We start from the raw sequence: 456,193 nt of genomic DNA, 5'->3' as shown, positions 1-456,193 counted from the left end.
TCGGGTCTCGGCGACGAGCTGGACCTTCCGCGGATCCGCGCGCTCCTGGACGCCGAGGAGCCGGTGGTCCTGGACGCGGACGGGCTCAAGGCGCTGGACGAATCCGGTGACCACGACGGGATCCTGGCGACGCCACATGCCGGTGAGCTCGGTCGGTTGCTCGGCGTGGAGCGGTCGGCGATCGAGGCGGAGCGGCTCAAGTACGCGCGGGTCGCGGCGGAGCGGTTCGACGTGACGTTCCTGCTGAAGGGGTCGACCACGGTCGTCGCGGCGCCCGACGGTCAGGTCCGGGTCAACACCAACGGGACGCCGTGGCTCGCGACCGCCGGATCCGGTGACGTACTCGCCGGGCTGTGCGGCGCACTCCTTGCCGCCGGCCTGAATCCGCTCGACGCGGGCAGCGTCGGGGCGTACCTGCACGCGGCCGCGGCCCGGCTCGCCTCGGCGTACGGACCGGTCACGGCGATGCGGATCGCCGGGGCGTTGCCCGAAGCCACTCGCCGCATCCTCGACCGGAGAGACTGAGTCTCGACAAGCTGGACCGGGCGTCGGAGGGAAAGCGCAACGCGGCTTGCTGTTGCGGGCTGTCGGGAGGGCGGGATAGGACGGAGAAAGCTGTGCCTCCACCGCCCTAGGAGCTCGCCCATGAAGCGCTTGGCCGTTGTGCTCGCCGTCGGTGCCCTCGTCGCCGCGATCCCACCCCCCGGCACGGCCCGAGCCGACTCCACCACGGAGACCACCACCACGAACGTCGGCACCACGAGGGACCAAGCGTCCACTACCGCGGAGGTCGCGCCCAAGACCGCGCCCACAACGACCGGGGCCGACACGCAGTACGTTGCGGACCCGGCGACCAAGATCCACGTGATGGGGGAGTGGGCGCATCCCGACGACGACACCAGCATCATCGGGCCGTGCGGCGTGTGGCATCAGCGGTACGGGGTGAAGTGCGGCGTGATCATGGTGACCCGCGGTGAGGGTGGTGGGAACGCGGTCGGGACCGAACTCGGGCCCGAGCTCGGCCTGCGCCGGGAGAACGAGGACCGGGTCGCGCACTACCGGTCCGGCACCGTGGACATCTTCAACCTGGACCGGATCGACTTCTTCTACAACCAGAGCGCGCCGCTGACGCAGTACTTCTGGGACGAGGAGGAGACGCTGCGCCGGGTCACCCGGGTGATCCGGCAGACGCAGCCGGAGATCTACATCGGGTTCACGCCGACGCTCGCGGCCGGGCACGGCAACCACCAGCAGGCCGGCCGGCTGATCTGGGAAGGCGTCCTGGCCGCCGCCGATCCCACCAAGTTCCCCGAGCAACTCCGCGGCCCGGATGCGCTGAGCCCCTGGCAGGTGAAGAAGGTCTTCTCCGGCGGCAGCACGGCCGGGACCGGCGGAACGACGACGGCGGCCGACTGTACGACCGGCTTCACGCCGACCGGCCAGGACGCGGTCGCCGGGGTGTGGACCGGGTACGCCTCGCCGTACAAGTGGCCGGCGGGCAATCTGCAGGGACAGCCCGCGGGGTCGGCGAAGAGCTGGCAGCAGGTCGCCGACGAGGGGCGCGCGGCGTACCCGACCCAGAGCCGGGTGATGTACCGCGGGACGTCGACGCCGGCCTGTCCGCGGTTCGGGATGACCCAGTCGTTCGTACCGTTCCAGCCGAACACGACCGAGAGCGGCGCGCCGAATCCGCGGGCCGGTCTGGACGAGGCGATCCTGTTCGGCGCGACCAAGCCCGATCCCGGTGGACTGCCGCTCGGGACCTTGCAGTACCTGACGTTCTCGCGCTTCCTCAACGTCGCCGGTGAACCCTTCCAGGCGACGGTCCACCTGAAGGCACCCCGTGGAAAGCTTGCCGTGGGCAACGTTGCGCTGACGGTTCCGTCCGGCTGGACGGTCGACGGGCCGAAGTCCGTCCCGGCACGCGCGGAGGCGGCCGTCACGTTCACGGTGACGCCGTCCGCGACCGCGCCAGTGGACCAGAACGCGAAGATCGCGGCGCGCTACACCACCTCGAGGGCGTCCGGGTACACCGACAACGTGGTCCGGATCGTCGCTCCCGCCGAGGGCCGGTTCCAGCGCTGGGGCAACTGGCAGGAGTACGACCAGTGGCTCGCGGACGTGGCTCCGCAGGCGACCCGGCTCGGCCGCTCGCCGGCGATCCAGTCGATGGGCGTCGGCCGGACGATCCCGGTTCCGGTCGTCGTGCACAACCGGTCGTCGAGCCCGCAGAGCGGTGCCGTCTCCCTGACGCTGCCGCCGAACTTCACCGCGGACGCGACCAGCAAGCCGTACGCCGAGCTCGCGCCGGGCGCCGAGACCACGGTCACGTTCCAGCTCGCCAACACCGACACCACCCTGCCCGCGACGCAGAACGTGGCCATCCCGATCACGACCACCTCGACCGGCGGATCCGGCACCGAGACGCTGACGTTGTCGCTGGTCCCGACGACCGCGATCGGCAAGGCGACGACGACCCCGACGATCGACGGGACGGCAACGCCTGGGGAGTACCCGGGGCCGACGCTCGACCTCGGCCGGATCTGGCAGGGCGCGAACGGGTGCACCGGCACCGACGACTGCGGTGTCTCCACGACCGGTGAGGGCAGCACCGCCAAGGTCAGCTGGTCCGACGACGCGCTGTACTTCTTCGTCCACGTGCGCGACGACTACCAGTCGTACGCGGTGACGCCGGCCGAGTGCGTCGGGCACTGGCAGGCCGACTCGGTGGAGCTGCTCATCGATCCGCGCGGTACGGCCTCGCAGGCGTTGATGGACACCGCGAACACGTTCAAGCTCGGCATCTTCCCGTTCAGCAACGGCGAGGGCAACGGGCCTTGCTGGTCGCGGGACGCCGACAACCACCAGGGCTACTCCAGCGGCTCGCTGGACACCGGCAACGCGCCCGGCGTCGAGGTCGCGTCGACGGCACGCTGGGTCGGCAGCAACGAGACCACGGTGCCGCACGCGTACACGGGCGGCGGGTACGACCTCGAGGTGAAGATCCCGCTCGCCGTCCTCCCCGCGGCCGTGGACCCCGCCAACCTGGGGCTGAACATCACCCCGTACGACAACGACGACACGTCCGCACCGGGGACGACGACGCTGCGGCACATCGACCAGAGCACCCGGCTCGGCTGGTCGGCGCTCGGCTCGGTCCAGTCCGACCCGTACCGGTGGGGGCGGGCCACGATGCCCGGGTACACCCCGCCCGCGGACCGGCCGACGATCCCGGCCCCGCCCGACGTCTCGAATCCGAACCTCAACGGGGCCCTGTCGCCGCAGACGATCGCGCAGTCGGCCCGCAACGGGGTACCGATCTCGGGCCGGATCCCGACCGACGACCTGCGCATCCTGTCCGCTCAACTCGGGCGCACCGGGCTCGACGTCCTGACGGTCTCGAGTGGTCCGGGGACGGCACGCGCGTTCCTCACCACTGGAGAGCTGGGTGCGATCCCGGTGTACAAGACGAGCTGTTCGCCGACCGCCGACCCGCCACCGGACTACGGACTCACCCCGTGCGCGGTGACCGACGGCGGCATCCCTGCCTGGTCACCGGACATGAGTGGGCACCTGGTCGAACAGGACGCCCGCGAACTCAAGCGTGGCGCCGAGCGCTGGACCATCCCGTTGACCGCGGCCGAGCGAGCGCGGTTGGCTGCCGACGGCAAACTCCTGCTCTCCTTCGAGACCCCGGCGAACCAGGTGCAGGCCTTCGACGTCCGGCTGAACCGCTGAGTCGGTCAGCGCGGGGCGGTGAGGTCGAGGCCCGAGCCCGAAGGGGTGCGCAGCCTCAACCGGTTCGCCTCGATCGTGAACGAGACCTCGCCCTGCACGGTGGCCAGGATCGCCTTCTCCAGGGCGGCTTCCTGGCCTCCGCAGGCGCGGCGGGTGATGGCGATCTCGCCGAAGGTCAGCTTGTCGCCGGTCCGCGCGACGACGCCCTGCAGGTCGTTGCACCCGGTCGATCCGGTGACCCGGCCGCCGTTCACGGTCAGGTACGCGTTCTCGGCGCCCGGGGTGGAGGCGGTCTCGCCGGAGATCAGGGTCTCGACCGTCCACCTGGTCCCGTCGAGCGGGCGATCGGGGTCGGCGGTCTCCCGGTCCGCGAGGACCAGCGTGGTCCCGGCGGCGGTGACGTCGAGGCGGCCGGCCTCGAGCTTCCAGGCCGGGTCCTGCTGCAGGAGCTGGGAGAGCCAGGTGTCCTGGGCGTGCCGGGGCGCGTCGCAACCCAGGTCGGTCATCGCGAGCCCGTCGCCGATCGCGAGCTTGCCGTCGTCCGTGGACACCTTGCCGCTCATCGAGTTGCAGCCGGCGTCGGCGAGCAGCCTGCCGTCGTCCATGAACTGCAGCCGGATGCGCGTGTTCGGAGCCAGGGTCTTCGGCTTGCCGTCCTCGGTCACCGCGGTCGACAGGTACGTCTTGCCCCGCAACTCCGCCGAACCGGGTGACGACTCGTCCCCGCACCCGGCGAGCAGGACGAGCGTGACCGCTGCAACCACCATCCGCATCCTCACACCCTACGGACGCCACGGGACCCGTCCGCGTTGCAGCCGGAGCCCGACCGGTGGGCTCCAGCTGGTCGTTGACTAGGGTTTCGCTGTGCTGGTGATCTTCGACAACGACGGTGTCCTGGTGGATTCGGAACGGCTCGCGAACACGATCCTGGCCGGTCTGCTGACCGAGGCCGGGCTGCCGTACACGTTCGACGAGGCGGTCCGTGACTTCATGGGCGGCAGCATGGTCTCGATGCGGCAGAAGGCGGAGGCACGGCTCGGCCGGCCGTTGCCCGCCGACCTCGAGGACCGGTACCACGAGCAGTTGTTCGCCGGGTTCGAGCACCTGCGGGCCGTTCCCGGGGTCCGCGAGGTCCTGGACCACCTGGATGCCGCGGGCACGGAGTACTGCGTGGCGTCGTCGGGCACGCATCGGCGGATCCGGACCGCGCTCACCACGGTCGGCTTCTGGGACCGGTTCGAGGGGCGCGTGTTCAGCGCGGAGGACGTCACCCACGGCAAGCCGGCGCCCGACCTGTTCCTGCACGCGGCGAGCACGCTCGGGGTCAAGCCGGCCGACTGCGTGGTGGTCGAGGACAGCCCGCTCGGCGTCGCGGCGGCCAACGCGGCCGGCATGAAGGTCTACGGCTACGCCGCCATGACCGACCCCGCCAAGCTCGCCTCCGCGACCGGCATCTTCCACCAGATGACCGCCCTCCCCACCCTCCTCGACGCCGCCTGAGACACTAGGTGTCCTGCATCGGCTGTGGCTTCGCGCTGCTGGCGCCCAGTCAGGCACCTCGGAGCGCTGGAGGAACTACCACGATGAACACCGCATCGAGGCAGCCCCTCCACCACTCCGATGCACCTAACTGGACACCACCATCACTGAAGCCACAGCCGATGCAGGACACTGGATGGGTTATGTCTGACCCCCTGGAGCCTCCGATGGTGCGTGCCGAAGCGGTCGTGGACCTTGCCGCGATCCGTCACAACGTGGCCACGCTGCGCGCTCGGCTGGACACGGCCCAGCTGATGACGGTGGTGAAGGCCGACGGGTACGGGCACGGGATGGTGCCGGTCGCCCGGGCGGCGCGGCAGGCCGGGGCGGACTGGATCGGGGCCGCGGTGCTGGAGGAGGCGCTGGAGCTGCGCGCCGCCGGTGACACCGGGCCGATCTTCTGCTGGCTGACCACGCCCGGCGAGCCGCTCGCCCAGGCCATTGCCGCGGGCATCGACCTGTCCGCGGGCGCGCCCTGGGAGATCGACGAACTGGTGGCCGGGGTGACCGACCGGCCGGCCCGGGTGCACCTCAAGATCGACACCGGGTTGAGCCGCGGCGGTGCGGTTCCGGAGGAGTGGCCCACGCTGGTCCGGGCGGCGCTGAAGGCCGAACGCGAGGGCCGGCTGGAGATCACCGGGATCTGGTCCCACCTCGCCTCGGCGGACGAGCCGAAGAGCCCGGCGAACGAGGCCCAGGTGGAGACGTTCGAGACCGCGATCGCGGTGGCCGAGCACCTCGGCGCCGAGGTGGAGTACCGGCACCTGGCGAACTCGCCCGGCATGCTGGCGTTGCCACAGACCCATTTCGACCTGGTCCGGCCCGGGATCGCGACGTACGGGCTGTCCCCGTTCGGGCCCGCGCTCCCGTCGGCCGAGCTGGGGCTGCGGCCGGCGATGACGCTGCGGGCCCGGCTCGCGATGGTGAAGCGGGTACCGGCGGGCACGAGCGTCTCGTACGGGCTGACCTGGACCGCGCCGAAGCCGTCGACGCTCGGCCTGATCCCGCTCGGGTACGGCGACGGCCTGCCCCGGCACGCGTCGAACGGCGCCCCCGTCCAGGTCGGCGGGGCGCGGCGCACCGTGGTCGGGCGGATCTGCATGGACCAGTGCGTGGTCAACCTCGAGGACGACGTGGCCGCGGCCGGGCAGGAGGTCGTCCTGTTCGGGCCCGGAACCGGCGGCGAGCCGACCGCGGACGACTGGGCCGAGGTGGCCGGCACCATCAACTACGAGATCGTCACCCGGCTGGGTGCCCGCATACCGCGGCGGTACGTGGACAGCGCAGAGGTGGGCGGCTGATGTCGAAGGCAGGACGGACCGCCGGTCTGATCGGAGCGGCGGTCGGTGTCCTCGCGGCCGGCGCCGCGGCCGGGGTCGCCGTCGAACGCCAGGTGATCGGCCGCCGGTCCGCGCAGCGCGCCCAGCTGGAGGCCGAGCCGTTCGGTTCGTTGCGCGGGACCCCGCACGTGTACACCGCGGACGACGGCGTCGAGCTGTACGTCGAGGTCGACGAGCTGAAGCGGTCCCGCCGGCCCGCGCCGTCGCGGCGCCGGTTGCGCAAGCAGCCCGAGGTTCCCGGCGACCTGACCCTGATCTTCGTGCACGGCTACGGCCTGAACATGGACTGCTGGCACTTCGAGCGCCGCGACCTGACCGGGATCGGCACGATGGTCTTCTACGACCAGCGCTCGCACGGCCGGTCCGGCCGGTCGCCGAAGGAGAACGTCAGCATCGAGCAGCTCGGCCGCGACCTGTTCGGGATCCTCGAGGAGTTCGCGCCGGCCGGGCCGGTGATCCTGATCGGCCACTCGATGGGCGGCATGTCGATCATGGCGCTGGCCGAGCAGCACCCGGAGCTGTTCGGCGACCGGGTGATCGGCGTCGGCCTGTGCTCGACCAGCGCCGGCGGCCTGGACCGGGTCCCGATCGCGCTGCCCGGCCGGATCGGCATGCTGGTCCGCCAGCTCGCCACCCCGACGATCGCCGCGCTGGCCCGGGTCCCGGAGGTGGTCGAGCAGAGCCGCAAGGCCGGCTCGGACATCAGCTACCTGCTGACCCGGAAGTACTCGTTCGGCTCGGAGGTGCCGCCGGCCTTCACCGAGTTCGTGAACGAGATGATCGCCGCGACGCCGATCTCGGTGATCGCCGAGTTCTACCCGATCTTCGCGCTGCACGACAAGTACGACGCCCTGGAGCCGTTGCAGAAGGTCGAGTGCGTGGTGATCGGCGGCGACGCCGACCACCTGACCCCGTTCGAGCACTCCGAGGAGATCGTCCGGCACGTACCGGGCGCGGAGCTGGTCGAGGTCCGCAATTGCGGCCACCTCGGCCTGATCGAGCACCACCGTGAGTTCACCGCCGCCCTGCTCGGGATGATCGAGCGGGCCGAACAATCCCTGGGACAGACATGACCGACCTGCACGTGGTGGACGCCACGGCCGAGCACGTCGACGAGATCGTCAAGGTGATCCACCACGCGTTCTCGGCGCGACGCGTGCTCGACCCGCCGTCGACCGCGTTGTCCGAGAACGCCAGTACCGTGGGCGCCGCCGTCGCGGCGTCCGGCGGACTGCTCGCCCGCATCGACGGCGAACCGGCCGGCGCGATGCTCTTCGCCGAGGACGGCGACGTGCTCAACCTGCGCCGCGTCTCGGTGAACCCGCGCTTCCAGGCCCGTGGCGTCGCCTCCGCGATGGTCGGTTGCGCCGAGGACGCGGCCCGGCGGCGCGGGCTGGCCCGGGTCCAGCTGGTCGCCCGGGTCGAGCTGCCGGACACGGTCGAGTTCTGGCGCCGGCGCGGGTACTCGGTGGTGTCGCACCAGGGCCAGAACCTGAACTACGCCAAGGCGATGCCGGTCGAGCTGACCGTGCCGACGGCCGAGGACATGCGCGCGGCCGGCGAGGAGATCGCCGGTCAGCTCCGCCCCGGCGACGTGCTCGTGCTCTCGGGCGACCTCGGCGCGGGCAAGACCACCTTCACCCAGGGCCTCGGCGCCGGGCTGAAGGTCCGCGGCGACATCACCTCGCCCACCTTCGTCATCTCCCGCGTGCACCCGTCGCTGGCCGGCGGTCCCGCCCTGGTCCATGTCGACGCGTACCGGCTGGGCGGCGTCGCCGAACTGGACGACCTCGACCTGGACGCGAGTCTGGACGAGGCCGTCACCGTTGTCGAGTGGGGCCACGGCCTGGCCGAGACGCTCGCGCCGGACCGGCTCGACATCGTCGTGACCCGGGGCGACGACGACACCGACGAGACCCGCGATCTGCGGATCACCCCGGCCGGTCCGCGCTGGGCCGCGACCGGGATCCGGCTCACCGCTCTGGAAAGGAACTGACCGTGCTGCTCGCGTTCGACACCTCGAGTGCCGCGGTCACCGTGGCGCTGGCCGACCCGGTCAGCGGTGAGATCGCCGCGTCCTCGACCACCGTGGACGCGCTGCGGCACGGTGAACTGCTCGCCCCCGCGATCGCGGCCGCGCTGGCGACCGCCAGCTGCCGGGTGGAGGACCTGACCAGGATCGCGGTCGGCGTCGGACCCGGACCGTTCACCGGACTGCGGGTCGGCCTGGTGACCGCCCGCACGATGGGCGACGTGCTCGGGATCGAGGTGGCCGGGGTCTGCAGCCTGGACATCCTGGCCCGCCAGTCCGCGCTGGCGTTGCCGGTCGCGGTGGCGACCGACGCCCGCCGCAAGGAGATCTACTGGGCCCTGTACGACGGTCCCGCCGCCGACGGCAGCCGCCGCCGGTTGGAGGGGCCGGCCGTGGACCGTCCGGCCGACGTCGCGCACGTCCTGTCCGGGCTGCCGGTGATCGGGCGAGGCGCGGTGCTCTACGCCGAGGCGCTCGGGACCGACGCCACCGACGTGATCGAGTACCCGTCGGCCGACGTGCTCGCGACCGGGGTGGCGACCGGGACATTGCCGGTGGTCGCGCCGGACCCGCTGTACCTGCGCCGGCCCGACGTGACCGTGGCGGGTGGACCGAAGAGCGTGCTGCCGAAGTGACCACTCGACGGGGGTCCGCGTGAGACCGGCGATCCGGCCGGCACTGCCGACCGACCTGCCGGCCGTCGCGGCGCTGGACGCGGTCTGCTTTCCGGCCGACGCGTGGAGCGCGACGGCGTGGGCGGACGAGTTCGGTCGCGACGACCGGGTCGTCCTGGTCGCCGACGAGGGCGCGGTCGTCGGGTACGTGGTGCTGCTGGTGCCGTCGTTCGCGGCGGACCCGATCGACCTGCTGCGGATCGCGGTCTCCCCGGCGGGCCGGCGGACCGGGATCGCGCGGCAGTTGATGTCCGCGGCGCTGGCGGTCTGCGCCGGTCGCGAGGTACTGCTGGAAGTTGCCGCGAGCAACGAAGCGGCCGGTGCGCTCTACGCCGGCTTCGGATTCGAACAGATCAGCCGGCGGCGTGGTTACTACGCCGGAGGCGAGGACGCCGTCGTCATGCGGCGGCAGGAGAAGGACGATGACTGAGAACGAGCCGCTGATCCTGGGCATCGAGACGTCCTGCGACGAGACCGGGGTCGGTCTGGTCCGCGGGCAGACGCTGCTCGCCGACGCGATCGCGTCCAGTGTGGACGAACACGCCCGCTTCGGCGGCGTGGTCCCCGAGGTCGCGAGCCGTGCGCACCTGGAGGCGATGGTGCCGACCATCCGCCGCGCCTGCGAGACCGCTGGGGTCAAGCTGTCCGACGTGGACGCGGTCGCCGTGACCAGCGGACCAGGGCTGGCCGGCGCGCTGCTGGTCGGGGTCGCCGCGGCGAAGGCGCTCGCGCTCTCGATCGACAAGCCGCTGTACGGCGTGAACCACCTCGCCGCGCACGTCGCCGTGGACACGCTGGAACACGGTGACCTGCCGAAGGGCGCGGTCGCGATGCTGGTGTCCGGCGGGCACTCGTCGTTGCTCGCGGTCGAGGACATCACCGAGGGCGTGCAGCCGATGGGCAGCACCATCGACGACGCGGCCGGCGAGGCGTTCGACAAGGTCGCCCGGGTCCTCGGCCTGCCGTTCCCCGGTGGTCCCTATGTCGACAAAGCGGCACGCGACGGGGGCGATCGCGCGTACGTGACGTTCCCGCGCGGACTCACCTCGCAGCGCGACCTGGAGCGGCACCGGTTCGACTTCTCGTTCTCCGGTCTGAAGACCGCGGTGGCTCGGTGGGTCGAGGCGAAACGGCGCGACGGCGAGGACGTCCCGGTGAACCACGTGGCCGCCGCGTTCCAGGAAGCGGTCTGCGACGTGCTGACCCGGAAGGCGATCGACGCCTGCAAGGACCGCGGGTACGAGCACCTGCTGATCGGCGGCGGCGTCGCGGCGAACTCGCGGCTCCGCGCGATGGCCGAGGAGCGGTGCGCCGCGGCCGGGATCGCGGTCCGGGTGCCGCGGCCGGGGTTGTGCACGGACAACGGCGCGATGGTGGCGGCGCTCGGGTCCGAGTTGGTGCGAGCCGGCAAGGACCCGTCGCCGCTGGAGTTGCCGGCCGACTCGTCGATGCCGATCACGCTGGTGCTGAACTGATGCGCTGGGAGCACGGGACGTTCGTCGCCGACGACGACCCCGCCCGCCTCGACGTCGATGTCGTGCATGGGTTCCTGAAGACGGCGTACTGGTCGGAGGGCATCCCGCGCGACCTGGTGGCGAAGTCGATCGAGGGTTCGCTCAACGTCGGGGTCTACGCCGAGGACGGTACCCAGGTCGGGTACGCGCGAGCGGTGACCGACCGGGCCACGTTCGCCTACATCGCCGACGTGTTCGTGCTGCCGGAGTACCGCGGCCACGGGCTCGGGCGGTTCGTCGTCTCGACGTTGCTGGACCACCCTGACCTGCAAGGGCTGCGCCGGTTGATGCTGGCCACGGCCGACGCGCACGACCTCTACCGCGCGTACGGGTTCGGCGACCTGGCCGACCCGAGCTTCTTCCTGGTCCGGCAGCAGGACGCGGCCACGCTCTACGGTCAGGGATGACCACGGCCTCGGGGAAGGACGGCCTGCGCCGCGTCGACCTGCCTCGCGTCGACCTGGTCGCGGCGCCGCCGGACGCGACGGACCTGATCCTCGTCGCGCACGGCGGTATGGAGACCTCGACGGCGGTCGCGCACGCGTGGCGAGCCCCGATCCTGCGGATGTGGCCGTTCGCCGTCGCTGCCCGGGCCGCGGTCCCCGGTGCTGCTGTCGGGTTGATGCGCTACCGGTACCGCGGCTGGAACGAGGGCGCGGCGGATCCGGTGCTCGATCTCCGGGCCGTCCTCGACCGGTTGCCTTCGTCGATCGCCCGAGTGGTGCTCGTCGGGCATTCGATGGGCGGGCGCGCCGTGGTTGCTGTCAGCAATCATCCTCGGGTGGCCGGCGTTCTCGGCCTGGCTCCGTGGCTCCCTTCGGGCGAACCGCTCGTCGTACCGGACGGCCGGATCGCCTTTGCTCATGGGGATCTGGACCGCATCACCGACCCGCGCGGGACCGCCGCGTACGCCCAGCGCTTGCGGGCCGAGGGAGCGGAGGTCGCGCTGTTCACCGTGGAAGGCGAGAACCACGCGATGCTCCGCCGGTCGGCCGACTGGTCCGAGCTGGTCCGGCGCTTCGTGGCCGACACACTGACGTCTTCCACGGACGAGTTGTTCGCGTCGGCCGATCAGGTGCTGCCGCACTGGCGCCGAGCGGGCTCGATGGCGGGCGGCGTCCTCGACATCGCCCGCGCCCGCCTTCGCCTCCGAGTCGTCGGCCAGCTCTGACCCTGCCCGCCGACGGTGTATGGCCCGGGGCCGTTCGGGTGCCGCTGGCCCCGGGCAGCGGTCAGCGGCTGGCCGGATGTGGGACCAGCGTGCGCGGCCGAGGTGAACGATCGGCTGCCATCACATGACAGCACCCCAAAACCAAGGCCGGACGGCTGGGCGACCGGGCGCGGACAGGCGGCGCGCCCCGGCCGTGGTGGGGTGGCCGAGGCGCGGGACCTTGGTGGCGGGCTCCCGGGCGCCGTCGGCAACGGACGCAGCACCTCGCCCGTCGGCAGGCTGCCCGGGAGCTCGCTCTCGAATCGAGTATATGTTCGAATACTGTGCGAAAGCAAGGGGGGAGTTGCTCAGCCGGCGGGGGCAGTGACGCGGCGGCAGGAGTAGGCGACCGCGTCGCGGCCGATCCGGGTGACGATGAGGGTCGCTTCGGTCGAACCCTTCGGCGCGAGCTTCTTGCGGAGCGCGGCCGGGTCCAGGTCGACGCCGCGCTTCTTGATCTCCAGGGTGCCGATGTCCTCGCCGCGGACCCAGGACTTCAGCACCTTCTCGCGGTACGGCAGCGTCTCGATCACCTCGTACGTGCTCGCCAGCGGAGTCCCGACGAGGAACGGTCCGGTGACGTACGCGATCCGCGGATCCAGCAACCAGCCACCCACGGCCGCCGCGACCGCGGTGACCAGGCCGGCTCGTACGACTGCCCCGTCCGGCTCGTAGATGTACTGACCGACCGGGCCGACCTCTGCTTCCGGGGCGGTATCCACGGTCGCACCGCTTGGCAGCAACGTCGCCCGTCGCTCGACATCACCCGACAGCTTGCCGGACCACAGTGCGGCTTCCTTGACCTCACCGGCGTCGCTGACCCACTCCGCCTCGACCCCGTCCGGTACCGCGTCGTGCGGGATCCCCGGCGCGACCTTGACGCACGCCGTCCGGGTCAGCAGCTGGGTGATGAACGTCCAGGGTGGCGAGTACGCGTTGTGGTCGAACACGCGTCGCCCGTCCGCCCGCCGAGCCGGGTCCGCGAACACCACGTCGTACGGCGTGACGTCCTGCTCCTCCGCGTCGCCCAGGATCACCTCGCCGGGGAGGTCCAGGGCCGCGAGGTTCGCGCGGGCCGCGGCGGCGGTGGCGGGGTCCCGTTCGACGCCGGTGACCCGGAGGCCGGCGCGGGCCGCGGTGATGAGGTCGCCGCCGATGCCGCAGCCCAGGTCGAGCAGGGAGGCCTCGGGGAGCGTGGTGGCGATGCGGTGCGCGCGGTGCTCGGCGACGGCGGAGCGGGTGGACTGTTCGAGGCCGTCCGGGGTGAAGTACATCCGGGCCGCGTCGTCCTTGCCGAACTTGGCGACGGCCCGGTGTCGCAGCGACGCCTGGGTGACTGCAGCGGTCACCACGTCGGCGTCGTACAGGCGGCGGAGTTGCTCGACCAACCGCAGCTCGCCGCCGGGGGAGTACGTGGCGCAGGCTTCGGCCAGGACCTCGGGATGGGCCTGCAGCAGCGTGATCGAGTCGGGGGTCACCGGGCCAAGTCTGCCGGGCGTGGGAAGCGGGTCGCGACGCGTGGGTCAGAGCGGGCTGTAGCAGCCGGTGCTCCAGATCCCCTTGGCCGAGTGGAAGAGCCGCCAGTTCATCGCCGACCGGGTCCGCGGTCCGTAGATGCCGTCCGCGGTGAGCCCGTGCCGTTGCTGCACCTGCTTCACGACGGACCTGGTGTTGCTGCCGTACAGACCGTCGACGGTGAGCTTGCTGCCGTAGCAGTAGTTGAGGTTGCGCTGCAGGGTGCGGATCGCGGTGTCCGGGTCGCCGGTCCGCTGCCCACCGCGGTACGGGCTGTCGCCGGACATCAGGTTGCACGCGGTACTGCTGCTCGCCCAGACGGACGGTACGGGGACGCCCCAGCCGTTCGCAGTGGGCACCAGGCGCGCAGTACGGCACTGCTGCAACGAGGCGGCCGCGGCGGCGTCGGCATTCGTGCCGGCGTCTTTCGTACCGGCGTCGCGCGCGCCTTGGCCGGTACCGGAGTCCGGTGCGGCTGGTGCGCCGGCGGACGGGGCACCCTGGTCTGGCGAGGAGTCGGCGCCCTTGGCGGCCAGCGCGGCGACCGCGATCGGGCTCAGCGCCACGGCGGCGATCACGAGCAGCGTCCGCGGCGACGGCCGGCGGAGTTTCGGGAACGTGGGGCGGAGTTTCATCGTGGCTCCTCGTGCGGGGCGTTCCGGGGAGTGCTCGCTGTGAAGACGGTCTCACGTCCGGTGACATTCGCCCAGTCCTGAGCCCGTCGTCCCGGCCTTTGGCGGCCGCCGGGCGCCCGGTACCGGGTGGCGGGCGGGAATCGTCCTGGCACTCGAGTTGACCGAGTGCTAATCGCGGCCTAGATTCGGTGTTGGCACTCTCCGGTGGAGAATGCCAACGGCCGGTACCCCTGACCCCCGCGACGGCAGGGTGGACGGCCGACCGAAGCTGTGCGAACACACCAAGAACTCGACCGTGGAGGTCAGCAAGTGTCGGTCACGATCAAGCCGCTCGAGGACCGCGTCCTCGTTGCGCCGCTCGAAGCCGAGCAGACCACGAAGTCCGGCCTGGTGATCCCGGACACCGCCAAGGAGAAGCCGCAGGAGGGCGAGGTCCTCGCCATCGGCCCGGGCCGCATCGACGACAACGGCAACCGCGTCCCGCTGGACGTCGCCGTCGGCGACAAGGTCATCTACTCCAAGTACGGCGGCACCGAGGTCAAGTACGACGGCCAGGACTACCTGATCCTGGGCGCCCGCGACATCCTCGCCATCGTCAGCAAGTGACGACCGCTCGCTGTTCCTGACTGACACCGCCCCGGTGCCGTTCACCGGCGCCGGGGCGGAGTCGGTCCGGACCGGCGCAGCCACGAACAAGCATTCAGAGAGGGACTGGTTTTTCCATGCCGAAGATCCTCGAGTTCGACGAGAACGCGCGGCGCGCCCTGGAGCGTGGCGTCGACAAGCTCGCGAACACGGTGAAGGTGACGCTGGGGCCGAAGGGCCGCTACGTCGTGCTGGACAAGAAGTGGGGCGCCCCGACCATCACCAACGACGGTGTCACCGTCGCCCGTGAGGTCGAGCTGGACGACCCGTTCGAGAACCTCGGTGCGCAGCTCACCAAGGAGGTTGCCACCAAGACCAACGACATCGCCGGTGACGGAACCACCACCGCGACCGTCCTGGCGCAGGCGCTGGTGCACGAGGGCCTGCGGGCCGTCGCGGCCGGCGTCAACCCGATGGGCCTGAAGAAGGGCATCGAGGCGGCCGTCGAGGCCGTGTCGGCGAAGCTCGTCGAGACCGCCCGTCCGGTCGACGACAAGGGCGACATGGCCCACGTCGCCACCATCTCCGCCCGGGACGCCGAGATCGGCGCCCTGATCGCGGACGCGTTCGACAAGGTCGGCAAGGACGGTGTCATCACCGTCGAGGAGTCGAACACCTTCGGCACCGAGCTCGAGTTCACCGAGGGCATGCAGTTCGACAAGGGCTACATCTCGCCCTACTTCATCACCGACGCCGAGGCCGGCGAAGCGGTGCTGGACGACCCGTACATCCTCATCAACCCGGGCAAGATCTCCGCGATCGCGGACCTGCTGCCGCTGCTGGAGAAGGTCGTGCAGTCCGGCAAGGCGCTGCTGATCATCGCCGAGGACGTCGAGGCCGAGGCCCTGTCCACCCTCGTGGTGAACAAGATCCGCGGCAACTTCACCTCCGTCGCCGTCAAGGCGCCGGGCTTCGGTGACCGCCGCAAGGCCATGCTGGAGGACCTCGCCGCCCTCACCGGCGCGCAGGTCGTCGCCCCCGAGGTCGGCCTCAAGCTGGACCAGGTCGGCCTGGAGGTGCTCGGCACCGCCCGTCGCATCGTCGTGACCAAGGACAACACCACGGTCGTCGAGGGCGCCGGCAAGCCCGAGGACATCGAGGCCCGGGTCAACCAGATCAAGGCCGAGATCGAGCGCACCGACTCCGACTGGGACCGCGAGAAGCTGCAGGAGCGGCTGGCCAAGCTGGCCGGCGGCGTCTGCGTCATCAAGGTCGGCGCGGCCACCGAGGTCGAGCTCAAGGAGAAGAAGCACCGGATCGAGGACGCCGTGTCCGCGACCCGGGCCGCGATCGAGGAGGGCATCGTCGCGGGTGGCGGTTCCGCTCTCGTGCACGCCGCCTCGGTCCTCGACGACAGCCTCGGCCTGGACGGTGACGAGGCCGCCGGTGTGCGCCTGGTCAAGAAGGCCGTCGTCGAGCCGCTGCGCTGGATCGCCGAGAACGGTGGCTACGAGGGCTACGTCGTCGTCGCCAAGGTCGGCGACCTCGAGGCCGGCAACGGCTTCAACGCCGCCACCGGCGAGTACGGCGACCTGCTCGGCAGCGGCGTCCTGGACCCGGTCAAGGTGACCCGCTCCGCGCTCGCCAACGCCGGCTCCATCGCCGCCCTGCTGCTCACCACCGAGACGCTGGTCGTCGACAAGCCCGAAGAAGAAGAGCCCGCCGCCGGCCACGGCCACGGCCACGGTCACTGACCTTCGCGCTGAAGTACCACCAGCAACTGCCCGGCCGGTCCACGGACCCGCCGGGCAGTTGCCTTTTGCCGTACTGCGAGCGCCCACTGGCGGGTTATTCGCCCACTGGCGTGTTGCAACACGTCATTCGTTGAACAACCCGCCAGTGGCGAGGTCAGGGGATGAGGATGGCGCGGCCGCGGACCCGGCCGGCGTCGAGGTCGTCGATCGCGGTCTGGAAGTCGTCGAGCCGGTACTTGGCGGTGTGCAGGGTGACGGCACCGCGGGCGGCCAGGATCATCAGGTCGCACAGGTCGTTGTAGGAGCCGACCAGGTTGCCGACGATGTTGGTCTCGGTGGAGATCAGGTCGATGGTGGGGACGTCGAGGTTCTCGCCGTACCCGACCACGTGGTAGTCACCGGCCCGGCGCAGCATCCGCAGACCCTCGCCGGTCGCGCCGCCCTCGCCGACGAAGTCGACCACCACCTCGGCGCCCTGGCCGCCGGTGAGCTCCAGCACCTTCTCCATGTGATTGCCATCAGCAACGATGCCCTGGTCGGCGCCGATCGAGACGGCGAGTTCGACCGCGTCGGGGTTGCGGTCGACGACGATCAGTTCGGCCGGGGTGAGTGCCTTGAGGACCTGGATGCCGATGTGCCCGAGTCCGCCCGCGCCGATCACCACGCAGCGGTCCCGCGGGGTCAGCCGGCGGGCTGCCTTGGCGGCCGCGTGGTACGCCGTCAGGCCCGCGTCGGCGAGGGCGGCGACGTCGGCGGGTTGGAGGGCGTCGTCGATCTTCACCACGCTCCGGGCCGACGTCTTGAGGTACTCCGCGTAGCCGCCGTTGGTGTCGATACCGGGGAACGCGCTCGCCTCGCAGTGCACGTCGTCGCCGGACCGGCAGGCGCGGCACAGGCCACAGGTGATCAGCGGGTGCAGGATCACCTTGTCGCCCTCGGCAACGTTCGTCACCGCGGCGCCGACGGCGTGCACCCAGCCCGCGTTCTCGTGCCCGATCGTGTACGGGAGCTGGACGCCGCTCTTCTCGGCCCACTGTCCTTCGAGGATGTGCAGGTCGGTCCGGCAGACCCCGGCACCGCCGATCCGGACGACCACGTCCCACGGGCCGGTGGGTTCGGGGATCGGCACCTCGGTCAGGGCGAGGTTCTGGTGGTAGCCGACGACCTGGACGGCTCGCATGGTGCTCATCGGCGCTGCTCCTTCGGGACGGTGGGGAGGGGGATGAACGTCGGGTCGTACGACGCGTCGGCGGACTCGGCTCCGTCCGGCCGGTGCACCTGCTCCGACTCGCTGCCGGGGTACCGGGTTCGCAGCAGGCCACGGCAGAAGTGCGCGTTGCCGTCGATCGAGATCCGCGTGGACCGGGCTCGCCGCAGCGCCAGCGGTACGTCGGACTCGGCGTACCCCTGACCGTCGTGATCGACCAGGACGAGCGCGTCGGGCCGGTCGGGGAGCCCGAGGACGGTCCGCCGGCGGAGCAGCGCCTCGGTGTGCCGGTCGGTCGGCAGGTCGGCGAGGACGACCTCACCAAGACGCTCGACCGGGCGGTCCGGTTCGGCGCGGAGCAGGGCGGTGAGGCACCGTTCCATCGCGGCCGTGTGGGCCTTGCGGCGGAACGTGGTCCGCAGTTCCTCCAGGTCCTGCTCCGCCTCGTGGCCGAAGGTGCCGCGGTACCCGGCGTCGGCGGCCAGGCCCGCGTTGATCAGGCCGGAGTCGTGGTGGTCGTCGAGCTGGACGGTCACCAGGCCGGTCCAGGGCAGCGACGTCAGCACGTCCTTCGCGTCGGACGCCATCAGGTACGCGAAGTTCGGCGAGCAGAACGAGGTCGGCAGCCGCAGGTGCACCTCCACTTCGGCCAGCGATCCGGCCGACCGGACGACCAGGGACCGGACGAAGCCGAGGTCGGTGATCGGCTCGTCCAGCTCCGGATCGGCCACGCCGCCGAGCGCTGTGTACGCGGCCCGCTCCAGCACGTCGTACCGAGGGCTCTCGGTGATCGTCATGTCAGGCCTTCACCAGGTCGGACTCGTCCGCGCCCCGGGGTCCGGTGGCGGTCTCGTCCGCGTCCGGCAGCCGCAGTTCGGCGGGGACCTCGAGGCCGTACATCTTGGCCGCGTTCAGGCCGAGGATCTTCTTCTTCTGCGCGACCGTCAGCGGCGCGTACTCCGACAGCTCGGCCGGGATCTCGAAGGCCGCGAACGCCTCGACCAGCCACTTCGGCGTCCAGAGCGCGTAGTCGGAGGAGAACTGGATCCGGTCCTCGCCGATCCAGTACAGCAGCTCGCCGATGATCTGCCCGAAGTACTTCGGCCGGGTGTGGATGAACGGCATCGCGACCGCCAGCCCGGCGTGCACGTTGGGCTCCTGGGTGGCGATCCAGCAGAAGTCCTCCAGCCGCGGCAGGCCGCAGTGCTCGACGACGAAGTTGAGATCGGTGAAGTCGGTGGCGACGTGGTCGATGTCCTTCACGTCGAACGCGTCCCGGTCCAGCGGCCGGATGGTGGGGCCCTTGTGGACGTGGATGTTGGTGATGCCGAGCTCGCGGCAGACCTCGAAGTACCGGTAGGCCCACGGGTCGTCGAGCCGCCAGCCGCGCGAGTCGCCGTGCCACTCGGCGGTGTAGAGCTTGACCCCCTTCAGCCCGAACCGTTCGGCGTCGGCGCGGAGCTGGTCCAGCCCGGCCTCACCGTTGCGCGGGTCGAAGTTGTGGTTGTACGTGAGCTTGTCCGGGTGCGCGGAGGCCAGCGCGAACGCCTCCTCGGTCTGGCCGAAACCGCGGTGGTAGAACTCGCCGAGGAACGCGGGCTGGAAGATCGCGTGGTCCACGTACCCGTCGGCGAAGAGGTCCTTCATCAGCCGCTCGCCGCCTTGGTACAGGTAGTCCTCGTAGCTCCACACCTCCGTCTCGGGGGACAGGTTGCGGTGGTAGTCGTAGAAGCAGTCGATGAACTGCTTGCCGTGGAGGTTGCGCTGGTTCTCCGGCCGGCCGTCCCACAGGGCGATGTGGGCGTCGACGACGAAGTAGCTCTCGCCGTTGCTGGTGTACATGGTGGTCGTCCTCCCTCGAGTCACGGAATGTGGCGAAGGTAGGCGCGGATCCGGGACCGGCGGGACCGGGCGATCGTCTCAATGTGAGACGTCCCGTTGTCTCAATTTGAGACCACGACCCGTCGCCGGTCGCGACACCCGGCGGTATGGTCGGCGGCATCCTCATCTGGTGAGAGGGGGCAGCCGTGGACGACGCGGAGCTGCCGGAGCGGGCGTTGCTGCACCAACGCCTCGGTACCGAGGTACCGGTCGGGGCCGACCTGGCTCCCGTCGGAGCCCTGCCGAAACGGTTGCTGGCCTCCTGGCAACGTAGTCAGGACTACGGCGTCTCGCTGGACGACGTCGAGCCCGTGTTCACCGGGACGTTCGACCAGGACTCGTTGTTCTTCCAATGCGGGCAAGAGGTGCTGACCGACCTGCACCGCACCCTCTCGTCCGAGCCGATCAGCCTGATGCTCACCGACGCGGATGGCCTGGTCCTGAACCGGCTCTCCGGCGACCACAGCCTGCTGCGCGCCCTCGACGACGTCCACCTCGCACCCGGATTCGCGTACTCCGAGCGAGAGGCCGGGACGAACGGGCTCGGTCTCGCGCTGGCCGACCGCGTCCCCACCTTGGTCCGCGCCGAGGAGCACTACGCGTTGAGCCTGTGCACGTACACCTGTGCCGCGGTCCCGGTCCTGGACCCGCTGACCGGCCGGTTGGAGGGGAGCGTCAACCTCACCACCTGGTGCCAGTCGTCCAGCGAACTCCTGCTGGCGCTGGCCCAGTCCGCGGCCAACAACACGACGGCCCTGATGCTCGCGCGATCGCAGGGCCGCCGTCCCCGGCCGACACCGCGGGGCGAGGTCTTCCGGGTCGAGACCTCGCGGCTGGAGCCCGGATCCGGGACGCTGCGGGCGTTGTCCTCGGCCTGGGAGAGCGTGCTGTCGTTGACGAAGGACGCGGTCACGGCGGGCCGCGTGGTGGCCGCGATCGGCGAGCCGGGCTCGGGGCGTACCACCGTGCTGGCCCAGGCCGAACGGCTGAGCCGCCCGCGCGAACGGATCCTGGCCGCGAGCCCACCGGCCCCGCAGGACATCGACGCCTGGCTCGCCCTCTGGACCCCCGAGCTCGGCAAACCGCACACGGCCGTCGTCGTCCGGGACGTCGACACACTGCCGGTCTGGGTCGCCGAACGCCTGCGCGACCTGGTCGTCCGGGCCCGGCGCGACCGCGGACCCACGGTGGCGCCGCTACCGCTGTCGATGACCGCGGAACGGTTCGAGGACATCCCGCCGGCGCTGGCCGCGTTGGTCGACACGGTCGTCCAGGTCCCACCGCTGCGCGACCGGCCCGAGGACGTGCTGCCGCTGGCCCGGTACGCCGCGCAACGGGCCCGTGGTCGCGAGGTCGCCCTCACCCCGGCGGCCGAGCACGTGCTGCGGGACCACGCCTGGCCGGGCAACGTCGCCGAGCTGCACCGCATCGTCAAGGAGGCTGCCCGCCGGACCGACCGGATCGACGTCCGGCACCTGCCCGGCACGCTGTTGTCCGACACGACGCACCGGCTGACCAGGATCGAGACCTTCGAGCGGGACGAGATCATCCGCGTCCTCACCCAGCCCGGGATCTCGATGCGGCAGGCCGCCGAGGAGCTCGGGATGAGCCGGGCAACGATCTACCGCAAGATCGCCCAGTACGGCATCCATCTCCCGCGACCGAGCTGACCACCGGGACTTTGGTCCCGGGCCGGCCGGGGCTTCGGTCTTGTGTTCACCGTTCGTAGCGAAAAATGGCCCGTGATCACGAATTGCCACTAGGCAAAGGGATGGCCGGGTCGTACCATCTTTCAGGCTGACCGGTCCGACACGAGGGGGGCGAGGGGTGACCGAGGTCCAATCACCGCACACCCAAGACCGGGTCGAGCTCAGGGATCTGGCCGCGCTGGCCGGCGAAGGCGACGCCGCCGCCCTGAACGATCTGCTCACCCGGGTGCGTGCGGTCGCCCACCGCTATGTGCGGTCGAGGCTGTGGACCTACCCCGGCGGGGCCGACATGGTCGACGACGTCGCGCAGGAAGTGTGCGTGGCGGTGTTCGGCGCGCTGAGCCGGTACCGGGACGAGGGCCGGCCGTTCGAGGCCTTCGTGTACGGGATCGCGGCGCGCAAGGTCGCCGACGCGCAGCGCGCGTTCGCGGTGGCCGACCTGTCCACGCCGGACCTGCCGGACGGTGCCGACGAGGCGCCGACGCCGGAGGAGCGCGCCGTCAGGCATTCCGAGGTCCAGCACATCGTGGGCCTGCTGGACAGGTTGCCGGAGAAGCTGCGGGAGATTCTGCGGCTCCGGGTGGTTGCGGGGATGTCAGCCGAGGAGACCGGCCGGGCACTGGGGATGACACCGGGGGCGGTGAGGGTCGCACAACATCGGGCGTTGAACACGCTCAGGGGGTTTGTGGGGCATGAGGCAAAGCAGGGACGAGGAGCAGGGGAGGAGCGGCATGGCTGAGCGCTTTGATTTCGACGCGATCGAAGCCGACGACGCGCTGCTCGACCTGCTCGCAGCCGGTGGGGATTCCGCCTGCGAGGCCGGGGAGCACGATCCCGCCCTGAAGCTGCTGGCCGATCTGCGGCTGGCGGTCGAGGTGGAGGACGAGCTGCCGGTCGAGACGATCGACGACCCCGAGTCGTTCCTGGCGCGCTGCGCCGCGCTGAACCCGGTGACCGATCCGCTGGCCCGCAAGATGGCCGCCCGCGGCCTGGCCGTGGGGGTGGCCGCGGTGGCCGCGCTGTCGGTGTCCGGGGTGGCCGCGGCCGTCAACGGTGACCCGCTCGCGCCGTACGAGAAGATCGTCGAGAAGGTCGTCGACGGGCTCCGGCCGGAGACCAGCTTCCCGACCGACAAACTCGAGGGAATGGCGGTCGGCGACAAGTCGAAGATCGTCAAGGCCCAGAAGATCCTTCGGGAGAACCAGCAGGCCAAGCTGGACGAGGCCGAGGTCGCGACGGAGGACGAGGAGGTCACCGAGCGGTTCCCGGCGGACCTCGACGGTCTGCCCGGCCCGACCCAGCTCGCCCGGCCGCAGCCGCCGCTGGTCCAGAAGCCGGCGCCCAAGGACGACCCGAAGCTGCCGCCGCCCCTGCCGCCGGAGGGCAAGGTCGACAAGCCGGGCGCTCAGCCGACCGACCCGCCGGCTGACAAGCCGGACGAGCCGACCGGCGACCCGACGGCCGATCCCACCGACGACCCGACGCAGCCGACGGACGACCCGACGGACGACCCGACGCAGCCCTCGGGCGACCCGACCGAGCCGCCGGCGTCCGACCCGACCGACCAGACGACGCCTACGCCGACGCCGTCGGACGACCCGACCTCGGACAACGGTTCGACCAACAACCCGGTCCCGGGCGACAACCCGACCACGGCCCCGACCCAGGACACCGGCGAGACCTCGACCGGCGACTCCACGGGCGACTCGACCGGCGACTCGACGGTCGGCGAGCAGCCGACCGACGGCGGCGGCCAGCCGGGCGATCTCCCGACGGGCGACCTCCCGACCGGGGAGACGCTGCCCGGCGAGCTCCCGACGACCGAGACCAAGCCGACCGACGGGACGACCGACACCCCGACGGGCGGGACCACGGACACCACGACCGGTGGGACCACGGACACGCCGTCCGGCGGTACGACCGAATCCCCGACCGGTGGGACCACGGACGCCCCGACGGGTGGAACGACGGACGCCCCGGCCGGTGGTACGGCGGACACGCCGACGGGCGGGACCGCGGGCACCGGTGGGAGCACGCAGGCCGACCCGACCGGTGACGAGACCGCGGCGCCGGCTCCGGCCGACCTGCTGAAGACCGTCCTGCCGACCCCGAGCGGTACCACGGCCCCGCTGCCGGACCGCCTCGAGCAGTACTTCGGCAAGGGCTTCGAGGACGCGGCCAAGCACTCCAACGGCCGGTACACGCTGGGCTGGGCGAAGGCGCAGTACGCCAAGGGCAAGCACTCCAGCGGCCGGTACGCCGAGGGCAGGCACGCCGCGATCGACCGGGCCCACGGCTCGATGAATCCGGCCACCCTGCGGCAGATCCTCTGGGTGCTGAACCACCCGACGAACGGCCGCTGACCGAGCACCGGGCCCTGACCTCACCGTCGGGGCCCGCAGCTCTCGGCAAGCGGTTGTCCACAGGGTGGTGGGGACCGGTTTGGGGCGGCCCGGTGGCCCCGGCATACCATGGTGTCCCGTTCTCGCCGTGCAAAGGTGCCTGCCTTCCTCATGGACATCACACCCTCCGGAGTTCCCGACAAGTTCGCCGTTCTCGGACTGACCTTCGACGACGTGCTGCTGCAGCCGAACGAGTCCGACGTCATCCCGTCCGAGGCGAACACCCGTTCCCGGGTCAGCCGCAACATCGAGGTGAACATCCCGCTGCTGTCCAGCGCGATGGACACCGTCACCGAGGCCCGGATGGCGATCGCGATGGCGCGCCAGGGTGGGCTGGGCGTGCTGCACCGCAACCTGTCGATCGAGGACCAGGCGCAGCAGGTCGACCTGGTCAAGCGCTCGGAGTCCGGGATGATCGCGCAGCCGATCACGATCGGCCCGGACGCGACCATCGGCGAGGCCGACGCGCTCTGCGGGCAGTACCGGATCTCCGGTGTCCCGGTCGTCGACCAGACCGGCGTGCTGGTCGGCATCGTCACCAACCGCGACATGCGGTTCGAGACGCGCCAGGACCGCCCGGTGCACGAGGTGATGACGAAGCAGCCGCTGATCACCGGCAAGCAGGGCATCTCCGCCGACGACGCGATGGCGCTGCTGAGCAAGCACAAGGTCGAGAAGCTGCCGCTGGTCGACGACGCGGGCAAGCTGACCGGCCTGATCACGCTGAAGGACTTCGTCAAGCGTGACCAGTTCCCGCTGTCCACCAAGGACGCGACCGGCCGGCTCCGGGTCGCCGGCGCGATCGGCTTCTTCGGCGAGGCCTACAAGCGGGCGATGACGCTGGTCGAGGCCGGCGTCGACCTGCTCGTGGTGGACACCGCGCACGGTCACTCCCAGGCGCAGCTGGAGATCATCCGCAAGCTCAAGGCCGACCCGGCCACCGTCGGCGTCGACGTCGTCGGCGGCAACGTCGGCACCCGGGCCGGCGCCCAGGCGCTGGTCGACGCCGGCGCGGACGGCGTCAAGGTCGGCGTCGGACCGGGCTCGATCTGTACGACGCGGGTCGTGTCCGGCGTCGGCGTCCCGCAGGTCACCGCGATCTACGAGGCGTCGCTGGCCTGCAAGCCGGCCGGCGTCCCGGTGATCGGCGACGGCGGCCTGCAGTACTCCGGGGACATCGCCAAGGCGCTGGTCGCCGGGGCCGACACCGTCATGCTGGGCTCGCTGCTGGCCGGCTGCGAGGAGTCGCCGGGCGACCTGGTCTTCATCAACGGCAAGCAGTTCAAGGCGTACCGCGGGATGGGTTCGCTGGGCGCGATGCAGTCCGGCGGCCTGCGCAAGTCGTACTCCAAGGACCGGTACTTCCAGAGCGACGTCGGCAGCGACGAGAAGCTGATCGCCGAGGGCGTCGAGGGCCAGGTGCCGTACCGCGGCCCGCTGGCGGCCGTCGCGCACCAGCTGATCGGCGGCCTGCGCCAGTCGATGTGGTACACCGGCGCCCGCACCGTGCCGGAGCTGCAGGACAAGGGCCGGTTCGTCCGGATCACCTCGGCCGGCCTGCAGGAGTCCCACCCGCACGACATCCAGATGACGGTCGAGGCCCCGAACTACTCCGGCCACTGAATCGGCCACAGGCTGACGGCGTACCCGGCTTTCGGCGAGGAAACCGAATACCTTGTCACTGACAAGGAATTCCATCACTTCGTGGGAGGCCGGTGTGGCTGCTGAGGTGCCACTGCGCAAGCTCGAGGTTCGTGGGTTGACGTCGCTCAGCCACGCGGTCCTCGAGCTGTCCAGCTCGGTCACCTTGCTGGTCGGTCCCAACGGCGCGGGCAAGAGCAACGTCGTCGATGCCTTCGAATGGCTCGGCAGGATCATTGATCGGCAACTGAACGACACTCTGGTCACTCGGGGTGGCTTCGCCGGGCTGCTGCATCGACCGACCGATCCGAGCCGGACGCCCGAGGCGATCGAACTCGAGGTCTGGGGTGACTGGAAACGGGACGTCTCCAACGGCTACCGGGTCGAGGTCGCGGCCTCGACCGACGACACCGGGATCGTTCGGGAGACGATGCTGCTGCACGACCGCGCCAGGTATCCGAGGCCGTACACAACGGAACTCGGCGCGGCCAGAGAAAGCCGGCTGCGAGCCGAGGCCGAGCAGGAGGCCAAGGCCGCCTACGTACTGAGCGTGGTGGCCGGCTGCCGGGTCTTCCATTTCGACGACACCAGCGCTGACGCGCCGGTCAAGCGCAGGATCGATCCCGCCGACAACCTCACTTTGGCCCCCGACGCCCGGAACCTCGCGGCCGTGCTGCTGCGGTTGAGGTCAGCGGATCCAACGAGCTATCGCAGGATCGTCCGAACCGTCCGTACCGTGGCGCCGTACTTCGACGACTTCGTCCTCGAAACCGAAGGCAACTCGATCCGGCTGCGCTGGCGAGAGCGCGGTCTGGACTCTGTGTTCTCGGCCGACAACCTCAGCGACGGGACCCTACGTTTCGTGTGTCTGGCGGTCCTGCTGCTCCAGGACAACGCACCGGGCACCATCGTCCTCGACGAGCCGGAGCTCGGGCTGCATCCGTTCGCGATCCACCAGCTCGCCGCCCTGCTCCGGCGGGCGGCGAAGGATCGACGTGTTGTGGCCGCCACCCAGTCCGTGACGCTGCTGGAGCAGTTCAGCGTCGAGGAAGTAGCAATCGTCGAACGTACCGGAGCAGGTACTCAGATCCAGCGCCCAGACCCCGCGGCGCTGGAGGAGTGGTTGGCCGACTACTCCTTGGGCGAACTCTGGGAGAAGAATCTCCTGGGTGGCCGTCCGCGGCCGGATGATTCGCCGCGCGTGGTGAGCTGATGGGGTTTCGCCAGATCGCTCTGGTGGTCGAGGGCCAGACTGAATCTGCCTTCGTGAGCGAGATTCTCGCGCCGTACCTGCAGGCCTTCGAGATCTATGTCCAGCCGGTGATCGTCAAGACGTCCAGGCTGGCCGACGGTACGGCGTTCCGTGGCGGCGGTGGGAGCTGGCGGCACTACGACAGCGATCTGCGGAAGCTGCTCGAGGCCAGCAACTTCCAATGGGTCTCGATCCTGATCGACTTCTATGCCTATCCGCGAGACGCCCCGGGCGCGGACTGCTGTGCCCGCCCACATCAACCGCGTCGCTGTGCCGAGCACCGTGCGCAGGCCATGGCGTCAGCGATCGACCATCCGCGCTTCGTGCCGTATGTCGTCCTGCACGAGTTCGAGACCTGGGTCCTGGCCGCGGCGATCGGAGCGGCAGACGTGCTGGGGGAAAGAGCGGTCGCGAAAGCCCTGAACCAGGAGGCGGAGACAGTCGGCGGGGACGTAGAACTGCTGAACGACTCGCCGTCGACGGCGCCATCGAAACGGGTGCTGCGGTGCTGGCCCGATTATGACAAGGTCACCGACGGTATCGAGGTGATCCGGGAGGCTGGTCTGGACGCGGTGATCGATCGCTGTCCAGGGCTGAGGTCGTGGGTCGAACGGTTGCTGGCCCAGTGACTGTCGACGCACGGTGCCCTCGGTAAGCTGACCCGCATGACCGAGATCGAGATCGGCCGCGCCAAGCGGGGCCGGCAGGCGTACGCGTTCGACGACATCGCGATCGTGCCGTCGCGACGCACCCGGGACCCCGAGGAGGTCTCGGTCGCCTGGCAGATCGACGCGTACCGGTTCGAGCTGCCGATCCTGGCCGCGCCGATGGACTCGGTGATGTCGCCGGCCACCGCGATCGCGATCGGCAAGGCCGGCGGTCTCGGCGTACTGAACCTCGAGGGCCTGTGGACCCGGTACGAGGACCCGACCTCGCTGCTCGAGGAGATCACCAGCCTCGGCCGGGAGCAGGTCACCACCCGGCTGCAGGAGATCTACTCGGCGCCGATCAAGCCCGAGCTGATCGCCCAGCGGGTGCAGGAGATCCGCGACGCCGGTGTCACCGTGGCCGGGGCGCTGTCGCCGCAGCGGACCAAGCAGTTCTCCAAGCACGTCGTGGACGCGGGCGTCGACCTCTTCGTCATCCGCGGCACCACGGTCTCGGCAGAGCACGTCTCCGGCCAGGCCGAGCCGCTGAACCTCAAGCAGTTCATCTACGACCTCGACGTCCCGGTCATCGTCGGTGGCTGCGCGACCCACCAGGCCGCGCTGCACCTGATGCGGACGGGCGCGGCCGGCGTCCTGGTCGGCTTCGGTGGCGGGGCCGCGCACACGACCCGCAAGGTGCTCGGCGTCGCGGTGCCGATGGCCTCGGCGGTCGCGGACGTCGCGGCCGCCCGGCGTGACTACATGGACGAGTCCGGCGGACGGTACGTGCACGTCATCGCCGACGGGTCGGTCGGCCGGTCCGGTGACGTGGCGAAGGCGGTCGCCTGTGGCGCCGACGCGGTGATGGTCGGCTCGCCGCTGGCCCGGGCGAGCGACGCGCCGGGTGGCGGCTTCCACTGGGGTGCCGAGGCGTGGCACGCGGACCTGCCCCGCGGTGAGCGGGTCGAGGTCGGCCTGTCCGGCACGATGGAGCAGATCCTGTTCGGCCCGTCCTGGGCGCCCGACGGCACGATGAACCTGGTCGGCGCGCTGAAGCGGGCGATGGCGACCACCGGCTACACGGAGCTGAAGGAGTTCCAGCGGGTCGAGGTCGTCGTCGGGTGACCACCGGCGTCCTCCTGCTGCACGGGTCCAGCGGCAAGCCCGATCTGGACCGGGCGCGGATCCTGGAGGACGCGGGGTACGCCGTGGTCGCGCCGCGCTGGTTCGACGGCCGGATCAGCGAGATCCCGCTGGAGTCGTTCCCGCTGGACGATCTCGCGGCGCGGACCGACCGCCTGGTCGTGCTGGGCATCTCCCGTGGTGCCGAGGCGGGGTTGCTGCTCGGCACCGTGGATCCCCGGATCGACGCCGTGATCGCGCTGTCGCCGAGCGCGTACGCCTGGCCCTGGATCGAGAACGGCAGCTACACCTCACCGTGGACGTGGCAGGGCGAGCCGCTCCCGTACGTCCCGTTCGACCCCGACTGGGAGCCGGCCGACGACCCACCGAGCTACGTGGACCTCTATCGGACCAGCGTCCACCGGTACGCCGCGGAGGCGGAGGCCGCGTTGATCCCGGCCGAGCGGTTCCGGGGTGAGCTGTTGCTCGTGGCCGGCGGGGACGACCGGGTCTGGCCGTCGGCCGAGTTCGCCCAGCGGATCGCGCTCAGCCGCGGCGACCGGGTGACCCAAGTGCTGATCTCCGCGAGCGCGGGCCACCGGCCGTTGTTCCCGGGGGAGGAGCCGAAGTCGGGCGGTCAGCGGATGGCGCGGGGCGGTTCCTACGCGGCCGACCGGGCCTTCGGGGACCAGGTCTGGCCGCACCTCCTCCGCGTCCTCGACGGCTGAAGGCCGGACCGCCGGCCCGCGAAACGCCCGGGACGGCGTGGTGTTCGTGACACCGGTGGGTCCTGCTCACCGGCTTGGGCGTTCTGGAAGGATTGGCCCATGGGACTGTTCAGCCGTAGCAGCAAGGACGCCGACAACGTTGCCCTGGCCGCCGCGCGGGGCAAGCTCTCCGGCGAGGACGTGGACCAGATCCGCTTCCTCATCACCACCAAGAAGCAAGTGTTCGCGGTGAAGTTCGTGATGGACCGGACCGGGGCCGAGCTGAAGCACGCCAAGGAGCTCGTCGACGAGATCCGCCTCGGCCGCTACGTACCGCCCGTCACCGACACCCCGGTGGTCCGGCTCCCCGGCACCAACCTGGCCGAGCGCACCCGCGCCCTCAAGGCCGCCGGCGAGCTGCACCAGGCGACCGCGTTGGTGGTCAGCGAGACCGGCATGACCGACCAGGAAGCCGGCCTCTTCGTCGGCGCCCTCAACACCGACAACCACGACTGACCCCGCACGTCATCCGCTGACGTGCGCGGGTGTCCAGGAAGGATCGCGGCCGAAGGCCCCGAGCAACCGGCTCGCCGGGTCGTCGGCCGTGCTCACCCGCTCCGCGATCGCGCCGCCCTCGCGGTACAGCTCCTCCCGCTCGGTGAACCAGCCGGACACCGCGTCCACCACGTCGGGATCCAGCCGTGGCTCGGCACCGATCGCCTTCGCCAGGTCCCAGCCGTGGATCAGGTGGTCGGCCGTCAACTGCCACACGTACTCCGCGGCGTCCTCGTTCCCGTACGACAGGTGCACCTGGTCCCCACGAGCCACCGGCCCGCCCATCGATGCCTGGGCAGCCCGCTCCGCCTCGGCGGCCGCGGTAGCGGGGTCGTCGCCGAGCAGGTCCCCGTCCAGTGAGTCCCCGACGTCCTCGATCGTCTGCCCTGCCATCAACGGGACCGTCCAGCGTTCCTCGTTGACGACGTGATTCACCAACGTCCGCACATCCCAGTCGGAACAGGGCGTCGCCGAGTCCCACTGTTCGCTCCCGACAACCCCGACCAAGCGGACGAACTCCCCGGCGGCCCGGCCGTGCAGTTCCACGACATCCATCGCGCCCACCCCCTCGCCGTCAGCCTGCGCCGACAGGCCGAAGCCGTCAATCGGGGGGCGTCGAGAAGGGGGTCAGGTGGCGAGCTGAGCGGCGGCCTCGTGCGCGTGCTGGCTGGCGATCAGGTCACCGGTGGCCGCGAGCAGGTCGCCGTGGTGGCGGTAGCAGGAGCCGGCCAGCTCGGCGACCTCGCCGTCGCTGGTGGCGAACGGGATCAGCGCGGTGGCGACCTCGGCGCACCAGCCGGCCAGGTCCAGCGCCATCTCGGTCTGGCCGGCCGCGTCGTACGCCGCGGAGATGTCCAGCAGCGTCTGCGCCCAGATCGGGGCGTACGTGCTGGTCTCGTACCGCATCCGGTGCGACTCGCGCTCGGAGGAGATCGCGAAGAGGTAGTGCGCCTCGAGCCCCAGCGTGAGCGCGGTCTCCGCGTCCTGCGCCAGCATCGGGCGGACCAGCTCGGCCAGCTCGGTCGCGCGGACCGCGGCCGATTCCGGATCCGTCCGGCCGGACACGGTCGCCAGCGTCATCCCGGGCGCCGGCTGGCTCAGGCCGAGCAGCCGGTAGTACTGCTCGAACGGGCCGAGCTTGAGCTCGGCAGTCTCGAGCGCCGTCACCAGGGACGGCGGCAGGCCGCGTTCGAGTTCCTCGCTCACCCGCTCGGCCGTCTCGCGGTCGGTGGCGTACGCGGTCTGCAGGCAGGTCTCGCCTTCCAGGATCCGGCCGGCGATGGCGAGGTGCTTGCCCTTCCGGGTCAGCGCGGAGACCAGGGTCCGCAGGTCCGTCGCCGACTCGGAGTCCGCGAGCGTGTCCGCCGTGGTCAGGCCGATCTCGTCCGCCTCCAGGGCCAGGTCGAGCCGGCTCTGGGACGCGTGGACGTCCGCCGACACCGCGGTCGCCGAGCACAGGTACCGCGCGTACGACAGCGCTTGCGGGCTCTCGTTGATCTGGTCCGCCAACTGCAGGAACAGCTGGACCGCCGCGTCCGCGGAGGCCACGGCCAGCCCGGGATCGCCGTACCGGCGGAGGATGAGCGCGTTCATCGCGAGGACGCGGGCGAAGTCGGGCTGGTGGTGCAGGCTGTCCGGTCCCGCGACGAGCTGGCCGTACGCGATCACGGCGCCGTCCATCTCCAGGACGGCGGTCGCCCCGTACCCGCGGTGGGCCTGCGTCATCGCCCGGCGGGCCCGCACGTCGGCGAGGAAGGACGTGGCGTCGAGGACCCCGGCGTCGTTCAGTTCGGTGTACCCGAGCTGGGCCTCGTGGAGTGCGGTCAGCGCCTCCTCGTGCCGGCCGGACGCGTTCAGCGAGCCGGCCAGCTCGTAGTGCGTGGCCGCCATCAGGTGCTTGGCCTCGTAGTGGTCGGGGCGGTCCCCGGCGCGTTCGCGGGCGAGCTCGATCACCCGCTGCTGGTACGGTCCGGCCTCGTCGGCGCGGCCTTCCTCGATCAGGACCTGCGCGGTCTGCAGCGCCTCGCCGAGCTCGTCCTCAGGGGGCGTCCATAGCCCCCCGCTGTCCACCATCTCCGCTGTCCACCCCTTCACCGACTCAACGGATCACCCTAGTCCCGTGTGGAGCCTCGACCGGGGTTCTCCTCTCGAACCTTAGAGGGTTCCGGAGTGATCCACCTCACTTGACGCCTCGGTGTCCGGTGCCGTGGCGCGCTGCTGACACGAGTGATTACCCGCAGGTAGCCTGGGCAGATGAGCGAGCAGACCTCGATTCCGGCCGATCCCGAGCTCGACCCGACCGCCTCGTACGCGACCGACCAGTCGGTCATCCGCCGGTTGGCCGGTCTGCTCCGCGCCTCGGCGGGCCCCCGCACCCACTACGCCCCGGCGACCGGGCAGCCGGTGGCCGAGCTGCCGGTCTCCGCGCCGGACGACGTGGTGAAGGCGGTCCGCTCCGCCCGCCGGACCCAGCTCAGCTGGAAGGGCGTCCCGCTCGCCGACCGCGCCGCGATCTTGCTCCGGTACCACGACCTCGTCCTCGACCACCGGCACGAGCTGGTCGACCTGGTCCTGCTGGAGTCGGGCAAGGCGCGCAAGCAGGCCTTCGAGGAAGTCGCCCACGTCGCGCTCACCGCCCGGTACTACGGGCGCAAGGCCGCCGAGTTGCTCGGGCCACAGCGCAAGCTGGGCATGTTCCCGGTGCTCACCCGGGCCGAGCAGCGGTTCGTGCCGAAGGGCGTCGTCGGCATCATCTCGCCGTGGAACTACCCACTCAGCATGGCGATGGCGGACGGGCTCCCCGCGGTGCTGGCCGGCAACACGGTCGTGCACAAGCCGGACAGCCAGACCCCGCTGACCGCGCTCCGGGCGATCGAGCTGCTGTACGAGGCGGGGCTGCCGCGGGACGCCTGGCAGCCGGTGAACGGCGACGGCCCGACCGTCGGCGGCGCGATCATCCAGAACACCGACTACGTCTGCTTCACCGGGTCGACCAGGACCGGGCGGCTGGTGGCGCAGCAGGCCGGTGAGCGGCTGATCGGCTGCAGCCTCGAGCTCGGCGGCAAGAACCCGATGCTCGTCCTCCGCGACGCCGACATCCACCGCGCCGCCGAGGGCGCCGTCCGCGCCTGCTTCAACAGCGCGGGCCAGCTGTGCGTCTCGATGGAGCGGCTGTACGTCGCGGACCAGGTGTACGACGCCTTCGTCACCGCGTTCCTCGACCGGGTGAAGAAGCTGCGACTGTCGGCCGGGACCGGCTGGGACGTGGACATGGGCTCGCTGATCTCGAAGGACCAGCTGGACGCCGTGAGCCGGCACGTCGACGACGCCCGGGCCAAAGGCGCCGTGGTCCTGGCCGGTGGCAAGGCCCGTCCGGATCTGGGCCCGCTCTTCTACGAGCCGACCGTGCTGTCCGGCGTGACACCCGAGATGGACTGCTTCGACACCGAGACCTTCGGCCCGGTGGTATCGCTGTACCGGTTCTCCGACGAGTCCGAGGCGATCCAGCGCGCGAACGAGGGCGAGTTCGGGCTGAACGCGAGCGTCTGGACCCGGGACGGCCGGCGCGGCCGGGCGATCGCGGCCCAGCTGGTCGCCGGGACGGTCAACGTGAACGAGGGCTACGCGGCCACGTTCGGCTCGATCGACACCCCGATGGGCGGGATGCGCGCGTCCGGGCTCGGCCGCCGGCAGGGTGTCGAGGGCATCCGCCGGTACGTCGACGCGCAGGCGATCGCGACCCAGCGACTGCTGCCGATCGCGGCCTCGCACGGGCTGAGCGACGAGTCGTACGCCGAGCTGATGACGGGTGCGCTGCGGGTGCTGAAGAAGCTCGGCCGGGCCTGAGACGGGGAGTCGCGGATGAGCTTCGACCAGGACGTACTGATCATCGGCTCCGGGTTCGGCGGCAGCGTCAGCGCCCTGCGCCTGGTGGAGAAGGGGTACCGGGTCGCCGTGCTCGAGGCCGGGGCCCGGTTCGAGGACGAGGGGTTCGCGAAGAACTCCTGGGACAAGAGCCGGTTCCTCTACGCGCCGCGCCTCGGCTGGTACGGGATCCAGCGGATCAGCGCGCTGCGGGACGTGATCATCCTGTCCGGCGCGGGCGTCGGCGGCGGCAGCCTGGTCTACGCCAACACCCTGTACGAGCCGCTGCCCGCGTTCTACACCGACCGCCAGTGGGCCCATATCACCGACTGGAAGGACGAGCTCGCCCCGTACTACGACCAGGCGAAACGGATGCTCGGCGTCACCACGTACCCGCACTTCACCCCGGCGGACCAAGTGATGAAGCAGGTCGCCGACGACATGGGCGCCGGGGACACCTTCCACCCGACCCCGGTCGGCGTGTTCTTCGGTGAGCCTGGGGTCGAGGTGGACGACCCGTACTTCGGTGGCGCGGGGCCCCGGCGGACCGGGTGTATCGACTGTGGCGAGTGCATGACCGGCTGCCGGCACAACGCGAAGAACACGCTCACCAAGAACTACCTGTACCTGGCCGAGCAGGCCGGCGCCGAGGTGTACCCGATGACCACGGTGACCTCGGTCGAACCGCTGCCGGGCGGCGGGTACGCGGTCGAGACCCGGCGGACGTCGAACCGGAAGAAGACCCGCCGGTTCACCGCTCGTCAGGTGATCTTCGCGGCCTCGGCGCTCGGGACCGCCAAGCTGCTGCACCGGATGCGGGACGAGGGCAAGCTGCCGCGGTTGTCCGACCGGCTCGGCGTGCTGACCCGGACGAACTCGGAGTCGTTGCTCGGCGCCATCGCGCTGGACCGGACCGTGGACTACAGCCGCGGGGTCGCGATCACCTCGTCGTTCCACCCCGACGACATCACCCACATCGAGCCGGTCCGGTACGGCAAGGGCAGCAACGCGATGTCGTTGCTGCAGACCGTGCTGACCGACGGCGACGGCGACGTCCCGAGGTGGCGCACCTGGCTCAAGGAACTCGGCGTTCAGCGCAAGAACATCCGCCGGCTGTACGACCTGAAGCACTGGTCCGAGCGGACCGTGATCGCGCTGGTGATGCAGACCGCGGACAACTCGATCACCACCTTCGGCAAGCGGGACCGGTTCGGCCGCTGGCGGCTGACCTCGAAGCAGGGCCACGGGGCCCCGAACCCGGCCTGGATCCCGGTCGCGAACGAGGTGGTCCGGCGGATGGCCAGGATCATGCGGGGCACCCCGGGGGGCACCATCGGGGAGCCGTTCAACGTCCCGATGACGGCGCACTTCATCGGCGGCTGCGCGATCGGCGACTCGGCCGAGACCGGCGTGGTGGACCCGTACCACCGGGTCTACGGGTACGAGGGCCTGCACGTCCTGGACGGCTCGACGATCTCCGCGAACCTCGGCGTCAACCCGTCCCTGACGATCACCGCGCAGGCCGAGCGGGCGCTGTCCTTCTGGCCGAACCAGGGCGAGGCGGACCAGCGGCCGGACCTCGGGGCGCCCTACGAGCGGGTGGCGGCCGTCACGCCGCGGAATCCGGTGGTCCCGGCCGACGCCCCGGGAGCACTACGGTTACCCATTGTCGAGATCACCGATCGACGTCCTGTGACGAAACCGTGACGCGACGACAACAAAAGGGTTCGGACCGGTAAAAGCGAAAACCCTCGGCAACGGATCGGAATGATCCGGAAGCCGAGGGTGAAAGGGCCAGAAAAGGGAGCAGGTCCCTCGGGAACGTTTCCGCCCAAATCGTTTCCCGAGGGACCCACTCAAGCCGGGGTGAGGCGCCCGGCGCTTTTGGGTTCGGGTCACCAGCCACAGCTGGCGACCCGAGCTCTTAGTGCCCCACTCTACATCCGATTCCCGGAGTTTCGACCTGTGCGAAGTGGTTGTGACCACTCTGCGTGCTGATCGTGATGATCAACATTTCGCTACTCCTCGAACCGGGTGGCGGTCTCCTTGCGGTGACCGCCTCTGCACACTTCAACGAGGGGTATCACCGAAGGTCACGAGATTCTCCGAGAATTTTTCCAGGTTCTCCGAAACCCGTCCGGACGGCCGTCTGAGTCACTTCCGCGTCAGGTGTTCCACAGTGACGCCCCTCGCAGTCCCGGGCGGCGCTCCTGGCTTACTGTGAGCCGACCGTTCGACGAGGCAGGAGAACCATGAGCGACATCCTGGACGTGGCACGTGCGCAGGTTCTGGAGCAGGGCGTCGGCCTGAGCCAGGAGCAGCTGGTCGAGGTCCTGCGCTCACCGGACGACCAGCTGCCCGCGCTGCTCGCCCTCGCCCACGACGTCCGGGTGAAGTGGTGCGGCGAGGAGGTCGAGGTCGAGGGGATCATCTCGCTGAAGACCGGCGGCTGCCCCGAGGACTGCCACTTCTGCTCCCAGTCCGGCCAGTTCACCTCGCCGGTCCGCTCGGTCTGGCTGAACATCCCCGAACTGGTCGAGGCCGCCAAGGAGACCGCGAAGACCGGCGCCACCGAGTTCTGCATCGTCGCCGCCGTCCGTGGCCCGGACCCCCGGCTGATGTCGCAGGTGAAGGCCGGCATCGAGGCGATCAACGCCGAGGTCGACATCAACATCGCCTGCTCGCTCGGCATGCTCACGCAGGACCAGGTGGACGAGCTCAAGGCGATGGGCGTGCACCGCTACAACCACAACCTCGAGTCGGCCCGCTCGTACTTCGGCGACGTGGTCACCACGCACTCCTTCGAGGAGCGCTGGGAGACCTGCGTGATGGTCAAGGAGTCCGGTATGGAGCTGTGCTGCGGCGGCCTGGTCGGGATGGGCGAGACGCTGGAACAGCGCGCCGAGCTGGCCGCGCAACTGGCCGAGCTGGAGCCGCACGAGGTCCCGCTGAACTTCCTCAACCCGCGCCCGGGGACGCCGTTCGGCGACCTCGAGGTGATGGACGGCAAGGACGCGCTGCGCACCATCGCCGCGTTCCGGCTGGCGATGCCGCGGACCATCCTGCGCTACGCCGGCGGCCGCGAGCTGACCCTGGGCGACCTGGGCACCCGCGACGGCCTGCTCGGCGGGATCAACGCCGTCATCGTCGGCAACTACCTGACCACGCTCGGCCGCCCGGCGACCGCGGACCTCGATCTGCTCGCGGAGCTGAAGATGCCGGTGAAGGAACTGCAGAAGACCCTGTGAACACCACCCTGCTGTACTGCGGCCACTGCGGTGGCGAACTGGCGGACGGCGAGCACGCCGAGTGCGGCCGCGCGCTGATGATGGAACCACCCCGGTACTGCGCGCAGTGCCGCCGGCGGATGGTCGTCCAGGTCCACCCCACGGGCTGGTCGGCCCGCTGCTCCGCGCACGGCGAGCTGGCCTCGGAATGAACGAGCTCGGCAGGACCGAAGACCTGCTCGGCCGCGACACCGAGCTGCTGTGGCATCCGTACTCCTCCCTGACCGCGCCCTCGCCGACCCGCCTGGTCACCGGGGCCGACGGGGTCCGGCTGCAGTTGGCCGACGGCGCCGGTGGGACGGTCGAGGCGATCGACGCGATGGCGTCCTGGTGGTGCATGATCCACGGCTACCGGAACCCGGTCCTCGACCAGGCGCTGAAGGACCAGGTGGATCGGTTCAGCCACGTGATGTTCGGCGGGCTGACCCACGAACCGGCGGTCCGGCTGGCCGAGCGGCTGGTCGACCTGACCCCGGATCCGCTGCGGCACGTGTTCTTCTGCGACTCCGGCTCGGTCTCGGTCGAGGTCGCGATGAAGCTCGCCCTGCAGTACCAGGTCGCGCGCGGGCGGACCGGCCGGACCAGGATGCTCACTGTTCGTGGTGGGTACCACGGGGACACGTTCGCGCCGATGAGTGTGTGCGACCCGGTCAACGGGATGCACTCGCTGTTCACGGGTGCGCTGAAGGAACAGGTCTTCGGCCCGCAACCGCCGGCCGGGTTCGACCGGGCCGCGGACGATCCCGAGTTGGTCGCGTGGGCCGGCGAGCTGCGGTCGGTGGCCGCGCGGTCGAGCGACGAGATCGCGGCGATCATCGTCGAGCCCATCCTCCAGGGCGCCGGCGGCATGTACCCGTACAGCCCGGCCTGTCTGCGGGTCCTGCGCGAGGTCGCCGACGAGTACGGGTTCCTGCTCATCCTGGACGAGATCGCCACCGGCTTTGGCCGGACCGGCACGCTGTTCGCCTCCGAGCACGCGGGCGTCGACCCCGACATCCTCTGCGTCGGCAAAGCCCTCACCGGTGGGTACCTGACGCTCGCGGCCATGCTGTGTACGGCGGAGGTCGCGCGCACCGTATCGGACGGGCCAGGCGGCGCCCTGATGCACGGGCCGACCTTCATGGCGAATCCGCTCGCCTGTTCCGTCGCGCTCGCGAGTATCGACCTGTTGCTGGGCCAGGACTGGCAGGCCGAGATCGACCGCATCTCCACCGGACTCGCGACCGGCCTCGCTCCGGCGGCCGAGTTGCCCGGGGTGAAGGACGTGCGGGTGATCGGTGCGGTCGGCGTCGTCCAGCTCGCCGGACCGGTCGACCTGCCCAGGATGACGGACGCGGTCCTGCGTCGTGGCGTCTGGGTCCGCCCGTTCCGGGACCTGGTCTACACGATGCCGCCGTACGTCTGCACGGACTCCGACATCGCCACGATCGGTACCGCGATCACCGAGGCGATTGCCGAGAGCAACTGATGTTGGGGGACTGGCTGGGCCCGAAGGCGGCGGCGCTGGAGACCCGCGGCCTGACCCGCCGGCTGCGCCCCCGAGTCGCCGGCGAGGACCTGATCGACCTGGCCGGCAACGACTACCTCGGCCTCACCCACGATCCCCGGGTGATCGAGGCCGCCGCCGACGCGCTCCGGATCTGGGGGACGGGCTCGACCGCGTCCCGCCTCGTCAGCGGGACCACCTCTCTGCACGAGGAACTGGAGGACGAGCTCGCGGCGTACGCCGGACAAGAGTCCGCGCTGCTGTTCTCCTCGGGGTACCTCGCGAATCTTGGCGTCGTCACCGCACTCGGGGGTCCGGGGACGCTGCTGGTTTCCGACGAGCACGTGCACGCGTCCCTCATCGACGCCGGCCGGCTGGCGCGATCGCGGGTCGAGGTCGTGCCGCACAACGACGTCGACGCGATGTCGAAGGTCCTTGCCGAGCGCAACGAGCAGTACGCGGTGATGCTGACCGAGTCCGTCTTCAGCGTGCTCAGCGACGAGGCGCCACTCGCCGACCTGGCCGCGGCCGCTCGGGCCCACGACGCGGTCCTGCTCGTCGACGAGGCCCACGGTCTGGGGGTCACCGGGGACGGCCACGGCTCCGTCCACGCCGCCGGGCAGGCCGGGCTCGACCACGTGATCGTCACCATGACGTTGTCGAAGGCGATGGCTTCGCAAGGCGGTGTCGTACTGGGTCCGGCCGTCCTCCGCGAGCACCTGATCAACCGCTCGCGCCCGTTCATCTACGACACGGCCCTCAACCCGGCAGCCTGCGCGGCCGCCCTCGCCGCGCTCCGCGTCCTCCAGTCCGAGCCGGACCGCCCGGCCGCGATCCACCGCGCCACCGCTCACCTGGCCGATGCCTTCGACGTCCCGCATCCCGCCGGCCCGGTCGTCTCCCTCCCCATGCCAGGCCCCCACCAGACCGTCCGAGCAGCCGACCTCTGCAGGGCCGACGGCGTCCGCGTCGGCAGCTTCCGCCCACCGTCGGTGCCCGACAACATCAGCCGCCTCCGCTTGACCGCCAACGCCGGGCTGACCAGCAATGACCTCGACCGTGCCGCCGAGGTCATTGCTGCCGCTGTCGCCCAGGTCTACTGACCGCCTGCCGGCCGGGTCTACGCCGCGGCGCCGGTCTTGTCGACGGACTGCATTGCCCGAAGCCGGGTGTTCTGCAGCGACGCGACGTGCCTGAGGAAGTCCTGGCCGCTGAAGCGCTGGGCCGGGTCGATCTTGACGTGCTGCAGCGCCTCTTTGACGAGGACCGCGACCGTGGACCCGTAGAGGCTCTCGGCCAAGGTCTTGGGCAGGTTGAGGCCGGAGCTGACGAACCGCGTCTTGAATTTCTCGGTGACGCTGTCGGTCAGGCCGTTCGACCACTTCTTCCAGTAGTTGTCGGACGCCTCGACGTACTTCTCCTTCGTCGTCGTCTCCAGGGCCCGCGCCAGCTCGAGCCGTTCGGCCTGGAACTCCTTCGCGGTCTCGATGATGGTGATCTTGAGCAGCGACCAGATGATCTCTCCGCCTGTCGTCGCGGCGCCGGCGCCGACGGTGTCGAGCCCCGCGCCGATGCCCATCAGGCTCGCGCACGCGAGCGGTTCGAGCATGTCGAGGTTGAACTGGATCTGCCGCACGTACTTGTCCGCCAGCATCTCCGCGACCTGGAGCGGCTTCTTGTCGAACTCCTGGACGATCTCGTTCAGCGCGGCCTCCTTCTCCGCGCCGGACTTCGCCATGATCTCCCGGACCTGCTTCTCGTTGCTCGCGGCAATCATGCTGCGCTTGAGGAAAGCGATCCCGGCGTCGGAGACGGCCTGCAGGGCCTTGATGGCGTTCTTGGCCGATCCACTCAGCTGCGCGGCCTCACCGGCCAGGCCGAGGGCCGACGACGCCGCGTCGTAGGACTGCTCCATGACGACCAGGTCGGTCTCCAGCTGCTGGTGTGCTTCGGACGGATGGGCGATGACATAGGCCTTGATGCTCTCGAACATCAACGCGTCGAGGGAGTCGCTCTCCATCTGCTCCAGCCGCCTGATCATGCCCTCGGCCCGGACCATCGACTCGGCCATGTACTGCTTGAAGGCGATGGCGGCCGGTAGCGAGACCGCACCGTCGGCGGTGGTCTCCGACGTTCGCACCAGCTCGTCCACCGCCCGCCAGCGAGCCGGCTCGGTGTTGATCGTCTTCACCAAGGTGTCCAGCGTGCTGCTGGCCGCGGACAGTGAGTTCTGTCCGGTGTCGGTGAACCGCATGATCTCCAGGTTCTGCAGGGTGCGGAGCGTCTGCTGGAGCTCGACGTAGGTCTTGTCCTCGATCTGCCACTCCCGCTTGAAGCTCTCCAGGATCGTCAGGAGACCTTCCTGCTGGTAGGCCTCGGGATGCTTCTTGACGTCCTCGGCCGTCGCCTTCTTGGCCTTCTCCCCGGCCCTGGCGATCTTCTTCGCCGTCGTCTTCTCGTCCAGCGTCGTGTTCAGGCTGATGCCCAGTGCGATCGAGGCGTGCTTGATCCAGGCGTGGTCGACCTTGGTGAAGACGTCGGTGGGCCGGAAGGCCTTGAGATTGCCGAGCAGGTACTTGCCCAGCTTCTGCATCGAGCCGGCCTTGTCGTCCGCGTTCTGCGCCGGCCCGGCGTGGGTGGTGGTCATCGTTTCCTCCTGGTCAAGCCGCGATGGTCGAAAGGACGTCGTCAAGGACCTGGGCCAGCTCGTCTGGGCTCAGGCTCGCGGCGAGTTCGAGCATTTCCTCGTCCTGCTCGAGCGCGCCGAGCACAGCGTCGAGGAAGTCGTCCGACTCAGGCAGGGCCAGCAACCCGATCACGTCGTTCAGCCAGGCCACCAGCGCGCCCGGAGGCAGGGTCGGCCAGTCCGGCCGGCGGCGGTCCAACTCGTCCCCGAGCCAGTCGTGCCAGTCGCCGCGGATCTCGTACAGCTCGTTCAGCTGGGTCAGTTGTTCCTCGGTGAGCCACTCGAAACTCCGGGGGTCGGCGGCGGCCGGCAGGTCCTGATCCGGCTGTGGCTCGGCGTTCGGAGCAGCCGCCTGCTCCTGCTGATCGGCAGGCTCGTCGGCGGGTTCCAGACCGGCGAGCGCGGTGACGAGCCAGGGGACGAGGTTGTCCGGGGACGCGGTGGTCCAGTCCGGCCACCAGATGTCCAGCTGGCCAGGCAGCCAGTCGTGCCAGTCGCCCTTGGTCCTGTTCATCGCGTCCAGCCGCTCGACCAGCTCCGGCGTGACCCAGGTGAGGGCGCGGGCGTCCTGCTGCGGCCCTGGCGGCGGAAGGCTGGGGAGCGCGTTGTCCAGCCAGGGGGTGAGGTCGTCCGGGGAGGCGGTGGTCCAGTCCGGCCACCAGATGTCCAGCTGGCCGGGCAGCCAGGTACGCCAGTCTCCGCGCTCCGGGGTATAAGCCTCGAGCGCCGCACTCTGGCTGGGGGTCACCCAGGTGAGCTCGCGAGCATCGAAAGCCGGCTCGGCCGTCTCGTCGGCGGGCAGGAGTGAGGCAAGGCCGCCGTCGAGCCAGGCGGTGAGTTCGCCAGGAGACGCTTTCGCCCAGTCCGCCCACCACTCGTCGAGCTGACGGGGCAGCCACTCGCGCCAGTCGCCGCGGTCGGTCAAGGTCCCGAGCTGGGACTGCTGCGTCGCCGTCACCCAGCCGAGGGCAACGGCGTCGATCCGTTCCCTGAGCCACTCCCGCAACGTGTCGTCGGACTCCTGCTGCCAGCTCGACCAGGTGTGGTCGAGATAGCGCCCGAGGTACTCCGGCCAGGCACTGCCCCAAGCCGACGTACTGCTGCTCTCCAACTGTCGCTGGTGGTCCTCGTCGACCCAGCGAAACGCTTCCACGTCGGTCACGGGGTGCTCCCTTCGATGTGAGGTCGGCCGGCCTGGAGATCGGCGGCACGACTCACTATCTGGGGGTGGCACACACAGTTGGAGGAGACGGAGGACGGGAGATCGAGCAGGTCCGCTTGCCCGATCAGGCGAGGCCGCGGGCGCCTGGCCTGGCCGGAGGGGCAGGTCAGAACAGGTCGAAGAGGTCACGGCGGGAGCTGATGTCGAGACGGGTGAAGATGTTGCGGAGGTGGTACTCGACCGTCTTCGGGGTCACATGCAGGATGGCGGCGATCTCGCGATTGGTCTTGTTCTGCAGGACGAGGGCCACGACCTCTTGTTCGCGCTCGGTGAGCTGGGCTCCGGCGCGGGAGCCGGCGGCGGGGACCTGGACCGCGTGCAGTTGCCGGCGATAGGGATGGGCGCCGAGAGCGGCGAAGACGCGGTCCGCGGCGTCCAGCCAGCCGGCCGCGACAGTTTGTTTGCCTGAGGCAATTAGATTCCGCGCGTGGACCTGGTACAGCCGCCCGTCCGCGAGCCGCGGGGCCGGCCGGCCGACGGTACCCAGGTGGGCTTCGGCCACGTCGACGGCCAGGTGGAGCTCGCCGTCGGCGGCGGCCTGCTGGGCGGTCAGGCGGGTGACGGTACTGGTGAGGATCGGGATGTCCTTCGCACGCTCCTTGAGCACGGCCAGTTCGGCGTCCGCCTCGGGTAGCCGCCCGGTGGCCTGCAAGGCGTCGACGAGGAGGGGCTGCCACCACGTACTCCACCACTCGTGCATCCCACCGGGCGCGTTGCCGCCGTCGCGGAGTCCCGGCACGTCCGTCAGTGCGCGGAGCATGCCGGGATGGTCACCGCGGGCCTGGCAGAGCAGGGCCGCGGCGATGGCGGCGTACTTGAGGTCCTGCGGGCTGCCGATCCGGCGGGCCGCCGCTGCCGCGGTCTGCACCAGCCGGGTGGCGGTCGGCCAGTCACCGCGCGCGGACGGGACGATCGAGGCCACGAAGGGCAGGATGACGTCGTTCATCGCGGGCTGGTCGTCGTCGGCCAGCAACGTTGCCCGGCGCATCGTCCGGACGGAGGCGTCCCATTCGCCCAGCTGATACTGGACGCCGGCCAGGTAGCAGTGCGGTGTGACCCCGGACAGCATCGGGGCGCCCGCTGCCTGCCGACGTACCACCTCCGTCAGGTCGTGCCGAGCCTCCTCGACCAGCCCGACCATCGCGCGGAGCGCGCCGCGGCAGGCGAGGGCCTCGAGGTGGTGGTCGTCGATGTCGGCCGCCGGTTCGGGCAGCTCGCGGAACTCGTCCAGCGCCGCCACCAAGCCGTCACGCCGGCCCCGGGCCGTCCCCCGGAGGCACAGCACGTAGTCGCGCAGAGGAGCCGGTACGCCGGGCACGGACAGGGCGACGTCACCGTACTCGATGGCTTGCTCGATCTCGCCCCGCCAGACGGTGAGACCGGCGAGTCCGCTGGCCGCCGCTCCGTGGACCCAGGACTGTGGATCGCTGGTGGCAAAAGCATGCCGGAGGTGCCGTTCGCCGTCGCGGCGGTCGCCGTCCAGGAACACCTCGGACAGACCGAGGGCGAGCGAGCGCAGGGCACTCGGCGCACTCCGGACGGCCCGCTCCTGCAGTTGGCGGGCCCGGCCCCGGCTCGAACTGAACATCAGGTGGATCATCGATCTCAGCAGCAGTTGTTCGCTCTGCGGGCTCCACGGGGTCAGATCCGCGGCCCAGCCGAGGAACGTGGCCGCGGTGCCGTGATCCCCGGTGGCCGCTTCGGCGTCGGCGGCCTCTTCGAGCTCGCTCGCGAGCGTGGCGTCGGTCGTGTCGACGGCGGCGACCCGGTGCCGCCACGCGAGGAACGGCTCCACCGTCGCCGCGGCCCGCCGATGCAGCTCGCTCCGGCGGACCGGTGACATCGCGCTGTAGATCGCTTCGCGCTGCAGGTCGTGGGTGATCGTGACCGGACGGGCCGGCTCGCCGGAGAACCAGGTCACCAGGCCGACGTCGATGGCGGGTCCCAGCGCGTAGTGCACCTCGTTCGTCCCCGCGACCTTGGCGGCCTGCGCGAGCGAGGGCCGGCCGCCGAGGACGGCCAGCGCCTCCAGCAACGACCTGGTCGGCGCCGGGAGCTTGTCGAACGCCTGTCGCGTCGCCGCTGCCACCGACGGCGGAACGGCGAGTCTCCAGTCGATACTGCTGAACCGCTGGGTCGAGATCTCGCGGAGCATCGTCCGGAGCAGCAACGGATGACCGCCGGTGTAGGAGTGGAAGCGCCGGGCAGCCCCCGCCGGGAGTTGCCGGCCGGCGACGGCGACGGCGAGATCGGTGACGTCGACCAGGTCCAGGCCGCCGATCTCCAGCCGGAGATCGGCGGGAATGCCGTGGATCAGCCGCTCCAGAACCGGCTCGGAGCCCGGCCCTGCGCCCGGTCCTGCGCCCGGTCCTGCGCCAGGTCCCGCGGTCGGCTCGGTCCGGGCCGCCAGGACGACGAGCAGTCGCTCCGCCCACATCCGTCGCAGGACGAACCGCAGGGCCAGCTGGGAGGAGTGGTCGGCCCATTGCAGGTCGTCGACCACCAGCGCGACCGGGGCCCGGCGCTGCAGTTCGCCGAGCAGGTCGAGGAGCTGGCTGCCGACCGCCAGCGGGTTGGCGCCGACGGGCGCGCCGGTACCGAGCGAAGCCGTCCGGGCCCGGACGGCGGCCGGGGTCTGCGCCAGCAGCTGGTCGACCACGCCCAGGTCGAGCATCGACTCGGCCGGATCGCCGGTGGCGGAGAGCACGGTGAAGTCGTCCAGCCCGGCGACAAAACGCCGGATCAGGCCCGACTTGCCGATCCCGGGCGGGCCCTGGACGAGCGCGGTCTGGTGCCGGCCGGTGCGCACCAGCCCGGCCAGCTCGGCGAGCCGGGTGAGCTCGTCGGTGCGTCCGACGAAATCGGGATCCGGTCCAGGTATGCCAGGGCTCATGGGACGTCACTCCACGCTGGTCGTCCCCGAGGCGACAGGTCACTTGTTCAACTGACTCATCGCCTGGCGGGTTACGGCCGCCTCCGTGGCGTGACGGTGAACGTCAGCCGACGAAGACCTGACCGGTGGCCACGACCACGCTGGTCGGGGCCGGTGCCGGGTCGTTGCAGGTGACAACTTTATCGCCCGCGCGGGCCAGCGGTCTGCCGTTCACCAGTACCAACGGGCCGAGGGCAAGGATCGTGCCCCGGTTGTCCGGTGGCCGGGCGAAGGTGCCGCCCGTCGGGACGTGGGGTGGCTGGTTCACCGCGACGCTGCCGTGAACGGCGGCCGGCTTGCCCTCGATCAGGACGTCGCTGCTGCAGCCGGACACGATGCGGCCGGTGAACGGCAGCGACCGGGGCGTCGGCACCGGCCCGCCCGACGACGGGACCAGGACGATGTGGACGTCGGTCCCGATCACCTGGTCACCCAGTTTCGCGGCCGGCTGCGGCATCCTGTGGCCCCTCCGTGATCCGGGCCCGGCGGCGCGCGGTGTCCTGGCCGGGCGCGCTGACGGACAGGTCGATGGTCTCGGGCGGACCGGCGAGCTCGGTGATCGCGACGGGAGCCACCGGCGCGGTCACCACGAGGTCGAGGAAGGTCCGCGGCCGCAGCCCGAGGGCGGACCACAACTCGGGGACGGTGGACGCCGCGTCCGGGCGCCCGATCGCGACCTTCACCGGTCCGCTCGCCTGGACCAGCGATCCCGCCAGCAGTCCGGCCGGGACGACGGGATGGTGCGCGACCGCACGGAGTACGCAGCCGAGCAGGCCGAGCTCCCGTTCGTAGTCGGCGGCCCAGGCGGTCACCAGGTAGCAGAGCTCGTACTGGCGTTCGGCCGCGGACCGCCGGATCACCCGACCGGACTGATCGCGGTCCTCCGACCAGCCCTGGACGGCGCCGGGCGACTGGCTCTCGCGGACCAGGTGCAGGAACAGTCCCACGCTCTCGGACTCCTGCTGGTCGCCGTACCAGGTGTCGCTGGGCGGCTCGGTGCGGATCGCCGTACCCACCGGCAGTTGCTCGCGCAACAGGGCGCCGACTGCTTGCTCCGCTTCGTCCAGCATGCAGATCACTGTCCGGTCCGCGCCGGTCGGTGCCCAGATCCCTCTGCGCAGCGCTCGGGGCGACCTGTTTGGCCCGATCAGGCAGCCATCCGTGCACCGCGTCCTCTGCCGCGACCGGCGCGCTGCGACGCACAGTTGCGGCAGGCCCCGATCCGTCGGGGCGCATGCCCAGCCAGCCAGGAGGTCAGGATGCCGTCGTACCTGTCACCAGGGGTCTACGTCGAGGAGGTCTCGTCCGGCTCCAAGCCGATCGAAGGCGTCGGTACGGCGGTCGCCGCGTTCGTCGGCTTCGCGGAACGGGGGCCGGTCGACGAACCGGTGCTGGTGACCAACTGGACCCAGTTCACCCAGACCTTCGGCCAGTTCGTCGAGGGCGCCCTGCTGGCGCACGCGGTCTACGGGTACTTCCTCAACGGTGGCGGCAGCGCCTACGTCGTCCGCGTCGGTGGCGACCCGGGGCAGCCGGCCGGTCAGGCGGCGCGGAACGGCCGGTTCGAGCTGCCGAGCCGAGGCCAGGGCAAGCCGCTCGCGCTCCGGGCGGCACCGGCGGTACCGGCGGACCAGCCGCTGAGTGTGGAGGTGCAGGAGGCGTCCGAAGGCGGCGACGAGACGTTCAAGCTCGTGATCCGGTCCGGGCCGGACGAGGAGGTCTACGACAACGTCTCCACCCGTCGTGGTCCCGCGAACGTGGTCACCGCGCTGCGGAAGTCCAAGTGGGTCGTCGCCGAGGAGACCAAGGCCGGTACCGTCGCCGTGCCCGAGGTCGGTGTCCATCCGGTCGTCCTGCCCGACGAGCGCCGGACCGTGGCGGTCGACGACTACGTCGGTGACACCGACGAGCGGACCGGGTTCTCCGGGCTGGAGGCGGTCGACGACGTCACCATGCTCTGCGTCCCCGACCTGATGACGGCGTACCAGTCCGGCGCCCTCGACCTGGACGGGGTGAAAGCCGTCCAGCTGGCGATGATCGCGCACTGCGAACTGATGTCGGACCGGGTAGCGATCCTCGATCCGCCGCCGGGGATGCGGCCGCAACAGGTCAAGGACTGGCGGCTGAACGTGGCCGGGTACGACTCGAAGTACGCCACGCTGTACTGGCCGTGGGTGAAGGTCGCGGATCCGCGGAGCGGGCGGCCGATGGTGGTACCGCCGAGCGGCCACGTGGCCGGGATCTGGGCCCGTAACGACGACACGCGGGGCGTGCACAAGGCACCGGCCAACGAGGTGGTCCGGGGCGTGCTCGAGCTCGACGCGTCGATGACCCGGCGCGACCACGACCAGCTCAATCCGATCGGGGTCAACTGCCTGCGGTTCTTCCCCGGTCAGGGCATCCGGGTCTGGGGCGCCCGGACGCTGTCGAGCGACGCGGAGTGGCGGTACCTCAACGTCCGGCGCCTGTTCAACTACCTGGAGAAGTCGGTCCTGAACAGTACCCAGTGGGTCGTCTTCGAGCCGAACGACGAGTTCCTGTGGACCTCGGTGGAGCGGATCATCGCCATGTTCCTGCGCCGGGTCTGGCGCAGCGGCGCACTGTTCGGCCGGACACCGGAAGAGGCCTTCTACGTCAAGTGCGACGCCGAGAACAATCCGCCGGAGAACCGGGACGCCGGCATCCTCACCGTCGACATCGGCGTCGCCCCGGTGAAACCGGCGGAGTTCGTGGTGTTCCGGCTCTCGCAGTTCGCCCAGGGCACGGAGCTACGGGAATGAGCGACACGACGGCCACCGCGGTCGCCCGGCAGGTGCTGGACCCGCCCGTCGTCAGCTCACCGCGGTTCGTCGTGATGTGTGAGGGCTGGACCACCGGCCTCGGGTTCTCGAAGCTGGCCGGATTCACCTCCGAGGTGGAGTTCCAGGAGTTCTCCTACAACAGCCGGCTGGGCAACGTGCACACCAAGCAGTTCGGCCGGACCAAGGCACCGACGATCGTGCTCGAGCGGGCCGCCGATCGCAACGGGTTCGCGCTGCTGTACGGCTGGCACCACCTGGCCCGGACGAACAACCCGCTGGCGAAGTTGCCGGCCTCGTTCGACATCTGCGACAAGGCCGGGACACCGGCGATGGCCTTCCTGCTCGAGAACGCCTGGTGCGCGCGGCTCGAGCTCGACGCTGCCCAGGCCGGCGGGCCGGGCGCACTGATGATGCGCATCACGATCGTCTGCGACGCGATCCTCCAGGTGTGAGAGAAGGGACCGGCAATGATGGGGAACGGCGCCACCCAGGACACGGTGGTCAGTGCGGCGAGGTTCGTCGCGGACTTCCAGGGCACCCCGATGGGAACGCTCGCGTTCTCCGAGTTGGGCGGGATCAACTCGAAGGTCGGGTCGTCGGAGTACATCTACAACGACGCGCGCGGCGACACCGTGCACACCAAGCAGTTCGGCAAGACCGAGCCGCCCACGATCACGCTCAAGCGGGCGCTCGATGCTGCCGGGAACACCGCGATCCTGCTGTGGCACCAGCAGGCTCGCGCGGGTGATCCGGCCGCTCGCCAGGACGGCACGCTGAGCGTGTACCGATCGGGCAGTACCGAGCGCGAGGCCTGGTACGTCATCCACAAGGCGTGGATCTCCGAGGTCACGATCACGGCGATGAAGGCCGGCTCGTCGGACGTCGCGATGATCGAGTGCAAGCTCACCTGCGAGAGCATCGTGCCCGGGAAGTCCTGATGGCGACGACGGTGGCGGAGCACGCGGTGGGCCTGCGCACGGAGTACCCCTTCCAGTTGCCGCGGGGGTTCGTGGACGAGCACGGCACGCTGCACCGTGAGGGCGTGATGCGGCTCGCGACGGCGCGGGACGAGATCTCCACGCAGACCGACCCCCGGGTCCGGCAGAACCCGGCGTACCTGACGGTGCTGCTGCTGGAGCGGACCCTCGTCCGGCTCGGAACGCTGCCGGAGGTGGACACGCTCGTGGTCGAGTGTCTGTTCGCCTCCGACCTCGCCTTCCTGCAGGACCTGTACCGGCGGATCAACCAGCACGGGCACACCGAGGTCGACGTGACCTGCCCGTCCTGCGGTCACGGGTACGCGGTCGAGCTCGCGGGTGGTGGGCCGGGGGAAGCCTGACGACGTACCCGGCCGACCGGCTCTGGGACGAGGTCGTGTACGTCGCCTACCACCTGCACTGGCCGCACCTCGCGATCCTCGACCTGGAGCACGCCACCCGGGCGACGGTGATCGAGTCGATCGGCCGGATCCGCCACCAGCCCGGCGCACCGGCGCCCGATCAGACCTGGAGTTGATGAGATGCGGCTGTTCCGCCGTCGTCGTACTGCTCGCGCGGCCGCCCGCGCCGACGGACTCGACTGGGATCGGGTCCCCGCGCTGGCACCGGTCGCCGAACTGCGAGCGCCGATCCTCGCTCCGCTGCTGACCGTGCCGGAGGTTGCCGGCACCGGTGATCTTCTCGCCCGGGGTGACGACCGGGCCGGCCTACTGGCCGAATTGCCTCGCGGGGTGGTGGCCGGGGTGGTGGTGCGTCGCCGCGTTCTGCCGGTACCCGCGCTCGTTCCGGCCCGCCGATTCGGGCCGTTCCGGCGATCCGGAGCGTCCGAGGAGGGCGAGTTGGTCGAGAGCGGTGGCGGTCAGGCCGCTTTCTCGCCGGAGGTTCCGGGGGCGGCCCGCCGGAGGGTCTCGGTGGTACCGCGTGACCGCGGGCAATCGGTGCCTTTGACAACGATCTCGGCGGCGTCGGTCGGATCACCCCAGGAGCCGGACCGCCCGTTTCGCAGCATCGGGCAGTTCGAACGGCTGCTGGCGGAGTACGAGGCTCAGGACGTGCTCGGTCTGGCCGCGCTCACCGGCTTCTCGTCCAGTGCCGCGCCGCCCCCTTCCACCGCTCCCGCCCCGGTCCCGGTCAGCTCCCGAGACGCCACCCCGATCCGGCGCCGCAGCCTCGCCGAAAGCCGTCGCCAAGGTCTGCACGCCGCCGCGGTGAGTCAGCAGCCGGACGCGCTCCCGGTCGATCCACAACCCAGCCCGCAGGCGCCCGAATCCACCGAGCCGGACAGCGCGGACCCAGCCGAATCCCGTCCGCCCGACGTCCCCACCACCGAAAGTCCGCCGCCCTCACCCGAGCCCACCACACCCCGACCACCTGTGCCGAGCACTCCGGTACTACCTACGCCGAGCACTCCGGTACTACCTACACCGAGCGCGCCGGTACTGCCTACGCCGAGCGTGCCCGTGTCGTCTGCGCCGCCACTCGGCGAACCGGCGCCGCCACCCGCGTCGATCACGCCGATACCGCCTGCGCCGGTATCGCCTGCGCCGAGCACGCCGAGTCCTCCTGCGCCGAGCACGCCGAGTCCTCCTGCGCCGAGCGTCGTGGTGTGGTCCGCGCCAGTACTCCCCACGCCGTTGCCGGAGGCCCCGAGCGCACAGCTGTGGTCCTTGCCGGAACGGCCCGCTCCACCTTCGAACACGCTGGTACCGCCCTCCTCCCGGGAGCCGGAACCGATCGAACTCGGCACCGAGACCGCAGATCGAACGGCGGCGGTGTTCGGTGTACCTGAGGGAGTTGACCCCGTGGCTCGACCTCAGACGGCAAGCAGTGGAGTGATTCCCGGTACGGCCGGTCCGTGGCTCGACCGGACCTCACGCTTCTCCGTCGATCCACCTTCCGCGCATCAGCCAAGCAGCGGCCCGACGGAAGAGCGGACGCGCGGGCCCGTCAGCGAGCCCACCAACCGGTCAACGGACACCTGGGAGACCCGAGTACCGACGACCGCCCGTCCGTCGAGCTCGCCGTCAGCGTTGCTCGTCACCCGACCCGCAACCAGCACGGTTCGTGTTCGACCTACCCGACGAGCGTTCGCCCGCAGCGCCACCGCGACGGTACCGAGGTCGGCCGGGGCGACGAGCCACCTGCTGCTCCCGCCGGCTGACTGGACGGCCGAACAGCCCTCATCGACGCTCGGTCCGTGGCCGCAGGACCCGCCCTTCGCACGCAGTGATGCCCAACCCATGCCGTGGGCAACGGAATCTCCCCCGATCGGCTGGAACGCGACGCAGCCGATACCGGACGCGCAGCAGGCCTCGGCTCCTTGGGACGACGCCACGCTGTCGAGCACGGCAGAGTGGAACGCCCCGTCCCCCGAGTACGGCGCGTCTCCGACATTCGGACCAGGAGTCTTCCCGGCAACCGCCGACGAGGGGCCCTGGCAGACCGTTGGCGCGGACGGCTGGATGTCGCCGAATCCGTACCCATCCTCCAGCGCCGGCAGCACGAGGTACTGGACCCCGCTTCCGCAGCAAGCGGCCGGCGCCGACGAGGGCGTGCTCGAGCGGCTGGCGAAGGTGGAGGCGGTCCTCACCGACCTGCGGGACGAGCCCGAAGCCGAGCCGGCCGACCTCGGGCCGGAGGAACTGTTCGACCGGCTGGACGATCCGGGCGTCCTCGGCCGGCTGGCCGAGCGGTTGTACCCGTCGGTCCGGCGGCGCTTGCGGGCCGAGTTGCTGATCGACCGGGAGCGCCACGGTGCGCTCCGCGACCTCCGGTGAAGGAGACGGGATGATGCCGATGCCGTCCAGCGCGAAGCTCGGGATGCCGGGCCAGGGACTCGAGCAACTCACCGGCCAGGTGGGGATGTCGCACCGGTACGTGATCGAGATCGACCGGTCCGAGTACCGGCTCGGGGCCTGGACGAAGGCGGCCGGGCTCGGGGTCCGCTGGCAGAAGCTCAGCTACCGGCCCGGCTACGCGACCTTCGAAACAATTGCCCCAGGCAACATCAGCTACACCGACGTGAGCCTGTCCCGGGCGGCCGGGCCGGCTTCGGCCACCGTGCAGCGCTGGCTGGCCTCGGTCACCCTGCGCCGGACGCCGTTGAGCGGTGCCATCTACCTGGTCGACTTCCTCGGGATGCCGGTGGTGACCTGGGAACTGCGCGAGTTCTTCCCGATCTCCTGGCGGCTGACCGAGTTCGACTCGACCGGCTCCCGGCCGGCCGTCGAGACGCTGGACCTCGCGCACAACGGGTTCCTGAACACCGATGCGGTGCTGCCATGATCGTCCCGGGCCCGCAGCAGCTGGCGAATCCGGGGCCGCTGATCGGTGCCGCCTTGCCGACGGCGTCCCGGGCCCCGGCCTCGAAGCCGCCCCCGTTCGGGATGACGATGTGGTTCAGCGTGGTCGTGCCCAGCCTCGACAGCGGCGAGCCGAAGTCCCTCGGCGCCTGGTCGGCCTGCTCCGGCCTCGCCGTCGAACTCTCGCCGGACGGGCCGTTCGAGGAGGGCGGCAACTACACGACGCCGCACTACCTGCCCGGCCGGGTCACCTACCCCAAGGTCACCCTGCAGCGCGCGATGACCCCTGGGGGTACGGCGAAGGTCCGGCGCTGGCTGGAGGACCTGACCGCGGAGTGGTCCTCGGGCGAGCCGGCCCGGTTCGGTACCCGGTCGCCGGTGGTGATCACGCTGTACTCCGGGATCGGTCCCGCCGCGGTCAAGGTGCATACGTGGGAACTCCGCGACGCGATCCCGGTCTCTTGGGCGGTGCCGCAGTTGTCCACCAGTGGGGCCGGTGGGTTCGCGCTGGAGAGTCTGGCCCTGCAACACAGCGGTTTCCTCAAGCCGGTCGACGGACCGGCCGGTAGCGAGTTGGTGCTGACCGACCCGGCCGGTCAGCGGCTGTCGTTCCAGTACAACCCCGCCAAGATCACGCTGAGCAAGGCGCGGGAGGCGGCGACCGGACGGAAGAAGGTCACGTCCGGCGACGACGTGATCGACGCCAACAGCTTGTCGATCACGCTCGCCGAGCTGCGGATCGACGGGTACCGCGAGGTCGCGCGCGCCGCCGGCCTGCTGCGGGAGTGGCTGGAGTTCGAGGGCTGGCGGGACGGCCGGCTCCCGGTCGCCGCGAAGCCCGGCAACAAGCCGTTGTGCGAAAAGTGCGGCAAGACCGAGGTGACCTCGACGGACGCGGCACCGGGAGTACCGAAGGACCTGCGGGTGACCTGGGGCCGGTACGGCGGCGGCATGCCGCAGAGGATGGTGCTGAAGAAGTTCGACCTCACGCTGACCCGGTTCACGATGGACGGCAGACCGAGCCGAGCGACGGCTCAGCTCACGCTGCAGGAGTACACCGGCGCGGCCCGCCGTGGATCCGGTGCCACGCCCGGAATCGGCGGCCATCGCTCCGGCCCTGTGGCAGCGGGAGCGGCGGGCTCGCATCCGGAGGACCGGTTGCGCAACCCAGGTGGCGGACGATGACGGCCGCGCCGTGGACCGAGGTCGGCAGCACCCCGATCGTCTCCGTCGGGATGGCCCGACGACCGCTGGCCGGCGCGCTCGCGGACACGATCATCCGGGTGCTCGTCGACCAGGCGAGAGGGCTGCCCGGCATGTTCGAGCTCGCCTTCGCGGCCGGCGACCGCGCCGACGCGGTGCTGGCGGCCCTGGCGATCGGTACCGAGGTCGGCGTCGCGGCCGCATCGCCCGAACGCCCCGGCGACCCGCGGCTGCTGATCAGTGGCGAGGTCACCGCGCTGGAGGCGGAGTACGACGAGATCGCGGTGCTGGTGGTCCGCGGCTACACCGAGGAGCACCGGCTGCAGCGAGCCCGGCGGACCAGGACCTTCGTGAACATGTCGGACAGCGACATCGCGATCAAGGTGGCCAGGGACGCCGGTCTGACGGTCGGGACGGTGCCCCCGACGCGGGTCGTGCACGAGCATGTCGGTCAGGTGAACCAGACCGACTGGGAGTTCCTCACCGCCCGCGCCGACGCACTCGGGCTCGAGACCGGGGTCGACCACGGCGAGTTCTTCTTCGGGCAGCGTCCGGCCGGCGCGCCGTGTCCGCTGCACCTGGGGGACAACCTGCTCGCCTTCGCCCCGCGGATCAGTACCGGCAACCTGCCCACCGAGGTGGAGGTCCGGGCCTGGGACCCACTGGCGGCGAAGGTCGTCAGCGAACGCCGCGACGTCCTCGCGGACGGGACCGTGGTCGGCGCGGATCTCCGCGCGACGGTGGCCAAGAGCAACGGCCGGCCGAGCGTGTCACCGGGCCGGGCGACCGATCCGGCCGGCGCGGGACCAGGGCCGGTACCGTCGGCCGCGGCGGAGGTGGTCGGCGATCGGCCGGTCGGGGACGGGCCGTCGATGGGCCCCGCTCTGCGCGAACTCGCGGCCGGACTGGCCCAGCGGGTCGGGGATACGTTCGCGGAGGCGAGTGGGGAGTCGATCGGGGATCCGTGGTTGTCCGCGGGCCGGACCGTGGAGGTCTCCGGTGTCGCGGCGCCGTTCGCGGGACAGTGGCTGGTCACCCGGGCCCGGCACGAGCTCGTGGATGGAAGGTACCGGACGACGTTCGAGGCGACTGGGCGGCAGGACCGGTCGCTGCTCGGTCTGACTCGTGGGCGGGCGGAGGTGCGGGACCGGGTTCCCGGAATCGTCTGCGGGATCGTCAGCAACAATCTCGACCCGGTGGCGAAAGGCCGGGTGAAAGTCGTCCTGCCCTGGCTGTCGCCGGACTACGAGTCCGGCTGGGCCGCGGTCGTTCAGGCAGCGGCGGGGGAGCAAAGCGGTGCGCTGTGGCTGCCCGAGGTCGGTGACGAGGTGCTGGTCGGCTTCGAGTTCGGTGACCTGCACCGCCCGTACGTGCTGGGTGGTGTGCTGAACAACCGGAGCGAGTACAGCCTGGGCGGGCCGCCGGTACGGGCCGAAGGCAACAAAGGCTCGGTGCAGTGGCGCGGTCTGGTGTCGCCGTCCGGCGCGCGGCTCGCGTTCCACGACGTCGTGCCGGCCCCGGGCCGGGTCGACCAGGGTGAGGTGCTGCTCGGGAGCGGCGACGGCAACCTGATGCTGAGCATCGACCAGGTGGCCGGGACGGTGCTGCTGCGCTGCGTACCGGGCCGGGTGACGCGCCCCGGCGAGAAGGGCCGGATCGTCGTCGAGTGCGGTCCGGGCGGTGCGATCGACCTGGTCGCCGGCGCGGGTGGCTCGGTGACCATCGACGGTGGCGGCGAACTCACCCTGAAAGCGCAGCAGCTGAACCTGCAAGGCACCCGGATCAGTGTGAACGGGACCGGGCCGGTCGAGATCAAGGGCAAGCCGATCAAGCTCAACTGACCTGGAGAGTGACGATGACGATCGACGCGGTGGCTGGGCTCGGGTTCCCGCTCGGCTCGGGAGCGGGACCGTTCGCGGTCGCCCGTGGCACCGACAAGCTCGAGCAGAGCATGCGGCTGGTCCTGCTCACCTATCCCGGTGAGCGGGTGATGCGCCCGGACTTCGGGTGCCGCCTGCGTGACTTCGTGTTCGACGCCGTCACGCCGGCGACCGGGATCCAGCTCGCCGACGAGGTCCGTGGCGCGCTCGAGGCCTGGGAACCACGGGCCGAGGTGGACCAGGTCGACGTCGTGCCCGACCCAGCCGTCGACGGACTGGTCCACCTCGTCGTCGGCTACCGGCCCCGCGGTGAGTCGGCGGCTCGCGAACTGGTCGTCGCGTTCCAGACCGACCGTTCCGGTCCGGCGGAAGGGGTCGGCTGATGGCGCTGCCCGCTCCTGATCTGGACGCACGCCGGTACGACGATCTCGTGGCCGACGCGGTCCAGCTGGTTCGCCGATCCTGCCCCGGCTGGACCGACGAGAGTCCGTCCGACGTCGGGATCACCTTGCTCGAGGCGTATGCGTTCCTGACCGACGGGCTGTTCCGCCGGCTCAACCAGGTCCCGGATCGGCTCCGGCTCAAGTTCTTCGACCTGATCGGGCTGCGGCTGGTCCCGCCGACGCCGGCGACCGTACCGGTCACGTTCTGGCTCTCGGCGCCGGCCCGGTCACCACTTGTGGTTGCCCAAGGCACCGAAGTCGGTACGGTCCGGACCGAGGCGGAACCGTCGGTGGTGTTCTCGACGACGACCGAGCTCACGATCCCACCGTCCTCGGTGGCCGCGCTCCTCACCCGGACCGTGGACGATCCCGATCCCGTACCGCACGACGCGGAGGTCTTCAGCGCCTTCTCCGACCCGCCGATGCCAGGCGACGAGGTGCTGATCGGGCTCACCGGCGCGGTCCCGTCGGTGGCGATCCAGCTGGACTACGCGGGCCAGACCCAAGGGCTCGGAGTCGACCCGGAGAATCCACCGTTGTGCTGGGAAGCCTGGACCGGTGCGGAGTGGACGCGCTGCGACCTCGGCCGGGACGGTACCGGTGGCCTGAATCGCTCCGGCTCCGTGGTCCTGCACGTGCCGCCGGGCCACCAGGTCAGCGTGATCGGAGGCCGCCCGGCCGGTTGGCTGCGAGGCCGGGTAGTGGAAACGGGGGAGGGCCGGACGCCGTACACGGCACCGCCGCAGGTCCAGCGGCTCGAGGTATCGAGTGTCGGAGGCACGGTCGACGCCGTCCAGGCGGAGCTTGTCCACGACGAGGTCCTGGGCTTGTCGGAGGGAGTGCCCGGGCAGGTCTTCACCGTGCGGTTCGCGCCGGTGCTCGGCGGTCTCGGCGATCCGGTGGTCGAGGTCGGGTCCGACGACGGCTGGCAGCAGTGGACCGCGGTCGACGATTTCGCGGCCGGCGGACCGGACGACCGGTACTTCCGGCTGGACGCAGTCCCGGGCGAGATCGCCTTCGCGCCGGTGGTCCGGCTGCCCGACGGCGGCCTGCGGCGGTACGGCGCCGTCCCGGCGAAGGGACAGACGATCCGGGTCCGCGGGTATGCGACCGGTGGTGGAGCCCGCGGCAACGTACCGGCCGCCGCGATCGCGACGCTGAAGTCGTCGATCCCGTTCGTCTCCGCGGTCGAGAACAGGGCGGCCGCACACGGTGGTACCGACGGCGAGACAGTGGATGAGGCAGCCGGACGCGCGCCGATCATGCTGCGGACGCGGGGACGAGCGGTGACGGCCGAGGACTACGAGGCGCTGGCCCGCGAAGCTGTGCCGGAGGCGGCCCGGATCCGATGCATCACCGGCGGCGACGACGCGACCCCGGCGGGAACGGTTCGCGTCCTGGTCGTGCCCTCGGCGGCTCAGCAGGACGGCGTGATCGACTTCGCCGATCTGGTCCCGCCGGAGCCGCTGCTCGAGCGGCTGGCGGAGCGGCTCGACCAGGTGCGTCTGATCGGGACCAGGGTGTCGGTCGAGCCGCCGCGCTACCGGGGGATCACGGTCGTGGCGCGACTGGTCGCCCGGCCACGGGTCGACCACGACAGGGTCCGGCGGGACGCGCTGACCGCATTGCACCGGTTCCTGAGTCCTCTGCCCGGTGGTGGACCCGGAGGCTCGGGGTGGGAGTTCGGCCGGCCGGTACGGTCCGGCGACGTGTACGCCGTTCTGCAGGACGTGCGCGGTGTTCAGGCGGTCGAGGACGTCCGGCTGTTCAGCGCGAATCCGGTCACGGGGGAGCGTGGCGCCGAGCAGACGCGGATCGAGCTGGAGCGGAACAGTCTGGTGTTCTCGTTCGAGCACCTGGTGAAGGTGGAGGACCACTGATGCTGATCTGTGGGGAGTGCGGCCATCACAACCAGGACCGCGACACGTTCTGCGGCTCCTGCGGGACGTTCCTGGAGTGGAACGCCGAACGCGTCGTACCGGCGCCCGTCGCGACACCCGAGCAACTGGAGCCGCTGCCGCGCAAAGCCGGTCTCCTCACCCGGATCCAGCGAGCGACCGCGGAACTCGTCGGCGGATCGACGATCCCCGACAACTCCGGCGCAAGAGCACCCAGAAAGCCAACACCCGACACGCCGGCCCCGCCGCCCCCACCCGGCCGCACCACCCCGCCACCCCCACCAGGCCGCACCCCGCCACCCCCACCCCCTCCGGCGCCGCCCCGTCGCGCCACCCCACCCCCGCCACCCCCACCCACGCAATCCGCACCCCCACCGGCGACCACACCCGAGCCCCCGGCCACCCGCGCCACCCCACCACCTCCGCCGGCGGGTCGTGTCGCGCCAACACCCGAGCCCTCGGCCACCCGTCCGCCCCCACCACCTCCGCCGGCGGGGCGGGCCGCGCCCGGATCTACCACCCCGGCGACCCGTCCCGTCCCACCGCCGGCGGCGGACCGTTCCGCGTCGACAACCGCGCCCTCGGCGACCGATCTCGCCTCACCACCCACGCCGGTCAGCCGTTCCGTGCCGCCGCCGCGGGCGGACCGTTCCGTGCCAGAGCCCGAGACAACGGCGACCACGCCTGCGCCACTACCCCCGCCTGCCAGCCGCCCCGCGCGCGAACCGGAGGCCCGGTCCGTCCCGCCGGTGGACCGCTCCGTGCCCACGCCTGAGCAGCCGTCGGCGGTGCGTCGCTCCGCCTCGCCACCGCCTGCGTCGGCTCCTGATGGGGCGTCGGCGGCGAAGTTGGTAGCGCCGTTGGTGGAACGGGAGGATCCGGCCGAGGTCCAGCCACAGCCGGTGAAGGACCGGCCCGCGCCGGTCCGGCGTCCCACGCCGACGCGGACTCCGCGCCCGGGGGAGCTCATCTGTGGCGAATGCGGAGAGGGCAACGCCCCCACCCGCAAGTTCTGCGGACGCTGCGGTGATTCCCTCGCCGCGGCCGAGGTCGTCAAGACACCCTGGTGGCGCCGGCTGCGGTTGCGGCGCCGTCCCAGGACGCTGACGGCAGGATCCCGGCCGGCCCGCCCCGGCGACAGCTCCGTGAAACACGGGCTCAGGACGACGGTCCGCCGGGCCCGCACCACGGCAGGCTTCCTGATCCTGGTCTTCGGCCTCCTCAGCGGCTTCTATCCACCCTTGCGCACGTTCGTCGTCCAGCAGGCCGCCACCGTCAAGCAGCAGGTCCGTGGCGTGGCCGACTCCGCGCTCACCCCGATCCGTCCGGTGGCGGTGCAGGGCTCCGGAAGCACCACGAACCACCCGCCCAACGCGGCGTTCGACACGTTCGCGAACACCTCGTGGCAGGTGCCCTGGAACGAGAAGGCCCCGGCGCGGTTGACGGTCCAGCTCGATCGCGCCGTTGCCCTGCGCAAGATCCTCGTCAGGACCGGTGACAGCAAGAACTTTGCCGGGTCCAGCCGGCCGGCGACCCTCGAACTCAAGTACTCGAACGAGAAGTCCGAGCTGATCAGTCTCGTCGACAAGCCGGATCCACAGGAGATTGCCCTGCGCAACGCGGTCGGGGTCGGCACGATCACGATCACCGTCGTCACGGTCTTCCCGGCGCCGGGCGCTCGCGATCTGGCTGTGGCCGAGATCGAGCTGTTCGGCATCGGCTGAGCCATCGGAAGGAGAGCCATGCGGGGAACCACCACCGAACTGGACACGCCCTACCCGCTCGGATCCCTGCTGCCCGCGGTGCTGCAGGAGGACGAGCTGTTGATGCGATTCACCGCGGCGGTGGATCTCCTGCTCGCTCCGGCGATCAGCTCGCTCGACTGCCTCGGGGCGTACCTCGATCCGGCCTTGGCGCCGGCCGACTTCCTCGGGTGGCTCGCCGGATGGGTCGGTGCCGAGCTCGACGAGACCTGGCCGGTGGGGCTGCAGCGGACGGCCGTCGCGCAGGCGGTCGAGCTGCAGCGCGATCGGGGCACGATCGCCGGGCTCCGACGGCAGCTGGCGCTGATCACCGGCGCCGACGTGGAGGTCACCGACACCGGCGGTGTGACCTGGTCGGCCGAACCGGTCGACGGCGCCGGCCCCGTGGTCCCGCCGAGGCTCGAAGTGGTTGTGCGAGGCAACAACCTCGACGCCGCCCGGCTGGCCGCGGTGGTGGAGGCTGCCAAACCCGCCCACGTCGCCCACACCGTGCGCGTCGAGCCGTCGGTCACCGACGTGAGGTGAAGTCCGGTGGCTGGAAGCTGCCAGGAACCACCAGCACCGTCGATCGAGCCCGGATCGTGGTGCCGTCGACGACCGCCTCGACCGGCCAGGTGCCCGTGCTCGTCTGCGGGAAAACCAGGAGGGCAGCCGAGAACTCCCCGGTGGACCCGGCGACCGCAGTGGTCCGCAACCTGGTCCCGGGTGTCGTCACGACGACGGTGACGGCCCGCCCGGGTGGGAAGTCGCGCCCTGCCACGGTGGTGACCCGGTTCGTCCGCACCACCGCTGGATTCACGACCAGGACCGGCGCCACCGCCTGGCTGCTCAACGCGATCAACCGGGTGTAGGCCGGGTCCTTGGTGGCGATGGACAACACACCCGTACGACGCCCGGGGGACTGCGGTGTCGCCCGGACTTCCACGCTACAGATGTCGCCCGGGTCCAGGCGCCGGCCGGAGCAGGTCGTGGACACCACGGTGAAATCGCCGGGGGTGAAGCGCGGACCGCTGAGGACCTCGACGGCCGAGAGCTCGATCGGTGTGGTCGCGCCGTTGCGTACCTGGACGCTGCGAACCCCGATCGGTACCAGCGCGGGCAGTGAGCCGGTGAAGTCCACCGGATCCGGGTTGATCACCAGACCCCCGGTGGGCGTCGGCGCGGTTGTCGGCCCCGGCGTCGGCTGCGTTGGCGGAGGAACTGTGGGTAGGGCGGTGGACGAGCCACGCAGCGGAAGGTCCGTCACGGCCCCGTTTCGCAGCTCGACGCGCAATGCCGCCTCTTTCGTACCGACGGAGGTCGGCGTGAACTCGACGGTGACACTGCAGGTCTCGTCTGCGTGCAAAGTCGCGCCGACGCAGTTCTCGGCCATACCGGTGACGAAGTCCGCGCTCCCCGTCACACTGAGCCTGCCGATCGTCAGGGGACCGAAGCCCTCGTGCCGCACCACCGCCGTCTTGGTCGCAGACCTCCCCACCGGGACCCCGTCGAAGACGGTGGTCGACGCGGTGACCTGTGGCTGGAACGTCCTGGCGACGGCCGCACCCACGCAGCACGGCGGGGAGACCAGGTCGTCGCCGGCGCTGGTGAAGACCAGGACGGAGCCGTTCGCGGACAAGCGAGGAGATTCGCTCGGCCCGGCGGCGGGACAGACCTGTGGTCCGCAGAGTTGTCCGGAGGGAGAGCCGAGCTCTCCGGGAAGCCTCGGCGCACCGGCCTTCTCCCGTCGGGCGTCGAGCACCAGGTCACGCACGACGACGGCGGTCCGTCCGGTGCCCTGGGCATCCGGATGCATGCCGTCCGCCGAGCTCTGGAAGGCGAGGTAACGGCCGTCGGCGGAGAGCGCGGGAGCGGTTCCCTCCGCCGGCCGGTCCGTCGTATCGCGTGATGCGACCGTGGCGCTCACGGGAGCGTCGGCACCGGGCCCGAGGCGGCCGATACCGGCAGGGTCGCGGTCGACCACGACCGTGACCCGTGGCCCACCCGGCTGGAGGCTGTGCTCGTACGCGATCAGCCGGCCGGATCCGGAAACGGCCGGCCAGGCCGCCACCCCCGAGAAGCTGCCGTCGGGCGTGACGTCGACCCGCGTGCTCAGGTCCGCGGCGATGTCGTACGCCTGGATCGAGCCGATCGGTTCCGCGCAGGCGAGCAAGGCCGGGCAGCCACCCACGGCGAACACGGCTTCATGGCCGTTCGCCGACAGCTGGGGCGGGCCGTGGTTCCCGTCGACCTCGGGATAGCGGAACCCGTCGGGGTCGGGCGGCAGCGGGCGGCCCTGTGGATCCTGGACCAGCCGGGTGACGGCGACACGGGCAGTGGTTGCGCCAGGCAACATCTCGCGCCAGGCGATCACGGTGCCGTCCGCCGACAGGCTCGGTTCGGACCCGGTGGTGACCTGCGGATCGGCCGGGTCCGACCCGAGGTAGAGGTAACCGAAGTCCATGATCCCGTCCGGCCGCAGTTCGTCGAAGACCCCGTCACCGTCCGGATCGCGGTCGCAGACGACGACGCGCCGCTCCGCCCGGCCGAAGTTGTCCCGGAGGTTGTCGGCGATGCTCTCGAAGGCGACGTACCGGCCGGTGGCGGACACGGTCGGGTGCAGACTGTCGCGGTTGCCTCCTTCCTCGGGTGTGGCGGTGGCTCGGAGCGGGGCAGACGAGCCACGGGCAACGATGTACGTCGCCTGCAGAGCCCGGCTGATCAGCACAGTCCTGCCTGGAGCTCGCCGATCGCGGACATAGACGTTGTACGGCGCGTCCGTTCCGCCGCGGACGACTGGATCCAGTGCGGCCCGCGACGCGAAGGCGACCTGGCTGCCGTCGGCCGACAGCGCTGGTGAGAGCGCCGATCCGGCGGAGTCGGCGCCGTCGGCACCGAGCGAGACCACCTCGGTGGTTCCTCGCGAAGTGGCGGCAGCGGTCGGTGCTGTCGTCACCGCGACCGGGACCAGCAGAAGGGCGAGGGCGAGGAAGAGGCGCCCGGACCGACGGTTCAGCACGGTTCCCCCTTGATCGACGGGCGTTCTCGATCGTAGGTTCGCCGGGCGTCGTCCGGCTGCCCGATCGCGGGAGTCATCGGGCGGTGGCCGCCGCCCGATCGGGCAGCGTTCGTGACGCTCGGGGCTAGCCTGCCGATGCTGCCCGGGCGGCCGGTCCGGCGGTCACGCTGGTCGGTATGGCAGCCACGGTTTCGTTGTCGACGACATCGCTCGCGGTCGCCCCCGGTGACACCGGGCAGTGCGAGCTTGGGATCACCAACACCGGCCGGCTGGTCGACCAGTTCTCGGTCGGCCTGGTCGGGCCGAGCGGCGACTGGGTCACGATCGAGCCGGCCACCGTCAACCTGATGCCCGGGAGCAGCGCGACGGCCTCGATCATCTTCGCGCCGCCCAGGTCCGCCGAGGTGACCGCCGGCCGGCACGAGTTCGGTGTCCGCGTCCGCTCGCGGGAGGACCCGGAGACGTCCGTGGTGACGGAAGGAGCGGTCGAAGTCGCGCCGTACCGGGAGATCGTCACCGAGCTGGTGCCCGCCAAGCGCCGGGCCCGGCGCCGGGCGAAGTTCCGGCTGGCCGTGGACAACCTCGGCAACGAGGAGACCGCGGTGACGATCGGCCTGCGTGATCCGGAGGACGAGCTGCGGCTCCTCGCCGACCACCCGGAGATCACGACCGCGCCGGGGACGGCGACGATCGTCAAGCTGACCGCGGCGCCGCACCGCCGGTTCTGGCGGGGACAGCCGAAGCTGCTGGCGTTCGAGGTCGTGGCGAAACCTGCCGGGGACGAGCCGGTGACGACCACCGGGGTCGTACAGCAGGAACAGCTGATGCCGAAGTGGCTGTTGCCCGCACTCGCCGCCGGTGCCGTCCTGGTCGTCGCCGCGGTCGCCGCCTGGTTCGCCTTGCTGAAACCGGCGGTGCAGTCGGTGGCGACCGACCAGGCTCAGCAACAGGTCGCACGGGCCGAGACCGCCGCCTCGAAAGCGAGCAGCGCGGCCGACCAGGCGACGGCCGCCGCGACGGTCGCACAGCGGGCCGCCGGAATCAGCCCGACCCCTGGCGCACCGGACGGCAACGGAGGACAGACGACGCCGGGTACGAAGCCGGGCAGCAGTACGAAGCCCACCGCCGGAACCACCCCGAGCGCCAAACCTTCGGTGACGCCGACCGGTCCGGTCCCGCTGAGCTTCCGGATCGCGACCGGGGCCAAGGCGGTGACCGACGGCTCGTTCCAGTCCTTCACGTACTCGGCGCCGCCGCGCAAGACCGTCCGCATCACCGACCTGGTCCTGCAGAACCCGCGGGGCGACACCGGCATCCTGCGCATCCTGATCGGCCGGAACATCGTCCTGGAGACCGGGCTGGCGAACTTCCGGGACCTCGACTACCACTACCTGCAGGCGCTCACCGCCGCACCAGGAGAACAGGTGGCGGTCACGGTCAACTGCACCGCGCCGGCGGCCGGGTCCGACCGGTGCACGCCGTCGGTGTCGTTCTCCGGGCAACTGACCTCATAGCGTCAGATCAGCCCTTCCTTCAACGCGTAGGCCACCGCGTGGGACCGGTTGCGGAGCTGGAACCGGGTGGTGACGCCGTGCAGGACGTTCTTGACGGTGCGCGGCGAGTAGCTCAACCGGGCGGCGATCTCGTCGGTGTCGTAGCCCTCGGCCACGAGTTTGAGGATCGCGGTCTCCCGTGGCGACAGCCCGGCGAGCCGGAGACCGCGCGGCGTCAGGACGTCGTTCTGCATGTGCGAGACCTGCCGGAACAGCCGGGTGAGCAGGTCGGCCGGTAGCTCGGCCTCGCCGGCCGCGGCCCGCCGGACCAGGTCGGAGAGTCGCTCCGGACTCACCTCGGGGCGGCGGATCAGGGCACTCACACCGGCCTCGATCACCGCGATCAGGTCGGCGTCGTTGAGAGCGGCCACCACCAGGACGAGCTTGTCGACACCGCGGCGCCGCAGGTCGGCGACGGCGTCGAGGGTGGCCGGGTCCGGCGACTCGGCGGCGACCACCGCCACCACCTCCCCGCCCAGTTGCTCGGCGCCGACGACGTGGATGTCGGGCTGGAACCGGAGCTGGCTCTCCAGCCCGGCGCGCGAGATGGAATCGGTCGAGAACACGTGCACGGGGACGCGAAGGCCCATCGTTCCTCCCCTGGGTGAGCGGTGCCCCTACCATGCGTGTCCGGACGGCTACTCGTCCCTAGGGCCAGTCCCTAGGGTCACCCGAGGACCTCGCGCCGGCAGGGCACGAGGTACGCCCCAGGCGCGAAAGCAGGCGGCGAATCCGGCGAGCCTAGACTCGGCCGGTGACCAAGATCCTGCTGGTGACCGGGACCGATACCGAGGTCGGGAAGACCGTGGTGACCGCTGCTCTCGCTGCGCGGGCCGCCGGGTCGGTGGCCGTGGTCAAACCGGCGCAGACCGGGGTCGGGCCGGACGAGCCGGGCGATCTGGCCGAGGTACGGCGCCTCACCGGTCGGACCGAGTTGCACGAGGGCATCCGGTTGCGTGATCCTCTCGCCCCGACGACCGCCGCTCGCCGGGAGGGCGTACCGCTGCCGTCCGTCGAGTCGCACGCGAAGTTCGTCGACGATCTGGCCCGGACCCACGACCTCGTCCTCGTCGAAGGGGCCGGGGGACTGCTGGTCGGTCTCGACGACGACGGCCGCCATCTCGGGGACCTGGCCGCTCACCTGGCCGGCCCGTTCGCCTTCGTGGTGGTGACCCGGGCCGGGCTCGGCACGCTGAACCACACCGGCCTGACCGTCGAAGCCTTGCGCGCCCGGAATCTCCCGGTCGAGGGCCTGGTCGTCGGATCCTGGCCGGCGGACCCCGATCTGGCCGAGCGGTGCAACCTCGAAGACCTGGCCGCGACCACCGGAGTTCCGGTCATCGGGCGCGTTCCGGCCGGGGCGGGGCGGCTCTCCCAGGCGGAGTTCACGGCCTCGGCGCCGACCTGGTTCGACGCTGACCTGATCCGGCTCTGACACAGTGTTCTAGGAGCGGGAACAGTGTTTCAGGAGCGGTCCCGTAAGCTCGGCCAGGTGTCCAGTTGCCCGGCTCGGTTCGACGAAGAGCTCGGGATATGGGTCGTCGACGACCCGGGCGAGGTCCGTGGGGTGCTGCTGGATCCGGAGACGTTCCGGCCGGACAACGCGCTCGTGGCTCATACCCCGTTGTCGGTGAAGGCGTTGCGGGTGCTGTCCTCGGTCGGGTTCGCGTTGCCGCCGACATTGGCGAACAACGCGGGGCCGTCGCATCGGCCGATTCGGGCGGCGGTCGCGCGGTTCTTCAGTCCGGCTCGGGTGGCCGCGATCGAGCCGTTCACCCGGCGGCTGGTCTCCGAGCGCGTCGATGCGGCCTGGGAGTTGCTCGACTCGGGCCCGGTGGACCTGGTCGAGACCATCGCCGCGGAACCACCTGCGCTGGTCGTCCTGGAGATGCTCGGCGTGCGCGACGTCGACGTACCGGCGTTGAAGGCGTGGAGCCGGGACTCGCTGGAGCTGTTCTGGGGATGGCCCGGGGAGGACCGTCAGCTGGAGCTGGCCCACAGCGCGGCCGAGTTCTACGGCTGGCTCCGGACGCGGACCGAGGCGGCGCGGCGGCTCGCGGGGGACGACCTCTTCGGCGTACTGGCCGGGCTCGGGCTGACCGACGAGGAGATCTGCGCCGTCGCGTACTTCCTGCTGATCGCGGGGCAGGAGACGACGAGCCAGCTGATCTCCACCGCGTTCCACCGGATGCTCACCGAGCCCGCGGAGAACCCGGTGGAGCAGGTGCTGGCGGAGGCGTCCTCCGTACCGACGTGGCGGCGGGTGACCGCGGTACCGGTGTCTGTCGGCGAGGTGGAACTCCCCGCGGACGCACCGGTATTGCTCGGGCTCACCGGTCATGGGGGACCGGCTGACCTGGCCTTCGGGATCGGTCTGCACCGGTGTCTCGGGGCCGGGCTGGCTCGGCTGGAGGCACGGGTCGCGGTGGAGCGCGCGGAGCCGTTGCTGGCCGCGGTCCGGTTGGTGGAGGAGCCGCCGCCGATGCTCGAGCTGCTGTCGTTCCGGGCACCGTCCCGGTTGCTGGTCCGGCGCTGATTACGACCCGGCTGACCTGCACCGATACCCTGGGCCGCGTGACCGCAGCAGAGCATGACCTCGTTCTCGTCGTCGACTTCGGGGCGCAGTACGCGCAGCTGATCGCACGCCGGGTCCGTGAGGCGAAGGTGTACTCCGAGATCGTGCCGCACTCGATGCCGGTCGAGGAGATGCTGGCGCGTTCCCCGAAGGCGATCATCCTGTCCGGCGGACCGCAGTCCGTGTACGCCGAGGGTGCGCCGCGGGTGGAGTCGGCGCTGTTCGAGGCCGGGGTGCCCGCGTTCGGGATCTGCTACGGGTTCCAGGCGATGGCCCAGACGCTCGGCGGCGACGTCCGGCGGACCGGGCTGCGCGAGTTCGGCCGGACCCCGGTGACCGTGGGCGACGCGGGCACGCTGCTGGCCGGGATCCCCACCGACCTGAACGTCTGGATGTCGCACGGGGACGCCGTGCACGCGCCGCCGGTCGGGTTCACCGTGCTGGCCGCGTCGGAGGGCGCGCCGGTCGCCGCGTTCGAGGACGTGGACCGCAAGTTGGCCGGCGTCCAGTGGCACCCGGAGGTGTTGCACTCGCAGGCCGGTCAGGCGGTGCTCGAACACTTCCTCTACGACCTGGCCGGCTGTACCGGTGACTGGACCACCACGAACGTCGTCGACGAGCAGGTCGAGCTGATCCGGCAGCAGGTCGGGGACAAGCAGGTGCTCTGCGCGTTGTCCGGCGGCGTCGACTCGGCGGTCGCCGCGGCGCTGGTGAGCAAGGCGATCGGCGACCAGCTGACCTGCGTGTACGTCGACCACGGGCTGCAGCGCGCCGGTGAGTCCGACCAGGTCGAGAAGGACTTCGTCGCCGTCACCGGGGCCCGGCTGGAGGTGGTCGACGCGGAGGAGCGGTTCCTGACCGCGCTGGCCGGCGTCACCGACCCGGAGCAGAAGCGCAAGATCATCGGCCGGGAGTTCATCCGGACCTTCGAGGCGACCGCCCGCAAGCTGGACGCCGAGCGGCACATCGAGTTCCTGGTCCAGGGCACGCTGTACCCGGACGTGGTCGAGTCCGGCGGCGGGACCGGCGCGGCGAACATCAAGTCGCACCACAACGTCGGCGGCCTGCCGGACGACCTGCAGTTCGCGCTGATCGAGCCGCTGCGGACGCTGTTCAAGGACGAGGTCCGCGAGCTCGGGCTGGCGCTCGGGCTGCCGGAGTCGATGGTCTACCGGCACCCGTTCCCCGGCCCGGGGCTGGGGATCCGGATCGTCGGCGAGGTGACCAAGGACCGGCTGGAGATCCTCCGCGCCGCCGACCTGATCGCCCGGACCGAGCTGACCGCGGCCGGCCTGGACCGCGACATCTGGCAGTTCCCGGTGGTCCTGCTGGCCGACGTCCGCTCGGTCGGCGTCCAGGGCGACGGCCGCACCTACGGCCACCCGATCGTGCTGCGCCCGGTCACCAGCGAGGACGCGATGACCGCCGACTGGGCCCGGCTCCCGTACGACGTGCTGGAGAAGATCTCCACCCGGATCACCAACGAGGTCGACGAGATCAACCGCGTCACCCTCGACATCACCAGCAAGCCCCCGGGCACCATCGAGTGGGAGTGACCCCTCACCGGTAGACGGCGATGTCCAGATTGAACTGGCCGTGCTCGGACGGATCCGGCTTCACCACGAGAGCGGTCGGGAGCTGGGCACCGAGCGTGCTCTCGACCACGGTCACCTTGTCGAGGCACAGCGCCTGGCTCGGAAGCCGCAGAGGCGTGTAGACGACGAGAGTCGACGCCGGCGCACTCTCCCAGAAGACGGACAACGCCATCGGGTCCTGCGGTGTTCGAGTGGGGCAGACATACCGCAGGCGCAGCAGGTCACCCGGCTGGGTGGCGACCAGGTACTGCGTCGCGCCCGACTCGCTGGTGACGAACTTCGGCTGAGGATCCTGCACCAGCCGCCGGCCGTCGACCACGGTCGGCAAGGTGTTCAAATCTTCGTCCAGGGCGATGCGGGTCCGGGGCGGATCGACCGGCGCCGCGACCGTCGGTTCACGCTCGCCGAGGTGCTGCTGAAAGGTGCCAACAGCAACTGCTGCGGAGACGGCCAGCGCTCCCGCGGTGACAGCGGCGGCCACCGTCCGGCGGCGTCGGCGCCGGCGGGCTCGGCCGCGGATCAGTGGGACCGGGTCGAAGCCCGGTTCGACGGGGCGGCCGGCGTCCTTCAGCAGGGTGCGCAGTTCGGTCGGGGTCATCACGCCTCCTCGGCGTCGAGCGAGCCGAGCTCGGCGCGCAGCCTGGTCAGCGCCCGGTGGGTCTGGCTCTTCACCGTGCCCACCGAGCAGCCCATCACCTCGGCGGTCTCGGCCTCGGTCAGGTCCTCGAAGTAGCGCAGCACGACCGCCGCGCACATCCGTCGCGGCAGCCGGCGCAACGCCTGGATCAGGTCGGCGTGCTCGACCAGCCCGACGAGCCCGCTGACGTACTCCGGCCGCGGCGCCTCGGCCAGCGGATCCTCGCTCGGTACCTCGGTCCGGCCGCGCCGGCGGCGCCACCACTCGGTGTGCGCGTTCACCATCACCCGGCGGACGTACGCGTGCGGATCCTCCGACCTGACCCGGTGCCACGACGACCAGCACCGGATCAGCGCCGTCTGCACCAGGTCCTCGGCGAGCGCCCGGTCCTGGGTCAGCAGGTAGCCGAGGCCGAGCAGCGCGCCGTACCGGGTGGACACGTACGACTCGAAGTCACACCGCGGGTCGGCTGCCGGTGCCTCCGGCGGGCGGATCGCGGGCTGGAGCACGGCGACGGCTTCGGCATCCGCATCAACCCTCATACCCGGCTAGAGGCAGCCGAGCCCGCAAAGGTTGCATCCGGACGTCCACTACTCACCAAACCCGGCGTTCGTCCGGTGCTCAGGCGTGCGTGGTCGCCGCTGGGTCCTGGTCCGGGACTTTGGTGAGTGGTGGGGGTCCGCCCGTCAGCTGAGCTTTTCCGCCAAGGTGTCGGCTTCGGCCGGTCGGCCGAGCTGGCGGAGGCGGTCGACCAGGAGCCAGCCGGCCCGGAGGTACTGGTCGTGGCCGGTCGGGAGCGAGGTGAAGATCTCCCGGAGCGGCTCGGCGTCGGTGCTGCCGTGTTCGGCGATGAGGAGGCGGGCGTTCAGGGCCTGGTCCTCGAAGCCGCCGCGCTCGTAGGGCTCGACGGCCTGCCCGGCTTCGGCGACGGCGGTGGCCGTGTCGCCTTGCTGGAGAGCCAGGAGCGCCAGGTCCCAATGGATCCCGGCCCGCTGGAAGAGCACCGGCTGCTCCGCCGACGGCAGCGCGTCGAGGACCGGTACGGCGCGGCCGGCCAAGTCGCGGACCAGGTCGAAGTTGCCCGAGTACCGGGCCGACTGACCCGCCAGGCGCAGGGCCTGGACGTGGTCGATCGGGAGTTCGGCGGCCTGGAAGTACTCGGCGGCGGCCAGGAAGGAGTCGACCGCCTCCTCGTCCCGGTCGAGGCGTTCGAGCAGCGAGCCCTCGTCCTGCCGGGTCAGCCCGAGCCAGTGCGGATGCGCGTCGGCGGGTGCGTCGGCGAGCAGGGCGCGGACCTGGGTCAGCGCGGCGTCCAGGTCGCCGACCGCGCGGTACGCGTCGACGAGCACGCCGCGTACCTCCACGACCAGGCCGCCGAGCTCGGGATCCCGCAGGACATCGAGCGCCTCCTCCGCCGTCTCGGCCGCCTCCAGCGCGCGGCCGGTGAACAGATACGACTTGGCGAGCTCGAGCCGGCAGATCGCGACGTGGACCTCGAATCCGGGCTGCCCGATCGCCAGCGCCACGGCCTCCTCGAAGTCACCGACCGCGTCGGCCGGGCGGTCCTGGGCGAAACGGGTCATCCCACGCTGCCGGTACGCGAACGTGAGCGCCTGCGGATCGTCCGTCGCGAGCGCGTCGGTCGCCGCGGCCTCCGCCTCCTCCAGCCGATCCTGCTGGAACAGCAGGTTGCACTGCAGGGCGGCCGCACCGGTCCGCAGGTCGCCCTCGGTCGCCGGGTTGGCGCGCAACGAGATCACTTCCTGCAGCGCCTCGTCCGTCCGGCCGGACTGAGCGAGCACCATCGCCAGCGTGTACTGCCACCCGCCGCGCCGGCGCGGTTCGTCCTCGGTCACCAGCCGGCGCAGGGGCTCCTCGCCGGTCGCGACGCCTTCCTCGACCCGGCCCAGCTCGCACAGCATCCGGGCGATCCGGCCGCGGTCGCGGAGGACCCGGAGCTCGTCGCCGAGCTCGGTGTAGAGCGTGATCGCCTCGCCCCAGGCCTCCAGCGCGACCTCGGGCTGCTGCCACGCCGCCAGGCCCTGGCCGTCGAGCAGGCGAGCCCGGTCGAGGGTGGTCCGCTCGCTCTCCGGGACCTCTTGCTCGAAGGCGCTCCAGGACGCGATCGCCTCGCTCCGCCGATCCGTCTGCCAGGCTTCCTCGGCCCGGTCGAGCCACCCGCGACCGGTTGCTTCGGGCAACGGATCCGGGGTCGGCTTCGGGGCCGGTCGGACCTGCTTGCGCGCTTCCGCCCGGCGCGCGGTCTCCGACAGCGGGAGGTACTCGATCCACGGCTCGGCGGTGAGCAGCTTGCGGACCTCGTCGCCCTGGTGCGTGGTCCCGTTGCGCTCGTCGAACTGTGCGGCGAGCTCCAGTGCCTGCTGCGCGAGCTCCTCGGCCAGCTGCTTGGCGGGAACGTCCTCGGCCTGCGGACGACGGATCAGTACGTCGACCTTGCTCAGTGCGAGCGAGGCGGCCGCCGCGAACTCCATTGCGGCGAACGGGCTCGGCGGCTCGGCCAACTCGCCGAGGTGCCGCTCGACCAGCTCGATCGCGCGGGTCTCGTTCCCGGTCCGGGCGCAGAAGCGGATGTGGTCGGCGTACGTACCCAGCTCGCCCGGCTGACCCCGGAGGATCCGGTACCCGCGGCGGTGCGCGTCGACCGCCTCGGCGTACATGCCCTCGGCAACGTAGGCGGGGAGCAACGCGGTCAGCATCTGCTGCGGTTGTTCGTTGCAGGTGAGTTGCCCGTCCAGGACACCCACCGAGAGCGCCACCGCGTCCGCCGTCCGACCCGTCGCGGTCAGGTGGTTCACCTTCTGCGTCGGGTCACAGCCGATGCAGTCCGACAGGTCGTCCCGCGGCGCGGTGGACCACAGCCGGAACTGCTCCGCCGCGGTCTCCTTGTCGCCGATGTGCGCGGCGACCTGCCACTGGTGCTGGTGGACGGCGTGCAGGCTGTGCCCGCTCTGCCGCCAGCGCCGCTCCATGTCGTCGAGGACGGCGTACGCCCGGTCCAGCGGGACCTCGGGGAACTTCGTCAGCGTGTTCGGTGCGAACTTGAAGCACCAGTGGAACATGTGCGAGTGCTCCTGGTACTTTTCCGGGTCCGCGTCCCAGTCCGCCACGCAGCGCGCGAACGGTACCAGCGACTTCCGCGGTTCGCCGCCCATCACGTACGCCGTGACCAGGGCGAGCCGGGAGAAGAACGCGATGTCCGCCTCCTCGGCCGCGTCGGCCCGGCGGACCACGTCCTCCAAGAGGGCCGACTTCGCCTTGCCGTACGGCGTGCTCTGCGCTCGGTGGAGCCGGTCCACCAGGTCGTCGGTCATCGCGTCGGGTCCTCCGGAGTAGGAACGGCCTGGTCGAGCAGACCGAGGAACGAGCGGTTCACCAGGGCGGAGTCCGCGGGACTGATCGGGTGATAGCCGAGCATCAGCGCGTGCCCGTACAGGCCTTCCACGGCAAGCTTCACCAGTTCGGGATCACCGAGCGCGGCGATCCGGCGGACCAGGGGGCTGCGGTGGTTCAGGACGAGTTGGGGGCGGCTGTCGTCGTGGGTATCCAGGGCACCGAGGACCTCGGACCAGAGCGCGTCGGCGCGGTCGCGGGTCGCGCGGAGCTCGGTGGCGAACCGGGCCGAGCGGTCGACCAGGTACATCGCGGGCAGGCTCGCGGGGTCGAACGCGCGGACCACGACCTCGCAGCCGACCTGGTCCAGCGTCTCCTGCGCGGTCCGGACGAACGCGCGCAGGTCGAGCTCGGTCCGCGGGTCGAGGCTGTCGAAGCTGGTGCTCAACTCGGTCGGGTCGAACCGGCTGGTGACGATTCCGTCGACCACCTCGGGCAACCGCTCGAGCAGCTCGGCGTCGTAGGTGTAGCCGCCGTTCACCACGGTCAGCTGTTGCGCCGCGGCGACTGCGGCGAGCTGGCGGAACTCCTCGATCGTCGCGACGTACCGGATCTCGTTGCCGCGCTCCCGCAACTCCGCCGCGGTCATCCGGCCGTGGTTGGTCTCGAACCGCAGCCAGCGGTACACCAGCTCGAGCATCTCGTCGTCGTGCAGCGCGAGCGCCTTCACACCGAGCTGGTGGATCGAGAGGAACTTGTCCAGCTTCTGCGGATCGGTACTGCCGAGCCGGACCAGCCAGCCGCGCAACTGCGCACCGAGCGCCTCCCGGGTCGCCTCCAGGTGCCCGTCGTCGAAAAGCGCCTCGCGGCTCGCCGTCGGCCGCAGCTCGGACGTGTCGATCACCGCGCGGACGAAGAACGCCCAGTCCGGCAACAAGCCTTCGACGCCCTCGGCGAGCAGCATCCGCTTCAGGTACACGCGGTGCGTGGCCCGCTCGGCCGGGTTCGCCGCGAACGGCAGGACGAACGCGACCCCGGTCAGCCCGGCCGCCGGGTTGTTCAGCGGGATCACGTCGAACGGGGTGAACCCGAGGTGGTCCTGCGCGTACCCGACCAGGTCGGCGCGGCTGTCGCCCTCCCACGGCGCCTTGCCGTCGGTCACCCGCTCGCCGTTCACCGTGATCTCGAGCGGCAGCAGGGCGCCGAACAACCGGACCAGCTCGACCACGGTCGCCTGCTTGAACCACTGCTCGGCGCCGCGCCTCGCGAGAAGCGTGACCGTCGTACCGATCTCGTCCCGCGGTGGCGCCTCGGTCGTGCTGTACCGGCCGTCCGCGGTACCGATCCACTGCGTCGCGCCGCTGGTGGCCGGCTGGGTGATCACGTCGATCTGGTCGGCGACCATGAACGCGGACAGCAGCCCGATGCCGAACTGGCCGAGGAACTCGGTGCGGGCGAAGCCGATCTCGTCCCGCTTGGAGGAGCGGCCGATCGTGGCCAGCAGTTCGCGAACCTGGTCCGGTTCGAGGCCGACGCCGGTGTCGGCGATGCTCAGCCGCCGGTCGTCCACCTGGATTGCGATCCGCCCGGGCGCCGCCGGATCCGCCGCCCGCCGGGCGGTGATCGCGTCGACGGCGTTCTGCAGGAGTTCGCGCAGATACACCCGCGGACTGCTGTACAGGTGGTGACTCAGCAGGTCGACGATGCCCTGCAGATCCACCTGGAAGTTCTCGGTACTCACTGCCCCAGCCCTCTCTCACCCTTCGCGCCCCCGAACGGCCTCGCACACGCTACGGCATCCGGGGGCTCGCTCGGGTGACCCCGTTGCGTGCTTAGGGTGGAACCAGTGGTTCGTACGCGATGTGCGGTCGCGCTGGGGGAGCGCTGCGTGAACCGCCGCCTCGGGGGAGGGCGATCTGATGGTGTACCGGGTCCATTTCGGCTGCGCGGATCTCGCCAGGACGACGATCGCGCAGGAGCCGGATCCGTTGTGGGAGGTCGTACTCGGCCTCAACATGCTGCAGACCGATGACGGCCCGACGGTGTTCGGCGCCTGGCGCGAACGGACCAGGGCCCGGCTGACCGCGGTCGAACGTGACCTGCTGGTGCTCGCTCCACCCGTCGGCTACACCCCCGATTTCCTCACCCCGGCCGGTGCGGCCGAAGGACTCGAGGCGGGGCTGGCCGAGATCCGGTCGACCTCGCCCGATCGGCTGACGGCCGAGTTGCGGAAGCTGGCGGAGTCGGTCCGCCTCCCGCGCTGGACGCGCCGCCTCGCAGCTGGCGATCCCGCGGTGATGGAGCGGCTGATCCACGGGCTGCGGCATTTCCACCGGACGAAGATCGCGCCGCAGATGCCGAAGATCGGTACCGCCGTGATCCGCGAGATCGAGCAGCAGAGCGAAGCCGTGGCCACGAACGGTTTCGAGAACCTGGTCTCGATCATGCCCGAAGCCGTGCGCTGGCAGGCCCCGCTGTTGACGGTCGACCTGCCGCACGTGGATCGCGATCTCTATCTCTGCGGTCGCGGGCTGCGCCTGATCCCGTCGTACTTCTGCTGGCGCTACCCGATCATGCTCTTCGACCCGCAACTCCCGCCGGTACTCGTGTACCCGGTGCGGCATGACGCATCGGCTGTCGTCCACGTGGACCCGGATCGTCGGGCGGTGGGTCGGGGTACCGATCACGCCGGTGCGGTGGCGGATCTGATCGGCCGAACGCGGGCGCTGGTCCTGCGCAGTATCTCGGCCGGTGCCTGTTCGACCAGCGAACTCGCCAGCAGGACAGGGATCTCGCTCGCCTCGGCCAGCGAACACGCCCGCGTCCTGCACCGAACCGGCCTCGTCACCACCTACCGAGTAGGCAACGCGGTCCGCCACACCATCAGCCCAGTAGGCACCAAGGTCCTCACCGGCGAGCACTGACCCAACGCCGAAGCGGCACCACGGTGGTTACCGTGATGCCGCTGCGGGTGTGGAGAGGTCAGGACTTGGTCAGCTTCAGCGAGTTGATCGGGGTGAGGTTCTTGTCGACGTAGTGGTACTGCGCGAGGTACGTCGGGCAGTTCTTGCCGCCGTACTCCAAGCAGATGTACGCCTTCGCCCCGCCGTACTGGTTGTTGAACACCCGGTGCGTCCCGAACTGGTTGCTCAGGTTGTGCGCACCGTAGCTGTAGTACACGTGCGACGGACGCCCGCCGTTCCAGCTGCCGTTCGGATACACACAGACCGCGCCGTACGGGCATCCCGCGTACGTCCCGCCCTGCGCGCTCGTCCCACCGGTCTCCGCGGCCTGTGCAGCCGGCGCTCCGGCGCCCACCGAGGCCGCCAACGCGCCACCCGCCATGGCCATTCCGGCGGCAATCTTCATCGTCTTACGCATGATCTCCCCTTGATCAGCGGCACCCCCGAACTGGGACACCTCGTTGCGATGTCTCCACCTTCGGCCCCGAGCCCCGCCCCCGTGCCCGCCTTTCGGCCCACCCCGAACCACCCGCATCCCTTTCGCCCTCACCCGAAAGGCCTGGCCGCGCGCCCGGTAGTTGCCCACGGCTCGCAACATCGTCGGTCAGACGGTGGACCGGATGCCGTCGAGAAGATGCGCCAACCCGAACTGGTAGGAATCGGCGGACACCTCGCGGATGCTGCCGCCGTACGCCATGCCGCCCTCTTCCGCGTTCCACACCGCCGTCATCGTCGGGTAGCGGTCGACGTCGAAGTACGTCTCCCAGAGATCGCCGCGATCGTGCCACCAGGCATCGTTGCTCTGGCCCGTCTGGTGCTCGACCAGGTCGCTCTCGGCCTCCTGGCCCGCAGCCGAGTCGATGTACGTCGTGACCGCGAGCGCGGCCAGGTTCGCCCGGGCCGGGGGAAGGCCGAGCGCGACCATGGCGGACAACAGGTACTCCCGGCCGGCGAGCATCCCTGGTCCCACCGGCGGGCGGATCGTGGAGACATGTGCCAGCCACGGGTGGCGGCGGAACATCGCGCGCGTCTGGTCGGAGTACAGCTCGACCTGCTCACGCCAGTCGGCCGGACGCGGATCGCCGGGTCCTGGGAGCTCGCGCTCGAGCAGCACCTGGTCGACCATCAGGTCCAGGAGCTCCTCCTTCGACGGCACGTAGGTGTAGAGCGTCATCGTGCCGACGCCGAGCGCCTTCGCCACCCCGCCCATCGACGCTGCCGGCAACCCGCGCTCGTCCGCGAGAGCGAGCGCCTGCTCGATCACGGCGTCCACCGTCAGCGTCGGGCGCCGCCCTCGTACCCGCTTCGCACCTGCCTCGCCGCCAACGGCTGCTGACGGGGGCCTACCGCGTCCACCTCGCGCTCGGCGAGATCGCGGATCGGAGGCCTGCGCATCGGAGGCCTGCGGATCGGGGACCGGCTGATCGGTGGCCGGAGCTGGGCTGTGGTTGCGCCAGAGCAGGGCGAGCGTGCGGTCGGCCTGGCCGCCGCCGCTGTGCTGAACCGTCATCCGTCCTCCCGTCGCCGCATCCTCGCATAGGCGTATGAGGGCAATTCTCGTATACCCTACGGAAATTGCTTCCGAGGTGAAGGAGTGGGGAATGACCATCCTGGTGACGGGTGCGACCGGCAGTGTGGGCCGGTTGGTCGTGGACGAGCTGCTGACGGCAGGCGTGGAGGGTGTGCGGGCGCTCACCAACAATCCGGCGAGGGCTGTGCTGCCCACCGGGGTCGAGGTCGCGCGGGGCTACCTCGGGCGTCCGTCGACGCTGCCCGACGCGTTGGAAGGGATCGACACCGTCTACCTCGCGCCGCTGCCGGCGTTCGTGGACGACTTCATCGAGTGCGCGACCAAGGCGGGTGTGCGTCGCGTGGTGGTGCTGTCGGGCGAGCCGGCCGAGTACGAGGCGCAGGGCGATCCCTCGGGCTGGCACTACTACAAGGTCGAGCGGGGGATCGAGGACGCCGGCTTCGAGTGGGTGCATCTGCGGCCCGGCCAGTTCATGAACAACACGCTCGACTGGGCGCCGTCGATCAAGGCGGAGGGCGTGGTGCGCGGTCCGTACGCCAAGGCGGTGCAGACGCCGATCGACCTCGGCGATATCGCGGCCGTGGCGCGCGTGGTCCTGCTGGACGAGAGCTACACCGGGCGGAAGCTCACGATGAGCGGGCCGGAGGCGCTCACGCAGCCGGAGGAGGTGCGGATCATCGGCGAGGCGATCGGGCGGGAGTTGCGGTTCGAGGAGCTCTCGCACGCCGAAGCGGTCGCCGCCTGGGCGCCCGCGATGGGCGAGGAGTCCGCCGAGTGGCTGGTCGACGGCTTCCGGATGATGGCGGAGTACTCGATGACGCCGGAGGCCACGGTCGAGGAGCTGACGGGTCGCCCGGGCAAGACGTACCGCCAGTGGGCCGCCGCGAATGCGGAGGCCTTCCAGTCGGTGTGATGTCTCAGGGCATGGGTGACGGTTATGGGGTTTGGGGTGCGGCCGCGCGGGGTTGGCCATTGCTGATGCGGAACTGACGTAGGGCATCTGGCGGGCGCCATGCTGACCGGGATCGGTGCGAGGATGCCCCGATGACCTTTGGTGAAATCATCGTGGTTCGTCATGGGGAGTCGACCTGGAACAGTGATCGACGATGGGCTGGTCAGGCTGATCCGCCACTGACTGATCTGGGCAGGAAGCAGGCATCCGAACTGGCTCACCAATGTCGCGGTGCGGGAGTCGGTGCCGTGGCAACATCCGACTTGAGTCGGGCACGACAGACCGGCCTCATCGTTTCGGATGCTCTTGGGCTTGCTCCACCAGCCGAACTGCCGGACCTGCGCGAACGGTGGAGTAGAACGCTGACGGGACTCACAGCCGGGGAGATCGAGGACACGTTTCCGGGTGCATTGGCAGCCTGGAGAGGCGGAATGTCAACCGATCTTCCCGGCGACAGCGAGGGATTCGACACCTTCGCCGATCGTGTGCTGCGAGGATTGCAAGCCGCTGCCGGCCTCGCCTCTGTGGTTCTTGTGGTGGCTCACGCCGGAATTTTCCGCGTACTGGGGGCCGCCACTCGAACAGGCACGACCGCCTCGGTGGCAAATGCGAGCGGGCGTCGGATCGTGCTAGGTGCTGACGGCATCAGTGACAACGGGCCGGCCTTCTGAGTCCGGTCCACCGACCCCGAACCTGCCGGTGATATCGACGACCGCCATGCCAGGTCTTCCTGTCGTGTCATGTCTCAGGACGTGGCGGGATCGGTTCCTAGGCGGCGCCGACCTTCCTGGCCATCAGAACCAGCCGTACCCCGGTCACCAGGAGCCACACGAGCCAGGCGGCGTAGCCGAGTAGCCCCACGAACAGGATCGGCGATCCGTCAGCGATCGCGAGGTTGGCCACCCCGGCGGCGATCAGCAGGCCTCCCCCGGCCACGCCGAGCACACGCTGCCACGGCGCCGCCAGCCGACTCGCATGCGCCGCCAGCGCAGCGCCGATGAAGGTGGTGCCGAGCGCCGGCAGCGCCAGAGCGAGTGCTCCTGCATGCAGCTGCCAGACGAGCTTGAACAGCGGGCTCGGCTCGGCGAGCTCGCCGGCGGACAATACGACTCCGTTCCACAGAACCGCGTAGAGCGCGAAGACCGCCGCGAGAGTCGCGCCCGCGGCCACCGCGAGACGCGACCAGTCGGCGCCCGCACCCCCGCGACGCCCGACCAGCCCGTGGAAACCGGTCACGAACACGAGCAGCAGCGGCAGGTTCAGCGCCTCTGAGCCGACCGCGATCGCGACCGCGCCGCGGTTCTCCGCGTGGAAAGCGAGCACCTTCTCGATCGGGTCGCCGAAGCCGGGCGCTCCGGCCCGGACCAGCACCGCATTCTGGATGACCAACGACGCTACCAGCGCGATCGCCGCCGCGCCCACGACCCGCTCCCCGAACGCCGGGGTCGGCGCCGTCAGCGAAACCTTGTTCACGGCCACAGCATGCGCTTGTGTGGCCGCAATCATCAACGGGGATCACCCGATCTACGCCCTGGCCCACCCTGGCGCTGCTGTGGCGCTACTGAACGCTGACTCGGGAAACGCACTCATCTGCCGCTGAGCGAGCGCGTCCGGGTCAGGCCGAGCAGATGCCTTGGTTGGCCATGAGTGTCACCGATGTCTTGAGAGATCGAGTGTCACCCGTGTCCTGACACATCCACAGGTCTTCCTGTCGGTTTGAAAGCTGGGCGAACATGTGTTCGACTGTACTGCATGAGATGGGCAAGGCAGCAAATCGACGCCGAGACCCCGGGGACGTTGCCGGGGCTCGGATCGATCGCGGGCCTGGTGCGGAGCGTGACCACGCCGGAGTTCCAGGGCGTCACGTTCCACGAGGTGCTCGCCCGCTCCGCGCTGAACTCGGTGCCGGGGTCGGGGATGCCGTTCAGCTGGACGGTCAACCCGTACCGTGGCTGCACCCACGCCTGCCGGTACTGCTTCGCCCGGCCGAGCCATCGGTATCTCGAGCTCGACCAGGGCCGCGACTTCGATCAGCAGATCGTGGTGAAGACGAACGTCGCCGAGGTACTGCGCCGCGAGCTCGCCAAGCCGTCGTGGCGCGGTGAGCAAGTTGCCCTCGGCACCAATACGGATCCGTACCAGCGGGCCGAGGGGCGGTACCGGTTGATGCCGGGGATCATCGAGGCGCTGGCCGGTTCCGGGACGCCGTTGTCGATCCTGACCAAGGGGACTCTGCTCCGCCGCGACCTGGCCCTTCTGCGGGCCGCGGCGGAGCAGGTGCCGGTCGGGATCGGCGTCTCCCTCGCGCTCGCGGACGAGGAACTGCGCCGGGCCGTCGAGCCAGGCGTGCCGTCCGTGCGCGGGCGGCTGGAGCTGATCCGGGCTGTGCGCGAGGCGGGATTGCCTTGTGGGGTGATGGTTGCGCCGGTGCTGCCGTGGCTGACGGATTCGGCGGATCAGCTCGACCACCTGTTCGGCGAGCTCGCGGCGGCCGGTGCCACCGGGGTCACCACGTTGGTGCTCCATCTCCGGCCAGGGGTGAAGGAGTGGTTCATGCAGTGGCTGGCGGGGGAGCGGCCGGACCTGGTCAAGCGGTACGAAGCGCTGTACTCGCACGGCCCCAATGCGTCGCCGAGCTACCGCCGCGCCTTCGAGGGCAAGGTGAAACCCCTGCTCGACCACCACGGTTTCGGCAAGGAGTCCCGCCATCGGGCCGGCTCCGGATCGGCCGGTACGTCGGGCATCCGCGCGACCCGGGGCGTGGTCGAAGCCTCGGGTCCGGGCTCCGCATCAGGCTGGGGCGAGCCGGATCCAGCGGCCCGCTTCCGCGGACCAGGGCACTCCGGCAGGCGGTATGAGCGCTCGCCGGACACCCCGGTGCGATGGACGGACACGCCACTAGACCCGCCACGCTCACACCCAACCTCGCCGGGCGAACGGAGGCCCCACCCGAGCCAGTCAACCTCAAGGCAACCACGCACCCACGGCCCCGCCCGCGTACCACCCGTCGTCCCCGACCCCGACCAGCAAACCCTCTTCTGAGCAACACCCGAGTCATGCGGCTCCGCCTCAGGGCGAAGCGGTACCGGCTGCTTGCCTGGATCACCCGCGTTGCCTGAACCCTCATCAGCTGACGCCGATGCCGATGCCGGTCTGCGGTTAGCGGAGGGTGAGGACTTTGGGGCCGGTGGGGGTGACGGCGACGGTGTGTTCGGCGTGGGCTCCTCGGGTGCCGTCGCTGGAGCGGAGGGTCCAGCCGTCGTCGTCGATGACGTACGTGGTGGTCTGGCCGAGCCAGAACCAGGGTTCGATGGCGAGGACATGGCCGGGCCGGAGTTTGAGACCTCGGCCGGCGGGGCCGCCGTTGGGAACGTGCGGGTCCTCGTGCATGCGGCGGCCGATGCCGTGGCCGCCGAAGTCGAGGTTGGTGCCGAGGCCCGCGGCGCGGCCGACCTCGCCGATCGCGGCGCCGATGTCGCCGAGGCGGTTACCGGGGACGGCGGCGGCAATACCGGCCTCCAGGGCGCGTTCGGTGTTGGCGATGAGTTCGAGGTCTTCGGGGGCGGGGGTGCCGACGACGAAGCTGGTGGCCGAGTCGGCGCACCAGCCGTCGACGGAGGCGCCACAGTCGACGTTGAGCAGGTCGCCGTCCGCGAGGCGGTAGTCGCCGGGAAGGCCGTGCAGGACGGCGTCGTTGACCGACGTGCAGATGACTCCGCTGAACGGGCTGCCGGCGAATCCGGGCTGGTATCCCTCGAAGAGCGAGGTGGCGCCGGCGGCGCGGAGGACGTCCCGGGCGACCTCGTCCAGGTCGCGGAGGGTGACGCCGACCGCGGCCTGTTTCTTGACGGCGGTGAGCGCTGCCGCGACCACCTGGCCGGCGGCGTGCATCTGCTCGATCTCCGTCGGCGTCTTGAGCTCAACCATCTGCTTCTTCCTCAGCTTCACGGGATAGTTATACCGGTACTATAATCACGCTCATGGTGCGACCTCCACTTTCCAGCTGGGACCGTGAACGCGGTCGGCAGCTCGGCCGGCTGCTCCGCGAGGCGCGGGGCGAACGCAGCATGGTCGAGGTCGCCGCCGCCTGTGGTGTCTCGGTGGACACGCTGCGCAAGATCGAGACCGGGCGGATCCCGACGCCGGCCCTGTTCACCGTCGCGGCTGTCGCGGCGACGCTGGACCTCTCGCTGGACGCGCTCGTCCAGGGCTGCGAGGGCGAGCTGGTCCCCGAGGAGAAGGCAGCCGGCGGCGGACTCATCGCCTGATCGAGTTGCGTCGGTCGTCGACCAGTCCGCGATCGACGGCACGGGGCACCCCAGCCGACGGCGACCCAACTGACGGCGACCCACTTGACGGCGACCCAGCTGACGGCGAGCACCTGACCGCGGTGCCGGCCGACAGGGCTGACGGATCCTGCGAGCAGCTCTGGATTCCCGGCGGAGTGCCGGGCGTACCGTGGGTGGTGGGGCTTGGCCCACGGGGGCAACTTTCCGCGGGGGCGGGGCGTCTTCCTGGTGATCCGTTCGGGTGGACGGGCTCCGGGGGCTCGGGCATATGGATGGTTTGCGGCGGTGGCGCGGGGTTCTGGCAGCCGGGGTTCTGGCCGGGCTGCTGATGACCGGCTGTGCCGATGTGCCGGGGCCGTCGTCCGGCCGCGGTGGGTCCGCGCCGCACGGGTCGGTGACGCCGGAGACGCCAAAGGTGGATCAGATCAGCCTGGTGGCGACCGGGGACGTCCTGCTGCACGAGCGCTTGTGGACGACCGCTCGCCGTGACGGTTCAGCTGGTCGCTGGGACTTCGCACCGTTGCTGAGTGGCGTGAAACCGCTGGTGCAGGCGGCCGACGTGAGTCTCTGTCATCTGGAGACACCACTGGGGACGCCGTACTCCGGATATCCGTTGTTCCAGGGGCCTCCGCAGATCGCGCCGGCGCTGCGGCAGACCGGGTACGACGTCTGCTCGACGGCCAGCAACCACAGCTACGACAAAGGGGCTGCCGGCATCGATCGGACCCTGCGAACCCTGGATGCGGCCGGTCTGAAGCACACGGGGACCGCGCGGACGCCGGACGAGGCCGAGCGGCCGTTGATCGTCGCGGTCCGAGGCATCAAGGTCGCGTTCCTCAGTTACACGTACGGGTTCAACGGGAGGCCGTCTCCGGGCGGGCAGACCTGGCGGGCGGGGAAGCTCGACGTCGCCAGAATCGGCGCGATGGCGAAGAAGGCGCGCGGGCTCGGCGCGGAGATCGTCGTGGTGAGTTGCCACTGGGGTGACGAGTACTCGACCCGGGTCAACGGTCAACAGCGCTCCGTCGCGGCGAAGTTGCTTGCTGATAGCAACATCGACCTGGTGATCGGTCATCACGCGCACGTGGTGCAGCCGCTGCAGCAGCTCAACGGCAAGTGGGTCGCGTACGGGCTCGGCAATCTGGTGGCCGCGCATCGGGAGCCGGCGAGCCGCAAGGCGGAGGGGTTGCTGGTGCGGTTCACGTTCCGCCGGCAGGGTGGGCGGTGGCGGGCCGACGTGGAGTACGCGCCGTTGTTGGTGACGGACACGCTGCCGGTGCGAGTGCTCGACGTCGGACGGGAGCTCCGGCGACCTGGGCTCCCAGGTCCGCTGAAGCAGCGGTTGGAGCTGGCGCAACGACGGACGACCGAGACGGTCACCTCACTGACCACCGTCGCGAAACCACTCTGACCAGCGACTCGAAAACCCTTTGCTGGCAAGCTGTCCGGGGCCCTAGGGTCGTCGCCATGATTACGTACTTCGTGATGGTCCGTCGTGCCCGGCTCCGGGCAGGCGAGGGGTGCCTGGGGATGGCATCCGCTCGATAGTCGTTGGGCTCAACGGGTCGTGGACGCGGCCGGGGTCGTTCCCGGTGAACTCGTCCTCGACATCGGGGCCGGCAACGGTGCGCTGACCGCGCCGTTGGTCCGGGCCGGGGCTCAGGTGGTCGCCGTGGAGCTCCACCCTGGTCGGGCCGACCGGTTGCGTCGGCGGTTCTCGGATGCGCCGGTGACGGTGGTCCGGGTCGATGCCGCTGATCTGCGCTTGCCGGCCCGGCCGTTCCGGGTGATCTCCAGCCCGCCGTACGGAATCTCCACCCCGTTGCTGAAGAGGTTGCTGTCACCTGGTTCGCGCCTGGTGACGGCGGACCTTGTCCTGCAACGGCAAGTGGTGAACCGGTGGGTCGACGGCCGCGCGCCCGGTGCGGCGCGCTGGAGCCGGTACTACGACACTTCGCTCGGAATTCGCCTTCCCCGTAAGGCTTTCACCCCACCCCCTCAGGTCGATTCAGCCGTACTACGCATCGAGAGGATCCGGAAGGGCCCCGCCGCTCAGAGGTGAGCGGCAGTTTCAAGGGGTCGTTGCAACACCGCCTTGGTTTCTAGGTGGTGAGTAGATCACGCAAGCGCTCGGCTGGGGTGTCCCAGTCGAGCGTTTTGCGTGGTCGGGCGTTGAGTTCTTGGGCGACGTGTTCGAGGTCTGCGGGTCCGTGGACGGACAGGTCGGTGCCTTTGGGGAAGTACTGGCGGAGCAGTCCGTTGGTGTTTTCGTTGGTGCCGCGCTGCCAGGGTGAGTGTGGGTCACAGAAGTAGACGGCGATGTCGGTGGCGATGGTGAACTGCTTGTGGCGGGCCATCTCGCTGCCCTGGTCCCAGGTCAGCGAGCCGCGCAGGTGTTCGGGCAGGGTCTGCATCGTCGCGATGAGGCCGTCACGGACCTGTTCGGCGTCGTGGCCGCCGGGCAGGTGGACCAGCATCGTGTAGCGGGTGGCGCGTTCGACCAGGGTCGCGATCGCGGACTGGTTGTTCTCGCCCATGATCAGGTCGCCTTCCCAGTGGCCGGGGACCGCGCGGTCCTCGGCCTCGGCCGGCCGTTCGGAGATCATGATCATCTCGTCGACGAACCGGTGCCGGCGTTGCCCGGGCTGTCGTTGGGGTTGGCGGCGGGTCCGGCCGGTGCGCAGCGCGGTCTGGACTTCGCGTTTGAGGCCGCCGCGGGCCTGGAAGTACAGCGCTTGGTAGATCGTTTCGTGGCTCACGCGCATGCTCTCGTCATCGGGGAAGTCTTTGACGAGCCTGTTCGAGATCTGCTCCGGTGACAACTTCCGTTCCAGGCCCAGCTCGACCCGGTCACGCAGCGCGGCGTCGGTAACCAGCTTCGAGGCCTTGGGCCGGGCCCGGGCCGCCGCAGCGTCACGGTGGGCCTGGTACGGCAGGTAAAGCCCTTCGATGCTGTGTGCACGGACCTCACGAGAGACCGTGGACTTGTTCTTACCGATGCCGGCCGCGATCGCGGTGAGGGTGAGCTTGTTGATCAACCCGTCGGCAATCGCCAGCCGTTCATCCAGGCACAGGTAACGGTCACTGATCACAACCTCAGCTGGTCCGGTCATGGAAGTCAGATACCGGGCAGCGGCGCCGGAGTCCACGACCCGCCCGCCGGGATGGATCCGCGTGTTGTTCACCTTGCGGACTCCGCGACACCAATCCAGCCCGGTGCGCCGGTTCACGCCCACCTCCCGGGCCGCGCGCGTGATCGACCATCCCGACTCGATCAACCCGGTGAACCGCGCCCTCGCCTGCACTTTGCCCCTCACAGCCGTCACCGCGGGCACCAGCCCGGCCGCGACCAGGATCCGCCGGGCAGTGCCATGACTCACCCCGCAGGCGATCGCAGCACGGTTGATGCTCGCGGACTCGCCGAACACCGCGATCACCTGCCCCCGCACCGCGTCGGTGATGACCGTTCGTCGGCCAGACCCACCACCACGTGCTCGCAAGATCTCGTAACCACGACCCCGCTTGATTCCCAGCGCGTCACACGCCGCCGCTACCGCGACCCCCGCATCAACCATCCGCACCAAAGCATCACCGTGACGCTCAAGATCCTCCGAAAACGACATGGCCGCCGCAACTCCTCAAATCGAGGTGTTGCGACGACCACGTGAACCCGCCAGCAGCGGGGCCCTTCGGGCTTTCCACGGGCCGGCCTCAGCCGGGCAACTTCCGGGCTCAGCCGTGCCAGGAGTTCCACAGGGCGGCGTACGAACCCTGGCGCGCCACCAGTTCGTCGTGGCTGCCGAGCTCGCTGATCCGGCCGTCCTCGACGACGGCGACCCGGTCCGCGTCGTGCGCGGTGTACAGCCGGTGCGCGATCGCGATCACGGTGCGGCCCTCCAGGACGGCGGCCAGCGAGCGCTCCATGTGCCGAGCTGCGCGCGGGTCGATCAGCGAGGTCGCCTCGTCCAGGACCAGGGTGTGCGGATCGGCCAGCACCAACCGGGCCAGGGCGAGCTGCTGCGCCTGGGCCGGGGTCAGCGCGAGCTGCCCTGATCCGACCCGGGTGTCCAGGCCGTCCGGTAGCGCCTCGGCCCAGTCGCGAGCGTCGACGGCGTCCAACGCCGCCAGCAGCTCGGTGTCCGACGCGGCCGGTGCTGCCATCGACAGGTTGTCCCGCAGCGTCCCGACGAAGACGTGGTGCTCCTGAGTCACCAGGGCGACCTGCTTGCGCAACTCGTCCAGTGGCAACTCGGTCATCTCGACGCCACCGACGCTGATCGAACCGGTCCGTGGCGGGTGGATCCCCGCGACCAGCCGGCCCAGCGTCGACTTGCCGGCGCCCGACGGACCGACCATTGCGATCCGCTCACCCGGCTGGACGGTCAGGTCCACGCCGTGCAGTACGTCGCGCCCGTCGACGTACGAGAACCGCACATCCTTGGCCTCGACCAGCTCACCGGTCGGCGTCTGGCCCGACGGGGTCCGGTCGTCCGGTACGTCGGTGATGCCGAGCAACCGGGCCAGCGCCGCGCCGCCGACCTGCAGCTCGTCCATCCACGAGATCAGCCGGTCCACCGGGTCGATCAGCTGGTTGACGTAGAGCACCGCGGCCGTGACCGCGCCCAAAGTGACGTGCCCGTTGATGTGCAGCCAGCCGCCGAACAGCAGCGTGCCGACGACGGGCACGAGGTACCCGACCTCGACCACCGGGAACCACACGGTCCGCAGGAAGAGCGTGTACCGCTCGGCCTGGTACGAACCGCGGATGTCGCGGTCGGTCCGGCGGACGCGATCGTCGTACCGGCGCAGCGACTCCACGGTGCGCGCGCCCTCGACGGTCTCGGCGAGCGAGCTCGTCATCTGCGCGTACGCCGCGTTCTCGCGCAGGTACCCGTCCTTCGCGCGGCGCAGGTACCACCGCGTACTGAGGACCAGCACCGGCACCAACGCGAGCAGCGGGAGCATCACCCAGACACCGACGAGCAGCGTCGCGCATACCGTGAACAGCACGGTCACGAACGCGACGATCGTCTCCGGCACCGCGAACCGCACGGTCCGGGACAGCGCGTCCACGTCCCGCGAGGTCCGGGAGAGCAGGTCGCCTGTCCCGGCTCGCTCGACGGTCCCGATCGGCAGCGCGAGCGCGTTGTCGACGAAGTCCTCGCGCAACTCGGCCAGCACCTGCTCGCCGAGGGCGAAGGACCGGTACCGCGCCCAGCGAGTGAGCAGCGACTGCGCCACGACGAACACGGCGATCACCGCGATCACCTGGTTCACCGCGCTCACCGTGGTGCCGTCCTGCACCTTCTCGACCAGCTCGCCGATCAACCGGGGCGCGGCCAGGCCGGTCACCGCGGCGAGGGCGTGCAGGCCGAGCGCGATCAGCAGCGCGCGGGGATGCCGCCGGGCCAGGCGCCGGGCGTGCCGGCGGACCTCGGCGGAGTCCGCCACCGGCAGGATCTGCTTCACGCCGGCACCTCCTCTTCCTCGGTCTGCCTGGTCACGGTCCGGCGGTACCGCGCCTCGGTCTCCAACAGTTCACGGTGCTTGCCACTGGCAACGACATGCCCGTCGGCCACGAACACCACCTCGTCCACCCGGTCGAGCAGCAACGGGCTCGACGTGAGCACGATCGTGCTGCGGCCCACCCGGTGCTCCTTCAGCCGGTCGGCGATCCGTGCCTCGGTGTGCGCGTCCACCGCCGACGTCGGCTCCACCAGCACCAGGACCGACGGGTCCCGCAGCAGCGCGCGGACCAGCATCAGCCGCTGCCGCTGGCCCCCCGAGAACGAGCGGCCCTTCTCCTCCACGTCGGAGTCGAGCCCGTCGGCCAGCGCGACCAGCACGTCCTCGGCCGACGCGGTCCGGATCGCCGCCATCAGCTCGTCGTCGGTCCGGCGGCCGTCCGGGTCCAGCTCGTCCCGCAGGACGCCGGTGAACAGCTGTGCGCCCGTGTCGCTGACCAGGATGCGGTCCCGGACGTCGGCCCGGGTCGCGCTGGCGAGGGTGACCCCGCCGTACCGGACCTCGCTGGCGTCGTCGTACCGGCCGAGCAGGTCGGCGAGGACGGCGGCGCGGTCGGGCTCGGCCGAGACGACCGCGGTCAGCAGGCCGTCGCGGGCGCGGATCCCGGAGACCGGGTCGACCAGGTCACCGCGGTCGGGCAGCCGGACCGGCTCGGCCGGGTCCACCACGTCCGGGGTCAGCTCGAGCACCCGGATGATGCGGCGGGACGCGACCAGGGCGCGCATCAGCTGGTTCGCCATCTCGGTCGCGGTCCGCAGCGGCAGCACCAGGAAGGTGGCGTACCCGTAGAAGGCGACCAGACTGCCGGCGCTGAGCTGGCCGCGGACCGCGAAGTGCGCGCCGAGGCCGACCACGGTGACCACGAAGATGCCGGGCAGGAAGACCTGCGCCGCGTCCAGCACGGACTGGATCCGCGCCACCTTGACGCCCGCGCCGCGGACCTCCTGCGACTCGCTGCGGTACCGGCGGGAGAAGGACTCCTCACCACCGATACCGCGCAGGACCCGCAGACCGGCGACGATGTCGGAGCCGAGCGAGTTCAGCTCGCCGACCGCGTCACGCTGGGCGGACTGACGCCGGTGCAGCGGCCGCAGCATCGGGCCGAGCGCGAACAGCATCAGCGGTACGCCGATCAGCACGACCAGGCCGAGCGTCGTCGACGACGACAGCAGGATCACGGCGACCACCACGAACGCGACCACGGCGCCGGTGAACCGGGCCGAGATCTCCAGGATGTTGCCGATGTAGGCCAGGTCGCTCGCGCCGATGCTGACCACCTCGCCGGTGGCCAGGTTCTTCGGCAGGGTGGCGCCGAGATCGGCCGACTTCCGGGTGACCACCTGGACCGTGCGGTACGCGCCGCTCAGCCAGTTCGACACCGCGAACCGGTGTCGCATGATCCCGGCCAGCGCCTGCAGGACGCCGACGGCGAACAGTACGGCGGTCCAGCGCAGCAGTTGCTCGCTGTCGCGGGCGGCGATCCCGTCGTCGATCGCGCGGCCGAGGATCGCCGGGATGAACGCCTGCGCGCCCATCCACAGGATGCCGAACGTCATCCCGCCGAGGAGCGTGGCCTTCTGGCCGCGGGCCACCCAGAGCAGGTAGCGCGCGGCGGAGCGGTGATCCGGAGTGCCGGGATCGGCGAGCGGGAGCTTCTTCATAACCTTTTCAGGCTAGGTCTCGGCACCGACAGACCGCATGCGATTTATCTGCCGCCGGGGGCGGACCGATCAGGTGACCTCCGCCGTGCGTTCCCCTCAGGAGAGCTTCACCTTGCGTTGGGCAACGGGTTCCCGGGCCGCCACCTGGACCGCCTGTCCTGGATCCATGCTGGTCATCGCGCATCGGGGAGCGAGCGGGTACCGCCCGGAACACACGCCGGCGGCGTACCGCCTGGCCGCGGCCCTCGGGGCCGACTACCTGGAACCGGACCTGGTCGCCACGCTCGACGGCGTCCTGGTCGCCCGGCACGAGAACGAGATCTCCGGCACCACCGACGTCGCCGACCACCCGGTGTTCGCGGACCGGCGGATCACCAAGATCATCGACGGGACCGCCGTCACCGGCTGGTTCGTCGAGGACTTCACCTACCCGGAGCTGTGTACGTTGCGGGCCCGGGAGCGGATGCCGCACCTGCGCGCGGCCAACACGGCGTACGACGGGCGGGAGACGATCCCCACCTTCGACGACGTGCTGCTGCTGGCCCGGCAGGAGTCGGTGCGCCTCGGCCGGCCGATCGGGGTGATCCCCGAGATCAAGCATCCGGCGTACTTCCGCCGGGTGGGGCTGCCGTTGGAGGAACTGCTGGCCGACCGGCTCGCCGTCCTCGGCGCCGGTCCGGACGAGGTGATGGTGCAGTCCTTCGAGCCGACCAGCCTGCGCCGGCTCGCCGTCCTCACCGACGTCCCGCTGGTCCAGCTGATCGACGCGGAGAGCGCGCCGAACGACTTCCTCCGCACCGGTGACGGCCGGACCTTCGCCGACCTGATCGAACCGGCCGGACTGCGCGAGATCTCGACGTACGCCCAGGTGCTCGCGCCGCACAAGGACCTGGTGATCCCGCGTCGGGCCGACGGCTCCCTCGGGACCCCGACCGGCCTGGTCGAGCAGGCCCATCGCGCCGGTCTGGCGGTTCAGGTGTGGACCTTCCGCGCCGAACGCCTCTTCCTCCCGGCCGGCCTCGACCTGGCCGCCGAGCTCGATCACTTCACCGCCCTCGGCATCGAGGGCATCTTCGCCGACCAGCCGGACATCGCCGTCGCCGCTGTGGCCCGCAAGTCCGCCCTCGGGGTCTGAGGGCGTTTCAGCGGGGCAGCTCGGCGCGGAGCTCCTTGAGGGCGGCGTCGGCGGCCGGGGCGAGTTCGCGGTCGATCACGCGGTTGGCGTCGATCCCGAGAACGACACGGGCGCTGGTCGACGGCCGGGTCCGGATCAGCTTGGTCCGCAGGTTCGTGGGCGGGTGCGTGGCATCCGTCCGCGTCTCCCGCAGCTCGCTGACCCGGAGCCGCCGCTCGATCTCCCGCCGCGGCACGCCGCTGACCGAGCGCCGCACGGCCTCCAACGGCGGTACGTCCTGCTCGAAGCGCAGCGCCCGCTCCAGCGCGCGGTACGCCGCGTCGGCGAGCAACGACCGCTCCAACGCAGCCGCGGCCGCTTCCGACCCGGCCACCTCACCGGACTTACGGTCGGCCAGGTACTCCGCCCGCTGGCCGCTGCGCAGGTCGGTCCGGTCCAGCAGCCACGTGTACCCGCGGACGAGCGGACCGAGAATGCTGTTGATCACCCGGGTCAGGTGGCCCTGCGTGGTGTCCGCACCCACCGCGTACGCCACATCCAGCCGGTACTCGTCGTACTCCTGGTTGCTGAACGCCCGGTGCAGCTGGTCGAGGATCGACCGTGCCGCCTCGGTCACCCAGCCGTGCCGCGCGTCCCCGTTCTTGCCGTGCCCGAGTTCGTGGGCGAGCACCGCGACACGCTCCTGCGGGCCGAGCGTCACCCACAGCGGCAGGCCGATCCCGACCACCGGGCGGAAGCGCCAGCCGATCCGGGCGAACCAGACGTTCGGCTCGGTGTCCACGGCGACGGCCGCGATTCGCTGGGTCCCGAGGGCGGCGGCGATCTCGTCGAGCAGTGCGAACAACCCGGGTGCCTCGTCGCGCAGGACCAGGGGCGAGTCCGGCGGCAGGTACTGCGCGCGAGGCCGGAAGGCGGCCGCGATGGCGAAGGCGATGAGCGCCAGCGGAATGCTGAGCCAGAACGGCCGGTAGAACACGATCAGTCCGACGCCGGCGAGCAATCCGGTCACCGGCAGGACGAGCAGCAGGGCGGAGAGTACGAGGGCGGTGACGCGGGCCAGATCCCAGCCCGGGCGATGGACCGCGCCCTGTTCGAGTTCGCGGTACAGCGTGTCGGCGAGCCGGTGTTCCAGCTTCGTCCGCCACGCCGGCAACGGACGGTCGGCCGGGCCCGGATCGACGTTCCATCCACACTGGTCGCACCAGGTCACATAGCCGGGATCAACCCTGATCCGCAGCGAGCACTCGGGGCACTGGACCACCCCACTGTCGGTCTGCACGCGAGCAGTGTGACAGCGATCCCGGATTTCGTCTTCCGTCGTGAGCTCGCTGCTACTGTCGAGGTGGTCCGGCGCTGCGGAGTGCGTCTCTATCGCGCGACAGGGGAACGACGTGGCGACAGTCGGCTGGTTGGTCGAGGGCAAGCTGTCCGGCGAGCTGATCATCACGGCCCCGGAGGCGCCGGCCGATGTCGAGGCGTCGGTCGGGCGGCTCGATCTGGCGCTCTGCAAGTTCACCGGGCGTCGTGCTCGGGTTCAACCTGGCGCGCTTCAGCGGCCCGGCGATCGTGTCCCTGACCCGCTGGCGGGACCGGCGCAAGAGTGGTACCACGCCCGAGAAGGTCGAGCGCAAGCTCAAGCCCGTCGCCCGGCGGATCGCCGCGGACGCGCAGGGTACGGCCGACCTCGTTCTCGACCGCGCCCCTCACCTGGAGGCGAAGGTCCATGAGCTGTTGTGGCGCTCAGCAACCGGTTCGGACGCGGCCCGGCAGGGGCTCGAGGCACTGATCGCCCAGGTCGCGCCCGAGGTGGCCGCCGACCGCCAGGCAGCGGCGGCGGCCTTCGTCCAGCAACTGGAAGACGCCAAGAAACAAGGAAAGTTCTGATCCTCGCTCCGGCCGGCGGATCACGCGGCCGGCGGCTTGTCGTCGTAGATGCGGGTGGCGATGTCCGCCTCGGGCGAGTCCTGCTGGGGCTGCTGGATGTTCTGCTGGACGTTCTGCCAGACGGCCTTGCCGTCGGCCTCCGGGATCACGATCCACGCGACCACGTAGCCGAGCAGCGCGGAGCCGCCGGTGATCAGGGTGAGACCGACGATGCCCAGGCGGACCAGGGTGACGTCGATGTTCAGGTACTCCGCGATCCCGCCGGAGACACCGGACAGCATGCGCTGGTTCTTGGAGCGGCGGAGGACCTTGCCGGACAGGTTCGAGAAAGGTGCGGTGGAGTTCGTCATGTCCTCAACTCTGCTGCCTGCGGACCCCGCGGCACATCGGGATCGGTACCGAGCGGCCCCTGACCCGACCCCGGGACCCCCGGGCCGGGGTCCCTGACGACTTCTGTCGGTGCCGCCGCCTACGGTCGGAGGATGGAAGCGCAGGCGGTGCTGAAACTGGTGCTGGGGTTGCCGGGGGCGGAGGAGCAGGAGGGCTGGGCCGGGCAGCCGGCCTTCCGGGTTCGCAAGAAGGGCTTCGGGTACCTGTCCGAGGACGAGTCGACGCTGTTCCTGAAGTCGTTCCGGGAGGAGCAGCAGGCGCTGATCGCGGAGAACCCGGACGTCTACTCGTCCTGGTGGGAGTCCGGCCGGTTCGGCTGGCTCGTCATCGACCTGGCCGCGGCCGACGAGGACGAGGTCACCGAGCTGATCATCGAGGCCTGGCGGCTGACAGCCCCCAAGTACCTGATCAAGCAGTGGGAGACCACGCCACAGCCCTAACGGCGGACCAGGACCCACTGCGGGGAGGTCCGGGCGATCTCCTCGAAGCCGGCGTCGAGGTAGATCGAGAGGGGTCCGCGGTAGAGATCGGCCGACGGGACCCGGCCTGCTCGGGCGGTGTCGACCGCGCAGGCTTCCACCACGGTCGCGCCCTGGTCCCGGGCGAAGTCCACGGCCCCTTCGACCAGGTGAGCGGCGACGCCCTGGCGGCGGTGCGGGACCGGGACGACGAAGCACGTGATCACCCAGGCCTCGGGATCACCGCCGCGCCAGTTCGGTGACGCGAGCACGCGGGGATAGGCCGCCCGGGGAGCCACGGCACACCAGCCGACCGGCGTACCGTCGGGCGCGGTCGCCAGGACGCCGGGTGCCCGCTCGTCGCCGTGGACCTGGTCACGCAGCGCGTCCCGGTTGTTCTCCGGAGTGGCCGAGTTCCATGCCTTGCCGCGGAGCCGGAAGTACTGGCAGAAGCACCTGGACGGGTCACCGCGTTCGCCCATCACGGTGCGCACGTCCGCCCAGCGCTCGGGAGTGGTCGGTCCCACCTCGATACCCACACCGTCACCCTAGGCTCCTGGATGGTCGCTGGCTTGCACTCGGTTGGGGCGAGTGCTAATACTTGGTTAGCACTCACCAGGCGAGAGTGATAACAGTCGCGCCCGGTGAGTACTGCACAAAGACGGCCTCGATGAGGTGCCGGGACGCGACGGGACGTGACCGCCGCGGCACGGTGCCGTCCGTCGCGGGCATCCGGCCGGCTGGACCACAGAACTCGACGCGGGAGGACTCGCGGAGAATGCCCAAGCTGATTTCTTTCAATGAAGAGGCGCGCCGCGGCCTCGAGCGGGGGATGAACACCCTCGCCGACGCCGTCAAGGTGACGCTTGGCCCGAAGGGCCGCAACGTCGTGCTGGAGAAGAAGTGGGGCGCCCCCACGATCACCAACGACGGTGTCTCCATCGCCAAGGAGATCGAGCTCGAGGACCCGTACGAGAAGATCGGGGCCGAGCTCGTCAAGGAAGTTGCCAAGAAGACCGACGACGTCGCGGGTGACGGCACCACCACCGCCACCGTGCTGGCCCAGGCCCTCGTCCGCGAGGGGCTGCGCAACGTCGCCGCCGGCGCGAACCCGATGGGCCTGAAGAAGGGCATCGAGAAGGCGACCGAGGCCGTCAGCGAGCAGTTGCTGGCGCTGGCCAAGGACGTCGAGACCCGGGAGCAGATCGCTTCCACCGCCTCGATCTCCGCCGCCGACAACCAGGTCGGCCAGATCATCGCCGAGGCGATGGACAAGGTCGGCAAGGAAGGCGTCATCACCGTCGAGGAGAGCAACACCTTCGGTCTCGAGCTCGAGCTCACCGAGGGTATGCGCTTCGACAAGGGCTACATCTCGCCGTACTTCGTCACCGACACGGAGCGGATGGAAGCGGTCCTCGACGACCCGTACGTCCTCATCGTGAACAGCAAGATCTCGAGCATCAAGGACCTGGTCCCGGTGCTGGAGAAGGTGATGCAGACCGGCAAGCCGCTGGCCATCATCGCCGAGGACATCGAGGGCGAGGCGCTGGCGACCCTGGTCGTCAACAAGATCAAGGGCACCTTCAAGACCGTCGCCGTCAAGGCGCCGGGCTTCGGTGACCGCCGCAAGGCCATGCTCGGTGACATCGCCATCCTGACCGGTGGCCAGGTCATCTCCGAGGAGGTCGGCCTCAAGCTCGACTCCGCGGACCTGGAGCTGCTCGGCCAGGCGCGCAAGGTCGTCGTCACCAAGGACGAGACCACCATCGTCGAGGGCACCGGCGAGGCCGCCGCGATCGAGGGCCGGGTCAACCAGATCCGCGCCGAGATCGAGAAGTCCGACTCCGACTACGACCGCGAGAAGCTGCAGGAGCGGCTGGCCAAGCTGGCCGGCGGCGTCGCGGTGATCAAGGTCGGCGCGGCCACCGAGGTCGAGCTGAAGGAGCGCAAGCACCGCATCGAGGACGCCGTCCGCAACGCGAAGGCGGCCGTCGAGGAGGGCATCGTCGCCGGTGGCGGCGTGGCCCTGCTGCAGGCCTCCGTGGTGGCGTTCGAGAAGCTCGAGCTCGAGGGCGACGAGGCGACCGGCGCGCAGATCGTGAAGCAGGCCGTCGAGGCCCCGCTGAAGCAGATCGCCGTCAACGCCGGCCTCGAGGGTGGCGTCGTGGTGGAGAAGGTTCGCAACCTCGAGCCGGGTCACGGTCTGAACGCCGCGACCGGTGAGTACGTGGACCTGATCAAGACCGGCATCATCGACCCGGCCAAGGTGACCCGCTCGGCGCTGCAGAACGCGGCGTCCATCGCGGCCCTGTTCCTCACCACCGAGGCCGTCATCGCCGACAAGCCGGAGAAGGCCGCGGCCGCTCCGGGTGGCGCGCCCGACATGGGCGGCATGGACTTCTGATCTCCTGAAGTTCACCAGCACGACGAAGCGGTCCCGGGCCTCGGCCCGGGACCGCTTCGCTGTGTCCGGTTTGCTGTGTCCGGCGGTCAGGTGCCGGTGATCAGCCGCTGGGCGAGCACCGGCGAGAAGGTCCCGGCCGGGTTCACTGCCCCGCGGGGAAGGGGTGGCTCGCCGGGTCGGGGGCGACCTGGGCCGCGCGGAGCAGCCGGAGCTGGCCGATCTCGGCGGCGTTCTTCATCAGCTCGGCGTTCACCCACGCGTACATGTCCGCGACCGACTTGCCCGCCTCGGGCGGCCACGGGAACGCGGCCGGCTGGTCCAGCCGCTCGGCGTCGGTGTCGGTCAGGACGGCGGCCCACTCGTCCTGCAGCCGGCGCATCCAGCTCAGCGTGCCGGCCAGGTCGCCGGGCCAGTGGATCTCGGTCCGGTGCGGCGGGATGACCTGCTGGGCATGCGCGAGCGCGACCGTCCACCACCAGCCGATGTGCCAGCTGAGCCAGCCGATCGTGGGGACCGGGATCGGGTCGAGTTCGCGCTCGTCCCAGTCGGCCCGCCAGCCGCCCGAGCCGTCCGGGCGCATGGTCCAGCACACCGCCGCCGGTTCCCAGAGCAGGTCCTCCGGGGTCAGCCGGTTCAGGTGGTACTCGAACAGCGCCCAGGTCAGCTCGAACTGGCCGGGCAGGACGGCGGTTGAAGTTCTCACCGCCGTATCTTTTCAGGCCGCGGTATCGACCTCGCAGAAGGACGCGTAGTGGTCGTCGGTGTAGTACAGGTTCTCCGGGTCGGTGGTCTCGCCGCCGCCGACCAGCCGGCGCGCGCCGCGGTCGGGTGAGCCGGGCGTCTCCACGGTGTACTCGTGGTAGTAGCCGGTGGACTCGTCGGGCAGGATGCCTTCCCGGTTCTGGAAGACGGTGCCGTCCTGCTCGTGCGGGAACGGCCCGCCGGAGTGGATCAGGTCGAGGGTCTCGGACGCCTCGGCCGGCAACGAACTCAGCTCGCAGGACGGCAGCGCGGCGATCGAGAACGGGACGGCGTAGCTGAGGGACGTGGGGGCGGTTCGGGCGGCGGGGGCGGCGGCGGACGCCGTGCTGAGGCCGAGGAAGAACGTGGCCAGCAGTGCGGCGACGGCGGCGAGGGCCCGGGTGATGGGGGTTCGCATGGTTCGGAGGCTTCCCGGCCCGAACCCCGCTGGTACATCCCAGCTGTGAATAATCGCTGGCCTATGACCCCGACGTTTCGCTAAGGTCTGCGGCAGCGAGAGACCCTCGGAGCGGAAGGAGCGACCGATGATCACCCTGACTTGTGTCCCGGCGCGAAACCTCCGCTCGTACAGCTCGCACTGAGCGGATCCGCGCCTCCTTGCTGGAGGATTCGTGAACATCCGCACCACCGTCGAGGCCGACCTCGACACCCTGCTCGCCCTGATCGCCGACCAGTCGGTCAACACCGTCACGCTCGAGCGGTTCCAGCAGTTCCTCGCGTCCGGCGCGTACCGGCACGAGTGGACCTGGGTCGCCGAGGAGGACGGCCGCATCACCGCCCTCGCCGTCTGGTGGGGGATGGAGCAGTTCGCTCACCCGCTGGCCATCGACGGCCTGTACTACGCGGGTACGGGCGACCCGGTTCCGGTCTGGGCCGAGCTGATCAAGCACGGCACCGCCTCGTTCCCCGCCGGCCACGAGGGCCCGGAGTACCACATCTTCCTGCCGAACGGCTGGCGTGATCGGCCGGACGTCGTCGCCGCCCTCGAACCCCGGCTCCAGGCGGCGGCCGCGGCCGGGTTGTCGGAGACCACCGAGCGGCTGCGGTACGAGTGGACCCCGGCCGACGGGTTGCCGGCCCGGTCGACCCGGCTGCGGTTCGAGCCGGCCGACGACGAGGCGTTCGTGGACGTGTTCCGCCGGGTGATCGAGGGCAGCCTCGACGCCTCGACCGCGCGAGCCGTCGCCCGGGTGGGCGTGGACGGCGCCGCTCGCGAGGAGGTGGAGCTGTACCGATCCCTGCCGGGTGACCGGTCCTGGTGGCGGCTCGCGTACGACGAGGCGGGTGCGCTGATCGGGTTCGCGGTGCCGTCGGCCAACAACGGCGGCCCGGTCGTCGGGTACCTCGGGGTCCTCGCCGAGCATCGCGGCCATCGGTACAGCGACGACCTGCTCGCCGAGATCACCCACGTCCTGGCCGAGCAGGGCGCCGAGCGGATCGGAGCCGACACCGACCTCGGCAACAAGCCGATGGCGGCCAGCTTCGAACGGCTGCACTACCGGAACTTCGCGGTCCGGGTGGTCGCCAGCCACCCGCTCGGCTGACCAGCCGCGGTACCTTCGTCCGCCCTTCGCGAGAAAGTCCGTCGCGAAGGGCAGACGGCGCGGGCTTTGGTCCTTATGCTCCCTGACATGTCATCAACCTCCGGAGGGTGGCCGGAGCCGAGCAGGGGCGGGCGATGCGCGACATCGCACTGATCCTGCACGTGGCGGCCGGGGTCGCCGCCGTGCTCTTCGGGCCCCTCGCCATCGTCCTCACCTTGCGCCTCCGCCGGCTGAACTGGGCCGCCGAGACCTACCACTGGACCGTCGCGATCGTCTGCCTCAGCGCGCTGGTGATGGTCCCGTACGACTGGGCCCGGCTCTGGGTCTTCTGGCCGATCTCGCTCGCGTCCTACCTGTTCGTGTACTTCGGTCATCGTGCCGCTGAGGCGCCTGGCGGACTCTGGTACCGGGGTGTGCTGCGCGGGTACGGCGGGGGCTGGATCGCTTTGTGGACAGGGATCCTGGTGGTCAGCGTGCCCGATCACCCGTGGACCTGGGCGGTCCCGATCCTGGCCGGGTCGGTACTGATCGAGGTGCTGTGCTTCCGGCCGGCGGCCGCGTGGACCCACGGGTGACGCGGCCGCCGGGACCGGTCAGCGCAACGGCCGGAAGAAGGTCCGCAGGTCGGCGGTGAGCAGGTCGGGGACCTCCATCGCGGCGAAGTGCCCACCACGTTCGTACTCGGTCCAGTGCTCGATCTTGCCGACCGGGTCGGTCAGCTTCCGGATCGCCGTCTCGGCGCCGAACACGGCCACCCCGGTCGGCGGCCCGGGGGCGGACCACTGCTGCGCGGCGTCGTCCTCGGTCTGATTCGCCTGCTGTTCGGCGAAGGCGCGCCAGGCGGCCATCCCGTCGGCCACCGCGTGCGCGGACGAAGCACCCGAGCCGGTGAACCAGTACAGGCTGACGTTGGTGAGCAGCTGGTCCTTGTCGACCGCCTCCTCGGGCAGCTTGGCCGCCGGGTCGGTCCACTCGGCGAACTTCTCCACGATCCACGCCAGCTGGCCGATCGGCGAGTCGTTCAGCGAGTACGCCAGCGTCTGCGGCCGCGTCGACTGCAGGGTGAGGTACCCGAATCCGTCGACGAGCGTCCGGTTGAACTTCTCCGCCCTCACCACGTCCGCCGCCGACAACCCTTCGACCTCGACCGGTCCGTCGAACGGCGTGGACGCGACCAGCCCGGCCAGGTGCAGTCCGACGACGCGGCCCGGTGCGACGTACGGGAGCATCCCGGTGACCCCGGAGCCCACGTCGGTACCGTGTGCCGCGAACCGCTCGTACCCGAGGCGCGTCATCAACTCGGCCCACATCGACGCGACCCCGAAGAGGTTGAACCCGTTCTCCCCGATCGGATTCGAGAACCCGTACCCCGGCAACGACGGCACCACGACGTGGAACGCGTCCGCCGGGTCCCCGCCGTACGATCGCGGGTCGGTGAGTGGCCCGATCACCTTGCTGAACTCGACCGGCGACCCCGGCCAGCCGTGCGTCAGGATCAACGGCACCGCATCGGGCTCGGGCGACCGCTGGTGCAGGAAGTGGATCCGCTGCCCGTCGATCTCGGTGATGAATTGCGGAATCTCGTTGAGCGCCGCCTCCTGAGCGCGCCAGTCGAACCCGTCCGCCCAGTACTCGGCCAGCTCCTGCAAGTACCCGGCCGGCACACCCCGGCTCCAGTCGTCCACCCGCGGCACCGCCGGCCACCGAGCATCCCGCACCCGAGCCCGCAGCTCGTCCACCTCAGCCTGCGGAACCTCGATCCGAAAACCCTGAATCTCGCTGCTGTTCGTCATACCAGCAACCTAGAAACAATCGCGGAAGACCTCCTTCCGCGATTGCTCCGGGATCTTCAAGTTTCTACCTCATCAAACCTGGACTCTTCTCTCCTCTTAATCCAGGTTGTTGCCTTTACCTGGATCAAGAGGACAGAAGCGCTGCCTCAGGCCTGGCCGGCTTGTTCTTCGGGGGTGGCTTTGCGGACGACGAGGCGGGTCCAGGCGCCTACGTAGATGCGGTCGTCCTCTTTGAGTTCGCGGCGCTGGCCCGGGGGGATCGGGTCTTCGGGGAGCGGGCCGGCCGACGACGCGACGTACGTGCCGTTGGAGGACTGGAGGTCCTCGACCCACCAGCGTTGGCCGTCGGTGCTGAGCTGGGCCTGGCGGCGGCTGACGCCGGTGTCGTCACCGCAGTCGATCTGCGGGGTGATGCCGCGGCTCTTCGACGGGCGGCCGATCAGGATGCTCTTGTCGGCCAGCGGGACGACAACCGGGAGACCTGGGGACGGGCACGGGTCGTCGCTCTGCTGGACCGCGTACCAGTCGGGGTCGACCCAGCGCTCGGCGACCCAGTCGGCGACCGCTTGGGGCGCCGGCGGAGCCGGGGGAGGAGTGCTGAGGTCGAGGGTGGACGCCGGGCGCGGCATCGTACCGGTGGTGAAGTCGTAGCCGCAGTTCTCGCAGAACAACGCGTCCACGGCCGCGGACTCCGAGCAGTTCGGGCAGGACTGCGTGGTCGCCGGGGCAACGGGAGCGGCCGCCGCGGGAGCCGGAACCGAGGCGGCCGCCGGAGTCGCGGCGGCGCCGATCGGCAGACCGCAGACGTCGCAGTAGTCCGTGGAGACGGACGGGTGCCCGCTCGGACAGGTGACAGCTGTCATTTCCTCACCCGGGTGGTCTTGGTGGAGGCGGTGTCGAGCGCCATCTCGTCGGCCTTCTCGATGCTGCGCTTCAACCGCACGGTGCCGGTGTCCTGGTCGTCGATCTCGACCACCTTACGCAGTCGGGTGGTGGCTTCCTCGTTCCCGGTCTGGGCGGCGAGTTGGACCGCGCGGCCGAGCTTGGTGGTCGCGGTCGCGGTGTCGCCGGCGGCCTTCGCGGCCAGGCCCTCCTGGATCGCGTTCGCCAGCTCGGTCTGGCCGGTGTAGTGCGCGACCTCCGGGCTGATCCGGGTGGTGAGCGCCTCGTCCGCCGACCACAGCGCCTTCACCAGACCCTGCGCCAGGACCTGCTCACCGACGGCGAGCTGGACCCGGGCGGCCAGCTGCTCCTGCCCGATGCCCTTCGCGGCCAGCCGGATCGCGACGTGGTAGTCACGGGACTCGTCACCCCAGGAACCGGTCGGGTACGACGCGGTCAGCGCGTTCACCTGGGTCCGGCGGGAGGTCAGGTCGTCGACGGCCGGCGCGACCTGGCGGACGAACAGCACCTGCGCACCCTGCGGCGCCCAGACCCGCAGGTCGGCCGACGCGACGCCCTTGCTCATCGAGCTCTGGATCAGCCGGGAGAACTCCGCGGCCAGCTGGTCCGGCGCCGGAATGATGTCGACGGTGCCGAGCAGCGCGGTCGCGATCCGGCGGACCTCGTCGACCTGCCAGGCCACCCCGACACCACGGCAGTCGCACTGGAACTGACCGGTGACCGCCTCGATGGTCTGGGTCAGCACCTCGGGCGACTCGTGCTGGTTCTCGCCGTCGGTGAGCAGGATCGCGTGCTTCTGGGTCAGCGACGGCACGGTCGCGAACACCCGGGACGCCAGCCGCAGCCAGGTCCCCATCGCGGTCCCGCCGTCGGCGTAGAACTTGGCCACCGCCTCCTTCGCGGCCTGCCGGGTCCGCGGATCCATCCGGACCATCACCGGTTCGGTCGTCGCCGGGAACGCGAGCTGGGCCCGGTCGTTGCCGGAGATCACCGCGAACCAGACCCCGTCGAGGATCTGGTCGAGCGCGGTCTGCGCGGCGTACGCGGCGGCCCGGACGCCCTCGGCGCCCATCGAGCCGGAGGTGTCGACGATGATGATCTCGCCGGCGTCACCGCTGCCGGACTGGCCGGCCGTGCCGGCGCCGGAGCAGGCCACGGTGACGATCGCGTGCACGTCGGTGCCGCCGTCGGGCAGGAACTCGTTCTGGTAGACGGTGGCGGAGAACTCGGCCATCTCGGGCGTTCCTTTCGATCAGCGGTTTCTACAGCCGCGCGAGCGCGACGGTGATGTTGTCCTGGCCGCCCTGGGCGTTGGCCCAGTCGACCAGCGCGGACGCGGTGGCGAGCGGTTCGCCGTTCGCGGCCGCAGCGGTCTGACGGACGAGGCCGGCCAGCGGTGCCGCCTCGGAGCAGTAGTTCCACAGCCCGTCGGAGCAGACCAGCAGCCAGCCCGGCCCGGCCACCTTGAGCGTGGTGGTCCGCGGGGTGTGGTCCGGGGCGTCCTTGCCCAGCCAGCGGGTGATCGCGTGCGCCTGCGGCCCGGTCTCGGCCTGCTCCCGCGGGACGCCGGTCGCGATCAGCTCGGCCGCCCACGAGTCGTCCACGGTCAGCGCGACCGCCTCGGCCTCGTCCGGGAACCAGTACGCGCGGCTGTCGCCGACCACGCCGGCGATCAGCAGATCGGCCTCGAGCACGGTCGCGACGAACGTGCAGGACGCCGGGTTCGGGCTGTCCGGGCTGGTGTTCGCGAGGACGGCGTCGCTCGCGGCGTCGGCGGCCGCGTTCAGCCGGGCGATCACCGCCGCGACCCGGGACGACTCGGTACCGATGCCCTGCGCGTGACCGGCGGCCAGTACGTCGCGGGCGGCGCGCGCCGCGGCCAGGCTGGCCACGTCGGAATCCAGCGACGAGCTGACCCCGTCGCACACCACCATCATCGCGCGGCTGCCCGGCTCGGCGTCGGCGGCGACGGCCACCGCGTCCTCGTTGCGGCTGTGCCGGATGCCGCGGTCGCACACCGCGGCGACCCAGGGTGCGGGCTGCTCGCTGAAGTGGTCCCGCGGCTTGGTTGCCTTGGTCCCGCAGGTCTCGCAGTAGCTGTCGGCACCGATCGTGCCACCGCAGGACCGGCACGGCCCGGCGGGCGTCGCGGCCGCGGGGTTGAGCTCGACGGTCGGCTCGGTGTCCGTGTCGAGGGCGGGGGTGCTCGGTCCACTACTCGGCTGCAGCTCGGCGCCGCACGCCTCGCAGTACAGGTCGGCGTCGGAGATCGGGCCGCCGCACTGCGGGCAGGCCGTCCGGGTCGTACTCGTCATCGCAGCGTCCATCCTCGAACCTCGTTGGCCAGGTCGACCAGGGCGATCCGTTCCTCCCGGCTCCGGGCGTGACCGGCCAGCTCACGGTAGGCCGCTTCCAGGCCGTCCCGCAGGTCCGGCTCGGTCGCGGCCCGGCCGGAGATCCGCAGCTGCGGGTCCGGCCCGCTGCCGAGGACCACGTCGAGCGCGTTCCGGAACACGCTCGCGGACAGGTTCGCCCGGTCCACCGGGTCGATCGTCAGGGCCTCGATACTGCCCATGGCCTCGGCCAAAGCGGCCAGCCCACGTCCCGATCCTGCCAGCAGACCGGCTCGTTGCCGGCGGGCCCGGATGTACGCGCCGCTGGTCTGCGGGACCAGGTCGAGTGCGGACACCGCCCCGTCCAGGTCGCCACGGTCCGCGCGGATGGCGGCCAGCCCGAACGCCGACGGCGCGATGTAGTTCGCATCGGTTCGCGCGCAGGTCAGGAAGAGGCCCTCGGCAACGTCGTACTCACCGCTCAGCTGGCAGGACACCGCGAGCGCGAGCTTCGGTGCGAGCTCACCGGGGACCTGACCGTAGACGGCGTTGAACGCGGACTGCGCGGCCCTGGAGTCTTCGCGAGCCAACGCGACCAGTCCGGACATCCAGACCGCCCGCCACTCCCACGGGTCCTCCGACAGCAGCTCGGTCACCGAGGCGTCGACCAGGTCGTACTGTCCGGCCTCCAGCGCGGCCTGCGCGGTCTCCAGCAGCACCTGGGGGGAGGACTCCGGCGCCGTGGTCAGGACCTCCAGCCGCTTCGCCGGATCGGGGACGCTGACCGTCTTCAGCCAGCCCGCCTGCTTGTCACCCTCGTCGGGCAGCAACGAGGGGAGCCGCTGCCATGGCGGCGCCGACTCGGCCGGGCCCGTCGCCAGGTCACCCGGGCTGCCGAACAGCAGCGACGACGTGGAGTGCTGCGCGGCACCCGCCCCGTTCTTCGCGGCGACCACCTCGCGCAGTACGCCGAGCAACTGCACCCGCAGCTCGTCGGCGGACACGAAGCGGTCGGCGGGGTCCTTCGCGCACGCCTTCGCCAGCAGCCGGTACACCGAGTCGTACTGCTGGAACAACGGCACGTCGGACACCGGCGGGAGCGACGCGATGTACGTCGACTGGTAGCCGCGGAACTCCATCGCCAGCACCGTCAGGGTGCGGCCGAGGGTGTAGATGTCGGACGCGATCGACGGGCCGACCTCGGGCACCTCGGGCGCCTGGTACCCGACCGTGCCGTAGATCGCCGAGTCCAGGTCGTCGATCGGCCGGACCCCGCCGAGGTCGATCAGCTTGACCGCGTCGCCGACCTGGATGATGTTGTCCGGCTTGAAGTCGCAGTAGAGCACGCCGAGGTCGTGCAGGTAGGAGAACGCGGGCAGGATCTCCAGCAGATACGCGATCGCCTGGTCGATCGGCAGCGCGTCGTACCGGCCGTGGTTCGCCTTCATCCGCTGCTTGAGCAACGTCTTCAGCGAGGTGCCGCCGACGTACTCCATCACGATGTACCCGGCGCCCTCGTGGGTGACGAAGTTGTAGATCTCCACGATCAGCGGGTGCTCGACCCGGGCCAGGAACTGCTGCTCCGCGATCGCGGCCGCGACGGCGTCCGGGTCCTCGGAGTTCAGCAGGCCCTTGAGCACGACCCAGCGGTCGGACACGTTCTTGTCCCGGGCCATGTAGATCCAGCCGAAACCACCGTGCGCGAGACAGCCGGCCACCTCGTACTGGCCGCCGACCAGGTCGCCCTTCTTCAGCTTCGGCGAGAACGAGTACGGACTGCGGCAGTTCGGGCAGAACCCCTCGGTCCGGCCGGGCTGGTCGCCCCGGGACCGGCCGACCGCGTTGCCGCAGCTCGGGCAGTTCCGCCGGTCCTCGGGCACCTGCGGGTCGGCCAGGATCGCCTTGCTCGCGTCGATCGCGGGGATCGGCGGCACCGTGGTCAGCCCGGCCCCGAGCCGCGCACCGCGCAACCGGGTGGACGACGTGCCGAGCCGCCGGGTCAGCTTGGACCCGGCCGCGGCCGCTCGCGCGGAACCGAGCGGCGTGGACGCCAGCCGGTTCGAGGCACGTGACACCGTCGACGGCGAGCTGATCGGCTCGGCGTCCGGCACCGAACCGCCCACGCCGTCGGGGGCAGGCGAGCCGCAGACGTCGCAATACCCGTCCAGGTACGTCCCGGTGCAGCCCGGCTGGCGGCACGCACCGGTGACCGGCGCCGCGCTCCCGCCGCCCGAGCCTGCGTTGCCGGTGACGGCCGTACCGGTGCTGCCGGGGTTGCTGCTTGCGGCCGCGGGGGAGCCGCAGACGTCGCAGTAGCCGTCCAGGATCGAGCCGGTGCAACCCGGTTGGGTACAGGCGGTGGTCGTCATGTCGTCCCTCCTGAGGCGGCGACGCTGGTGTCCAGATAGGTCTGGTACGCCGCCACGAGCGCGCCGAGCCGGACCAGGTCCACCGGTTCCGTCTCGACCACCTCGCGACCGCGCCGGTACAACTCGGCCAGGTCCTCGTCGGTGCCCGCGGTCCGCTGCACGCTCGCCGCCTTCACCTTGTACGCGTCCAGTCGCGCGGCCAGCTCGTCCCTGCGTTCCAGGGCCGCTCCGTACGCCGACTGCGCCTGCCCCAGCGCGCGGCGTACCGCGTCCAGCCGGGTCAGGTACTTCTCCAGCTCGGCCGGCGTGTTCGGCACCGGCCCGAGCGCGGTCACATCCGGTACGCCGAGCCGTGGGGCCGGCGTGACTCCGGCGACACAGCGGTCCGCCAACGCCCGGACCGCGGTCCCCTGAGCCTCCAGGTCGGTCCGCAGCGTCCTCGCCCGGGCCACGTCGGCGGCCCGTTCCCGGCGAGTGGCCGCGCCGACGATGAGGTCGCGTTCGGTGCGCGCGGCATCCATCTCCAGCGAGCCGATCAACCCGCCGACATCCGCGCCCCGCTTGGCCTTCTCGGTCAGCTCGGTGACCCGGCGGTCCAGGTCGTGGTGGGTCGCGATCGCCTGGTTGCGGGTCGCGGCCGGCTCGGTACTGAGCTGGTCGTGGATCCGCTCGACCTGGGCGCGCAGCTGCCGCAACCGCTGGGCCAGGTCGGCGTCCCCGGGATCGAGGGCGAGCTTGGACCGCAGCGTCGACGCCAGCGCGTCCGACAAACTGCACGCCTCCGGCAACGACACGGCGAGCGAACCGCCGGCCCCACCGGTGTCCAGGCCGCCCCAGATCAAGGTGGAGATCCGCTCGGTCTCGGTCGGCCCGACGCGGCCGGAGTCCCAGGTCAGCAGGATCAGCTCGTACCGGTCCGAGACCGCCTTCCACACCGCCATCCCGAGCACCACGTCGGCACTCAGCGCGTCCGCGTCGGGGGACTGCAGCGCGGCCTGGTCGAGCTCGTCCAGCTCGGCCTTGCGCCGGTCCCGCCAGGTGCCCAGGGCATCGAGGAACGCCAGCAGCTCCTGCGCGGGGATGCTGCTGCCGATCTTCCCCGGCGGTGCGGGCGCGACGGCGGTCGGCGTACGGACGGTCATCAGCTCCTGCCGTACACGGGGGCCGGCGGGGCCGCCAGCTTGCCCAGGTCGGGCGCGAGCCACCGGTTGTACGACGCCATCCAGGTCCCGTCGGCCTTGATCTGCGCGAGCACCTGGTTCACGAACCGGACGAAGTCCTTGTTCTGCGCGTTGATCCCGAGCCCGTACGGCTCGTCGCTGAACCGGTCGTTGAGGACCTTCGCGTACGGGTCCTGCGCGGCGTCCCCGGCGAGTACCGTGTCGTCGCCGCTGATCGCATACGCCTTGCCCTGCTGGAAAAGCACCAGGCAGCCGGTGTCGGTGTCGGCGGTGACCGGCTTGACGGCCGGGTTCTCCTTCTTCAGGTTCTCCAGGCTGGTCGAACCGGCCGGGGCGCAGACGGTCTTGCCGCTCAGGTCCTTCACGCTCTTGGCCGTCGAGTCGAGCGGCACCAGCGTCTTCTGCCCGGAGCGGTAGTACTCGGCCGAGAACGCGATCCGCTGCCAGCGCTCGCAGTTGATCGTCATGTTCCGGGCGACGATGTCGACCTGGTTCTTCTCCAGCGCCGGGATCCGGTCCGGGCTGGAGATCACCCGCAGCTCGACGTTGTGCGGCTGACCCGGCGCCGGCTTGCCGAAGATCGCGTCGGCGACCGCGTAAATCATGTCGATGTCGAAGCCCTCGATCCGGCCGCTGATCGGGTTCCGGGAGCCCAGGTGCAGGCTGTCCGCGGACACGCCCGCGATCAGCCGGCCGCGCTGCTTGATCCGCGCCATCGTCGACCCGGCGGGCAGCTCCTCCGGCGTCGGCATCGCCCCCTCGGGCGCGTACGACGCGAGCGGGTTGCCGCAGTCGGGCTGCTGCGTCGGGGCGGGCGGATCCGTGGTCTCCACCGGGGCGGTGTTGCGCGGGATCTCGGTGGCGGCGTACTCGCCGGGCGAGCAGGCGGTGACCGCGAGGACGGCGATCGCGGCGGTGGCCGCGAGCAGGGTGGTCTTCTTCATCGGTATTCCCCCAGTCGCTGGGACAGGCCCCAGGCGGCGAGCAGGGCGGCGGCGATCCCGATCGGGAGGCCGAGCCAGCCGATCGGCGGCAGCCCGTCCCGGGCGTCGGTCAGCTCGTCGCTCGCAGTCCTGCTGGTGGTCTTCAGCGTCGCGGCCGAGGCCTTGTCGAAGAGCGCGAAGCTCGTGTTGGACGTCTCGCCGGTCGCGCCGATCGCCTCGTCGACGGCGGCGTCCCAGTTGCCGCCGTCGTCCTTGCCGCGGAGGTCTTGGTGGATCGCCTTGTACTTGTTCCACGGCGTCCGCGAGGTCCGGCTGGTCCGGGACTGGGCGTTCGCCAGTTCCTCGTCGACGCGCTTGGCCGACGTCTGCCAGGCCTTCTCGAACTCGGCGCCCGAGCCGCGCGCGATCAGGGTCAGGCTCTCGTTCGACTTCGCGTCGTACGCCGCGATCCGGGCCCGGGACATCGCCAGCGTGTCGGCGAACGCGCCTTCGCGGGTGTCCTTCGCCGTACTGCTCGCGCCGCCGAGCGCGACCCCGCCGACCAGCATCGTCAGCAGCACCAGGACCGCGCCGGCCGCGAGCGGGACGTTCACGTACCGGTGCGTCCGGCGGGCCAGCCAGACCATGGTCAGGCCGAGCACCGCGAGCGCGATCAGCCCGGCCACCACCACCCACGCGGTACCGCCGCCGACGCCGTCGAACTCGGAGTCCACGCGGCCCTCGTTCGCCTGGACCAGCGCGTTCACCTGCGGCAGCACGTCGGTCTGCAGGACCGCGTTCGCGTCCTTCAGGTACTGCGAACCGATCGGCAGGCCCTGCCGGTTGTTGGCCCGGGCCTGCTCGATCAGGCCGTTGTACCGCAGCAGCGTCGCGTTCAGCTCGCCGAGCGCCTTCTGGTCCGCGGGCTGCGCGGTCGCCGCCTCCGCGACGAGCCGGGAGGCCGCCGACGTCGCGTCGACGAAGTGGGCGCGCTGGGCCGGCGGTTCGAGGCCGCCGACCAGGAAGGAGTTGGTGGCGTCCGCGTTGGCGCTGACCAGGTTGGTGTGGATCGACTGGATCCGGACCAGTTGGGCGGTGTTCTCCTCGGCGCGCTGGAGGGCGCCGTCGGACTGCCGGAATCCCTGCGCCGCCGCGAGTCCGAAGAGCACACAGACGACCGCGGTCAGGATCAGCAGCGCCCGCATCCGGCCGGGAGTACCGGCGAACCATCGGCTGACCGCCCCTTGCCTGGTTGCTGCAGGGGTGCCCGGCGTCTGCAGAGCGGGCGGCTGGCCCGGCGCCTGCTGCTGCCCGGGCGGCGACCAGGTCGCCGGCGGCGCACTCACTGTCTGGGTCACGCCTGTTCTCCTTGCTCGGGCCGGTCGGGCCGGTCGTCCGCCGCGTCCCGCTCGGCTTCGGACGTCGCCTCGTCGGGTGCGGTCGCTGCGTCGGGTGCGGTCGCCTCGTCGGGCGCGGTCGTCTCGGTGCTGCTCAGCTCGTCGGCCACCGGGGCCTTGTCGACGGGTGCCGGCGGGACCAGAGCTTCGTCGGTCAGGTCCTCGGCCAGGATCCGACGCAGCTGATCGGTGGTCGGTGCCGTCACATCGCGCAGTCGCCAGGCATGCCGGCCGATCGCGGCCTCCAGCACGTTCCGGGCGAACCGGCCGTTGCCGAACGACCGGTTCCGCGGCGTCGACGCGAGGATCACCCGGAACTGCTCCAGCGCGGCCGCGTCCAGCTCGTAGTCGGCCGCCCCGGCCAGCCCGGTCAGGATGTCGGTCAGCTCGTCGTCGGTGTAGTCGTCGAACCCGATCGTGGTCCGGAACCGGCTCGCCAGTCCCGGGTTCGCGGCGACGAACGCCTCCATCGGTTCGGGGTACCCGGCAACGATCACGACCAGGTCGTCGCGCCGGTCCTCCATCTCCTTCACCAGCGTGTCGACGGCTTCCCGCCCGTACTGGTCGGCGCCGGTGTCCCCGGCGGTCAGGCTGTACGCCTCGTCGATGAACAGCACCCCGCCGGCCGCGGACGCGACCACGTCGGCGGTCTTGGTGGCCGTCTGGCCGAGGTACCCGGCGACGAGCTCGGAGCGGTCCACCTCGACCAGCTGGCCCTTGGACAACAGGCCGAGCGCCTTGTAGATCCCGCTCACCAGCCGCGCCACCGTGGTCTTGCCGGTGCCCGGATTGCCGACGAAGACGAGGTGCCGGGTGATCGTCGGACTCTTCAGCCCGGCCTCGGTCCGCAGCTTCTCCACCCGGAGCACGGCGACCTGCCGATGCACCTCACGCTTCACCCGCTCGAGCCCGGTCAACGCGTCCAGCTCGGCGAGCAACTCCTCGACGGACTTCTCGGGCTCAGCCGGTACGGCGTCCGCCGCGGTCTGCACCTCGGCCTGCTGAGCGGGTGACACCGCGGCCTGGGGATCGCCCGCGCTGCCCGGCTGCGGGCCGGAAATGCCTGTGGACGCAGGGCTTGTGCCGACGCGCAATGGACGGGCGCCGGCGGCCTGGAGTTGGGCGGCGGCCGCGACGGAAGCGTTGCCGACGACACGCATCGTCGGCTCACCGAGTGCGCAAGCCGCCGAGGCCACCTCGGCCAGCGCCTCGGCGTACGGGATCTTCTCGGCCGAGCCCTGCGCGATCAGGTCGGCCAGGATCGCGGTCGGTGCACCGCGCCAGCGGCGTCCGCGGACCGCGGCGTCGAAGAAGTCCTGCGTCGTCGCTCCCGGCTGCACCGCGGCCCAGTCGACCGATGCCTTCGGCGCCGACTCGGCGAGTGCGGCCGCGAGTTGCAGAGCCTCGGTGCGGGCCACGCCGGTGTCGACGCCGGCCCGGGTCGCGACCGCGAGCAACTCCTCCAACGCGTCCTGCAACGACGTACCCCCCACGGTGCTCATGCCCCTCCTCGTCCCGGCGGCGGTTGCAGCGGCCCACCCGTACTCGGTCCGCTTGATCCAGCCGGTCCCGCGTCCGGCGGGGCGAGGTCGGGAGCGGGCGTGGACGTGGTCCGGCCGAGGGCCAGGCCGCCGCCGGTGGAGCCGGTGCCGAACTTCTCCTGCAGGAACCGGCCGTGCGCGACCAGGGCGGCCGCGTCGGCCCGGTTCACCGCGTCGAAGACCTTGTCCATCGTGGCTCCCAGCAGGTCCAGCTGGTCGATCAGGATCATCAGCGACGTCTTGCCCTTGTCCACCGGCCGGCTGTCCGCCCACTGCCGGGGCAGCCGCAGGTATCCACCGATTGCCTCGGGCAAGTAGTCGGTCGCGGTCGCCATCACCGAGTACGCCTGCGCGCTGCCGCCCAGGTTGCCCAGCCGCGGGATGGTCTCGCGGACCGTCCGGACCACCCGGCCGACCCGGGACGCGACCACGCCCGGGACGGCGCCGTCGGCCACCAGCTGCTCGACCCGGACCAGCGCGTCCAGCAGATCCTGGGTGGTGGGCGCGCGGGGTACCGGGGCAGGCTCGGGCTCCGCCCTGCGGCCGGTCAGCCGCGCGAAGAAGTCGCCCAGCGCCATACGGTCGTGTTCCCCCGCTCCGGTGTCGTGGTGGCCGGCGTCAGGACCGACGGCCGGCTGGTCTGCTGGTCCGGGTCAGCGCCCGAGGTCCAGGTCGAGGCTGCCCTGGATCACCCGCTGGTCCTGCTGGGCGACCCGGTCCAGGTAGCCGCGCGACTTGGTCACCTCGGTCTCCAGGGTGCCGATCGTCGCCGCCATCGAGTCCAGCGCCTGCACCTTGAAGGTGTCGATCGCGTCCATCGTGGCGTAGATGTTGGAGAACGCCGCCTGCAGCTGCGGCAGCCCGATCGTCGCCGACGCGGCCTGCTGCTGGATCGCCACCGAGTTGTCCCGGAGCATCTGCGAGGTGCGCTCGATCATGCCGCTGGTGGTGGTGTTCAGCGCGGTGATCTGGTCGAGCACGAGCTTCTGGTTGCCGAGGGCCTGGGCCACGATGACCGCGGTCCGCAGCGCCGACACGGTCGTGGTGGACGCGCGGTCCACACCCTTGATCAGCTCGATGTTGTTCTTGATCACGATGTCGATGGCCAGGTAGTTCTGGATCGACACGGCGAGCTGGGTGAGCAGGTCCTGGTGCTTCTGCCGGACGTAGAACAGCACGTCGTCGCGGAGCGCCTTGGCCTTGTCCGGGTCGGTCGCCTCGAGCTCGGCGATGCCCGCCGACAGGCGAGCGTCCAGCCGCTCGGCGACGTACACGTACTGGTTCAGCCGGGTCATCGCGTCCCAGAGCTGCTGCTTCTCCAGGTTGAGGGCGGCGTTGTCCTTGCCGAGCTGGTCCTGGCCGTCGCGGAGCGCGTGCAGGATCCCCTCGAGGTGGCTCTGGGCGCTCTGGTACTTGCGGAAGTAGTCCTCGATCTTGTCGCCGAACGGGATCATCCCGAGCAGCTTCTTCGCCCCGGTCGCTTCCTTCGGGTCCAGGTCCTCGACCGTGCGGCGCAGCTCGATCAGCGTCTTGCCGACCGTCGAGCCCTCCGACAGTCCGCCGCTCTGCAGGGCCTTGACCGGTGACTGCAGCAACCGGTTCGAGCTCTCGGCGGCGTTGCGGATGTCGGTGTCGCCCATGCTCCGGACGTCGCCGGCCTTCGCGGCGAACTCGGGCGAGCGCGGCGCCGTCGTCATCAGCGAGGTGAGGAACGTGTCGACCTTCGAGTCCAGCCCCGGCAACGCGGCCGGGTCGACGGCGGGCGCCAGACTCGGAGCGGCGGTGGCGGCCACGGGCTGTGGCGGCTCGGGCGCGGTGAGTACCAGCGCCGGGGCGGTCGCGGTCGGCGGCTGCAGCGGCGACACCTGCGCAGCGGCTCCCGCTCCGGCACTCGCGGCCGAACCGGCTCCCTGCGTGTTGTCGGCTTCGGTCATGGTTCCCCTCCGGTGGCCCGGTCGCGGACCGATGCCCGCGTCCCTGTCATCAGTCCGTGACGCGCACACAATCTACGCGGTTCCCGGCCCATTCGGAGGTCACGGTCCGGCACCGGTCCGGTGGCTGGACGGGTCGGCCTCGGTTCAGGCGCGGTGGTAGGTGACGAAGCTGAAGCCGTCGTGGGCGTCGCGGGCCGTCTCGGTCCAGTCGGCGGGGTCGATGGACGGGAAGGTGACGTCGCCGTCGGGCGCCTGGTCGACCTCGGTCAGCTCCAGCCGGTCGGCGGACGCCAGCGCCTGCCGGTAGATCTCGCCGCCCCCGGCCACGTAGATGTCGTTGCCGTCTGCAACTGTGAGGGCGGTGGCCAGGTCGTGCGCGACCGCGACGCCGGGGACGGACCAGTCCGGCTGCCGGGTGACGACGACGGTGCGGCGGCCGGGGAGTGGGCGGCCGATCGAGTCGTAGGTCTTGCGGCCCATCACCAGGGTGTGGCCGAGGGTGAGCCGCTTGAAGTGCTGCAGGTCCGCGGGGATCCGCCAGGGCAGGTCGTTGTCACGGCCGATCACCCCGTTGCGCCCGACCGCCGCGATCAGGACGACGGTCATACCGCGATCGGCGCCTTGATCCCCGGGTGCGGGTCGTACCCGACCAGCTCGACGTCGCCGATCTCGTACGAGTCGATGGAGTCCCGCTTGTTCAGCCGGAGCGTCGGCAGCGATCGCGGTTCGCGGGTGAGCTGGAGCTTGGCCTGCTCGACGTGGTTCAGGTAGAGGTGCGCGTCGCCGAGCGTGTGGACGAAGTCGCCCACCTCGAGCCCGGTCTGCTGCGCGACCATGTGGGTGAGCAGGGCGTACGAGGCGATGTTGAACGGGACGCCGAGGAAGATGTCCGCGGACCGCTGGTACAGCTGGCAGGACAACCGCCCGTCGGCCACGTAGAACTGGAACATCGTGTGACAGGGCGGCAACGCCATCCCGTCGACGTCGGCCACGTTCCACGCGTTGACGATGTGCCGGCGCGAGTCCGGGTTGCGCTTGATCGACTCGATCACCTGCGCGATCTGGTCCACGTGCCGCCCGTCCGGCGTCGGCCAGGACCGCCACTGGTACCCGTAGACCGGTCCGAGCTCACCGTCCTCGCCGGCCCACTCGTCCCAGATCGAGATCCCGTTCTCCTGCAGCCACTTCACGTTCGTCGACCCGCTGAGGAACCAGATCAGCTCCCCGACCACCGACCGCAGGTGCAGCTTCTTGGTCGTCACCGCCGGAAACCCGGCCCGCAGGTCGTACCGCGCCTGATGCCCGAAAACGCTCAGCGTCCCGGTCCCGGTCCGATCCCCCTTCGCGACCCCGTCCGCCAGAACCAGCCCAAGAAGATCCAAGTACTGCCGCATGCCCGCCAAGCTAACACCCGGCGAAGCGCCCCCGAAGCCGCCATGCCACGCCCTGTCGGCGATCCGTTGGATCCAGCTCGCAGTCGCCACGATGTGACGAAGAGTGATTCATCTCTATAGCATCGATGCTATGAGTTGGGGTACGAGTTGAACTCGAGGACGAGGTGCGTGAATGGCTGGAGGGCTTACCGACGTCGCTCTTCGCGAGAGCGGCGTTCTACGTGGATCTGTTGGCTGATCGTGGACCTCTCCTGGGTGAGCCGTACACGAAGCAGATCGACGGAAAGCTTCGGGAGTTGAGGTTCTGGCTTGAGCAGGACGCGTTGCGGATCGTGCTGCTGACGGTGTTCCGGAAGTCGAGGGCGCGGGAGACTCGTGAACTCGAGCGGGCTCGGCGTGCGTATCGGCGCTGTGTCCTCGATGCGCACACCGTGCCGGATGGAGCGGAGGGTTGGGATGGGTGAGCGACAGGACTGGGCGCGGCTGCGCCGGGAGCGGATGGCGGAGCCTGGTGCGGCGGATGCGTATGACGCTGCTCGGCGGGCGTTCGAGCTCGGCGCCGCGGTTCGGCAGATGCGGGAAGAGCGCGGCTGGACTCAGACGAGGCTGTCAGAGGCTGCCGGCATGACTCAGTCCGCCTTGGCGCGGTTCGAGGCTGGTGGGACCGTGCCGACGCTCGCTCTGCTCGAGCGGATCGCTCAGGCGCTCGACACGCATCTCGTCGTGAAGTTCGAGCGAGGGGACTCCGCCGCCTGAGCTTCAGCCGGTCGCCTGAGGCAGCCACCGCGGAGCTGGGAGACTCGCTCTGTGAGTGATGTGGAGTATGTGCTGACTTTGGTTCTGCGGGTGGAGAAGGGGGCTCGGCCAGGGCGGACGGTGGCTTTGGAGGCTGCTGCTCGCGGGGTGTTGGCGATCCTGGCTGATGAGCGGTCCGTGGGGGAGGGGGAGTGGGCCGAGGCGATGACGGCCTGGCAGGACGCTCGGATTCGGAAGGTGGTGCGGCGGGCTCGGGGGATCGAGTGGCGGCGGGCTGCTGCTCTGCCCGGCATCACGGTCACCTCGGAAGCAGACTCCACCATTGGCGAAGGTGGTACGCCGGAAGCCGAGGTGCGGGTGTTTCCGCCGGTGCCGTTGGACGAGGTGCCGAAGGACTTGGCGAAGTTGCAGGTGACCGGGACGGACCTCGTGGACGAGGAGGAGCCCGGCGTACCCGCGGACGACTTGCCTGTGCTCTGGGTGAATCCCGGGTTGGAGATGTCGACCGGGAAGACGATGGCGCAGTGCGGGCACGCGGCGCAGCTGGCTTGGTGGGCGCTTCCCGAGTCGGCGCGGAAGGCGTGGATCGCCGACGACTTCCGCCTCGCCGTACGGACCGCGACCCCCACTCAATGGGCCGAGCTCCTCAGCGCCGACCTGCCCGTCGTCCAGGACGCCGGCTTCACCGAGGTCGTCCCGGGCTCCCGCACGGTGATCGCGGACCACCCTCACCTCAGGTGATAGTGCAGGTGCGTGACCCGGTCGCCCTGGACCACGGTCGGGTCCTCCAGCAGTACCTGCGGCCCCGCGTACTCCCCGAAGAAGCGGACGCCGGAGCCGAACAGGACCGGCACCAGGTTGTACGCGATCTCGTCGACCAGGCCGGCGGCGAGGGCCTGGCCGGTCAGGTTGCCCGCGGTCACCGACACGTACCGGTCGCGCGCGTGCGCCTTGGCCCGGACGACCGCCTCCTCGATCCCGTTGACGAACGTGAACGGGGCGTCGGGGAACGGCCAGTCGGTGGGTCGTTCGTGGGTGACGACGAAGACGTGGTCGCCGACCGCGGGGACGCCGTTCCAGCCGTTGGTGAGGTCGAACAGGCGCCGGCCGATGACCACCGCGCCCACCTTCGGCCAGATCGCGTTGATGTAGTCCGCGCTGGCCTGGCTGACCCGGAACGGGCGGTCCGGATCCGTGCCGAACACCTCGACCGGGCCGTTGTCGTACCAGTCGAACAGCGGCCCGACCGCGTCCCCGGTGTCGGCCACGAAGCCGTCCAGAGACACGGCGGCCGAGGCGATCACTCTTGCCATCCTCAGCGCTCCTACTTCTCGGTCACTCGGTAGGTGAGGTGCTGCGCGGCCGGCGTCGAGATCGCGTCCACGAGCTCCAGTTCGACCTTCGCCGACGCTTCCGCAGGAAACAACCGCGTGCCGTCACCGAGTACGACCGGCGCCACGTGCAGCCGCAGTACGTCGGCGAGTCCGGCGGCGAGGACCGCGTGGCAGATCTCGCCGCCGCCCATCACCATGACGTTCTTCTCGCCGGCCGCCGCGCGCGCCTGGGTCACCGCGCTCTCCACGCCGTCGGTGACGAACTGGAACCGATCACCCAATCGGGTCTTGGCAGGCTTGCTGTGGGTGACCACGAAGACCGGCGGGTTCACCTCGCCCTCCGGCTTCGCGCCGTACCCCAGCTCCTCGCTCCAGCCCGTCGGCCCGTCGATGAAGTCGAAGAGCTTCCGTCCCTGGATCACCGCGCCGGTCTGCTCGAAGGCGCCGTCCAGGACGGCGCGGTCGTCGGCGTTGCCCTCGAACGCCCACGTGTGCAGTGCGTCGCCGCCACGCCCGAGGCCGTGCTCGAGATCGATGTCGGGACCGGTGACGTAACCGTCCAGCGAGACGGAGATGTCGATGACAACGCTGCTCATCGGTCAGCTCTCCTTCGCGAGCAGTTCGGCGAGCCGGTCCATCGAGTCCCGGATGCCGTACTCCATGCCGCTGGCGACCGCCGCGTCCCGGGTCTGCACCGACGGGAAGACGGACTGCTGGTGCAGCCGGACGCCGGTGTCGGTCTCGGTGTAGGTGGCCCGCTCCAGCGAGACCTCGCCGGGTGCGCCTTCCCACTCGAAGGTCTGGATCACCAACCGGTCCTGCTCGACGGTGTGGAAGACCCCGCGGAAGGCGTACTCCCCGGAGGCGTCGCGGTGGAGGTACCGGTACCGTCCGCCCGGACGGACGTCGTACTCCTGTACCTCCATCTCGAGGTTGCGCGGGCCCAGCCACTGGGCGACCAGGTCCGGGTCGGTGGAGACCTTGAACAACTGGGCGGGGGTGGCGTCGAAGTCGCGGGTCACCTCGATGAACGGGGTTTCCGCGGGCACGGTGATGGTGGTCGGGTGCGTACTCATCGCTCTTGCTCCTTGAGGTTCTCGAGGACGGCGTCGATCTGGCGGAACCGGCGCTCGGAGGCCAGCCGGTACTCGTCGATCCAGCTCGTCAGGGTTTCCAGGGCGGCCGGGTCCAGATGGCAGGGCCGGCGCTGGCCGTCGCGGCTGCGGGTGATCAGGCCGGCGGCCTCGAGCACCTGGATGTGCCGCGACACCGCCTGCTTGGTGATCGCGAACGGCTCGGCGAGCTCGTTCACGGTCGCCTCGCCCCGGGACAGCCGGGCGATCAGGGCCCGGCGGACCGGATCGGCGAGGGCCATGAAGGCCCGGTCCAGTGCCGCTTCGTCAACCGCCATCTTTATCAACCATTCCCTTGATCAACTGATACGTTGAATATAAGCAGGCCCGACGAGTCGGTCAAGGGGGTGATCAGACAGTTTCGAAGCCCGCCATCATCGCCATGTCCTCGTGCTCGAGGTTGTGGCAGTGGATCAGGTACTTGCCCTTGTGCGCGCTGAACTTCACCAGCACCTCGACCACCTCGGCCGGCCGGACGTCGACCGTGTCCTTCCAGCCGTGGTCGTACGCGCCGGGCCCTTTGCCGCGGCGGCGCAGCACCTGGAACGGCGCGAGGTGGACGTGGACCGGGTGGTGGACGTCGGTCACGAACGACCAGACCTCGTACTGGTCCAGCTTCACCATCGCCTGCATGGTCTGCGGGTCGAACGGCTTGCCGTTGATCGTCCAGCCCTGGTGCGTCCCCGTGTTCCCCCGGCGGAACCGCCACTGCCGGCGAACCACCCCGGCCGGCTCGACGACCGCGGCGTACGCCGACAGCCTGGCCGGGACCGTACTGTCGTCCTTCGCCCTCCGGGCCACCTTGAATCGCAGGACCTCGCCGGTGCGGCCGCTGTCGAGCTTGTTCAGCAAGGTGATCTCGCTGCCCACCTCGTACTGCGAGAAGTCCACGACGATGTCGAACCGCTCGGCCGGCGCGACCACCAGGCTCTCGTGCTCGATCGGGGCGCCGAGCAGTCCGCCATCGCTGCCGATCTGGACGAGCTTCGCCGATCCGCGGTCGAGGGCGAGCTCGTACCGGCGGGCGTTCGACGCGTTGAGGACGCGGAAGCGGTACCGCGCGGCGTCCACCTCCAGCACTGGCCAGGGTGCGCCGTTGACCAGGATCACGTCACCGATGACGCCTTCCATGTACTGCGATTCCACGCCGGGGCCGTCGGTCCGGGCGGGATAGCGGAACGAGCCGTCTTCGGCGAACGCGCGATCCGCGATGACCAGGGGGACCTCGCGATCACCGTGCGGCAGCGGGAGCCGGTCCTCCTCCTCGTCCCGGATCAGGTGGAGCCCGAAGAGGCCGCGGTACACCTGTGGGGCGGTGTAGTCCATCCGGTGGTCGTGATACCAGAGGGTGGCGGCGCGCTGGGTGTTCGGGTACGTGTACATGCGGCTGCCGGTCTGCACGTCGCCGCCGGTCATCCCGTGGTGTCCGGTGTGGCCGTGGTGACCGCCGGCCGGCATCAGCAGGTCGAGCGGCCACCCGTCGCTGGCGGCCGGGGTGTGTCCGCCGTGCAGGTGGACCACGGTCGGTACGTCCAGCTCGTTGACCTGTTCGATGATCGTGGTCCGGCCGCTCCTGGTGTCGAACGTGGGCCCGGGCAGCAGGCCGTCGTACCCGAGCACCTCGGTCTTCAGGCCGGGCAGGATCTCCAGCGACGCCTTCCGCTGGACCACCCGGAAGTGGTCGGCCTTGGCGTCGCTGCGGATCGGCCGCTTGGTCGGCGGGATCGGCAACGGGACTTTGAATGCCTCCGGCAACGGTGTTGCGCTGCGCAGGAGTTCGGCGGTCTGACCGGGGGACGGATCGAGGCCGCAGCCGGCCAGGGCCGCCGCACCGGTGACACCGAGGAAACCACGGCGGGACAGCTTCATCGGGCAACCTCCGGGTGCCGGCCCCGGCGTGCCGAAGCACGGAAGGACCAGACGGACATCAGGACGACGGTCGTGACGATCGCCGTCCCGAGCGGGACGTGGACGGCGAAGTTCTGCAGGTAGCCGAAGGTCAGCTGGACGAACTCCGCGAAGAACAGCACGAGCGTGACGAGCGCGGGCCACGCCCGACCGCCGCCGGGCCGCCAGTAGAGGACGGCGACGGCGAACTGCGTCATCGCCACCATCCACACGGTCGACCCGATCGGCCCGTGGATCGCCATCGCGTCCACCTCGCCGGACAGGAAGTACCCGGCCAGGATCGGCTGTGCGACCACGAGCGCGGCATGCAGCAGCAGGACGATCCGCAACCCCCAGAGCGTCGCCCTCGGCCGTCGAACCTTCTTGCTCTCCGCCGCTTCCACCAGCGCGGTCACGCGGCCACCTCCGTACGCCGTGCGCGCGTGGTGGCCGTCGCGCGGAAGACGAACAGGGTGAACGCGATCGAGGATGCGACGATCGCGATCCCGAGCGGGATGTGCACGGCCAACTGACGGCTGTACCCCATTCCCAGCTGGAACCCCACGGCCAGCAGGATCAGCGTCGCGGCCGGTACCGCGGCGAACCGGCCGCCGGAACGCCACCAGACGACGGCCGCGAGGATCTGGGCCAGACCGAGCATGGCCACCACGAAACCGGTCGGCTCGTGCATCCGGATCGCGGTACCGGACCCGTTCAGGTAGACACCGGCGAGCACCGGCTGCAGAAAGACAGCGGCGACATGAGCGGCCGCGACCACGCGGAGGAGCCCCAACGACTTCATGGCGGCCACACTAGTAGGTTGTCTACATGTAGCACGACCAGTTAAAACCCGGACCCATCCCTCAGCGGAGCCGGGGTGTCGTCAGGGGTGACTCAGGTCAGGGGACGAAGGCGCGGCGGACCGTGGCAGACAGCGCCTCGCGACGACGTTCGTGCAGGTCGGCCTCGTCGGCCTGGTCGGCGGCGTACGTGATGCTGGCCGCGGACCACGACATCGTCAGCGCGATCACCATCGAGTGCAGGTCGATCGGGGCGAGTGTGTCGACCAGGTGGCCGTCCCGTTGGGCCGCCTCGATCGCGGCGAGCTTGTCCTTGTCGTGGCCCTCCCACTCGCCGAAGAGGTCGCCGGTGGGGGTGCGTTCGAGCCGGGCCCAGGTGACCAGGCGGACGAGTTCGGGGCGCCGGACGTTCTCGTCGTACAGGCGGACCGCGTACCCGGGGAGGTCGTCGGCGGTGAGCGGGACCAGGTCGAGGTTGGCCTCCACATGCTCGGTGAGGACCGCGTCGAAGAGGCTGTCCTTGTTGCCGTAGTACGCGTAGAGCTGGGCCTTGTTCGCCTTGGCGTTCGCCGCGATCCGGTCCACCCGCGCGCCGGCGATGCCGTACCGGGCGAACTCCTCGGCGGCCGCGTCGAGAATGCGCCGCCGGGTTGCCTGTCCGTCTCCCATGCGGTCCAGACTAGCAATAACAAACTAGTTGGTTTGACTTTGCCGACCAGGGTGCCTACGGTCGAGAAGTAACCAACTGGTTTGTTTTGGAGGAAGCTGATGAAGGAGCGCGTACTCGGCCGGCAAGGGCTGCGGGTCTCGGCGCTGGGGCTCGGCACGATGGGCATGACGATGGCGTACGGCGACGCCGACCCGGACGGCGGCATCGCGACGATCCGGCGGGCGCACGAGCTCGGGGTCACCCTGTTCGACACCGCGGAGTTGTACGGCGGTGGCACCGGGAGCAACGAGCAGTTGCTCGGCCGGGCGGTCCAGGGGTTCCGTGACGAGGTCGTGCTGGCGAGCAAGTTCGGGTTCGACCTGGCGAAGGACCCCTACGGCGGGACGGCGCTCGACAGCCGGCCGGAGCGGATCCGCGAGGTCGCCGAGAACAGCCTGCGGTACCTGCGAACCGATCACCTGGACCTGCTGTACCAGCACCGCGTGGACCCGGCGGTACCGATCGAGGAGGTCGCCGGTGCGGTCGGCGAGCTGATCCAGGCGGGCAAGGTCCGGTACTTCGGACTGAGCGAGGCCGGGCCGGACACGATCCGCCGCGCGCACGCCGTCCAGCCGGTGTCGGTCCTGCAGACCGAGTACTCGATCTTCGAACGCCAGGTGGAGGCGGAGGTCCTGCCGGTGGTGCGCGAGCTCGGGATCGGCTTCGTCGCGTACTCGCCGTTGGGCCGGGGGTTCCTCACGGCGGATGTGCGGCCGGCGAGTGAGTACCCGGCGAGCGACATGCGCAGCTTCGACGACCGCTGGCAGCCTGGCAACTACGAGGCGAACGTGGCGGCGGTCGCGCGGCTGAAAGAACTTGCCGAGAGCAAGGGAATCACGGTGGCGCAGGTGGCGCTGGGCTGGCTGCTGACCCAGGGCGAGGACATCGTGCCGATCTTCGGGACCCGCAAGGTCACGCGGCTGGAGGAGAACCTCGCCGCGGCGGAGGCGAACCTCACACCCGCCGACCTGGAGACGATCCGGGAGATTCTGCCGACCGGATCACACGGCAGCCGCTACCTGGCCGCGCATCTGCCGGACTGGTCCCGCTCCTGATCGTCGTCCGGTGACCGGCCCGGGTCATCGTGCGGTGATCGGCCCGGGTCATCGTGCGGTGATCGGCCCGGGTCATCGTGCGGTGATCGGCCTGGGTCAGGTGAGGTCGCCGAGGGGGCTGACGGTCATGCCGGCGCGTTCGCAGACCCAGTGCGGGTCGGGGCCGAGCTCGGGCTCGATCCGCAGCTCGTGATCGTGCAGGTCGTCGCACGCGGTACACCGCGGCCAGCGGACGCCGGAGTCGGTCAACCGGTCCTGCACGTCCTGCGCCACCAACCCGGCGATGTGCTCGGCCCCGTCAGGCCACTGGTCCAGCCACCACTGCCGCTCAGCCACCGCATCCTCGAGCACGGAGACCATCGCGGCATCAGCAAACCCCCGAGCGCCCAGATCATGAAGAACCAGCGCCCGGGCCGTCAGCAAAATCCCCGGCTCACCCATCGCCCCACAGCCTGCCAGACCCCACCGACAAACCCCAGTCCAGCAGCCACCTGCTCGCCCGGCGCGTTTGGTGGGTTAACCCAGCAGAGTGATGGTTGGCCTACCGAATTTCCGTTGGCCAACCCGCCACTTGCTGGGTCAACCCACCAAACGGACACCGCCGCGGGCGGGGCTGATGGGGCGGGGGAGGGGGAGGGGGCAGGGGTGAGGGGGGAGGGGGCGCTCCTAGGCGGTTGGTTCGCAGTGGGGGTCGAGGCGGTCGGCGAGGCGGAGTTCTTGGGCTGCCGCCTTGCGGAGGGCCGCGCCTGCTCGGGCTCGGAGGCCCAGGGTGCGGCGGGGCTCCGGGTCTGGGTGGACGGGAGCGTTGGGGAGGGCTGATTGGCTCAGTGAGCGGGCGTTCTCCACTGCGGTGTTGCCGGCGATGAAGGTCATGGTGCTGCTCCCTTCTGAAGAGCGTGGGGGATCGCCCGGCGGCCGGTCGGCCGTCGGTGGTCGTGCGGGATCACCCGGCGGCCGGATCAGCCTTCGCGGACCGCGGTACCGCCGGGAGAGGTTGTGGAGTTGTCAGTGCCTGGGTGCCGGGCCGCTGCTGGAGCGAACCACCAACTCGGTCGGCATCATGACGTGGCGTTCCTTCGTGGCCGGGTCGAGCAGGAGCCGCCCGACGGTCCGGCCTTTGTCCTTGATCGGTTGCCGGATCGTGGTCAGCCCGGCGGTCTCCGCCTGCGGGATGTCGTCGAAGCCGACCACGGTCAGGTCCCGGCCGGGACTCAGTCCGCGCGTCTTCATCGCCTCCATCGCGCCGAGCGCCTGGACGTCGCTCAGACCGACGATCGCGGTCGGCCGGTCCTGCGAGTCGAGCACCCACTCGGCCCCGGCGAGCCCGGAACTGAAGGCGTTGTGGCCGCCCGAGACCAGCCGGAGCCGGGCGTCCGGCATCTCCTTCTGCAAGCCGCGGATCCGCAGTTCGCAGTCGGTGTACCCGACCTCGTCCAGGGTCAGCTCGACCGGCCGGCTGCCGGCCGCCTCGGCGTTGTCGACCAGGACCACCACCTCGCGGTGGCCGAGCCGGGCCAGGTGCTTGCCGAGTTTCGCGGCCGCCTCGACCTCGTCGATCGCGACCCAGGACAGGTCCGGGTGGTCGCCCCGGTCGGTCGAGACCATCGGGATCCCGCGGGTCCGGAGCGTGTCCAGCGCCGGGTGCCCGCCGGCCACGCAGAAGATCGCGGCGGCGTCGATCGCGGCCTGCTGGACCGCGGTGGTACCGCCCTGGATGTCGGACGAGCTGAGCGGCATCAGCAACAGGCTGGTACTGAACTCCTCGGCGACCTCGGCCAGCCCGGCCAGGAAGCCGACCGCGTACGGGTCGGAGAACGCGTACGCGAGCTTGTCGGTGAACAGCACCCCGACCGCTCCCGCCTTCCCGCTGCGCAGCGCCCGGGCCGAGGCGTCGGGCCCGGCATACCCGAGCTCCTGGGCCTTGGCCAGGATCTTCTCGCGCAGCGCGCCGGACAGCTGGTCGGGCTTGTTGTAGGCGTTGGACACCGTCGACGGCGACACCCCGACAGCCTGTGCGACGGTCTTGATGGTGACACTGGGCGACATGATCCCGACCTTCCTGTGAGCCGTCTTCTGGATCGTTCTTCTAAATCGATCTAGAAAAACGATACAGAAAACTCCCTGCCGAGTGCAACACCTATTTCCGGCAGCCGTTGCCGCCCGCTCCCCGCGTCGCGCGCGGAGGCGGACCGCCGATACAGGATGATGGTCGGCATGGCGTCGTTGCTGGAGGTGATCGCGCTGCATCCCGCCGATGCGGAGGCAGCGCAAGAGGGTGGCGCGGACCGGCTGGAGCTGTGCGCGGCGATGGAGGCCGATGGCCTGTCGCCCGCGGTGTCCACGGTCAGCGCGATCCGCCGGGTCACGGATCTGCCGTTGCGGGTGATGCTGCGGCTGACCGACTCGTTCGCGATCGACGGCGCCGGGATCAACAAGCTGACGGCGACGGCCCAGTCGTACCTCGCGGCCGGCGCGGACGGGTTCGTGCTCGGGTTCCTCACCAAGGACAACGAGATCGACACCGAGGCGGTCGGTCAGTTGGTGAGCACGTTCGCGGGGACGCCGTGGACGTTCCACCGCGCGATCGACGCCGTCCTCGAACAACGCCCCGCCTGGCGCGCGCTGCGGACCCTGCCCGGCCTGGACTGCGTACTGACGGCCGGCTCGTCGCTGGGCGTACCGCACGGGCTCGACGACCTGACCCGGATGGCGAAGGAGGATCCCGCGATCGCGAAGGTGATGATGGCCGGTGGTTCGCTGCAGCCCGAGCACGTCCCGTGGTTGTACGGCAGCGGGGTCCGCCGGTTCCACGTCGGGTCGTCGGTCCGCCAGGACGGGTCGTGGACCAAGGCGTACGTGAACTCCCGGTTCGTCCGGGCCTGGCGGAATCTGCTGGACGCCCAGGACGGCAAGGAGCAGCCCGCGTGATCCTGATCGACCCCCCGGTCTGGCCGGGCTGGGACCGGGTCTGGTCGCATCTGGTCAGCGACGAGTCGTACGAGGAACTGCACGCGTTCGCCCGCTCGGTCGGTATCCCGGCCCGCGGCTTCGACCGGGACCACTACGACGTGCCGTCCGAGGAGTACGAGGCGATGGTGGCCGCCGGCGCGGTCCCGGTGCCGAGCCGCGTCCTCGTCCGCCGGCTGATCGACGCCGGCCTGCGGCACCGCAAGGGCACCTGAAGAGGTGCCCCAGGCAATGATTGCCTGGGGCACCCAATCTGGACTGGTTCAGTCCAGCAGTTCGGTCACCGTTCCGGCGGCGACGGTGTGCCCGCCTTCGCGGACGGCGAAGCCGAGACCGGTGTTCATCGCGACCGGCTTGGCCAGCTCCACCACCAGCTCGACCGTGTCACCCGGCATCACCAGCTCGGTCTCACCGAGCAGGTCGATACCACCCGACACGTCCGTGGTCCGGAAGTAGAACTGCGGCCGGTAGTCCGCGGCGAACGGCGTGTGCCGGCCGCCCTCGGCGGTCGACAGCGCGTGCAGCGTCGCCCGGAACTTCCGGTGCGGCGTCACACTGCCCGGCAACGCGACGACCTGACCACGACGGACCTCGTCACGCTTGATCCCGCGGAGCAGGATCGCGGCGTTGTCGCCCGCCTCGGCCGTCTCCAGGGACTTGCCGAACGTCTCCATCCCGATCGCCGTACTGACCACCGTCGGACCGAGCCCGACCACCTCGACCGGCTCGCCGAGCCGCAGCGAACCGCGCTCGACCGCGCCGGTGACGACGGTGCCGCGGCCGCTGATGGTGAGCACGTTCTCGATCGGCATCAGGAACGGCTCGCCCAGCTCACGGTCCGGCGTCGGCACGTAGGAGTCGATCGCGTCCAGCAGCTCGCCGACCGAGGCCGTCCAGCGCGGGTCGCCCTCGAGCGCACGCAGCCCGGACACCCGGATCACCGGGACCTCGTCGCCCGGGAAGCCGTACTCGGAGAGCAGTTCCCGCACCTCCAGCTCGACCAGGTCGAGCAGGTCCGGGTCCTCCGCGGCGTCCGCCTTGTTGAGCGCGACCACCAGGTACGGTACGCCGACGCGTTGCGCGAGCAGCACGTGCTCACGCGTCTGCGGCATCGCACCGTCCTGCGCCGACACGACCAGGATCGCGGCGTCCACCTGGGCGGCACCGGTGATCATGTTCTTCACGTAGTCGGCGTGCCCCGGCATGTCCACGTGCGCGTAGTGTCGGGTGGCGGTCTCGTACTCGACGTGGGCGATGTTGATGGTGATCCCGCGCTGGACCTCCTCCGGCGCCCGGTCGATCCCGTCGAACGCGACGAACGCGTTGACGTTCGGGTCGCGCTCGGCGAGCACCTTGGTGATCGCGGCGGTCAGCGTGGTCTTGCCGTGGTCGACGTGCCCCATCGTGCCGATGTTGAGGTGCGGCTTGGTCCGCACGAACTGGCTCTTGGCCATGAGTTTTCCTTTGCTGTCAGAAGATTCGGGGTACGAGCCAGGACCCCCGGCTCCACTTCCGCAGCGCTGTCACCGCACGGGAGGGGGCCGGTGAGCGGTCCACCCTCCTCCGCGGGTCCTGCTCAGCAGGAGGAGGGTCGGCTTCGCGCGCCGGTGCAGAGATCTGAATCCGCTGACGTCCACACGACAGCGCCCGTCAGGCCCGAGGCCGACAGGTACGCAACAGAATCCGTGCGGAACATGGTCATCACGGTAGGGATCAACCGGGCCGGTGGCAACATAATTCCCGCCGGCCGGAAGGGGCTCCGGTCAGCCCAGATAGGACTGCCGGACCGCCGGGTCGAGCTTCTCCACCGCGTACCGCAGAGCGGGTCGCGGCATCCGGGACGCGTGCTGGTCGAGGAAGGCACGGAGCGCCGGTTCGTCGGCGGTCCCGGCGTACTTGAGCGCGATCCCGACCGGCTTCGACACGACCGGGTCGGTGTCGTCGACGAGCAGTTCCGCGAGGGCGAAGAGGTCCGCCAACGCGGCGCTGTCACCCGACTTGGTGAAGGCGAGCGGGGCCGTCATCGCGGTCCGGCGGCGGAGCGGGTCGGTGGTCCGGGCGAGGTCGAAGAGCGGGGTCCGCGGCTTGTCGAGCAAGTAGGTGCCGACCACGCGCGGGGCGGCCCGGTCGACCATGTCCCAGGTGTCGATGCGGTCGTGCCGGCCGAGGTACAGCTCGTAGCAGGCCCGGCGTTCGTCGGCCGGCAGCTTCGGCTTGCGGGCCTTGAAGTCGAGCACGCAGAACGCGGCCAGCCGAGGCTCGTACTCCGCGATGTCGAGCAACCGGTCCACCTCGGTGAGGGGGAGCGCGGTGAACCGCTTGGAGATCTCGAACAACGTCCCCATCCGGACCCCGAGCACGCCGGCGGAGCCGTGGTAGTGCTTCTGCGAGCGCTCGGCGGGGTTGGCGTTCGCGCGGAGTTCGCCGACCAGGGCCGACGCGGTCAGATCCATGCAGGGAGGGTAGACCATGACGGCTCAGTTGAGGGCGAACAACCGGGTGCCGTCACTGAAGATCGGGCGCCCACCCGCGACCGTCGCGGTCGGCTTGTTGCAGGTGAGCGCGTCCCGTTCGGCCGTCGGTGCCGCGGACGAGTTGGCGATGATCGGGCGCGGCTGGATCCCGCTGGTGCCGATCATGACCGGGGAGCAGATGCCGTTCTCCTGTGGCATCAGCGTGACCACCCGGCCGTCCGGCAACAGGCCGAACCCCTGCCGGGGGAACTCGGGCCGCTGCAGCTTCGGCGGGACCTGCAGCAGGTGGTGCCACTGGGAGGTACCGTCCGCCGGGCTGACCGCGGACACGTCGTACGTCTGGGCCGACCCTGGCTCGTTGCTGTTGCGGCAGGTCACGAGGACCAGCGACGAGTGGGTCGCGGTCAGCTGCGCGTCGCAGGACGCCGGGCCGAGGCGCGGTCGCGGGGTACCGGGGACCGGTGCGGTCCACAGGACGCGGCCCTCGGTGACGTCGAGGGACCACTGATGCAGGGTGCCGCCCGCGTCGCTGGTCCAGACCAGACCGGCGACCTCGCGGGTGTCCGGGATGGCAACCAGTTCGCCGACCCAGGTGGCCGGGTCGAGTTCGGCGCTGAGGTCGAAGCGGAGACCGAGGTTGGCCTCCCAGAGCTGCTTGCCGTTGGTCACGTCGAGCCCACGGACCACGGCGCCGTTGCCACCGCACGCGTCGACGACGACGGCTTGGTCGTTCAGCAGGACGCCCTGGCTGACGGTGCACTGCATCTTCGCCCGCCAGTGCGTGGGGTTGCTCACGCCGTGCGCGACGAGGTACTCGCCTTCGGCCACGAGGAACTGGTCCGAGTTCACCGCGACCGCCGTCCCGCTGGTGTGGACCTCGGTGAGGACCTTGCCGCTGTCGGCGTCGAGCACCGCGTACGTCGGGAGGTCGATGCCGCTCGGCGCGCGGGTGCCGCCGTACGGGAGGTGGGCGGCCAGGGTCCGGCCGTCGCTGGAGACCAGGAGGCCGCTCGAACCCGCCGCGGCCGCGCCGTCCACGTCGGCGCGGGAGTACCGCCAGCGGATCTGGCCGGTGGTCGCGTCGGACATCACCACGCCGTCGGGCCGCAGTTCGGCGACGCCGCCGACGGTGCCGGCGATCGCGCCCGTCGCGGGCACCTGCCGGTTCCACGCGAGCTCACCGTCGAGCTGGACGGGCATGACTCCGGGCGGTGCCGTCGCGGTGGTGCTGACCGTGTTCGCGGTCTCGAGCCGCGCCTGGACGAACGGCTCACCGGCCGACACCACGATCCAGGCGAGCAGCGACGCGCACACCACGACCACCCCGAGCCCGGTCGCTCGCGGAGGCGCCACCGCGTAAGGGGGCGCCATCCGGAGCCGTCGGGCGAGCGCTAGCAGGGCCCCGGCCAGGACCAGGGCGACTGAGGCGAGCATCAAGTACGGCCAGCGCTCGCTCATCGCGGCGCCCGGTTGGGCTGCGGGCCAGCGCCACCAGCACAGACCGACCGCGACGACGCCGAGCGTGGCGAAGCCGATCGCGGGGATCGTCAGCAGCTTCGGGTGCCGCCGCCGGAACCACGCGCACGCCAGTCCGGCCGACACCGCGGTCCCGGCGATCGGCGCCCAGACCGGGAACCCACGGACCTCGTCGGCGGCGGCCGGCCAGCGCGGGGCGGCGCCGAGACCACGGCCGAGCAGGACCGACGCCGCGATCACCACGCCGAGGGCGGCGCCCAGGTAGATCATCGGAATCAGCCCGGCCACTGGCCGGGCGGCTCTAGGGGCCCAGGTGGTCAGCTCCCGGGTCAGGTTGTCGCGGGCCGCCTCTTCCCAGCGCTCGCGGGCCCGGCTGGTCGCGTACAGCGGGGTCTCGCTCAGCCCCTGCAGGAACTTCATCCGGCCGCGGGCGAAGTCGCGGTCACCGATGTGCGCGTACTCCGCGCGGATCCCGGTGGAGTACTCGTCGTACCGGTCGGCCGGCAGGCTCAGGATCCGCAGGTCGGCGTCGCAGAGGACGGCGCCGTTGGCGTCACCCGGTTCGCAGTCGTGCCGCGCGGTCAGCCGGATCAGCCGGCCGATCTCCTCGACCCGGTCGGCCTCGACGCCGTACGCCGCGAGCTCGAGCTCGGCGAGCTGGGCGGAGACCTCCTCGTTCTCACCGGGGTCGGCCTTCGGGTCGTAGATCGCGTCGTGGAACCAGGCCGCCAACCGGACCGTGTCCGGGTCCTCGGCGAGATCGGCGAGCTCGTCGATGGTGTCGAGCATCTCGGCCAGGTGCCGCTGGTCGTGATAGTGCCGCTGTTGCTCTGCGTAACGGGCCAGCAGGTCATCGCCCAGCGGCTGCGCGCGCGGCAGCAAGCGATTCCACCGGTCACGCAGGTCCATGGCAAGTGAGTCTGACACTCCGGCCGGGCCCGGACCGCCCGATCCGGGGGTCCCGGTTAGGGTCGTGGCCAAAGCGATATCGGCTCGTCACAAGGAGGACACCATGCGGTTCGGTCTGGTCGGCACCGGTCCCTGGGCTCACAGGACGCATGGGCCGGGTCTGCTGGCGGCGGCCGACGCCGAACTCGTCGGCGTCTGGGGACGGGATCCGGACAAGGCCGGGAAGTTGGCGACCGAGCTCGGGGTGAGCGCGTTCACCGACTACGCTGCGTTACTCGAATCGGTCGACGCGGTGGCTTTTGCGGTCCCGCCGAGGGTTCAGGCGACAATGGCGCTCGAAGCGGCCGCGATCGGCAAACATCTCCTGCTCGACAAGCCGGTCGCCGACAATCTTGACGATGCGCGGGCGTTGGCGGACGAGGTCGCCGACGAGGGGCTGGCGTCGGTCGTCTTCTTCACGGCGCGCTTCGCTCCGGAGTACCGGGCCTTCTTCTCCGAGGTCGCCGAGGCCGGCGGATGGAAGGGCGGGTGGGCCCGGATGATCGCGTCCCTGGACGCGCCGGGGAACCCGTACGTGAACTCAGCCTGGCGCCGCGAGAAGCGTGGGGCGCTGTGGGACGTGGGGCCGCACGCGCTGTCGAACCTGAGCGCGATGCTCGGGCCGGTGGTGGAGCTGCGGGCCGTTGGTGGTGAGGGCGATCTGGTCCACCTGGTGATCACCCACGAGTCGGGTGCGACCAGCACGGCGAGCCTGTCGCTGTCGGCGCCGCCGGACGGCACGACCTTCGAGACAGGTATCTGGGGCGAGACGGGGACACGTCTGTTTCCTCGGGGCGAGACTCCACCTGAGGAGAGCTTCCGCGTGGCGGTCCAGGAGCTGGTGGCGGCGGCCGAGTCGGGCGACACCCACCCGGTCGACGTGGGGTTTGGTCTGCGGGTAGCCGAACTGCTGGCGTCGGCGGAAGCCCAACTCAACGAGTAGCGGGCATTTGGACAGGACGTGGTCGGGGTTCTGGGCCGATGTACCGCTCAGCATCGGATAGCCGGCCGCGGATGGCATGGCTATCTCCTGTCCAGCTGCACGTCCTGCTTCAGCGGAGGGCTATTACTGTGCCGTTGCCTGAGGTGAGGAGGAGGTCTCCCAGGGCTTTGATGTCGCGGCTGCAGGAGATTCCTGGGGGGAGCGGGGATACGCGGTGGCCTGACTTGGTGATGGTGTTGAGGCGGCAGCCTTGTTGGCCTCGGGTAAGGGAGACGACTCGCGCGTCGGTTGTTACTGCGACTCGGGTTCTCGGGTTGACCGGGGCTGTTGTCTGCCAGGCTGTTTTGCCGGTGGTCGCGTCGATGGCCGTCACCACGGTCTTGCGGTTCTCCTGAGTCGCCGGGCCTGGGCAGTCGACCACGACCACCAGGTTGCCGGCCGCGTTCATCAGGGTGCGGCAGGCCCAGTTGCGGGGGACCGGCCAGCGCCATCTGGTGTCGCCGGTTCTCGGGTCCAGGGCGAGGAGGGCCGCCGGTACGTCGGAGTCGCCGCCTGGTTCCGCGACGACCACGGTGTCGCCGACCACGACGGGCCGGCGGTACATGTCGTCGGAGGGTTTGCGCCAGAGCTCCTTGCCGCTCTCCAGGTCCAGGCCGACCATCTCGTCCGGATCGGTACCGCAGCTGTGGCCGAGGAAGGCGATCACCGTACTCCGGGTCGCGACGGCGCCGATGTCGGTGCAGCGGCCTGGTTCGAAGGTCCAGCGGTCGCGGCCGTCGGGGTCGGTGCCGTGGAGCTTGTCGGAGCCGCGGCTGACGTGTTCGCCGGTGAGCAGCGGGTCGGCCTGCTGGATCGTGTGGTCTCTGGTCCGCCCCGGCCACGCGGCCTTGCGCTTCCCGGTGTCCGCGTCGAGCAGCAGGTACCCGACGTCGGCGAACTCGGCCAGCACGTACGCCCCGTCGCCGGTCGCGATGATGTCCGGCTTCTCGTCGGAGTCGGAGCGGCTGTAGCGCCAGCGGAGCTCGCCGGTCTCCGCGTCGAGCATCTCCACCGTGCCCGCCTGTCGCGGGATGGCGATGCCGTACTTCGTCGCGACCGCCTCCTCCGCGCCCGCGCCGGACAGGGCCCGGTTGACCCACACCACCTGGCCGTTCGCGGTAGAACGCGGCGCCGGCCCCGACGTACGCCGGACGCTCTCCACCCGTTCGTTGGAGCTCAGCACGTAGTTGCGCGCGACCGGCTGCACGATCAGCAGCAGCGTCAACGCGATCACCCCCGGTACCGCGAGCCACGCGAGCTGCTGCCCCAGATTCCTGGCCGGGGTGTACCTGGCGTGCCTCGTCCGCAACAGCGAACCGCTGAGCGCAGCACCGCCGGCCACGAGATAGAGCAGCAGCGCCGAGATCAGCAGGGGTACGCGCTGCCCGACTCCGACGGCCGGATTCGTCACCGGTAGCTGCGCCCACGCGACCAGCAGACAGGTCACCGCCACCGCGACCACGGCCCCCGCGATGAGCCGGGACCGCTGACTCCCGCTCCGCGCGGTCCGGAACAACACGGGCGCGCTGACGAAGGCCAGGACGGCCAGCGCGATCGGCGGCCACCCGGTCTCCGCTTCGTCCGGCGGCACTCGCCAGGACGCACCGGCGGCCGCGATCGCCACCACCACGGTCCCGATCGCGCCGAAGGTCGCCGTCGCCGTCAGGGCCGCCTGCTGCCAGCCCCGCCACGGTGCGGGCAACTCCGTGTCGAGTCCGGCCAGCTCGTTCTCGAGGTTGGCGCGGGCCGCTGTCCCCATCCGCTGCCGAGCGAGCTGCGTCCGGTACAGGTGTCCGTCCAGCAGTGCGCGCACCTCGTTGTACCGGTGCTCCGCGGCGACCCGGCGATCTCCCGCGTCCCGCCGTACCTCGGAAGTGTGCGCCGTGTACCGCGCGGGTGCCGTGGCGAGCGTGGCGTTCACCGCGTCGAGCAGAACGTCGCCGTTCGCATCTCTGCGAGGCGGGGCGTACGAGTCGGGCGGGGGCGTCGCGAGGTCCCCGGTGAGCCGGACAAGCCGCGCCACCTCGGCCACGCGGACCGGGTCCACGCCGTACTCCGGGAGCAGCTGCTCGGCCAACCGCGCCGACGCCTCCGCGTCCTCGGCAGGAGTGGCGCCGTGTTCGTGTGCGGCACGGTGGAACCAGGCCGCGAGCCGGACCGATGTCGGGTCGGTGCTGAGCTGGAGCAGCGAGTCGAGTGCGGTGAGAACGGTGTCGAGGTACTGGTCGCGATAGGCGCGCCGGGTCCGTCCGACATACCTGGCGATCAGATCGTCGGCCAACGCCGCCGAGCCGGGAATCAGCTCGTTCCACTTCTCGCGCAGGGCCACCACCGCCACAGTGTGCCAGCCGTGTTCCACGGTCGTCGCACGGTCAGCGCACCGAAGGCTTGCGGTTGGCGATCAGCGGAGGTGGGGCCCGGCGCGGGCGGTGGATTGCGCCCCGTCCACCATCTACCATGCGGATAAGGAAACCATTTAGTGAAAGGCGAGTTCGTGGCGCGTGCGATCGGCCGGGAGGCCGGCCCGGGGACGCAGAGTGTCGAGCGGGCGCTGTCGTTGCTGTCCGAGTTCACCGAGGCGCATCCGCAGCGGCGCGTCTCCGAACTGGTCGAGGCGACCGGGCTCGGTCAGTCCACCGTGTCGCGGCTGGTCGGTGCGCTGGTGGCGCTGGGCTTTCTCGCCTACGACCAGCGCAGCGGGCTGTACGGCATCGGCCCGAAGGTGATCACGCTGGCCGGGATCGGGCTGAACGAGATGCCCGTTCACCAGCAGTCCCGCCAGGTCGCCCAGAACCTCGCCGCCGACCTCAACCTCGGCGCCAACGTCGCCGAACGCCGCGGCGCCGAGATGTTCTACCTGTGCCACTTCGAGGGGCGCGCGGCCGGTCGGTCGTCGACGCTGGTCGGCCGGACCGGTCCGCTGCACTCGACCGCGATCGGCAAGGCGCTGATCAGCGAGATGCCGCGGGACGAGTGGCAGGAACTGCTCGGCAAGGACCTGGCCCGCTACACGCCGCACACCGTGACCGACCCGGCCGCGCTGGCCGAGATGCTGAAGAAGGTCCGGGAGCGCGGCTACGCACTGGAGCTGGAGGAGCTCGCCTTCGGCCGGGCGTGCCTGGCCGCGCCGATCCGGGACCGTACCGGCGCGATCGTCGCCGCCCTGTCCGTGTCCGGCCCGCTGTCCGCGATGGACCTGCCGACCCGCGAGGAGTCCCTGGCCCTGCAGGTCATCGAGCAGGCGGACCAGATCTCGTCGGGACTGGGGTATCACGCGTCGGCCGCGGTCGGCTGACCCACCGCACAACCAGGACCGCACCGAGCGCCGCCGTAGCCGGCCCGAACAGCAGAGCCGCGGGAGCGAGGTACCAAGCGCCGACAGACACCGCGACGAGTACCGCGGCAGCCGCGAGCGGCAGACCCGGACGGCGCCAGCCGAGGTGGATCGTGAGCAGCCAGAGGTCCCTTGCCGAGCGGGGCCCGGCCGAGACCGCCACAGCGGGCAACAGCCACAACGTCACCAGATAGCCGAGCAGTACGACAGACAAGGCCGCGGCCCAGACGGTCTGCCGCCCCGCGACCAGGTAGAACGCCAGCACCCACACCGTCGCCAGCGGCAACCCGAGCACCACCTGTCCCCGGCCGATCCACTCCCGCCAAGCGGACCAGAACCGCGGCCACGCACGAACTCCGGAGTTGTGCAGCCACGAGTGCATCACCTGGTGGGCAGCCAGCGTGGCCGGGGCGATACCGGCGAGCACCAAGCCCGCGGCAACGCCCAGCAGCCAGAGGCCGGTCACCACCGCGATCCGCGGTACCCAGTCGAGGACGCGGTAGACGGGCGCGGCCCGGCCGGTCAGCTCGACCTCAGCCATCGCGCAACCTGGCTTGCAGATCCGCCCGCCCCACCACCGCAGGGGAGACGACGGAGAGCCCTCCGTCGACGGGCAGGACGACTCCCGTGATCGCAGAAGCACGAGGCCCGGCCAGGAACGTGACCGCGTCGGCGACCTCGGTCGGCAGGATGGTGCGGCCGATCGGGTACCCGGCCGCGGCGTCGGGCCGGCTGCCCCCACCGACGATGCCGGGAGCGACCGCGTTGACCCGGACCCCGCGACCGGCGTACTCGACCGCGAGTTGGCGGACGAGCGCGTCGACTCCGCCCTTGGCCGCCGTGTACGCGGCCGCCCACGGTGCGGCGACCAGGGTGTTCACCGACGACACCGCGACCACCGAAGCGGCCTCGCTCACGAACAGCGCGGGAAGCGCGGACCGTAAGGGAAAGAAGAAGGTGTCCAGCGTGTTCGCGAGGGCGTCGCGCCACTGCTCGTCGGTCGTCCGGTGAGCCGGTTCCAACGGCATCCGTCCGGCCGCGGAGACCAGGACGTCCAGCCCGCCGAACTCCGCGACCACCCGGTCGAGCACCTCGGCCGCCGTGCCGGAATCGGAGCAGTCCGCGGCCAGGTGCAGGTCCAGGCCCTCGACGTCCTTGTCCTCCAGCGACGCCCCGGCGACCCGGCACCCGTCCGCGACCAGGGCGGCCACGATCGCGGTACCGATCGGAGTGGTGGCCCCGATCACCAGGGCGCGCCGGGTCATCGGACGCTCGCCGCGCGGACGGCGTCCTCGTCGACCTCGATCCCCAGCCCCGGCCCGTCCGGTACGGCGAACCCGTGCTCACCCGACGGCAACGGGGTCGCCAGGATCTCGTTCACCTTGCCGAAGAGGGTCGGGTGGAACTCGTAGGCCAGCAGGTTCGCCATCGCCGCGGAAGCGTGGACACTCGCGGCCAGGACGACCCCGAGTCCGGTGGAGTGGTGCGGCGCGAGCGGGACGAACCAGGTCTCCGTGATCGCGGCCAGGTCCACCGCCTCGGTGATGCCGGTGCGGCCGACGTCGGGCTGCAGGATCGAGGCCGCGCCAGCCTCCAGCCACGGCCGGAACTCCTGCCGATGCCGCAGGCTCTCGCCGATCGCGACCGGGGTGTCGATCCGGCGAGCGACCTCGGCGTGGCCGGCGACGTCCTCGAATCCGATCGGCGCCTCCAGGAACCAGCCGCCCAGGCTGTCGAGTCCCCGGCCGAGCCGCACCGCCTGCGCCACGTCGTACACCCCGTGGATGTCGACCGCGACGAGCAGGTCGTCGTGCACCCCTCGCAACGCCTCGACCGCCCGGAGGTCCTCGCGGACCCCGTGACCCAGCCCGACCTTGACCTGCCGTACTCCGCGAGCCACCCAGTCCTCGGCCTGCGCGACCCGCTCGCTGTCCTTCTTACCGGGCAGCCCGGACACGTACGTCGGGACGACGTCGCGCTGTGCTCCGCCGAGCAGTTGGTGTACCGGGACCCCGGCGATGCGGCCGGCCAGATCCCACAGCGCCACGTCGATCGCGGCGACGGCGTCGCCCTGGTGCCCGCCGAGGTGGCCGCGTTCCCGCATCAGGGCCCGGAGCGCGGCGACCAGCGGGCGCACCCTGGTCGGGTCGGCGCCGAGCAGGGCGGGCTTCAGCAGCAGGTCGATGATCTTGGCCGGCACCTCGGGCGAGACCGGGACCAGCGCTTCGCCCCAGCCGATCGAGCCGTCGTCCGCGGTGAGTTTCACCAACAGGGCTTCGCGGTTCGACCCGTAGATGCTCGGCCAGGGTGGCTTGGTGGAGTAGGTCCGGGCGGGCGCGTCCGGCCCGGCCAGGACGAGGGGGAAGGTCTCGACTTCGGTGATCGTCGGCATCAGCGGATCCCAGTCAGCGGCGTGGTTCCGGCCGGAAGGTCCAGCCGGTCGAGTATGGCAGTCAGTCCGGAACGGGCGCGGTCGTCCAGGTCCCGGGCCGGGACCCGGACGGTGGGGTGGTCGATCAGACGGCGGCGAACCAGGACCTCCTTGTGCACGGCCCAGGCGATCCCGGACTGCAGCCCGTACACCAGCAACGGCAGCAACAGATCGAACCGCGCCCGCGCGTCGTCGTACCGCCCGGCTCGCCAGTCGGTGAAGACGGGCGCGAGCAGGTCGGGGATCTCGCACGCGGGCATCGAGCCGACCGCGCCGGCCGCGAGTTCGTCCAGCAGGAACTGGGCGTTCTGCCCACCGAGAACGACGAAACCGGGATCGCTGATCCGATCCACCACGGCCGCCACCTTCGGCGCTGTCGGGGGAGCCTCGACCTTGACCGACGTGACGCCCGCGAGGGCACCGAGCTCGGCGATCTGCTGTGGGGACATGGCCACCCCGGTCGCGCCTGGAGCGTCCTGCACCATCACCTCGGGCCCGACCGCGGCCACGGCCGAGTAGAACGCCGGTAGCTGGGCCGGACTCGGCGGCACCATGAACGGCGGCAGCACCATCACCGCGTCGGCTCCTGCCGCGGCCGCCTCGGTGGTCTGCTCGACCGCCGTCACCGTCGAGGTCGCCGCGACGCCGACCACCAGTGGAGCGTGCCCGCCGACCACGTCGGCGACCGTGGTCGTCACCTCGCGCCGCTCCGCGCTCGTCAGGGCGAACGCCTCACTGGCCATCCCGAGCACGGCGACGCCGTCCACCCCACTGGCGAGCTGGAACTCGGTCAACCGGCGCAGGCTCGGCAGATCCAGGCTGCCGTCCGGGTGGAAGGGCGTGGCGAGGATCGGGACCAAGCCCTGGACCGTCGGCGGCACCGGCTGGTCGGTCATGGCGAACTCCTCACTGGTCAGCATTCGGCATCCGTTTGATGCTTGACGAGATCCATCATGTGCGTAAGGCTGCCACATGGTGGATGGCATCGTCCATCATTCAAGGAGAGGGATGCAGCCGTGGGCGTCGAGACCGGGACGAACCAGAGCGTGGAACGCGCCGCGGCCGTCCTGCACGCGTTCACCGAGAGCGGTGCGCTGCGCGTCTCGGAGGTGGCGAGGATCGCCGGCCTCCGGCAGTCCACGGCCTCGCGGTTGCTCAGCACCCTCGAACAGGTCGCCTTCGTCGAACGGGGCAGCGACGGGCAGTACCGGCTCGGCGCCGACCTGATCACGCTGGCCGGGGTGGCGGTGAACGGGCATCCCGTCCACCAGGCGGCCCGGCAACGTGCCCAGTCGCTCGCCGCGGCCACCGGACTGGGCGCGAACGTCGCGATCCGCGAGGGCAAGCAGGCCTTCTACCTGTGCAACTTCGAAGGGCACCTCGCACCGCGGTCGTTCGTCCTGACCGGCCGGCGTAATCCGCTGCACGCGACCGCGCTCGGCAAGAGCCTGCTGCTCGAGGTGGCCGAGCGGCGGACCCTGCTGGGCGACCTGGCCGGGTACACCCCGCGCACGATCACCGACCACGACGCGCTGGACGAGGCGATCCTGCGGGTCGCCTGGCAGGGCTACTCGACCGAGACCGAGGAACTGTCGCTCGGCCGGTCCTGCCTGGCCGCACCGTTGCGGGACCGGACCGGCCGGGTCGTCGCGGCGCTGTCCCTGTCCGGCCCGTCCAGCGTCGTCGACCTCCCCGCCCGCGAGCAGGAACTGTCCCGGCTCGTGGTGGAGACCGCCGACGCCATCAACTCGCAGTTGGGCCACCACGGCCCGGCCGATCATCGGATCCAGGCGCCCCCGCGCCACGACCTACGGAGCTGATCATGAAGATCCGCCCTGCGCTCACCGTGCTCGCCGGCACGGTGGCGCTCGCCCTGTCGGGGTGCAACCTCGTCGGCGGCAGCCCGGACACGGCTGACACCGGCAAGGTCACCGTCACCGTCGCGCTCGTCCCGGATCCGCCCGGGGCCAGCGAGTTCTACCGCCAGCAGTTCGACGAGTTCGAGAAGGCGAACCCGGGGATCGCCGTCAAGGTGCTGGAGAATCCCACCGACCAGCAGCTCAACGCGGTCGAGCTGATGTTCCAGCAGAACAACGCCCCGGACGTCTTCCGGGCTCAGGACGACGGTATGGACCGGATGGCGGCCCGCGGCTGGGTCGCGCCGCTGGACGAGTTCGTCACGCCCGACTTCCTCAAGCGGTTCCCCGAGGGCTCGATGGATCCGGCCACCTCCGGTCTGCACCGGGACGGCAAGCTGATGAGCCTGCCGCTGGTGTGGGGCCCGTGGTCGACGCTGCGGGTGTTCCTCTACAACGAGGACCTGCTGAAGCAGTCCGGGTTCGACGGACCGCCGAAGACCTGGGGCGACCTCGAGCGGATCGCCACCAAGGTCACCGCCGACGGCAAGGGCAAGTACTTCGGCTACGCCCCGACCTCGGCGAAGGCGCCCTCGGTCGAGATGCTGGCCGGGACCGCGGTGCCGTACTCCGTGCCCGCGACCGGCGTCGACTTCCGGACCGGCAAGCCCGCGCTGTCCAGCCCGGGCCTGGTCGAGGCGGTCGAGCTGCACCGCCGGCTGCAGGCCGCGAAGGTGCTGATGCCCGGCTGGGAGAGCTGGGACGGCAGCCGCGCGTTCAAGGAGTTCGCGGCCGGCCGGCTGGCGATGTACCCGACCGCGCCCTGGCACGTCGCCGAGGTACGCAAGCTGGCACCCGAGCTCAAGCTGGGCGTCGCCGGACTACCGGTACCGGACGCCGGGCGGGGCGCGTACCTGCCGCTGAGCAAGTCGTTCAGCCCGCTGTGGTCGATGTCGGCCAAGTCGGCGCACAAGGCGGAGGGCTGGAAGGTGATGGACTTCCTCGCCTCGGAGGGCTTCCACCAGGCGTACTACCAGAAGTTCGGCACGCTGACCGCGCTGGAGGGCGCGTGGAAGTCCGAGGCGGAGAAGAACCCGGACCAGGCGGCGCTGCTGAAGGTGGCCGAGGAGACGATGCGCCGGGCACCGAACCCGTCGCTGGCCAGTGCGGGCGGCCGCGCGATGACCGAGGCGCTGGCGGCCGAGCCGGACCTGAAGTACACCGACGCCGCGGTCAGCTCGATCATCAAGAACCAGCCGTTCGCCCCGGCCGCGGCCCAGCTGGACAAGAAGCTCGGCAGCTATTTGGGCCAGGCCGCCACGGAGCTGAAGGGCAAGGGCCAGGAGGGTTCGGCGAAGGACCTGACGTTCGCCGGCTGGGACCCGCTGAAGGATTACACGCCGGGAGGCTGACCGTATGACCACGACCGTCGAGCGTCCGCTCGAGAAGGTCCCGGTCGCGCCGCGCGGAGCAGGCCGGCCGGGACGGTTCCGCAAACACCTGTGGAGCTACCTGTTCCTGGTCCCGATGGTGCTGTTGTTCGGCGGCTTCACCGTCTGGCCGATGATCGCGAGCTGGTGGTACGCGTTCTTCGACTGGGACGGCGTCGGCGCGGCCACCGACTGGGTCGGGTTCGCGAACTTCGCCGAGGTGTTCGGCTCGGACGCGTTCTGGCGGGCGTTCTGGCACTCGTTCGTGTTCTCGCTGGCGGCGATCTTCGTGGAGATGCCGCTCGCGCTGGTGCTGGCGATCCTGCTGAACAACAGCTGGCTGCGGTTCCGCAACGTGTACCGGCTGGTGCTGTTCCTGCCGGTCGTGGCCACCACCGCGGTGATCGGGATCGTGATCGCGATCCTGCTCGACCCGGCCGGCGGGCTGGTGAACCGGGTACTGCTGGACACCGGCCTGGTGGACCAGCCGGTGAACTTCCTCGGCAGTACGTCGACCGCGTTGCCCACGTTGCTGTCGATCGACGTCTGGAAGGGGTTCGGGATCACCTTGATCTACTGGCTGGCCGCGTTGCAGACGGTGCCGAAGGACCTGCAGGAGGCGGCCGCGATCGACGGCGCGGGCTTCTGGCGGGCCCTGCGCTTCGTCACCCTGCCGATCGTGATGCCGATCGCGGTGGTGATCCTGCTACTGGTCTTCCAGCGCAGCCTGAGCACCTTCGACCTGGTCCGGGCCGTCACCGAGGGCGGCCCGGACTACGCGACCGACGTGGTCCCGACCTACATCTACCGGTACGCGTTCGACCCGTCGCTGCAGGCGCCACGGTACGGGTTCGCCTCGGCCGCCGGCGTGGTGTTCGGGTTGCTGACCCTGGTCGTGACGTTGCTGCAGGCACCTTTCCTGAAGCGCCGGTTGTCGGGAGGCCGGGGATGAACCGGCTGGTCCTGCGGCGCAACGTCTGGCACCTGCTGCTGATCCCGCTCTGCCTGGTCTGGATCTACCCGTTCGTCTGGATGATCTCGGCCGCGTTCAAGACCCCGCGGGAGATGCTGATCGGCGGGCTGGCGCTGCTGCCGGACGACGCCACGCTGGACAACTTCCGGCGGGCCTGGACGACGGCCAAGTTCAGCACGTACACGGCCAACACCGTCACGTACTCGATCGCCGTGGTGGTGCTGGTCCTGCTGGTGGCCTCGACCGCCGGGTACGCGCTGGCGCGGCCGGGGTTGCCGGGCAAGAAGGTCCTGGTCGGGCTGCTCGTCGCGACGATGTTCATCCCGCACGGGTACACGATCATCCCGACCTTCCTGCTGGTGAACGGGCTCGGGCTGGGCAACGGCCTGCTCGGGGCCGCGCTGGCCCAGGCCGGTCCGGCGCTCGTGGTCCCGGTGCTGCTGTTCATGGGGTTCTTCAGCGGCATCCCGAAGGAGTTGGAGGAGGCGGCCCGGATCGACGGCGCCGGGTACCTGCGGACGTACTGGAAGGTGATGCTGCCGCTGGCGAAACCGGTGCTCGGGACGGTCGCGCTGATGAACTTCATCGGGGCCTGGAACGCGTTCTTCATCCCGCTGGTGTTCACCCTGGGCAACCCGGATCTGCGGACCCTCGGCGTCGGCATGTACGGGTTCTACGGCCAGGACACCACCGACTGGACCGGGCTCGCGGCGGCCGCGTGTATCAGCGTGATCCCGATCGTCGTGGTGTTCCTGTTCCTGCAGAAGACGTTCGTGGAGGGGATCGCCGGTGCGGTCAAGAGCTGACCGGATCTCCGAAACCGCTTATGTCCAAGGGGAATCGCCTCGGCTCGACCCGCGGACCGGGGACCTGGTCTGGGTCGACATCGCCGCCGGCCGCGTCCATCGCGGCCGGCTGGCCGGGGGCGTACTGACCGTGGTGCGGGACTACGACATCGGCCGCTCGGTCGGGGTCGCCGCACCCTTGGCCGTACCCGGAGCGGGCTGGGTGCTCGCGGTCCGGGAAGGGTTCGCGCATCTCGCCGAGGACGGCACGGTGACCTCGTTGGTGACCGGGCTGACCAGTGGCCGGGATCTGATGAACGACGGCGCGTGCCACCCGGACGGAAGCTTCTGGGCCGGCTCCCAGGCGATCCCGCGCGAACCGAGGGCCTCGCTCTACCGGCTGGATCCTGACGGTGCCGCCGAGACAGTGCTGACCGACCTGACGGTTGCCAACGGCCTCGACTTCGCTTCGGACGGAGCCACGGCGTACTTCGTCGACACGCTCCCGCATCGCCGGCTCGAGGCCATCGCGCTGAAGGGCGGACGAGTACCCGGTGAGCGCACCACGATCGTGGAGGTGCCCGGCGGCAACCCGGACGGTCTGGTCCTCGACGACGAGGGTTGTGTCTGGGTCGCCGTGTGGGACGCGAGCGAGGTCCGCCGGTACGCACCGACCGGTGAGCTGCTGGCCACGGTGGAGCTTCCGGTCCCGCGGCCGACCGCCGTTTGCTTCCAGGGCAGCACTTTGGTGATCACCACGGCCTCGCTCGGACTGGAGGCGCCGCCGGCCGGTAGTGGGCACCTGTTCGCGGTCGATGCCGGTGTCACCGGCCCTTCGGCGCGGCCGTGGCGAGGTGAGTGTGGTGGGGTGGCGGGATGAAGATCGTGGAGATCGACCTGGTGTCCTTGCCGGCCGCGGACGAGTGGGCGGCGCTGGTGGCGGTGGTCCGGACCGAGGACGGCCTGGCCGGAATCGGTGAGATCGGCATGCGTGGCCGGGAACGCGCCGCGGCCGGTCTGATCGAGGATCTGCGGCCGCTGTTCGTCGGGGCCGACGCGACCCGGATCGAGCACCTGTGGCAGCTCGGTTTCCGCTCGGTGTTCTTCCCGTCCGACCGGCATCACGCGTCCGTCCTGGCCGGGCTGGACATCGCCCTGTGGGACCTGCAGGGCCAGCGGCTCGGCGTCCCGGTGCACGCGTTGCTCGGTGGCCGGTCGCGGGACTACGTACCGGCGTACGCGCACGTCCGTGGTGGGTCGATGGACGACGTGCTCAATCACGCGGCCGAATTGTCCGACCTGGGCTGGAAGCACCTGCGGCTGACGGCTTGGGATCCACAGGAGCCCGAGTACGACCAGCGTCGCGCGGTGCGGTGGACGGTCGACCTGATGCGGGAGTTGCGGGCCGGGCTCGGGGACGAGGCCGAGTTGCTGCTCGACGTGCACACCCGGCTCGACCTGGCCGAGGCGGTCCAGCTGTGCCGTGAGCTCGAACCGGTCCGCCCGTTCTTCGTCGAGGATCCGCTCCGCAGCGAGCACCTGTCGGCGTACAAGTCGTTGCGGAGCCGGGTCGGGGTGCCCCTGGCGGCGGGGGAGCAGCTCTGTACGAAGTGGGAGTTCCGGCAGTTGGTCGAGGACGAGCTGATCGACCACGCCCGGCTCGACCTCGGCCACACCGGACTCACCGAGGGCCGCAAGATCGCCGCGCTCTGCGAGGCGCACCACGTCCAGCTCGCTCCGCACAACTCGATCGGCCCGCTCTGTACCGCGGCCACGACGCACTTCACCACGGCCCTGCCCAACGTGAGTGTCCAGGAGCAGGCGCATCGCGCGACACCGCCGCTCGGCGCGTTCACCTCGACGATCGACGTCCAGCCGGGGCGGCTGACCGCGTCGGGTACCCCCGGCCTGGGGATCACGGCCGACTTCGGTCAGGCGACGGTACCGGCGACCGCGCCGATTCCGCGGCTGCACCGTCCCGACGGCTCGGTGACGAACTGGTGATTCCGGCTCAGCGCTTCGCGGCGAGGACGCCCGGGAGCAGACCGGGGTAGAGGGTCTCGAGGTCGGCGCGGCGGAGGGTACTGATCCGGCGGGTGCCGTCGGTGTTGGTGCTGATCACGCCGGCCTCGCGCAGGATGCGCAGGTGGTGGGCGCGAGTTGAGGCCGACACCGGGAGCTCGATCTCGCCGCAGGCGATGCCGTCCGGTGCGTCCGCGAGGGCGCGGACGATCGTCAGCCGGACCGGCTCACCGAGGGCCTGCAGGACAGCGTCGACGCGGATCTCCTCGCGGTCGGGCTGGGGCAGGGCTTTCCGGCTGCTCATGGGTCCATCCTACGACGATGGTCGAAGTTCGATGGGAATCGTAGTACGATCGCCGTCGAAATAGTCCTCTCGTGTCCTAGGAGGGTCCCTCGATGTCCGCCCGCCTTTACCTGCTGGCCGCTGGTGCGTTCGCCGTCGGCACCAGCGCGTACGTCGTGTCCGGCGTCCTGCCCGCGGTCAGCTCGGAGCTGCACGTCTCGCTGACCGCCGCTGGGCAGCTCGCCACCGCGTTCGCTCTCTCGTACGCCGTCGGTGCGCCGCTGCTGTCCACGCTGACGGGCCGGTGGGAGCGGCGTACTCTGCTCATCGCCGCGTTGCTCCTGGCGGCGCTCGGCAACGTGATCGCCGCAGTGGCGTCCAACTACCCGGTCCTGATCGTCGGCCGCGTCGTTGCCGCCCTCGGAGCCGCCGCGTACACCCCGGCGGCAACGCTGTTCGCCACCGGCTTCCTGCCACCAGCGGAACGCGGACGAGCTGTCGCGGTGGTCTTCGGCGGACTCACCTTCGCGCTGGTGCTCGGTGTCCCGGCCGGCAGCCTGCTCGGCGACAGCCTTGGGTACCGCGGGGTGTTCGGGCTGATCGCCGCGGTGGCCGCGCTGGTCGCGATCGCGGTCCGGGCTGCGCTGCCTCGGGTGGATGCGCCGCCGGCGGTGAGCCTGAAGGAGCGGTTCGCCGGGGTCGCCGATCGCCGGGTGCAGACCGTCCTCGTGATGACGGTGCTGTCCGTCCTCGCGACCATGAGCGTCTACATCTACATCGTTCCGCTGCTCGACGAGACCGCGGACCTCACCGGTGGTGTGGTCAGCGTTCTGCTCCTCGTCTACGGGCTGGGCGCGGTGCTGGGCAACTGGCTGGGCGGCCGGGCCACTGACCGCTTCGGGAGTCTGCGCACCCTGACGGTCGTCCTGATCGGCTTCACCGTCGTCATTGCGACCCTGTCCCTGACGGCGGTCACCGTCGCCGGTGCCGGCATCGCGCTGTTCGTGTGGAGCCTGTTCACCTGGGCCTTCAACCCGCCGATCCAGAACCTGCTGCTCGAGCTGGGATCCGGCGGCGGGCTGCTGCTCGCGCTCAACGCGTCCGCGATCTACCTCGGGGCAGGGTTGTCCGCGATCGTGGGTGGCGTCGTGATCCACCTGCTCGGAGTACGGTTCCTGCCGCCGATCGCCGCGGTCCTCGGTCTCGTCGTCCTGGCCCTGATCGTCACCCTGCGGCGGAACCCGCAGCTGCAGACGATCGAGCACCTGGACGCCGAGACCGAGGAGCGCGTCCCGGTCTAACCCTCGACGGGCCGGAACAGGGCCGCGTCGATCCGGTGGAAGCCCTCGGCCTCGACCCGGACCTGGACGTAGCCGTCCGATCCGGCGGTGAAGTCGAAGGTGCCCAGCTCGCGCCAGCCGCCGGACTGCTCCTGCTGGTTGACGACGAACCGGTCCTCGCCACCCGCGTGGCGCACGACGTACACGGCCGCCGTCGTCGTGGCCGCGTTGCTCGGGTACCAGATCGCGACCAGGTAGCGGCCCGCCTTCTCCAGAACGGGCCGCCAGGTCGCGGTCCCACCGAGCCGGCCCTCCACGCTGTACCGGCTGGCGGTGCGGTTCCAGCCGCTCAGCGAGCTCGCCGCCCACCAGCCGGTCTCGCTGTACCTCGGCCACGGGTCCGCGTCGTCGACGATGACGTCCGTGCCCTGGACCAGGACGTTCGCCGCGACCGTTCGCCCGTCGGGCAGCCGCAGCGTCATCCGGTTCTGGCTGCCCGGTACCGCGGTCGCCGGGGCCGTCACCGTGAAGCTGACGGTCGTCTCCTCGCGGCCGGGGACGGTGATGGCCACGTCGGCCGCCGAGGCGGTCCACCCCGCGGCCTTCACCAGGGTGACCGTGGTGGTCCGGGGCAACGGTCCCACGTTCAGGACGGTACCGCGGACGGTGACCTGCGCACCCGGCTTGATCGGAATGGCCGGGTCGAGCACGATCGGCGTCAACCGCAACGCCTGCAGGACCTCGACGTCGGCCGGGTCGAGATCCGCCGAACCGCCGGACCAGGTGACCTGCCCGGTCAGAGTCTTCGTACCAGCCGCGGCCTCACCCGGCACGGTCACGTCGTACGCCCAAGTACCGAGCGCGCCCGCGGCAAGCTCACCGTTGCTCCCGGACCTCAAAGACGCCGTCCAGCCATCCGGAACCCGCAGTACCACCTGGACTCCGGACAGCGCGGTGGTCCCGACCCGGGCGCGCACCGTCACCTGGAACTTGTCGCCGGCCGTGGTGTCCGGGGCACAGTAGATGTCACCGGCAACGGTCGTCCCCGCTGCCACCTGGCCGCTGACCACCGACGGCAGCCGGAGAACGACGGGCTCGGGTGTGGTCGGTTGTCCGCCGACGAGCACCTGGTACGAGAAGGGCGCGGTGAGATCGCCGACCTCCACGGTCCACTCGTTCGGGTAGTACGGCGCGGGGAGATCGACCTGCTCGCTCTCACCGATCCGGTACCGCAGGGTGGCCGGTTGTTCGTTCGCGAGTTGGACGTACGCGTCGTAGCCGGCGCCGTCCGGGCGGACGAGCAGCAGTGCGCGCTGGACCCCGTTCGGGTTGGTCTCGTCGAGGTGGTGGTCCGCCTTCCCGCGGTACGGCAGGACCGGGCGGGCGTGGGCCGGCGGGTGGACCTCGGCACCGCGAACGACGACGGCGGTGATGCCGTGGCCGGGGACGGACGTGGTCAGGCGGCCGTCCTGGATCGTCACCTGGCGCACCTGGCCGTCCAGGTGGACCTCGGCCGCGTACGTGCGGTTGGGGAGGACGGCTCGATCCAGCTTGAGGGTGACCGGCTGCTGGTCCGGGCCCGCGTTGGTGAGGCTCAGGCAGAGCGTCCCTTCCGCGACCCCGGCGATCCAGTCGACCTGTGGCGTACTCGCGTCGACCAGGCCGCGCGGCAAGGTCAGCCAGACGTTCTCGACGCCGTAGAAGGTGCCGGGCCGGTGGCCGTACAACCCGAACCGGAAGAAGACGTAGTTCGTCTCGAAGTCCGACGGCATGCTGATCCGCCCGCCGGACCGGATCACGTGCCGGGTGATCAGGTGGTCGATGCTCATCCCCAGCTGGGCCGGGATGTGGCTGTAGTAGACCGAGCTGATCCCGGACGGGCCCTGGTAGGGGAAGTCGGGCTTCATGTGCGCGACGTCGTGCTGCCGGCTGTAGTAGCCGGGGTAGTTCGTGTAGCGGCCGACGACCAGGTTGTGCGCCACGTCGCGGAGCAGGTCGTCGCCCGTCCGTTCCGCGAGCCGGGCCAGGAACGACGCCCAGACAGGGATCTGGGAGAGCCCGCCCCCCGGATTGGTGTTCCCCGGGGCCGGATACACCTTGTACGTCGAGAGCTGCTCGAAGGTGACGCCGTTGGTCGACACCACCCAGGCCGGCACGGTCTCGGTCGGGACCGTCGTGCGGGGGTAGTCCCAGATCCCCGGGCTGTCCTTCCACAGGTCGGCCTGGTCGAGGATGAGCGGCTGGTTCGGCACCTTGACCGAGCCGTTGGGGACCGGGCGCAGCTGGGTCTGGGTGACGAACCGGCGCGCCTCCACCCGGGCGGCCGCCAGCAACTCGTTGTCGTCGGCAAGCTCCCCGACCAGGAAGAGCTCGGTCCAGGCCTTGCTGTAGTTGTACTGGAACCCGTTGCCCGCAACGTTCTTCGTGTACGGCGGATCCACCTCACGCTGCACGTACCGCCGAGCCTCGGACCGGGCCTCCGCCAGGTACGCCGCGTTGCCGGTCAGCAGGTACGCCTGCAGCGGCGTGCTCATCGGTGTCCGGGAGCCCTTGTTCGGGCGATTGCGGATCGCGTTCATCGCCATCGCGAAGACGCCACCGCTCTGCTCCTGCCCGAGGCGGTAGAGCGGGACCAGCGTGGACGCGTCACCGGGAGTACCGCCGAGCCGGTAGTACGACGTGCTGCCCTCGGTGATCTTGCCCTTCACCGGGGTCCAGGCGTGGTTCTCCCGGGACAGGTGGAACTCGACCAACGGCCTCGCCCGGCGCTTGTAGAGGTCGGCGTCGTCGGACAACAGGGCCGCGGCCAGCAGGACACCGGCCGTGGAGGTACGGATCGCCTGGTCGTGTTCGGGATCGGCGAAGCTCTTCGCCCGCGCCCACCAGCCGCTCGGCGACGGGGTGAACCCGCCGTCGGCCCGCGCGGGCGGCTCCACCTTGATCAGGTCGAGCAGGTTGAACACGGTCTGCGTCATCGAGGTGCCGTAGACATTGCGCCGGTACCGGTCGTACCCGTACTGCACCCGGGCGACGTGCTCGTAGGCATCGCTGACCGAGCCGGGCCGGGCGTACAGGCCGAAGGTGAAACGGCTGCTCTGGTTGGCCTTCAGCTCGGCCCGGACCCCGGCCTGCGGCGCGAACGCCACCGCCTGGACGCCGCGCTTCTCGTTGCGCAGGCTCATCCCGAACGGCTGGTTCGCCGACAGCAGTTCGCGCTCGTGCACGAACGGCAGCGACTCGCTCGCCACGAAGACGCCGGTGGTCGCTTTCGTTGTCTGCAGCAACGTCATCGGCGCCATCAGCTCCCAGGCGCCGAGCGACTCGACGTCCTCGATCACCCGGGCGTGCTGGCGGGTCCCGCAGAGCACCTCGCCGACCGCGGCCGCGTCCTTGGCGTCGCCGCTCTGGTAGCCGAGCACGTACTGCCGTTCGCGCCGGGCGAGCACCGTCGTCCGGACCAGCGGGTCGGGACCGGCGACGCTCCAGCGCAGGGTCAACCGGTGTTCGCCGGGGGTGTCGGTGGTCAGCTCTACGGTCCGGCTGTCGATCTTGCGGAGCTGGTCGAGGCTGACCCAGTGCGGTGTCATCGAGGTGTAGTAGTCGCCGGGGCTGCCGTCCGTCCCGACCATCACCACCCACTGCTCGTCGAACCGCCGGGCCGGATCGGTCAGCTGGATCCAGGTGCCGCGGTCGTTGAACCACAGGTCGTACACGTGGCTGCTGCCGCCGTCCCAGCTGGCTCGGTGGAACACCATCCGGTGCGTCGGGCCGCTGATCGTCGCCACCTCGCGCAGGACCAGGCCCGGCTTGTCGAGGTCGCGCAGCGGGACGCCGGCGCTGGCGGGTGCGGCCGGAGCGGCCGCGGAGGGGAGTGAGCCCAGCGCTGGGGCGAGGGCGGTGCCGGTGAGGATCGCGAGCACGGTACGGCGGGAGAGGTCGTCGGCCATCGGATCAGGTCCTTCCACAGACGCGCAATGTCGGCGGGAAATCCACAGTGTGGGAGCCTTGCGCATTATGTGGATTGCGTCAACCATGTAACAACGACATTGCCTGCCGATGGGAGTGCCTCGTGAAAGCCGCCCTCGCTCTGACCGGTGCACTGTTCCTGCTCGCCGCCGCGGTTCCGGCCGAGTCCCGGGCCGCGGTCGCCGTCGACCCACCGGACCTCGTGGTCGACCCGACCGTGGAGACGTTCCACAACAGCCCGACCGACCTGTGCGCCGAGCGGGTCAACATCGACGGCCCGGTGCGCGCCTTCGAGGACCAGTCCCACGTCATCCACCTGGCCACCGCCACCCCACGCGGCCGGGCGTACCAGTGGACCGGCTCGGTCGCCGGCTTCACCGCGAACCCGCGGACCGCCGCGCTCGACTGCGACTTCATGATGGAGAGCTTCTCGGAGACGGTCCCGGTGACCGACGAGCACATCAAGGACTTCGACCAGAAGACCTTCCTGCAGGGGTTCTGGTTCGACAGTGGCAGCAACGTCGTCTACGACTACGGGCACGAGGACTACTACGGCACCCGGCTCGATCCGCTCCCGCCGACCTGCGACGACCACACCGACCCGTCCGACAACGGCAACACCTGCTGGTACTCCGCGGTCGCCGTCTGGACGGCCCAGGTGACCGGGCCGCACCTGGAGTTCAGCCGATTCGGGAACGTGCCGAACCATGTCGCGATCTATCCCCGGGTGGTCTACCCCGGCCACGCCAACACGCTGAAGGCCGGCTGGATCGGGTACGGCGCCCCGTCCAACATCGTCCGTGGCCGGAAGAACGGCGCGCTCGACACGTACGCGTACATGTTCGTCTACACCAGTGCGGGCGACACCGGTCAGGAGAAGGGCGTCTGCCTGTTCCGGAACAACGACCCGACGGACGTCACCAGCTGGCGCGGCTGGGACGGCGACACCGCCGACCCGCAGTTCACCCAGGTGATGGCGAACCCGTACAGCCCTGGTGTCACCAACAGCCCGTGTCACCGGGTCGCGGCGCCCATGTTCCAGCAGCCGGTCCGCAGCGTCGTCTACCACAAGCCGTCCGGGTACTACCTCGCGTTCTACCGGGCTGGTGACGGGATCCGCTACAGCACCTCGACCGACCTGGTGAACTGGAACTTCTCCCAGCTCCTGGTCCCCGGCACCGTGGACACGGCGAACTACCAGTCGGTGATCGACTTCGACGGCGGCGACTACGGCGACCACAACTTCGACCGGCTCTACGACAACGGCAAGGCGTACCTGTTCCTGCGCCAGCAACTCCCGGACGGGCACTCGCGGCTGGTCCGGCAGAAGCTCAGCGTGCCCAACTACCCGGCGGACACACCCAGCGCCGGCTGACCCGGAGACCGGGACATTCGGAGTTACCCCTTGACACCAGGACGGCGCTGACGCACTGTTTCACCGATCTCCCCAGTCGGTGAATGGATGATTCACGTGCCCGAATCCGCAGTGCCCCGCTCGCCGGGAGTGGACGGTCCCGATGTCGCCGACCGGGTCCGCACCACGCTGCCACGGCTGACCGGGGCGCTGCGGCACGTGGCCGAGACGGTGCTCGCCGAGCCGGCCGCGGTCGCCGAGCTGTCGACCGCGGCGCTCGCCGAACGGGCCGGGGTCTCGCAGGCGAGCGTGACCCGGTTCGCCCAGGCGATCGGACTGGCCAGCCACCAGCAGCTGCGGATCGCGCTCGCGACCCAGCTCGGCCGGGCCGCGGTGCCGGGCTGGAGTACCGATCTCGGCCCGGTCATCGCCGCCGACGATCCGGTCGGCCGGGTGGCCACCGTGGTCGCGAACGCGGACATCCGGGCGATCAACCAGACCGTCGACCAGCTGGACCTCGAGGCGCTCGACCGGGCCGCGCACGCGCTGGCCGCGGCCCGCCGGATCGACGTGTACGGCGTCGGCGGCAGCTCGACGATCGCGGCCGAGCTGGAGATGCGGCTGTTCCGGATCGGCGTCCAGGTGCGGGCCTGGCCGGAGGTGCACGGCGCCGCCACCTCGGCCGCGTTGCTCACCGAGGCCGACGCGGTGGTCGCGATCTCGCACTCCGGCGCGACCGCGGAGGTGCTCGAACCGGTCGAGCTCGCCCAGGACCGCGGCGCCACCACGATCGGCATCACCAGCGACCCGCGCTCGCCGCTGGCCGTGCTGGCCGACGAGGTGCTGACCACCGCGGTCCTCGAGACCTCCTTCCGCAGCGGGGGCCTGGCCGCCCGGCACTCCCAGCTCGTCGTCACCGACTGCCTCTACATCCGCGTCGCCCAGCTCACCTCGACCCGAGCCGGCGAAGCCATCGACCTCACCGAAGAGATCAGTACCAAGCACTCCGTTCGCCCCCGCCGCCCTCGAGGAGACCGCCGATGAGGACCGCCCACCGACCACGCTTCCGACTCCCCGCCGGATGGAACCGCAGGGGAGGTGCCGCCCTGGTCGCGACCGCCGTGGTCGCCGCCGGCCTGGTGTCCGGTACCGCCGTCGCCGCCCCCACCCAGGAGTCCGCGACCCGGCAAGCCGCGGCCACCACACCGCAAGTGATCCCGGCGCTGTCCGGCTGGCAGGCCGCGGCCGGTGAGTTCGAGCTGGGCCGGACCAGCCGGGTGCTGGTCGAGACCCGGCAGACCGCCGTGCACGACGAGGCGGCGACCTTCGTCGCCGACGCTCGCGAGGTGGTCGGCCGGACCCTGCCGGTCGTCCGGAGTACCACGGGTGCGCGGCCCGGCGACCTGGTCGTCAAGCTCGATGCCCAGCGCAACGACCTCGGCGCCGAGGGGTACGAGCTGACGGTCGGGAAGACCGTCACCGTCACCGCGAAGACCGACACGGGCGCCTTCTACGGGACCAGGACGGTGCTGCAGCTGCTCAAGGCCGGCCGGGCCGTCCCGGCGGGTCACGTGGTCGACGTCCCGGCGTACGCCGAGCGCGGGGTCGGGGTCTGCGCGTGCCTGATCAACGTGTCCACCGAGTGGTTCGAGCGGCTGATCAAGGACGCCGCCTACCTGAAGCTCAACCAGCTCTGGGTCGAGCTCAAGGTGAAGAGCGACGTGCACCCCGAGACGGTCGAGTGGGGGTACTACACCAAGGCCCAGATCGCTGCCCTGCAACGACTGGCGGACAAGTACCACGTGACGATCGTGCCGGAGATCAACTCGCCCGGCCACATCGAGCCGTACCTGCGGAACCGCCCGGACCTGCAGCTCACCGACAACGCCGGGCAGAAGCAGGTCAGCCGGCTCGACATCACCAAGCCGGAGGCGTTCACCTTCCTGACCGAGCTGATCGACGAGAGCCTGAGCGTGTTCCGGACGCCGTACTGGCACATGGGCGCGGACGAGTACATGCTCGGCTCGGACTACGCGAAGTACCCGCAGATGCTGGCGTACGCGCGGGAGAAGTTCGGCCCGGACGCGGTGCCGCAGGACGTCTTCGTGGACTTCATCAACCGGGTCAACGCCTACGTCAAGGCCAAGGGCAAGACGCTGCGGATCTGGAATGACGGGATCACCACAGCTGCCACGGTCCCGCTGGACCACGACATCGTGGTCGAGCACTGGCTGGGCAGCGGGGTCAAGCCGAGCCGGTTGCTGGCCGAGGGACGCCAGGTGATGAACTCGGCCTACGCGCTCTACAACGTCCGCGGCGGCTTCAAGACGAACTCGCGGCAGCTGTACGACTCGGGCTGGACGCCGCTCCGCTTCGACGGGGAGACCGTGACGGACCGGACCGGGATCACCGGCGCCAAGATCACCCTCTGGCCGGACAACGGCTCGGGCAACACCGAGAACGAGATCGAGGCCGAGATCCGGATGCCGCTGCGGCACGTCGCCCAGGCCACCTGGGGCGAGCCGAAGCCCGACCCGACGTACGACGCCTTCGCCGCGCGTGCCGACGTGGTCGGCCGGGCCCCGGGCTTCGCCAACGTCGACCGGGTCCCGGTGGCCGGCGGCACGTACACCGTTGCGGCGGGCAAGCAGTACCTGGGCGCGAAGGACAGCACCGAGGGCGCCCAGCTCACCCTCAGCGGGACCGAGTCCGCCTGGGACGTCACTCCGACGACGGACGGCTACTACACGCTGACCAACCTCGCCACCGGTCGCTGCGCCGAGACGCGAGTGGGTACCCGCTACCTCAACACGCCCCTCCAGCCCGGCACCCCGATCACCGCGCAGACCTGTGACGCGACGAACCGGCTGCAGCGCTGGCAACTCGCGAAGGACGGCGACCGCGTCACGCTGGTCAACGCGATCACCCGCATGGTCGCCCGGTTCGATGCGAACGGCGGCCTGGTCCAGCAACTGCCCGACGGCCACCAGGCGGCGCCGCTCACCCTCAAGCCGGTACCGCGGGTCGTCGCGTCCGTCGACCGGCAGACCGTGACCCCGGGCGGTACGGCCACGCTGACCGTCACCGTCGACAACACCACCGGTACGCCGGTCACCGGGGTCACCGTGACTCCGGCAGTGCCGACCGGCTGGACCGTTGCCCCGAACAACCAGACCACCGGTACCGTCCCGGCCGGTGGCAGCTGGACCGCCACCTTCAGCGCGAAGCCGCCGGCGGACGCCCCCGCCGGGACAGCCGCCCTCGGAGCCGCCACGGTCTTCACCCAGAACCGCTCCACGCATCGCCTGGACACCACGGCCGGTCTGCGGCTGAGCTGTGCGACCGAGGCGAGCCGGCCCGTCGCGGTGACGTACGTGGACAGCGAGGAGACCGCCGGCGAGGACGGCCGCGCGATCAACGCGATCGACGGGAACCCGGCCACGTTCTGGCACACCGAGTGGTCCGCGAAGCAGCCGGCGCCGCCGCACGAGATCCAGCTCGACCTCGGCAGCACGAAGTCGGTCTGCGCGGTCACGTACCAGACCCGGTTGAACGCGACCAACGGCCGGATCGCCGACTACGAGCTGTACCTCAGCACCGACGGCGTGAACTGGGGCGAGCCGGTGTCGAAGGGCACGTTCGCGAACAGCCCGGACGCGAAGTGGGTACCGATCGCGGCCACCTCCGCGCGGTACCTGCGGCTGGTCCAGTTGAGTGAGGCCGGCGGCAACCCGTTCGGGACCGCGGCCGAGATCAGCTTCGACGCGAAGTGAGGACGCCGTGCGCGGACATCGCGGTACCGTCGCCCTGCTGCTCGCCGCCCTCGGGCTCGGACTGGTGACCGCCGGTCCGGCCGACGCCGCCGACCCGGACGTCCTGAACGTCTCGTTCGGTGGTTCGTTCTCCAGTGGCAACACCTACACAGCGGCCACGGGCGAGGTGATGGGTGGCACGCTGACCCGTCGGTCCGGTGCCGAATCGCTCGATCCCACCCGAGGCGTCGTGCTCGGCGGTGCCGCTGACGGGATCCGCTTCCAGCCCGGGACCGCGCTGAGTGGTGGCTCGGTGCAACGGTCGTTCCTGATCGAGACCGCGTTCACCCCGGCCGCGACCCAGGACAACCTGGCGACGGTGACCGCGATCGGCGGTGCGATCTTCGGGCGGTACACGGGCACCACCGTGCAGTACGGCTTCAGCACCGAGAGCGGTGGTGAGTGGCGTGACATCGTCCAGAGCATGCCGGTGCCGTCCGCCGGTGAGCAGCACGTGCTGGCGCTCGCGTACGAGGTGAACGGCGCCGGCGCCACACTGCATGCGTTCCTCGACGGACAGCAGTTGCCCGCAGCAATCAGTACCGACGGGAAGGCGACCTGGCATCCGCAGGCCGGCGGCGAAGTCGGGATCGGCAACGAGGTGCACCCGTCCGCCTTGCAGCGTGGGCTGTCCGGATCGGTTCGCCAGGTCCGGGTGGCCTCGTTCAGCGGGGTCTTCGATCCGGCCGACCTCGAGCTCGCCCGGCCGGTGGTGTCGAACGCCCGCGTCAGCGTGGGCTTCGAGGGCACCGTCGGTTCAGCGGGTGCCTACCAGCCCGCCCTCGGCGAGAAGGCGGACCCGGCTCCGGTGATCACCGGCGCGACCGTGACCGAGCCAGGACAGCTGCGGCTCGACGGCGGCGGGATCGGCTGGGACGCCTCGGCGCTCGGCCACGACACCGGCGTACTCGCGGAGACGGTGGTCTCACCCGACGTCCTGCAACGGGGGACCGAGTTGATCGACCTGCCCGGAGTCGCGAAGCTGGTTGCGCTGGGCAAGCACGAGGTCGAGCTCCGGACCGCGGACGGCGCCACCCGAGTCGCGTTGCCGGCACCCTCGGTCAAGGAGAACGTGCGCTACCACTCCCTCGGACTCGCGGTGGAACCGGACGGTCCGACGGTGACCGTACTGACCAAGCCCGGTGAGGCCGCGGTACGGAAGACCATCGGAACCGCCGAGGTCGGCGACCAGATCCGCTGGCTGACCGGGGCACGCGGGACGGCATACGGCGTGGGCGTGAGCACGTTCCTCAACAAGCCACCCGCCGACGCGCAGAGCCTGCGGGCGTTGCCGTGTGTGGTCGGCAAGTTGGATCCGGCGCGGACGATGCCCGTGGCCGACGGCGAGTGCGTGACGTCGCTGACCGCGAAGGCGTCCGCGATCCGGCCGGACCAGCGGCAGGTGGAGTGGCAGCGGATGGAGCAGACCGCGTTCCTGCACTTCGGCGTGAACACCTTCACCGGTCTCGAGTGGGGCCACGGTGACGAGGACCCGAACCTCTTCCAGCCGACCGGCCTGGACACCGACCAGTGGGCCCGGACCCTGCGGGACTCCGGGTTCAAGCTGGCGATCCTGACCGTGAAACACCATGACGGGTTCCTGCTCTACCCGTCGCGCTACAGCACCCACAGCGTCGCGAGCAGCTCGTGGCTGGGTGGCCAGGGCGACGTGGTCCGGGCGTTCGTGACCTCGATGCGCAAGTACGGGCTCAAGGTCGGGCTGTACCTGTCACCCGCGGACGAGAACCAGTACCTCGACGGCGTCTACGCGAACGGCAGCCCGCACACGCCGAGGACGATCCCGACGCTGGTCCCCGGGGACGACCGGGCCGGCCGCGACCTCCCGCGGTACACGCTGACCGCTTCTGACTACGGCGCCTACATGCTGAACCAGCTGTACGAGCTGCTGACCGAGTACGGGCCGGTGGACGAGGTGTGGTTCGACGGGGCGCAGGGGCGGATCCCGCCGGACAAGGTGGAGACGTACGACTTCCCGAGCTGGTACGAGCTGATCCGCGAGTTGGCTCCGCAGGCGACGATCGCGGTGAGCGGCCCGGATGTGCGGTGGGTCGGCAACGAATCGGGGCTGGCCCGGCCGGACGAGTACAGCGTGGTGCCGACGATCACGAAGCCGAACGGCGCACCGGAGTACGCGCTGGGCTACGCGGCCGGTGACCAGGGCAGCCGGAAGGCGTTGCTGGCCGGGCGGGACGCGGGTGCGACCGAGCTGGCCTGGTGGCCGGCCGAGTCGGACGTGTCGATCCGGGAGGGCTGGTTCCACCATCCTGAACAGGAACCGCGGTCCGTCGAGCAGCTGACCGACATCTACTACAAATCGGTCGGGCGGAACTCCGTGCTGCTGCTCAACCTCCCACCGGACCGCACCGGGCGGCTCGACGATCGGGACGTCACGCGGCTGGCGGAATGGCGGGCCCGGTTGGCGGCGGACATGCCGCGCGACCTGGCCCGCGGCGCCCACGCGAGTGGTGACGGGGCCAATCCACGAGCCGCGGTCGACGGGAACCAGGACACGTCGTGGGTCACGTCCGCACCGAACACGGGCACCCTCAGCGTCCGGTTGCCGAGCGGTACGACTGTCCGGCGGATCTCGTTGGGCGAGGACATCCGCTTCGGCCAGCAGGTCGAGGCCGGGGTCGTGGAGGCGCGGACCGCGGACGGCTGGCAGCCGGTCGCCGAATTCGGTGCCGTCGGCCAGCGCCGGATCCTCGCCCTCGACGCGCCGGCGACGACGGACGAGCTCCGGATCCGGATCACCCGGTCCCGCGCCAAGGTCCACCTGGCCACGGTCTCGGTGTACTGAGCGCGTCGGCCCCTCCGCGTCCTCGGGGTGCGGAGGGGTTGACACCGGTGATGCGGCAGGCTTGCGCCCATGCGTTTTCTGGCCGGGCTGCTGTTGCTCACCACCTCGTTGTCCGGGGCCGGCGATCCCGCGGCGGTGGTCGACGGCTGGAAGTCGGCCCCCGTGTACGTCGAGCCGTCGCAGCGCTCGCTGGTCCCGGACGAGGCCGCCAATCGGCTCGCCGCCCGGGTCCAGGGCCACGAACCGGCGATCCGGATCGCCGTCGTCCCGGCCGCGGCGCTGAGCTCGTCCGGATCCCGCGAGCAGGCGGCCCGGGCGTACCTGGACCAGGTGGTCGACCGGCAACGGCAGGACGGGATCTACCTGGTCGTGTTCGGCGGCGCGATGGCCTGGGGGAGCGCGGTCGGCGTGGACACCCCGATCGGCGAGATCCTCACCGACGAGCTCGGCAAGCACAGCCGGTCCGACCCGGTCGGCACCCTCGACGGTGTCCTCGACCAGCTCGACGTCCCCGCCTCACCAGGGGCCGACGACGGCGGTACGCCCGGCTGGTTGTGGCCGGCGCTGATCGTGCTGGTGCTGCTCGTCGGTGGCTGGTTCGGATTCCGGTGGTGGCGGGGGCGTCCGGGCAAGGACGAGGGACCCGCGCTCTACCGCCCGTCGTACCAGGTTCTGCCGGACGAGGCGGACTCCTTGGACGAGCGGCGGACCCTGGCGCGGGAGGACGTGACGCGGTTCGGGGAGGAACTGGACAGCGCGGACGTGCGTCTGGACGGCGTGAACACGGCAGCGGATGTGCAAGCGGCGCTGGACGCGTACGCGGAGGCGGGCCGGGCGGTCGACGGTGAGCTGAGCGACGACCAGCTCCGCGAGCTGCGGGCGACCGTGGAGTACGGGCGCTGGCGGCTCGCGTGTGCGCAGGCGCTGGTCGCCGGTACGCCCGCACCGCCGCGGCGCGCGCTCTGCTTCTTCGACCCCGCGCACGGCATGTCCGTGACCGACTGGATGTACACCCCGCCCGGTGGAAAGGCCCGGGAGATCCCCGTTTGCGACGCCTGCCGTACCAGGCTCTCTGGAGGCACCCGATGAAGCGTTCGACCCGACTGCTCGCCGTCCTCGCCCTGACGGCCCTCAGCGCCGCCCCGGCCGTGAGCGCGCACGCGGTGACACCCACACCGACCCCGAGGCCGACGGTGGACACCCCCACTCCGGCGAAGCCGAGCAAGACCCGGCCCACCTACCGCTACACCCCGCCCGACTTCGCCGGCGACCGCAAGAAGAAGGAGGCCGCGGCGGCGACGTACATGAACGAGGTGGCCGCCAAGCTCGGCGAACCCGGGCTGTACGTGGACCCCAAGGTCACCAAGCTGACCGCGTCCGAGATCTCCGAGCTGACCGCCTCGGCGAAGGCAGCCGCCGCGCCGATGCGGATCGCGGTGATCCCGGCGAGCGCGATCGACACGTCCCTGGTCGGCGGGTACTACCCCGACCTCGCCTGGGACGGTGAGGAGATCGCCGACCAGCTGTACGACCGGGTCGGCGTGGAAGGCGTGTACGCGGTCCTCGTCGACGCCAGCTCGGAGAAGGCCGGTCGTGGGTTCCACGCGGTCCAGCGGGCCGACACGGGACCGACGTACTACGTGGGCAAGGGCGTGGACGACGCGGTGGACTGCTGCGCGCCCGACTACGAGGAGATGCTCGCCCGGTTCATCCAGGTGGCGCAGGTGGTCGACAAGCCGTTCTACGTGGACGCGGCGCCGTGGGCCGGTGGCGCGGCCGGGTTGGCCGGGCTCTGGTGGGGCGTGACCGCGCTGGGAGCTCGCCGCGCTCGCCGTGCCGACGAGAAGGCGCACCTGGAGATCTCGCGGCCTCTGCTGACCGAGGAGATCATCGCGCTCTCGCAGCAGGTGTCCGCGTTGCCGACGACGTCCGACCCGCAGCAGTCCAAGCTGTCCAAGGACGTGCTCGACACCGTGGAGAAGGCGCGGCACCGGCTGGACAAGGCCGAGGGGGACAAGGACACCGAGGCGGTGGCGACATTGCTCGGCTCAGCGCGGTACGGACTGCTCTGCCTGGACGCGTTGCGAGCGGGCAAGCCGGTCCCGGAGCCGACGCCGCCCTGCTTCTTCGATCCGCGGCACGGGCCGAGTACCTCCTCGGCGAGCTGGGCACCGCCGGAGGGCGGGAAGCAGCGGTCCGTCGAGGTGTGCGTGGAATGTGCCGCGCGGCTCGCCGCCGACCAGGAGCCCGACGTCCGGATGGTCACCCTGCGGAACCATCCGCGGCCGTACTGGACCCTCGGCGAGGAGCTCGCGTCGTACATCGACGGCTACTGGTCCCAGGGTGACGGGCGCAGCTGGAGGTTCCCCGACGACGACGCCCGGCGGGCCGGTGAGCAGATGCGGTCCCGCTGGCGCTCCCGCCGTCCGGGTGCCCGCTTCAGCCGCTTCACCTCCGACGTCGGCACCTCGGTCAGCAGCTGGTCGGCGTCGCGTGGCGACGACAACGACAGCGTCTGGAGCTCGGGATCGTCCCGCAGCCGCTCCTGGTCCTCCCGCACCCGCAGCAGCAGCGGAGGCTCCAGCCGCCGCTCCTCCCGCCGCTCCGGCGGCTCCCGCGGCTTCTAACCCCAACCCCACCCGGCCCCCAGCCCGCCCGGCCCCCGGCCCGGCCCCCAGCCCGCCCGGCCCCCGCACCCGGCCCCCAGCCCGCCCGGCCCCGGCCCCCGGCGCAGCCCGGCCCCGGCCCGGGGGGCCCCAGCCCAGCCCGGCCGGCCCCCGGCCCGGCCCCGGCCCGACCCCCGGCCCGCAACTGATGGGTTAACCCTCGAGATGCAGGGTTGGCCCGTCGTATTTCCGGTGGCCAACCCTGCATCTCGGGGGTTAACCCATCTGCTGCCGTGGGTGGCAGGGCGCGCGCCGGGGAGGGCGTCAGGTGGTGAGGACGGCCGGGAGCGGGTCGGAGGGTGTCAGGTGGTGAGGACGGTTGGGAGCGGGTCGGTGTGGAGGACGGCCAGCGACGTGACGGCTCGGGTGAGGCAGACGTAGAGGCGGCGCAGGCCGGTCCGCTCGTCGGCCTCCCCGGCGACGATGGCGGCCGGCTCGAGCAGAACCACGTGGTCGAACTCGAGACCCTTCGCCAGACTCGCCGGGACCACGTCGAGATGCGCCTCGACGTCGTCCTCGTCCCCGAGCACGGCGTACTTCAGGCCCTGCGCGGTGAGCGCCTTGCGGATGGCCGGGACGAACGCGTCCGGGACGATGAGCCCGATCGAGCCGGGCCGGTCGACCACCTCGCCCACCGTCGACACCGCGGCCGCGAGGCTGTTCGGGACCTGGGTGATCGCGAGCTCACCACGGGCCCGCCGGACCGCGGTCGGCGGGGTCAGGCCGGGCGCGATCGACGGCAGCAGCCGGGCCGCGTACTCGATCACCTGGCCGGGGACGCGGAAGCCGGCCGTCAGTTCCTCGGTGTGCGCGCCGGTCTTGCCGAGGTGGGTGAGCGCCTCGTCCCAGGACGGGGTCGCCCAGGGCGTCGTCCCTTGCGCGATGTCGCCGAGCACCGTCATCGACCCGGTCGAGCAGCGCCGGCCGACCGCGCGGAGCTGCATCGCCGACAGGTCCTGCGCCTCGTCCAGGACGACATGGCCGAGACTCGGGGTCCGGTCCACCAGATCGGCCAGCTCGTCGATCAGGGTGGCGTCCGCGACCGACCACTTCGCCGTACCGACCGAGCGCGGCACCTTCTCCCAGACCAGCAGCCGTTGCTCGGAGTCGGTGAGGATCCCCTCGGCGTGCTCGGCGAGCAGGTCGGCATCGGTGAACAACCGGAACAGCAGCTTCGCCGGATCCACGGACGGCCACAGCTCCTCGGCGTACTGCTTGACCGGGCGGCTCCGGGCGACCGAGTCCTGCACCCGGTCGTCGGGGGAGTCACCGGCGGACTCCATCCGGAGCAGCACGGCATGCGCGAGCCGCTGCGGCAGCATCGCGCGCCCGGCCCCGTACCGGATGCCGCGGGTCCGCAGCTCGTTGACCAGCTCCTCGGTCTCGTACGCCGGGACGCGCCAGCGGTGGGATCCCCGCGGGACCACCAGCGCCTCCTTCGGCAGCTGGACCTGGCTCCACACGGCGCGGTGCAGCACATCGGCCATCCGGGCGTCGCCCTTGAGTACGTCGACCGCGGCGGGCCCTGGTCCGGCCACCTTCACCCGGGCGACCAGTTCCTCGACCGTGGTCTGCTTCGCCTCGATCTCACCGAGAGCGGGCAGCACGTCGCCGATGTAGCGCAGGAAGCTCGCGTTCGGGCCGACCACCAGGACCCCGGCCCGGCTGAGCTGGTCCCGGTACGCGTACAGCAGGTACGCCGCGCGGTGCAGCCCGACCGCGGTCTTCCCGGTCCCGGGCGCACCCTGGACGCAGATGGTGTCCTCGACGCCGGCCCGGACGATCACGTCCTGCTCGGGCTGGATGGTGGCCACGATGTCGCGCATCGGACCCGACCGGGGCCGCTCGATCTCGGCGTCCAGGATGTCGCTGTGCTGCTCGGTCGCGCCGGCCGCGGTCAGGTCCTCGTCCTCGAACGCGGTCAGCGCGCCGTGCGTGAACCCGAACCGGCGCCGGCCCCCGACCCCCATCGGCTCGGTCTTGCTGGCCCGGTAGAACGGCACCGAGATGTCGGCCCGCCAGTCCACCACCAGCGGTTCGCCGTCGGCGTCGTTCACGTGCCGGCGGCCGATGTGGAACGTCTCGTCCGCCGGCTCCAGGTAGTCCAGCCGGCCGAAGAACAGCGGCACCTCGGGATCGTCCTCGAGCTCCTTCATCCGGCGCCAGATCGCCGCCTTGAGGAACTCGGTGTTCACCCGGTCGGCGCTGTGGATCTCCAGCGCACCGGTCTTCTCCCGCATCACGGCGAGCGCGGTCCGGGCCGTGGCCAGGTACTCCTGCTCGGCCCGCAACGTCGGGTCGGGGATCTCGGGGAACGGGTCGTCCGGGGGCATGACAGGACCTCCGCAGCGCGGTCGACGGACGGGAAGCCCGGCCACGTTACTTGAGCGCGGCCGCCACCGGTACCGATTTATCCGGCGCGGCGAGGGACCGGCGGTACGCGAACAGCCCGGGGCGGAGCAGCAGCGGCAGGCTGACCGCCAGCAGGACCAGCACCACCAGGCCGTCCAGCCAGTAGTGGTTCGCGGTGACGACCACGACGCCGAACGTGACGACCGGGTGGGCCAGCCACAGCCAGCGCCAGCGCGACCGGGTGATCAGGATCATCGACAGCGCGATCAGCGCGGCCCAGCCGACGTGCAGGCTCGGCATCGCGGCGAACTGGTTCGCGACCCCGCCGGAGTGGTCCGGGCCGTAGACGGACTGGCCGAACTTCAGCCCGGTGTCGACGAACCCGGGCATCATCCGCGGCGGTGCCAGCGGGAACACGATGTGACCGATCAGCGCGAGTCCGGTCAGCGACACCATCGTCCAGCGCACCTGCGAGTACGCCTGCGGCCGCCAGATGCTCAGCCACAGCAGGACCGAGAGGGTCAGCGGCGCGTGCACCGACGCGTAGTACAGATTCGCGCCCTCGACCAGGTGCGGGACCTGGAGCGCGTGCTGCTGGAGAGCGGACTCGTCGGGCAGATGCAGCCAGCGCTGCAGGGAGAGGACCTCGCGGGCGTGGTCGAAGGCCGAGCCCGTGTTCCGCGCGGCGATCTGCCGGCCCGCGCTGTAGACGAGGAAGAGGGTGGCCAGCAGAACGACTTCTCGCGCGACTCGCCAGACCACGGGCGCCAACGGGGCGCGTCTCCGATCCAGCTCGAGCGGCTCCAGCGCCTGTGTCCCCATAGCGTTCGACGGTACCGGCGGACCCCTCCGGAACGCCCCAGGCGCGACCCCTGAGGTTGCCCTGGGCAACCCCCGAGGTGCGGTCCGTGACCGGCCTGTCACCCCCCTCTCCAAGTCCCTCCTTGGAGCAACCGACGGCCCGTCCTCCGCATTCCACGTCCGCGGGTGGATCACACTGGTCGGCATGGAACTGATCGGTGTCCTGCTCGCGGCCGGCGCGGGTACCCGGCTCGGCCGGCCCGGCGGGCTGATGCACGCGCCGGACGGTACGCCGTGGGTGGTCAGCTCCGTCCGCGTCCTCCGGGAAGCCGGTTGTTCGCGGATCGGTGTGGTCGTCGGCGCTTCCGCACCGGACGTGGTGTGTCTGCTCACCGACGAGGACGTCACGATCGTGCCGTCACCCTCCTGGTCCGACGGCTTGTCCGCGTCGGTGCGGGCTGGGCTCGGTTGGGCGGGAGAGACCGACGCGCCGGTCGCCGTGGTCCACATGGTTGATCGTCCGCGCGTTGGCGTTGCCGTCGTTCGCCGGGTCGTCGCGGCCGCCGCTCCGGCTCCCGTCGAGGGGAACGCGCCCGCCGACCACACCCGGCTCGCGCGAGCGTCGTACGACGGCGCCTCGGGGTATCCGGTCGTCATCGGGCGTGCCCACTGGGGAGCGGCCGGCGCGGCAGCCACCGGGGATCGGTCGATGGGCCCCTATCTGAAGCGAGTGCCCTGTCCGCTGATCCCCTGTGACGACCTCCTTGATCCGGCGTGAGCTGCCATCGGTCAGCAGGCGATCCTCAGGGCTCGATCGGCCGGACGCGTTCCGCGAACCGCGCGACCACAGGCTCGTTGTGCGAGTCACCGACGGGAAGGTTCGCCGATACCAGCACCGGGACCGGTGCCCCGGAGGCAGCGAGCAGCCGGCAGACGGATTCGGTCAGGAGCTGGGCGATCAGCACACCGGTCAGGGAGGAGATCGCTCCGATGCGCACGCCGGGCCTCAGGTCGATGGTGGCGTCGCCCGCCGGCGCACCGTTGTCGATGATGACGTCCGCGAGTTCACTGAGGCGGCGGCCACCCGCTCGGACATCGACCGACGAGGTGTGCCGTAGCGACGTGATCGCGATCAGCGGATGCCCGCGGTCCCGCGCGAGCTCGGCCATCTCGACCACCGAGGCGTTGATACCGGAGTTGGACACGATCAGGAAGGCGTCCCGCGGACTCGGCCGGGCGAGGTCGTAGATGCGTCGCGCCAGCCCTGGTTCGCGCTCGTAGGTCGGATCCAGGATCTGGGCCGGATCGGTCCCCCCGAACATCACCAAGTCCTTGACGGCGAGCATGCTCACCGACGCCAGACCGCCGGCTCGGCCACTGAGCTCCAGGCACACCGCGCGCGAATGGCCGGTCCCGAAGACCTGGAGGATCCCGTCCTGGCCGTAGGCGTCGACGATCATCCGCGCGGCGGTCTCGATGGGGTCGAGCTGCGTGCTCAGGACTTGCTCGATGGCGTCCCGGGCGACCGCGGGATACTGCAGCGAAGCCTGCACCGGGTCGCCGCCGGGATCAGGTTCAAGTTTTTCGGTCATGGCTGAAATTAACCTGTCCCGGTCCTTCCCGCGAGGACCGGGACACCTGGTGAGACGAGCCGGACCCGCTACCCCTTCACCGCTCCGGTCAGCACGCCCTTGGCGAAGTGCCGCTGCAGGAACGGGTAGACGAGCAGGATCGGCACGATCGAGATCACCAGGATGGCCATCTGGATCGAGGCCTGCGGCGGCAGCATCTCGGTCCCCAGCTCCGCACTCCCGAGCTGGGTGTCGTTGATGACGTACGTCCGCAGCACCAGCTGCAACGGCCACTTCGAGCTGTCGTTGAGGTAGAGCAGCGCCGAGAAGAACGCGTTCCAGTAGGCGACCGCGTAGAACAGGCCGATCACCGACAGCACCGCCTTCGACAGCGGCATCACGATGAACGCGAACGTCTTCAGCTCACCGGCCCCGTCGATCCGCGCGCTCTCGGTGATCTCGGCCGGCAGGTTCCCGAAGAACGCGCGCAGTACGATCACGTTGAACGCGCTCACCATCGTCGGCACGATCAACGCCCAGAGGCTGTCCAGCAACCCGGCGCCCTTGACCACCAGGTACGTCGGGATGATGCCCGGCGAGAACAGCATGCTGAACAACACGATCAGCAGGATCGGCCGCCCCGCCGAGAACCCCGGCCGGGCCAGCGCGTACGCGAGCAGGCAGGACACGGTCAGGCTGAGCAAGGTCCCGACCACGGTGACGAAGACGCTGACCACCAGGGCCCGCGTCACCACGCCGCCGGCGAACAACGACTCGTACGCCCCGAAGTTCACCGACTTCGGGAACAGCACCAGTCCACCGGACTCGTTGATCTGCTGGTTCGGCGCGACGCTGGTCGAGATCACCCCGACGAACGGGATGATCACCGCCACGCAGAACACCAGCAGGACCAGGCCCTTGAAGATCCGCATCGGCCAGGACGGCATCGGGACGCCGTTGACGATTCGCCGGGTCATCGGCTGTACACCCCCTGCTCCCCGAAGATGTGGGCGACCTTGTTCGCGGCGAGGACGAGGACGACGCCGACGATGCCCTTCACCAGCCCGACCGCGGCCGCGATACCCCACGCGCCACCGAGGATGCCGTTGTTGTAGACGTAGGTGTCGAGCACCTCGCTGACTTCTCGGCCGACCGCGGCCTGCTGCAGGATGATCTGCTCGAAGCCGACGGTGAGCGAGTCACCGAGCCGCAGGATGAACAGCAAAATGATGATCCCGCGCAGCCCCGGCAACGTGACGTGCCAGAGCTGCCGCATCCGGCTCGCCCCGTCCACACTGGCCGCCTCGTACAGCTGCGAGTCGATCTGGGAGAGCGCGGCCAGGAACAGGATCGTCGCCCAGCCGGTGTCCTTCCAGATGATCTGCGAGGTCAGCAGGATGTGGAACAGCTCCGAGTTGCCGATGATGTTCAAGGTGGCGAGGTCGTGCGAGCGCAGGTAGTTGTTCAGCAACCCGCTGCCGCCCAGCATCTGCTGGAACAGCGCGACCACGATCACCCAGGACATGAAGTGCGGCAGGTAGAGGATGCTCTGCGCGACCCGCTTGATCCGCTCCGAGAACAGCGAGTTCAGCAGCAACGCGAGCAGGATCGGCGCAGGGAACACGATCAGCGACTGCAGCGCGGTCAGGATCAGCGTGTTCTTCAGCGCCCTCAGGAAGGCCGGGTCGCCGTTGAAGATCACCGCGAAGTTGCCGAACCCGGCCCAGTCGCTGCCGCCGATCCCGAGGAACGGCTGGTAGTCCTTGAACGCGATCACGTTGCCGAGCAGCGGCAGGTAGTGGAACGCCAGGATCAGCAGGGTCCCGGGCAGCGCGAACAGCAGCAGCACCCGGTCCCGGAGCAACCGTTGACCGAGTGACAGCCGCGAGCCCGCGCCGCTCTTGGTGCGTTGCAGCATCTACTTCCCTGCCGTGTCGGAGAAGGCCTGCTCGAGCTCGGTCCGCATCGTGTCCCCGCCGGAGCTCTTCCAGGTCTCGACGCCGGCCTTCCAGTCCGAGACCGGCTTCTTGCCCTGCAGGATCTGGCTCTCCAGGTCGTTGATCGTTTTGGTGAGCTGGGCCTGCTTCTTCGACAGCGTGTCGGAGTACAGCCCGTAGGACGCGTCGTACACGAGCCGGTCGGCGATCTTCGTTTGGATCGCGTGCTGCTTCTGCGACACGTCGGGCTTGCCCGCCCAGTACAGCGCCAGCGTGGAGTCGCTGATGTACTGCACGCCGATCCCTGTCTCGACCACGCCGGTCTTGTTCGGAATCGGGTCCGTGCCCTGCAGCGCGTAATGCCGGCCGGCCACGCCGTACTTGCGGAACAGGTACTCCTCGGTGCCGAACGGAGCCGCCATCCAGTCGGCGAGCTTCAGCAGCGTCTCGGCGGAGTGCTTGCTGTCCTTGTTGAAGGCGGTGAGGTTGTTCAGCGCCGAGCCCATCCAGGGGGATCCCGCGCCGCCGTCGAAGCCCGGCACGTCGAGCGCGCCCACCGCGAACGCGTCCCCGGCCGTGCTGTCGGCATAGTACTGGTTCCACGCGACGAAGCTGTCGTGGTCGAACACGGCGCTGCCACCGTTGAACCACTGCTTGCGGGCACTCGCCTTGTCGGTGAACGCGTCCGGGTTGAGCACGCCGGCGGCGACCATCTTCCGGCCGGCCTCCAGCGCCTCGAGCTGGGCCTCGTGCTCGAAGGCGGAGGTGAACTTGCCGCCCTCCTCCTTCCACACGTTCGGGATCCCGAGCATCTGCCGAATGGTCGCGATCGGCACCTTGGTCCACGCCCACCGGTTCTGCTTGGCCGCGGTCACCTCCTTGGCGAGGTCGAAGAACTCCTGGAAGTTCTTCGGGGCCGGGTCCTTGATGCCCTGGGCGGCGAGCAGGTCCGCGCGGTACAGCGGCAGCGACGTCCGTGACATCCCGCGCGGCACCGGCACACCGTAGATCGCGCCGTTGAAGACACAACCCTTCCAGTACTCGGTCGGGATGTTCGCGAGGAACGGGTACTTCTTGATCGCGTCGCCGGACAGGTGCTCGGTCAGGTCCATCGCCTTGGCCTTCAGCAGGCCGGGGATCTGAACGGTGTTCGTGGGGATGTTGAGAACATCGGGCAGGTCGCCGCCGGCGATCCGGGTGGCGAACTTGTTCGGGTACTCGTCGTTCGACGCCATGCTGATCTGCAGCTCCGAGCCGAGCCGCTCGTTCAGCGCCTGCCAGAACTGGTTCCGCTCCATCCCCGGCGGGATCGCGCCCGGGATGTTGGTCATGAAGGTGATCGGCTGGCCGTCGCCCGGCTTGTCGGCGATCGCCTTGACCGGGTTCGCCGGGTACTTGAGGAACCCGTCCAGGACGACGTCGGTGCCGGGGAGGTCGGGCTTCACGCCGGCGTAGCGCTGGTACGTGGGCAACTTGACCGCCGCGTTGGCCGCGGCCGAGTTCTTCTTGTCGGACGCGCAGCCCGCCAACAGCGGCGTACCGGTCGCCGCGACCGCTGCCGCGGCCAGGCTGCCGCCGAGGAACGTTCTTCTGCTGACAGGCATGAGGCCTCATTTCCAGGGGAGGGCGGGTCCTTCCGGGCGGGCTGCGCCCCAGAGATCCGGAAGAAACCGTTGAGTGTGCTTGCCCGACCATGACATAGTACGTCCTATGTCTTCAAGACTCCCGCCCGCCGAAATCGTCTTCGACCCGGCCGGCAGCGGCTATCACACCTTCCGGATCCCGTCCTTGCTGGCGAAGGGCGACGTGCTGCTCGCGTTCTGCGAGGGCCGGCTGAACTCGTCCGCCGACGCGGGCGAGATCGAGGTCGTGCTGCGCCGCTCCCTCGACGCCGGCCGGACCTGGCTGCCGCTGCAGCAGGTGTGCGCCGTGCCCGGCAAGACCTGCGGAAACCCGGTTCCTGTGGTCGATCCGGCGACCGGCGACATCGTCCTGGTCACCGTGCAGAACGGCGCCGAGGCGGTCGAGATCACCGTTGCGCGCGGCACCGATCCCGAGTCCGGCCGGCGGATCTGGCTGCAGCGCAGTACCGACGACGGCGCCACCTGGTCGGAGCCGGAGGAGATCACCGCACAGGTGAAACCGGCCGATTGGGGCTGGTACGCGACCGGTCCGTGCCACGGCATCGCGCTCACCCAGGGCCAGTACGCGGGCCGCCTGGTCGTCCCGGCGAACCACTCCGTCGTGCCGGCCGAGTACGACGACCTGGACACCGCCGCCGCGCTCCGGCTGAACGGCGGCCACTGCATCTTCAGCGACGACGGCGGCCGGACCTGGCAACTCGGGTTCACCGACCGCAACGACGGCGACGAGATCAACGGCAACGAGACCACGGTGGCCGAGCTCGCCGACGGCCGGCTGTACTTCAACACCCGGAACCACCGCGGGACCGGACCGGCCCGGGCGCACGCGTACTCGTCCGACGGCGGCGCCACCCTGGACGCGCCGTACGAGGGGATCAAGGAGATCACCGCGCCCGGCATCCAGGGCAGCGTGCTCCGGGTCGGCGACCGGCTGCTGCTGACCACGCCGGTCGTGCCCGACGCGCGCCGCGAGCTCACCGTCTTCGTCAGCGACGACGACGGCGCGTCCTGGCGCCCGGGGCTCGTCGTCCACCCGGGTATGGCCGGGTACTCCGACCTCGCCCCGCTGCCGGGTGGCCAGGTCGGCCTGTTCTACGAGGCGGGCGAGACGTCGTCGTTCGCCACGTTGCGCTTCAGCACCTTCGATCCGTCCGCGCTCTGACCCACGGGAGAAGCCTTGACCACCTCCGCCCATCGCCTGACCGGTGTCGTGCCGCCGCTCGTCACCCCGTTCACCCCCGAGTACGAGATCGACACGGCCTCGCTGGCCCGGCTGATCGCCTTCCAGCTGGCGGGCGGTGTCAGCGGCGTGTTCGTGCTCGGTACTTCGGGCGAGGGCACGTTCCTCACCGACGAGCAGCGGCAGACCGTCCTGGAAACCGTCGTCGCGGAGGTGGGTGGCCAGGTCCCGGTCCTGGCCGGGGCGATCGACTCGTCCACGGCCCGCGCGGGTGCGCACATCGCCGCGGCCCGGAAGGCCGGCGTGGACGGGGTGGTCGCGACCGCGCCGTACTACGCCGCGACGCACCCGGCCGAGATCGAGCGGCACTTCAAGAAGCTGGCCACGGTCGCGGACGGGACCCCGCTGTACGCCTACGACATCCCGTCGCGGGTCGGCGGGACCAAGCTGTCCGCCTCGATCCTGCTGGACCTCGGCAAGCAGGGGGTCCTGGCCGGGATCAAGGACTCCAGCGGCCAGGACGCCAGCCTGCGCCGGCTGGTCCTGGACCGGGTCGACGCGGAGCTGCCGGACTTCGCGATCATGACCGGGTCCGAGGTGACCGTCGACTGCGCGCTCGGCTTCGGCGTCGACGGCGTGGTCCCGGGTCTCGGCAACGTCGACCCCGCCGGGTACGTGCGGATCTTCGACGCGGTCCAGGCCGGTGACCAGGCCACGGCGCGCAAGGAGCAGGACCGGTTGTTCCAGCTGTTCGAGATCATCGACGTGCCCGACCGGACCCGGATGGGGGCGAGCTCGTCCGCGCTCGGGGCGTTCAAGGCCGGGTTGTTCCTGCGCGGGGTGATCGACTGCCCGTACACGGCGTTCCCGTCGATTCCGCTGTCCGACGAGGAGATCGCCGCGATCCGCGTCCTGCTGGATCGCGACGGCCTGCTCTGACCGTAGACTGAGCGGTCCGATCGAAGGAGGCTGGGGGCGTGACGACCGGTGGACTGAGCCGCGCGCGAGGGGCCGCGGACAACCAGTCCTTCATCCGTGACCGGATGAAGTCCTTCATTCTGGAACGCGGCCTGAAGGCGGGTGACCCGCTGCCCAACGAGCAGGAGCTGATGGCTCAGCTCGGGGTCGGCCGGCACCCGCTGCGGGAGGCGATGAAGGCGTTGCAGGCGGTCGGCATCATCGAGATCCGGCACGGCCACGGCACGTACGTCGGCGCGGTGACGCTCGGCGCGCTGGAGGACGGGCTCGCGTTCCGGATGTCGCAGTCGATGGCCGGCGACCTGCGCGACGTGCAGAACGTGCTGGAGGTCCGGCAGGCGATCGAGGTCGGCCTGGCCGAGGACGTGGTCGCGCACTTCGGCACCCACGGCTCCGAGTCGCTGGACGAGATCGTCGAGCGGATGGAGGCCAAGGCCGCGGCCGGCGAGTACTTCCCGGACGAGGACTGGGCCTTCCACCGCGCCCTGTACGAGCCGCTCGGCAACGCGCTGGTGATCGACCTGCTGAGCGTGTTCTGGCGGACCTTCGCCGACGTCGACTCCCGCCTGCCGGGCGCCCGCTACACCCCGGCGGACGCGGTCGGCTGGCACCGCGACCTGCTCGACACCCTGCGGACCGGCGACCCCGAGGCCTTCGCCCGCTCGATGAAGAGCCACTTCCACGGCATCCACACCCGCCTCGAGGACTGACCCCCCGGGGGCCCGCCCCCCGCTGCCCCCCGCTCGCCCCCGCTGCCCCCCCGCTCGACATCTGGTGGGTTAACCCTCGAGATGCGGGGTTGGCCCACCGAAATTCCATGGGCCAACCCTTCGCTTCATGGGTTAACCCATGAAGCGGCGAGGGCGCGCACGCCCGCAATTCCGGGGGCCAACCGTCGAGGGGGTGGGTTGACCCACGAAACGCAACGGCCGGCGTGGTCAGGCGAAGAGGTTTTCGGCGTCGACGATGGTGTAGGCGTAGCCCTGTTCGGCGAGGAAGCGCTGGCGGTGCGCGGCGAACTCGGCGTCGACGGTGTCGCGGGCGACGATCGAGTAGAACCGCGCGGTCCGGCCGTCACCCTTCGGGCGGAGCACCCGGCCGAGCCGCTGGGCCTCCTCCTGGCGGGAGCCGAACGTGCCGGAGACCTGGATCGCGACCGACGCCTCGGGCAGGTCGATGGAGAAGTTCGCCACCTTGCTGACCACCAGCCGGTTGATCTCGCCGGACCGGAACGCGTCGAACAACCGCTGCCGCTCCTTCACCGTGGTCTCGCCCTTGATCACCGGGCACTCCAGCCGCTCGCCGAGCTCGTCCAGCTGGTCGATGTACTGGCCGATCACCAGCAGCGGCTCACCGGCGTGGTGCTCGGCGATCCGGCGGACCAGCTTGGACTTGGCCGGGGTCGACGCGGCCAGCCGGTACCGGTCCTCGGGCTCCGCGGTCGCGTAGACGAACCGCTCGCTCTGCTCCAGGTCGACCCGGACCTCGACGCAGTCGGCCGGCGCGATCCAGCCCTGCGCCTCGATGTCCTTCCACGGGGCGTCGTACCGCTTCGGCCCGATCAGCGAGAACACGTCGCCCTCGCGGCCGTCCTCGCGGACCAGGGTCGCGGTCAGCCCGAGCCGCCGCCGGGTCTGCAGGTCCGCGGTCATCCGGAAGATCGGGGCCGGCAGCAGGTGCACCTCGTCGTACAGGATCAGGCCCCAGTCCCGGGCGTCGAACAGCTCCAGGTGCGTGTACACGCCTTTGCGCCGCGTCGTCATCACCTGGTACGTCGCGATGGTGACCGGCCGGATCTCCTTGCGCGCCCCGGAGTACTCGCCGATCTCGTCCTCGGTCAGCGAGGTCCGGCGGAGCAGCTCGTCCTTCCACTGCCGGGCGGACACCGTGTTCGTGACCAGGATCAAGGTGGTCGCGGACGCCTCGGCCATCGCGGCCGCGCCGACGATCGTCTTGCCGGCGCCACACGGCAGGACGACGACGCCGGATCCACCGTGCCAGAAGGCGTCGGTGGCCTGCTGCTGGTACGGCCGGAGCTCCCAGCCGTTCTTGGCCAGCTCGATCTTGTGCGCCTCACCGTCGACGTACCCGGCGAGGTCCTCGGCCGGCCAGCCCAGTTTGAGCAACGTCTGCTTCAGGTGGCCGCGCTCCGACGGGTGCACGATCACCGTGTCCTCGTCGAGGCGGGCGCCGACCAGCGGCTTGATCTTCGCGCTGCGCAGCACCTCCTCGAGCACCGGCCGGTCCGTGCTCACTAGGATGAGGCCGTGCTGCGGGTGCTTCTCCAGCCGGAGCCGGCCGTACCGGTCCAGCGTCTCGGCGATGTCGACCAGCAACGAGTGCGGCACGGGGTACCGGCTGTAGCGGAGCAGGACGTCGATCACCTGCTCCGCGTCGTGGCCGGCGGCGCGCGCGTTCCACAACCCGAGCGGGGTCAGCCGGTACGTGTGGACGTGCTCGGGTGCGCGCTCGAGCTCGGCGAACGGCGCGATCGCCTTGCGGCACTCGCCGGCGTCCGGATGAGCCGTCTCCAGCAACAAGGTCTTGTCGGACTGGACGATCAAGGGCCCGTCGGTCACTCGGGGATCTCCTGTCAGCTGGCTGCGTGCGGGGGAGGGCCGGGCGCGGTACTGCGCTGCCCGACCCTCCATTGTGCCTCCTGCCGCCAAACCACCTCGACCGCGTCAGCCGACCGGGTCGGTCTCCAACTGATGGGCGGCGACCACGTCCTCGACCGGACGGGCCCGGTTCGGCAGGAACGCGGCGATCGCCAGCGCGACCAGCGCGGCCCCGCTGCCGATCGCGAGGATCAGCCTGAACCCGTTCTGCGACGGCACCTCGAAGGCCCCGAACGACGTGGTCAGCTGGGCCAGGATCACGCCCGCGACGGCGCTGGAGACCGCCGTCCCGATGGACCGCATCAGCGTGTTCAGGCTGTTCGCGGCGGCCGTCTCGGCGACCGGGACCGCGGCCATGATCAGGCCGGGCATGGCGCCGTACGCGAGCCCGATCCCGGCCCCGATGACCGCGCCGACGACGAGCAGTTGCCAGACGTGCGACATCATCACGATCCCCAGCCCGTACCCCGCGGCGACCACGACCGCGCCGAGCATCAGGGTGACCTTCGGCCCCCGATTCCGGGAGATGGCGGCCGACAACGGCGCGGTCGCCATCATCACCAGGCCGGACGGCGCGAGGACGAGGCCGACCGTGAGCAGCGACTGCCCCAGCCCGTACCCGGTCTGCGCCGGCAGCTGGAGGATCTGGGGGAGTACCAGGGACTGGGCGAACAAGGCGAACCCGAACACCATCGACGCCAGGTTGGTGAGCAGGACCTGCCGACGCACGGTGGTCCGCAGGTCGACCAGGGGCTGCCTGGCCCGGAGCTGCCACCAGCCCCACACGACCAGGACGGCCACGGCCGCGGCGAACAACCCGTCCGTCGTCCCGCTGCCCCAACCCCAGTCGGCGCCCTTCGAGATCGCGAGCAACAGACAGAACAGGCCGATCGACAGACCGATCGCGCCCAGGATGTCGAACTGCCCGCCGCTCCGGACACTGGACTCCGGCACGAGGGCGAGGACGAGCACGGTGACGACCGCACCGAGCCCGGCCGCGGTCCAGAACAACGAGTGCCAGTCCGTCCGGTCGGCCAGCAGCGCCGCGGCCGGAAGACCGAGGGCTCCGCCGATCCCGAGCGAGGCGCTCATCATCGCGATCGCCGTCCCGAGCCGCTCGGCCGGCAGCTCGTCCCGCATGATGCTGATCCCGAGCGGAATCACGCCGGCCGAAAGCCCCTGCAGAGCCCGCGCGACGATCATCGGCGGCAGTGAGTCACTGAGCCCACCGATGGCCGAACCGACCACCAGCATGACCAGGCTCAACAGCAGCATCCGCCGCTTGCCGTACATGTCCCCGAGCCGCCCGACCATCGGCGTCGCGATCGCCCCGGCGAGCAGGGTCGCGGTGATCGCCCAGCTGGCGTCCGCCGGCGCCGCGTGCAGCAACGTGGGCAACTGCGGAACCAGCGGAATCACCATCGTCTGCATCAGCGAGACCGTGATACCCGCCAGAGCGAGCACCGCCACGACAACATTCGGACGCGGTGGAGCGGACGCCGCGGCGGAAGCGGCGGGAACAGCGGGCATGAAGAGCCTCCACTAGATGGTTGCGGAACACAACCAACCGTAAATCAGGCAGCTGACTTAAATCAAGTGGGTTCGGCAGAGTTCCGGCGGGGACGGTGGAGGAGGGGGAGTCGCCCGAGGATGCGGTGGTTCGGGAGGCTGAGGAGGAGACCGGGCTGGCGGGGTTTGCGGTGGTGGGGTTGTTGGACCACCGGGTGGTGGACATGGGGGAGTACGGGGTGGACGAGCTGCACGACCGGTGGTGGTACTGGCTGCGGGTCGACGGTGACGTGGCGGAGGAGTGGAGTCACGGGACGGATCGCAGCCCTACTTCGGTGGTTGGAAGCCGCCGATGTGGTGTTCGAGCAGTTCGGCGAGGCGCAGGGTGGTGCGGTCGCCGAACTGGGGGCCGATGAGTTGTACGCCGACCGGCAGGCCCTCGGGGGATCGGCCCGCGGGGATCGCTGTCGCCGGAAGGCCGGGCATGGTGGCCAGTCCGGCCCAGACGAGCTGGTCGAAGTACGGGTACTCGGCACCGTCGATGTCGAGGCGGCGCTCCAGCAGATCCGGGTTGTGGTCGTGCGGGAACGCGGGCGTCGGCGTGATCGGGCACACCACGGCATCGAACTCGCCGAACAGCTGACGCCAGCCGTCGCGGTGGAGCTCGCGGCGGTTGTTCACCTCGATCGAATCGCGGTGAGTCATCACCATGCCGCGCAGTCGCGCCGCGTCGAGGCTGTGGTCGTCAGGGCTCAGTCCGGCTGCCCGGGCCTGCAGTTGCTCGTACGCGTCGACGGGAAACCGTGCCGTGGAGCCAGAGAACAGCAACTTCGTGTACAGCGAGCCCGCCTCGGCCAGGTCGGGCAGGAGCGGACTGTGCCGTTCGACGCGGGCACCACTGGCGACGAGCGCGTCGGCGACCCGGTTCACCCCCGCTCGAACCGCGGCTCCGGTCGCAAGGAGCGGATGCCGGTCGAGTACGAGGACCCGAAAGTCGCCGAGTCGCTCGTGGCGCGCGGGAGGCAGTCGCAGCTCGTGCGCCATGCCGTACGTGAGCGGGTCCGGCCCGGCCATCACGTCGAGCAGGAGCGTGAGATCGCCGGCGGTGCGCGCCATCGGCCCGACCACGGCGAGGTCGGACTCGGTCGGCAGGACCGGGCCGGGTGGCGGGGTCATACCGCGCATCGCGGCCAGCCCGAGTGTCGGCTTGTGCGCGTAGACACCACAGAAATGCGCGGGTGTACGCAGCGAACCGGCCAGGTCGGAGCCGATGGAAAGCGCACCGAATCCGGACGCCAGAGCCGCGGCCGATCCGCCGGAAGATCCGCCCGACGTACGGCCGTGATTCCACGGGTTGTCGGTCGTGCCGTAGAGCTCGTTGAAACTCTGGATGTCCTGCAGGCCGAGCGGCACGTTGGTCTTACCGAGCACGACAGCGCCGGCGGCCTTGAGCCGCGACACCTGGACGGCGTCCTCGGCCGGTACGAAGTCCTTGTACTGCGGCATGCCCCAGGTCGTCGGCAGGCCGGCCAGGTTGTACGACTCCTTGACGGTGACCGGGATCCCGAGCAGCGGTCGATCCTCACCCCGGGCGCGGGCCTGGTCGGCCTGTCGCGCCGTCGCCCGCGCACGGTCGAAGTCGGGGACGCAGATCGCGTTGATGTTCGGGTCGTCCTGCTCGATGGCGGTGATCGCCGCGTCGGTGAGCTCTACCGAGGAGACTTCGCCTGCACGCAATGCGGCGGCTTGTCGGCTGGCCGAGTGAAAGTTCCTATCCATGGGTCGGGACGCTAAAGGTCCTCCGAAGAAGCCACAAAACCTTGCTTCCTGCAACGGAAAGTACCTGGAGACTTCGCCCGGCAAGGGCACGTCGAAGGGTCAGAACGCAATAACCAAGGGTTCGGAGAACCCTCAGTCGTCCTCCACCGGCCTTGCCCCCGAGATGCGGTGCAGGGCGTACGTTCTCGGTTGGTCCGCGTCCTCGTCGTAGGCGGTCAGCCACCCGTCGGCCACTCGTACCGGTTCCACGATGCGCTCGGACGAGTTCCCGTTGTGGTCCACGTACGCGATCCAGGTCCGTATCCCCGACTCGGCCGCGTTCGCCAGTACCGTCATCGTCTCGGCCGGTGCCGTCGGTTCGGAGACCAGCTCGTCGGGTCTTTCGGCCGCCACCCGATCCCCCGCGCGGAGTTTCTCGATCACCGCCTGCGCCTGCTCGTCGGTCAGCTCGACCGGCGAATCCGCGAAGTCCCGGCTGGTCCGCCGGCGCGGAGGCTCACCTCGGCGGGTCCCGGCCGTGGACACCGCGACCACCCCGTCGAACGTCTCCGCCAACGGCGCCAACCCGGCCTCGCGCAACCGGGACAGCACCATGTCCGGCGGTGACGGCGAGACCACCACGGTCGGGGCGAGCCGGCGGAAGCGGATCCCCGGCAGGTTCGACGAGAGCAACTGGGTCAGCACGTCCTCGTCATCGCAGCGCAAGTACGTCGACGCCGTCCCGATCCGCAGGACCCCGTGCCGTCGGGCCACGTCGTCGATCAGGTACGTGAGGGGTTGCGGGACCGGGGTCCGCGAGTGCTCGGCCAGCCACTTGTGCAGCTGGTCGCTGGTCCGGCCGAGGTCGAACGCGCGCCGCACCGAGTTCTCGCTGAACCGGTAGACCCCGCCACCGCCATGGGACTCCACGTCGGCCATCGCGGTCAGCTCGTCCTGGACCGTGCGGACGAGCGGTCCGGGCGCGACCGCGGTGAGGTCGGCCTGCAGCAGGAACTCGGACACCGGCTCCGGTACCAACGGCGCGATCGCGGTCGCCAGTTCTTCCGCCGCCGGCTCCTCACCCAGCAACACGGCAGCGTGGGACGCGAACGAGCCCAGCCCCGTCAGTCCGAGCAGCGACGCCTCCGTGATCGTCCACTCGACCAGGTCGTCCCGGAACTGCCCGCCCCGCCGCGGCCGGTGCCACGCAACCCACGTGGTCACCGCCTCCGCGGTCGGCGCAGTACCCGGGCCCGCTTCGGCAAGAGCCTGCAGCGTGAGACGGCGTACCTCGGGGGCGAGCAGGCGTTCGAGGTCGGGCGCGAGCGCGTTCACCAGGCGTTCCCGGGCGGCCGCGGTCGCACCACCGGTGTCCCGGCGACCGATCAGGCCGATCGCGCGCAACCCGGTGAACCACGCGATCACCAACTGCGCCCACCGATGCGCCGTGTTCAGCTCGAGCCAGTCGTCGTACGCCGCGGTCGGCAGCCACAGCTCGCTGGTCCCCACCTCGACCGCGGCCACCAGGCCGGCCGCGTACGCGATCTCCAGGACCGCGGCAGCCGCCTGCTCCTCCATGCCCGTCTTGGTGGCAAGGCTGCGCAACTCCCGGACACCGATGCCCCCGGTCCGCAGTACCGGAGGTGGTTCCGTCCCCAGTTGTTCGAGCGCGCGATCGACGAGGCGCACCAGGTCCAACGCGGCACCAGCGGCGGCGCGGTCGGCGATGGACGCGGACACCGTCTTGCCGTCGAGTGGCGGCGGCGTCGGCCGGGTCGAGGCCAGCACGTGTCCGCCGCGGAGGTGCAGCCCGATCTGGCGTGGAAGGACGACGGTGTTGGCGTCGCGCGGTACGACGAGGCCGCGGGCAAGCAGGCGTTCGACCGGGGTCCGGGCGGACGCGATCGTCACCGGGCGGTCCGCCTTCTCCACCGAACCGGTCGGCGGACCCCAGGTCAGCTTGGCGAGCACCTCGCGCGCGTCCGGTCCGGCCTCCTCGATCAACCGGTCCAGGTTGCCGAAGTGCCGTGTGGTCACGGGACCGAGGCCGGCCGGGGTGGGACCGAGCAACTCGTGCACCGCGCGGATCGGTCGCAGGTCCTCTTCGTCACCCCAGACCAGGGCGAGCGCGAGCAGTTCGTCGACGCGTGGCCGGACGATCTCGGCGGGCTGGTTCACCCCGAACGCCAGCGCGCCCAGGTCCACCGGCTCGGGCAACGCGGACAGCGCCTCCAACAGGTCGACCCCGAACTCGTCGAGCCGGTTGATCGCGCGGGCCGCCGACGCGTTCGTGGTCGCGCGGGCCGCCAACTGCCCGGTGTCCGCGGGAATCGGCGTGGCCAGGTCGGGGCGCAGCTTGAGCAACCGCCCGAGCGCGGCGTCGTCCCAGGTCCGCAACGCCTCGGCGAGGGTACGGGGGCGGGTCCGCTCGTTCGTGCTCATCCCTCCAACGGTACGGCCAGCACCCCGGCCGACACGACTCCGCACCACTTCCCAACCACCCGGACGGACCCACGCTGCCGCGGCCGCCCCGCTCGAAGGGACCGGTTGGTGAGTGGTGGCGGTCCGCACCGTGTCGAAATCGGCGCACCGGTGTCGACCTCAGAGGTGAACAGACCCTGCGACCAGGAGGTCACGTCATGGAGAAGGTCACCTCGGCGGACGGTACGACGATCGCGTACGAGCGGTACGGCAGCGGGGAACCGCTCATCATGGTCGGCGGTGCGCTCTGCGACCGCGGATCGTTCCGGGAGCTGGCCCAGGAACTCGGGAGCGACTTCACCACGGTGACGTACGACCGCCGTGGCCGGGGCGACAGCGGCGACACGGACCAGTACGCCGTCGCGCGCGAGGTCGAGGATCTCGGTGCACTGATCACCGCCCTCGGTGGGACGGCCGCCGTCTACGGTCACTCGTCCGGCGCCGCGCTCGTGGTGGAGGCGGCCGCGGCCGGGTTGCCGATCAGCAAGGTGGTGCTGCACGAGCCGCCGTACAGTCCGGACGACGAGGAGGCGCTGCGTGAGTCCGCTGAGAGCGGCGCCGTGGTCCTGGCGTTGCTGGCCGAGGACCGCCGGCAGGAGGCGGTCGCGCAGTTCTTGCAGATGGCCGGACTGCCCGAGGAACCGGCCAAGGAGTACGCCGCGGATCCTGGCGTGATCAAGCTCGCGCACACGCTGGCGTACGAGTTCGCCGTGGTCGGCGACACGAACCGCGACGGTCTGGTCCCGGTCGACCTGGTCGCCGCGATCACCCAGCCGACCCTCGCGCTCTGCGGATCGGCCAGCCCGGACTTCATGATCGAGTCCGCGCGGACGGTCGCGAAGCATTTACCCAACGGCACTTATCGCGAGCTGGAGGGCCAGGAGCACGCCGTCCCGACCGAGGTCCTCGCGCCGGCCCTGCGCGATTTCCTCGGCTGACAGCAACGGCGGCGCAGCCCGGGGAGGGATGCGCCGCCGCTCGCGGAGATCAGTCCGCGACGATCTCGATCGAGTCCACCCGGTCGGGGTAGAACGCCACGTGGTCCCGGATGTCCGCGACCGGCGCGTACGGCTGCTCGTACGTCCACACCGCGTTGGCTCCGCGCTCACCGGCGGGCACGATGCTGTAGTACGCCGCCTCGCCCTTGTACGGGCAGTAGCTGGTGTGTTCGGTCCGCTCGAGCACGTCGAAGTCGACGTCCTTGCGAGGGATGTACTGCACCGCCGGATAGCTCGACTCCTGCAGGGACAACGCGTCCCGGCTGTCGGCCACCACCCGCCCGGCCACCGTCACCACGACGCGATCAGGATTCTTCTCCACCGAAATCGGATGATCCGGACCAGGAACCAGCACCGGCCTGTCAGCCATACCACTCACTCCACTCCCGAGGCAGTCTTCACCTGGTCCAACTGACGAGAGGGCTACCTCATTCCGGCCGGCCACGGGCTCCTGGCGGTCAGGACACGGCGGAGGTCACGAACTGGTCGGCGTACTCGGCCCCGGGCTCGATCTCGGTGATGACGTCGATCATGACGCCGTTCGGGTCGGTGACGATGAAGTGCCGCTGCCCGAACGTCTCGCTGCGGATGTCGAGCTCGGGCCGCAGCCCGCCCCGCACGACGAGGCGCTCCCACTCCTGGTCGACGTCGTCGACCTCGAAGTTCAGCAGCAGGCCCTGGACCGGCTTGCGGAACTTCTCCGGGACGGTCGGGTGGGTGTAGTCGACGAGCGCGAGCTCGAACGGCCGCGGCCCGGTCAGCCGCAGGCTGACGTACCAGTCGGCCTCGAAGGTGAGCTCGAACCCGAGCAACTGGAGGTAGAAGTCGCGCGACTCGACGATGCGGTCCGTGCCGATGACCGGATAGAAGCTGCTGACCTTCATGGTCGTTGTCCTTTCAGCGTGTCAGGGCTTGTGCCGTGACTATGACGCGATCCGGTGCACCCGGTCGATGACCTGCGAGGTAACGCACCGGCGCCCGCATCTGCAGTTCGGGACGGGCCGAAAGTTCTAATTCGGACTTGGATTCACGATCAGATCCTCGTCGAACTGTCACGAGAAGCCTTGCTGGCAAGGAAACAGTTGAGAACACTCGTGAAGAACAAGAGGCCTTTAACCTGTGTTACAGACGGAGGTCAGGATGATCAAGCGCCGACTGTTCGGCGTCGCCACCGCCACCTTGCTGGTCCTCCCGGCCCTGGCCGTGCTGACCAGTCGGACGGCGAGCGCGGCACCGGAGTTCAACTACACCGTCGGCAAGGACGGAAGCGGCACGATCCGCAGCATTCCGCAGACCCAGCGAAACCTGGACCTGGTCGGGGGCGAACAGGTCTACCTCTACTCCACGGGGCTGTCCGTGACCCGAAAGACCACGCTCAGCAGCGGAGACAATCCGGGCACCACCTTCATCCTTCGCTGCAGTGGTCCCGGTCTGTCCGGATCGGAGCAGTTGGGGGTCTACTCGGCCCAGAACATGATCACGCCCGCCGAGTGGACCACGGCCGGTGTGGTCCGATGGCTGTTGATCGCGCCGGAGTCCGGCCGGTTCAGCTGTGAGCTCGCGGTCTCCAGCTACGCCCGCAACGACACGATCGATCGCGTCGGGCCGATCGCCATGCGGGTCAACGCGGGATCCGCGCTGAACGTGAGCCCGGTCGGTGACGCCCAGGACACCGTCAAGGCCGCCGCGCGCTGGGCCCTGCCGCATCAGGAGCCGGCGAGCAACTACGTGCTGTGGAGCGGCGCCACCCGGACGAACGGCTACACGTATCCGGTCCGGCGTTCCACCGGGAATCTCGCGATCGTCCAGGACCTGAACGTCACCACCTGCAGTCCCGGCGACGAACGGAAGTTCCCGCGCTGTGCCGGAGCGCCGGCGTACAACGGCAGCACGCTGGACACCTGGATCGAGATCCAGCCGCAGCACCTCAATGGCACCTCGTGTGCGCCGCTGATCAAGGGCGCGGTGCGGCGGACGACGATCGCCCCCGCACGGCACCACAAGACGGTGAACGACGTGCTGCACGTCGCCAAGTCCCAGCTCGGCGGCTGTCCGCGGGCCCGGACCTCGCTGCAGGTCCGGCATGTCTCCGGCGCGCCGACCGTGATCCACTCCAACTGGGCCGGCCGCATCGCCCCGACCCACGGCATCGGCTACGAGTACTGACCCATCCGCACCCAGGACCGACCCGCGCTCATCGAGAGGCTCAGCTGAGCTTCTCGGTGAGCAGCCGGAACTGCTGACGGGGGCGGCCGCCGCCGGTCGAGCGGGCCGGCGGCAGCGGCCAGGCCAGGCCGGCCTCGACGAGTTCCTTCAGCATCCGGCGGCCGGTGCGCTGGGTGACCTGCATGATGGCGGCGACACTCTCGACGTCGACGACGACCTGCTGACCGGCCTCCGGCGTGGTCGCGGCCGCGATCGAGGTGAGGATCTCGACGACGCGCTGGTCCACGGGCGACACGGTGGTGGCCGGTGCCGGGGCGACCTCGGCCGGACCTGGTGGCAGCTCGGTCCGGACGCTGGTCCCGTCCAGGTACACCGCGACCTTGCCTTCCCGTCCGACCGAGTCCTCGACCGCGATCAACGCGTTCGCCTCGGCCGCTCGCGCGGTCTGGCCCGTCCCCGCCCCGACCGCGATCGGTACGCCGAGCTGGGTGGTCAACGCGCCGAGGAACGGCGCCACGGTGAACTGCCCGGTCAACCGGGTCAGCGCACCCTGCGTGGTCGTGACCAGGAACAGCGTGTCCGAGCGCCGGGCCACCGTTGCTCCGACCTGCCGGGCCTGGGACAGCAGCTTCTGATGCGTCAACGCGGCGAGCTCCTGCTGCCAGTAGTCACCGGACTCGGCCCTCGACGTCCCGGTCGGGATCAGCTGGACGGCGATCATGGCGAGCTGGTGGGCGCCCATCCTGGTGCCCTGGCCGAGCAGTACCGCGGTCTCCAGCGCGTCGCGCACACTCGACCGGGTCGGGGCGATCCGCAGCACCGGGACGCCCTGGGTCCGCAGTTCGCGCTCGACCGAGAGGATCGTGGTCAGCGCGAGCGTGGTGTGGTTCTGCCGCGACTTCTCCCGGTGGAACGCCGCGAACCCGGCCACCGAGTCGGGGCCCTCGTACGGGATGTCGTACACGTGGCTCGTGGTGAGGCCGATCTCGCTGTACGCCTCGTCCACGTCGGCGGCCGGCAGCGAGTCGATGCTCACCCGGCTCAGGTCGACGTCCTCGATGGTCAGCGACGCCCGCAGCAACGCGGCGTACAGGGCGGCGCCGGTGAGCGGGAGATGGGTCGACGGGACCGTGAGCCAGTGCCCGTCCGTGGCGAGGTCGAACACCCACGGGCCGGGGAAGACGGCCGCGTCGATCCGGTCCCGCAGTTTCAGGTACCGCTCCTCGGCCTCGCTCAGGTCGTCGTAGCCGCCGGTCAGGAACTTCACGCTGTGCGGGGACCGGTCGGTGATCTGCTGCCCGACGTCGGCCATCGTCTTCACCAGCTTGCGAAGGCCGAACAGCCCCACCGTCACCGGTGGCGGCCGCTCACCCGCTGCCGAGAACGCTTCTTCGCTCATCGCTTCACTCCTGTACCCCCGGAAGTGGCCGCCATCGGAACAGCCTGCGGGCGTTCCCGCTCAGGACATCATCGCGTTGACCGTCGGTGAGCGGCGCACACACCACCCGGCCGAGCGACATCCGCTGATCGATGAAGGGGAAGTCGGAGCCGAACAGGACCCGCCGACTGCCGACGCGCTCGATCATCGCCAGGATCAGCGAACTGGTCATCTGCGACCCGCACACCTCGAGCCAGAGCGACTCGTACCGGGCGGCCGCCTCGATCGACTCGTCCACCCCGGGAGGCGTGATCCCCGCGTGGCCGAGGATCACGGCCGCGCCCGGGTACTTCGCCGCGACCGCCTCGAACAGCGGGGGAGCGTCGTACGGCGACTGGTGCTGGGAGTGGCTGAGCACCGGACAGCCGGTCTCCTCGGCGAACGCCCACACGGCCGAGTACCGCGAGCCCGTCACCGGGTAGCGGTGCAGGGACGGGTGGACCTTGATCCCGACGAACCGGTCGTCGCCGGCGAGCCGTTCGAGCTCGCGTTCCGGGTCCTGCCACGGGTTGACGACGGCGTACGCCGCGATCCGGCCGGGGTGCGCGTCGACCGCGGCCAGCGCCTGGGAGTTGCCGAGATGCGCGTCCTGCTGGATGGCGCGGTTCGCGGCCACCACGGTGACCTCGGTCCCGGTCCGGTCCATCACGCCGACCATCGTCGTGGCGTCCGGGTCGGGAATGTGGAACAGCGAGTAAGGCCCGAGGTGCGCGTGGACGTCGACCACCCTCCGCTGCGGTCGCCGCCCGATCATGGTCGTCCTCCCGTGGCCGCGGTGGCCCGACGGACGCCGAACAACCGGTCCGCGGTACCTCCGCCGATCTGGGTGACCGTGCTGTCGTCGAGGCCGGACCAGGCCAGCCGGACGATGCTCTCGCCGGGATCCCGTAGCCCGAGCCCGGTCGCGAACAACAGCCGGTCGGCCAGTCCGTTCGCCGCCATCCACTCGATCGCCTGGTGACCGGCGAAGTCGACCAGGTCGACGGACAGGTTCTCGTGGTCGCGCAGAGCCGCCCAGAGCGTCCGCAACAGCCGGTACCCGAGGCTGGAGACGACGATCGGCAAGGTGGGGAACCGGGTCGCCGCCTGGTCGAGGTGATGCCAGTCGATCTCGGTGACGTCGAAGCACAGCGGCAGGCCGTTCACCGCGAGCGCGGCGTAGAGCTCGTCCATCGCCGGGTCCACCGGTGAGTACCCGTGGGACCGCGGGTACAGCCGGAACGCCGCGACCCCTTCGGCCACTGCCTGATCCACCAACCGGTCGAGCGAGTCGAGTTCCCCGGGCGTCGGCGGCACCGCGGTCCAGCAGGCGAGGACCCCGCGGTCGGCCAGGCTCCGGGCGACCGCGGTCGCCTCCGCGTTCCCGCCGATCGGATCGTGCAACCACGACGCCATCGAACTGACGAGGGCGCCCGACATCGCGTGCGTGTCCAGGTGAGCCGCGATCGCGTCCCGGTCGCTGCTGGGAACCAGGGCCGCCGGGTGCGCGCCGGTCACGATGTGAGCGTCGAACCATCCGCTGGTCACGTCGTCAGCCATGACGGGCCCCCTCGATCTCCCAACGTCCGGCGTAAGGCAACGTGAGGTGAGCCCACCCGTCCTCGCTCTCGGCATCGACGGGTACACCGTTGAGCAGCCACCTCTCGCCGGCAGCCGGTACCCAGACCCCGCAACGGCCCGAGCAGGTCACCGCGAAGGTGAGGCCACCGTCGACGACCACCTCGACCTCGGCCGTACTCCGGAACAGCACCTCGCCGGCGTGCACCAGCTCCCGCACCCGCCAACCAGTTGCCCAGGACAACTTCCCGTCCACGGTCCGTACCCAGCTGGAGGCGCCGATCCGGTCGACCGTCCGCCCGTGGTCAACCGTGATCCCCGCTTCGTCGCGAACCACCTGGACATCGGCCGGATCCGCGCCGGCATGCGGAAGCAGTACGGTCGTGAAGTCTCCGCGATCACGCGTCAGCACCAACGAATGCAACGGCCCGTACTCCGCCGTTCCACCCTTCACGGGCCGGCGGGCAACCCCTTCGACCGAGTCGATCCCGGTCCCTTCGACCGGACCGGCGGCCTCGATCAGCAGCAGCCCGGGTCCGTTCGGTGCGGACGCGTCGTACGCGAGTGGCCCGACCTGTCGCCAAGGGTGAAGCGACTGCCAGCACGCCCGGAAGACGTGCCCATCCGACGCAGCGCTGTCGGTCACCACCACGAACGCGGGCTGCTCGCGGACCATCGCGACGGTCCGCGCCTGCGGTACGACGCTGCCGCTGTGGCGTCCCGAGAACACGGCCACGGGACCGGTGTCCACCAGCGGGTCGATCCGGACGTCGCGGTCGGTGCCGAGCTCAAGGTCGTCCACCAGCACGGTGTTGTGGCCCCTGCCTGACTGGTACCAGGTCAGGTAGCCGGGATCGTCATAGCTCGGCGGACCACCGGCCTCCCAGAGCAGCGGCTGCTCCCACCCGTCCAGGACGAGGTCGAGGACGGCGCGATGCGAGTGGGACTCGAGTTCGTGCTCGATGTGCGGCCCGTAGTTGATCACGGCCCGCACCTCATGACCCCGCAGAATCGCGTACCCGGAATCCGCAAGCACGGTATTGCGCGGCAGTTGCGGCACCGGGTGCGCAGGTGCAGTTGCCACGGTGTTCAGCCAGCGCTGTTGCCGATCGGCGTCCTCCCAAGCAGGGAACGTCGCAGCCTCGACCGCGAACGCCTCGGGGGTCAGCCACTGAGCCGCGGTCCGCGCGAGCGCAGGGTTGTCGAGGACGTAGCTGCCGCGCAGCAGACTCGCAGCCGGCCACTCCAGGCCGCTGTCCTGCAGATGAGGGATCCAGCCACCGCTGGACGCGAGCTCGGCCATCCACTCGTGCATGGCCGTCAGCTTCGGATGCTCGGCGTACCGGTGGTCGATCACGGCCGCCGTCTGCAACGCGGTCAGGCACATCCGGTGGTAGCCGGGGGAGCGCTCGTAGTGTCCACCGTCGCCGTACACGTCCAGCAACAGGTGCTCGTCGATCCGCTGAACCGCCCGCGTCGCCCAGCTCTCGGACTCGGCCAGGTCAGGCAGGACCAAGCTGAGGTGCAGCAGTTCGGTAGCGCACACGAGTTGCCAGTTCCCGTGCCGGAACACGTCGTGCTCGTCGTAGGCCCACCGTGCCCCGCCGACGAGGGTCGCCACCAGCCGACCCCAGACGCGACCGGGCAAGGCCGACTCGGTGAGGACCTCCAGCGTGGGCAGGAGGCTCCGGCAGCGGGCCCAGGTACCGAGCGAGTACCAGATGGGGTCGAGACCCGGCCACTCACCGACGACCGAGTCACGCTGCTCGACCCAGTCGTCCAGGTGCCGCCCGAACGCGTCGAGGTACCGGTCGTCGCCCGTCAGCAGCCAGGCGTGGACGCCGGGCGCCAGCCAGCCCAGGTAATGGAACCCGTAGAGCGCCGAGCGGCCCTTGTCGCGCCCGGTCACGTCCACACCGGTCAACAGCGGAGCCGCTGCCTCGATGACCGCATCCGCTGCCGGCGTGGACCGAATCGCGTCGGCCCATTCCCGCAGCGGCCAGGCCGGCCGGCGCATCCGGCCGGCCACGAAGGCGCGGAGCGAGGCGAGGTCGTCGACGCCGGCCGGTGTACCGAAGGCCTTGACCAGGTCGTCGGTCCCGATCAGGGTGATCCGCGCGTCGATGTGGCGCGGCTTCTCGGGACTGGTGGTCGTCGTCATCCGTTCCCCGGGTCGGCGAGCATGGAGACGTCGACGGGCTGCCGGGTCTCGATCGAGGTGTGCGCGGCCTCGAGGACGGCCGTCACGTTCCGGCTGCTCTCGATGGTGATGAGCGGCTGCGTACCGGTGCGGCAGCAGCTGACCCAGTGCGCGATCGCGTCGGCGTACGCCCCGGCCGGGATGCCGTGCAGGACGCGTTGCAGCATGTTCCGCGGGTACGTGTAGCTGTCCGGCGTCGCCACGACGACGCTCTCCTTCTGCCGGTCCAGCTGGACGACACCGTTGTCGGTGACCACGGAAACGTACGAGTCGACCGTGGTCGGGAACGTGTTCGGGTAGATCCAGGCCGACTCGAACGTCGCCACCGCGCCCCGGGAGTACTCGGCCTGGATCTGGATCGCGTCCGGGGTGTCGATGCCGAGCGACCGCAGCTTGCCCCACCGCGCGGTCGCGTAGACCCGGCGTACCTGGTCGCGCAGCAGCCAGGAGACCAGGTCGATGTCGTGACTGGACAGGAACCAGGCGCACGTCGTCCGGTCGGCCCAGGACAGCATCTCGGTCGGGACGAAGAGGGTGTCGTCCTTGCGCGCGTACGCCACCGCCGCGTCGCCGAGGTCCGCGAGCAACTGGTGGGCCTGCGCGTAGGCGGGTACCCAGCGATGGTTGAACAGGCACATCGCGACGACGTCGTTCTCGCGGACCGCCTTGACCGCGGCGTCCGCCTCGGCGACCGAAGTGGTCAACGGCTTCTCGACCAGCAGGTGCTTACCGGCTTCGGCCGCGCGCACCATCATCTCGCCGTGCAGGTGGTCCGGCGTGGTGAGGACGACGGCGTCCACGGATTCGTCCGCCAGCAGCGCGTCGAGGTCCGGATGGATCGCCGGCCGGGGTGCGCCGCGGCCCTGGATCTCCTCCGCCAGCCGCTCGGCACCGTCGGCCGAGCGGCTGGTGACGGCCGTGATCTCGACCTCGGCCAGCCCGGACAGGGACAGCGCGTTGCCGCGGCCCATGATCCCGGCGCCGACGATGCCGATCCGGAGCACGTCACTCATCGGTTGCCCTTCGCAAGGGATTCGTTCCACGCCTTCTCGGCGGCGTCCAGGGCGCCCTTGGCCGAGGTGGTCCCGGACATGTACGCGCGGATCTGGTCGTCGAACAGCTTCCGCAGCTGGTCGTCGTTGCCGGACCCGAGGGACGCGTCCACGGCGTCCTTGAACGTGTCGAGCAACACCTTGCGGGCCTGGTCGGCCTGGCTGTTGCCGGCGATGTCGGTGAAGAACGGGTCGGCCAGGGCCTTCAAGGACGACGGGTAGATCGGCACCAGCTTGCACAGCGCGAGCTGCTGCTCGGCCGCGGTGACGTACTTGAGCCACGCGGCCGCGGCGGCCTGGTTGTCCGACTTGGCCGGGATCGTGAAGATCTGCTGGCCGGGCATGTAGTACTTGCCGTCCGCGCCGGTGACCGGCGGACCGACGACGATCGAGCCGTAGACGGCCGGCGAGTTCTTCTCGATGTTCAGCAGCGTGCTGGACACGGCCACCGGGTTGAACGCGATCTGCCGGTTCTCCAGCGACTGCGGCAGCTCACGCTGGTTGGCGCCCAGACTGCCCGGCGCGATCACGCCGGAGTCGAACAGCGGCTTGAACTTCTCCACCAGCGCGAGCGTCTCGGGGGTGTTGAACGCGGCCTTCTGCTTGTCCGGCGACAGCAGCGCGATGCCGTTGGCCTGGACGACGTTGGAGTAGGCCATGAAGTTGGTGGCCGACTTCCCGCTCGCCTTGTGGTACGCCGTGGCCAGCGCGAGGGCGTCGTCGTACGTCTTCGGCGGCTTGGCCGGGTCGAAGCCGGCCTTGGCCAGCAGGTCCTTGTTGTAGAAGCCGAGCGAGGTCCCGCCGTTGTACCAGGGGATGCCGACCCGCTTGCCGTCGGCCACCAGCGGTTCGGCGAGGTTCGGTGCGTAGTCGGCCAGCTCCTCCTTGCTGAACAAGGAGTTCAGGTCGGCCATCGAGCCGGCGAACAGCCGGGTGGTGGCGGAGGTGATGTTCACCGCGTCCGGCACGTTGCCGCCGGCCAGGGCGGCCAGCAGTTTGGTGTTGATGTCCTGGCCCGGCACGTCCACCCACTTGATGGTGACGTCCGGGTGCTCCTTCTCGTAGGCGTCGATCCAGCGCTGGATGTCCGGCCCGTAGTTCTTCTGCAGGTTGATCGTCCACCACTCGACCTCGCCGGAGTACGCCTCGCCCGACTGCTCCGGCGCGTCACCGGTGGCCGGACTGCCGGACACACACGCACCGAGCGTCAGGGACAGCCCGAGGGCCAGGGCGAGGGCCGGGACAAGCCGCCCCCGTAACAGGGACCGTGTGCGTCGCGCCATTGCCAACTCCTTGCAGAATGGAATGTCCTAAACACTGTTTCCAGACATCATGCTCGACCAGATCGGTCGTCGGAGTCAACGGGAAGCCTGCGATGATCTTTCAGGTAATCCCAGCAGTTATCGCTAGCCGTCGCCTACCTTCTGGGCTACGATCTCCGGCAGTTGAAATCCGTAATCATGGTTTCAGACGCGAGGGAGTCCCGGGTGGCTGTCGCTGGCAGGGGGAGTCTCAAGGGCCGCGTGGTCGGCCAGCGCTGGTACACGCCGTACCTCTTCCTGGTGCCCGGACTGCTGCTGTACGCGGGGATGTTCGCCTGGCCGGCGGTGATCGCGATCCAGCTCGCCTTCTCCGACTACGACATCGTGAACCCGATCCGCTGGTCCGGCCTGGACAACTTCACCCGGCTGGTGCACGACCCGCGGGCCTGGATCGCGCTGCGCAACTCACTGCTGTTCGTGGTGATGTTCCTGCCGCTGACCGTGGTCGCCCCGCTGTTCCTGGCCCTGCTGGTGAACGTCAAGCTGCGCGCGATCCAGGCGTTCCGGATGCTGTACTACCTGCCCGTCATCACGTCGATGGTGGCGGTCGCGGTCGCCTGGAAGTACGTGTTCAACCGCGAGGGCGTCGTCAACTGGCTGCTCCAGCTGGCCGGGCTCGGTCCGATCGACTTCCTCTTCGACCGGCACTGGGCGCTGCCGACGGTTGTGCTGCTGGAGGCGTGGAAGAACGCCGGCCTTTTCATGATGATCTACCTGGCCGGCCTGCAGGCGGTCCCGGCCGAGCACGTGGAAGCGGCCGAGATCGACGGGGCGAACCGGTGGCAACGGCTCTGGCACGTGATCGTGCCGGCCCTGCGGCCGACCTTCGCGGTCACCCTGATCCTCAGCATGCTCGAGGCGATGCGCGCGTTCGAATCTGTCTACGTACTGACCAGGGGCGGTCCGCTCGACTCCACCCTCACCCTCGGCTACTACATCTGGTCGAAAGCCTTCGAGGACTACGACATGGGCTACGCGAGTTCGGTAGGGCTGGTGCTGTGGGCGATCATGATCGTCCTCGCCCTCGTCAACCTGGCCATCACCCGCCGGAAGGACGCGTGATGGCGGCGCGCCGGCTGTACCGGCGGTCGCCACGGCTCGATCGGCGGACGGTCCGGCGGATCGCGTTCTACCTGCTGCTGATCGCGGTCGCCGCGTTGTTCATCGGCCCGTTCCTGATCCTGGTCAGTTCGGCGGTCAAACCGGCCACCCAGGACGTCTTCGGCTTCCCGCCGGACCTGATCCCGCGGCCGCCGGTACTGGACTGGTTCCGGGAGGCCTGGACCGCGATCCCGTACGCGCGGTTCCTGCTGAACTCGGTGATCTACGTCGGCATCACGGTCCCGGTGTACCTGGTCGTGTCGGCGCTGACGGCGTACCCGCTGGCCCGGATCGCGTTCCGCGGCCGCGGCCTGTTCTTCCTGCTGTTCCTGTCGATCATGTTCCTGCCGGGCGAGCTGATGCTGATCCCGCGGTACCTGGTGATGGGCCAGCTCGGACTGACCGACACGTTCGCCTCCGTCATCCTGCCCGCGATCCTGTCGTCGCTCGGCATCTTCCTGCTCCGGCAGGCGTTCTCGCAGATCCCGGACGAGATCGTGGAGGCGGCCCGGGTGGACGGGGCGAACGAGTTCGCGATCTTCTGGCGGATCGCGGTCCCGATCGTCGCCCCGACCCTGGCGGTGCTCGCGATCCTCGGGTTCGTCTCGGTCTGGAACAGCTTCATCTGGCCGCTGGTCACGTTGACGAGTCAGTCCAAGTTCCCGATCGCGCTCGGTATCGCCTACCTGAGCGGGGTCAGCGGCACCGATGTCCGCGGTCTTGCCGCCGGTACGGTGCTCTCGCTGATCCCGGTCGTGGTGGTGTTTCTCCTGCTGCAGAAGCGGATCCTGAACAGCATGGGCGGAGCCGTCAAAGGCTGACGGTCTCCGGCCTCAGCTGATCAGGAAGCCCAGGGCCCCGAGGGCGACCAGGCCACCGACGGCGCCGAGGGGAGCCCAGACCCAGGAGAGCTGGTGCCGGCGGCGGTGGTCGAGGGCGAGCAGGGTGAACAGGCAGCCGGGGACACCCCAGACCAGCCAGGCCGCGCCGAAGTTGAACCAGCCGACGGCCGACATGTTGCTGATGCCCTTGTTCACCGGCTCCATCAGGTCGAGCAGGATCGCCGCCTTGACGACCGTCTCCGCGGCCGGATAGGCCAGCTGTCCGAGCGCGACGGCCCACAACGCCATCGACATGAGCCGGGCGGGAAGGATGCGGTCCCACTTGGTGACCGCGGCCAGGGCGAGCGCAATGGTCCCGATCCTCAGCACGGTCGCTCCGATGGCGACCAAGCCGTCGCTGGTCATCGGCTTGTCCGTCAGCAGTTGCTCACCGCCGGCGATCGCCAGCACGACGACGCAGAAGAGTCCGATGCCGACGGCAATGACATAGGCCGGCCAGCGCCGGGGTGTTTCCTGCAGCGTCACGGCTCGCACCGTCGACTCCTTGCTCTTCGGTCCGTTGCGGATCGGATCTCGGTCCCGCACTCCCGAGCGTAGATTCGGGCGGTGACATGAGGATCCCCCGGCGGAGTGAGGCCGACCATGAGCTGGACCGGACCCGTCCACCGGGGGCGCACCGCCGTCAGTCGGCCGGTCAGCAGCTGTACGTGCCGACCTTCAGCGAGCTGAACTTCGCCTGCCAGCGGCTGGCGTAGTTCCCCTTGGCGCCCGACACGCTGCAGGCGTGACCGCCCGAGCCCCAGCCGTCGTTGTAGTTGTAGTCGACATACAGCGTCACGAGCTTGCCGGACCGGTTCCACTCCGAGCGGCTGGCGTTGTCGATGCCCTGCAACTTCAGGTTCGGCGACTGCAGCTTGAAGTAGGCGATGGTGCCGGTGCCGTTGTAGCCGGAGAACATGCAGTAGTAGCCGGCCGGACAGCGGTTGTAACCGGTGGCCGCCTGGGCCGACGGCGCCGTGGCGACGGCCGCGACCGTGCCCGCCGTTCCGAGGGCGGCGACGGCGATAGCGGCCATGATCTTACGCATCACGTTCCCTTTCCTGAGGAGGCTTTGCGTCCAAGCCTCACAGGGCGCCCTGCCGCGCATCTGCCGCTTTTCTGTCGCCGATTTCACTGGGTTTCGTCGTGAGCAAGGCGAGCGGAGGGCCGGCGACGGCGATGGTCAGGAGAGCGACGCGAAGGCCGTAGTCGTTGGCGGCGGAGCCGACCGCGGCGATCGTCACCACGCCGACATAACAACCCCAGAGCGGTGGCCAGTGGGTCACAGCCCGTTCGAACCACGCCGGCGCGAGCTGCCGCCGTGCCACGACCACCGCGATCAGGTACAGCAGGAGGGCACCCACCAGCCACAGGTGGACACCCGCGGACAACGAGCTCACCGCGTAGCCGGCCTTGCGGGTGATCACCTCTGTACCGTCGCCGTGCAGGAGATCCTCGACGAACCGGCCGGCGTGGGATCGGGAGGCCGCCGGGCGGAGCCAGTCGAGGACGCTGATCAGCGCGACCGCGGCGACCGCGGCGACGCCGGTCAGCAGGATCCGGCCGATCCCGATCCGGCGGCCGAGCACGTCCAGCCCGAGCAGCACGAACGCCGGGACGATCGCGAAGCCGCCACCGACGTCCGCGCCCCACGTCGGCCAGGCGTCCACGAGGACCGTGACCAGCCCGATCACCGCGACGGCGCCGACCGCCAGGAGAGGGCCGCGCCGGGTTCGCAGCCAGCCGGCCAGCCCGGCCGCGAAGATCACGGCATGCACGGCGAAGACGACGAACGTGGTGTTGCCGAATCCGTAGTACCGGCCGCCCGACAACGGGGACGGCCCGAGCGGACTGCCGTGGTGCAGGATCGTGCCAGTGATCGCGTCGAGGGCGAGAACGCCGACGGTGACTCCCGACAGGACGGTCACCCTGGCCGGTATCGGTAGTCGGCGGAGGGCCAGAGCCAGCGCGACCGCGCCGAGGATCATCCCGAGCCACAACGCGGCCAACGGCGCCGGCCAGCGCCACCACTGGATCAGGCGGACCAGATAGGCACACAGCGGCAGCGCGGCGAGTACGAGCAGGGTGAACCCGGCCATTCGGGAACGCTGCCGCAGCGCCAGCAGGCCGATCGCCAGGACAGCGGCCGCCGCAAGACCGTTGATGAACGGGCCCGCGCTGCGGCGGAGATCCCGGTCTCGCTGGGTGATGTCGTCGAGTTTGCGCGCGGTCCGGTCCGCGGCCGGCCGTTCTCCGCCGGCGACCAGCGGCGCGCCGGTGAAGTGGTTGGGTTCGTCGACGCCGACCGCGGCGAGCAGCGTGGTGGGGATGTCGAGGAGCCGGACGATTCCCTGCCATCGGGTCGACTGCGCGGTCAGGTACTGGTTGCCCGTCTGCGGTCCGGCGACCACAGCCGCCCCCATCGCCAGGGTGGAACGCAGCGGCTGGGAGACCCCGAGGACGACGACGGTGGCGTCGGCGGGCATCCGCTCGAGAACCTGGCGGACCGTCTCGTCGGCTTGGCGCAAGGCCTTGCCCGGGTCGTTGCGCCGATCCAGGACCCCGGCGTCGATCACGGTCACCGGGCAGTCCCAGCGCGCGCCGGACAGGTCCGGGTGGTACCGCGTGACCCGGCCCTGCCGATCGGCCAGCGCGAGCGCGGCGCCCGGTCCGACGGCCGTCGCGCAGACGTTGCCGGTAGCAAGGGTCGAGCCGAGCAGGCCGAGATCTGGGTCGAACACCGACGCGCGCTGCGCCGTGACCAGGCCGTCCCAGCCGTCGACGACGCCGCCGGTCACCGACGGGAGCGCCGTACAGTCGCGGTCCCGGTGAGGTTGCGGGTCCGTGGCCGCCCGGCCCGCCGAGAGCGAGAGCCAGCCGTCGAGCGGGCAAGGCGGGGAGTGCACACTGCGTACCGTCATCGCCGCCGCATCGGCGCCGTCGTCGAGCATCCGCCAGAGCGTCGGCGCGCCCTCGGGGGTCAGGTTGTCCCAGGTCAGGCCGGCGATCCCGACCACCACGACCGGCGCGGTGACGACGGAGGCCGGCTCAGTAGGTGCTTCGGCGGGGACAGCAGCGACAGGCAGGGACAGCGCGACGCCGGCGACGAGGCTGGCGCATACCCGGAGGCCGAACATGCCAGCAACTATCTGGCAGCCCGGGGTCAGAGCGGATCGAGCTGGACGACGAGCGACGGGCCGCCGTCGAAGGTGCCGGCGTCGATGCCGAGGACCAGGTCGTCGCAGTACAGCAGGGGCTCGGTGACCCAGGCCGGGTCGATGCCCAGCTGGTCGGCGACGATGCTGTGCCCGTGCACGATCCGGTGGCCGCCGAGGTGCTGGAGCAGGGTCCGGGCGATCGCCGGGCCGTTCTCGCCGCGGAAGACGTACCGAGCGGTCATCCGGCGCCAGGTCTCCCACCACACCGTGATGTCGTCGGAGTGCAGGTCGGCCCGGGCGCCCGCGTTGATCTCGTCGATCGTGCTGCCCCACTCGACGTACTCGGCGGTGTCGGAGTGCATCAGCAGGTGACCCGCGTCGAGCCCGAGCATCGGCTGGTCGAGCAGCCAGGCCACGTCGTCGTCGGTGAGCAGCTCCTGGTCGCGGTCCTGGCCGCCGTTCAGGGCCCAGCTGCGCTCGAAGCTGCGCGAGGTGATCCCGTCGTGCGGGACGAAGGTGTCGCCGAACTTGCGCATCCCGAGTGCGAGGATCTCGTGATTGCCGAGCAGCATCCGGACCTCGCCGGTCCCCGCGGCGGCCTGGTCGCCGAGCTTGCGGACCAGGTTCAGGACGCCGATCCCGTCCGGGCCGCGGTCGAAGAAGTCGCCGAGCAGCCAGAGCCGGGCGTCCTGGCCGGCCCAGTCGCCGGCCTCGTCGACCAGTCCGGCGGCCCGCAGCGACGCGGTGAGTTTCTCCGGGTGCCCGTGGACGTCACTCACCGCGTACGTCGCGGTCACGTCACCCTCGCAGCGTCAGCACGATGAGGACGACGTTCAACGCCGAGACGGCGGTGGCAACCAGGCATGCGGTGAGAGTAGTCGGCCACCGGTTGACAAGGTCGCCCATGACGCGCCGGGAAGCGGTCAATCGCACCAACGGCCACAGCGCGCAGGGAATCCCGAAGCTCAGCACCACCTGCGAGACCACCAGGGCCCGGGACGGATCGATGCCGATCGCAAGGATGATCAGGGCGGGCAGCAGCGTGATCAACCGGCGGACCGCCAGCGGGACGTGGCGCTGCCAGAAGCCCTCCAGGATCACCGAGCCCGCGTACGTCCCGACCGAGGACGACGCGAACCCGCTGGCCAGCAACGCCAGCGCGAACAACAGTGCGGGCAGTCCGCCGAGCCGCTCACCGATCGCGACGTGCGCCGCGTCCAGCGAGTCCGCGCCGGACCCCTTCAACGCGGCCGCGGCCAGCACCACCATCGCCAGGTTGACCGCGCCGGCCAGCGCCATCGCGATCGCCACGTCGAGCCGGGTCGCCCGCAGGACCCGCTCCTTGCCGCCGGCCGAGCGGATCGACTTCCAGTGCCGGTCGGTCACCAGCGCGCCGTGCAACCAGATCGCGTGCGGCATTACCGTCGCGCCGAGCATGCCGGCGGCGAGCACCAGCGACTCGGTACCGTCCAGCCGCGGCACCATCCCGCCGACGACCCCGGCCGCGGACGGCTGCGACTGCACCGTCGACACCACGAACCCGACCAGGACGACGGCGAGCAACCCGATGATCGCCGCCTCGAACGGCCGTTGCCCACGCTTGGACTGGTAGATCAGCAACCCGAACGAGACCGCGCCCGTGATCGCCCCACCGAGCAGCAGCGGGATCCCGAACAGCAGGTGCAGCGCGATGGCCCCGCCGACCACCTCGGCCAGGTCGGTCGCGATCGCCACCAGCTCGGCCTGGAACCACAGCCCGCGCGACGTCGTGGTCCGGAACTCGTCCCGGCACAGCTGCGGCAGCGTCTTCCCGGTCGCGATGCTCGCCTTGGCCGCCAGGTATTGCACCAGCACGGCCATCAGGTTCGCGCCGACGACGACCCAGCACAGCAGGTACCCGTAGGTGGCGCCGGCCGCGATGTTGGTGGCGAAGTTCCCCGGGTCGACGTACGCGACCGCGGCCACGAAGGCAGGACCGAGCAGCAGCAGACCCGAACGGTTCAGCTGACGTCGAAGCGGTGCCGGTGCGTACATGGCGGAAGTCTGTCAGGCCCAGTTCCAGCGGACCTCGAGGGTGACCTCGACGTTCTGCTCGCCGGGCGTGATCGACAGCTCGGGGGAGTAGGACGAGACGGCCTTGGCCGCCATCGTCGTCATCGGGACCTGGTTGAGGGTCTCGCCGACGGCCGCGATCGAGCCGATCGTCTGACCGGCCAGGGTGGCCAGCTGGTCCGCCTTCTGCCGGGCCTGCGCGAAGGCGAGCTCGCGGGCCTGCTCCAGCAGCGGGGTCTTGTCCGCCACGTCGAACTGCAGGTAATCCAGGCCGAGACTGTTGCCCGCGGCCTCCACCGCCGCGTTCAGCAGCCGGCCGAACCCGGTCAGGTCCTTCGTCGTCACCGTCAGCGTGTGCGCGGCCCGGTACCCGACCACGCGACCGGTGTCGCCGTACTGCGGGTGCACGTTCACCGAACTCGTCTGGACATCGGCCCGGGTGACGCCCTGATCGCGGAGCGCGTCGGTGACCGCGTCGGTCCGCTTCGCGACCTGCGCGACCGCGGCCGCGACGTCGGGCGCGTCCTGCCCGACGCTGAGCGTAAGCCGAAGGAGATCGGCCGGCGCGGTGGCCTGACCGGTCCCGGTAACGGTGATCCCAGAGTCCATGACGGCCAGTCTGACACTTCATCCCGCACTCAGTCTCTGCTCGGCCGGTCCCGGTCGCGGCTAGCTGGCCCGGGGGACGATGCGGGCCGGGATGTCGTGCTGGTGGCAGAGGGCGAGCAGGCCGGTGCCGTCGATGAGCTGCAGGGGTTTGCCGTTGGCGAACTGGTAGCTGGACGGGCCGAAGCCGCTGGTCGTGATCAGGATGCCCTTGGTCGCGCCCGCGTCGACCACGGTGCCGAACAGGTCGCGGACCGCGGCCGGCGGGACCGTCCGGGTGTAGAGCTTGGCCTGGACGACGAAGTTCCCGCCGGTGATCGGCCGCCGGTCGTAGGCCACGCAATCGATGCCACCGTCGTTGCCGCTGCGGAACAACCGGGTCTCCAGGCCCATCCTGGTCAGCAGGTTGTGCACCAGGTGCTCGAACTCGACCGGCCCGAGCTCGAGCAGGTTCGGCCGGGTGTCGATCGTGCTGATCACGTCCACCGCGTCGACCGTGCGCGGGTCGGTCAGGTCGAAGTCGAGCACCGGTTCGACCGGCTGCAGTTCCTCCGGATGCCGGGACACCTCGGCGCCGAAGTAGTGCCGGACACACGCGACCGGGTCGAGCTGGTCGAGGACGAGTGCCTCGAACTGCTCGCGGGTCGCGCGGAGGGTGATGAGGCAAGGTCGCACCACGCGTCCGGTCGCGAGATCGACCGACTCGACCATGCCGTTGAACACCACGGTGTCGACCACGTCGTACCGGTCGTGCCCGAAAACCAGGTGCAAGGCGCGCAACGCGCACTGCGCGACAAGCTGTTGGTAGAGCAGCCGGATCTCCCGATCCGGCCGCGGTTCCGCGACGACGGCGTCCTGCTCCGCGTCGTACCGGTAGGCCGCTTCGGTCGGGATCACGCTGACGTCCGGCAGGTCCCATTCCACCGCCAGCAAGGTGGATTCGGGAACGTAGGCGGCCTTGCGGTGCTTGGGAAAGCCGTGCGGTTCCGGCGTCCGGTCCAGCGCCTTCTGGAAGTACCGGCTGACGGCCTGCCGGTCCCGGGCCTCCACACTGCGCTGGTACTCGTCGACGCGGGCGTGTTGCGCGGCCACCGCCTCGTCGAGCCGGCGTTGCTGCTCGGCGCGTTCGCGGGTCGCCCGGACCACCCGTTCCCGGCGGGCGACCTCGATGGCGCGATGCCGCGCGATCGCCAGCGCGAACCGGTCCTCGGCCTCCCGCAACCGGCGCGCGTACCGCCGGTTTCCCCCGACCCAGCTGGAGAAAGGCCCTGGCGGATGCGGAAGATAGGCGGCCCACACCGGTCCAGGGCGCGCCTCGAGATCCCCCTCGGCCAGCAACGGCGGCGCCCGCCGGCGGCCCTGCTTCAACGTCTGCAGATCGGTTCCGTGCACGTCGATCGCCAACGCCTCGGCCAAAACCCCACGCAGTAGCTGAACACGTTCCTCCACCGCGGCGGTCCGCTGCGCCGCCTCGGCAGTACGCCCAGGCGCCACCTCGTTGCGGGCACGCCGTTCGACCGACCAGCCCATGGCCTCACACCTCTCCCCCACCACGGTAACTGCCGTACCACCTGCAGCAACCGTCAGTAATCAAATTTAGACATGACATTGCTTGCCGTCCACACCCTGTTTCCCTGAACTCGAACAACCGTGTGGTTGTGCGGACCTCGAAGAGTCAGATTCCGTCCACGGATCGTGGCGACCCGAACGGCCGCGCGGAGCCTTCGCGGCCGGGAAAATCCCAGCGCGTCAGGCCCGTCCGCGGGCCCCGCCGCCGTCGGTCCGGCAGTCGCTGTCGGCCGAGCGTCGAACGGCCGCGGAGCACTGACGAAGGCCGAGCGGATCGCGCCTGTCGAGCGAAGGCCGGGAGTTGGTGACGTTGGGTGGTGGTCGCGTGGCCCAGTTCCGGACTCCCGGCGAGCCTCCCCGCCCCGCTGGTCCGGGGTGCTCCCGCGGACGTTCGGCGGCCGGGTCCGGGCGCTGGGCGGCGCGGAGGTCAGCCGGCCTTGCGCGTCAGGAACTGCCGGGGTGGACTGCCGGTGATCGCGATCGCGTCGCGCCGGAGATCGGCGATCAGGCGTTCGCCTCGACGGACGAAGCGTTTCAGCTCCGATGTGCTGTATTCCCTTGTTTCACAGGGGTTTCCGGACCACCGGGAGGCATGCTCGGACAAGGTTTCGAGCTGGTTGAGCCACCGCGGATCGGCGTCGTCGATCATGTCGGGCCGGACCACCAGGACGTCCAGTTCACCGCCCGCGCCGGCCTTCCCCCGAGCGCTCGGCCCGAACAGCCAGACCGCGACCGCGGGGATCTTCCACCCCTCGGCCTCGGCCCGCATCCGGGCCAGCAGGATCTCCCGCAGGTGGACCAGGTCGTTGATCGCCGGATAGGCGACGTGGTCGCGATTCAGCCGGTAGAGCTTGGCCCGGCCGGCCGGCTCGGCATCCACGAGGCCGTTGCGGACAAGGTCGTCCAGCACCTTCTGGACTCCGCTGGTACTGGCCGGCGTCCGCAGCAGCCCGGCGACCGCCCGGCCGGTCAACGACCTGTCCGTCCGGATCAGCACCCCCAGAACCCTGCTGTGCAGGCCCGGAAACGCGGTTGATATCGGTTCGGTGAACTGCATCGGTTACCCCCGTTCATGCCCACTATAAAGGCCATATTCCTTCTTGAGAGGTCATGTGACCACCTGAGTGGTCAGCGACCCGTGTCCACTTGTGGGGTGGCTACCGGCGGGTCACGATGAGCTGATGAGCCTGCCTTCGTACGCTTCCGGGGTTTCCGACGTTCCTTTGCTGGGGGAGACGATCGGGGGGAATCTGCGCCGGACCGTCGCGGAACACGGCGAGCGCGAGGCGCTGGTCGAGATGGCGAGCGGGCGCCGCTGGACGTACACCGAGTTCGGTGCCGCCGTGGACACCTTGGCGCGCGGGCTGATGGCGCGGGGGATCGGCAAGGGTGATCGGGTCGGGATCTGGGCCCCGAACTGCGCGGAGTGGACGATCACGCAGTACGCGACGGCGACGATCGGCGCGATCCTGGTGAACATCAACCCGGCGTACCGGACGCACGAGCTGGCGTACGCGCTGAACCAGTCCGGGGTGCGGCTGCTGGTGTCCGCGACCGAGTTCAAGACCAGCGACTACCGGGCGATGGTCGAGCAGGTCCGGCCGGACTGCCCGTCGCTCGAGGAGACCATCTACATCGGGACGCCGGACTGGGACGTGCTGCTCGCGATGGCCGAGGCGACCGGCGAGGACGCGTTGCGGGAGCGCGAGGCGGAGCTGGCGTTCGACGATCCGATCAACATCCAGTACACCTCGGGGACGACCGGATTCCCCAAGGGCGCGACGCTCTCGCACCACAACATCCTCAACAACGGGTACTTCGTCACCGAGCTGATCGGGTTCACCGCGGACGACCGGCTGTGCATCCCGGTGCCCTTCTACCACTGCTTCGGCATGGTGATGGCGAACCTCGGCTGCACCACCCACGGTGCCTGCATGGTGATCCCGGCGCCGGCGTTCGACCCGAAGGCGACGCTGCAGGCCGTCCAGGACGAGGCGTGCACCGGTCTGTACGGCGTGCCGACCATGTTCATCGCCGAGCTCGGGCTGCCGGACTTCGATGCGTACGACCTGAGCTCGTTGCGGACCGGGGTGATGGCCGGATCGCCGTGCCCGATCGAGGTGATGAAGCGGTGCGTGGCCGACATGCACATGGCCGAGGTGGCGATCTGCTACGGCATGACCGAGACCTCGCCGGTGTCCACCCAGACCCGGCGCGACGACGACCTCGACCGGCGGACGTCGACCGTGGGCCAGGTGATGCCGCACGTCGAGGTCAAGCTGGTCGACCCGGCGACCGGCCTGGTCGTCCCCCGCGGCGAGACCGGCGAGCTGTGCACCCGGGGGTACTCGGTGATGCTGGGCTATTGGGACGAGCCGGACAAGACGGCCGAAGCGATCGACCGGGCCCGCTGGATGCACACCGGCGACCTCGCGGTGATGCGCGACGACGGGTACGTCAACATCGTCGGCCGGATCAAGGACATGGTGATCCGCGGCGGCGAGAACGTGTACCCGCGGGAGATCGAGGAGTTCCTGTACACGCATCCGGAGATCGCCGACGTCCAGGTGATCGGGGTCCCCGACCGCAAGTACGGCGAGGAGCTGTGCGCGTGGATCAAGTTGAAGGACGGCGCCGAGGAGCTGGACGCGGCCCAGGTCCGCGAGTTCGCCACCGGCAAGCTGGCGCACTACAAGATCCCGAAGTACGTCCTGCTGGTCGACGACTTCCCGATGACGGTGACCGGCAAGATCCGCAAGGTCGAGATGCGCGCGAAGTCCGTCGAGCTGCTCGGCCTGGACGCGGCCGAGGGGACGGCCTGACGTCTTGAAGTTGCCCTAGGCAACTCAGCGGCCGGCCAGGGCGGCCGCGAACGTCCGCAGTGACGGGGTGTCCTCGCCGCGGCGCCAGACCAGGCCGAGGGCCGACGGCGGGACTCCGGTGAGCGGGATGTGGACCAGGTCGGCGCGGCGGTTCTGCTCGGCGGTCGGGCGGCAGAGCAGCATGCCGCCGCGGTCGGCCGCGATCATCGACAGCCCTTCCTGCAGGGTGCGGATCTCGGGTCCACGGCAGATCAGCGCGCCCGACGGGGTGTACGGCGGGGCCTGGGCGTGCCGCCAGTAGACCGGGGCCGGCGGCGCGACGGAGATCAGGGTGCTGCCGGCGAGATCCTCGAGGTCCAGCGACGCGCGGTTCGCCAGTGGATGCCGGATCGACACGGTCAGGGTCTGCGGCTGCTCGGAGAAGACCGGACCGAGAACGAGATCGTCCTCCGCGACCGGGAGCATCACGACCGCCGCGTCCACGGCGCCTCGGCGCAACGCGCTGAACGGGTCGTTCAACGGCAACTCGGTGACCTCGATCGTGCAGGCCGGGTGCCGTTCCTGGAACGCGGTCACGGCGCCGAGGATCGTGTCGTTGGCCGTCCCCTGGAAGCCGATCCGGAGCCGCCCGACGGTACCGCCGGCCGCCTCGCGGGTCCGTTCCACCACGCGCTCCAACGCCGCGTACGCCGGGCGCAGGTCGTCGAGGAAGTCCTTGCCGAGCGGGGTCAGGGCGACGCGCCGGCTGGTGCGCTCGACGAGTTGGCCGCCGACCCGGTGCTCCAGGGACCGGAGCAGCTGGCTGACCCGGCCCTGCGACAGGTAGAGCCGGTCCGCTGTCCGGCCGAAGTGCAGTTCCTCGGCGAGGACCAGGAAACACTCCAGTTCGCGGATCTCCAGACTGATGACGCACCTCCGGTGATCGATGAGCTCAGCTAATTCAAGGATGAGCACATCGTCGTTGTTCCCCGACTCGCCCGGGCGTTGGCTGAGGACCATGACGATCTGCGCCGAATCCAGTCCATCCGTCCCCGCCGCGGCAGCCTCCGGCCCGGTCGTCCCACAGGTGGCCGTGTCGTCGGCTCGCGGGTGGGTCGCGGCGGCGGTGATGGCAGGGGCCGTGTTCACCGTGGTGACGGCCGAGATGATGCCGGTCGGCCTGCTCACCCCGATGGGTGCCGCGTTGTCCGTCACCGAGGGCACGGCCGGGCTGGCGCTCACCGTGACCGGTCTGGTCTCGGCGGTCACGGCACCGATCCTGCCGCTCGCCCTCGGCCGGCTCGACCGCCGCGTCGTTCTCGTCACGCTGATGGCCCTGCTCGGACTCGCGACCTTGCTCGCGGCCGTCGCGACCAGCTTCGCCGTCCTGATGGTCGCGCGGGTCCTGACCGGGATCTCGCTCGGCGGGGTTTGGCTGCTCACCGTCGGCCTGGCCGCGCGGCTGGTCCCCGAGCGGTCCGTGGGTCCGGCGAGCTCGCTGATCTTCAGCGGGATCGGGATCGCCTCGGTGCTCGGGATCCCGGCCGGGACCTACCTCGGCGAGTTCGCCGGCTGGCGCTGGGCCTTCGCCGCCGTCGGGGTGGTCGCCTTCGTCCTCGCGGCCGCCCTCGCCGTCACGCTCCCGAAGTTGCCCGCGGCAACCGCCGTCCGCCGCTGCGATGTCGGGGACGCGCTCCGCGACCGGCGCATCCGGGTCGGCCTGGTCCTCGTCGCGCTCCTGGTCACCGCCCACTTCTCGGCGTACACCTACGTCCGCCCGCTCCTGGAGACCCTGGCCGACCTCCAGCCCGCCCTCATCGGCACCCTGCTCCTCGCGTACGGCGTCGCGGGCGTGGCCGGCAACTTCGCGGCCGGCGCGACCCGGTCCCCACGCCGTGCCCTCCTCCTGATCGCGATCGGCCTCACCCTCGCGGTCCCGGCCCTCGCGATCCTCGGTACGACGATCCCGGGAGCCCTTGTCCTGCTGGTGTTCTGGGGCCTCGCGTACGGCGGCGTCACGGTCTCCACCCAGAACTGGCAAAGGGCGGCCACACCCCGCTCCACCGAAGCAGCGGCCGCCCTCCTCGTCGGCGTGTTCAACGGCGCCATCGGCCTCGGCGCCCTCACCGGCGGCCGCGTAGTCGACGCAATCGGCCCCACCGCAGTCCCGTGGCTCACCGGAGCCCTAGCCCTGACCGCCCTCCTCGTCCTGGCAACCAGCCGCTCCACCAACCCTCAACGCACCGCGGCCAGGGACCACACGGGAGGTGGCTAATCCTGGGCGAGCGGGCGGAGCATGGTGGCGTAGATCGGAGCATCGGCGAACGGTTGCTGGTCCCCGATCCGTTCGTATCCCCAAGACTCGTACAGCGCCCGCACCTTGGGGTGAGTGGACTCGACCAGCAGCGTCGCGCGTTCCTCGGAGCGCTCCGCGAGCAGGGCCTCATGGATTCGCTGAGCCAAGCCTGTCCCTCGCCAGTGCCGACCGACCATCAGTTCGTACAGGGCCATGGTGCGCCGACCAGTCTCGGTGGTCTCCGCCTCCGGCAGAGGTTCGAGCATATGACTCCACCAAGCCGTCCCCGAAGGGAGAGCCGCGGCATAGGCGTACCCAGCTGCCTCACCGCCGTCGAAAGCCACGACGGCCTCCCAACGGGGACGCTTGGAGTGGCCGCTCAGCCGCCCTTGGAACCGATCGACCGAGAAGAACGGATCCTCACCGATCTCCTTCTCGTAGACCTCCGCATAGAGGCTGACGAGGGTCGGCCGGATGACCTCGAGCTGGTCGACGCCGTACCGGCGAAGGGTGATCTGATCGGGCACTCGAACTCCTCGGACGAAGGGACGGCGGTCAGTCGACGGTGCGGAGGAAGTCTTTCCAATCACGGTTGACGGCAGTACCGGGGGCTGCCTGCTGGAGCGCGGACGTGAAGGCCTGCAGTAGGTGGGTCACGCGGCCGCTCGGTGCGTCGGACGGCGCGACGACGCTCGCCGCCGTGGACACGGCCTGGTCGAGGTCGCCCTGGGCAACCTGCGTCAAAGCCGCATGGGCGCGGTAGTAGGCCCGGTTCCGGTGCTGATCTTCACGGAGCTGGGCGAGGCAGCGGTGGGTATGGGACTCCGCCTCGTCAGCGACACCGAGCCGGTAGTGGACAAGGCCGGACAGGCCGTGCAGTTCGCCCGGGGTGTAGAAGGCAACCGAGGGCGGCCGGGGCATCGTCAGGTCGGCGCGATCGAGCGCCACCGTCGCACGCTCGAGTGCACGCTGGGCACGAGTCCGGTCGCCGAGGTTCGACGCCGCCAGAGCCAGCCGGCTATGGGTCAGCGAAGAGGAGAGCGGATCAGCTCGGCTGACGCGTGTGGTGGCGCACGCCTCGGCGGCCGCGATCGCGTCGGTATAGCGGCCTCGCTGGCCCGCGAGCATCGAAGCCTGGCGCCACGCCTGGTGCTGGACCTGAGGGTCACCCGACAACCCGGCGAGCGTGACAGCCTTCTCCAGGTGACGTTGAGCCTCCTGGAATCGGCGCGAGCCCGTCCCGCCTTCCAGACTTAGCAGGCGCGCGCCGTACCAGTCAGGTACCTGTACTAGCGCACGGCGGCCAGGGCTGCGGAGTCTTCGGCGCCGAAGTCTTCTTCGAGTTTTTCGGGGGAGTAGTCCAGGTCGATGCCCGCGACGTCCGCGCCGACGGCGGACTCGATGGCACCAAGTCGGCGGGTGGCGCGGTCGCCGGCGTACGTCATCAGGGCGGTCGGGTCGATCTCCGGGGGAACCTCGGGGGAGTTCTCCAGGGCCCACTGGATCTGGACCAGGGCGTGCGGGAGCAGTTCCTCCATCGTGTCGGTGACGATCTTCCAGTTCGTCTCGTCGGCGGCCACGTGGCGGCGGCAGGTGAACGTGCCCCAGGCCATGTGGCGTCTTTCGTCGTCACCGATGCGGCGGATCAGTTCCTGCATGCCGGGCAGGATGCCGCGCGCGGTACAGAGCAGGTTCCAGGCGTGGTACCCGGTCAGCGCGAGCGTGCCTTCGACCACGTGGTTGTACGTCACCGATGCGCGGACCTGGTTCGCCGGCGACGGGTCGTCGGCCAAGGACTTCAGCGCCACCGGCAGGGCCTCGTAGAAGATCGCGCGGTACCCGGGGTTGTTCTCGACGTAGTGGTGCAGGTCCTCGGTGACGCCGACCGCGTCCAGCCAGAGCCGGAAGACCGCGGTGTGCTTGGCCTCCTCGAAGCAGAACTGGGTCAGGTACATCTCGTCGCCGAACCGGCCCTCGGCCGCCATTGCCTGTAGGAACGGCTGCAGGTCCTCGGTCACCGCCTCTTCACCTGCGATGAACTGCGCGCACAGCATCATCGCGTTGTCCCGCTCGTTGTCGGTGAGCCGCTGCCAGTCCTCGGCGTCCTGGCGGAAGTCGAGGTCGCGCGGATTCCAGAACTTCCGGTTGCCCTTGTCGAACAGCCGCAGCGGCAGCGCGTCCCAGTTCAGGCCGCCCGCCCGCAACGAGGTGAAACCCTGTCGGTGAAGGGGATTCGTGATCGTCATGCTCTGTCTCCCGCAGCTGTGAGGAACGGACCGAGGACCCGGGCGACCTGGCCGGCGACGACCTCCGGCGCGGCGCCCGGGGTGACGATGTGGCTGATCACGACGCGCAGCGCGACGTCGACGCAGGTGGTCGCGTCCTCCGCCGGGACCTCCGGCCAGTGGTCGCGGACGTGCGCGTCCAGCCGTTGGTGGCACAGCTCCAGCACCTGCTGCCCCCGTGTGGTCAGCAGCTGACTGGCCTGGTCGGACCCGGGCTGGCCGAGCGCCGCCTTCAGCAACGGGTTGTCCGCGGCCAGGTGGAGCGCTCGCTCCACCGCGGCCCGGAGCCCGCCGATCGGGTCGGCCTGCTCGGCCAGCGCGGCGTTCACGTCCACCAGGAACCGCTCGGTCTCCCGAGCGGCGACCGCCTGCAGCAGACCCCACTTGTCGCCGAACTCGTTGTAGACGGTCTGCCGGGACACCCCGGTCCGGCGGCCGACCTCGGCCATCCGGAGCCCGTCGTACCCACCCGCCACGAGGGCGTCGTACGCCGCGTCGAGCAGCTCGTCCCGCAGTCTGCGCTTGGTCCGCTCGGCGAAGGTGTCCATGACGACCTAGGGTTTACATTTCCTCCTCGGATGTCAAATGTCAGGGCATTTGTCGATCTTTTGTCAAATCGACGAGAAGTGTGACGCGTCCCCGGTGCGCGGCGTACTGCGGACGCCGTCGACGCTCACCGGGACGTCACCGGCCAGCGTGATCCGGTGCAGCCGGCGCGGCTGGTCGTCGTAGTCCGCGACGCCGTAGTGCTGGGTGGCCCGGTTGTCCCAGATCGCCAGGTCGCCCGGCTGCCACTGCCAGCGGACGGTGTTGTCCAGGTTGGTCACCCGGTTCTGCAGGAGCTGGAAGAGCTGGCCCGACTCGGCCTGGGTCAGCCCGACGAACCGGCGCACGAAGTGGCCGAGGACCAGCGCCCGTTCCCTCGTCTCGGGGTGTACCCGGACCGCCGGATGCTCGGTCTCGAACAGCTGCGAGACGAACTGCTCGCGGTGTTCGAGGACCTTCACGTCGACCCCGCCGGTTCGCGTCTCGTCGATGCGCCCGGCGTAGTCGTACACGTTGCTGTGGACCGCCCACAGCCGATCCACCAGTGCCTGCAGCGCGCCGGGGAGATTCGCGTACGCCGTGACCGTGTTCGCCCAACTGGTCGCCCCGCCGTACGGCGGCAGCGTGACCGCGCGGAGCAGACTGATCGCGGGGATCCGGTCGACGAACGTGACGTCGGTGTGCCAGCTGTTCGCCTTGCTGTAGTCGGCGTCGATCGGCAGCACGTGCTCGGCGCCGTCGAGGCTCTTCGACGTCGGATGCGCCAGCGTCGGCGTCCCGAGCAGCCGGGCGAACGCGAGCTGGCCGGCGTCGTCCAGGTCGTGCTGGTCGCGGAAGAAGATCACCTTGTGGGTGAGCAGGGCCTGCCGGATCGTCGCGACGGTGCCCGGATCCAGGTCGCCGCCGAGCCGGATCTCGCCGATCACCGCGCCGAGTGCGCTGCCCACCTTGGTCACGGTGAGCCGGGGTGCTTCGAGCTGAGTGGTCATCGCTGACTCCTTCGGTCGAGAGGAATCACCATTTTCCTACTCAATTACTAGACTTTGAGCGGTGTTCGGTATCCGAGACCAGGTCCTCGCCCGGCGGCCCGTGCGGCCGAGGACGTAGGGTTGGGGACGTGTCAACCGCCGAGATCCAGCCCAGCACCGCCGCCACCGACGTGCCGGAGCTCGTCGTCGGATTCGACCTCGACATGACCCTGATCGACTCCCGGCCGGGCATCAAGGCGGTCTGGGATCTGCTCGCCGCCGAGTCCGGGGCCGCGATCGACACCGAGCTGGTGGTCAGCCGGCTCGGTCCGCCGCTGACCTGGGAGATGGCGAACTGGTTCCCGGCCGAGCAGGTCGACGCGATGGTCACGCGGTACCGCGAGCACTACCCGGCGCACGCGATCACCGGCAGCCTGCCGTTGCCCGGCGTCGCCGAGTCGCTGGCCGCGATCCGCGCGCTGCACGGCCGGACCGTGGTGGTGTCGGCCAAGTACGAGCCGAGCGTGCGGCTGCACCTGGACCACCTCGGTTTCGACGTGGACGAGCCGGTCGGCGATCTGCACGGCGCCGACAAGGGCATCGCGTTGCGCGAGCACAAGGCCACGGTCTACGTCGGTGACCACACGGCCGACATCGACGGTGCCCACGCGGCCGGTGCGGTGGCCGTGAGCGTCGCCACCGGGCCGTTCACCGCCGACGAGCTGCGCGCGTACGGCGCCGACGTGGTGCTGAACGACCTGACCGAGTTCCCCGCCTGGCTGAACGGGTACGTCCTCGAGCAGCGGCTGGAAGCGTTGATGACCCGGCTCGCGAGCTACCCGAGCATGGTGGTCGCGTTCAGCGGCGGTGCCGACTCGGCCTTCCTGCTGGCGGCCGCGGCCCGCGCGATCGGCCCGGCGAACGTGGTCGCCGCGACCGCGGTGAGCCCGAGCCTGCCGGTGTCCGAGCTGGAGCCGGCCGCCCGGTTCGCGGACAGCGTGGGCGTCCGGCACGTCACCCCGCACACCCACGAGATGGACCGCGAGGGGTACCAGGCGAATGCCGGGGACCGGTGCTACTTCTGCAAGGCCGAGCTGGTGGAGACGCTGCAGCCGCTGGCCGACGAGTTCGGGATCACCACGATCGCGACCGGCACCAACGCCGACGACGCGATCGCCGGATTCCGGCCGGGGATCCGGGCCGCCTTCGAACGCGGCGCGATCACCCCGTTGCGGGACGCCCGGCTGACCAAGGCGCAGATCCGGGAGACCTCGCGGAGCTGGGGACTGGAGACATCGGACAAGCCGGCCGCCGCCTGCCTGTCCAGCCGGATCGCGTACGGCATCCGGATCACCCCGAACCTGCTGGCCCGGGTGGACCGCGCCGAGCAGGCGGTCCGCGCCCACCTCACGCCGTACGGGGTCCGTAACGTCCGGGTCCGCGACCTGGGCGAGTCGGCGAGTATCGAGGTCGACGCCGAGCTGCTCGGCAAGGTGGACAGTGCGGCCCTGGTCGAGCTAGTCCGGGCCGAGGGGTTCACGGCCGCGGCCCTCGATCCGCGCGGCTTCCGGTCCGGGTCGATGAACGAGCGGCTGGCGGAGCCGGACAAGTACCGCTGATCCGAGCGGTTCGCGGCGACTCGGTCGCATCGCGATCCCGGCAGGGCGGTGCCCAAACCTTGCTCGATCAGGTAATTTCCCAGAGGCGGGGAGGGGCCGGTTCACGTACGCTGGGTAACCGGGTCCGGACCTCGCGTCCGGTCCACCTTCCGTCCTGTTCCGACGAGTGACATCGAAGAGGTTCCCGTGCCTGTTGGCAAGGTCAAGTGGTATGACTCCGAGAAGGGGTTCGGCTTCCTCAGCAAGGAGGAGGGCGGGGACGTCTACGTCCGGGCGGAAGCCTTACCGGCCGGGGTGACCAGCCTGAAGCCGGGACAGAAGGTCGAGTTCGGAGTCGTCGAGGGACGCAAGGGCGAGCAGGCGTTGCAGGTCCGGCTGATCGACCCGCCGCCGTCGGTGGCCAAGGCGATGCGGCCGAAGCCCGAGGAGATGGCGCTGGTCGTCGAGGACCTGATCAAGATGCTGGACCGGCTCGGCGAGGGCTACCGTCGCGGCCGGCACCCGGACGGCAAGGCCGCCCGCCAGGTCGCGACCGTCCTCCGCGGCGTCGCCGACCGGCTGGACATCTGACCGTCACCGGCCCCGCGCGGGCCGGTCAGGGGGAGCGCCGGTCGATCAGGTTCTGGATGCCGTCGAGTACCGCGGTGAGGCCGAAGAGGAACTCGTCCTCGCGCCAGTCCTGGTCGTCCGCCTCGGCCTCGATCGTGGCCGCGATCCCGGGGAACCGGTCCGGCGTGGCCAGGGCGGCCAGCCGCTGGTTGTAGCGCTTCGCGCGCGCGGCCGCGTCGTCGTCCGGGCCCTGGTTCGCCGACAGGTTCGAGGTCAGGCCGGTCAGGCCGCGGACGTAGATGTTCACCAGCAACATCGCCGACATCCGGTCCTGCGGGGTGAGCGCGGTGTCCGCGAACGCCGCCAGCCCCTGCTCCATCCACTCCAGCTGCCGCGGTGACAGCGGCGGCTCGGACACCGGCACCTGCAGTACCCACGGGTGCCGCTCGATCGCGTCCCGGAACGCCAGCGCCCACTGGGTGATCTGATCCCGCCAGCCGGCTGCCGGATCGGTCGTCACCGGTGCGCCGAACGCCTCGTCCATCATCACCACGTACAGGTCGTCCTTGGCGTCGACGTACCGGTACAGCGACATCGTGGTGAAGCCCAGTGCGCGGGCCACCTTGCTCATCGACACCGCGGCCAGCCCGGACTCGTCGGCGAGCTGCACCGCCGCCGCGCCGATGTCCCGCAGGTGGAACGTGGGCTTGGGCCCCGGCCGCGCCGGTCCGTCCTGACCCCACAGCTGCTGCAGGACGCGGGGCAGGTCCACCGTCGGCTCCGTCATCGTTCTCCTCTCCCGGGTACTCGCCCGCAGTTTATCTGTTTACAGCATAGACAGATAGCGGCTATGGTCTGCGTATGGCGCACACAGTGTGCGTCGTACACAGATAATCGGAGGGGTGTCATGAGCTCACCGGAGCGGGCGGGACGCAAGGAATGGATCGCGCTCGGCGTACTCGCGCTGCCGCTGCTGCTGGTCTCGATGGACGTCTCGGTGCTGTACTTCGCGGTCCCGTTCATCTCCGCGGACCTCGGCGTGTCGGCGACCGAGCAGCTGTGGATCTTCGACATCTACGGCTTCGTCCTGGCCGGCCTGCTGATCACGATGGGCTCGCTCGGCGACCGGATCGGCAGGCGCCGGCTGCTGCTGATCGGTGCGGTCGGGTTCGGCCTGGCCTCGCTCGCGGCCGCCTACGCGCAGAACCCGGAGCAGCTGATCGCGGCCCGCGCGGTCCTCGGTCTCGGCGGGGCGACGCTGATGCCGTCGACGCTGGCGCTGATCCGGAACCTGTTCCACGACCCGGTCCAGCGCGGGAAGGCGATCGCGTTCTGGAGCGCGGTGATGCTGGGCGGGATCTCGCTCGGCCCGGTGCTCGGCGGATTCCTGCTCGAGCACTTCTGGTGGGGCTCGGTGTTCCTGATCAACACCCCGGCGATGGTGCTGCTGCTGATCCTGGCACCGCTGCTGCTGCCCGAGTTCAAGGCGCCGGTCCGCGGCCGGTTCGACCTGCTCGGCTCGGTGCTGTCGCTGGCCACGGTGCTGCCGGTGATCTGGGGGATCAAGGAGCTGGCCGCGCACGGGATCGGGGTGGCGCCGGTGGCCGCGATCGTGGCCGGGCTGCTCCTCGGCGCCGCCTTCCTGCGCCGCCAGCGGACCGCGACGCATCCGATGATCGAGTTGCCGATGTTCCGCAACCGCGCGTTCAGCGGGGCACTCGCGGCGAACGCGATCGGCATGGTCGCGCTGGTCGGCAACGCGGTCTTCATGACCCAGTACCTGCAGCTGGTGCTCGGGATGGGCCCGCTCGAGGCCGCGTTGTGGTCGCTGGTCCCGTCGGTGGCCGTCGGCGGTGCGGCTCCGCTGGGGACCGCGCTCGCGCAGAAGATGGACCGGGCGTACGTGCTCGGGATGGGGTTCCTGATCGCGGCCTCCGGGTTCGTGGTGCTGACCCAGGTCGAGGTGGAGTCGCGGCTGTGGGTCCTGCTGGCCGGGTCGGGGTTGCTGGCGGCCGGCCTGGTGATGGTGATGTCGCTGGTGACCGAGGCGGTCGTCGGGACCGTTGCTCCGGAACGCGCGGGCTCCGCGTCGGCGCTGATGGAGACCTGCAGCGAGTTCGGCGGTGCGCTGGGTATCGCGGTTCTGGGCAGCATCGGCACCGCGGCGTACCGGAGCGACTTCGCGACCGACCTGCCGTCGAACGTCCCGGCCGAGATCGTCTCAGCGGCTCGCGAGGGACTGCCCGCCGCCACCGCGGTCGCCGCCCAACTCCCGGCTGGGCTCCACGACGTGGTCCTCACCGCGGCTCGGCACTCCTTCAACCACAGCCTGAACGTGGTCGCCGTCGTCGGTGCCGTCCTGCTCGCGACCACCGCGGTAGTCGTCACCCTGCTGCTGCGCGGTACCAACCACCCGGCCGCCTCGGACGAGTCGACCCTCGACGCGACCGGCGAAGAAGCCGGCCCGGCCCTCGAAGTCACCGCCGGCTGAACAGGCAGAGCACGTGCGTGGAGCTCCCACCGGCGTGGGAACTCGACGCACGTGGAAGGCGGGTGTGCGAGGTCGGCCGCTTCGTCCCGGGCCTGGCTTGCTCGCCGTCAGCGTTTGCGGCGGAAGGGGTTTCGGCTGCGGTCGTTCTGGTTCTCGACCGTGGTGTCGTCCGCGGCCGGGGCTTCCTCGACGGTGGTTTCGTCGTCCTCGGTCTGGCCGCTCCACCAGGGGCCGATGGGCTGGGGCGGCGGTTGGTCCGAGGGTTTGCGGGGGTGGTCGACGCGGAGTTCGACCGTTGGCTCGTTGGTGCGCTCGGACGGCTCGCGGCGGGTGTAGGCGCGACGGTCCGAGATGCGCTGGACGGTCGGGTCCGTCGGGCTGGTCATCACCGTGCGGGTGGTCGACCGCCGCGGTTCGTTCCCGGCCTCCGCATCGTCGGGCGACCGGTCGGTGGTGGACGGCGCCGGCTCCGGGTGAGAGCGGTGGACCGTGCGAGTCTCCTCGTGGGGTGCGGGAGTCCGCGGTCCGGTCGTACCGCTCTTGGGCCGCAGGCCGGCGGGGGTGATCGGCTTGTTGCGGACGACCACGATGACCAGGATCACGAGGACCGCGGCGAGGAAGCCGAAGCCGACGCGGGGGATGAGCGGGAGGATGATGCCGCAGCCGCCGCCGAGGACCCAGGACAGCTGCAGCACGGTCTCGGAGCGGGCGAACACCGACGTCCGGACGGTCTCGGGGACGTCGCGCTGGATCATCGCGTCCAGCGACAACTTGCCCAGCGAGCTGCACAGCCCGGCGACCAGGCCGAGCACGATCAGCGTGGCGAAGCCGTACAGCACCGCCACGGTGACCGCGACCGCCGCGTCCGCGAGCAGGACCACGAGCACGACGGACTCGGGCTTTCTTGCCTTGAGCAACGACCCGGTCAGGGTCCCCAGGCTGTTCCCGATCCCGGCCGCGGCGATCACCGCACCGGCCGCGAGGGCGCCGTCGATCCCGCTGATCGGATGGTCGCGGAGCAGGAACGCGAGGTACATGGTGAGGAAGCCGGACACGAACCGCAGGCCCAGGTTGCAGCGGATGCCGCGGGCGACCGCCGCCGTGATCGCGCGCCGCCGGGCCTCCCGGCCGGCCGATCCGACCATCTCCTCGCCGGCCGGGGAGTCCACCCGGCTCGGCAGCCGGATCGCGAGCACCAGGCCGATCGTGTAGACGAGGGCGGCCCAGCGCAGCGACCACTCCGGCCCGATCGCCGCGAACCCGGCCGCGAGTCCCGCGCCCACGGTCGCGCCGGCGACCCCGGCGAGCGAGATGCGCGAGTTCGCCGTGACCAGGCTGACGTCCTTGGGCAACAGCCGCGGGACGGCGGACGCGCGGGTGACGCCGTACGCCTTGGACGCGACCAGACAGCCGAGGGCGGCCGGGTACAACCAGGTGGCGCTGTCGATCGACGCGGCCAGGCTCCAGACCAGGAAGCCGCGCAGACTGAGGGTGGCCCCGATCGCCCAGCGCCGGCCGGACCGGAACCGGTCGAGGATCGGACCGATCAGCGGCGCCATCAACGCGAACGGCGCCATCGTCAGCAGCAGGAACAACGCGACCCGGTCCCGGGCCTGCTCGCTCGGGACGGCGAAGAACACCGAGCCGGCCAGCGAGACCGCGAACGCCGTGTCGCCGGCCGCGTTCACCGCACCCAGCTCGATCAACCGGGACAACCCGGTCTGGCCGGCCCCCTGCGCGCCGGTCAGGCCGCGGATCCGGCGGCCGGTCGCCTTGCCCGCACGCCCGGTGAAGTCGGCCGCCTTCTTCGATCCGGAGGCGAAGCCGCTGGCCCCGGTCTTGGAGGCGCGGCCGACCTTCCCGGCGGCGGTGCCGAGCTTCTTGCTGGTCTCGCCCCAGCGCTCACCGGCGCTCTTCTTCGGCTCCGAGGAGGCCGTGCCGGGCTGCTCCGGGCGCTCGGTGCGCCGCCGGTCCGCTGGGTCAGGCCTCTCCATGAGCCCATCCTGCCTTGTGGGAGGGACAGACCGCAGTCACGGCGCGTTCGGATCCATCGGCCGGCCGTGCGAGAATGGCGCATTGTGACTCCCGTCAAAGCCCCGGAATCGGTCCGCGCCAAGCCCGACGCGATCAGCGTCGCGGCGGTCGACCCCGCCCGCGAGGCCGCGATCGCCGAAGCCGGCGCCGCGCAGGTGGGAGAACACCTCGGCCATCTGGTCGAGGGTGAGCGTCTCGTCACCCACTACTTCGCGTCCACCCACCCGGGGTACAAGGGCTGGCGCTGGGCCGTCACCGTCACCCGGGCGTCCCGGGCGAAGACCGTGACGATCAACGAGGTCGTGATGCTGCCGGGCGAGGCGGCCGTTGTCGCGCCGGTCTGGGTGCCGTGGTCGGACCGGGTCCAGCCCGGCGACCTGCGGCCCGGTGACCTGTTCCCGACGTTGCCGGACGACCCGAGGCTCGAGCCCGGCTACACCGACACCACCGAGGCGCCGGACGACGTGCTCGAGGTCGTCGAGGAGCTCGGTCTCGGCCGGGAGCGGGTGCTCTCGCAGTACGGCCGCGAGGTGGCCGCGGACCGCTGGTACGCGGGCGACTTCGGCCCGGCGTCGCCGATCGCGCAGGCGGTGCCGTACAAGTGCAACTCCTGCGGGTACTGGATCCGGTTGAAGGACAGCCTGGGTCAGGCGTTCGGCGTGTGCGCGAACGAAATGGCCCCGGGCGACGGCCGCGTGGTCGCGTACGACTACGGCTGCGGTGCCCACTCGGACACCGTGGTGGAGGCGCCGGACCACCCGTCCACCGAGCACGCCTTCGACACCACCGGGTACGACGAGCTGGCGATGGGCGGCGAGGCCGCGGTGGAGACGTCGGACGAGGCGCGCGAGCAGCTCGCCCAGGCCGAGGCCGCCGAGGTGAAGCCCGCCGACGAGGTGCCGGCCGAGCAGGCCGAGGCCGTCACCGAGCAGGACTGAGCCGACCGCACCGCCAGGACCGGACGAGTCAGTCCTCGTGCTCCGACCGGTGGCCGGCCTGGATCGCGGCCCAGCGGCGCTTGCAGTACGCCAGGCCGATCCAGCCGAGCCCGAAGCCCGCCACGGTGACCCACAGCCACCACTCCAGGCCGTCTTTCTTCAGCTCGTCGCGGAAGATCAGCAGCACCACGAACGCGACCGCCCAGGCGATGATCCCGGTGATCACCGACGGGATGCCGGACAGGTCCAGCGGCTTCACCTCGGCGTGCACCAGCTCACCACGGGCCAGCTGACTGGTCGGGTCGGTGCGCTTCTTCGCCGCCGGCTTCTCCTCTGCCACGGGTTCACTCTAGTGCCCCGGGCCGGAGCATCAGGCCAGGCGGTCGGTCACAGCTTGCCGGGTTCGCTCGCACCGGGCCGGTCCGACCTGGCACGATTTCCCGCATGACCTCGCCCCAGGCTGTCACCGAGCGCCCGCGCGCCGGATTCCTCGACTCCTTCTTCAAGATCAGCGACCGTGGCTCCACGTTCGGCCGGGAGATCCGCGGCGGTCTGGTCACCTTCTTCACGATGGCCTACATCGTCGTGCTGAACCCGCTGATCATCGGCACCGTCAAGGATGGCTCCGGCCAGTACGTCGGCGGTGGCACCGACCCGACGGCGTCGATCGCCAAGATCGCCGTCGCCACCGCGCTGGTCGCGGGCATCGTGACGATCCTGATGGGCCTGGTCGCGAACTTCCCGCTCGCCTTGGCCACCGGCCTCGGGCTGAACGCCTTCCTGGCCTTCTCGGTCGCGACCAAGATGACCTGGGCGGACGCGATGGGCCTGGTCGTGCTGGAGGGCCTGATCATCCTGATCCTGGTCCTGACCGGGTTCCGAAGAGCGGTCTTCGAGGCGGTACCTCTGCAGCTCAAGGTCGCGATCAGTGTCGGCATCGGTCTGTTCATCGCATTCATCGGCGTGATCGACGCCGGCTTCGTCCGCCGTCCGGAGGCGCCGACCGGTCCGCCGGTCGAGCTCGGGGTCGGCGGCAGCCTGCGCGGCTGGCCGGTGCTGATCTTCGTGGTCGGGCTGCTGCTGATCGTCACGCTGTACGCCCGTAAGGTGAAGGGCGCGATCCTGATCGGCATCCTGGCCGCCACCGTGCTCGCGATCGCGGTCGAGGCGATCGTCGGCGTCGGCGCCCGGAGCCCGGAGAACCCGGGCGGCTGGGGGCTGAGCGTGCCGAAGCTGCCGACGGAGTGGTTCAGCAAACCCAACCTGGACACGATCGGCGAGTTCAACCTGTTCGGCTCGTTCGAGAAGATCGGCCTGGTCTCGGCGCTGCTGCTGATCTTCACGCTGATGCTGGCCGACTTCTTCGACACGATGGGCACGATGACCGCGATCGGCGCCGAGGCGAACCTGCTCGACGACAGCGGCAACCCGCCGAACGCGCAGCGGATCCTGATCGTCGACAGCGTCGCCGCGGCCGCCGGTGGGGCCGCCTCGGTCTCCAGCAACACGTCGTACATCGAGTCCGCCTCCGGTGTCGGCGAGGGGGCCCGGACCGGCCTGGCCAGCGTGGTGACCGGGATCTGCTTCCTGATCTCGATGGTGGTCGCGCCGCTGGTCACCCTGGTCCCGTACGAGGCGGCGACGCCGGCGTTGATCCTGGTCGGCTTCCTGATGATGACGCAGGTCAAGGGGATCGACTTCGACGACCTCGAGGTGGGCGTCCCGGCCTTCCTGACCATCATCCTGATGCCGTTCACGTACTCCATCTCGGCCGGGATCGGGGCCGGCTTCGTCGCCTACGTCGTGCTCAAGGTGGTCCGCGGCAAGGCCCGCCAGGTCCACCCGCTGATGTGGGTCGTCTCGGCGCTGTTCGTCATCTACTTCGCGATCGGCCCACTCGGCGACTGGCTGACCTGATCCGGATCACTCCGGACCGAAGGCGCGCAGGAACGTCGCGACGGCGTTCCGCGTGACCTCGGTCAGCTCACCGGCCGGTACCTTCCGGGTGCCGAGCCGGGAGCGGGTCTCCAGCGGCGCGGACAGTAGCGCGCCGAACTGCTCGGCGGCGACCGCGGGATCGGTCAGCCGTAGCTTGCCCGCCAGCGCGAGCCGGGCGAGCCGATCGGCCAGTGCGTCGTTCACCTTGTCCGTGGCGCGGTCCCGGACCAGGTCCTGCAGGTCGGGCATGCTCGCGATCTCGGCGTGCAGCAGCCGCCGCAGTGCCCACGACTTCTCGTCGCAGTAGCACTCGGCCAGGCGCTTGCCCGTTTCGGCCAGCGCCTCGGCCGGATCCCGGTCCGCCCGCAGCAGGTCCACCGCCGCGAGGTTGCGGGCGAGCGCCTGGTCGGCCAGGTCGGCGACGGCCTCGCGGAACAACGTCTGCTTGTCGCCGAAGTGGTTGTAGACCGTGTGCTTGGCGACCCCGGCGGTCGCGGCGACCGTGTCGACACTCGCCTGCCGGTAGCCGTCCCGCGCGAACACGGTGAACGCCGCCGTCAGGATCGCCTGCCGCTTGTCGATCCGTCCCCTGGTTGCCGTCACCGGATCAGGGTAGTCGTATGCACTCGCGCGTGCGCTAAACTGCACTGGTCAGTGCATTCAAGCGAAAGGGTCGACCATGTTCGTCAATCTGCTGCGGTTCCGGTTCAAGGCCGAGGTGAGTGCCGAGGAGCAGGCGGAGGTGCTCGCGGCGATGCGGCGGACGGCTGCGCTGGAGTCGGTCGCGTTCGGCGCGGTCGGGGCCGACTTCGGCGATCCCACCGACGGTTTCACCCACGCGTACCTGGCCGCGATCCCGGACCTGGCCGCGCTGGAGCGGTACATGCACGACCCCGTGCACCTCGCCGGGGACGACGCGTTCCTGGACAAGCTGGAGAAGATGAGCGCCGTCCGCTTCAGCGACGACGAGGACCCGGCGGTCGGGACAGAGGTTTATCGCCTGCACGCCGGCAAGGCCGCGAAGTACCCGGCGTGGTCGCAGCGCATCGACGAGTTGTTCGGCGCCTCGCTGTAGCGGGGGTTTGGTAGACTGTCCGCGTTCCGGGCTCTCCGGTACGACCTCCACCGATCCGCCGGCGACCGGCGTCTGATGGTGTGTGTCGTCTTCCTTCCCACCTACCTGTGAGAGGACGCGAAGAGTCTCGGTCATGGACATTTCTCGTTATCCAGCCCAAGCCGCCCGCACCCAGCGCTTCACCCTCGGACTGCCCCGCTCGTTCACGCTTTCGCCCGACGGCGAGCGGGTGCTGTTCCTGCGGACCCGCGGTCCCGAGGATCGGCAGAGCTGCCTGTGGCTCCTCGACGGCGCGGAGGAACGCCTCCTGGTCGCCCCGGAGTCGCTCGGCGCCGACGGCCCGGTTCCCGAGGCCGAGCTGATCCGCCGGGAGCGCACCCGGGAGCGGTCCGGGGGAGTTGTCGCGTACTCCGCCGACGCCGCGCTGAGGACGGTCGCCTTCGCGGTCAACGGTGAGCTCTGGGCGCTCGACCTCGACGGCACCGCGGTCCCTCGACCGGTACCGACCGCCGGGCCGGTCGTGGACCCACGCCTCGATCCCACCGGCCACCGGGTCGCCTACGTGACCGGCCGGGCCCTGCACGTCGTGGAGATTGCCGGGGGCAACGATCGCGAGGTGGCCGGCTCGGATGATCCCGAGGTCGGCTGGGGGCTCGCCGAGCACGTCGCCTCCGAGTCGATGCATCGGACCCGCGGCCACTGGTGGTCCCCGGACGGCACCAGGCTGCTCGCCGCCCGCGTCGACCAGACCCCGGTCCAACGCTGGTGGATCGCCGACCCCGCGAACCCGGACCGTCCACCCCGCGAGATCGCGTACCCGGCCGCCGGTACCGCCAACGCACTCGTCTCGCTGCACGTGCTCGGCCTCGACGGCTCGGCGACCGAGATCGGTTGGGACCGGACCGCCTTCGAGTACCTGGTCTCCGCCGGCTGGGATACCCACGGGCCGTTGCTCAGCGTCCAGTCCCGCGATCAGCGCACCCTGCTCGTCCTGGCCGCGGATCCGGACAGCGGGAAGACCGAGATCCTGCACGAGCAGCGTGATCCCGCCTGGGTCGAGCTCGTCGCGGGCACCCCGGCGCGAACGGCCTCGGGCAAGCTCGTCCACGTCCGGGACACGGCCGACTCGCGGCAGCTGACCGTCGACGGCGAGCCGGTGACGCCCGAGGGGGTGCAGGTCCGGTCCGTCCTCGAGGTCACCGGGGAGTCGGTGCTGTTCGAGGGAAACGACGAACCGACCGAGCGCCACCTGTGGTCGTACGACGAGACCGGGCTGCGTCGTCTGACCGACGAACCCGGCCTCCACACCGGGACCAGGGCAGGTGGGACGTTGCTCCTGGCATCGAATACCGAAGCGGGCAGGGCGTTCGTGGTCCGGCGGGACGGGGCCGCCGATCGGGAGCTCCGGTCCCTCGCCGCGAAGCCGGTCGTGACCCCACGGATCACCTGGTTGCGCGCGGGCGAGCAGGACCTGCGTACTGCGTTGCTGCTGCCGTCCTGGTACGAGCCGGGGCGCCGTCTTCCGGTACTGATGGCGCCGTACGGAGGTCCGGCGATGCAGCTGGTCGTCCGGGCCACCGGGGCGTGGTACGCGACCGCGCAGTGGTACGCCGAGTCCGGGTTCGCCGTGGTGATCGCGGACGGGCGGGGGACACCGGGCCGGGGTCCCGCGTGGGACAAGACGGTGCACGGGGACACGCTGTCCCTGCCGCTGGCGGATCAGGTGATCGCGGTCCGCGCGGCCGCCGAGTACTGCGCGGACCTGGATCTCGCCCGCGTCGGGATCATCGGCTGGAGCTACGGCGGTACCCTCGCGGCGGCCGCGGTCCTGCGGCACCCGGACGTGTTCCACGCGGCCGTGGCGGGTGCGCCGGTGATCGACCAGCGGTTGTACGACACGCACTGGCGGGAGCGGTTCATCGGTCGCCCGGACGAGCACCCGGAGGCGTACGAGAAGTCCTCGCCGATCCGTGACGCGGCCACCCTGAGCCGGCCGTTGCTGCTGGTACACGGTCTCGCCGACGACAACGTGGTCGCCGCGAACACGCTGCGGATGTCGGCCGCCCTGCTCGCCGCGGGTCGCCCGCACCAGGTGCTGCCGTTGGCGGGCGCCACCCACTCACCGTCCGATCCGGCGACAGCCGAGGGGTTGCTGCGGCACCAGCTGCGGTTCCTCCAGGACGCGCTCGGCTGAGTCGTCCGGCCCGGATGGTCAGTGCGGCGTGAGCCTCGCCCGCAACTCGAGGTACTGGGCCCGGTCCTCGAACACCGCTCGCAGCTCGATCGCGACGGTGTCCAGGAACTCGGTCCGGTACGTCGAGTCGGTGAGCAGCGCGATCGAGTAGTAGAGCCCGGTGAAGTTGGCGATGCCGACGGCCACCTTCACCAGGGCCGCGCTGAGCAGCAGTGGGTGATCGAGCAGCCAGATCTCGTACGACCAGCCACCCGGATCGATGCCCCAGCTCTCGTAGATGTTCGCGCTGATCGCGAGCATGCCGAAGGCAACGAAGAAGAGGCCGACCCCGGTGCTCACCACGATCACCTGGAGCCACTGCCGGATCACCAGGCTGATGCTCAGGTTGAGCCGCTGGATCCGGCGCAGCGGCGGACCGGAGGCAGCCTCTCGCTCGATCCGGTCCAGCTCCTGCGGCAGCCGCAGCACCAGGAAGACGTTGCTGAGCAGCGCGAACGCGATCGCGAAGAAGACGATGAAGCTGACCGGCATCCCGGCGAACACCTGCCACATCTCGGTGTTCACGAACAGCACCAGCGAGAAGACCAGGAGCAACGGCAACGCCCGGACCAGGCTGGCGATCGAGTTCGCCAGCTCCCCGGCCAGCCGGCGCAGGCCCCACAGGGTGGTCCCGATCAGGCCGTACCCGACCACCAGGTACACCAGGCCGATCAGCAGCAGGTTGCCGGCCGCGATCCCGAAGAACTGCCGCAGCTGCCCCTCGGAGACCAGCGGCAGCAACGCGGGCAGCAGCACGAACACGGCCAGCTCGGGGATGCCGAACCGGGTCGGCAGTGACCAGAACGGCCGGCCGCGAAGTCCGTTCAGCAGCCCGAACCCGCCGACCAGGACCGCCAGCCCGCCGAGCGCGGTGAGCAGGTTGACCCAGATCGGCCAGTCCAGTGACGTCGCCCCGAGCATCTCCGCGATGAACACCAGCGCCAGCAGTGGTATGGCCCGATTGAAGATGTCGTGTGTCGGCGAGAAGTCCTCGATGAACAGCGGCAACCCGGCCCGCCGGAACCGCTGCTCGTACCGCGCCACCTCGGAGGCCGCTGTCGTCCCCATGAGCGCGGAGCCTAGCGTCCCCGCCGCACCCCGTTGTCCGCGGGGCGGAATGTCCGGTCAACTTTTTTCGTTAGCAAAGGTAATGAGTTATGCTAACGACATGCCCTCCGTCGTAGCCCAGCAGGTGAAGAGCGACGTCGGCCTCGCGTCCGCACTGCGGTCCTCAACCCTCCGGCTGTCCCGGCAGATCCGGCGGCAGCGCGAGGAAGGCCACGACCTGACCGCGAACCAGCTCGGCGTCCTCGGCGCCCTCGCCAAGCATGAGGCGATGACGCTCGGCGAGCTGGCCGCGCACGAGCAGGTCAAGCCGCCGTCGATGACGCGCATCGTGTCGAACATGGAGGAGGCGGGCCTGGTGGTCCGCCGCCCGCACGAGACCGACAAGCGCCAGATCCTGGTCGAGCTGACCGAGTCCGCGCACGCGCTGATCGCCGCCAACCGCCGGCGCCGCGACGAATGGCTGCAGACGAAACTGAAGCAACTGACCCCTGAGGAGCGCGACATCCTGCGCAAGGCAGCCCCTGTCCTCGAACGGCTGGCGGCCCGATGAGCCCGACCTTCCGGGCGTTCAAGGTCCGCAACTACCGTCTCTACGCCTCCGGTGCGATCGTCTCGAACGTCGGCACCTGGATGCAGCGGGTCGCCCAGGACTGGCTGGTCCTGGAGCTGACCCACTCCGGCACGGCGCTCGGCATCGTGACCGGCCTGCAGTTCCTGCCCGCCCTGCTGCTCGGCCCGTACGCCGGGCTGGTGGCCGACCGGTTCCCGAAGCGCCAGGTGCTGACCATCACCCAGATCTTCATGGGCGTGGTCGCGCTGGTGCTCGGTGCCCTGACCGTGACCGGCGTGGTCGAGGCCTGGCACGTCTACCTGCTCGCCCTGCTGTTCGGGGTCGGGACCGCGTTCGACGCGCCGACCCGGCAGGCGTTCGTGGTCGAGATGGTCGGCCGGGACGAGCTGGCCAACGCCGTCGGGCTGAACTCGGCCTCCTTCAACGCCGCCCGGCTGCTCGGCCCGGCGCTGGCCGGCCTGCTGATCCACTGGATCGGGACCGGCCCGGTGATCATGATCAACGGAGTCAGTTACGCCGCGGTGATCCTGTCGCTGCGGCTGATGCGGGTCCAGGAGTTGTTCTCGCCGAAGCCGGCCGCCCGGGAGAAGGGCATGATCCGGGACGGGATGCGCTACCTGTGGCGCCGGCCCGACCTGATGATGGTGCTCACCGCGGTGTTCTTCGCCGGCACCTTCGGGCTGAACTTCCAGATGACGTCGGCGCTGATGGCGACCGAGGCGTTCGGCAAGGGCGCCGGGGAGTACGGCATCCTCGGCTCGATCCTGGCGATCGGTTCGCTGGCCGGCGCGTTGCTGGCCGCCCGGCGGGTCCGGGTCCGGGCCCGGCTGGTGCTCGGCTCGGCGCTGGTCTTCGGCGTGATGGTGATCCTCAGCGGCGTGATGCCGACGTACCTGACGTACGCGGCGGTGCTGCCGCTGGTCGGGTTCGCCTCGCTGACGATGCTGACCGCGGCCAACGCGACCATGCAGCTCGGGATCGAGCCGACGATGCGTGGCCGGGTGATGGCGCTCTACATGACCGTGCTGATGGGCGGTACCCCGATCGGGTCGCCGCTGATCGGCTGGGTCGGCCAGGAGTTCGGCGCCCGCTGGTCGCTGATCGCGGGCGGCGCGATGACCGTCCTCGGCGTGCTCGGCTCGGTGCTGTACTTCTCCCGTCGCAGCGGCATCGCCATCCGCCCCCGGCTGCTGCCCCGCCCGCGGCTCGAGGTGCAGCCGCAGTCCGAGCTGCTCGGCGAGAAGGCGGCGGTCGACGCCGGCTCCCGGGTCGCCTAGGTCGCACCGGCCAGGCGCGCCCGGGCGGGCGCGTGGTTGTCTGTCATGGTCACAATGTGGTGTGACTCATTACGATCTGGTGATCGTCGGCACCGGCTCCGGCAACTCGATCCTGGACCAGCGGTTCGCGGACTGGAAGACGGCCGTGGTCGAACGCGGCACCTTCGGCGGGACCTGCCTGAACGTCGGCTGCATCCCGACCAAGATGTTCGTGCACACCGCGGACCTGGCCGCCACCCCGGCGAAGAGCTCGCGGTTCGGCGTCGACGAGCGGGTCACCGGGGTCCGCTGGCCGGACATCCGGGATCGCGTCTTCGGCCGGATCGACCCGATCGCGGCCGGCGGCGCGGAGTACCGGCGGCACCACGCCGACAACGCGAACGTCACCGTGTACGACGGGACCGGCCGGTTCACCGCGGCCAAGGAGCTCACCGTGACCGGGCCGGACGGCCAGACCCGGGCGATCACCGGGGACCGGTTCGTGCTCGCCGCGGGCAGCCGGCCGATCGTGCCGCCGATCCCCGGGCTGGCCGAGACCGGGTTCCACACCTCCGACACGGTGATGCGGCTGGACCGGTTGCCGCGCCGGCTCGGCATCATCGGCAGCGGGTTCGTCGCGGCCGAGTTCGCGCACATCTTCTCCTCGCTCGGCGTCGAGGTCACCCTGGTCGCCCGGTCCGGGCTGCTGCTCCGGCACGAGGACACCGAGATCGCGACCCGGTACACCGAGCTGGCCGACGACCGGTACGACGTCCGGCTGAACCACGAGACGATCGGCGTCACCCGCTCCGACACCGGGATCACGCTGCGGATGCTGAGCCCTGAAGGCCTCGCCGAGGTGGTCGTGGACGAACTGCTCGTCGCCGTCGGCCGGCAACCGAACTCGGACCTGCTGGACCCGGCCAGGACCGGGGTCGAGGTGGACGAGGCCGGCCGGGTCGTGGTGGACGAGTTCCAGCGGACCGCGGTCGACGGGATCTACGCACTCGGTGACCTCTCCTCGCCGTACCAGCTCAAGCACGTCGCGAACCACGAGTCCCGGGTGGTCCAGCACAACCTGCTGCACCCGGACGAGCCGATCGCGTCCGACCACCGCTACGTCCCGTCCGCGGTCTTCGGCGCCCCGCAGATCGCGTCCGTCGGGCTGACCGAGGAGGAGGCGAAGGACCAGGGCGTCCGGTACGTCGTGGGGCGGCAGGAGTACGCCGGGATCGCGTACGGGTGGGCGATGGAGGACACCACCGGGTTCGCCAAGATCCTCGCCGATCCGGACACCGGGCTGATCCTCGGCGCACACGTGCTCGGGCCGCAGGCGTCGTCGGTGCTGCAGCCGGTGATCCAGGCGATGAGCTTCGGCCTGGACGCGTCCACGATGGCGCGCGGCCAGTACTGGATCCACCCGGCGCTGCCCGAGCTGATCGAGAACGCGCTGCTGAACCTGGACCTACCGAAACGCTGAGATCACCTCGGCCGCGGTGTCGAGCGGGGTCAGGTCGTCGTCCAGGCCGGGCAGGCTGATCATCACCTCGCCGGCGCCCGCCTCGGCGAGCCGGCGGAACCGGCCGACCTGGTCCTGCACCGTGCCCGCCTTGACGGCGGCCGCGTACTTGGCCGGATCCTGGTTGCGCGGGCGGAGACGGTTGACCAAGGCATCGACCTGCTGGTGGTCGGTACCGATCAGCGTGGTGGACAGGTGCGTGACCTCGATCGGCTCCCGGTCGCCCCGGTGCGCGCGCAGGTACTCGGCCCGCTCCCGTACCTGGCCGACGTCGCCGAAGACGTTGGCCGCATCGGCGTACCTCGCGGCGAGGCGTAACGTCCGCGGCCCGCTTCCGCCGACCAGCAAGGGGATCCGGTCCTGCAGCGGACGCGGGTAGCAGGTCGTGTCGGGGACGTCGAGCACCTTGCCGTGGAAGGGTTTGTTGCCTGGTCCCCACATCGCGGGCAGCAGCCGGAGCGCGTCGGCGAGCAGGGCGTACCGATCCGCGACGGACGGGAAGTCCCACCCGTACGCCTTGTGCTCGGCCTCGAACCAGGAGAGCCCGACCCCGCAGACCGCGCGGCCGCCACTCAGGACGTCCAGCGTGGCCGCGATCTTGGCGAGGTGGGCGACGTTGCGATAGGTGATCCCGGTGACCAGGGTGCCGAGCCGGACCCGGTCGGTACACGCGGCCAGGTACGCGAGCGTGGTCCAGCTCTCCAGGAAGTCCTCCCAGGCCCGACCGACCTGCGGGATCTGGCGGAAGTGGTCCATCACGTAGATCGCGTCGAACCCGGCCGCCTCGGCCTTCGCCCCGATCCGGCGCACCCATTCGCCGGTGGTCTTGCGGCCCGCTTTGTGCGTGTAGCTGCTGAGCTGAAGTCCGAACCGCAGCCCGGCCGGCGCCTCGACCTGCCGACGCGCCGCATCCTCCGCCTGGACGAAGGCTTGCGGGACCACGCGGATCGCGGCCGGCCGGAGTACGTCGTCGAATCCCTCGGTGGGCAACTCCTTCTTCACCGTGGTCCACGTCCGCAGTTGCGCGGTCAGGGCTTCGGCGGGGATGCGCTTCACCCGTTCGCGGTTCCGGCGCCGGCATTCGTCCGCCGGAGTGTCGAAAGCGACCGCCACACAGGGAATCCCGTGCTCCCGGGCCAGTCCGAGCCACCCGAGCCGGCGGTCCCGGTCGAGCCCGAGCGTGTCGATCACCGTGGTCAGGCCGCGGCCGATCCGCAGCCGGACCACCTCCTCCAGCAACCGGAACGCGTCCGTACTCGCGCCGAGGTCGTCTTCACCGGCGCCGACCAGGGCCCGCAACCGATCGCTCGACACCACGAGCTCCGGCGCGAACCGCTCGGCCGCCCACGTCGACTTCCCCGAAGCCCCCGGCCCCACCAGCACGACCAGACACGGCGCCGGCAGATTGAGCTCGTCCATGTCTCAGTCTGACCCGCTGTCCCCCTGCCGTCGTAGGGTTTCCGGTATGCGACTTTTCGTGGCTGTAGTGCCGCCTGAGGAGGTTGTCGAGGATCTGAGTACGTACGTGGAGCCGCGGCGGGACCATCCGGATGACGACATCCGCTGGGCCGCCGACGAGAACTGGCACATCACCCTGGCGTTCCTGGGCGAGGTGCCGGAGTGGAAGACCGACGAGTTGGGGGAGCGGCTGGAACGGGCCGCGCAACGGCAGAAACCGTTCGACCTGAGGCTGTCCGGAGCGGGCGCGTTCCCGAGTGTGGCCGACGCCCGGGTGCTGTGGACCGGGGTCCGGGACGAGGCGAACCAGTTGCCGCATCTGGCGATGACCACGCGGTCCGCGGCGAACAAGGCGGGCGTACCGGTGGAAGGCCGGAAGTTCACCCCGCACCTGACGCTGGCTCGGTTGCGCCGGCCGGTCGACGTGGTCCGCTGGGTGCGGATCTTCGACACCTACGAAGGGCCGAGCTGGACGGCGGAGAGTATCCGGCTGATCTCGTCGCGTCTAGGTCAGGGACCGAGCCACGGTGCGGCTTACGACACAGTAGGCGAATGGAACTTCTTAGGTTAGCCTTCGGAAGGTTAGACATACCTAAGCTGTGATGGAGTTCCGCCATGCTCGCCAACTACCTGATCGGGCTCCGAGAGGGTCTGGAGGCTTCGCTGGTGGTCAGCATTCTGGCCACGTTCCTGGTGAAGTCCGGGCATCGTGATCGACTCAAACTGGTCTGGGCCGGAGTGGCCGCGGCGCTCGCCGTCGCGGTCGCCGGCTGGGCCGTGTTGCGGTTCGTCACCGCGCTGACGGCGAAGTCGTTCACCACCCAGGAGACCATCGGCGGGGTGATGTCGATCCTCGCGGTCGGCTTCGTCACCTGGATGATCTTCTGGATGCGCAAGGCCTCCCGCGGGATCGCGAAGGACCTCCGCGAGCGGATGGGCGAGGCGCTGCAGGTCGGCGCCGGCGCGGTGGTGCTGCTGGCGTTCCTGTCGGTGTTCCGGGAGAGCATCGAGACCGCGTTCATCGTGTACGCCTCGGCCGCCTCCGCGACCACGGCGACACCGCTGATCGGCGTCCTGCTCGGCCTGGCCACCTCGGTCCTGGTCGGCGTGCTGATCTACCGCGGTGCCGTCCGGATCAACCTGGCCGTCTTCTTCAAGTGGACCGGCGCCGTCCTGATCCTGGTCGCCGCCGGAATCTTCGCCTACGGGTTCCACGACCTGCAGGAGGCCGGGATCCTGCCCGGCCTGCACGCGCTCGCGTTCGACATCTCGCGGGTGATCCCGCCGGACAGCTGGTACGGCGTGGTGCTGAAGGGCATCTTCAACTTCAACCCGGCGCCCACCGTGGTCGAGCTGTCCGCCTGGCTCGTGTACCTCGTCCCGGTGCTGATCCTGTACTTCCTGCCGGTCCGGTCCAGTACGCCGCCTCCCGTTCCCGCCGACGCGAACGCGAAAGCGGCCTGAAACCCCCGGGTGTCCGCCCGGCACCTTGTCCCAGGAGAAACGCGCATGATCACCATCCCCACCACCCGCGCCGTCGTGGTCGCCCTCCCGGTCCTCGCGGGGCTGCTGCTCGCCGGGTGCGCCGAGGAGACCCCGCAGGCCGCCCCGGGGGACACCACCGGACCGGTCGCGGTGAAGGCGACCGACTCGGAGTGCGATCTGAGCCGTCGTGACGTCAAGTCGGGGACCAGCACCTTCTCGGTCTCCAACGGCGGCAGCAAGGTCACCGAGTTCTACGTGTACGCCGAGGGCGACCGGGTGATGGGCGAGGTGGAGAACATCGGCCCCGGGCTCAAGCGCGACCTGATCGTCGAGCTGCCGACCGGCAAGTACCACGCGGTCTGCAAGCCGGGCATGGTCGGCGACGGCATCCGCGGCGACCTGACCGTGTCGGGTGACGCGACCCCGCACGCCGACTCCGACGCCGCGCTCAAGGACGCCACCAAGAGCTACCAGCGGTACGTGAACTCCCAGGCGGTCGCGCTGGAGGAGAAGACGACCGAGTTCGTCGCCGCGGTGAAGGCCGGTGACGTCGCGAAGGCGAAGGCGCTGTACCCGGTGTCGCGGACGTACTGGGAGCGGATCGAGCCGGTCGCGGAGTCGTTCGGCGACCTGGACCCGAAGATCGACGCCCGCGTGAACGACGTCGAGCCGGGCACCGAGTGGACCGGGTACCACCGGATCGAGCAGGCGTTGTGGGAGAAGAACAGCACCGCCGGGATGGCCAAGTACGCCGACCAGCTGCTCGTCGACGTGAAGACCGTGGTCGCGAAGGCCAAGGCCGTCCAGCTGAACCCGTTGCAGCTGGCCAACGGCGCGAAGGAACTGCTGGACGAGGTCGCCACCGGCAAGATCACCGGTGAGGAGGACCGCTACTCGCACACCGACCTGTGGGACTTCGACGCCAACGTGGAGGGTTCGCAGGCCGCGGTCCAGGCGCTCCGACCGGCCCTGCAGCAGCGGGACGCGGCCCTGGTGACGACGCTGGACACGAACTTCAAGGCCGTGTTCACCGCGCTGGAGAAGTACCGGGTCGGCGACGGGTTCAAGCCGTACCAGCCGACCGAGGCCGAGCGGCGGGAGCTCGGCAACGTCGTCGACGCGCTGGCCGAGCCGGTCAGCAAGGTCGCCGGAGTGATTGCGCAGAAGTGATGGCCGAGCGCGAAGAGCAGCAGCGTAAGGGGATCTCGCGACGCGGGCTCTTCGGGGCCGCGGGTGCGGCGGTGGCGACCGGGGTCGCCGGGTACGCCGCGCACTCGGTGATCGCGACGCCCGAGTCGCAGGCGAGTGACAGCAGCGGGCCGGTCGAGTTCCACGGCCCGCACCAGGCCGGGATCGTCACGCCGGCCCAGGACCGGCTGCACTTCGCCACCTTCGACGTCACGGCCGGCAAGCGGGACGCGCTGGTCTCGCTGCTGAAGGAGTGGACCGCCGCGGCCGCGCTGATCACGGCCGGCCGCGACATCGGCCAGTACGGCGCGGTGAACGGTCCGGGCGAGGCGCCGCCGGAGGACACCGGTGAGGCGGTCGGTCTGCCGCCGGCCCGGCTGACGCTGACCATCGGGTTCGGGCCCAGCCTGTTCGTCGATGCCAAGGGCAACGACAGGTTCGGGCTGGCGGACCGGCGGCCGGCCGCGCTGGCCGACCTGCCGCACTTCATCGGCGACACCCTCGACCCGGCCCGCAGTGGCGGCGACATCGCGATCCAGGCGTGCTCGGACGACCCGCAGGTCGCGGTGCACGCGATCCGCAACCTGGCCCGGATCGGCTTCGGCACGACGGCGGTGCGGTACTCCCAGCTCGGGTTCGGCCGGACGTCGTCCACGTCGCGCGCGCAGACGACCCCGCGGAACCTGTTCGGCTTCAAGGACGGCACGAACAACCTCAAGCTCGAGGACACCGCCAAGCTCGAGCAGCAGCTGTGGGTCCAGCCCGGCGACGGGCCGGACTGGATGACCGGCGGCTCGTACCTGGTGGCGCGCCGGATCCGGATGACGATCGAGACCTGGGACCGGACGTCACTCAGCGAGCAGGAGACGATCGTCGGCCGCGGCAAGGGGACCGGGGCGCCGCTGGGCAAGGCGGACGAGTTCGACCCGATCGACTTCGAGGCCAAGGGCGCCGACGGGGAGTACAAGGTGGCGAAGGACTCGCACGTCCGGCTCGCGCATCCCCAGTTCAACAACGGTGCCGAGCTGCTGCGCCGGGGGTACAACTTCGTCGACGGCTCGGACGGTCTCGGCCGGCTGAACGCGGGGCTGTTCTTCCTGGCCTACCAGCGGGATCCGCGCAAGCAGTTCATCCCGATCCAGCAGCAGTTGTCCCGCTCCGACGTGATGAACGAGTACATCCGCCACGTCGGCTCGGGCATCTTCGCCTGCCCCGGTGGGGTCCAGGCCGGATCCTTCTGGGGCGAGAAGCTCTTCGCCTAGCCCCAGACGTTCGCGTTCGCGGCGAAGTCGTCCGGGTCGGTCTCGACGGGGAGGACGCAGAGCAGGTGGCCGCCGGGTGCGCGCAGGACCCGGCAGTCCTGCCACCGGGAGACCTCCTCGGCGCCGAGCCCGATCAGCCGGGCCGTCTCGGCGTCGAGGTCGTCGGTCTCGATGTCGACGTGGTAACGCGGCGCGTCGTCGACCGACTGCAGCGCCGTGACGATCCCGTTGGTTGCGCCGGGCAACTCGATGAACTGCGGATACGCCGGGTCGAACCGTGAGGTCACCCCGAGCGCCCCCTCCCAGAACGAGGTGGCCTTCCCGACCTCGTCCTTCGGTGTGTCGATCAGCAACGCGTAGACCCGGCTCTTGTGCATCCCCCGACGCTAGTGCGGACCGCCAGCACTCCTCAACCTCACCTGATAGCGTTCTGTCCCGCGAGCGCAGGCGGCGTCCTGGCCACGACCGGTGGTTTGGTGAGTGCTGGCGGTCCGGCTCGCTTCGATCAGGACGAGACTGTGATGTGAGCTGGCTACATTGTGGCTGTGAGCAACCAGCAGAGCGGGTACCCGGGCGGGCCCCAGCAGGGACAGCCGCAGTACGGACAGCCGCAGTACGGCGGTTATCCGCCGCCACCGCCGCGGGGGCCGAACAAGGTCGCGGCGATCCTGGTCGGGGTGTTCGGTACGCTGCTGCTGATCGGGACCGGCGTCTTCGTGGTCAGCCGCTTCAGCGGTGGCTCCGACGACACCGCGGGCGACGCGACCCGGCCGGCCGCGACCCAGCCGGCGAACGACGCGACGCAGCCGGCCAACGACGCGACGACGCAGCCGGCCGGTCCGCCGACGACGAGTGGCAGTCCCAGCTCGCCGCCGAGTTCTTCGCCCGTTGCGGCCGAGTGCGACGGTTGCTTTCCCGGCGTCACGGTCGACGGGCTGGTCCGGACGCTGCGGGCCCAGGGCTACACCTGCAAGGAGGACCGGGTTCTCGGGATCGAGTGCGTGAAGGGCAAGCTGGAGGTCGGCATCGACCGCGACTACACCAAGAAGAACGCCGTCGAGAACATCGACGTCGGCGGGCGCGCCGGCGGCGCGGGCGACTACCTGCAGGGACCTGGCGAGGCGTTCGCCACGCTGAAGGGTGGCCTGCCGGCCGTGCTGTCACTGGCGATCACGGACGCCGCGGTCCGCCAGCAGATCATCGGGTTCACCGGGCAGCACGCGGGCCAGGAGGACGGCGGTCCCAGCACCGTCAAGGACGCCAGGTTCGGTGGCTACCGGGTCTCGATCCACGGGGTGAGCGGTGCGAAGGTCGGGAAGAACGGCCGGTACGTGTCGAGCTACTCCACCGCGGTGAACATCTACGGTCCGTCGGCTTACTGAGCAAGCGTTGCGAAGCGCCCGGCCCCCGGAGAGATCCGGGGGACCGGGCGCTTCGGCTACCAGGACTCAGGGTGACGGCTACTTGACGGCGCCCGCGGTGACGCCGGCGACGAAGTGGCGCTGGGCCAGCAGGAAGCCGATGACGACCGGAATGCTGACGATCAGGGCCGCGGCCATGATCTGGTTCCAGTAGATATTGGTCTGCGTCGAGTACTGCCGCAATCCGACCGACAGAGTTCGGTTGGCCTCTGTCGTCATCACCGAGGCGAACAACACCTCGCCCCATGCGGTCATGAACGAGTAGATGGCGACCGCGATCACGCCGGGGCGCGCGGCCGGGAGGACGACCCGGGTGAGGGCGCCGAGCGGTCCGCAGCCGTCGACCAGGGCAGCCTCGTCCAGCTCGCGCGGGATGCTGTCGAAGTACCCGGCCAGCATCCAGATCGAGAACGGCAGGCTGAAGGTCAGGTACGTGATGATCAACCCGAGCCGGGTACCGACCAGCTGCAGCCCGGTGGAGTTGTTGATGTTGACGAAGATCAGGAACAACGGCAACAGGAACAGCACACCCGGGAACATCTGCGTCGACAGCACGGTGGTGCTGAACAAGGTCCGGCCGCGGAACCGGAACCGCGACACCGCGAACGCGGCCACGATCGCGATCAGGACCGAGAACACCGTCGCGACCACCGAGACGATCGTGCTGTTCACGAAGTACCGGGCCAGCGGGACCGTCTTCCACATCTCGACGAACGGCTCGAGGGTGAGGTTCGACGGCCACCAGGTGAACGCGCCCTGGACGTCGCTCAGCGGCTTCAGCGACGACGTCACCATCACGTACAGCGGGACGAGGACGAACAACCCGAGCACGGTCAGCACGACGGCCCGGTAGATCTTGAATCCCTTGGTGTCACGCACGACGCGACCTCCGGCCGGTGACGAGAAGGTAAATGCCGGTGACGATCATCAGGAAGATCAGCAGCAGCACGGACATCGCGGCGCCCGACCCGAAGTTCCAGGTCAGGAAGGACGCGTTGTAGATGTGGAAGGCCATCAGGTCACCCGCGGGCGGCTGGGCGGTACCGAACAACACGTACGGCGTGTTGAAGTCGCTGAACGTCCACAGGAACAGCACGAGCAGGAGGACCAGGTTCACCGGCCGCAGCGACGGCAGGGTGATGTTGCGCCACTGCCGCACGTTGCCCGCGCCGTCGACCGAAGCGGCCTCGTACAGGTCCCGCGGGATGCTCTGCAGCCCGGCCATCAAGGTGAGGAACGCGAACGTCCACAGCTTCCACACCGCGACCGTGATCAGCGAGACCAGCGCGTTGCCGCCGATCAGCCAGAACGGCCGGTCGGAACTCAGGCCCAGGTTGTCCGCCAAGATGTGGTTCACCACCCCGGTGTCGCGCTGCAGCATGAAGTTCCAGGTCAGGATGCCCGCGTACGCCGGCAGCGCGTACGGCACCAGGAAGAACGTCCGGACCACGCCCCGGCCGCGGAACGTCGGCTGCAGCGCGACCGCCGCGGCCATCCCGAGGATCCAGGACAGCGCGACCGTGGCGAGGGAGAAGGCGACGGTGACGCCGAACGACTTCAGCAGGCCCTCGCCGACCGCGTGGTCGAAGTCGAGCGCGACCTTGTAGTTGTTCAGCCCGGCCCACGGCGCCGCGGACCAGTTGGCGATGAAGAACTTGGTGAGCTTGACGAAACTCATCCAGATCCCGACCAGCATCGGGATGATGTGGATCAGCAGTTCCAGCAGGACGGCCGGGGCCAGCAAGAGGTACGGCAGTTTCCGGCTCAGGCCAGGACGGCGGTCCGGGCCGCCGCGCCGCTTCTTCTTCGCGGCCGGTTCGGCGGCCGCGCCGGTGGGCGCATCGGACGTGGCGACGGACATCGGTCGCTCCTGTTCGGGGATCGCGGGGTGGACGGCGGGAAGGTGGCCCGGGCACGGGGTCCCGGGCCACCTTCCGGGATCAGCCGCCCGCGGCGACCTGGTCCTCGGCCGTCTTCAGCGCGGCCTTCACGTCGTCGGCGGTGACCGTGCCGCCGGTCGCGATCTTGGCGAACATCGCGTTCATCGCCTTGCCCACGGTGGACTCGTACTGGTCCTCGGCCGGTACCAGCGGCAGCGGCTTGGACTTGTTGTTGTAGACGTCCTGGAAGGTCGCGGCCTCGGTCGCGTCGGTGGTGAACACCGGCTTCGCGTCCTTCAGCACCGGCAGCGACGCGAACGGCTTGCCCAGCGTGGTCTGGGTCGGCGCGTCGGTCATGTACTTGACGAACTTCAGCGCCGCGTCCTTGTTCTTGGTGTTCTTGAAGATCGACAGGTTGATCCCGGCCACGTGGCTGGCCACCGGCTCACCACCGGCGGGCGCCGGGAACGGGACGACGCCGTACTCGCCGGCCTTCATGCCGTTGGCAACGATCGAGGAGTCGGCGTTGTTCTGGTTGATCACCATCGCGACCTTCTTGGTGGCGAAGTCGTTCACCGACTTGGTGCCGTTGTCGTACTGCGCGTTCGACGGGTTCGCGACCTTGTCCTTCTGCATCAGGTCGAGGTACCGCAGCACGCCCTGCACGTTGCCGTCCCCGGTGAAGGTCGGCTTGCCGTCGGCGTCGAACCAGTCGGCCTTGTTCTGCGCGGCGTTGATGAACGCGAAGTGCACGTTCTCGGTGTAGCTGCCGGCCGCGAGGGCCATCCCCCACTGGTTCTTCGCGGGGTTGGTCAGCTTCTGGGCCGCGGTCACCATCTCTTCCCAGGTCTTCGGCGGCTGCAGTCCGGCGGCCGCGAACATCGCCTTGTTGTAGTACAGGCCGTAGGCCAGACCGTAGAGCGGGACGGACGTCGGGTCGGTACCCTCCTTGCCGCCGGTCGCCAGAGCCGTCGGCACGAACTTGTCCTTGCCGCCGATGGCGGTCATCGCGTCGCCGTCGAACGGCAGGAACGCGTCGGTGGCCTGCAGCGAGGCGGCCCAGGTGTTGCCGATGTTGACCACGTCCGGGGCCTGGCCGGAGGTGATCGCGGTCTGGATCCGGGTCTGCAGGTCGTTCCAGCCGATCACCTCGAGGTTGACCTTGACGCCGGTCTCCTGGGTGAACTTCTCCAGTACCGGGGTCAGCACCTGCTTGTCGTTGTCCAGGCTGGTGCCCTGGTTGCTGGCCCAGTAGGTCAACGTCGCATCTCCACCACTGCCACCGCCAGAGGAGTCGCCCGAGTCGTCGCCACCGCAGGCGGCCAGGCTGATTCCCAGAGCGGACACCGCTACTGCGGCTACAAGCGAACGCAGTCTCACGTCGGACTCCCTCGTCCCATCGAGCCTCCGGCGGACAGCGGAGGCTGGTGTGTATGGGCCCAGACTGGCCTAACCGGTTAAGTTCGTAAACCCGAACCGGTTCAGACTGGCCTGGTTCGTTACGGCCTCGTGATCTCGAACCCCACATCTTGTGGGTTACCGGCAGCTTCGCGCACAACTGCGCAGGCTTGGATCGCGGCTGCGTTGCGGCTTGACGGCTTCGGATCCCGAGCGTCGCGCTTCGGCTACGGACGGGCGGGGGCGGGACCGGTGGATTCCCGGGGGCGGAGCTCGCCGGGTGGGGCGTCGAGGTGCAGGCCCTCCTCGCCGGCGATGATCCGGAACAGCAGATCGGCGGCGGCCCGGCCGCGTTCCATCGTCTTCTGGTCGACCGCCGTGATCCCCGGCCGGGCCAGCTCGCACAACGGCGAGTCGTCCCACGCCACGATCGACACCTCTTCCGGCACGGACCAGCCGAGCTCGGTCGCCACCCGCAACGCGGCCACCGCCATCAGGTCGTTGCCGAGCACGACCGCGGTCGGCCGGTCCTCGGCGGCCAGCACCCGCCGGGTGATCTCGGCGCCGTCCTCGTACCGGTAGCTGCCCTCGTGGTGCGTGATCCGCAGACCGCGGTGCCGAGCGTGCTCCTGCAGCAATTGCACCCGGAGCTGCTCGTGCACGAACGTGAACGGCCCGCTCACGTGCGCGATGTCGCGATGCCCCAGCTCGGTCAGGTGGTCGAGCAGCAGCGTCACCGTCTCCTCGGGCGAGCTGATCAACCGGCCGACCCCGTCCAGCGGGGCGTTCGAACTGACCACGACGCACGGCATGCCGAGCTCCCGCAGTGTCGCGACCCGTGGATCGTCGTCGTGCTCGTCGAACAGGATGAACCCGTCCACCCGGCCCTGCCGGCTCCAACGGCGCAGCACGTCCAGGTCCTCGCCCTGCTCGCCGGTCAGCCGCAGCAGCAAGGACGAGTCGACCTCGTTCAGGTACTGCTCGATGCCGACCAGCGTCCGCATGTAGAACGCCTCGGTCGAGATCAGCGCCGGGTCCCGGGCGATCACGATCCCGATCGTCCGGGTCCGGCTGGCCGACAGTGCGACGGCGGCCGAGTTCGGGTGGAAGCCGAGCTCCTCGGCCAGGCTGAGCACCCGGCGCCGGGTCTCCTCGCTGACCCCGGCGCGGCCGTTCAGTGCGTACGACACGGACGCCTTCGAGATGTCCAGCCGGCGGGCCAGGTCGCTGATCGTCACCCGGTGCCCCCGCCGCCCGGTCCCGGCCGCGGGGCTGTCCACCGGGCTCTCCCCGGGGCCCTCCACGGAGACCGGCGCGTCCGTCGTACCGGTCCCGTTCGTGGCGGATCCGGCGGGTTTTTCGGCGGGTTCTCCGGTGGGGGCAGCGGCGGTCGCCGGACCGTCGCCGGCGGTCTCGCCGCCGTTCACCGATCCGGGTGCCGTCATCGCTCGCTCCCGCCCCGCATGGCCCGAAGGCTAGCAGCGGTCTCACTCGACGGGCCGGTCATGGGCAACCACCACCAGTCTTGGATAGCGTTATCCCATGGCCGCAGAAGACGCAGGACAGCCCGTCGAACGTCTCGACTTCTTCCCCTGGGAGTACGCCCGGACCGGTTCGGAGGCGGATCGCGCGTACCAGGCGGTCCGGCACCGGGAGCTGGCCGAGCACGGCAAGACCGAGCTGGCCGGCAGCGCGTACGTCGCGTCCACGGCGGCCGTCTTCTGCGACGATCTGCGGATGGGGGAGCGGTCGTACATCGCCGCGCACGCCTACGTCACCGGCGAGATCTCGCTCGGATCGGACACCACGGTGAACCCGTTCGCCGTGGTCCGCGGCAAGATCACCATCGGCGACGGCGTCCGGATCGGCGCGCACACCTCGATCCTCGCCTTCAACCACGGCACCGCGCCGGATCGGCCGATCTTCCGGCAGCCGACCACGGCGAAGGGCATCACCGTCGGCGACGACGTCTGGATCGGCTCGAACGTGATCGTGCTGGACGGCGTCACGGTCGGCGAGCACAGCATCATCGGAGCCGGCGCGGTGGTCACCAAGGACGTCGAGCCCTGGTCCGTCGTCGCCGGCAACCCGGCCCGCAAGCTCCGCGACCGCCGGGCTCCCTCGACCAAACCGTCCACGGACAGCGAGACCACAGCGCCCGCGGGGGCCGCCACCATCCAGGTTGCGATGAGCGGTCAGGCGAAGGCAGTGCCCGATCTGGCCGAGCGGGCCGCGGCGTTCGCGGCGAAGGCGCGGGAGCAGGTGGACGACGTACTGGCCCGCTGCTTCGACGGTGAGCGGTTCGTCGACCGGCCGGGGATCGCCCTGACACCGGCGGTCCGGCCGTGGTGCGACGCCGTCGAGATCGCGGATCTGCTGGTCCGGCGCGCCCCGGCGGGTCACAGGACCGAGGACCTGATCGGGCGGCTCCGGGCTCGGCAGGATCCGGCGACCGGACTCGTCGCGCCCGGTGACCTCGCGTTCCCGGAGGCCGACCTGGACTTCTCCGAGCTCGACCTGTTGCAAGGCGAAGCGGCGTACCACGTGCTCTGCGTCGGGTACGCCCTGCAGGTCCTCGGCAGTGGGTTCGAGCACCCGATCGACACGGCTCACACCAACACCCGGCTCGACGGATTGGGCTGGACCAAGCGAGCTTGGGGTTCCGGCTCCTCGATCGACGCGCTCGGGACGGCGCTCGCGCGCAACCTGGTGGACCACGGTGAGCTGGACGAGACCCATGTGACCAACCTGTTCGGCTGGTTGCACGTCCGGGTCGACCCGAAGTCGGGGATGTGGGGCCGGCCGCATCCCGACGAGGGCTGGCTCCAGGTGGTGAACGGGTTCTACCGGCTGACCCGGGGGACGTACGCCCAGTTCGGGCTGCCGTTGCCGTACCCGGAGCAGGCGATCGCGACCACGCTGACGCACGCGCAGGACCGGGCCCGGTTCAGCGGCGACGGGTACAACTCGTGCAATGTGCTGGACGTGATCCACCCGCTCTGGCTGGCCGGGAAGCAGACCGACTTCGGCCGTGCGGAGGGCCGGCGCTGGGCCGAGGAGCAGCTGGCCGCGATCCTCGGGCGCTGGGTGGACGGAGCTGGGTTCGCGTTCGCGCCGGACGGGTCCGACGAGCGGTCGATCCCGGGGCTGCAGGGTACCGAGATGTGGCTGTCGATCATCTGGCTGCTGACCGACTACCTCGGCTACTCGGACGCCGTCGGCTACCGGCCGCGCGGCGTCCACCGGCCCGAACCCCTGGTCACCCTGCCCGGCCTGCCCTGACCACCCACCGCTACCGAGAGTCGACATGCCCTAGCCTGACCCCGTGGACCCACGGACCCGACGGCTCGTCACCTCTGTCGTACTGCTGGCGCTGGTCGCGATCGTGGTCGTCGCCGCGTTGCTGCGGTGACCTCACCCGTCCCAGGACGACAGCCCTGGTCCGGGCGGTAGCGGGTAGCAGCCGTCGACGAGTTCGACTCGGCCGTCGGACGGGAGCAGGCCGCTCTCGACGTAGATGGTGTTCGGCAGCGCGGCCAGGACGTGGATGTGCGCGCCGCCGCCGTGCGACGCGTACGGGATGCCGAAGCCGGCCGCCATCAACCCGATCTCCAGGCAGTCGGTGAGACCGCCGGCGCGGCGTAGGTCGGGCTGGATCACGCCGACCCCGCCGCCCGCGACCAGATCCCGGAACGCCGCCTGGCCGTACCGGTTCTCGCCGGTCGCGATCGGCAGGTCGAGCTTGTCCGCGAGCCGGATGTGGCCCTCGGTGTCGTCGGCGGGCAGCGGCTCCTCGAACCAGCGGCAGTCCAGCTCCTCGTACACCCGGCCGCGCCGCAACGCCTCGTGGAAGTCGAACGCCTGGTTCGCGTCGACCATCAACGGCGCGTCCGGACCGATCACGGCGCGGACCGCCTTGATCCGGGTGACGTCCTCGGTCAACGGCCCGCCGCCGACCTTCATCTTCACGCCGCGGAATCCCTGCTCCATCGCCCGCGCCGAAACCTGCTCCAACCCGGCCACGTCGAGCTCGAGCCAGCCGACCATCGCGTACGCCGGGATCGCGGTCCGCTGGGCCCCGAGCAGCTTCCACACCGGCGCGTCCAGCGACTTGCCGAGCAGGTCCCACAGCGCCAGGTCGATCGCGGAGATGCCGTACGTCGAGAGTCCCGCGGTGCCCTGGTAGTCGGTCAGGGCTCGCAGCTTCTGCCGGATCTGCCGGATCAGGGCCGGGTCCTCGCCGACGATCGCGGGGCCGAGCTGCTCGGTGAGGATCTGGCCGAGCACCGCCGGCGAACTCGCCAGCCGGCCGAAGTACGTGTCGCTGACGCCGGTGACACCCTCGTCGGTCTCGATCACGAGCCGGGTACGGCCGTTGCGGTCGAGCAACTGGAGCGCGTCCCGGACCGCGTGCCGCTTCGGTTCGGAGACGACCTCGACGCCGATGCCGGTGATCCTCATCCGTCAGCCCTTCCGCCGCTCGGGTGCGATGGATTCGTATTCATGACGACAGTCCATCAGAATCCGGGGGTCTGTGCCCGGCCACGCCGACCCGGGTACCGTCGCGACATGGCCACCTCTTCCGTCGCTCGTTCGCCGTACCTGATGCGGGCCGGGCTGGTGCGCAACGTGCACGGCGGGGAGCACCTGACGACGTTCGTGGTCTCCGGCGTGGCGACGGTGCTGATCACCCGGCTCATCCTCAGCCTGAGTGGCTACCCGCAGCTCGGCGGCAAGGGGCTGCACATCGCCCACGTCCTGCCCGGCGGCCTGCTCATGCTGGTCGGGATCTATCTGCTGCTCGCGTACGTCGGGCCGGTGGTGCGCCCCGCGGCGGCGGCGATCGGCGGTGTCGGATTCGGGCTGTTCATCGACGAGGTGGGCAAGTTCGTCACCTCGGACAACAACTACTTCTTCCAGCCGACCGCGGCGATCGTGTACGTCGTGTTCGTGCTGATCGTGCTCGGCAGCCGGTGGATCAGCAACCGGCGCCCGATCGACCCGCGCGAGGAGCTGGCCAACGTCGTCGACTACACCGTCGAAGGTGTGGCCGGCGGCCTGTCCCGGCGACGCCTCGCGCAGGCCTCGTCGCAACTGCGGCTCGTCGACTCGTCGATCCAGGGCTGGCCGGAGACCCGGTCGCTGCTGCGCGCGGTACCGCCCGACGAGGTGGAGCTGGCCGCGCCGGTGGATGCGGCGTGGCGGGCGGCGAAGGCCGGGTTCGACCGGGTGGCGACCCGGCCGATCGCGCCGAAGATCGCGGTGTGGGTGCTGGTCGCGCAGGCGATCCACGCGCCGCTGGTCGCGGTGTGGGTACGGCTGGACGGCGGGCGGTCGGTCACGGACTTCCCGGTCCTCGGGGTGCTGGCCGGGAGCTTGCTGTCGGCAACGTTCACGCTGCGCGGCTGGTTGCGGTTGCGGCGGGGCGATCGGCCGCGGGCGGTGCGCTTCTTCGAGCTCGCGGTGCTGACGTCGTTGCTGGTGACGCAGGTGTTCCAGTTCGCGGGAACGCAGTTCGCGGCGGTGTTCGGGATGTTCGTGGACCTCGCGCTGCTGGGCGTGCTGGGTGCGGAACGGGATCGGCTGCGGCGCGAGGCGGAGGCGGCCGGTTCCGAGCCGGAAGGCGAGGCTACGAAGGAACTTCCGTCCGATGGTCCTGAACCGGCTTCGCCGGATCGGGGGACTGCAGATCCCCAACCTCCGAGCGTCCGATCGGCTGATGCTGCGACTGCTGACGGTCGGTCGCCCGATGGTGTGTCGGCCGAGCCTCCGGCTGCGGACGCCTCGTCGGCTGATCCGTCGGCTGCGGATGCTTCGTCGCGGGGTTCGTCGCGGGGGACCGGGCCGGTCGATCCTGGGCCGCCGGAGTCGGTTTAGCGCCGGCGCCGCCCCAGTTCTCGTGCCGGCCGATCAGCGGCGGCGCCATCGTCGCGACGAGGTACGCCGCGCCGCCGATCAGCAACGCGGGTGCCAGCCCTATCCCCGTGACGGCCGCGCCGGCGATCACGCCGCCCAGCGGTACGCCGATCCACGCGACCGCGTCCGCGAGTGAGTTCACCCGGCCGAGCAACGGACGCGGGATCCGCTCGATGAACAGCGCGCCGAGCACGGGATTGATGAACCCGGCCCCGATCCCGCCGACGGCGCACACCAACATGACGCCCCACACCGGCGCGTCGAACGCCATCACCACGAACCGCGGCGCCCCGCAGATCAGGAAGGCGACCGTGAACACCGTCTTGCGCGGCAGCCGATGGCCGATGGCCGACGCGAGCAGCGCGAACGCGGTCGCCGTCACGCCGAACGAGGTGAGGATCAGGCTGGTCTGCCCCGGCCCGTACCCGTGCTCCTTGATCCAGACCGGGAGCAGGACCGCGGCGATGGCGGCGTCCAGCAAGTTGGTCACGGCGATCATCAGCACCAGCGGCAGCATCAGCTTGTCGGTCCGCAGGAACCGCCAACCCTCGAGCAGTTGTTGCCCGTAGCCCTCTTCTTCGTTCTCCTGGTGGGGTTTTCGCTGATGCTGACCCGGCGCCCATCGACGGATCAGCAGCGCGCACACCCCGAACGAGGCCGCGTCGATCCACAGTGCGTTCACCTCGCCGACCAGCGTGATCAGTCCACCGGCCACCGCGAACGCGATGAACCCGGCCAGCCGTTCGGTCGTACTCTCCAACCCGGTGACCCGTTCCAGCGGGACCTTGGCCGCGGCCGCGATGTCGGGGATCAACGTGCCCTTCGCCGCATCACCCGGACCCCGCAGCGCGCCGGCGACCGCGACGATCCCGAGCAGGACCGGGAAGGGGAGTGCCCCGAGTGTGTGGAGCAACGGGATCAGCGCGACCACGACGGTACTCGCGGTGTCGGTGCTGACGCTGACCCGTTTCGGCCCGAGCCGGTCGATGAGCGGACCACCGAACGCCTTGCAGACGACCAGCGGCAGCATCTCCGCCATCGCGACCAGCCCGGTCTTCAGCGGTGACCCGGTACTGACCAGGACGAACCAGGGGATCGCGATCGCGCTGACCCGGGTACCGCAGATCGACACCACGTTCGCCACCAGGAACGCGATCAGCGGCGCGCGGTACGGCGTACTGGTGGCTGTGGCCGGCGCTGGGTCGACCGGCGCTGGGCCGGCCGGTGTGCCGGTGGGTGGTGTGGGCATGTCGGCTCCTGCTGGGTCGGGCGGTGGGCAGCACGGGGATCCGCTGTCGCCGTCGTCGGCGCAGCGTTCGGCTGGGTTCTGTCGGGGTCGGGGCTCAGCCCAGTTCGTGGCGGAACGCCTGCAGTTGGACGCTGACCATCGCGGCGCCCTCGGGAACGGGCTTGGTGAGATCGGAGCGGTACTTGGCAAGCACAGCCTCCAGCTCGCCGGTCAGCGCCTGCAGCTCAGCCGCGGTCAGGTGCAGCGCATAGTCCGAGAGGTACGTCGCCTCCCGCCACTCGTCGTCGAGCGTCTGCCAGCCGTCGATCGCGCGGAACATGTTCTCCGCGTACGTCTGGGCCACGCTGTGGAGGAAGCCGAGGGCGAGCTCGGGCTCGTCCTGCAGCAGCTCACCCGCGTTGTACTCGGTGCCCTGGTGGGCCGCCTTCCACCACCGGTCTCGGGCATTGCCGCGGCTCGCGTCCTCCTCGACCAGACCCGCTTCGGCGAGCTGGCGGAGGTGATAGCTGGTGGCGCCGGTGTTCACGCCGAGCCGGCCGGCCAGCGTGGTCGCCGTCTGCGGGCCGTGGACCCGCAGCAGTCCGACGATGCGGTTGCGCATCGGGTGGGCCAGGGCGCGCAGCAGTTGTCCGTCCAGCTGGACGGACTTGTTCGGATCCGGCTTCTCGCTCATGCCACGAGGCTACGACTGCAAAGGCAGTTTGCAAAGACGTTTTGCAAAACTTCTTTGCGGTCGAGGTGTCCGTCGAGTTGTCCACAGCGGCGGAAGTCGTGGGCGGCAGCGGGCCCGGGTCGCGGCATCTTCCCTGCTGAGACCCAACCGGGACCGGCCACGGCGGCCGGTTGCCCGATCCGAGACGGAGGTTCGACCATGCTGCGGGTGATGCTCGAGGACAGCGACTACTGCGACGTCCCAGCCGATCTGATGTCGTTCGAGGACGGCGTCGTCGTCTTCTGGCGGGAGGGCGAGGAGGTGGGCCGGCACCGCCAGGCCAGGATCCGCGCCCTCGAAGTGCTGGCCGGCCGGTCGATGGGCCGGCGGATCGAGGAGGCGCGCAAGACCTACCCGAACGCCTACCGTGGCTGGACCCAGGAGCAGGAGGACCAGCTCCGCGAACTGTTCACCAACCAGGCGGGCAAGGACGAGCTGGTCGCCGCGCTCGGCCGCCAGCCGGGCGGGATCACCCGGCGGCTGCGCAGCCTCGGCCTGCTCGGCGAGGACGAGCAGCTCCGGTGACCGGCGATGATCACGGTGCGGAGCGGTGCGGGTGGCCGGCAGCGACATCCGGCCGGGCTCCACAGACACGCTCGAAGTGGCCGGGAACGAGACCGTTTTGTGACGCGGTCCGCTGGTCGGAGACAATGGCGCGATGCACACGGAGCAGGACCAGGGCGACACCCCGGAGCTGACGGACGACGAGTCCGGACCACGGGGTGCGATCCGGGCTGCCCTGCTGTCACCGGACACCCTGGTGCGGGCGGTCGGTTCCGGCCGCCGCCGCGGCGCGGAAGCCCCGGCGTACCAGCGCGTGGAGCTGCGGTATGTCGACCTCAAGGGTGGCCGTCACCTGCAGGTGACCGAGTTCGACGAGCGCCAGGCGCACACCCGCAACGTCGGCCTGCAGGCTCCGGCCGGGGAGTCCGGGCTGTTCGTGGAGCCGTCGGCGGGCGTGGAGGCCGGCTCGGCCGGTGGAGCGGGGCGCTTGGTCGAGGGGGCGGTGGACGAGCTGCTGGCGACGGCGTACGGGAACTGGCATGTCGAGACCACGACCGAGACGCTGCGGCTGCGGTACACCAAGAAGGGCAAGCTGCTGCTGCACCGGGAGGACGCCGCCCGGGAACAGAAGACGGGACACGACCGGGTCAAGCGGCGCATCCTCGACCCGGCCGCGCCGTTCCTGGTCGAGCTCGGGATCAGCGACCACCACGGCCGGGTGAAGCCGTCCCGGCAGTCGAAGTACAAGCAGATCGAGGAGTTCTGCAAGCTGCTCGCGCCGGCCCTGGACGAGGCGATCGCGGCCGGCCGGATCGGCACCGACCACCCGCTGCACGTGGTCGACCTCGGCTGCGGCAACGCGTACCTCACCCTCGCGGCGTACCACCTGCTCAGCGCGGCCGGGCACGACGTGCGGATGACCGGGATCGACCACAACCCGGCGGCCCGCGAGCGGAACACCAAGCGCGTCACCGCGCTCGGCTGGCAGGATCACCTGCGGTTCGTCGACGCGACGATCGCCGACGCCGAGGTGGACACCCGGCCGGACGTGGTGCTGGCCCTGCACGCCTGCGACACGGCGACGGACGACGCCCTCGCCCGCGCGGTCGGGTGGGAGGCACCTTTGGTGCTCGCGGCACCTTGCTGCCACCACGACATCCAGAAGCAGCTCAAGCGCGTCGAACCACCGGCGCCGTACGGGCTGCTGACGAGATATGGCATCGTTCGGGAGCGGCTCGCCGACATGTTGACGGATTCGTTGCGTGCGGCGGTGCTCCGACAGATCGGCTACCGGGTGGAGGTGGTGCAGTTCGTGGACAGTGAGCACACGCCCCGCAATCTGCTGCTCCGCGCCGCCCGGACCGGAGCGACCGCCGGGCCGGAGGTCCGGGCGGAGTACGAAGCGCTGGTCGGCGAGTGGCAGGTCGAGCCACGGCTGGCGGCGCTGGTCCTCGATCCCGACCGCGAGGCGGTGTCCTAGCTTGCTGCGCAAAGTCCTGACCGTGACCGCGGTGACCCTGCTCAGTCTGGCCGGGGCCGCGCTGCCGGTCGGCCCGGCGACGGCCGCGGTGACCGGCGTCGCCGCGGACCCGACCCCGGCGGCACCGAAGAAGCTGTTCACGATCCGGGACCAGCGGGTGGACGAGTCCTCCGGGCTGGCCAAGAGCCAGAAGTACGAGGGCATCTGGTGGACGGTGAACGACTCCGGTGACAGCGCCCGGGTGTTCGGCATCAACGCCAGCGGCAAGGTCAAGGCGGTGCTCGAGTTCAAGGCGCCGGTGAAGGACGTCGAGGCGATCTCGGTCGACCGGGACGGCACCATCTACATCGCCGACATCGGCGACAACCGGTCCACCCGGGACACGATCGAGGTCTACACGATCCCCGAGCCGGACGAGCTCACGGACCAGTCGAGCGTGAAGTACCGGCGGTACGACTTCGCCTATCCCGACGGCGCCCACGACGCCGAGACGCTGCTGGTGGAGCCGGAGACCCGGCGGCTGTACTTCGTCACCAAGGTCTCCCGCGGCAAGGGCGGCATCTACGCGGCGCCCGAGGAATCGTCCCGCGAGGGCACCAACGACCTGACCAAGATCGCCGAGGCGCCGTCCGGGATCACCGACGGCACCTTCCTGCCCGACGGCAAGCAGGTCGTCCTGCGGACGTACGTCGACATCGCCACCGTTGCCTGGGGCGAGAAGCCGAACGTGGTCGCCCGGGCCGCCGCACCCCTGGCCCAGGGGGAGTCGGTCGCCGTCGGACCGACCGGCAGCAAGTCCGTGCTGGTCGGCAGCGAAGGGCAGAACTCGGCCGTCTACCAGATGCCGGTCCCGGCCCGGAAGCCGGCCGCGCAGCCCTCGGCGACGCCCACCCCGAAACCCGCCGCCGCCGACACCACCGAGCCGAAGAAGAACCACAACCTCCGCTGGATCGTCATCGGCGCCGGCCTGTTCGCGTTGATCATCACCGTCGTCACGTTCCCGCCGGGCCGCCGCGAACGCCAGGACCGCCAGGCCGAGAACGACCGCCTCACCGGCCAAGCACCGCCCACCTCCCACAGTCGTCGCCGCACCCCGGTCTGATTCAGCCGCCTGTCCGCGCACCTACGCCGGTGGATCGACGCTGCGCCCGCCTGGTCGCTGTGGCGGCCCGCCCGCGCGGGAGACGACGAAGCCCTCGCGCTCCGGGTGGAGGCGAGGGCTTCGACTGGGCCAGTTGCTCGGCCCGACTCAGTTGAGGGCGTCGACCACGTAGTCGATCGCCTGGGTGAGCTTCTCGACGTCGGCGGGGTCCACGGCCGGGAACATCGCCACCCGCAGCTGGTTGCGGCCCAGCTTGCGGTACGGCTCGGTGTCGACGATGCCGTTGGCGCGCAGCGTCTTCGCGACCGCGGCGGCGTCGATCGAGTCGTCCAGGTCGATGGTGCCGATCACGAGCGAACGGGCGTCCGCGTCCTCGACGTACGGGGTGGCGTAGTCGGACTTCTCGGCCCAGGTGTACAGCCGGTTGCTGGAGTCGGTGGTGCGGGCGACGCTCCACTCCAGACCGCCCTGGCTGTTGATCCAGTCGGTCTGCTCCGCCATCAGGAACAGCGTGGCCAGCGACGGCGTGTTGTACGTCTGGTTCTTGCTCGAGTTGTCGATCGCGGTCGCGAGGTCCAGGAACGCCGGGATCCAGCGGCCGCTCGCGGTGATCTCCTCGACCCGGGCCAGCGCGGCCGGCGACAGCACCGCGATCCACAGCCCGCCGTCGGAGGCGAAGCACTTCTGCGGGGCGAAGTAGTAGGCGTCGACCTCGGTCAGGTCGACCGGCAGGCCGCCGGCGCCCGAGGTGGCGTCGATCGCGACCAGCGCGCCCTCGTCGGCGCCCTCGACCCGCTTGACCGGCGCCATCACGCCGGTGGACGTCTCGTTGTGCGGCCACGCGTACAGGTCCACGCCGGCCTCGGCGACCGCGACCGGACGGGTGCCCGGCTCGGCCTTGATCACGGTCGGCTCACCCAGGTGCGGCGCCTGCTGCGAGGCCTTCGCGAACTTCGAGGAGAACTCGCCGAAGCTCAGGTGCTGGCTCTTCTCCCGGATCAGCCCGAAGGTGGCGATGTCCCAGAACGCGGTGGAGCCGCCGTTGCCGAGCACCACCTGGTACCCGTCGGGCAGCTGGAAGAGGTCCGCGACGCCGTCCTGGACGCGCTTCACCAGGTTCTTCACCGGGGCCTGCCGGTGCGACGTGCCGAGCAGCTTCGCGCCCTCGGACGCGAGCGCCTGGACCGCCTCCGGCCGCACCTTGGAAGGACCCGCACCGAACCGTCCGTCGGCGGGCTTGAGCTCTGCGGGGATCGTGATGTCGCTGGTCACCAGCGGTTTCCCTTCGTCGTCTGGCGGAAATCCTGGCCGACGACGCTGTCAGCACCACCCCAGTGTTCCACACGTCCGGTCGGGCCCCGGGTCGGGCCCACCTCGCGGACCTCTCACCCGACTGGTTTCCCCGGCCACCGCGCGAAGCTGGGGGAAGCGGATGTCGAACCGGGCCGGCGTTCTTCGACGCAGGGGCAAGAGGCACGGTCGGCCGTGCCGTCGAGGGAAGGAACGGACGATGAGTTCATCGGTGCTCTTCATGTCGATCTCGGTCGACGGCTTCATCGCGGCGCCGCACGACGAGCCCGGCAACCCGGGTGGGGACGGCTTCATGCGGTTGCACGAGTGGTTCAAGACCCCGGAGGGCGACTTCGGCCGGCCGGGTGGCGAGCCGGGGGAGTTGTACGACGAGATGTACGAGACCGGCGCGGTCCTCGTCGGCCGGCGGACCGCCGAGCAGGTCGACCACTACGGCGGCGACCACCACGGCGTACCGATCGTCGTGGTCAGTCACCGGCCGGCGCCTCCGGAGGTGGCGGACTACCCGGCTGTCACGTACGTCACCGACGGGATCGCGAGTGCGATGGCGTACGCGAAGCAGGCCGCCGGCGGGCGCGACGTCGGAGTGCACGGTGCGTACACGGCTCAGCGAGCGCTCGAAGCGGGCGTGCTCGACGAACTGCAGCTCCACCACATCCCGGTACTCCTCGGCCAGGGCCGCCGCCTCTTCGACGTCCTGCCGCACCGGATCGAGCTGGAGGTCACCCGCGTGATCGACACCCCCGAAGCCACCCACACCCGCTACCGCGTCAAGTACTGACCGGCACCCGCGCCGGGGCTACTCGTGTTTGCGGATGACGGTGTGGTTCCGGGTGAGGACGGCGACCGGGCCGTCGGGGGAGTCGACCCATTCGCCGCACGGCCCGCCGCCTTCGGAGACGCCGAGGTCGAGGTGGCTGCCGTCCATCCGCAGCACCGGGTGGTAGTACTCCGCGACCTTCTCCGCCTCGCCCTGGATGTAGTGGCCGATCAGCGCGCGGCGGAAGCGGTCGGGGGTGACGTTCGGCGCGCTGCCGTGGACCAGCGCGCCGTGGAAGAACAGCACGTCACCCGGCTGCATCTCCACCAGCACAGCGGCGTCCGGGTCCGGCAGCGGGACCGTGACGTCGGTGTAGCTGACCTTCGTGTCGGCCTTCTCGGTGCACAGCAGCGGCCACCGGTGACTGCCCGGAACGACCTGCAGTCCGCCGTTCTCGGCGTCGACCGGGTCGAGCGCCATCCACGCCGCGATGCACGTCCCGGGCTCGGCCTTCAGGTAGAAGTTGTCCTGGTGCAGCGCCTGGCCACGGGAGCCCGGCGGCTTGAAGAAGATCATCGTCTGCACCGCGAACGGCGACGTCCCGAGCAGGCCGGTCATCACCTCGTCCAGCCGCTGGTCGATGAGCCACTGCAGCGTCAGGTCGTCCCAGCGGTGCACGTGCGTCATCCGCGGGTACCGCTTCAGCGGATCCCGCCCGCCCACCTCCACACCGGAGTCGTCACCGGAGTACGAACCGCGGCCGCGCAGCACCATGTAGTGCTCCCGCAGCCGGTCGATTTCCTCCGGACCGAACAGCCCACGCACCAGGACGAACCCGTCGGCGTCGTACTGCTGCTTGAACGAAACGCTCATCCCAACCTCCGCCCAGACCCTGCTCATCGGCTCAGCACCACAGCTAGTGTCAGGTTGACAAGGCTGTCAGGGCGACGGAGGAAGCACGCATGGAGTTGAGCTTTTGACGCGCGGCCCGGCCGCGGGTGAGCCGATCGCGCTCGAGCTGGTGTCACCGCCGACGTTCTGGCGGTGCGAGCCGGGCTGGTCCTGGGTGTCGCAGCCGTTGTCCGAGTACCTGCTCTGGTGCGTGCTCGACGGCATCGGCCGGCTGCACCTCGACGGCCGGACGCGCGAGCTGGCTCCCGGGGCCTGCGCCGTGTTCGCGCCCGGCGACGCGCCCTCCGCGTACCACGACCCGCGCCGCCGTCTCCTCGTCTTCGGGATGCACTTCCGGCCGAAGGACCCGCTGCCGCCGAGTTCCGTCGTACCGGCCGACCGCTGGTGCGACGTGGCGGATCGCGTGCTGCTCGGCGCACTCGCGAAGGCGTCGGACGTGGCGTACCGGCGGGAGGACGCGCTGGGAAGACGACAGGCCGAGCTCTGTCTGGAGCAGTTGCTGTGCAGTCTCTGGGAGGCCGCGACCGGGGGCGGCAGGGGAGCGACGGACACCGCGATCGACGAGGTGGCGCAGCTGATCCGGCAGGACCCGGGCCGCGACTGGAGTGTGGCCGAGATGGCTAGCAGCGCCGCGCTGTCCCGGGCCCAGTTCACCCGGCGGTTCGTCGGTCAGCACGGCATGTCCCCGGCGCAGTACGTGATCCAGGCCCGCATCGACCGGGCCCACCAGCTGCTCACCGAGACCGGGATGACCGTGACCCAGACGGCGGCCGCGCTCGGGTACACCGACGTGCCGTACTTCAGCCGGCAGTACAAACAGCGCACCGGCCGGTCACCGAGTGGCGACCGGCCGGTGCAAGCGGGGCGTCAGGCCCAGTCCGGGTTCCAGCCCTCGATCGAGGTGGCCGGGCGGGTCGCCGGGCCGGAGTAGATCGCGGACGGGCGGATCAGCCGGCCGGTGCGCTTCTGCTCCAGCACGTGCGCGCTCCAGCCCGCGGTCCGCGCACAGGTGAACATGGAGGTGAACATCGGCGGCGGGACCTCGGCGAAGTCGAGCACGATCGCGGCCCAGAACTCGACGTTCGTCTCCAGCACCCGGTCCGGCCGGCGCTCGCGCAGCTCGGTCAGCGCGGCCTGCTCCAGCGCCTCGGCCACTGCGTACCGCGGTGCGCCCAGCTCCCGCGCCGTCCGCCGCAGCACCCGGGCCCGCGGATCTTCGGCCCGGTACACCCGGTGCCCGAAGCCCATCAGCCGCTCACCCTGGTCCAGCAGGCCCTTCACGTACGCGCGGGCGTCGCCGCTCTTCTCCACACCCTCGATCATCGTCAGCACCCGGGCCGGGGCGCCGCCGTGCAGCGGGCCGGACATCGCGCCGACCGCACCGGACAGCGCGGCCGCGACGTCGGCACCGGTCGAGGCGATCACCCGGGCGGTGAACGTGGAGGCGTTCATGCCGTGCTCGGCCGCGGACGTCCAGTACGCGTCGACCGCCTGCACATGCTTCGGGTCGGGCTCACCACGCCAGCGGATCATGAACCGCTCGGTGATCGTCTTCGCCTTGTCCACCTCGCGCTGCGGCACCATTGGTTGCCCGATGCCACGAGCTGCCTGGGCGACGTACGACAGCGCCATCACCGCGGCGCGGGACAGGTCCTCGCGGGCCTGCGTGTCGTCGATGTCGTACAGCGGCCGCAGTCCCCAGGCCGGGGCGAGCATGGCGAGCGCGGACTGCACGTCGACCCGGACGTCACCGGTGTGTACCGGCAGCGGGAACGGTTCGGCCGGCGGCAGGCCCGGGGTGAACGCGCCGTCCACCAGCAGGCCCCAGACGTTCTCGAACGGCACCCGGCCGACCAGATCCTCGATGTCGACGCCGCGATAGCGCAGTGCCGACCCCTCCTTGTCCGGCTCGGCGATCTGAGTGTCGAACGCGACGACCCCCTCGAGACCGTGCTGAACTTCGGTTTTCGGATCCGACATGCCACTCCTCTGTGTCCGTCAGGCGCCCAGGCAGCATAGTTCGCCGCCTCACCGCGCCGACAGACCCGTGACCGCCTGGCGGTCTACGCTCATCGGCATGAGCAAACCGAACCCGCTCCTCGGTGTGGTCGTCGGTGTCGTGGCCGGCTGGGTGGCGACGACCGCTGTCTCGTACGCCGGGACTCGGCTGGCCGTGACCCGCGCCGTCCGACTCGAGACCGATCTGGTCAAGAGCCTGCCCTGGCTCGCGCTCCTGCTGGCCGTCGCCGTGGTCGTCGGGCTGCTGGTCGCGGTGCGGCCGATCGGGGCCGGTGTCCTGGTCGGTGCCGGGGCGCTGATGGGCGTGGTCGGGCTGGCCACCCAGTTGCTGCCACCGAGGACCGCGTTCGACCTGATGGAGCTGTTCAAGGTCCCGGGCAGCAGACCGCTTCCGGGTTACCTGTTCTTCGATGGCTCGCTCATCTTCGTCGGCGTCCTCCTGCTCATCGCCGGGATCGCTCGCTGGGTCTCCGACACGCGCCGCCCGCAGCAGCTCCAGGACACGCCGAACCGCTACGGCGGCTATCCCGGCCAGCCGCAACAGCAGGCCGGTCCGTGGCCGACCCAGCCCTACCAGGGCCAGCCGGGTCAACCTCCGCACGGGCCAGGTCAGCAGCAGCGACCGTACTAATCTCGACTCTGTGGACCTTGCAGAGATGCGGCAGACGTACGGCCTCGGTGAACTCCTCGAGAGCCAGGTCGACGCGGATCCGGTCAAGCAGTTCGGCGTGTGGCTCGCCCAGGCCACCGAGGCGGGCCTGACCGAGCCGAATGCGATGGTGCTCGCCACGGTCGATGCCGAGGGCAAGCCGTCGGCCCGGACAGTCCTGCTGAAGGGCCTGGACGAGCGCGGCTTCGTCTTCTACACCAATCAGCAGTCCCGCAAGGCGGACGACCTCGCCGCGAACCCGGCCTGTGCACTGGTCTTCCCGTGGCACGCGATGGAGCGCCAGGTCCGCGTCGAAGGCACCGCCACCAAGCTCCCGGCCGAAGAGGTCGACGCGTACTTCGCGAGCCGGCCCCGCGAGTCCCAGCTCGGGGCCTGGGCCTCGCAGCAGTCCCAGCCGGTCGAGTCCCGTGAGGAGCTCGACCTGCAGTACGAGTCGTACGAGCGGCAGTGGCCCGAGGGAACCGAGATCACCGCCCCGTACTTCTGGGGTGGTTACCGGATCGAGCCGGCCGCGTTCGAGTTCTGGCAGGGCCGCGTCGGCCGGTTGCACGACCGGCTGGCCTACCGCCGGGCCAACTCGTCCTCCGCGTGGGAGCTGGTCCGGCTCCAACCCTGAGCGGGCTCGCCCGACTCGCGGAAGCCGTGCCGCTGCCACCACTTCGCCAGCGGCGCCGGCGCCCACCAGTTCGCCCGGCCGAGCAGCCGCATCGTCGCGGGCACCAGCAGCGCGCGGACCACGGTCGCGTCGAGCAGGATCGCGATCACCAGCCCCACTCCGATCATCTTCACGAACACGATGCCCGAGGTCGCGAACGCGGCCACCACGATGATCAGCAGCAACGCCGCGCTGGTGATGATCCCGCCGGTGCGCTGCAGCCCGAGGGCCACGGCGCGGGTGTTGTCGCCGGTCCGGTCGTACTCCTCCCGGATCCGGCTGAGCAGGAACACCTCGTAGTCCATCGACAACCCGAACAGGACGGCGAACAACAGCACCGGGTTCGTCGCGTCCAGGAACCCGGCCGGGGTGAAGTCGAGCAGCCCGGACAGGTTGCCGTCCTGGAAGATCCACACCATCGCGCCGAACGACGCCGACAGCGACAGCACGTTCATCAGCAACGCCTTGGCCGGCAGTACGACGGAGCCGAAGGCAACGAACAGCAGGACGAACGTGATCACGATGATGAACCCGGCCATCCACGGCGTCCGCTCGGCCAGGACGTGCAGCAGGTCCATCAGCGCAGCGGTCTCGCCGCCGACCTCGGCCGACGTCCCCGCGGGCGGATCGATCGCGCGGACCCCCTTCACCACGTCGCGAGCCGGGAGCTCCTGCGCGGTGTAGTGGGTGTGCACGACGACCGACGCGACGCCGTCCTTGTATCCACCGAGCCGGACGTCCTCGACCTCGCCCACCTGCTGCAACCGACCGATGTACGGCGCGAGCGCGGCCGCGGGATCGGCAGGCGGCGTCGCGAACCGCACAGCCACCAGGACCTCGGAACCACCCGCACCGGCGAAGTCCGACTGCAGCGTCTCCGTGACGGTCCGGCTGGTCGCACCGGCCGGCAACGCGCGATGGTCGACCCCGCCCAGTTGCGCTTGCAGGAAAGGGATTCCGAGGATCAGCAGCAACGGAACCAGGATCACCACGTACCGCACCGGGCGCCGCATCACGCTGTGCGCGAGCCGGTACCACGCGCCGTGCTCCGCCGCGGGACCGGTGCTTCGCGAGAGCCAGGGCAGCCTCAGCTTGTTCACCCGATGACCCAGCACGGCGAGCAGTGCGGGCAACGCGGTCAACGCGGCGACCATCGCGACCAGGACCGCCGCGGCCCCGCCGTACGCCATCGAGCGCAGGAACATCACCGGGAACAGCACCAGGCTCGAGATCGCCACGCCGACCGTGATCCCGGAGAAGGCGACCGTCCGGCCGGCCGTGCTCATCGTGGTGACCAGCGCGCTCTCGACGTCGTCGCCGGCCGCGAGTTGCTCGCGGAACCGGGTGACGATGAACAGCGCGTAGTCGATCGCCAGGCCGAGACCGATCATCGTGACGATGTTGATCGAGAAGATCGACACGTCGGTGAACGTGCTCAGCGCGCGCAGGACGACGAACGCGCCGAGGATCGCGAGTCCGCCGACGAACAGCGGCAGGCCGGCCGCGACCAGGCCGCCGAACACGACGACCAGCAGGACCAGCACGATCGGCAGCGAGATCGACTCGGCCTGGACGATGTCGTGCTCGGTCTGCGTGTTCACCTCGTCGAACACGGCCACTTCACCGCCGACCTTGACGTCCAGCCCGGCCGGGGCCTGCCGGAGCCGGTCGTCGATCCGGTGGAACGCGCTCAGCCGCTCCTCCGGATCCGCGCCGGTCAGCGTGACCACGGCGTACGTCGAGTGCTGGTCCTTCGACACGAACGCGGGGGAGCGGGTGCTCCAGTACGTCGAGGTGCGGACCACATCGGTCGTCGGCAGGCCCGCGAGATGCTGCTCGACTCCTTGCCGGAAGCCCGGGTCCGCGACGGTCCGCGCGGGGTCCCGGTAGAGCACGATCACGTCGGTCCCGGTCCGGCCGACGGTCTGCTCGATGGTCCGGACGGCGCGGGCCGCCTCGGTGTCGGGCGCCTCGAAGCCGCCGTTGGCCAGGGAGCCGAACACGCCGGTCCCCCAGACGACCGCGGCGATCACGAAGACCCCGGTCAGGGCGAGCACCAGCCGACGGCGCCGGTACCCGAACCGGCCGAGCTTCTCGAACACGAACCCTCCCCAGAGCGGTACATTGAACAGTGGTCGCAAGGGTGAACGGTGTTAACAGTTAACGGTGTTCACTCTAGGCGGCGAGCCCGTGCAGTTGTCAAGGAAGGTGAGTGTGGAACTCGGCACCCGGCGGGACCGGCAACGGGCCGCGACGGTCGTGGAGATCAAGGTCGCGGCGCGCAAACTGCTGGTCGAAGGCGGCGCCCAGGCGGTCGGTCTGCGGGCGGTCGCCCGTGAGCTCGGCCTCAGCGCTCCCGCGCTGTACCGGTACTTCGGCAGCCACGACGACCTGGTCAGCGCGCTGATCGCCGACCTGTACGGCGACCTCACCGAGTACCTGGAGCAGGCCCGCGACACCAGCGAGGACCTGGGCGAGCAGCTGTTCCTGGTGGCCGGCGGGCTGCGCGACTGGGCGCTGGCGCATCCGGCCGAGTTCGGGCTGCTGTTCGGGGCGCCGGTGCCGAATCTCGACGACGAGCGGCACGAGCTGACCGAGAGCCACCAGGCCGCGATGCGGTTCGGGGCCGTGTTCAAGGACCTGGTCGCGCAGGTGTACCACCAGCAGCCGTTCCCGAGTCCGCCGGACGAGGACCTCGGCCCGGTCCTGGTCGAGCAGCTCCGGGAGAAGTCGGACTTCTTCGACGGGATTCCGGCCGGCGCGGTGTACCTGGCGCTGAACTACTGGACCCGGCTGTACGGGCTGATCTGCATGGAGGTCTTCGGGCAGTTGCACTGGGCCCTCGAAGACGCCGGCGCGTACTTCGAGGCGCAGCTGCGGGAGATCGGCGAGGCGCTCGGCCTGGACTGCCCGCCGGCCGAGTGACCGGGCCCGGAGCCGGGCAAAAAAAGAGACCCGCAGACACTTCCAGAGACACGACCGGGTGGCCGAACGCTGGGTCAGGCGGACTTTCCTGACTGCCTGCGGGTCCGGTGGCTGGCGTTGGATTGCCGACCACTTGCCCACTTGACTTCAGTGGTTGGCGGTCAGCCCGCCGCCACCTCACGAGTCCGATAGCAATTCATGCGTTGGACCACCTCCCTTCGCGTGTACTGAAAACCTATCTCCCGGCCCGATCGCCTTCAACCAGTTTTCGCCGCCGGTGAACAGGCCGGATCCGTGATCCCATGGGGACATGATCCGGCTTGGTTTGCCCGTGCTGCTCCTGCTGATCGGAACCGCCTGGTTCGCGTGGTCGTCGTACCGCCGGGCCGTCGACGCCGAGCGCGCTGTCTCCGAACTGACCAGCGAGAGCAAGCAACTGGTCCAGGAGGTCAGGGCGCTGGAGAAGGCGGTCGCGGCTGCCGAGCAGGGCCTGCGTACGCTCAGCTCGCATCCGTCGGTCCCGCGCGACGTCGCGCTGACCGCCGACCTGACGCTCGCCGACATCCGGCGGCTGACCGAACGCAAGGAGCTCGACACCTGATGGCCAAGCTGGGGACCCCGTCCGCGATCAAGAAGACCGGCGGGGTGAAGGGCAAGCTGATCGGCGGGCTGATCCTGCTGGTCGTGTTCATCATCGTGCTGTTCAACCTGTTCAACTTCGCCGACACGGACGCGAACAAGATCGGCCTGCACTACGGCGGCGGCATCGTCGAGGACAAGAAGTTCAAGTCGGTCGTCCCGCCGGGCTCGACGAACAAGCTGATCGGCCCGGGCGACACGGTGTACCCGTACCCGATCGACCAGCGCTCGTACATCATCGGCGGCGCCGGCGCGGACACCGACAACGCCGACGAGGTCACCGTGGTGAGCAAGGACAACGTCCGGCTCGGCGTCCGGGTCCAGGTGTACTTCACCCTGAACCGGGACCAGGAGGTGCTGCGGTCCTTCCACGAGCGGATCGGCCTGAAGACCGAGGCGTACGAGGACCGCGGCTGGAACGCGATGCTGCAGTCGTACTTCCGGCCGCAGATCGACCGGGCGCTGGTCGCGGTCGGCACCAACTACAACTGGGCCGAGCTCTACAACAACGAGGCGAAGAAGTCGGCGTTCCAGGCCGCGGCCGCCAAGGAGTTCACCCGGCTGCTGCCCGCGGCCGTCGGCGGTGACTACTTCTGCGGCCCGTCGTACAAGGGCGACAACGCCTGCGGCGAGCTGTCCTTCACGGTCCAGAAGCCGACGCCGCTGGACAAGGGCATCATCGACGGCCTCGAGGCCAAGCAGCGCGCCGAGCTCGCCAAGCAGGCGCAGGAGCAGAAGAACCAGCAGGTCAACGTCGAGCTGCTGTCGGTCAAGCAGCAGGTCGCGCTGCTCGGGTCGAACGGCTACCTGCTGAAATCCGCGATCGAGTCGGGCAAGATCCAGTTCATGGTGATCCCGCAGAACGGCAACGTCAGCATCCCGGTGCCGACTCCGACCACCCAGCAGTCGCCCCGCTGAGCCGCCCGGTGTCCGCGCTGCCGTCCCACCTCGAGCTGGTCCAGGGCATCGTCCTGCCCAAACCGGTCGGCGCGGACCCGGTCCTCGACTTCCTCAACACCCGCGCCGACTGGTCCGGACGAGGGCCGGCTCGGAGCGAGTGGCTGACCGGTTACGAGACCCTCGTGATCTGGTCCGGCCACGTCGGGCTGCTGCCGGACGCAACGGTCTTCCGGCTGATCGAGCAGGCCAGCGCCCACCCGACCGACGCGAGCCGCCGGTTCGAAGCGGCGCTGGCTTTCCGCGCCGATCTGTACGACGTCCTCACCGACACGTCCGGCTCGGCCGCCGCGTTCGAGCGAGTGGCCCGGGTGATCGAGCGAGCCGCGGGCCGCCGGCAGCTCACCGCGCTCTCGAACCTGCACGGCGTCGGCGCGACCTGGGAGCTCGCCGAGGACCTCAACCTCCCCCTCGACCAGCTGGCCGTCCTCGCCGGCGATCTCCTCACCGGTCCGCAGCGCGCCCAGGTCCGCCTCTGCGCCGGAGACGCCTGCGGCTGGCTCTTCCTGGATCCCCGCGGTCGTCGGCGATGGTGCTCCATGGCGACCTGCGGCAACCGTTCGAAGGTCAGGGCCCACGCGGCCCGTACCCGCTGAACGCCGCCGGGGTCAGTTGAACAGCGCCGGGTCCACCGTGATCCAGGTGTGCTTCGCGCGCGCCACGATCCGCCCGTCCGAGTCGTACAGCGTGGTCGCCGTGAACGTCTTCCGCCCGTCCTCGCCCAGCAACCGGCCCATCACCACGCACGCCTCACCCGACTGCGGGCGCGCATCCACACAAGCCGTCATCCGCCCGAGCACCGACGGCCGCCCCTCGAGGTCCGTCGCCCAGCCACCCGGGCAATCCAGCGCGGCCCACAGGTACTCCGCGTCGACCAGCCCGTCTTCGCCACCAAGATCCGCCGAAGGACGCCACGTACACGCGGTCCGCCCGTCCCCGAGGGCCCCGGGCCGCAGCTGAAGCCCTTCCGCGTTCGCCGGCCCGCAAGCGAAGCAAGCCGGGAACGGATGATCCACCAGCCCCCGGTACTTCACCTCGACCGCCCGGGCCTCCTCGAACGAGATCGGATCGATGGCCGCATCGGCGAGCTCGTCCACGGCGACCGGCACGGCGTCCGCGGCCAGCGAGTCCGGCGTCATCAGCTGCGCGCCTTGCTCACCGACCAGCAGTTCGAGGTCGACCTCCAACGGCGGAGGCAGCCGCAAGGTGACCTGCGGGACCGTCCCGTCCGGCGCGACCGCACCGAGCGCGGTCCCGACCAGCCCGGCGGTGTAGCCACCGTTCCCAGACTTCTCCGGACCCCGAAAGCGCCGCTCGATCCGCAGGACCTCTCGCGTACCCATGCCCCCTGACCCTAGTGCTCCACGCTGCCCCGCCCCCACAAACCCCACCCCAACCCCCATCCACCTTGAGCACCAACCAGTGCCCCAGCCCCACCTTGAGCACCAACCAGCAACCCCAGCGGCACCAGATCAGGCACTCCGTGCACAAAGTCGCGCCGATGCCGAGCAGCGCCGTACCCACCCACTTTGAGCACCAACCAGTCGACCCCAGCAACTTTGAGCGTCAACCAGTCCTCATCGGGCCGCCAAGTCGGCTGCCACGTGCACAAAGTGGGGCGGAAGCCGAGCGGCGGATCGGCGGCGGGAAGGCGAGCGGTGGAAGGCGAGCGGCGGGTCGGTGGGGCGGCGAGCGGCGGCGGGTTGGCGGGGGGACGGGCGGCGGCGGGTCGGCGGGCGACGGCGGCGGCCGGCAGGCCCGCTGGGCGGCTGGCGGGTTGTTGCAGCGATGGCTTGCTGTAGCGCGGTAGTCGTCGAACAACGCGCCAGCGACCCCAACCCAGATCCACCTTGAGCACCAACCGGTCACCGTCGTGGCGGTGTATCGGCTGGCGCGTGCACAAAGTCGGTCCGAGGGGCGGGATGTTGGGGTTTGGGAGGGGAGAGGTGAGGGTTTTTCTGGAAAGTCTTCGGAATTTGTGGTTGGGGGCTCTCATTCAAACGTCCGTTTGAACTATCCTGACTGCAGGCTACTGGGCGTGAGCAGGTGGGGTGCCTGCGCGCACGGTGTCGGGGGGAAGGAGAGATTTTGTGGACACACCGGTGGAATCGACCCGGGAGCGGTTGCTCAACGTCGCCGAACAGCGGTTCGGGGAGGGCGGGTACGAGGGGACCTCACTGCGGGCCATCACGGTCGCGGCGGCGGCGAACATCGCGGCGGTGAACTACCACTTCGGTTCGAAGGAAGCGTTGTTGCGGGCGGCGGTGTCGCGGGCGATGGCGCCGGTGAACACCGAACGCCGGCGGCGGCTCGACCAGTTGGAGGCGAACGGGTACCAGCCGAACGCCGAGCAGGTGATCCGTGCCTTCATCGAACCAGGGCTGGACCTGGTCCTGCGGCGCGGTGAGCGGGGCGCGATCGTCGCGCGGTTCATCGGCCGGGTCGCGTTCGACCCGAGTCAGCGGATCCGCGAGCTGTACGCGGCCGAGGCGGATCCGGTGGAGTCCCGGTACCTCGCGGCGTTGCAGCGGGCGTTGCCGCGGGCGGCGCCGGAGTCGGTGGAGTTCGGGTACTTCAACATGCTCGGGTTGCTCGCGTTGCACCAGTCGCAGGCGCTGTCGAAGGCGCCTGGGGCCGTGGAGACCGAGGATCCGGGCCGGTTGGCGGAGAACCTGATCGCCTTCCTGGTCGCGGCGTTCGACCGGGGTCTGCGCTCCTGACCCAGCCCCCGGATCTGTCCATAAAGTGCTCATGGATGTTCGAACCCCGGGGTAACGCTGCATAATGGCGCTCCGTGGAGCCCTGTGAAGTCGTGGTCGCCGTCGATCTCGGTGGTACCCGGATGAAGTGCGGCCTGGTCGCCGCGGACGGTGCCGTCGTGCACCGGGAGACCAGGGCCACGCCCCGGGAAGCCGGTGGCCGCGCTGTGCTCGACGCGCTCGTCGACACCGTGGTCGAGCTCGGGCAGAAGGCGGCCGCCGACGGTCATCGCGTCCGCGCCGCCGGGGTCGTGGTGCCGGGCATCATCGACGCCCACCAGGGCACCGTCAGCGCCGAGAACCTGCTCTGGGTGAACACGCCCGTCCTCGCCGAACTCCAGGCCGCCGTCGGTCCGGACCAGCAGGTGACGCTCGCGCACGACGTCCGCGCCGGCGGGTACGCCGAGGTCCGCGTGGGCGCACTCCGCGGTACGACGAACTCCCTCTTCCTCCCGCTCGGGACCGGGATCGCCGCGGCCATGGTGGTCGACGGTTCGCTGGTCAGCGGCGACGGGTACGCCGGTGAGCTCGGGCACACCCGGTTCGTCCAGGGCGAGGCCGCCGAGCTCTGTGCCTGTGGGCAACGTGGTTGCCTGGAGACCGTGGCGTCCGCGGCCGCGCTGGCCCGGCGGTACGGCGCTCGGACCGGCGAGGTGGTCGACGGGGCCCGCGAGGTCCTCGAGTTGCTGGCGGCGGGTGACCCCGACGCGGCGGCGGTGTGGGACGAGGCGCTGACCGCGTTGGTGGACGCGCTCGTGCTCTACACGACCCTCGTCGCGCCGACCCGGATCGCCATCGGTGGTGGACTGGTGGGGGCCGGTGAGACGTTGCTGGCGCCGTTGCGCGAGGGTGTGCACGAGCGGCTGACGTTCCAGCGCGAGCCGGAGATCGTCGCCGCCGAGCTCGGCGAGGAGGCGGGCTGTCTCGGCGCCGCGTTCATGGCCTGGGACGTCGCCGCCGGACCGGCGCACGATTGACCTGGGACCACAGGGGTCAAGGACAGCAGCAGATCACGGTGAGCGGAGAGCGGACGGTATGACGACGTATCGCGTGGCCCGGCTGGTCACGCCGGACGACGTACTCGAGAACGCCTGGATCCAGGTCGAGGACGGCGACATCGTCGCGTTCGGCCGCCGGTCGGACGGGATGCCCGCGGACGGCCGCCGGCCCGAGGACCTCGGCGCGGCCACGGTGGTGCCCGGGTTCGTCGACATCCACACCCACGGCGGTGGCGGGGCGACGTACTCGACCACGGATCCCGAGGAGGTCCGCAAGGCCGCGGCCTTCCACGCCAAGCACGGCACCACCACGACGATGGCCAGCCTGGTCACCGCGCCGCTGGACGAGATCGTCTCGCAGACCGCCTGCCTGGCCGATCTCGTCACCGACGGCGTGATCGCGGGTGTCCACCTGGAGGGGCCGTTCCTCTCCGAGGCGCGCTGTGGTGCGCACGAGCCGACCCTGCTCCGCGATCCGGTCGAGGGCGATGTGGCCAAGGTCCTCGGCGACGCGGTGAAGATGGTGACGATCGCGCCCGAGCTCGAACACGGGCTGGACGCGATCCGCCAGGTCGTCGACGCCGGTGTGGTCGCCGCGCTCGGGCACACCGACGCGACGTACGAGCAGATGATCGCGGGTGCGGACGCCGGGGCGACCGTGGCGACGCACCTGTTCAACGGGATGCGCCCGTTCCACCACCGCGACCCCGGTCCGGTCGGCGCCGCGCTGAACGATCCGCGGCTGCTGCTCGAGGTGATCAACGACGGCATGCACCTGGATCCGCAGGTGGTCCGGGTCGCGCTCTCGGCCGCCGGGGTGTCCCGGATCGCGCTGATCACCGACGCGATGATCGCGACCGGGATGCCGAATGGCCGGTACCAGCTGGGTGGGCTCGAGGTCGACGTCACCGACGGGCTGGCCACGCTGGCGCACGGGTCGCACTCGATCGCGGGCAGCACGCTGACGATGGACGTTGCCTACCGCAACGCGGTCAAGGCCGGGGTGTCCCTGGTGGACGCGTCCCGGATGGCGTCGACGACGCCGGCCGAGGCGTTCGGCTGGTACCACGTCGGTGGGATCGAGACCGGCAAGCGGGCGGACCTGGTCGTGCTGGACGACGACTACCGGGTCGACAAGGTGATGCGGGCCGGCTCGTGGCTGGACTGATCGGCACCGTCACCCTCAACCTCGCGCTGGACGTCACCTACCAGGTTGGCGAGCTCGTCGTCGGCGGCAGCCACCGGGTCGGCGCGATCCGGCAGCGGGCCGGCGGCAAGGGCGTGAACGTGGCCCGGGTGGCCGCGACGCTCGGGCACCAGGTGCTCGCGCTCGGGTTCGTCGGCGGGATCACCGGCGAGCTGGTCGCCGAGGAGCTCTTCGACGCCGGCCTGACCGCGCTGCTCACCCCGATCTCCGCGGAGACCCGCCGAACCGTTGCCATCGTCAACGAATCCGACGGCGACGCGACCATCTTCAACGAGGCCGGGCCGACCGTCTCGGGCGACGAATGGCGCGCGTTCCACGACCGGATGCCGTGGGGCCGGCTCGGCGTCCTCGCGTGCTCGGGCAGCCTGCCGCCCGGCGTACCGACCGACGCGTACGCCGAGATCGCGGTGCGCGCCCGGCATCACGACGTGCTCACCGTGATCGACACCGGTGGCGAGGCGCTGCTGGCGGCCGCGAAGGCGGGTGCCGTGGTCCGCTCGAACGCGGCCGAGTTGCGGGACGCACTCGGCGACGACGTGAGCGTCGAGAGCGGCGCCCGTCGGTTGACCGAGCTCGGTGCCGCGGCCGCCGTGATCACCGACGGACCCCACGGAATGGTTGCCGCGAGCCACAAAGGTACGTGGCGCGCGCTGCCCGTCGAGCAGGTGTCCGGCAACCCGACCGGGGCCGGCGACGCGTGTACCGCGGTGGTCGCGGCCGCCGTGGCCGAAGCCCCCGAACCCGACTGGAGCCTGGTCCTGCAGAGCGCGGTCGCCGCGTCGGCAGCGGCCGTCCTGACCCCCGTCGCCGGAGACATCGACCTGGCGGCGTACCGGCGGTGGCAGCCGCAGGTCACCGTCCAAGCTCTGTAGCGGGCCCTGGAGAGAGGAATCGTCATGCCGTTGGTGTCCGGAGCCGAGGTCGTGCTCGGTGCGGCGAAGGCCGGCCGAGGGGTCGGTGCGTTCAACGTGATCCAGCTGGAGCACGCGACCGCGCTGATCGCCGGCGCCGAGCAGGCCGGTACGCCCGTGATCCTGCAGATCAGCGAGAACGCGGTGAAGTACCACGGCGCGCTCAAGCCGATCGGCGTCGCCACCCTGGCCGCCGCGTCGGCCGCCTCGGTCCCGGTCGTGGTGCACCTCGACCACGCGATGGACCGGGACCTGGTCACCGAGGCGGTGGCGCTCGGCTTCACCTCGGTGATGTTCGACGCGTCCAAGCTGGACTACGCCGACAACGTCGCCGCGACCACCGAGGTGACCGCGTTCTGCCACGAGCACGGGGTGTTCGTCGAGGCCGAGATCGGCGAGGTCGGCGGCAAGGACGGCGTGCACGCGCCCGGCGCCCGGACCCGCCCGGACGAGGCGCTCGCCTTCGCCGAGACGACCGGGGTCGACGCGCTCGCGGTCGCCGTCGGCTCGTCGCACGCGATGACGGAGCGGACCGCCCAGCTCGACTTCGACCTGATCGCGGAACTACGGGCCGCGGTCCCGGTACCGCTGGTGCTGCACGGTTCCTCGGGGGTTGCCGACGCGGATCTGACCCGTGCGGTCGAGGCGGGGATGACGAAGGTCAACATCGCCACCCACCTCAACAACGTCTTCACCGGCGTCGTCCGCGAAACCCTGGCCGACCAGCCGAAGCTCGTCGACACCCGCAAGTACCTCGGCCCCGCCCGCGACGCGGTCGGAGCCGAGGTGGCCCGCCTGCTGACCGTACTGAAGGCGGGCTAGGTCAGGTCGCGGCGGATCCGCCAGAAGCAGAAGCCGGTCAGCCCGAACGCCAGCAGCAGGAACAGCCCGGTCTCCCGCCACTGCAGTCCCCAGAACCGGTCGGCCGGGTAGTACTTCACCTGCTGGCGGTAGCCCTCGGCCTCGAACCGCTGGAAGCACTGGTCCGGGCTCAGCTTCCGCTCCCGTGCTTCGGGCGGCCGCGGCCCGCAGTCCTGCAGGTACGACGGCAGCGTCTTCTGCACCACGCCGTCCTTGACCGTCTCGTCCGACACCTTCCACAGTCCGGGCGCACCGGCCAGGACCTCCACCCGGAGGACCTCGGGATCCTTTTCCGGGCCGCTCAGCATCAGACCTCGGATGGTGTCCTTGGTGAGCGTCTTGGTCTCCACCACCGGGCTCATCAGGTGCGGCCGGATCAACGACGGGGCGAGCGCCTGGAACGCGACCACCACCGCCAGCGTGAGCGCGATCGCGACGATACTGCGCCGGATGACGAGACCCAGCGTGACGCCGACGGCGAAGGCGAACGCGGCGTAGCCGATCGGGACGACGCCGCGGGCCCCGAACAGCGGCGGCTGCATCCGGGCCAGTTCGAACACGTTCGAGCTGTTGCCGGCGGCAACGCTGTCGTCGATCGGGCCGGCCCACCAGGTGACGATCAGGCTGAGCAGGCCGCTGACCGAGATGGCGGCCGCGCCGGTCAGCCCGACCTTCACCGTGAGCCAGCGACTCCGGCTGATCGACTGGCTCCAGACCAGCCGATGGGTCCCGGCCTCGAGTTCCCGCGCGATCAGCGGAGCTCCCCAGAAGGCGCCGATCACCGGGGGAGCGGCGTACACGACGAACTGGCCGACCAGGTAGAGCGTGCGGTTGAGCCGCTGCTCGGCGACCAGGTCGAGGAAACCGGTCGTGGTGGTGCGGTAGTCGGACGCCAGCCCGGGGCCGGTGACCGCGCAGAACACGGCCAGGACGGCGACCGCGCCGGCGACGGCGAGCGCGGGCACCCGGAACTGCCGCCAGGTCAGCCAGATCATCGCTGCACCTCCAGAACGGGCCGGGCGGCCGGCGGGTCGGTCTCGGTCCGGCGGCCGAGGTAGGCGAGGACGAGGTCCTCCAGGGTGAGCTGGCTGACCGTCCAGGCCGGGTCGAGGATCGGTTGCTCGGTCCGGATCAGGAACGTGGACTGCCGGTCGGTGTGACTCTCACCCACGACGAACTGGTCCCGGGGCAGCGACTTCGCCTCTCGCCGCGGGCCGGTGATCCGGTGGTGCGTGGCGAGCAGGTGGTCGATCTCCCCGCTGACCTGGACCCGGGAGTCGACCAGCACGATGAGGTAGTCGCAGGCGCGTTCCACGTCGGAGACGAGGTGCGAGGACAGCACCACGCTCAGCTCCTGCTCGGCGACCGCCTCCATCAGGTCCTGCAGGAACTCCCTGCGGGCCAACGGATCCAGGGCCGCGACCGGCTCGTCGAGCATCAGCAGGTCGGGCCGTTTCGCCAGGCCGAGCGTGAGCGCCAACTGTGCTCGCTGGCCGCCGGACAGCCGGCCCGCGCGCTGGGAAGGATCGAGCCGGAGCCGCCCGATCCGTTCCTCGGCGAGGGTCTTGTCCCAGTCCGGGTTCAGCCGGGCGCCCAGCCGCAGGTGGTCGGCGACGCTCAGCCGGGCGTACGTCGGGGTGTCCTGGGCGACGAACCCGACCTTCTCCATCGTCGCGCCGGCGGGTGCGCCGAGGACCTCGATCGACCCCGCGGTCGGGGTGAGCAGGCCGACGGCCAGGTTCAGCAGGGTGCTCTTGCCGGCGCCGTTCGGGCCGACCAGACCGACCACGTGGCCGGCCGGTACGTCCAGGTCGCAGTCGGTCAGCGCCCAGCGGCGACCGTAGCGCTTGCCCAGGGACCGGGCGCTCAGGACGGCGGTCATGCTATGTCCTCCTGAGCGGCGGACCGAAAGGTCGTCAGGAACAACGCCTCGATGCTCTCGTCGTCGAGACCGGCCTTGCGCGCCTTGGCCAGCCAGCGGCGCAGGTCCTGCCGCAGCGGTCCGTGCGCGGCCAGCGTGTTGTCGGTGAGCGTCCTGGTCACGAACGTGCCGCGGCCCGGCCGGGCGGCGACCAGCCCTTCGTGCTCCAGTTCGCGGTACGCCTTCAGCACGGTGTTCGGGTTGATCGCGAGGGCCGCGACCACGTCCTTCACCGTCGGCAGCTGGTCGCCTTCGCGGAGCAGCCCGAGCCGGAGCGCGTTCCGGACCTGCTGCACGATCTGCTGGTACGGCGACACCCCCGACCGGCCGTCCAGGTGGAACTCGATCATCCAAACCCCCATTTAACTAGGTGACTAGCACTATAGGGGTACGGGCGAGCTCGGCGTCAAGGGTGCGGACGTGCAGCACTCATCAACCCACCGAGCCGGTGAGGTGTGGGGTGAGGCTGAGCGTGGACCGACGGGTGGTCAGGTGGTTGGTGAGTGGTGGGGGTCCGGGTCAGCGGATGCCGTCGTAGCGGCGGAGGGCTTCGGTGCGGGCTTCGGCGTGGTCGACGATGGGGGCTGGGTAGTCGGCCGGGGGCTCGGCGAGCTTCCACGGTTCGTGGACGGCCTTGCCCGCGACATCACGGAGCTCGGGGATCCAGCGGCGGACGTAGTCGCCGGCCGGGTCGAACTTCGTGCCCTGGGTGATCGGGTTGAAGATCCGGAAGTACGGCGAGGCGTCGGCACCGCAACCGGCCACCCACTGCCAGTTCAGCGAGTTCGAGGCGAGGTCGCCGTCACGCAGGTTCCGCATGAACCAGCGGGCGCCGTACTTCCAGTGCACGTGCAGGTCCTTGACCAGGAACGAAGCGACCACCATCCGCACCCGGTTGTGCATGAACCCGCTCTCGGCGAGCTGCCGCATCCCCGCGTCGACGATCGGGTACCCGGTCCGGCCGGCGCACCACGCCTCGAACGCTTCCCCGGGCTCGTCGTACTGCATCTTGGCGAACTCCGACCGCAACGGCTTCCACGCGGCCTGCGGATTCCGGGCCAGCAGGTCCGCGCAGAACTCCCGCCAGGCCAGCTCCCGCCGGTACGCCTCGGCGCCCGCGCTGCGTTTGCGGGCCAGGTCGGCGAGCATCGTCCGCGGATGGATCTCCCCGTACTTCAACGGGATCGACATCCGCGACGTGGTGTCCAGGTCGGGCCGGTCCCGCTCGTCGTCGTACCCCGCGACCGTGTCGAGGTAGTCGGCCCAGTGCTCGCGCGCCGCGGCCTCGCCCGCACCCTCGACCGGGGAGGCGTCGGGCAGCGCGTCCCCGCGTTTGCCGATCCACTCCACCGAGTCGGGGGCGTCGACGGGACCACGCCACCCGTGCTCGAGCCAGGTCCGGAAGTACGGCGTGAACACCTGGTACGAGTTGCCCTGGCCGTTCAGGACGCGGCCGGGCGCGATCGCGTACGCCGAACCGGTGGTGACGAGCGGGCAGTCCAGCGCGGCCTCGACGGCGGCGTCGCGGCGTTGTCCGTACGGACCGTGGTCGGCCGCGCTGTGCACGCTCACGGCACCGAGGTCCTTGGCCAGTTCGGGCACCACGTCGGCCGGATCGCCGCGGCGGACGACGAGCTTGCCGCCCATCGCGTCGGACAGCGCCTTGAGCGAGGTGATCAGGTGGTCGCGGCGTGGACCGCCGGCCGGGTCCCACAGCGCCGGATCGAGGACGAACAACCCGGTCACCCGGCCGTCGCCCGCGGCGACCGCGTCGAGCAGGGCGGGGTTGTCCGCCAGCCGGAGATCCCGCCGGAACCACATCAGAGCCGGAGCCATCATCCCATCCTGGCTCATGCACAACTTCTGCACAGGCTCGAACCGCCGATGACCGGATCGGTCCGGCGATTGGGTAGGGCTTGCCCGAATAGGTGAGAATGGTTGTCGTGAGCGAGCTGATCGATACCACCGAGATGTACCTGCGGACCATCTACGAGTTGGAAGAAGAAGGCATCCTGCCGCTCCGCGCCCGGATCGCCGAACGCCTGCACCAGTCCGGCCCGACGGTCAGCCAGACGGTGGCCCGGATGGAGCGCGACGGCCTGGTCACGGTCGAGGGCGACCGGCATCTCGAGCTCACCGACGTCGGCCGGATGCAGGCCACCCGGGTGATGCGCAAGCACCGGCTGGCCGAGCGGCTGCTGGTCGACGTGATCGGCCTGGAGTGGGAGGACGTGCACGCCGAGGCCTGCCGCTGGGAGCACGTGATGTCCGATGCGGTCGAGCTGCGGCTGCTGAAGATCCTCGACAACCCGACCGAGTCGCCGTACGGCAACCCGATCCCGGGCCTGGAGGAGCTGCAGAAGAACGGCCAGGTCACCGAGATCGGCGAGTTCCGCAGTGGCGTCGAGCCGCTCGACAAGGTGCTGGACGCGGCGTCCGCGGCGCCGGTCCGGGTGCTGGTCCGGCGGATCGCCGAGCCGGTGCAGACCGACGACCTGGCGATGTCGGTGCTCCGCCGCGCAGGTGCGCTGCCGGGCCGCGAGGTCGACTCGATGCTGGACGCCGAGGGCGTGCTGGTCGGCAGCCGCGACGCCGGTGGCGTGATCAGCGACGAGACCGCCGGCCACATCTTCGTCAGCCTGGTCTGAGGGCCGGTTCCTTCAGACCTGCATTAAGAAAGGCCACCGACAGCGCTCGATGCTGTACTCAGTGTGGCCACGAGGTAACGTCTGTCCGCGATGTCCGAGAACGTAATCGACTGGCCCGGGTACCTGCGCGAGTTCCACACCGCCGCACCCGGGTGTACCGAAGCGCTGCTGTCACGAGCTGTGGCCGGGGACCACACGCCCTACCGCTGGCTCGTCCGGGCGGTGTCCGGAGAGGCTCGGCGGGTCCTCGACCTCGCCTGCGGGAGCGGGCCGGTCGCCCGTGAGCTGCACGGCCGCTGGGTGGTCGGGCTGGACAACAACCCGACCCAGCTCGCCGACGCCCCCGGGCCGCGGGTGCAGGCCGACGCCCTGCACCTGCCGTTCGCGAACGAGGCCTTCGACGTGGTCACCTGCTCGATGGGCCTGATGGTCCTGCAGCCGCTGCCGGAGATCCTGTCCGAGGCGGCCCGGGTCCTGCGCCGCGGCGGCGTCCTGGCCGCGACCGTGCTGGCCGTCCGGCCGTTGCGCCGGGGCGACATCCGGACCCTGACCGGTCTGACCACCCGGCTCCGGTCCCGGCCGCAGTTCCCCGGGAACGGGGAGATCACCGGGCTGAAGGAGCAGCTGCGCGGCGTCGGCTTCGACGTGATGGAGAGCCAGCGCGAGCGGTACGCGTACACCGTCCGCTCGCTCGACGACGCCCGCCGGGTGGTCTCGGCGATCTACCTGCCCGGGACGTCCGACGACCGTCGGGAGACCGCGGCGCACTGGCTGGCCGACCGCGCCGAGGCCCGGGACGGCCTGGAGGTCGCGATCCCGGTCCGCCGGATCACCGCGATGCGGACCAGGCTCGCGCTCGCCAGCTGATCGTCTGCCGGTCAAGGGTGACCGGCAGGGCCGGGAAGTCGGTACGGTTCTGCTGTGCCCGCTCTGACCTGGTCCGTCCGTTCACTGGACCACGCCCTGGACGGCCAGACGGTGTACCGGGAACTGTTCGCCGGCGAACCGGTCTCGTTCTGGCTCGACGGCAGCCTGACCGACCGCGGATCCCGCCGCGTCTCCGTCCTCGGGACGACGGCCGGCCCGGATGCCGACGTGCTGGTCCGGGACGCCGCCGACGGTGACGTCTTCGCCGAACTGCAGGAGCTGCTCGCCGCAAGGCGGTCCGTGGTCCCGGCCGAGCTGGCCGACCTGTTCTGCGGCGGCTACGTCGGCTACTTCGGGTACGAGCTCAAGTCCTTGACCGGTGGCGTGGCCGCCCACGCGGCGGAGACGCCGGACGCGGTGTGGATCTGGGCCAACCGGTTCGTGGTGATCGACCACGATCGCGACCTGAGTCACCTCGTCGCGGTGCACCAACCGGGGGACCACGAGGCCACCGGCTGGCTCGATCGGGCAAATGACGTCACCGCGTCCTGGTTCATGGGTTGGGCGGGACCGCCGGCGGTCACGCTGCTCGACATCGAGGCCCACCTCGAGCAGGACCGGGCGACGTACCTGGCCGGGATCGACGCGTGCCGGGCCGCCCTCGAAGCGGGGGAGACGTACGAGGTCTGCCTGACGAACCGGGTCCGCCTGCCACCGATCGCCGACCCGCTCGACTTCTTCCTCTGGCAACGCGCGACCAACCCCGCGCCGTACGCCGCGTTCCTCCGGTACGGCGAGCTCGCGGTCGCCAGCTCGTCGCCGGAACGGTTCCTCACCGTGGACGCCGACGGCTGGGCCGAGTGCCGCCCGATCAAGGGCACGGCGCCGCGGTCGGCGGATCCGGCCCAGGACCAGCTGGTCGCGAAGGCGCTGGCCGAGGACGAGAAGACCCGCGCCGAGAACCTGATGATCGTCGACCTGATCCGCAACGACCTCGGCCGGGTCAGCGAACCGGGCACCGTCCAGGTCCCGCAGCTGATGGCCGTGGAGACGTACCAGACCGTGCACCAGCTGGTCACCACGGTGCGCGGCCGGCTCCGTCCCGAGGTGGACGCGGTCGCCGCGGTCCGGGCCTGCTTCCCGCCGGGCTCGATGACCGGTGCGCCGAAGATCCGGACGATGGAGATCCTGGACGGGCTGGAGTCGAGCGCCCGCGGCGTGTACTCGGGTGCGCTCGGCTATCTCACCGTCGACGGCCGGGCCGATCTCAGCGTGGTGATCCGGACCGCGGTGCTGACGCCGGCCGGGACCGTGATCGGCGCGGGCGGGGCGATCGTGCTCGACTCCGATCCGGTCGCGGAGTACGACGAAATGGTGCTCAAGGCAACCGCAACGCTAGGAAGGTCCACGTGATGCCGCTACTGGTGGCCGATTCGTTTCTCGTTGCCCAGGGCAATGTTCGCGGGCTGGACCGGCATCGGGCCCGGTTCACCGCCTCCTGCGCGGCCGCCGGGGCGGACGGTGCCGCGGAGTACTGGGACGACCAGGTCGGCCGGTTGCCCGGGTTCGGCCGGTGGTTCCCGCGGATCGAGCTGTGGTCGGAGCCGGCCGGGGCGCCTCGGTACGCCGTCCAGGTCCGCCCGGCGCCGACTCCGGGGGACCGGGTCCGGGTCGCGGTTCATCGTGGGGCCGATCCGCGCACCAGTCCGCGGGTGAAGGGCCCGGATCTCGACGTGCTGGGGAAGGTGAAGGCCGACGCGGCCGAGGCGACCGGTGCCGACGAGGTGCTGCTGCTCGACACCGACGGGGTGGCCGTCGAGGCGGCGTACTCGGCGCTCGCCTGGTGGGAGGACGAGGTGCTCTGCTTCCCGCCGGCCGATCGCGCGTTCCTGCCCTCGGTCACGGCTCAGCTGGTCCGCGAGTTGGCGGTGGACCGCGGTGCCAAGGTGGAGGAGCGCGCCCGGACCGCGGAGCAGCTCGCCGCCGAGGCGGACGAGGTCTGGCTGCTGAACGCGCTGCACGGCATCCGCCCGGTCCACGCCTGGGACGACGGCCCGATCGATCCGCTCCCGGGGTCCCGCTCGACAGAGTGGCGCAACGACCTGCTCGCGCTGGCCCGGCCGGTCTAGGGCCTCCGGCCAAGAGGCCGCTTCCTAAAACTGATATCACTATGCTACTTTCGAGGTATCGACCTCGGAAGGAGATCGCGATGAGCGCGAACACGGACGTGATGGTGGACGTGCCCAAGCCGAAGGTGACCGAGCGGCCGGCCGGGGACCTGAACGGCTGGCCGATGCTGGGCCTCGCCTTCGTCCTGGTGGTACTGGCCGTGGTGCTGTTCGTCGTCGGGCTCGGCCAGGACCAGGTGGCCCTGATGGTCGTCGCGGCGGTCGCCTTCCTTGCCGGGCTGATCGTCGCGGTCGGCCTGACCCCGGTCGCGCCGGGCCGGGCCCGGGTGCTGCAGGTGCTCGGCCGGTACGCGGGAACGATCCGCACCGACGGGCTGCGCTGGGTGAACCCGATCACCGACCGCAAGGAGATCTCCACCCGGATCCGCAACCACGAGACCACCGTCGCCAAGGTGAACGATGCCGACGGCAACCCGATCGAGATCGCCGCGGTGGTGGTCTGGCAGGTCGAGGACACCGCGCAGGCGATGTTCGAGGTGGATGACTTCGTCGAGTTCGTCGCGATCCAGACCGAGACCGCGGTCCGGCACATCGCCAACTCCTACCCCTACGACGTGCACTCCGACGAGGGCGGACTGTCGTTGCGGGACAGCACCGACGAGATCACCGAGACGCTGTCGGTCGAGATCGGCGCCCGCGTCCAGGCGGCCGGGGTCCGGGTGATCGAGTCGCGGATCACCCACCTCGCCTACGCACCGGAGATCGCCCAGGCGATGCTGCGCCGCCAGCAGGCCGGTGCGGTCGTCGCGGCCCGGCAGCGGATCGTCGAAGGCGCGGTCGGCATGGTCGAGTTGGCGCTGGACCGGCTGTCCGAGCACCAGGTGGTCGAGCTGGACGAGGAGCGGAAGGCCACCATGGTCAGCAACCTGATGGTGGTGCTGTGCGGCGACCGGGACGCGCAGCCCGTGGTGAACACCGGTTCCCTTTACCAGTAAGGCTTTCCGGTGGCCACCGAACGCAAGAAGATCCTGCTCCGGCTGGATCCCGTGGTGCACGACGCGATCGCCCGCTGGGCGGCGGACGACCTGCGCAGCACCAACGCCCAGATCGAGTTCCTGCTCCGGCGAGCTCTCGCCGACGCGGGCCGGTTGCCCGGCAACGTCGGCAAGATGCGTGGCCCGGGCCGCCCGCCCAAGGAGGAGACATGACGCTCCGCGCAGCCCCGAAAGTTGCTCTTGGCAAACGAACTGCGCCGGCCTCGGTACCGGCCCGGCTGTACCTGCTCGCCTGTGACCCCACCACCGGCCGCCTGGCCGGTGGTTCCCGGCTCGGCCTGGTCCTGCGGGCTGCCGCGCTGGTGGACCTGCAGTTCTCCGGTCACCTGGTCGACGACAACGGCCGCGTTGCCGTCAAGACCGGTCCGACCCCGGCCGACCCGGTGCTCGCGGGGGTGCTCGAGGGCATCGGGGCCTCGGGGCCGCGGAAGTGGGGGTACTGGGTGGGTCGCCGGCCGCGGGCGATGGTCCGCGACGTCCGCGACGAGCTCGTCCGGTCGCAGGTGATCCGCGTCGAGCCGTACCGGCGGTACGGGGTGGTCCCGGCCGAGCGGATCACCGTGCGGCAGCCGTTGCTCCGGCGGCAGTTGCTGCAGGCCGCGACCGACACGCTGCGGCCGGCCCGGCTGGTCACCCGGGTGGACCTGGCCGACGCGGCCCTCGCCGTCCTCGCCGCCACCGGTGACCTTCGGCCGATCCTGTCGAAGGACCAGCGCACCCGGCACAAGGACCGGCTCGCCCAGCTCGCGGTCCGGGTCGGGCCCGTCGTTCCCGCACTCCGCAAGGCGATCCAGCACCAGAGCGCCGCCGCCTCTTCCGGCGGCTGACCACCCGCTGCACCAGCCGTACCCGGCCCGCGTTGGTGGGCCGGGTTGACGGCCATGCCTGTCCGGGTGCTACGGTTCGTTAGTAAAGTAATGAACCTACGAACCAACGAACCGACGAGGAGGGACCCACGGTGTTCGACGATCGCAGCCCGATCTATCTCCAGATCGCGGACCAGATCAAGAACGACATCGTCACGGGTGCCCTCGCCGAGGACGAACAGGTCATGTCGACGAACCAGTACGCGGCGTTCTACCGGATCAACCCCGCGACCGCGGCCAAGGGCTTCGCCCAGCTGGTCGATGAGGGCGTGCTCTACAAGAAGCGTGGCATCGGCATGTTCGTCAGCCCGAACGCGCGGGACCTGCTCCGGACCGGCCGGCGGGACTCGTTCTTCGCCGAGGTGGTGGATCCGATGATCCAGGAGGCCAAGGCGATCGGCGTCCCGCTGCGTGACGTCGTCCAGCACATCCAGAAGGAGGAACAGTGACGGGGCTGGCGGTGCGGACCGAGAACCTGACCGTGCGGTTCGGCGATCAGACGGCGCTGGACGGTCTCGACCTGCGGTTGGCGGCCGGCAAGATCCATGGGCTGCTGGGCCGCAACGGCTCGGGCAAGAGCACGCTGGCCGCGATCCTGGCCGGCTTCCGCCAGGCCGACGCGGGCCAGGTGCTGCTGTCCGGTGGCGACCTCGGCGACCCGCGCTCGCCGTTCGAGGACGCGGTCGTGACGAGCCGGATCTGCCTGATCCGCGAGTCCGGCGACATGGGCGACACCGCCCAGGTCCGGCAGGTCCTGGGGCTGGCCGCGAGCCTGCGGCCGTACTGGGACGCCGACCTGGCCGGCGAGCTCGTCGACCGGTTCGAGCTCCCGCTCGGCAAGCGGGTGCAGAAGCTGTCCCGGGGCAAGAAGTCGGCTCTCGGGGTCGTGCTCGGCCTGGCCAGCCGGGCTCCGTTGACCATCTTCGACGAGAGCTACCTCGGCATGGACGTCCCGTCGCGCGAGCTGTTCTACGACGCCCTGCTCGCCGACTACGCCGAGGTGCCGCGGACGATCCTGCTGTCCACCCATCTGGTCGGCGAGGTCAGCGCGATGCTCGAGGAAGTGGTCATCCTGGATCGCGGCCGCCTGGTCACGCAGGCACCGGTGGACACCCTGCGCGGCCGCGGTGCGTCCATCGTCGGCCCGGCCGGAGCTGTCGACGAGCTCACCGCCGGACTCACCGTGCTGGCCGAACAGAGGCTCGGCGGGACCAAGTCCACCACCGTGCTGGGCGACCTGGACGCCGCGCTGCTCGCCCAGGCACGCTCGGCCGGCCTGGAGATCGGCCAGGTCGGTCTGCAGGAACTGTTCGTCCATCTCACCACGCCGGCCCAGGGAGGAGCCCGATGACCACCGCCACCACGGCCGCGCCGACCATCGCGACGCTGCCGAACCAGGTCACCGCGACGGCCCGGCTGCAGGCGGTCCTGCGGCTCATCGTCCGCGGACTGACCCCGATGCTGGGCGGCTACTGGGTGGTGATGGTGCTGACGTTCGCGGTCGCGGGGACGGTCGTCAAGATCGTCACCGGCGGCGACACCAGCATCTGGGACTACGGCACCCAGTCGCCCAAGTACTTCTCCGCCGCCGTCGGCATCACCTTCGTCCCGGCGTTCTTCGGCCTGCTGATCGCGCACGGCGTGACCCGGCGGATGGTGGCGGTGGCGGCTGCCATCTTCTTCACCGGCGCGGCCGCCTGTACCGCGGTGCTCTGGGTGCTGATGTACCAGCTGGAGCACGTCGTCTACAGCTGGCAGGACTGGTCGCAGACGCTGCCCAACGCGCACCTGTTCAGCCGGCCCACGCAGTCCGGACTCGTCTTCACGGAGTTCTTCCTGCTGGTCATCGCGCACGAGGCGGCCGGCTGGCTGATCGGGATCTGCTTCTACCGGTTCGGGGTCTGGAAGGGCATCTTGTTGCTGCCGCTCTGCATCCTGCCGGCCGTGACCGCGGAGCTCGTCCTGGCCGCGCAGTGGTTCGCCAACGAGATCGCCGGCACCGGCTACCAGCGTCCACCGCTGGCGATCGGGGCGCCGCTCGTCCTCGTCGTCAGCGCCCTCGGCCTGTGGGCCGGCTACCTGTTGATTCGTTCCCTGGGGCTCAAACCGGCCAAGGGCTGACCCCGCTCCGACTTCGCTTCTTCCACCCTCACCAGTACCAAGGGAGGCTTCGCCATGCCCGAAAACGACCTGGTCGTCGTCGAGAGCCTGCACAAGGCGTACGGCGCCACCGTGGCCGTCGACGACGTCAGCCTGACCGTCCGGCCCGGAGAGATCTTCGGCATCCTCGGCCCGAACGGCGCCGGCAAGACCACCACCGTCGAGTCGATCGCCGGGCTCCGGACGCCGGACCGCGGTACCGTCCGGGTGGCCGGCCTGGACCCGCACCGGCGCCGGACCGAGATCACCTCGCTGATCGGCGTCCAGCTCCAGGCCAGCGAGCTGCCGGACAAGATCCGGCCACTGGAGGCGCTGCGGCTGTACGCGTCGTTCTACCCGGCGCCGCGGGACCCGGCCGACCTGCTCGAGCAGCTCGGGCTGACCAAGGTGAAGGACACCCCGTTCGCCAAGCTGTCCGGTGGCCAGAAGCAGCGGCTGTCGATCGCGCTCGCGTTGATCGGCAACCCGCGGCTGGCCATCCTCGACGAACTCACCACCGGCCTGGACCCGCAGGCCCGCCGGGACACCTGGGAGCTGGTCCGGCAGATCCGCGACGCCGGCGTGACGATCGTCCTGGTCACCCACTTCATGGAGGAGGCCGAGTACCTCTGCGACCGGATCGCGATCATCGACAACGGCCGAGTGGTCGCGCTCGACACCCCGGCGGGCCTGGTCGCTGCGGCCCGGTCGGAGCAGCGGCTGAGCTTCCGGCTGCCGGCCGAGCTGCCGGACGACAGCGTGCTCACCGCCCTCCCGGCGGTGCACACCGTCAGCCGGGACCAGGACCGCATCATTGTCACCGGCAACGATGACGTCCTGGTCGCCGTCGTCACCGAACTCGCGGGCCGTGGGCTCGCCCCGATCGACCTGCAGACCGAGCGGACCACCTTGGACGACGCGTTCCTCGCGTTGGCCGGCCGGAACTTCGAAGGAGCGCAGTGATGAGCCAGACCCTTGCCCTGACCCGGATCGAGACCAAGCTGTTCCTGCGGGACTGGCCCGGCCTGTTCTTCGTCTTCGTGCTGCCGCTCGGCCTGCTGTCGGTGTTCTCGCTGATCGGCGGGGACGACGGGGCCGACGCGGGGATCCCGGCCGGCTTCCTGCCGTCGATGGCGATCGGGATCGGGATCGCCCTGCTCGGCCTGGCGACCCTGCCGATGATCCTGGCCGGCTACCGGGAGAAGGGCGTACTGCGCCGGCTGTCCACCACGCCGGTCCGTCCGGCCAAGCTGCTGATGGCCCAGTTGCTGCTGCACCTGGTCGCGGCCGCTCTGGTGATCGTGCTGATCGTCGGCGCCGGTTCGTTGCTCTTCGGCGCGGAACTGCCCGGCTCGCCGCTGCAGTTCGGCGTCTCCGCCGCGCTGTACTCGGTGTCGCAGCTCGCGATCGGGCTGGTGATCGCCGGCCTGGTCCCGACCGCGAAGACGGCCAGTCTCGTCGGCAACCTGCTGCTCTTCCCGAGCATGTTCTTCGCCGGGGTGTGGACGCCGGGTGACGTGATGCCCGAGTCGTTGCGCTGGCTGCGCGACGTCACCCCGATGGGCGCCGGGATGAGCGGCCTGCAGGACTCGTGGGCCGGTGGCTGGCCCGACCCGGTGCACCTGATCGCGCTCGTCGTCGCAACAGTCGTTTGTGTAGCAGCCGCCGCGCGCTTCTTCCGTTGGGAGTGAGCGGGCGACGTTATGCACAGGGGGTGTGTATAACTCGGGCCAGATCTGTGGACGGCCGGACACCTGCTGTGGATGACACGCAGAAGGTGGCGAAATGCCGGAATCTCCTGGTGGGAAAGGGTTGTGCGGCCCCGGGCAACGGCGATAGAAAGGGCGGCACGCCGGTTCTTCGATTCGGCGGGTCGTGCGGACATCGAGGTTCCTTGCGGTGGGGATCCCCACCGAGGTAGACCGGTGACGGGGTCTGCCGAACCCACGGACCCGTTCGGGAGGCTGGAGACGTCACTATCCTTCAGCTGTGCGGTGGGGCCCCTCCGACTCATACTCGGAGGGGCTTCACCGTTTTCCCGTCCTTTCCGGGTTTTCCGGAGCTTTCCCAGGACAGGCCAGGGCCGGTGTGAGGTGTCCCGTCACACCGGCCCTGGTGCGCCGGCCTGGCACGCCGGCTCTGCTGCGTCCTCGGTCAGCGCAGCGTGATCCGCAAGCTGGTCGAGGACCCGCGAGCGTCCACCCGGACCTCCGTCCCCCGCGTCGTCTGCACCACCTCGTACCGAGCGGTGCGGCCGTTGACGGTCACGGCGGCAACCTTCGCCCCGGTCGGCAGGACCGCGCCGACCGTCACCTTCGCGCCGACGCCCTTGACGGTCACCTCGGTCCGAAGTTCCTTGTTTACAAGGCTTGCCGAGACATCAGCCGCACCGGAGCCGAGCCGGATGTTGCTACCAGCCACCTTCGGCTGGCCCTCCGGGAGCTGCGGCACGATCGCGAGCCGGCCGTGACCGAGCTCCGGGGCGACGCCCAGCTGCTGCGTGATCACCGGCCAGAGCACGCCGTACGCGCCCCACGCCTGCAAGGCCATCGAGCGGTCGTACATCGGCCGGTCGATGTTCGCCGGGGCGTCCGGTGACGGCGCGATCTCCGGCATCGCGCCCGGCGTCTCCCAGACCTTCGGGTCGAGCTGGATCCGGGCGTTGCCGGTGGTGTACACCTGCTGCTGCTTCTTGCCCAGCCGCCCGAAGTTGCCCTCAGCAACGGCCATGATCGAGGTGTTCAGCGAGAAGATCGCCCGCTCGCTCTTCACCTGCGACACGACCGGGTCGCAGGACGCGCCGGGGTTGCCGGCCGGGTCCGAGGTCGGCCCGGTACCGGTGTGGAACAGGCCGAATTCGCCCGTGTAGCAGGACTTCTCGCGTTGGTCGAGCGCGAGCTCGGCGTGTTCCGGCGAGGCCAGCGGCGTCATCGGCCGGCCCGGGCGGGCGAGCTGCGCCTCCATCGGCGTGACCCCGGTCCAGTGCCGCTGGAAGATCGGCGTGTTGTCGTTGGCCGGGTTGTCGGGGTCGTCGATCGAGTCGGCGTACCCGAGCGCCTGCGGGACCCACCACTGCGCCTCGAACCGCTGCTCCAGGTCCGCCGCCTTCGCGGTGGCCCACTGCTCGGTCGCCCGGTCCCGCTTGGACGCGGCGAGGTCGGCCAGGTCGCGGAGGCCGCGAGCCAGGTAGACCGTGCTGTCCAGCTTCTCCGAGCCCATGCCGTTGCGCTCGACGTTCGCCAGGCCTTCGAGCCAGCCGTCCTGGTCGGCGTCCAGCTCGCGATAGGCGTACCGCAGGTTGCGGACGCTGAAGTCGTACATCTCGTCGCGGAACCGGTCGTCGCCGGTCCACCGCCACAGCAGCGCGACCGCGCTCGGGAACTTCACCGTCTCGTCGGTGTTGCCCGCGCTCTGGTTCGACCCGAAGTACACGTCACCGGTCGGGACCACCTCGTGCGCGACCTTGCCGCTGCGGTCGTTGAGCAGGTCGCTCACGTCCCGCAGGGCCCGCAGATGCGCCTTCACCGTGTCGAACTGGCCGGCCGCGACCGCGGCGTACGAGGTGTACTCGCCGTCGGTGGCGAACAGCCACGGGTAGTCCGGGAAGCCGGCGCCGAACCAGCGCGCCGCGTCCAGGGTGCCGGCCGGAGCCGGGTACGACTTGCCCTCGTTGACGTCTCGGATGCGCAGGTCGCGGGCCTCCTGGACGGAGTCGGCGAGGTTCTGCTTGCTCCACTCGACGCTTCGCTGCAGCAGCCGGTCACCCGGCAGGTCGACCACCGACCGCGCGGCGATCCCGGCCCGGTCCCGGATCTTTGCCTTGAGCAACTTCTCCGGGTCGCCCAGGGCCCGGCGGTACTCGCGGGCGGCCTCGGCGCGGCTCTGGTCCGACCCGGCCACGGCGAACCAGATCGTTCGGGCCTGACCCGGTCGCAGGTCGACGCTGTACGTCAGCCGGCCGCCCGTACCCTTGCCGAACGTGCTGTCGTCGCAGCGGGCGGGCGCGGTCCCGTCGGCCGGGCAGATCACGGCCGGGTCCTGCGGGCCACGGTTGTTCGGGCCGAGGGCGTGGCTCTTCGGTCGCAAGGAGGATCCGACGAGCGCGGTGTAGTCGTGCGCCTCGGCGTTCTGGAACGGCGGAGTGCCCTGGTCGCGGAACTCCAGTGCGCCGTCCGCGTACGAGCCGGTGTCGGCCAGGTTGTTCTGCGCGGCGCCCGGCGCGGTCCAGCCCCACGGGTACGAGGGCATCAGTTCGGAGTGCGCGTCCACGTCGAGGCTCACCGTCTTCGCCGTGGCCGAGGTGAGGGTGAGGCCGACGACGGTCGCGCGGAGGCCGTCGGGGACGAAGTCGGTGCGCTGGATCCCGAGCGAGCCGCCGTAGTCGATGCGCTGGTACCCGTGGCCGCTGGTGTACTTGGCCGCGGGGACCTGCTTGCCCAGCCAGGCGCCGTCGACGCCGAACCACAGTCCGTCGAGCAGCTTGATCGGCTGCGACCAGAAGCCGCCCATCTCACCGCGGATGTGCCAGCCGGTCGCGGGGTACAGGCCGCTCTCGTCGCCCATCGCGTAGGCGCGGTCGCCGACCACCAGGGATCGCCGGTCCTGCAGGCGAGTGGTCTCGGACAGTTCGGGACCGGTCTGCAGGGCGTTCGCCAGGTTCGCCGTGCTGGTGGTACCGGTGGTTTCGCTGGAGTCGGCCGAGGCGGTGGCGGCGGCGCCGGCCAGGACGGTGGAGAGGGCGAGCAGACCGATCGCGCCGGTCCGGCCTGCTTTGGCCGCTCGGAGTCGGCCGGGTGGTCGCACCCTCGTGCCGGTGGTGCGTCCGACAGGGCGGGATGTCATGACGGGTACCTCCTTCTCGCGGTGCCGACGGGCACCGGATCAGCCAGGAGCCGAGCTGCCCCTGATCACCAGTTCGGGCTGCAGCAGGTGTTCGGTCCCGGTGCCGGCGGGACCGGTGAGCAGGGTGATGAGCGCGCCGGCGATCTCGTCCATCGGCTGCCGGATGCTGGTCAGGCCGGGGGACACGACCGAGGCGAGCGGGGAGTCGTCGAAGCCGGTGACGCCGACGTCGACGCCCGCGGTGTACCCGCGCGCGCCGAGTTCGCGGAGCACGCCGAGCGCGAGAACGTCGCTGACGGCAACGATCCCGTCCACCGGTTCGGCCGCGTCGAGCAGCTCCGCGGTCGCCCGGGCGCCGGCCTCGATACTGTCCTTGGGGCAGCGCTTGGCCAGGCCGGTGGTCGGCAGGCCGAGCTCCTTGCAGGTCTGGCGCCAGCCGCCCATCCGGTCCTCCGCGAGGCCCGAGGACTTCGGCCAGCTGAGGAAGGCGATCCGCCGTCGCCCGGTCGCGTACAGGTGCCGGGTCGCCGCCGCGCAACCGGCCGCGCCGTCGACGTCGACGAACGGGCCGGGCTGGCTGGTCTCCTTCCAGACCCGGCCGAACGAGACGAACGGGATCCGCTGCTCCTTGAGCCAGCCGTGCCGCGGGTCGTGCGTCTGCGTCTGGGACAGCACGAACCCGTCGACCAGGCGGCGCGCGAGCAGGTCCTCGTACGTCGGCATGCCCTCGAGCCCGGTCGGCGCGGTGAACAGCAGGATGTGCCGGCCGGTCGTCTCGGCCGCGCTGCACAGGGCGTGCAGGAACTGGTCCATCACCAGGTGCGCCTGGCCGTTCGGCGGGCTCGGGACGCAGTACCCGATCAGTTCGACGGCACTGGTCCGCAGGCTGCGGGCGTTCCGGTTGGGGCGGTAGTGCAGCGCCTCGATCGACTGGTTCACCCGGCGCAGGGTGTCCGGCCGGAGTCGGTGCGGGGCGTTCAGCGCGTTCGACACGGTCTGCACCGAGACGTCCGCGTGCGCCGCGACCTGCTTCAACGTGGCCACCGCGACCTCCTCACCGGAGCCGGGAGTTTGAACGTTCAAAACCTCCCGCAGTCTCACCCGCGCGTGAGCAGGTGTCAACGGTTGGTGCCCGGTGATCTGGACGTACGCAGCGGGGCCCACCGTGGAGAGGTGGGCCCCGCTGCGTACGTGGGTCAGGCCGCGTGGCCGCCGTCGATGGTCAGCTCGGCGCCGGTGACGTACCCGGCCGCCGGGCTCGCCAGGTACCGGACGGCCGCGGCGATCTCGTCGGGGGTGCCGAAGCGGCCGGTGGCGAGGAACGCACGCTGCGCCTCGGCGAACGGGCCGTCCGCCGGGTTCATCGCGGTGTCCACCGGGCCGGGCTGGACGACGTTCGAGGTGATGCCGCGCGGTCCGAGGTCCCGGGCCAGGCCCTTGCTGAGGCCGGCGATCGCGGCCTTGCTCATCCCGTACAGCGTCATCCCCGGGCCCGCGTTGCGTTCGGCGATGGTGCTGCCGACGTGGATCACCCGGCCGCCGTCGGACAACCGGGCCGCGGCCGCCCGGGCCGCGACGTACGCGCCGCGCACGTTGATCGCCAGGACCCGGTCGAGGTCCTCGGTGGTGACGTCGGTGATCATCCCGGCCGCGCCGACACCGGCGTTGTTCACCAGGATGTCCAGCCCGCCGAGCGCGTCGGCGGCCCGGCCCACCACGGTCTCGACCGCCGTCGCGTCCGCGGCGTCGGCCTGGAAGGCGAATCCGCGCCGCCCGGCCGCCTCGATCCGCTTCACCACGGCCGCCGCGTCCTCGGCCGCGTGCTGGTACGTCAGCGCCACGTCGGCGCCCGCCTCCGCCAGCGCGACCGCCGTGGCCGCGCCGATCCCACGGCTGCCACCGGTCACCAGAGCCAGCTTGCCGGTCAACTCAGTCATGTGTTCCGCACTCTTTCGTTCGTCCGATCTGGGATCCTCAGTCCAGCAACCGGCGACGGGCCGCGGCTGGCGGAAATGCGACCCCGGATCCTGGCGTCGCGAATCCGCCGAGGAGTGATCGTCGCCGCCAGGGCGATGTCGCAAATCCGCTGGAAAGTGTCGGTGCGGCCGGTGATGCTGGACGACGTGTACGAATGTGTCGAGCGGTGTGTGCGGGCGGTGCAGTCGAAGGACGCGCGGTTCGACGGGTGGTTCTTCACCGCGGTCCTGACCACGCGGATCTACTGCCGGCCGAGTTGCCCGGTGGTGCCGCCGAAGGTCGAGAACATGCGCTTCTACCCGAGCGCGGCGGCCGCCCAGCAGGCCGGGTTCCGGGCCTGCAAGCGGTGCCGGCCGGATGCCAGCCCGGGTTCGCCGGAGTGGAACGACCGGGCCGACGTGGTCGCCCGGGCGATGCGCCTGATCGCCGACGGCGTGGTCGACCGCGACGGTGTGCCCGGCCTCGCGACCCAGCTCGGGTACAGCGTGCGTCAGGTCCAGCGGCAGCTGCTCGCCGAGCTCGGTGCCGGTCCGCTGGCGTTGGCGCGAGCGCAGCGGGCCCAGACGGCGCGGCTGCTGATCGAGACGAGTGAGCTGCGGATGGCCGACGTGGCGTTCGCGGCCGGGTTCTCGAGTGTGCGGGCCTTCAACGAGACCGTGCAGGACGTCTTCGCCCTCTCACCGACCGAGCTGCGGGGCCGCGCCAAACGGGGTGCGCCGCCGGCCGCGCCCGGTACCATCGCGCTCCGCCTGCCGTTCCGCGCCCCGTTGACCCCGGACAACCTGTTCGGCCACCTGATCGCGACCGGCGTACCGGGTGTCGAGGAGTGGCACAACGGCTTCTACCGCAGGACTTTGCGGCTTCCGCACGGCCACGGCGTGGTCTCGCTCAAGCCGATGCCGGACCACATCGCCTGCCAGTTGTCGCTGACCGACCAGCGGGACCTCGCGATCGCGATCAGCCGGTGCCGCCGGATGCTCGACCTGGACGCGGACCCGATCGCCGTGGACGAGCAGCTCCGGACCGACCCTGTGCTCGCACCGCTGATCGCGAAGGCACCGGGCCGCCGGGTCCCGCGGACCGTCGACGGCGCCGAGTTCGCGGTCCGCGCGGTGCTCGGGCAGCAGGTGTCCACGGCCGCCGCCCGGACCCACGCGAGCCGGCTCGTCCAGGCGTACGGCGAACCGGTGGAGGATCCGGGTGGCGGGCTGACCCACCTCTTTCCGCGGATGGACGCGTTGGCCGGGCTGGATCCCGAGACGCTCGCCTTCCCGAAGTCCCGGCGGACCACGCTGACCACCCTGATCGCGACCCTCGCGGCCGGCGAGATCGACCTCGGCGCGGGCGCGGACTGGGACCAGGCGCGCGAGCAACTCGCCGCGTTGCCGGGGATCGGCCCGTGGACGGTCGAGTCGATCGCGATGCGCGCGCTCGGCGACCCGGACGCCTTCGTGGCCAGCGATCTGGGTGTACGGTACGCCGCCCGGGATCTAGGATTGCCCGAATCCCCCAAACCCCTCATCGAGCACGCGCGCGCCTGGCGACCCTGGCGGGCGTACGCGGTGCAGTACCTGTGGGCGACCGGGGACCACGCCATCAACACGATCCCCGCGGAGTGAGATGACCACAGAGCTGACCACCGACCGACTGCTGCTGCGTGGCTGGACCGAGGCCGACCGCGAGCCGTTCGCGGCGCTGAACGCGGACCCGGCCGTGATGGAACACTTCCCGGCCCGGATGACCCGGGCCGAGAGCGACGGGCTGATCGACCGGGTGAGCGCCGGCCATGCGGAACGCGGGTTCGGTCTGTGGGCGCTGGAGGTCCGCGACACCGGCCGGTTCATCGGGTTCACCGGGCTGGCGGTGCCGAGCTTCGAGGCGCACTTCCTGCCGGCCGTCGAGATCGGCTGGCGCCTGTCGAAGGATGCCTGGGGCAACGGTTATGCGACCGAGGCGGCCCGGGCCGCGCTGGCGTACGGATTCGGGCCGGCCGGGCTGGCCGAGATCGTGTCGTTCACCGCGACGACGAACCTGCCGTCCCAGCGGGTGATGCAGCGGATCGGGATGAGCCACGACGAGGCCGGCGACTTCGACCACCCGCGGCTGGAGAAGGGGCACCGGCTGGAGCGGCACGTGCTCTACCGGATCACCAAGGCACAGTGGGAGGCGGACGCGTGACGTACGCCGTGATCGGCAGCCCGATCGGCGAGCTCACGCTGGTCGGGACCGACGCGGGCGAGCTGACCGGGCTCTACATGGAGCAGCACCGGTACCGCCCGGAGCCGGCGACGTTCGGCGAGCGCGACGACACGATCCTGGCCGACGTGGTCCAGCAGCTGAAGGAGTACTTCGCGGGGGAGCGCACCACGTTCGACGTCCGGGTCAAGGCGGCCGGGACGCCGTTCCAGCAGGAGGTGTGGGCCGCGCTCACCACCATCCCGTACGGCGAGACCACCACGTACGGCGAGTTGGCCCGCGTCCTCGGCCGGCCGGCGACCGCGTCCCGCGCGGTCGGCCTGGCCAACGGCAAGAACCCGATCAGCATCATCGTCCCGTGCCACCGCGTGATCGGCTCGACCGGCGACCTGACCGGCTACGGCGGCGGCCTCGGCCGGAAGCGGGCCCTGCTCGACCACGAAAGGTCCGCGCACCACCTCTTCTAGGAAAGTGCTCATGAGGTGAGCACTTCTCGGGTGCATCGTGGTGGTGAGACCCGAGGAGAGGTGGACGTGATGACGGCGATGACCGACGAGCAGGCGGTCCTGCTCGGAAGTGTGGCGGAGTGGCGCGAGTGGCTCGCGGCGAACGGTGGGACCGAGCGGGCGCTCTGGCTGGTCGTGCATCGCAAGGGCGCCGAGGAGCCGGGTGTCGACTACGTGGCCGCGGTCGAGCAGGCGCTGTGCTTCGGCTGGGTGGACAGCAAGACCGTCAAGCGGGACGCCGGGACGACGTACCAGTGCTTCACGCCGCGGAATCCCCGGAGTACCTGGAGCCAGGTGAACCGTGATCGCGTCGAGCGGCTGGTCGCGGCCGGGCTGATGACCGCGCCCGGACAGGCCGTCGTCGACGAGGCGAAACGGACCGGGAGCTGGGACATCCTCGCCGAGGCGCAGAACCTGATCGTCCCGGCCGACCTGCGGAGCGAGCTGGACGGCACCCCGGAAGCAGCCGCCCATTTCGCCGCGTTCCCCAAGTCGGCGAAGCGGGCGATCCTCGAATGGATCGCTCTCGCCAAGCGCCCGGAGACCCGGGCCGCCCGGATCGAGCAGACGGTGACCCAGGCCGCCGCCAACCAGCGAGCCCGCTGACCCGGGCGCCCACCACTCACCAAGTGGCAGGCGCCCGGGTCGGTACGGCTGTTTTACGCGTGCGGTCCGCCGGGGGACGCCGGTTCGTGAGTGCTGGAGCTCCGGCCCCCACCCTCAACCTCAGCCACCGACGCCTCGGCCGGCGCCTCGGCCGACGCCTCGGCCGGGGTGGCGGCGACCTTCGGTTTGAACCGGCTGGTGATCTTGCGGGCGATCGGCTCGGTGTACCGGGCGGCGAGCGGGCCGAGGATGACCAGGATCAGCACGTACGCCGTGGCCAGCGGGCCGAGCCTGGGTTCGACTCCGACGGCCAGACCCGCGATGACGATGGAGAACTCGCCGCGCGCGACCAGCGTTCCACCGGCCCGCCAGCGACCGGCCGGCTTCACCTCGGCGCGCCGGGCGGCGTACCACCCGGTGGCGATCTTGGTCAGCGCGGTGAAGACGGCCAGCGCGAGCGCGATCCCGATCACCGGCGGGATCTCGGCCGGGTCGGTGCTCAGCCCGAAGAAGACGAAGAACACCGCGGCGAACAGATCCCGCAACGGGCTCAGCAGCCGCCGCGCGCCCTTCGCGACCTCACCCGACAACGCGATCCCGACCAGGAACGCGCCGACCGCGGCCGAGACCTGCAGTTGCTGCGCGATCCCGGCGACCAGCAGGGTCAGGCCGAGCACGACCAGCAGCAACATCTCCGGGTTGTCCGAGGAGACCGCGCGGCTGATCACCCGGCCGTAGCGCAGGGCAACGAACAGCACGATGCTGACCGTGCCGAGCGAGATCAGCAGGGTGATGCTGCCGCCGGCCAGCCCGACCCCGGCGAGCAACGCGGTGAGGATCGGCAGGTAGACGGCCATCGACAGGTCCTCGAGGACCAGGATGCCGAGCACGACCGGGGTCTCCCGGTTACCGAGCCGGCCGAGGTCGCCGACCACCTTCGCGATCACGCCGGACGACGAGATCCAGGTGACACCGGCCAGCGCGACCGCGGCGACCGGGCCCCAGCCGAGCATCAGCGCGACCGCGAATCCGGGCAGCGCGTTCAGCAGGAAGTCGACCACCCCGGACAGGTACTGGGTCTTCAGCGTGCCGACCAGGTCGGACGCGGTGTACTCCAGACCGAGCAGCAACAGCAGCAGGATGACGCCGATCTCGGCGCCGGTGGCAACGAACTCCTCGCTCGCCGCCAGCGGCAGCAGCCCGCCGTGCCCGAACGCGAGTCCGGCCAGCAGGTAGAGGGGGATCGGGGAGAACCCGAACCGGCCGGCGATCCGGCCGAGGATGCCGAGAGCCAGGATGACGGCACCGAGCTCGATCAGCAGGGCGGTGGTTTCGTGCACGCTCAGCCCCCGGTGATCAGGTCGGCGACGGCGTCGACACCCTCACGGGTGCCGACCACGACGAGGGTGTCCCCGATCCCGAACCGGAAGTCGGGCGCCGGGGACGGGATCGCCCCGGTGCGGCGCAGTACGGCGACGATCGACGCGCCGGTCCGGCTGCGGGCCTGGGTGTCACCGAGCGTGCGGCCGGAGTACGGCGACCGCGCGGTGATCGGGATCTGCTCGGTGATCAGGTCGATCTCGATGTCGTTGGACAGCGGGTCGATCGGCGCCGGGATCAGCAGCTGGCCGAGCGCGGCTGCCTCGGACGGGTCCAGCGGGACCGAGCTGGTGCAGTTGTCGTCGTCGTCGGGATCGTGGAACCCGAGGAACCGCCGGCCGTCTTCGTGGACCACCACCGAGACGTGCTTGCCGCCCTCGGTCTTGAGGTCGTACCGGGTACCGATGCCCGGCAGGGACGTTCTGGTCGGGTGGGCCTGGTGTTCCATCAGAATTCTCTCCGGCTCGAGATAGTCGGCTTTTGCAACCATTCTCCCGTACCGAGGGACCAGGTCAGGATGTGATCCGGATTGCAAACAAGTGCACTGCAACGAGTTGCATAGGTACGGTGCCGCCATGGCGTTGGAGCACGCGTTGCTGGTGGCGTTGAGCGAGCGGTCCGGCTCGGGGTACGAGCTGGCCCGCCGGTTCGACCGGTCGATCGGCTTCTTCTGGGCGGCCACGCACCAGCAGATCTACCGGGTGCTGCGCCGGATGGAGGAGGCCGGCTGGGTGGTCCGGACCGACGTCGCCCAGGAGGGCCGGCCGGACAAGAAGGTGTACCAGGTCGCCGCCGCCGGGCGCGACGAGCTGGCCCGCTGGCTGGCCGAACCGGTGCAGCCGACCACCCTGCGCGACGAACTCGGCGTGAAACTGCGCGGCGCCTCCCTCGGCGACGAGGGCGCTGTCCTGCGCGAGGTCGAGCGGCACCGCGACGAACACGCGGCCCGGCTCGAGGCGTACAAGAGCATCCAGCGCCGGGACTTCCCGAAGCCGGACGCCCTCAACGGCCGCGAGCTGCATCAGTACCTGGTCCTGCGCGGCGGTATCCGGGCGGAGCAGTCCTTCGTGGACTGGTGCGCGGAGGTCGTCGACGCCCTGCGAGCGGAAGGCCCCCGATGACCGCGTACCCGCACCTGCTGGCCCCGCTCGACCTCGGCCACGTCACCCTGCCGAACCGGGTGATCATGGGCTCGATGCACACCGGCCTGGAGGACCGGGCCAAGGACCTGCCCCGGCTGGCGGCGTACTTCGCCGAGCGGGCCCGCGGTGGCGTCGGTCTGATGGTCACCGGCGGGTACGCCCCGAGCCGGGCCGGCCGGCTCACCCCGTTCGGGTCCGAGCTGACGAACCGGCGGCAGGCGTCGCGGCACCGGATCGTCACCGACGCGGTGCACGCCGAGGGCGGCCGGATCGCGCTGCAGATCCTGCACGCGGGACGGTACGCGTACCACCCGTTCAGCGTCTCCGCCTCGGCCGCGAAGGCGCCGATCACGCCGTTCAAGCCGCGCGCGCTGTCCGATCGAGGGGTGCGGCGGCAGATCGCGGCGTACGCCGAGTGCGCCGCGCTGGCTCGCGAGGGCGGGTACGACGGGGTCGAGATCATGGGCTCCGAGGGGTACTTCATCAACCAGTTCCTGGCCGAGCGGACGAACCGGCGGACCGACGACTGGGGTGGTACCGCGGAGAACCGGCGCCGGCTGGCCGTCGAGATCGTCCGCCGCACCCGCGAACAGGTCGGGCCGGACTTCCTGATCATCTACCGGCTGTCGATGGCGGACCTGGTCGAGGGCGGGCAGAGCTGGGACGAGGTGGTCACGCTCGGCCAGGAGATCGAGGCGGCCGGGGCGTCGATCATCAACACCGGGATCGGCTGGCACGAGGCCCGGGTGCCGACCATCGTGACGTCCGTCCCGCGGGCCGCGTTCACCTCGGTGACGGCCGCGTTCCGCCCGCACGTGGGGATCCCGGTGGTGACGTCCAACCGGATCAACCTCCCGCAGGTCGCCGAGGAGGTCCTCGCCCGGGGCGACGCGGATCTGGTCAGCCTGGCCCGGCCGTTCCTCGCCGATCCCGAATGGGTGCTCAAGGCAACAACGGGGCGTGGTGACGAGATCAACGTGTGCATCGCCTGCAACCAGGCCTGCCTGGACCACGTCTTCGCCCGCGAGAAGGCCAGCTGCATGGTCAATCCGAGGGCGGCGCGGGAGACCGAGCTGGTGCTGTCACCGACCCGGCGGACGAAGCGGATCGCGGTGGTGGGCGCGGGACCGGCCGGGTTGGCGGCCGCGGTGACGGCGGCCGAGCGCGGGCATTCGGTGGAGTTGTTCGAGGCGGATCAGGAGCTCGGCGGGCAGTTCGGGATCGCGCGACGGATCCCGGGCAAGGAGGAGTTCGCCGAGACGATCCGGTACTACCGGCGCCGGCTCGACCTGACCGGGGTGAAGGTGCACCTGGGGCATCGGGCGACGGCCGCGGACCTGGACGGGTTCGACGAGCTGGTGCTGGCGACGGGCGTGGTCCCGCGGGTCCCGGCGATCCCGGGCATCGACCATCCGAAGGTGCTCTCGTACGCCGAAGCGGTCCGCGACGGCCGCCCGGTCGGCCGACGCGTCGCGGTGATCGGCGCGGGCGGGATCGGGGTGGACGTGAGCGAATTCCTCACCACGGTGGACTCGCCGGCGCTGAACGTCGAGGCGTGGAAGGCGGAGTGGGGCGTGGGCGATCCACGCAGTACTCGCGGCGCGCTGACCGAGGCACGGCCGGAGCCGTCACCGCGCGAGGTGTACCTGCTGCAGCGCAAGGCGGAGAAGATCGGCAAGGGCCTCGGCAAGACCACCGGCTGGGTGCATCGCGCGCACCTGAAGAACAAGAAGGTCGAGCAGTTGACGGGCGTCAACTACGAGAAGATCGACGACGAAGGTCTGCACATCACCTTCGGCCCGGACAAGAAGAACCCGAGAGTCCTCGAGGTCGACACCATCGTGATCTGCGCGGGCCAGGAGTCGGTCCGCGATCTGCACCAGGCCCTCGAAGGCCGAAGCGTCCACCTGGTCGGCGGAGCGGACGTGGCCGCCGAACTCGACGCCAAACGAGCTATCGACCAAGCCACCCGCCTGGCCCTGAAGCTCTGAAAGGCCAACCACAGAAAGAATCAAAAGGGGAACTCTGTCCTTGGCCGTTCCAGCGGTGGTCCGAACGGCAGTCCGCTGTGCATGGCTCGGCCGCCCGCCAGTCTCGCGACTCCGGGTTGTTGTTCAGGTGCTGAACGTGAGGCTGACACAGCAAGTTAGGTAAGGCTATCCTCTGGACCATGCGGGAATCTGTGGGGCTGCGTGGGGTCGGGCTGGGGTTGGGGTATTCCGGACGGCTCGTGGTGGACGGGGCTTCGGTCTCGGTGGAGCCGGCCAGTGTGACCGCGCTGGTCGGGCCCAACGGCAGTGGGAAGTCGACGTTGTTGCGGGCGCTCGCGCGGCTGCATCAGCCCGAGTCCGGCGAGGTCGCCTTCACCGACGGGACCACGGCTGCCGGCCTTTCCGCGAAGGAGTTCGCGCGAAAGGTCACGTTGCTCGCGCAGTCCCGGCCCACTCCGAACGGCGTCAGCGTGCGCGACGTCGTCGGGTACGGCCGGCACCCGTACCGGGGGCGGTGGCGCAACGACGATCCCGAGGGGAACGCCGCCATCACCCACGCCATGGACGTGACCGGCGTTGCCTCGATGGCCGAGCGGGCCGTCGACGAACTGTCCGGTGGTGAACTGCAACGCGTCTGGCTCGCCACCTGCCTGGCCCAGGACACCGGCGTCCTGTTGCTCGACGAGCCGACCACGTTCCTCGATCTGCGGTACCAGGTGGAGTTGCTCGACCTGATGCGCGATCTCGCCGACGAGCACGGGGTCGCGGTCGGGGTGGTGCTGCACGATCTCAACCAGGCGGCCGCCGTCGCCGACCGGATCGCGCTGCTCGACCAGGGCCGGATCCGCGCCACCGGTACGCCGGTCGAGGTGCTGCAGGCGGACGTGCTGTCCGAGACCTACGGGATCCGGATCGACGTCGGTACCGACCCGGCGACCGGCCTGCTCAGTACGCAGCCGGTCGGCCGTCATCTCCAGCGCCCGGCCCTGCAGCCGTCCTGAACCTGAGAACCCCTGACCGTCCGGGTCAGCCGAACAAGAAGGTCCCCTGATGAAGAGACTCACCGTCCTGGCCGCCACGCTGGTGCTGGCCCTGTCCGCCTGTGGCAGCAGCGAGAACATCGAGCCGCAGGCCGACAGTTCGGCCGTGGCCCAGCCGGTCTCGGTCACCGACGCGCGGAACAAGGTGGTCGACCTGCCCGCACCGGCCGCCAAGGTCGTCGGCCTGGAGTGGGGCGTCGTGGAGAACCTGGTCACCCTCGGGGTGATGCCGGTCGGCGTCGCGGACACCAAGGGGTACACCGCGTGGGTGACGGCGGCGAAGCTGGACCCGTCGGTCAAGGACGTCGGGACCCGTGGTGAGGCCAGCGTCGACGCGATCGTCGGGCTGGACCCGGACCTGGTGATCGTCACCTCCGACGAGTCGGCCAGCACGATCGCGCAGATCGAGAAGGCGGCCCCGGTCCTGGTGGTCCGCGGCGCCGACGCGGCGAACGCGATCCCGCAGATGAAGAAGAACCTCGAGCTGGTCGCGGCCGCCGTCGGCAAGGCGGACGAGGCGAAGCAGGTGAACGCCGACTTCGACAAGGCGGTGGCCGAGGGCAAGCAGAAGATCGCGGCCGCGGGCAAGGCCGGCGAGAGCTTCACGATGGCCGACGGCTGGAAGCAGGGCAGCACGATCTCGGTCCGGATGTACACCACCGGCTCGCTGCTCGGCGCGGTCGCGACCGAGCTCGGCCTGAAGAACGGCTGGACCGGGGCCGGTGACAAGGACTACGGCCTGGCCCAGACCGACGTCGAGGGCCTGACCAAGCTGCCGAACGGCAACTTCCTCTACATCGCGAACAAGTCCGACGGCGGGGACGTGTTCGGCGACGACCTGGCCAAGAACGCGATCTGGAAGAACCTGCCGTTCGTGAAGCGCGCCGACGTGCACCGGCTGCCGGACGGCATCTGGATGTTCGGCGGGCCGAAGTCGACCGAGCAGTTCATCGACGCCACGGTCCAGGCAGTCACCTCTTGACCCAGCTCACCGCGGAGCGTCCTGACGTCGCCCAGGCACTCCAGCAACCGGTACGCCGGATCCGGGTGGCCGGGGTGTTCGTCCTCACCCTGGTCGTCCTGGTCCTGCTCGCCGCGATCCACCTGACCCAGGGCACGTCCTCGGTGAACGCCGGGGACCTGTTCCGGCTCGTCGTCGGGCAGGGCACGGACGAGTCGGCCAACGTCCTGGTCGCGTCGCGGTTGCCCCGCCTGCTCGCCGGCGTCCTGGTCGGGTTGGCCCTCGGTGTCGCGGGCGCCGGACTGCAGTCCCTGGCCCGCAACCCACTGGCCTCGCCCGACACGCTGGGCGTGAACGCGGGGGCGTACCTGGTCGTGGTCACCGTCGCGGCGTTGGGGGTCTCGTTGCCGGTCCTGCCGGCCGGTGGGGTCGCGTTCGTCGGCGGGCTCGCGGCCGCGGTACTGGTCCTGGTGTTGTCCGCGGGTGGTTCGTCCGGTCCGACCCGGTTGATCCTGGCCGGGTCGGCGGTCGCGCTGGCGCTCGGCGGCGTGACCACGTTGCTCTTGCTGCTGTACCAGGAGGAGACCGTCGGCACGTTCGCGTGGGGGAGCGGGACCCTGGTCCAGAGCGACCTGGACGCGGTCACGCAGATGGCGCCGATCATCGCGCTGGGCCTGATCGCCTCGCTGCTGCTGGCGTCCCGGCTCGACATCCTCGCGCTCGGCGACGACACCGCGGCCGTTCTCGGCGTCCCGGTCCGGCGGACGCGGGTGCTGATCACGTTGGTGACGGTGCTGTTGTCGGCGGCGGCCGTGACGATCGCGGGACCGGTCGGATTCGTCGGACTGGTCGCGCCGGTCCTGGTCCGGCTGGTCGGGCCGCTGGTCCCCGGCCTGATGCGACACCGCGTCCTGCTGCCGTTGTCGGGGCTGTCCGGGATCGTCGTGGTGCTCACCGCGGACGTCGTACTGCGGGCGTTGCTCGGGGGGCAGGCCGGTGTGGAGATCCCGACCGGCATCATGACGATGCTCGTCGGCGCGATCGTGCTGGTCTGGCTGGCCCGCCGGTACCGGGACTCCGGTCCGAGCCGCCGGCCCGGCGGGACCGCGTCCCGGATCCGCGGCCGGCGGACGTTCTGGATCGTGGTCGCCGTGCTGTCCGTCCTGCTCGTCGGCGCGTCGGTGGGCGCGATGCTTGCCGGGGACGCCTTCCTGCGGACCGGGGATCTCGCGAACTGGATCAACGGCAGGTCCGGCCGCGCGATCACGTACGTGCTGGACCAGCGGTTCCCGCGGGTGCTGTCCGCGATCCTCTGCGGGGCGGCGCTGGCGATCGCGGGCGCGACCGTCCAGGCGGTGTGCCGGAACCCGCTGGCCGAGCCGGGCATCCTCGGCATCACCGGTGGCGCCGGGATGGGGGCCGTGATCACGCTCATGGCGTTGCCCTCGGCAAGTATCTGGGTGCTGTCCGGGTCCGCGTCGGTGGCCGCGCTGGCGACGTTCGCGGTGGTCTACCTGACCTCGTGGCGCGGCGGGCTGAGCTCGGACCGGCTGGTGCTGATCGGGGTCGGCGTCTCGTCGGCGGCGACCGCGGTGATCACGTTCGTCATCGTCTACACCGATCCGTGGAACGTCAGCATGGCGATGACGTGGTTGTCCGGCAGTACGTACGGGCGGACACTGCCGCAGGTCGTACCGGTGGCGCTCGCGTTGATCGTGCTGACCCCGGCCATCGCGGTCGCCCGGCGGGAGCTCGACCTGCTCGCGCTGGACGACGACGTGCCGCGGATCCTCGGGGTCCGGCTGGAACGGGCTCGGCTCGTCGCCCTGATCGCGTCCGCTCTGCTCACCGCGGCCGCCGTGTCCGCGATCGGCGTGGTCGGCTTCGTCGGCCTGGTCGCTCCGCACGCGGCTCGCGCCTTGGTGGGCGGGCGGCACACGCGGATCCTGCCGGTCGCGGCGTTGCTCGGTGCGGTGCTGGTCTCGGTCGCGGACAGCCTGGGCCGTACCCTGCTTGCGCCGGCCCAGATCCCGGCCGGTCTGCTGACCGCGTTGATCGGGGCGCCGTATTTCGTCTACCTGCTCTGGCGGACCCGCGTCCCGGCCAGGTGAGGATCGCTGGGCCTGTCCGCTACCGGCGGGCGGGCCTCAGCCGGCGTTCTTGGCGGCGGCCTTCTTCTGCTGCTTGAACTCGCGCACCTTCAGCAGCGAGTCGGCGTCCACGACATCGGCCACCGAGCGGTACCCGTCGAGCGCGTAGTCGCCCGCCACCGCCTCCCAGCCCTCGGGCCGGACGCCGAGCTGCTTGGCCAGCAGGGCGACGAAGATCTGCGCCTTCTGCTTGCCGAAGCCGGGCAGCTCCTGGACCCGCTTGATCAGCTCCTTGCCGGTGCTCGCCTCGGTCCACAGCCGGGTCACGTCGCCCTCGTACTTGGTCTCGACCAGCGCCGCGAGCTCCTGCAGCCGGGCCGACATCGAGCCGGGGAACCGGTGGATCGCCGGCGGCGTGCTGCACAGCTCCTTGAACGCCTCCGGGTCCGCGGCCGCGATCGCCGCCGGGTCCAGCGTGCCGAACCGGCTGAGCACCTTGTAGCCGCCGCGGAACGCGTGCTCCATCCCGTACTGCTGGTCCAGCATCATCCCGACCACGACGGCGAACGGGTACTGGTCGAGGACGTGGTCAGCCTCTGCCTGGTTGGCGATCTGGAAGCCCATGGCGCCATCGTACCGGCGCGGGATTACCCGTGGATCCGGCCGAAACTCCGGTCCGGGCGGCCTGGCGGGCCTATGCTCGGCCGGGGCAGGCGACGACTGAGGAGCGCGGATGGACATCCGGGATCTTGATCGGCGGGCTGGTGCGGTGCTCGGCGAGGTGGTCATGCAGGTACGGCCCGAGCAGCTCTGGTACCCGACGCCGTGCCCGGACTGGACCGTCCGCGGCCTGCTCCGGCACCTGGTCAGCGAGAACGAGGGCTTCGCCGCGGCCGCCACGCACGGCTCCGCGCCCGTCCAGACCTGGACCGGTGGCCGGCTCGGCGACCACCCGGCCGGGGCGTACCGGCGGTCGAACGTCAAGGTCGCGGACGCGTTCGCCGACGGCGGTGCGCTGGACCGGTTGATGGAGGTCCGCGAGTTCGGGTCGTTCCCGCGCCGGGTCGCGCTCACCTTCCACCAGCTCGACTGCGTCGTGCACGCCTGGGACCTGGCCCGCGCGATCGACGTCCCGTACGAGCCGCCCGCCGACCTGGTCGGGCCGGCCCTCGCGCTGGCCCGGCGGATCCCGGACACCGAGGCGAGCCGCGGCCCGGGCGCCGCCTTCGAACGCGGCGTCAAGGTCTCCGGCGAGGCCACCGACTTCGAGATCCTGCTCGCCCTGCTCGGCCGCGACCCCGCCTGGGTCTCACCCCTCGACTGACCCGACCCCGGTAGCTCCGTCGGCCGGGATCCGGGTCCGCTCGGACACCATCCCGGGACCGTGAACAACGAATAACGTGTCCACACCCCCGAGTTCCTGTCCACGGTGTCGGCTCCGGAGCGGGAAACGCCGCTACGCTGAGTGTTCGAGGACTGGAGGTGTGATGGGCCCGGATCCGGTGTTCGCGCCTGACGTGCCGGCCGAGGTGCGCCGGCTCTACCAGCGCAGACCCGAGCTGTTCGTTCCCGCGAGCGCGCCGAAGCCCCGCCGGCAGACGGCCTGGAGCGAGGCGCCCGGCGCGACCTTCGGCTCGTTCCTGGTCTGGCTCGCGGTCTGCGTCGGCGGCTGGATCCTCGGCCTGATCGTGATGGCGCTGACGCTGCCGACCGAGGTGGCCGCCTGGGCCTCGGTGGTACTGGCCGGGCTGGCCGTCGTCGCCACCGGTGGGATCGCGGTCCGGTCCGCGCTCGAGGACGGCGGGCGGAAGGCGGTCCGCCGGCAGCACGGCAAGTACCTGCTGGCCGAGGACTTCGACGCCGAGGCGGGCAAGCTGCTGCGGCGTGGCCAGCGCGCGGTGAAAACGGTGCTTGAGGCAACAGTTACCAGGACGGGCCTGCTCGACGAGGTGAAGAACGACCTGGTCCTGCCCGAGCAGCTCTGGGACCTCGCCAACGTGCTGCGCGAGCAGACCGTCCTGCGCGCGCGCCAACGCGAGGTGGCGCGCGGCATGGCGACCGCCGAGCTGGAGGCCGTCCTCGGGCCGCAACGGCGGGCGCTGAACCGTTCGGTCGACGCGATCCGGCAGAAGGTGGAGCTGCTGGAGCAGTACGCCGACCGGGTCCGCTCCGCCGACGCGGCGCTGCGGGCGGAGGGTGCGCTGGGGGACAGCGACCGGTACATCGAGCTGCTCGCGCGTACCGAGCCGGCCGGCGACCAGAGCGTCGTCCAGGGGTTCAGCGACGAGGCGGCCCTGCTCGGGGACACGCTCTCCCGCCGGATCGCGGCGGCCCGCGACGCCGGCAAGACGCTGGCCCTCCCGGAGCGGTGACCGAGTCCCGAGATTAGGCTGCTGACATGACGCGGACCGTGATTGTTGCCGGAGGCACCGGTGGGCTCGGTGGAGCGGTGACCAGGGAGTTCCTGGCCGCCGGCTGGCGGGTGGTGGTGCCCGGCCGGAGTGAGGAGTCGCTGGCCGCCCTCGGCTCGGACGAGTCGCTCGCCCCGATCGTCGCGGACCTGGCCTCGCCGGCGGGTGCCGCGGACGTTGCCGCGCTGGCGACCGCCGACGAGGGCGCGCCGCTCGCCGCGTTGGTGAACCTGGTCGGTGGGTTCGCCGCGGGGAAGCGGATGCACGAGACCCGGGTGGAGGAGTTCGAGGACCAGCTCAGCCTCAACCTGCGCCCGGCGTACCTGATCACCCAGGCGGTGGTGCCGCACCTGATCGCGAACGGTGGCGGCGCGATCGTCTGTACGTCCAGCCAGAGCGCGCTCAAGCCGTTCCCGGGCGCGGCGGGGTACGTCACCGCCAAGGCCGCGGTGCTCGCCTTCGCCGAAGCACTCACGGTCGAGTACGGCCGGGACGGGATCCGGGTGAACACGATCCTGCCCGGCACCATCGACACCCAGGCGAACCGCGAAGCCATGCCCGACGCCGACGCCGCGCACTGGACCGCTCCCGAACAGATCGCCTCGGTCGTCCGCTTCCTGGTCGAGAACGACGGCATCGAGGGCGCGCGGATCCCGGTCTAGCTGTCGCGCTGTCTAGCTGGTGCGTTGGTCGACCAGGAGGGCGATGCCGTCGAGGATGCGGTCGAGGCCGAAGCGCAGCGCGTGGCTGGAGTCGAACTCGGCCTGGTGTTCCTGGCCCGCCGACCGGCCGACGCGCCCGGCGACGGGGAACCGCTCCGCCATCCCGGCCAGGTGCCGGTCGAGCAACGGGCCGGTCTGCACCCACCACTCCTCGTCGGACAGCCCGCTCTCGCGTTGGGTGCGGAGCTGCTCGGCCGCCATCCGCGCGGTGCCTCCGACGTGGGTGAGCACCAGCGTCAACGCGGAATCCATCTCCACGTCGGTCAGGCCGAGCCGGTCGAGCGGCCGGAGTTCGGCCTCGTACTTGAGGGCGATATTCGGCCCGAGCGCGGTCCGGATCGTCGGCACGTCGTGGATCCACGGATGCGCCATCAGGACGTCCCAGTTGCGGCGCGCCACGAACTCCAGCGAGCCACGCCAGCCACCTGGTCGGCGGACCGGCTCGTCCACGTCCGCGTACAGGTCGCCGTACACCCGGTCGAACATCAGGGCCGTCAGCTCGCCCTTGCCCGGGACATGCGTGTACAGCGACATGGTGCCGGCCTGGAGACGTTCGGCGACCTGACGCATCGACACCGCCTCGAGCCCGTCCGCGTCGGCCAGGTCGACGGCCTGGTCGACGATCGCCCGCACGGTGAGGCCCGAGCGACCCGGCTTGCTGTGACTGCCCCACAACAACGCCAGACTGCGCGCCTGGTCCGGCGGTGCGCTCTTCCGAGGTGACAACGCGACTCCAACAGCTCGGGGTGGAGCCCGATCGTAACCGGCTCGTACGCCGTACCGTACGCGCCGGGGTCCGGCGGTGGCGAAGTCCGGCTTGCATCACATTCGAACCTGTGTGCGATGCTTGGCCCTGTGGGCAGCAATCGTCGGTACCCCCGGGAGCCACCGCCCGACGCGAATCGGCGGCACTGCTGGGTGCTGGGGACGGCCTACGAACGCGGACCGTGGCCGGGCCTGATCCTGGAGTGGCGGCGGACCAACACCGACGACTGGATGGCGCGGGTCGTGTACGTGCCGAATCCGAAGGAGGCCAAGTCGGTCGAGGCGTGGTTCGCGGCCGGGCTGCTGCGGCCGCTCGAGCCCTCCAGAGTGCCCCGCGGGCAGGTAGACTTCCGCTGAGGTCAACCGATCCATCCCGCCCAACGTCGGAAGAGTGTGCGGCCTGGGTACCTGTTCCAGGCCACGGGGCATCGACAGGGGATTCCATGGGTCGTTCACGCAGCGCCCGCACAGGGGACACGTCAGCGGGCGACTCCGCCACGCCGTCCACCACCGAGTCGGCTGGTTCCCGACGTTCGGCGCACCGGGCGCGGACGGTGCCTCGGTCGCTCGGGTTGACCATGGTGGGCGCGGTGCTGCCGGGGAGTGGGTTGATCATCGGCGGCCGCCGGGTGATCGGTGCCCTGGTTCTCCTCTGCACGCTCGCCGTCGTCGGCTGCGGGGCGTACGTCTGGTGGGAGCGGCGTGACGAGGTGCTGGCGTCGTCCGTCATCCCGAGCCGGCTGTTGCTGGCCGGGGTGGCGATCGCGGTGCTCGCGTTCGGCTGGATCGTGGTGGTGGTCGCCTCGCACCGATTGTTGCGCCCGGCAACCGGCGGGGCGGCGGGCCGGGCGGCCGGAGCGATCCTGGTCGGGGCGCTGTGTTTCGCGATCACAGCACCCGCGGCGCTGGGCGTCCAGAGTGTGATGGCGCAACGGGACCTGGTCCTGAACGTGTTCGCCGCGCAGAAGGAGAGCAAGAGCGCGACCCGCCCGTCGACGGTGAACGTGAAGGACCCGTGGGAGGACAAGCCGCGGCTCAACCTGCTGCTGATCGGTGGTGACGACGGCCCCGGCCGGGTCGGCGTCCGGGCCGACACCGTGATCGTCGCCAGCATCGACACCAGGACCGGCAACACGGCGCTGATCTCGTTGCCGCGGCAACTGACCTTCATGCCGTTCCCGAAGGACTCGCCGCTGCACAAGGCGTACCCGAACGGCTTCGGCCAGGAAGGGCTCAGCCTCGAAGGCCGGCTGGAGTGGATGCTCACGGCGATGTACCAGAACGTGCCGGAGGCGCATCCGGGCATCCTCGGCCCGTCCGACAACCAGGGCGCCGACGTGGTCAAGCAGTCCGTCGGCGAGGCGACCGGGCTGGGCATCGACTACTACCTCCAGGTCAACCTGCAGGGCTTCGACGAGATCGTGGACGCGCTCGGTGGCATCACCGTGAACGTCAACGAACGCGTCGCGATGGGCGGGATCAGCAGCGCCCACATCCCACCCGGCCAGTGGATCGACCCGGGTCCCAACCAGCACCTGAACGGATTCCGCGCGCTCTGGTTCGCCCGTGGCCGGTACGGCGCCGACGACGACCAGCGGCAGATCCGCCAGCGCTGCGCGATCAAGGGCATCGTCGACGCGGCCGACCCGGCCACCCTGGTCACGAAGTACCAGGCGATCGCGAAGGCCGGCAAGCACCTGCTCCGCACCGACATCCCGCAGGAACTCCTGCCCGCCCTGGTCGAACTGGCGCTCAAGGTGAAGTCCGGCACCGTCTCCAACGTCACTCTGGACGTCTCCAAGCTCCGCCTCAAGTACCTCCACCCCGACTACGAAGGCCTCCGCGAAACCGTCACCAAGGCCTTGGCCCAAGAGCCCACGCCCACCCCGTCCGTCCCGCCGACGCCAGCCAGAACCAGCCCGCCCAAGCCGACCGCGACCACAACGCCCCCACCCCCGGTCCAAGACCTCCGCGACGCCTGCGCCTACCACCCCACCGGCGCCCAGTCCGACAACTGAAGCTAGTTTTCTGGGGCTTCCGGGATCGGGCGGCCGAAGAGGGCTTGGGCTACGGCGGCCAGATGGGGGGCCAGGTCGGCTTCGGTGGCCTGGGTGAGGGTCGGGGTGCCTACCGCGGTGCGGAGGATGCCGATGCCGAGGAGCCAGGCGGCGAAGAGCTCGGTCCGGAGCTCGGCGTCTTCGTGGCCTTCAGCAAGCTGCTGGAGGGTGCCCAGGTAGCCGTCGCAGACCTGCTGGCGGACCCGGGCGCGCAGGTCGTCGTGGCCGGCCGAGCGGAGCATCGCGATCAGCGGGTGCTCGCCGGCGTACTCGGCCCAGTCCTCGAAGACCAGCTGGCGCAACAGCTTCGCGGGCAACTCCTCGACCGGCCCGGCCGGCAGCGTGACCTGGCCGGACGACGTCGCCATCGCCTCGGAGAACAGCCCGGACTTCGACCCGAAGTACCGGAACACCAGGGCGGCGTCCACCCCGGCGTCCCCGGCGACGTCGCGCACGCTGGTCCCGTCGTACCCGTCCCGCGCGAACCGCAGCCGGGCGCACTCCAGCAACCGGGCCCTGGTCGCCTCGCGGTCCCGCTTCTGCGCCATCGGCTCCTCCGGAGAACAAGTCATCGATCGTTGACATCGTACTCACCGCCTGCCTAGGCTCCTCGCCAACAGATAAGTCATCGATCGATGACTTATGACGGGAGGAACCATGCGCAACGTCTTCGTGGCCGGCGGAACGACCGGGATGGGCCGGGCGATCGCCGATCACTACCTCGGTCAGGGCGCTCGGGTGACGGTCGTCGGGAGTACGCCGTCGCGGGGTGAGCGGTTCCTCGCCGACGCGGCGGCCGCGGGTGCGGGGGACCGGGCTTCGTTCGTCCACGCGGACCTGCTCTCGATCGCGGAGAACCACCGGGTGGTCGAGGAGCTCCGGGCCCGCCACGATTCGCTCGACGCGGTCGTGCTGGCCGCGATGCTGCCGTTCGTCAAGCGGCACGAGACGGCGGACGGGTTCGAGGGCTCGTTCGTGCTCTACTACCTGAGCCGCTTCGTCCTGAGCTACCGGCTGACCGACCTGCTCGAACGCGGCGACGCCCCGATCATCACGAGCATCGGCGCCACCGGCATCACCAAGGGCGACGTGAACTGGGACGACCTGCAGTCCACCCGGAACTACAGCGCCGTCCGCACCACGATCAGCAGCGGCCGCGCGAACGACCTGCTCGGCGTGCACTACCTGCAGAACCACCCGGACGGCCGGACCAAGTACCTCCAACTCCGCCCGCCGTACACCCGCAGCGGCACCAACCACCTACCCCAGCCGTACCGCGCGGCGGCCTCCGTACTCGCCAGGCTCTTCGCCACACCGCCCGAGCGGAGTGTCCGGAGCACCCTCGAACTGATGGACCACCAACCACCCGAGCGCCTTGTCCTGCGAGCCGTCGACAAGCCCGTCGATCCGGGTCTCGCGACCTTCGACCCGGACAAGGCGCGCCGCCTGTACGACCTGACCGCGCACGTCCTCGACCCGACCAGGTGGAGCACGGACGTCAGCCGAGACGGGCGGTGATGCGGTCCAGGTCGCCTCGTTCGGCGGGTGGGAGGGGTGCGCCGACCGAGGTGCGGAGGGCGGCGGCTTCGGCGAGGAGGCGGCGGGCCTGGTGGAGTCGGCCGGCGGACGAGTGGGCGCCGGCCTGGCCTTCGAGGGCGAGGGCGATCGCGCGGGGGTCGCCGAGTTTCTCGGCCGCGGCTTGGGAGTCGCGGTGCCGGGCCAGGGCGATTTCGGGGTCGCCGCGCAGTTCGGCGACGAAGCCGAGCTCGGCGAGGACGAGGGCGAGGCCTGGTTCACCGTCGACCCGGGTGAGCCAGTGCAGCCAGCGGCGCAGGTGCCGCTCGGCGTCGTCGAGGCGATGCTGGCGGCGGGCCGACAACGCCAGGCCCATCTCGGCGAACTCCTCGGCGACCTCGTCCGACTGCTCCACCGCGATCCGTAACGCCCGGTGGTGCAGGTCGTCGGCCGCTGCCGTGTCTCCGGTCAGCAATGCGATCCGGCCGAGTCCGGACAACTTGAACGACACCTCGCACCACCGTCCGAGGTCCTCGGCGAGGCGCCGCCCGGTCCGGTGGTGCTCGGCCGCGCTCGGATAGTCGCCCTCGATCTCGGCCAGCTCGGCCCGCGTACTGGTTGCCTTCAGCAACCCCCAGCGATCGCCCAGCCGGCGGAAGATCCGCTCGGCCTCGTGGGCGTCGCGCTCCGCTGCTGCCAGCTCGCTGCGTGCTCGGCGTAACGTCGCGCGGAGACTCAGCGATGCCGCGACCCCCCAGTCGTCGGCCAGCTCCCGTGACGCCCGCAGAGCCGTCGCGACCAGCTCTTCGGTCGTTGCCGGATCACCGAACCCGCGATTCGCATAGGCCAGCAACCACACCGCCCGAGCAGCCTCCACCGGATCGGCGATCCCCAACCGGGCGGCGTCCGCGGCCGCCCGCAGATCCACAGTCGACACGGCTTCCCGCGTACCGACGACGCTCGCCCGCAGCTGATCCGCGCGGATCTGACCGTTGACACTCGGGTTGCTGGGGGTCTCGCCGCAGAGGAGGGCGAGGGCTGTTTGCCAGACTTCGACTGCGGCGCGGTCGGTTGCCGGCCCGGGGAGCGTCAGGGCGGTGGCGAGCGTACGCCGGGCTTCGATCAGCCGCCCGCGAAGGAACCAGTACCAGCCCAGGCTGCTCGCCAGCCGAAGCGCGTGCGCCCCGTCGGCCGTACTCACCGCGTGGTCGAACGCATGACGGAATTCCGCGGTCTCGGCGTCGAGGCGGTCGAGCCAGCTCAGCTGATCCGCCGAGTGGAGTTGCGCCCGTGCGGCCAGGTCCAGGTAGTACGCGAGGTGTCGCCGCTGGACCGACTCGGCCTCACCAGACTCCTCGAGTTGCTCGGCCGCGAACGCCCGGACGGACTCGAGCAACCGGAAACGCTGCCCGGTCGACGTCTCCAGCGTCGTCACGAGCGACCGATCGGCCAGCCCCAGGACGGCGGCGGCGACGTCGTGGTCACCGTTGATTGCATCGTTGACCGCATCGTTGTCCTGGGCAACGGAGACGGCCGCGTCGAGGCTGAACGAGTCGGCGTGGGTCGCGAGCCGGCGGAGCACGGTCTGCTCGGCCGGGGAGAGCAGCTGCCAGCTCCAGTCGATCATCGCCCGCAAGGTCTGCTGCCGGGCCGGTCCGGTCCGCCGTCCGGAACTGAGCAGCGCGAGCCGGTCGTCCAGCCGCGCGGCGAGCTCGCCGACACCGAGGACGCGGACGCGGGCGGCGGCCAGTTCGAGGGCGAGCGGGTTGCCGTCCAGGCCGAGACAGATCCGGCGAATCGCGGTCGCGTTCTGGTCCGTCACGGTGAGACCGGCTCGCGCGGTGAACAGCTGGACCGCGGCCGAAGCCGTCAGCGGCTCGTCGTCGACCGGCAACCCGAGCGGAGGGACCGCGATCACGACCTCGCCGGGCACACCCAGTACCTGTTGCCCTGTCGCCAGCACCCGCACGCCCGGCGCGGCCCGCAGTACGGTCTCGGCCAGCTGGGCCGCGGCGTCGGCGACGTGCTCGCAGTTGTCCAACAGCAGCACCATTTGCCGCCCGCGCAGCGCCTCGACCAGGAGCCGCTCCGCCTGACCGTGTGGTCCTGGCTCCCGCGAGGTGCGGCGGTCGGACGGTTCGCGGATGCCGAGGCTGGTGAGGGCCGTGGCCGCGATGGTCTCCGGATCAGCCGTCCGGTCCAGCGCGGCGAGCTCGACCAACCACGCGTCCTCCTGTTCGCTCGCCGCGGCCAGGGCGACGCGGGTCTTGCCCGTACCGCCTGGACCGACCAGCGTGACCAGGCGGCCTCGCTTCAGCCCCGCGCTCACCTTGTCGAGCACGGACTCGCGCCCGATCAGCTCGGTCAGGCCGGCCGGCAGATTGGTACCGCGCGGGGTCAAGGTGAGGGCCGGGTCCTGGCGCAGGATCGCGGTGTGCAGGGCGGCGAGTTCCGGGGTGGGATCGAGGCCGAGGTCCTCGGCAAGCTGGTGGCGTAGTTCGTCGTACCCGGCGAGCGCGTCCGCGTGCCGGCCGGAGCGGTAGAGGGCGAGCAGGTACGCCGCCCGGAGCCGCTGGCGCAACGGATGAAGGGTCACCTGTTCGGTGAGCTCCGCGGCGAGTTGATGGTGCTCACCGAGCTCCAGCCGGGCTTCGGCGAGCTCCTCCTCGGCCGAGAGGCGCTCCTCCTCCAGCCGCAGGATCGCGGACCGGGTGAACGTCTCGTCGGCGAAATCCGCGTACGCCGGACCGCGCCACAACCCGAGCGCTTCGCGGAGCAGCCGGACCCGTTCCCGTGGAGCCGCGGCCACCCGCGCACGGCGTACCAGGTCGAGGAACTCGTCCGCGTCGACGGCCTCGGTGGTCAGCAGGTAGCCGGGGGACCGGGAGACCACCAGGGACCGGGCGCCTGGTTCGGCGTGGTCGAGCGCGTGCCGGAGCCGCGAGATCTTCAGCTGGACCGTACCGGCCGGGTTGGCGGGCGGGGCGTCGGCGTACAGGTCCTCGGTGAGACGGTCGGCCGAGACGATCCGGCCCCGGTGCGCGAGCAGATCGGCCAGGACCGCCCGCACCTTCAGCTCGGGGATCCGGACCGGCTCACCGGTGTCGGTCCAGGCCGTGACCGGACCGAGTACCCCGAAGCGCATGCCGCCCACGCTACCGGCCGACAGGGAACCGACAGGTCTCCGTTCAACGCTGGTATCACCCAGCTAGGAGAGGAACCCAGTGATGAACCAGCCGCTCAGCGGTCAGGAAGTCCGGCTCGCCGCTCGTCCGCACGGAGAACCGACACCGGCCGACTTCGAGCTCACCACGGCACCGGTCCCGGTCCCGAAGGCCGGTCAGGTGCTCGTCCGGAACACCTGGATCTCCGTCGACCCGTACATGCGCGGCCGGATGGACGAGGTGACCGGTGGCCTGCCGCCGTTCCGGATCGGCGAGGTGATGGACGGCGGTGCGCTCGGCGAGGTGATCGCCTCGGAGGCCGACGGCATCCCGGTCGGGGCAACGGTCAGCCACTTCCTCGGCTGGCGGGAGTACGCCGTGGTCGACGCCGCCGACGCGCTCGTGGTGGACACCACCGTGGCGCCGCCGGAGTCGTACTTGGGGGTCCTCGGCGTCACCGGGCTCACGGCGTACGCGGCGCTGACGCGGATCGTGCAGGTCCGCGAGGGGGACATCGTGTTCGTCTCGGCGGCGGCCGGGGCGGTCGGCTCGGTCGCGGGTCAGGTGGCGAAGCAACTCGGTGCGGCCAGGGTGATCGGCTCGGCCGGTGGGCCGCTGAAGGCCAAGAAGCTGATCGAGGACTTCGGATTCGACGTGGCCCTCGACTACTGGGCCGGGGACCTGGCCGGCCAACTGCGGGCCGCGGCACCCGACGGACTGGACGTGTACCTGGACAACGTGGGCGGCGACCACCTGCGGGCGGCGATCGACAATCTGCGTCCGCACGGCCGGGCCGCGTTGATCGGGTCGGTCAGTGGCTACAACACGGCGGTCCCGGCGCCTGACAACCTGCTGGACGTGGTCTACAAGTCGCTCACGCTGCGCGGGATCCAGGTGACGGACCACTTCGACCTGCTCGGAGAGTACGTCGGCCGGGCGGTGCGCTGGCTGGCCGACGGGCGGTTGCGGGCCGAGTCGACGGTCGTGGACGGGCTCGCCGAGGCGCCGGGAGCGCTGATCGGGGTGCTGCGGGGCGCGAACACCGGCAAGATGCTGGTACGGATCTGAGGAATCGGGATCCGGATGTCGATCCTCCGGTGCGCTGGTCGACGAGTGGGTGAGTGATCGACCAACGAACCAGGGAGCTGACGGCAATGCGGTACATGATCATCAACAAGGCGGACGAGAACAGCGAAGCCGGGCGGATGCCGGCGCCGGCGGTCGGCGAGGCGGTCGGGCAGGTGGTCGACGACATGACCAAGGCCGGCGTGCTGTTGCTCGGCGAGGGCGTGCACCGTAGTTCGCTCGGCGCCCGGGTGAAGGTGGCCGGGGGCAAGCGCACCGTCACGGACGGGCCGTTCACCGAGACCAAGGAACTGATCGGCGGATTCATGGTCCTCGACGTCCGGTCCCGGGACGAGGCGATCGAGTGGGCCGCCCGCCTCGCCGAGGCCCTGGACGCCGAGGTCGAGGTCCGCCGCGTCGTCGAGGAAGCCGACTTCGACCCCGCCGCTGACGTCTGGAAGGACTGATTCAGCCCCTGAGAGTGCACTCACCGTGCACTCTCAGGGAACCCGCGGTGCACTCCGGCCGGAAGTGGCTTGCTCTGGCTGCCGGGTTGGGGTTCCATCGGTCGCGTGACGGTTACGGACACCCACGGGGCGATCGACGCGGTCTGGCGGATCGAGTCGGCACGGATCATCGCCGGCGTCGCGCGGATCGTGCGCGACGTCGGACTGGCCGAGGAACTGGCCCAGGACGCGTTGGTCGCGGCGCTCGAGCAATGGCCGGAGTCGGGCGTGCCGAACAACCCGGGCGCCTGGTTGATGGCGATCGCGAAGCGGCGGGCGATCGACCTGATCCGGCGCAAGGAGACCTACCAGCGCAAGCTGGCCGAGATGGGCCACCAGCTGGAGATCGACGGCGACAGCGTCGAGGACGACGTGGAGGCGATCCTCGAGGACCACATCGAGGACGACCTGCTCCGGCTCGTGTTCACCGCCTGCCACCCGGTGCTGACCACCGACGCCCGGGTCAGCCTGACGCTGCGGCTGCTCGGCGGCCTGAAGACCGACGAGATCGCCCGCGCGTTCCTCGCCCCCGAGCCGACCATTGCCCAGCGCATCGTCCGGGCCAAACGGAACCTGGCCAAGGCCGGGGTCGAGTTCGAGGTGCCGGCCGGGGACGACCTGGTCGAGCGGCTGTCCTCGGTGCTCGAAGTGATCTACCTGATCTACAACGAGGGCTACTCCGCGACCGCGGGCGACGACTGGATGCGGCCGGCGCTGTGCAACGAGGCGCTGCGGCTCGGCCGGTTGCTGGCCGAGCTGATGCCGCAGGAGCCGGAGGTGCACGGGCTGCTCGCGCTGATGGAGCTGCAGGCGTCCCGGGCGAACGCACGCGTCGGTCCGAACGGTGAGCCCGTCCTGCTGCTCGACCAGGACCGCCGGCGCTGGGACCGGTTGCTGATCCGCCGTGGTCTGGAGAGCATCGACCGCGCGTGGGCGCAGGAGGCACCACCCGGGCCGTACCTGCTGCAGGCCGCGATCGCCGCCTGTCACGCCCGGGCCGCCGAGGCCGACGACACCGACTGGGCCACCATCGCCGGACTGTACGAGGTGCTCGCGCAGGTCACGCCGTCGCCGGTGGTCGAGCTGAACAGGGCGGTCGCGCTGTCGATGGCGTTCGGTCCCGAGCGTGGACTGGAGGCGGTCGACACGTTGCTCGACGAGCCCTCGCTGAAGGGGTACCACCTGCTGCCGAGCGTCCGCGGGGACCTGCTGTTCAAGCTCGGCCGGCTCGCCGAGGCGCGGGTCGAGTTCGAGCGGGCCGCCGGCCTGACCCGGAACGAACGCGAACGTGTCCTGCTCCTGGATCGCGCCGCCGCCTGCTGACGAACGCCTGAGCTCCGCTGGGCCGGTCGAGGACTACCGTCGGGGGGATCGACCGAAAGAAGGTGCCCGGTGGTGTCGAATCGTGGCCGGTTCGCTCGACGCAGGGGTGAGACCGGGACGAGGGACCCGGCGCGAGAGGAGTGGACACGATGGAGAAGACCACCTCGAAGGACGGCACCACGATCGCGTACGACCGGGCCGGTTCGGGTCCGGCGGTCGTGCTCGTCGACGGCGCGCTCTGCAGCCGGGCCCAGGGTCCGATGCCCGAGCTCGCGGCCGAGCTGAAGTCCCGGTTCACCGTGTACAACTACGACCGGCGCGGCCGCGGCGACAGCGGCGACACCGCGGAGTACTCGGTCGAGCGGGAGATCGAGGACCTGGCCGCCGTGATCGAGGCGGCCGGCGGTTCCGCTTACGTGTACGGGACGTCGTCCGGTGCCGCGTTGTCCTTGCGGGCGGCCTCGGCCGGGGTGCCGATCGCCAAGCTGGCCGTGTTCGAGGCGCCGTTCGTCGTGGACGCCAGCCGCCGGCAGATCCCCCCGACCTGGGTGGCCGACCTGCGGGCCCTGGTCGCCGAGGACCGCCGGGGCGACGCGGTGAAGTACTTCATGACCAAGGGCGTCGGCCTGCCGGGCATCGTGGTCGCGCTGATGCAGCTGATGCCGGCCTGGAAGCCGATGAAGGCGGTCGCCCACACCCTCCCGTACGACGCGGAGGTCGTCGGCGCGAACGGCTTCGGCCAACCGCTGGACCAGGCCCAGTTCGCCGGGATCGAGCAGCCGGTCCTGGTCGTCGGCGGTGGCAAGAGCCCGGCCTGGATGCGGACCTCGGTCCGCGCCGTCGCGGCCGCCGTCCCCGGTGCCGTCCACCGCGAGATCCCGGGCCAGAACCACATGATCAAGGCGACCGCCATCGCGCCCGTGCTGGCCGAGTACTTCGGCGGGGGTGCGGCGTGATGAGGTTCCGGACCACGCTGGCCGGCACGACGACCACCGGGATCGTGGTCCCGCCGGAGGTGATCGAGGCCCTGGGCCAGGGCAAGAAGCCGCCCGTGGTCGTGACGGTCGGCGGGCACACGTATCGCAGTACGGTCGCCGTGATGGGCGGGAGGTTCATGATCTCGCTGAGCGCGAAGAACCGGGCGGCCGCGGGCGTCGCGGCCGGCGACGAGGTGGACGTCGAGGTCGAGCTGGACACGGAGCCGCGGGTGCTGGAGGTACCGGCGGACTTCGCTACGGCCCTGGACGCGCGGCCGGAGGCGCGGGCGTTCTTCGACGGCCTCTCGTACAGCCAGCGCAGCTGGTTCGTGCTGGGGATCGAGGACGCGAAGAAGCCGGAGACCCGGCGGAACCGGATCGAGAAGGCGGTCGAGCGGCTGGCGTCCGGCCGCGGCCAGCGCTGACCGCGCCCGAAGACCCGAGGGCTGGGACCCCCGGGCTCTCCGGACGGAGCAGGTCGAGCGTCAGGCGACGGTGATAAGGCCGCCGGCGTTGCTGCGGGCCGCAGAGAAGCGGGCCTGCGCGTCGGCCCAGTTCACCACGTTCCACCAAGCCTTCACGTAGTCCGGCTTGACGTTCTTGTACTGCAGGTAGAACGCGTGCTCCCACATGTCCAGCATGACGATCGGGATCTGTCCGGCCGGCAGGTTGCCCTGCTGGTCGTACAGCTGGTGGATCAGCAGCCGGCCCTGCAGCGCGTCCCAGCCGAGGATGGCCCAGCCGGACCCCTGGATGGTGGTCGCGCTCGCGGTGAAGTGCGCCTGGAACGCGTCGAACGAGCCGAACGCCTCGTCGATCGCGGCCGCCAGCTCGCCGTCCGGCTTGTCGCCACCGTCCGGCGACAGGTTCTTCCAGAAGATCGAGTGGTTGACGTGCCCGCCGAGGTTGAAGGCGAGCGACTTCTCCAGCCCGACGATCGCGCCGAAGTCCCCCTTCTCGCGGGCCGCGGCCAGCTTCTCCAGGGTGTCGTTCAGACCGTTCACGTAGGTCTGGTGGTGCTTGGAGTGGTGCAGCTCCATGATCTCGCCGGCGATGCTCGGCGCGAGTGCGCCGTAGTCGTAGGGGAGGTCGGGAAGCGTGTACGTGGTCAACTCTGCTCCTTCGTCAGGGCCCCGCGCGGGGCCGATATCTGCGATGTCCTGTCTCAGCGGCACCAGCTTGAAACTTCAACCACGGTTGAGGTCAAGTCACCACGCCGGACAGCGCCGGCCTGGGTCGACCCGGTGCCCGGACCAGGTGCTGCTCACACAGCCCGCGGTCCGTCACCTCCCCAGCTTCACATACTCCGCGAGGGGCAGGGCTCCCGGTCTCGTCCCAGTTCGCCGCTGAGAGGCAACGCCTATCGGCCCCGTGGTCTCAGCTGTCAGCCAGTACCGCGCGCAGCCGGGCCGCGAACGGCTCCGGGTCCTCGGCGAAGCCGGTGTGATCGCCCGGGAACAGCGCGGGTTCGACGCCCAGGCCCGCGGCGAGGGCGCGCGACGTACGGTCGCAGAGCTGTCCGGCCGAGTCGGTGCCGATCCCGACCACCAGATCGACCGGGCCGTCCCGGAGGGCGCTGACGTCCGGCTGCCAACGGATGCTGGCTCGCATCTCGTACTCGAACCAGAACCGCTCGTCGGCGACCACCTGCGGATCCCGGTCGCCGCCGAACATCGCCTCGAGCAGCTCGTCGGGGGCATCGATGTTCGCGGCGCCGAAGAACTTCCGCCAGGCGCCGACCACGTCCCCGCGCAGGTAGGTCGCCATCAGGTCGTCGGACCGCCGGTGCAGGTCGTCGCGGTCGGCGAGCAGGTTCTCCAGCGGCGGCTCGTGCGCGATCACGGTGCGGACCAGGTCCGGGTAGTGCTGGGCGAGCGCGAGCACGCTGACCGCGCCACCACTCGAACCGAACACGGTCGCCGGCCCCGCATCGAGTTCGGTGATCAGCCGGGCCAGGTCGTCGGCCCGCTGCTCCGGGGTCGAACCGGACGCCGGGTCGTCGAGCGGACTGCGGTTGATCCCGCGCGGATCGGCGGTCAGGACGGTGTGGTCGGTGGCCAGCAGGTCGGCCAGGGGTTCGAAGGACCGGGCGTCCATCGGGGCGCCGACGAGGACGACGAGCGGGCCGTCGCCGCGGACCTCGTGGTACAGCCGGGCACCGGGGACGGCGAGGGTACGGGTGGTCACGGTCAGGGTCATCGGATGCTCCTTGGGTAGGTCTTGCCGGGTTCTTGGTCGGCCTCGCCGGAAGCGAGGAAGCGGTTCAGTACTGCGGGGGCCGCGGCGGCGACCAGGACGCCGAGGACGGCCGGGATCAGCAGGGCGGTCGGCAGCCCGGCCTGGCCGGCGACGGCGCCGATCACAGCGGGACCGACGAGGCCGCCGCCGTAGCTGATGGTGGTGACGGTGGAGAGCCGGCGGGCGGACGCACCGGAACTCCCGAGCGCGCTGACCACGACCGGCCAGACCATCGCCATCCCGGCCCCGGCGAGCACCCAGCCGGCGATCGCCGTCCCGACCGGCTGGGTGGGCGTGACGCCGGCGAGCAGCACCAGCGCGTACCCCGCGGTCGCGGTCCCGCCGGCGATCCGGATCGTCCGCCCGGGCCCGAGCCGCGCGCGGACGGGATCACCGACGAACCGGACGACCGTCATCGCCACGAAGAAGAACGTGTAGACCAGCGATCCGACCGCCGGCGTCGCCCCGAGCACCCGCGTCGCATGCACCCCGGCCCAGTCCGTCGCCGCCCCTTCCGTCAGAAAGGCCGCCGCCCCCATCACCCCCAGCGCAACCACGACTCCACCCCGCCGCCCCCCGCCGAGCTGAGCCCCACCCGCCTGAGCTGCGGTCGGCTGCGGGGCTTCTGCTCTGTTCTCGTTCGTGGATTTGTGGGTTGGGTCCGGGGTTGTGGTGCGGGTGAGGAGGAGGGCTGTGGTGAGGAGGGTGGTGGCGCCGAGGACCTGGAGGGGTTGGACGGTCAGGCCGAGGTGGAGAGTGGTGGTGACGAGGGCGCCGCCGAGGACCGCGCCGAGGGTCCAGGTGCCGTGCATCGTCGCCATCACCGGGCGGTCGGTCGAGCGTTCGACGGCGACGGCCTGCACGCTGAGGGCGACGTTGAGTGCCCCCGACAACATCCCGAGCACGACGACCGCGACCATCAGGATCGCGGCCGACGGCGCCGCGGCGACCAGGACCGGTGCCGCCGCCGAAGCCGGCAGCGACCAGCTCAGCAACCGACGCGCGGTCCACCGATCGGCCACCCGCCCCGCGATCGGCATCGCCACCAGCGCGCCCACCGCCAGCGCCATCAGCAAGGCGCCGAGCCGGCCGGCGCCGAGTTCGAGCCGGGCATCGGTGGCGGGCAGCGTCGCGCCCCACAGTGCGTTGATCGCGCCGGTCAGCCCGTAGCACCCGGCGGTCCTTGCTCTTGCTCCCATGTCTCGACCCTGAGGCAGGACCCCGGTCGGACTCCAACACCTGTTGGGCGCCTATTCACGCAGCTGGCGTGTTAATAAGGACGGGTGCCTGACGACCTGGAGATCCGGCTGCTGCGGTACTTCGTCGTGGTCGCGGAGGAGTTGCACTTCAGCCGCGCCGCCCAACGGCTGTTCATCGCGCAGCAGGCGCTCAGCCGGGACATCCGCCGGCTGGAGGATCGCGTCGGCGTCCGGCTGCTCGACCGGACCACCCGCAGTGTCGAACTGACCGCGGCCGGGCGCCTGCTGGTGACCCGCGCCCAGGAGTTGCTCGCGCTGCACGACCTGACCGTTCGCGAGCTCCGCGGCGAGGCGCCGTCGCTCACCGTCGACGTGGTCGGGCCGGGCCTCACGCCGACGCTCGTGCTCGACGTGGCCCGGCAGAACGCACCCGAGCTGGAGTTCTTCGCGCGCTTCCACACCGGTACCGAGCCGGCCGTGCCGTTGCTCCTGGCCGAGCGGCTGGACGTGAGTTTCGGCCGGAATCCGACCCGGGTTCCGGGGATTCGCGAGCGCGTGGTGCGGTACGAGCCGTTGGCGGTCCTGATCCCGGAGACGCATCGGCTCGCCGATCTCGCCGCCGTACCGCTGGAGGAGTTGCGGGGGACCGGGGTCTGCTTCCGCGCCGGGAATCACGCGACCCCGGCCTGGGACCACGCGGTCCTTCAGTTGCTCGCGTCGCTCGGCATCGACGCGGGCGGCGCCCACCCTCATGTCCAGGGGGAGGACGAGCTCGCGCGGCACGTCCGCGACCGCGACGCCCCGATCCTGACGATGGGCTCCCAGGCCGCTGTACCGGGTGCCGTCGTCCGGCCGCTGGTGGATCCGGTCGCGGTGTACCCCTGGACGATGCTGTGGCGGGCCGACCTGAAGCACCCGGGTCTCGACGCTCTGCACGCCGCGATCGACAGCCTCGGCGCCGACGGCTGGCAGCAGCTCCCACCCGACGCCTGGCTCCCCGAACCCGAGAGCACGAGAACCTGACCCGAACCCGGGCCGCTCGTCCGACCCGGGCGTTGCGGCCGGCTTCCGGCGCTGGTGGTCAGGCCGGGAGTTCCTTGCGGAGGGCGGTGGCGAAGGGTTCGGTCTGGTCCACGAAGCCGGTGTGGTCGCCGGGGAAGTGGGTCGGCGTGATGCCGAGGCCGGCGGCGAGGGCGGTCGAGGTGCGGTCGCAGAGCTGGCCGGTCGAGTCCGCGCCGATGCCGACCACGATCCGTACGCCGTTGCCGCGCAGCCGGTCCAGGTCGGGTTGCCAGCTGACCGACTCGCGCAACTCGTGGGCGAACCAGAACCGCTCGTCGGCGACGTCCCGCGGGTCCCGTTCGCCGCCGAACATCCCCTCCACCACCTCGTCCGGGACCTGGATGTTCGCCAGCGCGAAGAACTGCTGCCACGCGCCGACCACGTCCCCGGCCAGGTAGGTGGCCATCATCCGCTCCGACTTCGCCAGCAGGTCTTCGCCGTCCTCGACCAGCCGGTCCAGCGGCGGCTCGTGCGCGATCACCGTGCGCACCACCTCCGGATGGTGCTGCGCCAACGCCAGTGCGGTCACCGCGCCACCACTCGAGCCGAGGACCGTCGCCGGTCCCGCGCCGACGTGCCGGATCAGCCGGGCCAGGTCGTCCGCCCGCTGCTCCGGCGTCGAGGTGCCGCCGTCGACGAGCTTGCTGCGCCGCACGCCCCGCGGATCCGTGGTCAGCACGGTGTGATCGGCGGCGAGCAGGTCGGCGAGAGGCGCGAACGAGTCCGCGTTCATCGGCGCCCCCACCAGGACGACCAACGGCCCGCTGCCGCGCGTCTCGTAGTACAGCTCGGCGTCCGGTACCACCAGGGTGTTGTTGTTCATGTCCATCTCCTTGCCGTGTCCGTTCGATGCCCTCACGACGAACGAGGGACGCCGTTATGGACACAGCCGCCACAACGAGATCACCTCCCGCGCCCGGGCCGCCGACAACGGGTCGCTGTCGCGTCTCCGGGGAGTCGGGGCGGCATCGAGCCGGCCGGCGACTTTCAGGCCCGCCCGGTCGAAGGCGCGGAGCAACTCGGACCTGGTCCGCAGACCGAGGTGCTCGGCGAGGTCCGACAGGATCAGCCAGCCCTCGCCGCCCGGTTCGAGATGCGCGGTGAGACCGTCGAGGAACCCGCGCAGCATCCGCCCGTCCTCGTCGTACACGGCCTGGTCGAGCGGCGACTGCGGCTGAGCCGGCAGCCAAGGTGGGTTGCAGACGATCAACCCAGCACGTCCGGCGGGATACAGATCGACCCGGCGTCCGTCGATGCGGTCGGCGAACCCGAGCCGCTCGGCGTTCTCCCGCGCGCACCCAACCGCTCGCGGGTTCAGGTCGGTCGCGACGATCCGCGCCGTCGTCCGTCGAGCCAGGATCGCGGCCAGCACCCCGGACCCGGTCCCGAGGTCGACCACTGTGGTTGCTGATGGCAACGGACAGCGCGCGACCAGCTCGAGGTACTCCGGCCGGGTGGGCGCGAACACGCCGTACCAAGGGTGGATCCGGCCACCCGCGGCCGGTACGTCGATGCCGCGCAGGTAAAGCTGATGCGCACCGATCACGCCGAGCAGCTCGCGCAACGGCACCATGGCCGACGGTGGTGTCTCACCGTAGGCGTGCAGGCACGCGGTCCGCACGTCAGGGGCACGCCTCAGCGGGACGGTCAGATCGAGCAGCGGGACGTACAGCGCGTTGAGTACCGCGGTCCGCCGGGCCTGTGCGGCGCGGTACTCGGTGAAGGTGGCACCGCTGACCGGCAGTCGTCGGCCGAGGGCGGTGAGGAGCTGGCGGGCGTTGTGGAAGTCGCCCTGCCAAAGCAGAGCTTGTCCGTGGTCGATCAGCCGCAGCGCGTGTTTCGCCCGCAGCGAGTCGTCCACGGTGAGAATCCGTGGCGAAGTCATGGAACCGTTCCTGCCGGAAGGAGTGACGAGGGCAGCGCCGCCGGACGGCAGCGCGGCTCACCCGGAGGCCGGATGGCGCCGGGGAGCGGGAACGGGCAGGCTAGTGAACGACGCCTGCGTGTCTGGGGCTCGTCACGTCGGCAGTCTAGGCCAGATCACCCTGCTGACGCCTCGTGGTGAGACCATCGCGCGGGGGCGAATAGAATCCGGTGGTCGGTCCCGGCCGTCCGCCGGGATCAGGAGATCCCCGACCCCGAGGTTGTTGTCGTGCTCACGATGCAGGACGCGCTGCTCGCGCTGACGAAGTACTGGACCGATCGCGGTTGCATGGTCGTGCAGCCGTTCAACACCGAGGTGGGTGCGGGCACCCTCAACCCGGCCACCATCCTGCGGGTCCTCGGTCCCGAGCCGTGGCGGGTGGCGTACGTCGAGCCCAGCGTGCGGCCGGACGACAGCCGGTACGGCGAGAACCCGAACCGGCTGCAGACGCACACCCAGTTCCAGGTGGTGCTCAAGCCGGACCCGGGCAACCCGCAGGAGCTGTTCCTGGCCAGCCTCGAGGCGCTCGGCATCGACATCCACGCGCACGACGTGCGGTTCGTCGAGGACAACTGGGCGAACCCGGCGACCGGGTCCTGGGGACTCGGCTGGGAGGTCTGGCTGGACGGTCTGGAGATCACCCAGTTCACCTACTTCCAGCAGGCCGGCGGGATGACGCTGGACCCGGTGTCGGTGGAGATCACCTACGGCATCGAGCGGATCATGATGGCGCTGCAGGGGGTCTCGCACTTCAAGGACATCTCCTACGCGCCCGGCATCTCCTACGGCGAGGCGTTCGGCCAGGCCGAGTACGAGATGAGCCGGTACTACCTGGACGACGCCGACGTGGACAGCCAGAAGCGGCTGTTCGAGGAGTACGCGAGCGAGGCGCGCCGGATGCTCGACGCCCGGCTGCCGGTCCCGGCACACATCAACGTGCTGCGCTGCTCGCACACCTTCAACGTGCTGGACGCCCGCGGCGCGGTGAGCACGACCGAGCGCGCGAAGGCGTTCGGCCGGATGCGCGGCCTGGCCCGCGAGGTGGCCCAGCTGTGGGCCGAGCGGCGGGCCGAGCTCGAGCACCCGCTGGGCCTGGCCGAGCTGCCGGCCGCGGCGCCCGAGCCGGCCGAGTACCCCAAGGTCAGCGGGACCCGGCAGCTGCTGTTCGAGATCGGTACCGAGGAGATGCCGCCGTCGGAGGTCACCAAGACCGCCGACGCGGTCCGCACCGCGCTGACCGAGAAGCTGGCCGCCACCCGGCTCGGCCACGGCCGGATCAGCACGTACGCCACCCCGCGCCGCGTGGTCGCGTACGTCACCGAGGTGCAGGCGATGGAGCCGGACGCCGAGCGGGTCGTCCGCGGTCCGCGCAAGTCCGCCGCGTTCGATGCCGAGGGCAACGTCACGAAGGCGGCCGCCGGGTTCGCCCGCGGCCAGGGCGTCGAGGTGGGCGAGCTGCACGACCTCGACGTGGACGGCGTCGAGTACGTCGCCGTCACCAAGCCGGACCCGGGCCGTGGTGCCGCCGAGGTGCTGAGCGGGGTGCTCGCCGAGATCGTCAGCGGGCTGCGCTCGGACAAGAACATGCGCTGGAACGACGCGAAGCTGTCCTTCACCCGGCCGGTGCGCTGGCTGGTCGCGCTGCTCGGCGACCAGGTCGTCCCGGTCGCGGTGTCGTCGCTGGCCACCGGGCGGACCACCCGGGTACTGCGGACCGCGGCCCAGCCGACCGTCGAGATCGCGGCCGCCGAGGGGTACCTGGACCTGCTCCGGATCCACGGCATCGAGGCCGACCCGGCCCGCCGGCGGGAGCGGATCGTCGCCGACGCGCAGCGGCTGGCCGGTGAGGTCGACGGCACCGTCGACGTCGAGGGTGAGGCCGCGCTGGTCGACCAGATCGTCAACCTGGTCGAGGAACCGACCGCGATCCGGGGCGGCTACTCGGCCGACTACCTGGAGCTGCCGGCCGAGATCCTCACCACCGTGATGCGCAAGCACCAGCGGTACCTGCCGGTGCGCGACGCCGACGGCAAGCTGCTGCCGTACTTCGTCGCGGTCGCGAACGGCGCGGTCGACGAGGACACGGTCCGGGCCGGGAACGAAGGCGTCCTGCGGGCCCGGTACGAGGACGCGAACTTCTTCTGGAAGGCCGACCTGCAGACCAGCCCGGAGACGATGAAGGCCGAGCTGGAGAAGCTGGCGTTCGAGGAGCGGCTGGGCTCGATGGCGCAGCGCGCGACCCGGATCGGCCGGATCGCGGAGTCGCTGGCCGAGACGGTGGGGCTGGACGGGGACGACCTGACCACGCTGCGCCGGGCCGCCGAACTGGCGAAGTTCGACCTCGGGTCGCAGATGGTGGTCGAGCTGACCAGCCTGGCCGGCACGATGGCCCGCGAGTACGCCCGTCGCGCCGGCGAGACCGAGGCGGTCGCGCAGGCGCTGTACGACATGGAGCTGCCGCGGTCCGCGGGTGACCCGACGCCGTCGACGGTACCGGGCGCGTTGCTGGCACTGGCCGACCGGTTCGACCTGCTGGCCGGGCTGTTCGCGATCGGGGCGACCCCGACCGGTAGCTCGGACCCGTTCGGTCTGCGCCGCGCGGCTGCCGGTGTGGTCGCGATCCTGCGGGACCAGCCGGAGCTGCGCGCGATCACGCTGCCGGTCGGGCTGGCGGCGGCCGCCGAGCAGATCGTTGCTCAGGGCATCGAGGTGCCGGAGAAGGCCCTCGGCGAGGTGGCGGACTTCGCGGTCCGGCGCTACGAGCAGCAGCTGGTCGACGGCGACCACGACCACCTGCAGGTCGCGGCCGTCCTGCCGCTGGCGATGGCGCCGGCGATCGCGGACGAGACCCTGGCCGAGCTGCAGCGCCAGGTCGCGACGGAAGGCTTCGCGGACCTGGTCGCGGTGCTGCAGCGCGTCCGCCGGATCGTCCCGGCCGACGTCGAGGCCAAGTACGACCCGTCGAAGCTGACCGAGCCGGCCGAGCAAGCGCTGCACCAGGCGGTCGAGAAGGTCGGCGAGGCCCCGAGCTCCCTGGCGGACTTCGTCGCGGCCGCCTCGGTCCTCGTGGACCCGGTCACCACGTTCTTCGAAGAGATCCTGGTGATGGCCGAAGACGAAGAGGTCCGAGCAGCCCGTCTGGGCCTCCTCGCCACCATCCGCGACCTGGCCGCCCCGGTCCTCGACTGGCAAGCCCTCGGCACCAGCCTCAACCGCGAGTAGTCAATCCAACCAACAGCCCCTCGGCCCTCCCCGCAGGAGTCGAGGGGTTGTTGTTTTTCAGAGGGGGAGTGTCAGCAGAGGGGCCAGGCGGTCGGCTATCAGGTGGTAGCCGGTGGGGTTGGGGTGGACGTTGTCCTCGTAGTGGGTGCCGGCTTCTTCCGGGGTGAGGATGGTGCGGCCGTCGATGAGGTGGAGGTTGGGGTCGGCCAGGTGGCGGGCTCCTCTTTCGACGGCGGCCCGGATGTCGTCGAGGGTGAGGCCTACCGCGTTGGGTTTGCCTTCGAGCTCGGGTGCCGTCAGCGGGGTGATCACCACCAGCGGCGTATGCGGGTGGCCTTCGCGGACCGTGGCGAGGAAGGACTCGACCTGGCCGGGGAGGGTACGGCCGCTGAAGGTCGCGCCGCCGTAGATGTTGATGCCCAGACAGAGCGAGATCAGCCGGGCCGGGGTGTCGCGGAGAGTGGTGGCCGCGATCGGGTCCAGGTGGCACTCGCCCGCAAGACCCAGCGCGACCAGGTCCCAGCCGTGCCGCCGAGCGACCAAGGCCGGCCAGGTTTCGGACGGGCCGTCGGAGCCGGCGCACTGGGTGATCGAGCTGCCGTAGGTGATCCAGCGCGGCCCGGTCGGCGGCTGCGGTACCGCCTCGCCGTCGAAGCGGACCGCGCGGACCGCGATCGCGCCGGCGTGCGGGAGCCAGATCTCCAGCTCGGCCTCGTCCCCGGGCAACTCGACCGTGATCACCTGGTCGCCGGTCCCGACCTCGCACCGGCGGTGGAGTTCCCCACCGACCAGGAAGTCGACCGGCGCGATCTTGGTGTAGATGTCCAGCGCGGCCCGCAGTTCCAGGCTGACCGAGCGCGCCGTCGTCCGCCAGATCGCGCGGACTCCGGCCGGCGTCGCCGCGCGGGACCACAGCCGGTGCCCCGGGCGATCGGCGTACCCGCGCCAGTCGTGCAGACCGAAGTCCTGCCCGCGGGGGTCGAGCCGCCAGAACGTGGACCACCCGTCCGCGTCCACCTCGCGGTACCGGTACCCGGTCCACAGCGCGTCACCGACCACGACGTACCTCCTCCGCGGACTCCGCCTCGGTCGGGTGACTCCCGATGGCCGCTGGCACGGATCGTCCCTCCGCCGGGGAGCTACAACCTACCGTCTGCGTTCGCCGTCCGGGGTGTACCGCATGCTGGGGGAAGTGGAGAGGAGAAGCATGACCGAGTACGACCACTCGCGACCGCTCACCGCGCAGACCGTGGCCGAGCGGGCGCACGCCGTCGCGCCGCGGTTGCGCGAGCACCTGCCGGTGACGCCGCTGAGCCGGTTCGCCGCGTTCAGCGAGGAGCTCGGGGCCGAGGTCCTGGTGAAGTGCGAGCACCAGCAGCGCACCGGTTCGTTCAAGGCGCGCGGCTCGATGGCGAAGATCCTCACGCTGACCGACGAGCAGCGGCAGCGCGGCGTGGTCACCGCCTCGACCGGCAACCACGCGCTCGGGGTCGGCAACGCGCTCGCTTCGCTCGGCGGTCACGGCATCGTGTACCTGCCGGAGAACGCGTCGCCGTCGAAGGTGGCCGCGTTGCGCCGGTTCGGCCTGGAACTGCGGGCCGAGGGCACCGATTCGGGCATCCTCGAACCGAAGGCGCGCGCGTACGCCGCCGAGCACGACCTCACCTACGTCTCGCCGTACAACGACCCCGACATCATCGCCGGGCAGGGCACGGCCGGGGTGGAGATCATCGACCAGCTGGCAGGCGAATCGCTGGATGCGGTGGTCGTCGCGGTCGGCGGTGGTGGCCTGGTCAGCGGGGTCGCGGCCGTGCTGAAGCAGCACTTCCCCGAGCTCACGGTGTACGGCGCGTCGCCGGCCCAGGACGCGGCGATGGCGGCTTCGGTCGCGGCCGGGCAGATCGTCCAGGTCGAGGGCCACGACACGCTCTCCGACGGGACGGCCGGTAGCGTCGAGCCGGGCAGCGTCACCTTCGAGCTGTGCCGGGACCTGGTCGACGACTGGGTCCTGGTGCCCGAGGACGAGATCCGCGCCGCGCTGCGGACGGTGATCGACACCGAGCACCAGCTGATCGAGGGATCCGCGGCGATGGCGTTCGCCGCCACCCGTGTCCGCAGGGCGGAGCTGGCGGGCAAGCGCGTGGCCGTGGTGTCGTGCGGCGGCAACATCTCGTCGAGCACCCTGGTGGCCGCGCTGAGCTGATTGCCCAAAGCAACCACAGCCCTGACGGAAGGCGCCTTCGCTAGGCTGGGCCCGTGCGTGAACTGGTCGTGCTCGGTACCGGGAGCCAGGTGGCGACCCGGGACCGCAACCAGAACGGGTACTTCCTGCGCTGGGACGGCGACGGCTTCCTGTTCGATCCGGGCGAGGGCACCCAACGGCAGATGCTGTACGCCGGGGTCGCGGCCGGCGCGATCACGCGGTTGTGCGTGACCCACTTCCACGGCGACCACAGCCTCGGCGTACCGGGGGTCGTCCAGCGGCTGTCCCTCGACGACGTCCCGCATCCGGTGCACGCGCACTATCCGGCGTCCGGCCAGGCGTACTTCGAGCGACTCCGGTACGCCGCGTCCTTCTACGAGCGGGCCGAGCTCCGGGAGGAGCCGGTGGAGGAGGACGGGTTGCTCTCGGTCGGCCCGTTCGGTCAGCTGTGGGCGCGTCGGCTGGAGCATCCGGTGGAGGCCTTCGGGTACCAGCTGATCGAGCCCGACGGTCGCCGGATGCTGCCGGACCGGCTCGCGCGGTACGGCGTCGAGGGTCCCGCGATCGGCGAACTGCAGCGCGCCGGGTCCCTGACGATCGACGGGCGGACCGTCACCGTCGAGGACGTCAGCGAACCGCGGCCCGGCCAGCGGTTCGCGTTCGTGATGGACACCCGGCTCTGCGAGAACGTGTTCCACCTCGCCGACGGCGCGGACCTGCTCGTGATCGAGTCCACGTACCTGTCCACCGAGGCGACCCTGGCCCGGACGTTCGGCCACCTCACCGCCCGCCAGGCCGCCCGGGTCGCGCAGGAGTGCGGCGTCCGCAAACTGGTCCTCACCCACTTCTCCCAGCGGTACACCGACCTGGCCCTCTTCCACGCCGAGGCGGCGGCCGAGTTCGACGGCGAGATCGTGGTCGCCACCGACCTGGCCCGGATCCCGGTCCCGACCCGGCGCTGAGGACGGAATGCGGAAGCGGGTATCGGGGTTACGTTCAGCGTCCAGCATGACGAGAGGAGATCGACTGTGTACGGTGCGGAACACGTCCAGCGCTACGAGGAGACCGACGGCGAGGTCGGGTACGACTGGGGCGACCACGGGGCCCACATCCTGGTGCTCACCACGGTGGGCCGGAAGTCCGGCGAGGAGCGCAAGCACGCGCTGATCTTCCGCGAGGTCGACGGCGGGTACGCGATCGTCGCGTCGAACGGCGGGGCCAAGGCGGACCCGGCGTGGTACCTCAACCTGCAGGCCGACCCCGCCGTGAAGGTGCAGGTCAAGGCGGACCGGTTCGCCGCCCACGCGCGGACCGCGACCGACGAGGAGCAGGCCCGGATCTGGCCGCTGATGACCGAGGTCTGGCCCGACTACGACACCTACACGACCCGGACCGACCGGCCGATCCGGATCGTCGTCCTCGAACGCGCCTGACCGCTTCCCGGCTCAGGCCGGCCGGATGTTCTGGTTCAGGTGGAAGACGTTGGCCGGGTCGTACTTGGCCTTCAACGCCGTGAGCCGGGCCAGCTTGCCCGGCGAGTAGGCGCGGCCCACGCCCTCGTTGTTGAGGGTGTTGACGTACTGCCCGACCGTGTACGGCTCCTGCCGGCCGGCGTACTCGCGGACCGCGGCCATCCGGTCGGCGTCCTCGGCGGCGTCGTCCCAGCGCAGTGAGCTGACGAACTCGTACTGCGTGTCCCGGTGGCTGAACGCGGCGTCGTCCTCGGGCACGTCGGCGATGGCGCCGCCGTAGGCCTGCAGGGACGCGGCGGTCCCGGGGACGACGTCGAGCAACGCGCGAATCGCGTCGTCGGACAGGTCCGAGAAGTAGTGCCCCTTCCAGTACCGGCGGTACCGGTGTCCCTGCAGGCTGTCCTCCCGGGTCTGCAGGGCCAGGTACGACATCTCCTCGATGCTCTCGGCAACGACCGTGCCGAGCCCGCGGAACGCCTCGACCAGGCCGGCCGCCTCGGCGGGATCGCCGATCCAGACGAAACCGAGGACGAGTTCCTGGTGGGCCAGGTACGCCTTGAACGTGGCCCGGCGGGAGGCCGTCGCGTTCAGGTCGCGCCAGGCCCGGAGTACGTCGAAGCCCTCGTCGACGCCGAAACCGAACTCGGCCAGCAGCGTCCGGGTCCCGATGTCGTGCAGCCGGAACTCGAACTCGGTGACGATGCCGAAGTTCCCGCCGCCCCCGCGCAGTCCCCAGAACAGGTCCGCGTTCTCGGTCGCGCTCGCGGTGACCACCTCGCCGTCCGCGGTCACCACCTCGTACCGCGCGACGTTGTCGCAGGCGAGCCCGTGCATCCGGGCCAGCCAACCCATCCCGCCGCCGAGCGTGAGCCCGCCGACGCCGGTGTGCGACACGTTGCCGGCGGTGGTGGCGAGCCCGTACTTCTGGGTGGCGCGGTCGAGCTCGCCGAGCAGGGCGCCGCCCTGGATCCGGGCGAGCTTCGCGTCGGGGTCGACGCTGACGGCGCTCATCGGGGACAGGTCGATCATCAGCCCGCCGTCGGGGACCGCGTGGCCGGTGATGCTGTGGCCGCCGCATTTCACGCCGATCTCGAGCCCCTCGGACCGGGCGTACCGGACCGCCGCGGCCACGTCGGCGGTGCCGTGACACCGAGCGATCACGGCCGGTCGCCGGTCGATCATCGCGTTCCACACGATCCGCGCCTGGTCGTAGCCGGCGTCCCCTGGGTGCAACAGCTCCATCGGTCTCTCCCTCGCCCCTCGGACAGCGCTCACCTGCTTACCGCAGCGAACCAGCTGCCGCTTTCAAATCGATGTCATCACCCTGACAGCGCAGCGGTCCGTCGCTAAGGTCCAGTTCTGTGAGCCGATCCAGGACCAATTCCGCCACCGCCGGTGAGCTGCTGGTCGAGCTCCGCCGCGCCGACCCGGTGCCGTTGCACCAACAGCTGACCGGTGGGATCCGGGACCGGATCCGGCAGGGCCTGCTCCGGGCCGACACGGTGATGCCGTCGACCCGCGCGCTCGCGGCCGATCTCGGCCTGTCCCGGGGCGTCGTGGTCGAGGCGTACCAGCAGCTCGTCGCCGAGGGGTACCTGGTCAGCCGGAGCGGTGGTTACACCCAGGTCGCTCCCGCCGCCGTTCGCGCGGCCGAGCCGAGCCCGCCGCCGGTCGAGATCACGGTGCCGCGGATCGACTTCCGGTACAGCCGGCCGGACGTCTCGCAGTTCCCGCGCGCGGCCTGGCTGCGCTCGGTCCGGAAGGTGCTGGCCGAGATGCCGCACCTCAGCCTCGCGTACCTGGACGGCCGCGGCGCCGACGAGCTGCGGATCGCGCTGGCCGACTACTTGAACCGGGTCCGCGGTACCTCCGGGCGGCCGGAGAACCTGCTGGTCTCCAACGGATTCGCGCAAGGATCACGGCTGTTGCTCCAGGTCCTGGCCCAGCTCGGCCGTCGGCGGCTCGCGGTCGAGGATCCGTCCGACAACGAACTCCGGGACGTCGCCACCGCGGCCGGGTTGGAGACCGTCGGCGTCCCGGTGCTGGAGTCGGGGATCGACGTCGCCGCGTTGGAGAAGTCCGGCGCGGACGTGGTCCTGGTGACCGCGGCGCACCAGTTCCCGACCGGGGCGGTGGCGTCGGCCGGGACGAGGGCGGCGCTGGTGGCGTGGGCGACCGAACGGGACGCGCTGATCATCGAGGACGACTACGACGCGGAGTACCGGTACGACCGGGAGCCGATCGGCGCGATCCAGGGGCTGGCGCCGGAGCACGTGGTGTACGCGGGGACGGCGAGCAAGACGCTGGCGCCGGGGCTCCGGCTCGGCTGGCTGATCCTGCCGCGGCACCTGGTCGAGCCGATGGCGGCGGCCAAGTTCGCCGACGATCGCGGCTCGCCGGTCCTGGACCAGCTCACCTTCGCGGACTTCGTCGCCCGCGGGGAGTTCGACCGGCACCTGCGCCGGATGCGGCCGCGGTACCGGGCGTTGCGGGACACCCTGGTGGACCGGCTCGCCGAGCGGCTGCCCGAGCTGGAACCGGTTGGCATCTCGGCCGGGCTGCACGTGCTGACCTGGTTACCGCCCGACCTGTCCGAGGACGCGGTCGCGGCGGCGGCCCGCGAGCGCGGCCTCGGCGTCTACGGACTCCGGCCGTACTGGGTCGGCGCACCGCGCGCGGAGGGCCTGGTCTTCGGGTACGGCGGCCTGACCGAGAAGGCGGTCGTCGAGGGCGTCGACCTGCTGGCCGAGACCGTCGCGTCGCTGCGTCGTTGAGACCGTTGTCGAGGACCCGTCGTGGTGAGGGGAGTCATGGAGGACCGCTACGCCGAGACCGTGCTCGGCCGGATCCGGTTGCGGGTGGCCGGGTCCGGTCCGGCGATCCTGTTCTGGCCGAGCCTGCTGATGGACGGGCTGCTCTGGCGGGGACAGGTCGAGCACTTCGCCGATCGGTACCAGGTGGTGCTGGTGGATCCGCCGGGACACGGCGGATCGAGTCCGTTGACGCGGCCGTTCACGTTCGACGAGTGCGCCCGGGTGATCGCGCAGATCCTGGACGCGCTGGAGCTCGACCGCGTCCACGTCGTCGGCAACTCGTGGGGCGGGATGATCGGCGGAACGTTCGCGGCCCGGTATCCGGACCGGGTCGGGGCCGCGGTCCTGATGAACGCGACCGCGTCCCCGGCCGGCCGCCGGCAGCGGGCCGAGTACGCCGCGCTGACGGGGGCGGCCCGGGTGCTCGGGGGAGTGCGGGGACCGCTGGTCCGGCCGGTGATCGACGCGTTCCTCGGTCCGACCGCGCGCCGGGACAAACCCGAGGTGGTTGCCGCGGTCAACGAATCGGTCCGGCGGGTGGCGATCGCGTCCGGGCGGCACGCGGTGACCAGCGTGGTACCGCGGCGGCCGGACCAGCGGGCGTTGTTCGGCCGGATCACGGCGCCGGTCCTGGTGGTCGCCGGGGCCGAGGACGCCACCTTCGGAGTCGCCGAGACCCGGGTGATGGCCGAGGCGATCCCGGGCGCGGAGTTCGTGGTCCTGCCCGCCGCCGCGCACCTGGCCGCACTGGAGTGCCCGGCCGAGGTGAACGCGCTGATCGACGGGGCCATTTCGTTGCTCTAGGCACCGGAATTGCGGTGTGCCGGGGGTCACGGCGAATTCTCAGCCTTTTCCTCTGTTGGTCCGATGGAACTCTCAGGGTGCCGAGGTCTACTCGATCTCAGGACAGGTTGAGGAGGCGCCAGGAGCCATGAACGATCAGCAGCAGTACGGGCCGCAGTACGGGCCGGGAACCCCGCAGGGACAGCCCGCGTACCAGCCGGCCGGGCAGCCGGGGTACCCGCCGTACGCGGCTCAGTACGGTCCGTGGGGCGGGGCTCCGGGTGGACCGTTCCACCAGCCGCCGCGCCGGCGGAAGCGGTTGCCGCTGCTGATCGGGTCGCTCGGTCTGGCCGCCGTCGTGGTCGCCGGCTCGCTCGCCTGGGGGATCGACCAGCACGAGGCCGCGAACTCGGCCAAGCTCGCGCAGGTGGTCACCCCGGCCTCGGTCGCGGCCCAGGTCTCGCCCGGCCTGGTCGACGTGAACACCGTGCTCGGGTACGAGGGCGCACGGGCCGCGGGGACCGGGATCGTGCTGACGTCCGACGGCGAGATCCTCACCAACCACCACGTGATCGAGGGCGCCACCCAGATCTCCGTGACCGACATCGGCAACGGCAGGACGTACCAGGCCGGCGTGGTCGGGTACGACAGCGCGCACGACATCGCGGTCCTGAAGCTGAAGGACGCCTCCGGGTTGCAGACGGCGAAGACCGGCGACTCGTCGAAGGTGGCGGTCGGTGACCAGGTGGTCGGGATCGGCAACGCGGGCGGCGTCGGCGGACAGCCGAGCTACGCCGCGGGCCAGGTCACCGCGCTGAACCAGGCGATCACCGCGACCGACGAGGGCGGCTCCGACCCGGAGAACCTGACCGGCCTGATCGCGACCGACGCGAACATCCAGGCGGGCGACTCGGGCGGTCCGCTGGCGAACGCCTCGGGTGAGGTGATCGGCGTCGACACCGCGGGCTCGGGTGGCAACAACGGCGGCAACGGCGCCCCCGGCCAGACCGCGTACACCCCGGGCCAGCCGGGCTTCGGCGACGGCTCCGGCCAGGGCGACGGCGGCTTCGGCGACGGCTCGGGCAACGGCGGCTTCGGTGACGGCTCGGGTCAGGGCAACGGCGGCTTCGGCCAAGGCGATGGCGGTCAGAGTGACGGTCAGGGCAGCGGGCAGGGGAGTGCGCAGGGCTTCGCGGTGCCGATCAACCAGGCGCTGTCGATCGTGGACCAGATCGAGGCGGGCAACGGTTCGTCGGACGTGCACATCGGCGAGACCCCGATGCTCGGCATCTCGGTCGCCGACACCGGCTCCGGCGAGGGCGCGGTCGTCAACGACGTACTCGCCGGCGGCAAGGCCGCCGCGGCCGGTCTCAGCGCGGGCGACGTGATCACCGAGGTCGACGGCCACCAGATCGACTCGCCGGACGCGCTCGCCGGCACCCTCAACCAGCACCACCCCGGCGACAAGGTGAGCGTCACCTGGACCGGCCAGGACGGCCAACAGCACCAGCAAACCATCGAACTGACCACCGGACCGGTCCGCTGACCCTCCCCCACAAAGCGGACCCAACCGATCGGGCCCGGCTCCTCCATCCCCCTCGGAGCGCCGGGCCCGATCGCTGTGCTCAGCCGCCGAAGAAGCCTTCGCGCCACGACCGGTGGACGGGCCGCCAGCCCAGCTCGCGGGCCCGGGTGTTGTCTGCACCGCGCGCCCACCCGTTCCTCGTACCGGCAGCTGCGCCCGGCCTGTCGCTCACCGCGCCGACCGAGTTGGCGAAGACCGGAACCCACTCGGAGGCCGGCGCTGGTTCGTCGTCGACGATGTTGACCACGCCGGTCGGCCAGATGAGCGCGGCAACGGCTGCGGATGCGGCGTCCGCGACGTGGAGGAAGCTGCTGATGTCGGCCGTCGGCTTCAACCGACCGTCGCGGACCTGCTCGTCCATCCAACCGCCCTCGCGGTACCAGGTCCCCGGCCCGTAGAGCAGCCCGTACCGCAGCACCACCGACTCGGGGACCTCCGCCACGATGCCCTCCATCGTCGCCACCGCACCCACGGTCCGCGCCCGAGCCTCCGACGATGCCTCCAGATCGAGCGGGGTGTCCTCGGTCGCAGGGCTATCGCCGGGTTCGTACACCCACGCGATGCTCTGGACGATCACCCGTCCCACCTCGGCCGCCAGCGCTGCGTCCACGAGATTCCGGGTCCCGACCTCGCGGATCCGGGAGTTCGCCTGGAAGTCCCCGCCGCCGAGATCCGTCAGCTGGTGCATCACCACGTCGGGCTTCGCCGCCGCGACCACCTCGGCCAGCGGCGTGGCGTCGTACACGTCGGCCACCGCCGCCTCCGCGCCCAACCGGCGGAGCGTCTCGCCGTCGGATGCGCGCCGGGTCAGCCCGGTCACCTGGTGTCCGGCCGCGAGCAGCAGCGGGACCAGGTTCCGCCCGACCACCCCGGTCGCGCCGGCCACGAACACCCGGCTCATCCGCGCCACCGCCGATCCAGCTGAGCAAGGAACTCGAGGTACGGCAGGGGCAGCTGCGGCCGGTTCGCCGGCCTGGATTCGGTCACGCTGCCACGGTAGAAGCCGTACGGCCCGGCGGACTGGTCCACTTCGCCCCGGATCCCGCGGGCCAATCAACCGGCCGCGACCAGCTCGTGAAATCACTTGGCCCTGGGGTGAACAGTTGTTTACTGTGGACGGGTAAACAGCTGTTCACCCCGGCGCGGACGCCCACCGCGCGGTCCGTCGTGAGGATGCCCCGCCTTGACCGTCCGTCCCGCTGCCCACCCGCGCCTGATCCTGGCCGCGCTCGCCTCGTGTGGCGTGCTCGTCTCGGTGATGCAGACGATCGTCGTGCCGTTGCTGCCCGAGCTGCCCGCTCTCACCAACAGCCACCCGGCGGACGTCAGCTGGCTGGTCACGGTGACGCTGCTGACCGGTGCGGTGTTCACGCCGCTGCTCGGCCGGGCCGGTGACATGTACGGGAAACGCCGGGTCCTGCTGATCGCGCTGGCCTCGATGGTGCTCGGCTCGCTGCTCTGCGCGACCAGCTCGCACCTGGCGCTGCTGATCACGGGCCGGGCGTTCCAGGGGGCCGCGGTCGCCGTCGTCCCGCTGGGCATCAGCATCCTGCGGGACGAACTGCCGCCCGAGCGGGTGATCCCGTCGATCGCGTTGATGAGCTCCACCCTCGGGGTCGGCGCCGCGTTCGGGATCCCGGCCGCGACGCTGGTGGTGGAGTACGCGAACTGGCACGCGATGTTCTGGATCTGCGCCGGTCTGGGCCTGCTCGACATCGTGCTCGTACTGCTGATCGTGCCCGAGTCCACCTTGCGGACCAGCGGGCGGTTCGACGTTCTCGGGGCACTCGGGCTGAGCGCGTTCCTCGTCTGCCTGCTGCTCGCGGTGTCGAAGGGGAGCGCGTGGGGCTGGTCGTCGGCCCTCACCCTCGGGTTGTTCGGCGGCGCGCTCGTGGTCGTGGGGTTGTGGGTGCTGTACGAGTTGCGGAACGCCACGCCGTTGGTGGATCTCCGGGTCTCGGCGCGACCCGCTGTCCTGTTCACGAACCTGGCCGCGTTGCTGATCGGGTTCGCGTTCTACGCCAACTCGTTGTCCACCGCCCAGCTGGTCCAGGAGCCGACGTGGACCGGGTACGGGCTCGGGGCATCGATCGTGGTGAGCGGGTTGTGCCTGTTGCCCGGTGGGGTCGCGATGGTGCTGCTTTCGCCTGTGTCGGCACGGATCTCGGCGGCTCGCGGACCGCGGTTCACCTTGGCGATCGCGGCCGCGCTGATGGCCGCGGGGTACGTGGTCCGGCTGTTCACCAGCGAGAACCTGGCCGCCATCGTGGCCGGGGCCACCGTGGTCGCGGCCGGGACCGCGGTCGCGTATTCGGCACTTCCGGCCCTGATCATGCATGCTGTCCCGGTGACCGAGACGGCCGCCGCGAACGGCCTGAACACGTTGATGCGCACGATCGGGCAGGCCGTCTGCAGCGCGATCGTGGCGACCGTGCTGACGAACCTCGTGCTCACCGACAGCGGCCGGACCGCGCCGAAGCTGTCGGCGTACCTGACCGTGTTCGTGATCGCCGGCCTGGCCGCGCTGGCCGCCGTCGGTCTCACCCTGCTGATCCCGGCCCGCCGTCCGGGCGCAGCGGTACGCCCGGCCGCCGATCTCGCCGAAGCCGGCCGGCCGACGTGACCGACGCGAGCCGGACGGCGATCCTGCGGGCCGCGCGCAAGGCGTTCGCGCGGCAGCCGTACGCCGCGGTCACGTTGCGCGGGATCGCGGCCGACGCGAACGTCAGCGCCTCGCTCATCGTCAAGCACTTCGGCGGCAAGGAGTCGTTGTTCGACGCCGTCGCCGACTTCGGCGAAGCGGCCGAACTGTTGCTCGCGGCCCCTAACCCCGACCTCGGCCGGCACGCGGTCCTGACCCTGGTCCGCTGGCGCCGGGACAACGGTTCCGACCTGCTCGTCCGGGTCGTCTTCGCGGCCGGGAGCGGTGACGAACGCGCCCTGATCCGGGAGCGCTTCCGCGACCAGGTGGTCCGCGCCTTCGCCGGCCGCCTCACCGGCCCGGACCGCGAGCTCCGGGCCGAGCTGATCGTGGCCCACCTGCTCGGCCTCGGCGCCGCCCTCGCGGTGAACAAGACCGGCCTGCTCGCGAGCACCGAGCCGGACCAGCTCGCCGACCTGTACGCCCCGGCACTGCAGGGCCTGATCGAACCGACCAAGGTGCGGTCGGGCTGAGTCTCACCGACTGGTCCCGGGATTCTGTGCCGTGTGTCACCACCCGGTAGCATGGACCGTCCAGGTCGAGAGGCGCTGCAACGGGTCCGGAGGGTCCGCCACGCTCGGCCTGCATCCTGATCGCAAGGGCGCCTCCGGAGATTTCTGGAGGCGTAGGTGACGATGAGCTCGTTGAAAGACCTGCTCAACCAGCGGGTGGCCGTACTGGACGGCGCATGGGGCACGATGCTCCAGGGGGCGAAGCTGACCCCCGCCGACTACCAGGGCGACCGCTTCGTCGACCACACCCACGACGTCACCGGCGATCCGGACCTGCTCAACCTGATGCGTCCGGACGTCATTCTCGACGTCCACCGGCAGTACCTCGAGGCCGGTGCCGACATCACCACCACGAACACCTTCACCGCGACCAGCATCGGTCAGGCCGACTACGGTCTGCAGTCGCTGGTCCGCGAGATGAACGTCGAGGGCGCCCGGCTGGCCCGGCAGGCCGCCGACGCGGCCGGCGGCCGGTACGTGGCCGGCTCGATCGGCCCGCTGAACGTCACCCTCTCACTGTCGCCGCGGGTCGAGGACCCGGCGTACCGGGCGGTGTCCTTCCAGCAGGTGTACGACTCGTACGCCGAGCAGATCTCCGCGCTCGCCGAGGGCGGGGTCGACCTGCTGCTGGTCGAGACGATCTTCGACACCCTGAACGCGAAGGCCGCGATCGCCGCCGCCCGCGACGTCGCCCCGCAGCTGCCGCTGTGGATCTCGGTCACCATCGTCGACCTGAGCGGCCGGACCCTGTCCGGCCAGACGGTCGAGGCGTTCTGGAGCTCGATCGAGCACGCCGACCCGCTGCTGGTCGGGGTGAACTGCTCGCTCGGCGGCAGGGAGCTGCGCCCGCACGTCGTCGACCTGGCCCGGTTCTCCGACACCTACGTCGCGACCCACCCGAACGCCGGTCTGCCGAACGCGTTCGGCGGGTACGACGAGACCCCGGAGCAGACCGCCGCGATCATCGAGGAGTTCGCCACCTCCGGTCTGGTCAACGTGGTCGGTGGCTGCTGTGGCACGACGCCCGCGCACATCGCCGCGATCGCGGACGCGGTGAAGGGGCTGCAGCCGCGGACCGTCGCGGCGAAGCCGGAGAACACCCGGTTCAGCGGGCTGGAGCCGTTCAGCATCGGCCCGGACACCGGGTTCGTGATGATCGGCGAGCGGACCAACGTGACCGGGTCGGCGAAGTTCCGCCGGCTGATCGAGGGCGACGACTACCAGGCCGCCGTCGACGTTGCGCTGGACCAGGTCCGCGGCGGCGCGAACCTGCTCGACGTGAACATGGACGCCGACCTGCTCGACAGCGAGCAGGCGATGACCACGTTCCTGAACCTGATCGCGACCGAGCCCGAGGTGGCCCGGATCCCGATCATGATCGACAGCTCGAAGTGGTCGGTGCTGGAGACCGGGCTGAAGTGCGTGCAGGGCAAGGGCGTGGTCAACTCGATCAGCCTGAAGGAGGGCGAGGAGGAGTTCCTCGCCCACGCCCGGCGGATCCGGGACTTCGGCGCCGGCGTCGTGGTGATGGCGTTCGACGAGCTCGGCCAGGCCGACACCACCGAGCGCAAGGTGGCGATCTGCGCCCGCGCGTACGACCTGCTGACCGAGCAGGTCGGCTTCCCGGCCGAGGACATCATCTTCGACCCGAACGTCCTCGCTGTGGCGACCGGGATCGCCGAGCACAACGGGTACGCCAAGGCCTTCATCGACGCGCTGCCGCTGATCAAGGAGCGCTGCCCGGGCGTCCACATCAGCGGCGGGATCTCGAACCTGTCCTTCTCGTTCCGCGGCAACGACGTGGTCCGCGAGGCGATGCACTCGGCGTTCCTGTTCCACGCCGGCAAGGTCGGCCTGGACATGGGCATCGTGAACGCCGGCCAGCTCGCGGTGTACGAGGACATCCCGAAGGACCTGCTGGAGCTGGTCGAGGACGTCCTGTTCGACCGGCGCGAGGACGCCACCGACCGGCTCGTGACGTTCGCCGAGACGGTCAGCGGCAAGGGCAAGAAGCGCGAGGTCGACCTGTCCTGGCGCGAGGGCACGGTCCAGGAGCGGCTGTCGCACGCGCTGGTGCACGGGATCGTCGACTTCATCGAGGCCGACACCGAGGAGGCCCGGCAGCAGCTGCCGCGGCCGCTCGAGGTGATCGAGGGCCCGTTGATGGACGGGATGAAGATCGTCGGCGACCTGTTCGGGGCCGGCAAGATGTTCCTGCCCCAGGTGGTGAAGAGCGCCCGGGTGATGAAGCGCTCGGTGGCCTACCTGGAGCCCTTCATGGAGGAGGAGAAGGAGCAGGCCCGCCGGGAGGGTCGGGCCGAGATGGTCCGCGGCCAGGGCAAGGTCGTGCTGGCCACGGTCAAGGGCGACGTGCACGACATCGGCAAGAACATCGTCGGCGTCGTGCTCGGCTGCAACAACTACGAGGTCATCGACCTCGGCGTGATGGTGCCGGCCGCCAAGATCCTGGACACCGCGGTGTCCGAGGGCGCCGACGCGGTCGGCCTGTCCGGGCTGATCACGCCGTCGCTGGACGAGATGGTCTCGGTCGCCGAGGAGATGCAGCGCCGCGGGCTGAAGCTCCCGCTGCTGATCGGTGGTGCGACCACCTCCAAGCAGCACACCGCGGTCCGGATCGCCCCGGTCTACGAGAACACCTCCGTGCACGTGCTGGACGCGTCCCGGGTCGTCGGCGTGGTCTCCGACCTGCTCGACCCGGAGCGGTCCGAGAAGCTTGCCGTCAGCAATCGTGAGGACCAGGACCGGCTCCGCGAGCAGCACGCGAACAAGCAGCGCAGCCCATTGCTCACCGTCGAGCAGGCCCGGGCGAACGCCGAGCCGGTGGAGCACGGCGAGCCGCCGGTCCCGGCCTTCACCGGACTGCGCCGGGTCTCGCCGTCGATCGAGACGCTGCGCGCGATGATCGACTGGCAGTTCCTGTTCCTGGCCTGGGAACTGAAGGGCAAGTACCCGGCGATCCTGGACCAGCCGGTCGCGCGCGAGCTGTTCGACGACGCGAACACGCTGCTCGACCAGATCATCGCGGACGGCTCGTTCACCGCCGAGGGCGTGTACGCGTTCTGGCCGGCGCACAGCGAGGGCGACGACATCCTGCTGGACGGGATCGACGCGTCGTTCCCGATGCTGCGGCAGCAGACCGAGAAGCCGGCCGGCCGGCACAACCGCTGCCTGGCCGACTACGTGGCGCCGGCCGGTGACCACCTCGGTGGCTTCGGGGTCGCGATCCACGGCGCCGAAGACCTGGCCAAGCAGTACGAGGCGAAGAACGACGACTATAAGGCGATCATGGTCAAGGCGCTGGCCGACCGGCTCGCCGAGGCGTTCGCCGAGTGGATCCACCTGGAGGCCCGGCGGGCCTGGTTCGAGCCGGACGCGGAGCCGGTCCTGGAGGACCTGCACGCCGAGCGGTTCCGTGGCATCCGGCCCGCGCTGGGGTATCCGGCCAGCCCGGACCACAGCGAGAAGAAGGTGCTGTTCGAGCTGCTCGAGGCGGACAAGATCGGCCTCGGCCTGACCGACTCGTACGCGATGACGCCGGCCGCCGCGGTCAGCGGGCTGATCTTCCAGCACCCCGAGTCGCGGTACTTCAGCGTCGGCCGGCTCGGTCAGGACCAGATCGAGGACTACGCCCGGCGCCGCGGCCTGGACGTCGCCGAGGTCGAGCGCTGGCTCCGGCCCAACCTCGGCTACGACCCGAAGTAGGCCACCGCGGTCCGTACAGTGAGGCCATGACGATCACGCTGCGGGCCGCCGGGACCGGGGACACGGACGCCGTCGCCGCCATCTGGTACGCCGGATGGGGCGACGGCCACCTCGGTCACGTCCCGGACGAGCTGGTCGCTGTCCGGACCCCGGAGTCGTTCCAGACCCGGGTGCCGGAGCGGCTCGGCGAGACCACGGTGGCCGTGGCCGGGGACGAGGTCGCCGGGTTCGTGATCGTGGCCGGCGCCGAGGTCGAGCAGGTGTACGTGTCCCGGGACCACCGTGGTTCGGGGGTCGCGGGCCTGCTGCTGGCCGAGGCGGAGCGCCAGGTCCGGGCTGGTGGGCACACGCAGGCGTGGCTCGCCGTGGCCACCGGGAACGCCCGGGCCCGCCGGTTCTACGAGCGCAGCGGCTGGACCGACGACGGCGCCTTCGACTACCCGGCCGCGGTCGACGGCGGCAGTATCCCGGTGCCCTGCCACCGGTACGTCAAGGCCGTGTGACGGTCCGGAACCAGCCGCCGAAGGATTCCCCGAGAGTTGCGGAACAGCCCGTTTCAGCGGGGAAGAAGGCCGTGGAGCGTGGCGTCGAGCGTCCTGCGGAGCGTCCGGTCGAAGCTGACCTGGAGCGGACCGAGGGCCGGGTCGGCCTGGTAGGCGGCGCGGATCGCCTCGGCCGGATGGGCGTGCGTCCAGGTCGCGCCGGCCATGATGCCCGCGGTCGCGACGAACGTCGCCGCGCCTTCGTCACCGAGCTCCGGCAGCGCGCCGAGAACGATCCCGAGCAGGACCTGGTAGTTGGCGGCCGTCGCCCGCTTGAAACGCAGCGCCAGCTCGGTCGAGATGTTGTGCTCCAGGACCGCGGCCTGCGCGCTGAGCAGATCGCAGAGCATCGGCCGCGCTGCCAGCGTCGACACCACCGCCTCGGTCAGTGCGGCGGCCCGCTCGTCGGCGGGCTGCTGGGGATCGAGCGGAGCCAGCGCCCGCTCCAGGTCGACGGCCCAGGCGTCCATCTCGGTCGTGCCCAGCTCGAGGAGGACCGCCTCGCGGGACTCGAAGTACTTGAGCACGTTCGACTTCGCCAGCCCGACGCGGCGGCTGAGCTCGTTCAGGGTCAGGTGTGCGACCGGTGCCTCGGTCAGCATCGTCGCCGCCGTCGCGAGGATTGCCCGGCGCCGCTCGGCCCGCTGCTCGTCGTTGCGCGCTCGCAGGAAGGTCGTCACCCCGGCAGTCTACAGACCACCGGTCTGTTGTTATCGGACCAGCGGTCTGTTAACTTGGGCTGCGTAACAGACCGGCAGTCTTTTAATTCCCAGGAGCAGCTCATGTACGTCGTCCCCGACCAGACCGGCCGACTCGCCGTCGTCACCGGCGCGAACAGCGGCACCGGTAAGGAGACCGCGCGGCGCCTCGCCGGCGCGGGGGCCAAGGTGATCCTCGCGGTCCGGACTCCCGCGAAGGGCGAGGCCGCCCGGGCCGAGATCCTCGCCGCGCAGCCGGGTGCCGAGCTCGAGGTCCGCCGGATCGACCTGGCCGACCTCGGCTCCGTCCAGGCGTTCGCCGACGGGCTGGTCGCCGACGGCCGCCCGGTGGACGTACTCGTGAACAACGCCGGCGTGATGGCCCCGCCGACCCGGCAGACGACGGCGGACGGGTTCGAGCTGCAGTTCGGCAGCAACTTCCTCGGCCCGTTCGCGCTCACCCTGCGACTGCTGCCGATCCTGCTGGCGGCACCCGCACCCCGCGTCGCGACGATGGCCAGCGGTGCGGCGAACTTCGGCCGGATCGAGTTCGGCGATCTGCAGTGGGAGCAGCGCAGGTACCGCCCGACGCTGGCCTACAACCAGTCGAAGCTGGCCGACCTGATGTTCGCCCAGCAGCTCGCTGTGGTCGCCCAGGAACGCGGCTGGAACCTGCTCAGCACGGCCGCCCACCCCGGCTTCACCCGGACGAACCTGATGATCGCCGGAGCCAGTCTCGGCCAGGACGGGCTGACCTGGTCCCAGCGGCTGGCGCAGCGACTGAACCCGTTGCCCAAGCAGGGTGTCGAGCAGGGCACCGAGCCGTTGCTGCACGCCATCGCCGACCCGGCCGCCACACCCGGGATCTACTACGGCCCCAGCAAGGCCGGCGGTCTCGTCGGTCCTACCAAGATCGCGACCCCACCGGCTCGCGCCCTCGTCGCCGCCGACAACGCCCGGCTCTGGCAGGTCGCCGAGACGCTCACCGGCGTCGCCCTCCCCACCCGCACCGGCTGATCCGCGAACCATGGCCGCACACGCCATCGCTCCTTATCCTGCAGGCGTGGAGCGTTGGTCGAGCGGCGACAAGTACGAGCCGTACGTCGGGCGGTGGAGCCGGGTGGTCGGGCGGGAGTTCCTCGGCTGGCTCGCGCAACCGGCGGGGTTGCGGTGGCTCGACGTGGGGTGCGGGACCGGGGCGTTGAGCCAGACGATCCTCGCGACCGCGAACCCGGCCGAGGTGGTCGGGCTCGACCGGTCGCCGGAGTACGCCGAGTACGCGCGCCGGAGCACGGCCGACGCGCGGGCCCGGTTCGTCGTCGGTGATGCGGAGACCTTGCTGGACGAGCGGTTCGACGTGATCGTGTCCGGGCTGGTGCTCAACTTCGTCCCCGACAAGGCTCGCGCGCTCCGCCGGATGCGCGAGGCCGGCGGGACCGTCGCGGCGTACGTGTGGGACTACGCCGGCGGGATGCAGTTGATGAAGTACTTCTGGGACGTGGCCGGCGAGCTGGATCCGGAGCACCGGGACCTGGACGAGGGGACGCGGTTCCCGTTCACCAAGCCGGACCCGTTGGAGACGATGTTCGGCGAGGCCGGGTTCGCCGAGGTGGAGAGCCGGGAGATCGTCGTCCCCACGGTGTTCCGCGACTTCGACGACTACTGGGCACCGTTCCTCGGCGGCCAGGGCGCGGCCCCGGCGTACGTGAGCACGATGACCGACGACCTGCGTGACGAGGTCCGGAACGCCTTGCGGGCAAGGCTTCCGGTGGAGTCCGACGGGTCGATCCGGCTGACCGCGCGGGCCTGGGCCGTCCGCGGAATCAGCTGATCCTGTCCTTCGCGAGCAGCCCGAACAGCAGGTCGTCGGCCCACTCGCCCTTGAACCAGCTGTTCTCCACCCGCCGCCCTTCCCGGCGGAACCCGAGCCGCTCCAGCAACCGCGCGGACGGCCCGTTCCGCGCGTCGCACTCCGCCGAGATCCGGTGCAGGTCACGCTGCCGGAACAGGTGGTCGATCAGTGCCCCGACAGCCTCCGTCGCGTACCCCTGCCCCTGGTACCGGGGGTCCAGGGTGAACCCGAGCTCGGCCTGGCGCAGGTTGTCGTACAGGTTGACCCCGATGTCCCCGATCAGCTCGCCGTCCCGGTCGATCGCGTACTGGAACCACCCGGGTGCGTCGGGATCCCCGGCGGCGAAATCCCGAACCGCCTCGATCGCCTGGTCCAGCGGGTACGGCGCGTCCCACGACTGGTACCGCGCGACCTCCGGCAACGACCGGTACGCCGCGAACACGGCCGCGTCGTCGGCCCGGAACCGGCGGACCGTCAGGCGTTCGGTGGTGAGGAACATCCGCCCATGATGTCAAGATCGGCGGATCGGCACCGTCCAGAGGGTGTAGCCCGAGACGGGAGTGTGCGATGAAGTACCTGTTGATCCTGCAAGCCGATGCCAGCCGGGAGGACCACGACCGGTTCCGCCGGATCGCCGGGGAGGCCGGTGAACTCATCACCGGCCACACCCTCGCCGATCCGGCCACCGCCGAACTCGTCGGCCGCGCCGAGGTGACCGCGATCCGCGGCTACTACCTGGTCGACGTGGAGACGCCGGACCGCGCCGTGGAACTCGCCCGCGTCCTCCCGGATCCGGCGATCGAGGTCCGGCCGGTGATGTTCACCGCCTGCGTGGACTACTGACTAGACAACCCGGTACCAGAGGTTGGTGGCCATCGGCGCCGCGCTCTGGTGGATCCGTTCGAGCTTGACCTTGCGGCCGCCCGGTTCGTGGAAGAGCGGGGTGCCGTCGCCCAGCAGGACCGGGGCGATCAGGGTCAGCACCTCGTCCAGGTCGCCGCTTCGGGCCAACTGTCGGGCGAGGTCCGCGCCGAGGACGTTGACGTACTTGTCCCCGGCCGCCGCCTTCGCCCGCGCCAACCCGGTCGCGAGATCGGGGACGAAGGTCACGCCGTCGGGCGCCTGCTCGGGGACGCGGTGCGTCACGACGTACTGCGGTCCCTCCCAGCCGCCGCCGAACGCCTTGCCGGCGCCCTCGTCGTCCTTGTGCGGGTCGTCGCCGTCGTACGTGGTCCGCCCGACCAGCAGGGCGCCGATGTCCGGGATCAGCTCGCCGATCATCGGGTTCGGGGCGAAGAACTCCGTCATCCAGGACATGTCCCCGCCGGGACCGGCGATGTAGCCGTCCAGCGACATCGTGACCGAGTACAGCAGCTTGGCCATGGATCCATCCTCTCGCTCGGTGATTTCCCGTTGGGACGAGCGAGCCCCGCGAAACTCATCGCTGCCGAGCACAACGGCGGACGTCCACCACTCACCAAGCCCGTCGACCCGCACCACCCTTCAGCGTGCGCGGCGCTCAGATCGGCCGGAATCAGGGACTTGGTGAGTGGTGGCGATCCGCTAACCCCAGACGATGTCGGCGAGGTCGGTGAGTGGGGGTTGGGGGCCGGCCAGTTCTGGGACGGGTGGGGCTGTGTCGGCTTGGTGGAGTTCTGGGGCGAAGCGGACCTTGGTGCGGGATTCCAGGTCGGGCAGGCTGACCTGGAAGACGCGGAACTCGTCCAGGTCGAGGGCTTCGAGCTGGTCGAGGTTCTGGGTGAGGAGGAAGGCGCTCGCCTTCAGGGTGCCGGCTTCGGTGAAGGTGATGATCTTCCAGAACTCGCGGGGGATCTTGACGCCGCGGAACTCGCGGTCGTCGTCGGTGAAGACCGGGCCGCCGTAGACGTTCACCTTGAGGTCGTCCATGTCGACGTCGGCGAACACCGCGTCCTCCAGGCGGCCCCACAGACCGTCCTTGGTGCTCTGGTTGAAGTCGTCCATCTGGGGCGTGATGTTGGTGAAGAAGAACGAGTCGTGGTTCGCCTTGGTCGCGTCCTCCAGGGATCCCCAGAGCAGGTCGGCGCGGCGGGCCAGATGGCCGCGGTCGAGCCGGTTGTCGCGGTACAGCTCGTCGCCGACCTGGACGTCCGCGGCCAGTCGCGGGTCCTTGACGAAGGGGATGTTGGTCCGGCTGAGCTTCTTCAGGGACCCGCCGTCGATGTTCCACGCCACCCAGTGGGCGAACCGGCGACTGCGGCTCATCGTCAGCGAGAAGTGCATGTAGTCGATCCGGTCCGAGCCGTTCAGCTGGACGGCGTCGGCCGCGGCCGCCGGGTCGAGCGTGGGCACGGGCAACGTCGTCCGCAGGAAGCCCGGGTCGTACCCCGTGACCACGGCCGCCGCCTCCGGCTTCGTCAGCGTCACGCCGAGCTTCTGGAACAGCGATCGCGGCAGACAGGCCAGCGCGTGCTCGTCCGGATCGCCCGTGCCCTCACCGGCGAAGTGGATGCCGGCCAGGACCTTGGTCGCGCGCCCGTTGCCGGACTTGAAGATCCACGCGGCCCCGGAGTCCCCGCCCTTGCTGACCTCGCCGTCGGCCGGCCGCTTGCCGGGGTCGACACCGATCTCGAACCCACCGACCTCGACCGTACCGATCGGCGCGCCGTAGTCGATCTTCGCGAGCGTGTCGATCCGCCGGACGATGCCGTGGGTGACCCCGGTCGTGCGGCCGCTCTTCACCACCTTGTCGCCCAGCTCGGGCTCACCGATCTCGGCCGGCGCCACGTCGAGCTCGAGGATCGACGGGTCCACGCCGCGCCCGTCGATCGCCGCGATCGCGCCGTCGCCCGCGACCCCGACGTACGAGCGGAGGAGTGGGCCGAGCTGGTTCCGGTCGGTCCGGTTGTCGTCGTACGTGCCGGGCTGGACGACGACGTCACCGAGCTGTCCGTGTTCGCCGTGCAGGACGTGCCAGTTGCTCAGCACACAAGGGCGGCCCGTCTCGGTGTCATACACGACGGCGCCGATCGTGCCGGCCGTGATCGCCGGGTGGCCGACGCTGATGCCCGGCCGGATCGGGTCGAGGCGGATCTTGCGGTCGCTCACCTCGGCCTCGGGGACGACCCGGAAGTCCGGGTGGTACGTCCGTTCCAGCACGTCGGTCGGGACCTCGACGCCGTTGATCGTGATCGACTTCGGCAGCTCCTTGGTGTCCAGGTCACCGAGCGCCTCCGGCTCGGCCTTGGTCGCCACGGTGAACTGGATCGAGATCTCCTTGGTCGGTCTGCCGTCGCGCACCTTGTACCCGATCCCGATCGAGGAGACGTTCGGATCCTTCAGGTACTTCGTGCCCTCGGTGCGGACGTACTCGCGGAGTGCGGTGAACAGCTCGTCGGTCGATTCCATTGCGGGCCCCCCTGGGTCAGCTGCGGGTGAAACGCCGGCCGGACCTGGTCGGACCAGTTCGCGCAGGCCGGAAGAGTGATCGAAAAAAGAGTTCCGTCCGGATGTATCAGCGCGGTGCCCGGGTGCTCCGACCAGTAGGCACAGGCTGTCGGGGGGACAGGTGCCGTGGGGCGAGGTCAGGGAGGGAGGGCCTCGCCCCTTCACCTGTCCGGAGCCGCAGCACGTTCTGCCTCATGGGTGGATCCAGCCGGTCAGGGCGGTGATCCCCGAAGCGGTCCGGCACAACAACCGGAAGGACCCGGCCGGTACCGGACGCAGGACGAAGAACCCGAGCTCGTCGATCACGGCGGTCCCCACCTCGACCCGGTCCAGCGTGTCCGCGGCCGGACCCGCGTACGCCGTGACCCGGCCCGCCTCGACCGGGACGACCTGGCCGAGCAGTGCGTCCGCGGTCACCTCGAGCTCGATCGTCAGGTCCGCGGACGCGAAGGTGAGCGCCCGTAGCGTCGCCGAGTCGGCCCGCAAAGTCCCGGCCAGCTCGGCGTCGGCCACCGAGTCGTACGTCAGCGCGGCGAGTTCGGCGTCGATCGTGCGCCAGACGTATGCCGCCTTGCCCGCCTCGACGAACTCGGGCGGCACCGCCCGGGCCTCGTCCAGGGCGTCCGCGAGCACGGCGACCAGCTGGTCGTCGTCGGTCCACCAGTCATCGGGCATGTCGCTCACTTCCTGCCTGCTCCAGCTCGAACCCGATCACCGCGGTGAGGGTCGCGCTGTGACGCAGTTTGTCCAAGCACCGGGCGCGGCTCGGCCCGATGCTCCCGACCGGCATCCGCAACGCGGCGCCGATCTCCTGGTACGGCCTGGGCGGGTCCTCGAGCAGCAGCAACAGCAGTTGCCGGCAGCGCAAGGACAGCTGGGCGAACGCGGACCGCACGGCGTGCCTGCGCTCGGCCAGCAACAGGTCCTCGTCGACCGGTGCCCCGGGATCCGGAACGTCCTGGCCGTCCGTCTGGTCGACCGGTTCGTTCCGCTTGCTCATCCGGAGTACCCGCAGACACTCACGCCGGCTGGTCGTGGCGACCCAGCCCGGCAACGCGGCCGGTTCGCGGAGGTCGGGCAGGTGCTCGACCAACCGCAGCCACACGCTCTGCCCGACGTCCTCGGCGTCCGCGGCGGACAGCCGGTACCGGCGGCAGATGGCCCACACCAGCGGCGCGTACCGCTCCACCAACTGGTCCCAGGCACCCTTGTCCCCGTCGCGCGCCTGGGCGACCAGCCGAACGACAACCGGGTCGTTCCGCATCCCGTGCTCCCTCCCCACCAGGCGGCTCCGTCACCGGGTCACCGTCCGTCGAGGACCATGTACCTCACGGAGTCCGCCGTACCCCACCCTGATACATCGACGATCTCACGAAACCGCCCCGGATGATCAGGCTCCGAGCGCCACGAACGACGAGACCGTGGCCACCGTCAACGGGTCGTCGTCGGCCTGCTCGCGGGCCCCGGCGAACGCCTCGGCGAGGGACTGGCCGGCCTGCAGGTTCGCGTGCAGTGCGAGCATGAACGGCACCGCGGCCGCGTCGTTCACCGGGACGACGCTGGCCAGGATGCCCGCGGCCCCCAACGGGACCAGGCTGCTGGTCAGGCCGAGCAGCTCGTCGGCCCCGACCGGCTTCGCGACCCCGGACTCGCAGCTGGACAGCACGAGCCGATGCGGTGCCCGCCGGAGCCGCTCGAAGTCGTACACGGTCAGCGGTCCGTCGTCGAACCGGAGCGAGGAGAACATCGGGCTGTCCGACCGGAACGTCCCGTGCGCCGCGAGATGAGCGAGCCACGCGCCGTCGAGCGCACGCAGTACCTGGTCGGCGGTGGCGTGACCGTCACCGAGCAGGGTCGCGGCGGGATAGCTGCCGGCCAGCTTCTGCACCTCGGCGCCACCCGAGCGCAGCCCTGGACCGAAGGCCAGGGTCACCCGTTGACGTCGGGGCGGCGGGAGCCGATGGGCGGTGAGCCAGGTGGCCGCCGACGGCGCGACGCTCACCGGCCGACGCGCGAGCTGCGGCAGCAGGGTCCACGGGAGCGCCTGGAGACGACCGGGCGGAACGACGACCACGGGAGCGTCGTCGGGGAGTTCGACGTCGCCGAGCAGGACCTTGGCGAGGCGATCGCCGATGACGTCGAGCGGGGGACCGGCCGACGGTCGGGTCCGGGCGAGCTGGCGAAGGCGGAAGCGGGCGCGCTCCACCTCGAGCTCGGCGTCCTGCAGCCGGCCGAGGGTGTGCCGTCGGAGGCGGCTGCCTGCGATGACCACGGCATGCAGGACCTCGTCCACCTCGACGAGTTCGACCAGGACAGTCTTGCCGAGCGCGGCCACCAGATCGTCGAGGTCGAAGGCCGTCGAGTCGGTCGCGGATCCCGGGGCCTGGATCGCGCGGGACCGGATCGCGTCCTCCAGCCGACGGCGCTCCCGGTCGAGCTGGATGTCGTTCGACGCCTCCAACCGGCGGACCACGTCGCGTAGCGCGGCGAGATCAGCGGCCGCCTCCTGGTCCTCGATCGGCCGGACCGACGGTACTGCGAGGGCCGTCGCGCGCCAGCGTTCGCTCCAGGACAAGAGCTTGCGGACATCGCCCCGGCGGAGCGCGTCGGCCTGGGCGAGCCGGGCCAGCTCGGTGCCGTGGACCGAGGCGCGGGCACGCAGTTCGGTGGCACCCATCATCTGCCGGTGCTGGTCGAGCGCGTCGAGCCCCCGACGGCAGGCGGCGAGCATGCCACGCAGATCGCCGTCCGCCTCGCACCGCAGCGCTTGACCCAGCCACGCGGCGCCGCGGGCGAGTGGGGGAGCGCCACGCCGGAACTTGGCCGCGCTCGCGAGTTCGTTGCCTGCTGCAACCGAATTCCGCTGGGCCAGGGCGAGGCGGCCGGCGAGTAGGTGGGCAGCCGGGGCGTCGGTGGCGTTCAGGTCGTCCAGCTTCTGGGCGAGCCGGGTGGCCTGGTCCAGCAGGCGTTTGCCGCGCTCGCCGGATCGGTACCGGGCTTCCAGTTGCACCATCGTGGCGCGGGCGGTCCACCATGCGCGGTGCTGGCTCGCGAACAAGCGGCGGGCCTGGTCGGCCCGATCGCGGGCGGTGGCGAGGTCGCCGACGCTGAGGGCCGCGGTCGCCGCGGCGTACAGGAGCTCGGGCCGTTTCGTTTCCTGGCCGCCGTCCGTCGTCATCCGGTCCACGGCCTCGTCGCTGACCGCGAGCGCCTCCTGGGTCAGGCCGGCCGCGAGCAAGGTCGCGCACCGGTCGATCGCGAGGTCGGGCCAGCTGACCCCGAGGTCGTCGAAACGCCGGCCGGCGTCGTCGAAGTACGCGAGCGCCGCGGGCAGATCGCCGCGCGCGGACGCGACGAGACCGCGGTTCTGCCGGGCCTCGGCGAACTCGAACTCCTGGTGGGCCTTGGCGTAGAGCTGCTCGGCGACCGCGAAGTCGGCCTCCGCCTGCCGGGTCGCGCCGCGGGCGAGCAAGGTGAAGCCGCGGTAGTTGCGGGACCTCGCCTCCCACACGACGTCGCCGGCCCGACGCAGCCGAGTCACGGCGCCGCGAAGATCCTGGAGCGCCTCGTCGTGCCGGCCGAGGACGATCAGCACGTCGGCGCGGCGGAGCAGTACCTTGCCGGCCAGGGCGCCGCGGCTGTTCGCGACCGCGAGATCGAGCGTGGCCAGCGCCTCCTTGCCTTGACCGGCACGGCCGAGCGTCGCGCCCAGACTGGCCAGCGCGTCCACCTCGCGGTCGGTCTGCCGCGACGCGCGGGCGAGGCGTACGGCGGTGCGGAGTTCCTTCAGGGCTGGGGGCATCTCGCCGAGCTGGCGCAGCGCGATACCGAGGGCCTGGTGCGCGATCGACGCGGGAGCGGGCGGCGGGTCCGTACCGAGGAAGGACCGCGCGGCGGCGATGGCGTCATGGGGACGGGACAGTGCCAATGGCAGCAAGTCCTCCGGTGCCCCTTCACTTGCGGTCCCCACAGTGAAAGGGTAACCGCGGACACTCGGGGAGTGATCGTTTCGGAGGGGGCACCATGTCGGAACAAAGGCCGAACGGGGACGAGGGCAACGCCGCGGCGAGTGAGCCGCCGAAGGAGATCCGGACCAAGGAACAGGCCCAGATCGCCTTGATCCTGGAGGAGTTCGGCGACGAGGTGGAGGTCTCGCCCCGCGGCTGGGCCGAGGTCGGCGCCGACAGCATCTATCGCACCGGCAGTTTCCTGATCCGCGACCGCGACCTGCCACGGGTGCGGGAACTGTTCCGTGGTGGGCGGACGGACTTCCCGAGCATCGACGGGCTGACCCGGTTCCAGCCGGATCCGAAGTTCGAGTTCCCGCCCGACGCACCGCAGGCGGAGACGCTGACCCGGCGGTACCTCGCGTACGTCGACCAGGTCCTCGGCCGCGGCGTCGCCCGGCTGGACCACCTGGTCTACGCGTGCAGCGTGAGCCCGTGCCCGGCGACCGAACAACTGGAGGTACCACCGGCCGTCTCGCCGACCCCGGCACCCGTCGGTGGTGACTGCGACGGACGCGGCGTCAAGGTCCTCGTCGTCGACGTCGGCTGGACCGAGACGGACGCGCCCTGGCTCGCGGGCGTCACCGGCGAGGACGAGCACCCGTACTCGTCGGGCACCAACATCCGCCCGTACGCGGGCCACGGCGTCTTCATCGCGGGCGTCCTGCGCTGCGTCGCACCGCGCACCGAGATCGTGGTCAAGGCGTACCTCAACCGGGCCGGCGCCGCGTTCGGCTCCGACCTGGTGGTCAAACTCGACGAAGGGCTCGCCGAGAACCCGGACCTGATCAGCCTCTCCGCAGGCGCCAAGACGGGCGACGGCAGTACGTTGCTGGCCTTCGACGTCTTCCTGGAACGCCTTGCGGACTTGAAGGGCGTGCTCCTGGTGGCGGCAGCGGGCAACGACGGCGACCGCGAGTACTTCTTCCCCGCGGCCTCACCCAGCACGCTGTCCGTAGGAGCCCTCGCCGAAGACCTCAACCACCGCGCGTCCTTCACGAACTACGGCGGCTGGGTCGACGTGTACGCCCCGGGCGAGAACCTGATCAACGCCTACCTGCACGGCGACTTCACCTGCACCGAACCCCCGTACCGAGGCGAAGTCCGCCACTTCCGAGGCATGGCCCGCTGGAGCGGCACCTCCTTCGCCACCCCGCTGGTGGCCGGCCTGGTAGCGGGGCGCATGTCAGTCACCGGCGAAAACGCCCACCAAGCAGCCGAAGCCCTGGTCGCCCAAGCCCGCCAACTCCCCGGCGTAGGCCGAACCCTCCTCCCCGAAGACGCCTGCCCCCAACCAGACCACGCCTGCTGCAAACCCCATTGCTGTTGAGTTCCTGTGGTGTCCGCGTCGCCGCGATGGACGGCGCGGACACCACCTGGTCACTCGGTCAGCTCAGGTGAAGGGACCGGAACCAACGCGATCTGGTACTCGCCGATCATCGCGTTCCCGTCCGGCGGAGCTGTTCCGCTGCACCGCACGGTGATCGGAACCAGTTCGTCGGTGTCGAAGTCCCGGGTCGTCATGGCGATGGTCTGCAGCTCCAGCACGTTGTCCGCTCCGGGGGTCACGGTCAGCGAGTCGGTGTCCTCAAAGGTCCCGGCGTACCCGTAGCTCCCCATCGCGCCTTGAGCGGTGCAAGTGATCTTCGCACCGGGATCGGAGTACGTCGCGGGGATCCTGGCCGTCAGCAGCCAGGTCCCCTCCGCGATCCTCGGCGGCATCACGCTCATCAACGTCGCCGGTCCGGCCGACAGATCGGTCGCTCCGTTGTAGGCACTCCGCCGCACGACGAAGGTGCGCCGCGAGTCTCCGTTCCACTTCACCGCGCGCTCGGTCTTGGCGCACTTCTGGCCGGCCTCGGCATCCACCAGGCGCAACGCCCCGTCCCTCACACTCCGGCAGCCGTACATGAGCCCGTCCCGGCTGTCAGGAATGCTTGCCACAGCAACCGACCCCGACAACCCGACAGCCAGTACTCCCACCACCACAACAGTTTTCCAGCTCGGCATGGTTTCCCCCCAACGAGTCATGGAACAGTCCATCGACTGTGCCAAGGAAACCGAAGCCGGTCCAGATGGTGCCGTTCTTGTTGCTGGCCAGGTTCGTCAGCGGCGGTACGGGTGGTGGCGCCGGCGGCGGTGGTGGTGGTTGAGGGGGCCGGCGAAGAGGGCTATCCAGAAGAGGAACCAGAGGATCCAGGGGCCGGCGACCGCGATGGTGGCGACCAGGAGGCCGATCATCAGGAGTGGGGCCAGGAAGAAGAACGGGGGACCTGGCCGGAACCTCTGCTGACCGCCGCGCAGCGCCGGGGACCAGGACGGTACGCCCGGTTGGACTGCTCGCTGATCCGGGAGGTCCTCGAAGAGGGGGACGAGGTCCGCGGAGTAGCGGGCTCGGGTGGCTTGGTCGCTGCGGTCCTCGAACTCCTCCTGGGTGAGGCGGCCGGCGACGAAGTGGTCGCTGAGGACCGCGACGGCCTGGTCGCGTTCGGCGTCACCGATGCGGACCGTGCCTGGGCGGGTCCGGCTCGGGGTGGACCAGGGGAAGTTCGGCTGGGTGGGGAAGTACTGGCTCATGTCCGGTCCTGATCGTCGTCGGCGAGGATGCCGTAGAGCGTTCTGCGCAGGTCGGCCAGCGCGTCCCGGGCCCGGGCCTGCTGGTCCGGCGTCCCGGTGGAGAGGATCTGCCAGAGGGCCGTCGCCACCTGGCCGAGCAGCGGTTTCACGCCGTTCTCGTCGTCGTCCGCCTGCGCCGTCATCGCGGCCCACGGCGCGGACACCTCGTCGGAGTGGTCGGCGACGTACGCGCGGCCCTCGTCGGTCAGGGTGAACGTCCGCCGGCCAACCTCGGCGTCCGCGGTGACCAGGCCCTCGTCCTCGAGCTGCTGCAGCGTCGGGTAGATCGAACCAGGGCTCGGCTTCCACACGCCGCCGCTGCGCTCCGCGATCTCCTGGATCAGCTGGTACCCGTTCATCGGTTGCTCGGCGAGAACGGCCAGGATCGCGGCCCGGACGTCACCCCGCCGTGCCTTCGGTCCCCGCCAGGCCTTGGGTCCGCCGGAACCCCAGGGTGGACCGAACATCGGTCCGCCGAACATCCCCCACTGCGGCCCGAACGGGTGCCCGTGGTGGGTCTGCCGTCCGCCCATCGTGGCGATCCACTCGTTCTTCAAGTCCTCGAGCGAGGAGCAGTGCCTCGCCATCCACTGCCACGGCCACCCGGCCGCGTACGCCGATCCGGTCATCCCGACCACCGTTCCCTGGAAGAGCAGTTGCGATACGTCGACGATATATCGCGATACAGCGCCAACCAAGGTTTGCCGGGGACTTTCCACCGCCCCGTACTGCCAGGATGCGCGCCCCGGCCAAGTCGACCGGCCGGGAAGTAGGGTGCTGGTCTGTGGAGCGACCGAACATCGTGGTGGTCCTGTCCGACGAGCACACCGGTTCCGCCGCGGGGTGGGCCGGGCATCCGCGGGTGCTGACGCCGAACCTCGACCGGCTGGCCGGGACGGGCACGGCGTACGAGCACGCGTACACGAACAGCCCGATGTGCGTACCGTCCCGGCTGTCGTTGCTGACCGGGCAGTACGTCCACCAGATCGGGGCCTGGGACAACGGGGTCGTGCCCGGGCCCGAGTTCCGGAGCTGGGGGCACCACCTGCGCGAGGCCGGGTACCGGAGTGTGATCGCCGGGCGGACCCATTTCAACGGGCCGGACCGGACGCTCGGGTTCGACGCCCGGCTGACCGACGACCTCGAGTTCTGGATCGACCACAGCGGCCGGCCGCCCCGGCGTACGCAGGAGTGGCGCCGGCAGAGCAACTCGCACGTGTCCGAACACGGTACGGGCGACCACGTCCACACCCAGCACGACGTGGCGACCACCGACGCGGCGCTGGAATTCCTCCGCGATCCCGGGTCCGAGCCGTACCTGCTGTACGTCGGGTACATGCACCCGCATTTCCCGCTGGTGGCGCCGCCGGAGTTCCGGGCGTTGTACGACCCCGCGACGGTCGAGCTGCCGCCGACCTGGCAGGAGGAGCTCACCGCGCAGCACCCGGTGATCCAGACGCTGCGCCGCGGATTCCGCAACGACGAGCCGATCACCGAGGACGAGGCGCGCGAGGCGACGGCGTGCTACTGGGCGCTGATCAGCCACCTCGACCACCAGGTCGGCCGGCTGCTGGCCGAGATCCCGGACGACACGGTCGTGCTCTACACCAGTGACCACGGCGAGCTGGCCGGGCATCACGGGATCTGGCAGAAGCAGTGCTTCTACGAACCGGCGGTCCACATCCCGTTGCTGCTGCGGCATCCCGGTGGGCGTCCCGGCCGGGTGGCCGACGCGGTGAGCCTCGTCGACGTTCTGCCGACGCTGCGCGACCTGGCCGGGCTGCCCGTGGATCCGGCGTTGCCGGGGCACACGTTGCTCGATCCGCGCGATCGCCCGGTCCTGTCGGAGTACCACGCGCAGGGCATGGTCGACGGTGGATTCATGCTCCGGTCCGGCCCGTGGAAGTACTGCTACTACGGGGCGGGCGTGCAGCCGCAGGTCTTCAACCTCGACGACGACCCGTACGAGCTGAACGACCTGTCCGGCGACGAGGAGCTCGTCCGGGACCTGGACGCGCGGCTGCGGTCGATCCTGGATCCCGATGTGACCGATCAGGAGGCCAAGGCCGACCAGCGCCGCCGCGCCTCCTGACCGAAAAGGGGCTTCGGGCAACGATCGGTACCGGTCGGTGCGGACGATCGGGCCGCCACCGGCCCGGCCGCGCGCCCGCATGACCAGGTTGCCGTCGTCAGAGGCTGATCAGATCGCGATCGCGGCGGTACGCTCGTCGGAGGACGGCGCCGTGGTGGTGGGAGATCGGGTGCCGAGGGGATGAGGGGGCTGGTGGGATGACGACGTTCACGGTGTGGAAGTTCGAGGATCCGCTGGCGGCCGAGCGCGCGGTCGGGGTGCTCAAGGACGCGCAGTCGGACGGGCTGGTGAAGATCCTGGATCACGCGGTGGTGTCCTGGCCGCGCGGCGAGCCGAAGCCGACGACGCACCAAGCGCATGAGGAGACCTGGCGGGGGACGGGCTGGGGCGCGTTCTGGGGGTTGCTGCTCGGATCGCTCTTCCTGGTCCCGGTGATCGGCGGCGTCGCCGGGGCCGCGATCGGCGCGATCAGCAAGGCGACCGAAGGCGTCGGCATCACCAAGGAGCAGCTGGAGCGGATCCGGACCCAGGTGACCGAGGGGACGTCGGCGCTGTTCGTCGTCACCGATCAGGGCGACCTGGACCGGCTGGGCGAGCGCTTCCACGGGATGGCGAGCAAGCTGATCGCGACGAACCTCACCGATGCCGAACGCCAGGAACTGCTGGAGACCTTCGGCGGCCGCTGATCCGTTGTGCGCAACAGCCCCGGACCTTGGCCGGCCGGGGCTGTTGCGGGGAGCTCAGCCGCGCAGTTTGAGGTCGGCGGCCGTGGCCGTGATGACCACCGACTGGTCCTGCACCGAGATCTCCTTCAGCGAGGCGCCGAACGGCAACCGTGGCAGCCGGATCCCGCGGGCCAGCAGCCGGTCCACCGCGCGGCGTACCGCGGCCGGCACGTCACCCGGCAGTTTGTCGGCGATCAGCTGGATCCGCCCGCCGCTCACCACCTGCGGGCGCACGGTCACGGACGCCTCGGCACCGAGCACCTTCAGCTGCGCCTCCAGCTTGCCGTCGACGGTCCGCAACGAGAGCCCTTCGACCGCCGCGAACCGGGTCAGCGTGCTCGGCGAGACCCGGATCCGGACGTCGGCGGTGTCCACCACGATCGGTCCGTCCCCGCCGGTCAGCAGAGCGCGTGGGACGTGCACGCTGTTCATCGTGACCACGAGGTCCTCGGCCGGGACCGACTCGATCGTCGGGTCCTGCATCGTCATCGTGATGCTGTCGAACCGCTCCCGCGCGACCTGCGGCAGGAACCCGAACCCACCGATCTCCACCGAAGTGTCCGCCGCCTTGACGTCGTACTGCGCGGCCTCCTGCGCCGCGGTCGTCGCCAGCCTGTTCTCGGCGAACGCCTCGGCCGCCCGGTCCGCGCCGACGAGGAGCACCCCCAGCACGACCAGCACGATGATCAGGGTCCGCAGCGGACGCCGCCGCTTCCCGCTCATCCACGGCCACCGAACGTCGAAATTCTCATTGCGCGAGCCTATCCACCGCCGGTCCGCCTCAACCGTCGACGGTCTCCCGGAGCGCCTGATCGGTCGACGTCGGCTCGATCCCGAACGCGGCGATCGCGGCCGACGAGTCGACGACGAACGGCCGCTGCCACTGGTACTGCACCTCGACCATCGCCCGCGCCGTCGGGTTGAACGCCCCCGCAAGCCGCAGCACGAACCCGGGCATCGCCGCCACCTTGGCGGGTGCGGCACCAGCCAGTACCGCGGCGCGCGCGGCCAGATCGCGAACGGAGACCGGCGGCGCGGTCGGTACGTGCCAGGCCCGGCCCCACGCGCTCTCGTCGGCCGCGACCGTGACGAGCAGCCGCGCGACGTCGCCGACATACGTCCAGCTGTGCGGCGCATCCAGGTCGGCCGGCATCGAACCACGCTTCCCGGCCAGCACCTTCGGCAGCACCATCACGCTGAACGGCGAAACGGCCCCGGCACCCAGGTAGTCGGAGCCCCGGATTTCGACCGTCCGGATCCGGCCGGCCTCGTGAGCTTCGAGTGCCTCGCTCCAGACCTCGGCCCGGACCCGGCCCTTCACCGAGTTCGGCCGCAATGGCAGGTCTTCGGTGATCGGCCCGTCGACCTCGCCGTATCCGTAGAGGTTCCCGGTGGTGGCGAGCACGGCACCACTCGTCCCGGCAGCACGGACAAGCGCGTGACCGATCGGCGGCCAGTCGCTCGCCCATCGGTGATAGGGCGGGCCGGCACAGCAATACAGCGTGGTCGCCCCCTCGGTCAGCTGAGCCAGCACCTCGCCATCGGCGGCATCACCTGCAACCCGCTCGACCTCTGGTAGCTCGGGCCCACTCCCGCTCCGCGTCACCACCCGTACCGGCTCCCCGCGACCGGCCAGCAGGCGTGCGACGGCAGTACCGACCGGTCCGGCTCCGACGATGACGTGCATGCGTGGCAGACCTTTCCTCAGCAGACTGGACAGCCACTGTAGGCGCGGCGGGGCTCGGTCAGGCGGGGGTGGTGTGGAAGGTGCGGCGGTAGGTGTCGGGTGGGAGGCCGACGACCTTCTTGAAGTGTCGGCGGAGGGTTGTCGCCGTGCCGAGGCCGGTGGACTGGGCGATGGTCTCCAGCGTGTCGTTTGTTGCCTCTAGCAACTCTTGGGCGCGGCGGACGCGTCGGGTGAGCAGCCATTGCAGCGGGGTCTGGCCGGTCACCGCGCGGAACTGGCGGCCGAGGTTGCGCGGGCTCGTGCTCGCCTTGCGGGCCAGGTCGGTCACCGTCAGCGGCTGGTCCAGGTGCTGCTGGGCCCAGGCGAGGACGCCGGCCAGGCGGTGGTCGTCGGACACCTTGATCGGGGTCGCGACGAACTGCGCCTGACCGCCGGGGCGATGCGGCTGGACGACGAGCCGGCGAGCGACGGAGTTGGCGAGGGTGGCGCCGTGGTCGAGGTGGATCAGGTGCAGGCACAGGTCGACGGCGGCCGCCTTGCCCGCGGCGGTGAGGACGGAGCCGTTGTCTGTGTAGAGCACGTCCGGGTCGACGTCGGCCTCCGGGTACCGGGCGCTCAGGTCGTCCGTATGCGACCAGTGGGTGGTGGCCCGGCGACCGTCGAGCAGGCCCGCGGCACCGAGTACGAAGGCGCCCGTGCACAGCGAGGCGATCCGCGCGCCTGCATCGTGGGCCTTCCGGACTGCTTCGACAAGGTCGGACGGGAGCGGTTCGTCGACGTCCGCGCAGGCGGGCACGATCACGGTGTCGGCCGTGGCCAGGCGATCCAGGCCGTGGTCGGGCTCGACGACGAACGGCCCGACCTGGATCGGACCAGGGCCGCAGAGCATCACGTCGTACCAGTCGCTCGGCGCGTCGGGCGGGGGATTGCCGAAGATCTCGTACGCCACGCCCAGTTCGAAGTGCAGCAGGTGGCCGGCGGCCGCGAGGGCGACAGTGTGCATGTCCGAAAGTGTACGCATGGTGTCGTTTCGGACCATCACGCTTCAGCGCCTCCCGCGGCCAGACTCGAGGTGTCAGCGGGACAGCGAGAACGAGGAGCAGCAATGGGTGCAGTGGTGGTCTACGGAGCGACCGGACACACGGGCCGGTTCGTCGTCGCGGAGTTGCTGGCGCGGGGCATCCCCACTGTCGTCTCCGGCCGGAACGCGGCCCGGCTGGCCGAGCTCGCCGCGGAGTGGGGCGAGGTCGAGGTGCGCGCGGCGTCGGTCGACGACCCGGCGTCCCTGGACCGGGCGCTCGACGGCGCGGCCGCGGTCGTGAACTGCGCCGGCCCGTTCGCGGTCACCGCGGGCCCGGTGATCGAGGCGGCGGCCCGCGCGGGGATCCCGTACGTCGACGTCGCGGCCGAGATCGAGGCGAACGCGGGCACGTTCGCCGAGTATGCGGACGCGGGGACGACGGTCGTCCCGGCGATGGCGTTCTTCGGCGGACTCGGCGACCTGTTGGTCACCGCGGCGATGGGGGAGTGGACCGCAGCCGACGAGGTCCACGTGGCCTACGGGTTGAGCAGCTGGCACCCCACGGCCGGTACTCGGGTCGCCGGTGCGGTGTCGCACGAACGCCGGGCCGGTCGCCGGGTTCGGTACTCGGGCGGCGTGCTCGAGTACCACGACGACAAGGCGTCCGAGGAGGACTGGGACTTCCCCGAACCGCTGGGCCGGCGGGCCGTGATCGCGGAGTTCTCGATGGCGGACGTGGTGACGGTGCCGAGCCACCTGGACGTACCCGAGGTCCGCACGTACATGGCGGTCGAGGCGGCCCGGGACCTCGCCGACGCGGATACCCCGGCACCGACAGCGGTGGACGACGACCGCCGGTCCGACCAGACGTTCGTGGTGGACGTGGTCGTCCGTGCCGGTGACGTGGTTCGGCGTGCGACGGCCCGTGGTCAGGACATCTACGCGGTCACCGCGCCGTTGGCGGTGGAGGCGGTCCAGCGGATCCTGGCCGGGAAGACGCGGACGACGGGCGTGGCGTCGGCCGGTGCGATGTTCGACGCGGCCGACTTCCTTCAGGCACTCGCGCCGCACGTGGTGGTCGAACTGCCTAGCTGAGCACCTCGGCGATCATCCGGTGCCCCTGCTGCTCGAAGGATTCGTCGCCGACCTGGTACGCCCAGGCCGTGGTCCCGATCGCCTCCCGGACCCGATGCCGGTACCAGGCCGCGCCGTCCCGCGGATCCGCGCCGTACCCGGCCAGGAACGCGGCCTCGAACGCAGGGTCGAGCCGGAACTGGCGGACCGCGAGCCGGGCGAAGTCCACCATCGCGGGCCGCAGATCCGCCCGGCCGAAGTCGATCGCGGTCACGACGCCGTCGTCGGTCAACCAGTTCCGCGGTTGCCAGTCACCGTGCGTCGGAACGAGGGTGGCCGGCGGCGTCGGCCAGGACGCCACCTCCGCGCGGAGCCGGTCGGTGAGGTCGGGCGCGATCCGGTGCGGTTTGTCCAACCAGGCCAGCGACTGTGCCTGCGCCCGTGCCTCGAATTCCGCGTCCTCGACCGCGAACTGCGCGTGCAGCAACGCAAGGAGTTCCCCGGCCTGGCGGTAGGTATCGGCCACCTGCTCGGCCTCGTTGCCCTCGACCAGGACCCCAGGGAGGTACCGCGTCACGAGCAACTTGGCGTCGTCGTCGCCCTCGACCAACTCGGGTGCGCGGCCCAGCGTCGTCCACGGGGTGAGCCAGCGGCGATGGGCCCGGAGTTCGCGCGCGATATGGGTGTCGCGCTCGTCGCCGGCCTTGGCGATGTACCGCGCGCCTTCGTGGAAGAGCTCGAGCACAGTGGTGCCGACCAGGCCCCAACTGTGGTTGTGCACCACCTCGGCCCCGGGGAGCCAGCGATCCAGCAATTCCTGTTGACGGTGGTCCGGCCCCGAAGTCATCGGGTCATCGTAGACGGCTCAGCTCCCGAGCCAGGGGCGCAACTTCTCCGGGTTGCGGACCGCCCAGATCCGCCGGATCCGCTCGCCGGTGACGTCGAACGCGATCACCACGACGGTGACGCCGTCGAGCTCGGCAGTGAGTCCGGGCTGACCGTTCACGACGCGTTCCCGGATCCGCAGGTCGGGGGCGCCGCTGACGATGTCCACGAACGCGCGCGCGATTCCACCGGCGCCCACGATCGGGTCGAGGTACGCGCTGACCACGCCGCCGCCGTCGGCGACCGCGGTGGCGTCCGGATCGAGCAGACCGATCAGGGCCTCGATGTCCTTGGCTTCCCAGGCCTGCTTGAAGTCCCGGACGATCCCGGCCTGCTCGGCGGTCGGGGTCACGGTCACCGGACCCTCCGACCCGCCCAGCCGCCGCCGCGCCGACGAGGCCAGCTGACGGCACGCGGCCGGCGTCCGCCCGACGATTTCGGCCACTTCGGCGAACGGGTACCGGAACACGTCGTGCAGGATGAACGCGACCCGCTCGGCCGGGGTCATCGCCTCCAGCACGACCAGGAACGCCATGTTCACCGACTCGTCCAGGGTGACGCGATCGGCCGGGTCCACGGTGCTGCCGGACGTGGCCAGCTCGGTCCGGTCGGGCAGCGGCTCGGGGATCCACTCACCGACGTACCGCTCCCGTCGTGCCCGCGCCGAGCCGAGCACGTCGAGGCAGATCCGGCTCGCCACGGTCGTCAGCCAGGCACCGGGCGACGCGATCGCCTCCTGCTGCGGCCGGGACATCGCGTACCAGCGGGCGTACGTCTCCTGGACCACGTCCTCCGCCTCGGCCAGCGAGCCGAGCATGCGGTAGGCCAGGTTGATCAGCTGGCGCCGCTCACTCATGATCGCGGCCAGGCCGGGTTCGTCGGATCCTCTGGTCATCGTGTTCCCTCTGCTCGCAGGTGCCCTCGCCCCTCCCGACGAAACCGCCGTCCGAACTGTGAGGCCGCCTGACATTCCGCCGAGCTGCGCCGTCGTACTGCCGACCGACGACCGTTTCGCGTGAACAGGAAGACCCCATGAACCTCGCACTGTGGATCATCGCAGGCCTACTCGCCGCTGCGTTTCTCGCCGGCGGCACCGTGAAGCTGATCCAGCCGAAGGACAAGCTGGTCGCCGCGGGCTTCGGATTCGCCGAGGACTTCGATCCCGGTACGGTCAAGGCGATCGGCGCCGTCGAACTCCTCGCCGCGCTCGGCCTGATCCTGCCCGCGACCCTCGGCGTCGCCCCGATCCTCGTCCCGCTGGCCGCCGTCGGCGTGGTGCTGCTGATGATCGGCGCGGGCATCACCCATCTCCGCCGGCACGAGCACCCGCCGATCGTGGCGAACCTGACCATCCTCGGACTCGCCGCGCTGGTGGCGTGGGGGCGCTTCGGCCCGGAGTCCTTCGGCTGATCAAGAGGTGGCGCGGTGCGGTGGGCCACGACGCGGGTAGCGGGTTGTTGTGCGCCTGGCGTGTTGTAGCAGGTCAGTCGTCCAACAAGGCGCCAGCGAGCAAGAACCAACGACAAGAGCTCCAGAGATCGACCTGGGCTTGACGGTGGGCAGGGGGCGGTTGTTCAGTGCGAGGGTGGGTGTCGCCGAGGCTTATGTCGAGAGTCCGCCTGTGCCTGGGCTCGCGGGTGTGGTGCGGACGGTTTGGATTCAGCGCACCGCGGCTACGGCGTACGTGCAGCGGAATCTTCCGACCGGCGGCGTCGAACTGCATTGCCCCCTCGGCGGCTCACCGCAACTGGTCGGACCGCTGACCGGACCCGAGGTCGAGGTGGTCCCGCCGCACACCACGATCGTCGGCGTCCGGTTCCATCCGGGGACCGCACCCCCGTTGCCCGTGATGCTCGACGACCTCGTGGACCAGCGCATCGACCTCACCGATCTCTGGCCGTCGGCTCAGCTCGTCGAGGCGATGGCGCTCGCCAAGTCCCCCGAACTGGCCCTCGCCGCACTCCAGAACCACCTCCTCCACGAGTACCGCCGGACCACCCCGGTCGACCCGCTGATGGGTGAAGCGGTACAGGCGTTGATGCCCTGGCATCCGGTGAACATCGACAACCTGGCCACACACCTCGCGCTCTCCGCCAGCCAGCTGCGTCGCCGCTGTCTGCAGACGATCGGGGTGACTCCCAAGGTCCTGCAGCGCACTCTCCGGTTCCAGGGGTTCCTCGCCTTGGCGCAAGCGGGAGCGCGATCGACGGGGCGACGCGGTGCGGACGGGATGGCAGGGCTCGCGATCGACGCGGGGTACTCGGACCAGGCGCATCTCAGCCGGGAATGTCTCCGTCTGACCGGGCTCACGCCTCGGCAGTTGCTCGGCGGCAGCGGGGACCAGTGCCTCTGCGGGCACGAGCACTCCGCCTCCTACCGGCCGTTCCTCGCCGGACGGAGTAGGCCGCCGCTTCGCGTCTGAGCGTGCGCGATTCGTTCAAGAAGCCGCCGGCCCGGTGCTCGTAAGTTCGTCCTCGTGACCGACTTGGACCTGCTCGACGGCGAGCTGTACAGCCCTGAATCGCCGGGCTACGACCTGGTTCGTCGGCCGGTCGACCCCAGGTACGGCGACGTCCGGCCGCAATACGTCGTGCGGTGCGCCTCGGTCGCCGACGTGGTGCGCGCGATCTCCTCCGCGAGAAGCAGCAACCTCCGCCTTGTACCGCGGGGTGGCGGGCATTGCTTCGCAGGCCGTTCGTCGACCGACGGGGTCGTGCTCGACCTCTCCAACCTCAACGGTCTCTCGGTGGACCCCGACGGGATCGCCACGATCGGAGCCGGCGCCCGCCTGGCTGAGGTGTACTCGGGACTCCATTCCGCGGGCCGTGCGCTCCCGGCCGGGTGCGGTGCCACAGTCGGCATCACCGGGCTCACTCTCGGCGGCGGGATCGGGTTGATCGGCCGGAAGTACGGGCTGACGTGCGATCGCCTGGTCAGGGCGCAGGTCGTACTCGCGGACGGTCGCATCGTGGAGTGCGACGAGGACCACGAGGCCGAGTTGTTCTGGGCGCTTCGGGGCGCGGGAGGTGGACAGTTCGGCGTGGTCACGTCGTTGCGGTTCGCCACCATCGCCGAGCCGACGGCGTGCCGGATCGAGGCGTACCCGCGAGATGACGTCGAGCAACTCGTCGCGGCCTGGCAGACCTGGGCCCCGGACGCGCCCGACGAACTCACCGTCGATCTCGCCTTGATCGCCGAGCCAGGTGAGCCGCTGCGCACCAGGCTCTTCGGTGCCAGTCTGCTGAACGAAACCGCCACCCGCGCGTTGCTGCGGGAGCTGGTCGATCAGGTCGACCTGGTCCCGGCGATGCCGTACCACCGTTTGAAGAGCAGCTTCTCCGACCCGCCGGAGGAGCGCGTGATGCGATCGAGGTCCGAGTTCTTCTCGCGACCCCTGAGCGATGCGGCGTCGTTGCTCGCCGAGGTGGGGACGCCGAGCAAGAGCCGCCGGGAGCTCAGCTTCACGGCGATGGGCGGGGCGTACAACCGGGTCGCCGAGGACGCCACGGCGTTTGCCCATCGCAACGAACGCTTCCTGCTCGATCACGTCGGTTCCACGGACGATCCCTGGATCGACGCGTCCTGGGCGATCGCTCACCGCGACGGATCGGGACGCGTCTATCCCAACTTCCCCGACGCCGCACTCGACGACGGTCCCACGGCGTACCACGCGGGCAACCTCGCACGGCTGAGAGTGGTCAAGCGGACGTACGACCCGGATCGCTTCTTCGACTTCCCGCAAGCCATCTGAACAGAACTGAGGAGAACGATGAGCAAGGTCCTGAGCGCCCACGCCGTCTCGGTCGACGGCTACATCAGCGGGCGGACCCCCGACGGCGTGGAGGAGTTCGGCCGCGGTCTCGGCGACGCCCCGATGCTCTTCGACTGGTACATGGACGGCGACACCCCGAGCGAGACGTTCAACGGGTTCAAGCTGAGCGAGCCGAGCGCCCGCTTCTTCGACGCTGCCGCGAGCCGGGTCGGAGCGACGGTCGCCGGCCGTACCACGTACCAGCACTCCAGCAACTTCGGCGGCGGCGCACCGCATCCGACGGCGCCGCTGTTCGTCCTCAGCCACGGGCCGGTGGCCGGGATCAGCGAGCAGCAGACGCTGGTCACCACGGGCATCGAGGACGCGGTCGCGGCGGCCCGCAAGGTTGCCGGGGACAAGGATGTCGCGATCATGGGTGGCGGCGCGCTGACGTCGGCGCTGGCCGCCGACCTGGTCGACGAGGTGATCCTGCACCAGGTCCCGATCCTGCTCGGCGGTGGCCGCAGCTTCTTCCAGGAGGTCCCGAAGCACGTCCGGCTGCGCCTGATCGAGGTGATCCCGGCCCCTGGCGTCACCCACCTCCACTACGAGGTGCTCCGATGATCCTCGTCACCGGCGGCCTCGGCATGATCGGCGCCCACACGGCCCGCGCCCTCGTCGAGCTCGGCCACGAGGTGGTGGTCACGTCCCACCGGCGCGCCGAGGTCCCGTCGTTCCTGGCCGGCCGGGTCGCCGTGGAGTCCCTCGACGTCACCGACCGCGCCGCGTTCCTCGCCCTCGCCGATCGGTACGCCGTGACCGAGATCGTCCACCTGGCCGGCTCGATCCCGGCCGGGAGTCCGGTCGACTTCTTCCGGACGGACCTGGCCGGCCTGCTCAACGCGCTCGACGCCGCGCGGACCTGGGGTGTCCGCCGGTTCGCCGTCGCGAGCAGCCTCGGCGTGTACCTCGGCCAGGGCGAGATCCCTTGGCACGAAGGGCTCGCGCTGCCGACCGCGGAGCTGCCGCACCTGATCATCGCGTACAAGAAGGCCGTGGAACCGCTGACCACGCACAGCCTGCAGGGGACCGGCGTACAACCGGTGGTCCTGCGCATCGGCACGATCTGGGGCCCGCTGGTCGACCCGGAATCACAGTTCTTCTACTTCCCGCCGTACCTCAGCGCCGTACTCCGTGGGGAGTCACCGCAGCCGTTGTCCGCGGACGACGGCGGCGACAGCTGCTACGCGCCCGACGCGGGTCGCGCGATCGCCTTGCTGACCACGGCGCCGACCCTGCGGTACGACACGTACAACGTCTCCAGCGGCCGCCCCTACACGAACCGCGAGTTCGCCGAAGCGCTGGCGGCGGCCGGGTACCACCTTGACCTGATTCCGGGCCGGACCAGCCCGGGCGACAACCCGTACCTCGACATCACCAGGCTCACCGAGGACACCGGATTCACCCCCGCGTACGACCTCACCAAGGCCGTTGCCGACTACGTCGCCTGGCGCACCGACAACGCTCGCTGAAAGGAGTACCGCCATGCTCGACCCCGCAGTACGCCGAGTCCTCGACAGCCCCGACCAGGTCCGCGTCGTCGCCGTCATCGACCCTGAACACCAGTCCATCGGGCTCGGCTGAGACGACCGCGGCGCCGTGGCAGGCAGAGGTATGCGGCGAGGATCCCTGCCGCGGCGACGAGGATCCACAGTGCCCAGGGGCCAAGGGCGTACACGCTGCCGCCGATGAGGGGGCCGGCTCCGGTACCGGCCGTGTACGCGGTGAAGTACAGGCCCTGGTACCGCCCGACCATCCGGGGTGGGGTCAGGCCGGCCAGGTACGCGTTCGCGACGGAGCTGGACATCATCTCGCCGAACGTCCACAGCAGCACCGTCATCGCCAACAGGGTCATCGTGGTCGTCAACCCGGTCAGGGCGAGCCCGATCCCGATCAGGAGGTTGCCGACAGCAAGGACGTACTCCAGCCGGTACCGGGAGACCAGGCCGGTGATGGGGAGTTCCAGGGCGAGCACCACGAGACCGTTGAGCCCGATGAGCAGGCCGAAGTCGCGCGCGCTCAACCCGACGTCGCTGACGTGCAGGGGCAGGCCGACGGTGGACTGGATGTAGACGAACTCGGCGATCAGGGTCATCACCAGGAACCGCAGGAGGGCTCGATCGCGGAGTGCTTGCCGGTACCCCGCCTTCGCCTCGTCCTCTGCGGGAGCGCCCGTTCCGGTCTTGGACTGCGGCGCGTCCCGGAGCAGGATCGCGATGACCACGCCGAACAGCAGACAGGCGGCGGCGTTGCCGAGGAAGAGTTCGACGTACGACGTGCTCGCCAGCATTCCGCCGATGACGCCACCCAGCGCGGCACCGATGTTCATCGCGAACCGGAACACCGCGAACGCGGCGAGCCGCTGCTGGTCGGTCGTCACGGAGTCCACCAGGACCGCGGCCGCGGCCGGCCGGTAGATCTGCGAGGTCACGCCGATCAGGCCGACCACCGTGACGATGACCGGGAACGGTCCGGCGAACGGCACGATCGCGGTCAGCCCGGCGGTCGGTACCGCGGAGAGCACGATGGTCCAGCGCCGGCCGATCCGGTCCGTCAGGGAGCCGCCGACGGCGTTGCCGAGCACGTTGCCGAGGCCGGACACCCCCAGCACGAACCCCGCGGCCCCGGCGGAGTACCCGCGCCCGGTCAGGTACAGGACGATGAAGACCGGGAGGAAGTTGCCGACCCGGTTGACCAGGATCCCGAGACTGATGATCCAGACCCGGGCCGGCAACCCGCGCAGCGCATCCCGGAACCGCGGCGGCCCCGCCGTCTCGGCGTCGGTCGTCGGCATCCATTTCCTCCAGGCGCTGGGCGGCTTCCTTGCAGCCTCGACCCTGCGCCTCTGAGGTGGGCCGGGACATCGGAAAACCTCCCTATCCCGCTCGTCCCCGGGGCACTAGGAACACTTGAGCCGGTTTGTCAGTGCAAACTCCTCCCGTGATCCGGCAGGTGTCACCCGGTTCGGAGGATGCCGGCCCGCGGCCGGGGATCGATCGTCGAGCCAGAAGGGGCCGGGTGTCCCGTCCGTTCGGCGCGGGCGACACCCGGGGCTGACATGAAGAACAGCGAGTACAAACCGGAGCTGCGGCGGCTGCACGGCGAGCTCGTCGCCCTGCAGGAGTGGATCAAGTCCTCCGGCGCGAAGGTCTGCGTCGTGTTCGAGGGCCGGGACACCGCGGGCAAGGGAGGCACGATCAAGCGGATCACCGAGCGGGTCAGCCCTCGGGTGTTCCGGGTCGTCGCCCTGCCCGCGCCGACGGAGCGGGAGAAGTCGCAGATGTACCTGCAGCGGTACGTGCCGCATCTTCCGGCCGCGGGCGAGGTGGTGATCTTCGACCGCAGTTGGTACAACCGGGCGGGCGTCGAGCGGGTGATGGGCTTCTGCACGCCGCACGAGACCGACCGGTTCCTCGAACAGGTGCCGTCCGTCGAGAAGGCGATGGTCGACTCGGGCATCCTGCTGCTCAAGTACTGGCTCGAGGTCGGCCCGGAGGAACAGACGCGGCGGCTGGAGAGCCGGATCGAGGACCCGCGGAAGATCTGGAAGCTGTCCGACATGGACCTCTTGTCCTACAGCCGCTGGTTCGACTACTCGCGGGCCAGGGACGCGATGTTCGCCGCGACCGACACCGCCTGGGCGCCCTGGCACGTCGTGCACACCGACGACAAGAAGAGCGGCCGGCTCAACCTGATCAACCACCTGCTGAGCCAGATCCCGTACACGCCGCTGGTCCCGCGCGACATCGAACTCCCGGAGCGCCAGGAACGCGCCGGCTACGTCGAGCCGAGCACGTCCCCCAGGTCAGTCCCGACGCTGTTCTGACCGCGACATCGGGCGGCCGGGATGTTGCCGAAGAACCTCCGGAACCGCCGGTACATCACGCTGTTCGAGGGAATCCGGCCGTACCGCCGGGCCTGGCTCCGGCGGGACGTGGTCGCCGGGATCACGCTGGCGGCGCTCGCGATCCCGGAGGTGATGGCGTACACGGAGATCGCCGGGATGCCGGTGATCACCGGGTTGTACACGATGCTGATCCCGGTCGTCGCGTTCGCCGTGTTCGGCTCCTCGCGGCACCTGGTGGTCGGGGCCGATTCGGCCACCGCCGCGGTCATGTACGCCGGGATCGCCGCGCTCGGCATGTCGAGTGTGCAGCCGGCCTCACCGGAGTGGGTGAGTCTCGCCGGGCTGAGCGCATTGCTGGCCGGCGGGCTGCTGTGGCTGGCGCGGGTCGCGCGGCTCGGCTTCCTGGCCGACTTCCTCTCCCGGACGGTCCTGATCGGGTTCCTGGCCGGTGTCGGGTTCCAGGTGGCGGCCGGGCAGATCGGCGGGATGCTGGGGATCCCGAAGAAGAGAGCAGACAGCGCGTTCTTCAGCGGCGACCTGACCAAGCTGGTCAAGACCCTGGCCGACGTCGACGCCGCCTCGTGGCAGACGGCGCTCGTCTCGGCGGCCACGCTCGCGGTCCTGGTCGTGTTCGGGCGCTGGGTGAAGGTGGTTCCGGCGGGTCTCGCCGCCGTGGTCGGGATGATCGCGCTGAGCTGGACCCTCGAATTCCAGGCGCACGACATCGCGGTCCTCGGCCCGGTCCCGAGCGGCTTCCCGAGCATCGGCCTGCCGAGCGGCGTGAGCTGGACCGACGCGGTACGCCTGCTGCCGACCGCGCTCTCGATGTTCTTCGTGATCCTGGCCCAGAGCGCGGCCACCTCCCGCGCGTACGCCGACAAGTACGGTGACCGCTTCGAGGAGAACACCGACCTCTTCGGCCTCGGACTCGCGAACGTCACGGCCGGCTTCACCGGGACCTTCGTCGTCAACGGCAGCCCGACCAAGACCGAGATGGTCGACGAGGCGAAGAGCCGCACCCAGGTCGCCCAACTGACCACGGCGGCCGTGGTCGCGATCGTCCTCCTGCTCCTCACCGAACCACTCCAATATCTGCCGAACGCGGTGCTCTCGACCGTCGTGTTCCTGATCGGCCTCAAGCTGATCGCGGTCAACAGTCTGCGCAAGGTGTACGCCCTGCGCCGCGACGAGTTCTGGGTCGCGGTCCTGACCACGGTGGTCGTGGTCATGGTCGGCGTCGAGCAAGGCATCGTGCTCGCGATGTTCCTGTCCCTCGTCGCCCACGTCAGACGCCATTACGCCCCTCACGACACCGTCCTGACCTGGGACGAACGCGGCCAGATGAAGCTGACGAAGGCGGCACCCGGCAGGACGACCGAACCAGGCCTCGTCATCTACCGCTTCGGCGTCGGCATCTTCTACGCCAACGCGGCCCGCCTGTCGGCCGAGGTGATGTCCCTCGTCACCGTCCCCGACCCGCCCCGCTGGCTGGTCCTCGAGGCCGACGCCATCGACGACGTCGATTACACCGGCGCCCAAACCTTGCTTGAACTGGCCGACCGCCTGAAACAACGCGGCATCGTCTTCGCGGTAGCAGCAGCCAACGAAGACGTCCGCCGGCAACTCGACCACTTCGGCCTCACCGAAAAGATCGGCGCCGACCACTACTTCACCACCGCCCTGGAAGCCCGCGACGCCTACCGCGCGCAGTGACGCCGAACCTCGTCGCCCGTCACGAAGCCGGCCTTGTCCGCACCGGATCCTCGGAGAGCAAGACCTCCGCTGTGCCGGTCGCCGCCGATCGTTGGGTGGCGGCAAGGAGATTGTGCAGTCGCAAGGCGTCGAAGAAGTCGGGGCGGGCTCGCCGCTTCTCCTCGAGCGCGTGGGCGAACTCCTGGTAGAGCGCCGCGATCCGTGCCGCCGGGCCGACGGGGATTCCGGGTGGTGCGGTGTAGTAGCGGTCCGGCACCGTGATGGGCTCGCCGTCGAGCTCCAGATCCCAGTCCGTCCAATGCATGTACGCCCCGCGATGTTTGGGGGTGATCGTCAACTGTCCCTTGGCGCCCACGAGTTCGATGGAGAATCCGATCCGGCTCGGACGGTCTCCGCCAAGGACGGCAACAGAAACCTCGGCGCCCCCGGCCAGGTGCCCGCGAGAAGCACGTGGCGCGGGTTGTGGTTGACGACGTCTTCTCCCGTGCCCGCGACCCGCACGTACTCGCCGGCGCGTGGCAGGCGCGCTCGGACCTCGGCGAGCGGCCCGGCGATACGTTCCAGCGTGGCCAGGAAGTGTCCAGCCATGATCGGCAGAATCGAGGTGCCACCGGACGGCTCCAGGGACCAGGCGAGTTCGGCTGGGATCGTCGCGCCCCCGAACGGATCGCCGTCGGCGACCATGATCACCACGTCGAGCCGGCCGATCCGGTCGTCGGCGACCAGATCCGCCACGAAGCGTGCGTCGGGTGAGTGATGGCCTTGAAGGACCACCGCATGCTGGACAGCGGCCGCCTCGGCCATCTCCACCAGGGCGCGAGCCTGCTCGACATCCACACCCAGCGGCCACTCCGACACGACGTGCTTGCCGTGCTTGAGGGCAGCGTTGATGACCCCGGCGTGCGCCGGTGCCTTCACGGCCACGACGACCAGGTCGACCTCGGGATGGCCGGCCAGCGCCTCGGTTTCGGACAGCGCATAGGGAACGCCGTACTCCTTGGCCACGCGGTCGGCGCTGGCCTGATTGGTGGTCGCAACCGCGGTCACCCGGAACTGCGGCAGATGGGTGAGCGCGGGCAAGTGCGTACCCGACGCCCAACCGCTGGCTCCGACGACGCCGACTCTGATCATTGCCCGCCCTCTCCTGATTTGTACCGATTGGTATTCAACTGGACCGCACCAGGTTCGCGCAAGAGGTAAAGTACCGTTAGGTACAAATCTGCGGAGGTGGCGATGCCCGGCGGACGCCCGCGGTCGTTCGATCCCGACACGGCGCTCGACCGCGCGCTGGAACTGTTCTGGCAGCAGGGATACGAAGGCACCTCGCTCGCCGAACTCACCGCCACGATGGGCATCAACAAGCCCAGCCTGTACGCGGTCTTCGGCAACAAGGAGCAACTCTTCGCGAAGGTGCTCGACCGCTACTTCGCGAGCCCCGGTGCGTTTGCGGTCGACGCACTCGACGAGCCCACCATCCGCGGCGTCGTCGAACGTCTTGTGTTCGGCACTATCGAACTCGTCGCCGGCAAGGACACCCCGCGCGGCTGTCTCACCGTGAAAAGCGTGCACGCTTGCGGTCCCGACGCCAGGCCTGTCCGTGACGACGCGGTCCGCCGACGCGAGATCGGCGAGGCAGCCTTGCGTCGCCGCCTCGAAAAGGCGCCCGATCTACCCCAAGGAACGAACGCCGCAACCCTGGCTCAGCTCGTCCACACTCTCACCGACGGTATCGCCGTCCAAGCAGCGGCCGGCCGCACCCGCGAACAACTACGAGCAGTCGCCGACCTCGCCCTGCGTGGCCTGCTCAACGACTGACCGAGCCCACCAAGCCGCCGCGAGTGGCCGCCGAATCACTCCGGGCGGAGGATGCGAACGTCCTCGCCCGCCCAGATCGTGTGGAGGGTGAGCAGGGAAACAGAATCAACTCCCGGTTTCGTGGCGCTGAACCGATCCCGCGGGTTCTGGACGAACATCGGCTATGCGGCGCTGTTCGGGGTCGTCCTCGCCGTTATCGCGCTGGTCTTCCTCGGGCTGGTCCAAGGGGGCACGGAGCTCTGGTTCACCCTGCCGGCGAACCCGGACTGGTTCTCCGGCCACCTCTGGTGGGTGGCGGTGACCGGAGCCGCCGGGGTGCTCGTCGGCGTACTGCGGCGCGTGCTCCGGGTCCCGGCCAAGCTGCCCGGCACGATCCAGGAGCTCCGGGACGAGCGGGTCGAGCCGCCGACGGTCCTGCAGGCGGTCGCCGTCTCGATAGTGTCGCTGGTCGGTGGAGCGAGCCTCGGACCCGAGGACGCGCTGGGGAAGCTGGGCGGCGGGTTCGGGAGCTGGCTGTCGGTCCGCCGAAAGCTGGACGCCGAGGCCACCGCGACGAACACGCTCAGCGGAATCTCGGCAGCGTTCGGCGGCCTGTTGTCGTCCCCGATCCTCGCCACCAGCCTGGTACTCGAGGTCGCACGCCCGAAGCTCGCGCGCCTCGGCGACACCCTGATCGCGGCGCTGGTGTCCTCGACGGTGGCGTTCGCGGTCTACTACCCGATCGCGGGAAGCACCTTCGTCGACATCTACCAACTGCCGGCCTTCGAGTACGAGAACTGGCAGCTCGCCGCGGCCGTTCCCCTCGGTCTCGCCGCCGGGGTACTCGCGCTGGTGCATCTCGCGGTGGCCGGACTGATGAAGAGGCTCACCGCTCCGCTGGCCGAGCGGACGATCCTTCGCTCCACCCTCGGCGGGATCGCCTTCGGCCTGATCGGAGTCGCTCTGCCGCTGACGATGTTCACCGGAACCGATCAACTCAAGACCGTGATCGACGACGGAGCGGCACTCGGAACCGGCCTGGTCCTTGCGGTCCTGTTCGTCAAGATGCTGACCTTCGCGATCTGCGAGTCGACCGGCTTCATCGGCGGCCCGATCCTGGTGATGTTGTTCATCGGAGGTACCGCCGGCGTCGCCACCCACCTGCTGATCCCGGGCATCCCCGAAGGGCTCGCGTTCGCCACGATGTTCGCCGCCATCCTCGGCGCGCTCATCGCGGCCCCGTTCTCCCTGATCGTCCTGGCCGCCCTCACGACCCAGATCGGGGTACTCCAACTCGCCCCGGTAGCCGTCGCCGTCCTCTCGTCCTACCTCGCCGTCACCGGCTCCGGCGCGCTGGCGGCCCTGATGCAAAAGGGACAGAAACCGGTCTCGACATCCCCGCAGCCACCCCAGAGCGCCCCCTGACTTCGGCCCGACGGCTTCGCCTGGGAGTAGGCGTAGGTCCACCCAGCTGATCGCCCTGCTGCCAGAAGCTGCAAAGGGGTTCTGTGGCACGGGGCGACGAGGCAGAATCCCTCCGACGATGTGCTGGACGACTCGAAGGAGCAGGACTCGATGCGTAAGTCTCTTGCCGCTGGTACCGGATTGCTCGCGATCCTCACGACCGTCGCCGGAACCGCCCAGGCAGCTTCGACGGCCTACCCGACTGCCCCCTACGAGGCACCCTACGGCGCCACCTACACCAAGGGGACGATCACGTTCTACAACCGGGCGGCGATGGTCGACGGCGTCCAGCGGGCGTTGGAGACGAGCGGCTGCCGTCAGACGATCGCCAAGAGCTACAGCGGTTCGAAGCTCCTCGACACCACCTACAGCCAAGTGACCTGCTACAGCAAGGTCGAGGAGGTCCACCTGTACGTGAACGCCGACGTGGTAGGCGGCGCCACCTCGGTACGCGTAAGCCTGAACAACGTCGCCCCCAACGGCACCGTCACCGAACTGGCCTGGCACTCAGTCCCCCGCCCCTGACCCGAGCCAACGTGGCGCCCGTCCCTGACCCGAGCCAACGTGGCGCCCGTCCACACTGCCTCCGGACGGGGTGCATCTTTGGGTACACGTCTCGAGCCTTCGAAGGAAGGCCCGGGACGTTTTGCCTGGTCAGGGCCCACATTGTTTGGTGCCCCCGGCAGGATTCGAACCTGCGACGCACGGTTTAGGAAACCGACGCTCTATCCCCTGAGCTACGGGGGCGCACTGGGACCAGAGAGGTCGACCGGGGACAGCCTAGCGGACACCGGTGACCGGCTGTCGTGAACCCGGGGTGGTTGCGCTGGTTTCACGGTCCGCTGGAACCTGACGGACTACCTCGGGGGAGATCGGGCAGGCTCCGGATCACGGCGGGCGCCGATCGCGGGTGGGTTGGTTGTCGGGATCACGGGGCTCCCGGCTGGCACGAATCAAGCTGGTTGGGCTGGACGCGCCCCCAACCAGGGTTGGGGATCTCGACCTGCTCAGCCCGTGAGCGCGGTGACGCCGAGGTGGCCTGAGATCGACTTGTACCTCTCCGCGTACAGCGTCGTGCACCTACCGGCCGAGCATCCGGATCCAGCGAACGCGATCCCTCGGATGGTCGCCGTCGTGGACGAGGGCCGGGAGTACACCGGGCCGCCCGAATCCCCACCGATGATGGCTGTTTGGCCGCTGCGGGTGGCTCGGATGACGTACGTGGTGCAGCCGTCGGTGTCGCAGTACTTCGCGCTCAGGCTTTGCACCGTGATGCCGCAGAGGGAGGTGCTGAAGGAGCCGGACTGGCAGACGGACGCGCCGATCGACGGGTCGCCGCCGCCCTTGACGGTGCGGGTGTCCGCGGAGTCGCCGGGGCCGTCGGTCCAGATCTTGGGGCCGTACGAGCTGCCGGTGAGCAGGGACTGGTCGTAGTCGGGGTAGTTGGTGCGGACCGAGGTGGTGCCGTAGTAGTTCGTACCGGAGCGCCAGATGGTACCGACGCCGCCGCAGTGGCCGGCTGTGACCGAGGCGCGGGTGTTGGTGGAGCGGCGGACCACGGAGAAGCCGGCGGTGCAGTTCTTCGAGGCCGAGGTGATCCGGGCGCCGCCCCAGTGGCCGCCCTTCGGGGTGTCGTTGAGCCGGGAGGTCCGGGCGACGCCGCCGGCTCGGGCCGAAACCCCTTGCAGGGCTGACAATCCGGACACGCTGGCCGCCGAGGTGGTGGCCTTGTCGTACTCGACCACCACGTCCTCCGTGGCCGGGTCCAGGTCCGCGACGAAGGTCGTCCGGCCCGCGTCGGCCGACCAGCCGCGGGCGCCGACCGCCTTCCACGTGGACGCGATCGAGGCCGCGGAACGGCAGCTCGGCTCGACCTTGAGCATCGGCTTGCCCGCCTCCGGGACGTGCCGGTCGACGGCGGCCTGATACTTCTTCTCGTCGGTCGAGGAGTCGAGGACGACCTTGTACCCGCTGCGCTCGGACCCGAGGACGCCGATGACGCCCGCGCCGAGTCCGTACGGCAGGCCCGACGTCGGCCGGCCGGTCGCGTCCAGTGGTTCGATCGAGGCGACGGCGGCCGTGACTCCCTCGCTCAGGGCCTGACCGAGGGGACGCGGGTCCGACGAGCTGGTCGGCTGGGACAGCCGCTGGCTCGAGGAGGCCGAGATCGACGGGGCAGCGTGGTTGCACACAGCAACGGAAACGGGCGCCGATGACGGCGTGCTGGAGCCGGCCGCGTGGATCGCGGTGAGTGACAAGGAGCCGACGGCGAGCAGCGGGACGGTAGCTGAGAGTCGCACTAAGCTCCCCAATCGGTGGACGGCCTGCGGTAAATCGTCCAAGCATGGATCCGCAGAGTCAAGTGCTGACTACCGTCCGCACACAGATATGGCTACCCTGTGCGAGCGTAGTTCGCAACTTCGCGCCCGTCGGCCGCGTAGAGCCGCAGCGTCTTCGCGTCCACCTCGACACGCTTAGTGACCTGCAGGGCCGCGGTGTGCGGGACGTTCGCGCACTCGATCAGGCGCTGGCCGTCCACCTTGGCGGTGAACTCGCCCCGCTGCCCGATACTGAACGTGCCGCTGATCCCGTTGCAGCCGTCCGAGCCGACCCAGGTGCCGTTGGGGTTGAAGGTGAGGACCGGGTTCTCCGGCCGGTTCGTCTTCAGCGCGGTGAACCCGTCCAGCTTCGTCGCGCGCCAGGTCCCGGTCACCTGCTGGACCGACGGCCCGGTGGTCGGGGTTCCGGCGGCCACGGTCGGACCGGCCGCACTTGGGGGGAGTGGGGTGGGACCGCCGTCGCGGAGCGCGAAGCCGGCCGCGGCGATCACGGCGACACCGGCCACGGCCGCACCGCAGACGGCGAACGTCCGGCGCCGGGCCCGGTGCGCGCCGGTCGCCGCACGCTCGGCCAGGTCGGGCGCCAGGGGTACGGAGGCGGCGGCGCGGTCCAGCGTCGCGCGCAGGTCGTCCTCCAGGTCAGTCTTGCTCACGGCAACCTCTCGTCAACACGTCGGGACTCCCTTGCCTTCCGCAACGAGGCCAGCGCCCGGCTGGCGGTCGCGCGCACGGAGGACGGTTTGATGCCGAGCAGGTCGGCGATCGTCCGGTCGTCCAGGTCCTGGTAGTAGCGCAGGACGAGGACGACGCGCTCGCGGGCCGACAACGTGGCGAGGGCTCGCCAGAGGTCGTCGGAGTTCACGATGTCGGTGGCGGGGTCGGGCACCGTCCGGTCGGCGTCGAGGTCGGCCGTGGGTGCTTCGGTGAAGGACCGGCGCCGGGTCATCGACAGGTACGCGTTGACCAGGATCCGCCGGACGTAGGTGTGCGGGTCGTCCGCCCGTCGTACCCGGCGCCAGGACCGGAACGCCTGCATCAGCGCGATCTGTGCCAGGTCCTCGGCGCGTTGGTAGTCGCCGGAGAGGGTGAACCCGAGACGCACCAGTTCCTGCCCGCGTGCGGACGCGTACTCCTCGAACTCCACTTGCCACTCCCCGGCTGGGCGTACAACACCTCACGTCTATTAGACGCATCGAGCCACGCAGGGTGCTGCAGAGATTCGCGCACAGTTACATCTCAAGCCAGCAAGAACGCCCTGACCTGCTCCTTTCCGGTGGGATTCGAACGGCTGCCCTGGACGTTGTGGCCGCTCCCCGGCACGACGACCAGCTGTGCCTGGCGGGCGTGGTCCCGCTCCCACTCCGCCCAGGACGGCGGGCAGAAGAGGTCGTCGGTGCCGTGCAGGATCAACGTCCGCGGGAGCAGCTCCTGCTGAGCCGGGTATGCCGACGCCCGGGTCGACGGCCAGCGCAGGCACCCGTCCACGATCAGCTGGTTCCGCGCGGTGCGCACGTCGTACGGGTACAGCTTCGCCGGGTCCAGCTTCCTCACTGCGGCCTCCAGCGCGGCTGGTCGCTCGGACAGAGGCGTACCCGCGGACCAGGGGAAGCGCAGGTCCGAGCAGAGCGTCGCCATGTGGAGTCCGGCGGACAGTTCGTCGTACTGCGCGCCGCGGCTCGACGCCTCCTGGAACAGCTCCTTCAACGCGGCCGTGTCACCGTTCCGCGCGTCGTGCAGCACCTTCGGGATGCCCTTGAGCGACGGGTTCACGGAGTTGAGGCTGAGGATCGCCAGGGACTCGAGCATGCTGGTCCCGTCCAGCGGAAGCCCGTCGAGCTCACCGTGCCGTACCAGCCAGGCCAGGTCGGCCACAGGATCCGTAGTACAGGACGAGTCGCGCCGGCACGCAGCACCGAGTACGTCACCGGTGTGCTTCATCAGGTCTACCCCGAACGGGTCGAACCCGCGGTGCGGGACTACGGAATCGAGGACGAGCGACCGGACGTTCGACGGGTACTTCAGGCCGTACTGCGCTGCCGTGAAGCTCCCGTACGACGTGCCGTTGAGCGTGAGCTTGTCCGTACCGAGGGAGCGGCGCAGGAGTTCGATGTCCTCGACCGTGTCGGGCGTGCCGTAGTAGTCGAGGTCGGAGCCGAGTACGCGGGCACACGCGTCCACGGCAGCAGGAGGAACGCTGAGGAAGTCGGAACCGCCGACTGCCCGTTGCAACTCGGGGCAGTTGATCCCGCGTTGCCCGGTACCGCGCTGGTCGAACATGACGAGCCGGTACTCGCGGAGTACGGCGGGGTCGAGCTCCGCGCGGATCCGGGAGAGGAGAGGTACGCCTGGTTGGCCGGGGCCGCCGGTGAGCATCAGGAGTACACCGCGGGGTGCGTCGACGTTGTCGGCAGCGGCGACGGCCAATTCGAGCTGCCGGCCGCCGGGATCACGGTGGTTCAGAGGGACGCGCAGTGTCGTACAGGTGAAGCCGGTGATGCCGTCGCAGCGTTCGGGAGCAGCCGATTCGGCTGGGGACGAGCACGCGGCGACGAGACAGACAAGCAGCAGCGCCATCAGTAGGCGGAGTGATCGCATCGCACGCTCCCGGAACGGTGTTGCCGATCAGCGTGCGGTGGATCCGGCGCCTGGACAAGCACAGAACGGACGCGGCTGGAAAAGGGGAGTGGGCCGAGCCGCCCACCCCGCGGGTCAACCTGAGGGACCCGCGAGGTGGGCGGTGGTGACCCACGGACCGGACGGCTTCGGGGTGCTCGTCCGGTGCGGGGTCAGCGCAGGCCGAGCGACTTGATCAGCTCGGGGGTGACGGTCCGGGGCGCGGGCAGTTCGCCAGGCTTGCCCTGGCCCTCGAACGAGGTGGCCACCAGTTGGCGGCAGCCGTACGCCTCGGCGGTGATGGAGAGAACGCCTCGGTCGTTGTCGGTGAACCGCAGGACGTAGGTCGGGCCGAGCTCCTTGGTGCAGTAGTTCGGCTTCGCCTTCGCGGGCTGGGCCGCGTTGACCAGGGCGAACAGCGCGGCGGCTTGCGCGCCCTGTCGCTTGGTCATGACCGTCGCGTACGCCTGGCCGGTCGCCTGGGCGTCGTACTGGCAGATCGTCACGCTGACGGGCGCGAACTTGGACTTGGCTTCACCCTTGCCCCAGGTGGCCTTGGTGACCGCTTGGCGGACCGCCGTGATCGTCTCGGGGCAGTCCGTGCTCGGCGTACCGCTGGGGGTGGGCGGTGTGGCGGTGGGAGAGGTGCCGGGGGTGGTCGGCGATTGGGTGGGCTGGGCGGCGGGCGGGGCGGAGCTCTCGTCACCGCAGGCGGCGGTGAGGGCGAGAACAGCCACGCCGATCGACGCCCCGATGAGGCCCCGTGTCCTTGATGCACTCACGACTCGGTCCTTCCGGGTTGGCAAGGACACCCATCATGAGGGACCGACGTCTCGCCGATCGTGGCAGTCGTGTCACGGCGCAGCCTCTATCTGGTCACAGCATCGATCGAGTGTCAAAAGCAGCAGATCTGTAACCGCCGCGCGCTGTTCACCCGGTGGAAGTGGGAGAATGCCGCCTGCAACCGGAGAAAGGACGGACGTGGGCAAGAGGAAGGACGCCGCCGAACTCGCTCGCCGGGAACGCGAGGAGTGGCAGCTCGGCCAGGACTGGGCACGCTGGCTGATGGGCGGCAACACACCGCAGACGATCCCGCTGTACGGGCTCGTGCTGGAGCCTAACGAGACGGCCTATCTGCAGACCTCCGTCCACTACTCGCGGCTCTACGGCGGCAGTGGCCAGTACACGCAGAGTGGGGGATTCTTCTTCGGCAAACCCGGCATGGTGCTCGGGCTGATGGCCGCCAACGCCGCGGTGAACGCCGGCCGGAAGGCGGCGGCGCGGCGTGACATGCAGCTGATGTGGCGCGACCTGCAGGAAGTACAGCTGATCGCCACGAACTACCGGCTGATGACGCACCTGCAGCAACGCGGCTGGCTCAGCTTCTACTACACCGCTGTGCAGGAGTTCTATCCCGACCCGGCGAACTGGACCATCACCTTCGGCTTCCAGAACGCCGAGCCGCTCCAGATCGGTGGACTCGCCACCCCGACCCTCTCCGTGCTCACGTCCTGGACCGTGCTCGGCGCCGAACGCTGGCGGACCGAGCCCGGCATCGCCCCGCTGCTCCAGGCCGCCGCGAACCCGCAGGTCGGCCCGGGCCAGGGGCAGGGCCAGCTCGAGGGCGGGCAAGGCGGGCAGCAGCAGAACCTGCCGCGCATCCCGGGACAGGACTGACCGCGCGTCCCGGGGCAGGACCGACCCTGCTCCGGGCTGGGTGGCTCACGTAATCTTGACGGCATGACGAGCCCGTACGAGGACGACGAGCCGCTGCTGCCCGACCAGACCCGCGACGACGACCCGCGCACCTGGGGCGACAACGACTTCGGCGCCACCGAGGACGACGAGCGCATCCTCCGCGAGGTCCCGCCCCACCACGGCTGACCTGGCCGATGGAGCTCCGGCCGTTCGACCCGCGGTACGCCCAGCTCGTGGCGACGTGGGCGACCACCGCGCAGGAGGTTGCTCTGCTGTGCGGGCGTGAGGAGTACCCGTTCCCGCCGGACCTGCTCCCCACCTGGCGCAAGGCCGACGACGACATCCGGCCGTACCTGTACCACGACGGCGAGCGCCCGATCGGGTACGCCGAACTGTGGCTCGACGCCGAGGAGGACGAGGTCGAGCTGGCCCGGATCATCCTGGCGCCGGAGTACCGCGGGAAGGGTCTGGGACCGGCGTTCGTCGAGGTGCTGCTGGTCCCGGCGCGAACGGCCGGGCTGACCGACATCTTCCTCCGCGTCCGCCCGGACAACGTCCCGGCGATCCGCACCTACCACCGAGCCGGCTTCCACGAAGTCGCGGAAACCTTGGCCGCCGAGTGGAACAAGCAGCAACCGATTCAGTACACGTGGATGCAGTACCCGGCGGAGTAGCCGGCCGGGGCTGCCCAGGCTGAGCGGCCAGCCTGGGCCGTACGAGGCGTTGTCAGCGCTGGCGGGCGGCGAGCGCGTCGCGGATCTCGGTGAGCAACTGCTGGTCGACGGTCAGCGGCTCGGGCTCATCCTCCTCGGCGGTGGTGCCGGCGGCGGCCGCGCGGCGCTCCTGGATCTTCTTCATCGGGACGACGAGGACGAAGTAGACGACGGCCGCGGTCAGGAAGAACACGATGAAGGCGTTGATGATCGCGCCGACGTCGACGAGCGACTTGTCGTTGCCCTTGACGATGTGGAAGGCGAGGCCGTTCACGTTCGTCCCGCCGATCGAGGCGACCAGCGGCGAGACCAGGTTGTCGACCACGGTCTTCACCACGGTCGCGAACGCGGTACCGATGACGACCGCGATCGCCAGGTCGAGGACGTTGCCTCGCATCAGGAACTCTTTGAAGCCCTTGAGCATTTGTGTGCCCTTCGTGGTCCAGGGCCCGGGGCGGACCCACGGGGTTTACTCCGGACAAGCTAAGGGCCCGTCCGCAGGCTGGCGAGGGAGCACGCCGCGCGGTAGCGGATTGTACCGGGACCCGTTCGCTCTGTGAGGATCCGCCGCATTGCGGGCTCGGCTCAACTGGTGTCCGGGGCGAGGGCGGCGGTGATCCGTGAATTCGTGCTCGCCTGGGCCAGGCGAGCGACCGTCGCCGGGGTGGCTGCGAGGACGACAAGGGTGCCCGTGGCCGTGGTGCGCGCCGTGGGAGCGGGGAGCGCCAGCACGCGGACTCCGCTGGCGACCTGGGTGGCGGTGTCGGTCGAGGTGGACGTGGCGGCGTAGAGGTTGAGGTGGTCGCCGGGGTGAAGGAGGGGCGCGAGGGCAGGATCCTCCAGGCGGAGGGGATAGGCGACCAGGCCCGGTGGAAGTGCTGTCGGGGTGAGGAAGCGGGCGTCGGTGAGCGGTTCGCCGGCTCGGACCGGGTTCGCCAGGATGCGGTCGGTGGTGGTCGTGCCTGGGCGGAGCGCACCGGTGGGAACGACGGCGGGTGGGAGGCGGATGGTGCGAACGTCCGCGGGCGTGGGTTTCGTGCCGCCGGGCAGATCGCGGGCCGCGGCGAGGACGGCGACGGTCGGGGCCTGCGGTGGGGCCAGGGCGCCGAGGGCGAAGTAGACGGCAGCGGCCGCGGCCACGCCGGACAGGAGGCGGCGGTGCCAGCGGGCGGCTCGGACGACGGTACGGAGGAAAGAGTCTGAACGCTTCATGCCAGGGAAAGTACGAGTTTCGCCTGGCGAGGTGGGCCCGTTGTCCACAGGCCCGGAGAGCGGAAGGTCAGGCCGCGCTGGTCTTGCTGCCGCCGCTCGACGAGGACGACGACGAGGACGTCGACGACGAAGAAGAGGACGAGGAGGACGACGAGCCGGAGTCCGAGGAGGAGGACGACGAAGAGGAAGACGAGCTGGAGGAGCTCGCGCTCTTGCTGTCCGACTTGGCGGGCGACGAACTGGAGCTCGTCGAGCGGCTGTCGTTGCGGTAGAAGCCGGAGCCCTTGAAGACCACGCCGACCGCGTTGAAGACCTTGCGGAGCGAGCCCTCGCAGTTCGGGCACACGGTCAGGGCGTCGTCGGTGAAGCTCTGACGGACCTCGAGAGCCTCGCCGCAATCGGTGCACTGGTACTGGTACGTCGGCACGTCTGTCCCTTTCGAGCCGTTGGCACTCCTACTACTCGACTGCTAATAATGCGCCAGACGGCGGAAGTATTCCAACTCGGCGCCGGGTCGTGGACGCTCCGGACCGGCTCCACCCGAGGTCCGTCCCCGCTGCCGGCCCGGTCTGGACCGGATCGCCGCGAGCGCGCCGGAGGGAGGAGTTCGGCCGCCCCGAACGAGTACGGAGGGTAAGGGGCCGGTATCTGCATTTGGGGTGCGGGGCGGCATTCTCTAAGTTTGGTCCGTGCGTCGGCTGCTTCGAGTCATCATCCTGAGCGGTATCGTGCTCGCCACCCTGCTGCTGGTGGTGGCCGGTACCGGGGTTTTCGTGGTCCGTCACTCGTTCCCGAGCTACGACGGGACCATCGAGCTGGCGGGTCTGGACGCGGACGTCGAGGTGGTCCGCGACGCCAACGGCATCCCGCAGATCTATGCGGACAAGCCGGCCGACCTGTTCGCGGCACAGGGCTATGTGCACGCTCAGGACCGGTTCTTCGAGATGGACTTCCGCCGGCACGTGACGTCTGGACGGCTCTCCGAGCTGTTCGGCCGCGACGCGCTGGCGACCGACAAGTTCGTCCGGACCCTCGGCTGGCGGCGGATCGCCGAGAAGGAGCTCGGGCTGCTCAGCCCGGCCACCCGGCAGTACCTGGACGACTACGCCCGCGGCGTGAACGCGTACCTCGACGGGCACTCCGGCTCCGGCCTCAGCCTCGAGTACGCCGTGCTCTCGCTGAAGGGGACCGACTACCGTCCGCAGCCGTGGACCGCGGCGGACTCGCTGGCCTGGCTGAAGGCGATGGCGTGGGACCTCGGCGGCAACATGACCGAGGAGATCACCCGGACCAAGCTGGCCGCGACGATGCCCGCTCGCACCATCGACTCGCTCTACCCGGCGTACCCGTACGAGCGGAACGAGCCGATCCTGCCCGGCGGCACGGTGGCCAAGGGCAAGTTCACCACCACGCCGGTGGAGAGCCAGGCGCCCGGCCGCGCGATGCTCACCCAGGACCTGCTGAAGTCGCTCGACAGCGTCGACAAGGTGGCCAAGGCGCTGCCGACGTTGCTCGGCCGCGGCGACGGGATCGGGTCGAACGCCTGGGTCGTGTCCGGTGAGCACACCACCACCGGCAAGCCGCTGCTCGCCAACGACCCGCACCTCGGCGCGACGATGCCGGGGATCTGGTCCCAGGTCGGGCTGCACTGCAACAAGTTCAGCGTGCAGTGCCCGTTCGACGTGTCCGGGTTCAGCTTCTCCGGGTTGCCGGGGGTCGTGATCGGGCACAACAGCGCGATCTCCTGGGGCTTCACGAACCTCAACCCCGACGTGATGGACCTGTACCTCGAACGGATCACCGGCAACGGCGTCCTCTACAACGGCAAGGTCGAGCCGCTGCGGACCCGGACCGAGACGTTCAAGGTGGCCGGCCAGGACGAGGAGGAGAAGATCACCGTCCGGGAGACCCGGCACGGCCCGCTCATCTCCGATATCGAGGACGACGCCAAGGAAGCCGGCGCCCTGGCCGCGAAGGGCAAGAGTTCGGCCCCGTACGGGATCTCGCTGCGCTGGACCGCGCTCACCCCGGGCCGGACCGCGGACGCGATCTTCGCGCTCAACCGGGCGCAGAGCTGGACCGCGTTCCGGACCGCGGCCACCCTGTTCGAGGTCCCCTCGCAGAACCTGGTCTACGCCGACCGCGAGGGCCACATCGGGTACCAGGCGCCCGGCAAGGTCCCGCTCCGCCGGGTCGGTACCGGGGACTGGCCGGCGCCCGGATGGGACCCGAAGTTCGACTGGGCCGGGTACATCCCGTTCGAGGCGATGCCGACCGAGTTCGACCCGGCCGACGGCGTGATCGTCACCGCGAACCAGGCGGTCGTGCCGAAGTCGTACCAGTACAACTTGACCAACGACTGGGACTACGGGTACCGCTCGCAGCAGATCCTCGAGCGGATCCGGGCGGCCGGCAAGCTGGACGCCGAGAAGATGGCCTCGATCCAGCTGGACACCAAGAACCGCAACGCCGAGACGCTGGTGCCGTACCTGCTCCGGATCGGCATCGAGGACGACTTCGACAAGGCCGGCCAGGACATTTTGCGTGGCTGGGACTTCACCCAGCCGGCCGACTCGGCTCCGGCGGCGTACTTCAACATCGTCTGGCGCAACCTGCTCGCGCTGACCTTCCACGACCAGCTGCCGGAGTCGGCCTGGCCGGACGGCGGGTCGCGCTGGTTCGAGGTGGTCCGCAACCTGCTGGTCCAGCCGAACAACGCCTGGTGGGACGACCTGCGGACCCCGCAACGGGAGAGCCGCGACGACATCCTGCGCGAGGCGCTGGTGGACGCCCGGGCCGAGATCACCACCAAGATGGCCCGTGAACCGGACAACTGGCAGTGGGGCCGGCTGCACAAGCTGACCCTGACGAACCAGACGCTGGGCAAGTCCGGCATCGGCGTGGTGGACCGGCTGTTCAACCGCGGCCCGTACGAGCTGGGCGGCGGCGCGTCGATCGTCAACGCGACCTCGTGGAACGCGGCCGAGGGGTACGCCGTGACCGCGACGCCGTCGATGCGGATGGTGGTCGACCTGGCCGACTTCGACAAGTCGCGCTGGATCAACCTGACCGGCGTCTCCGGCCACGCCTTCACCGACAATTACACGGACCAGACCGACCTCTGGGTCAAGGGCGAAACCCTGCCCTGGGCCTTCACCAAGGGCGCGGTCGAGGCCAAACGGGAACACACCCTCACCTTCACCAAACCCAACCGCTGACCGTCACCCGTCCGGCCGGTTCACCAGGACGGTTCACCAGGACGGGTCGACGACGGCGGCGAAGAGCTCGGGTGGCCAGGTCCAGAGGGCTTGGGTGGTGAGGACGAGGGTGACGGTCCGGGGTGCGGGCGCGTTCGTCCAGAGCGAGCCGAGTCCGCCGCCCCAGCCGTAGCTGTCCGCGCTCGGTGAGACGCCGAAGCCCCAGCCGTCGCCGTCGAGGAACGCGGTCGCCGCTTCCCGCTGCGCCGCGGTCAGGTGGTCGGTCGTCATCAGCTCGACCGCGGCCGGCGAGAGAATCCCGTTGCCCCCAGCAAGCAACATCGCCGCAAACGCGTGGAAGTCGTCCGCCGTCGACACCAGCCCACCACCCGCGTCCGGAAACACCGGCGGCTCCGCCCACTGACTCCCCACCGCCGAGTCGAGTACTTCACCGTCAGCGTAGAGAGTGGTCAGCCGACCGAGGTCGGTCGCGGTGAATCCGGTCGACGTCATCCCCAACGGGCCGAAGAACCGTTCCCTCAGGTACTCCTCCAACCCCTTCCCCGCGGCCCGCGCGACCAGGACGCCAAGCACATGCGAACCGGTCGAGTACAGCCACCGCTCACCTGGTTGGTACTGCAGCGGCATCGTCCCCAGTCGCCGCATCCACTCGTCCGGGTCCCACGGAGTCCGCGGCTTCGGTGGTCCGAACGTCCGCAGTTCCAGCTCCGCCTCCAGCGCCCGCAGACCCGGATGATCCGTCTCGCCCAGACCGAGCCGGTGCGTCAGCAGATCCTCCACGGTGATCGGACGCGCCAGCGGCACCGTGTCGTCGATCGGCCCGTCCGGCTGCCGCAGTACCCGCATCGCCGCGAGCTCCGGAAGCAGCTCGTCCACCGGCGCGTCCAGGCGAAGCCGGCCCGAGTCGACCAGGGTCATCGCCGCGGCCGCCACGATCGGCTTCGTCAACGACGAGATGCGGAACACGCTGTCCCGCCGAAGCGGCACACCGTCGACCGCCGACCGCCCGTGCACCTCGACCGACGTCTCACCGTCCCGGCTACGCAACGCGACCACACCCGAGACGGCGCCCTGCTCCACGAACGACTCGAACATCACAACCCTCCCGCGAAGGGCGTGTCCCGCCACGCGTCGATCGTCATCTTCAACCCCTCGGCGAGCTCCGGCAGCTGCGGGACCAACGGCAGGCACGCCATGAACTGGAGCGTCCGCGCGGTATCCATCACCTGCAGGATCTGCTGGTCGTGCCCAGGACGCCCCAGCCGCGCGGCCGCCTCGTCGTACTTCGCGGCGAGCTCAGGACCGAATCCGGCGAGGTCCCACTCGACCGGGCCGAGTCCCGCGTCCTCGAAGTCCGACCACAGCACGCCGTCCGCGGTGGGGATCACGTTGTACGCCGGTGCGTCGCCGTGGATCGGCTGCACCCGCGCAGCGGGGAACCGCTGCTCGAACCCGGCCCGGCTCATCACTACCGGCTCCAAGGTCGCCCACTCCTTCTCGATGCGGTCGTAGTCGGCCGGTTCGAGCAGCGCGGTGTCCCGCGGCAAGTCGCGCAGTACCTCGGGGACTGAGTCGAGCGCCGGCATCCACGGCAACTCACCCTGGTACCCGGCGAGTACGGCGTGCAGTTCGGCGGACAGCGCGGTCCCGTGGTCGTAGTCGGGTGCCGCGGACTTGTCGTGCTCGACGTACGTCCAGAACGTCATCGACAACCCGTCGCGCTGCACCGGCCGGAGCGGGACGAGCGGTGTCGGCGTGACCACCAGGTGCCCCTGGTCGGCGAGCCACCGGGCCAGGTCCAATTCCTTCTGCAGGCGCTTCACGGCGAGCGCCGGAGCGAGCGACGAGCCCGGCAGGACAGCCGGGATCCGGGCCACCACCGGCGACGGCTTCAGGTGGACCACGACCGAGAACACGTCGTACAGCACGGTCGGGTCGGTGACGGTCAGGCCGAGCTCCTTGGCTGCGGCCGCGGCGGTTCGGACGGCGTGGTCGGCGCGGGCGGCTCGTTCGGTGCTGGCTGTCATCGGACCATCCTGCCAGCACGCTCCGTGATCTCAGCCGGATGACCTCAGCCGGATCAGCCGGGTCGGGGTGAGCGCGGCGTGCACGAGTTGGTCGTGCGGGTCCGCCGGGACCGAGTCGAGGACCTCGTTGTCGTACACGGCTGCCCAGATCGGTACCCCGGCCGGTACCCGGGCGAGCGCGCGGTCGTACGAACCGCCGCCGCGGCCCAGCCGGACCCCGGTACGGTCCACCGCGACGGCCGGGCAGATCACCAGGTCTGCGGTGCCGATCGCGGACTCGCCGAGGTCGATCGGCGGCTCGGTCAGTCCGAGCCGGCCCGGGACCAGGTCGGCCGCGCCCGGCGCGAGACCCCAGCCGAGGTCGTTGTCGGCGTACAGGATCGGCAGCAGCACCTCCTTGCCCTCGGCCAGCAGCCAGTCGATCAGCGCCCCCGTTTGCGGCTCCGGGCCGAGGGCTACATACAGGGCTATCCGATCCGCCTGCCGGATCTCGGTGGTGGTGCGGGCCGCGTCGAGCAAGCCCTTTCCACCGGGATGGGCACGGCGGGCCGCGAGCAGTGACTGCCGGAGAGCAGCCTTGGAGGACGTCACGATGCGATCTTATGAAGCACGCCACGCGCTCGGCCGCACCCCGGCCCCGCCGACTAGTCTTATGTCGCATGAGTGAGGCGGGGCTACGTCAGGCACAGGAGAAGATGCGGGCGGCCGGAGCGGCCGAGGTCGCGATCAAGGTCTTCTCGCACTACTACCGGTTGCTGGAGTCGGGTCAGCAGGGCACGATCCGCGAGGACGACATCGACCCGGTCGGTGACCTGCCGCACCTGGATCACCTGGACCCGGCCCCCGACGCGGTCCGCGCCGCACTTGCCGAGACGGTGGTGATCAAGCTCAACGGCGGCCTCGGCACCTCGATGGGCGTGACCGGACCGAAGTCGGCGCTGCCGGTCAAGGACGGGCTGAGCTTCCTCGACATCATCGCCCGGCAGATCCTCAGTACCCGCAAGGCGTACGACGTGCCGCTGCCGCTCGTCCTGATGAACTCGTTCCGCACCCGGGAGGAGTCGCTCGCCATCCTCGGGGAGTACGCCGAGCTCCCGGTCGACGGACTGCCGCTGGACTTCCGGCAGAACATGGAGCCCAAGCTCCTCGAGGCCGACCTGACCCCGGCGGAGTGGCCGGCCGACCCCGAGCTGGCCTGGTGCCCGCCGGGCCACGGTGACCTGTTCACCGCGCTCGTCGCCTCCGGCGCCCTGGACGCGCTGCGGGAGCGTGGTTTCCGGCACGCGTTCATCTCCAACGCCGACAACCTCGGCGCGACGCCGGACGGCCGGATCGCCGCCTGGATGGCCGAGCACGACGTCCCGTTCGGGATGGAGGTGTGCCGGCGGACCAGGTCCGACCGCAAGGGTGGCCATGTCGCGGTCCGCAAGTCCGACGGCCGGCTGATCCTGCGGGACAGCGCGCAGGTCCACCCTGACGACACCGGCTCGTTCCAGGACGTGAGCCGGCACCGGACGTTCAACACGAACAACCTGTGGATCGACCTGGACCGGCTGGCCGACCTGATGTCCGGGCACGACGGCGTCCTCGGCCTGCCGATCATCGTGAACCACAAGACCCTCGACCCGGCCGACCCGTCCTCGCCGAAGGTGATCCAGCTGGAGACCGGGATGGGGACCGCGATCGAGACGTTCGAGGGCTCCCAGGCGGTGCTGGTGGACCGGAGCCGGTTCAAGCCGGTGAAGACCACGAACGACCTGCTGGTGCTGCGCTCCGACGTGTACGAGCTGGCCGACTCGGGTGAGCTGACCACGACGCACGAGGGCGACGAGCCGTACGTCGACCTGGACCCGGACCACTTCAAGGTGCTGGCCGAGTTCGAGACCCGGTTCCCGGCCGGCCCGCCGTCGCTGGTCCGCGCCGACCGGCTCGCGGTCCACGGTGACGTTGCCTTCGGCAAGGACGTGGTCGTGGTCGGCGACGTCGAGGTGACCGCGCCGACCGGTACCAGGCTCCAGGTCGCCGACGGAAGTGAGCTGCGCGGCTGAGCCTCGGCGGGCGGTCCGTTGGTTAGAGTACTGACGGCCTAACCGTGGGGGAGTGGCGTGGACGATCTGCTGATCCGGCCGATGGAGCCGTACGACACCGACGAGGCCGCCGCGCTCTGGTGGCGGTCCCGGCATGCCGAGGGGGCGCAGCTACCGCCGGCGATCCACACCGAGGACCAGGTCGCCACCTGGTTCGCCGAGGTGCTGCTGCCGGACGGAGAGACCTGGGTCGCGCTCGACGACGGCCGGATCGTGGCCGTGCTCACGCTCGACGGTGACGACCTGGACCAGTTGTACGTGGACCCGGACGCCGCCGGACAAGGGATCGGCTCGACCCTGGTGGACCTGGCGAAGGACCTCCGTCCCGGTGGCCTCGCGCTGTGGACGTTCCAGAGCAACCTGCGCGCTCAGCGGTTCTACCGGCAGCACGGCTTCACCGAGGTCCGGCGTACCGACGGAGCCGCGAACGAGGAGCGGGCACCGGACGTGAGGATGGTCTGGGGAGCGCATCCGGAACGACTAGAGTCACAAGCGTGAAGCGGAGCGTTGACGAGCATCTGGAAGTAGTCCTGGGCCGGGTGCGGGCCCTGCCGCCGTTCGAGCAGCCGCTGATGGAGGCGCTCGGCCTGGTGCTCTGCGAGGACGTGGTCTCCCCGGTGAGCCTGCCGGGCTTCGACAACTCGGCGATGGACGGGTACGCCGTGCAGGCGGGCGATCTGGCCGGGGCCGACCCGGACAACCCGATCACCCTGCCGGTGGTCGGCGAGATTGCGGCCGGGCGGAGCGAGCCGATCGTGGTCACGCCGGGGACGTGCGTGCGGATCATGACGGGCGCGCCGATGCCCCGCGGCGCCGACAGCGTCGTACCGGTGGAGTGGACCGACGGCGGCACCGTGAACGTACGGATCGCGCAGCAGCCCGCGCTGGGAGCCTCGGTGCGCCGGGCCGGTGAGGACGTGCGAGCGGGGGACAAGGTGCTGGACTCCGGCACCGTGCTGGGTCCACGCCAGATCTCCGTACTCGCCGCGGTCGGCCGTGCTCGCGTGACGGTCCGCCCGCGGCCCCGTGTGGTCGTGGTGTCCACCGGTGCCGAGCTGCGCGAGCCGGGGGCCCGGTTGGGCGAGGGGCAGATCTACGACGCGAACAGCTACACGCTCGCCGCCGCCGCTCGGCAGGCGGGGGCCGTGGTCTACCGGGTCGGGATCGTGGACGACGACCCGAAGAAGATCATGGACACGCTGTCCGACCAGCTGGTCCGGGCCGACGTACTGGTGACCACGGGCGGCGTCAGCAAGGGCGCGTACGACGTGGTCAAGGAGGTACTGACCAAGCTCGGCACCATCGACTTCCCCGAAGTGGGGATGCAGCCCGGCAAGCCGCAGGGGTTCGGCGTGATGGGCGAGGACGACGTGCCGATCTTCACGCTGCCGGGCAACTCGGTCTCGGCGTACGTGTCGTTCGAGGTGTTCGTCCGGCCGGCGCTGCGCAAGCTGATGGGTGCGATGCCGTACCGCCGGACGCCGGTGCAGGGGATCTCGCTGGACGGGTTCGCCTCGCCGGCCGGGCGGCGCCAGTTCGTCCGCGCCGCGGCCAGGCCGGGCGACGAGGGCTGGATGGCCAGTACAGTCGGCGGGCACGGCTCACACCTGCTCGGCGGGCTGAGCCGGTCGAACGCGCTGATCGTGGTGCCCGAGGACGTCACCTCCGTCCGGGCCGGCGACCAGGTGGAGCTGTGGCTGCTGGACGAGGAGACCGGATGACCGACGCTGGTACTGGGCCTGGGCCGACTTCTGGTGCGGACCCGACGGCCGGTGCGGAGCCGGCGGCCGGGGCCGGGCGGGACGAGGCCGGGGCGGGTGGGCTGACGCATGTGGACGCGGCCGGCGCGGCCCGGATGGTGGACGTGTCGGCGAAGGCCGAGTCGGCCCGCCGCGCCGTTGCCTCCGGCAAGGTCTACGTCGCGGCGGAGGTGATCGAGGCGCTGCGCGGCGAGGGGGTACCGAAGGGCGACGCGCTCGCGGTGGCCCGGATCGCCGGGATCATGGGCGCGAAGCGGACGCCGGACCTGATCCCGCTCTGCCACCCGATCGCGCTGACCGGGGTGAAGGTGAACCTCGAGGTCGCCGACGACGCGGTGCTGATCGAGGCGATCGTGAAGACCACCGACCGGACCGGCGTCGAGATGGAGGCCCTCACCGCGGTGACGGTGGCCGGGTTGTCCGTCATCGACATGATCAAGGCGATCGACCCGGCCGCGGTGCTGTCCGACGTTCGGGTGGAGACCAAGGACGGCGGGAAGACCGGCCACTGGGAGCGACCGTGAGAGCCCTCGTCATCAGCATCTCGAACCGCGCGGCCGCGGGTGTGTACTCCGACACCACCGGGCCGTTGATCGCCGAGCGGCTCACCTCGTGGGGCTTCGAGACCGACGGGCCGCAGGTCGTCCCGGACGGCGCCCCCGTCGGGACGGCGTTGCTGGCCGCGGTCGACGCGGCGTACCAGGTGGTGGTGACGACCGGCGGGACCGGGATCTCACCGACGGACGAGACGCCCGAGCGGACCACTGAGGTGATCGAGAGGGAGATCCCGGGCATCGCCGAGGCGATCCGCGCGTACGGCATCGCGCAGGGCGTACCGACCGCCGCCTTGTCCCGGGGGGTCGCGGGTGTCGCGGGCGGCACCGTGATCGTGAACCTGCCCGGTTCGCGCGGCGGCGTGAAGGACGGCCTCACCGTGCTCGAGCCGATCCTCCGGCACGCGGTCGAACAAGTTGCCGGAGGCGACCATCCCCGGACGGATGAGGGCTGATGGCAATCATCCACTGGCCCGTCGAACTGCAGCACGGACAGGTCGGGCTCCGTCCGCTCCGTGCCGGTGACGGTGCCGAGTGGAGCGCGGCCCGCCAGCGCAACGTGAGTTGGCTGCGGCCGTGGGACGCGACCCAGCCGCCTGGTGCCGAGGACGGCGCGCGAACGTTCCGCGCCATGGCACGCGACTGGAACCGGCAAGCGCGGTTCGGGCGGATGCTGCCGTTCGTCATCACGTACGGCGGTGCCGCCGGCCTCGGTCCGAAGGCGAAGTGGCCGTTGGTCGGCCAGCTGACCGTGTCCGGGATCACCTACGGCTCGGCGCGTTGGGCGAACCTCGGGTACTGGGTCGACGAACAGTACGCGGGCCGTGGGATCGTGCCGACCGCGGTCGCGCTCGCGGCGGACCACTGCTGGTTCACGCTCGGCCTGCATCGGATCGAGGTCGCGATCCGGCCGGAGAACAAGGCGAGCCTGCGCGTCGTGGAGAAGCTCGGCTTCCGGTACGAGGGGGAGCGGCCGCGGTTCCTGCACATCGACGGGGACTGGCGCGATCACCGGATCTTCGCCCTCAACGCCGAAGAGGTCGGTCCTGGTCTCGTAGCGCGACTGCGTTGACCACAGAGCGTGGCTATTCACACCAGTCACACGAGTCTTCTTGCGACACACCGTCTCACGTACCCGACGTGGACCCCCCTGGGTCTTAGCGTCGTCGCATGGGGACGACAGGGTTGATCTATGTGGCGATCGTCGCCGCGTGGGCCGCCTACCTCGTCCCGATGTTGCTGAAGCGCAACGACGAGGCCAGCCGGCGCCGCTCGGTGGCGGCGTACTCGTCGGAGAACGCGCGCGTGCTTTCCCGCCAGGACGGGTCGCGCGCGAAGTACGTGGTTCGACCCCCGGGCTCGGCAGACGTCCCGGCCGATGTGGTTCCCGACGCGGAGCCGCCGCCGCCGAAGAAGTACGTCCCGAACCGAGCCCGCCGGGTGGCCGCCATGCGCCGCCGGCGGGTGCTGTCGATCCTGACCCTTTCGCTGCTGTCGGTCGTCGCCCTCGCCGGACTGAAGATCCTGCTCTGGTGGAGCGTCGCGATCCCGGCCGGGCTGATCGTGGCCTTCGTCGTGATCACCCGCGTGCAGCTCCGCCGGCAGGCCCGCGAACGCGCCGCCCTCGCGGCCGAGCGCCAGGCCCGCGCCAAGGCCCGGCACGACCGCGGCCCGGCGACGGCACCGGTGACCTCACCCGACAACGAGATGACCGTCGAGGTGAAGCTGCCGGCCGCCCCGGAGCCCGTGGTACCGGAGAAGAAGCCGACCGCGCCCGTGTCGTCGGAAGCGCTGTGGGACCCGGTCCCCGTGACGCTGCCCACGTACGTGCACAAGGAGAAGGCCCCGGACCGCACGGTCCGCACCATCAACCTCTCCGGCCCGGAGGTCTTCTCGTCCGCCCGCATCGTCGAACCGACCGAGCTCGAGGACGCCCCCGTCGTCCCGGACCCGGTGGTCGAAGAGCCCGTCGAACCGGAGATCAAGCGCGCCGTCGGCGACTGACCCTCCACCCATCGTCACCCCGCTGCCCGCCGGCCCGTTGGTCGGCGGGCAGCGGTCTGTCCGGGGCCGGGCAGAATGGATTTCGAACCACCGCCTCTCGCGTGTTAGAGTTTCGCGGTCGCCAAGGAACAATGGCGACAAGCCTGGGGCTGTGGCGCAGTTGGTAGCGCGCTTCGTTCGCAACGAAGAGGCCAGGGGTTCGAATCCCCTCAGCTCCACCAGAAGTGTCTTATTCACACCCGACCCCGGCGGATCCCGCCGGGGTTTTGTGTTGCCCGGGGATGTCGGACCGTCGGCAGGGGTGGTGTGTCCGTCATCTGGAGGGATCCGCGCCCGGATCGCCCTGGGTTGGTCTGGACGCGGCTGAGGCGGCCATTGGAGGCGTCTGAGAGGTCATCTGGTCAAGAAGGGCCGTGAACGGTTCGTCGAAGATCGCTTGATCGACGATGCCGTCCTCGCCGAGTACTCAAACGTGCCTCCGCGACCGGTGTTGCGTGTGTAGACCATGTGGCCGTGGCATCCAGAGCAGAAGATTGACCCACGCAGATTCTGCGGCGTACCGAGCGCGCTTCATCAGGATCGCCATCGTCTCGTACTGGGGGGCAACGACTATCTGCGGATCTGTGGATAACTCAGTCGAGCCGTACCCGGCCGTCGGGGTCCTGATCGACGGCCGAGTTCGCTGACCTTTGCTCGGGCGTCGACTGGCGAGGTCCACGTCGCAACGAGTCGCACGGATACGATGAAGCCTCGCGCAGGCTGACGCTTGGCGAGAAGAGCGGCGCTGATACAAGGGGAAGTCAGCACGGGCTCTGCGGTTGGGAGTTCGGCCGATCAGCTCGCGAGATGAATCAGTTCCTCAAGCTCGCGCGGTACAGGCGGGCATGCCCACTACAAGCGGAGCTGGGAAACCCGCACCTGGAGCGACGAGAACTGTGGGCGGCCATTGGAGCTGAGGTGAAACCCGCCGCGAAAGAGTTGTAGGACGGGTTACGAAACACGAGTCGGCCAGTCCGCCGACGCATGACATTCCTGAGGGGGTGGCGCCTCGGCACAGCATATTGGGGCGGGCTGACAATAATGTGCGCGGTTCAAACGGCTGACGCGGGACGTGCATCGGTTTGGCGCGTAGCGGGAAGATGCCTCACGCGTGGGCTTGTCTCATCCCCCGGGAGGGTCCACGCGGGACGGCCAGGCGTTCAACGCACCCCCTCCGGCCACAGCCGCCACTTGAACGATTCTGGCCGTGCGCCATCGCCTTCGATGAACTCCCGTACCGCCTGTCGCACCTGCTCGATGCTGACTTCGGAATCCTTTGGCCATGCTTCACCGTGCGTTGCGTAGACATAGAACATCTCGTCACGCTGGCTGGCGACTCCTGGTACGTACGTCACGTCCTGGTCATCGCCGCCGGCGTAGCGGATCCCGCCCACTTGAGCTTCGACGTTGACGGCTATCCGCATCTCATGGTCAGGCAGTCCGGCCATCAGCGGACGGCCGTCGGCGTACAGGGTGGCAACGGAGTAGTCGAAAGACTCGCTCAGGAGCGCATCCACTAGAGCATCGGCATCGCTCGTTTTGGTGAGCACGATGGGATCATCGTCGTGCTCGTGCCGGAAGAACGCTTCCACCCTGCTCACTGGTGCACCATCCTTTGGTCAGTAACTGTGGATTGGTTGCTGATGCACCCGAGGTGCCGTCTGGTCACTGCCCTGCTCGCTTGACGTCTTGGACGTCCGTCATGAGATCTGCAGGGCCTGGCGGTTACCCGGGGCGTGCCGACCGTCGACAGGGCTGAGCGCCAGGGCTGTGTGCTGCGAGCGCCGATCAGTGAGCGAACCGGCAGCAGCGTCCCGGCACCACATAAGGGTGCCTCCCCACTGGGTCTAGCAGCGAGGAGGCTGACGTGAAGTCTGCCAGAAACACCCTGCCCGAAGAACCTCTCAACGCCGTCACAGCCGGCCTGGACTGGGCCCGCGACGACCACGCCGTATCGGTCGTCAACGCCCGCGGCCAAGAAGTCGACCGGTGCACCGTCGAACACACCGCCGCCGGCCTGCGCGACCTGATCGCCGTGCTGGGACGCAACGGTGTCGGCGAGGTCGCGATCGAACGACCCGACGGCCCGGTCGTCGATGCCCTTCTGCAAGCCGGTGTCACAGTGGTCGTGATCAGCCCGAACCAGGTCAAGAACCTCAGGAGCCGCTACGGATCGGCCGGCAACAAAGACGACCGATTCGACGCCTACGTCCTGGCCGACACCCTGCGCACCGATCGGGCCCGGCTCGCACCGCTCACCCCGGACAGCCCCGAAACCGTCGTACTGCGCCGCGCCTGCCGGACCCGCAAAGACCTCGTCGCTCACCGGGTCGCGGTCGCGAACCAGCTCCGCGCCCACCTGCGGAACGCTTTCCCCGGGGCAGTCGGGTTGTTCGCCGAGATCGATTCTCCGATCAGCCTGCAGTTCCTGACCCGCTTCGACACCCAAGACCGCGCCGACTGGCTCTCGCCGAAACGCCTCGGCGCCTGGCTGGCATCGGTCGGCTACTCCGGCAAGAAAGACCCTGCCGCGCTGCACACCTACCTGCTCGCCGCACCCCGCGGTGCGACCGGCCACGACGCCACCTTGAACGCCCAGATCACCCACGCCCTGGTCGCACTGCTCACCACGCTGGTCGACCAGATCAAAACCCTCACCGGCCAGATCAGCGACCAGCTCACCACGCACACCGATCAGCACATCTTCACCAGCCTGCCCCGCTCCGGCCGCGTCCGCGCCGCCCGGCTCCTGGCCGAGATCGGCGACTGCCGCGCCCGCTTCCCCACCCCCGAAGCCCTCGCCTGCCTGGCCGGAGCCGCACCCTCGACCCGGCAATCGGGCAAACTCCGCACGGTCAGCTTCCGCTGGGCCTGCGACAAACAACTCCGCGACGCCGTCACCGACTTCGCCGGCGACTCCCGACGAGCCAACCCCTGGGCAGCCGACCTCTACGACCGAGCCCGATCCCGAGGCCACGACCACCCCCACGCCGTCCGCATCCTCGCCCGCGCCTGGCTGTTCGTCATCTGGCACTGCTGGCAAAACAACACCGCCTACAACCCCACCAAACACAACGCTCTGCAACACATCCTCAACCCCACCCAGCAGGAGGCGGGTTGACACAGGGCTTCTCATGACTGCTCCCGTTCTGCTGGTGGTTGAGGATACGTTTTCTTGAACCCGTCAGGGCCGAACACTGTCAAGGTCGACCCCGGCGGAAGAATCAGGCCAATCAATGCCCGGCATCCCCACTTGCCCGGACACGGCAGTTTGTTGACCATAATCGTCTCGTGCTTCAGGCCCCGAACTCGCATTCGCATCGCGAATTTTGTTTCCACATGCGACGGCGTCGTGATGCTATCACCGTTCCTCGGCGGAATTCCGAGGTCGCGTAGGAAATCCGCCGCCTTCTGGAACCATTCATCATGTTGGCCGCTGACCAGTAGCTCCTCGCTGCCGTCTTTATCAACCCACAGGCCGCGGGTCTTCGGTTGAGTGAGCTCAGACTCTTCCCGGCGCGGAAGCTTCTGCTGTAACCGGTACCCTTCCTCGTCGCTGATCCGTCGTCCCGGCGATAGTTCCTCCGGGATGGTCTCATCGCCGGCCACCGTGGTCTTGTCTGCTTCTTGCTTGTCGTCTCTGTCGTCCTGCCGCTGGGGTTCTCGAGGCAGCTTGTCTCCGCCTGCGTCAAGCCGCCGTTGACCCGTCGAGCCTCCGGCTGGCTTGGCGGTTCGGATGCCGCTCACCATCTGCTCGACCCACTCCTTCGCTCGGGCCTCCGCCAGGGCCAGAGAGTGAGTAGACTCTTCGCAGCGTCGCGCCGCGTCGTCGAGGTGCATGGCGGCCGTGCGAGCGCTTGGGTTGTTGCTCTGGCTGCCAATCCACGCCGCGGCCTCGCGGCACTTCCTGGCCATGTCGTGCAGGTAGCCGACCGCCCGCGGCGCCTCGTTCAGGCAGGCAAGCAGCTGTTCGGCGACCCGCTGCAGCTCGGAGGGCATGTGCAGTGCCTCGGCCGGCTAAATCTGGTCGGCGTAGCTGCGGCAACCGGCTTCGGCGATCTGCAACGACTGCACCGCCTGGTCGACCGACCTGGCCGCGGCGTCCAGCATGGTGGCGATGTCCTGGTCGGCCCGCGTTGCTGTACCGCGGATCAGGGCTTGCACCTGCTGGCTGGATTGTTCGAAGCGCTGCTTGAAGCCAGCCAAACTGGCGGCGCCTTGCCGTGACTGGTCGGCCAGGCCGTTCAACTGCATCTTCATCTGTTCGACTTGGGACATATGTGTGCCTCACTTCCGAGCGGTGCCGAGTTGACGGGTGGAGCGGCTGGCGCAGGGCGACTTGCTTCACGCCCCGCGCCAGCCGGCATGTTGAGATCCCGGCCGAGTCCTCCACAGGGGAGAGGACGACTCGGACAAGGACCGATTCGAGGGCGGGGTCAGTGATTGTGCAGCGATCACACTGCGCGCCAGGAGGTGAGGACGAACTCGCCATCGATCCCACCGGTTCAGGGGGTGAGCACCAGGAGGCGGGCGCCGGTTGTCTGCTCGAACCAGTTGCGCAGACCGGTGGGCATGCCGAGCCCGGTGAAATGCAGCAGGCTCGGCAGCACGACTGCGGAGACTGCGTAGCGCCCGATCGCGTCGGCCAGCGCCTCGAATGCCGAGAGCCACTTGTCGGGTCGCTCGACGTAGATCTGGCCCATCTCGAAGCCTCGCACCTCCGCGAAGGCGGCCATGTCGCGCTCGAGTTCGATCACCTGGCTGTCGACGACCAGGAGATCGCGACGCAAGTAGCCGAGCAGCACCGGCCTGCTGAGATCCTCGGCGAAGCCGTTCAGCCCTCGTCCCGCCAACGGCGAAAGGTGTAGTTGAGACGCCGCCAGACTTGCGTCCACCAATGGCGCAGACGGGAGTTCGTCATTGGGTTCGGGCATCGGGGATTCCCGCGGGGATGGCTGGTTCGTTTGTTACCCGCAGGCTCAGGAAGCGTGACCGCATGCAGCCCGCGGCATCGGCCTCACCGATGTAGTCGGCGATCAGATGTTCACCGAGCCAAGCCCGGACGCGTCGGTCGGTCGGCAGCGGCATGTCCGCCGGCGGCGTCATTCGCCATGCACCTCCTCGACGATGTCGCGCAGCATGAAGCCATAGAAGATGGCGATGGCGATGACGAGTACCCACATGGTTCGGTCAGCTCCCTGGGGACTCGGGCCGCTTCGCATGAGGGCGAAAGACGAAGTCCGAGTGAATGAGACTGCATAGTCGTATGGCATCGAGTATGCAGTTTCATTCAGTGAGGCGCAAGTGACTGTGCGGCGTCCGCTACTTCGTCGCGGATGAGCGCCGCAACACGGTGCGGCTTGCGACCACAAGGCAGATCGCCATCAGGCCGCCGGCCGTCCAGAAGCACGCGTCGATGCCCCACTTGCTCGCCACGATGCCGCCGAAGAGGGCGCCAAGCGGTCCGGCCCCATTGCCCAGCGTGCGGAAGGTGGTGACGACGCGGCCGAGCATGTCGCGTGGCGTGAAGTGCTGTCGAGCGGAGACGACCGAAACAGTCACGACCGAGGAGGCGAAGCCGGCAACGGCCAGCGCTGCGCCAGCGACAACGGCGGATGAGGTCAGCGCCAGCAGTGGCCAGAGCAGCACGCGCACCGACATCGCGATGATGACGGCACGGTGGAAGTCCAGGCGTCGGAGCAGACGTGGCGACAGCGGACCGCCAATGATGCCGCCAATCGCCAATGCGGCGATCAGAAGGCCGTAGTCGCGATCTCGCAAGCCGAGCCCGTCACTGCCGGTGGCGTACAGAACCAGCAGCGCATAGACCATCGTGGTGGTGAAGTTGGCAGCGCCGGTCAGCAGCGCCAGGGTGCGCAGCTGTCGGTGCCGGGCCAGCCAGGTCATGCCGGACCAGATTGCGGATCGGAGCGACTCGCGCGGCGCGGTCACCTCATCGGTCGTCGGTGGTTGCTTGGGGACGGCGCGGAGTAACGCCGCGGAACCGATGAACGAGACGGCATCAGCGACGAAGGGCAGCCAGGGCGCAAGAACGAATGACGCTGATCCAGCGGGTGGCCCGATCAGCGAGGCTCCAGCTGTTTCCGCGGCCGAGACCGAGCCGTTAACGCGATGACGCAGATCGGCATCGTGGTCAGTCAGGTCGGCAACGACCGACTGGGCAGCGGCACCGTGAAAGACCGCGCCTGCCATGACGATGAACGCACCGACCGCCAGTACTGGCACGGAGATCTCATCGACCAGTACAAGAAGCGCGATCAGGGCTACGGTCAGTCCGCGAATCGAATCAGCCGCGATCAGCGTCAGGCGATGCGGCCATCGGTCGACGAGCGCGCCGGCCAATGGTGAGACCACTAGCCAGGGCAGCAGCGCGGCGGCCGAGACGAGGCTGACAGCTAGTGGATCGCGGGTGACGGCGGCAGCCGCGAGAGGGACTGCCGCCGTCCACGCGCCATCACCGATCGATGAGATGGAAGCCGCTGCGATGACTGCGCGCAGCCGTCCCGGGATCGTTGGCCTGCTGCGAACCGGAGCCGTCGCGTCTTCCATCTGCGGTGATTAGAGGTCGAACTCGCCCTTGCGGGCGCCGTCGAGGAAGGCGGCCCACTCCTTCGGGGTGAACATCAGAACCGGGCCCTGCGGGTCGGTCGAGTCGCGCACGGCGGTCCAGCCGGAGGCTTCGGTGGCGACCTCGACACAGGCGTTGTCGTCCGCGCTGACGGTGGCCTTGTGCCAGCTGGTGAAGGCCGACAGTTCGGGGCGGTTGGGAGACATCATGGCAGTGCTCCAATCGGTTGGTATTCGACTACGAAGCGTTGCGTGCAATCACCGTAAGCCAGCCCACCGACTCTTCCGGAGACATGGCTGCACGGAGCATTCGGTCCCACACGACGCCGTACGTCGCGAGGTCCTCGCTGCCGCCGAGCGCCAGGCCGACAGTCGGCGTCTCCACCCGCACCACCGGAGCCTGCGCCGGATCGCGGTACGTCACCCAGACGAAACCGGTCATTGGCTACATCTCCATTGGGGCGTCGTTGAGGATGATTTGCAGCGTGATCCGCTCTGCTTGAGCGCAGAGGGCCAGGTGCTCCAGCTGAGCTCTCCGCAAGTGGCTGTTGCCTTGCGGGACCCAGCGTGCGGCGGCCTCAGTCACCACGACGTGGTACTGCGGACCGTCTTGGTCATCACGGAGCCGAGCGCCGCGCTTCATACGCATGGCCACGGCTTCATCGACATCGGTGCCAGCTGAGAACCGGGCCGACTCGATGACGGCATAGGCGTATTCCGGCGTCTGGAATGGACCCGGCACGAGGAACGGCTGGAAGTGGCGGATGTCGCTGGCCAGCTCATCGAGCTCAAGCAGCTGGCGCTGCCGGTCTTCCAAGCTGCCGCGATGGATGGCCTGCCAGCTGCTGATGTCGGTGACCACGGCTTCCGCCAGCGACATCACCCGCTGACGATCCTCGCTGGTTGCCTCAACCGCGTCGAGCCAGCGTGCGATGACATCCATGGCGGGTCGCGCCGTCACATTGGTCTCGATGCGCGACACCTTGGCCTGCGAGATGCCGACCCGAGCCGCGAGCTGATCACCGCTCAGGCCGGCCAGGCTGCGCAGGCGACGGAGCTCTTGACCGAGCCGGGCACGGCGCTGCGGCGGCGTCACGTCTGCAGCCATATGCCCTCCTCACGCCAGATCGCCCTATGCAGTCTCATGCATCGTAGCGGCACCTGCACTACGATCGAACACATGGCAGCTACCTACTTCGATGTTGGCGGTTACCGACTGGCAGCAGAGATTACTGGTGAAGGTGCGCCGACCGTGGTCTTCAGCTCCGGATCCGGCGACGCCGGGGAACCGTGGGCAGCCACCATCGCGGCGCTGGACAGCTCTGTGCGTGTGCTGACCTACGCTCGAGCGGGCATCGGCGCGAGTGGCGCGCTGCCGGATCCGACGCCGCGGTCGTTTGAAGACGCGGCAGACGAGCTGCGTCGGCTGCTTCAGGCGGCCGAGATCCCGGCGCCATATGTGCTGGTCGGTCACTCGATCGGGGCCGTGGTCGCCCAGATCTTTGCGGCTCGCTGGACGGCGGAGCTCGCTGGGTTGGTGCTGGTCGACCCGAGCGATGTCCAGCTGTGGTTGGACATCGAGACGCCGAAGCTCGTCATTCCAGACGGTGACCGCGATGACGGCGCATCGTTCGATGTGAAGCTCGGTGCCGAGGAGGCCGCAGAAAGCCGGCGGCACCTTGAGGTACCGGGCGTCGTCATCACCAGTCGCGTCGGCCGGTGGCTGAACTCCAAGACGCCCCACCTTTGGAAGCCGTTCAGCCTGGGAGAGCTCGATGCGAGATGGCAGCGCAACCATCGCGAGCTCGCAGACCATTTGGGCGTTGAGCGCAAGGTTGCGAGCGTGGGCGGGCACTACGTTCAGGTCGATGAGCCGGCACTCGTCGCGGGAGCGATTGACAACACAGTTCGACTGGCTCTCGCGGCTGAACGCTAGGCTTGTTTCATTCAGGGCGTACTGCGGCGGGTGAAGGAGTATCCGAATCCAGGCTTCGCGGTGGAGCAGGCTATTCCCATCGAGATCGAAAGGGCTGACCGCCGACTGGTCGACGCCGGCTCCATCCGTCGACTGATCACGACGTGATGACATCCCAGGGACCGGACTGCGCGATTCATCAGCCGAACTTCATTCCTCGCCTCACCACGCCGGCGAAGTTGTTTGCTGCAGGCATCTGGATTGCCGTTCTGACCGGATCTGCATGAGATGTCTTGTTGAGCACCACCCAGTGCTGGCGACCGACCCTGGCGTCCCCTACTTGCTCTGGGGTCAGGGGATTCCGAGGCGAGCCAGCAGTCCGATGTGGTCCGACACATAGCCCGTACCGCTCGTCATCCTCCGCCTGTCGGTGAACAACAGGTCGGTTTCCTCCACTCCGAGTCCTTCGGTCGCCAGGATGAAGTCGATGCAGTGGGGCGTGCTTCCCGGCGGGAGGAACTCTTGGTGAAACGTAGGTGGGCACTCGCCGTTGAATGCATCGCGCAGCCCTGTCCGCCGCCAGAGATCGCCATGCAGGGTGCTGGATCGCGCAGTGTTGAAGTCGCCGCACACCACAGTCGGCGAGTTGTCAGCCGCAACCACCCGGGCGAGCGCATCGAACTGCTCGCTCTGTACATGACGAAACCGATTCCCCTCCGACCAGTCCCCGTCCGTGTTGGCCACCGGGTGGACGTTGACCACGCGGACCCCGCTGTCGGCCAGCCGAACGGACAGCATCCCGCTGCGCAGTGCATTGACCCGAGCCCGCACAGGCAACCGTGACCCACGCCTCGGCTGCGGAAGGCGCGCGTACTCCGATCCCGCCAAGTGCAGCCGCGACAGTATGACCAGTCCACCCGCAGGACCGAGCGCCGAGCGTCGATAGGCCACGTGCGGAAAGGGCCGCCTCAGGTGCGCCAGTTGGCGGTATGTGAAGACCTCTTGCAGGCACACCATATCGATGTCGCCGGCCCCTAATTCCGTCGCGATCTTGGTGCAGCGCTCGGCTATGCGGGTGCCCTTCAGCGGTAGGCCTCGGGTGTTGAGGGTCACGATGGTGGTCATTGTGCGGGGCATCGTACCGACGTCCGAAGTACTGGTCGTGTCACGTAATCTTGACTCGTTCCAGAAAAGCGGGCAGACTCCGGGGGTGCCCACGAGTGCGGAGTTGGAGTCGGTGCTGCGGGGGGCGGGTCTGCGGGTGACTCGGCCTCGGTTGGCTGTTCTGGGGGCTGTGCATGCTCATGCTCATGCCGACACGGATTCGCTGATCGGTGCTGTGCGCAACGAACTTCCCGACGTGTCGCATCAGGCCGTCTACGACTCGTTGAACACTTTGACCTCGGCGGGGCTGGTCCGGCGGATCCAGCCGTTGGGGTCTGTCGCGCGGTACGAGTCGCGGGTGGGGGACAACCATCACCATGCCGTCTGCCGGTCCTGCGGTGCCATCGAGGACGTCGACTGTGCCGTCGGGCATGCGCCGTGCTTGACCGGGGCGGACGACCACGGGTTCGTGATCGACGAGGCCGAGGTCATCTACTGGGGTCTGTGCCCCGCCTGCTCCGCTGCTCCAAGTTCCTGATCTTCAGCCATGCCGAAATTCCCGGAAGGACATCGATGTCTGACGACAATCACCAGCCCCTCCCTGCCGACGCGAACGCCGAGAGCAGGGGTGAATCGAACGACGCGAGCCAGGGTGGTTGCCCGGTCGCGCACGGAGCCGCGACGCACCCGACCCGGGGCAGTGCCAACCGGCGTTGGTGGCCGAACCAGCTCAACCTGAAGATCCTCGCGAAGAACCCGGCCGTGGCGAACCCGCTCGGCGCGGAGTTCGACTATGCCGCCGCGTTCGGCACCCTGGACCTGGCCGCGGTGAAGGCCGACATCGCCGAGGTGCTGACCACGTCGCAGGACTGGTGGCCGGCCGACTTCGGACACTACGGGCCGTTCATGATCCGGATGGCCTGGCACAGCGCCGGGACGTACCGGATCCACGACGGCCGTGGCGGCGCCGGGGCCGGGCAGCAGCGGTTCGCGCCGCTGAACAGCTGGCCGGACAACGGCAACCTGGACAAGGCCCGCCGGCTGCTCTGGCCGGTCAAGAAGAAGTACGGCCAGAACCTGTCCTGGGCCGACCTGCTGATCCTCACCGGCAACGTGGCGCTGGAGTCGATGGGCTTCAAGACCTTCGGGTTCGCCGGCGGTCGCGAGGACGTCTGGGAGCCGGACGAGGACGTGTACTGGGGCCCGGAGACCACCTGGCTCGGCGACGAGCGGTACTCCGGCGACCGTGAGCTGGAGAACCCGCTGGCCGCGGTCCAGATGGGGCTCATCTACGTGAACCCGGAAGGCCCGAACGGGAACCCGGACCCGCTGGCCGCGGCCCGCGACATCCGTGAGACGTTCGGCCGGATGGCGATGAACGACGAGGAGACCGTCGCCCTGATCGCCGGTGGCCACACCTTCGGCAAGACCCACGGTGCCGCGGACCCGGAGCAGTACGTCGGGGCCGAGCCCGAGGGCGCCGGGATCGAGGAGCAGGGCCTGGGCTGGAAGAACACGTACAACACCGGCAAGGGCCCGGACACCATCACCAGCGGGCTCGAGGTCATCTGGACCACGAAGCCGACGCAGTGGAGCAACGACTTCTTCGAGATCCTGTTCGGCCACGAGTGGGAGCTGAGCAAGTCCCCGGCCGGTGCGCACCAGTGGGTCGCCAAGGACGCCGAGGAGATCATCCCGGACGCCTACGACGCGGCGAAGAAGCACAAGCCGACGATGCTGACGACCGACCTGGCGTTGCGGATCGACCCGATCTACGAGCAGATCTCGCGGCGCTTCCTGGAGAACCCGGACCAGTTCGCGGACGCCTTCGCCCGCGCCTGGTTCAAGCTGACCCACCGGGACATGGGCCCGATCGTCCGGTACCTCGGCCCCGAGGTCCCGAGCGAGACGCTGATCTGGCAGGACCCGCTGCCGGCCGTCACCCACGAGCTGGTCGGCGCGGACGACGTCACCGCCCTCAAGGCGCAGATCGCCGCGTCGGGCCTGTCGGTCGCGCAGCTGGTGTCGACCGCGTGGGCGTCGGCGTCGACGTTCCGCGGCGGTGACAAGCGGGGTGGCGCGAACGGTGCCCGGATCCGCTTCGAGCCGCAGAGTGGCTGGGAGGTCAACAACCCCGACGAGTTGGCGACCGTCCTGCGCACGCTCGAAGGGATCCAGCAGGAGTTCAACGCGGCGCAGAGCGGCGGCAAGCAGATCTCGCTGGCCGACCTGATCGTGCTCGCGGGCTCGGCGGGCGTCGAGGCGGCGGCCAAGAACGCCGGTCACGACGTCGAGGTCCCGTTCACCCCGGGCCGCGCGGACGCGACCCTGGAGCAGACGGACGTCGACTCGTTCGCCGCGCTCGAGCCGATCGCGGACGGGTTCCGCAACTACGTCGGCAAGGGCAACCGGCTGCCGGCCGAGTTCCTGCTGATCGACCGGGCGAACCTGCTCACCCTGAGCGCGCCGGAACTGACCGTCCTGGTCGGCGGCCTGCGCGTCCTCGGGGCGAACTACGACAAGTCCCAGCTCGGCGTCCTCACCGAGAACCCGGGCACGCTGACGAACGACTTCTTCGTCAACCTGCTCGACCTCGGCATCGAGTGGAAGCCGAACAACGGTGACTCCGAGACCTTCGACGGCGTCGACTCCACCGGCGCGGTGAAGTGGACGGGCACCCGGTCCGACCTGGTCTTCGGTTCGAACTCCGAGCTGCGCGCCCTCGCCGAGGTCTACGCCAGCGACGACGCCAAGGACAAGTTCGTCACCGACTTCGTCACCGCCTGGGTCAAGGTGATGGAGCTGGACCGCTTCGACCTGCGCTGATCTACCCCGCATCACCAGACCGGCCCCGGCGACTCCGCCGGGGCCGGTCTGTCCTTCCCCCGGGTCGGGTCAGCGGGACGAAGGCGCGAGGTCGACCCGGACCCGGCTCGGGTCGTCCAGCAGGACGATCACGGTGGCGCCGTTGGTGCGCGTCCAGCCCACCGGCAGGAGGAACCAGCGGTCGTTGGAGTAGACCAGCGGCCGCAGACCGTTGTAGCGGTAGCGATAGGCACTGTCCTCGCCGTCCAGCTTCTTGAGGCCGATCCCGCGCCCGGGCAGGAGGTGCAGATCGCGTTCGCTGTAGACGACGGCCTGAGGCTGGAGCCGCAGTGACAGTTCGGCCAGCCTGGCGTTGGCCGTGCCGCGATCCTGCGCGATGTTGGTGACCGCCCAGAACGTCGCGATGAAGACCATCGCCGCGATCAGCCCGCGGCGCAGGTAGATCCCCGCGACGGCGAGGGACTTGATCGCCGGCGCCGGCCGGCCGTAGGTACTGAGGACCCACAGGCCGTACTCGAACAACAGCCCGGAAGCGGCCAGCGAGAGCGGCGACCATAGCCCCCGCGGTATGCCGTACAGACCGGCCAGACCGACGCCCAAGGTGACGAGGCTGAGGCCGATGAGCCCGTACCCGAGCCCGCGCCCCCACCCGTGATCGCGATCGCCGAGGACGTACTTGAGCAGGTGGTGCGCACCGAAGGCGACCGCCAGGACCAGGAGGAACGTCGCGGCCGGCTTGAAGAAGGTGTCCGCCGACCGCGCGACGTACGTGGTGGTGGAGAAGTCCAGGGCGCTCAGGCTGACCCCGAAGTACGAGTAGTACGCCCGCGCGCTGACCAGGCCGAAGTAGTAGAGGACACCGGTCAGCAAGGTCGTCGGCGCGACGAAGGCGAACACCTCGAGCGCCGCGTCCCACCGGTGTCCGCGTCCGCTCGCCGACTCGGTTCCGGTGTCGCCCGCGGCGGTCATGAGGTGCTGGGCGGTTCCGGCTCGGGTGATGGCTGCTCGCTCGGCGAGGGCGGTTCGTCGGTACTTGTCGAGGGCGAGGTCGGCTCCGAGGTGGGGGGTGAGGTCGGTTCTGTCGAGGTGGTGCCGTTGGTCGTGGTGGGCGGCAACGGCGGGGCGACCCTGGGCGAGAACACGACGACGTCGCAGATCTGCGACTCTTCGCCGCTGCAGACCGGACTGTTCGGAGCGATCTTCGAGAAGACCCGCTGGTCCTTGGCGATCAGCCCGACCCAGAGGCAGGTACTCGAGCAGTTCCGGGGAGCTACGGGCGGCTCGTCCCTGGTGGCATCCTCGACGACGGCAGCGCAGTCCTCGCTGTTGCCCGGGATTCCGCCCGACCGGGAGCACTTCCTGAGGATCTCCCGCGCCTGTTCGTCGCTGATGGCGTAGGCCGCGACGTCCGTGACCCGTTCCGCTTCTCCCGAGACGGTCACGCTGCTGATCGGTTCCGTACTGCTGGGCGGGGCCTGGTCGCCGCGGTTCTCGACGGTGTCGTTGCATCCCGCCACCAGCAGCACCGCGGCCAGCGCCACCGCGCCCATCCATCTGCTAGCCATTTCGCTCGCCCCTGATTCGACCATGCGTCCGGTGATCACAGAGCGCAAGACCACTGCGGCGTTCGTGTCAGGAACTCCCCTACCTGCACGGTCTTTTCGTCAGCGATGTACGGCGATGCGCGGCCGTCAGTGTTGTTGTTAGGTCAAGGGAGGGCGGGGGTTTGCGAGGTTGAGCGGAAGCTGTGCCAGGGTTGGGGTGTGAGGCGGGGGCTCGGGTGGAGGTGAGGGCCGTGCGGGTGCAGGTTGCCGCTGGGTTGTTCGTGCTGGCTTTCGCGATGGCGGGGGTGGCGGCAGGGCATCAGGAAGGTGGCCGGGCCGAGGCGCAGGGCGTCCGGTGCGAGCTGAAGCTGGAAGGCGCGTCGCCCGATCAGCGGCAGACCGACGGGGAAGAGCCGCCACTGGTGATGACGACCGAGCCCGACGGCAAGGTCAAGGGGTACCTGTACTCGCCGGCCGCGTTCTTCGTCGCCAAACAGCAGTGCACGGGTGACGTACCGGCCGGGGTGCTCTGGCAGAGCTGGCAGGGGAACCAGCACCTTGACGGCGTGCAGTTCACCGAATCGGCGGCCAGGGTGCACGTGTACGACGGGGATCCGCTCGGAGCGCGTACGTGGAAGGGTCCGGCCGGGGCCGAAGGGGTCACCTTCGAGGACCTGCCCGTGGACATCCGGTACGGCACCGACATCCAGCAGACCGCGCTCGCCGAACCGCAGAGCGACGGCTCCGCCAAGGTCCGGTACATGGCGCTCAAGTACTCGCCGGACGCGAAGGCGATGATCCCGTACGCCGGGGCCGGGGTGACCGTGCTCAAGCAGTGCGACGGCGGCGACAGTACGGCTCGCGCGACAGCCAACGGGACGGGCGAGTTCAACGTCGCGGTCGAGGCGGGCTGCGCGCTCCGTGGTGCCGTCGACGACAGCCCGGATTCCTGGGGACTCCCGGTACCGCTGACCGTCGAGTGAGCGCCGCTCTCCCGGCCGGCGGCGCAATCGGGGTGCGGGTGGGCCGGTCGGATGGGAGAGTCGGGGCGTGGAGATCGCCTGCGACGAGTCCGGCTACGAGGGGGAGAAGCTGGTCGGCGGCGTCACCCGCCTGTTCGCGCACGCGAGTGTCCGGTTGTCCGAGGACGACGCGGCGGCGTGTATCGCGGAGCTGCGCCGGCTGATCCGGTCGCCGGCGACGGAGTACAAGGCGAACGTCGTGATGCGGTCCAAGAATCGGCAGGCGATGCTGTGGTTGCTCGGTCCGGACGGTCCGTTGACGGGCCGGTCCGAGCTGCACCTGATCGACAAGACCCGCTTCCTGATCGACACGGTGGCGGACGTGGTGTTTCCGGAAGTCGACAAGGCGGTCGTCGACGCGCGGTTTGTCGACAATCCGGCGCTGCTGGAGGCGGCCAACGACGTGCTGCGGTCGCGGGCCGACGGCGATGTGGAGACGGTGTTCCTCGACGCGCTGGGGGATCGGGAGCTCGCTGACGTGGGACGAGAGCGGGTGAAGGAGTTCCGGGCCCGCCAGCCCGAGCTGCTGCCGGTCCTCGATCCGTTGTGGCCGGCGATCCTGCATGCGGCGGAGTACTGGGGCGCCGTGGCGGGTGTCGACGTGGAGATTGTCCACGATCGGCAGACCGCGTTGTCGGACGAGCGCATCGTCGAGCTGCAGCGGCTGGCCAACGCCCGGAAGGCCGGCGCCCGGAAGGCCGGTGGCGGGTCGGCTGGTGATGGTTCCGCGGGCGGTGGGTTGGCAGGAGTGACGTTGCAGGGTGCGTTCGACGTGTTGCGGATTCAGATGGCGGACTTCCTCGCCGGGATCGCCACCCGGATCACGTCCCAACGGCTGCAGGGCAACGACGATCCCGAGGTGGTCGAGCTGCTCCGGCCGTACGTCAGCTCGCCGACGGGACTCGCCCTACTCGCCTGATCCGAACTCCGCCGGATCGCCGAGCGTGATGTCCAGTGCGCTCGCCATCGCCAGCGTCACGGCAAGGGTGTCGATCGGGGAGGAGTTCGCGATCGTCGCGCCGCCGAGACTCGCGATCCCGCGCGCGCCCTCCCAGGTGCAGTCGACGAAGACCGCACCCTTCGCGGTGACCTGGGAGAACTCGGCCGAGGTGAGATCGCAGCGACGGAACACCGTGCCGCTGAGATCGGCCGAGACGAAGTCCGCGCTCTGCAACCGGCAGTCGGTGAACTCGGTCCGGACGAACTTCGCGAACCGGAACGAGCTGAAGTCGAGCACCGAGTCCCGGACGGTCACGTGCTGCAGAGTGATCCCCGGACCGGCGAACCCGGTCAGCCGGGACGACGCCACCTGGACCCGGGTCGCGGCCGCGTCCGACCAGCGCGCGTTCGCCAGATCGCAGTGCTCCAGCACCAGGTCGACCAGGATCGCCTTGTCCAGTTCGGATCCGGCGAGCTTGCACCGCGTCAACCGGCACCCGCTGAGCTCGACGTGCTCGGCGACCAGGTCACTCAGGTCCAGGTCCTCGAACGCGAGATCGAGCAACCGGTCCTCGTCGTTGATCTCGTCCGGCGTGAACACCACCTGCTCCAGCTCGGCACGCAACCGGGGCGCCGCGATCTTCACAGCCGGCTTCCGTGACCCGGTGGATTTCCGCTCAGACATGGCCCTCACCGTAACCACCCCCACCGACACAGCCGATCAGGGCCCAAGGACAGCTCAGTCCCGCACGAACCGAGCCGCCGCACCGATCAACGCGGAATGCTCCGTGTCGTCCGTCGCCGTCACGTCGAACGCGAACACGTCCTCCACCAGGTCGAACGCCCCCGAGATCGCCCCACCGAGTACGACGCGCGTCACCCCGAACCGCTCCAGCCAAGGCGTCAACGCATCCGCCAGCACCGTGAACGCATCCACGAGGACCTCCCGGGCGACCGTGGATCCCGATCGAGCGGCGTCCGCGATCTCCTTCACCCCGATCCCGTCCTGCTCGCCGACGCGCTCGACGTACGCGGCGAGGATGGCGCGGCCCGAGATCCAGTCCTCCAGCGGCCGATCGCGGTACTCCGTCCGGTACAGCTCGCCGCCTGGCGGGACTGTGTCGCCGGTCCGGACCACGCGCCCGTCGGCGAGGAAGGCCGTCCCGACTCCGGTGCCGATCGTGACGCCGACACAGCGATCGGCGCCGCGGAGCTCGCCGGCCGTCCACTCACCGATGCTGAACGCCTCGGCGTCGTTGACGAACAGGATCCGCTCCAGCTTCAGCAGCTCGCGCAGACTCGCCCCGAGATCGTGCCCGTACAACGAGTCGAACTTCTCCACTCCGCGGTACCAGGCGACGCCGCTCTCGTAGTCGAAGGGCCCCGGGAGCGCGAGGACGAGCCCACTCTTCAGTGGAAGTTGCTCAGCGGCTCGGCCGAGTTGCGCCACGATCCGCTCCGCCGTCGTCCGGGAGTCCAGCTTCGCCCGCTCGACCAGCTCGACCCGCCAGCCGGCCGGATCCACCACCGCCGCCGTCACGTGGCTGCCGCCGACCTCCAGCACCGCCACGCCAGAACCGTTGCCCATGTCCCTCATCATCCACGATCCACCCACCGGGCAACGACAAGGACAGAAGCACCGGTACGCCTCGGGGGTGGTTCGGGGCCGAGTACGGGAACTCCAGGGTGGTCCTCGGACGTAGGTGCTGTGGAACGATGGTTCGGCAGCACGCCAAGGGGGTGTGCCGCTGCCCGGATGACGAAGGTGACCAGGTCTTGCGTGCCGACACCACAGCGACTTCCGTGGTCGCGACGGTCAGTGTCGCGGTCGCGGTGCTCGGTCACGCGCTCGCCGGGGGACCGGTGGCCTGGTCGGTCGTCCCCCAGCTGATCGCGCTCGCCGGAGTGTGCTGGCTGCTCGGTGACCTGCTCGCCGATCGGCGCGAGTGGGCGGTGATCGTCCTGGCCGGGATCCAGCTCTACGTCCACCTGGCGCTCACCGCAACGGCCCACCCAGCGCCGGCCCCGATGCCGACCCCGATGCCGGCCTCGATGCCGGCCGGGCACAGCCACCACCACGACCCGTCCCACGTGATGCCGCACGGGATGCCACTGCCCGCGGCACCACCCGAGCCGACCCTGCACGACGGGGTGAGCGGCGCGTTGACGATGACCTCCGCGCACCTCCTGGTCCTGCTGGCCGGGGTCGTGCTCATCGACCGCGCACACCGCTGGGCCCGCCGGATCGTACGGATCCTGGCCCGCCTGGTTCCGCAGCTCCCGGCGCCGGTGCTGCAGCTTGTCGTGGTCGCCCGCGAGCCGAGCGTCGTCCCGGCGGCGCCGCGGTTGGTCCGCCGCTGGCTGACGTCGAACGTCTCACGGCGCGGGCCCCCCGGAGTACGGGCTGTGCCTGTTCTTTCCTGACCGGTCGCCGCGAGTCCGCGGGGCCGGATCGTTCCCGTGTGTCCGCGAAAGGCTCACCCATGTCACGAAAGCTCGTACTACGCGTTGCCGCGATCGCCGCGGCGTCCGCGCTCGTCCTGGTCGGCGCGGCGAACTCCGCCTCGGCCCATGTCACCGTGTCGTCGCCCGACGCCAAGCCCGGCGGCTACGCCAAGCTGGTGTTCCGGGTCCCGACCGAGTCCGACACCGCCAGTACCACCAAGCTCGTCGTCTCGCTGCCGAAGGACCACCCGTTCGCCCATGTCGGGGCGCAGGTGAAGGACGGCTGGAAGGTGGTCAAGACGACCGAGAAGCTGCCCGCGCCGGTGAAGGTCGGCGACGTCACGTTGTCGCAGGCCATCACGACGGTCACCTGGACCGCCGAGGCGGGCGGCGTCCCGGCGGACGACTTCGACGAGTTCGCGCTGTCGGTCGGCCGGCTGCCCGAGGGCGTGGACTCGCTCAGCTTCCCGGCCGAGCAGACCTACAGCGACGGCGAGGTGGTGAAGTGGTCGCAGCTCGCCGCCGACGGCAGCGAACCCGAGCACCCGGCTCCGACGCTCAAGCTGGCCGCGGCCTCGGCCACTCCGGTCGCCGCCAGCACCGACTCCGCCGCCGACGGCGGAGCTGACACCACGGCAAGGCTGCTCGGCGGCGCCGGTCTGCTGCTCGGCCTGCTCGGTCTCGCCCTCGCCCTCCGCCGCCCCAAGCCAACGGCGGCAGCCACCCCGGCTGCCCCGGGCCGCGCGGACGGGCCCGCAGGGGAGAAGCTGTAGTCGTGCGTCGGCTGATTGCTGTTCTGGTGGCGTCGCTGCTCGCCCTGGTGGCTTCCACCGGGGTGGCGGCGGCGCACGCCAAGCTGGAGTCGATCACGCCCGCGAACGGGTCGACGACGGCGGCGCCGCCGACCGAGGTGGTGATGACCTTCAACGAGCCGGTCGGGAGTACCGGCGCCCAGGTGCAGGTGAAGTCGCCGACCGGGACGAACGTCGCGACCGGTGACCTCGAGGTCATCGACAACACGGTGACCCAGCCGGTCGGCGCGATGGTCGAGGCCGGCAAGTACACCGTCGACGCGCGGATCACCTCGGCCGACGGCCACCCGATCACCGTTTCGGCCAGCTTCACCGTCACCCACGCCGGACACGCGCCGACGCAGCCGACGACCGGGGGACCGCCGCCGGCCGAGGAGGGCTCGAACACGGTCAAGATCGTCGCCGCGGTCCTGGTCATGCTGGTCGTGGTCGCGCTGGCCGTGGTCATCGTCCGGCGCCGCCCGGCCTCCCCATGAGGAAGGACCTCACCGCCGGAGTAGTTGCCGCAGGCACCGGAGTGCTGGTGGTCGCGCTGCTCGCCGCGGGCGGTGCGCCGCAGCCGTTGCCGGCTGGTCTCACCGGAGCCGGCCAACCCGTCTCCTGGGCGGTGCCGGTGCTTCGTCTGCTGGCCGACCTGGCCGCGATCGCCTGTGGCGGCGCTGTCCTCGCAGCGGCGGTGCTCCTGCCCGCGGATGAGTCAGGAAAGCTTGCGGGCAAGGGGATTCGGGCCTGCCAGGACGCTGCGGTCGCGGCGGCGGTCTGGGCGGTCGCGAGTATCGGCGGGCTCGTCGGTACCGCGGCCGTGATCCTCGGCGTACCGCTCGCGCATCTGCTCGACCACGCCGAACTCGCAGGCGGTGTCGTCCAAGTCCGCGCGCTCGCCCTGACCGTCGTCCTGACGGCCGTACTCGCGGTCGTGGTGAGCGGTGCCCGGACAGTACGGAGCGCGCGGATCTGTCTCGTCCTGGTCGCGGCGGCCCTGGTACCGACGTTGCTGACCGGGCACGGTGCGCTCGCGCGGACCGGGCTCTGGTCGGTACTGGCGACCTCGTCGCTGGTGGTGCACGTGTTCGCGGCGACGGTCTGGATCGGGGGACTGGCCGCGCTCATCCGGTACACCCGGGACCGCGGCGCCGTCGAACGGTTCAGCCGGCTCGCCCTGGTCTGCGCGATCGCGGTCGGCGTGACCGGGCTGGTCACGGCCGAGGTCCACCTCGGCGGCCGCGAGGACGGCTGGGGCCTGATCACGCAGTGGGTGACCACGGGGTACGGCGCGTTGGTGTTCGGCAAGGCGGTCGCGTTCGCCGCGCTCGTCGGGATCGGCTGGTGGCACCGGCGGTCCACGCTACCCGCGTTGGTCGACCGGCCGGTCGCGTTCTGGCGGCTCGCCGCGGCCGAACTCCTGCTGATGGCCGCTACCGTCGGCCTGGCCGTCGCGTTGTCGAGGACTCCGTGACCGCGGTGACCCCTCGCAGCGATCGGTGATCCGTCAACAGCCGGCTCGTATCATGGGGCGATGACGCAGACGCGGTGGCTCGATGCGCGCGAGGCGCATCTGTGGCAGTCGTACCGTGACACCTACACCGAGCTTGTCGGCGCGCTCGAGACCCGGCTCGCCGAGAACTCCGGGCTGTCGGGCGCCGACTACGCGTTGCTGCACCCGCTGTCGTCCTCCGAGCACGGCATCCTGCGGACCCGCGATCTCGGCCGGTCCATCGGCTGGGAGCGCAGCCGGTTGTCGCACCAGGTGAGCCGGATGGAACGCCGCGGCCTGGTGGTCCGCGAGGAGTGCGAGTCCGACGCCCGCGGGTCGATGGTCCGCATCACCGAGGCCGGCCGGCAGGCGATCGAGGCGGCCGCGCCCGATCACGTCGACGCGGTCCGGACGTACCTGTTCGACAAGCTCTCCCGGGCCGAGCAGGACACCCTCACCGACCTGCTCGACCGGGTCCTGACCGGTCTGCCGTCCCGCGAACCCGACGCCGCCGCGGACTGCTGATCCACCCTTGGGTTGACATGTCATCCCGGTTTGCTATTTTTGGTGATGCGTCACCAAATCGGATGGCGCTCACCCCTCCCGAAGGACCTGACCATGCCCAAGATCGCGATCATCCTCGGCAGCACCCGCCCGGGCCGCAACGGCGAAGCCGTCGCCCGCTGGGTACTGGACATCGCGAAGCAGCGCGGTGACGCCGAGTTCGAGCTCGTCGACATCGCCGAGTACCGGCTGCCCCACCTGGACGAGGCGATCCCGCCCTCGATGGGCCAGTACAGCCAGCCGCACACCAAGGCGTGGGCGGAGAAGATCGCCTCCTTCGACGGCTTCGTCTTCGTCACCCCGGAGTACAACCACTCCACCTCGGGGGCGCTGAAGAACGCCATCGACTTCCTCTTCGCCGAGTGGAACAACAAGGCCGCCGGGTTCGTCAGCTACGGCTCGGTCGGCGGCGCCCGCGCGGTCGAGCACCTGCGCCTGGTGATGGGCGAGCTGAAGGTCGCCGACGTCCGCGCCCAGGTCGCGCTGTCGCTGGCCACCGACTTCAAGAACTACAGCGAGTTCGCGCCGGCCGAATACCACGTGGCCGGGGTGGAGACCATGCTCGACCAGGTCATCGAGTGGAGCGACGCCCTCGCCGCTCTCCGCGCCAAAACTGCCGCCTGACCTCTACGGCCTGCTGGGAGCCGTCACTGGTAGTACTCGGTGGTACTGAGTGGTGACACGCCGTTACGCGCGGCGGTCACGCGAGCGGGACAGAAGAATGATTCTCGTCCGTTCAGATGCGCCTGAATTTGACAACGATTTTCATTAACGGCAGGATTCGAGCCGGCGGGGAACTCGCCGGATCCCATCGCACCGTGAGGAAACCGCATGTCGGAAGCACTGAACAGACGAGGGTTCCTGGGCCTCGCCGGCGGTCTCGCCGGTGGCCTGGGTCTCGCCGCGGTCACCGGCTGCGGCGGCTCCGCGGGGGACCCGGCCGCGCGGCCCCAGCAGGGCGGGCGATTCCGCGCCGTGTACGCGGGCGGCGGGACCAAGGAAGTGCTCGACCCGCACGTGCAGAGCCTGTTCGTCGACATCGCCCGGCACAAGGCGATGTACGAGAAGCTGGTCGAGCTCGGGCCGGACCTCAAGCCGGTGCCGCGGCTCGCGGAGAAGTGGGAGCCGGACGCGCAGGCCGCCACCTGGCGGTTCACGCTGCGGGACGCGACCTTCCACGACGGCCGCAAGCTGACCGCCGAGGACGTGCTCTACAGCCTGTCCCGGGTGGCCGACCCGACCGCGCCCGAGCGAGTTGCCCAGTCCTCGCTCGCGGCGCTCGACCTCCGCCGGTGCCGCGCCGTCGATCCGCGCACCGTCGAGCTGACCCTGACCGCGCCGAACGCGGAGTTCCCCGCGCTGCTGGCCGGGATCGGGACCCAGATCGTCCGGGCCGGGTTCAAGGACCCGTCCAAGCCGGTCGGGACCGGCCCGTTCAGCTTCGTCTCGTTCGAGGCCGGCCGCTCGATGGTCGCCCGCCGGTTCGACGAGTACTGGGACGGCGCGGCCCGGATCGAGGAGCTGCACGTCCTCTCGGCCGAGGCGGAGGCCCGCGCGAACGCGGTGCAGGGCGGCCAGGCCGAGTACGCGAACGACATGACCGCGACCTTCGCCCGGACCGCGGAGGCCGGCCGGTCGGTGCGGATCGTGGCCGCGAAGGGCTCGACCCTGCACGCGTTCGTGATGAAGGTGGACCGGCCGCCGTTCGACAACCCGGACGTGCGGATGGCGTTCAAGCTGCTCGCGGACCGGCAGCGGCTGGTCGACGTGGTGCTGGCCGGTCGGGGTGAGGTGGCGAACGACCTGTTCGGCAAGGGGTACCAGTACTACCCGGCCGATCTGCCGCAGCGCGAGCGTGACGTCGAGCGGGCGAAGTCCCTGCTGACCAAGGCGGGCGCGCTGAACAAGGAGTTCGAGATCTTCACCGCGGACGCGTCCGCCGGGTTCGTCGAGGCGGCGACCTTGTTCGCCGAGCAGGTCGCCGAGGCGGGGGTGAAGCTCAAGGTGACCACCGGCAGCGCGCAGACGTACGCGAAGGATCTGCTGACCCAGGGCACGCTGGGCAGTCACCGGTCCGGCGCGATGCCGATCCCGCAGTACTTCACCGACCGGCTGCTGTCGAAGTCGCCGTTCAACGTGACGCACTGGAAGCGGCCCGAGTTCGACGCCGGGTTCGCCGCGGCGCAGGTGCTGACCGACGAGGACGCGCGCGCCGCGAAGTACGGCGAGCTGCAGCGGACCCTGCGGGACGAGGGCGGCATCCTGGCCTGGGGGCACCCGGACTTCCTGGTCGCGGTCGGGCCGAAGGTGCAGGGCGTCGAGGCGGTGCCGCCGAACACGCTCGACTCGGGCCGGTTCGACAAGGTGTGGCTGGCCTGAATGCGGTCCTATGCGGCCCAGCGGGCTGCCCTGGCCGTGGTCCAGCTCGCCGTGTTGTCGGTCCTGGTCTTCGTCCTCACCTCGCTGCTGCCGGGCGATGCCGCTGACCAGCGGTTCGTGGAGACGCTGACCCCCGACCAGGTCGAGCGGATGCGGGAGCAGCTCGGCCTGGACCGGCCCGCGATCGAACGGTTCACCGACTGGTTCGGCAACGTCCTGTCGGGTGACCTGGGCACGTCCTTGATCAGCGGCGGCCCCGTGCTCGACATCGTCCGGGCCTCACTCGGCGCGACCCTGGTCCTCACCCTCGCCACCCTCGCCGTCGTGGTCCCGCTGGCCGTTGCCCTGGGCATCGTGATGGGGACCCGGGAGAACGGCCGGCTGGACCGGGCGATCACCTCGGTCACACTGGCGCTGAGCGCGATCCCGGACTTCGTCGTCGCGGTCGTCCTGGTCGCGGTGTTCTCGCTGCAGCTCGGCTGGCTGCCCGCGACCTGGATCGGCGGGGACCTGCTGGCCAGTCCGGTCCTGCTGGTCCTGCCGGTCGCGGTGCTTTTCGGCCGGACCGTGTGCCTGCTCTCCCGTCAGGTTCGAGCCGGCACCATCACCGCGTTGAACGCGGAGTACGTCGTCCAAGCCCGGCGCCTCGGCGTACCGCGTCGTCGCCTCCTCCTCCGGCACGTGCTGCCGAACGCCGCCGTACCGGGTGTCCAGGAGCTGGCGCGGACGGGGGACACGTTGCTCGGCGGGGTGCTCGTGGTCGAGGCGATCTTCGCGATTCCGGGGTTCGCCACCGCGCTGATCGATGGCGTGGAGACGCGGGACGTACCGGTCGTGCAGGGGTTGACGTTGGTGCTGGCCGTGGCCGCGTTGCTGATCAACCTCGGCGCCGACCTGGTCTGCAACCGCCTCGTACCGCGGACGGAGCTGCTCCGATGACCGCCGGACTCAGGGCCCGTACCCCGCTCGCCGTGTCGGCCGCGTTGGTCGCGATCCCCTTGCTGGTCGCGGTTTTCGGCCCTCTGGTACCGCGGAACGCCGCGCCGGGGATGCCGTACGAGCGCGGCCCGGGGTACCCGTTGGGGACGGACGGGCTCGGCCGCGACGTACTCGGGTTGTTGCTCGACGGTGGGCGTACCGCGCTCGGGATGGCCCTGGGCGCCGTGGTCATCGCGTACCTGGTCGGCGGGCTGATCGGGTTGACGGCCGCGTCGACTCGGCACCGGTGGCTCGACGAGGCGCTGATCCGGCCGCTCGACGTGCTGTTGCCGCTGCCGTCGCTGCTGGTGATCAGCGTGGTCGCGGTCGGCTGGCGGGCCTCGTGGTTCGCGATCACGCTGGCCGTTGCCATGGTCAACGTACCCACGGTCGCCCGGCTGGTTCGGGCGGCCGCCTTGGACGCTGCCAGTGGACCGGTCGTCGAGGCGTTGCGGATGCAGCGGGAGAGCTGGGCCGCGATCCACCTCGGGTACGTCGGACGCGCGGTGCTCGGCCCGGTCGCGGCCGACATCGGGACCCGGATCACGCTGGCGGTGTTCCTGGTCGCGTCGGTGAACTTCCTCGGGCTCGGCCTGAGTCCGACCGCACCGGACTGGGCCGTCAGCGTGTCCCGGAACCGCGAGGGACTGCTGCTCCAGCCGTGGGCCGTGGTCGCCCCCGCGGTGATGCTGGTCGCGTTCACGCTGGGCTTCAACCTGCTGGCCGATCGCCTCGTGCACCGTACTCGCCGGCTGGTGGAGGTGGCGGGATGAACGGGGACGCGGTGGTCCGGGTTCGCGGGCTGGCGGCACGGGCGGGGGACACGATCCTCGTCGACGGGGTGGACTTCGAGGTCCGGCCTGGAGAGGTGACCGCGTTGGTGGGTGCGTCCGGATCCGGGAAGACCACGTCGGCGCTCGCGCTGCTCGGCGAACACGGGGACCGGGTGGCGTTGTCGGGCCAGGTGGAGGTCGCCGGGTCCGTCGTTGTCGACGACAACGGTCCGACGGCGCACGCGGCGCCGATGCGGGGGCGCGTGGTCGCGTACATGCCGCAGCATCCGGGCAGTGCGCTCAACCCGGCTCGGCGGATCGGTGCCGGCCTGCGCGAACTCGCGAAGCTGCATCATCCGGGCAGCGATGTCGTACCCGAGGCGCTGCGGGCCGCGCAGGTGCCGGCCGACCGAGCGACCTTGCGCCGGTTCCCGCACCAGTTCTCCGGTGGCCAACGGCAACGGATCGCGCTGGCGCAGGCACTGACCTGCCGGCCGCGGGTCCTGGTGCTCGACGAGCCGAGTACGGGGCTGGACTCGATCACCCGGCTCCAGCTGGTCACCGAACTGCGTGAGCTGGCCGGTGCGGGGCTGGCGATCCTGTTGCTCAGTCACGATCTCGACCTGGTCCGTGCGCTCGCCCGGTCCGTCGTGGTCCTCGACGCCGGCCGGGTGGCGGAGTCCGGCGGGATCGAGGTCCTGCCGGCGGCGGCCGCCCGGATCGCGGGTCCGGGAACTCCGGCTCGGACCGAGCCGTTGCTTAAGGCAATGAACGTGTCGGCGTCGCTGCGTCCGCGCGGCCGTGATCCGATCCTGCGCGAGGTGGACCTCGACGTCTCACCGGGGACCTGCGTGGGCGTGGTCGGCCGCTCCGGCAGCGGGAAGACGACGCTCGCGCGGTGCCTGGCCGGGTTGCACGAGCGCTTCACCGGCGAGCTCACGCTGGACGGTACGCCGTTGCCCGTGCTGCGGAAGCGTTCGCTCGAGCAGAACCGCCGCGTCCAGTACGTCTGGCAGGAGGTCCGTGGCTCGTTCGACGAGCGGCGCCCCGTGGCCGACCAGGTCGCGCGGACCGCCTCGCGTCTCCGCGGTGTCTCGCCTGCCAAGGCGCGGGCCGAGGCGGTCGCCGTACTCGCTCGACTGGGTGTCGCCGAGGCGATCGCGTCACGGCCCCCGAGTCGGCTGTCCGGAGGCGAGTTGCAGCGCGCTGCTCTGGCTCGCGCGTTGCTCGCGCAGCCGGACGTACTCGTGTGCGACGAGATCACCACGGCCCTCGACGACCGCGGGACCGAGCTGGTGGTCGAGTTGCTGCTCGAACTGAAGGACCAGGGCACCGCGCTGGTCTGGATCGGGCACGACCTCGGCCTGGTCGCCGCTGTGTCCGACCACCTCCTGGTGCTGGACGCCGGCCGCGTGATCGAGCAGGGCCCGCCCGGCGAGGTGATGACCTCGCCGCGGACCGAGCTCGCCCGCCAACTGGTAGCCGCGGCCCGGCTCGGGCGCGACGACGCCGAGATCCCGCCCGATTCCCCTGATTCTCCGCCTGTGCTGACCGGTAGTGCCGACCCGAGGAGCAAGCCGCAGTGACTCTGCAACAGCGACCGGCCCGACTGCACGATCATCTGGCGGAGGCGATCAAGGACCCGGACCCGATCCGGGTCGGCGCGGGGACCGACGACGACCTGATCTGCCTGCGGTTCGAGACGATGAAGGTGTACTCCGCGCTCGGTGCGGTCCGGCACCTGCTGGAGACCGGCGCGGTCCGGCCCGGCGACACGCTGATCGACAGTTCCAGCGGCATCTACGCCCACGCGCTCGCGCTGGCCTGTCACCGGTACGGGATGAAGTGCCACATCGTCGGCTCGACCACCGTGGACCGGACGCTCCGGGTCCAGCTGGAGATCCTCGGCGCGACCGTCGAGCAGGTGCCGTCGTCGAGCAATCTGCAGCTGGACCAGAATCTCCGGGTCCGCCGGATCGGCGAGATCCTCCGCGAGAACCCGACGTACCACTGGATGCGGCAGTACCACGACGACATCCACTACCTCGGGTACGGCGCGGTCGCGGACCTGGTCGACCAGCTGGTACCGACCGGCGCGCTCTGCCTGGTCGGCGGGGTCGGGACCGGGGCGTCGACCGGGGCGATCGCGCAGTACCTGCGGGACCGCGGCCGGGACGTGAACCTGGTCGGGGTGCAGCCGTTCGGCAGCATCACCTTCGGCGCCGCGCACACCCAGGACCCGGAGATGATCATCGCCGGGATCGGCAGCTCGATCGAGTTCCGGAACGTCCGGCACGACCTGTACGACCGGCTGCACTGGGTCTCGTTCGAGTACGCCATGTCGGCGGCCGTCGACCTGCTCCGGACCTCCGGGGTTTTCGCCGGCCTGTCGGCGGGGGCGGCGTACCTGTCGGCGCTGTGGGAGCACAACTGCGACAGCAGCCGCAAGCACGTCTTCCTGGCCGCCGACACCGGGACCCGGTACGTCGAGTCCGCTTTTTCCCGGCATGCCGAGGCGCGGCCGATGGATTCGATGCGGCCGCGCGAGATCGACTCGCTGGAGCAGCTGGCCGTGCCCTGGTCGGCGATGTCCTGGGACCGGCGGACCTCGGTACTGAGTGAGCTGCACGAGTTCCCTTCTGCGACTTCGTCGCATTAACCTAAGATCATGACGGGGTATGCGCTGTTGCCTCAGTTGTTCACGGCAACGGAAGTCGAGCGGTTACGGGACGTCGTCGAACGCGTGCACGCGGAGGTGGTGTCCGCCGCCGAAGCAGGTGAGACCGAGCTGACGGTCTGGCCGGACGGGCACCGGCTGGAGCGGATCGACGGCACCACGATCCACTGGGAGCCGGACGCGCCCGGCAAGGCGGTGCGCTCGTTGTCGCCGGTCGCGCACCTGGCACCGGAGTTCGAGGCGCTGTGGAGCGAGGAGCGGCTGACCCGGCCGATGACGGCGATGCTGGGAGCGGCCGAGGTCGGTCCGTTCGTGGCGAAGCTGAACTTCAAACGGGCCGGGGTCGGGTCCGAGTTCGCCTGGCACCAGGACTTCCCGTACTGGTACTGCTGCGCGGGCGACGCGGCGTACGACATCGCCACAGCGATCGTGATGCTCGACGACAACACGGTCGCGAACGGCGCGCTCACGCTGGTCCCGGGCAGCCAGGCGCGCGGCCCGGCCCGGCGGGATCCCCGCGAACCGACCGGTCTGCTGGTCGATCCACGCACGGTCGACGAGGACGCGGCCGTGACCATCGAGGCTCCGGCCGGATCGGTGCTGATGTTCCCGGGGCTGATGGTGCACCGGTCGGCCCCGAACCGGACGGCGACGGACCGGCGGTCGCTGCTGTACTGCTTCCAGCCCGCCGGCCGTCCCCAGTTGTCCGCCCTGACCTACGACGCCGAAAGGCTGGCCGATCTGCCATGACCGCTTCCGTGGCCACGTTGACCTCCTCCGTCCTCGCCGGTGACCTCGGTCCCGCGCCGTCCACGATGTCCGTGACCAGCGCCTTCTGGTTGCACAACACCACCCGGTTGCCCGGGGCCGAGGTGACGTACCGGAACTACTACGTCCTGCTGCGGGTCGGCGAGGTGTTCGGGGCGTGCTCCTTCGAGGCCGGCGAGCTGGATCCTTCGTTCTGCGCCGAGGCGTCCGGTGTCCCGCTCGACGCCTTGATCTCGGCGGCGCCCTTGCCGGTACGGATCGCCGCCCTGGACGCCTACCTGGCCGCGGTCGAGCCGCACCACATCGCCGCCGGGGCCGAGGAGGTCGTCCTGCCGCCCGGTACGCCCGATGTGCGCGCCCGGGCCCGGGACGCCGCGGTGGCCGGGTTGCTCGACGTCCAGGAGGGCTCGAAGGTCGCCTTGATCGGCGTGGTGAACCCGTTGGTCGACGCGATCACATCACGAGGCGGTATCTGTCTGCCCTGCGATTTCAACCTGAGCGAGACGGCGTCCGGGCTGCCGGTTTCCCGCGACATGACGGAGGTAATCGACGCCGCCGATGCGGTGGTGGCGACTGGAATGACGTTGTCCAACGGGAGTTTCGACGTCCTCGTTGACCGTTGCCGTGAGCAAGAGAAGCCGCTCGCGGTCTATGCTCAGACCGGAAGCGCCGTGATCCGGTCCTTCCTCGGTTCCGGTGTCACCGCCTTGTCCGCGGAGCCTTTCCCCTTCTCCCAGTTCAGCTCCCGCCCGACGAGCCTGTACCGCTACCACTGCCAGGACGGAGTCACCCGCACGTGAGCACCGACAGCCGGACCCCTGCTGTGTCCGTACCACCCGATGTCCCGCCCCGGGAGGAGGTGCCGGGCGATCTGCGGATGGCCCGGCGGCTGTGGCCGTTCCTGCTGGCGTCGACGATCAGCCTGATCCCGTTCACGGTGTTCGGGATGTACCTGGTGCCGATCGCCGAAGCCGCGAACGGCACGGTGGCCGAGATCGGCGGGCTGCGGGGGCTCGGCGGACTCGCGGCACTGGTGGTCGGGTTCGCGCTGGCGCCGTTGATCGACCGGCTTCCGCGCGAGCTGGTCGCGGCCGGTGGGTTGTTGCTGCTCGGGGTGTCGGCGGCTTTGGGTGCTGTCGGCAACGTCTTCGCGCTGGCCGCGTTCTGCCTGCTGATCGGTGCGTCGACGTCGATCCTCGGCCCGTCGATCGGTGCCGCGGCGGCTGACCGTTTCGCCTCGCCGGCAGCGGCTGGACGGGCGGCGACCCTGGTCTCCGCGACCACGTCGATGATGGCGATGCTGGCCGCGCCCGTGCTCGCCGTCCCGGGGTTGTTGTGGGGCTGGCGGGGGAATCTGCTGGCCGCTGCCGCGATCTCGGTGCTGTTGTCGCTCGCGTTCTTCTGGCGGGGGCGTGGGCGGAAGGCGCCGGCGCGGTCCGGTGGTCAGCGGGTGAGCTACCTCGCGACGTACCGGGAGCTGGCGCGGATTCCGGGTGCGGTCCCGTTGCTCGTGGTGGCGATGCTGCGGACGGCCGCGTTCATGGGGTACCTGGCGTACCTGGCGGCGTTCTACGACGAGCAGTTCGAGCTGGCGCCGGGGTGGTTCGCGCTGGTGTGGTCGTTGAGCGGCGCGTCCTTCTTCGTGGGGAACCTGTTCGCCGGTCGGTACCTGGCCCTCGACCGGAACTGGCTGGGCCCGGAGAAGCTGCTGGTGCTGGGGTTGTCGGCGGCGTTGGTGAGCGTCGTGGCGTTCTACTTCTCACCGACCTTGCCGACGACGCTGGTCCTGACGGCGCTGATGGGCGTGAGCCACGCGACCGTCGCGGCCTGCGTGACGACGCTGCTGGTCCGCCGGAGTGGGGATCTGCGGGGTTCGGCGTTGAGCGTGAACGCTTCGGGGATGTCCCTGGGCGTCTTCCTCGGAGCAGCGCTCGGTGGGGTCGGCCTGGGGTTCGCGGGCTACCCGGGGACGGCGCTCGCCTTCGGCACGATCACGCTGATCGCGTTAGTCTTCGCCACCCAGGTACGCCGCCCAACCAGCTAGCTTTCGCCCCGGCTCGGCCGGTCTCCGCGGACCAACCTCGAACACCAACTCGGGACCTGGCACAGGGAATTACCTGTCCCAGGTCCCGGCGAGGCCGGCGAGGCCGGCGAGGTGGGCGAGGTGGGCGAGGTGGTCGCGGGGTTGGGGTGGTTGGACGGGGCGGGGTCCGGGGGATCCCCGGGTGGGCCCGGGTGTTTTGGGGTGCGGCCCGGAGTACGGGGAATTCTTGTTCCGGTGTGCCCGGAGGGCCGGATATCGTTCGGTCCATGGAGAACCTGCCCGACCGCCCGAACCCGCAGTCGCATCTGCGGGCGTCCGACTCCGACCGCGACCAGGTGGTCGAGGTACTGCGCGAGGCGTTGATGGCGGGCCGGCTCACCCAGGACGAGCACAGCGAGCGGCTCGAGCAGACGCTCAGCGCCCGCACTCTCGGCGAACTCGAGCCGATCACCCAGGACCTCGCCGTCCCCGGCCAGCCCTTCCGCCCGGCCACGGCGCCGGTCCCGGCTCCCGGCCAGGGCGTCGTACCGATCGAGGAGCCGGCCGACCCGCAGGACAGCTTCGACACGGTGATCGGCATCTTCGGGGGCGGCGAGCGCAAGGGCCGGTGGCGGGTCAAGCGGCGGACCAACGCGCTCGCCCTCTTCGGCGGGTACGACCTGGACATGACCAACGCGGTTTTCGAGGGCCGCGAGGTCACCGTGTACGCGTTCGCGGTCTTCGGCGGGATCGATGTGACCGTCCCCGCAGGCGTGGAGGTCCGCAACCACGGCGTCGGCATCTTCGGCGGCTTCGGCGGCCGCGGTACCGAGGACATCGACCCGACGGCCCCGGTCGTCGTTCTGAAAGGGCTGGCCCTCTTCGGCGGAGTCAGCGGCCAAGCAGCCAAGCCCAAGAAGAACAAGAAGGGCCACGGCCAACTCGGCCACTGAACCCGGCTCGTCTTCCGGGCTTGAGGACAGGCTGACGAACAGCTCGCTGAGTTTCGTCAGCGGGCGTTGGCTTTTCGCTTCCTGGTGCCGGGGCGTCCGGCGATCGATTTGCGTCCGATCGCCGGAGTGAAGGCCGGTGCAGTAGGCGCTCCGGGACGGGGTGACTCAGGGCGCGGTTCGGCTGGTGCCTTGGCGGGATTCGTCCGAGCGCGTTCGCCGAGGCCCTTCGAAGGTTGGACCTCCAGGACCACAGGTGCCTGGCCCGGAGCGAGGCGGACCGTCAGATCGTGCTGGTGCTCTGCCTGTGCGGTCTCGAGAACGTCCGCCAAGGTGGAGCGCTTCTGCCCGTCGGCAGCTTGCACCAGTTGCGAGACGCGTTGGTGGGAGACGCCGAGGACGGTACTCACGTCCCGGACCGGCACCTTCTCGGCCGACAGCGCGGAGGCGAACTGGCGAGTGAGGTCCGCGACGAACTGCTCGAGCTCGCCCGTGTAGCGGCGGAGATCCTCGACGAGGGTCTTCGTTGCCAGGACGTCCTGTCCTGCGACTTCGACGCCGGACACCGTGACCGACACCTCCGACAGAGGTATGTCGAGCGTCACCGCAATGTACTCGCGCGCCATCCGCTCGACCTCGTCCAACCGCCGGGCCTGGGTGAGGCCGTCGAGTCCGGGGATCGCGATCATCCACCACCGGCCGTCGCGGGTCACCATCGCCTCGAAGTGCCTCATCGGTCGTCCCCCTCACACTCGGCAAGCGCCAGCTCGAACTAGCGGACCACGCCAGGCGAGATCTCACGATGCCCGTCCGGCAGGCTGAACGAGTGATCGCCGCACGGGCAGCCGTAGATACTGTGCGAACCCACGGTGCGGAGTCGTTTCCACCCGGCGTCCTTGAAGGCCTTGACGACTTTGCGCGTCGGCATCTCGCTCACCACGAGAATAGGCTAGGCAGATAGACGGAATCAAGGCAATCTGGCTAGACGGTTGGCGGCGCGGTGTGGGAGTTCCCGGCGCCGGCTAGATCCAGGACTTGAACCACATGCGGTTGCGCCAGTCCATGTAGGCGAGGACCTGGTCGGTGAGGATGGGCCAGATGTAGGCGAAGTTGAGGACCACCAGGACCACGAAGGCGCCGACGACCGCGCTGCCGATCAGTCTTCGGGGGGTTGCGGCCTGGAGCGCGACTCTGGCCGGGCCGAGGATCTTGCCGAGAGCCAGGGAGAGCGCCATCACCGTGAACGGGACCATGGTGACGGCGTAGAAGAAGAAGATCGGTCTGTCGTCGAAGAAGAACCACGGGACCCAGCAGGTCAGGTAGCCGACGATCGGGACGCCGAAGCGCCAGTCCCGTTGCGCGATCCAGAGGACCAGCGCGGCGATCAGGGCGAGGGCACCGCCCCACCACAGCAGCGGCGTACCGACGGCCGAGATCACCGAGAGGCAGTTGGAGTTGGCCGGGGCGTCGCAGCCGCTGGTACCGGGCTTGATGTCGTTCACCGCGTCGAAGCCGATCGGGCGGGCGATGATGGGCCAGCCGGCCGGGTGGGACGCGTACGGGTGGGTGGCGTTCTTGATGTAGTCGCCGGTGTGGAAGGACAGCACTTCCTGGTGGTAGTGGATCAGGGAGCGGAAGTCGTCGGGCACGACCTTCATCACGCCGGTCGCCGGGTTCTTGGACGCGTAGTCGTGGTCGTAGGAGTTGTCGTTGAGCAGCCAGCCGGTCCAGGACGCGGTGTACGTGACGAGGGCGACCAGGACGATGCTGAGGAACGCCGGGATGCCGTCGACCAGCGCCGACTTCCAGAACGCGTGCCGTACGCCGAGGGCGCGGCGGGCGCCGAGGTCCCAGGCGAAGACGAGGATGCCGAAGCCGGCGATCACCCAGACCGCGCTCCACTTGGTACCGAGCGCGAGGCCGAAGCAGACGCCGGCCGTGATCCGCCAGGGGCGCAGCAGCAACCAGCGGCCGAGGGTCTTGCCCTCGGGCAGGGTGCCGTCGTCGGTGAGCGTGTCGGCGTGCCGGCGGCGGGTCCAGTCACGGTCGGCGACCAGGCAGGAGACGGCCGCGACCAGCCAGAACGCGAGGAAGATGTCGAGCAGGGCGACCCGGGACATCACGAAGTGCAGGCCGTCGACCGCGAGCAGCAGGCCGGCGATGCAGCCGATCAGGGTCGAGCGGGTCATCCGGCGGACGGTGCGGATCAGCAGCAGCACGGTCAGGGTGCCGAACAGGGCCGGCATGAACCGCCAGCCGAACGTGTTCATTCCGAACAACTGCTCGCCGGCCGCGATCATCCACTTGCCGACCTCGGGGTGCACGGTGAGGCTCGGGGTGTCCTTGAACACGTCCAGGTTGCCGGCCAGGATCTGCTTGTCCGCGATCCCCTCCGGCTTGTCGATGAACTGCCGCGCGTACCCGAACTGCAGCAGGGAGTAGGCGTCCTTGGCGTAGTAGGTCTCGTCGAAGACGAACTTCACCGGGTTGCCGAGATTCCAGAACCGCAGGATCGCGGCGAGCGCCGTGATCGCCAGGGTGGCGATCCAGCCGCCCTCGAAATCCTTCGGCATCGGCGGATAGAGCCGCTGCTTCAGCGGCGGCAGCCGTCGTCCCAGCGCGTCCCGTCCCAACATCTCCCGGGTCGCACTCTGGTCATCGATCACGGCAGTCACGCCCGCCATGGTACGGAGCCCGCCGTACCACCGGGCGTCGGCGCCACGGTTCAGCGAGCGGAACCTCGGTGGGCCGGGCCTGTGGATATCCGGTTTCCGGTCGGGCCGACCTCCTAGACTGGGGTCATGAGTACGCCACGGGAAGAGCTGCACGCTCTGATCGACGAGCTGCCGGACGACGCCGCCGCGGAGCTGGTGCCGGACATGCGCGCGATCTTGCGGCACCGGCTGCGGATGCGCCGGCGTGACTCGGCCGAGCAGCGCCCGTGGCCGCCGTCGTGGTTCGGCGCCGCGGCGGGAAGCGCGCCCGACATCGCGGCCCGGAACGAGGAGATCCTGCGAGACGAGCTCGGCCGGCGTTCGTGATCATCGTCGACACCGGACCGCTGGTGGCCGCTGTCCTGTACGCGGACGACGACCACCGGACGTGCGTCGACCTGTTCACCTCCGCGCATCTGAGCGGTGAGCAACTGGTCGTACCGAGTTTCGTGATTCCGGAGGCGTGCTACCTCATCCAGCGCGAGGCGGGGCCCAAGGTCGAGGCCGATTTCATCCGCTCGCTCGCGGCCGGCGACTTCGCGGTCGCCGAGTGCGAGATCGTTCTGGACCGGATCGCCGAGCTGATGGAGAAGTACGCCGACCTGCCGCTCGGAGTTGCCGATGCCTCGGTGGTGGCGACCGCGGAGGAGTTGGGCGCGCGGGAGATCGCGACGCTGGACCGGCGGGACTTCAGCGTTGTCCGGCCCCGCCACACCGCGTCGTTCGTGCTTCTCCCATGAGTGGGCGACTGATCTTGGCGGGGACTCCGATCGGGGATCTGGGGGATGCTACGCCGCGGTTGGCGCGGGTGCTCGGCGAGGCTGATGCGGTGGCTGCTGAGGACACTCGGCGGTTGCGGCGGTTGACTTCGGAGCTCGGGATCGCGGTGCGGGGGCGGGTGACGAGCTTCTTCGAGGGGAACGAGCGGGAGCGGACTCCGGAGTTGGTCGGGGCGCTCGTCGAGGGGCAGACCGTCGTTGTGGTGACGGATGCGGGGATGCCGAGTGTTTCGGATCCTGGGTACCGGTTGGTGGCGGCCGCGATCGAGGCCGGGGTGGAGGTGACCGCGGTCCCGGGGCCTTCGGCGGTGCTGACCGCGCTCGCGCTGAGCGGGTTGCCGGTGGATCGGTTCAGCTTCGAGGGGTTCCTGCCGCGGAAGCCGGGGGAGCGGGGGCGGACGCTGTCGGAGCTGAAGGACGAGCGGCGGACGATGGTGTTCTTCGAGGCGCCGCACCGGCTCGCGCAGTCGCTGGAGGCGATGGCCGAGGTGTTCGGCGCGGACCGGCGGATCGCGGTCTGCCGGGAGCTGACGAAGACCTACGAGGAGGTCAAGCGGGGCCCGGTCGGGGAGCTGGCGGACTGGGCCGCCGCGGGCGTCCGGGGCGAGATCACGGTGGTGGTCGCCGGGGCGGACAAGGCGCGGATCCTGACGCCGGCCGAGCTCGCGGCCGAGGTGGCGACCGACGAGGAGGCCGGGACACCGCGTAAGCAGGCGATCTCGGACGTGGCCAAGCGGTACGGGGTGCCGAAACGGACCGTGTACGACGCGGTGCTGGCCGCGCGTGACCCCGGGAAGTAGAACTGGCGCGCCCCACTAGGATTTACCTTATGTCCGACGCCGAGAAGGCTTACTACGTCACCACCCCGATCTACTACGTCACGGCCGCGCCGCACATCGGCAGCGCGTACACGACGGTGGCCGGGGACGTCCTGACCCGCTGGCACGCCCAGCGCGGCGAGCGCAAGTGGTACCTGACGGGTACCGACGAGCACGGCGAGAAGGTGATGCGCAGCGCCCAGGCGCAGGGCATGTCCCCGCAGGAGTGGACCGACAAGCTGGTCGAGGAGGCGTGGAAGCCGGCCTGGGTCGACGTCGACATCGACTACGACGACTTCATCCGGACCACCGAGAAGCGGCACACCGAGCGGGTCCAGGAGTTCTGGAAGACGCTGTACGAGAAGGGCGACGTCTACAAGGGCGAGTACGAGGGCCTGTACTGCGTCGGCTGCGAGGAGTTCAAGCTCCCCGCGGACATCCGGACCGACGAGGACGGCACCCAGCGGTGCATGATCCACGGCACCGAGCTGGAGACGGTCTCGGAGACCAACTACTTCTTCCGGCTGTCCCAGTACGCCGACAAGCTGCTCGCGTTGTACGAGTCGCAGCCCGACTTCGTGGCGCCGGCGAGTGCGCGCAACGAGGTGGTCTCGTTCGTCAAGCAGGGGCTGCAGGACCTGTCGATCACGCGGTCCACGTTCGACTGGGGCATCCCGGTCCCATGGGATCCCGAGCACGTTCTGTACGTGTGGATCGACGCGCTGCTCAACTACGTATCCGCCGCCGGGTACGGCACCGACCCGGAGCGGTTCGAGCAGCTCTGGCCGGTCGACGTGCACCTGGTCGGCAAGGACATCCTCCGGTTCCACGCGGTGATCTGGCCGGCGATGCTGATGGCGGCCGGCCTGGACGTGCCGAAGCAGGTGTTCGCGCACGGCTGGCTGCTGGTCGGCGGCGAGAAGATGAGCAAGTCCAAGCTGACCGCGATCGCGCCGAAGGAGATCACCGACCACTTCGGCTCCGACGCGTTCCGGTACTACTTCCTCCGCACGATCCAGTTCGGCTCCGACGGCTCGTTCTCCTGGGAGCACCTGAACGCGGTGTACACCTCGGAGCTCGCCAACGGCCTGGGCAACCTGGCCAGCCGGATCGCGGCGATGGTCGGCAAGTACTTCGACGGGGTGCTGCCCGAGCCGACCGACCACGGGCCGGCCGAGCAGGTGCTGGCCGACAAGCTCGCCGAGGTCGCCCAGACCGCGGACCGGGCGATCGACACGCTGGCGTTCCAGGACGCGCTGGCCGCGATCAACGATCTCGTCGGCGCCGTCAACGGGTACGTCAGTGAGCAGGAGCCGTGGAAGGTCGCGAAGGACGAGGCTCAGCGGGAGCGGCTGGCGACCATCCTCTACACGTCCGCCGAGGTACTGCGGGCGGTCGCGGTGCTGCACCACCCGACGATGCCGAAGACCGCCGCGAAGCTGTGGACCCTGCTCGGTGCCGAGGCGAAGCTTGGTCCGCTGGCTGATCAGCGCGTGCAGACGGCGGGGACCTGGGGGCAGTTGCCGGCCGGCAGCACGCTCACCAAGGGTGAGCCCCTCTTCCCCCGCCTGACCGAAGAAGCCTGACACACGCCGGGGCCTGGTTGGTTCGGTTAGAGGCGGGCTATTTGGCCTGGGGGGCCTGATTGCCAGTGGTGGGGTTGGAAGACTCTTTGTTGGTGGCGGCAGGGGCCTTGGCAGACGGGGCAGGTTCTGGTGATGCAGCCGTAGCGGATCCAGCGTCCGTACGGTTCGGGCACCTCCAGTTCCAGCGGGCGGAGCTGGACCTTGCAGTGCAGGCAGCGTGGCGTGGTCGTGTCGGACCGGCGGGCCCAGGCCGGCGGGGGTGGGAGCGCCGCGATGCGAGGATCGGGAACGCATTTCACCGGCGGGACGGGTGGGACGCGGAAGATCCGGAGGACCAGCGTCCACAGGGTTTTGAGGATCCGCACCGGCAGCGGTCCCCGGGCCAGGTCGACCGGTGGTTTGATCGGTCGTTCGTCCGTCATGGCTCCCCCAATCCGCGACCGGCTCCAGGATCGCCGGGGCCGGCCGCACGTCCGTGACGAGACCAGGATCAACCGGATTCCGCGGTCCCGACAGGTCCGTTACGAACCCGTTCCCGGCCGTCCATCGATGGAAAGCCGGGAACGGACTCGTGGGGTAGCGCCGCGGCTACCGAAGGGCACCAGAGGCGTACGCGAACCGCGACGGCGGCGTCGGTACCTCGTCCAGCCGCGGGTCGAAGCGGTCCACGAAGCGCACCCCGGCAGGGATCTCCACGCAGTCCGTCGAGGACCAGCCCCGCGTCAGCGTCGGGAAGTCGGGCACGTCCGGGTGGTAGTGCGGCTTGCCCGTACCGAGCAGGTCGCGTGCCATCGGCCCGGTGACCGCCTGGTACCGGAAATCGGCGGACAGCCGCAGCTGCTTGGTCAGGTTCGGCATCGCACCGTGGACGGTCAGCGAGCCGAACAACAACACGTCGCCCGGCTGGTACGTCGTGGTGCGCCACTCCGGGTGGTTCTCGTCGGCCTCGGCCCGCATCATCCCCGGTCCGTCCGACGCCTTGACCGGGAGGACGCCGAGGCGCGGTGACCCGGCGAGCACGCGGAGTCCGCCGATCTCCGGCGGCGCCTCGCTGAGCGGGAGCCAGGTGGTCAAGGTGTCGATACAGCCCTGGATGAACCGGTAGTCCTGGTGGATCGGGGTCGGGTTCGCGCCCGGGGACGGCGGCGCGATCCGGCAGATGTGGGCCGGATGCGCGAAGGCCGGCTCACCGAGCAACCGGGCGGCGAGCTCGAGCAACTCGGGCCGCGTCGCCAGCTGGTGGAACGCCTCGGTGCTCTGGATCGCGGTGTACGCCCCGAAGAAGCCGGGCGAACCCTCCTCGACGGCGCGGTCCGAGGCAAGCAGTTCCTCGGCCGCGGTCCCCGGTGCGAGCCAGTGGCTGTCGTACAGGATCCGGGCGATCCGGTCCCGCACGTCGCCGATGACGTCGGCCGGCAGCAGCCCGCGGAAGAAGAGGTACCCCTCTTCGGTGAGCCGGGCGCGCAGGGCGTCCGGGTCGCCGGCGATCGGGGCGGAGTCGAGCAGTTCCTTCATTTCTCGTTTCCGATCTTGTCCATCGTCGCGGCGATCCCGGCGACGTCGGTCTTGTCCAGGTACAGGTCGTTCACGGCCTTGTTGATCTCGGCCACCTTCGCGGTCCAGCCCTCCGCGGTCGGCATGTTCACCGTGCTGCCCGCGGCCGAGTCGAGGAACGGCTGGACGTCGACGCCCTTCTGCTTCCAGTACGCCGTGTAGCCCGCGCCGGCGCCGGTGAGCGCGGGGATGATGTACCCGGCATCGCCCATCAGCTTCTGCGCCTTCTCCGAACCGAGGAACGCGACCAGCTTGCCGGCCTCGTCCGGGTGCTTGGTCTTGGCGAACATCACCTCGGCCAGCCCGTTGATCACCACCGTTGGGCCGGCCGGTCCGGCGGGCATCGCGGCGACCCCGATCGGGAACTTCACCTCCGGCAACGCGAACGGCAGCAACGCGTTGTTGGCGGGGAACATCGCCACCTCGCCGCGGTAGAACATCTCGGTCGCCTGGCCGGTCGGCGGGTTGGTCCGGGTCCCGTTCGGCGACACGTTCCACTTGTAGATCAGGTCCCGCGCCCACTGCAGCGCCTGGACGGACTGCTCACCGGCGAACTCGAACGTGCCGTACGGCTTGTCCATCGCCTTGCCGCCGTTGGACGGGATCCAGTTCAGCCACTGGGTCTGGCTGTGGTTCCAGGAGCAGAAGCCCCACTGCTTGACCGAGGCCGGGTCGAACCCGCTTTGGCCGGCCCGCACCCCGGCCTTGTCCACGGTCAGCTTGCGGGCGATCTCGAGGAAGTTGCCGGAGCCGTCCGGGGCCCAGGTCAGCTCCTTCGGCATCGTCACCCCGGCCTTCGCGACCAGGGTCTTGTTGTACAGCAGGCCGACGACGCCCAGGTCCTTCGGCATGCCGAGCTGCTTGTCCTCGAACTTGTACGACTCGACCACGTTCGGGTGGTACTTGCCGAGGTCGATCTTGGTGTCCGCGATCAGGTCGTCGAGCGGCGCGAGCACGCCCTTGCCGGCCAGGTCCGGGAAACTCTCCACGGTCATCCAGAACACGTCCGGCGCCTTGCCGCTGGCGAGCTCGGTGGTGAGCTTGCTCCAGTACTGGTCCCAGGGCAGCACCTCCATCCGGACCGTGATGCCCGGGTTCTCCTCGGTGAACGCGGCGAACACCTTCTTGTAGCCGACCTCCTGCTGCTCGTCCCAGAGCCGGTAGACCAGCTCGACGGATCCGCCGCTGCCCGCGTCGTCGTCCCCGGACGAGCCGCAGGCGGTGACTCCGGCGAGACCGGCGGCGCCGAGCAGCAGGGTCCGCCGGGACAGGTGTGATGACATGAGACCCTCCGATGAAGCTACTTGAGCCCGGTGACTGCGACCGAGCGGACGACGAAGCGCTGGAAGAACACGAACAGCACCAGCAGCGGGGCCAGCGCGATCAGGCTGCCGGCCATCACGGCGTTGTAGTCGACGCCGATCTCCCCCTTGAACAAGGCGATCCCGACCGACAGCAGCCGTTTGTCCTCGCTGCTGGTGATGATCAGCGGCCAGAGGAAGCTGTTCCAGTTCGCCACCACGGCCAGCGTGGTGACGGTGACCAGGATCGGCTTGGACAACGGCAGCACGATCGAGAACAGCGTCCGGATCCGGCCGGCCCCGTCGATCCGGGCGGCGTCCTCCAGGTCGGCCGGGATGGTCCGGAAGAACTGCCGCAGCAGGAAGATCGCGTACGGCGTGCCGAGGATCGTCGGCAGCATCAACCCGGCCCAGGTGTCCACCAGGCCGAGCTTCTGCATCATCAGGTAGAGCGGGATCATCGTCACCACGGCCGGCACCATCAAGGTCGACAGGTAGACCCAGAACAACGCGTCCCGGCCCGGGAACGACAACCGCGCGAACGCGTACCCGGCGAGGACGGCGAAGACCAGCTGGCCGGCCGTGATCCCCGCGGTGACGAGGACCGTACTCAGCAGGTAGCCGCCGAATCCGGAGGCGAACAACCGCTCGAAGGCGGCCGTACTCGGCGGCAGTCCCGGCTCCCACGGCGCCGTCGCGAACAGTTGCCCAGGGCCCTTGAACGCGGTCAGCAGGGTGAGCAGGTAGGGGAACACGGCCAGCACGCAGCCACCCACCAGGATCAGGTAGCAGAGCAGGCTCACCGGGAACCGTGATCTGGTCATGCGTGGACCTCCTCAGCTGAAGTCGTAGGTGGTACGGCGCTCGAAGTACGCGAACTGGGCGACCGACACGGCCAGGATCACCGCGAACAAAGCGACCGAGATCGTCGCCGCGTAACCGAAGTCGAACTTGCGGAACGCCTCGTCGTAGATCAGGTAGGTGGCGACCTCGGTCCTGTCGCCGGGCCCGCCCTCGGTCATCACGAAGATCGTGTCGAAGGCCTGGAACGACCCGATCACGTTGGTGACCAGGACGAACAGCAACGTCGGCCGGAGCAGCGGCAGCGTGATCCCGAAGAAGTGCGAGACCGCGTTCGCCCCGTCCAGCGCGGACGCCTCCCGCAACGCGGCCGGGATGCTCTGCAGGCCGGCCAGGAAGAACAGCATGTTGTACCCGGCGAACTGCCAGATGTGCACCGCGGCCACGCTCGGCATCGCCAGCAGCGACGACGACAGCCAGGCCGGTCCGTCGATCCCGAACAGCCCGAGGAACTGGTTCAGCGCGCCGCGTTCGGGGTCGAAGATCCAGGCCCAGACGAGTCCCATCGCGACCGGGGTCGCCATCCACGGGATCACCAGCAGGGCCCGGAAGTACTTCATCCCGCGGAGCTTGCGGTCCACCAGCAGCGCGAGCAACAGCGACAGCACGGTCGTGCCGGGGACGCAGATCAGCACGTAGTACCCGGTGACCAGGAACGAGTGCCGGACGTCGGAGTCGCCGAACAGCTCGCGGTAGTTCGCCAGCCCGACGAACTCCGGGGTCGCCAGCAGCTTCCAGTCGAACAGGCTGAGCACGATCACGATCAGCACCGGCGCGAGCAGGAAGCCGAGCACGCCGACGATGCTGGGCGCGAGCATGGCGTACCCGGCGAGGGTCTGGCCGCTCCGCGCCGATCGGCGGCGCGGCCGGTGCGCGGGCTTAAGCATCGACTTCTCGCAGCGGGTGCGGGCGGGCCGAGCTCGGGGTGAGCAGCGCGCGGGTCCGGTCCAGGCCCCAGGCGTCCAGGTCGGCGATCGGGTCGCTCGCCATCCGGATCCCGGGCGAGGTCTCGATGTGCCGGGCCCAGGCCGTCCGGTCCTGGATGTCGGGCCGCACGATCAGGCAGTCCGGGTCGTTCGCCCACCACCGGCCGTGCAGGAACTCGCGGGCCTTCGAGGTGGACCGGGCGCCGCGCTGACCCGGCTGGCTGATGTCACCCGACGGCGGCTCGACCAGCGGGTCGGTGTCGGGGGAGACGCGCATGCTGTCGACCAGACCGAGGCTCGGCAGGATCGGGGCGCCACAGCCGTGCAGGATCCGGTTCGGCCCGACCACCTCGCGGAGCAGGCCGAGCCCGCGCCGGTACGCCTCGATCCCGGTCACCTGCTCGTGCCGCCGGCCCTCGATCGCGCCCGCGTAGACGAAGTCCAGCTTGTAGTGGTCGTACCCCTGCCGGCACAGCTCGCCGAAGACGTCGCGCAGGTGCTGGGCGGCGCCCGGATGGGTCACGTCGAGGACGAGCAGGTCCTGGCCCCAGTTGGTCCCCGCGGTCACGTCCGGGACGAGCCAGTCCGGGTGCTTGCGGGCCACCTCGCTCTTGCTGCCGACCACGAACGGCGCGACCCAGATCCCGGCCCGGCGGCCGCCCGACCGGATGTCGGCCGCCAGCCGGACCGTCGAGCCGAAGTCGTCCCGCGGCGTCAGCCAGTCACCGATCTCGGACTGGTACCCCTCGTCGAGCAGGACCAGGTCCACGCTCAGCCCGTGGGTGTCGAACTGCCGGACGTCGGTCATCACGTCCCGCTCGGTGACCTTGCCCCAGTACGCGTACCAACTGCACCAGGACGGGCCGAACACCCGCACGTCGACGCCCCCGCGGTACCGGTCGGCGAAGGCGCCGGCCCAGTCGGCGAGGGCCTGGTTCGGGTTCGCCGGCCGGGTGCCGACCACGTCGACGGCGCCGTCGGCCGAGACGACGAGCCGGTCGCCGCGGACCTCGCAGCGGATCGACGGCACCACCTCGGGGGTCGGCGCGCTGATCACGTGCACGGAACCGTCGGTCCCGGGCGCGACCGCGAGCAGGCCCTCGCCCTGGAACCGCCCGGGCTCGGCCGGCTGCGCGATCCCCGGCCGGTACGCCATCACGTGGTGGTTCGGCGCGGTCGGCCGCGGCGGGCTCGCGGTCAGTGGGTACCAGTCGCTCGGGCTCCAGGACTGCCAGCCGTGTTCGAACACCCGCGCGGCCGCGGCGTCGTACTCGAGCTCGATGACGGTGGCGAAGCCCACGGGGTACCTCGTTTCGCTGGAACCGGAAGAGGGGAAGTCAAAGCAGCAGGATCCTGCTGTCGGGCGGTCCGAACAGGAGCGCTGGTGATGGCCCTGAAAACCACGCCGACATGGGTAATCTAGGGATCTCCCCGAAGGGTGCACCATGACAGAGGCTGCTGAATCCGAGCACGATCTTGCTACCCGGATGCTGATCGAGCTCTACAGCGAGATCCCGCCGCCGGGCAAGCTGGTCACCGGGCACTTCCACAACGGCGGCGACTACCGGGTGGTCCGGCCGGACGGCGTCGGCAGCTGGTACCTGCTCTACACGGCCGGCGGGACCGGGCACTACCAGATCGGCCGGGACGGGATCACGCTGCGGCACGGTGACCTGATCCTGGTCAGCCCGGGGACCGAGCACGACTACGGCACCGTCGGCACCTACTGGGAGAACTGGTGGGCGCACTTCCAGCCGCGCCGGGACTGGCACGCCTGGTGGTCGTTGCCGGAGGCAATGCCGGGGCTGTCGTACGTGCGGCTGACCCGGCCGGCCGACACCGACCGGGTCGTCTCCGCGTTCACCCGGCTGCACCGCGACGCGCAGCGGGCCGGGCTGTCACCGACCGGCGACACCGAGCTCCAGCTGCTCGAGCAGAATCTCGCCGTCCAGCTCACCATGAACGGCATCGAGGAGGTCCTGCTGGTGGCGACCAGCAGCCTGCGCCGGGACAACCGGCAGCTGGACGCCCGGGTCCAGCTGGTGCTGGACGCGATCACCTCGGACCCGGCCCGGCCGCACACGCTGAACGCGCTGGCCGGGCTCGCGCAGGTCTCGGTGTCCCGGCTCGCCCACCTGTTCAAGGCCCAGGTGGGCGACTCGATCATGAACGTCGTGGTCGGGCTCCGGCTGCAGCGCGCGGCCGAGCTGCTGACGGCGACCGACATGTCGATCGGGCAGGTCGCCCGGGCGGTCGGGTTCGAGTCGCCGCACTACTTCAGCCGTCAGTTCGGCCGGCACTTCGGCCTGCCCCCGACCACCTACCGCGACAGCGTCAGGAACCCTGACTGAGCGCGATGTTCAGCTCCGCCGCGGCCGCGTACCCGGCGCCGCCCTCCAACCCGACCAGCCGGACGTACCGGGCCGTGGTCCCGTCGGGCAGCCGCGCGATCTTCGCGTCGACGGACCCGTCCCAGCTCCCGGTCGTGGCCGAGGTGAACGTCGTACCGTCCTCGCTCACCTGGACGTCGTACGAGGAGATCCGCCCGTTCGGGACGGCGGCGTCCTGGCGCGGTGTGTAGACGAGCGCCTCGATCTCGCGGCTCCGGCCGAGGTCCAGCGTGATCGACTGCGGCAACGGGGCGTACGGGCTCCACGCGGAGTGCCAGAGCGTCGAGCACTTGCCGTCGAGCGCGCCGGCCGCCTTGTTCGCGGCGTTGCCCTCACTGGTCGCGGTCGCCGTCATCTCCTCCTGGGGCAGCAGCACCAGCGGCCCGAACGGACCATCGACGGGCGGCGGCGTCCCCGGGATCGCGGTCACCCGCCCGAGCGCCGGCGCCTTGATCGCCGGGTTCGTCCGCAGGTGGTTGAGGAACACCTCCTGGCCCATCTTCGGCGCGCGCACCAACCGGTCGAACTGCTCGAAGCCGGGGTACCCGTACTGCGTGCCGTGCAAGGGCATCGCGGCACTGGTGGCGACGCGGTACGTGCGATTCGCGTCCAGCGGTTTGCCGTCGATGAGGACCTTGGCCGGATCGACCCGCTGACCGACGGGCTTGCCCTCGTCGTAGGTGTAGCGGACGTTGCCGGACACCGCGAGCGAAGACGATCGGCGGCAGCCGTACGCGGGTGGCAGCCACTGCTGTTCGAGGACCGCGTCGATGGTTGAACCCCGCAGCGACAGGGTGGTGATCGGGGAGATACCGGCCACCGGCCACGCCTCGCCGTACAGGACGCGGCCGGGCCGGTCGTTCGCGTTGGTGCCGGGGGCGTAGTTGAGCCCGGCCGCGATCACGTCGACGCCGAGGTCGGCCGGGACCAGGGCGAACTCGGCGGCCCCGGCGGACTTGCCGGCGGCCGCGGACCGGTACAGGTCGGCGACGAAGTTCCCGGTCCGGCTCTCCGCGGTGGTGGAGAAGTCCAGGTCCCGGTCGATCGTGGCCAGCGGCTCGCCCTGGCGCGCGGTCCACCGGTCCGTCCAGTACTTGACCATTTTCTGGATCGCCGGGTCGGGCGTGACGTTCTTGGTCACCGCGTGGTTCGCCGAGGTGGTCGCCGAGCGGATCACGTCGCCGGTCGCCGGGTCGATCGACAGGTTCACCTCGCCCAGGACGCGGCCGTGGTTGGACGCCTCCAGGACCGGTCGCGGGGTGCCCTCGGGGTCGGGGATCGAGCAGTTGAACGCGGTGTGCCAGTGGCCGCCGAGGATCGCGTCGATGCTCGGCGACATCGCCCGGGCGGCGTCGAAGATCGGGCCGCTCGGGTTCTTGCAGTCGTTGAACAGCCCGTCCTGCTGGCCGCCTTCGTGCATGCTCACCACGATCGACTTCACGCCCTGCGCGTCGAGTTCGGCGGCGGCCCGGTTCGCGGCCCCGACCAGCGCCTGGAACTCGTACCCGGAGCCGGTGATCGACAGCGTCTCGGTCGGTGTTCCCGGGAACCCGAGCCCGATGAACCCGACCTTGACCGACCCACCGGCCGGGTTCGGCACGCTGGTCACCCAGTACGGCGCAAGGGCCGGCTGCTTGGTCTTCGGGTCGACCACGTTCGCCGCGTGGTACGCGTAGTCCGTGCCGTGGAAGGGTTTCCCGGTCGAGTCCGGGAAGCAGGTGTCGAAGCCGGGCTTGCCGTAGCAGGCGCCCGACATCATCCGGCGCAGGAACGGGAACTCCCGGTCGAACTCATGGTTGCCGGCGACATCGAAATCGAGCCCGAGCGCGTTCAGCACCTCGATCGTCGGCTCGTTCGCGAACGCCTGGGTGTAGTCCGGCCAGCCGCTGAACTGGTCCCCGGACCCGATCAGGAACGAGTTCGGCTGCCCGGCCCGGAGCCGGTCCAGGTGCGCCTTCAGGTACCCCGCGCCGCCGACCGCCAAGGACCCGGACGGCCCGGCGATGGTCAGGTTCTCGGTCTCGGAGAGGTAGCCGTGCAGATCGGTCAGGCTGAGCACCTGCACCGGGATCGGCGCCGGCGCGGCACTCACCGGCGGCGCCACCGCGGCAGCGGACCCGGCCAGGGCGAGGGCCAGCACGGCGAGGACACGGGACCTTCGGAAGATCGACATCGTCAGCTCCTGTCGGACGGACCGACCCGCACCGTAACCACCGGCCCACCCCACCCGACATCGCCTGACCTGCTGATCTCGTACACGATCCGGCTATAACCCTTGGCCGCCGGCGGACCGCCCGCTCTACAGTCGGCGACATGGTCCACATCCTGGCCGCGGTGGCCTGGCCTTATGCGAACGGGCCGAGGCACATCGGGCACGTGTCCGGTTTCGGCGTACCGAGCGACGTCTTCGCGCGGTACCAGCGGATGGCCGGGAACGACGTGCTGATGGTGTCGGGGACGGACGAGCACGGCACGCCGATCCTGGTCCAGGCCGAGCGGGAAGGGGTCAGCCCGCAGGAACTCGCTGATCGGTACAACCAGGTGATCGTCGAGGACCTGCACGGCCTCGGCCTGTCCTACGACCTGTTCACCCGCACGACGACGCGAAATCACTACGCCGTCGCCCAGGAGTTGTTCCGGACCGTGCATCGCAACGGGTACCTGGTCACCCGGACCGCGCTCGGGGCGATCTCGCCGTCGACGGGGCGGACCCTGCCGGACCGGTACATCGAGGGCACCTGTCCGATCTGCGGGTACGACGGGGCGCGCGGCGACCAGTGCGACAACTGCGGGAACCAGCTGGACGCGATCGACCTGCGGAACCCGCACAGCCGGATCAACGGCGAGACTCCGGTGTTCGTGGAGACCGAGCACTTCTTCCTCGACCTGCCCGCGCTCGCGGACGCGCTCGGCTCCTGGCTCGGGACCCGGACGGACTGGCGGCCGAACGTGCTCAAGTTCGCGCTGAACCTGCTCGACGACGTCCGGCCGCGGGCGATGACGCGGGACATCGACTGGGGCATCCCGGTCCCGCTGCCGGGCTGGGAGGAGAACCAGGGCAAGCGGCTGTACGTCTGGTTCGACGCCGTCATCGGGTACCTGTCCGCGTCGATCGAGTGGGCCCGGCGGACCGGTGACCCGGACGCCTGGCGCGCCTGGTGGTGCGATCCGGCCGCGCTCTCGTACTACTTCATGGGCAAGGACAACATCACCTTCCACGCCCAGATCTGGCCGGCCGAGCTGCTCGCGTCCGCCGGTCGCGGGGCGCGCGGTGGGACGCCGGGGGAGTACGGCGTGCTGAACCTGCCGACCGAGGTGGTGAGCAGCGAGTTCCTGACGATGGAGGGCCGCAAGTTCTCCTCGTCCCGGTCGGTCGTGATCCCGGTGAGGGACGTGCTCGAACGGTACGGACCGGACCCGTTGCGGTACTTCATCGCCGCGGCCGGACCGGAGACGCAGGACACCGACTTCACCTGGTCCGAGTTCGTCCGCCGGAACAACGACGAGCTGGTCGGCACCTGGGGCAACCTGGTGAACCGGACCGCGTCGATGATCGCCCGGAACTTCGGCGCGATCCCGGCGGCCGGGCCGCTGACCGACGCGGACCACGAGCTGCTAGGCCGGAGCCGGGACGCGTTCGGCCTGGTCGGCGAGCACCTCGGCCGGCACCGGCTCCGGCAAGCGGTCGGCTCGGCGTTGCGGGTCGCCGCCGACGCGAACCAGTACCTCTCGCAGCAGGCGCCGTGGAAGGAGACGGACCGGGAGCGGCAGGGCACGATCCTGCACGTCGCCGCGCAGGTGGTTGCCGATAGCAATCGTCTGCTCGCGCCGTTCCTGCCGCACGGCGCCCAGCGCGTGCACGAGGCGCTCGGCGGGACCGGGGTGTTCACGGACCAGCCGGAGATCCGCGAGGTGGCGGACCTGGACGGCGGACCCGGGTACCCGGTGATCACCGGCGACTACGACCGCACGACTTCGTGGTCCTCGCGTCCGGTCGTGCCCGGGACACCGGTGGCGGCGCCGACGCCGGTCTTCACCAAGCTGGCGCCGTCCGTCGTCGACGAGGAGCTGGCCCGGCTGGGGTGACGCCTTTCTCCAAGACCGAGGGCGGGCGCGGGACTACCGTCGAAGGGTCTAGCGAAGGAGATTGAGAACGATGGCCGGAATCGTGGCCACCGCGGAGATCGACGTCCAAGCACCGCCGGCCCGGGTCTGGGCGGTCCTCACCGATCCGGACCAGATCCGGCGGTTCATGTTCGGGGCCGAGGTACGGACGGACTGGCAGGTCGGGAGCCCGATCGTCTGGGCCGGGGACTACGAGGGACGGGCCTACGAGGACAAGGGGGAGATCCTCGCGTTCGAGCCCGAGCGGTTGCTCAAGGTGACGCACTACAGCCCTTTGAGTGGTCAGCCCGACGTCCCGGAGAACTACCACACGCTCACGTACGAACTCGCCGCGCAAGGCGACGGGACGCGGCTCTCGCTGAGCCAGGACAACAACGCCAGTGAGGAGGAAGCAGCCCACAGCCGGGGCATGTGGGAGCAGATGGTCAAGAATGTGAAAGAGGCCGCCGAGGACTCTTAGTCCGGCGGGCGTTCGAGGGTCCAGTTGGTTAAGCTGCTACGGCCTCGTCGCCGAGAGGAAGTAGCAGAAGTCCATGCAGTCCCGCGCCGTCCGGTTCGGTCTCTGGCTGGCCGTTCCGCTGGCGATCGTTCTGCTGCTCGCGAGCGTCGGCGATCCGATGACGGCGTCCCTGCGCTACCTCATCACCTGGGTGCTCTCGGTCCTGCTGCCCGGCATGCTGCTGTGGCGGGCGCTGACCGGTGGCCGGTCGATCGCCCAGGACCTGGGCTTCGGCGCGGTGCTCGGGCTCGCGTGGCAGCTGCCGGTCTGGGCGCTGTGTACCGCGCTCGACGTGCCGAAGCTGCAGTGGATCGCGTTGCTCGGCTTCTACGTGGTGTTCGTCCTCGTCCCGCCGTTGCGCCGCCGGGCTGGCCGATCGCCGGAGCAGACGGCCCCTGGCTGGTGGTCCTCGGTGCTGGCGATCAGCCTGCTGGTCGCGGTCCTGCGCACGGTGGTCGGCCTGTTGCGGGCGTGGCCGTTGCCGCCGATCGCGTTCGACCGGCACCAGGACTACTGGTACCAGCTCGGCCTGGTCCAGTCGCTGCTGCGCGAGGTCCGGCCGCCGGACCTGTCGATCCTCGGTGAGCCGTTGATCTACCACTGGTTCGCGAACGCCTCGATCGCCAGCCAGTCCCTGATGGCGAACGTCGATCCGGCCGCCGTCCTGATGCACCACTGGCAGATCACGTTCGTGATGAGCCTGGTCCTCGCCGGTTGGGCGGCAGGGGAGGCGCTCACCGGCAAGACCTGGGTGGGCGCGGCCGGCGGTGTCCTGTCCGGGGTGCTGCCCGGCATGATCCAGCTCGTCGGGTATCCGATCGCCGAGGTGTCGCCCGCGCAGATCGTGCAGGGTCCGACCGGTGCGCTCGCGGCCCTGGTGATGCTCGGCCTGGTCGGGCCGACGGTGCTGATCCTGCGCAAACAGGCGACGATCGGGACCTGGATCGCGATGGCCCTGATGATCGGGATCGCGACCGGGACCAAGCCGACGGTGCTGCCGATCATGCTGGCCGGATCCGCTGTGGTCGGGCTGTACGCCTGGATCACCGAGCGTCGGCTGCCTCGGCGGATCCTGGCGCTCGGTGCACTTGCGGGCGGATTCTTCCTGGCCGCCACGGTCGCGCTGACCGGGAGTACCGGGGGCAGCCGGATCCAGTTCCTCGCCGCGGTGCGGGCGTTGCCGTTCTACGCGAGCGTGACAGGTGACAGGTCGTACCCGGCGACCGGCGGCTGGGTGGTCCCGTCGCTGGCGACCGGCGAGCTCCGGCTGGTCTTCTTCGTGGCCGCCCTGGCTGCGTACTACCTGCTCATCAACGGCGGACGGATGCTCGCCCTCCTCGGTACGGTGACCAGCCCGGCGCGCCGCGATCCGGCGTACTGGTGGCTGGCGGGCTGTGTCACCGCGGGGACCTTCATCACGCTCGTCTTCTCCCACACGGGGTTCTCGGAGTACCACTTCCTCCGGACCGTGACGGCGCTGGGCGTGGTCGGCGCCGTCGCGGTGGCGTCCACGTTGATCGACGAGAAGACGCGGTGGCGCCCGATCCTGGCCGCGGCGGCAGCGGCGTTCGGGGTGGCCCTGCTGATCCGCGGGCTCTCACCCGACTCGATCGTGGTCACGTCGGCGATCCGCGCGTACGCCGTGGTGATGCTGCCGTTCCAGCTGGTCGCCCTGGCGGCGGCCCTGGTCATCATGCGGACCAAGGCGCGGACCACCTCGCTCGTCCTGCTCCAGGTGATCGCGGTCGTGATCGCGGCCGGGTTGCCGAACCAGCTCGCCGTCTTCGGCGAGAACCTCACCGCCGCGGTCCGCGGGCAACAGGTCCAGGCCGATCCGCGGTCGCGGGTCTATCTGACCGAGCACGAGCAGGAGGCGGCGATCTGGCTCGGCCGGCACGCGCAATGGGGTGACGTCGCGGTGAGCAACGTGTTCTGCATGCCCGCGCCGTACCGGCGGGGCTGCCCGGACGACGCGTTCTGGATCTCCGGGTTGAGCGGCGTGCAGCAGTACCTCGGCGGCTGGGCGTACGCCCCGGTCAACCTCAGCGCGACGCACAACCGGACCAGCTTCCTGACCCAGCCGTCACCGTGGCCGGACCGGCTGCAGCACAGCCTGGACGCGATCCGCCGGCCGAGTCCGCAGCTGCTCGCGATGCTGAAGAACCAGGTCGGCGTGGACTGGATCGTGGCCGATCTGCGGGCCGGTCCGGTCTCGCCCGCGCTGGACCGGCTGGCCGAGCGCGTCTACGCCAACGACGACGTGCGGATCTACCGGTTGCGGTAAGTAGGCTGGTCCGCATGTCTGACGGTGTGGAGGTCGATCGCCCGACCCGGGAACGGGCTGCCATCGGTGAGGACGGGCGGTCGCGGGACCGCAGCCGGCCCGCCGTTCCGGATCCGCTGCCGATGAGCGTGGTCGACGCGCACTGCCACCTGGACATCGCCGACGGCGAGGACGGCGCCTGGCTGAGCCCGGCCGAGGCGATCAAGCTGGCGTCGTCGGTCGGGGTGACCCGGATCGTCCAGGTCGGCTGCGATCTGCCGGGCGCGGTGTGGGCCGTCGAGGCCGCCGAGCAGTACCCGAACCTGATCGCCGGAGTCGCCCTGCACCCGAACGAAGCGCCCAAGCTGAAGGCGGCCGGGGAGCTGGAGTCCGCGCTGGCCGAGATCGAGCGGCTGGCGACCAGTACGGACAAGGTGCGGGTGATCGGCGAGACCGGGCTGGACTACTTCCGGACCGGCGAGGACGGCCGGGCCGCGCAGCACGAGTCGTTCGCCGCGCACATCGAGCTGGCCAAGCGGCTGGACAAGACGCTGATGATCCACGACCGCGACGCGCACCAGGACATCCTGGCGATCCTGGACCGCGAGGGCGTCCCGGACCGGTTGGTGATGCACTGCTTCTCCGGCGACACCGAGTTCGCCCGGGAGTGCGTGAACCGCGGGGCGTTCCTCAGCTTCGCGGGCGTGGTCACGTTCAAGAACGCGCAGTCGCTGCGGGACGCGCTGGCCGTCACTCCGCTCGACCGGGTGCTGGTCGAGACCGACGCGCCGTACCTCACGCCGTCGCCGCACCGCGGTCAGCCGAACGCGTCGTACCTGATCCCGCACACGGTCCGGAAGATGGCCGGCGTGCTGAACATCTCGGTCGCCGAGTTGTGCGAAGCCCTGTCCGGCAACGCGGAGCGCGCCTTCGGCGGAGCCTGGTAGCCCGCGGATGGAGTTCGGCGAGGTCGTCCGCCGACGGCGGATGGTGCGCAACTTCGACCCGGACCGGCCGGTGCCCGCCGAGGTGCGGGAGCGGATCCTGTCCAACGCGCTGCACGCCCCGTCCGCGGGGTTCAGCCAGGGCTGGGCGTTCCTGGTGCTCGAGGGCGCCGACAAGGAGCGGTACTGGGAGACCGCCGGCGTCCAGCCCGGCCGCGAGGACTGGGTGACCCGGTTACGCCGCGCGCCGTTGCTGGTGCTGCCGTTCGCGCACGAGCAGGCGTACCACGACCGGTACGCCGAGCCGGACAAGAACCGCTCCACCTGGACGGCGCCGTACTGGTACGTCGACACCGGGATGGCGTCGTTGCTGATGCTGCTGACCGCGGTCGACGAGGGTCTGGGGGCGTGCTTCGTCGGACTGCCGGTGCCGCGGATCCCCGCGATCAAGGCCGAGTTCGGGGTTCCGGCCGAGTTCGCGCCCCTCGGCGCCATACCGATCGGGTATCGCGCGCCCGACCCGCGCTCGCCGTCGTTGCGCCGCGGCAGGCGTCCGACCTCGGAAGTTGTGCATCGAGGGCACTGGGGTCAGCACACCGAGTGATCGGCTCATTACACCTATCGGCCCCGCAACGGCGAGCCGATTGGCGCTGTCGCGACTTCTTCGTTACTGTCCCGTGATGTTGGCCGGGATCGGGGAAGGTTCCGGATGGCGCGCCCCTCGGCGGAGACCGTGGTTTCCGGCCCCTCGTGGCCCGGCTCCTGCGGCGTCCGCCAGCGCTGTCCAGCCCCGTGCCCGGGTAGCCCTACCTGGGAGCATGAGTGCGTAAGTCCATCATCGCGGCCGTCGGCGTGACGGCGGCGTTCGCCGTCGTGGGCGGCAGTGTGGCCTATGCCAGCAAGAGCAAGAACGTGAGTCTGTCGATCGACGGGCAGGTGCAGAAGGTGCACACCTTCGGCTCCACCGTCGGGGATGCGCTGAAGGCGAGCAACATCCAGGTCGGTGAGCGCGACCTGGTCGCCCCCGCCGTCGACACCAAGCTCAAGGACGGTCAGGAGATCGCGGTGCAGTACGGCCGCCAGCTGACCGTCACCGCCGACGGCACCAAGAAGAGCTTCTGGACCACCCAGGACAGCGTCAGCGAGGCGCTGACCGACCTGGGTCTGCGCTACGACGGCGCCGCGCTGTCGACCAGCCGGAGCGCGCCGATCGGGCGCGAGGGTCTGAACCTGGTGGTGAACACCCCGAAGACGGTGCAGTTCGTCCGGCAGGGCAAGGTCGTGTCGGTGCAGTCGATGGCCGGTACGGTCGGCGAGGCGCTGACCGGGGCCAAGGTCGGCTACGACAAGGACGACCGGATCACCCCCGCGGTGACCACCGCGCTGAAGCCGGGCGTGAACCGGATCACCGTGGTCAAGGTCGACGTCAAGAAGGTCACCAAGACCGAGTCGATCGCCTTCGAGAAGGTGGAGACCAAGTCCGCCGCCCTGCTCGTGGGCGACACCAAGACCACCACCAAGGGCACCGCCGGCAAGAAGTCCGTCGACTACGTGCTCACCTACCTGGACGGCAAGCTGGTCAGCACCAAGCTGCTCGCCACCAAGGTGGTCGCGCAGCCGGTCGACGAGAAGGTCACCGTCGGCACCAAGCCGAAGCCGGAGCCGACCGAGACCGCCACCTCCGAGGAGGAGCCGGCCGTCGGGAACACCGGCGCCTGGGACCGGATCGCCGAGTGCGAGTCGGGCGGCAACTGGTCGACCAACACCGGCAACGGGTACTACGGCGGTCTGCAGTTCAGCCACCAGACCTGGGTCGCGTACGGCGGCGACAAGTACGCCAGCAACGCCCACCTGGCGAGCAAGGCGCAGCAGATCGCGATCGCCGAGAAGGTGCGCGCCGCTCGCGGCGGGTACGGCGACTGGCCGGTCTGCGGCAAGCGTGCCTGAGCGAAGCACCGGGCCTGCCACACTGAGCGTGTGACCAGCGCCGATTCCTCCACTTCCGCCGGACCGAGGCTCCTCGGTCCGGCGGAAGTGCGTTCACTGGCCGCGTCGCTCGGGCTCCGCCCGACCAAGCAACGCGGCCAGAACTTCGTCATCGACCCGAACACGGTCCGCCGGATCGTCCGGGCCGCCGAGCTCGACCCGGCCGGCGAGCACGTCCTCGAGGTCGGACCCGGGCTCGGCTCGCTCACGTTGGCGCTGCTGGCCGAGGGACACCGGGTCACCGCGGTCGAGATCGACCCGCTGCTGGCCGGAAAGCTGCCCTCGACGATCGCGGAGTACGCCCCGGGTCAGGCGGACCGGTTCGCCGTGGTCGAGGCCGACGCGGTCGTCGTCGAGGCGGCCGCGCTGGGTGCGCCGACCGCCTGCGTGGCCAACCTGCCGTACAACGTGGCCGTGCCGGTGCTGCTCCACCTGCTGCGGATCTGCCCCTCGCTCGACCACGGCCTCGTCATGGTCCAGGCCGAGGTGGCCGACCGGCTCGCGGCGCCCCCCGGCTCCCGGACCTACGGCGTACCGTCCGCCAAGGCCGCCTGGTACGCCGATGTCCGCCGCGCCGGGCCGATCGGGCGGAACGTGTTCTGGCCGGCGCCGAACGTGGACTCCGGCCTGGTCGCGTTCACCCGGCGCGAACCGCCGAGCACGAGCGCCTCGCGGGAAGAGGTGTTCGCGGTGATCGAGGCGGCGTTCTCGCAGCGTCGCAAGACGATTCGCTCGGCGCTGGCCCGCTGGACCCCGGACCGCGCCGAGCTGGACGAGGTCCTCGCCGCGGCCGGGGTGGACCCGACCGTGCGCGGCGAGATGCTGGCCATCGAGGAGTTCGCCGCGCTGGCCGGGGCCAAGCACGCCGCCGGGACGAAGCACTAACCTGTGCCCGTGCCACCATCAGCCCAGGTCACGGTCCGGTCGCCGGCCAAGATCAATCTCGGTCTGTCCGTCGGTCCGCCGCGCCCGGACGGCTTCCACCCGCTCGCCACGGTGTACCAGGCGGTGGCGTTGTACGACGATGTCACCGCGACCGTCCGGGACGACACCGACATCACCGTGGAGGTGGTCGGTGACTTCGCCGTCGACGTCCCCACCGACGACTCGAACCTCGCTGTCCGCGCGGCCCGGCTGCTGCAGTCGGAGTACGACGTCACCGAGGGCGTGGACCTGAGCATCCGCAAGACCATCCCGGTCGCGGGCGGGATGGCCGGTGGCTCGACCGACGCGGCCGCCACCCTGGTCGCCTGCAACCGGCTCTGGGGTCTGCAGCTGTCGCAGTCGGAGCTGCAGCACCTCGCCGCCGAGCTGGGCAGCGACGTGCCGTTCTGCCTGGTCGGCCACACCGCGCTCGGCCAGGGCCGCGGCGAGCAGGTCACCGAGGTGATGTCGCGCGGCACGTTCCACTGGGTCTTCGCGGTCGCCGACGGCGGCCTGTCCACGCCCGCGGTGTACTCCGAGCTCGACAAGCTGCGGCCGCTCCGCCGGGTCGAGCCGCCGGAGGTCAGCCCGGCCCTGTTGTCCGCGTTGCTGTCCGGCAAGGCGGCCGCGTTGGCTGTTGCGCTGAGCAACGACCTGCAGGCGGCGGCGCTGTCGCTACGACCCGAGCTGGGTGGCGTGCTGCAGTTCGGCCTGGACCAAGGCGCGTTGGCGGCGATGATCTCCGGGTCGGGGCCCACCTGCCTGTTCCTCGCCGCGGACAGCCGACGCGCGGTAGACCTCGCCGTCGAACTAGCCGAGTCCGGCCTGTGCCGAATGGTCCGCCAGGCGGAAGGCCCGGTCCCCGGCGCCCGCATCCTCCCAGCCCCCATCACCCGCTAGCCCCACCCACCCCCTCCCCCCGCCCGCCCCCGCCTGGCCCCGGCCGGCCCTGGCCTGGCCCCCGCCCGCGCCCGGCCCCCCGCGCCCGCCTGGCCCCCGCCTGGCCCTGGCCGGCCCTGGCCCGGGATCTCGTGGGTTAACCCTTGCGATGGATGCTTGGCCCACCAGAATCCGATGGGCCAAGCATCAACCTCGTGGGTCAACCCACGAGACGCCGCGGGAGGGGCCGCGGGAGGGGCCGCGGGAGGGGCCGGGGGAGACGCCGCGGAGACGCTGGGGGAGGCGCCGGGGGAGACGCCGCGGAGGCGCTGCGGGAGGCGCCGCGGGAGGCGCCTCAGGAGGCGCTGCGGGAGGCGCCTCAGGAGGCGCTGCGGGAGATGCGTGCCAGGATCTGGTGGGAGCGGGCGGTGTGGATGGGGGCTCCGGCTTCCTCGTGCAGTGTGATGGCCTGCTCGGCCTCGGTCCGCGCCTCGGCGAGGTTCCCTGCCGCGTGTCGGGCGGCGGCGAGCTGGGAGCGCGCGGTCCCTTCCAGGATGCGCATCTCCAGCGTCTCGAAGACGGCCACCGCGCGCTCCGCGTGCTCGACGGCCGCGGCCGGATCGCCGGCCACCAGCTCGAGCTGGGACAGCCCGACCGACGCCCGTACCTCCACCTCGGCCGACTTCGTCTGCCGCGCCAGGACCAGCCCGGCGTGGTAACTGTCGGCGGCCTCGGCGTACCGCGCCAGCTCGACGAGCGCGTCGCCGAGCGTCGTCCGGAGGTGGGCCTCCGTCATCGGGTCCTGCACCTCGATCGCCAGCGCCACCCCCTGCAACGCCGCCGCCTCCGCCGCCTCGAACTCGCCCCGGTCCCGGTGGATCGTCGCCAGCGCCTCCAGCGACTGGGCCACGTCCCGCGGATCGCCGAGCCGCTCGACCGCCTCGAGCTCGATCGTCATCGCCGCCAGCGCCTCGTCCAGCAGGCCGAGCGACTGCTGGGCGACCGCCATCGTGTGCAGCGTCGAGGACTCGCCCGGACCGACGCCGAGGTCCGCCTGCAACTGCCTGGCCTCGGTGGCCGCGGCCAGCGACTCCCGCGGCCGGCCGAGCTGGTGCAGGATCGCGGCCAAATTGCCGAGCGTCATCGCGGTCTGGTGCTGCAGGCCCGCTTCCTTCGCCGCCTCGTACGCCTGGCGGCAGTAGTCGTAAGCGACGCTGACCCGGCCCATGAAGGCGGTCGAGATGCCCAGGCTGTTCAGCGCGCTGATCTCGCCGGTCCGGTCGCCGATCCGGCGGAACCAGCGGGCGGCCTCGAGCAGGTCGGCCTCGCTGTCCTCCAACCGGCCGAGGCTCGCGTACAGGCTGCCGCGGGACCGGTACATCGAACCGGTCGCCCGCGGATCGCCCGCCTCCAGCGCGACCTCCAGCCCGGTCGTCACCACCTCGCGCCAGTCGGCGATGTGGCCGTCGGCCTCCAACGGACCGCGCAGCAGGTCGGCGAGATGCCAGGTGTACTCCGGCCGCCCGGCGCGCGCTGACACGGCGGCGACCAGGTTCACCTGCTCGGCGGCCAGCCAGGTCCGCGCCTCGGCCGGGGTGAGTTCGGCGAGTCCGGCGTCGGCCACGACCGGCAAGGACGGCAACCGGATCTTGCGTGGAGCGATGGCCTGGGACGCCGCGTTCAACCGGATCAGGTAATCCACCAGGAGCCGATCGAGGGCCGCCGATCGCTCGGGATCAGCGGCGCCGTGCTCCTCCGCGTAGAGCCGGAGCAGATCGTGGAACTGGAACCGGCCGGGCTGATGCTCCTGGACCAGGTTCGCCGCGGCCAGCGCACCGAGGACGGCCTCGGCCTCGTCCACCGGTCGATCGAGCAGGACAGCCGCCGCGTCCCCGTTGAAGTCCGGCCCCGGGACCACGCCCAGCAGCCGGAACAACCGCGACGTCTCCGCATCCAGGCTCCGGTACGACTGCTCGAACGCGTTCCGTACCGCGGCCTGCGGGTCACCGAACACCGCGAGCTTGCTGAGCCTGTTCCCCGACCGCAGATCGGCCAGGTACCGCGCGGGATCGGTCCCGGGCCTGGCCGCGAGATTGGACGCCGCGATCCGCAGAGCCAGCGGGAGGTGCCCGCAGAGCCGGGCCAGCTCCTCCGCCTCGCTCCGGTCGAGCACCGTGGACCCCAGCAAGGCGGCCACGAGTGCGGCCGACTCGTCCGGGGCGAGCTGGTCGAGCGGGACACTCTGGCCACCCGCCAACGCGATCAGCCCGGCCAGCGAATTCCGGCTGGTGATGAGCACCGCGCTACCGGCCGATCCGGGCAGCAGCGGCCGGACCTGGTCCGCCTTGCCCGCGTCGTCGAGCACGATCAGCACCTGCCGATCGGCGAGCCTCGACCGCAGCAACGCGGCCCGCGCGTCCAGGCCATCCGGTACCGCGGTGGTCGCGAGCCCGGTGTTCACGAGGAGCTCGGCGAGGACGGCGTACGGGTCGCGCGGGTGCTCGCCGGCGCCTGCGAGCCCGACGTACCACTGGCCGTCGGGGAACGCGGAACGCAGGCGATGGCCGACCCGGATCGCGAGGGCGGACTTGCCGGCGCCGGGTGGGCCGGACAACGCGACGATCGGGATGCCGAGGTCCGGGTCCGTGAGCAGCTTCTCCACTCGGCTGACCAGTTGCTCGCGGCCCGTGAAATCCGCGACCTCCAACGGGAGCTGCCGGTGCACGGGCCAGGCCGGCTGCGGTTCGGGCAGGTCGGGCGCGTCGAGGGACTCCGAGCCGGCCAGGATCGCTTGCTGCAGGTCGCGGAGTTCCTTGCCTGGTTCGATTCCGAGGTCGTCGACCAGCTGCCGCCGGGCCGCGTCGTACGCCGACAACGCGGCGGCGCGCCGGCCACTGCGATGGAGGGCGAGCATCAACTGGGCCCAGAGCCGCTCGCGCAACGGGTGGTCGGCGGTCAGCGCGCGGAGCTCGGGGACGAGCTGGGCGTCCAGGCCGACCCGGAGCTCGGCGTCGATCCGGCGTTCGACGACGCTCAGCCTGCGTTCGACCAGCGCGGGCAGCTCGAGCCGCTCCAGCGCTTCCGACCCCGTGTCGCCGAGCGGGTCGTCGCCCCACAACGCGATGGCCTGCTGCAACAGGTCGGCCTCGGCCCGCGGATCCTGCTCGGCCACCCGGTCGGCCTTCGCGACCAGGTCCTCGAACTCGGCGAGGTCCAGCTGATCCGGCCCGGCCTCGATCAGGTACCCACCGGCGCGGCTCTGCACGATCGCGCCGTCCTCGCCGAGCGCGGCCCGCAGCCGGTTCACGTAGGTCTGCAGCGCGCCCCGCTCGTCCACGGGCAGGTCCTCGCCCCAGACCCGCTCGGCGAGCTGGGCGACCGACACCGGCCGGCCCGCGCGCAACAACAGGACGGCCAGCAGGGCCCGTGGCTTGCGGGCAAGCACCAGCGGGACACCGTCCCGCTCGATCCCGACCTGCCGCAGCACGAAGAACCGCAAGTTGTCCGCCAAGCCGGCTCCCGGGCTTGCTCCGATGAAGCCCCCATCGTAGGGGGCGGACCTGCACCACTCATCAACCAGGCCGCGGCGGAGCCAATAGGGGCCCTGGGCCCGGAATCCCCCGGTTGGTGAGTGGTGGCGGTCCGGCGGCGCTAGGGGAGTGCGGCGTGCTGGATGGTGGTCGGGTCGGCCGGTGCGAGTGAGGGGTCGACCTCCTCGATCACGGAGACACCGGTGGAGCCGTCGAGGCGGTGCCAGTTCTCGGTCAGGGTGAGGACGCCGTCGGCGGTTCGGCCCGGCACACTGCGGACCTCGCCGGCCGTGACCTCGCCGGTCGCGGTCAGCTGGCAGTAGGTGGCCGTGATCGTGCCGGTCTCGTCGCAGGTCCCGACCAGCCGGCCGTAGTGCAGCCGCCCGCCCCCGAACTCGGCCCAGATCAGCGTGCCGTTCTGGTGGTACCGCCCGGTCGGTGCGCCGGGCGGATTGCCGATCGGGCGGAAGATGCGGCCGTCGTAGTTCGGAACGTCCATGGCGTTCGTCACCGCCCGGTCAGGATCGACAGCAGCATCTCGGCCCCGGGCGCGCTCGCCGCCAACCCGGTCAGCATCGCCCGGACCGCCAGCGCCGGGTCGAACCCGCGCGGCTTCAACGCGGCGACCCCGCGGACCACGTCGGCCTCCGCGAGCACCGGCGGGACGTCGGTCACCACCGGCGGCTCGCCCGACTTGCCGAGCAACGGCCGCACGTACGCCTCGAACTCGCGGTACGCCGACAGGGTGAAGTCACTGGCGAACCGGTCCGGCCGGTCCCAGGCGAGGTAGAGCCGGACGATGTCGACGTCCTCGTCACCGAGGAAGTCGTTCGCCCAGATCGCGTGGTTCCGGCTGGTCGAGAACTTCTCCCCGTCCAGGGTGTAGAACTCGTTCACCTGCGCCCCGCCGATCGCCTCGGGCGGGACCCCGGCCGCCAGGTACACGGCCGGCCAGAACAGCGCGAAGTAGAACCCGTTGTCGATCCCGTTGAAGTGCCACAGCGCCCCGACCTCGGACCAGGCCGCGGTGATGTCGTCGAGCCCGAGTGCCCCGGGACGCAGCGACTGCGCGACCCCGTGCAACGTGCTCAGCCCGACCTCGGCGTACACCTCGAGCCGCAGCCCGTCGTGCGGACCGGTGCCGGCCAGCCCCCAGTTCGTCGGGTACGCGATCGGGACGTCGGGGAGCCGGTTCTCCAGGTAGTGCGTGACGATCTGGCGGGCGCGATCGGGCAGCTCGGCCCGCAGCCAGACCTCGACGAGTTCCTGCCGGTAGTCCTCCATCGGCAACACCGGCACGGTCGCCTGGAACGGCCGCGGTGCGCCGCCGCAGCGGTTGCAGCGGGGATTCACCAGGTTCTCGGCCGACGTGTAGCCGCCGCATCCCTCGCAGCCACCGCCGGCCGCTTCCGAGCCGCACCACGCGCACTCGCCGACGACGTACGACTGGTGCAGGGTCCGGTCGCAGTCCGAGCAGGCGAGCAGGGTGAGCTCGCGCATCGGGAACTTGCCGGCCCGGGTCAGGTCGGCGGCGAGCGCGGTCACCCCGGTCTGGTACTGCGAGCTCTGCGGGTCGAGGAACACGTCGTACCGGATCCGGGCCGCCGTCAACGCGGCCACGATCTCCTCGCGGAACGACGCGGCCAGCTTCTCCACGTCGACGCCCTCACGTTCGGCCCGGGTGAGCACCCAGTTCTGGTGGACGTCGAACCCGGCCGTCGTCACCACCCGCTCACCGCGGGCCCGGGCGGCGCGGGCGGCGATGTCGGCCGCGAGGTACGGCCCGGAGAGGTGGCCGACGTGCATCGGCCCGTTCGCGGTGGCCGGCGGGACGACGACGACGGTGACTCCGGTCTTCGTTGCTGCGCACATGACGACTCCTGTCCGAAGGGGCGGCCGGCGGAAGTACGGCCCGGTGACTTGTTCGCACCGGGCCGGTCGCAGTGCGCGACGTTACTCCCGTGGCCGAACCCTCAGCCAGACGGAAAACCCTTGCATAGCGGGGATTCCGGCCGTCTTTGGCAAACGGTCGTTTGACCTCTGTCCCGGGCCGGTCAGACCTGGTGGAAACAGCAGGTCGCGGTCGCGCCGGTGGCCATGTTCACGACGCCGCCGTCGAGCTCCTGCGAGCCCCGGATCAGGAACCCGCCGAGGCCGCCGGCGACCAGGAACGCGCCCCAGGTGAGCAGCCACTGCTCGGTCCCGTCGTCGGTCGGGAACACCTCCGGAACCGGCCGGATCCGCCGCTGCAGGACCCACGGGTTGTCCATCGCCTCGTCGAGCCGGGCCGCCCACGCCTCCGCGTCGGTCTGCCAGCCGAGCAGGACGCCTTCGCCGCCGTGCAATGCGGTCGGCTTCAGCACCAACTCCTCACGGTTCGCCAGCGCGTACTCGCGCAGGTCCACCTGCTCGCCGTCCACGGTGACCTTGCCGCTGCGGACCATCCGGGTCCACGGCAGGATCCGGTCGAGCGCGGCGAGCTCGTCCGCGGGGTACCGGTCCCGGTACGCCTCGTCGGACAGCAGGGCCAGCGCGCCCTTGCTGCCGTAGAGCTCGGCGTCCAGCGGCGTGAAGATGGCGACGTGGCCGCGTTCGGAGGCCTGCAGGACGGGTTCGAGCAGTTCGACCGCGCCGGGCTTGAGGACGTCCTCGATCATGAACAACCGGAACACGACGTCGATCGCCCGGTCGCCGAGCCAGATCCGGTCGTCGCGGTACTCCAGCGCGTCCACCGGGCACGGCAGCGCGTCGATCCCGAGCGGCGCGAGCATCTCGGCGCTCTTGTGCAGCTGGCGTTCGAGGTCGGGGTAGCTGTCCGGGAAGTCGGCGATCGCCATCACCGGCCGGACCCCGGTCGGTACCTTCGCCTCGGTCAGGATGGTGCGGACCACCTCGGTCATCGTCTCGGCGTGGGTGAGGTCGTTGGCCGCGACGAAGTCGGCGATGAACGGGTGCTCGAGCATGGCCGCGTTCAGGACCGGGTTGTCGACGCCGCCGACGGTACTGCCGAGGTTGATCTCGAGCAGGTGGAAGCCGTTCTCGTCGCGGTACATGTCCGCCCGGCCCATCCGGCTCGGCGCCGGACCACGGCCGCGGGTGATCGCGCCGACCTGGGTCTCGGTCATCCCGACGGTCCGGGCGAACTCGGCCAGGTCGCCACCGAACAGCCGCTCGGGCAGCCGGGTGAGCGCGGAGTACAGCAGGTCGAGGTCCGCGCTGAGCCGGCGGTACGTCTCGGCCTCGAGGAAGGTCGGGCGGCTCAGACACCGGCCCAGGTACGTGGTGGCGTCGAGCTTGGGGGCCGCCGCCGACAGAATCGCACCGGCTTTCGGGCCGCGTTCGGCGGCTGCCGCGAGATAGTCGTCCGTGAGTGACATCGGAGCTCCTTGGATGCTCTCCCCGGCGCCCGAAATCCCTTGATCCGCGAAGTTCGAGCAAGACTTGGGCCGCCGTGGGGCGCAGGTTACTGGCCGTCGGCAGGTCTGGACATGCGTCAGACGGAAGTCGAGGGAAATCCGGCTGCGCGACAGAAAACCCGGCGCTACCATCGACAAACGTTTGTTCGGTTCCGTCCGAGTCCGAAGGAGACCCGCATGCGCCGCCGCTCGATCCACCCCGTTGCCACCCCCTGGATCGAGCTTCGGACGAGGACCTTTGAACACACTGACGATGGGAATCCTGGCGCATGTCGACGCCGGTAAGACCAGCCTGACCGAACGGCTGCTGCACGCCGCCGGGGTCGTCGACCGGATCGGCCGGGTCGACGACGGCGACACCCGCACCGACTCGATGGACCTGGAGCGCCGGCGCGGGATCACGATCCGTTCGGCGGTCGTGTCGTTCGAACTGGCCGGTGCGACGATCAACCTGATCGACACCCCCGGACACTCGGACTTCATCGCCGAGGTCGAGCGCGCCCTGTCCGTCCTGGACGGCGCCGTCCTGGTGATCTCCGCGGTCGAGGGGGTCCAGGTCCAGACGAGACTGCTGCTGCGCACCCTGACCCGGCTGCGCATCCCGACCCTGCTGTTCGTGAACAAGATCGACCGGATGGGCGCCCGGTACGACAGCCTGCTGGCCGACATCCGCCGCCTGCTCACGGTGGACGCGGTCCCGGTCGCGGCCGTGGCCGAGTTGGGGACGCGGGCCGCGAGGACCGTACCGTTCGCCGCGGACGATCGGCGAATCACGGAAGCGCTTGCCGAACGCAACGACGAGTTCCTGGTCCGGTATCTCGACGAAACGGTGACTGTGGAGTCGTGCCGGGCCGAGCTGGCTCGGCAGACCGCGGCGTCGCTGGTCCGGCCGGTGTACTTCGGGTCGGCGATGACCGGTGAAGGTGTTGCCGAGCTGATCGACGGGATCGTGGAACTGTTGCCTCGCGCAACTGGATCGGCGGCGGATCCGTTGCAGGGTTCGGTTTTCAAGGTCGAGCGTGGGTCGGCGGGGGAGAAGATCGCCTCGGCTCGACTGTTCGGTGGGACGTTGCGGGCGCGGGAGGAGATCGCGGTGCATCGCGGCGCCACGCAGTACTCGGCGAAACCGACGTCGGTGCAGGTCTTCGAACGCGGTGGAACGCGACCCGTCGCCTGCGCTCCCGCGGGTCGCATCGTGGCGTTGCGGGGCATCAAGGAGATCCAGATCGGCGACCAACTGGGCCGGCCCGGTCCTGGGGGAGGCGGGCTGTTCGCACCGCCGACGCTGGAGACCGTGGTCCAGGCGAAGGACCGGGGGAAGCTGTACCAGGCGTTGGTGCAGCTGGCCGAGCAGGATCCGCTGATCCAGGTCCGCAAGGACGAGGAGATCTCGGTGAGCCTGTACGGCGAGGTCCAGAAAGAGGTGATCGCGTCGCTGCTGGAGTCCGAGTACGGAGTGGCGGTCACCTTCTCGCAGACGCGGCCGATCCACGTGGAGCGGGTCGACGGGGTGGGGTCGGCGCATCGGGAGATCGGTGCTTCGGACAACCCGTGGCTTGCCGAGGTTGGCTTCTTGGTGGAGCCGGGGGCGGTTGGTACAGGGCTGGAGTACCGGGTGGAGGTCGAGGTGGGGGACATGCCGCGCGCGCTCCATACGGCGATCGAGGAGACAGTACGGCAGACGGTGAAGCAGGGGCCGTTCGGCTGGGAGGTCACCGATCTGCGGGTCACCGTCACGCACACAGGCTTCGCGCCGCCGGCGACTTCCGCGTCCGACTTTCGCCGATTGGTGCCGCCGGTGTTGCTGGGTGCGTTGGAGCAGGCGGGTACGACGGTCCACGAGCCGGTCGATCGGTTCGAGCTGGAGGTACCGGTGGATGCCGTTGCGGGCGTGGTGGCGAAGCTGGCGGAATCGACGGCGGTGGTGGACGCGAGCGAGGTGATGGGAGACCAGGCGAACCTGGCCGGCCGCATCCCGGTGGCGAGGCTGAACGCCTTCGAGTCGAGCCTCCCTGGGCTCACGCATGGCGAGGGCGTTCTGCAGACAACCTTCGCCGCGTATCAACCGGTCGTCGGCGAGCCGCCAGTCCGAGCCAGGACCGACGGCGACCCGCTGAACCAGAAGGCGTACCTGCTGTATCTCAACCAGCTCTGACAGACGGGTTCGGGGGATCAGCGTGCGTCTCGACAGGAGGTGGTTGGTGGTTGAGGTGGAGGAGGCGCCTGGCCCGGGCGGGGAGTGGCGCGGGTTGGTGACTACCTCCTGTCGACCTGCACGGTTCTGGCCCGCTTTACCGGGCCTCCAGCGCCTGAAGGTCTCGTACTGCGTAGCGGTGGTGTTCTATTTCTTCTTCCAGGAGGACTGCCAGGCATTCGGCGACTGGGCGGTCGCCTTCGGGGTAGCCCGGGGCCGGCGGCCGATCGCACAGTCGGCCGAGGTCCGCATCCTTCAGGTCCACCATGATCGTGCGTACCACCGCTCGCCGGCTGTCCAACGCCTCCAGCACCTCCGTCCACGTCGGAGCTGCGTTCACGTCGATTCCCAGTGCGGCAGCGTCAGCCTGCGGGTACCAGCTCTGGGGAAGGCCGATCGGGTGGTACGGGCGCGGCTCGTCGAGGACGGTTCGGCTGACCCAGGCGTCGGTGATGAAGATCAGGTGGCGCAGGGTTTCCGCGATCGACCACTCGCCGTCCACGCGTTCGTGCCGTACCTCTTCCGGCAGGCGTTCGGCTCGCTTGATCGTCCCGCTCCACAGGTCCTCGACCGTCGACCACAGGGCCTTGAAATCGTCTGCGCCGCGGAGTTCGCCGAGTCGCGCTCGTTCGGGGTGGCGGCGGTGGAGTTCGGTACTGACGTAGTCGGTGACGTCGATGCCGTTGACGACCAGGTGCTGGACGTAGCCGGAGATGTCGACGTTGACGAGGACGCCGTCGACGATCTTCACGTCGGTCAGGTCGCAGTCCACGAAGCGGCTGCCGGTGAGATCGTGGACGGTGAAGTTCGCGCCGCGGTACTGGTCGGTGTGGTCGCTGTCGTACTCGCCCGCCGAGAACCGGTGCGGACCGAACTGTGCCGTCATCCGCGCCATTCTCGTCGCCGGACCCAGTACCGACAAGCGCTCGTCTAGGCTCCCGACCATGACCACCCCCACCGTTGCCATCGCCAAGGACCTCGCGCCCGAAGGCGTCCTCCGCGTCTCGATCAACCTCGGCAACCCGGTCCTCGCTCAAGGCACTCCGCAGGCCCCGGCCGGCGTCACGGTCGACATCGCCCGCGAACTCGCGCGCCGCCTCGACCTCCCCGTCGAGTTCCACTGCTTCGACGCCGCCCGCAAATCGTTCGAGGCGATGAGGGAGGGCCAGGCCGACCTCTGCTTCCTCGCGATCGAACCGGCCCGCGAAGGCGAGGTCGCGTTCACGGCGCCGTACGTGGTGATCGAGGGCGTGTTCGCGGTCCGGCGTGATTCGGCGATCACGAGCCCGGCGGAGGCGGATCGCGAGGGAGTACGGATCGGGGTGAAGCAGGGCTCGGCGTACGACCTGTACCTGACGCGGACCTTCGAGCACGCGACGCTGGTCCGGGGGAGCGACGGGACCGACGTCTTCGAGACGGACGGGCTGGACGTGGCGGCTGGGATCCGTCAGCCGATCACGGCGTACGTGGCGGAGCACCCGGAACTGCGGGTGATCGAGGAGCGGTTCATGCAGATCCGCCAGGCGGTCGGTACGACGAAGACGCGCACGCCGGAGACGGTCCAGTACCTGCGGGGCGTCGTGGAGGAGTTGAAGGCGAGCGGTTTCATCGCCGAGTCACTCCAGCGCTCCGGGCGACCCGACGCGGCGGTCGCCCCGGCCGAGGAGATCTGAGCACGCCGTCCCATCCACCAACCACGCCGCGCCGCCTCCTCGGAGCTGACCGGTACCCTGGGCCGGTCATGGCAACTTCTCCTGCACCCAATCTCGTCAACCTGGAAGCCGTTTCGAAGGGCTTCGGTACCCGGATCCTGCTCGACCGTGTGAGCCTCGGCGTCGGCCGGGGGGAGCGGGTGGGCGTGGTCGGGCGGAACGGCGACGGCAAGTCCACTCTGCTCCAGGTGATCGCTCGGCGTGAGGAGCCGGATTCCGGCCGGATCACGCACAACCGGGACCTGCGGATCGGGTATCTCGGCCAGAGCGACGACCTCGATCCGGACGCGACGGTGCTGCACGCGGTGCTCGGGGAGGTCGAGACCTATACCTGGGCGGCTGACCCGCGGGCTCGGTCCGTGATGGAGCACCTGCTCGGTGGGGTCGATCACGGCGCGCTGATCAAGACGCTGAGTGGCGGTGAGCGGCGCCGGGCGTCCCTGGCGCGGCTGCTCCTGACCGAGGTCGATCTGCTGATCCTCGACGAGCCCACGAACCATCTCGACATCGAGGCGGTGAACTGGCTGGCCGAGCACGTGGTCGACCGGGCGGCCGCGTTGATCGTGGTGACGCACGACCGGTGGTTCCTGGACGCCGTCTGCACCGACACCTGGGAGGTCCAGGGCGGCCGCGTCTCGTCGTACGACGGTGGATACGCCGCGTACGTGCTGGCGAAGGCGGAGCGTTCGCGGGCCGAGCAGGTGATGGAGACCAAGCGGCAGAACCTGCTGCGCAAGGAGCTCGCCTGGTTGCGGCGGGGGGCGCCGGCCCGGACGTCGAAGCCGAAGTTCCGGATCGACGCGGCGAACCAGCTGATCGAGAACGAGCCGGCGCCGCGGGACAAGCTCGCGTTGTCGCAGCTGGCGACGTCGCGGCTCGGCAAGGACGTGTTCGACGCGGAGGACGTGAGCCTGGCGTTCGGTGATCGGGTGATGCTCGACCACGTCACGTTCCGGCTCGGCCCGGCCGACCGGATCGGGCTGCTCGGGCCGAACGGGGCCGGCAAGACCACGTTCCTCAAGGTCCTGACCGGGCAGCTCGCGCCGGACTCGGGCCAGGTCAAGCAGGGCAAGACGGTCCGGATCGCGAACCTCTCGCAGTCGCTGGAGGAGATCGACGGCGGCGCGACGGTGCTCGCGCACATCACCGACATCCGGCGGACCGCGGCGCTGGCCGGGCGAGGCGGGGAGCTGACCTCGTCGCAGTTGCTGGAGCGGTTCGGGTTCACCGGTGACCGGCTGACGACGCGGATCGGCGATCTGTCCGGTGGTGAGCGGCGCCGGTTGCAGCTGCTGCGGATCCTGCTGGACGAGCCGAACGTGCTGATCCTGGACGAGCCGACCAACGACCTCGACGTCGAGACCCTGACGGTGCTGGAGGACTTCCTCGACAGCTGGCCGGGGGTCGTCGTGGTCGTCACCCACGACCGGTACTTCCTCGAGCGGGTCAGCGACATGGTCTACGCGATCATGGGCGACGGCCGGGTCCGGCATCTGCCGCGCGGCGTCGAGCAGTACCTGGACGAGCTCGAGGACGGTACCGCGGCGGCAGCCCGGGCAGCGCGACGACCGGCCGCGCGGACTACGGCGCCTGCCGCTGACCCAGAGACGGTCGCCCCGCCGCAAAGCGAGTCGGCCGACGCGAAGCCGGTCGATCCGGCGGTCGCCCGGGCGGCGAAGAAGGAGCTGAACCGGATCGAGCGGCAGCTCAGCAAGCTGGGCGCGTCGGAGGCGAAGCTGCACGACCAGCTCGCCGCGAACGCCAGCGACTACGCGCGGCTGGCCGAGCTCGACGCCGAACTGCGCAAGCTGACCGAAGAACGCGAGGAGTTGGAAAGCGCTTGGCTGGAAGCGGCCGAGCGAGCGGAATAGCCGCGCGAATTCGCCCTGTATACATGATCAAATCTCAGGCTTCTCCGCAGGCCCCAGGAGGGTGCTGAAACTGAGTCGCGGCGCACCCTCCGATCCCCTGTGATTGGGAGGGTACGCCGCGGCTGCCGGGTGAGCGGGCCCCGTCGGCCGGCGTTGTCCGAGCCCCGAGCCTCGGACACCATCGACCGGTTCGGCGGACCACCTCTCGCCGCCGAAGCCACTGAGATTGACGTTTGTGTAGTCGGTTCCGCACCGACAGTGAGGACCCTAGTGTCCGGTTCGACCCAGTGTCGATAGCCGTCGGCTACAGCAGTCTCACGATCTTGTTGCAACTAGCAACGAACGCCGAGCTATTAAGTGACGGGTCGTCTTTTCGGATTATTCCGGCACAATTCCACGGCGAACTCAGTACCTGTGGAAAACTGTTTCTGCACGTGCAAAACGAGCCTGTGGAAAAGTCAGTGTTTTTCCTGGTCGAACGGTCCGACCAGTTCGCGCAGAACCTTCGCGATCCGGGCCTGGTCCCGCTCGCTGATCGCGCCGAGCAGGGTTCGCTCGTGGGCGAGCAGGTCGGCCATCGCCGCGTCCACCGCGTCCCGGCCGGCGTCGGTCAGCTGGACCAGGACGCCCCGGCGG

Annotated in this window: 423 protein-coding genes, 2 tRNA genes and 2 pseudogenes (2 of these 427 running past the window's edge); 233 read left to right on the top strand and 194 right to left on the bottom strand. The window is 70.4% G+C overall.

Annotation, left to right across the window (positions count from 1 at the left end):
- Positions 1-525, top strand: partial view of an NAD(P)H-hydrate dehydratase gene (locus tag FB561_RS02450; RefSeq protein WP_145802576.1) — the final stretch only. The gene continues 879 nt to the left of window position 1, outside the view; the window shows 525 of its 1,404 coding nt (coding positions 880-1,404); its start codon lies beyond the left edge, outside the window; the stop codon is at positions 523-525.
- Positions 526-645: 120 nt separating this feature from the next.
- Positions 646-3,738 (top strand): PIG-L family deacetylase, encoded by a 3,093-nt coding sequence (locus FB561_RS02445; RefSeq protein WP_238334616.1) that lies wholly within the window; start codon positions 646-648, stop codon positions 3,736-3,738.
- A gap of 5 nt (positions 3,739-3,743) precedes the next feature.
- On the opposite strand, the gene FB561_RS02440 is transcribed toward FB561_RS02445, so the two are convergent.
- The gene (locus FB561_RS02440) at positions 3,744-4,505 is read right to left on the bottom strand and encodes an META domain-containing protein (RefSeq protein WP_238334615.1); all 762 of its coding nucleotides are present in this window, start codon (positions 4,503-4,505) and stop codon (positions 3,744-3,746) included.
- Between the two features lie 97 nt (positions 4,506-4,602).
- Between FB561_RS02440 and FB561_RS02435 the strand changes: the two genes are divergently transcribed.
- The 9 genes from FB561_RS02435 to FB561_RS02395 all read left to right on the top strand — a co-directional run bounded on the left by FB561_RS02435 (position 4,603) and on the right by FB561_RS02395 (position 12,008).
- On the top strand, positions 4,603-5,238 hold the full coding sequence (locus tag FB561_RS02435) for an HAD family hydrolase (RefSeq protein WP_238334614.1): 636 nt from the start codon (positions 4,603-4,605) through the stop codon (positions 5,236-5,238).
- Between the two features lie 206 nt (positions 5,239-5,444).
- Entirely contained in the window at positions 5,445-6,578 is a 1,134-nt protein-coding gene (gene alr, locus FB561_RS02430) for an alanine racemase (RefSeq protein WP_145802572.1), read from the top strand.
- Entirely contained in the window at positions 6,578-7,690 is a 1,113-nt protein-coding gene (locus tag FB561_RS02425) for an alpha/beta fold hydrolase (protein ID WP_145802570.1), read from the top strand. The genes alr and FB561_RS02425 overlap by 1 nt, the downstream gene beginning before the upstream one ends.
- Positions 7,687-8,613, top strand: coding sequence for a tRNA (adenosine(37)-N6)-threonylcarbamoyltransferase complex ATPase subunit type 1 TsaE (gene tsaE / locus FB561_RS02420; RefSeq protein ID WP_145802567.1), 927 nt, complete (start codon positions 7,687-7,689; stop codon positions 8,611-8,613). The genes FB561_RS02425 and tsaE overlap by 4 nt, the downstream gene beginning before the upstream one ends.
- A gap of 2 nt (positions 8,614-8,615) precedes the next feature.
- Positions 8,616-9,284: a tRNA (adenosine(37)-N6)-threonylcarbamoyltransferase complex dimerization subunit type 1 TsaB gene (tsaB, locus tag FB561_RS02415; protein ID WP_145802565.1), complete on the top strand. Its 669-nt coding sequence runs from the start codon at positions 8,616-8,618 to the stop codon at positions 9,282-9,284.
- A 19-nt stretch (positions 9,285-9,303) separates the two neighbouring features.
- Complete coding sequence (locus tag FB561_RS02410) at positions 9,304-9,753, top strand: GNAT family N-acetyltransferase (RefSeq protein WP_145802563.1); 450 nt, start codon at positions 9,304-9,306, stop codon at positions 9,751-9,753.
- Positions 9,746-10,798, top strand: coding sequence for a tRNA (adenosine(37)-N6)-threonylcarbamoyltransferase complex transferase subunit TsaD (gene tsaD, locus FB561_RS02405; RefSeq protein ID WP_145802561.1), 1,053 nt, complete (start codon positions 9,746-9,748; stop codon positions 10,796-10,798). The genes FB561_RS02410 and tsaD overlap by 8 nt, the downstream gene beginning before the upstream one ends.
- Positions 10,798-11,244 carry a GNAT family N-acetyltransferase gene (locus FB561_RS02400; RefSeq protein ID WP_145802559.1) on the top strand — a complete coding sequence of 149 codons (447 nt, stop codon included), beginning with the start codon at positions 10,798-10,800 and terminating at the stop codon, positions 11,242-11,244. Before tsaD ends, FB561_RS02400 begins: the two co-directional genes overlap by 1 nt.
- Positions 11,241-12,008 (top strand): alpha/beta fold hydrolase, encoded by a 768-nt coding sequence (locus FB561_RS02395; protein WP_145802557.1) that lies wholly within the window; start codon positions 11,241-11,243, stop codon positions 12,006-12,008. The genes FB561_RS02400 and FB561_RS02395 overlap by 4 nt, the downstream gene beginning before the upstream one ends.
- Positions 12,009-12,355: 347 nt before the next feature.
- Here the strand turns inward: FB561_RS02395 and FB561_RS02390 are convergent, their stop codons facing one another.
- Positions 12,356-13,525, bottom strand: a complete 1,170-nt coding sequence (locus FB561_RS02390) for a class I SAM-dependent methyltransferase (protein ID WP_145802555.1) — start codon at positions 13,523-13,525, stop codon at positions 12,356-12,358.
- A 45-nt stretch (positions 13,526-13,570) separates the two neighbouring features.
- Positions 13,571-14,197, bottom strand: a complete 627-nt coding sequence (locus tag FB561_RS02385; protein WP_145802553.1) for a peptidoglycan-binding domain-containing protein — start codon at positions 14,195-14,197, stop codon at positions 13,571-13,573.
- Positions 14,198-14,506: 309 nt separating this feature from the next.
- On the opposite strand from FB561_RS02385, the gene groES reads away from it, so the two are divergent.
- Together groES and groL (FB561_RS02375) are read left to right on the top strand one after the other, a co-directional pair.
- Positions 14,507-14,803 carry a co-chaperone GroES gene (groES, locus tag FB561_RS02380; protein WP_145802551.1) on the top strand — a complete coding sequence of 99 codons (297 nt, stop codon included), beginning with the start codon at positions 14,507-14,509 and terminating at the stop codon, positions 14,801-14,803.
- A 116-nt stretch (positions 14,804-14,919) separates the two neighbouring features.
- Positions 14,920-16,536, top strand: coding sequence for a chaperonin GroEL (gene groL, locus FB561_RS02375; RefSeq protein WP_145802549.1), 1,617 nt, complete (start codon positions 14,920-14,922; stop codon positions 16,534-16,536).
- A 154-nt stretch (positions 16,537-16,690) separates the two neighbouring features.
- On the opposite strand, the gene FB561_RS02370 is transcribed toward groL (FB561_RS02375), so the two are convergent.
- Genes FB561_RS02370 through FB561_RS02360 form a run of 3 tightly spaced genes read right to left on the bottom strand, consistent with a single transcriptional unit; the run spans position 16,691 to position 19,585 of the window.
- Positions 16,691-17,725 carry an NAD(P)-dependent alcohol dehydrogenase gene (locus tag FB561_RS02370; RefSeq protein ID WP_238334613.1) on the bottom strand — a complete coding sequence of 345 codons (1,035 nt, stop codon included), beginning with the start codon at positions 17,723-17,725 and terminating at the stop codon, positions 16,691-16,693.
- Positions 17,722-18,540: an iron-sulfur cluster assembly protein gene (locus FB561_RS02365; RefSeq protein ID WP_145802547.1), complete on the bottom strand. Its 819-nt coding sequence runs from the start codon at positions 18,538-18,540 to the stop codon at positions 17,722-17,724. Before FB561_RS02365 ends, FB561_RS02370 begins: the two co-directional genes overlap by 4 nt.
- Before the next feature lies 1 nt (position 18,541).
- On the bottom strand, positions 18,542-19,585 hold the full coding sequence (locus FB561_RS02360; RefSeq protein WP_145802545.1) for an amidohydrolase family protein: 1,044 nt from the start codon (positions 19,583-19,585) through the stop codon (positions 18,542-18,544).
- A gap of 185 nt (positions 19,586-19,770) precedes the next feature.
- Here FB561_RS02360 and FB561_RS02355 point away from each other — a divergent pair, with 185 nt between their 5' ends.
- The 9 genes from FB561_RS02355 to FB561_RS02315 all read left to right on the top strand — a co-directional run bounded on the left by FB561_RS02355 (position 19,771) and on the right by FB561_RS02315 (position 29,620).
- Complete coding sequence (locus FB561_RS02355; protein ID WP_202880524.1) at positions 19,771-21,294, top strand: AAA-type ATPase lid domain-containing protein; 1,524 nt, start codon at positions 19,771-19,773, stop codon at positions 21,292-21,294.
- A gap of 157 nt (positions 21,295-21,451) precedes the next feature.
- Positions 21,452-22,072: an RNA polymerase sigma factor ShbA gene (gene shbA / locus FB561_RS02350; protein WP_145802543.1), complete on the top strand. Its 621-nt coding sequence runs from the start codon at positions 21,452-21,454 to the stop codon at positions 22,070-22,072.
- The gene (locus tag FB561_RS02345) at positions 22,065-23,696 is read left to right on the top strand and encodes a hypothetical protein (protein WP_145802540.1); all 1,632 of its coding nucleotides are present in this window, start codon (positions 22,065-22,067) and stop codon (positions 23,694-23,696) included. Before shbA ends, FB561_RS02345 begins: the two co-directional genes overlap by 8 nt.
- Before the next feature lie 150 nt (positions 23,697-23,846).
- Complete coding sequence (gene guaB, locus FB561_RS02340) at positions 23,847-25,358, top strand: IMP dehydrogenase (RefSeq protein ID WP_202880523.1); 1,512 nt, start codon at positions 23,847-23,849, stop codon at positions 25,356-25,358.
- Positions 25,359-25,452: 94 nt separating this feature from the next.
- Positions 25,453-26,589 (top strand): AAA family ATPase, encoded by a 1,137-nt coding sequence (locus tag FB561_RS02335; protein ID WP_145802536.1) that lies wholly within the window; start codon positions 25,453-25,455, stop codon positions 26,587-26,589.
- Between the two features lie 23 nt (positions 26,590-26,612).
- On the top strand, positions 26,613-27,257 hold the full coding sequence (locus FB561_RS02330) for a DUF4276 family protein (RefSeq protein ID WP_170284559.1): 645 nt from the start codon (positions 26,613-26,615) through the stop codon (positions 27,255-27,257).
- Between the two features lie 36 nt (positions 27,258-27,293).
- On the top strand, positions 27,294-28,400 hold the full coding sequence (locus FB561_RS02325) for a GuaB3 family IMP dehydrogenase-related protein (RefSeq protein ID WP_145802532.1): 1,107 nt from the start codon (positions 27,294-27,296) through the stop codon (positions 28,398-28,400).
- Positions 28,397-29,125, top strand: a complete 729-nt coding sequence (locus tag FB561_RS02320; RefSeq protein ID WP_170284558.1) for an acyl-CoA thioester hydrolase/BAAT C-terminal domain-containing protein — start codon at positions 28,397-28,399, stop codon at positions 29,123-29,125. Before FB561_RS02325 ends, FB561_RS02320 begins: the two co-directional genes overlap by 4 nt.
- A gap of 99 nt (positions 29,126-29,224) precedes the next feature.
- On the top strand, positions 29,225-29,620 hold the full coding sequence (locus tag FB561_RS02315; protein WP_145802528.1) for a hypothetical protein: 396 nt from the start codon (positions 29,225-29,227) through the stop codon (positions 29,618-29,620).
- A 9-nt stretch (positions 29,621-29,629) separates the two neighbouring features.
- On the opposite strand, the gene FB561_RS02310 is transcribed toward FB561_RS02315, so the two are convergent.
- On the bottom strand, positions 29,630-30,214 hold the full coding sequence (locus tag FB561_RS02310; protein WP_145802526.1) for a TIGR03086 family metal-binding protein: 585 nt from the start codon (positions 30,212-30,214) through the stop codon (positions 29,630-29,632).
- 72 nt (positions 30,215-30,286) lie between these two features.
- Positions 30,287-31,732 carry a tetratricopeptide repeat protein gene (locus FB561_RS02305; RefSeq protein WP_145802524.1) on the bottom strand — a complete coding sequence of 482 codons (1,446 nt, stop codon included), beginning with the start codon at positions 31,730-31,732 and terminating at the stop codon, positions 30,287-30,289.
- Between the two features lie 180 nt (positions 31,733-31,912).
- Between FB561_RS02305 and FB561_RS02300 the strand changes: the two genes are divergently transcribed.
- From FB561_RS02300 to FB561_RS02275, 6 genes are all read left to right on the top strand, one after another.
- Positions 31,913-33,505: a succinic semialdehyde dehydrogenase gene (locus tag FB561_RS02300; protein WP_145802522.1), complete on the top strand. Its 1,593-nt coding sequence runs from the start codon at positions 31,913-31,915 to the stop codon at positions 33,503-33,505.
- Between the two features lie 15 nt (positions 33,506-33,520).
- Entirely contained in the window at positions 33,521-35,230 is a 1,710-nt protein-coding gene (locus FB561_RS02295; protein WP_145802520.1) for a GMC family oxidoreductase N-terminal domain-containing protein, read from the top strand.
- 545 nt (positions 35,231-35,775) lie between these two features.
- Positions 35,776-36,771, top strand: a complete 996-nt coding sequence (gene bioB, locus FB561_RS02290) for a biotin synthase BioB (RefSeq protein WP_145802518.1) — start codon at positions 35,776-35,778, stop codon at positions 36,769-36,771.
- The gene (gene bsaP, locus FB561_RS02285) at positions 36,768-36,962 is read left to right on the top strand and encodes a biotin synthase auxiliary protein BsaP (protein ID WP_145802516.1); all 195 of its coding nucleotides are present in this window, start codon (positions 36,768-36,770) and stop codon (positions 36,960-36,962) included. Before bioB ends, bsaP begins: the two co-directional genes overlap by 4 nt.
- Positions 36,959-38,278, top strand: coding sequence for an adenosylmethionine--8-amino-7-oxononanoate transaminase (bioA, locus tag FB561_RS02280; protein ID WP_145802514.1), 1,320 nt, complete (start codon positions 36,959-36,961; stop codon positions 38,276-38,278). Before bsaP ends, bioA begins: the two co-directional genes overlap by 4 nt.
- Positions 38,278-39,399, top strand: a complete 1,122-nt coding sequence (locus tag FB561_RS02275) for an 8-amino-7-oxononanoate synthase (RefSeq protein WP_145802512.1) — start codon at positions 38,278-38,280, stop codon at positions 39,397-39,399. Before bioA ends, FB561_RS02275 begins: the two co-directional genes overlap by 1 nt.
- A gap of 17 nt (positions 39,400-39,416) precedes the next feature.
- Here the strand turns inward: FB561_RS02275 and FB561_RS02270 are convergent, their stop codons facing one another.
- The 5 genes from FB561_RS02270 to FB561_RS02250 all read right to left on the bottom strand — a co-directional run bounded on the left by FB561_RS02270 (position 39,417) and on the right by FB561_RS02250 (position 46,206).
- Entirely contained in the window at positions 39,417-40,943 is a 1,527-nt protein-coding gene (locus FB561_RS02270; protein WP_145802510.1) for a hypothetical protein, read from the bottom strand.
- 13 nt (positions 40,944-40,956) lie between these two features.
- Positions 40,957-42,144: a hypothetical protein gene (locus FB561_RS02265; protein ID WP_145802508.1), complete on the bottom strand. Its 1,188-nt coding sequence runs from the start codon at positions 42,142-42,144 to the stop codon at positions 40,957-40,959.
- Positions 42,145-42,310: 166 nt separating this feature from the next.
- Complete coding sequence (locus tag FB561_RS02260; protein ID WP_145802506.1) at positions 42,311-45,097, bottom strand: helix-turn-helix transcriptional regulator; 2,787 nt, start codon at positions 45,095-45,097, stop codon at positions 42,311-42,313.
- A 103-nt stretch (positions 45,098-45,200) separates the two neighbouring features.
- Positions 45,201-45,593 carry a PAAR domain-containing protein gene (locus tag FB561_RS02255; protein ID WP_145802504.1) on the bottom strand — a complete coding sequence of 131 codons (393 nt, stop codon included), beginning with the start codon at positions 45,591-45,593 and terminating at the stop codon, positions 45,201-45,203.
- Positions 45,565-46,206, bottom strand: coding sequence for a Pvc16 family protein (locus tag FB561_RS02250; protein ID WP_145802502.1), 642 nt, complete (start codon positions 46,204-46,206; stop codon positions 45,565-45,567). The genes FB561_RS02255 and FB561_RS02250 overlap by 29 nt, the downstream gene beginning before the upstream one ends.
- 189 nt (positions 46,207-46,395) lie before the next feature.
- On the opposite strand from FB561_RS02250, the gene FB561_RS02245 reads away from it, so the two are divergent.
- From FB561_RS02245 to FB561_RS37680, 5 genes are read left to right on the top strand one after another with little or no spacing between them, the layout of a single operon-like run.
- Positions 46,396-47,916, top strand: a complete 1,521-nt coding sequence (locus tag FB561_RS02245) for a phage tail sheath family protein (RefSeq protein ID WP_145802501.1) — start codon at positions 46,396-46,398, stop codon at positions 47,914-47,916.
- A complete protein-coding gene (locus FB561_RS02240) occupies positions 47,913-48,389 on the top strand; it encodes a phage tail protein (RefSeq protein ID WP_145802499.1) in 477 nt (158 codons plus the stop codon). Before FB561_RS02245 ends, FB561_RS02240 begins: the two co-directional genes overlap by 4 nt.
- A gap of 15 nt (positions 48,390-48,404) precedes the next feature.
- Positions 48,405-48,875: a phage tail protein gene (locus FB561_RS02235; RefSeq protein ID WP_145802497.1), complete on the top strand. Its 471-nt coding sequence runs from the start codon at positions 48,405-48,407 to the stop codon at positions 48,873-48,875.
- Positions 48,875-49,276, top strand: coding sequence for a phage tail assembly protein (locus FB561_RS02230; RefSeq protein ID WP_145802496.1), 402 nt, complete (start codon positions 48,875-48,877; stop codon positions 49,274-49,276). Before FB561_RS02235 ends, FB561_RS02230 begins: the two co-directional genes overlap by 1 nt.
- Before the next feature lie 35 nt (positions 49,277-49,311).
- Positions 49,312-49,452: a hypothetical protein gene (locus FB561_RS37680; protein WP_170284529.1), complete on the top strand. Its 141-nt coding sequence runs from the start codon at positions 49,312-49,314 to the stop codon at positions 49,450-49,452.
- A 696-nt stretch (positions 49,453-50,148) separates the two neighbouring features.
- Here the strand turns inward: FB561_RS37680 and FB561_RS02225 are convergent.
- Positions 50,149-50,634: a hypothetical protein gene (locus FB561_RS02225; protein ID WP_145802494.1), complete on the bottom strand. Its 486-nt coding sequence runs from the start codon at positions 50,632-50,634 to the stop codon at positions 50,149-50,151.
- A gap of 541 nt (positions 50,635-51,175) precedes the next feature.
- Here FB561_RS02225 and FB561_RS02220 point away from each other — a divergent pair.
- The 8 genes from FB561_RS02220 (at position 51,176) to FB561_RS02180 (ending at position 59,949) form a co-directional block, all read left to right on the top strand.
- Entirely contained in the window at positions 51,176-51,712 is a 537-nt protein-coding gene (locus FB561_RS02220; RefSeq protein ID WP_145802491.1) for a hypothetical protein, read from the top strand.
- A gap of 10 nt (positions 51,713-51,722) precedes the next feature.
- Complete coding sequence (locus FB561_RS02215) at positions 51,723-52,220, top strand: phage tail protein (protein WP_145802490.1); 498 nt, start codon at positions 51,723-51,725, stop codon at positions 52,218-52,220.
- Positions 52,217-53,422, top strand: coding sequence for a phage tail protein (locus tag FB561_RS02210; protein ID WP_145802488.1), 1,206 nt, complete (start codon positions 52,217-52,219; stop codon positions 53,420-53,422). Before FB561_RS02215 ends, FB561_RS02210 begins: the two co-directional genes overlap by 4 nt.
- Positions 53,419-55,281: a VgrG-related protein gene (locus tag FB561_RS02205; protein WP_145802485.1), complete on the top strand. Its 1,863-nt coding sequence runs from the start codon at positions 53,419-53,421 to the stop codon at positions 55,279-55,281. The genes FB561_RS02210 and FB561_RS02205 overlap by 4 nt, the downstream gene beginning before the upstream one ends.
- Positions 55,282-55,295: 14 nt before the next feature.
- Complete coding sequence (locus FB561_RS02200; protein ID WP_145802483.1) at positions 55,296-55,703, top strand: GPW/gp25 family protein; 408 nt, start codon at positions 55,296-55,298, stop codon at positions 55,701-55,703.
- On the top strand, positions 55,703-57,643 hold the full coding sequence (locus tag FB561_RS02195; RefSeq protein ID WP_145802481.1) for a putative baseplate assembly protein: 1,941 nt from the start codon (positions 55,703-55,705) through the stop codon (positions 57,641-57,643). Before FB561_RS02200 ends, FB561_RS02195 begins: the two co-directional genes overlap by 1 nt.
- An 881-nt stretch (positions 57,644-58,524) precedes the next feature.
- Complete coding sequence (locus tag FB561_RS02185; protein WP_145802479.1) at positions 58,525-59,385, top strand: zinc ribbon domain-containing protein; 861 nt, start codon at positions 58,525-58,527, stop codon at positions 59,383-59,385.
- A gap of 18 nt (positions 59,386-59,403) precedes the next feature.
- Complete coding sequence (locus FB561_RS02180) at positions 59,404-59,949, top strand: phage tail protein I (RefSeq protein WP_145802477.1); 546 nt, start codon at positions 59,404-59,406, stop codon at positions 59,947-59,949.
- On the opposite strand, the gene FB561_RS02175 is transcribed toward FB561_RS02180, so the two are convergent.
- Positions 59,933-62,422 carry a choice-of-anchor D domain-containing protein gene (locus tag FB561_RS02175; RefSeq protein ID WP_145802476.1) on the bottom strand — a complete coding sequence of 830 codons (2,490 nt, stop codon included), beginning with the start codon at positions 62,420-62,422 and terminating at the stop codon, positions 59,933-59,935. The two genes, FB561_RS02180 and FB561_RS02175, sit on opposite strands and share 17 nt — an antisense overlap.
- Positions 62,423-62,598: 176 nt before the next feature.
- Between FB561_RS02175 and FB561_RS02170 the strand changes: the two genes are divergently transcribed.
- The gene (locus FB561_RS02170) at positions 62,599-63,936 is read left to right on the top strand and encodes a COG1470 family protein (RefSeq protein WP_145802474.1); all 1,338 of its coding nucleotides are present in this window, start codon (positions 62,599-62,601) and stop codon (positions 63,934-63,936) included.
- A gap of 2 nt (positions 63,937-63,938) precedes the next feature.
- Here the strand turns inward: FB561_RS02170 and FB561_RS02165 are convergent, their stop codons facing one another.
- Complete coding sequence (locus FB561_RS02165; protein WP_145802472.1) at positions 63,939-64,565, bottom strand: response regulator transcription factor; 627 nt, start codon at positions 64,563-64,565, stop codon at positions 63,939-63,941.
- 164 nt (positions 64,566-64,729) lie between these two features.
- Between FB561_RS02165 and bioD the strand changes: the two genes are divergently transcribed.
- From bioD to guaA, 3 genes are read left to right on the top strand one after another with little or no spacing between them, the layout of a single operon-like run.
- Positions 64,730-65,410, top strand: coding sequence for a dethiobiotin synthase (bioD, locus tag FB561_RS02160; protein WP_145802470.1), 681 nt, complete (start codon positions 64,730-64,732; stop codon positions 65,408-65,410).
- 57 nt (positions 65,411-65,467) lie between these two features.
- The gene (locus FB561_RS02155; protein WP_145802468.1) at positions 65,468-66,511 is read left to right on the top strand and encodes a cytochrome P450 family protein; all 1,044 of its coding nucleotides are present in this window, start codon (positions 65,468-65,470) and stop codon (positions 66,509-66,511) included.
- A gap of 38 nt (positions 66,512-66,549) precedes the next feature.
- A complete protein-coding gene (gene guaA, locus FB561_RS02150) occupies positions 66,550-68,106 on the top strand; it encodes a glutamine-hydrolyzing GMP synthase (protein ID WP_145802466.1) in 1,557 nt (518 codons plus the stop codon).
- A gap of 4 nt (positions 68,107-68,110) precedes the next feature.
- On the opposite strand, the gene FB561_RS02145 is transcribed toward guaA, so the two are convergent.
- The 4 genes from FB561_RS02145 to FB561_RS02130 form a co-directional block, all read right to left on the bottom strand.
- Positions 68,111-68,743, bottom strand: coding sequence for a hypothetical protein (locus FB561_RS02145; RefSeq protein WP_145802464.1), 633 nt, complete (start codon positions 68,741-68,743; stop codon positions 68,111-68,113).
- Positions 68,743-69,324 carry a SigE family RNA polymerase sigma factor gene (locus FB561_RS02140; RefSeq protein WP_145802463.1) on the bottom strand — a complete coding sequence of 194 codons (582 nt, stop codon included), beginning with the start codon at positions 69,322-69,324 and terminating at the stop codon, positions 68,743-68,745. Before FB561_RS02140 ends, FB561_RS02145 begins: the two co-directional genes overlap by 1 nt.
- Positions 69,325-69,468: 144 nt before the next feature.
- On the bottom strand, positions 69,469-72,114 hold the full coding sequence (locus tag FB561_RS02135) for an ATP-binding protein (RefSeq protein WP_145802461.1): 2,646 nt from the start codon (positions 72,112-72,114) through the stop codon (positions 69,469-69,471).
- A complete protein-coding gene (locus tag FB561_RS02130; RefSeq protein WP_145802459.1) occupies positions 72,111-73,874 on the bottom strand; it encodes an HSP90 family protein in 1,764 nt (587 codons plus the stop codon). The genes FB561_RS02135 and FB561_RS02130 overlap by 4 nt, the downstream gene beginning before the upstream one ends.
- 178 nt (positions 73,875-74,052) lie before the next feature.
- Between FB561_RS02130 and FB561_RS02125 the strand changes: the two genes are divergently transcribed.
- Positions 74,053-75,057 carry an ArsR/SmtB family transcription factor gene (locus FB561_RS02125; RefSeq protein ID WP_145802457.1) on the top strand — a complete coding sequence of 335 codons (1,005 nt, stop codon included), beginning with the start codon at positions 74,053-74,055 and terminating at the stop codon, positions 75,055-75,057.
- A 58-nt stretch (positions 75,058-75,115) separates the two neighbouring features.
- On the opposite strand, the gene FB561_RS02120 is transcribed toward FB561_RS02125, so the two are convergent.
- The gene (locus FB561_RS02120; RefSeq protein WP_145802455.1) at positions 75,116-75,514 is read right to left on the bottom strand and encodes a hypothetical protein; all 399 of its coding nucleotides are present in this window, start codon (positions 75,512-75,514) and stop codon (positions 75,116-75,118) included.
- Positions 75,515-75,700: 186 nt separating this feature from the next.
- On the bottom strand, positions 75,701-76,606 hold the full coding sequence (locus tag FB561_RS02115; RefSeq protein WP_145802454.1) for a TetR/AcrR family transcriptional regulator: 906 nt from the start codon (positions 76,604-76,606) through the stop codon (positions 75,701-75,703).
- Between the two features lie 91 nt (positions 76,607-76,697).
- Between FB561_RS02115 and FB561_RS02110 the strand changes: the two genes are divergently transcribed.
- Together FB561_RS02110 and FB561_RS02105 are read left to right on the top strand one after the other, a co-directional pair.
- A complete protein-coding gene (locus FB561_RS02110) occupies positions 76,698-77,540 on the top strand; it encodes an SDR family oxidoreductase (protein ID WP_145802451.1) in 843 nt (280 codons plus the stop codon).
- A gap of 131 nt (positions 77,541-77,671) precedes the next feature.
- Positions 77,672-78,250: a histidine phosphatase family protein gene (locus FB561_RS02105; protein WP_145802449.1), complete on the top strand. Its 579-nt coding sequence runs from the start codon at positions 77,672-77,674 to the stop codon at positions 78,248-78,250.
- Between the two features lie 97 nt (positions 78,251-78,347).
- On the opposite strand, the gene FB561_RS02100 is transcribed toward FB561_RS02105, so the two are convergent.
- Positions 78,348-79,052, bottom strand: coding sequence for a DUF4386 family protein (locus tag FB561_RS02100; protein ID WP_202880522.1), 705 nt, complete (start codon positions 79,050-79,052; stop codon positions 78,348-78,350).
- Between the two features lie 279 nt (positions 79,053-79,331).
- Here FB561_RS02100 and FB561_RS02095 point away from each other — a divergent pair, with 279 nt between their 5' ends.
- Positions 79,332-80,621 carry an Rv2578c family radical SAM protein gene (locus FB561_RS02095; RefSeq protein ID WP_145802445.1) on the top strand — a complete coding sequence of 430 codons (1,290 nt, stop codon included), beginning with the start codon at positions 79,332-79,334 and terminating at the stop codon, positions 80,619-80,621.
- A gap of 117 nt (positions 80,622-80,738) precedes the next feature.
- Here the strand turns inward: FB561_RS02095 and map are convergent, their stop codons facing one another.
- A complete protein-coding gene (map, locus tag FB561_RS02090; RefSeq protein ID WP_145802443.1) occupies positions 80,739-81,506 on the bottom strand; it encodes a type I methionyl aminopeptidase in 768 nt (255 codons plus the stop codon).
- 53 nt (positions 81,507-81,559) lie between these two features.
- On the opposite strand from map, the gene FB561_RS02085 reads away from it, so the two are divergent.
- From FB561_RS02085 to FB561_RS02075, 3 genes are all read left to right on the top strand, one after another.
- Positions 81,560-81,847: a helix-turn-helix domain-containing protein gene (locus FB561_RS02085; protein ID WP_145802441.1), complete on the top strand. Its 288-nt coding sequence runs from the start codon at positions 81,560-81,562 to the stop codon at positions 81,845-81,847.
- Positions 81,848-82,283: 436 nt separating this feature from the next.
- Positions 82,284-83,279 carry a CapA family protein gene (locus FB561_RS02080; protein WP_238334612.1) on the top strand — a complete coding sequence of 332 codons (996 nt, stop codon included), beginning with the start codon at positions 82,284-82,286 and terminating at the stop codon, positions 83,277-83,279.
- 84 nt (positions 83,280-83,363) lie between these two features.
- Positions 83,364-83,930 carry a 23S rRNA (adenine(2058)-N(6))-methyltransferase Erm(C) gene (locus tag FB561_RS02075; protein WP_145802437.1) on the top strand — a complete coding sequence of 189 codons (567 nt, stop codon included), beginning with the start codon at positions 83,364-83,366 and terminating at the stop codon, positions 83,928-83,930.
- Between the two features lie 40 nt (positions 83,931-83,970).
- Here the strand turns inward: FB561_RS02075 and FB561_RS02070 are convergent, their stop codons facing one another.
- From FB561_RS02070 to FB561_RS02060, 3 genes are all read right to left on the bottom strand, one after another.
- The gene (locus FB561_RS02070; RefSeq protein WP_420371353.1) at positions 83,971-85,143 is read right to left on the bottom strand and encodes an IS30 family transposase; all 1,173 of its coding nucleotides are present in this window, start codon (positions 85,141-85,143) and stop codon (positions 83,971-83,973) included.
- 457 nt (positions 85,144-85,600) lie between these two features.
- Positions 85,601-87,337: an ABC transporter ATP-binding protein gene (locus tag FB561_RS02065; RefSeq protein WP_145802435.1), complete on the bottom strand. Its 1,737-nt coding sequence runs from the start codon at positions 87,335-87,337 to the stop codon at positions 85,601-85,603.
- Positions 87,334-89,055 carry an ABC transporter ATP-binding protein gene (locus tag FB561_RS02060; protein ID WP_145802433.1) on the bottom strand — a complete coding sequence of 574 codons (1,722 nt, stop codon included), beginning with the start codon at positions 89,053-89,055 and terminating at the stop codon, positions 87,334-87,336. Before FB561_RS02060 ends, FB561_RS02065 begins: the two co-directional genes overlap by 4 nt.
- Before the next feature lie 166 nt (positions 89,056-89,221).
- On the opposite strand from FB561_RS02060, the gene FB561_RS02055 reads away from it, so the two are divergent.
- Complete coding sequence (locus tag FB561_RS02055) at positions 89,222-90,190, top strand: glycerophosphodiester phosphodiesterase family protein (protein WP_145802431.1); 969 nt, start codon at positions 89,222-89,224, stop codon at positions 90,188-90,190.
- Between the two features lie 7 nt (positions 90,191-90,197).
- Here the strand turns inward: FB561_RS02055 and FB561_RS02050 are convergent, their stop codons facing one another.
- Positions 90,198-91,469, bottom strand: coding sequence for a M48 family metalloprotease (locus FB561_RS02050; protein ID WP_145802429.1), 1,272 nt, complete (start codon positions 91,467-91,469; stop codon positions 90,198-90,200).
- 188 nt (positions 91,470-91,657) lie between these two features.
- Here FB561_RS02050 and FB561_RS02045 point away from each other — a divergent pair, with 188 nt between their 5' ends.
- Entirely contained in the window at positions 91,658-92,074 is a 417-nt protein-coding gene (locus FB561_RS02045; RefSeq protein WP_145802427.1) for a hypothetical protein, read from the top strand.
- 20 nt (positions 92,075-92,094) lie between these two features.
- Here FB561_RS02045 and FB561_RS02040 read toward each other — a convergent pair whose 3' ends face one another.
- Positions 92,095-92,424: a PspC domain-containing protein gene (locus FB561_RS02040; RefSeq protein WP_145802425.1), complete on the bottom strand. Its 330-nt coding sequence runs from the start codon at positions 92,422-92,424 to the stop codon at positions 92,095-92,097.
- Positions 92,425-92,556: 132 nt separating this feature from the next.
- Here FB561_RS02040 and FB561_RS02035 point away from each other — a divergent pair, with 132 nt between their 5' ends.
- On the top strand, positions 92,557-92,904 hold the full coding sequence (locus FB561_RS02035) for an MmcQ/YjbR family DNA-binding protein (RefSeq protein WP_145802423.1): 348 nt from the start codon (positions 92,557-92,559) through the stop codon (positions 92,902-92,904).
- On the opposite strand, the gene FB561_RS02030 is transcribed toward FB561_RS02035, so the two are convergent.
- Entirely contained in the window at positions 92,901-93,461 is a 561-nt protein-coding gene (locus FB561_RS02030) for a GNAT family N-acetyltransferase (RefSeq protein ID WP_145802421.1), read from the bottom strand. The two genes, FB561_RS02035 and FB561_RS02030, sit on opposite strands and share 4 nt — an antisense overlap.
- A 239-nt stretch (positions 93,462-93,700) precedes the next feature.
- Between FB561_RS02030 and groL (FB561_RS02025) the strand changes: the two genes are divergently transcribed.
- On the top strand, positions 93,701-95,326 hold the full coding sequence (groL, locus tag FB561_RS02025) for a chaperonin GroEL (protein ID WP_145802419.1): 1,626 nt from the start codon (positions 93,701-93,703) through the stop codon (positions 95,324-95,326).
- A gap of 142 nt (positions 95,327-95,468) precedes the next feature.
- On the opposite strand, the gene FB561_RS02020 is transcribed toward groL (FB561_RS02025), so the two are convergent.
- Both FB561_RS02020 and FB561_RS02015 read right to left on the bottom strand, forming a co-directional pair.
- On the bottom strand, positions 95,469-96,029 hold the full coding sequence (locus FB561_RS02020; RefSeq protein ID WP_145802417.1) for a DinB family protein: 561 nt from the start codon (positions 96,027-96,029) through the stop codon (positions 95,469-95,471).
- Between the two features lie 12 nt (positions 96,030-96,041).
- Positions 96,042-96,485, bottom strand: a complete 444-nt coding sequence (locus tag FB561_RS02015) for a guanyl-specific ribonuclease (RefSeq protein ID WP_145802415.1) — start codon at positions 96,483-96,485, stop codon at positions 96,042-96,044.
- 214 nt (positions 96,486-96,699) lie between these two features.
- Here FB561_RS02015 and FB561_RS02010 point away from each other — a divergent pair, with 214 nt between their 5' ends.
- Positions 96,700-97,632 carry a GNAT family N-acetyltransferase gene (locus FB561_RS02010; protein WP_145802413.1) on the top strand — a complete coding sequence of 311 codons (933 nt, stop codon included), beginning with the start codon at positions 96,700-96,702 and terminating at the stop codon, positions 97,630-97,632.
- 134 nt (positions 97,633-97,766) lie between these two features.
- A complete protein-coding gene (locus FB561_RS02005) occupies positions 97,767-98,207 on the top strand; it encodes a hypothetical protein (protein ID WP_145802410.1) in 441 nt (146 codons plus the stop codon).
- An 18-nt stretch (positions 98,208-98,225) separates the two neighbouring features.
- Here the strand turns inward: FB561_RS02005 and FB561_RS02000 are convergent, their stop codons facing one another.
- The 13 genes from FB561_RS02000 to FB561_RS01940 form a co-directional block, all read right to left on the bottom strand.
- Positions 98,226-99,425 (bottom strand): epoxide hydrolase family protein, encoded by a 1,200-nt coding sequence (locus FB561_RS02000; protein WP_145802409.1) that lies wholly within the window; start codon positions 99,423-99,425, stop codon positions 98,226-98,228.
- Between the two features lie 146 nt (positions 99,426-99,571).
- Positions 99,572-100,288 carry an FHA domain-containing protein gene (locus FB561_RS01995; protein ID WP_145802407.1) on the bottom strand — a complete coding sequence of 239 codons (717 nt, stop codon included), beginning with the start codon at positions 100,286-100,288 and terminating at the stop codon, positions 99,572-99,574.
- Positions 100,285-101,562 carry a vWA domain-containing protein gene (locus tag FB561_RS01990; protein WP_145802405.1) on the bottom strand — a complete coding sequence of 426 codons (1,278 nt, stop codon included), beginning with the start codon at positions 101,560-101,562 and terminating at the stop codon, positions 100,285-100,287. Before FB561_RS01990 ends, FB561_RS01995 begins: the two co-directional genes overlap by 4 nt.
- 28 nt (positions 101,563-101,590) lie before the next feature.
- On the bottom strand, positions 101,591-102,655 hold the full coding sequence (locus tag FB561_RS01985) for a protein phosphatase 2C domain-containing protein (RefSeq protein WP_145802403.1): 1,065 nt from the start codon (positions 102,653-102,655) through the stop codon (positions 101,591-101,593).
- A complete protein-coding gene (locus FB561_RS01980; RefSeq protein WP_145802401.1) occupies positions 102,640-105,030 on the bottom strand; it encodes a serine/threonine-protein kinase in 2,391 nt (796 codons plus the stop codon). The genes FB561_RS01985 and FB561_RS01980 overlap by 16 nt, the downstream gene beginning before the upstream one ends.
- Positions 105,027-106,172 carry a coiled-coil domain-containing protein gene (locus tag FB561_RS01975; protein ID WP_145802399.1) on the bottom strand — a complete coding sequence of 382 codons (1,146 nt, stop codon included), beginning with the start codon at positions 106,170-106,172 and terminating at the stop codon, positions 105,027-105,029. The genes FB561_RS01980 and FB561_RS01975 overlap by 4 nt, the downstream gene beginning before the upstream one ends.
- Complete coding sequence (locus FB561_RS01970; protein WP_145802397.1) at positions 106,172-107,155, bottom strand: glutamate ABC transporter substrate-binding protein; 984 nt, start codon at positions 107,153-107,155, stop codon at positions 106,172-106,174. Before FB561_RS01970 ends, FB561_RS01975 begins: the two co-directional genes overlap by 1 nt.
- Positions 107,152-108,492, bottom strand: a complete 1,341-nt coding sequence (locus tag FB561_RS01965; RefSeq protein WP_145802395.1) for a hypothetical protein — start codon at positions 108,490-108,492, stop codon at positions 107,152-107,154. The genes FB561_RS01970 and FB561_RS01965 overlap by 4 nt, the downstream gene beginning before the upstream one ends.
- Positions 108,489-110,033: an AAA family ATPase gene (locus FB561_RS01960; RefSeq protein ID WP_145802393.1), complete on the bottom strand. Its 1,545-nt coding sequence runs from the start codon at positions 110,031-110,033 to the stop codon at positions 108,489-108,491. Before FB561_RS01960 ends, FB561_RS01965 begins: the two co-directional genes overlap by 4 nt.
- Positions 110,030-110,650 (bottom strand): hypothetical protein, encoded by a 621-nt coding sequence (locus tag FB561_RS01955; protein WP_145802391.1) that lies wholly within the window; start codon positions 110,648-110,650, stop codon positions 110,030-110,032. The genes FB561_RS01960 and FB561_RS01955 overlap by 4 nt, the downstream gene beginning before the upstream one ends.
- 75 nt (positions 110,651-110,725) lie before the next feature.
- Positions 110,726-112,006: a toxic anion resistance protein gene (locus tag FB561_RS01950; protein ID WP_238334610.1), complete on the bottom strand. Its 1,281-nt coding sequence runs from the start codon at positions 112,004-112,006 to the stop codon at positions 110,726-110,728.
- Positions 112,007-112,150: 144 nt separating this feature from the next.
- On the bottom strand, positions 112,151-112,612 hold the full coding sequence (locus FB561_RS01945; protein WP_145802389.1) for a dihydrofolate reductase: 462 nt from the start codon (positions 112,610-112,612) through the stop codon (positions 112,151-112,153).
- Positions 112,609-113,400 (bottom strand): thymidylate synthase, encoded by a 792-nt coding sequence (locus tag FB561_RS01940; protein ID WP_145802387.1) that lies wholly within the window; start codon positions 113,398-113,400, stop codon positions 112,609-112,611. The genes FB561_RS01945 and FB561_RS01940 overlap by 4 nt, the downstream gene beginning before the upstream one ends.
- Positions 113,401-113,564: 164 nt before the next feature.
- Here FB561_RS01940 and FB561_RS39145 point away from each other — a divergent pair, with 164 nt between their 5' ends.
- The 3 genes from FB561_RS39145 to FB561_RS01925 are packed head-to-tail and all read left to right on the top strand — an operon-like array spanning position 113,565 to position 114,897.
- The gene (locus tag FB561_RS39145; RefSeq protein WP_202880521.1) at positions 113,565-113,864 is read left to right on the top strand and encodes a type II toxin-antitoxin system RelE/ParE family toxin; all 300 of its coding nucleotides are present in this window, start codon (positions 113,565-113,567) and stop codon (positions 113,862-113,864) included.
- The gene (locus tag FB561_RS01930) at positions 113,857-114,156 is read left to right on the top strand and encodes a helix-turn-helix domain-containing protein (protein ID WP_170284557.1); all 300 of its coding nucleotides are present in this window, start codon (positions 113,857-113,859) and stop codon (positions 114,154-114,156) included. Before FB561_RS39145 ends, FB561_RS01930 begins: the two co-directional genes overlap by 8 nt.
- 51 nt (positions 114,157-114,207) lie before the next feature.
- Positions 114,208-114,897 (top strand): peptidyl-tRNA hydrolase, encoded by a 690-nt coding sequence (locus FB561_RS01925; protein ID WP_145802385.1) that lies wholly within the window; start codon positions 114,208-114,210, stop codon positions 114,895-114,897.
- Here the strand turns inward: FB561_RS01925 and FB561_RS01920 are convergent.
- The 8 genes from FB561_RS01920 to FB561_RS01885 all read right to left on the bottom strand — a co-directional run bounded on the left by FB561_RS01920 (position 114,885) and on the right by FB561_RS01885 (position 119,979).
- The gene (locus FB561_RS01920) at positions 114,885-115,469 is read right to left on the bottom strand and encodes a dihydrofolate reductase family protein (protein ID WP_145802383.1); all 585 of its coding nucleotides are present in this window, start codon (positions 115,467-115,469) and stop codon (positions 114,885-114,887) included. The two genes, FB561_RS01925 and FB561_RS01920, sit on opposite strands and share 13 nt — an antisense overlap.
- 11 nt (positions 115,470-115,480) lie before the next feature.
- Complete coding sequence (locus FB561_RS01915; RefSeq protein WP_145802381.1) at positions 115,481-116,086, bottom strand: dihydrofolate reductase family protein; 606 nt, start codon at positions 116,084-116,086, stop codon at positions 115,481-115,483.
- A gap of 3 nt (positions 116,087-116,089) precedes the next feature.
- On the bottom strand, positions 116,090-116,566 hold the full coding sequence (locus FB561_RS01910) for an SRPBCC family protein (protein ID WP_145802379.1): 477 nt from the start codon (positions 116,564-116,566) through the stop codon (positions 116,090-116,092).
- Entirely contained in the window at positions 116,563-116,901 is a 339-nt protein-coding gene (locus FB561_RS01905; protein ID WP_145802376.1) for an ArsR/SmtB family transcription factor, read from the bottom strand. The genes FB561_RS01910 and FB561_RS01905 overlap by 4 nt, the downstream gene beginning before the upstream one ends.
- 73 nt (positions 116,902-116,974) lie before the next feature.
- Positions 116,975-118,492, bottom strand: a complete 1,518-nt coding sequence (locus tag FB561_RS01900) for a multicopper oxidase family protein (protein WP_145802374.1) — start codon at positions 118,490-118,492, stop codon at positions 116,975-116,977.
- Complete coding sequence (locus tag FB561_RS01895; protein WP_145802372.1) at positions 118,489-118,926, bottom strand: hypothetical protein; 438 nt, start codon at positions 118,924-118,926, stop codon at positions 118,489-118,491. The genes FB561_RS01900 and FB561_RS01895 overlap by 4 nt, the downstream gene beginning before the upstream one ends.
- A complete protein-coding gene (locus tag FB561_RS01890; protein ID WP_145802370.1) occupies positions 118,923-119,312 on the bottom strand; it encodes a hypothetical protein in 390 nt (129 codons plus the stop codon). The genes FB561_RS01895 and FB561_RS01890 overlap by 4 nt, the downstream gene beginning before the upstream one ends.
- A 97-nt stretch (positions 119,313-119,409) precedes the next feature.
- On the bottom strand, positions 119,410-119,979 hold the full coding sequence (locus tag FB561_RS01885) for a TetR/AcrR family transcriptional regulator (protein ID WP_145802369.1): 570 nt from the start codon (positions 119,977-119,979) through the stop codon (positions 119,410-119,412).
- A 99-nt stretch (positions 119,980-120,078) separates the two neighbouring features.
- On the opposite strand from FB561_RS01885, the gene FB561_RS01880 reads away from it, so the two are divergent.
- Positions 120,079-121,074 (top strand): aldo/keto reductase, encoded by a 996-nt coding sequence (locus FB561_RS01880; RefSeq protein WP_145802367.1) that lies wholly within the window; start codon positions 120,079-120,081, stop codon positions 121,072-121,074.
- Positions 121,075-121,170: 96 nt separating this feature from the next.
- Here the strand turns inward: FB561_RS01880 and FB561_RS01875 are convergent, their stop codons facing one another.
- Together FB561_RS01875 and FB561_RS01865 are read right to left on the bottom strand one after the other, a co-directional pair.
- Positions 121,171-121,410, bottom strand: a complete 240-nt coding sequence (locus FB561_RS01875) for a hypothetical protein (RefSeq protein ID WP_238334609.1) — start codon at positions 121,408-121,410, stop codon at positions 121,171-121,173.
- Between the two features lie 669 nt (positions 121,411-122,079).
- The gene (locus FB561_RS01865; protein WP_145802361.1) at positions 122,080-123,120 is read right to left on the bottom strand and encodes a LacI family DNA-binding transcriptional regulator; all 1,041 of its coding nucleotides are present in this window, start codon (positions 123,118-123,120) and stop codon (positions 122,080-122,082) included.
- Positions 123,121-123,288: 168 nt separating this feature from the next.
- Here FB561_RS01865 and FB561_RS01860 point away from each other — a divergent pair, with 168 nt between their 5' ends.
- On the top strand, positions 123,289-124,002 hold the full coding sequence (locus tag FB561_RS01860; protein ID WP_145802359.1) for a copper homeostasis protein CutC: 714 nt from the start codon (positions 123,289-123,291) through the stop codon (positions 124,000-124,002).
- Positions 123,999-124,256 carry a DUF4031 domain-containing protein gene (locus tag FB561_RS01855; RefSeq protein ID WP_145802357.1) on the top strand — a complete coding sequence of 86 codons (258 nt, stop codon included), beginning with the start codon at positions 123,999-124,001 and terminating at the stop codon, positions 124,254-124,256. Before FB561_RS01860 ends, FB561_RS01855 begins: the two co-directional genes overlap by 4 nt.
- Positions 124,257-124,304: 48 nt before the next feature.
- Here the strand turns inward: FB561_RS01855 and tuf are convergent, their stop codons facing one another.
- The 3 genes from tuf to FB561_RS01840 form a co-directional block, all read right to left on the bottom strand.
- Positions 124,305-125,495, bottom strand: a complete 1,191-nt coding sequence (gene tuf, locus FB561_RS01850; protein ID WP_145802355.1) for an elongation factor Tu — start codon at positions 125,493-125,495, stop codon at positions 124,305-124,307.
- 309 nt (positions 125,496-125,804) lie between these two features.
- Positions 125,805-126,494, bottom strand: coding sequence for a DNA alkylation repair protein (locus FB561_RS01845; protein ID WP_145802353.1), 690 nt, complete (start codon positions 126,492-126,494; stop codon positions 125,805-125,807).
- Between the two features lie 24 nt (positions 126,495-126,518).
- A complete protein-coding gene (locus FB561_RS01840; RefSeq protein WP_145802351.1) occupies positions 126,519-128,900 on the bottom strand; it encodes an outer membrane protein assembly factor BamB family protein in 2,382 nt (793 codons plus the stop codon).
- 103 nt (positions 128,901-129,003) lie between these two features.
- Here FB561_RS01840 and FB561_RS01835 point away from each other — a divergent pair, with 103 nt between their 5' ends.
- Positions 129,004-129,882, top strand: a complete 879-nt coding sequence (locus FB561_RS01835) for a Gfo/Idh/MocA family protein (protein ID WP_145802348.1) — start codon at positions 129,004-129,006, stop codon at positions 129,880-129,882.
- A 109-nt stretch (positions 129,883-129,991) separates the two neighbouring features.
- On the opposite strand, the gene FB561_RS01830 is transcribed toward FB561_RS01835, so the two are convergent.
- A complete protein-coding gene (locus FB561_RS01830) occupies positions 129,992-132,253 on the bottom strand; it encodes an outer membrane protein assembly factor BamB family protein (RefSeq protein ID WP_238334608.1) in 2,262 nt (753 codons plus the stop codon).
- Between the two features lie 162 nt (positions 132,254-132,415).
- Here FB561_RS01830 and FB561_RS01825 point away from each other — a divergent pair, with 162 nt between their 5' ends.
- Positions 132,416-133,216: an IclR family transcriptional regulator gene (locus FB561_RS01825; RefSeq protein WP_145802343.1), complete on the top strand. Its 801-nt coding sequence runs from the start codon at positions 132,416-132,418 to the stop codon at positions 133,214-133,216.
- Here the strand turns inward: FB561_RS01825 and FB561_RS01820 are convergent.
- The 4 genes from FB561_RS01820 to FB561_RS01805 are packed head-to-tail and all read right to left on the bottom strand — an operon-like array spanning position 133,152 to position 136,582.
- On the bottom strand, positions 133,152-133,796 hold the full coding sequence (locus tag FB561_RS01820; protein ID WP_145802340.1) for a DUF624 domain-containing protein: 645 nt from the start codon (positions 133,794-133,796) through the stop codon (positions 133,152-133,154). The genes FB561_RS01825 and FB561_RS01820 overlap by 65 nt on opposite strands.
- Positions 133,789-134,520: an SDR family NAD(P)-dependent oxidoreductase gene (locus FB561_RS01815; RefSeq protein WP_145802339.1), complete on the bottom strand. Its 732-nt coding sequence runs from the start codon at positions 134,518-134,520 to the stop codon at positions 133,789-133,791. Before FB561_RS01815 ends, FB561_RS01820 begins: the two co-directional genes overlap by 8 nt.
- On the bottom strand, positions 134,517-135,647 hold the full coding sequence (locus FB561_RS01810; RefSeq protein ID WP_145802337.1) for a mandelate racemase/muconate lactonizing enzyme family protein: 1,131 nt from the start codon (positions 135,645-135,647) through the stop codon (positions 134,517-134,519). The genes FB561_RS01815 and FB561_RS01810 overlap by 4 nt, the downstream gene beginning before the upstream one ends.
- Entirely contained in the window at positions 135,647-136,582 is a 936-nt protein-coding gene (locus FB561_RS01805) for a dihydrodipicolinate synthase family protein (RefSeq protein WP_202880520.1), read from the bottom strand. Before FB561_RS01805 ends, FB561_RS01810 begins: the two co-directional genes overlap by 1 nt.
- Positions 136,583-136,702: 120 nt before the next feature.
- Between FB561_RS01805 and FB561_RS01800 the strand changes: the two genes are divergently transcribed.
- Genes FB561_RS01800 through FB561_RS01775 form a run of 6 tightly spaced genes read left to right on the top strand, consistent with a single transcriptional unit; the run spans position 136,703 to position 142,734 of the window.
- Positions 136,703-137,506, top strand: a complete 804-nt coding sequence (locus tag FB561_RS01800; RefSeq protein WP_145802335.1) for an IclR family transcriptional regulator — start codon at positions 136,703-136,705, stop codon at positions 137,504-137,506.
- 2 nt (positions 137,507-137,508) lie between these two features.
- Positions 137,509-138,954 (top strand): ABC transporter substrate-binding protein, encoded by a 1,446-nt coding sequence (locus FB561_RS01795; protein ID WP_145802333.1) that lies wholly within the window; start codon positions 137,509-137,511, stop codon positions 138,952-138,954.
- Positions 138,955-138,958: 4 nt separating this feature from the next.
- The gene (locus FB561_RS01790) at positions 138,959-139,924 is read left to right on the top strand and encodes a carbohydrate ABC transporter permease (protein ID WP_145802331.1); all 966 of its coding nucleotides are present in this window, start codon (positions 138,959-138,961) and stop codon (positions 139,922-139,924) included.
- Entirely contained in the window at positions 139,921-140,751 is an 831-nt protein-coding gene (locus tag FB561_RS01785) for a carbohydrate ABC transporter permease (RefSeq protein ID WP_145802329.1), read from the top strand. Before FB561_RS01790 ends, FB561_RS01785 begins: the two co-directional genes overlap by 4 nt.
- Entirely contained in the window at positions 140,735-141,610 is an 876-nt protein-coding gene (locus FB561_RS01780; protein ID WP_145802327.1) for an SMP-30/gluconolactonase/LRE family protein, read from the top strand. The genes FB561_RS01785 and FB561_RS01780 overlap by 17 nt, the downstream gene beginning before the upstream one ends.
- Positions 141,607-142,734: a mandelate racemase/muconate lactonizing enzyme family protein gene (locus tag FB561_RS01775; protein ID WP_145802324.1), complete on the top strand. Its 1,128-nt coding sequence runs from the start codon at positions 141,607-141,609 to the stop codon at positions 142,732-142,734. Before FB561_RS01780 ends, FB561_RS01775 begins: the two co-directional genes overlap by 4 nt.
- Before the next feature lie 7 nt (positions 142,735-142,741).
- On the opposite strand, the gene FB561_RS01770 is transcribed toward FB561_RS01775, so the two are convergent.
- On the bottom strand, positions 142,742-143,056 hold the full coding sequence (locus tag FB561_RS01770) for an ArsR/SmtB family transcription factor (protein WP_145802322.1): 315 nt from the start codon (positions 143,054-143,056) through the stop codon (positions 142,742-142,744).
- A 92-nt stretch (positions 143,057-143,148) separates the two neighbouring features.
- Between FB561_RS01770 and FB561_RS01765 the strand changes: the two genes are divergently transcribed.
- Positions 143,149-144,336, top strand: coding sequence for an MFS transporter (locus FB561_RS01765; RefSeq protein WP_145802320.1), 1,188 nt, complete (start codon positions 143,149-143,151; stop codon positions 144,334-144,336).
- Here the strand turns inward: FB561_RS01765 and FB561_RS01760 are convergent.
- A complete protein-coding gene (locus FB561_RS01760) occupies positions 144,333-148,262 on the bottom strand; it encodes a golvesin C-terminal-like domain-containing protein (RefSeq protein ID WP_145802319.1) in 3,930 nt (1,309 codons plus the stop codon). The genes FB561_RS01765 and FB561_RS01760 overlap by 4 nt on opposite strands.
- A 122-nt stretch (positions 148,263-148,384) precedes the next feature.
- Between FB561_RS01760 and FB561_RS01755 the strand changes: the two genes are divergently transcribed.
- From FB561_RS01755 to FB561_RS01730, 6 genes are all read left to right on the top strand, one after another.
- Entirely contained in the window at positions 148,385-149,656 is a 1,272-nt protein-coding gene (locus tag FB561_RS01755) for a hypothetical protein (RefSeq protein WP_145802317.1), read from the top strand.
- 96 nt (positions 149,657-149,752) lie between these two features.
- On the top strand, positions 149,753-150,679 hold the full coding sequence (locus FB561_RS01750) for a MurR/RpiR family transcriptional regulator (RefSeq protein ID WP_202880519.1): 927 nt from the start codon (positions 149,753-149,755) through the stop codon (positions 150,677-150,679).
- The gene (locus tag FB561_RS01745) at positions 150,676-153,408 is read left to right on the top strand and encodes a family 20 glycosylhydrolase (protein WP_145802312.1); all 2,733 of its coding nucleotides are present in this window, start codon (positions 150,676-150,678) and stop codon (positions 153,406-153,408) included. The genes FB561_RS01750 and FB561_RS01745 overlap by 4 nt, the downstream gene beginning before the upstream one ends.
- A gap of 7 nt (positions 153,409-153,415) precedes the next feature.
- Positions 153,416-156,268: an alpha-L-fucosidase gene (locus FB561_RS38160; protein WP_202880518.1), complete on the top strand. Its 2,853-nt coding sequence runs from the start codon at positions 153,416-153,418 to the stop codon at positions 156,266-156,268.
- A gap of 69 nt (positions 156,269-156,337) precedes the next feature.
- Positions 156,338-157,357 (top strand): hypothetical protein, encoded by a 1,020-nt coding sequence (locus FB561_RS01735; RefSeq protein WP_145802310.1) that lies wholly within the window; start codon positions 156,338-156,340, stop codon positions 157,355-157,357.
- Positions 157,354-158,895 carry a hypothetical protein gene (locus FB561_RS01730; protein ID WP_145802308.1) on the top strand — a complete coding sequence of 514 codons (1,542 nt, stop codon included), beginning with the start codon at positions 157,354-157,356 and terminating at the stop codon, positions 158,893-158,895. The genes FB561_RS01735 and FB561_RS01730 overlap by 4 nt, the downstream gene beginning before the upstream one ends.
- Positions 158,896-159,236: 341 nt before the next feature.
- Here FB561_RS01730 and FB561_RS01720 read toward each other — a convergent pair whose 3' ends face one another.
- Both FB561_RS01720 and FB561_RS01715 read right to left on the bottom strand, forming a co-directional pair.
- Positions 159,237-161,267 carry a HelD family protein gene (locus FB561_RS01720; protein ID WP_145802306.1) on the bottom strand — a complete coding sequence of 677 codons (2,031 nt, stop codon included), beginning with the start codon at positions 161,265-161,267 and terminating at the stop codon, positions 159,237-159,239.
- Positions 161,268-161,313: 46 nt separating this feature from the next.
- Positions 161,314-162,108 (bottom strand): phosphatase PAP2 family protein, encoded by a 795-nt coding sequence (locus tag FB561_RS01715; protein ID WP_145802304.1) that lies wholly within the window; start codon positions 162,106-162,108, stop codon positions 161,314-161,316.
- A 184-nt stretch (positions 162,109-162,292) separates the two neighbouring features.
- Between FB561_RS01715 and FB561_RS01710 the strand changes: the two genes are divergently transcribed.
- Positions 162,293-162,865, top strand: a complete 573-nt coding sequence (locus FB561_RS01710) for a nucleotidyltransferase family protein (protein ID WP_145802302.1) — start codon at positions 162,293-162,295, stop codon at positions 162,863-162,865.
- A gap of 25 nt (positions 162,866-162,890) precedes the next feature.
- On the opposite strand, the gene FB561_RS01705 is transcribed toward FB561_RS01710, so the two are convergent.
- From FB561_RS01705 to FB561_RS01690, 4 genes are all read right to left on the bottom strand, one after another.
- Positions 162,891-163,679, bottom strand: a complete 789-nt coding sequence (locus tag FB561_RS01705) for a sugar isomerase domain-containing protein (RefSeq protein ID WP_145802300.1) — start codon at positions 163,677-163,679, stop codon at positions 162,891-162,893.
- Between the two features lie 68 nt (positions 163,680-163,747).
- Positions 163,748-164,635 (bottom strand): carbohydrate ABC transporter permease, encoded by an 888-nt coding sequence (locus tag FB561_RS01700; RefSeq protein WP_145802299.1) that lies wholly within the window; start codon positions 164,633-164,635, stop codon positions 163,748-163,750.
- Entirely contained in the window at positions 164,632-165,576 is a 945-nt protein-coding gene (locus FB561_RS01695; protein WP_145802298.1) for an ABC transporter permease, read from the bottom strand. The genes FB561_RS01700 and FB561_RS01695 overlap by 4 nt, the downstream gene beginning before the upstream one ends.
- A complete protein-coding gene (locus FB561_RS01690) occupies positions 165,577-167,199 on the bottom strand; it encodes an extracellular solute-binding protein (RefSeq protein ID WP_145802297.1) in 1,623 nt (540 codons plus the stop codon). It abuts the gene before it with no gap.
- Positions 167,200-167,305: 106 nt separating this feature from the next.
- On the opposite strand from FB561_RS01690, the gene FB561_RS01685 reads away from it, so the two are divergent.
- Genes FB561_RS01685 through FB561_RS01675 form a run of 3 tightly spaced genes read left to right on the top strand, consistent with a single transcriptional unit; the run spans position 167,306 to position 170,106 of the window.
- Positions 167,306-168,400, top strand: a complete 1,095-nt coding sequence (locus FB561_RS01685; protein ID WP_145802296.1) for a sialidase family protein — start codon at positions 167,306-167,308, stop codon at positions 168,398-168,400.
- Positions 168,401-168,415: 15 nt separating this feature from the next.
- Positions 168,416-169,357: a dihydrodipicolinate synthase family protein gene (locus FB561_RS01680; protein ID WP_145802295.1), complete on the top strand. Its 942-nt coding sequence runs from the start codon at positions 168,416-168,418 to the stop codon at positions 169,355-169,357.
- Between the two features lie 38 nt (positions 169,358-169,395).
- Positions 169,396-170,106, top strand: a complete 711-nt coding sequence (locus FB561_RS01675) for a FadR/GntR family transcriptional regulator (protein WP_238334607.1) — start codon at positions 169,396-169,398, stop codon at positions 170,104-170,106.
- Positions 170,107-170,334: 228 nt separating this feature from the next.
- On the opposite strand, the gene FB561_RS01670 is transcribed toward FB561_RS01675, so the two are convergent.
- Together FB561_RS01670 and FB561_RS01665 are read right to left on the bottom strand one after the other, a co-directional pair.
- A complete protein-coding gene (locus FB561_RS01670) occupies positions 170,335-171,975 on the bottom strand; it encodes a DNA repair helicase XPB (RefSeq protein ID WP_145802294.1) in 1,641 nt (546 codons plus the stop codon).
- A 105-nt stretch (positions 171,976-172,080) separates the two neighbouring features.
- The gene (locus FB561_RS01665; RefSeq protein ID WP_145802293.1) at positions 172,081-173,544 is read right to left on the bottom strand and encodes an MFS transporter; all 1,464 of its coding nucleotides are present in this window, start codon (positions 173,542-173,544) and stop codon (positions 172,081-172,083) included.
- A gap of 92 nt (positions 173,545-173,636) precedes the next feature.
- Here FB561_RS01665 and FB561_RS39140 point away from each other — a divergent pair.
- Positions 173,637-173,939, top strand: a pseudogene (locus tag FB561_RS39140) (NUDIX domain-containing protein); the annotation flags it as partial.
- Here the strand turns inward: FB561_RS39140 and FB561_RS01655 are convergent.
- Positions 173,851-175,302, bottom strand: a complete 1,452-nt coding sequence (locus FB561_RS01655) for an amidase (RefSeq protein WP_145802291.1) — start codon at positions 175,300-175,302, stop codon at positions 173,851-173,853. The pseudogene FB561_RS39140 and the gene FB561_RS01655 overlap by 89 nt on opposite strands.
- A gap of 132 nt (positions 175,303-175,434) precedes the next feature.
- Positions 175,435-177,723, bottom strand: a complete 2,289-nt coding sequence (locus tag FB561_RS01650; protein ID WP_145802290.1) for a helicase C-terminal domain-containing protein — start codon at positions 177,721-177,723, stop codon at positions 175,435-175,437.
- A 197-nt stretch (positions 177,724-177,920) separates the two neighbouring features.
- Here FB561_RS01650 and FB561_RS01645 point away from each other — a divergent pair, with 197 nt between their 5' ends.
- A complete protein-coding gene (locus FB561_RS01645; protein ID WP_145802288.1) occupies positions 177,921-178,700 on the top strand; it encodes an alpha/beta fold hydrolase in 780 nt (259 codons plus the stop codon).
- Positions 178,701-178,749: 49 nt separating this feature from the next.
- Here the strand turns inward: FB561_RS01645 and FB561_RS01640 are convergent, their stop codons facing one another.
- Both FB561_RS01640 and FB561_RS01635 read right to left on the bottom strand, forming a co-directional pair.
- Positions 178,750-179,130: a DUF427 domain-containing protein gene (locus tag FB561_RS01640; RefSeq protein WP_145802286.1), complete on the bottom strand. Its 381-nt coding sequence runs from the start codon at positions 179,128-179,130 to the stop codon at positions 178,750-178,752.
- Between the two features lie 88 nt (positions 179,131-179,218).
- Entirely contained in the window at positions 179,219-179,644 is a 426-nt protein-coding gene (locus FB561_RS01635) for a VOC family protein (protein ID WP_145802284.1), read from the bottom strand.
- 256 nt (positions 179,645-179,900) lie between these two features.
- On the opposite strand from FB561_RS01635, the gene FB561_RS01630 reads away from it, so the two are divergent.
- Positions 179,901-180,926, top strand: a complete 1,026-nt coding sequence (locus FB561_RS01630; RefSeq protein ID WP_145802282.1) for a hypothetical protein — start codon at positions 179,901-179,903, stop codon at positions 180,924-180,926.
- A gap of 40 nt (positions 180,927-180,966) precedes the next feature.
- Here FB561_RS01630 and FB561_RS01625 read toward each other — a convergent pair whose 3' ends face one another.
- The 6 genes from FB561_RS01625 to FB561_RS01600 are packed head-to-tail and all read right to left on the bottom strand — an operon-like array spanning position 180,967 to position 188,456.
- Positions 180,967-182,325: a hypothetical protein gene (locus FB561_RS01625; RefSeq protein ID WP_145802280.1), complete on the bottom strand. Its 1,359-nt coding sequence runs from the start codon at positions 182,323-182,325 to the stop codon at positions 180,967-180,969.
- A gap of 4 nt (positions 182,326-182,329) precedes the next feature.
- Positions 182,330-183,118 carry an amidohydrolase family protein gene (locus FB561_RS01620; RefSeq protein WP_145802278.1) on the bottom strand — a complete coding sequence of 263 codons (789 nt, stop codon included), beginning with the start codon at positions 183,116-183,118 and terminating at the stop codon, positions 182,330-182,332.
- Positions 183,115-183,903 carry an amidohydrolase family protein gene (locus FB561_RS01615; protein WP_170284555.1) on the bottom strand — a complete coding sequence of 263 codons (789 nt, stop codon included), beginning with the start codon at positions 183,901-183,903 and terminating at the stop codon, positions 183,115-183,117. The genes FB561_RS01620 and FB561_RS01615 overlap by 4 nt, the downstream gene beginning before the upstream one ends.
- The gene (locus FB561_RS01610; RefSeq protein ID WP_145802274.1) at positions 183,896-186,082 is read right to left on the bottom strand and encodes a heparinase II/III family protein; all 2,187 of its coding nucleotides are present in this window, start codon (positions 186,080-186,082) and stop codon (positions 183,896-183,898) included. The genes FB561_RS01615 and FB561_RS01610 overlap by 8 nt, the downstream gene beginning before the upstream one ends.
- Positions 186,079-187,134: a Gfo/Idh/MocA family protein gene (locus tag FB561_RS01605; protein ID WP_145802272.1), complete on the bottom strand. Its 1,056-nt coding sequence runs from the start codon at positions 187,132-187,134 to the stop codon at positions 186,079-186,081. The genes FB561_RS01610 and FB561_RS01605 overlap by 4 nt, the downstream gene beginning before the upstream one ends.
- Positions 187,131-188,456, bottom strand: a complete 1,326-nt coding sequence (locus FB561_RS01600; protein WP_145802269.1) for an ABC transporter substrate-binding protein — start codon at positions 188,454-188,456, stop codon at positions 187,131-187,133. The genes FB561_RS01605 and FB561_RS01600 overlap by 4 nt, the downstream gene beginning before the upstream one ends.
- 204 nt (positions 188,457-188,660) lie before the next feature.
- Here FB561_RS01600 and FB561_RS01595 point away from each other — a divergent pair, with 204 nt between their 5' ends.
- Together FB561_RS01595 and FB561_RS01590 are read left to right on the top strand one after the other, a co-directional pair.
- A complete protein-coding gene (locus tag FB561_RS01595) occupies positions 188,661-189,557 on the top strand; it encodes a carbohydrate ABC transporter permease (RefSeq protein WP_238334606.1) in 897 nt (298 codons plus the stop codon).
- Positions 189,557-190,417 carry a carbohydrate ABC transporter permease gene (locus tag FB561_RS01590; protein WP_145802264.1) on the top strand — a complete coding sequence of 287 codons (861 nt, stop codon included), beginning with the start codon at positions 189,557-189,559 and terminating at the stop codon, positions 190,415-190,417. The genes FB561_RS01595 and FB561_RS01590 overlap by 1 nt, the downstream gene beginning before the upstream one ends.
- Positions 190,418-190,429: 12 nt before the next feature.
- On the opposite strand, the gene FB561_RS01585 is transcribed toward FB561_RS01590, so the two are convergent.
- From FB561_RS01585 to FB561_RS01550, 8 genes are all read right to left on the bottom strand, one after another.
- A complete protein-coding gene (locus tag FB561_RS01585) occupies positions 190,430-190,972 on the bottom strand; it encodes a hypothetical protein (protein WP_145802261.1) in 543 nt (180 codons plus the stop codon).
- Positions 190,973-191,132: 160 nt separating this feature from the next.
- Positions 191,133-191,525 (bottom strand): peptidase inhibitor family I36 protein, encoded by a 393-nt coding sequence (locus tag FB561_RS01580; protein ID WP_170284554.1) that lies wholly within the window; start codon positions 191,523-191,525, stop codon positions 191,133-191,135.
- Positions 191,526-191,562: 37 nt separating this feature from the next.
- Entirely contained in the window at positions 191,563-193,614 is a 2,052-nt protein-coding gene (locus tag FB561_RS01575) for a hypothetical protein (protein WP_145802257.1), read from the bottom strand.
- A 26-nt stretch (positions 193,615-193,640) separates the two neighbouring features.
- Positions 193,641-194,432 carry a metallophosphoesterase gene (locus tag FB561_RS01570; protein WP_145802255.1) on the bottom strand — a complete coding sequence of 264 codons (792 nt, stop codon included), beginning with the start codon at positions 194,430-194,432 and terminating at the stop codon, positions 193,641-193,643.
- Between the two features lies 1 nt (position 194,433).
- A complete protein-coding gene (locus FB561_RS01565) occupies positions 194,434-195,669 on the bottom strand; it encodes an Nramp family divalent metal transporter (RefSeq protein WP_145802254.1) in 1,236 nt (411 codons plus the stop codon).
- Positions 195,670-195,681: 12 nt separating this feature from the next.
- Positions 195,682-196,296, bottom strand: a complete 615-nt coding sequence (locus FB561_RS01560) for an SIMPL domain-containing protein (protein ID WP_145802252.1) — start codon at positions 196,294-196,296, stop codon at positions 195,682-195,684.
- A 60-nt stretch (positions 196,297-196,356) separates the two neighbouring features.
- Positions 196,357-197,823: a restriction endonuclease gene (locus tag FB561_RS01555; protein WP_145802250.1), complete on the bottom strand. Its 1,467-nt coding sequence runs from the start codon at positions 197,821-197,823 to the stop codon at positions 196,357-196,359.
- 466 nt (positions 197,824-198,289) lie between these two features.
- Positions 198,290-198,859: a helix-turn-helix domain-containing protein gene (locus FB561_RS01550; RefSeq protein ID WP_145802249.1), complete on the bottom strand. Its 570-nt coding sequence runs from the start codon at positions 198,857-198,859 to the stop codon at positions 198,290-198,292.
- 184 nt (positions 198,860-199,043) lie between these two features.
- On the opposite strand from FB561_RS01550, the gene FB561_RS01545 reads away from it, so the two are divergent.
- Positions 199,044-200,684, top strand: a complete 1,641-nt coding sequence (locus FB561_RS01545) for an AMP-binding protein (protein WP_145802247.1) — start codon at positions 199,044-199,046, stop codon at positions 200,682-200,684.
- A 24-nt stretch (positions 200,685-200,708) separates the two neighbouring features.
- Here FB561_RS01545 and FB561_RS01540 read toward each other — a convergent pair whose 3' ends face one another.
- The gene (locus tag FB561_RS01540) at positions 200,709-201,812 is read right to left on the bottom strand and encodes a LysR family transcriptional regulator (RefSeq protein ID WP_238334605.1); all 1,104 of its coding nucleotides are present in this window, start codon (positions 201,810-201,812) and stop codon (positions 200,709-200,711) included.
- On the opposite strand from FB561_RS01540, the gene FB561_RS01535 reads away from it, so the two are divergent.
- Entirely contained in the window at positions 201,793-202,938 is a 1,146-nt protein-coding gene (locus FB561_RS01535) for an MFS transporter (RefSeq protein ID WP_145802245.1), read from the top strand. The genes FB561_RS01540 and FB561_RS01535 overlap by 20 nt on opposite strands.
- Here the strand turns inward: FB561_RS01535 and FB561_RS01530 are convergent.
- The 5 genes from FB561_RS01530 to FB561_RS01510 form a co-directional block, all read right to left on the bottom strand.
- Positions 202,935-203,486, bottom strand: coding sequence for a GNAT family N-acetyltransferase (locus FB561_RS01530; RefSeq protein WP_170284552.1), 552 nt, complete (start codon positions 203,484-203,486; stop codon positions 202,935-202,937). The genes FB561_RS01535 and FB561_RS01530 overlap by 4 nt on opposite strands.
- Positions 203,487-203,514: 28 nt before the next feature.
- Positions 203,515-204,087 (bottom strand): NsdA family TPR-like regulatory protein, encoded by a 573-nt coding sequence (locus FB561_RS01525; protein ID WP_145802241.1) that lies wholly within the window; start codon positions 204,085-204,087, stop codon positions 203,515-203,517.
- A gap of 161 nt (positions 204,088-204,248) precedes the next feature.
- A complete protein-coding gene (locus tag FB561_RS01520; RefSeq protein WP_145802239.1) occupies positions 204,249-205,205 on the bottom strand; it encodes a R2-like ligand-binding oxidase in 957 nt (318 codons plus the stop codon).
- Positions 205,202-205,792 carry a TetR/AcrR family transcriptional regulator gene (locus FB561_RS01515; protein ID WP_145802237.1) on the bottom strand — a complete coding sequence of 197 codons (591 nt, stop codon included), beginning with the start codon at positions 205,790-205,792 and terminating at the stop codon, positions 205,202-205,204. Before FB561_RS01515 ends, FB561_RS01520 begins: the two co-directional genes overlap by 4 nt.
- Before the next feature lie 63 nt (positions 205,793-205,855).
- On the bottom strand, positions 205,856-206,779 hold the full coding sequence (locus FB561_RS01510; RefSeq protein WP_145802235.1) for a TauD/TfdA dioxygenase family protein: 924 nt from the start codon (positions 206,777-206,779) through the stop codon (positions 205,856-205,858).
- A 128-nt stretch (positions 206,780-206,907) separates the two neighbouring features.
- On the opposite strand from FB561_RS01510, the gene larE reads away from it, so the two are divergent.
- Together larE and FB561_RS01500 are read left to right on the top strand one after the other, a co-directional pair.
- The gene (gene larE / locus FB561_RS01505; RefSeq protein WP_145802233.1) at positions 206,908-208,377 is read left to right on the top strand and encodes an ATP-dependent sacrificial sulfur transferase LarE; all 1,470 of its coding nucleotides are present in this window, start codon (positions 206,908-206,910) and stop codon (positions 208,375-208,377) included.
- 186 nt (positions 208,378-208,563) lie between these two features.
- Positions 208,564-208,947 (top strand): cold-shock protein, encoded by a 384-nt coding sequence (locus FB561_RS01500; protein ID WP_145802231.1) that lies wholly within the window; start codon positions 208,564-208,566, stop codon positions 208,945-208,947.
- A gap of 25 nt (positions 208,948-208,972) precedes the next feature.
- Here FB561_RS01500 and FB561_RS01495 read toward each other — a convergent pair whose 3' ends face one another.
- Complete coding sequence (locus FB561_RS01495; RefSeq protein ID WP_145802229.1) at positions 208,973-209,713, bottom strand: TetR/AcrR family transcriptional regulator; 741 nt, start codon at positions 209,711-209,713, stop codon at positions 208,973-208,975.
- 120 nt (positions 209,714-209,833) lie between these two features.
- On the opposite strand from FB561_RS01495, the gene FB561_RS01490 reads away from it, so the two are divergent.
- Entirely contained in the window at positions 209,834-211,417 is a 1,584-nt protein-coding gene (locus tag FB561_RS01490) for an MFS transporter (protein ID WP_145802227.1), read from the top strand.
- Between the two features lie 107 nt (positions 211,418-211,524).
- On the opposite strand, the gene FB561_RS01485 is transcribed toward FB561_RS01490, so the two are convergent.
- Complete coding sequence (locus FB561_RS01485; RefSeq protein WP_145802225.1) at positions 211,525-213,411, bottom strand: MFS transporter; 1,887 nt, start codon at positions 213,409-213,411, stop codon at positions 211,525-211,527.
- An 84-nt stretch (positions 213,412-213,495) separates the two neighbouring features.
- Between FB561_RS01485 and FB561_RS01480 the strand changes: the two genes are divergently transcribed.
- The gene (locus FB561_RS01480) at positions 213,496-214,389 is read left to right on the top strand and encodes a DUF3027 domain-containing protein (protein WP_145802223.1); all 894 of its coding nucleotides are present in this window, start codon (positions 213,496-213,498) and stop codon (positions 214,387-214,389) included.
- 28 nt (positions 214,390-214,417) lie between these two features.
- Here FB561_RS01480 and FB561_RS01475 read toward each other — a convergent pair whose 3' ends face one another.
- Positions 214,418-214,729, bottom strand: a complete 312-nt coding sequence (locus FB561_RS01475; RefSeq protein WP_145802221.1) for a DUF2530 domain-containing protein — start codon at positions 214,727-214,729, stop codon at positions 214,418-214,420.
- Positions 214,730-214,833: 104 nt separating this feature from the next.
- Here FB561_RS01475 and FB561_RS01470 point away from each other — a divergent pair, with 104 nt between their 5' ends.
- Entirely contained in the window at positions 214,834-216,306 is a 1,473-nt protein-coding gene (locus tag FB561_RS01470) for an NCS2 family permease (protein WP_145802219.1), read from the top strand.
- 6 nt (positions 216,307-216,312) lie between these two features.
- Here the strand turns inward: FB561_RS01470 and FB561_RS01465 are convergent, their stop codons facing one another.
- Positions 216,313-216,930 (bottom strand): TetR/AcrR family transcriptional regulator, encoded by a 618-nt coding sequence (locus FB561_RS01465; protein ID WP_145802217.1) that lies wholly within the window; start codon positions 216,928-216,930, stop codon positions 216,313-216,315.
- Between the two features lie 76 nt (positions 216,931-217,006).
- Here FB561_RS01465 and FB561_RS01460 point away from each other — a divergent pair, with 76 nt between their 5' ends.
- Both FB561_RS01460 and FB561_RS01455 read left to right on the top strand, forming a co-directional pair.
- Positions 217,007-217,402, top strand: coding sequence for a Dabb family protein (locus FB561_RS01460; protein ID WP_145802215.1), 396 nt, complete (start codon positions 217,007-217,009; stop codon positions 217,400-217,402).
- A gap of 133 nt (positions 217,403-217,535) precedes the next feature.
- Positions 217,536-219,596, top strand: a complete 2,061-nt coding sequence (locus FB561_RS01455; RefSeq protein ID WP_145802213.1) for a S9 family peptidase — start codon at positions 217,536-217,538, stop codon at positions 219,594-219,596.
- An 18-nt stretch (positions 219,597-219,614) separates the two neighbouring features.
- Here FB561_RS01455 and FB561_RS01450 read toward each other — a convergent pair whose 3' ends face one another.
- Complete coding sequence (locus FB561_RS01450) at positions 219,615-220,703, bottom strand: hypothetical protein (protein ID WP_145802211.1); 1,089 nt, start codon at positions 220,701-220,703, stop codon at positions 219,615-219,617.
- Positions 220,704-220,803: 100 nt separating this feature from the next.
- Between FB561_RS01450 and FB561_RS01445 the strand changes: the two genes are divergently transcribed.
- From FB561_RS01445 to FB561_RS01435, 3 genes are all read left to right on the top strand, one after another.
- A complete protein-coding gene (locus tag FB561_RS01445; RefSeq protein WP_170284551.1) occupies positions 220,804-221,253 on the top strand; it encodes a MarR family winged helix-turn-helix transcriptional regulator in 450 nt (149 codons plus the stop codon).
- Positions 221,250-222,551, top strand: a complete 1,302-nt coding sequence (locus FB561_RS01440; protein ID WP_145802208.1) for an MFS transporter — start codon at positions 221,250-221,252, stop codon at positions 222,549-222,551. The genes FB561_RS01445 and FB561_RS01440 overlap by 4 nt, the downstream gene beginning before the upstream one ends.
- A 61-nt stretch (positions 222,552-222,612) precedes the next feature.
- A complete protein-coding gene (locus FB561_RS01435) occupies positions 222,613-224,010 on the top strand; it encodes a mycothione reductase (protein ID WP_145802206.1) in 1,398 nt (465 codons plus the stop codon).
- Here FB561_RS01435 and FB561_RS01430 read toward each other — a convergent pair.
- Entirely contained in the window at positions 223,996-225,468 is a 1,473-nt protein-coding gene (locus FB561_RS01430) for an LLM class flavin-dependent oxidoreductase (protein WP_145802204.1), read from the bottom strand. The genes FB561_RS01435 and FB561_RS01430 overlap by 15 nt on opposite strands.
- A gap of 46 nt (positions 225,469-225,514) precedes the next feature.
- On the opposite strand from FB561_RS01430, the gene thpR reads away from it, so the two are divergent.
- From thpR to efeB, 4 genes are read left to right on the top strand one after another with little or no spacing between them, the layout of a single operon-like run.
- Entirely contained in the window at positions 225,515-226,078 is a 564-nt protein-coding gene (gene thpR / locus FB561_RS01425) for an RNA 2',3'-cyclic phosphodiesterase (RefSeq protein ID WP_145802201.1), read from the top strand.
- A 44-nt stretch (positions 226,079-226,122) separates the two neighbouring features.
- A complete protein-coding gene (gene efeU / locus FB561_RS01420) occupies positions 226,123-226,971 on the top strand; it encodes an iron uptake transporter permease EfeU (protein WP_145802199.1) in 849 nt (282 codons plus the stop codon).
- A gap of 45 nt (positions 226,972-227,016) precedes the next feature.
- The gene (gene efeO / locus FB561_RS01415) at positions 227,017-228,162 is read left to right on the top strand and encodes an iron uptake system protein EfeO (RefSeq protein WP_145802197.1); all 1,146 of its coding nucleotides are present in this window, start codon (positions 227,017-227,019) and stop codon (positions 228,160-228,162) included.
- Positions 228,162-229,442, top strand: a complete 1,281-nt coding sequence (gene efeB / locus FB561_RS01410; protein WP_145802194.1) for an iron uptake transporter deferrochelatase/peroxidase subunit — start codon at positions 228,162-228,164, stop codon at positions 229,440-229,442. Before efeO ends, efeB begins: the two co-directional genes overlap by 1 nt.
- Here efeB and FB561_RS01405 read toward each other — a convergent pair.
- On the bottom strand, positions 229,439-229,819 hold the full coding sequence (locus FB561_RS01405; RefSeq protein WP_145802192.1) for a VOC family protein: 381 nt from the start codon (positions 229,817-229,819) through the stop codon (positions 229,439-229,441). The genes efeB and FB561_RS01405 overlap by 4 nt on opposite strands.
- 168 nt (positions 229,820-229,987) lie before the next feature.
- Here FB561_RS01405 and FB561_RS01400 point away from each other — a divergent pair, with 168 nt between their 5' ends.
- Positions 229,988-230,824 carry a hypothetical protein gene (locus tag FB561_RS01400; RefSeq protein ID WP_145802190.1) on the top strand — a complete coding sequence of 279 codons (837 nt, stop codon included), beginning with the start codon at positions 229,988-229,990 and terminating at the stop codon, positions 230,822-230,824.
- 78 nt (positions 230,825-230,902) lie between these two features.
- Here FB561_RS01400 and FB561_RS01395 read toward each other — a convergent pair whose 3' ends face one another.
- The 4 genes from FB561_RS01395 to FB561_RS01380 form a co-directional block, all read right to left on the bottom strand.
- Positions 230,903-231,742 carry a carbohydrate ABC transporter permease gene (locus tag FB561_RS01395; protein ID WP_145802184.1) on the bottom strand — a complete coding sequence of 280 codons (840 nt, stop codon included), beginning with the start codon at positions 231,740-231,742 and terminating at the stop codon, positions 230,903-230,905.
- Complete coding sequence (locus FB561_RS01390; RefSeq protein ID WP_145802176.1) at positions 231,735-232,724, bottom strand: carbohydrate ABC transporter permease; 990 nt, start codon at positions 232,722-232,724, stop codon at positions 231,735-231,737. The genes FB561_RS01395 and FB561_RS01390 overlap by 8 nt, the downstream gene beginning before the upstream one ends.
- A 79-nt stretch (positions 232,725-232,803) precedes the next feature.
- Positions 232,804-234,123 (bottom strand): ABC transporter substrate-binding protein, encoded by a 1,320-nt coding sequence (locus FB561_RS01385; protein WP_145802168.1) that lies wholly within the window; start codon positions 234,121-234,123, stop codon positions 232,804-232,806.
- Positions 234,124-234,368: 245 nt separating this feature from the next.
- Complete coding sequence (locus tag FB561_RS01380; protein ID WP_145802160.1) at positions 234,369-235,586, bottom strand: LacI family DNA-binding transcriptional regulator; 1,218 nt, start codon at positions 235,584-235,586, stop codon at positions 234,369-234,371.
- A gap of 97 nt (positions 235,587-235,683) precedes the next feature.
- Between FB561_RS01380 and FB561_RS01375 the strand changes: the two genes are divergently transcribed.
- Positions 235,684-237,423 (top strand): acyltransferase, encoded by a 1,740-nt coding sequence (locus FB561_RS01375; RefSeq protein WP_145802151.1) that lies wholly within the window; start codon positions 235,684-235,686, stop codon positions 237,421-237,423.
- Between the two features lie 132 nt (positions 237,424-237,555).
- Here the strand turns inward: FB561_RS01375 and FB561_RS01370 are convergent, their stop codons facing one another.
- The 3 genes from FB561_RS01370 to FB561_RS01355 form a co-directional block, all read right to left on the bottom strand.
- On the bottom strand, positions 237,556-238,602 hold the full coding sequence (locus tag FB561_RS01370) for a mandelate racemase/muconate lactonizing enzyme family protein (protein ID WP_145802149.1): 1,047 nt from the start codon (positions 238,600-238,602) through the stop codon (positions 237,556-237,558).
- Between the two features lie 1,168 nt (positions 238,603-239,770).
- Entirely contained in the window at positions 239,771-241,306 is a 1,536-nt protein-coding gene (locus FB561_RS01360) for an MFS transporter (protein WP_145802147.1), read from the bottom strand.
- A 94-nt stretch (positions 241,307-241,400) separates the two neighbouring features.
- Positions 241,401-241,979 (bottom strand): helix-turn-helix domain-containing protein, encoded by a 579-nt coding sequence (locus FB561_RS01355; RefSeq protein WP_145802145.1) that lies wholly within the window; start codon positions 241,977-241,979, stop codon positions 241,401-241,403.
- A 198-nt stretch (positions 241,980-242,177) separates the two neighbouring features.
- Between FB561_RS01355 and FB561_RS01350 the strand changes: the two genes are divergently transcribed.
- From FB561_RS01350 to FB561_RS01340, 3 genes are all read left to right on the top strand, one after another.
- Entirely contained in the window at positions 242,178-242,543 is a 366-nt protein-coding gene (locus FB561_RS01350; RefSeq protein WP_145802143.1) for a hypothetical protein, read from the top strand.
- A gap of 133 nt (positions 242,544-242,676) precedes the next feature.
- Positions 242,677-244,002 carry a class I SAM-dependent methyltransferase gene (locus FB561_RS01345; RefSeq protein ID WP_145802141.1) on the top strand — a complete coding sequence of 442 codons (1,326 nt, stop codon included), beginning with the start codon at positions 242,677-242,679 and terminating at the stop codon, positions 244,000-244,002.
- 22 nt (positions 244,003-244,024) lie between these two features.
- Positions 244,025-245,104: an SdiA-regulated/phytase-like domain-containing protein gene (locus tag FB561_RS01340; protein ID WP_238334604.1), complete on the top strand. Its 1,080-nt coding sequence runs from the start codon at positions 244,025-244,027 to the stop codon at positions 245,102-245,104.
- Positions 245,105-245,251: 147 nt separating this feature from the next.
- Here FB561_RS01340 and serC read toward each other — a convergent pair whose 3' ends face one another.
- Positions 245,252-246,376 carry a phosphoserine transaminase gene (serC, locus tag FB561_RS01335; protein ID WP_145802139.1) on the bottom strand — a complete coding sequence of 375 codons (1,125 nt, stop codon included), beginning with the start codon at positions 246,374-246,376 and terminating at the stop codon, positions 245,252-245,254.
- Between the two features lie 238 nt (positions 246,377-246,614).
- Between serC and FB561_RS01330 the strand changes: the two genes are divergently transcribed.
- Positions 246,615-247,196, top strand: a complete 582-nt coding sequence (locus FB561_RS01330) for a dihydrofolate reductase family protein (RefSeq protein WP_145802137.1) — start codon at positions 246,615-246,617, stop codon at positions 247,194-247,196.
- A gap of 18 nt (positions 247,197-247,214) precedes the next feature.
- On the opposite strand, the gene FB561_RS01325 is transcribed toward FB561_RS01330, so the two are convergent.
- Positions 247,215-248,048 (bottom strand): phytanoyl-CoA dioxygenase family protein, encoded by an 834-nt coding sequence (locus FB561_RS01325; protein WP_145802135.1) that lies wholly within the window; start codon positions 248,046-248,048, stop codon positions 247,215-247,217.
- A 103-nt stretch (positions 248,049-248,151) separates the two neighbouring features.
- Between FB561_RS01325 and FB561_RS01320 the strand changes: the two genes are divergently transcribed.
- Positions 248,152-249,018 carry an AraC family transcriptional regulator gene (locus tag FB561_RS01320; protein ID WP_145802134.1) on the top strand — a complete coding sequence of 289 codons (867 nt, stop codon included), beginning with the start codon at positions 248,152-248,154 and terminating at the stop codon, positions 249,016-249,018.
- Here FB561_RS01320 and FB561_RS01315 read toward each other — a convergent pair.
- A complete protein-coding gene (locus FB561_RS01315; protein ID WP_145802132.1) occupies positions 248,955-250,067 on the bottom strand; it encodes a citrate synthase 2 in 1,113 nt (370 codons plus the stop codon). The genes FB561_RS01320 and FB561_RS01315 overlap by 64 nt on opposite strands.
- Positions 250,068-250,164: 97 nt before the next feature.
- On the opposite strand from FB561_RS01315, the gene FB561_RS01310 reads away from it, so the two are divergent.
- Positions 250,165-250,737, top strand: a complete 573-nt coding sequence (locus FB561_RS01310) for a hypothetical protein (protein WP_145802130.1) — start codon at positions 250,165-250,167, stop codon at positions 250,735-250,737.
- A gap of 10 nt (positions 250,738-250,747) precedes the next feature.
- Complete coding sequence (gene pdxH, locus FB561_RS01305; protein WP_170284550.1) at positions 250,748-251,392, top strand: pyridoxamine 5'-phosphate oxidase; 645 nt, start codon at positions 250,748-250,750, stop codon at positions 251,390-251,392.
- Here the strand turns inward: pdxH and FB561_RS01300 are convergent.
- On the bottom strand, positions 251,338-253,533 hold the full coding sequence (locus tag FB561_RS01300; RefSeq protein WP_145802128.1) for an MMPL family transporter: 2,196 nt from the start codon (positions 253,531-253,533) through the stop codon (positions 251,338-251,340). The two genes, pdxH and FB561_RS01300, sit on opposite strands and share 55 nt — an antisense overlap.
- 112 nt (positions 253,534-253,645) lie before the next feature.
- On the opposite strand from FB561_RS01300, the gene FB561_RS01295 reads away from it, so the two are divergent.
- The 4 genes from FB561_RS01295 (at position 253,646) to FB561_RS01280 (ending at position 256,548) form a co-directional block, all read left to right on the top strand.
- Positions 253,646-254,356: a TetR/AcrR family transcriptional regulator gene (locus FB561_RS01295; protein ID WP_145802126.1), complete on the top strand. Its 711-nt coding sequence runs from the start codon at positions 253,646-253,648 to the stop codon at positions 254,354-254,356.
- A 310-nt stretch (positions 254,357-254,666) separates the two neighbouring features.
- The gene (locus tag FB561_RS01290) at positions 254,667-254,957 is read left to right on the top strand and encodes a hypothetical protein (RefSeq protein ID WP_145802124.1); all 291 of its coding nucleotides are present in this window, start codon (positions 254,667-254,669) and stop codon (positions 254,955-254,957) included.
- Positions 254,957-255,913, top strand: a complete 957-nt coding sequence (locus tag FB561_RS01285; protein WP_145802122.1) for an SPFH domain-containing protein — start codon at positions 254,957-254,959, stop codon at positions 255,911-255,913. The genes FB561_RS01290 and FB561_RS01285 overlap by 1 nt, the downstream gene beginning before the upstream one ends.
- Positions 255,914-255,921: 8 nt before the next feature.
- Positions 255,922-256,548, top strand: a complete 627-nt coding sequence (locus FB561_RS01280; protein ID WP_145802120.1) for a CGNR zinc finger domain-containing protein — start codon at positions 255,922-255,924, stop codon at positions 256,546-256,548.
- A 12-nt stretch (positions 256,549-256,560) separates the two neighbouring features.
- On the opposite strand, the gene FB561_RS01275 is transcribed toward FB561_RS01280, so the two are convergent.
- Entirely contained in the window at positions 256,561-257,295 is a 735-nt protein-coding gene (locus FB561_RS01275) for a hotdog family protein (RefSeq protein WP_145802118.1), read from the bottom strand.
- 747 nt (positions 257,296-258,042) lie between these two features.
- Between FB561_RS01275 and FB561_RS01265 the strand changes: the two genes are divergently transcribed.
- The 5 genes from FB561_RS01265 (at position 258,043) to FB561_RS01245 (ending at position 262,649) form a co-directional block, all read left to right on the top strand.
- Positions 258,043-258,672 carry a TetR/AcrR family transcriptional regulator gene (locus FB561_RS01265; protein WP_145802114.1) on the top strand — a complete coding sequence of 210 codons (630 nt, stop codon included), beginning with the start codon at positions 258,043-258,045 and terminating at the stop codon, positions 258,670-258,672.
- Positions 258,673-258,746: 74 nt separating this feature from the next.
- Positions 258,747-259,688 carry an ROK family protein gene (locus tag FB561_RS01260; RefSeq protein ID WP_238334603.1) on the top strand — a complete coding sequence of 314 codons (942 nt, stop codon included), beginning with the start codon at positions 258,747-258,749 and terminating at the stop codon, positions 259,686-259,688.
- A 58-nt stretch (positions 259,689-259,746) separates the two neighbouring features.
- Positions 259,747-260,877 (top strand): N-acetylglucosamine-6-phosphate deacetylase, encoded by a 1,131-nt coding sequence (gene nagA, locus FB561_RS01255; protein WP_145802112.1) that lies wholly within the window; start codon positions 259,747-259,749, stop codon positions 260,875-260,877.
- On the top strand, positions 260,865-261,788 hold the full coding sequence (locus FB561_RS01250) for a 1-phosphofructokinase family hexose kinase (RefSeq protein WP_145802110.1): 924 nt from the start codon (positions 260,865-260,867) through the stop codon (positions 261,786-261,788). Before nagA ends, FB561_RS01250 begins: the two co-directional genes overlap by 13 nt.
- Before the next feature lie 24 nt (positions 261,789-261,812).
- Complete coding sequence (locus tag FB561_RS01245; protein WP_145802108.1) at positions 261,813-262,649, top strand: class II fructose-bisphosphate aldolase; 837 nt, start codon at positions 261,813-261,815, stop codon at positions 262,647-262,649.
- Here FB561_RS01245 and FB561_RS01240 read toward each other — a convergent pair.
- From FB561_RS01240 to FB561_RS01225, 4 genes are all read right to left on the bottom strand, one after another.
- On the bottom strand, positions 262,646-263,683 hold the full coding sequence (locus FB561_RS01240) for an ABC transporter permease (RefSeq protein ID WP_145802106.1): 1,038 nt from the start codon (positions 263,681-263,683) through the stop codon (positions 262,646-262,648). The genes FB561_RS01245 and FB561_RS01240 overlap by 4 nt on opposite strands.
- Complete coding sequence (locus tag FB561_RS01235) at positions 263,680-264,570, bottom strand: ABC transporter ATP-binding protein (protein ID WP_145802104.1); 891 nt, start codon at positions 264,568-264,570, stop codon at positions 263,680-263,682. Before FB561_RS01235 ends, FB561_RS01240 begins: the two co-directional genes overlap by 4 nt.
- Positions 264,567-264,959: a GntR family transcriptional regulator gene (locus FB561_RS01230; protein ID WP_170284549.1), complete on the bottom strand. Its 393-nt coding sequence runs from the start codon at positions 264,957-264,959 to the stop codon at positions 264,567-264,569. The genes FB561_RS01235 and FB561_RS01230 overlap by 4 nt, the downstream gene beginning before the upstream one ends.
- A gap of 169 nt (positions 264,960-265,128) precedes the next feature.
- Entirely contained in the window at positions 265,129-266,463 is a 1,335-nt protein-coding gene (locus tag FB561_RS01225) for a cryptochrome/photolyase family protein (protein ID WP_238334602.1), read from the bottom strand.
- An 80-nt stretch (positions 266,464-266,543) separates the two neighbouring features.
- Between FB561_RS01225 and FB561_RS01220 the strand changes: the two genes are divergently transcribed.
- The 12 genes from FB561_RS01220 to FB561_RS01165 all read left to right on the top strand — a co-directional run bounded on the left by FB561_RS01220 (position 266,544) and on the right by FB561_RS01165 (position 276,004).
- Positions 266,544-267,257 carry an iron-dependent transcriptional repressor DtxR gene (locus FB561_RS01220; protein WP_145802100.1) on the top strand — a complete coding sequence of 238 codons (714 nt, stop codon included), beginning with the start codon at positions 266,544-266,546 and terminating at the stop codon, positions 267,255-267,257.
- A 90-nt stretch (positions 267,258-267,347) separates the two neighbouring features.
- On the top strand, positions 267,348-268,124 hold the full coding sequence (locus FB561_RS01215) for a class I SAM-dependent methyltransferase (protein WP_145802098.1): 777 nt from the start codon (positions 267,348-267,350) through the stop codon (positions 268,122-268,124).
- 54 nt (positions 268,125-268,178) lie between these two features.
- Positions 268,179-269,537 carry an aminodeoxychorismate synthase component I gene (gene pabB / locus FB561_RS01210; RefSeq protein ID WP_145802097.1) on the top strand — a complete coding sequence of 453 codons (1,359 nt, stop codon included), beginning with the start codon at positions 268,179-268,181 and terminating at the stop codon, positions 269,535-269,537.
- Positions 269,537-270,253 carry an aminotransferase class IV gene (locus FB561_RS01205; RefSeq protein WP_238334600.1) on the top strand — a complete coding sequence of 239 codons (717 nt, stop codon included), beginning with the start codon at positions 269,537-269,539 and terminating at the stop codon, positions 270,251-270,253. Before pabB ends, FB561_RS01205 begins: the two co-directional genes overlap by 1 nt.
- 80 nt (positions 270,254-270,333) lie before the next feature.
- The gene (locus tag FB561_RS01200) at positions 270,334-271,248 is read left to right on the top strand and encodes an SPFH domain-containing protein (protein ID WP_145802093.1); all 915 of its coding nucleotides are present in this window, start codon (positions 270,334-270,336) and stop codon (positions 271,246-271,248) included.
- Positions 271,249-271,257: 9 nt separating this feature from the next.
- On the top strand, positions 271,258-271,461 hold the full coding sequence (locus FB561_RS01195; RefSeq protein ID WP_145802091.1) for a type II toxin-antitoxin system antitoxin: 204 nt from the start codon (positions 271,258-271,260) through the stop codon (positions 271,459-271,461).
- On the top strand, positions 271,458-272,135 hold the full coding sequence (locus tag FB561_RS01190) for a GOLPH3/VPS74 family protein (protein ID WP_145802089.1): 678 nt from the start codon (positions 271,458-271,460) through the stop codon (positions 272,133-272,135). Before FB561_RS01195 ends, FB561_RS01190 begins: the two co-directional genes overlap by 4 nt.
- Positions 272,136-272,266: 131 nt before the next feature.
- The gene (locus tag FB561_RS01185; RefSeq protein WP_145802087.1) at positions 272,267-272,623 is read left to right on the top strand and encodes a GntR family transcriptional regulator; all 357 of its coding nucleotides are present in this window, start codon (positions 272,267-272,269) and stop codon (positions 272,621-272,623) included.
- Positions 272,620-273,525, top strand: coding sequence for an ATP-binding cassette domain-containing protein (locus FB561_RS01180; RefSeq protein ID WP_145802085.1), 906 nt, complete (start codon positions 272,620-272,622; stop codon positions 273,523-273,525). The genes FB561_RS01185 and FB561_RS01180 overlap by 4 nt, the downstream gene beginning before the upstream one ends.
- Positions 273,522-274,295, top strand: coding sequence for a hypothetical protein (locus tag FB561_RS01175; RefSeq protein WP_145802083.1), 774 nt, complete (start codon positions 273,522-273,524; stop codon positions 274,293-274,295). Before FB561_RS01180 ends, FB561_RS01175 begins: the two co-directional genes overlap by 4 nt.
- Positions 274,296-274,349: 54 nt before the next feature.
- Complete coding sequence (locus tag FB561_RS01170; protein ID WP_145802081.1) at positions 274,350-275,276, top strand: ABC transporter ATP-binding protein; 927 nt, start codon at positions 274,350-274,352, stop codon at positions 275,274-275,276.
- On the top strand, positions 275,276-276,004 hold the full coding sequence (locus FB561_RS01165) for an ABC transporter permease (protein WP_145802078.1): 729 nt from the start codon (positions 275,276-275,278) through the stop codon (positions 276,002-276,004). Before FB561_RS01170 ends, FB561_RS01165 begins: the two co-directional genes overlap by 1 nt.
- A 463-nt stretch (positions 276,005-276,467) precedes the next feature.
- Here FB561_RS01165 and FB561_RS01160 read toward each other — a convergent pair whose 3' ends face one another.
- From FB561_RS01160 to FB561_RS01150, 3 genes are all read right to left on the bottom strand, one after another.
- Complete coding sequence (locus tag FB561_RS01160) at positions 276,468-279,155, bottom strand: glucosidase family protein (protein WP_238334599.1); 2,688 nt, start codon at positions 279,153-279,155, stop codon at positions 276,468-276,470.
- Between the two features lie 39 nt (positions 279,156-279,194).
- Positions 279,195-280,199 carry a LacI family DNA-binding transcriptional regulator gene (locus FB561_RS01155; RefSeq protein WP_145802076.1) on the bottom strand — a complete coding sequence of 335 codons (1,005 nt, stop codon included), beginning with the start codon at positions 280,197-280,199 and terminating at the stop codon, positions 279,195-279,197.
- A 152-nt stretch (positions 280,200-280,351) separates the two neighbouring features.
- Positions 280,352-281,092, bottom strand: a complete 741-nt coding sequence (locus FB561_RS01150; RefSeq protein WP_145802074.1) for an SDR family NAD(P)-dependent oxidoreductase — start codon at positions 281,090-281,092, stop codon at positions 280,352-280,354.
- A 156-nt stretch (positions 281,093-281,248) separates the two neighbouring features.
- Here FB561_RS01150 and FB561_RS01145 point away from each other — a divergent pair, with 156 nt between their 5' ends.
- Genes FB561_RS01145 through FB561_RS01130 form a run of 4 tightly spaced genes read left to right on the top strand, consistent with a single transcriptional unit; the run spans position 281,249 to position 284,440 of the window.
- Positions 281,249-282,751 carry an AlkA N-terminal domain-containing protein gene (locus FB561_RS01145; RefSeq protein WP_272952524.1) on the top strand — a complete coding sequence of 501 codons (1,503 nt, stop codon included), beginning with the start codon at positions 281,249-281,251 and terminating at the stop codon, positions 282,749-282,751.
- A 1-nt stretch (position 282,752) separates the two neighbouring features.
- Positions 282,753-283,310 (top strand): GNAT family N-acetyltransferase, encoded by a 558-nt coding sequence (locus FB561_RS01140; RefSeq protein WP_145802072.1) that lies wholly within the window; start codon positions 282,753-282,755, stop codon positions 283,308-283,310.
- A complete protein-coding gene (locus tag FB561_RS01135) occupies positions 283,307-283,795 on the top strand; it encodes a methylated-DNA--[protein]-cysteine S-methyltransferase (RefSeq protein WP_145802070.1) in 489 nt (162 codons plus the stop codon). The genes FB561_RS01140 and FB561_RS01135 overlap by 4 nt, the downstream gene beginning before the upstream one ends.
- Positions 283,796-283,810: 15 nt before the next feature.
- On the top strand, positions 283,811-284,440 hold the full coding sequence (locus FB561_RS01130) for a YdeI/OmpD-associated family protein (RefSeq protein WP_238334598.1): 630 nt from the start codon (positions 283,811-283,813) through the stop codon (positions 284,438-284,440).
- Positions 284,441-284,493: 53 nt separating this feature from the next.
- On the opposite strand, the gene FB561_RS01125 is transcribed toward FB561_RS01130, so the two are convergent.
- Both FB561_RS01125 and FB561_RS01120 read right to left on the bottom strand, forming a co-directional pair.
- A complete protein-coding gene (locus tag FB561_RS01125) occupies positions 284,494-285,780 on the bottom strand; it encodes a cation:proton antiporter (RefSeq protein ID WP_238334597.1) in 1,287 nt (428 codons plus the stop codon).
- A 2-nt stretch (positions 285,781-285,782) separates the two neighbouring features.
- A complete protein-coding gene (locus FB561_RS01120; protein WP_145802068.1) occupies positions 285,783-286,268 on the bottom strand; it encodes a cation:proton antiporter regulatory subunit in 486 nt (161 codons plus the stop codon).
- A gap of 127 nt (positions 286,269-286,395) precedes the next feature.
- Between FB561_RS01120 and FB561_RS01115 the strand changes: the two genes are divergently transcribed.
- The 5 genes from FB561_RS01115 (at position 286,396) to FB561_RS01095 (ending at position 293,065) form a co-directional block, all read left to right on the top strand.
- Entirely contained in the window at positions 286,396-286,941 is a 546-nt protein-coding gene (locus FB561_RS01115) for a PadR family transcriptional regulator (RefSeq protein ID WP_145802067.1), read from the top strand.
- A complete protein-coding gene (locus FB561_RS01110; RefSeq protein ID WP_145802064.1) occupies positions 286,938-288,953 on the top strand; it encodes an NADPH-dependent 2,4-dienoyl-CoA reductase in 2,016 nt (671 codons plus the stop codon). The genes FB561_RS01115 and FB561_RS01110 overlap by 4 nt, the downstream gene beginning before the upstream one ends.
- A gap of 179 nt (positions 288,954-289,132) precedes the next feature.
- A complete protein-coding gene (locus FB561_RS01105; RefSeq protein ID WP_145802062.1) occupies positions 289,133-289,954 on the top strand; it encodes an ABC transporter ATP-binding protein in 822 nt (273 codons plus the stop codon).
- A gap of 49 nt (positions 289,955-290,003) precedes the next feature.
- Positions 290,004-290,975, top strand: coding sequence for an ABC transporter substrate-binding protein (locus FB561_RS01100; RefSeq protein ID WP_145802060.1), 972 nt, complete (start codon positions 290,004-290,006; stop codon positions 290,973-290,975).
- Entirely contained in the window at positions 290,972-293,065 is a 2,094-nt protein-coding gene (locus tag FB561_RS01095) for an iron ABC transporter permease (protein WP_145802058.1), read from the top strand. Before FB561_RS01100 ends, FB561_RS01095 begins: the two co-directional genes overlap by 4 nt.
- A 36-nt stretch (positions 293,066-293,101) precedes the next feature.
- Here the strand turns inward: FB561_RS01095 and FB561_RS01090 are convergent, their stop codons facing one another.
- On the bottom strand, positions 293,102-293,668 hold the full coding sequence (locus tag FB561_RS01090) for an HhH-GPD-type base excision DNA repair protein (RefSeq protein ID WP_145802056.1): 567 nt from the start codon (positions 293,666-293,668) through the stop codon (positions 293,102-293,104).
- Between the two features lie 109 nt (positions 293,669-293,777).
- Here FB561_RS01090 and FB561_RS01085 point away from each other — a divergent pair, with 109 nt between their 5' ends.
- The 3 genes from FB561_RS01085 (at position 293,778) to FB561_RS01075 (ending at position 296,117) form a co-directional block, all read left to right on the top strand.
- Positions 293,778-294,368 carry a TIGR03086 family metal-binding protein gene (locus FB561_RS01085; protein WP_145802054.1) on the top strand — a complete coding sequence of 197 codons (591 nt, stop codon included), beginning with the start codon at positions 293,778-293,780 and terminating at the stop codon, positions 294,366-294,368.
- Positions 294,369-294,531: 163 nt separating this feature from the next.
- The gene (locus tag FB561_RS01080) at positions 294,532-295,416 is read left to right on the top strand and encodes a hypothetical protein (RefSeq protein ID WP_145802052.1); all 885 of its coding nucleotides are present in this window, start codon (positions 294,532-294,534) and stop codon (positions 295,414-295,416) included.
- A gap of 26 nt (positions 295,417-295,442) precedes the next feature.
- Positions 295,443-296,117, top strand: a complete 675-nt coding sequence (locus tag FB561_RS01075; RefSeq protein ID WP_145802050.1) for an SDR family NAD(P)-dependent oxidoreductase — start codon at positions 295,443-295,445, stop codon at positions 296,115-296,117.
- Between the two features lie 12 nt (positions 296,118-296,129).
- Here FB561_RS01075 and FB561_RS01070 read toward each other — a convergent pair whose 3' ends face one another.
- Positions 296,130-296,903: a TetR/AcrR family transcriptional regulator gene (locus tag FB561_RS01070; protein WP_145802048.1), complete on the bottom strand. Its 774-nt coding sequence runs from the start codon at positions 296,901-296,903 to the stop codon at positions 296,130-296,132.
- Positions 296,904-297,020: 117 nt separating this feature from the next.
- On the opposite strand from FB561_RS01070, the gene FB561_RS01065 reads away from it, so the two are divergent.
- Positions 297,021-297,299 (top strand): hypothetical protein, encoded by a 279-nt coding sequence (locus FB561_RS01065; protein WP_145802046.1) that lies wholly within the window; start codon positions 297,021-297,023, stop codon positions 297,297-297,299.
- A gap of 197 nt (positions 297,300-297,496) precedes the next feature.
- Complete coding sequence (locus FB561_RS01060; RefSeq protein ID WP_238334596.1) at positions 297,497-298,960, top strand: LCP family protein; 1,464 nt, start codon at positions 297,497-297,499, stop codon at positions 298,958-298,960.
- Positions 298,961-298,962: 2 nt separating this feature from the next.
- Here FB561_RS01060 and FB561_RS01055 read toward each other — a convergent pair whose 3' ends face one another.
- A complete protein-coding gene (locus tag FB561_RS01055) occupies positions 298,963-299,547 on the bottom strand; it encodes a TetR/AcrR family transcriptional regulator (protein ID WP_202880517.1) in 585 nt (194 codons plus the stop codon).
- A 109-nt stretch (positions 299,548-299,656) separates the two neighbouring features.
- On the opposite strand from FB561_RS01055, the gene FB561_RS01050 reads away from it, so the two are divergent.
- Positions 299,657-300,517: an SDR family NAD(P)-dependent oxidoreductase gene (locus tag FB561_RS01050; RefSeq protein ID WP_202880516.1), complete on the top strand. Its 861-nt coding sequence runs from the start codon at positions 299,657-299,659 to the stop codon at positions 300,515-300,517.
- Here the strand turns inward: FB561_RS01050 and FB561_RS01045 are convergent.
- Positions 300,498-303,659: an AfsR/SARP family transcriptional regulator gene (locus FB561_RS01045; RefSeq protein ID WP_145802038.1), complete on the bottom strand. Its 3,162-nt coding sequence runs from the start codon at positions 303,657-303,659 to the stop codon at positions 300,498-300,500. The genes FB561_RS01050 and FB561_RS01045 overlap by 20 nt on opposite strands.
- A gap of 82 nt (positions 303,660-303,741) precedes the next feature.
- On the opposite strand from FB561_RS01045, the gene FB561_RS01040 reads away from it, so the two are divergent.
- From FB561_RS01040 to FB561_RS01020, 5 genes are all read left to right on the top strand, one after another.
- Positions 303,742-304,746 carry an NADP-dependent oxidoreductase gene (locus FB561_RS01040; protein ID WP_145802036.1) on the top strand — a complete coding sequence of 335 codons (1,005 nt, stop codon included), beginning with the start codon at positions 303,742-303,744 and terminating at the stop codon, positions 304,744-304,746.
- 86 nt (positions 304,747-304,832) lie between these two features.
- Positions 304,833-305,210 (top strand): YciI family protein, encoded by a 378-nt coding sequence (locus FB561_RS01035; protein ID WP_145812661.1) that lies wholly within the window; start codon positions 304,833-304,835, stop codon positions 305,208-305,210.
- A gap of 105 nt (positions 305,211-305,315) precedes the next feature.
- On the top strand, positions 305,316-306,572 hold the full coding sequence (locus FB561_RS01030) for an RNA polymerase sigma factor (RefSeq protein WP_145802034.1): 1,257 nt from the start codon (positions 305,316-305,318) through the stop codon (positions 306,570-306,572).
- A 149-nt stretch (positions 306,573-306,721) separates the two neighbouring features.
- Complete coding sequence (locus FB561_RS01025) at positions 306,722-307,528, top strand: alpha/beta fold hydrolase (protein WP_145802032.1); 807 nt, start codon at positions 306,722-306,724, stop codon at positions 307,526-307,528.
- The gene (locus FB561_RS01020) at positions 307,528-307,974 is read left to right on the top strand and encodes a YdeI/OmpD-associated family protein (protein WP_145802030.1); all 447 of its coding nucleotides are present in this window, start codon (positions 307,528-307,530) and stop codon (positions 307,972-307,974) included. The genes FB561_RS01025 and FB561_RS01020 overlap by 1 nt, the downstream gene beginning before the upstream one ends.
- Before the next feature lie 60 nt (positions 307,975-308,034).
- On the opposite strand, the gene FB561_RS01015 is transcribed toward FB561_RS01020, so the two are convergent.
- From FB561_RS01015 to FB561_RS01005, 3 genes are all read right to left on the bottom strand, one after another.
- Complete coding sequence (locus FB561_RS01015; RefSeq protein WP_145802028.1) at positions 308,035-308,661, bottom strand: superoxide dismutase; 627 nt, start codon at positions 308,659-308,661, stop codon at positions 308,035-308,037.
- A 265-nt stretch (positions 308,662-308,926) separates the two neighbouring features.
- Positions 308,927-309,748 (bottom strand): alpha/beta fold hydrolase, encoded by an 822-nt coding sequence (locus tag FB561_RS01010; protein WP_145802026.1) that lies wholly within the window; start codon positions 309,746-309,748, stop codon positions 308,927-308,929.
- A complete protein-coding gene (locus tag FB561_RS01005) occupies positions 309,745-310,986 on the bottom strand; it encodes an MFS transporter (protein WP_145802024.1) in 1,242 nt (413 codons plus the stop codon). The genes FB561_RS01010 and FB561_RS01005 overlap by 4 nt, the downstream gene beginning before the upstream one ends.
- An 84-nt stretch (positions 310,987-311,070) precedes the next feature.
- Here FB561_RS01005 and FB561_RS01000 point away from each other — a divergent pair, with 84 nt between their 5' ends.
- Complete coding sequence (locus FB561_RS01000) at positions 311,071-312,009, top strand: LysR family transcriptional regulator (protein ID WP_145802022.1); 939 nt, start codon at positions 311,071-311,073, stop codon at positions 312,007-312,009.
- A 58-nt stretch (positions 312,010-312,067) separates the two neighbouring features.
- Here FB561_RS01000 and FB561_RS00995 read toward each other — a convergent pair whose 3' ends face one another.
- Complete coding sequence (locus FB561_RS00995) at positions 312,068-312,871, bottom strand: alpha/beta fold hydrolase (protein WP_238334595.1); 804 nt, start codon at positions 312,869-312,871, stop codon at positions 312,068-312,070.
- A gap of 54 nt (positions 312,872-312,925) precedes the next feature.
- Positions 312,926-313,933: a methyltransferase gene (locus FB561_RS00990; protein WP_145802020.1), complete on the bottom strand. Its 1,008-nt coding sequence runs from the start codon at positions 313,931-313,933 to the stop codon at positions 312,926-312,928.
- Between the two features lie 276 nt (positions 313,934-314,209).
- On the opposite strand from FB561_RS00990, the gene FB561_RS00985 reads away from it, so the two are divergent.
- Positions 314,210-317,194: a glycine--tRNA ligase gene (locus tag FB561_RS00985; protein WP_202880788.1), complete on the top strand. Its 2,985-nt coding sequence runs from the start codon at positions 314,210-314,212 to the stop codon at positions 317,192-317,194.
- 57 nt (positions 317,195-317,251) lie between these two features.
- On the opposite strand, the gene FB561_RS00980 is transcribed toward FB561_RS00985, so the two are convergent.
- Entirely contained in the window at positions 317,252-318,253 is a 1,002-nt protein-coding gene (locus FB561_RS00980; RefSeq protein WP_145802016.1) for a GDSL-type esterase/lipase family protein, read from the bottom strand.
- Positions 318,254-318,401: 148 nt separating this feature from the next.
- Here FB561_RS00980 and FB561_RS00975 point away from each other — a divergent pair, with 148 nt between their 5' ends.
- The 3 genes from FB561_RS00975 to FB561_RS00965 all read left to right on the top strand — a co-directional run bounded on the left by FB561_RS00975 (position 318,402) and on the right by FB561_RS00965 (position 320,830).
- Positions 318,402-319,397 carry a threonine/serine dehydratase gene (locus tag FB561_RS00975; RefSeq protein ID WP_145802014.1) on the top strand — a complete coding sequence of 332 codons (996 nt, stop codon included), beginning with the start codon at positions 318,402-318,404 and terminating at the stop codon, positions 319,395-319,397.
- A 53-nt stretch (positions 319,398-319,450) separates the two neighbouring features.
- Entirely contained in the window at positions 319,451-320,359 is a 909-nt protein-coding gene (locus FB561_RS00970; protein WP_145802012.1) for a ribonuclease Z, read from the top strand.
- Between the two features lie 66 nt (positions 320,360-320,425).
- Positions 320,426-320,830 (top strand): nitroreductase family deazaflavin-dependent oxidoreductase, encoded by a 405-nt coding sequence (locus FB561_RS00965; protein WP_238334594.1) that lies wholly within the window; start codon positions 320,426-320,428, stop codon positions 320,828-320,830.
- A gap of 12 nt (positions 320,831-320,842) precedes the next feature.
- Here FB561_RS00965 and FB561_RS00960 read toward each other — a convergent pair whose 3' ends face one another.
- On the bottom strand, positions 320,843-322,111 hold the full coding sequence (locus FB561_RS00960) for an FAD-binding oxidoreductase (protein WP_145802008.1): 1,269 nt from the start codon (positions 322,109-322,111) through the stop codon (positions 320,843-320,845).
- A 119-nt stretch (positions 322,112-322,230) separates the two neighbouring features.
- Between FB561_RS00960 and pdxR the strand changes: the two genes are divergently transcribed.
- The 3 genes from pdxR to FB561_RS00945 all read left to right on the top strand — a co-directional run bounded on the left by pdxR (position 322,231) and on the right by FB561_RS00945 (position 326,011).
- Positions 322,231-323,643, top strand: a complete 1,413-nt coding sequence (gene pdxR, locus FB561_RS00955; protein ID WP_145802006.1) for a MocR-like pyridoxine biosynthesis transcription factor PdxR — start codon at positions 322,231-322,233, stop codon at positions 323,641-323,643.
- A 21-nt stretch (positions 323,644-323,664) separates the two neighbouring features.
- Positions 323,665-324,486 (top strand): alpha/beta fold hydrolase, encoded by an 822-nt coding sequence (locus FB561_RS00950; RefSeq protein WP_202880515.1) that lies wholly within the window; start codon positions 323,665-323,667, stop codon positions 324,484-324,486.
- A gap of 127 nt (positions 324,487-324,613) precedes the next feature.
- Entirely contained in the window at positions 324,614-326,011 is a 1,398-nt protein-coding gene (locus FB561_RS00945) for a S1C family serine protease (RefSeq protein ID WP_145802005.1), read from the top strand.
- A gap of 79 nt (positions 326,012-326,090) precedes the next feature.
- Here FB561_RS00945 and FB561_RS00940 read toward each other — a convergent pair whose 3' ends face one another.
- A complete protein-coding gene (locus tag FB561_RS00940; RefSeq protein WP_145802003.1) occupies positions 326,091-326,951 on the bottom strand; it encodes an NAD-dependent epimerase/dehydratase family protein in 861 nt (286 codons plus the stop codon).
- A gap of 282 nt (positions 326,952-327,233) precedes the next feature.
- Between FB561_RS00940 and FB561_RS00935 the strand changes: the two genes are divergently transcribed.
- The 4 genes from FB561_RS00935 (at position 327,234) to FB561_RS00920 (ending at position 333,489) form a co-directional block, all read left to right on the top strand.
- Positions 327,234-328,673, top strand: coding sequence for an MFS transporter (locus FB561_RS00935; protein WP_238334593.1), 1,440 nt, complete (start codon positions 327,234-327,236; stop codon positions 328,671-328,673).
- Positions 328,670-329,224, top strand: a complete 555-nt coding sequence (locus FB561_RS00930; RefSeq protein ID WP_145802001.1) for a TetR/AcrR family transcriptional regulator — start codon at positions 328,670-328,672, stop codon at positions 329,222-329,224. The genes FB561_RS00935 and FB561_RS00930 overlap by 4 nt, the downstream gene beginning before the upstream one ends.
- A gap of 162 nt (positions 329,225-329,386) precedes the next feature.
- Positions 329,387-332,986 carry a methionine synthase gene (gene metH, locus FB561_RS00925; RefSeq protein ID WP_145801999.1) on the top strand — a complete coding sequence of 1,200 codons (3,600 nt, stop codon included), beginning with the start codon at positions 329,387-329,389 and terminating at the stop codon, positions 332,984-332,986.
- Between the two features lie 26 nt (positions 332,987-333,012).
- Positions 333,013-333,489 carry a GNAT family N-acetyltransferase gene (locus tag FB561_RS00920; protein WP_145801997.1) on the top strand — a complete coding sequence of 159 codons (477 nt, stop codon included), beginning with the start codon at positions 333,013-333,015 and terminating at the stop codon, positions 333,487-333,489.
- A gap of 53 nt (positions 333,490-333,542) precedes the next feature.
- Here the strand turns inward: FB561_RS00920 and FB561_RS00915 are convergent, their stop codons facing one another.
- Positions 333,543-334,208, bottom strand: coding sequence for a TetR/AcrR family transcriptional regulator (locus FB561_RS00915; protein ID WP_145801995.1), 666 nt, complete (start codon positions 334,206-334,208; stop codon positions 333,543-333,545).
- Between the two features lie 102 nt (positions 334,209-334,310).
- Between FB561_RS00915 and FB561_RS00910 the strand changes: the two genes are divergently transcribed.
- Both FB561_RS00910 and FB561_RS00905 read left to right on the top strand, forming a co-directional pair.
- Positions 334,311-335,243 (top strand): SDR family oxidoreductase, encoded by a 933-nt coding sequence (locus FB561_RS00910; RefSeq protein WP_145801992.1) that lies wholly within the window; start codon positions 334,311-334,313, stop codon positions 335,241-335,243.
- Between the two features lie 46 nt (positions 335,244-335,289).
- On the top strand, positions 335,290-336,057 hold the full coding sequence (locus FB561_RS00905; RefSeq protein WP_202880514.1) for a class I SAM-dependent methyltransferase: 768 nt from the start codon (positions 335,290-335,292) through the stop codon (positions 336,055-336,057).
- On the opposite strand, the gene FB561_RS00900 is transcribed toward FB561_RS00905, so the two are convergent.
- On the bottom strand, positions 336,050-336,577 hold the full coding sequence (locus tag FB561_RS00900; RefSeq protein WP_145801988.1) for a GNAT family N-acetyltransferase: 528 nt from the start codon (positions 336,575-336,577) through the stop codon (positions 336,050-336,052). The genes FB561_RS00905 and FB561_RS00900 overlap by 8 nt on opposite strands.
- 68 nt (positions 336,578-336,645) lie before the next feature.
- On the opposite strand from FB561_RS00900, the gene FB561_RS00895 reads away from it, so the two are divergent.
- A complete protein-coding gene (locus tag FB561_RS00895; protein ID WP_145801986.1) occupies positions 336,646-336,921 on the top strand; it encodes a YciI family protein in 276 nt (91 codons plus the stop codon).
- Here FB561_RS00895 and FB561_RS00890 read toward each other — a convergent pair whose 3' ends face one another.
- The 5 genes from FB561_RS00890 to FB561_RS00870 all read right to left on the bottom strand — a co-directional run bounded on the left by FB561_RS00890 (position 336,922) and on the right by FB561_RS00870 (position 343,474).
- Positions 336,922-337,461, bottom strand: a complete 540-nt coding sequence (locus FB561_RS00890; protein WP_145801984.1) for a dihydrofolate reductase family protein — start codon at positions 337,459-337,461, stop codon at positions 336,922-336,924.
- A 180-nt stretch (positions 337,462-337,641) separates the two neighbouring features.
- Positions 337,642-339,465 (bottom strand): DNA/RNA non-specific endonuclease, encoded by a 1,824-nt coding sequence (locus tag FB561_RS00885; RefSeq protein WP_145801982.1) that lies wholly within the window; start codon positions 339,463-339,465, stop codon positions 337,642-337,644.
- A gap of 231 nt (positions 339,466-339,696) precedes the next feature.
- The gene (locus FB561_RS00880; protein WP_145801980.1) at positions 339,697-340,179 is read right to left on the bottom strand and encodes a hypothetical protein; all 483 of its coding nucleotides are present in this window, start codon (positions 340,177-340,179) and stop codon (positions 339,697-339,699) included.
- Positions 340,169-340,768, bottom strand: a complete 600-nt coding sequence (locus tag FB561_RS00875; protein WP_145801978.1) for an RNA polymerase sigma factor — start codon at positions 340,766-340,768, stop codon at positions 340,169-340,171. The genes FB561_RS00880 and FB561_RS00875 overlap by 11 nt, the downstream gene beginning before the upstream one ends.
- Positions 340,769-340,894: 126 nt before the next feature.
- Positions 340,895-343,474, bottom strand: a complete 2,580-nt coding sequence (locus FB561_RS00870) for a CHAT domain-containing protein (protein WP_145801976.1) — start codon at positions 343,472-343,474, stop codon at positions 340,895-340,897.
- Between the two features lie 53 nt (positions 343,475-343,527).
- On the opposite strand from FB561_RS00870, the gene FB561_RS00865 reads away from it, so the two are divergent.
- Complete coding sequence (locus tag FB561_RS00865; protein ID WP_145801974.1) at positions 343,528-344,841, top strand: S8 family peptidase; 1,314 nt, start codon at positions 343,528-343,530, stop codon at positions 344,839-344,841.
- Between the two features lie 50 nt (positions 344,842-344,891).
- Here the strand turns inward: FB561_RS00865 and FB561_RS00860 are convergent, their stop codons facing one another.
- The 3 genes from FB561_RS00860 to FB561_RS00850 form a co-directional block, all read right to left on the bottom strand.
- Positions 344,892-345,389 (bottom strand): hypothetical protein, encoded by a 498-nt coding sequence (locus FB561_RS00860; protein ID WP_145801972.1) that lies wholly within the window; start codon positions 345,387-345,389, stop codon positions 344,892-344,894.
- 228 nt (positions 345,390-345,617) lie between these two features.
- Entirely contained in the window at positions 345,618-346,088 is a 471-nt protein-coding gene (locus tag FB561_RS00855; protein ID WP_145801970.1) for a DUF1707 SHOCT-like domain-containing protein, read from the bottom strand.
- Positions 346,085-346,756, bottom strand: a complete 672-nt coding sequence (locus FB561_RS00850) for a PadR family transcriptional regulator (RefSeq protein ID WP_145801968.1) — start codon at positions 346,754-346,756, stop codon at positions 346,085-346,087. Before FB561_RS00850 ends, FB561_RS00855 begins: the two co-directional genes overlap by 4 nt.
- A 155-nt stretch (positions 346,757-346,911) precedes the next feature.
- Here FB561_RS00850 and FB561_RS00845 point away from each other — a divergent pair, with 155 nt between their 5' ends.
- Together FB561_RS00845 and FB561_RS00840 are read left to right on the top strand one after the other, a co-directional pair.
- Complete coding sequence (locus FB561_RS00845; RefSeq protein WP_170284548.1) at positions 346,912-348,219, top strand: sulfatase family protein; 1,308 nt, start codon at positions 346,912-346,914, stop codon at positions 348,217-348,219.
- Positions 348,220-348,416: 197 nt separating this feature from the next.
- Entirely contained in the window at positions 348,417-348,905 is a 489-nt protein-coding gene (locus FB561_RS00840) for a DUF1269 domain-containing protein (RefSeq protein WP_145801964.1), read from the top strand.
- A gap of 54 nt (positions 348,906-348,959) precedes the next feature.
- Here FB561_RS00840 and FB561_RS00835 read toward each other — a convergent pair whose 3' ends face one another.
- Genes FB561_RS00835 through FB561_RS00825 form a run of 3 tightly spaced genes read right to left on the bottom strand, consistent with a single transcriptional unit; the run spans position 348,960 to position 351,634 of the window.
- Positions 348,960-349,667 carry an LmeA family phospholipid-binding protein gene (locus tag FB561_RS00835; protein WP_145801962.1) on the bottom strand — a complete coding sequence of 236 codons (708 nt, stop codon included), beginning with the start codon at positions 349,665-349,667 and terminating at the stop codon, positions 348,960-348,962.
- 58 nt (positions 349,668-349,725) lie between these two features.
- Complete coding sequence (locus FB561_RS00830) at positions 349,726-350,631, bottom strand: NAD-dependent epimerase/dehydratase family protein (protein ID WP_145801960.1); 906 nt, start codon at positions 350,629-350,631, stop codon at positions 349,726-349,728.
- 58 nt (positions 350,632-350,689) lie between these two features.
- Complete coding sequence (locus tag FB561_RS00825; protein WP_145801958.1) at positions 350,690-351,634, bottom strand: helix-turn-helix domain-containing protein; 945 nt, start codon at positions 351,632-351,634, stop codon at positions 350,690-350,692.
- Positions 351,635-351,736: 102 nt separating this feature from the next.
- On the opposite strand from FB561_RS00825, the gene FB561_RS00820 reads away from it, so the two are divergent.
- Complete coding sequence (locus FB561_RS00820; protein WP_145801956.1) at positions 351,737-352,747, top strand: saccharopine dehydrogenase NADP-binding domain-containing protein; 1,011 nt, start codon at positions 351,737-351,739, stop codon at positions 352,745-352,747.
- Here the strand turns inward: FB561_RS00820 and FB561_RS00815 are convergent.
- Both FB561_RS00815 and sigJ read right to left on the bottom strand, forming a co-directional pair.
- Positions 352,740-353,573, bottom strand: a complete 834-nt coding sequence (locus FB561_RS00815) for a phosphotransferase (protein ID WP_145801954.1) — start codon at positions 353,571-353,573, stop codon at positions 352,740-352,742. The genes FB561_RS00820 and FB561_RS00815 overlap by 8 nt on opposite strands.
- 18 nt (positions 353,574-353,591) lie before the next feature.
- Complete coding sequence (gene sigJ, locus FB561_RS00810) at positions 353,592-354,506, bottom strand: RNA polymerase sigma factor SigJ (RefSeq protein ID WP_145801952.1); 915 nt, start codon at positions 354,504-354,506, stop codon at positions 353,592-353,594.
- Between the two features lie 137 nt (positions 354,507-354,643).
- On the opposite strand from sigJ, the gene FB561_RS00805 reads away from it, so the two are divergent.
- From FB561_RS00805 to FB561_RS00785, 5 genes are all read left to right on the top strand, one after another.
- Positions 354,644-355,021, top strand: coding sequence for a DoxX family protein (locus tag FB561_RS00805; RefSeq protein ID WP_145801949.1), 378 nt, complete (start codon positions 354,644-354,646; stop codon positions 355,019-355,021).
- Between the two features lie 145 nt (positions 355,022-355,166).
- On the top strand, positions 355,167-356,033 hold the full coding sequence (locus tag FB561_RS00800) for a helix-turn-helix domain-containing protein (protein WP_337692325.1): 867 nt from the start codon (positions 355,167-355,169) through the stop codon (positions 356,031-356,033).
- 54 nt (positions 356,034-356,087) lie between these two features.
- Entirely contained in the window at positions 356,088-357,362 is a 1,275-nt protein-coding gene (locus tag FB561_RS00795) for an FAD-binding oxidoreductase (protein ID WP_145801944.1), read from the top strand.
- Between the two features lie 18 nt (positions 357,363-357,380).
- Positions 357,381-357,986: a dihydrofolate reductase family protein gene (locus FB561_RS00790; RefSeq protein ID WP_145801943.1), complete on the top strand. Its 606-nt coding sequence runs from the start codon at positions 357,381-357,383 to the stop codon at positions 357,984-357,986.
- The gene (locus tag FB561_RS00785) at positions 357,983-358,894 is read left to right on the top strand and encodes an NAD-dependent epimerase/dehydratase family protein (RefSeq protein ID WP_145801941.1); all 912 of its coding nucleotides are present in this window, start codon (positions 357,983-357,985) and stop codon (positions 358,892-358,894) included. Before FB561_RS00790 ends, FB561_RS00785 begins: the two co-directional genes overlap by 4 nt.
- A 74-nt stretch (positions 358,895-358,968) precedes the next feature.
- On the opposite strand, the gene FB561_RS00780 is transcribed toward FB561_RS00785, so the two are convergent.
- Complete coding sequence (locus FB561_RS00780; RefSeq protein ID WP_145801939.1) at positions 358,969-360,216, bottom strand: MDR family MFS transporter; 1,248 nt, start codon at positions 360,214-360,216, stop codon at positions 358,969-358,971.
- A 264-nt stretch (positions 360,217-360,480) separates the two neighbouring features.
- Here FB561_RS00780 and ppk2 point away from each other — a divergent pair, with 264 nt between their 5' ends.
- Positions 360,481-361,248 carry a polyphosphate kinase 2 gene (ppk2, locus tag FB561_RS00775; RefSeq protein ID WP_202880513.1) on the top strand — a complete coding sequence of 256 codons (768 nt, stop codon included), beginning with the start codon at positions 360,481-360,483 and terminating at the stop codon, positions 361,246-361,248.
- Positions 361,249-361,269: 21 nt separating this feature from the next.
- Positions 361,270-362,982, top strand: a complete 1,713-nt coding sequence (locus FB561_RS00770) for a SulP family inorganic anion transporter (RefSeq protein WP_145801935.1) — start codon at positions 361,270-361,272, stop codon at positions 362,980-362,982.
- A 19-nt stretch (positions 362,983-363,001) separates the two neighbouring features.
- On the opposite strand, the gene FB561_RS38155 is transcribed toward FB561_RS00770, so the two are convergent.
- Positions 363,002-363,319, bottom strand: a complete 318-nt coding sequence (locus FB561_RS38155) for a hypothetical protein (protein ID WP_202880512.1) — start codon at positions 363,317-363,319, stop codon at positions 363,002-363,004.
- Complete coding sequence (locus FB561_RS00765) at positions 363,316-364,113, bottom strand: Gfo/Idh/MocA family protein (protein WP_202880511.1); 798 nt, start codon at positions 364,111-364,113, stop codon at positions 363,316-363,318. The genes FB561_RS38155 and FB561_RS00765 overlap by 4 nt, the downstream gene beginning before the upstream one ends.
- Before the next feature lie 102 nt (positions 364,114-364,215).
- Between FB561_RS00765 and FB561_RS00760 the strand changes: the two genes are divergently transcribed.
- The 3 genes from FB561_RS00760 to FB561_RS00750 all read left to right on the top strand — a co-directional run bounded on the left by FB561_RS00760 (position 364,216) and on the right by FB561_RS00750 (position 366,765).
- Positions 364,216-364,797 (top strand): TetR/AcrR family transcriptional regulator, encoded by a 582-nt coding sequence (locus FB561_RS00760; protein WP_145801932.1) that lies wholly within the window; start codon positions 364,216-364,218, stop codon positions 364,795-364,797.
- Between the two features lie 87 nt (positions 364,798-364,884).
- A complete protein-coding gene (locus FB561_RS00755; protein ID WP_170284546.1) occupies positions 364,885-366,201 on the top strand; it encodes a chloride channel protein in 1,317 nt (438 codons plus the stop codon).
- 150 nt (positions 366,202-366,351) lie between these two features.
- Complete coding sequence (locus FB561_RS00750) at positions 366,352-366,765, top strand: hypothetical protein (protein WP_145801928.1); 414 nt, start codon at positions 366,352-366,354, stop codon at positions 366,763-366,765.
- A 146-nt stretch (positions 366,766-366,911) separates the two neighbouring features.
- Here the strand turns inward: FB561_RS00750 and FB561_RS00745 are convergent.
- The 6 genes from FB561_RS00745 to FB561_RS00720 all read right to left on the bottom strand — a co-directional run bounded on the left by FB561_RS00745 (position 366,912) and on the right by FB561_RS00720 (position 371,974).
- Positions 366,912-366,987, bottom strand: a tRNA-Arg gene (locus tag FB561_RS00745).
- Between the two features lie 260 nt (positions 366,988-367,247).
- Complete coding sequence (locus FB561_RS00740; protein WP_238334591.1) at positions 367,248-368,540, bottom strand: S1 family peptidase; 1,293 nt, start codon at positions 368,538-368,540, stop codon at positions 367,248-367,250.
- Positions 368,541-368,632: 92 nt separating this feature from the next.
- Positions 368,633-369,232, bottom strand: a complete 600-nt coding sequence (locus tag FB561_RS00735) for an META domain-containing protein (protein WP_145801926.1) — start codon at positions 369,230-369,232, stop codon at positions 368,633-368,635.
- Positions 369,229-369,723: a SigE family RNA polymerase sigma factor gene (locus FB561_RS00730; RefSeq protein ID WP_145801924.1), complete on the bottom strand. Its 495-nt coding sequence runs from the start codon at positions 369,721-369,723 to the stop codon at positions 369,229-369,231. Before FB561_RS00730 ends, FB561_RS00735 begins: the two co-directional genes overlap by 4 nt.
- Before the next feature lie 92 nt (positions 369,724-369,815).
- Positions 369,816-371,174 (bottom strand): alpha/beta hydrolase, encoded by a 1,359-nt coding sequence (locus FB561_RS00725; RefSeq protein WP_145801922.1) that lies wholly within the window; start codon positions 371,172-371,174, stop codon positions 369,816-369,818.
- A gap of 191 nt (positions 371,175-371,365) precedes the next feature.
- A complete protein-coding gene (locus FB561_RS00720) occupies positions 371,366-371,974 on the bottom strand; it encodes a hypothetical protein (protein ID WP_238334590.1) in 609 nt (202 codons plus the stop codon).
- A gap of 199 nt (positions 371,975-372,173) precedes the next feature.
- Here FB561_RS00720 and FB561_RS00715 point away from each other — a divergent pair, with 199 nt between their 5' ends.
- From FB561_RS00715 to FB561_RS00710, 3 genes are all read left to right on the top strand, one after another.
- Positions 372,174-372,869: a hypothetical protein gene (locus FB561_RS00715; RefSeq protein WP_145801920.1), complete on the top strand. Its 696-nt coding sequence runs from the start codon at positions 372,174-372,176 to the stop codon at positions 372,867-372,869.
- Positions 372,870-372,932: 63 nt separating this feature from the next.
- Positions 372,933-373,076, top strand: coding sequence for a hypothetical protein (locus FB561_RS37675; protein ID WP_170284545.1), 144 nt, complete (start codon positions 372,933-372,935; stop codon positions 373,074-373,076).
- A gap of 8 nt (positions 373,077-373,084) precedes the next feature.
- Entirely contained in the window at positions 373,085-373,564 is a 480-nt protein-coding gene (locus tag FB561_RS00710; protein WP_145801918.1) for a GNAT family N-acetyltransferase, read from the top strand.
- Between the two features lie 52 nt (positions 373,565-373,616).
- Here FB561_RS00710 and FB561_RS00705 read toward each other — a convergent pair whose 3' ends face one another.
- The 3 genes from FB561_RS00705 to FB561_RS39100 form a co-directional block, all read right to left on the bottom strand.
- Positions 373,617-374,000 carry an MscL family protein gene (locus FB561_RS00705; protein ID WP_238334589.1) on the bottom strand — a complete coding sequence of 128 codons (384 nt, stop codon included), beginning with the start codon at positions 373,998-374,000 and terminating at the stop codon, positions 373,617-373,619.
- 188 nt (positions 374,001-374,188) lie between these two features.
- Positions 374,189-374,815 (bottom strand): Flp pilus assembly protein CpaB, encoded by a 627-nt coding sequence (cpaB, locus tag FB561_RS00700; protein ID WP_145801914.1) that lies wholly within the window; start codon positions 374,813-374,815, stop codon positions 374,189-374,191.
- A gap of 67 nt (positions 374,816-374,882) precedes the next feature.
- Positions 374,883-375,242: an FmdB family zinc ribbon protein gene (locus FB561_RS39100; protein ID WP_145801912.1), complete on the bottom strand. Its 360-nt coding sequence runs from the start codon at positions 375,240-375,242 to the stop codon at positions 374,883-374,885.
- A 262-nt stretch (positions 375,243-375,504) separates the two neighbouring features.
- Here FB561_RS39100 and FB561_RS00690 point away from each other — a divergent pair, with 262 nt between their 5' ends.
- Positions 375,505-378,033, top strand: a complete 2,529-nt coding sequence (locus FB561_RS00690) for a penicillin acylase family protein (protein WP_145801910.1) — start codon at positions 375,505-375,507, stop codon at positions 378,031-378,033.
- Positions 378,034-378,066: 33 nt separating this feature from the next.
- On the opposite strand, the gene FB561_RS00685 is transcribed toward FB561_RS00690, so the two are convergent.
- Genes FB561_RS00685 through FB561_RS00675 form a run of 3 tightly spaced genes read right to left on the bottom strand, consistent with a single transcriptional unit; the run spans position 378,067 to position 380,651 of the window.
- Positions 378,067-379,128 (bottom strand): serine hydrolase domain-containing protein, encoded by a 1,062-nt coding sequence (locus FB561_RS00685; RefSeq protein WP_145801908.1) that lies wholly within the window; start codon positions 379,126-379,128, stop codon positions 378,067-378,069.
- Positions 379,128-380,060 (bottom strand): aminoglycoside phosphotransferase family protein, encoded by a 933-nt coding sequence (locus FB561_RS00680; protein WP_145801906.1) that lies wholly within the window; start codon positions 380,058-380,060, stop codon positions 379,128-379,130. The genes FB561_RS00685 and FB561_RS00680 overlap by 1 nt, the downstream gene beginning before the upstream one ends.
- A 30-nt stretch (positions 380,061-380,090) precedes the next feature.
- A complete protein-coding gene (locus FB561_RS00675; protein ID WP_145801904.1) occupies positions 380,091-380,651 on the bottom strand; it encodes a 5-formyltetrahydrofolate cyclo-ligase in 561 nt (186 codons plus the stop codon).
- Positions 380,652-380,719: 68 nt separating this feature from the next.
- Here FB561_RS00675 and FB561_RS00670 point away from each other — a divergent pair, with 68 nt between their 5' ends.
- The 8 genes from FB561_RS00670 to FB561_RS00635 all read left to right on the top strand — a co-directional run bounded on the left by FB561_RS00670 (position 380,720) and on the right by FB561_RS00635 (position 386,686).
- The gene (locus tag FB561_RS00670; protein ID WP_145801902.1) at positions 380,720-382,108 is read left to right on the top strand and encodes a UTP--glucose-1-phosphate uridylyltransferase; all 1,389 of its coding nucleotides are present in this window, start codon (positions 380,720-380,722) and stop codon (positions 382,106-382,108) included.
- 57 nt (positions 382,109-382,165) lie between these two features.
- On the top strand, positions 382,166-382,645 hold the full coding sequence (locus FB561_RS00665; protein WP_145801900.1) for a GNAT family N-acetyltransferase: 480 nt from the start codon (positions 382,166-382,168) through the stop codon (positions 382,643-382,645).
- Positions 382,642-383,868 carry a molybdotransferase-like divisome protein Glp gene (gene glp / locus FB561_RS00660; protein ID WP_145801898.1) on the top strand — a complete coding sequence of 409 codons (1,227 nt, stop codon included), beginning with the start codon at positions 382,642-382,644 and terminating at the stop codon, positions 383,866-383,868. The genes FB561_RS00665 and glp overlap by 4 nt, the downstream gene beginning before the upstream one ends.
- A complete protein-coding gene (gene moaC / locus FB561_RS00655; protein WP_272952523.1) occupies positions 383,865-384,431 on the top strand; it encodes a cyclic pyranopterin monophosphate synthase MoaC in 567 nt (188 codons plus the stop codon). The genes glp and moaC overlap by 4 nt, the downstream gene beginning before the upstream one ends.
- Positions 384,428-384,916: a MogA/MoaB family molybdenum cofactor biosynthesis protein gene (locus tag FB561_RS00650; RefSeq protein ID WP_145801896.1), complete on the top strand. Its 489-nt coding sequence runs from the start codon at positions 384,428-384,430 to the stop codon at positions 384,914-384,916. The genes moaC and FB561_RS00650 overlap by 4 nt, the downstream gene beginning before the upstream one ends.
- Positions 384,916-385,533, top strand: a complete 618-nt coding sequence (locus FB561_RS00645) for a GNAT family N-acetyltransferase (RefSeq protein ID WP_145801894.1) — start codon at positions 384,916-384,918, stop codon at positions 385,531-385,533. The genes FB561_RS00650 and FB561_RS00645 overlap by 1 nt, the downstream gene beginning before the upstream one ends.
- A gap of 98 nt (positions 385,534-385,631) precedes the next feature.
- Positions 385,632-386,465: a divisome protein SepX/GlpR gene (gene sepX, locus FB561_RS00640; protein ID WP_145801892.1), complete on the top strand. Its 834-nt coding sequence runs from the start codon at positions 385,632-385,634 to the stop codon at positions 386,463-386,465.
- Positions 386,466-386,610: 145 nt separating this feature from the next.
- Positions 386,611-386,686 (top strand) — tRNA-Ala (locus FB561_RS00635).
- A 978-nt stretch (positions 386,687-387,664) separates the two neighbouring features.
- Here FB561_RS00635 and FB561_RS00630 read toward each other — a convergent pair.
- Positions 387,665-388,105 (bottom strand): Imm1 family immunity protein, encoded by a 441-nt coding sequence (locus FB561_RS00630; protein ID WP_145801890.1) that lies wholly within the window; start codon positions 388,103-388,105, stop codon positions 387,665-387,667.
- Between the two features lie 266 nt (positions 388,106-388,371).
- Here FB561_RS00630 and FB561_RS00625 point away from each other — a divergent pair, with 266 nt between their 5' ends.
- Positions 388,372-389,625, top strand: a complete 1,254-nt coding sequence (locus FB561_RS00625; RefSeq protein ID WP_145801888.1) for an IS110 family RNA-guided transposase — start codon at positions 388,372-388,374, stop codon at positions 389,623-389,625.
- A gap of 11 nt (positions 389,626-389,636) precedes the next feature.
- On the opposite strand, the gene FB561_RS00620 is transcribed toward FB561_RS00625, so the two are convergent.
- From FB561_RS00620 to FB561_RS00585, 7 genes and pseudogenes are all read right to left on the bottom strand, one after another.
- Positions 389,637-390,503: a DddA-like double-stranded DNA deaminase toxin gene (locus tag FB561_RS00620; protein WP_145801886.1), complete on the bottom strand. Its 867-nt coding sequence runs from the start codon at positions 390,501-390,503 to the stop codon at positions 389,637-389,639.
- Positions 390,504-390,521: 18 nt separating this feature from the next.
- Complete coding sequence (locus FB561_RS00615; protein ID WP_238334588.1) at positions 390,522-390,764, bottom strand: hypothetical protein; 243 nt, start codon at positions 390,762-390,764, stop codon at positions 390,522-390,524.
- A 245-nt stretch (positions 390,765-391,009) separates the two neighbouring features.
- Positions 391,010-391,438, bottom strand: coding sequence for a hypothetical protein (locus FB561_RS00610; protein ID WP_145801882.1), 429 nt, complete (start codon positions 391,436-391,438; stop codon positions 391,010-391,012).
- Positions 391,422-391,610 carry a hypothetical protein gene (locus tag FB561_RS00605; RefSeq protein WP_145801880.1) on the bottom strand — a complete coding sequence of 63 codons (189 nt, stop codon included), beginning with the start codon at positions 391,608-391,610 and terminating at the stop codon, positions 391,422-391,424. Before FB561_RS00605 ends, FB561_RS00610 begins: the two co-directional genes overlap by 17 nt.
- A 216-nt stretch (positions 391,611-391,826) precedes the next feature.
- A complete protein-coding gene (locus FB561_RS00600; RefSeq protein WP_145801878.1) occupies positions 391,827-393,074 on the bottom strand; it encodes an MFS transporter in 1,248 nt (415 codons plus the stop codon).
- A 9-nt stretch (positions 393,075-393,083) separates the two neighbouring features.
- Entirely contained in the window at positions 393,084-393,302 is a 219-nt protein-coding gene (locus FB561_RS00595) for a DUF397 domain-containing protein (RefSeq protein WP_170284544.1), read from the bottom strand.
- A gap of 28 nt (positions 393,303-393,330) precedes the next feature.
- Positions 393,331-394,200, bottom strand: a pseudogene (locus FB561_RS00585) (helix-turn-helix domain-containing protein).
- Positions 394,201-394,272: 72 nt separating this feature from the next.
- On the opposite strand from FB561_RS00585, the gene FB561_RS00580 reads away from it, so the two are divergent.
- Complete coding sequence (locus tag FB561_RS00580) at positions 394,273-395,028, top strand: alpha/beta fold hydrolase (protein WP_170284543.1); 756 nt, start codon at positions 394,273-394,275, stop codon at positions 395,026-395,028.
- Positions 395,029-395,358: 330 nt separating this feature from the next.
- Here FB561_RS00580 and FB561_RS00575 read toward each other — a convergent pair whose 3' ends face one another.
- On the bottom strand, positions 395,359-396,132 hold the full coding sequence (locus tag FB561_RS00575) for an endonuclease/exonuclease/phosphatase family protein (RefSeq protein WP_202880510.1): 774 nt from the start codon (positions 396,130-396,132) through the stop codon (positions 395,359-395,361).
- Between the two features lie 112 nt (positions 396,133-396,244).
- Between FB561_RS00575 and FB561_RS00570 the strand changes: the two genes are divergently transcribed.
- Both FB561_RS00570 and katG read left to right on the top strand, forming a co-directional pair.
- Positions 396,245-396,649, top strand: a complete 405-nt coding sequence (locus FB561_RS00570) for a Fur family transcriptional regulator (RefSeq protein WP_272952571.1) — start codon at positions 396,245-396,247, stop codon at positions 396,647-396,649.
- 35 nt (positions 396,650-396,684) lie between these two features.
- Positions 396,685-398,937: a catalase/peroxidase HPI gene (gene katG / locus FB561_RS00565; protein ID WP_145801865.1), complete on the top strand. Its 2,253-nt coding sequence runs from the start codon at positions 396,685-396,687 to the stop codon at positions 398,935-398,937.
- 69 nt (positions 398,938-399,006) lie between these two features.
- Here katG and FB561_RS00560 read toward each other — a convergent pair whose 3' ends face one another.
- Positions 399,007-399,906 (bottom strand): hypothetical protein, encoded by a 900-nt coding sequence (locus FB561_RS00560; RefSeq protein ID WP_145801863.1) that lies wholly within the window; start codon positions 399,904-399,906, stop codon positions 399,007-399,009.
- A gap of 3 nt (positions 399,907-399,909) precedes the next feature.
- Here FB561_RS00560 and FB561_RS37670 point away from each other — a divergent pair, with 3 nt between their 5' ends.
- The 3 genes from FB561_RS37670 (at position 399,910) to FB561_RS00545 (ending at position 402,422) form a co-directional block, all read left to right on the top strand.
- Positions 399,910-400,335 (top strand): hypothetical protein, encoded by a 426-nt coding sequence (locus tag FB561_RS37670; RefSeq protein WP_170284542.1) that lies wholly within the window; start codon positions 399,910-399,912, stop codon positions 400,333-400,335.
- Positions 400,336-400,732: 397 nt separating this feature from the next.
- Positions 400,733-401,464, top strand: coding sequence for a hypothetical protein (locus tag FB561_RS00550; RefSeq protein ID WP_145801858.1), 732 nt, complete (start codon positions 400,733-400,735; stop codon positions 401,462-401,464).
- Between the two features lie 67 nt (positions 401,465-401,531).
- The gene (locus FB561_RS00545) at positions 401,532-402,422 is read left to right on the top strand and encodes an NAD-dependent protein deacetylase of SIR2 family (protein WP_145801856.1); all 891 of its coding nucleotides are present in this window, start codon (positions 401,532-401,534) and stop codon (positions 402,420-402,422) included.
- Here the strand turns inward: FB561_RS00545 and FB561_RS00540 are convergent.
- Together FB561_RS00540 and FB561_RS00535 are read right to left on the bottom strand one after the other, a co-directional pair.
- Positions 402,411-403,127, bottom strand: a complete 717-nt coding sequence (locus tag FB561_RS00540) for a pentapeptide repeat-containing protein (RefSeq protein WP_145801854.1) — start codon at positions 403,125-403,127, stop codon at positions 402,411-402,413. The two genes, FB561_RS00545 and FB561_RS00540, sit on opposite strands and share 12 nt — an antisense overlap.
- Positions 403,128-403,181: 54 nt before the next feature.
- Positions 403,182-404,030: an ROK family protein gene (locus tag FB561_RS00535; RefSeq protein WP_145801852.1), complete on the bottom strand. Its 849-nt coding sequence runs from the start codon at positions 404,028-404,030 to the stop codon at positions 403,182-403,184.
- 188 nt (positions 404,031-404,218) lie between these two features.
- On the opposite strand from FB561_RS00535, the gene FB561_RS00530 reads away from it, so the two are divergent.
- From FB561_RS00530 to FB561_RS00460, 15 genes are all read left to right on the top strand, one after another.
- Entirely contained in the window at positions 404,219-404,866 is a 648-nt protein-coding gene (locus FB561_RS00530) for a hypothetical protein (protein WP_145801831.1), read from the top strand.
- A 59-nt stretch (positions 404,867-404,925) separates the two neighbouring features.
- Positions 404,926-405,660: a YcnI family copper-binding membrane protein gene (locus FB561_RS00525; protein WP_145801807.1), complete on the top strand. Its 735-nt coding sequence runs from the start codon at positions 404,926-404,928 to the stop codon at positions 405,658-405,660.
- A 2-nt stretch (positions 405,661-405,662) separates the two neighbouring features.
- A complete protein-coding gene (locus FB561_RS00520; RefSeq protein ID WP_238334587.1) occupies positions 405,663-406,175 on the top strand; it encodes a copper resistance CopC family protein in 513 nt (170 codons plus the stop codon).
- On the top strand, positions 406,172-407,155 hold the full coding sequence (locus FB561_RS00515) for a CopD family protein (protein WP_145801798.1): 984 nt from the start codon (positions 406,172-406,174) through the stop codon (positions 407,153-407,155). Before FB561_RS00520 ends, FB561_RS00515 begins: the two co-directional genes overlap by 4 nt.
- Before the next feature lie 60 nt (positions 407,156-407,215).
- Positions 407,216-407,698, top strand: a complete 483-nt coding sequence (locus FB561_RS00510; RefSeq protein WP_145801790.1) for a MarR family winged helix-turn-helix transcriptional regulator — start codon at positions 407,216-407,218, stop codon at positions 407,696-407,698.
- Between the two features lie 93 nt (positions 407,699-407,791).
- The gene (locus tag FB561_RS00505; RefSeq protein ID WP_145801781.1) at positions 407,792-408,361 is read left to right on the top strand and encodes an NADPH-dependent FMN reductase; all 570 of its coding nucleotides are present in this window, start codon (positions 407,792-407,794) and stop codon (positions 408,359-408,361) included.
- Between the two features lie 207 nt (positions 408,362-408,568).
- Complete coding sequence (locus FB561_RS00500) at positions 408,569-410,116, top strand: ABC transporter substrate-binding protein (RefSeq protein WP_145801772.1); 1,548 nt, start codon at positions 408,569-408,571, stop codon at positions 410,114-410,116.
- On the top strand, positions 410,117-411,055 hold the full coding sequence (locus tag FB561_RS00495) for an ABC transporter permease (protein WP_145801763.1): 939 nt from the start codon (positions 410,117-410,119) through the stop codon (positions 411,053-411,055).
- Entirely contained in the window at positions 411,052-411,867 is an 816-nt protein-coding gene (locus FB561_RS00490) for an ABC transporter permease (RefSeq protein WP_145801754.1), read from the top strand. The genes FB561_RS00495 and FB561_RS00490 overlap by 4 nt, the downstream gene beginning before the upstream one ends.
- On the top strand, positions 411,864-413,453 hold the full coding sequence (locus FB561_RS00485) for an ABC transporter ATP-binding protein (RefSeq protein WP_145801744.1): 1,590 nt from the start codon (positions 411,864-411,866) through the stop codon (positions 413,451-413,453). The genes FB561_RS00490 and FB561_RS00485 overlap by 4 nt, the downstream gene beginning before the upstream one ends.
- Entirely contained in the window at positions 413,450-414,526 is a 1,077-nt protein-coding gene (locus tag FB561_RS00480; RefSeq protein ID WP_202880508.1) for a pyridoxal-phosphate dependent enzyme, read from the top strand. The genes FB561_RS00485 and FB561_RS00480 overlap by 4 nt, the downstream gene beginning before the upstream one ends.
- A gap of 9 nt (positions 414,527-414,535) precedes the next feature.
- Complete coding sequence (locus FB561_RS00475; RefSeq protein WP_238334586.1) at positions 414,536-415,294, top strand: phytanoyl-CoA dioxygenase family protein; 759 nt, start codon at positions 414,536-414,538, stop codon at positions 415,292-415,294.
- Positions 415,291-416,112, top strand: coding sequence for a Rossmann-like domain-containing protein (locus FB561_RS00470; protein WP_145801728.1), 822 nt, complete (start codon positions 415,291-415,293; stop codon positions 416,110-416,112). Before FB561_RS00475 ends, FB561_RS00470 begins: the two co-directional genes overlap by 4 nt.
- Positions 416,109-417,356 (top strand): MFS transporter, encoded by a 1,248-nt coding sequence (locus tag FB561_RS00465; protein ID WP_238334585.1) that lies wholly within the window; start codon positions 416,109-416,111, stop codon positions 417,354-417,356. Before FB561_RS00470 ends, FB561_RS00465 begins: the two co-directional genes overlap by 4 nt.
- A 266-nt stretch (positions 417,357-417,622) precedes the next feature.
- Entirely contained in the window at positions 417,623-418,288 is a 666-nt protein-coding gene (locus FB561_RS00460) for a DUF1707 SHOCT-like domain-containing protein (RefSeq protein ID WP_145801718.1), read from the top strand.
- Positions 418,289-418,344: 56 nt separating this feature from the next.
- On the opposite strand, the gene FB561_RS38150 is transcribed toward FB561_RS00460, so the two are convergent.
- The 3 genes from FB561_RS38150 to FB561_RS00445 form a co-directional block, all read right to left on the bottom strand.
- Positions 418,345-418,974: a hypothetical protein gene (locus tag FB561_RS38150; protein WP_202880507.1), complete on the bottom strand. Its 630-nt coding sequence runs from the start codon at positions 418,972-418,974 to the stop codon at positions 418,345-418,347.
- Positions 418,975-419,057: 83 nt separating this feature from the next.
- On the bottom strand, positions 419,058-419,213 hold the full coding sequence (locus FB561_RS00450; protein ID WP_145801710.1) for a type II toxin-antitoxin system HicA family toxin: 156 nt from the start codon (positions 419,211-419,213) through the stop codon (positions 419,058-419,060).
- A 94-nt stretch (positions 419,214-419,307) separates the two neighbouring features.
- Positions 419,308-420,969 (bottom strand): dolichyl-phosphate-mannose--protein mannosyltransferase, encoded by a 1,662-nt coding sequence (locus FB561_RS00445; RefSeq protein WP_145801693.1) that lies wholly within the window; start codon positions 420,967-420,969, stop codon positions 419,308-419,310.
- 117 nt (positions 420,970-421,086) lie between these two features.
- Here FB561_RS00445 and FB561_RS00440 point away from each other — a divergent pair, with 117 nt between their 5' ends.
- Genes FB561_RS00440 through metG (FB561_RS00425) form a run of 4 tightly spaced genes read left to right on the top strand, consistent with a single transcriptional unit; the run spans position 421,087 to position 424,182 of the window.
- The gene (locus FB561_RS00440) at positions 421,087-421,326 is read left to right on the top strand and encodes a hypothetical protein (protein WP_145801684.1); all 240 of its coding nucleotides are present in this window, start codon (positions 421,087-421,089) and stop codon (positions 421,324-421,326) included.
- Positions 421,323-421,739, top strand: coding sequence for a type II toxin-antitoxin system VapC family toxin (locus tag FB561_RS00435; protein ID WP_145801676.1), 417 nt, complete (start codon positions 421,323-421,325; stop codon positions 421,737-421,739). Before FB561_RS00440 ends, FB561_RS00435 begins: the two co-directional genes overlap by 4 nt.
- Positions 421,736-422,578, top strand: coding sequence for a 16S rRNA (cytidine(1402)-2'-O)-methyltransferase (rsmI, locus tag FB561_RS00430; protein ID WP_145801668.1), 843 nt, complete (start codon positions 421,736-421,738; stop codon positions 422,576-422,578). Before FB561_RS00435 ends, rsmI begins: the two co-directional genes overlap by 4 nt.
- 29 nt (positions 422,579-422,607) lie before the next feature.
- The gene (metG, locus tag FB561_RS00425) at positions 422,608-424,182 is read left to right on the top strand and encodes a methionine--tRNA ligase (protein ID WP_145801659.1); all 1,575 of its coding nucleotides are present in this window, start codon (positions 422,608-422,610) and stop codon (positions 424,180-424,182) included.
- A 588-nt stretch (positions 424,183-424,770) separates the two neighbouring features.
- On the opposite strand, the gene FB561_RS00420 is transcribed toward metG (FB561_RS00425), so the two are convergent.
- The 5 genes from FB561_RS00420 to FB561_RS00400 are packed head-to-tail and all read right to left on the bottom strand — an operon-like array spanning position 424,771 to position 430,124.
- Positions 424,771-425,697 carry a phytanoyl-CoA dioxygenase family protein gene (locus FB561_RS00420; protein ID WP_145801649.1) on the bottom strand — a complete coding sequence of 309 codons (927 nt, stop codon included), beginning with the start codon at positions 425,695-425,697 and terminating at the stop codon, positions 424,771-424,773.
- Positions 425,694-427,019, bottom strand: coding sequence for an ABC transporter substrate-binding protein (locus FB561_RS00415; protein ID WP_238334584.1), 1,326 nt, complete (start codon positions 427,017-427,019; stop codon positions 425,694-425,696). The genes FB561_RS00420 and FB561_RS00415 overlap by 4 nt, the downstream gene beginning before the upstream one ends.
- A gap of 17 nt (positions 427,020-427,036) precedes the next feature.
- Positions 427,037-427,861, bottom strand: a complete 825-nt coding sequence (locus FB561_RS00410; protein ID WP_145801640.1) for a carbohydrate ABC transporter permease — start codon at positions 427,859-427,861, stop codon at positions 427,037-427,039.
- Positions 427,862-427,873: 12 nt separating this feature from the next.
- A complete protein-coding gene (locus FB561_RS00405; protein ID WP_238334583.1) occupies positions 427,874-428,785 on the bottom strand; it encodes a carbohydrate ABC transporter permease in 912 nt (303 codons plus the stop codon).
- Positions 428,778-430,124: a glycoside hydrolase family 36 protein gene (locus FB561_RS00400; protein WP_202880506.1), complete on the bottom strand. Its 1,347-nt coding sequence runs from the start codon at positions 430,122-430,124 to the stop codon at positions 428,778-428,780. Before FB561_RS00400 ends, FB561_RS00405 begins: the two co-directional genes overlap by 8 nt.
- Before the next feature lie 145 nt (positions 430,125-430,269).
- On the opposite strand from FB561_RS00400, the gene FB561_RS00395 reads away from it, so the two are divergent.
- Positions 430,270-431,175 carry a helix-turn-helix domain-containing protein gene (locus FB561_RS00395; RefSeq protein WP_145801624.1) on the top strand — a complete coding sequence of 302 codons (906 nt, stop codon included), beginning with the start codon at positions 430,270-430,272 and terminating at the stop codon, positions 431,173-431,175.
- On the opposite strand, the gene FB561_RS00390 is transcribed toward FB561_RS00395, so the two are convergent.
- A complete protein-coding gene (locus FB561_RS00390) occupies positions 431,159-433,387 on the bottom strand; it encodes a discoidin domain-containing protein (protein ID WP_145801617.1) in 2,229 nt (742 codons plus the stop codon). The genes FB561_RS00395 and FB561_RS00390 overlap by 17 nt on opposite strands.
- A gap of 140 nt (positions 433,388-433,527) precedes the next feature.
- Here FB561_RS00390 and metG (FB561_RS00385) point away from each other — a divergent pair, with 140 nt between their 5' ends.
- From metG (FB561_RS00385) to FB561_RS00350, 8 genes are all read left to right on the top strand, one after another.
- Complete coding sequence (gene metG, locus FB561_RS00385; RefSeq protein WP_145801609.1) at positions 433,528-435,300, top strand: methionine--tRNA ligase; 1,773 nt, start codon at positions 433,528-433,530, stop codon at positions 435,298-435,300.
- A 70-nt stretch (positions 435,301-435,370) separates the two neighbouring features.
- Entirely contained in the window at positions 435,371-435,799 is a 429-nt protein-coding gene (locus tag FB561_RS00380; RefSeq protein WP_145801601.1) for an SRPBCC domain-containing protein, read from the top strand.
- A 73-nt stretch (positions 435,800-435,872) separates the two neighbouring features.
- A complete protein-coding gene (locus FB561_RS00375) occupies positions 435,873-438,122 on the top strand; it encodes a hypothetical protein (RefSeq protein WP_145801594.1) in 2,250 nt (749 codons plus the stop codon).
- Between the two features lie 14 nt (positions 438,123-438,136).
- Complete coding sequence (locus FB561_RS00370; protein WP_145801586.1) at positions 438,137-439,048, top strand: TatD family hydrolase; 912 nt, start codon at positions 438,137-438,139, stop codon at positions 439,046-439,048.
- Between the two features lie 7 nt (positions 439,049-439,055).
- Positions 439,056-439,649 (top strand): nitroreductase family protein, encoded by a 594-nt coding sequence (locus FB561_RS00365; RefSeq protein WP_145801578.1) that lies wholly within the window; start codon positions 439,056-439,058, stop codon positions 439,647-439,649.
- A 218-nt stretch (positions 439,650-439,867) separates the two neighbouring features.
- On the top strand, positions 439,868-440,992 hold the full coding sequence (locus FB561_RS38900) for a resuscitation-promoting factor (protein ID WP_145801570.1): 1,125 nt from the start codon (positions 439,868-439,870) through the stop codon (positions 440,990-440,992).
- Positions 440,993-441,022: 30 nt separating this feature from the next.
- Complete coding sequence (gene rsmA / locus FB561_RS00355) at positions 441,023-441,916, top strand: 16S rRNA (adenine(1518)-N(6)/adenine(1519)-N(6))-dimethyltransferase RsmA (protein ID WP_145801562.1); 894 nt, start codon at positions 441,023-441,025, stop codon at positions 441,914-441,916.
- Between the two features lie 3 nt (positions 441,917-441,919).
- The gene (locus tag FB561_RS00350) at positions 441,920-442,855 is read left to right on the top strand and encodes a 4-(cytidine 5'-diphospho)-2-C-methyl-D-erythritol kinase (protein WP_145801553.1); all 936 of its coding nucleotides are present in this window, start codon (positions 441,920-441,922) and stop codon (positions 442,853-442,855) included.
- 358 nt (positions 442,856-443,213) lie between these two features.
- Here FB561_RS00350 and FB561_RS00345 read toward each other — a convergent pair whose 3' ends face one another.
- From FB561_RS00345 to FB561_RS00330, 4 genes are all read right to left on the bottom strand, one after another.
- Positions 443,214-446,345: an AfsR/SARP family transcriptional regulator gene (locus tag FB561_RS00345; RefSeq protein ID WP_145801538.1), complete on the bottom strand. Its 3,132-nt coding sequence runs from the start codon at positions 446,343-446,345 to the stop codon at positions 443,214-443,216.
- A gap of 140 nt (positions 446,346-446,485) precedes the next feature.
- Entirely contained in the window at positions 446,486-446,863 is a 378-nt protein-coding gene (locus FB561_RS00340; protein ID WP_170284541.1) for an avidin-fold protein, read from the bottom strand.
- Positions 446,864-446,871: 8 nt separating this feature from the next.
- Complete coding sequence (locus FB561_RS00335; RefSeq protein ID WP_145801519.1) at positions 446,872-448,236, bottom strand: class I tRNA ligase family protein; 1,365 nt, start codon at positions 448,234-448,236, stop codon at positions 446,872-446,874.
- 182 nt (positions 448,237-448,418) lie between these two features.
- Positions 448,419-449,741 (bottom strand): circularly permuted type 2 ATP-grasp protein, encoded by a 1,323-nt coding sequence (locus FB561_RS00330; protein ID WP_145801511.1) that lies wholly within the window; start codon positions 449,739-449,741, stop codon positions 448,419-448,421.
- 277 nt (positions 449,742-450,018) lie between these two features.
- On the opposite strand from FB561_RS00330, the gene FB561_RS00325 reads away from it, so the two are divergent.
- On the top strand, positions 450,019-451,935 hold the full coding sequence (locus FB561_RS00325; RefSeq protein ID WP_145801503.1) for a GTP-binding protein: 1,917 nt from the start codon (positions 450,019-450,021) through the stop codon (positions 451,933-451,935).
- Between the two features lie 136 nt (positions 451,936-452,071).
- Here the strand turns inward: FB561_RS00325 and FB561_RS00320 are convergent, their stop codons facing one another.
- Entirely contained in the window at positions 452,072-452,860 is a 789-nt protein-coding gene (locus FB561_RS00320) for a DinB family protein (protein ID WP_145801495.1), read from the bottom strand.
- A 58-nt stretch (positions 452,861-452,918) separates the two neighbouring features.
- Between FB561_RS00320 and FB561_RS00315 the strand changes: the two genes are divergently transcribed.
- Complete coding sequence (locus FB561_RS00315; protein WP_145801487.1) at positions 452,919-453,647, top strand: transporter substrate-binding domain-containing protein; 729 nt, start codon at positions 452,919-452,921, stop codon at positions 453,645-453,647.
- A 68-nt stretch (positions 453,648-453,715) separates the two neighbouring features.
- Entirely contained in the window at positions 453,716-455,557 is a 1,842-nt protein-coding gene (locus tag FB561_RS00310; protein WP_145801479.1) for an ABC-F family ATP-binding cassette domain-containing protein, read from the top strand.
- Between the two features lie 458 nt (positions 455,558-456,015).
- On the opposite strand, the gene FB561_RS00305 is transcribed toward FB561_RS00310, so the two are convergent.
- A protein-coding gene (locus FB561_RS00305; RefSeq protein ID WP_145801472.1) for a MarR family winged helix-turn-helix transcriptional regulator crosses the window boundary here: on the bottom strand, positions 456,016-456,193 show its 3' portion. It continues 320 nt past the right edge of the window; only the last 178 of its 498 coding nucleotides appear in the window; the start codon falls outside the window, past its right edge; it ends in the stop codon at positions 456,016-456,018.

The sequence above is a fragment of the Kribbella amoyensis genome (assembly GCF_007828865.1).
Classification (GTDB): Bacteria; Actinomycetota; Actinomycetes; order Propionibacteriales; family Kribbellaceae; genus Kribbella; species Kribbella amoyensis.
The sequence above is the reverse complement of the archived record's forward strand: the minus strand, read 5'-3'. Positions and strand labels throughout refer to the sequence as shown.

Excerpts from the sequence above, each read along its gene's own strand:
- FB561_RS02445 (WP_238334616.1), top strand. The coding sequence starts at position 646 with ATGAAGCGCTTGGCCGTTGTGCTCGCCGTCGGTGCCCTCGTCGCCGCG.
- FB561_RS02440 (WP_238334615.1), bottom strand. The coding sequence starts at position 4,505 with ATGGTGGTTGCAGCGGTCACGCTCGTCCTGCTCGCCGGGTGCGGGGAC.
- alr (WP_145802572.1), top strand. The coding sequence starts at position 5,445 with ATGGTGCGTGCCGAAGCGGTCGTGGACCTTGCCGCGATCCGTCACAAC.
- FB561_RS02425 (WP_145802570.1), top strand. The coding sequence starts at position 6,578 with ATGTCGAAGGCAGGACGGACCGCCGGTCTGATCGGAGCGGCGGTCGGT.
- tsaE (WP_145802567.1), top strand. The coding sequence starts at position 7,687 with ATGACCGACCTGCACGTGGTGGACGCCACGGCCGAGCACGTCGACGAG.
- tsaD (WP_145802561.1), top strand. The coding sequence starts at position 9,746 with ATGACTGAGAACGAGCCGCTGATCCTGGGCATCGAGACGTCCTGCGAC.
- FB561_RS02400 (WP_145802559.1), top strand. The coding sequence starts at position 10,798 with ATGCGCTGGGAGCACGGGACGTTCGTCGCCGACGACGACCCCGCCCGC.
- FB561_RS02395 (WP_145802557.1), top strand. The coding sequence starts at position 11,241 with ATGACCACGGCCTCGGGGAAGGACGGCCTGCGCCGCGTCGACCTGCCT.
- FB561_RS02385 (WP_145802553.1), bottom strand. The coding sequence starts at position 14,197 with ATGAAACTCCGCCCCACGTTCCCGAAACTCCGCCGGCCGTCGCCGCGG.
- groL (WP_145802549.1), top strand. The coding sequence starts at position 14,920 with ATGCCGAAGATCCTCGAGTTCGACGAGAACGCGCGGCGCGCCCTGGAG.
- FB561_RS02370 (WP_238334613.1), bottom strand. The coding sequence starts at position 17,725 with ATGAGCACCATGCGAGCCGTCCAGGTCGTCGGCTACCACCAGAACCTC.
- FB561_RS02365 (WP_145802547.1), bottom strand. The coding sequence starts at position 18,540 with ATGACGATCACCGAGAGCCCTCGGTACGACGTGCTGGAGCGGGCCGCG.
- FB561_RS02360 (WP_145802545.1), bottom strand. The coding sequence starts at position 19,585 with ATGTACACCAGCAACGGCGAGAGCTACTTCGTCGTCGACGCCCACATC.
- FB561_RS02345 (WP_145802540.1), top strand. The coding sequence starts at position 22,065 with ATGGCTGAGCGCTTTGATTTCGACGCGATCGAAGCCGACGACGCGCTG.
- guaB (WP_202880523.1), top strand. The coding sequence starts at position 23,847 with ATGGACATCACACCCTCCGGAGTTCCCGACAAGTTCGCCGTTCTCGGA.
- FB561_RS02325 (WP_145802532.1), top strand. The coding sequence starts at position 27,294 with ATGACCGAGATCGAGATCGGCCGCGCCAAGCGGGGCCGGCAGGCGTAC.
- FB561_RS02315 (WP_145802528.1), top strand. The coding sequence starts at position 29,225 with ATGGGACTGTTCAGCCGTAGCAGCAAGGACGCCGACAACGTTGCCCTG.
- FB561_RS02310 (WP_145802526.1), bottom strand. The coding sequence starts at position 30,214 with ATGGATGTCGTGGAACTGCACGGCCGGGCCGCCGGGGAGTTCGTCCGC.
- FB561_RS02305 (WP_145802524.1), bottom strand. The coding sequence starts at position 31,732 with ATGGTGGACAGCGGGGGGCTATGGACGCCCCCTGAGGACGAGCTCGGC.
- FB561_RS02300 (WP_145802522.1), top strand. The coding sequence starts at position 31,913 with ATGAGCGAGCAGACCTCGATTCCGGCCGATCCCGAGCTCGACCCGACC.
- FB561_RS02295 (WP_145802520.1), top strand. The coding sequence starts at position 33,521 with ATGAGCTTCGACCAGGACGTACTGATCATCGGCTCCGGGTTCGGCGGC.
- bioB (WP_145802518.1), top strand. The coding sequence starts at position 35,776 with ATGAGCGACATCCTGGACGTGGCACGTGCGCAGGTTCTGGAGCAGGGC.
- bioA (WP_145802514.1), top strand. The coding sequence starts at position 36,959 with ATGAACGAGCTCGGCAGGACCGAAGACCTGCTCGGCCGCGACACCGAG.
- FB561_RS02275 (WP_145802512.1), top strand. The coding sequence starts at position 38,278 with ATGTTGGGGGACTGGCTGGGCCCGAAGGCGGCGGCGCTGGAGACCCGC.
- FB561_RS02270 (WP_145802510.1), bottom strand. The coding sequence starts at position 40,943 with ATGACCACCACCCACGCCGGGCCGGCGCAGAACGCGGACGACAAGGCC.
- FB561_RS02260 (WP_145802506.1), bottom strand. The coding sequence starts at position 45,097 with ATGAGCCCTGGCATACCTGGACCGGATCCCGATTTCGTCGGACGCACC.
- FB561_RS02255 (WP_145802504.1), bottom strand. The coding sequence starts at position 45,593 with ATGCCGCAGCCGGCCGCGAAACTGGGTGACCAGGTGATCGGGACCGAC.
- FB561_RS02250 (WP_145802502.1), bottom strand. The coding sequence starts at position 46,206 with ATGCTGGACGAAGCGGAGCAAGCAGTCGGCGCCCTGTTGCGCGAGCAA.
- FB561_RS02245 (WP_145802501.1), top strand. The coding sequence starts at position 46,396 with ATGCCGTCGTACCTGTCACCAGGGGTCTACGTCGAGGAGGTCTCGTCC.
- FB561_RS02240 (WP_145802499.1), top strand. The coding sequence starts at position 47,913 with ATGAGCGACACGACGGCCACCGCGGTCGCCCGGCAGGTGCTGGACCCG.
- FB561_RS02235 (WP_145802497.1), top strand. The coding sequence starts at position 48,405 with ATGATGGGGAACGGCGCCACCCAGGACACGGTGGTCAGTGCGGCGAGG.
- FB561_RS02230 (WP_145802496.1), top strand. The coding sequence starts at position 48,875 with ATGGCGACGACGGTGGCGGAGCACGCGGTGGGCCTGCGCACGGAGTAC.
- FB561_RS02220 (WP_145802491.1), top strand. The coding sequence starts at position 51,176 with ATGCCGTGGGCAACGGAATCTCCCCCGATCGGCTGGAACGCGACGCAG.
- FB561_RS02215 (WP_145802490.1), top strand. The coding sequence starts at position 51,723 with ATGATGCCGATGCCGTCCAGCGCGAAGCTCGGGATGCCGGGCCAGGGA.
- FB561_RS02210 (WP_145802488.1), top strand. The coding sequence starts at position 52,217 with ATGATCGTCCCGGGCCCGCAGCAGCTGGCGAATCCGGGGCCGCTGATC.
- FB561_RS02205 (WP_145802485.1), top strand. The coding sequence starts at position 53,419 with ATGACGGCCGCGCCGTGGACCGAGGTCGGCAGCACCCCGATCGTCTCC.
- FB561_RS02200 (WP_145802483.1), top strand. The coding sequence starts at position 55,296 with ATGACGATCGACGCGGTGGCTGGGCTCGGGTTCCCGCTCGGCTCGGGA.
- FB561_RS02195 (WP_145802481.1), top strand. The coding sequence starts at position 55,703 with ATGGCGCTGCCCGCTCCTGATCTGGACGCACGCCGGTACGACGATCTC.
- FB561_RS02180 (WP_145802477.1), top strand. The coding sequence starts at position 59,404 with ATGCGGGGAACCACCACCGAACTGGACACGCCCTACCCGCTCGGATCC.
- FB561_RS02170 (WP_145802474.1), top strand. The coding sequence starts at position 62,599 with ATGGCAGCCACGGTTTCGTTGTCGACGACATCGCTCGCGGTCGCCCCC.
- FB561_RS02165 (WP_145802472.1), bottom strand. The coding sequence starts at position 64,565 with ATGGGCCTTCGCGTCCCCGTGCACGTGTTCTCGACCGATTCCATCTCG.
- FB561_RS02145 (WP_145802464.1), bottom strand. The coding sequence starts at position 68,743 with ATGACCCCGACCGAACTGCGCACCCTGCTGAAGGACGCCGGCCGCCCC.
- FB561_RS02140 (WP_145802463.1), bottom strand. The coding sequence starts at position 69,324 with ATGAGGGTTGATGCGGATGCCGAAGCCGTCGCCGTGCTCCAGCCCGCG.
- FB561_RS02135 (WP_145802461.1), bottom strand. The coding sequence starts at position 72,114 with ATGACCGACGACCTGGTGGACCGGCTCCACCGAGCGCAGAGCACGCCG.
- FB561_RS02125 (WP_145802457.1), top strand. The coding sequence starts at position 74,053 with ATGGTGTACCGGGTCCATTTCGGCTGCGCGGATCTCGCCAGGACGACG.
- FB561_RS02120 (WP_145802455.1), bottom strand. The coding sequence starts at position 75,514 with ATGCGTAAGACGATGAAGATTGCCGCCGGAATGGCCATGGCGGGTGGC.
- FB561_RS02115 (WP_145802454.1), bottom strand. The coding sequence starts at position 76,606 with ATGACGGTTCAGCACAGCGGCGGCGGCCAGGCCGACCGCACGCTCGCC.
- FB561_RS02110 (WP_145802451.1), top strand. The coding sequence starts at position 76,698 with ATGACCATCCTGGTGACGGGTGCGACCGGCAGTGTGGGCCGGTTGGTC.
- FB561_RS02105 (WP_145802449.1), top strand. The coding sequence starts at position 77,672 with ATGACCTTTGGTGAAATCATCGTGGTTCGTCATGGGGAGTCGACCTGG.
- FB561_RS02095 (WP_145802445.1), top strand. The coding sequence starts at position 79,332 with ATGAGATGGGCAAGGCAGCAAATCGACGCCGAGACCCCGGGGACGTTG.
- map (WP_145802443.1), bottom strand. The coding sequence starts at position 81,506 with ATGGTTGAGCTCAAGACGCCGACGGAGATCGAGCAGATGCACGCCGCC.
- FB561_RS02085 (WP_145802441.1), top strand. The coding sequence starts at position 81,560 with ATGGTGCGACCTCCACTTTCCAGCTGGGACCGTGAACGCGGTCGGCAG.
- FB561_RS02060 (WP_145802433.1), bottom strand. The coding sequence starts at position 89,055 with ATGAAGAAGCTCCCGCTCGCCGATCCCGGCACTCCGGATCACCGCTCC.
- FB561_RS02055 (WP_145802431.1), top strand. The coding sequence starts at position 89,222 with ATGCTGGTCATCGCGCATCGGGGAGCGAGCGGGTACCGCCCGGAACAC.
- FB561_RS02045 (WP_145802427.1), top strand. The coding sequence starts at position 91,658 with ATGTCGAGGCGTCGGTCGGGCGGCTCGATCTGGCGCTCTGCAAGTTCA.
- FB561_RS02040 (WP_145802425.1), bottom strand. The coding sequence starts at position 92,424 with ATGACGAACTCCACCGCACCTTTCTCGAACCTGTCCGGCAAGGTCCTC.
- FB561_RS02035 (WP_145802423.1), top strand. The coding sequence starts at position 92,557 with ATGGAAGCGCAGGCGGTGCTGAAACTGGTGCTGGGGTTGCCGGGGGCG.
- groL (WP_145802419.1), top strand. The coding sequence starts at position 93,701 with ATGCCCAAGCTGATTTCTTTCAATGAAGAGGCGCGCCGCGGCCTCGAG.
- FB561_RS02015 (WP_145802415.1), bottom strand. The coding sequence starts at position 96,485 with ATGCGAACCCCCATCACCCGGGCCCTCGCCGCCGTCGCCGCACTGCTG.
- FB561_RS02005 (WP_145802410.1), top strand. The coding sequence starts at position 97,767 with ATGCGCGACATCGCACTGATCCTGCACGTGGCGGCCGGGGTCGCCGCC.
- FB561_RS02000 (WP_145802409.1), bottom strand. The coding sequence starts at position 99,425 with ATGACGAACAGCAGCGAGATTCAGGGTTTTCGGATCGAGGTTCCGCAG.
- FB561_RS01995 (WP_145802407.1), bottom strand. The coding sequence starts at position 100,288 with ATGACAGCTGTCACCTGTCCGAGCGGGCACCCGTCCGTCTCCACGGAC.
- FB561_RS01990 (WP_145802405.1), bottom strand. The coding sequence starts at position 101,562 with ATGGCCGAGTTCTCCGCCACCGTCTACCAGAACGAGTTCCTGCCCGAC.
- FB561_RS01985 (WP_145802403.1), bottom strand. The coding sequence starts at position 102,655 with ATGGACGCTGCGATGACGAGTACGACCCGGACGGCCTGCCCGCAGTGC.
- FB561_RS01980 (WP_145802401.1), bottom strand. The coding sequence starts at position 105,030 with ATGACGACCACCGCCTGTACCCAACCGGGTTGCACCGGCTCGATCCTG.
- FB561_RS01975 (WP_145802399.1), bottom strand. The coding sequence starts at position 106,172 with ATGACCGTCCGTACGCCGACCGCCGTCGCGCCCGCACCGCCGGGGAAG.
- FB561_RS01970 (WP_145802397.1), bottom strand. The coding sequence starts at position 107,155 with ATGAAGAAGACCACCCTGCTCGCGGCCACCGCCGCGATCGCCGTCCTC.
- FB561_RS01960 (WP_145802393.1), bottom strand. The coding sequence starts at position 110,033 with ATGAGCACCGTGGGGGGTACGTCGTTGCAGGACGCGTTGGAGGAGTTG.
- FB561_RS01955 (WP_145802391.1), bottom strand. The coding sequence starts at position 110,650 with ATGGCGCTGGGCGACTTCTTCGCGCGGCTGACCGGCCGCAGGGCGGAG.
- FB561_RS01950 (WP_238334610.1), bottom strand. The coding sequence starts at position 112,006 with ATGACCGAAGCCGACAACACGCAGGGAGCCGGTTCGGCCGCGAGTGCC.
- FB561_RS01945 (WP_145802389.1), bottom strand. The coding sequence starts at position 112,612 with ATGACCGTCGTCCTGATCGCGGCGGTCGGGCGCAACGGGGTGATCGGC.
- FB561_RS01940 (WP_145802387.1), bottom strand. The coding sequence starts at position 113,400 with ATGCGGCAGTACTTGGATCTTCTTGGGCTGGTTCTGGCGGACGGGGTC.
- FB561_RS01930 (WP_170284557.1), top strand. The coding sequence starts at position 113,857 with ATGGGTGAGCGACAGGACTGGGCGCGGCTGCGCCGGGAGCGGATGGCG.
- FB561_RS01920 (WP_145802383.1), bottom strand. The coding sequence starts at position 115,469 with ATGGCAAGAGTGATCGCCTCGGCCGCCGTGTCTCTGGACGGCTTCGTG.
- FB561_RS01915 (WP_145802381.1), bottom strand. The coding sequence starts at position 116,086 with ATGAGCAGCGTTGTCATCGACATCTCCGTCTCGCTGGACGGTTACGTC.
- FB561_RS01910 (WP_145802379.1), bottom strand. The coding sequence starts at position 116,566 with ATGAGTACGCACCCGACCACCATCACCGTGCCCGCGGAAACCCCGTTC.
- FB561_RS01905 (WP_145802376.1), bottom strand. The coding sequence starts at position 116,901 with ATGGCGGTTGACGAAGCGGCACTGGACCGGGCCTTCATGGCCCTCGCC.
- FB561_RS01900 (WP_145802374.1), bottom strand. The coding sequence starts at position 118,492 with ATGAAGCTGTCCCGCCGTGGTTTCCTCGGTGTCACCGGTGCGGCGGCC.
- FB561_RS01890 (WP_145802370.1), bottom strand. The coding sequence starts at position 119,312 with ATGAAGTCGTTGGGGCTCCTCCGCGTGGTCGCGGCCGCTCATGTCGCC.
- FB561_RS01885 (WP_145802369.1), bottom strand. The coding sequence starts at position 119,979 with ATGGGAGACGGACAGGCAACCCGGCGGCGCATTCTCGACGCGGCCGCC.
- FB561_RS01880 (WP_145802367.1), top strand. The coding sequence starts at position 120,079 with ATGAAGGAGCGCGTACTCGGCCGGCAAGGGCTGCGGGTCTCGGCGCTG.
- FB561_RS01865 (WP_145802361.1), bottom strand. The coding sequence starts at position 123,120 with ATGTCGCCCAGTGTCACCATCAAGACCGTCGCACAGGCTGTCGGGGTG.
- FB561_RS01860 (WP_145802359.1), top strand. The coding sequence starts at position 123,289 with ATGGCGTCGTTGCTGGAGGTGATCGCGCTGCATCCCGCCGATGCGGAG.
- tuf (WP_145802355.1), bottom strand. The coding sequence starts at position 125,495 with ATGGCCAAGAGCCAGTTCGTGCGGACCAAGCCGCACCTCAACATCGGC.
- FB561_RS01845 (WP_145802353.1), bottom strand. The coding sequence starts at position 126,494 with ATGGATCTGACCGCGTCGGCCCTGGTCGGCGAACTCCGCGCGAACGCC.
- FB561_RS01840 (WP_145802351.1), bottom strand. The coding sequence starts at position 128,900 with ATGGACCTGCGTGACCGGTGGAATCGCTTGCTGCCGCGCGCGCAGCCG.
- FB561_RS01835 (WP_145802348.1), top strand. The coding sequence starts at position 129,004 with ATGCGGTTCGGTCTGGTCGGCACCGGTCCCTGGGCTCACAGGACGCAT.
- FB561_RS01820 (WP_145802340.1), bottom strand. The coding sequence starts at position 133,796 with ATGGCTGAGGTCGAGCTGACCGGCCGGGCCGCGCCCGTCTACCGCGTC.
- FB561_RS01815 (WP_145802339.1), bottom strand. The coding sequence starts at position 134,520 with ATGACCCGGCGCGCCCTGGTGATCGGGGCCACCACTCCGATCGGTACC.
- FB561_RS01810 (WP_145802337.1), bottom strand. The coding sequence starts at position 135,647 with ATGCCGACGATCACCGAAGTCGAGACCTTCCCCCTCGTCCTGGCCGGG.
- FB561_RS01805 (WP_202880520.1), bottom strand. The coding sequence starts at position 136,582 with ATGACCGACCAGCCGGTGCCGCCGACGGTCCAGGGCTTGGTCCCGATC.
- FB561_RS01795 (WP_145802333.1), top strand. The coding sequence starts at position 137,509 with ATGAAGATCCGCCCTGCGCTCACCGTGCTCGCCGGCACGGTGGCGCTC.
- FB561_RS01790 (WP_145802331.1), top strand. The coding sequence starts at position 138,959 with ATGACCACGACCGTCGAGCGTCCGCTCGAGAAGGTCCCGGTCGCGCCG.
- FB561_RS01785 (WP_145802329.1), top strand. The coding sequence starts at position 139,921 with ATGAACCGGCTGGTCCTGCGGCGCAACGTCTGGCACCTGCTGCTGATC.
- FB561_RS01775 (WP_145802324.1), top strand. The coding sequence starts at position 141,607 with ATGAAGATCGTGGAGATCGACCTGGTGTCCTTGCCGGCCGCGGACGAG.
- FB561_RS01770 (WP_145802322.1), bottom strand. The coding sequence starts at position 143,056 with ATGAGCAGCCGGAAAGCCCTGCCCCAGCCCGACCGCGAGGAGATCCGC.
- FB561_RS01765 (WP_145802320.1), top strand. The coding sequence starts at position 143,149 with ATGTCCGCCCGCCTTTACCTGCTGGCCGCTGGTGCGTTCGCCGTCGGC.
- FB561_RS01760 (WP_145802319.1), bottom strand. The coding sequence starts at position 148,262 with ATGGCCGACGACCTCTCCCGCCGTACCGTGCTCGCGATCCTCACCGGC.
- FB561_RS01745 (WP_145802312.1), top strand. The coding sequence starts at position 150,676 with ATGAGGACCGCCCACCGACCACGCTTCCGACTCCCCGCCGGATGGAAC.
- FB561_RS01735 (WP_145802310.1), top strand. The coding sequence starts at position 156,338 with ATGCGTTTTCTGGCCGGGCTGCTGTTGCTCACCACCTCGTTGTCCGGG.
- FB561_RS01730 (WP_145802308.1), top strand. The coding sequence starts at position 157,354 with ATGAAGCGTTCGACCCGACTGCTCGCCGTCCTCGCCCTGACGGCCCTC.
- FB561_RS01720 (WP_145802306.1), bottom strand. The coding sequence starts at position 161,267 with ATGCCCCCGGACGACCCGTTCCCCGAGATCCCCGACCCGACGTTGCGG.
- FB561_RS01715 (WP_145802304.1), bottom strand. The coding sequence starts at position 162,108 with ATGGGGACACAGGCGCTGGAGCCGCTCGAGCTGGATCGGAGACGCGCC.
- FB561_RS01710 (WP_145802302.1), top strand. The coding sequence starts at position 162,293 with ATGGAACTGATCGGTGTCCTGCTCGCGGCCGGCGCGGGTACCCGGCTC.
- FB561_RS01705 (WP_145802300.1), bottom strand. The coding sequence starts at position 163,679 with ATGACCGAAAAACTTGAACCTGATCCCGGCGGCGACCCGGTGCAGGCT.
- FB561_RS01700 (WP_145802299.1), bottom strand. The coding sequence starts at position 164,635 with ATGACCCGGCGAATCGTCAACGGCGTCCCGATGCCGTCCTGGCCGATG.
- FB561_RS01695 (WP_145802298.1), bottom strand. The coding sequence starts at position 165,576 with ATGCTGCAACGCACCAAGAGCGGCGCGGGCTCGCGGCTGTCACTCGGT.
- FB561_RS01690 (WP_145802297.1), bottom strand. The coding sequence starts at position 167,199 with ATGCCTGTCAGCAGAAGAACGTTCCTCGGCGGCAGCCTGGCCGCGGCA.
- FB561_RS01685 (WP_145802296.1), top strand. The coding sequence starts at position 167,306 with ATGTCTTCAAGACTCCCGCCCGCCGAAATCGTCTTCGACCCGGCCGGC.
- FB561_RS01665 (WP_145802293.1), bottom strand. The coding sequence starts at position 173,544 with ATGCCCGCTGTTCCCGCCGCTTCCGCCGCGGCGTCCGCTCCACCGCGT.
- FB561_RS01655 (WP_145802291.1), bottom strand. The coding sequence starts at position 175,302 with ATGGATAGGAACTTTCACTCGGCCAGCCGACAAGCCGCCGCATTGCGT.
- FB561_RS01650 (WP_145802290.1), bottom strand. The coding sequence starts at position 177,723 with ATGAGCACGAACGAGCGGACCCGCCCCCGTACCCTCGCCGAGGCGTTG.
- FB561_RS01645 (WP_145802288.1), top strand. The coding sequence starts at position 177,921 with ATGGAGAAGGTCACCTCGGCGGACGGTACGACGATCGCGTACGAGCGG.
- FB561_RS01640 (WP_145802286.1), bottom strand. The coding sequence starts at position 179,130 with ATGGCTGACAGGCCGGTGCTGGTTCCTGGTCCGGATCATCCGATTTCG.
- FB561_RS01635 (WP_145802284.1), bottom strand. The coding sequence starts at position 179,644 with ATGAAGGTCAGCAGCTTCTATCCGGTCATCGGCACGGACCGCATCGTC.
- FB561_RS01630 (WP_145802282.1), top strand. The coding sequence starts at position 179,901 with ATGATCAAGCGCCGACTGTTCGGCGTCGCCACCGCCACCTTGCTGGTC.
- FB561_RS01625 (WP_145802280.1), bottom strand. The coding sequence starts at position 182,325 with ATGAGCGAAGAAGCGTTCTCGGCAGCGGGTGAGCGGCCGCCACCGGTG.
- FB561_RS01620 (WP_145802278.1), bottom strand. The coding sequence starts at position 183,118 with ATGATCGGGCGGCGACCGCAGCGGAGGGTGGTCGACGTCCACGCGCAC.
- FB561_RS01615 (WP_170284555.1), bottom strand. The coding sequence starts at position 183,903 with ATGGCTGACGACGTGACCAGCGGATGGTTCGACGCTCACATCGTGACC.
- FB561_RS01610 (WP_145802274.1), bottom strand. The coding sequence starts at position 186,082 with ATGACGACGACCACCAGTCCCGAGAAGCCGCGCCACATCGACGCGCGG.
- FB561_RS01605 (WP_145802272.1), bottom strand. The coding sequence starts at position 187,134 with ATGAGTGACGTGCTCCGGATCGGCATCGTCGGCGCCGGGATCATGGGC.
- FB561_RS01600 (WP_145802269.1), bottom strand. The coding sequence starts at position 188,456 with ATGGCGCGACGCACACGGTCCCTGTTACGGGGGCGGCTTGTCCCGGCC.
- FB561_RS01590 (WP_145802264.1), top strand. The coding sequence starts at position 189,557 with ATGGCGGCGCGCCGGCTGTACCGGCGGTCGCCACGGCTCGATCGGCGG.
- FB561_RS01580 (WP_170284554.1), bottom strand. The coding sequence starts at position 191,525 with ATGCGTAAGATCATGGCCGCTATCGCCGTCGCCGCCCTCGGAACGGCG.
- FB561_RS01575 (WP_145802257.1), bottom strand. The coding sequence starts at position 193,614 with ATGTTCGGCCTCCGGGTATGCGCCAGCCTCGTCGCCGGCGTCGCGCTG.
- FB561_RS01565 (WP_145802254.1), bottom strand. The coding sequence starts at position 195,669 with ATGTACGCACCGGCACCGCTTCGACGTCAGCTGAACCGTTCGGGTCTG.
- FB561_RS01560 (WP_145802252.1), bottom strand. The coding sequence starts at position 196,296 with ATGGACTCTGGGATCACCGTTACCGGGACCGGTCAGGCCACCGCGCCG.
- FB561_RS01555 (WP_145802250.1), bottom strand. The coding sequence starts at position 197,823 with ATGGGCTGGTCGGTCGAACGGCGTGCCCGCAACGAGGTGGCGCCTGGG.
- FB561_RS01545 (WP_145802247.1), top strand. The coding sequence starts at position 199,044 with ATGAGCCTGCCTTCGTACGCTTCCGGGGTTTCCGACGTTCCTTTGCTG.
- FB561_RS01535 (WP_145802245.1), top strand. The coding sequence starts at position 201,793 with ATGGCAGGGGCCGTGTTCACCGTGGTGACGGCCGAGATGATGCCGGTC.
- FB561_RS01525 (WP_145802241.1), bottom strand. The coding sequence starts at position 204,087 with ATGCTCGCGGGCCAGCGAGGCCGCTATACCGACGCGATCGCGGCCGCC.
- FB561_RS01520 (WP_145802239.1), bottom strand. The coding sequence starts at position 205,205 with ATGACGATCACGAATCCCCTTCACCGACAGGGTTTCACCTCGTTGCGG.
- FB561_RS01515 (WP_145802237.1), bottom strand. The coding sequence starts at position 205,792 with ATGGACACCTTCGCCGAGCGGACCAAGCGCAGACTGCGGGACGAGCTG.
- FB561_RS01510 (WP_145802235.1), bottom strand. The coding sequence starts at position 206,779 with ATGACCACTCAGCTCGAAGCACCCCGGCTCACCGTGACCAAGGTGGGC.
- FB561_RS01495 (WP_145802229.1), bottom strand. The coding sequence starts at position 209,713 with ATGACGGAGCCGACGGTGGACCTGCCCCGCGTCCTGCAGCAGCTGTGG.
- FB561_RS01490 (WP_145802227.1), top strand. The coding sequence starts at position 209,834 with ATGAGCTCACCGGAGCGGGCGGGACGCAAGGAATGGATCGCGCTCGGC.
- FB561_RS01485 (WP_145802225.1), bottom strand. The coding sequence starts at position 213,411 with ATGGAGAGGCCTGACCCAGCGGACCGGCGGCGCACCGAGCGCCCGGAG.
- FB561_RS01470 (WP_145802219.1), top strand. The coding sequence starts at position 214,834 with ATGACCTCGCCCCAGGCTGTCACCGAGCGCCCGCGCGCCGGATTCCTC.
- FB561_RS01460 (WP_145802215.1), top strand. The coding sequence starts at position 217,007 with ATGTTCGTCAATCTGCTGCGGTTCCGGTTCAAGGCCGAGGTGAGTGCC.
- FB561_RS01455 (WP_145802213.1), top strand. The coding sequence starts at position 217,536 with ATGGACATTTCTCGTTATCCAGCCCAAGCCGCCCGCACCCAGCGCTTC.
- FB561_RS01450 (WP_145802211.1), bottom strand. The coding sequence starts at position 220,703 with ATGGGGACGACAGCGGCCTCCGAGGTGGCGCGGTACGAGCAGCGGTTC.
- FB561_RS01445 (WP_170284551.1), top strand. The coding sequence starts at position 220,804 with ATGCCCTCCGTCGTAGCCCAGCAGGTGAAGAGCGACGTCGGCCTCGCG.
- FB561_RS01440 (WP_145802208.1), top strand. The coding sequence starts at position 221,250 with ATGAGCCCGACCTTCCGGGCGTTCAAGGTCCGCAACTACCGTCTCTAC.
- FB561_RS01430 (WP_145802204.1), bottom strand. The coding sequence starts at position 225,468 with ATGGACGAGCTCAATCTGCCGGCGCCGTGTCTGGTCGTGCTGGTGGGG.
- thpR (WP_145802201.1), top strand. The coding sequence starts at position 225,515 with ATGCGACTTTTCGTGGCTGTAGTGCCGCCTGAGGAGGTTGTCGAGGAT.
- efeU (WP_145802199.1), top strand. The coding sequence starts at position 226,123 with ATGCTCGCCAACTACCTGATCGGGCTCCGAGAGGGTCTGGAGGCTTCG.
- efeO (WP_145802197.1), top strand. The coding sequence starts at position 227,017 with ATGATCACCATCCCCACCACCCGCGCCGTCGTGGTCGCCCTCCCGGTC.
- efeB (WP_145802194.1), top strand. The coding sequence starts at position 228,162 with ATGGCCGAGCGCGAAGAGCAGCAGCGTAAGGGGATCTCGCGACGCGGG.
- FB561_RS01405 (WP_145802192.1), bottom strand. The coding sequence starts at position 229,819 with ATGCACAAGAGCCGGGTCTACGCGTTGCTGATCGACACACCGAAGGAC.
- FB561_RS01390 (WP_145802176.1), bottom strand. The coding sequence starts at position 232,724 with ATGTCCGTCGCCACGTCCGATGCGCCCACCGGCGCGGCCGCCGAACCG.
- FB561_RS01380 (WP_145802160.1), bottom strand. The coding sequence starts at position 235,586 with ATGACGGCACCCGGATCGGTGAACGGCGGCGAGACCGCCGGCGACGGT.
- FB561_RS01375 (WP_145802151.1), top strand. The coding sequence starts at position 235,684 with ATGGCCGCAGAAGACGCAGGACAGCCCGTCGAACGTCTCGACTTCTTC.
- FB561_RS01370 (WP_145802149.1), bottom strand. The coding sequence starts at position 238,602 with ATGAGGATCACCGGCATCGGCGTCGAGGTCGTCTCCGAACCGAAGCGG.
- FB561_RS01360 (WP_145802147.1), bottom strand. The coding sequence starts at position 241,306 with ATGCCCACACCACCCACCGGCACACCGGCCGGCCCAGCGCCGGTCGAC.
- FB561_RS01355 (WP_145802145.1), bottom strand. The coding sequence starts at position 241,979 with ATGAGCGAGAAGCCGGATCCGAACAAGTCCGTCCAGCTGGACGGACAA.
- FB561_RS01350 (WP_145802143.1), top strand. The coding sequence starts at position 242,178 with ATGCTGCGGGTGATGCTCGAGGACAGCGACTACTGCGACGTCCCAGCC.
- FB561_RS01345 (WP_145802141.1), top strand. The coding sequence starts at position 242,677 with ATGCACACGGAGCAGGACCAGGGCGACACCCCGGAGCTGACGGACGAC.
- FB561_RS01330 (WP_145802137.1), top strand. The coding sequence starts at position 246,615 with ATGAGTTCATCGGTGCTCTTCATGTCGATCTCGGTCGACGGCTTCATC.
- FB561_RS01325 (WP_145802135.1), bottom strand. The coding sequence starts at position 248,048 with ATGAGCGTTTCGTTCAAGCAGCAGTACGACGCCGACGGGTTCGTCCTG.
- FB561_RS01315 (WP_145802132.1), bottom strand. The coding sequence starts at position 250,067 with ATGTCGGATCCGAAAACCGAAGTTCAGCACGGTCTCGAGGGGGTCGTC.
- FB561_RS01310 (WP_145802130.1), top strand. The coding sequence starts at position 250,165 with ATGAGCAAACCGAACCCGCTCCTCGGTGTGGTCGTCGGTGTCGTGGCC.
- FB561_RS01290 (WP_145802124.1), top strand. The coding sequence starts at position 254,667 with ATGATCCGGCTTGGTTTGCCCGTGCTGCTCCTGCTGATCGGAACCGCC.
- FB561_RS01285 (WP_145802122.1), top strand. The coding sequence starts at position 254,957 with ATGGCCAAGCTGGGGACCCCGTCCGCGATCAAGAAGACCGGCGGGGTG.
- FB561_RS01275 (WP_145802118.1), bottom strand. The coding sequence starts at position 257,295 with ATGGGTACGCGAGAGGTCCTGCGGATCGAGCGGCGCTTTCGGGGTCCG.
- nagA (WP_145802112.1), top strand. The coding sequence starts at position 259,747 with ATGACGACGTATCGCGTGGCCCGGCTGGTCACGCCGGACGACGTACTC.
- FB561_RS01245 (WP_145802108.1), top strand. The coding sequence starts at position 261,813 with ATGCCGTTGGTGTCCGGAGCCGAGGTCGTGCTCGGTGCGGCGAAGGCC.
- FB561_RS01240 (WP_145802106.1), bottom strand. The coding sequence starts at position 263,683 with ATGATCTGGCTGACCTGGCGGCAGTTCCGGGTGCCCGCGCTCGCCGTC.
- FB561_RS01235 (WP_145802104.1), bottom strand. The coding sequence starts at position 264,570 with ATGACCGCCGTCCTGAGCGCCCGGTCCCTGGGCAAGCGCTACGGTCGC.
- FB561_RS01230 (WP_170284549.1), bottom strand. The coding sequence starts at position 264,959 with ATGATCGAGTTCCACCTGGACGGCCGGTCGGGGGTGTCGCCGTACCAG.
- FB561_RS01225 (WP_238334602.1), bottom strand. The coding sequence starts at position 266,463 with ATGAGCCAGGATGGGATGATGGCTCCGGCTCTGATGTGGTTCCGGCGG.
- FB561_RS01220 (WP_145802100.1), top strand. The coding sequence starts at position 266,544 with ATGGTTGTCGTGAGCGAGCTGATCGATACCACCGAGATGTACCTGCGG.
- FB561_RS01215 (WP_145802098.1), top strand. The coding sequence starts at position 267,348 with ATGTCCGAGAACGTAATCGACTGGCCCGGGTACCTGCGCGAGTTCCAC.
- FB561_RS01205 (WP_238334600.1), top strand. The coding sequence starts at position 269,537 with ATGCCGCTACTGGTGGCCGATTCGTTTCTCGTTGCCCAGGGCAATGTT.
- FB561_RS01200 (WP_145802093.1), top strand. The coding sequence starts at position 270,334 with ATGAGCGCGAACACGGACGTGATGGTGGACGTGCCCAAGCCGAAGGTG.
- FB561_RS01190 (WP_145802089.1), top strand. The coding sequence starts at position 271,458 with ATGACGCTCCGCGCAGCCCCGAAAGTTGCTCTTGGCAAACGAACTGCG.
- FB561_RS01175 (WP_145802083.1), top strand. The coding sequence starts at position 273,522 with ATGACCACCGCCACCACGGCCGCGCCGACCATCGCGACGCTGCCGAAC.
- FB561_RS01170 (WP_145802081.1), top strand. The coding sequence starts at position 274,350 with ATGCCCGAAAACGACCTGGTCGTCGTCGAGAGCCTGCACAAGGCGTAC.
- FB561_RS01165 (WP_145802078.1), top strand. The coding sequence starts at position 275,276 with ATGAGCCAGACCCTTGCCCTGACCCGGATCGAGACCAAGCTGTTCCTG.
- FB561_RS01160 (WP_238334599.1), bottom strand. The coding sequence starts at position 279,155 with ATGACATCCCGCCCTGTCGGACGCACCACCGGCACGAGGGTGCGACCA.
- FB561_RS01150 (WP_145802074.1), bottom strand. The coding sequence starts at position 281,092 with ATGACTGAGTTGACCGGCAAGCTGGCTCTGGTGACCGGTGGCAGCCGT.
- FB561_RS01140 (WP_145802072.1), top strand. The coding sequence starts at position 282,753 with ATGACCACAGAGCTGACCACCGACCGACTGCTGCTGCGTGGCTGGACC.
- FB561_RS01120 (WP_145802068.1), bottom strand. The coding sequence starts at position 286,268 with ATGGAACACCAGGCCCACCCGACCAGAACGTCCCTGCCGGGCATCGGT.
- FB561_RS01115 (WP_145802067.1), top strand. The coding sequence starts at position 286,396 with ATGGCGTTGGAGCACGCGTTGCTGGTGGCGTTGAGCGAGCGGTCCGGC.
- FB561_RS01110 (WP_145802064.1), top strand. The coding sequence starts at position 286,938 with ATGACCGCGTACCCGCACCTGCTGGCCCCGCTCGACCTCGGCCACGTC.
- FB561_RS01105 (WP_145802062.1), top strand. The coding sequence starts at position 289,133 with ATGCGGGAATCTGTGGGGCTGCGTGGGGTCGGGCTGGGGTTGGGGTAT.
- FB561_RS01100 (WP_145802060.1), top strand. The coding sequence starts at position 290,004 with ATGAAGAGACTCACCGTCCTGGCCGCCACGCTGGTGCTGGCCCTGTCC.
- FB561_RS01090 (WP_145802056.1), bottom strand. The coding sequence starts at position 293,668 with ATGGGCTTCCAGATCGCCAACCAGGCAGAGGCTGACCACGTCCTCGAC.
- FB561_RS01085 (WP_145802054.1), top strand. The coding sequence starts at position 293,778 with ATGGACATCCGGGATCTTGATCGGCGGGCTGGTGCGGTGCTCGGCGAG.
- FB561_RS01080 (WP_145802052.1), top strand. The coding sequence starts at position 294,532 with ATGGGCCCGGATCCGGTGTTCGCGCCTGACGTGCCGGCCGAGGTGCGC.
- FB561_RS01075 (WP_145802050.1), top strand. The coding sequence starts at position 295,443 with ATGACGCGGACCGTGATTGTTGCCGGAGGCACCGGTGGGCTCGGTGGA.
- FB561_RS01065 (WP_145802046.1), top strand. The coding sequence starts at position 297,021 with ATGCTTGGCCCTGTGGGCAGCAATCGTCGGTACCCCCGGGAGCCACCG.
- FB561_RS01055 (WP_202880517.1), bottom strand. The coding sequence starts at position 299,547 with ATGGCGCAGAAGCGGGACCGCGAGGCGACCAGGGCCCGGTTGCTGGAG.
- FB561_RS01050 (WP_202880516.1), top strand. The coding sequence starts at position 299,657 with ATGCGCAACGTCTTCGTGGCCGGCGGAACGACCGGGATGGGCCGGGCG.
- FB561_RS01045 (WP_145802038.1), bottom strand. The coding sequence starts at position 303,659 with ATGCGCTTCGGGGTACTCGGTCCGGTCACGGCCTGGACCGACACCGGT.
- FB561_RS01040 (WP_145802036.1), top strand. The coding sequence starts at position 303,742 with ATGAACCAGCCGCTCAGCGGTCAGGAAGTCCGGCTCGCCGCTCGTCCG.
- FB561_RS01035 (WP_145812661.1), top strand. The coding sequence starts at position 304,833 with ATGCGGTACATGATCATCAACAAGGCGGACGAGAACAGCGAAGCCGGG.
- FB561_RS01025 (WP_145802032.1), top strand. The coding sequence starts at position 306,722 with ATGGAGAAGACCACCTCGAAGGACGGCACCACGATCGCGTACGACCGG.
- FB561_RS01020 (WP_145802030.1), top strand. The coding sequence starts at position 307,528 with ATGAGGTTCCGGACCACGCTGGCCGGCACGACGACCACCGGGATCGTG.
- FB561_RS01010 (WP_145802026.1), bottom strand. The coding sequence starts at position 309,748 with ATGACCCTGACCGTGACCACCCGTACCCTCGCCGTCCCCGGTGCCCGG.
- FB561_RS01005 (WP_145802024.1), bottom strand. The coding sequence starts at position 310,986 with ATGGGAGCAAGAGCAAGGACCGCCGGGTGCTACGGGCTGACCGGCGCG.
- FB561_RS00995 (WP_238334595.1), bottom strand. The coding sequence starts at position 312,871 with ATGAACAACAACACCCTGGTGGTACCGGACGCCGAGCTGTACTACGAG.
- FB561_RS00990 (WP_145802020.1), bottom strand. The coding sequence starts at position 313,933 with ATGACTTCGCCACGGATTCTCACCGTGGACGACTCGCTGCGGGCGAAA.
- FB561_RS00985 (WP_202880788.1), top strand. The coding sequence starts at position 314,210 with ATGCAGGACGCGCTGCTCGCGCTGACGAAGTACTGGACCGATCGCGGT.
- FB561_RS00975 (WP_145802014.1), top strand. The coding sequence starts at position 318,402 with ATGACCGAGTACGACCACTCGCGACCGCTCACCGCGCAGACCGTGGCC.
- FB561_RS00960 (WP_145802008.1), bottom strand. The coding sequence starts at position 322,111 with ATGGAGCTGTTGCACCCAGGGGACGCCGGCTACGACCAGGCGCGGATC.
- FB561_RS00945 (WP_145802005.1), top strand. The coding sequence starts at position 324,614 with ATGAACGATCAGCAGCAGTACGGGCCGCAGTACGGGCCGGGAACCCCG.
- FB561_RS00940 (WP_145802003.1), bottom strand. The coding sequence starts at position 326,951 with ATGAGCCGGGTGTTCGTGGCCGGCGCGACCGGGGTGGTCGGGCGGAAC.
- metH (WP_145801999.1), top strand. The coding sequence starts at position 329,387 with ATGAGCTCGTTGAAAGACCTGCTCAACCAGCGGGTGGCCGTACTGGAC.
- FB561_RS00920 (WP_145801997.1), top strand. The coding sequence starts at position 333,013 with ATGACGATCACGCTGCGGGCCGCCGGGACCGGGGACACGGACGCCGTC.
- FB561_RS00910 (WP_145801992.1), top strand. The coding sequence starts at position 334,311 with ATGTACGTCGTCCCCGACCAGACCGGCCGACTCGCCGTCGTCACCGGC.
- FB561_RS00900 (WP_145801988.1), bottom strand. The coding sequence starts at position 336,577 with ATGTTCCTCACCACCGAACGCCTGACGGTCCGCCGGTTCCGGGCCGAC.
- FB561_RS00895 (WP_145801986.1), top strand. The coding sequence starts at position 336,646 with ATGAAGTACCTGTTGATCCTGCAAGCCGATGCCAGCCGGGAGGACCAC.
- FB561_RS00890 (WP_145801984.1), bottom strand. The coding sequence starts at position 337,461 with ATGGCCAAGCTGCTGTACTCGGTCACGATGTCGCTGGACGGCTACATC.
- FB561_RS00885 (WP_145801982.1), bottom strand. The coding sequence starts at position 339,465 with ATGGAATCGACCGACGAGCTGTTCACCGCACTCCGCGAGTACGTCCGC.
- FB561_RS00880 (WP_145801980.1), bottom strand. The coding sequence starts at position 340,179 with ATGCCCGATGACTGGTGGACCGACGACGACCAGCTGGTCGCCGTGCTC.
- FB561_RS00875 (WP_145801978.1), bottom strand. The coding sequence starts at position 340,768 with ATGCGGAACGACCCGGTTGTCGTTCGGCTGGTCGCCCAGGCGCGCGAC.
- FB561_RS00865 (WP_145801974.1), top strand. The coding sequence starts at position 343,528 with ATGTCGGAACAAAGGCCGAACGGGGACGAGGGCAACGCCGCGGCGAGT.
- FB561_RS00855 (WP_145801970.1), bottom strand. The coding sequence starts at position 346,088 with ATGAGCCAGTACTTCCCCACCCAGCCGAACTTCCCCTGGTCCACCCCG.
- FB561_RS00850 (WP_145801968.1), bottom strand. The coding sequence starts at position 346,756 with ATGACCGGATCGGCGTACGCGGCCGGGTGGCCGTGGCAGTGGATGGCG.
- FB561_RS00840 (WP_145801964.1), top strand. The coding sequence starts at position 348,417 with ATGACGACGTTCACGGTGTGGAAGTTCGAGGATCCGCTGGCGGCCGAG.
- FB561_RS00835 (WP_145801962.1), bottom strand. The coding sequence starts at position 349,667 with ATGAGCGGGAAGCGGCGGCGTCCGCTGCGGACCCTGATCATCGTGCTG.
- FB561_RS00830 (WP_145801960.1), bottom strand. The coding sequence starts at position 350,631 with ATGCACGTCATCGTCGGAGCCGGACCGGTCGGTACTGCCGTCGCACGC.
- FB561_RS00825 (WP_145801958.1), bottom strand. The coding sequence starts at position 351,634 with ATGCACACTGTCGCCCTCGCGGCCGCCGGCCACCTGCTGCACTTCGAA.
- FB561_RS00820 (WP_145801956.1), top strand. The coding sequence starts at position 351,737 with ATGGGTGCAGTGGTGGTCTACGGAGCGACCGGACACACGGGCCGGTTC.
- FB561_RS00815 (WP_145801954.1), bottom strand. The coding sequence starts at position 353,573 with ATGACTTCGGGGCCGGACCACCGTCAACAGGAATTGCTGGATCGCTGG.
- sigJ (WP_145801952.1), bottom strand. The coding sequence starts at position 354,506 with ATGACCAGAGGATCCGACGAACCCGGCCTGGCCGCGATCATGAGTGAG.
- FB561_RS00805 (WP_145801949.1), top strand. The coding sequence starts at position 354,644 with ATGAACCTCGCACTGTGGATCATCGCAGGCCTACTCGCCGCTGCGTTT.
- FB561_RS00790 (WP_145801943.1), top strand. The coding sequence starts at position 357,381 with ATGAGCAAGGTCCTGAGCGCCCACGCCGTCTCGGTCGACGGCTACATC.
- FB561_RS00785 (WP_145801941.1), top strand. The coding sequence starts at position 357,983 with ATGATCCTCGTCACCGGCGGCCTCGGCATGATCGGCGCCCACACGGCC.
- FB561_RS00780 (WP_145801939.1), bottom strand. The coding sequence starts at position 360,216 with ATGCCGACGACCGACGCCGAGACGGCGGGGCCGCCGCGGTTCCGGGAT.
- ppk2 (WP_202880513.1), top strand. The coding sequence starts at position 360,481 with ATGAAGAACAGCGAGTACAAACCGGAGCTGCGGCGGCTGCACGGCGAG.
- FB561_RS00770 (WP_145801935.1), top strand. The coding sequence starts at position 361,270 with ATGTTGCCGAAGAACCTCCGGAACCGCCGGTACATCACGCTGTTCGAG.
- FB561_RS00765 (WP_202880511.1), bottom strand. The coding sequence starts at position 364,113 with ATGATCAGAGTCGGCGTCGTCGGAGCCAGCGGTTGGGCGTCGGGTACG.
- FB561_RS00760 (WP_145801932.1), top strand. The coding sequence starts at position 364,216 with ATGCCCGGCGGACGCCCGCGGTCGTTCGATCCCGACACGGCGCTCGAC.
- FB561_RS00750 (WP_145801928.1), top strand. The coding sequence starts at position 366,352 with ATGCGTAAGTCTCTTGCCGCTGGTACCGGATTGCTCGCGATCCTCACG.
- FB561_RS00725 (WP_145801922.1), bottom strand. The coding sequence starts at position 371,174 with ATGCGATCACTCCGCCTACTGATGGCGCTGCTGCTTGTCTGTCTCGTC.
- FB561_RS37675 (WP_170284545.1), top strand. The coding sequence starts at position 372,933 with ATGACGAGCCCGTACGAGGACGACGAGCCGCTGCTGCCCGACCAGACC.
- FB561_RS00710 (WP_145801918.1), top strand. The coding sequence starts at position 373,085 with ATGGAGCTCCGGCCGTTCGACCCGCGGTACGCCCAGCTCGTGGCGACG.
- FB561_RS00705 (WP_238334589.1), bottom strand. The coding sequence starts at position 374,000 with ATGCGAGGCAACGTCCTCGACCTGGCGATCGCGGTCGTCATCGGTACC.
- cpaB (WP_145801914.1), bottom strand. The coding sequence starts at position 374,815 with ATGAAGCGTTCAGACTCTTTCCTCCGTACCGTCGTCCGAGCCGCCCGC.
- FB561_RS00685 (WP_145801908.1), bottom strand. The coding sequence starts at position 379,128 with ATGTTCGAGTCGTTCGTGGAGCAGGGCGCCGTCTCGGGTGTGGTCGCG.
- FB561_RS00680 (WP_145801906.1), bottom strand. The coding sequence starts at position 380,060 with ATGACAGCCAGCACCGAACGAGCCGCCCGCGCCGACCACGCCGTCCGA.
- FB561_RS00670 (WP_145801902.1), top strand. The coding sequence starts at position 380,720 with ATGAGTGAGGCGGGGCTACGTCAGGCACAGGAGAAGATGCGGGCGGCC.
- moaC (WP_272952523.1), top strand. The coding sequence starts at position 383,865 with ATGACCGACGCTGGTACTGGGCCTGGGCCGACTTCTGGTGCGGACCCG.
- FB561_RS00645 (WP_145801894.1), top strand. The coding sequence starts at position 384,916 with ATGGCAATCATCCACTGGCCCGTCGAACTGCAGCACGGACAGGTCGGG.
- sepX (WP_145801892.1), top strand. The coding sequence starts at position 385,632 with ATGGGGACGACAGGGTTGATCTATGTGGCGATCGTCGCCGCGTGGGCC.
- FB561_RS00620 (WP_145801886.1), bottom strand. The coding sequence starts at position 390,503 with ATGCCCTCCGAGCTGCAGCGGGTCGCCGAACAGCTGCTTGCCTGCCTG.
- FB561_RS00615 (WP_238334588.1), bottom strand. The coding sequence starts at position 390,764 with ATGAAGATGCAGTTGAACGGCCTGGCCGACCAGTCACGGCAAGGCGCC.
- FB561_RS00610 (WP_145801882.1), bottom strand. The coding sequence starts at position 391,438 with ATGCCCGAACCCAATGACGAACTCCCGTCTGCGCCATTGGTGGACGCA.
- FB561_RS00605 (WP_145801880.1), bottom strand. The coding sequence starts at position 391,610 with ATGACGCCGCCGGCGGACATGCCGCTGCCGACCGACCGACGCGTCCGG.
- FB561_RS00600 (WP_145801878.1), bottom strand. The coding sequence starts at position 393,074 with ATGGAAGACGCGACGGCTCCGGTTCGCAGCAGGCCAACGATCCCGGGA.
- FB561_RS00595 (WP_170284544.1), bottom strand. The coding sequence starts at position 393,302 with ATGATGTCTCCCAACCGCCCCGAACTGTCGGCCTTCACCAGCTGGCAC.
- FB561_RS00580 (WP_170284543.1), top strand. The coding sequence starts at position 394,273 with ATGGCAGCTACCTACTTCGATGTTGGCGGTTACCGACTGGCAGCAGAG.
- FB561_RS00575 (WP_202880510.1), bottom strand. The coding sequence starts at position 396,132 with ATGACCACCATCGTGACCCTCAACACCCGAGGCCTACCGCTGAAGGGC.
- katG (WP_145801865.1), top strand. The coding sequence starts at position 396,685 with ATGTCTGACGACAATCACCAGCCCCTCCCTGCCGACGCGAACGCCGAG.
- FB561_RS00560 (WP_145801863.1), bottom strand. The coding sequence starts at position 399,906 with ATGACCGCCGCGGGCGACACCGGAACCGAGTCGGCGAGCGGACGCGGA.
- FB561_RS00540 (WP_145801854.1), bottom strand. The coding sequence starts at position 403,127 with ATGTCTGAGCGGAAATCCACCGGGTCACGGAAGCCGGCTGTGAAGATC.
- FB561_RS00535 (WP_145801852.1), bottom strand. The coding sequence starts at position 404,030 with ATGGGCAACGGTTCTGGCGTGGCGGTGCTGGAGGTCGGCGGCAGCCAC.
- FB561_RS00525 (WP_145801807.1), top strand. The coding sequence starts at position 404,926 with ATGTCACGAAAGCTCGTACTACGCGTTGCCGCGATCGCCGCGGCGTCC.
- FB561_RS00515 (WP_145801798.1), top strand. The coding sequence starts at position 406,172 with ATGAGGAAGGACCTCACCGCCGGAGTAGTTGCCGCAGGCACCGGAGTG.
- FB561_RS00510 (WP_145801790.1), top strand. The coding sequence starts at position 407,216 with ATGACGCAGACGCGGTGGCTCGATGCGCGCGAGGCGCATCTGTGGCAG.
- FB561_RS00505 (WP_145801781.1), top strand. The coding sequence starts at position 407,792 with ATGCCCAAGATCGCGATCATCCTCGGCAGCACCCGCCCGGGCCGCAAC.
- FB561_RS00500 (WP_145801772.1), top strand. The coding sequence starts at position 408,569 with ATGTCGGAAGCACTGAACAGACGAGGGTTCCTGGGCCTCGCCGGCGGT.
- FB561_RS00495 (WP_145801763.1), top strand. The coding sequence starts at position 410,117 with ATGCGGTCCTATGCGGCCCAGCGGGCTGCCCTGGCCGTGGTCCAGCTC.
- FB561_RS00490 (WP_145801754.1), top strand. The coding sequence starts at position 411,052 with ATGACCGCCGGACTCAGGGCCCGTACCCCGCTCGCCGTGTCGGCCGCG.
- FB561_RS00485 (WP_145801744.1), top strand. The coding sequence starts at position 411,864 with ATGAACGGGGACGCGGTGGTCCGGGTTCGCGGGCTGGCGGCACGGGCG.
- FB561_RS00475 (WP_238334586.1), top strand. The coding sequence starts at position 414,536 with ATGACGGGGTATGCGCTGTTGCCTCAGTTGTTCACGGCAACGGAAGTC.
- FB561_RS00470 (WP_145801728.1), top strand. The coding sequence starts at position 415,291 with ATGACCGCTTCCGTGGCCACGTTGACCTCCTCCGTCCTCGCCGGTGAC.
- FB561_RS00460 (WP_145801718.1), top strand. The coding sequence starts at position 417,623 with ATGGAGAACCTGCCCGACCGCCCGAACCCGCAGTCGCATCTGCGGGCG.
- FB561_RS38150 (WP_202880507.1), bottom strand. The coding sequence starts at position 418,974 with ATGATCGCGATCCCCGGACTCGACGGCCTCACCCAGGCCCGGCGGTTG.
- FB561_RS00450 (WP_145801710.1), bottom strand. The coding sequence starts at position 419,213 with ATGCCGACGCGCAAAGTCGTCAAGGCCTTCAAGGACGCCGGGTGGAAA.
- FB561_RS00445 (WP_145801693.1), bottom strand. The coding sequence starts at position 420,969 with ATGGCGGGCGTGACTGCCGTGATCGATGACCAGAGTGCGACCCGGGAG.
- FB561_RS00440 (WP_145801684.1), top strand. The coding sequence starts at position 421,087 with ATGAGTACGCCACGGGAAGAGCTGCACGCTCTGATCGACGAGCTGCCG.
- rsmI (WP_145801668.1), top strand. The coding sequence starts at position 421,736 with ATGAGTGGGCGACTGATCTTGGCGGGGACTCCGATCGGGGATCTGGGG.
- metG (WP_145801659.1), top strand. The coding sequence starts at position 422,608 with ATGTCCGACGCCGAGAAGGCTTACTACGTCACCACCCCGATCTACTAC.
- FB561_RS00420 (WP_145801649.1), bottom strand. The coding sequence starts at position 425,697 with ATGAAGGAACTGCTCGACTCCGCCCCGATCGCCGGCGACCCGGACGCC.
- FB561_RS00415 (WP_238334584.1), bottom strand. The coding sequence starts at position 427,019 with ATGTCATCACACCTGTCCCGGCGGACCCTGCTGCTCGGCGCCGCCGGT.
- FB561_RS00410 (WP_145801640.1), bottom strand. The coding sequence starts at position 427,861 with ATGACCAGATCACGGTTCCCGGTGAGCCTGCTCTGCTACCTGATCCTG.
- FB561_RS00405 (WP_238334583.1), bottom strand. The coding sequence starts at position 428,785 with ATGCTTAAGCCCGCGCACCGGCCGCGCCGCCGATCGGCGCGGAGCGGC.
- FB561_RS00395 (WP_145801624.1), top strand. The coding sequence starts at position 430,270 with ATGACAGAGGCTGCTGAATCCGAGCACGATCTTGCTACCCGGATGCTG.
- FB561_RS00390 (WP_145801617.1), bottom strand. The coding sequence starts at position 433,387 with ATGTCGATCTTCCGAAGGTCCCGTGTCCTCGCCGTGCTGGCCCTCGCC.
- metG (WP_145801609.1), top strand. The coding sequence starts at position 433,528 with ATGGTCCACATCCTGGCCGCGGTGGCCTGGCCTTATGCGAACGGGCCG.
- FB561_RS00380 (WP_145801601.1), top strand. The coding sequence starts at position 435,371 with ATGGCCGGAATCGTGGCCACCGCGGAGATCGACGTCCAAGCACCGCCG.
- FB561_RS00375 (WP_145801594.1), top strand. The coding sequence starts at position 435,873 with ATGCAGTCCCGCGCCGTCCGGTTCGGTCTCTGGCTGGCCGTTCCGCTG.
- FB561_RS00370 (WP_145801586.1), top strand. The coding sequence starts at position 438,137 with ATGTCTGACGGTGTGGAGGTCGATCGCCCGACCCGGGAACGGGCTGCC.
- FB561_RS00365 (WP_145801578.1), top strand. The coding sequence starts at position 439,056 with ATGGAGTTCGGCGAGGTCGTCCGCCGACGGCGGATGGTGCGCAACTTC.
- FB561_RS00340 (WP_170284541.1), bottom strand. The coding sequence starts at position 446,863 with ATGGACGTTCCGAACTACGACGGCCGCATCTTCCGCCCGATCGGCAAT.
- FB561_RS00335 (WP_145801519.1), bottom strand. The coding sequence starts at position 448,236 with ATGTGCGCAGCAACGAAGACCGGAGTCACCGTCGTCGTCGTCCCGCCG.
- FB561_RS00330 (WP_145801511.1), bottom strand. The coding sequence starts at position 449,741 with ATGTCACTCACGGACGACTATCTCGCGGCAGCCGCCGAACGCGGCCCG.
- FB561_RS00320 (WP_145801495.1), bottom strand. The coding sequence starts at position 452,860 with ATGACGGCACAGTTCGGTCCGCACCGGTTCTCGGCGGGCGAGTACGAC.
- FB561_RS00315 (WP_145801487.1), top strand. The coding sequence starts at position 452,919 with ATGACCACCCCCACCGTTGCCATCGCCAAGGACCTCGCGCCCGAAGGC.
- FB561_RS00310 (WP_145801479.1), top strand. The coding sequence starts at position 453,716 with ATGGCAACTTCTCCTGCACCCAATCTCGTCAACCTGGAAGCCGTTTCG.